Below are 459873 nucleotides of genomic sequence, written 5' to 3'. Positions count from 1 at the left end.
TGATAGACCGCGACGATGGTGTGCTTCACGCAGCGAAATAAAGGAGGAGGCCTGGCCCGCCTTTCCGGCCCCAGGCCGGCAAGGCGGGCAAGGCCGGGGGACATTCGCGGAGTGGAGTACACCGTTGGCGCGGGCCCGCCCACAGCTCCTATGCTTCTTCATGCCGTGAGCCACGCGAACCTTTTACATGCTCGGGAAGTCCGTCCCCAGCCACTTCTGGTACAGCTTGCCCAACTCGCCGTTGGCCTTGTTGCGCGCCACGAAATCATCCAGCGTCTTCTTCAGTTCAGCCTGACCCGGCCGCAGCGCCACGCCCATGACTTGCTGGCGCAGGTTGAACTTGTTCTCGTAGGTGTTGGCGGGTGCGCGCTTGGCGATCTGCGCGGCCACGGTGGTCGAGCAGCCGATGGCATCGACCTGGCCCGACATCAGCGCCTGCATGGCCGAGGCGTCGTCGTCGAAGCGGCGAATCTCGGTGCCCTCGGGCGCGATGGCGGTGAGCGCGACGTCCTGCGTGCTGGCGCGGGCCACGCCGACGCGCTTGCCCTTGAGGTCCGCCGGCTCCTTCATCTGCACTTTCGACACGCCATACAGCACGATGGTGGCGGCCGCATACGGCGTGGAGAAGTCGACCTGTTTGGCACGCTCGGGCGTGATGGCCAGCGAGGCGACCAGCACATCGACCTTGTTGGTCAACAGGAAGGGGATGCGGTTGGGGCCGGTGACGGCGACGATGTTGGCCTTCACGCCCAGGTCCTTGGCCAAGAGCTTGGCGACGTCTGCGTCGTAACCGTCTGGCTGGTTCTGCGCGTTGGTCGTGCCGTAGGGTGGGAAGTCGACCAGCATGCCAATCGTGATCTCACCCTTCTTCTTGATGTCGGCGATGGACTGTGCGGCGGCAGGCAGCGCCCAGGTCGCGGTGACGGTGGCCAGGGTCAGTGCGATGGCGGTACGGCGGGTGGCGTGGCGGATGGTGGACATGGGCGGAGGGCTCCTTGGGGTTGAAAGTGGGAACGAGGCAGGTCAGCGGGCCAGCGTTGCGGCCCGGCGCTTTTCCATGCGCGTGGCCAGCAGCGACAGCGGCCAGCAGATCACGAAGTAGATGGCGGCCACGGTGGTGAAGACGTGCAGCGGCTGGAAGGTGGCGTTGTTGATGATCTGGCCGGCGCGCGTGATCTCTGCAAAGCCGATGATGGCGGCGAGCGAGGTGCCTTTGATCACCTGCACCAGGTAGCCAACCGTGGGCGCCAGCGCGATCTTGAAGGCCTGCGGCAGGATCACGTCGCGCATGCGGTCAACATACGAGAGGTTCAGCGCCAGCGCCGCCTCGCGCTGGCCACCCGGCACGGCCTGGATGCAGCCGCGCCAGATCTCGGCGAGGAAGGCCGCGGTGTTCAGCGTGAGGGCGATGCTGGCCGCCACCCAGGGGTTGATGTCCAGGCCCAGCACCGGCAGGCCGAAGAAGATCAGGAACAGTTGCAGCAGCAGCGGCGTGCCCTGGAACACCTGGATGAAGCTGGTGGCCAGCGCCTGGGCCACGCGGCTCTCGCTGGTGCGGGCCAGGGCGATCGCCAGGCCCAGCAGCGCGCCGCCGACGAAGGCGATGGCCGAGAGCGCCAACGTCCACTTGGCCGCTTCGAGGATGAACAGGAACTCGGGGAATCCGAAGGTACGCATGGTGGTCAGCGCCGCCCGGCCGCCAGCAGGCGCATGAGCGCCCCCTCGGGGGGCAGCGATACACGAAGTGATGAGCGTGGGGGCAAGTTCATGGTTCAGCGCTTGTCGGGGTAGTTCAAGAACTGGCGATGCAACAGCTTGAACAGCGCCGAGAACGCCAGCGCCAGGCCCAGGTAGATCAGCGTGACGACGATGTAGATCTCGAAACTGCGAAAGGTCTGCGACTGCAGCGTGGCGGCCACCGAGGTGAGGTCGTCCGCCGAGATCACCGAGACCACGGCCGAGGTCAGCATCAGCAAGATGAACTGGCTGGTCAACGCTGGGTAGATGGCCTTGAGTGCGGGCTTGATGACGACGAAGCGGAAGATCTCCCAGCCCTTCAGGTTCAGCGCGCGGCCGGCCTCGATCTGGCCCTTAGGGATGGACTCGATGCCGGCGCGGATGATCTCGATGGCGTAGGCGCCGAGGTTGACGACCATCGCCGTGAGCGCCGCCTGGTAGGGTGACCAGCGCAGCCCGAAGGCCGGCAGCGCGAAGAAAAAGAAGAACAGTTGGACCAGGAACGGCGTGTTGCGGATCAGCTCGATGTAGGCCTGGATGAGAAAGCGCAGCCACTTGGGCCCGCTGGTTTTGCCCCAGGCGCCTGCGATGGCGACGATGAGGCCCAGCACGGTGGCGGTGAGCGACAGCTGCACGGTGATCCACGTGCCCTTGAGCAACAGGGGCCACGCGGCGAAGACGGCGTCGAACTGGAATTGGTACTGCACGGACCGGAGTATGAAACCGGTTTCACGCAAGTGAATGGGGGTTTACGCCAATGTAGTTAGCCGCATGGAGTCGCCTTCCATTGCGCCTGAGGATCAAAGATGGTCAGCAGCACCGCCTTCATCATCAACCGCAGCCAGGTCGTTCAGCTGCCGGCCTGACCACGACCCACCAAGCTAACCCGTGCGTGTCACGAACGGATTGAAGACCGCCACCCCGAGCGACTTGAAATCAGCGACGTTGCGCGTCGCCACCATCAGCCCGTTCGCACGTGCCGTGGCAGCAATCATGGCGTCCTCATAGAGCGTGTTCGATTGCCGGTGCATGAGCCTGGCCCAGTGGCGGAAGGCGCAGGCATCCATGGGCAACACGTTGTAGGCACTGGCGAGCTGTTCCAGCCATGCTTCGATGTCTGCGGCTTTGGCGGTGTCCTGCTCACGCGTGATCTCGATGCCTGCCTGAATCTCGCCGAGCGTGACTGCCGACAGATGGAGCTGGCGGTCGTCCATCGATTGCAGCCACGCCACCACACCGCCGTGCGGCTTGCGTTTGCGCAGTTCGAAGACGACGTTGGTGTCCAGCAGATACACGCCGCTCAACCCAAGGGGACCACGGAGCGCCGCTTGGCCTGGCCGCGCGCAGGCACCAGAACATCGGCGCGGGCCTCGTCCGACAGCAGCAGCTGCTTGAGGGACGGGCGCGCGGCGCTGTGCAGGCGGCGCCACTCCTGCACCGGCACGAGTACAGCGGCTTCCGCGCCGCGTTTGGTGACCATCTGAGGTCCGTCGGACAGGCACGCATCGAGAAACTCGCTGAAGCGCGCCTTGGCATCTTGTACGGGCCATGATTGCATGTGGACTCCAACAGACTATGTAACTGACTAGTTTGCCGATGGGCCGTCGGTCTGTCAAACGACGGGCGACAGCCATCACCCGATCGCCATCAAACTCGCGTTGCCCCCCGCTGCCGCCGTGTTGACCGACAGCGCGCGTTCGACCACCAGCGCCTCCAGCGCGATGTCCGTGTCGCCCTCGGCGTAGCCGCGCAGGCCGACGATGGGGCCGGGGCGGGCCGCCAGCGTCTGTTGCGTCTGCAGCAGCGCCGCGCTGTCGCCGTGCTGTAGGGCGGCGTCGAAGCGCACGGTGGCGACCTTCCAATCGTGCGCCAGCACGATGCAGCGGCGCACGGGTTCGGGCAGTTGGGCCAGCAGCAAGTGCGTGTCGGCGCCGGCCGGCCACACGGCCGTGCTGCCCACGGCCAGCACGGCGGCCAGTTGCACCAGCCGGTCGGGCACGTGCGCGGCCAGGCACAGCACGGCTTCGCGCGGTTGCAGGCGGTAGGTGTTGCGCTCGCCGGTAGGGCCTGGCAGCACGGCCGATGCGCCGCTGCGCGAGGCGGCGGCAAAGCGCCGGCACTGCGTGGCGATGGCGCTGCGCCCGCCTTGCTCGGCCCAGCCCAGCAGCGCGGCCAGGGCCGGCTGTAGCGTGGTTGCTGGTTCTGCTGCGGGCACGGCGCGGGCCATGGCATCGGCGAGCGGCCGCGCCAGCAGGCGGTGCAGGTACAGCGGGCCGCCGGCCTTGGGGCCGGTGCCCGAGAGGCCTTCACCGCCGAACGGCTGCACGCCGACCACGGCGCCCACCATGTTGCGGTTCACGTAGATGTTGCCGGCGTGGGCCTGGGTGCTCACCTGCTCGATGGTCTCGTCGATGCGGGTGTGCACGCCCAGCGTCAGGCCGTAGCCCGTGGCATTGATCTGGGCGATCAGCGCCGCGAGGTCCTGACGCTTGTAGCGCAGCACGTGCAGCACGGGGCCGAAGATCTCGCGACGCAGCTCGGCCAGGTTGTTGATCTCGATCAGCGTGGGCGTGACGAAACTGCCCGTGCGCGTGGCGCCATCGGCCACACGCGCGGCGCGGAACACGCGGCGCCCGCGTGCGGCCATGGACTGGATGTGCTGCTCGATGCCGGCCTGGGCATCGGCGTCGATGACGGGGCCGACGTCGGTCGCAAGCAGCGTGGGCGGGCCCATGGCCAGCTCGACCATGGCGCCTTGCAGCATGCCGATGACGCGGTCCGCCACGTCGCTTTGCACGCACAGCACGCGCAGGGCCGAGCAGCGCTGCCCAGCGCTGTCGAAGGCCGAGGCCACGGCGTCGGCCACCACCTGTTCGGTCAGCGCGGACGAGTCGACGACCATGGCGTTCTGGCCACCGGTCTCGGCAATCAATGGCACCGGTCGGCCATCAGCGTTCAGGCGTTGCGCCAGGGTCTTGTGCAAGAGGCGTGCAACGTCGGTCGAGCCGGTGAACAGCACGCCCTGCACCCGCGCGTCGGCCACCAGGGCGGCGCCCACGCTCTCGCCCGGGCCGGGCAGCAGCTGCACGGCGGCGTGCGGCACACCGGCCTGCCACAAGAGGCGCACGGCCTCGGCAGCAATCAGCGGCGTTTGCTCGGCCGGCTTGGCCAGCACGGTGTTGCCCGCAGCCAGCGCGGCGCCGACCTGGCCGAGGAAGATCGCCAGCGGGAAGTTCCAGGGGCTGATGCAGACCACCGGGCCGAGCGCCGTCGCCTGCCCGCCCTCCAGGTCGGCGCGGGCCTGCGCCGCGTAGTAGCGCAGGAAGTCCACCGCCTCGCGCACCTCGGCGATGCCGTTGGCGCAGGTCTTGCCAGCCTCGCGCGCCATCAGCGCGACCAGCTGCGGCAGCTGTGTCTGCAGCGCATCGGCGGCGCGCTCCAGCGCGGCGGCGCGGTCGGCGGCCGGCGTGGCGGCCCAGGCCGGTGCGAAGGCATCGGCATCGGCCACGGCCTGGGCCACTTCGGCCAGCGTGGCGGGTTGCACCTGGCCCACGGTGTCGCGCTGGTCGGCCGGATTGCGCACGGGCTCGCGCGCTGCCGCGTCGGCGTGGGGCGATGCGGTCATCGGCCCGGCCGACCACTGGCTGCCTTGCGCGGCGGCATACACGCCGGCCAGCGCCTGCAGCTGCACGTCGCTGGCCAGGTCCAGCCCTTCGGAGTTGTGCCGCGCCGTGCCGTACAGCGCGGTGGGCAGGGCGATGGCGGGGTGGGGCCGGCCGATGCCGCCCTCTTCGGCTGCGAGCTGCTCCACCGTGCGCACCGGGTCTTCGACCAGCGTGGCCAGGTCCAGCGTCGGGTCGGCCACGCGGTTCACGAACGAGGTGTTGGCGCCGTTCTCCAACAGCCGGCGCACCAGGTAGGCCAACAGCGTCTCGTGCGTGCCCACGGGGGCGTAGATGCGGCACGGGCGGCCCAGCCTGCCATCCTCGACGCGGCCGACCACCTGCTCATACAGCGGCTCGCCCATGCCGTGCAGGCACTGGAACTCGTATTGCCCGGGCTGCCAGGTCGCAGGGTCGGCCATCTCGTGGATGGCCGCCAGCGTCTGCGCGTTGTGCGTGGCGAACTGCGGGTAGACGGCATCCGGCGCCGCCAGCAGCCGGCGCGCGCAGGCCAGGTACGACACATCGGTGTAGGCCTTGCGCGTGTAGGCCGGGTAGCCGGCCAGGCCATCGACCTGTGCGCGCTTGATCTCGCTGTCCCAATACGCGCCCTTGACCAGCCGCACCATCAGCCGGTGGCCGCTGCGCCGCGCCAGGTCGACGATCGCGTCGATGACGAAGGGGCAGCGCTTCTGGTAGGCCTGCACGACGAAGCCGATGCCGTTCCAGCCCGACAGGCCGGGCTCAAAGCACAGCCGCTCCAGCAGGTCCAGCGAGAGTTCCAACCGGTCGGCCTCTTCGGCGTCGATGTTCAGGCCGATGTCGTGCCGGCGCGCCTGCAGCGCCAGCGCGCGCAGCACCGGGTACAGCTCGGCCATCACACGCGCGTGCTGGGCGCGGGCGTAGCGCGGGTGCAGGGCCGACAGCTTGATCGAGATGCCCGGCCCGTCGATCGCGCCGCGCCCGGCCGATGCCTTGCCGATGGCGGTGATCGCCTGCTCGTACGCCACGCGGTAGCGCTGCGCGTCGTCGGCCGTCAATGCGGCCTCGCCCAGCATGTCGTAGGAATAGCGAAAGCCCTGTGCCTCCAACGCGCGGGCATGGTCAAGCGCTTCGGCAATCGTCTCGCCCGTCACGAACTGCTCGCCCATCATGCGCATGGCCATGTCCACGCCCTTGCGGATCAGCGGCTCGCCGCCCTTGCCGACCAGGCGCGCCAGCAACGTGGTCAGCCCGCTCTCGCTGTGCGTGGCCACCAGCTTGCCGGTCAGCAACAGGCCCCAGGTGGCGGCGTTGACGAACAGCGAGGGGCTTTGCCCGGCGTGCGACTGCCATTGGCCGTCGGAGATCTTGTCGCGGATCAGCGCGTCGCGCGTGGCGGCATCGGGGATGCGCAGCAGCGCCTCGGCCAGGCACATCAGCGCCACGCCCTCTTGCGACGACAGCGCGTATTCCTGCAACAGCCCCTGCACCAGGCCGGCGCGGCCGGTGGCGCTCTTGCGCTCGCGCAGGTTCTGGGCAATGCGCGCGGCCAACGCCTGCGCGGCCTGCGACTGCGCGGGCGGCTGGCGGGCCTGGTCCAGCAGCGGCGGCAGCATCTCCGATTCAGGGCGGCGGCAGGCGGCGGTGATGGCGCTGCGCAGCGTGCCCGGCTCGGTCGTCAAGCCGTCGGCGAAAGGTTTGGTGGAGGTGGCGGTGTCGGGCATGGCGGTGATCCTGATGATCCTGAGGGTGCTGGTGATTCGTGGGATCATGCGCTGCAACTCAGCGAATGTTTATCTGAATTTCCGGCATGGCAACGAATAAAACACTAGAGGCTGCGGCCCCCTTCGCCGACCTGGACCGGCTGGACATGCGTATCTTGCGCCAGCTGCAGGCCAATGGCCGCATCGCCAACCTGAAGCTGGCCGAGGCGGTGGGCCTCTCGCCCACGGCCATGCTGGCGCGCGTGCAGCGCCTCACGCGCGAGGGCTACATCCTGGGCTATGAGGCGCGGCTGAACCCGCTGAAGCTGGGCGCCGGCATGCTGGTGTTCGTCGAGGTGCTGCTGGACCGCACGACGGCCAACGTGTTCGACCAGTTCAAGGCCGCCGTGCAGGCGCAGCCGGCCATTCTGGAATGCCACATGGTGGCCGGTGGCTTCGACTACCTGATGAAGACGCGCAGCGCCGACATGGCGGCGTATCGGGAGTTCGCCGGCGGCGTGCTGTGGCAGCTGCCGGGCGTGCGCGAGACGCGGACGTATGCGGTGATGGAAGAAGTGAAGAATTCGACGCAGCTGCATTTGCCGGGCTGAGGCCCGCGAGCGGCGTCCCGACGCATGGGCCGTCAAAGCCCCAGCGCCCAGCCCCTGGCGCGCAGGCACGCGGGCAGCCGGCCGCGCTACAGCCGCTTCGGCACCTTGTCGGCCTTGCGCTCCACGGGGTTCGCCGTGAGCCAGTTCGATGGGTAGTGACGCATGAACTCGTGGGCCTTCTCGACGCGCGCATTCAGCCAGGCGTCGTACGCGCCCTCGTTGAGGATCACCGGCATGCGCGCTTCGCTGCCGTGCGGCCAGTAGCGGCGCAGCAGGGCGTGGCTGTCGGCGTTGACGGTGAGTAGCGCGTAGCTGGTCAGGGTCTGGCCATCGGGCCCGGTCCACAGCGCCCACAGGCCGGCCACGCCCATGGGCTGCCCGTCGATGCGGCTGATGCGGGTGGGCACGGCTTTGCCGTTGCGCAAGTCGTCCTCGAAAAACGCCGCCATCGGCACGATGCAGCGCTGGCCCTGCAGCCAGGCGTCGCGAAAAGCGCGGGCGGTGGAGGCGAGCTCCGCGCGCGCGTTGACGAGCTTGGTGGCGCGCAGCTGGCCGTCGGACGCAGACTTGACCCAGTGCGGCACCAGGCCCCATTGCGCGTGCACCAGTTCGCGCGTGGCCGCTACTTGGGCTGCAGGTGCCTTGCTGGGCAACCCGGCGGGAGCATCCGCTGGCGCTTGCACCGGCACGTCGACCGGCGCTGGGGGGGCCGCATGGACAAGCGGTTGCGCAGGTATCTCGTCGGCAACCACCGTCGCCACGGCTTTGGCGCCCGAGCGGATACACAAGCCCATCTTGCGCGGCCACATGTCGCGCAGTCCGGGCGCGTCGGGCGTCGGCACCGCGAAGGCCGTTTGGTAGTCCTGCGCCAGCGGCAGTGATTCGTAGTGTGTGCTCATGCGCGGAGTGTCGGTGCGATCGCCTGTCTGGCCAGATCAGATCGCCCCAAAGCCTGCGGTGCCCGCGTCAATCCGCTCCACCTGAGGCTGGTGCACGGCTGCACCAGCCCCGCCGTGCGATCGGATCAAGCCACGTCGCGCAGCGATCTCCGCAGGATCTTGCCCACCGTCGATTTGGGCAGCGCGTCGATGAATTGCACGATCCGGGGCACCTTGTACGCCGTCATCTCCTTGCGGCAGAAGGCGTGCACCTCGGCCTCGGTCACGGTGGCCCCGGGCGCGCGCACGACGAACAGCTTCACCGCCTCGCCGGTCTTCTCGTCCGGCACGCCCACGCAGGCGCATTCGGCCACGCCGGGGCAGGCGGTGGCCACGGCCTCGATCTCGTTGGGGTACACGTTGAAGCCCGACACGAGGATCATGTCCTTCTTGCGGTCCACGATCTTGAGGAAGCCCTGCGCATCGAACAGGCCCACGTCGCCGGTGCGGAAGTAGCCGTCGGCCATGAAAGCAGCGGCGTTGGCCTCAGGCTGGTTCCAGTAGCCACGCATCACCTGCGGGCCTTTGACGCAGATCTCGCCGGACTGGCCGACCGGCACCGCAGCGCCCTCGTCATCGAGCAGCTGGATGTCGGTGCCCGGCAGCGGCAGCCCGGTCGTGCCGTTGAACTCGCGGATCGACGCCGGGTTGAACGACACCACCGGCGATGTCTCCGACAGGCCGTAGCCCTCGCGGATCATCTGCCCCGTGATGGCCTGCCAGCGTGCCGAGACGGTGCCCACGATGGCCGCGCCGCCGCCGCCGGCCAGCCGCAGGTTGGAGAAGTCGACCTCGCCGAGGCGCGGGTGCATGGTGAGGCCGGCGTACAGCGTGTTCACGCCCATGAAGACGCTGGGCCGCGCCTGCTTCAGCACGTCGACGAAGCCGTCCATGTCGCGCGGATTGGCCACCAGCCAGTTGTCCGCGCCGACCGAGAAGTAGGTGATGAAGTTCACCATCAGCGCGAAGATGTGATAGAGCGGAATGGCCGTGACGATCACCTCCTGCCCCGGTCGCAATGCGTCCGGCATCATGGCCTTGAACTGCTCGGTGTTGGCGACCAGATTGCGGTGCGACAGGCAGGCGCCTTTCGACAGGCCGGTGGTGCCGCCGGTGTACTGCAGGAACAGCAGGTCGTCGCCGTGCAACTCGACGGGCGTGCGCTGCAGGGCGGCGCCCTCGGCCAGCGCGGTGGCAAAGGGAATGCTGCCGACCAGCCGCGCATCGACCGGCGGGCTGGGCAGGGTGGCGCTGGTGCCATCGCCCGGCGCCACCGTGATGACGGTGCGGATGCCGGTCTTGCCAACCACTTCGGCCAGCGTGGGCGTGGCGCCGTTGAAGATCAGGATGGTCTGGCTGCCCGAATCGTTGAGCTGGTGCTCCAGCTCGCGCGGCGTGTACAGCGGGTTCACGTTGACTTGCACGGCCCCGGCGCGGGCGATGCCGAGGAACGCGATGGGAAACGCCAGGAAGTTCGGGCACATCACGGCGATGCGGTCGCCGCGCTGCACGCCCAGCTTGTGCTGCAGCCAGGCGGCGAACGCGGCGGACTGGCGGTCGACATCGGCGTAGGTCAGCGTCTGGCCGAACGCGCGAAAGGCCGGCAGCGCGGCGAAGCGGGCCATGGCGGCTTCCATCTGGTGCACGACAGACGGATAGGCGTCGGCATCGATGTCGGCGGGGATGGCGAGGGCGCGGTAGGTGGCGAGCCAGGGTTGGGGGTGCATGGAGGGTCCTCGGTGGCGGGAAAGTGGCGACGGGCGATCTTGGTCGAGAACGCGGCGGTCGTCACCCGTGTCTGCCCTCTGTCTGCGCGGTTTGCGTGGCGACTGAACAGACGGCGGCGTCAGCCGGTCGAAGCGCACGCGCAAGGAGCTTCTGCGCGGCGAATGTAGGGAAATTAGGAAAGTTATGAAATTTCCATAACTTTCATAAACCACCTATACATCGTGCGCTCGGTGCACGCTCAGCCAAGCTCTGCGCCCCGTCCACCCTTCGGCCAAATCCAACCCTAACTTGGGTCTTGTAGAGCCAAACCCCCCAGCCTAGTATCCGCCTGCGTTCCCCCACAAAAAACCAGTAGGAGACACAGGCTTGACACCCTGGCAGAGCATCACCGCGGACGAAATGCGCGTGCTGGAATCGGCCTTCTGGTCGCCCGGCAGCTCGCGCCACGCGCTGGCCGCGCCACTGGGCTTCTCGTCCAGCAAGGGCAAGACGTTGATCGCCGGGCTGATCGACCAGGGCCTGCTCGAAGAGGCCGGCCTGCAACCCTCGCAAGGCGGCCGCCCCGCCGAGACGCTGCGGCTGCACCATGGCCTGGGCCTGCTGCTGGGCGTGGACATCGGCGCCACCAGCCTCACCGTCGCCGTGCTGCGGCCCGACCTCAGCGTGGTCGCCCAGCACGAGGAAGACATCGACGTGCGCCGCCAGGGCCCGGGCGTGGTGCTGGCCCGTGCGGCGGTGTTGATGCGCGAACTGCTGGCCCGCAGCAAGGGCCGGGCGAGCCAGGTGCTGGGCATCGGCGTCGGCGTGCCGGGGCCGGTCAACTTCGACGCTGGGCAGCTCGTCAGCCCGCCGCTGATGCCCGATTGGGACCAGTTCTCCATCCGCGACTTTCTGCGCGACGAGTACCGCGCGCCGGTGTTCGTGGACAACGACGTGAACCTCATGGCGCTGGGCGAGCTATGGCGTCTGCAGCGCACGCTGCCCAACTTCATCGTCATCAAGGTGGGCACCGGCATCGGCTGCGGCATCGTGTGCCACGGCAGCGTGTACCGGGGCGCGACCGGCTCGGCGGGCGATGTGGGCCACATCTGCGTGGACGTGGAGGGCCAGCGCTGCCATTGCGGCAACCGGGGCTGTGTGGAGGCCATGGCGGCCGCGCCGGCCATCGTGCGGCAGGCGACGGCTGCGGCCGAGTCGGGTGAGAGCCCGGCGCTGGCGGCGGTGCTGGCCGAGCGCGGCATGCTCGACGCCGAAGCCGTGGGCGCCGCCAGCCGCGCAGGCGACGCGGCGGCCAACCGCATCATCCAGCGCGCCGGGCATTTGATCGGGCAGATGCTGGCCTCGGTCGTCAACTTCTTCAACCCCTCGCATGTGTTCCTGGGCGGCGGCATCACGCGCATCGGGCCGCTGTTCCTGGCGGCGGTGCGGCAGAGCGTCTACCAGCGCTCGTTGGCCCTCTCCACGCGGCATCTGGAGGTGCAATACGCGCCGCTGGCGGGGCAGGGCGGTGTGGTCGGCGCGGGCGCGCTGGCCTTGTGCGAAACCCTGCGCGTGAGAGGTATTGCCCCATGACCCCACAGACCACGGAAGGCGTCGGCGTCGACTTCGACCGCATCGACAAATCCTTCGGCCCGGTGCAGGTGCTGCACGGAGTGCAATTCACGCTGACGCCTGGCCGCGTGGTCGGCCTGCTGGGCGAGAACGGCGCCGGCAAGTCCACGCTGATGAAGATCCTGGCCGGTCACGAGATGCCCACCGGCGGCGTGCTGCGCATCAACGGTGAGGAGCGGCGATTCACCGGCCCGCGCGACGCCGAGGCGCTGGGCATCGTGCTGATCCACCAGGAATTCAACCTGGCGGACGACCTGACGGTGGCGCAGAACATGTTCCTGGGCCATGAGCGCAAACGCGGCTGGTTTCTCGACGATGCCGCGATGGACCGCGAGGCCGCTGTCGCGCTGGCCCAGGTGGGGCTGGACGTGCCGCCCGCTACCAAGCTGCGCGACCTCATCGTCGCCGAGAAGCAGCTGGTGGAGATCGCCAAGGCCGTGGCCCGCAAGGCCCGCCTCTTGATCATGGACGAGCCCACGGCCACGCTGACGGCCAGCGAGACCGAGCGCCTCTTCGCGTTGATCGCGCAGCTGCGCGCGCAGGGCGTGACCATCGTCTACATCTCGCACAAGCTCGACGAAGTGGAGCGCGTGACGGACGAAGTCGTGGTGATGCGCGATGGCCGCTTCATCACGCAGCAGCCCACACAGGGGCTGACGCGCCACGCCATGGCCAACCTGATGGTCGGCCGCGAGATCGCCGACCTGTACCCCGCGCGCGACGCCCGACCGACGGTCGGCGCACCGGCCCTGCGCGTGCAGGGTGTCACCGTGCCGGGCTGGGCGCACGACATTGCATTCGAGGTGCGGCCCGGTGAGATCCTGGGCTTCGCTGGCCTCGTCGGCGCCGGGCGCACCGAGCTGTTCGAAGGCCTGCTGGGCCTGCGGCCGGCGCAAGGCCAGGTCTGGATGGGTGAGCGCACAGTGCCCGGTGACGGCGGCTGGCCGACCCCGCGCGCCGCCGCCGACGATGGCCTGACTTATCTCAGCGAAGACCGCAAGGGCAAGGGTCTGCATGTGCACATGGGCCTGCGCGAGAACCTGACGCTGATGGCGCTGGCGCGCTACGCCAAACCCTGGCTGAAGCCGGCCGAGGAACGCACCGCGCTGGCCGAGGCCGTGCGCGAGTTCGGCATCCGCACCGGGTCGCTCGACGTGCCGGCCTCTGCCTTGTCCGGCGGCAACCAGCAGAAGCTGGCACTGGCCCGCGTGCTGCACCCCGCCCCGCGCGTGGTGGTGCTGGACGAGCCCACGCGCGGCGTGGACGTGGGCGCCAAGCGCGAGATCTACGAGCTGGTGCAGAAGCTGGCACGCGGTGGCCTGGCGGTGGTCGTGGTGTCGTCCGAGCTCATGGAGCTGATCGGCCTGGCGCATCGCGTGGCCGTGATGCGCGCCGGCCGCCTGGTCGCCACGCTGGATGCCGATGGCCTGTCCGAAGAAACCTTGATCGCCCACGCCACGGGTGCCGTTGAAGAAAGTCTGAGCCATGTCGACCACTGATGCACCCGCCGCCGCCGAAAGCCGGCATGCCGCCAAAGCGCGCCGCAGCCGCTGGTTGCAGGGCTGGGGCCCGGTGCTGGGCCTGGTGCTGCTGTGCATCGCCGGCACGTCGCTGAACAGCGATTTCGCCACCTACGACAACGCCATGAACGTGCTCACACGCACGGCCTTCATCGGCATCATCGCGGTGGGCATGTGCTTCGTGATCATCTCGGGCGGCATCGATCTGTCGGTGGGCTCGATGGCCGCGCTGATCGCCGGTTGCGTGATCATGTTCATCAACGCCATGGGGCCGATGACCGGCTCGCCGATGCTGGCCGTGGTGCTGGGCGCCACGCTGGCCGTGGTGCTGGGCGCGGCCTTCGGGCTGGCGCACGGGCTGCTCATCACCAAGGGCCGCATCGAGCCCTTCATCGTGACGCTGGGCACGCTGGGCATCTTCCGCGCCTACCTGACCTGGGCGGCAGATGGCGGCGCGATCACGCTGGACAACGATCTGGCAGACCTGTACGCGCCGGTCTACTACGCGAGCTTCCTGGGGGTGCCGTTGCCGGTCTGGGTCTTTTTGCTCGTCGCGTTGGCCGGCGGCGTGATCCTGAACCGCACGGCCTATGGTCGCTACGTGCAGGCCATCGGCTCGAACGAGCAGGTGGCCCGCTACGCCGCCGTCGCGGTGGACCGCGTGAAGATCCAGACCTACATGCTGCTGGGCATCTGCGTGGGCATTGCCACCTTGCTCTACGTGCCGCGCCTGGGCTCGGCCTCGCCGACCACCGGGCTGCTGTGGGAGCTGGAGGCGATTGCCGCCGTGATCGTGGGCGGCACGGCGCTGAAGGGTGGCGCGGGCAGCATCACGGGCACCGTGGTCGGCGCCGTGCTGCTCTCGGTCATCAGCAACATCTTGAACCTGACCAGCATCATCAGCGTGTATTTGAACGCTGCCGTGCAGGGCATCGTGATCATCGTCGTCGCGTTCCTGCAGCGCGGCAGAAGATAAATGGCCCCCCGGCTTTTCACTCCCTTCGGTCGTGTAACTCCACCCCCCGGGGGGGAGGCGCGGCCGGCTTGGGGCGGCCCGGCGCTCGGCCGCATGTTTTTCCGTTCCCAACCACCACAAGGAGACTCCGCATGATTTCCAGACGCCTCACCATGACGGCCATCGCTGCCGCAGCCGCCTTCGCAATGCCGACCTTTGCCGCCGAAAAAGTGCACCTCGGTGTGTCCATCCCGGCCGCGACCCACAGCTTCATGGGCGGCATCAACTACTGGGCCAACCAGGCCAAGAAGGACCTGGAGAAGGCGCACAAGGACCTGAAGATCACCATCAAGACTGCTGCCAACGCGCCCGAGCAGGCGAACCAGCTGCAGGATTTGTCGACGGTCTCCAAGATCAACGCGCTGGTCGTGTTCCCGTTCGAGTCGGCTGCGCTGACCAAGCCCGTCGCCCAGGTGAAGGCCAAGGGCGCGTATGTGACCGTGGTCGACCGGGGCCTGACCGACACCAGCGCGCAGGACGCGTACGTCGCCGGCGACAACACGGCCTTCGGCAAGATCCCCGCCGAGTACATCGCCAAGGCTCTGGGCGGCAAGGGCAACGTGGTCGCCCTGCGCGGCATCGCCACCACGCTGGACAACGAGCGCATGGACGCGTTCAACGCGGTGCTGAAGAACCACCCCGACATCAAACTGCTGGACGCCAAGTACGCCAACTGGAACCGCGACGACGCGTTCAAGGTCACGCAGGATTACCTGACGCGCTTCAAGCAGATCGACGCGGTGTGGGCTGCGGACGACGACATGGCGGTGGGCGTCCTCAAAGCCATCGAGCAGGCCAAGCGCACCGATATCAAGGTGGTGTTCGGCGGCGCCGGCGCCAAGGGCATGGTCAAGACCATCATGGACGCGAAGGACCCGCGCATTGCGGCCGACGTGAGCTACTCGCCCAAGTTCATCTACGACGCGATCAAGCTGACGGCCGAGGCGCGCCTGAAGGGCGAAAAGCTGCCGGCAACGACGATCATCCCGTCGGTGCTGATCACCAAGGACAACGCCAAGGACTTCTACCACCCGAACTCGCCGTTCTGATGGACGAGCCCTCCCCGGCGAGGGGAGGGCGTGAAACCAGGCGCAAGCGCAACGGACCACCGACATGAAAACCATCCAAGGCCCCGCCATCTTCCTCGCCCAGTTCATGGGTGATGCAGCGCCCTTCGACACGCTGGACCACCTGGGCGCCTGGGCCGCCGGCCTGGGCTACGAAGGCGTGCAGTTGCCCACGGCGCCGCACATCATCGACCTGGAGAAAGCGGCAGCCAGCCAGACCTATTGCGATGAGGTGGCGGGCACTTTGAGGTCGCACGGGCTGGCGATCACCGAGCTGTCCACGCACCTGCAGGGCCAGCTGGTGGCGGTGCACCCGGCGTATGACAGCCTGTTCGACGGCTTCGCGCCGGAGGCCGTGCGTGGCAAGCCCGCGGCGCGGACGGACTGGGCAATGCGGCAGATGCACCTGGCGGCCGAGGCGTCCGAGCGGTTAGGCCTGAAGGCGACCGCCACGTTCTCGGGCGCTCTCGCCTGGCCCTACCTCTACCCCTGGCCGCAGCGGCCGGCCGGGCTGGTGGAAGAGGCGTTCGCCGAACTGGGGAAGCGTTGGCGGCCCATCCTCGACAAGCTCGGCCACCACGGCGTGGACGCAGCCTTCGAGCTGCACCCGGGCGAAGACCTGCACGACGGTGTGAGCTTCGAGCGCTTTCTGGAATCGGTAGGCAACCATCCGCGCGCGAACATCCTCTACGACCCCAGCCACTTCGTGCTGCAGCAACTCGACTACCTGGCCTTCATCGACATCTACCACCCGCGCATCAAGGCCTTCCACGTGAAGGACGCCGAGTTCCGGCCCAACGGCCGCCAGGGCGTCTATGGCGGCTACAGCGGCTGGGTCGAGCGGGCCGGGCGCTTCCGCTCGCTGGGCGACGGGCAGATCGACTTCGGCGCGATCTTCTCGAAGCTGGCCCAGCACGACTTTGCCGGTTGGGCTGTGCTGGAGTGGGAATGCGCGCTCAAGCACCCTGAAGACGGCGCGTGCGAAGGTGCAGAGTTCATCCGCCGCCACATCATCCGCGTGGCCGAGCGGGCGTTCGATGATTTCGCCGGCAGCGGCGTGGACCGGGCTGCCCTGCGCCAGCTGATGGGGATCGGGCGATGAGCAATCCATTGCCGCCTGAAGGTGCCCAGCCGCACAGCGGGCCGAGCAACGGATCGACACCCCGGCGTTTGCGCCTGGCCATGCTCGGCGGCGGCGAGGGCGCTTTCATCGGCGCCGTGCATCGCATGGCCGCGCGGCTGGACGACCGCTATGAGCTGGTCGCCGCCGCGCTGTCGTCCAACCCCGCGCGCGCCGCTGCCAGCGCCGCCGCCATCCACCTGCCGGCCGATCGCAGCTATGCCGACTGGCGCGAGCTGATCCGCGCCGAGGCCGCCCGGCCCGATGGTGCCGAGGTCGTGGCCATCGTCACCCCCAACCATTTGCATGCCCCCATGGCCAGCGCCGCGCTGCAGGCCGGCCTGCATGTGATCTGCGACAAGCCGCTGGCCGTGTCGCTGGCCGAGGGTGAAGAGCTTGCCCGGCTGGCGAAGGCGCACGACCGCGTGTTCGCGCTGACGCATCCCTACGCCGGCTACCCCATGGTGCGCCACGCGCGGCACCTGGTGCGGAGCGGCGCGCTCGGCACCATCCGCCTGGTGCAGGCCGAATACCAGCAGGACTGGCTGACCCGCGCCGAAGAACAGACCGGCAACAAGCAGGCCGCCTGGCGCGCCGACCCCGCGCAGGCCGGCCCGGCGGGCTGCCTGGGCGACATCGGCACGCACGCGTACCAGCTTGCCTGCTTCGTCACCGGCATGGCCCCCAGCCATCTGGCGGCCGAGCTGACCAGCTTCGTGCCCGGCCGCGTGCTCGACGACCATGTGCAGATGATGCTGCGATACGCCAACGGCGCGCGCGGCCTGCTGTGGGCCAGCCAGGTCGCGGCCGGTTGTGAGAATGCGCTGCGCCTGCGCGTGTTCGGCACCGAGGCATCCATCGCGTTCGACCAGGAAGAGCCGAACGCGCTGGTGTTCACGCCCCTCGCCGGCGCCGCGCAAAAGCTCACGCGCGGCCGCGTGGACAGCACCGCCGCGCAGCACGCCACGCGTGTGCCGGCGGGGCATCCCGAGGGCTATCTTGAGGCGTTCGCGCAGGTCTACCACGATGCAGCGGAGCTGATCCACGCGCGCATCGAAGGGCGGGCGGCGGATGCGCTGGCGCTGGACGTGGCGACCGTGGACGACGGGGTGGCGGGGCACCGGTTCATCGATGCGGTGCTGCAGAGCCATGGGCAGGATGGCCGCTGGGTGGCGGTCGACTGAACGCCGCGCGAGCGGCGGTTCAGGCGGCGGGCCAGCTGCTGCAGAAAGCCAGCGGCGTCACCACTCGCCCAGCCATGCCCTGGTCCTGCAGCAGCAGCAGCAGTTTGTCGCCCGTCATGAGGATCAGGTCGGCCCGGGCGGCGAGCAGTTCCCAGAGCAACTGGTCGCCCGCATCCGGTGCTGCAGCGGCCAGCCGCGGTTCCACGAGGATGGCGAGCTGCACCAGGTCGGTCAGCAGCATTTCGACTTCTGCGACCGACAGGCCATGCTGCTTGCGATGCGGTGGGCGTACCAGCACGTTGCGGTATTCGGCGACCAAGGCCTCGGACATTGCGAAGGCAAGGGCCCCCGTGATCATGCTGTCGAGAATCCGCGCGACCGGCGAGTGCGCGTGCTTGGTCAGCAGACCGGCCACCACGACATGGGTGTCGATGATGGCGATGCGCGCTGTCACTTCTTGCTGCGCACCGCGCGAACGTGTTCCTGCGCGACGGCCATGGCTTGCGCTTCGGTCAATGCGCTGTGCGTGCGAGCGCGCCGCACCAAGTCCGGCGCGCTCGCCTGCAGCCCGAAGCCATCGCACTCCGGGCTTTCCTCTATCGGTTGCCCCATGGTTGTGCCACGCTGAGCCGATGCTTCTTTGAGCGCGCAATCGCGGGGATCGGACAGGGTGATGGTCTGGCGGCTCACGCGAACCTCGTTTCGGTGTTTGGTCCCCAAGATGCTAGCGCTTCGGCACGCGGTCCGCAGCCGGGTCGCCTCCCCGCTTCCTCCTCCCGGCGCGCGCCCCGCGATACTCGGCATCCTCGCGGCGCCGCAGGCGCCACATCACTTCAAGAGAATCGGAGCGCGCTGATGACGTTGGCCATGAGCTGGGAGGAATGGGCAGACCACGACGCAGTGGCACTCGCCGCGCGGGTGCGGCAGGGCGATGTCAGTGCCGCCGAACTGGCCGCGCAGGCATCGGCGGCCATCGCCCTCACCAACCCAGCGCTCAGTGCCGTGGTCGAGGTCTTCGACGATGCCGTGGCCGACCCTGCGGGCAATGGCACCGATCTGGCAGGCCCGTTTGCCGGCGTGCCCTACCTGATGAAGGACCTGGGCCCGACGCTGGCCGGCCGGCTGCAGGAATTCGGCTCGTTGCTGATGCAGGGCCACCGGCCGGCGCAGGACAGCTTTTTGACCGGCCGGATCCGCAAGGCCGGGCTGAACATCATGGGCCGCACCACCACGCCGGAGTTCGGCGTCTGCAGCTCGGCGGAGAACTCGCTGTACGTCACGCGCAACCCCTGGGATCTGGACTACACGACCTGCGGCTCTTCGGCCGGTACGGCGGCCGTGGTTGCAGCCGGTGTGCTGCCGATGTCGCACGCCACCGATGGCGGCGGCTCCATCCGCATCCCGGCCGGTGTCAACGGCAACATCGGGCTGAAGGTTTCGCGCGGCGTGTTCTCGCTGGCCCCAAGCCTGTCGGACCTGTCGGGCCTGGTCTCCAGCCAGGGCTGCCAGAGCCGCACCGTGCGCGACACGGCGGCCTTCGTCGACCATTGCCGCGGCGGCGCGCCGGGCGAGTTCATGCCGTTCTGGTCGCCGGCCGAGCCCTACAGCCAACTCATCCAGCGCGACCCCGGCCGGCTGCGCATCGCGCTCTCGCATGAGTGGGGCGACTACCGTGCCACGCCGCATTTCGTGGCCGAGCTGGAGCGCGTGGGCCGCCTGCTCGAAGGCCTGGGCCACCGGGTCGAATGGGCGCTGCCGCAGGTGGACTTTCGCGCCGCGTTCGACGCGCAGACGCTGTGCTACATCAGCAACTTCGCCCAGGTGATCGCCGGCCAGATCGCCCGGCTGGGCCACGATCGGCCGCCGCCCGATCTGCTGGAGCCGATCAACATCAAGATCTGGGAAGCCGGGCTGCACACCTCGTTCAGCGAGCGGGCGCAGATGCAAGCTGTGTTCAACAGCACCTCGCGCGCGTTCGGGGCGTTCTTCGAAGACTGGGACATCATCCTCACGCCGGTGACCGCGTTGCCCACGCCGCTGGTGGGCACCAGCGAATACCTGACGACCAGCACCAACCCTTCCGTGCACGACTGGTTCGCCCATCTGTGGAAGAACTTTGCTTACACGCCGCTGGCCAACCTGTGCGGGCTGCCCGGCATCTCGCTGCCGCTGGCGGCGCAGGAAAACGGCCTGCCGCTCGGCATTCAGGCCCAGGCGCGGCAAGCCAACGACGGGCTGCTGCTGCAGCTGGCCGCGCAGATCGAGCAGGCGATCGGCGGGCGCTGGAACGGCGGCCTGCGGCCGGGCGTGCATGTGTGTGCGTAGTGCGCGCCGTTAGCGCGTCCCTCAGCGGGTCAGCGAGGCTTCGAGTTGCGCGAAGGTCCTTGCAGTCTCGAAGGTCTCGACCTGCGCGCCCAGCTGGCGGCTGATCTGCGTGGCCGAGAACATGCCGCGGATGGCCGGCGGTTGCCCCGGCCCACCGGGCCTGCGCACCAGCACATGCTGGCGCCCGGTGCGTTTGAGCGTGGCCACCAGATCGCCCACATTGGCGTGGCGCACGTCGGCCAGATCGAGCACGCCGAGCTCGGTCAGCGGGTGCATCAAGTCGCCGACCGTCAGGTCGAACACGCTGCCCTTGCCCTGGTGGCGCAGTTGCATGGGCCGCTCGCCCAGCGTGTCCTGCGTGCTGACGATGCCGCACAGCAGGCCATCCGCACCGATCACGAGCAGCAGCCGCACGCGGTGCGCCAGCATGGTCTCGTTGGCGGCGAAGAGCTTGGTCTCCGGCGTGGTGGTGACCGGGTGGATGGTCTCGAAGTCGGTCATCACCTCCAGCGCCGGCGAGGCCAGGGTGACGGCGCGCGCGGGCTCGGGGCGCGTCAACTCGGCACTGGCCGCGAGGGGGTGGGTGGTCATGGCTTTGAAACTCGTGCCGGTCATGTTGCTTCCTCACGTGCTGCGGGAGCGGGCGACGCGCTGGCGGGGTGGGGCAGGCCCGCTCCCAGGTGCCTGCGCCCGGCGCTGCGAGGCCAGTATGCGACCGGGTGTCATGGCCGTCAAACGCACTTTGGCGACACGGTCTTCGGGTATTTTCTGACGAGGCACCCAGGCACTTGGGCATAGCCTTGCGGCGCCGCGCAGGTCTGCGCGGCGCTCATCCCCAACGGAGACAACCTCATGCATCTGACACGCGCCACGACGATGGCCTTGGCGGTCGGCCTTACCCTGGCCGCCTGCGGCGGCGGTGACGACGACAACACGCCCGAAGAGACACGCCTGCAGGACACCCGCGTCGCCTTTGTCCCCGCCAACCCCACGGCCACCACCTTTGCCGCCATGGCGGCTGCCGCCGGCGACACGGTGGACAACGCCAGCACGAGCCGCTGGGCCGGTGTGCTGGGCGGCGCCGGCTACCGCGTGGAGGTGCCGGCCAACTGGAACGGCGCGTTGGTCATGTATGCACACGGCTACGCGGGCGAGGGCAACACGCTGAACATCACCAACCCCTCTATCCGCCGGTTCCTGATCCAGAACGGCTACGCCTGGGCGGCCTCCAGCTACACCAAGAATTTCTACGACGTGCGCGCGGGCGTGGAAGACACGAACGCACTGGCGCTGGAGTTCAACCGCATCGCCGCCACCAACGGCCGGCCGCTGGCGACGCCCCGGCGCGTCTACATCACCGGGCATTCGATGGGCGGGCACGTCACGGCGGCCGCGATCGAGGACGAAGCGCTCACCACGGCCAACAACAAGATGCGCTACCACGGCGCCGTGCCGATGTGCGGCGTGATGGGCGATACCGAGCTGTTCGATTACTTCAGCGGCGCGCAGGTCACGGCGCAGGTGCTGGCCGGGGTGCCACAGCACCCGATCACCGACTGGGCCGCCATCTCGACGCAGGTCACCTCGACACTGTTCACGACCTTCCCCGGTACGCCGACGGCGACCGGCGCGAAGTTCATGTCGGTGGTCGAGAACCTGACCGGCGGCGACCGTCCGCTGTTCGACCTGGGTGTGGCGGTGGGCGGCTCGTTCTCGCCGGTCTGGGGCACCTTCGGGCGCGACGGCACGGTCAACGGCATCCTCAACAAGAACGTGACGGACACCAATCGCTTCACCTACACCATCGCTGGCGATGCAGCAGGCTCGGCCGCGCTCAACGCACAAGCGCAGAAGGTGACGGCCGACCGTGACGCCAACCGCCTGCGCCGCGACGGCCTGCGATGGATCCCCAAGGCCAATGGCGACATCGCCATCCCCGTCGTCAGCCTGCACACGCTGGGCGATCTGTACGTGCCGTTCAGCATGCAGCAGATCTACCGCCAGCGCGTGTCGGCCAAGGGCAACGGGGCGCGCCTGGTGCAGCGGGCAATCCGCGGCATCTCGCATTGCGACTTCACGGTGGCCGAGCAGGTCGAGGCTTTCCAGGCGATGGTGCAGTGGGAGCAGACGGGCGTCGTGCCCGGGGGCGACGATGTGCTGACGCCGGCGACGGTGGCGGCCTCGACCTACGGCTGCAGGTACACGCGCAACACGCTGGGGCCGGACGACAGCGGCAGCACGACGGCATTGCGCGGGGTCATCGCAGCGCAGACGACGGCCTGCCCGGCCAGCCCCTGACCGTCCCGGCGGCGGGGCGTCAGCCCGGGCCGCCGTTTTGGTCGCGGGCTCGCCAGGGCCTCAGCCTTGGCCGCCACTCCGGGCGACCTGCGAGTTGGCCTGGCCGTACAGCCAGGGCATGTCCAGCAGGCGCTCGCCGAGCAGGCGCATCGCCAGGTTGCGCCCCCAGCGCACGGGGCCGGTGGCGTGGAAGATGCGGCCGTTGCGCTCGGCGCGGGCCTGCACCCGCGCATTGCGCTGCCAGCGCCCCTCGGCATATCGGGCCAGCGCCTGCGCTACCTCCGGAACACGCGTGCCGGCCTGCTGCAGCACGCTGCCCAGCACATCAGCATCCTCGATCGCCATGCCGGCACCTTGCGCCAGGTAGGGGCGCATGGGGTGCGCGGCATCGCCGAGCAGTGCGACCCGACCCTGCGCCTGCTGGGGCGCACCCGTCATCGGCGGGCGGTCGCTCATGATCCACAGACGCCAGTGGTCGATGGCCTGCACCAGATCGCGCAGCGGTGCGGCGCAACCGGCCAGCGCGGCGCGCAGGTCGACGGCATTGGTGCCGTGGTCCCAATGCGCCAGTGCGTCCGGGCTGGCGTCACCGCCCGGCGGCTGGCCATGCACGAAGGCCACCACGTTCAGCGCCGCGCCGGCGCGCACTGGGTAGCTGATCACATGCAGCCGCGGGCCCAGCCAGGCCGTCACGTCCTGGCTGCGCAGTGCCGCCGGCAGGCTGGTCTGCGGCAGCAGCGCACGGTAGGCCAGGTGGCCCGACAGGCGCGGCGGCCCGTCGTGCAGCAGGCCTTCGCGCACGCGGCTCCACAGGCCATCGGCGCCGATCAGCGCGCTGCCTTCGAACACCGGGCCGGCCGTGCCGTCTGCCTGCAGCGTCGCCAGCCGCACGGACTCGCTCGAGGCCTCGAAGCCGCTCACGGCAGTGCGCTGGCGCAGTTGCACCGTGTCGCGCTCACGCACTGCCGCCAGCAGCAAGCCATGCAGGTCGGCGCGGTGGATGGTGGCGTAGGCGGCGCCGTGGCGCGCCGGCATGTCGGCCAGCCGCAGCCTGCCCAGCACCGCGCCGTCATGCGCATCGCGCACCTGCAGCTGCGCCGGAAAGGCGGCCACCTCCCGCAGCGCCGGCGCCTGGCCCCAGCCCTGCAGCACGCGCACGACGTTGGGGCCGAGCTGGATGCCGGCACCGACTTCGCTGAACTCCGCAGCGCGCTCGAACAGTTGCACGCCCCAGCCGGCGCGGGCGCCTGCCAGCGCGGCGGCGAGCCCGCCGATGCCGCCGCCGGCGATCAACAGATGCGGCGCCCCGCTTACCGGCATCTCAGTTCCCTACGGCGCTGCGCGCCACCCGTATTCACGAGTCGCTGCGCCGCCACACGGCAGCGAACGCCAGGCACTTCTGCCACACCGTGGCGCGCTCGTCGGAGAGCACGTCCAGAAAGTCCGACAGCTTCTTGGACTTGACCATGGTGTAGACCGTCAGCACCGTGGTGGCGCTGAACACGAGCGCGAACACGGTGAGCTTGTGCGCGAGCGGCGCATCGGCCTCGGCCAGCAGGTTCATGCCCAGGAAGCCGGTGGTCACGGTGCCGATCAGGCCGAAGATGGTGACGACGGTCAGCCGCACGACGGTGTTGGCCTGGCGGCGCAGGCTGTCGCTCTCCAGGTACCGGTTCATGTCGTCGATGCGCACCTTGACTTCGTCGTACAGCGGGTCCAGCCCCAGGTGGCGCGCACTCATGTGCCACAGCGCGCGCATCTGCGCCTGCTCGGAGATCTCATGGAACCAATAGCGGTGCGTGAAGCGCAGAAAGCTTTCGAAGCTGTTGCGGATGGCGCGCTTGAACTGGCGCACGCTGTCGGTGTCGGCGATGTCCAGATCGCGCAGCGCCTCGACCAGTTTGTCCGACGTCATCAGCAGCGCAGCCTTCTGGAAATGCGCGATCAGAAACAGCAGGAAATGCTGGTGCCGAAACTGCGCCAGCACGCCGCGGTCACGGCAGCCGTAGAACACCGAGGCCGCGTCACCCACCACCACCAGGGAGTGCCCGCTGCACAGATAGCGCGTGCGTGGCGCGATGCCGCCGTCGCTCCAGAAACGGTCGTAGCAAAAGCGCTGCTCGAAGTCGGCCAGGTGGTCTTCGCCGTAAGGCAGCGACGCATCGCCGCCACCCGAGCCGGTGACCAGCCCCAGCCGCACGAAGTCCGAGCGGCTCAGGGCGCGCGGATTGTCCAGCGCCAGGTAGGCCATCAACGGCATGCGGTAGTACTCGATCTGGCGAAACCGCAGCGTGCCTTCGCTGTCGGAATGGTCGGCCACCATGGGCTGCAGCATATGCGCCCAGTGCGCGGCAATGCGTGGCGCACGGTGCACGGCCACGTGCGAGAGGAAGGCGTCGCTGTCGTGCGCGTCCGACTGCGCCAGCACCTGCCCGCGCGCGTCCAGCCATTCGGCCTGCGCCAGGCAGTGCAGCGCCTTGCCGTGGGTGTCCCAGCCGGCCGGGTAGCCGCGGCCGAAGCGGTAGAGCAGCTCTTGTGCCTGCGCGAGTGTGAGGTCACTGGCGCTGACTTCCAGGTTGAACAGCACCAGGTCCACATCCAGAAAGAAGTACAGATCCGCGTGCACGATGGAAAGCAGGATCGGCGCATCGCCGGGCCGTGGCGTGAGGCGCACGGCGGCGATGTCGTGGCGGCGGAACACCCGCATCGGCGATGCCTTGGTGCCCTCGGTCGCGCTGCGGCGGTCGCGCCCCTCGCCATACAAAAAGCGCTGCACGTAGGGCAGAAAGGTCACGAACTCGTTGTAGTGCCGTTCGTGGAACTTGCCGATGTCGCCGGTGTATTCGTCCACCACCTCCTGCCAGGGCGAGCGCTCGCCCATGGCGGCCAGCAGTTCCCAGGGCTTGGCCTGGGCGCCGGCGTGCGGCTGTTGCGGCAGGAGGCGCAGCGGCCACAGCAGGATCTGGCGGAGGTGTTTGACGGAGGGCGCGGCGGTTGTGCCGGCGGGCTGCGTGTCGTCGTGATGGGGCATGGCCGGTGGAGGCAGACGGGGTGGGCGCAGTGTAGGGGCCAGCGGCGCCGCTTTGCCACGGTGTCAGCGCCTTGATGCAGTGGGCACAGGTACCATCAGCCAATGCTAGGCGCGACCCGCCGTGGCAACGAAGGACTGCAATGCTGATCACCCGATTGATACTGAAAAACTGGCGCAATTTTCGCGATGCCGACGTCGCGTTGTCTGCGCGCAGTTACGTGATCGGGGCGAATGCGTCGGGCAAGTCGAACCTGCTCGACGTCTTCAGATTTTTGCGCACGGTGGCCCAAACCGACGGTGGCGGATTGCAGAAGGCGTTGAAGGATCGGCATGGCCTGAGTAAGTTACGCAGCCTGCATGCGCGCAGGGATCCCGAGGTCAGCATCGAAGTGGAACTGTCCGAGGCTGCGGACGCGGCGCTGCCACGCTGGAGCTATGTGTTGTCGTTCAAAGCCGAAGGCAAGGGCATGCAGCGGGTGTTGATCACACGAGAGATTGTCCGACGCGATGGCAAAGACATCCTGGTGCGCCCCGGTCCGCACGACCGCGATGATCCGGTGCGGCTTACCCAGACGCATCTGGAGCAGATCAATAACAACGCGGGCTTTCGCGAGCTGGCTGAGTTTTTCTCGGCTACGACCTATCTGCACCTGGTGCCGCAGTTGCTGAAGCACGGTGATGAGATCAGCGGGCGTCTCGTGGAGAACGACCCGTTCGGCCAGGGGCTTTTGCAGCGGATCGCACGCACGCCAAAGAAAACGCAGGCAGCGCGGCTGAAGCGAATTCGGCTGGCGCTGAGCGCCGCCGTTCCACAGTTCTCCGCGCTTCAATTCACCAAAGACGAGGCCAGTGGCGCACCGCATCTCGAAGCGCGGTTCGAACACTGGCGAGAGCATGGCGCGTGGCAACGCGAAGACCAGTTTTCCGACGGGACGCTGCGTCTCATCGGCTTGCTCTGGGCGCTTCAGGAGGGCGACGGGCTGCTGCTGCTGGAGGAGCCCGAACTGTCCCTCAACGACGCCATCGTCGAGTACATCCCACTGATGGTGGACCGGGTGCTGCGCAGTCGCAAGAAGGGCTCGTTCCTGCGGCAGGTCATCGTCAGCACCCACAGCGATAACCTGATCGCAGCGGTGCAGGAGCCTGCTTCCGTCTTGCTGTTGGAGCCTGGCGAGAACGGGTCAACCGCGCGCGCGCCCGATGCCGGCGAGATGCTGGCGATGGAAAACGGCCTCAATCCCGCAGAAGTGATGCTGCCCAAGACCCGGCCCGAGCGCATCGAGCAGATGGGCCTGTTCTGATGCGCCAGATGTTCGTAATCGGCGAGGACGCACTGTCCTGCGCCCTGGGTGAACGGCTGGTGACGGATGTGCTGGGATGGTCGCTTGCCCTGCCGGCCGTCGATACCAAAGGCGTCTCCAATCTGACCAAATCCCTGCCGCGCTACCGCAACCTGGCGCGATTGCATCCGGTGCTGTGCATTGCCGACTCGGACGGTCGTTGCCCGGTGGACCTGCTGTCGCGTTGGATGCCGGCAGTCACGCGCGACTTCCTGCTTCGGCTCGCCGTCTCTGAGTCGGAAAGCTGGCTCCTGGCCGACCATGAGGCACTCTCGGCGTTCTTCGGTGTACCGCTCAACAAACTGCCAGCGCGGCCTGACGAGAGATTGGACGCCAAGCGCGACGTGCTGACACTGGCCCGCAAGGCAGGGCGCGTGGTCCGCCAGGAGGTGGTTTCTGCGGTCGATCCCAGCAAGCCAGGGTCAGGCTACAACCTGCACATGGGCCGCTTCGCGCGGCAGCACTGGAACCCACATCGTGCCGCTGCGCGATCTCCGAGCCTGCAGCGCGCCATTCGAAGCCTGGAGCGCCTGCGATCGGCCTGACCGGCTCCAACCCGGCGGGCGCGGGCTATGACAGGTCGTTCTGCGCCGACTTGCCGCGCCCCTTCTTCACGTCCGCCCGCAGGCTCTTGCCCTCCAGCCGGCGCTGCTTGGACCCATACGTCGGCTTGGTCGCCCGCCGCGTCTTGGGCGGCGCGGCCACGCTGTTGACCAGCTCGTGCAGCCGGGTGAACGCGTCCAGCCGGTTCATCTCCTGCGTGCGGTGTTGCTGGGCCTTGAGCACCAGCACGCCGGCCTGCGTGATGCGGCTGTCGCGCAGGGCCAGCAGGCGTTCCTTCACCCCGTCGGGCAGGGAGGACGCCGGGATGTCGAAGCGCAGGTGGATCGCGCTGGAGACCTTGTTGACGTTCTGCCCGCCCGCGCCCTGCGCACGGATGGCCGTGGTCTCGACCTCGGCTTCGTCGATCTCGATGACCACGGGCACCGGCGTCACGCCAGCAGCTGCCGCAGCACGTACGGCAGGATGCCGCCGTGCCGGTAGTAGTCGACCTCGATCGGCGTGTCGATGCGCAGCAGCAGGTCGACTTCCTGTCGGCTGCCATCGGCGCGCGTGATGGTCATCTTCGCCGTGCTGCGCGGTGCCAGGTCGGCCTGCGGCACGATGTCGATCTGCTCGTCGCCGACCAGGCCCAGCGACTCCCAGCTCTCGCCGTGCTGGAACTGCAGCGGCAGCACACCCATGCCCACCAGGTTGCTGCGGTGGATGCGCTCAAAGCTGCGCGCCACCACGGCCTGGATGCCCAGCAGCTGCGTGCCCTTGGCCGCCCAGTCGCGGCTGGAGCCGGTGCCGTATTCCTCGCCCGCGAAGATCACGGTGGCGCGCTTCTCTGCGATGTAGCGCATGGCCGCGTCGTAGATGAACATCTTTTCAGCCGCACCGCCGTCTTCGGGCCGGTACAGCGTCACGCCGCCTTCCTCGCGCGAGCCATCGGCCCCGGGCGGAATCATCAGGTTCTTGATGCGCACGTTGGCAAAGGTGCCGCGCATCATCACGTCGTGGTTGCCGCGGCGTGCGCCATAGCTGTTGAAGTCGGCCTTCTGCACGCCATTCGCCTGCAGCCACAGGCCGGCTGGCGAACTGGCCTTGATCGAGCCGGCCGGCGAGATGTGGTCGGTGGTGATCGAATCACCGAACAGCGCCATGATGCGCGCGCCGCGCACCGCAACGGGCTCGCCCGCGGCCGGCGGGGCCATCGCAAAATCGGCGAAGAACGGCGGCTCGGCGATGTAGGTGCTCGCTGGCCAGGTGTAGGTGGCACCGGCCACGCCCAGCACCTTCTCCCACAGCTTGCCCGGCTCGGTCTTGACCTTGGCGTAGTTGGCGCGGAAGGCCTTGCCGTTCATGGCGTATTTCAGCAGCGCGTGCACCTCGTCGCTGGTCGGCCAGATGTCGCCCAGGTACACGTCTTTGCCGCCTTTGCCCTTGCCGACCGGCTCGGTCATCAAGTCCTTCAGCACCGTGCCTGCAATCGCGTAGGCCACCACCAGCGGCGGGCTGGCCAGGAAGTTGGCCTTCAGGTTGGGGTGGATGCGGGCCTCGAAGTTGCGGTTGCCCGAGAGCACGGCCGCGCACACCAGGTCGTTCTTGGTGATCACCTCGTTGAGTTCGGGGGTCAGGTCGCCAGCGTTGCCGATGCAGGTCGTGCAGCCATAGCCTGCCAGCGCAAAGCCCAGCTTGGCCAGGTAGGGCAAGAGGCCGGCCTCGGTCAGGTATTCGGTGACGATGCGCGAGCCCGGCGCCAGCGATGTCTTGATGTGCGGCTGCACCTTCAGGCCGGCTTCCACGGCCTTCTTTGCCAGCAGGCCGGCGGCCAGCAGCACGCTGGGGTTGGACGTGTTGGTGCAGCTCGTGATGGCGGCGATCAAGACGTCGCCATGGCCGATGCTGACATCGGACACGTTGGCCGGCTGTGCGGCGGCCTCGTGCTGGGCTGCGGCGAGCGTCGGCTTGTTGCCTTCCATCTCCATGAGCTGGCGCGCTGCGCCGCTGGGGGTGGGCGGGTTCTGCGGCACCTTGTCCAGCATTGGATCGTCGCTGCTGCGCACGTGGTGGCGGGTGTGCAGCACGGCGGCCTGCTGATTGAAGCCGTTTTCGGCGATGGGTTTGGCGAACAGGCTGGCGAACTGCGCGGCCACCTGGCCCAGTTCGATGCGGTCCTGCGGGCGCTTGGGCCCGGCCAGGCTGGGCGTGACGTCGCCCAGGTCGAGCTTGACCACCTGCGAGTAGTCGATCTCGCCCGCACGCGGCACGCCGAACAGGCCCTGCGCACGGAAGTAGGCCTCGAACGCCTCGATCTCGGCCTTGGTGCGGCCTGTGCCCTGGAAGTAGTCGATGGTCTTCTCATCCACCGGGAAGAAGCCCATCGTGGCGCCGTACTCGGGCGCCATGTTGGCAATCGTCGCGCGGTCGGGCAGGGCCAGCGTGCGCGTGCCCTCGCCGAAGAACTCGACGAACTTGCCCACCACCTTGTGGCGGCGCAGGATCTCGGTGACCGTCAGCACCAGATCGGTGGCCGTCACGCCTTCGCGCAGGTGGCCCGTCAGCTCGAAGCCCACCACGTCGGGCGTGAGGAAGTAGACCGGCTGGCCCAGCATGGCGGCTTCGGCCTCGATGCCGCCCACGCCCCAGGCCACGACGCCCACGCCGTTGATCATGGTGGTGTGGCTGTCGGTGCCGACCAGGCTGTCCGGGTAGGCGACGCCATCCTTGCCCAGGTGCACGCCGCGCGCCAGGTATTCCAGGTTGACCTGGTGCACGATGCCGAAGCCCGGCGGCACCACGCCGAAGGTCTTGAAGGCCTGCATGCCCCACTTCATGAACTCGTAGCGCTCGCGGTTGCGCTGGAACTCCAGCTTCATGTTCAGGTCCAGCGCGTCCTTGCGGCCGTAGTAGTCGACCATGATGGAGTGGTCGACCACCAGGTCCACCGGCACCAGTGGCTCGATGCGGCCGACGGGCTTGCCCAGCTTGGCGGCCACGCTGCGCATGGCGGCCAGGTCGGCCAGCAGCGGCACGCCGGTGAAGTCCTGCAGCACCACGCGTGCGACCACGAACGGGATCTCTTCGGTGCGCTCGGCATTCGGCGCCCAGTTCGCCAGCTGGCGCACGTTGTCTTCGGTCACGCGCTGGCCATCGCAGTGGCGCAGCACCGATTCGAGCACGATGCGCAGCGACACCGGCAGCCGGCTGACGTTGGGAAACGTCTTGGCCAGCGCGGGCAGCGAATAGAACTGCCCGGTCTTGCCGGAGGCGGTGGTGAAGGTCTTGCGGGTCTTGGCGAAGGCGTGGGGCATGCCGGAACTCCTGGTGAAAGGCAGGCTGCGGTGCATCGCCGCAGCGGTGGATACAGTGAGCGGCCATCCTACCTTCCGGCCATGATCGACGCCTCTGACTCCCGCGATATTCCCCTGCTGATCGGTTGCGACTTCAGCAGCAGCCCCAGCCGGCGCAAGCCGATCGTGCTGGCCATCGGCAAAGCGCTGGCCGGCCGCGTGGTGCTGCATCGGCTCGAGCGTTTCGACAAGTTGGCCGCGTTCGGTGACTGGCTGGCGCAGCCGGGCGACTGGGTCGGCGGCTTCGACCTGCCGTTCGGCCTGCCGCGTGAACTGGTGCAGGCCATGGGCTGGCCGCTGGATTGGGCAGCCTGCATGCGCCATGTCGCCAGCCTCTCACGTGCCGAGCTGCGCCAGCGGTTCATGGCGTTCTGCGCTGCGCGGCCGGCGGGCGGCAAGTTTGCCCACCGCGCCACCGACGGGCCAGCCGGCTCCAGCCCCTCAATGAAGTGGGTCAACCCGCCGGTCGCCTGGATGCTGCATGCCGGCGTGCCGCTGCTGCTGGGTGCGGGCGTGCACCTGCCAGGCTTGTCAGCTGGGGGCGACCGGCGCCGCGTGGCGCTGGAGGCCTACCCCGGCCTGCTGGCGCGCGAAGTGCTGGACGGTTGGGGCAGCGCCGCCGGCCTGCAGGGGCGCCGCAGCTACAAGAGCGATGACAAGGCCAGGCAGACCCCCGAGCGTTTGATTGCGCGCAAGGACCTGGTCACGGCGCTGGAGAACGGCCAGGGTCTGTACGGCCCGCTGCGCCTGGGCGTGCGACTGAAGCTGACGCATGCACAGCGCGATGCGCTGGTGGCCGATGCCAGTGGTGACGCGCTCGACGCTGTGCTGTGCCTGCTGCAGGCCGCATGGGCACAGAGCCGGCATGCGGCGGGGGATGCGCTGTACGGGCTGCCCGCAGACCTGGACCCGCTGGAGGGCTGGATCGTGACGGCACCGCGGGGGCGCTGAGCGCCGTATTCGCTAGGGATCCAGCGCAACTGCGCTGCGGCATTGCGCCGATTTGCGAAGAAGCCCGCTTGCAGAATCGGCAGCAGTCCGCCTCTTCACGCGGGCACCGCCAATGTCTGCACCCCGGCGTGCACGCCTGGCTCGACATCCTTTCCAGATGAACCCTGCCATGGCCACTTCCGCGTCCTCGCTGCTCGACCTCTTCACGCCCGCCCTCCACCAACACGGCCGCCTGCTGCAGATGCGCAGCAGCCTGCCCTGGCTGTCCCTGGTCCCCGAGCGCATGCGGCTGCGTGAAGCCCTGGGCCAGCCGTTCGAGATCTCGTTGCAGTGCCTGTCGCCTTCGGCGCATTTGCCGCTGGCCGACTTGCTGGGCGAGCAGGTGTCGCTGTGGCTGCTGCAGCCCGATGGCAGCGAGCGGCCCTGGCATGCCTATGTGCACCGCGCATCCCAGTTGGGCGCGGACGGCGGCCTGGCCCGCTACCAGTTGGAACTGCGCCCCTGGCTGAGCGCCCTGGGCCTGCGCCGCAACACGCGGATGTTCCATGATCTGAGCGTCGCCCAGATTCTGGAGACGGTCTTCGCCGACCACCATCCGTATGCGCACTGGCGCTTCGAGCTGGCCTCGCCCCTGCCGGTGCGCCCGCGCTGCACCCAGTACCGCGAGACCGACCTGGCCTTCCTGCACCGCCTGCTGGCCGAGGAGGGTTTGCTCTACCGCTTCGAGCACCTGGAGGGTTCGTTGGCAGCTGAGGCCGATGCCGCCGGCCATGCCCGCCACGTCCTGGTGATCTTCGATGCTGAGGCTGCCGTGCCTGCCCTCGGCCCGCTACGCTTCACCGGCCGCCACGTCACGGCCAACCTGCCCGGCCAGCGCGACAGCCTGACGGCGTTCATGGTCCAGCACCAGGTGCAGGCCAACGCCGTCACGCTGGGATCGTGGGACCACCAGCGCCTGTCTGGCCTGGCAGGGATCGACACCACCGCCCCGCTGGGCGCGCTGCCGGTGCTGGAGGTCTACGACGGCTCGGGGGCCATGCGCTATGCCGACCCTGCGGCCGCCCAGGCCGCCGCCGAGCGTGCCCTGGCCTCCCTGACGCTGGGCACCGTGCGCATCGAAGCCCAGGGCAGCGCCCGCCACCTGTCCGCTGGGTCCTCCTTCGATCTGGTCGAGCACCCCGATGCCGATGGCGCCTACACCGTGCTGGCCGTGGAACACCAGTGCGCCAACAACCTGGGCCCCGGCATCGCCGCGCTGCTGTCGGGTGGGAGTCTGGCGGGTGGGAACTTGGCGGGTGGGAACTCCCCCGATGCCGACCTGGAGCGCGGCAGCTACACCAACCACATCCACTGCGCCCCCACCGCCACCCCGCTGCGCCCACGCCACTGGCCGCGCCCGCTGGTGCTGGGCCTGCAGACCGCCACCGTCGTGGCCAGCACCCCCGCCAGGGGTGATGGTGGCGATGGCGATGTCGCCGTCGAGCTGGACCGCAACCACCGCGTGCACATCCGCTTCCCCTGGCAGGACGCCAGCGGGGACGCCCCGACGAACGCCGCCGGCACCTGGGTCCGCGTGGCCCTGCCCTGGGCGGGCGCCGACTGGGGCGCCGTGCTCCCCTTGCGCATCGGCGCCGAAGTGGCCGTCACCTTCGAGGACGGCGACATCGACCGTCCCTTCGTCATGGGCGCGCAGTACAACGGGCAGGACACGCCGCCGCTGGCCGCCGGTGTCGATTCGGGCATCGACCACCCCGGCGTCATCAGCGGCTGGCACAGCACGGCGCTGGACGGGGCCGGCTTCAACCAGTGGGTGCTGGACGACGCCACCGGCCAGCTGCGCCAGCGCCTGCACTGCAGCTGGACGGCGGCCGAACTCGGGCTGGGGCACCTGATCGCGCAGGACACCAGTGCCAAGCGTGGCGCCTGGCGCGGCACGGGCTTCGAGGCCAACACGCAAGGCTGGGCGGCGCTGCGGGCCGGGCAAGGGATGCTGCTGTCCACCACGGCGCGGGCCGGCACCTATGGCTCGGCCCAGGGCAACCAGATGGACGTGCCAGAAGCAGTCGCCCAACTGCAGGCCGCGCGTGACCTTGGCCAGCGGCTGTCCGGTGCCGCGCAGGCGGCAGGGGCGGCGCCACAGAGCGCGCACGACGATGGCCAGACCGTACCGAACCTGCTCACCCAGATCGACCCGGCCCAGCAAGGCAAGCTCGACGCCCCCCTGAACGGCCAGGACGCGCGCTACGACCCGGCCGGCGCACGCGAACCCACCACGCCCGTCCCCGCCTTCGCCCAGCCCATCCTGGTGCTGGACACCCCGGCCGCGCTGGCGCAACTGAGCGACGCCGGCATCGCCCAGTTCGCAGGCCAAGACCTGACGACGGTCGCCCAGGGCGACATCCACCTGGCCGCCGCCCACACTGCCTCGCAGGTCAGCGGCGCCACCACCAGCCTGTACACCCACCAGGGCGGCATCCAGGCCCGCGCCGCAGAAGGCCCCGTCTCCCTGCGCGCGCACACCGACACGCTCAGCCTGCTGGCCGACCAGGACATCCAGATCCTGAGCGTGGGCGACGAGATCACGATCCTCGCCAAGACCAGGATCGAGCTCACCGGCGGCGATTCCTCCATCGTGCTGGAGGGCGGCGACATCACCTTCACCACGCCGGGAACGTGGACGGCCAAGGGTGGGTTCAAGGAGTTTTTGGGTGGGGCGAATGAGGCGGCCGAGCTGACGCGGCTCCCCGACACGCGGGTCACCTTGTTCGATGAAGCGTTCCAGCTGCGGGACCCGGCCGGCGAAGCGCTCGGAGGTTTGCCCTTCAAGGTGACCGCCAGCGATGGCACGCAAAGCGGTGAAAGCGGTGTCGATGGCAGTACGACGCGCATCAGCACGCAAGCCGCCGAGAACCTGAAGTTCGAGCTGCGCTGGCACACGCTGCAGGCCTGAGCCGCATCAAATCACAAGAGAAAGCGTCGCATGGCCGATCCCACCACCGTCACTGTCGCCACCAACACCAAGCCCAACTCCTGCGTCGATGTGCGGTGCGACTGCCACACGATGTGGTCGATGGCCCAGCAGTTCAGCTATCTGCGGCTGAGCGACGAAAGCGCGCCGTTCACCGCCAAGCTGGTGGGGAACTACGCCGTCCGTGCGCGGCGGATTGCCGCCACCTATGCCCGCTTCTACCTGGAGCGGGAGGAGGGTGGCGATACTGCGCGCAAGGGACGCTTTTACTGGATGGCGTTGGGCGCATTCGCCAGCAAGACGGTGGCCTGCACACTGGAGACCTGGCAGGTGCGCACCCAGGCCGGCATGCTGTCTCAGAAGACCAAGGACAGCCTGGGTAAAGGCAACTTCTGGCTCTTCTGTGACATCAGCGGCTGGCACTGGTACTACTGCAAGTATCCGAAGACCTTCGACATGTGCCTGGACAGTCGCAATGCTGCCAACTACGTGCCTGCCGTCAAGCAGCAGGTGGCCAAACTGCCTTGGAGCGCGGATGCCTTGGGCAAGATCAATCAGCTGGCCGTTTCGCCGCACATCAAGACGGGGTTCGCGAAGGCGCGTGAGTTCGAGGCAGAGTCGGATCAGACTGAGCGGCGCGGGCACCAGCTCAAGCACCTGCTCGCCATCGCAGACCACGAGCAGCGTGTGATCCTGCAGCCGCTCATCTACGACGACAAGGATTTCGTGTACTGGCTGGAAGTGCAACGCAGCGCCTGGGTTCGTTGGGCGAGCCCGGGCTTGGAGCTGGTATTCGCCAGTGCTTGCAGTACCGAGAACGCGAGACTGAAGTCGGTCGCGCCGGAAGGCACGAAGTTGGAGGATGTGCGCAGCCGGATGAACTGGATCAACGCTGCTGCGATGCGTTTCCATGGACTCATGCAGACGGATCGGGTCTACATGGAACAGGAGCTATCTACGATCGCCGGGTGGGCCGGCACGTCAGATTCGAACTAGCTGACCAGTAGTCATGCTGATCAGGACCGCATTTCTCGCGTTGCTGCTATGCAGCGCTGCCTGTACCGAAGGCCCCAGCCCGCGCACAGCGCTGTCCCAAAGTACCACCAACACCACCATGACAACAAGCGTTTCCGTCAAACTGAGCGAGCCAGGCCCCGACTTCGCCAAGCGCTACGCAAGCATCGTTCGAGTGACGAATTCGACGCCAAACGTCGATCACTACTCGTTGGATTGGAGCCGCCCTCCGCGTGCGCGTGTACGTGTCGAACTGGGCGCCAAGTCCCTTGTCATCGACAACGTCTTCAGTGTCCTGACAATGCAGGAACTGGGAGCGTTGAAACACGAGGGACTGAAATCTTTCCACATCAACGCCGGCGTCACCGCTCCCGAGTTCATCTCGCACGACGAAGCCCGCCTGGCAGTCCATGCGATCTTGCGGCGCATCCTCGATGCAGGTTGGAAGCCCATCGTCTCGCGAAGCAGGCCGCGCCTCAGCGGCCAAGCCCGGCTTGACTACTGCCTGAACGTGTCCGACTCCATGGGCCTGGACCCCCGACACGTACCGACCTTCACCGACTGGATGCGCATCCCCACCCGCACCGCCTGGAATTTCTACGCCGACGGCGTGTACCTGGATGTGAGCTTCACGCGCGAGCCCTCCTACACCGACCCGGCCCAGCCCGGCGCCTATCTGCTGACGTTCGACCTGCAGACCGAGACGGAGTACTTTCGCGGCTACGCCGGCCCGGACCACCGGCTCAACTGGAAGCCCTTCGTGCAGGCAGAGCTGGACAAGGCGGCGGCTCGGCGTGCGGGCAGAGAAGCCGAATTGACCGCGCAGGGCGTGCCCATCGACACGTCCTACCGCGACCCACCCGTTCCGCCGCTGCAGTAGCGCGCGCCAAGCCCGTTGGCCGCGCTGCGCGCCAGCGCCCTCAAAGCCCCGTATCGGACCGCGAGATGATCGACTCGTCCAGCTTGCGCGCCAACTCCGACACGGCCAGCGCCGCCGGGCAGCCGGGAATGCTGGTCATCAGCAGTTGGCGCCGCATGACGGCCTCACGCACGGCCGGGTCGGCCGGGATGTCGCCGACGTGGATCAGCCGCACCGAGCGGCCGGTCTCGGTGGTGACGAAGCGGTCCAGCACCTGCTGCAGCTGCGTGGTGATGGCGCGGCCATCTCCGGGGCGTGCGGTCTGGTTGATGATCATGCGCACGTGCTGGCGCTTGTGCTGCATGGCCAGCACCTTGATGGCGGCATAGGCGTCGGTCAGTGAGGTCGGTTCGGGCGTGGCCACCACCAGCACCTCGGAGGCCAGAGACACGGCGAAAAGCACCACATCGGAGATGCCGGCGCCGGTGTCCAGCAGCAGCACGTCGTAGCGTGGCGTCAAGCTGCGGATGACGGCCAGGAACTCATCGCGCACTTCGGGCGTGAGGCGCGAATACTCGACCATGCCCGAGCCTGCCAGCAGCACCGAGAAGCCGCCCGGCGCCTTGACGATGGCCTCGTCCAGCGATGCCTTGCCGGTGAACACATCGTGCAGCGTGATCTTGGGGTGCAGGTTCAGCACCACGTCCAGATTGGCCAGGCCCAGGTCGGCATCGAGCACCAGCACACGCTGGCCCCGCTTGGCCAGGGCGGCGGCCAGGTTGGCGGAGATGAAGGTTTTGCCCACCCCGCCTTTGCCGCTGGTGACCGCGAGCACCTTGGCGCTCGGCCCAGCCACCGCAGCAGTGGGCTTGAAGACGTCACTCATCATGTACCTCTTACACGGCGCCGCTGGGAGCGGCGCCGGAACTCATGTCCACCCAGGCCGGATCGGGCGCCGACAGGTGTCCGAACAGCAAATGTTTCTCCTCCGCACTCACGGTGCTGATGGGCTGACCTTCCAGGCAGAGCCGGTTGCGTCCACCGGTCTTGGCCTCATAGAGTTGCTGGTCCGCCCGGTCGGTCCACAGCGTGGTCGTCGAGCGGATCCACTGCAGCGCGAACGCGCCACCGATGCTCACCGTCACGCGCAGATCCACCGAGGGCGAGAGCTGGATCGGCGTGGACTCGATGGTGCGGCGAATGCGTTCGGCCACCGCCTCGCCAAAGGCCGGCTGACAGCTGGGCAGCACGATGGCAAATTCCTCACCACCATAGCGCGCCAGCGTGTCCATCGGCCGGATGCAGCTGGTCAGCGCCTTGGCCACGGCCTGTAGCACCTGGTCACCGGCCAGGTGGCCATAGGTATCGTTGACCGCTTTGAAATGGTCGATGTCCAGCATCAGCAGCAGCGCGGCCTCGCCGGAGCGGGCGACGCGGTCGATCTCCGCCTCCAGCTCCGCGGTCAGCAGGCGCCGATTCGCCAGCCCGGTCAGCGGGTCCTTGAGCGACAGTTCCTGCAACCCGTCGATCACCGCTTGCAGAAAGGCAGTGGGGTTGCGCTCCGCTTCCTGAAGGTCCGGGTCCGGACCTCGCCCGAGCAACGCATAAGCGGAGTCCAGCCTCAGCTCACGCAGGTCTACCAGGGGAACAGGGGCCGGATTTGTCACGAAGTTGCAGCTAATGACTACGTATACAGTTTAGCAGTCCGGACCATTGAAAGGGCACGTTCGCGGTCGCCGCGAAGGGTGGATCAGCGTTGCCTTGTCGGGGTACTTCACGCTGTGCTCGCCAGTCGCTGCAGCGCCACCAGGGCCTCGGCGTCGGTGCGGTACATCTGCAGCAGCGGCTCGGGCGGTGCTTGGCGGTCGGGCAGTTCGCCGGCGCGTTGCAGCACCGACTCCACAGGCAGTTTGATGCCCGCGATGTGCAGCGTGATGCCGCGCGCGCGCAGGCCGGCGCGCAACTGACCGAACATTTCGGCGCCGGTCGCATCGATGTGGTTGATCGATTGCGCAAAGATGCAGACGTGCTGGACCTCGGGGTTCGCGCCCAGGTGCTCCAGGATGTTGCGCTCGAACGCGCTGGCCGAGGCGAAGTCCAGCCCGCCGTCCATGCGCAGCGCGTACAACCCTGGCGCCAGCGGCGGCAGGTGCCACAGGTGGCGGTCGCGCAGGCTGCCATCCGGGTGCAGGCCAATCTCAATGATGCGCGGGTGCAGGCGCAGGTAGAGAAAGTGCGACAGGCTCATCAGCAGCCCGGCGATCACGCCCCAATGCAGCGCGGGCGCCGACAGCACGGTGACGATGAAGGTGACGCCAGCCGTCACCGCCTCGACGCGCGACACCCGCCACAGCCGCGTGAAGCTTGCGGGCTTCAGCAGCGTGTAGATGGACGCCACCACCACCGCCGCCAGCACCGATTGCGGTACATGGTGCAGCATCGGCATCAGCCACAGCAGCGCGACCAGCACTACGCCCACCGAGAAGATGGTGGCCCAGGCCGTTTTCGCGCCGGCGTACAGATTCAGCGCCGAGCGCGAAAACGAAGAGCTGGTGGGAAACGCGCCGCACAGGCCCGAGGCCAGCTTGGCCAGGCCCTGGCCGATCAGGTCCTGGTCCTGGTTCCAGCGCTGGCCGCCGCGCTGGCTGTCCACCTTGGCGCTGGAGGCGGTCTCCAGAAAACTGATCAGCGTGATGACCAGCGCCGGCACCAACAGCTGGCCGAACGCGGCCCAGCCCGGAAAGCGCGGCCAGTACAAGCTGGGCAGGCCAGCCGGTAGCGCCCCGACCACACGGGTGCCCGCCGCTTCCAGGCCGAACAGGTAGCTGCCGCCCGATGCCAACAGCACCACCAGCACCACCGCCGGCAGGCGTGGCGACAAGCGCTTGGAGAGCACCAGCAGCACCAGCGCCGCCAGGCCGGCCAGCGCGGCCAGCGGGTCGATGCTCTCGACGCCCTGCACCTGCGAAAAGCTGCCACGCAGGCCCAGCATGGCCGGCAGTTGCGACAGCAGGATCAAAAGCGCCGCCGCCTGCGTGAAGCCCATCAGCACCGGCGCGCTGACCAGGTTGAGCAGCCAGCCGAAACGCGCCAGCCCCAGCACGACCTGCAACAAGCCGGACAGCAGCGCCAGCCAGACCGCCAAGTCCACCCATTCCCGGCTGCCCGGTGTGGCCATGCCGAGCAAGGACGAGCCGACCAGCAAAGCGCTGAGCGCCGTCGGCCCGACCGACAGGCGGGCCGACGCGCTGAACAACACCGCGATGAGCGCCGGCAACACCGACGCATAGATGCCCGTCACCAGTGGCATGCCGGCGAGCCCGGCGTAGGCCACGGCCTGGGGCAGCATCATCAGGCCGACGGTGAGGCCGGCCAGCATCTCGCCCTGCAGCAGGGCGCGGTCCGGCCGCGGCCAGGACAGGAACGGGAACAGGCGGCGCCAGGGCGCTGGCACGGGCGAGGGTTGGGGCATGATGGGTGCGGCCCGCTCCTCCCGGGCCGCGCAGATTCTCCCATCGTCCCCTTGCCCACCCCGACCCCCGCCGCCACGCCGCCCGCCCCTGTGCCACGCCCGCGCACGGCCGCCGCCTGGATGCGCGGGCGCGGCTGGAAGTCGTTCACGTTCCAGCGCTCGGTATGGGCCGAGGTGGCCGCTGGCCGCTCGGGTCTGCTGCACGCTACCACCGGCTCGGGCAAGACCTACGCGGTCTGGCTCGGCATGCTGCAGGCACTGCTCAAGACGCAGGACGCGGGCCGCGCGCCACCGCTCACGGTGCTGTGGATCACGCCGATGCGCGCGCTGGCGGCCGACACGCTGCGGGCGTTGGCCGCGCCGCTGGCCGACATGGCGCCGGCGTGGACGCTGGGCGCGCGCAGCGGCGACACGGCGTCGGCCGAGCGCGCACGGCAGGACCGGCGCATGCCCAGCGTGTTGATCACCACGCCCGAATCGCTCAGTTTGTTCCTGGCGCGCGAGAACGCGCCGCACGAGCTGCGCGGCGTGCGCTATGTGGTGGTGGACGAATGGCATGAGCTGATGGCCAGCAAGCGCGGCGTGCAGGTGCAGCTGGGGTTGGCGCGGCTGCGCACGCTGGCGGCGCAGCCACCGTTGGTCTGGGGCCTGTCGGCCACGCTGGGCAACCTGGAAGAGGCCATGCAGGTGCTGTGCGGCGACGGCGCCAGCCTGGTGCAGGGCCGACAGGACAAGAAGCTGGTGATCGACTGCCTGATCCCGCCGGACCCGGGGCGCTATTCGTGGGCCGGCCACCTGGGCAAACGCATGCGCGATGCCGTGGTGCAGGAGATCGAGGGCACCAGCGGCAGCACCTTGGTGTTCACCAACGTGCGCTCGCAGGCAGAGGCCTGGTACCAGATGCTGCTGGAGAGCCGGCCGGAGTGGGCGGGCCAGATCGCGCTGCACCACGGCAGCCTGGATGCCGAAGTGCGGGGCTGGGTCGAGCGGGCGTTGAAAGAAGGCAGCCTGCGTGCCGTGGTCGCCACCTCGTCGCTGGACCTGGGCGTCGATTTCCTGCCGGTCGAGCGCGTGCTGCAGATCGGCTCGGCCAAGGGCGTGGCGCGGCTGCTGCAGCGCGCCGGCCGCAGCGGCCACGCGCCGGGCCGCGTCAGCCGCGTGACGCTGGTGGCCACCAACACCATGGAGCTGGTCGAGGCCGCCGCCGTGCGCCGCGCCGCGCGTGCAGGCCGCATTGAACGCCGTGTGCCGCCCGAGCGCCCGCTGGATGTGCTGGTACAGCACCTGGTGACCGTGGCGCTGGGCGGCGGCTTTCAACCTGAGGCGCTGTACGCGGAGCTGCGCAGCGCGCACGCCTACCGCAACCTGACGCCCGATGAGTTCGACTGGGCGCTGGCCTTCTGCGAACGCGGCGGGCTGAGCCTTGGGGCCTACCCCGACTACCACCGCATCGTGCGCGACGAGGAGGGCGTCTACCGCGTGCCTGACCGCGGCATCGCCCGGCGCCACCGCATGTCGATCGGCACCATCGTCAGCGACGCGAGCGTGCAGGTGAAGTACCTCAGCAACGCACGCATCGGCAGCATCGAAGAGGGCTTCATCGCCCGTCTGCGCAAGGGTGACTGCTTCTACTTTGCCGGCCGCCTGCTCGAATTCGTGCGCGTGCATGAGATGGCCGCCTATGTGCGCAAGCCCGAGAAGAAGACGCGCGGCACCATCGTCAGCTGGCAGGGCAGCAAGATGCCGCTGTCCACCGAGCTGGCCGACGCCGTACTGGAGATGCTGGAGCAGGCCGCAGAGGGCCGCTACCCCGACCCGGAGCTGCGCGCCGCGCGCCCCATGCTGCAGACGCAGATCGCACTGTCGCACCTGCCCACGCCGCAGACGCTGCTGATCGAGCAGTACCGCTCGCGCGAGGGCTACCACCTGTTTGTCTACCCGTTCGCGGGCCGCAACGTGCATCTGGGGCTGGGCAGCCTGGTGGCCTGGCGGCTGGCTCGCGAGGCGCCCAATACGTTCAGCATCGCCTTCAATGACTACGGCTTCGAGCTGCTGAGCACGCAGGAGGTCGACGTCACGCCGCTGTTGGACGGCAGCGTGCTGGCGCCGGGCGACCTGTTGGGCGACGTGCTGGCGTCGCTGAACGCCTCCGAGCTGGCGCGGCGGCGCTTTCGCGAGATCGCGCGTGTGGCCGGGTTGGTGTTCTCCGGTTACCCGGGCGCGCCGCGCAGCCTGCGGCAACTGCAGGCTTCCAGCGGGCTGTTCTTCGAGGTGTTCCGCCAGCACGACCCGGACAACCTGTTGCTGCACCAGGCCCAGCGCGAGGTACTCAGCCAGGAGCTGGAGATCGGCCGCCTGCAGGACAGCCTGGCCGCCATCGCCGCGCGCCGGCTGGACGCCGTGGTGCTGCGCCACCCCAGCCCGCTCAGCCTGCCGCTGATGGTCGAGCGGTTTCGCGAGACGCTGTCGACCGAGGCGCTGCAGGCCCGGCTGGACCGCATCCTCGCGGCGGCCGACGATGACTTGAAGAAAGCTTCTGCGTGAAGAGCGTGTGGTGCGCCCTGGCGTTGCTTGCCACGGCCGTGTCGGTGTTTGCAGCGCCGCCCGCGCCGTGGAGCGGCGTGGTCAGCCGCGTGACCGATGGCGACACCGTGTGGGTGCGGCCCGACGCGGGCGGGCGGCCGCGCAAGGTACGCATCACCGGCATCGACGCGCCCGAGATCTGCCAGCCGCACGGGGCCGAGGCCCGCGCCGCGCTGCAGCGCATCGTGCAGCGCGAGCGCGTGACGGTCGAGACTCTGGCCATCGACGACTACCGGCGGCCGCTGGTGCGCCTGTCCCACCAGGGCCAGGACATGGCGCGCTGGATGGTGCTGCAGGGCCACGCCTGGTCGTACCGCTACCGGCAGAACCCTGGGCCCTATGCTCGTGAAGAGGCGCAGGCCCGACAGGCGCGGCGCGGGTTGTTTGCGAACGCGGCCCCGGAGCGACCGTACGACTTTCGCCGCCGCCACGGCAGCTGCCGCCAGCAGCCACCGCCAAACGCGCACCGTGCGGGGCGCAACGATGGGCGCGATCCGGACCGCGTTGCGGTGCGCGACTAGGTGCGCGACCAGGTGCGCGACCAGGTGCGCGACCAGGTGCGCGATCAGATGCGAGGAGCTGCGCCGCTGGCCGAGCCACACACTGGGCAGTCGGGCTGGCGCGGCACCCGCAGCGGCGTCCACTCCATGTTGCGCGCATCCAGCATCAGCAACCGGCCCGCCACGACCGTCCCGGCGCCGCTCAGCAGCTTGATCGCCTCGGCCGCCTGCAGGCTGCCGATGATGCCCACCAGCGGCGCCAGCACGCCCAGGGTGGCGCAGCGCGTTTCCTCGAACTGGCTGTCCGGCGGGAACAGGCAGGCATAGCAGGGCGAGGCGGGGTCGCGTGGGTCGAACACGGCCAGCTGACCGTCCAGCCGGATCGCCGCGCCAGAGACGAGCGGCTTGCGATGGCGCACGCAGGCGGCGTTCACGGCCTGGCGGGTGGCGAAGTTGTCGCAGCAGTCCAGCACCAGGTCGGCATCGGCCACCAGGGCATCGAGCTGCGCGGCATCGGCGCGCAGCGTCACGGTGCGCACGTCCACGTCCGGGTTCAGCGCCGCGACGGCGGTTTTGGCCGACGCCGTCTTGTCCTGGCCCAGCCGCTCCATGCTGTGGGCGATCTGGCGCTGCAGGTTCGTGAGGTCGACCTGGTCGTCGTCCACCAGCGTGATGCGCCCGACGCCGGCGCTGCCCAGGTACAGCGCCACGGGCGAGCCCAGGCCGCCGGCGCCGATCAACAGCGCGTGCGCGGCGAGCAGGCGCTCCTGCCCCTCGATGCCGATCTCGTCGAGCAGGATGTGGCGGGAATAGCGCAGCAGCTGGTCGTCGTTCATGCCCGGCATTCTCATGAAAAACGAAAGCCCCGCAGAGCGGGGCTTCGGGGTTGGCGCGCAATCGCTTTAGTTTTCCTTCTTCTCTTCCGGCCGTTCGGTCTGCGTCTTGCTGATCAGCACCGGGCCACCCTTGAGCTTGGCGATCGCCTGGGCCAGCTGGAAGTCCTTGTCGGAGCCGTATTCAGGCGGGCGGCGCTCGGCCGCGGGCTTCTTGGCTTCTTCTTCCAGCCGCTTGCGGGCCTCCTCGCGTGCCTTTTCGCGGGCCGGGTCCTTCTTTTCCTCGCCCTGGCCGCTCTGCAAATGCTTTTCCAAGTCGGCCTCGCGGGTGCGCAGGGCGGCGAAGGGGCTGCCTTCTGCAGTCTCGTCGACCATCACGTCGGGGATGATGCCCTTGGCCTGGATGGAGTTGCCGCTGGGCGTGTAATAGCGCGCGGTGGTCAGCTTCAGGCCCGTGTCGGGGCCCAGCGGGCGCACCGTCTGCACCGAACCCTTGCCGAAGGTCTGGCTGCCCATGATGGTGGCGCGCTTGTGGTCCTGCAGCGCCCCGGCCACGATCTCGCTGGCCGAAGCCGAGCCTTCGTTGACCAGCACCACGATGGGGACCGTCTTCAGCGCTGCCGGCAGTCTCTTGAGCGGGTCACTGCCGCCGCGGCGCAGGTAGAACTCGGGCGCGGCCTTGTAGGTGAACTTGCTGTCGGCCAGCTGGCCGTTGGTGGAGACCACCGTCACGTTCTCGGGCAGGAACGCGGCGGACACGGCAACGGCCGCGTCCAGCAGGCCGCCGGGGTCGTTGCGCAGATCCAGCACCAGGCCCTTCAGGTTGGGTTCCTGCTTGTAGATCTCTTCGACCTTGCGGGCGAAGTCGTCCACCGTGCGGTCCTGGAACTGGCTCAGGCGGACCCAGGCGTAACCCGGTTCCATGACCTTGCCGCGTACGGACTGGGTGCGGATCTCCTCGCGCGTGATGGTCACCGGGAAGGTGCGGCTCTCGTCCTTGCGGAAGATCGTCAGGTTCACCTTGGTGTTGGGTTCGCCGCGCATGCGCTTGACCGCGTCGTTCAGCGACAGGCCCTTGACGGCCGTGTCGTCGATCCGGGTGATCAGGTCATTGGGCTTCAAGCCGGCACGGAAGGCGGGCGAGCCCTCGATCGGGGAGACCACCTTGACCAGGCCGTCTTCCTGCGTGATCTCGATGCCGACGCCGACGAAGCGGCCGGTCGTGCCTTCGCGGAATTCCTTGAACGACTTCTTGTCAAAGTATTGGGAGTGCGGGTCCAGGCTGGCCACCATGCCGCTGATGGCATCGCTGATCAGCTTTTTCTCGTCCACCGGCTCGACATAGTCGCTCTTGACCATGCCGAACACGGCCGCGAGCTGCTGCAGCTCTTCCAGCGGCAAGGGGGCCATGGCGCCGCGGGCCACCGTCTGCAACGACACGGTGGTCATGGCGCCGGCCAGGGCGCCAGCTGCCACCCAGCCCGCGATCTTCAGTTTTTGACCCATATGAACAATCCTGAACAGTTCCGAAAAGATGAGGTTGGAATCCGCAGACGGACGCCGGTTCCGTTCGTCGAAGCAATAAAAAGGCCTGCTGCGGGCGGCTTGTTCAGCTCTTCTTCTGGCCCTGGGCGGCTACCGCTGCCGCCGCGGCTGCGGCTGCCTGCGCATCGCCCAGATAGTAGTGGCGGATCGGCTTGAGCTCGTCGTCCAGTTCGTAAACCAGTGGTATTCCGTTGGGAATGTTCAGGCCGACGATGTCACCGTCGGAGATGCCGTCCAGGTACTTCACCATCGCGCGGATCGAATTGCCATGCGCGGCGACCACGATGCGACGGCCTGCCTTGATGGCTGGCGCCATGGCCTCGTTCCAGAACGGCATCACGCGCTCGACGGTGTCTTTCAGGCATTCCGTCAGCGGCACCTGCTCGGCCGGCAGCTTGGCGTAGCGGATGTCGCCGCGCTCGCTGCGCGGATCGGTCGCCTCCAGCGAGGGTGGGGGGGTGTCGTAGCTGCGGCGCCAGACCAGCACCTGCGCGTCGCCGTACTGCTTGGCCATGTCGGCCTTGTTCAGCCCCTGCAGTGCACCATAGTGGCGCTCGTTCAGGCGCCAGCTGTGCACCACGGGCAGCCAGGTGCGGTCCATTTCATCCAGCACGTGCCACAGCGTACGGGTGGCGCGCTTGAGTACGCTGGTGTAGGCCACGTCGAACTCGTAGCCCTCGGCGCGCAGCAGACGGCCCGCGGTCTTGGCCTGCTCGATGCCGGTCTCCGTCAGGTCCACGTCGGTCCAGCCGGTGAAACGGTTTTCTAGATTCCAGGTCGATTCGCCGTGGCGGATCAGAACGAGTTTGTGCATGGTGGTCTGAGAAGTGGGGCCGCGAGGCCGGTAAGGGCTTGGCGCGGCCACCGGGGTGGCCGCGTTGGCGGCATTTTAAAATCTATGTGTCCGGCCAGCCGGTCGGCATATGCAACAAGAAGGCTCAGATGAATTTTGTGATCGACAACTGGATGTTGTTTTCGGTGGCGCTGGTGTCTGGCGCCATGCTGGTGTGGCCCATGCTGGCCGGTGCGACCAGCGCCGGCGCGGTGACGCCCAATGGCGCGGTGCAGATGATCAACCGCGAAAAAGCCGTGGTGGTGGATGTCGGCGACGCTGAGGAATATGCCTCTGGTCACATCGTCGGTGCGCGCAATGTGCCGCTGGCCCAGCTCGACGAGCGCCTGCCCGCCACGGTGAAAAACAAGTCGCTGCCGCTGCTGCTGGTCTGCCCGACCGGCGCGCGCGCCAACAAGGCCGTGGCCGCAGCCAAGAAGCTGGGCTACGAGAACGCCCAGGCCATTGGCGGTGGCATGAAGGGTTGGCGGACCGCCGGCCTGCCGGTGGAGAAAGCGTGATGCAAGCCGTCCGCATGTACACCACCGCCGTCTGCCCCTACTGCATCCGCGCCAAGCAGGTGCTCAAGGCCAAGGGCGTGCTGCAGATCGAGGAGATCCGCATCGACACCGACCCGGCGCAGCGCCAGGCCATGATGGAGCAGACCGGCCGGCGCACCGTGCCGCAGATCTTCATCGGCCAGACGCACGTCGGCGGTTGCGACGACCTGATCGCGCTGGACAGCCGTGGCGGCCTGGTGCCGATGCTGCAGGCGGCTTGAGCCATCGGCGGAGTGCCTTGGCGCTCGCGCGCTGCGGTGCCAGGCCCTTCGGGTGGCCGCCAGAGCCCTCCGCCGGGGCCATAATCGCCGGCTGATCGCGCCCGCCGTGGGCTTGACCCGGCGGGCTTTGTTGTGAACCCAGAAAGTATTTGCCATGGCCGAGTCCCAAGATCCCGTCTTCCAGATCCAGCGCGTCTACCTGAAAGAGGCGTCGATCGAACAGCCCAACTCGCCCGCCATCCTGATGCAGCCGGATCAGCCGCAGGTCGACATCCAGCTGGGTGTTGACGGTGGCGCGGTCAGCGAAGGCGTCTTCGAAGTCACCGTGACCGCCACCGTCCACACCCGCGTGGGCGACAAGACGATGTTCCTGGTCGAAGCCAAGCAGGCCGGCATCTTCGAGATCCGCAATCTCTCGCAGGAGCAGATGGGCCCGATCATGGGCATCGCCTGCCCGCAGATCGTCTACCCGTACCTGCGCGGCAATGTGGCCGACCTGATCCAGCGCGCGGGCTTTCCGCCCGTGCACCTGGCGGAAATCAACTTCCAGGCCATGTACGAGCAGCAGCAGGCCCAAGCGGCCGCGGCCAGCAACGGCGCGGCGCCCACGGCGCTGCAGTAAACCAAGTGCGGCGCGCAGCAGTCGGGCGATGAAGATTGCGGTGCTCGGCGCTGGTGCCTGGGGCACTGCGCTGGCCATCAGCGCGTGCCGCCAGAGCGGCGCACACACGGTCTCGCTATGGGCGCGCGATGCGGCCCAGGTGGCCCAATTGCGCAGCGAGCGCGTCAACGCGCGCTACCTGCCCGGTGCCGCCTTGCCCGACACGCTGCAGCTGCATGATGGGCCAGCCCAGGCCCTGTGCGCCGGCCAGGACTTGCTGATCGTCGCCACGCCCATGGCGGCACTGCGCGGCATGCTGCAAACGCTCAGCCCCGCCGGCCTGCCCATGGCCTGGCTGTGCAAGGGATTCGAGGCCGCGGGCGCCGGTGGCCCCGGTGCCAGCCTCGGCATGCTGGGCCATGAGATCCATGAGCAGGTCGCGGCCCCCGGCCACGCCGGCTTCGGGGTGCTGAGCGGCCCCAGTTTTGCCCAGGAAGTGGCCGCCGGCCAGCCGACCGCGCTGGTCGCTGCCAGTGCCGACGCTGCCTTGCGCGAGTTGCTGGTGCAAGCCTTTCACGGCCCCACGTTGCGCATCTACAGCAGCGACGATGTCATCGGCGTGGAAGTCGGCGGCGCCGTCAAGAACGTGCTGGCGATTGCCACCGGGCTTTGCGATGGTCTGGCGCTGGGCTTGAACGCGCGCGCCGCGCTGGTCACGCGTGGCCTGACCGAAATGACCCGTCTGGGCCTGGCGCTGGGCGCCCGCGCCGAAACCTTCATGGGACTGGCCGGCCTGGGCGATCTGGTGCTGACGGCGACTGGCGACCTCAGCCGCAACCGGCAGGTCGGCCAACTGCTGGCGCGCGGCATGAGCTTGTCGCAGGCCGTGGCCTCGCTCGGGCATGTGGCCGAGGGCGTGTACAGCGCGCGCACCGTCGTGCAGCGCGCCCGCGCGGCCGGTGTCGCGATGCCGATTGCCGAAGGGGTGCTGGCCCTGCTCGACGGCCAGGTGCAACCGGCCCAGGCTGTCGCTGCGTTGATGGCGCGGGGCCCGGCGGCCGATGGGGTCTGATCAGGCGGCGGGGCTGTAGGCCAGCCGCACGTAGATCGGCGCGAAAGCCTCGGCCTGCACGATCTCCACCAGCGTCTCCTTGGCCAGCTCCAGCAGCGCGATGAAGGTCACGACCAGCACCGCGCCGCCCTTGGCCGGGTTGAACAGCTCCTCGAACTCCACGAACTTGCGGCCCTGCAGCGCGCGCAGCACCTGGCTCATGTATTCGCGCACAGACAGTTCTTCGCGCGTGATCTTGTGGTGCTGAACCAGCTTGGCGCGCTTCAAGATGTCGCGCCAGGCCTCCTGCAGGTCGGCCAGGTGCACTTCGGGGAACCGTGGCTGCAGCGATTGCTCGATGTAGACCTCGGCCTTCAGGAAGTCACGGCCGAACTGCGGCAGCGCATTGAGCCGCGCGCCGGCCAGCTTCATCTGCTCGTACTCCAGCAGGCGGCGCACCAGCTCTGCGCGTGGGTCTTCCGGCTCCAGGCCCTCGGCCACCTTCTTGGGCGGCAGCAGCATGCGCGATTTGATTTCGATGAGCATCGCCGCCATCAGCAGATACTCGGCCGCCAGCTCCAGGTTGCGGCTGCGGATCTCCTCGACATAGACCAGGTATTGCCGCGTGACCCCGGCCATGGGGATGTCCAGGATGTTGAAGTTCTGCTTGCGGATCAGGTAGAGCAGCAGGTCCAGCGGGCCTTCGAAGGCTTCGAGGAAGACCTCCAGTGCGTCCGGCGGGATGTAGAGATCCTGCGGCATGGCGAACAGCGGTTCGCCATACAGGCGGGCCAGCGCGACCTGGTCGACCACCTCGGGCATGGATGCGGCGCCCGCGCCCGCAGGCCGCAGCAGTTCGGACGTCACGCGTGCAGCGGCTGCGCGATCAGGTGTTGTCGGTCTGGTAGACGTAGGGCTTCTGCGCCACTTGCGCGCTGCGGTACTGCGACCAGGTGGTGCGGTCAACCGCCTTGTCCCACAGCAGGGCGCGGCCGGCGCGCTGGCGCGCTTCCAGGTCGGGCTGCTGTGCTTTCAGCTGGTCGATGAACTGCGTGGCGTCGGATTGGTAGTCGGGGCGGCGAAAGATGGACATAAACTGAACCTCGGTTTCCGCGAATTTTACGGGGGTGGCATGGCGGCTGGTTGGCGAAGAAAAATCTGGTGGGCGGCGGCGCTGTCCACGCTGTTGTTGGCGGCCTGCGATCCGCAGCGCATCGATGCGCTGCAAGAGGGCGTGGCCACCGAGGCCGACGTGCGCAAGCAGTTCGGCGAACCCGAGAAGATCTGGGACGCCCCCGGCGGCGCTCGCACCTTCGAGTACAGCCGCCAACCGGCCGGCCACCGCAACTACATGATCACCATCGGCGCCGACGGCAAGATGAGCGCCCTGCGCCAGGTGCTGACGCCCGAGAACTTCGCCCGTGTGGAGCCCGGCATGATGATGGAAGACGTGCGCAAGATGCTCGGCAAGCCGATGAAGGTCACGCCCTACGAGCTCAAGCGCGAGGTGGTGTACGACTGGCGCTACCTGCAGGGGTCCAACACGTCCATGGTGTTCAGCGTGGTTTTCAATACCGACTACCGCGTGCTGCGCACCGGCTCCATTCCAGACCCTGAAGCACCGGAGAACAAAGTCCAGTAGGGCGCCCTGCTGGGCGGCCGGGCTGCGGTGAGCGCCTGTTCGGGCGGCCGGGCGTGGCTCAGATCTCGGCCGAGGGCCGCTGCTGCGCCAGCTCCGCAGAAAACCCCGAGCGCTCGAACACCTGGCCCGGCTGCTCCTGCAGCGCTTCGACCCGCAGCGTGCCGCCGCGCAGCAGCACCGCCTTGTGCAGCTGGCGCAGCGCGTCCAGGCCCGAGGTGTCCAGCGACACCAGCTGCAGCGCATCCAGCACCACAGTCAAGCCGCGCGGGCCGGATTCCACCTCCTGCATGGCGTGGTCGATCTGCGCGACAGCGCCGAAGAACAGCGCGCCATAGAGCTTGTAGGTGACCACGTCGCCCTCCTGCCCCACGCGCTCGACGCGGAACAGCGCGCTCATGCGCCGAATGAACAGCCCGCAGGCCAACAGCAGCCCCACCTGCACCGCCACCGTCAGGTCGAACACGACCGTCAGCAAGAACGTGCCCAGCATCAGCAACTGGTAGTGGCCGCTGTAGCGGCGCAGATGCGCGAATTCACGCCACTCGCCCATGTTCCAGGCCACATACAGCAGGATGCCGGCCAGCACCGCCAGCGGCACATACAGCGCAAGCGGCGCCGCCACCAGCACCACCAGCAGCAGCGTCAGCGCATGCACCATGCCGGCCACCGGCGAGGTGCCGCCCGAACGCACGTTGGTCACGGTGCGGGCGATGGTGCCGGTGGCCGGCATGCCGCCGAAGAACGGCGTGATGATGTTCGCCACGCCCTGGGCCATCAGTTCCTGGTTCGGGTCGTGTCGGGGCAGGCCCGACATCTGGTCGGCGACGCGCGCGCAGAGCAGCGACTCGATGGCGCCCAGCAGCGCAATCGTCAGCGTGGGCGTCAGCAGCAGCTTGACCGTCTCCCATGAGAAGGCCGGCAACGCAAACGCGGGCGCGCCCTGCGGAATGCTGCCGAAGCGCGAGCCGATGGTCTCCACCGGCAAGTTCAGTGCCCAGGCCGCCACGGTCAACGACACCAGCGCGACGATCGGCCCCGGCATGCGCGAGGCCGCGTTCAGCGCACGCTGTTCCACCTTCGAACTGGCCACGCTGTGCAGCACCGTGTGCACTGCCTGGTTCAGGCGCGAGGTGTCGGCGAACAGGCGCGGCCAGATCAACAGGCCTAACAAGCTGATCAGCCCCAGCGCGCAGGCGTAGAGGTTCACGCTGTGCAGGTGCGAGCCGATGGCGTTCAGCTGGGCGAAGAAGTCCGCCGGCATCTTGGCGATCGACAGGCCCAGGAAATCCTTGACCTGCGACAAGGCGATCAGCACGGCGATGCCGTTGGTGAAGCCGATCACGATGCTGACCGGCACAAAGCGCACCAGCCGCCCCAGGCGGAACAGGCCCATCAGGAACAGCAGCACGCCCGCGCAGGCGGTGGAGATCAGCAGGTTGGCCAGGCCATAGCGCTCGACGATGCCGTAGACGATGACGATGAAGGCGCCGGCCGGCCCGCCGATCTGCACGTGCGAGCCGCCCAGCAGCGAGATCAGGAAGCCGGCGATGATGGCCGTCCAGATGCCGGCCTCGGGCTTGAGCCCGGAGGCGATGGCAAACGCCATGGCCAGCGGCAGCGCGACGATGCCCACCGTGACACCGGCGCCCACGTCCTTCAGCAGCCGCTCGCGCTTGTAGCCCTGAAGCACATCGAGCAGACGAGGGCGAAAGCGCGCGAGCTGGATGGGGGGCGACATGGGGTTGCATTGTGGCCTCCCCATCCGTATTTTTGGCGCCTGGGCGCCGGCTGCGCAGCGGCCGTCAGTCCGTTGCGCGCAACACTGTCGCGTTCGGCAACACGGTGCCTTCGCAGGCACCGAACCCGATGCGCGCCGCGCCCGGCCGCTCGCACCAGCCGCGCAGCACCACGCTGTCGCCATCCTCCAGCCAGGTGCGCGTCTCGCCGTTGGGCAGTTGCACCGGTTGCTTGCCGCCCGAGGTCAGCTCGATCAGCGCACCGGCCTGGTCCAGCGTCGGGCCGGACAGGGTGCCCGTTCCCAGGAAATCGCCGCTCTGCAGGTTGCAGCCGTTCACGGTGTGGTGCGTCACCATCTGGGCCACCGTCCAGTAGGCGTGGCGGTAGCTGGTCTGCACGATCTGCGCCGGCGCCGCGCCCGTCGCGCGCATGGCCTTGGTCTGCAGGTCGACGGCGAGCTGGATGTCGAACGCGCCGGCTGCACGGTTGTGGGCCGAGTCCAGATACGGCAAGGGCTGCGGGTCCGCAGCCGGGCGCTCGAACGCCACCCGGTATGGCGCCAGCGCCTGCAGCGTGACGATCCACGGCGAGATCGTCGTGGCGAAATTCTTCGACAGGAACGGCCCCAACGGCTGGTATTCCCAACCCTGGATGTCGCGCGCCGACCAGTCGTTGAGCAGGCACAGGCCGAACACATGGTCTTCGGCCTGTGCCATGTCGATCGGCTCGCCCAGCGCGTTGCCGGCGCCGATAAACACGCCCAGCTCCAGCTCGATGTCCAGCCGCTGGCAGGGGCCGAGCGTGGGCGCGGTGGCGCCGGGCGCCATGGCCTGGCCCATGGGCCGGCGGAAGCGCTGGCCCGACACGCCGATGCTGGAGGCCCGGCCGTGGTAGCCGATCGGCACCCATTTGTAGTTGGCGAGCAGCGGGTTGTCGGGGCGGAACTGCTTGCCGATGTTGGTGGCGTGGTGCACGGACGTGTAGAAGTCCGTGTAGTCGCCGATGCGGGCCGGAACAGAGTATTCAGCCTCGGCTTGCGGCACCAGGCAGGCACGCCATGCGGCTTGGTGCGGTGTGCCGACGCGCAGCCCGGCCGACAGTGCGTGGCGCAACGCGCTCCAGGCCGCCGGGCCGAGTGCCATCAGCGCATTCAGCTGCGCCTGGCTGGCTGCCTCTGCGGCCGTGGCGGCCAGGCCCTGCAGCGTGCCGCTGCGGTGCAGGGCGGCCAGGTCCAGCACCTGGTCGCCGATGGCTACACCGCCCCGGTACGGCTCGGCAGAACCCTCGCGGCGAAAGCTGGCAAAGGGCAGGTTCTGGATCGGGAAGTCCGAGCCGCTCTCGTGGGCCGATGCGACCCAGCTGCGCAGGCCAACGTCGTGCGTGGCGTCGATCATGCAGTTCCTCCGAACTCCTTGGCATGCAGGAACGCCGCATGCTTGGGCGCACGCTTGGTCTTGGACCAGTCCTCCAGCATGTCCCACTTCACGGCATCGAGCCTCTGGATCATGGCCTCCTCCTGCGGGTCCGGGCACGCCAGTTCCACGCGGTGGCCATTCGGGTCGAAGAAGTAGATCGAGTGGAACGCGCCGTGGTCCGTCACGCCCAACACCGGCACGCCCTTGGCTTGCAGGTGCGCTTTGAATTCCAGCAGCTCGGCGCGGTCCTTCACGCGAAAGGCGATGTGCTGCACCCAATCCGGCGTGTTCGGGTCGCGGCCCATGGGCGGCTGCGTGGGCAGCTCGAAGAAGGCCAGCACGTTGCCCTGGCCGGCGTCCAGGAAGACGTGCATGTACGGGTCGGGCGCCTTGGTCGAGGGCACCAGGTCTTCGGCAATCGCCAGCACGAAATCCATGTGCAGCATGTCGCCATACCAGAGCACGGTTTCCTTGGCGTCCTTGCAGCGGTAGGCGACGTGGTGGATGCGGTCGATTTTCATGAGAGGGCTCCTGGTTGCATGTCGGTTCGGGTCTCGTCGATGGCCTGCACTTCGATCTCCACCGCCACGCCAAACGCCAGCTGCGCCTGCACCAGGCTGCGCACCGGGAAGCGGCCTTCCTGAAAGTAGCTGCGGTAGACCGCGTTGAAGGCGGCGAAGTCGGCCAGGTCGCGCAGCCAGACCGTGGCCTTGACGACGCCGTGCAGCGAGCTGCCCAGGCCGTCGAGCGTGCTCGCGATGCTGCGCAGCACGGCGTGGGTTTGCTCTTCGATGCTGCCGGTGTGCGGCTTGCCGGCCGCGTCGAACGGGATCTGGCCGGACAGCATCAGCAGGCCGCCTGCGCGCACGGCGGTAGAGAACGGCATGGGGCCGGGCGCGGGGTAGAAGACGGGGGTGGATGGCATGGCAGTTCCTCAGGCGACTTGCTGCATGGGTTGCAGGGCCTGGGGCGGCGTCACGAACCGATAGGCCGCATACAGCGCCCCGATCCACACCGGGATTGCCAGCGCCGAACCGCGGATGGCCGGCGTCAGCAGCATCACACCGATGACCAGCGCCATGGCGGCCAGGCAGATGTAGTTGGACACCGGTGCGAACGGCGCGCGGAACGCCAGCTGCAGGTTGCTGCTGCGCGCAGCCTGGCGAAAGCGCAGGTGCGTGACGATGATGACGACCCAGGTGATGACCAGCGCGGCGACGATCAGCGACATCAGCAGCTCGATCAGCCCATCGGGCGCCACGTAGTTCAACACCACGCACAGGCCGGTGGCGATGCCCGGGTAGACGATGGCGCGCACCGGCACACCGCGCTTGTTGACCTGCATCAGCGACTTGGGCGCATTGCCTTCACTGGCCATGCCGTAGAGCAGTCGGCTGTTGCTATAGACCATGCTGTTGTAGACCGACAGCGTGGCCGTCAGGATGACGAAGTTCAACACGTGAGCCGCCAGGTTCTGGCCGATGCCCGAGATCACCAGCACGAAGGGGCTGTTGCTATAGGTGTCGCCGCCGGCCTTGAGCTGCGCGACCAGGTCCGTCCAGGGCGTCAGCGACAGCAGCACCGCCATGGAGCCGACATAGAAGATCAGCACGCGCCAGACCAGCTGGTTGATGGCCTTGGGAATCACCTTGCGCGGCTGCTCGGTCTCGGCCGCTGCGAAGCCCAGCATCTCGACACCGCCGAACGCGAACATGATGAAGGCCAGCGACATGACCAGGCCCGAGATGCCGTTGGGCATGAAGCCGCCGTGCGTCCACAGGTTGCTGACGCTCTGCGTCGGGTTGCTGGTGGTCGACAGCAGGTAGATGCCGGTGCCGATCATGGCCACCACGGCGACGACCTTGATCAGCGCGAACCAGAACTCGAACTCCCCGTAGGCCTTCACGTTGATGAAGTTCACCGCGTTGATCACCACGAAGAACACCGCGGCCGTGGCCCAGGTCGGGATCTCGGGCCACCAGTACTGGATGAACTTGCCGCACGCCGTCAGTTCCAGCATGCCGACCAGCACGTACAGCGCGACGCAGTTCCAACCCGACAGGAAGCCTGCGAACCGGCCGAGGTGCCGGTTGGCAAAGTAGCTGAACGAGCCGGCGTTGGGCGCCTCGACCAGCATCTCGCCCAGGAACCGCATGATCAGAAAGATCAGCGCGCCGGCGATCGCGTAACCCAGCAGCACGGATGGGCCGGCCATCTCGATGATGCCGGCGGAGCCCAGGAACAGGCCGGTGCCGATGGTGCCGCCCAGCGCGATGAGCTGGATGTGGCGGCTCTGCAGCTTGCGCTCCAGATGGCCGTTGGTGGTGGGGGTCATGGCGTGGTGCTCCTGTGTGCGCACGTAGCGCAGGGGGCGAACGGGTGGGTCATGGAGTCGTCTCCTCGGGTCAAGGGGTGGGGGTGGTTGCCGGGGGCTTGTGGCCCCCGTGGGGGGAATTACTGTTCGGCCTTGCCGCGCCACATGTCCCAGGCCAGCGTGAGGCCCACGCCGACATCGCGCACCGGGCGCGGGGGGATGTAGTTGGCCGTGCCCTGGACCAGGAAGTCGTCGATCAGCGGGTTCTTGTGGCCCAGCGCGTGGTCGGCGATCAGCATGCCGGCCGCCGTGTGGCGCACGATGCCCGAGCCGTTGCAGCACGAGGCAGCCCACGCCTGCGGGCCGATCTGGTCGAAGGCCGGCGCGTGGTTGTGCGAGACCGCCAGCCAACCCATCCAGAAGTGCTCCAGCTCGATGGCGCCGAGCTGCGGGAAGCGGCGGCGCAGCAGCTCCAGGTTCATGGCGCGGGCCTCGTCGCGCCGCACGTCGTCCGTGCGCAGCGTGGGCGAATACTCGAAGCCCTGGCGGATCATCAGCCGCTTGTCGGCCGTCAGACGTACGGTGGAGCCGGCCACGCCGTGCGCAGGTGTCACGCCCCAGATCGGTTCCGTGCCGAGTTGGGCCATCTGCGCCGTGTTCAGGCGGTGCGTCAGGCTGGCGAACAGCAGCACCGGCACCTGGCGCTCGCGGAACACACCGAAGGATTGCGAATAGGCGTTGACCGTCAGGATCACGCGGCCGGCGCGGATACGGCGGCCCTGGGCCGTGCGCACATAGGGGTTGGCGCCCTTCAGTTCGACCTCGACCACCGGCGTGTTCTCGTACAGCTGCACCTGTTCCGGCAGGCTGTCGGCCAGGCCGCGCACCAGCGCCGCAGGGTTCAGCAGCCGCGTGCCGGGGGTGTAGACGCCGGCTGCGTAGTAGCTGGTGCCCAGCCGCTTGCGCAGCGCATCGCGGTCGAGGTAGGCGTAGGGCTCGGCCCAGGCGTCCAGGTTGCGGGTGTAGGGCTTGAGCGCGTCTGCCGCGACCTCGTCGGTCACGGCCACGTGGTAGCGCCCGCGCCGCGCCCAGTCGCACTGGATGCGGTGCTCGGTCACCAGGCGTTCCAGCGCGTCCATGGCGAAGCGGTTGACCTTGATGACGCGGCGGCCCTCTTCGACGGCGGAATCCGATGGGGCCGAGCTGTGCGGCAGGTCGATGGCAAAACCGGAGTTGCGGCCCGAGGCGTTTTCGCCCACCACGCCGGCATCGACCACGGCGATGCTGGCGTGCGGCTCCTGTTTGGCCAGCTGCCGTGCGGCGGCCAGGCCGGCATACCCGGCGCCGATGACGAGAAAGTCCACCTCCAGGTCCTGCTGCAACGGCGCGCTTGGCTGGCGCGGGGCGAGCAGGGCGCTCCAGCCGTTGGTGTTGTCGTCGATGGGCAAGCGGTCGATATCGCGGGGCATGGGTAGTTTCCGGAAGGGGTGGCGCCTTGTGGGCGAGTCCGGAAATTGTGCAGTATCAATAACTTATTATTGTTTAGTAGTTAGCCCTATGGACAAGCTTTTGGAAAGCAGATATGCGCGAAGGGCTTGCGGGCGCCGCCTCCATATCAATTTATTATTTGTGCATGACCCTCCGCCGCAGCAGCACACCTTTGGACGAAACCCGTGTGCGCACACCGCAGAGCGAGCGTGTGGAGGTCACCCGCCGCAAGATCATCGACGCCGCGCTGACGCTGTTGCGCGAGGAGGGCTTCAAGAGCGCCACGCTTCAGGCCATCGCGCGGCGTGCCGAGGTGAGCATGGGGGCGCTGCAGCACCATTTCGAGAGCCGGGACGTGTTGATGGAGCACCTGGTGGCCGAGGTGATGGCGCCGCTGGGCGACCAGGGCGGCGTCTGGCCCGACCCGGCGCTGCCGTTGCCCGAGCGCGCGCAGCAGTTCGTCGAGCGCGCCTGGCAACACATCTTCGGCGCGCCCAACTACCAGACGGCCTGGAGCCTGTTCTTCGGCTGCAAGGCCATCCCCTCGTTGTTCGCGCGCATCGAAAACTACCGCGAAGAGGTCGACCGGGGCTTCTACACCCAGTTTTTCACGGCCTTCCCCGAACTGCTCACGCACCCGCACCGGCAAGGCGTGGCGTCGGTGGTGTTCTCATCGCTGCGTGGCGCGGCCGTGCAGGAGCTGTTCACGGTCGATGCGGCGGAGAAGGAAGGCAGCTTGGTGGTGCTGGCCGAATTGATCGTCGGGGCTTGCGTGCACCATGCACATTGAAGGGCGAGGTTCCTGCGCTCAACCGGTCAGCACGACGCGCCGTCGACAGGGCCGAGGGTATCGGGTGGCCCCTGCAGCGAAATAAAGTGGAGGTACGCGCCCAGCGCGGACCGGGGGACATTCGCGGAAGGGGCCACCCGGTGGCCTCGGCCCGCCGCCCACAGGCTTGGCAGCGAGCCTGAACCAACCAAGGCCGCCAGGAGAGCCAGCTATTCGTCCGTGGGCGTAGACGTCGGCGTCACCGCATCCACCGCCGCGCCCACGGCCTTGCCTGTCAGCTTGACCGTGCCCACAGCGACGTCGGCCGCCACGCCGACCACCGTGGCACCCACTCCCACCACGGCACCGGCGACCGTGACCACGGCGCACCCGCCCAGCAGCAGGCTGCACAGGGCGGCGATGACGGCGGCGCGTGTCATCACCGCACCCGCATGCCTGGCTGTGCGCCGGGCCAGGGTTCCAGCACGTGGATGCCGGGCTGGGTTTTCTCGTCCGCGTGGCTGGCGGCCAGCACCATGCCTTCGCTGATGCCAAACTTCATCTTGCGCGGCGCCAGGTTGGCCACCAGCACCGTCAGCTTGCCGACCAGTTGCTCGGGCTGGTAGGCGCTGGCGATGCCGCTGAAGACATTGCGGGTCGTGCCCTCGCCGGCATCCAGCGTCAGGCGCAGTAGCTTGGTCGAGCCCTCGACCTTCTCGCAGGCCACGATCCTGGCGATGCGCAGGTCGATCTTGGCGAAGTCGTCGATGCCGATGGTGGGGGCGATCTCCTCGCCGCCGGGCAACAGCTGCTCGGGCTCGGCCGCAGCGGGCGGCTCGAACAGGGCGTCCAGCTGCTTGATGTCCACGCGTTGCATCAGGTGCTGGTAGCTGCCGATCTGGTGGCCCGGTCCCAGCAGGAGCGCCGCGTCGCTGAACTGTTCGGGCGGCACGATCAGGAAATGGGCCACCTCGGCCGCCACCTGCGGCAAGATGGGCTTCAGATAGATCGCCAGCAGGCGGAAGGCCTCGATGCAGACCGTGCAGACCTCCTGCAGCCGAGCGGTGTGATCGGGCTGCTTCGCCAGGTCCCAGGGCTTGTTGGCATCGATGTAGGCGTTGACGCGGTCCGCCAGCGCCATGACCTCGCGCACCACGCGCGCTGTGTCGCGCACCTCGTAGTGCTGGGCCAGCGGGGCGGCTTCGTCCTGCAACAACTGCAGCAGCGCGCGGCCCTCGGGCGGCACCTCGCCCAGCCGGCCGTCAAAACGCTTGGACAGGAAGCCGGCCGCGCGCGAGGCGATGTTCACGAACTTGCCGATCAGGTCGGCGTTCACGCGCGCCATGAAGTCGTCGCGGTTGAAGTCGATGTCCTCGTTGCGCCCGTTCAGCTTGGCCGCCAGGTAGTAGCGCAGCCACTCCGGGTTCATGCCCAGGTCCAGGTACTTCAGCGGGTCCAGGCCGGTGCCGCGGCTCTTGCTCATCTTCTCGCCGTTGTTGACGGTGAGGAAGCCGTGCACGCAGATCTTGTCGGGCGTCTTGCGGCCGCTGAACTTCAGCATCGCCGGCCAGAACAGCGTGTGGAAGGTCACGATGTCCTTGCCGATGAAGTGCACCTGCTCCAGCGACGGGTCGGCCATGTGCGCGGCGTAGTCGCGGCCGGTCTTGTCCAGCAGGTTCTTCAGCGAAGCCAGGTAGCCGATGGGGGCATCCAGCCACACATAGAAGTACTTGCCCGGTGCGTCCGGAATCTCGATGCCGAAGTAGGGCGCATCGCGCGAGATGTCCCAGTCGCCCAGGCCCTCGCTGGTGCTGCCGTCGGCGTTGGTCCGCACGGTGAACCATTCCTTGACCTTGTTCGCCACCTCGCTCTGCACGTGCCGGCCGTTCTGCGTCCAGTCCTGCAGAAACTCCACGCAGCGAGCGTCCGAAAGTTTGAAGAAGAAGTGTTCGGAGTTCTTCAGCACCGGCTGCGCGCCGGACAGCGCCGAATAGGGCGCGATCAGATCGGTCGGCGCGTAGACCGTGCCGCAAACCTCGCAGTTGTCACCGTACTGGTCCTTGGCGTGGCACTTGGGGCATTCGCCCTTGATGTAGCGGTCCGGCAGGAACATGCCCTTGTCGGGGTCGAAGAACTGCTCGATGGTGCGCGTCTCGATCAGTCCGTTCGCCTTCAGATCGCGGTAGATCGCCTGGGCCAGTTCCGTGTTCTCCGGGCTGTGCGTGGAATGCCAGTTGTCAAATCGGATATGAAAGCCGTCCAGATACTGCTGACGGCCGGCGGCGATGGCGCCGACGAAGGCCTCGGGCGTCTGGCCAGCCTTCTCGGCCGCAATCATGATCGGCGCGCCGTGCGCGTCGTCGGCGCCCACGAAGTCCACTTGCGCGCCCTGCATCCGTTGGTGCCGCACCCAGATGTCGGCCTGGATGTACTCCATGATGTGGCCGATGTGGAACTTGCCGTTCGCGTAGGGCAGGGCGGTGGTGACGAAGAGTTTGCGTTGGGTCATGAGAGGCGCGGGCAGAAGAGCCTTGGATTCTAGGAGTGTGCGGGGCCGGTGACCTGCCCTCGGGCCCACGCCGTGCCAGCCTGGCCGGCGCTCATTCGGTCTAGAACTTGACAAATTCGAGGCCTGATTTGGTCCCGCTTTGTTACGATCTGCCGTGGTAGCCAAGGTTCGTCCCGTGCTCTGCCATCGGCGCAACGCCTGGCTGAACCTGGCCGTTGGTCCACCGAGTTGCCACTGGAGAGTGCCATGGCCCAGACACTGAACGCAGCCGCGCCAGCCACCGTGCGGCGCGCCTTGCTCGCCTTCTTGTCCCTGGGGGCGATCGGCAGCGCGTTCGGCCAGAGCGGCCCGGCCAAACCCAAAGACATCACGCTGGCGTCGGACACCTGGCACGACCTCACCCGCAAGGACGGCACTGGCCTGTACTTCGACCTGATCCGCGCTGTCTTCACCCGCGCGGGGGTGCAGGTCAGCACGCAAATCATGCCGTACGCCCGCACGGTGGCCATGGTGCGCGACAAGCGGGTGGATGCATGGGTGGCCTCGTTCATGAAGGAGAAGGATTTCCCGCTCTACCCCAAGTGGCACTTCGACCGCAACGCGCAGATGGTCGTCTACCGCGCCGATGCCGCCGCGCCGTTCAAGGACGAGAGCTCTCTGGCCAACCGCAAAGTGGCCTGGCTGCGCGATTTCGGGCTGGACCGCTACATCAAGGCGCCGATGCAGCCGACCGAGGTCGACACCATCGGCAGCGCGTTCGGCATGCTGGAGCGCAAGCGGGTCGATTTCTTCATCGGCGCCCAATCCGATCTGGCCGACCACATCCGCGACGCGAAGGTCGACATGTCCGCCTACCGCATGGAGTTTGTCATGCACCTGGGCCTGTACCTGGCCTTCGCCGACACGCCCAAGGGCGCAGCGCTGCGCACGATCTGGGATGCGGAAATGGAAACCTTGCACCGCGACCCGGCGTTCCGGGCGATCTACAAGAAGTACGGGATGGACATTCCGTTCGACCAATAGCACCTGCCGTGGTGGCGAACCGCTGGCCACAACGCCTTGCAGGCATGCGTTCGCTGCGCCACCGGTTTTTGCTGGTGGTGGTTCTGGTCACGTCACTGGCGCTGGGCCTGTTCGGCGCGATCGACTACAGGGACAGCAGCGCGCAGCTGCAGGGCCAGCTGGACCGGCAGATCGACGGCATCGCCGCGCGGCTGGCCGTCAGCCTGCCGCCGGTGCTGTGGCGGCTGGACAACCCGCAGGTCGAAAAGACCGTGGGCTCCGAGCTCGGCCCGCCCGAGATCGTGGCGATCGATGTGCTGGACGACAAACGGGCGATCGTGCTGCGCGCACACCGCGGCGGGCGCATGCAGTCTGCCGCGGCAGACGCCGTGCAGGCCGACTCCGCGCATGCCTTCCCGCTGACATTCGACAACGGCGGCACCCAGGAAAACCTGGGCCAGGTGGTGATCCACACCACGTACGCGCCCATCCGCGAACGCCTGGCGCGCGAACTGCAGCGCCTCGTGGTGCTGACGCTGGCGCTGAACCTCACTCTGATCGCGGCGATGTACTTCACGCTGCGCCTGCTGGTGCTGCGCCCGCTGTTCGAAGTGCGCGAAGCCTTGCGCGACATCGCCGCTGCCGATGCCGACCTGTCGCTGCGCCTGCCCGCAGGCAAGACCGAGGAGTTCGACGCCGTGGCGCACAACTTCAACGGCTTCGTGGAGCGGCTGGAAAGCGTCATGGGCGGCACGCTGGACGACGTGCAGTCCGCGATCGGCCGCGTCTCCGAGGGCAACCTGGCCCAGCCCATCGTCTCGGACAGCGCGGGCAGCGTCATGGGCCGGCTGGCCCGCATGCAGCAGAACCTGCTGCAGATGACCGAGGACCTGCGCCATGCCAAGACCCAGGCCGATGGGGCGAACCAGGCGAAATCGGATTTCCTGGCGAACATGAGCCATGAGATCCGCACGCCGCTGAACGCGATCATCGGCATGGCCTATCTGGCGGCCAAGGCCGATGCCGATCCGCGCCAGCTGAACTACGTGCGCAAGATCGAGCAATCGGGCCGGCACCTGCTGGCGCTGATCAACGACATCCTGGACTTCTCCAAGATCGAGGCGGGCAAGCTGGAGATCGAGCAGTCCCGCTTCACCCTCGCCTCGGTGCTGGACAACGTGGTCATGCTGCTGCAGGAGAAGGTGCGCTCCAAGGGGCTGGAGCTGGTCATCGACGTGGACCCGGACGTGCCCTGGGTGCTGGTGGGCGATTCGCTGCGGCTGGGCCAGATCATCATCAACTACTGCAACAACGCGGTGAAGTTCACCGAGCAGGGTGACGTCGTGGTGCGCGTGCGCCTGGTGGACGATGTGGGCGGCACGCTGCTGCTGCGCTTCGAGGTGCGCGACACGGGCATCGGGATGTCGGACCAGCAGATGGCGCCCCTGTTCCGCAGCTTCGCGCAGGCCGATACGTCCACCACCCGCAAGTACGGCGGCTCCGGGCTGGGGTTGGTCATCGCCAAGCGCCTGGCACAGCTGATGGGCGGCGAGGTCGGCGTCGAGTCCACGCTGGGCCGGGGCTCGAACTTCTGGTTCACGGCCCGGCTGGCCTGCGGCGTCGGCTCGCCACCCAGGGCCGACGGGCTTGCCGGCATGCGCGCGCTGGCGGTCGACGACAACGCACAGGCACGCCAGGCGCTGGTGCGCGCGCTGCAGACGCTGGGCCTGCAGGTGCAGGCGGTGGGCAGCGGGCCCGCTGCCCTGCGGGCCTTGAGGGAACAGCCGCCCGGGCAGGGCGTCTCGTGGATCTTTCTGGACGCCGAGATGCCCGGCATGGACGGCATCGCCACGGCTGGCGCCGTGCGTCGGCTGGCCCTGCAGCCCGCGCCCCGTCTGGTGCTGCTGGCTGCCTGCGGCAGTGACGAGCCGACCCAGGGGGCCACCGACGCCGGCTTCGTGCATGTGCTGGCCAAGCCGGTCGGCCTGGGCAATCTGGTCGAGGCACTGGTGCACGCTGGCAGCACGGCGCCCAAGCTGCCCGATGAGCCGTCGGAGCCCGACCCCCAGCACCAGCGCCGGCTGGCCGGCGCCCGCATCCTGCTGGTGGACGACAACGAGCTGAACCGGGAAGTGGCGACCGGGCTGCTGGAAGAACTCGACCTGGTCGTCGAGGTGGCCTGCAACGGCCAGGAGGCGGTGAACAAGGTGCGCGCAAACGACTACGACCTGGTGCTGATGGACATGCAGATGCCGGTCATGGGCGGCATCGAAGCCACGGTGGAGATCCGCCACACGCTGGGCCGCACCGACCTGTCCATCGTCGCCATGACCGCCAACGCCATGCAAAAGGACCTGGACCGTTGCCGCGCGGCCGGCATGGTGGACGTGGTCACCAAGCCCATCGACCCGGCGCACTTGTGGGCCGCACTGCAGCGCTGGACGCGTGAGCCGGTCGCCCGGCCCGAGCGCCCGCCCGCGCGGCTGGACCTGCGCGGCGTTGAAGACGGCACGCCGCTGCCGCAAGGCATCGAGGGCCTGGACACGCAGCTCGGCCTGCAGCGCATGGCAGGCAAGCGGGCGCTGTACCTGTCCGCGCTGCACCGCTTCGCGCAGAGCCAGCGCGGCATGGCCGGGCGCATCGGCGAGGCGCTGCCGCACGACGCCACACTGGCCGGCCGTCTGGCGCACACGCTCAAGGGCCTGGCCGGCACCATTGGCGCCGGCGCGCTGCAGTCGGCGGCCGGGCGGCTGGAACACGCCATCCTGGCGCCGGCACCGCCGGCCGAACAAGGTGCCGCGCTGGCCGAGACCGCCGCGTTGCTGGATCCCCTGGTCGCGCACTTGGAGGCCGCCCTGGACGCCGACCTGGCGGCCCCACCCGTGGCCCGCAGGCCGGCCCCACGGCCGGCGGTTGACGCGCACGCCGCCTGCGACCGGCTGGCCGAATTGCTCAGTGAAGGCAGCGCCGACGCGGTCGAGTATTGGGAGCGCCATGCCCAGTTGCTGACCTCGCTGCTGCCCGACGCCGCGCCCCTGATCGCCACGGCGCTGGCGGACTACGACTACGACGCGGCGCTGCAGGCGTTGCGCGCGGCCTGGCAACCCGCCAGCTGAGGGCAGCGCGGCAGCGCGGGCGCGTTGTTGCGCGTCGCCTAAACTCGCGCCCCCAAGGAGTCAATCAAGATGCCAGTCACGGAGCAGGCGCTGTTGCAGGCGCTCAAAGAGGTGGTCGACCCGAACACGGGCAAAGATCTCGTGTCCACCAAGGCCCTGCGCAACCTGGGCGTGCAGGGCGGCGCCGTCAGCTTCGACGTCGAGCTGGGCTATCCCGCCAAGAGCCAGATCCCGCTGCTGCGCGAGCGCCTGATCGCCGCCGCGCGCGCCGTGCCGGGCGTGGACAACGTGTCGGTCAACGTCACCAGCAAGATCACCGCCCATGCCGTGCAGCGCGGCGTGCAGCTGCTGCCCGGCGTGAAGAACATCGTGGCCGTGGCCTCGGGCAAGGGCGGCGTGGGCAAGAGCACCACCTCGGCCAACCTGGCGCTGGCGCTGGCCGCCGAGGGCGCCAGCGTGGGCCTGCTGGACGCCGACATCTACGGCCCCAGCCAGCCCATGATGATGGGTGTCTCGGGCAAGCCCCAGAGCAGCGACGGCAAAACCATGGACCCCTTGATCGGCCACGGCGTGCAGGTCATGTCCATCGGCCTGTTGGTCGACCAGGACCAGGCCATGATCTGGCGCGGCCCCATGGCCACGCAGGCGCTGGAGCAGCTGCTGCGCCAGACCAACTGGAAGGACCTGGACTACCTCATCGTCGACCTGCCGCCCGGCACCGGCGACATCCAGCTGACGCTTTCCCAGCGCGTGCCCATGACCGGCGCGGTGATCGTCACCACGCCGCAGGACATCGCGCTGCTGGACGCCAAGAAGGCCGTGAAGATGTTCGAGAAGGTCGGCGTGCCGATCCTTGGCCTGGTCGAGAACATGGCGGTGCACGTGTGCAGCCAGTGCGGTCACCACGAACACATCTTCGGTGCCGATGGCGGCAAGAAGATGGCGGCTCAGTACCAGCTGGACTACCTGGGCGCGCTGCCGCTGGCCATGAGCATCCGTGTGCAGGCCGACAGCGGCACGCCCACCGTGGTGGCCGAGCCGGATGGCGAGGTGGCCGCGATCTACAAAGCCGTGGCGCGCCAGGTGGCCGTGGCGATTGCGCAGAAGAACCGCGACTTCTCGTCCAAGTTCCCGACGATCACGGTGTCCAAGGACACCTGACGGGCCATGGCCCCCACGCTCCGCGATGCGTGTCGTCGTTGCCCCCCGAGGGGCCCGTCGGCCACCTTGGGGCGGCCCGGCGGCGGCTTGCGCCCATGAACCTGGCCTCGCTGCGCTACCTCGTCGCGCTGCACGAGCACCAGCACTTCGGCCGTGCGGCGCTGGCCTGCCACATCACGCAGCCGGCGCTGTCGAATGCTCTGCGCGCATTGGAGGCGGAGCTGGGCACGGCCATCGTCAAACGCGGCCGCAGCTACGCGGGCCTCACGCCCGAGGGCACGCTGGTGCTGGCCAGTGCGCAGCGCATGCTGCACGAGCGCGAGCGCCTGCAGCAGGAACTGGACAGCGCCGCCAACGCCCCCACTGGCCGGTTGCATCTGGGCGCCGTGCCCACGGCCATGCCCATCCTGGCGCGCTTTGCAGCGCTGCTGCAGGCGCGGCACCCGGGCATCGTGCCGGTGCTGCGTTCGCTGAGTTCACCGGAGATCGAGTCCGGGCTGGACAGCCTGGCGCTGGACCTGGGGCTGGGTTACACGGACCGCCTGCAGGCAGCCGGCGCGCCACGCCTGGTGGCGCTGCCGCAGTACACGGAGCATTACTTTCTGCTGCGGCGCAGGCGCACCCGCGCCACGGCGGGCCTGCGCTTCGGGCCGGCCATCGGCTGGGCCGAAGCAGCGCGCGGGCCGCTGTGCCTGCTGACACCGGAGATGCACAACCGCAGCATCGTCGACCTGGCCTTTGCTGCCGCCGGCGCCACGGTGCGCCCCGCCATCGAGACCAACTCCATCGCTGCGCTGGCGCTGGCCGTGCTGGCTGGCGAGGTCTGCAGCGTGATGCCGGGCGCGCTGGTCGGCACCATCCGCGGCGAGGGCGGGCTGGAGGCGCTGCCCCTGACCGGGCCGGAGGTGGGCACGCCGATCGGTTTCATGCTGGCACCCGGCGAACGCGGCACGCGCACGCTGCAGGCGGCACTGGCGCTGGCGGGCGAGGCCCAGTGGCTGGCCGTGGCGGCGGGGCACAGCGGGCGGTTGGTGTAGCACGCTGCGCGTGCGGGGGCAGGGCCGCCGCACAACGTACAAGGGTGCCGTGCGCCAGTGTCGCCATCCATATTGAGGATGCGCTGGCGCCGACGCCTGGGCCATCACCCCGCCAGCAACCCCGGCACATCCCATACCGGAACCACCTCCACGCCATCTTTCAGCGGGTAGCGCCGGGCCACCGGCGCCACCACCACGGTCTTGTGCGGCTGCAGATCGGCCACTGCGTGCCAGAAGCCCTTGGTCACCGTCGGCGCTGACGAGAACTTCACCTCCAGCGCAATGCGCCGGTTGCCCGCCTGGACCACGATGTCCATCTCGGCGCCGGCGGCGGTGCGGTAGAAACCCATCTCGGCGCCAGCCGGCAGGTGGGCCGCGACCTGCTCAACCACGAAGCCTTCCCACGAGGCGCCGACGATGGGGTGGCCCTGCAGGTCCGACAGGCTGGCGATGTGCAGCAGCGCATGCACCAGGCCGCTGTCGCGGATGTAGGTCTTGGGCGATTTCACGAGCCGCTTGCCGGTGTTGACGAGGAAGGGCTCCAGCCGGCGCACCATCATCGTGTCGACCAGCAGGCCCAGGTAGCGGATGGCCGTGTTGTGCGAGGCGCCGCCCAGCGCCATGGCCAGCTGCGAGGCATTGAACAGCTGGCCCTGCAGGTGCGCCAGCATGCGCCAGAAGCGGTGCAGCTGGTCGGCCGCCACGTCCACGCCCAGCTGCGGCAGGTCGCGCTGCAGGAAGGTCTGGATGAAGTCTTGCCGCCATGCATAGGACAGCTGCTCGTCCGGCGCGGTCTGGCTCAGCGGAAAGCCACCGCGCTGCCACAGCCGTTGCAGGCTCTGTAGGTCGGCCGGCAGCTCGACCGCCAGCAGCGGCGGCAGTTCCAGGTAGCCGACGCGGCCGGCCAGCGACTCGCTGCGCTGGCGCAGCAGCGCACCGGCTGCCGAGCCCAGCAGCAGGAAGCGGCCAGGGCGGCGGTGCGCATCGATCTCCGGTCGCAAGGCGGTGAACAGGTCGGGCAGCATCTGCACTTCGTCGAGCACCACCAGGCGCTCACGGTGCTGCGCCAGGAACAGTTCGGGCTCGGCCAGCTGCGCGCGGTCGCCGGCCCGCTCCAGGTCCAGCAGCAGGGCGCCCGGGTGCTGCGCCGCCAAGGTGTGCGCCAGCGTGGTTTTGCCGACCTGGCGTGGCCCCAGCAGCACCATGCCGGGGTAGAAGGCCAGCCGGGCTTGCAGGGTTGGCAGCAGCAGACGATCCAGCATCCTTGTATTTTGTCAGTGGGCATGACAATTTACAAGGATTCAGTGGGCGATGCTGGACGCCGTGCGGACATTCGCAGCTTGAATCACCCCATGTGCCGATTGAATTTGACCGGGCAACGGGGCCTCGCGACACTGGGCGTCTTCGCGCGAAAGAGACCACGATGACAGAAGAATCGACGCAAACCGTCCACCGGCTGGTGGCGGCGCACGCGCAGCAGCCTGGCGCGCTGTTGCCGTTGTTGCATGCCGTGCAGGATGCGTTGGGCCATGTGCCCGACGACGCCGTGCCGGCCCTCGCCGAGGGCCTGAACCTCTCGCGCGCCGAGGTGCATGGCGTCATTACCTACTACCACCACTTCCGCCGCGCGCCGGCCGGCCGCCATGTGCTGCAGGTGTGCCGCGCCGAATCGTGCCAGGCCATGGGGGCGGACGCGCTGTGGGCCCATGCCTGCGAGCGGTTGGGGGTGGGCGAGGGCGGCACCAGCGCCGATGGCGCGGTCACGCTGGAGCCGGTGTACTGCCTGGGCCTGTGCGCGATGTCGCCGGCCGTGGCGATGGACGAAGCGCCGCGCGCGCGCATGTCGGCGCCGCGGCTCGATGCACTGCTGCAGGGGGTGGGCGCATGAGTGCCGGCCCGCTGCCCGCAGGCGTTGGCAATGCCGTGCTGCAGGCCGAAGGTTCTGGCATGCCCGTCCGCCTCTATGTGCCTTGCGACAGCGCCGCGCTGGCCGTCGGTGCCGACGACGTGGCAGCCGCCTTGCGCGCCGGAGCGCAAGCGCGCGGGCAGACGGTGGAGATCGTGCGCAACGGCTCGCGCGGCCTGTTCTGGCTGGAGCCGATGGTCGAGGTCGTCACGCCCCAGGGCCGCGTGGCCTACGGGCCGGTCGATGTGTCCGATGTCGAGGGCCTGCTCGACGCCGGGCTGCTGCAGGGCGCGCCGCACGCGCTGTGTCACGGCCCCACCGAGCAGATGCGCTGGCTGCAGCAGCAGGAGCGCGTGACCTTCGCGCGCATGGGCGTCACCGATCCGCTGTCGCTGGCCGACTATGAGGCCCACGGCGGCCTGGCCGGCCTGCGCCGCGCGCTGGCGCTGCCTGCCGCCGACGTCGTGGCGCAGGTGCTGGACTCGGGCCTGCGCGGGCGCGGCGGTGCCGCATTTCCGGCCGGCATCAAGTGGAAGACCGTGGCCGCCGCCCAGGCGGCACAGAAATACGTCTGCTGCAACGCCGACGAGGGCGACTCGGGCACCTACTCCGACCGCATGGTGATGGAGGGCGACCCGTTCATGCTGATCGAAGGCATGGCCATTGCCGGCATCGCGACCGGCGCCACGATGGGCTATGTCTACGTGCGCTCCGAGTACCCGCATGCAATTGCCGTGCTGAACCAAGCCATCGCCCACGCCCGCGCGGCCGGCTGGCTGGGCACCGACATCCTGGGCACGGGCCATTCCTTCGACCTGGAGGTGCGCAAGGCCGCCGGCGCTTACGTTTGCGGTGAAGAGACCGCGATGCTGGAAAGCCTGGAGGGCAAGCGCGGCCTCGTGCGCGCCAAGCCCCCGCTGCCGGCGCTGCAAGGCCTGTTCGGCCAGCCCACGCTGATCCACAACGTGATCACGCTGGCATCCGTCCCGCTGATCCTGGCGAAGGGCGCCGCGTTCTACCGCGACTTCGGCATGGGCCGTTCGCGTGGCACGCTGCCGATCCAGCTGGCCGGCAACATCCAGCGTGGCGGCCTGGTCGAGAAGGCCTTCGGCGTCACGCTGCGCGAGCTGGTCGAAGGCTTCGGCGGCGGCACGGCCAGCGGTCGGCCCATCAAGGCCATCCAGGTCGGCGGCCCGCTGGGTGCCTATGTGCCACCGGAACATTGGGACTTGCCGCTGGACTACGAAGCCTACGCGGCCGTCGGCGCCGTCGTGGGCCATGGCGGCATCGTGGTGCACGACGACACGGCCGACATGGCCAAGCTGGCGCGCTACGCCATGGAGTTTTGCGCCATCGAGTCCTGCGGCAAATGCACGCCGTGCCGCATTGGCTCCACACGCGGTGTCGAGGTGATCGACCGCATCACGAACGGCACGGCGCAGACGCGGCCGCAGCAAGTGGTCTTGTTGCGCGACCTGTGCGACACCATGGTCCACGGCTCGCTGTGCGCCATGGGCGGCATGACGCCATTCCCGGTGCTGTCGGCGCTGGACCACTACCCCGAAGATTTCGGCCTGGCCGCGCCCACCGCGCGTGCCGCCTGAGGAGACCCCCATGCTCGACCATCTCAGAGAACTCGACTACGGCACACCGGCCAGCCGCTCGACCGAAGAAGTCACGCTCACCATCGACGGCGCTCAGGTCACGGTACCCAAGGGCACCTCGCTGATGCGCGCCGCCATGGACGCAGGCAGCAGCGTGCCCAAGCTCTGCGCCACCGACAGCCTGGAGCCCTTCGGCTCCTGCCGGCTGTGCCTGGTCGAGATCGAAGGCCGCAAGGGCTACCCCGCCTCGTGCACCACGCCGGCGGAGGCCGGCATGCAGGTGCGCACCCAAAGCCCCAAGCTGCAGCAACTGCGCAAGGGCGTGATGGAGCTGTACATCTCCGACCACCCGCTGGACTGCCTGACCTGCGCCGCCAATGGCGACTGCGAGCTGCAGGACATGGCAGGCGTTACCGGCCTGCGCAACGTGCGCTACGGTTTCGATGGCGCCAACCACTTGAAGGACCAGAAGGACGAGTCCAACCCCTACTTCACCTACGACCCCGCCAAGTGCATCGTCTGCAGCCGCTGCGTGCGCGCGTGTGAAGAGACGCAGGGCACCTTTGCGCTGACGATCTCGGGCCGCGGCTTCGAATCGCGCGTGTCGGCCGGGCAGGACGACAGCTTCATGCAGAGCGACTGCGTGGGCTGCGGTGCCTGCGTGCAGGCCTGCCCCACGGCCACGCTGCAGGAAAAGACCGTCATCGAACTGGGCCAGGCTGAGCACAGCGTCACCACCACCTGCGCCTATTGCGGCGTGGGCTGCGGCTTCAAGGCCGAGATGAAGGGCACGCAGGTCGTGCGCATGACGCCGTGGAAAGACGGCAAGGCCAACGAAGGCCATTCCTGCGTGAAGGGCCGCTTCGCCTGGGGCTATGCCACGCACAAGGATCGCATCACCAAGCCGATGATTCGCGCCAAGATCACCGACCCCTGGCGCGAGGTCAGCTGGGAAGAGGCCATCGGCCATGCCGCGTCCGAGTTCCGCCGCATCCAGGCGACGCACGGGCGCGATTCGGTGGGCGGCATCACGTCCTCGCGCTGCACGAATGAAGAGGCCTACCTCGTGCAAAAGCTGGTGCGCACGGCGTTCGGCAACAACAACGTGGACACCTGCGCGCGGGTGTGCCATTCGCCCACCGGCTACGGCCTGGGCCAGACCTTTGGCACCTCGGCCGGCACGCAGACCTTCAAGTCGGTGGACCAGAGCGATGTGATCATGGTCATCGGCGCGAACCCGGTGGCGGCGCACCCGGTGTTTGCCTCGCGCATGAAGAAGCGGCTGCGGCAAGGGGCGCAACTCATCGTGGTCGACCCGCGCGAGATCGATCTGGTGAAGTCGCCGCACATCGAGGCCGCCTACCACCTGCAGCTCAAACCCGGCACCAATGTCGCGCTGATCACCGCGCTGGCGCATGTGGTGGTGACCGAGGGCCTGCTGGCCGATAGCTACATCGACGAACGCTGCGACGCCAAGTCCTTCGGCCAGTGGAAGGAATTCGTGGCGCGCGCCGAGAACTCGCCCGAGGCCACGGCCGTCATCACCGGCGTGCCGGCCGAGCAGGTGCGCGGCGCCGCGCGGCTGTATGCCAGCAAGGGCAAGAACGCTGCCATCTACTACGGACTGGGCGTCACCGAGCATGCGCAGGGCTCCACCATGGTCATGGGCATCGCCAACCTGGCCATGGCCACCGGCAACGTGGGCCGCGAAGGCGTGGGCGTGAACCCCTTGCGCGGGCAGAACAACGTGCAGGGCAGCTGCGACATGGGCTCGTTCCCGCACGAGCTGCCGGGCTACCGCCATATTTCCGACAGCACCGTGCGCGGCCAATTCGAAGCGGCCTGGGGCGTGACGCTGAACCCCGAGCCGGGCCTGCGCATCCCCAACATGTTCGATGCCGCGCACGCCGGCAGCTTCAAGGCCTTGTACTGCGAGGGCGAGGACATCGTGCAGTCCGACCCCAACACCCAGCATGTGGCCGATGCCCTGATGGCCATGGAATGCCTGGTGGTGCAAGACATCTTCTTGAACGAGACCGCCAAGTACGCCCACGTGTTTTTGCCCGGTTGCTCGTTCCTGGAAAAGGACGGCACCTTCACCAACGCCGAGCGCCGTATCTCGCGCGTGCGCAAGGTCATGCCGCCGCTGGGCGGCTATGCGGATTGGGAAGTGACGCAGTTGCTGTCGAACGCGCTGGGCTACCCCATGCACTACAACCATCCAGAGGAGATCATGGCCGAGATTGCCGCGCTGACGCCCAGCTTTGCCGGCGTCAGCTACGCACAGATCGACAAGCACACCAGCCTGCAATGGCCCTGCAATGCCGACACCGACGAGGCCGGCACCGCCACCATGCACATCGATCACTTCGTGCGTGGCAAGGGCCGTTTCATCATCACGCAGTACGTGGCAACCGACGAGAAGGTCACGCAGCGCTACCCGCTGATCCTGACCACCGGCCGCATCCTGTCGCAGTACAACGTGGGTGCGCAGACCCGGCGCACGCCCAACAACCAATGGCACAGTGAAGACCGGCTGGAGATCCACCCGCAGGACGCCGAAGACCGCGGCATCCGCGAGGGCGACTGGGTCGGCATCGCCAGCCGCGCGGGCGAGACGGTGCTGCGCGCGACCGTGACAGAGCGCATCCAGCCGGGCGTGGTCTACACCACCTTCCACTTCCCCGAATCGGGCGCCAACGTGATCACCACCGACAGCTCGGACTGGGCCACCAACTGCCCCGAGTACAAGGTCACGGCCGTGCAGGTGATGCCGGTGGCGCAACCGTCGGAGTGGCAGAAGGACTATGCGAAGTTCAACCGCGAGCAGCTGGACTTGCTGAAGGCCGCCAGCGAGCCGGCGGCCATCCTCGGCAAGTGAGGGGACCGGTGCGAGACTTGCGTGCATGAAACCTGTCGATGCCCCCATCTCCATCCCGGCAGGCACGCGGCGCGTGCCCGTGGTCGGTGGCCGTGCGCAGGGCAGCCCGCTGCATGCCGACGACTGCGTGGCCGACGAGGTGCCGATCGCGCTGGAATACAACGGCATCTCGCACGCCGTGATGCTGGCCACGCCGCTGGACCTGGAAGATTTCGCGCTCGGCTTCTCGCTGACCGAGGAGATCGTCGACAGCCGGGCCGATGTGCGTGATATCGAGATCGTGCAAGGCTGCGGTGGCATGACGGTGCAACTGCAGATCGCCTCTAGCTGCTTCGCGCGGCTGAAGGACAAGCGCCGCAGCCTCGCAGGCCGCACCGGCTGCGGCCTGTGCGGCGCCGAGAGTCTGCCGCAGGCCGTCCAGCGGCCAGCACCGCTGCACAGCGATGCGCGTTTCCGGGCCTCTGCCGTGTCACAGGCCATGCGCGCGCTGGACGGACTGCAGCCCTTGCGCGCGGTCAGCGGCGCCACGCACGCGGCCGGTTTTGCCAATGCCGAGGGCCACGTCCTGCTGGTGCGCGAAGACGTGGGCCGCCACAACGCACTGGACAAGCTGGTCGGCGCCATGCTGACCGCTGGCCTGCGCGCGGGCGAGGGCTTCATCGTCGTCACCAGCCGCGCCAGCTACGAGATGGCCGGCAAGACCGTGCGCGCCGGCAGCGCGCTGCTGGCGGCCGTCTCCGGCGTCACGGGCCTGGCCATCGACCTGGCGCGGGATGCCAACCTCACGTTGATCGGTTTTGCGCGCGGCGACGATCTCAGCGCCTACACCCACCCTGAACGCATCGTCTGGAGCCCTGCCTGATGGACACCGCCAACCTGATCCGCATGGCCAACCGCATCGGTGATTTTTTTGCCGCCATGCCCGAGCGCGACGAGGCGCTGGACGGCATTGCCGACCACATCAAGAAGTTCTGGGAGCCGAGGATGCGGCGGGCGCTGCTGGCAGCGGTGGAGGGCGGCGAGTCGCAAGAGTTGCATGAGATCGTGCGGGCGGCGCTGGTGCGGCACCGTAGCGTCTTGGTGTGAGCGCGAGTTTGCGGGTGATGCGCTGACAGGCGTTCGGCGGGCTGGCGCGTCGGGTGCCGTTCGGTCGGTCGAGCGGACAGCCACCATGCTGTGATGATTGCGGGTCCAACAAAAAACCTGCGGGCACCTGATCCGCCCCGCCTGGGGCGTCGGACGCGACTACTGGCGGTGTGCCCCATGGTTCTGTCCCGAGGCGCCCCGATCTGCAAGGCCTGCCAATGAACCTCGAAACGCTGCCGTCGATCAACTGGGCTGGAAGCTATCCCCACAACAAGATTTCATCGGGCATCAACAAGTTGCTGGCGATGCGCAAGGCCGGACGCCATGTCAGGCGGCTTTGGAATGAGCTACCAGGAAGTCGCGCTCACAAGTGCGTCAAAATGTTGACGCACATCGCCAACGGCAACATCACGCATCACGCCGTGATCCTCATCCAGGAACCCATGGAAAAACCCAGTCAAACCCCCTCGATCGCGAAGCTGGAGCTTGCCAACAGGTTGTTCTTTCGACTCTACCAATGCGCGAACATGCTGCACAAGACCGGGTCACGTGCGGTCGAAGAGGAAGGGTTGACGACCCAGCAATGGGCGGTGCTCGGCGCCCTGTCGCGCGAGAAGGCGCAAAACGGCATGAGCGTCGGTGATCTGGCCCGCTACCTGATGGTGAGCCGGCAGAATCTGTCGGGCCTCATGAGCCGCATGGAGCGGGACGGGCATGTGGCCGTCGCCCCCGACGTGCACGACCGGCGCTCGCGCATTGTGACGATGACGACATCGGGCCGCCATGTCTGGCAGGTGCTGGCCCAGCCCAAAATCCACGGCTACTACGAGCAGATCCTGGCCGACTTCTCACTCAATGACGTCACGCACACGCTGCACTACCTGCTGAAGATGCTGGAGAACATGCAGCGGCTGGATGCCGAATGGGCAGGCACCCATGGGGGCGAGACCAGCGTCGAGGAGTAGCAACGCCCACGGAGCAGAGCCCGCCGCCCACGATGCCGCCGACCTTCGTTGTGCACCCAAGCGTCGGCATCACATGGTCTGACGGGGTGGCGCTTGGCGATGGGTTGACAAGGTCAAGCGTGCGGCCAGACGCCTAAAATCGCGCGCTTCCCCAGACACCCGGACTCCACCTCCCCATGACCGCCACCATCCTGAACCGCCTGCCCGCAGGCGAGCGCGTCGGCATCGCCTTCTCCGGCGGGCTGGACACCAGTGCCGCCGTGCACTGGATGCGCGCCAAGGGCGCCGTGCCCTGCGCCTACACCGCCCACCTGGGCCAGCCCGACGAGACCGACTACGACGACATCCCGCGCAAGGCGCTGGCCTATGGGGCCGAGAAGGCGCGTTTGATCGACTGCCGCCCGCAACTGGTGGCCGAGGGCATTGCCGCCATCCAGTCCGCAGCCTTCCACGTGACCACCGGCGGCGCCACCTACTTCAACACCACGCCGCTGGGCCGCGCTGTCACCGGCACCGTGCTGGTGGTGGCCATGCGCGAAGACGGGGTGGACATCTGGGGCGATGGCAGCACCTACAAGGGCAACGACATCGAGCGCTTCTACCGCTACGGCCTGCTCGCCAACCCCCGGCTGCGCATTTACAAGCCCTGGCTGGACCAGCAGTTCATCGACGAACTCGGCGGCCGCAAGGAGATGAGCGAATACCTCATCGCCCACGGCTTCGACTACAAGATGAGCGTGGAGAAGGCGTACAGCACCGACTCGAATCTGCTGGGCGCCACGCACGAGGCGAAGGACCTGGAGTTCCTGAACGCCGGCATGCACATCGTCAAGCCCATCATGGGCGTGGCGTTCTGGCGCGACGATGTGGCGGTCAAGGCCGAGACCGTCACGATCCGCTTCGAGGAGGGGCAACCCGTCGCGCTGAATGGCCGCACGTTCGCCTCGACGCTGGAGCTGTTCATGGAAGCCAACGCCATCGGCGGGCGGCACGGCATCGGCATGTGCGATCAGATCGAGAACCGCATCATCGAGGCCAAAAGCCGCGGCATCTACGAAGCCCCCGGCATGGCACTGCTGCACATTGCGTATGAGCGCCTGGTCACCGGCATCCACAACGAAGACACCATCGAGCAGTACCGCGCCAACGGCCGCAAGCTGGGCCGCCTGCTCTACCAGGGCCGCTGGTTCGACAGTCAGGCGCTGATGCTGCGCGAGACTGCCCAGCGCTGGGTGGCGCGCGCCATCACCGGCGAGGTCACGCTGGAGCTGCGCCGTGGCAACGACTATTCGCTGATGGACACCGTCAGCCGCAACCTCACCTACAAGCCCGAGCGCCTGTCGATGGAGAAGGTGGAAGACGCGGCGTTCACCCCGGCCGACCGCATTGGCCAGCTGACGATGCGCAACCTGGACATCGCCGACACGCGCGACAAGCTGGGCATCTACGCCAGTGTCGGCCTGCTCGGCAAGGGCGGCGATACCGATCTGCCGCTGCTCTCGCACGGCGATTGAGCCCGGCCGCGCCGCGCCAGGTTGCACCGGATCGCAGAGCGCAGCATGAAGCCCGCCCCGTGACCCTTCCCCGAGGTCGCGCGCCATGACGTTGGAACTGCTGATCGCGGTGGGCAAGGGCTTTCTGTTCGCCTTCGCGGCGGTGCTGCCCATCCTCAATCCACCGGCTGTGGCGCCGGTGTTCCTGAGCCTCACGGAGGGCGCGACGCCGGGGACGCGCGCCGTGCTCGCCTGGCGCATCGCGCGCAACGTGTTCTGGCTGTTGCTGGGCGCCATGTTGGTGGGCGTCTACGTGCTGGAATTCTTTGGCATCTCGCTGCCGATCGTGCGCGTGGGCGGCGGCATGATCGTGGCGGCCAGCGCGTGGCGGCTGCTGAACGCTTCGCAGGAAGCCCAGGACAACCGCCCCGAGCTGGCCGAGGCCTACACACCGCAAATGGCGCAACGCCAGGCGTTCTACCCGCTGACCTTTCCGCTCACGTCCGGCCCTGGCTCGATCACGGCGGCCATCACGGTCGGCGCGTCGCTGGCCGATGCACGGCTGTCGCTGGCGCTGGCGCGCACCGGTGGCGCGGTGCTGGCGCTGTTGGCGATCGGGGGCCTGGTCTATCTGGCGTTGCGCTATGCCCAGCAACTGCTCAGGCCGCTGGGCGAGGCGGGCATGATCATCTTCCTGCGGCTGTCGGCGTTCATCCTGCTGTGCCTGGGTGTGCAGATCGTCTGGAACGGGGTGCACGAACTCGTGCTGGCGCTGTTGCGCGAGGCCAACGGGTAGAATCTGTGCCCTTTCGGCCACTGGCCGGGCAACGCCGCACCCATTGGCGGCACGCCCGTGTCACGGTGTCCCGGCCCTTGCTGACAGCCGCCGCGTTCTGACGCGGCGGGACCATCTGCCACATCGGGCCGCACCGGCGCCATTCATCCACACCATCTGCCGGTTCCAGGCCGTCGACGCCCATGCGCGTCGCCTGTGCCAACGCCCGTCTTCGCGGCGGCAACCGGCTGCTCGAGGAGGAGTGCATGCAGCTCATCGTCTCGGCCGGGTCCATCCTGGCCATTGTCCTGTGGGGCATCTTCGCTCCCGCCCATCTGGGTGTTGTGTTCGACGGCGCGCTGGCTGTCATCACGCGCAACTTCGGCTGGTTCTACCTGTGGGTGGTGCTGGGCCTGGTGGTGCTTGCGCTGTTCCTGGCGTTCAGCCGTTATGGCGACCTGAAGCTCGGCGCCGAGGACGAGGAGCCCGAGTTCTCCGTCGGTGCCTGGTTTGCGATGCTGTTTGCCGCCGGCATGGGCATCGGCCTGGTGTTCTGGGGCGTGGCCGAGCCGATCTCGCATTACGGCGCACCGCCGCCCGGCATTGCGCCCAACACGCCGGAGGCCGCCAACGCCGCCATGCGCTACAGCTTCTTCCACTGGGGCCTGCACCCCTGGGCGGTCTACAGCGTGGTGGCGCTGTCGATTGCGTTCTTCCAGTTCCGCCGGGGTGGCTCGGCGCTGGTCAGCACCGCAGTCGAGGCGCTGCCCTGGGCGCCGCTCAAGCGCATCGGGCCGCTCGTCAACGTGCTGGCCGTGATCGCCACCGCGTTCGGCGTGGCGGCCTCGCTGGGCATGGGCGCGCTGCAGATCAACAGCGGGCTGAATGCGGTACTGGGCTTGCCGGTCGGCCAGGCGTCGCAGCTGGGCATCATCGCGGTGACCACGCTGCTGTTCCTGATCTCGGCCGTCAGCGGCGTGACCAAGGGCATCAAGTGGCTGTCGTCTTTCAACCTGGTGATGGCGGCTTTGCTGGCGCTGGCCGTGTTCGTGCTCGGCCCCACGGTGGCCATCGTCGACACCTTCACCACCACACTGGGCAACTACGCCAGCGAGTTCGTGCGCATGAGCTTGCGCACCACGCCGTTTCGCGACAGCGGCTGGGTCGGCGGCTGGACCATCTTCTACTGGGCCTGGTGGGTGAGCTGGTCGCCCTTCGTCGGCCTGTTCATCGCGCGCGTCTCGCGCGGGCGCACGGTACGCGAGTTCATCGTCGGCACCGTGGCCGCACCCACCATCGCGGCCTTCGTGTGGTTCTCGGTGTTCGGCGGCACCGCGCTGAACCTGGAGATCATGCAGAACGTGCCGATCGCCGCGGCCGTCAAGGCCGATGTTTCCACCGCGTTGTTCACCATGTTCGAGCAGCTGCCGCTGGGCACGCTGATGTCGGGCATCGCCACCATCCTGGTGGTGGTGTTCTTCGTGACCTCGGGTGATTCGGCGGTGCTGGTGCTGGGCATGATGAGCAGCGGCGGCAACGAGAACCCGAGCGCCCGCGTGAAGATCGCCTGGGGCCAGCTGGTGGCCGGCATCGCCGGCAGTCTGCTCATGGCGGGCGGGCTCAAATCGGTGCAGACGGCCACCATCGTGTTCGCCTTGCCGTTCACGGTCGTGATCCTGCTGATGGCCACCGCACTGGTGCGCGGCCTGCGCGAAGACTACGACGCCGAACAACGGCGCGAGCGCGCGCTGCGCCGGCGCATGCGCGAGATCGTGGACCACTCCACGCCCAGGAGCTGACCACACCGTTACACTCGAACTGCTGGGCGCCCTGGGCAAGAGCTTTCTGTTTGTTGTGGCCGCGCTGCTGCCGATCCTGAACCCGGCAGCCACGGCGCCGATCTTTCTCGGGCTGACCGAGGGCGCATCGCAGCAGACGCGGGCCGTGCTGGCGCGCCGCATCGCGCGCAACATGTTCTGGCTGCTGCTGGGGGCGATGCTGGTCGGCTCCTATGTGCTGGAGTTCTTCGGCATCTCGCTGCCCATCGTGCGCGTGGGCGGCGGCCTGATCGTCGCGGCCACGGCCTGGCGCTTGCTGACGGCCACGCACGCCACGGTGGACAGCCGCACCGAGCTGGCCGAGAGCTTCACGCCCGACATGGCGCGGCGCCAGGCCTTCTATCCGCTGACCTTCCCGGTCAGCTGCGGGCCGGGCTCGATTGCGGCGGCCATCACGGTCGGTGTATCGCTGGCCGACTCGCGGCTGTCGATCTCGCTGGCGCACATGGGCGGTGGCGTGCTGGCGCTGCTGGCCGTCGGCGTGCTGCTGTACCTGGCCTTCCGCTATGCGCAGCAGCTGCTCAAGCCGCTGGGCGAGGCCGGCACGGTGATCTTCCTGCGGCTCACGGCCTTCATCCTGCTGTGCCTGGGTGTGCAGATCGTGTGGGACGGGGTCTACGAGCTGGGCGTGGGCATGTTGCGCGACGGGCTGAGGCCTTTGGGCGCGTAGCCGCGCCGGGCTGCGGCGGAGCAGACTCCTGGGCGACACCGGGCTGGGGGAAACCCAGTGCGGTGCACGCGGGGGCTTGCCCACAATGCGCGGCACATTGCCACAGGAGACCCCATGCCCGCATCCCGCAGCCCCCACATCACCCGCCGCGCCGCACTGGGCGGCATTGCCACCGGCCTGGCCGCTGGCGCGTTTCCCGCCCTGGCGAACGAGCCGTATCCGAGCCGGGCCGTGACCATCATCGTCCCGTACACGGCGGGCGGCTCTACCGACATCGTCGCCCGGCTGATCGCACAGAAGCTGACCGAGAACCTCGGCCAGCCCTTCGTGGTGGACAACAAGGGCGGCGCCAATGGCGTTATCGGCATGGACATTGCGTCCCGCGCCGATCCCAACGGCTACACGCTGCTAATGAACACCGCCGGTGCGCAGGCGCTGGCGCCGGTGCTCTACAAGACCAAGTTCCACGCGCTGGACAGCTGGGAGCCGATCAGCCTGGTCAGCAGCATCCCGTTCGTGATCGTCGCGCGCGAGGGCCTGCCGGTGAAGACGTTCGCCGAGTTCGCCGCGCTGGCACGCGCTGGCAGCCCGCCACTGTCCGCATCGTCGGGCAGCAGCATGATCGTGCTGGCCACCGACCAGCTGAAGCGCGTGATCGGCGCGCCGACCATGATCAACGCGCAGTACAAAGGCACCTCGATGCAGGCGCAGGCGGTGATCAAGGGCGAGGTCGACGTCTCGGTGGATTCGTTCGTCACGCTGCCGCAGATCAAGGCCGGCAAGGTGCGCCCGCTGGCCGTGATCGCGCCGCAACGCGCGGCCTCACTGCCCGATGTGCCGACGCTGACCGAGCTGGGCGTGAAGGACATGGACTTCGCCAGCTGGGCCGGCCTGCTGGCCCCCAAGGGCACGCCCAAGGCCATCGTCGACAAGCTGTCTGCGGAGGTGCAGAAGATCGTGCGCACGCCCGAGATGCAGGAGCGGTTGAAGGGCCTGGACCACACGCCCGTGGGCGGCACGCCTGCCGAGTTCGCCAAGCTGATCGCCGATGACTATGCGCGCTGGGTGAGGGTGGTGAAGGAGACGGGTTTCAAGATCGAGGGGTGAGGGAAACGCTGGAGCCCGGCGTTCGGCGCGGCTCCCATCCCTGCAGATCTTCCACGCCCTGGAAGATCTGCAAGGTTTACCCCCCCAGCGCCCCCTGCGTATTCACATACAGCGCATACACCGACTGGCTCGCCGCCATGAACAGCCGGTTGCGGTGCCGCCCGCCGAAGCACAGGTTGGCACAGCGCTCGGGCAGCAGGATGCGGCCAATCGTCGTGCCGTCCGGCGCGAAGATGCGCACGCCGTCCTGGCCGTCGCCTGTGCCCCAGCCGGCCCACAGGTTGCCGTCCACGTCGCAGCGAAAACCATCGGGTGACGACGCGGGCTCGCAGGTGAAGAACACGCGGTCGTTTGTCAGCGTCGTGCCGTCGGCTGCCACGTCGAACACGCGGATGCGCTTTGGCGTGGCGCCGGATTCGACGATATACAGCCGCTTCTCGTCGGGCGAGAAGCACAGGCCGTTGGGCCGCGCCACGGCGTCGGTCACCAAGGTCGTCTTGCCGGTCGCCGGGTCGAAGCGGTAGACGCACTCGGGCCGCTCCGGTTGGGCCGGCACACCTTCGTACCAGCCCAGAATGCCGAACGGCGGGTCGGTGAACCAGATGCTGCCGTCGGACTTCACGACGATGTCGTTCGGCGAATTCAGCCGCGCGCCCTCGAACTGGTCGACCAGTGTGGTGATGCTGCCGTCGTACTCGGTGCGCGTGATGCGCCGGCCCAGGTGCTCGCAGGTGACCAGGCGGCCCTGGCGGTCACGCGTGTTGCCGTTGGCGTGGCCCGAGGGCTGGCGATAGATGCCGACGGCGCCGGTTTGCTCGTCCCACTTCATGATGCGGTCGTTCGGCACATCGCTCCACAGCAGGGTGCGCGTGTCGCCGAGCCAGACCGGGCCTTCGGCCCAGCGCATGCCGGTGGCGATGCGCTCGATGGCCGCCGCGCTGACGCGGTATTTCGCAAAGCGCGGGTCGAGCACGAGGACGGCCGGGTCGGGGTAGCGGGTTGCGGGTTGCCACATGGTGTGCACAGATGAGTGAAATGGGGCTGGCAGTATGCCCGGCCGACCGGGGGCCTTTGGCATGCTGTTCGCTGTGCGAAGAAGCAGGGGGAATAATCGGCCGTTGGCCGCCCGCTCCGGGCCTGCCGCTTCGGAGCTTCCCCGTGAACCCTTCCTTCCTGTCCATCGGCTGGCGCACGCTATGGCGCGACTTGCGCTCGGGCGAGCTGCGCCTGTTGCTCGTGGCGGTCACGCTGGCCGTGGCCGCGCTGACAGCCGTGGGGTTCTTTGCCGACCGCCTGCAAGGCGGCCTGCAGCGCGATGCGCGCCAGCTGATCGGCGGCGATGTCGTGGTCGCCAGCGACAACGCGCCGCCGGCCTCGTTCGAGCAGCAAGCCCGCGCGCTGGGCTTGCAGACCGTGTCGACGCTGGGCTTTCCCACCATGGGCCGGGCCGGTGAGGGGCAGGGCGGTGCCAGCCGGCTGGTCGCGCTGAAGGCCGTGCCCACGGGCTACCCGCTGCGTGGCAGCATGAAGGTGGCCACCCAGCCTGACGACGAGGGTGCGGTCACGCGCGACATCCCGGCGCCGGGCGAGGCCTGGGTCGATGCGCCGCTGCTGGCCGCGCTGAACCTGAAGATGGGCGACCCGCTGCTGCTGGGTGACAGCAGCTTTCGCATCAGCCGCATCATCGTGATCGAGCCCGACCGTGGCGGCGGCTTCATGAGCTTTGCACCACGCGTGATGGTCAACGCCGCCGACCTGCCGGCCACGCAGCTGGTCCAGCCGGCCAGCCGCATCACCTGGCGCTTCGCCGTGGCGGGCGACGAGCCCGCGGTGCAGAGCTTCACGCGCTGGGCCGACGCCGAGGTCAAGAAGCCCGAGGTGCGCGGCCTGCGGATCGAATCGCTGGAGAGCGGGCGGCCCGAGATGCGCCAGACGCTGGACCGGGCTGAGAAATTCCTGAGCCTGGTGGCGCTGCTGTCGGCCCTGCTGAGCGCCGTGGCAGTGGCGCTGGCGGCGCGCGCGTTCGCCGCCAAGCACCTGGACGACTGCGCCATGCTGCGCGTGCTGGGCCTGCCGCAGCGCACCATCGCGCTGAGTTATGGCTTCGAGTTCGCGCTGGTCGGCCTGTTCGCCAGCGCGCTGGGCGTGGCGATCGGCTTCGCTGTGCACTACGTCTTCGTGCTGCTGCTGGCTGGTTTGGTGGAGGCGACCTTGCCCGGTGCCACGCTGTGGCCCGTGGCCTACGGTTTGGGCATCGGGCTCACGCTGCTGTTCGCCTTCGGCCTGCCGCCGGTGCTGCAGCTGGCGCAGGTGCCACCCTTGCGCGTGATCCGGCGTGACGTGGGGCAGTTGAAGCCCACCTCCATCGCCGTGCTGGCGCTGGGTGTCGCAGGCTTTGCCGGCCTGTTGCTGGCCGTCAGCAGCGACATCAAGCTGGGGCTGATTGCGGTGGGCGGCTTTGCCGGCGCGGTGCTGCTGTTTGCCGCGCTGTCGTGGGTCGCGGTGTGGGTGCTGCGCAAGAGCGTGAACGAGAGCACTGCGCCACGTTGGCTGGTGCTGGCCACGCGGCAGGTGTCGGCGCGGCCGGCCTACACCGTGGTGCAGGTCAGCGCGCTGTCGGTGGGCCTGCTCGCGCTGGTGCTGCTGGTGCTGTTGCGTACCGACCTGATCGGCGCCTGGCGCCAGGCCACGCCCCCGGACGCGCCGAACCGCTTCGTCATCAACATCCTGCCCGAGCAGGGCGATGCGTTCCGCAAGACGCTGGCCGATGCCGGCGTCAAGCAGTACGACTGGTACCCGATGTTCCGCGGTCGCCTGGTGGCGGTGAACGGCACGCCGGTCAGCCCGTCCGACTTTGTGGACGAGCGCGCGCAACGCATGATCGACCGCGAGTTCAACCTCTCGCACGCCAGCCAGCAGCCGCCGCACAACGCGCTGGTGGCCGGCCGCTGGACGCCGGAGGAGCAGGGCGCCGTCAGCGTCGAAGAGGGGCTGGCGGTCACGCTGAACCTGAAGCTGGGCGACACGCTGCGTTTCGACATCGGCGGTGCGCAGTCGGATGCCCGCATCACCTCGCTGCGCAAGGTCGACTGGGGTTCGCTGCACGCCAATTTCTTCGTGATGTACCCGGTGGGGGCGATGCCGGACTTGCCCATCACCTACCTGGCGGCCTACCGCGCACCCGAGGCGGCGGGCTTCGACAACGGGCTGGTGCGGGCCTTCCCGAACGTGACGAACGTGGACATGAGCGCCGCGCTGGCCCAGGTGCAGCGCGTGCTGGACCAGGTGGTGCGGGCGGTCGAGTTCCTGTTCGGCTTCACGCTGGCGGCCGGGTTGGTGGTGCTGTTCGCGGCCATCACGGCCACGCGGGAAGAGCGGGCGCGCGAGTTCGCCATCATGCGGGCCGTGGGCGCCAGCAGCGTGTTGCTGCGCCAGGTGCAGCGGGCCGAGCTGGCGGGCGTGGGTGTGCTGGCCGGGCTGCTGGCCACCACGGTGGCGATGGTGGTGGGCTGGGCGCTGGCACGCTTCGTATTCGAGTTCGCGTGGTCGGGCTCGCTGTGGGTGCTGCTGGTGGGCGCGCTGGCGGGCGCGGTGCTGGCGCTGGGGGCGGGGTGGTGGGGGCTGCGCGATGTGCTGCGGCGGCCGGTGGTGGAGACGTTGCGGCGGGCGGCTGTCTGAGCTCCTGCGGGGGCGGGAGCGGAGTCGTTGGAGCGGTGCGCGATCAGGGCGACGGTAGTGGGCAACGACGGTGGGACAAGAAGGATTGGGAAATGCAGATCGACGAGAAAGCGGCGTTCGCTACGCCATTCGAGTGGATGGGTGGTGAAGGCAAGGTGCGTGCGCTGGTCGACCGGTTCTATGACCTGATGGACCTGGAGCCCGGCTACGCCGCGCTGCGTGCCGCCCACGGCGACACGCTGGACAACGCGCGGCAGCGGCTGTTTTGGTTTCTGTGCGGGTGGCTGGGTGGGCCCTCGTACTACACCGACCAATTCGGCCACCCGCGGCTGCGGGCGCGGCACATGCCGTTTTCCATCGGCATCCTGGAGCGCGACCAATGGCTGGCGTGCATGGACCAGGCGATGGGGGAGACCGGTGTGCCGCAGGACTTGCGCGCTCGGCTGAGGGACAGCTTCTTTCAGACGGCGGATTGGATGCGGAATCGGGGTGGGTGAGGCGCCGGCCGAGGCCCCGGCGTCACGCATGGCGTCACATGAAAGTAGTCTTTAAGACATTCTGTTTGAATTAAAGAATGCTTTAATGTGTATGGGCGTTTGAAAGCCCACTTTCATACACGATGCGCACTACCGGCACCTACACCACCACGACGACGCTCAGCGAATCGGTTCGGGCCTTCGTGCCGAATCCGCTGCCACCGGATGAGCCCGAGCTGGCTCCCGAGTCCTACACGGCCGCATCGCGCGCCGCCGAAATGGCCCTGGCCCGGCTTTCCGGGGTGGCAGGCCTGGTGCCTTCGGTCGACTGGCTGCTTTACAGCGCCATCCGCAAGGAGGCGCTGCTGACCTCACAAATCGAAGGGACCCAGGCCACGCTCACCGATCTGTTCGACGACGAAGCAGGCTTGGCCGTCGCGAACACCGACGACGTGGAGGAAGTGACCAACTACCTGCGTGCCTTTCGCCTGGTGCGCGACAACCTGCGCAGCCCCACCGGATTGCCTATCTCCGTGCGCCTGCTGTGCGATGCGCACCGGTTGCTGCTGGACGGCGCCCGCGGCACGGGCAAACAGCCTGGCGAACTGCGCCGTTCGCAGAACTGGATCGGCGGCTCGCGGCCCGCTCGGGCCGCGTTCGTGCCGCCACCGCCGGACCGCGTGCCCGCGCTGTTGGCCGATCTGGAACGCTTCATCCACGCACCGGATCCAGGCTTGCCGCCCCTTGTGCGGGTCGCGCTGGTGCATGTGCAATTCGAAACCATCCACCCCTTCCTGGACGGCAATGGTCGTATCGGCCGCCTGTTGATCGCGGCGCTGCTGGAGCAGTGGGGGCTGATGCCCGAGCCGCTGGTTTGCCTCAGCAGCTACCTGAAGCAGCACCAGATCGAGTACTACCGTCGACTGGGCGCCGTGCGGACGGAGGGTGACTGGGAAGGCTGGATTGGCTTCTTCCTCGATGGCGTCGAAACCGCCGCCAGCGAGGCCGAACGCAACATCGTCGCCGTCGCCAGCTTGGTCAATGCGGACCGACGCCGCCTGCTGGCAGCGCCGCGCGTGGGTGCCGTAGCGCTGCGCCTTTTCGAGCTGCTGCCGTTGATGCCGCGCTTCACCGTCGAGCGGGCACGCCAGACATTGGAGACCACGTTTCCGACCGCGACCGCCGCCATCAAGTTGCTGGAGGAATTGGGCATCGTGACCGAACTGACAGGGCAGAAGAAGCACCGCAGCTTCAGCTACGCGGCTTACGTGGGGCTGCTGGCAGGCGACGTGTGACGATGGCGTGGTGACCGCTGCGCCGACCTGACGCCGCGCAGGGTTCGTCCCCGAATTGACCCCCGAACCCCCCCCAGTTCCCCCCATCCCCGCACCCTGCCCATGCTGAAATCCCGGCTGTCCCATGGCCGACCGATTCCCGCATTCGACGATCCAGTGCCTCGCCGCGGTCGCACAGCACCACCACCTGCCGATCAACCCTGAACGGCTGGTAGAGGACTACGCGCTCGCGGCCGAGGAGCCGGCACCCGCCACGGTGCTGCGCATCGCTGCGGACATCGGACTCAAGGCCCGGCACGAGAAGCTGGACTGGGCCGGCCTGCTGGCGCAGCAGGGCGTCTTCCCCTTGATCGCGCGGCTGGCCGACGGCAGCTGCGTCATCGTCGTCAGCGCTGGCCGGGACGAGGCGGGCACCAAGGCCGACAACAACGCCCACGCCGGCCATGTCGCCGTGCTGAACCCGCTGGCCGACCGCCCCACCGAGGTGCTGCGGCTGGACCACGCCAAGTTCTGCAAGCTTTGGCGCGGCGAGGTCTACCTCATCAAGCGGCTGTTCGCGCTGCCCGAGGCCGAGCGCAAGTTCGGCCTGCGCTGGTTCGTGCCCGAGATCCTCAAGCAAAAGGCCGCGCTGCGCGACATCGCGATTGCCGCGCTGGCCATGCACCTGCTGGCGCTGGCCTCGCCCATCTTCTTCCAGCTGGTCATCGACAAGGTGCTGGTGCACCAGAGCATCTCCACGCTGTGGGTGCTGGCCGTGGGCGTGGTGATTGCGCTGGCGTTCGACGCGCTGTTCGGCTTTCTGCGGCAGATCCTCACGTTGTCGGCCACCAACAAGATCGACATGCGGCTCACGCGGCGCACCTTCGGGCACCTGCTGTCGCTGCCGATCGACTACTTCGACACCACCAGCGCCGGCGTGATCACGCGGCACATGCAGCAGGTGGAAAAGATCCGCGGCTTCCTCACCGGGCGCATGTTCTTCACGGTGCTCGACGCCACTTCGCTGTTGATCTTCCTGCCCATCCTGTTTGCCTATTCGATGAAGCTGGCGCTGATCACGCTGGCCTTCACCTGCCTGATCGCAGGCGTGGTGGCGGTCATGGTGCCGGTGTTCCAGCGCCGGCTGAATGACCTGTACATCGCCGAGGGCGCGCGCCAGGGGATGATGGTCGAGACCATCCACGGCATGCGCACGGTGAAGGCGCTGGCCATCGAGCCGGCCCAGCGCCGGTTGTGGGACCAGCGCTCCGCGCAGTCCATCAACATGCAATACCGCGTCGGCAAGATCGCCGTCACCGGCGCGGCCATCACCGACTTTCTGGGCAAGCTGCTGCCGGTGGTCATCATCTCCATCGGCGCGCAATTGGTGTTCGATGGCGAGCTGTCGGTCGGCGCGTTGATCGGTTTTCAGATGCTGGCCGGGCGCGTGGTGCAGCCGCTGATCGCCATCGTCGGCCTGGTCAACGAGTACCAGGAGACGGCGCTGGCCGTGCGCTACCTGGGCGAGGTGATGAACCGCCCGTCCGAGGGCCGCGCCAGCGCCGGCGGGCTGCGGCCCACCTTGGCCGGCGAGATCTCGTTCGAGGACGTGACCTTCCGCTACCCCGGCGCCAGCGCCACTGCGTTGGACCGGGCCAGCTTCACGATTGCGGCCGGCACCGTGGTCGGCATCGTCGGGCGCAGCGGCTCGGGCAAGACCACGTTGACCAAGCTGATCCAGGGCCTGTACAGCGTGCAGGAGGGCATCGTGCGCTTCGACCGCGTGGATGCGCGCGAGATCGAGCTGGCCCACCTGCGCCGCCAGATCGGCGTGGTGCTGCAAGAGAACTTTTTGTTCCGCGGCACGGTGCGCGAGAACCTGTCGATGGCCCGGCCCGAGGCCACGTTCGAAGAGATCGTCGCGGCGGCAGAAGCATCCGGCGCGGCCGAGTTCGTCGAGCGGCTGCCGCAGGGCTACAACACCATGCTGGAAGAGAACGCGTCCAACCTCTCGGGCGGGCAGAAGCAGCGGCTGTCGATCGCGCGTTCGCTGCTGACCCAGCCGCGCATCCTGGTGCTGGACGAAGCCGCCAGCGCGCTGGACCCGGAGAGCGAGGCGATCTTCATCCGCAACCTGTCCAAGATCGCCGTGGGCCGCACCGTGGTGATGATCTCGCACCGACTTTCCACGCTGGTCAAGGCCGACGCCATCATGGTCATGCAGCACGGCAAGCTGGTCGACAAGGGCCGACATGAGGAGTTGCTGACGCGCTGCGAGACGTACCAGCACCTGTGGAACCAGCAGACGAGCCATATCTGATCACCATGGCCTGGCACTCCTTTCTCACTCGAAAGCGCGGCAAGACCGTCGTCGAATACCTGCCCGACGCCGACGAGATCGAGCGCAGCCCGGTGCCGCCGATGGCGCGCATCACGCTGCATGTGTTGCTGCTGGCCATCGTGCTGTTCGTGGCCTGGGCCAGCCTGTCGCAGGTCGACCAGGTGGTGGTCGCCAAGGGCCGGCTGGTCAACCCGCTGCCCAATGTCGTGGTGCAGCCGCTGGAGACCTCGGTGATCCAGTCGGTCGACGTGCGCGTGGGCCAGGTGGTGAAGAAGGGCGACCCACTGGCCTCGCTCGACGCGACCTTTGCCCAGGCCGATGAGACGCAGATGCGCCAGCGCCTGGCCAGCCTGGAGACGCAGGCCCAGCGCCTGCAGCAGGAGCTGTCGGGTAGCGAGCGCGGCGGCGCGGGCGTCGATGCGGACAGCCTGCTGCAGGCCCGCCTGCTGGCCGAGAAGAAGGCCAACTACCGCGCCCAGCAGTCTCGCCTGTCGGAAACCTCGGCCAAGCTGCGCGCCGCGCTGGCGACCAACCGGCAAGACCAGCTGCTGGTGGCCTCGCGCCTCAAATCGCTGCAGGACATCGAGGCCATGCAGGAGAAGATGGTGGCGCAGAAATACGGCTCGCCGCTGCAACTGCTGGAGGCGCAGCAACGCACCAAGGAGGTGGCGCGCGAGCTGGAAATGGCCATCAGCCGCGAGCAGGAATTGCGGCGCGAGCTGGCCGCGTTCGATGCCGAGCGGCAGGCGTTCGAGAAGGGCTGGCGCCAGAAGATCCTGGAAGACCTGCTCACCGTCTCGCGCGACCGTGACGCTGCGCGCGAGCAACTGCAAAAGGCCGAGCGGCGCCAGAAGCTCGTGACACTGGTGGCGCCGCAAGACGCCGTGGTGCTGGAGATCGCCAAGCTCTCGCCGGGCTCGATCGTGCGCGAGGCCGAAACCTTCTTCACGCTGGTGCCGCTCAACGTCAAGCTGGAGGCCGAGGTGCAGGTCGAATCGGCCGACGTGGGCTACATCCGCCTGGGCGACAAGGCGCATGTGAAGCTGGCGACGTTTCCGTTCCAGCGCCACGGCACGCTGGATGCGAACGTGCGCACGCTGAGCGAAGACGCCTTCCAGCGCGATGCCACGCGCAACAGCGCCGACGCGTTCTACGTCGTGCGCCTGGCGCTGGCGCAGACGGAGCTGAAGAACATGGCCGACAAGGCGCGCCTGCTGCCCGGCATGACGCTGGACGCCGAGATCGTGGTGGGCCGGCGCTCGGTCATCTCCTACCTGGCCTGGCCGCTGACCAAGGGCCTGGACGAAGCCATCCGCGAGCCTAGATAGAGATGCACCCCCCAGTCTCCGCGCTGCGCGAGCGAGCGAGAACAACCCCCCAGCGGCTGCGCCGCTCCCCCCTTCTGCTGCGCGAAGGGGGGCGCACCCAGTGGCCTGGCAGAGCCAGTTCCACGGGTGCCCTGGCCGGGCTGCTTCTCGGGCTTGGGTGGTTGCGTGAACAAGCCGCATCGGCCTGGCAGAGACAGTTCCGCGGGTGCCCTGGCATGGGCTGCTCTGCGGCCACCGGACGCTGAGCATGTCGTCGCGCGAGGGCAAGCATTTCGCTGAGACGCTGAAGGCCGCGCGCATCGGCGTGCTGGAGTCGCAATACCAGGTCGGCCTGATGTATGCCAACGGCGTCGGTACGCCGCTGGATCTGGAACAGGCGCTGCTGTGGATCGGCAAGGCGGCCGAACGCGGCATGGCCACTGCGCAGTATTTGCTGGGCACGCGCTATGCCTTGGGGCTGGATGTCGAGAAGGACGAAGCCAAGGCCTACGGCTGGTTCCAGCGCGCGGCTGAGCAGGGCCACCTGAAGGCGCGGCTGCGCATGGGCCGGTTGCAGGCGCAGGCGCCGGCGGCGCTGGCGCGCGCCACCTATCTGCAGGCAGCGGGCGCAGGCCTGGCCGAAGCGCAATGGGCCGCAGGGCAGGCGCTGGCGCAGGGCGAGGGTGGCCCGCGCGACGAAGCCCAGGCATTGCGATGGTTCATGCTGGCAGCGGCGCAGGATTTCGGGCCCGCGCAGCTGGCCGTGGCGCAGGCCTATGCGCGGGGCCTGGGCACCACGCCCGACCCGGCCGCTGCTTTGACGCTCTACCGCCGGGCCGCGCGGCAAGGCCAGCCGGCCGCAGCCACGGCGCTGGCGGCACTGGGCGAGCCGGTGCCCGACATGCTCGCCGCACGCTGGGCCCGCGCCGCCGAGGCCGGCGACGCCGACGCGCAGTGGCACCTGGCCGAGATGTTTGCCCACGGCATCGGCCTGCCCGCCGATGCGCAGAGCGCCGCAGCCTGGTACGCGGCGGCCGCGCGCCAGGGCGATGTGCGGGCGCAGTTGGCGCTGGCCCGGCAGCTCGAAGCGCAGGGCGATGCGGACGCGTTGGACTGGTACCGCCAGGCGGCCGAGCAGGGCGACGCGGACGCGCGGTTCGCGCTGGGCCGCCTGCACGCAGCCGGCACGCTGGGCGCCGCCGACCCGCTGCAAGGGCTGGGCTGGACGCTGCGCGCCGCCGGCCAGGGCGATGCGCGGGCGCTGCAGACGCTGGGCGAGCTGTTGCAGGGTGACACCGACCATCTGGCAGCCGCCGCGCTGGCCCAGGCCGCCGAGCAGGGTGCGGCCGAGGCGCAGTTTCAGCTGGCCGGCCTCTATGCCAGCGGCCGGGGTGTCGTGCGCGACGCGAACCAGGCCGCCACCTGGTACGCACGCGCCGCGCGGCAAGGCCATGTCGGCGCCCAATCGGCACTGGGCGTGTGCCACCGCAACGGCCAGGGCGTGGCGCGCGACGCCGAGCAGGCACGCCACTGGCTGCGGCAGGCGGCCGAGCAGGGCGACGCCATGGCGCAGTGGCAACTGGGGGCGCTGTGCGCCAGCGCGGACAACGGCGCCCGGCGCGACCTGCGCCAAGCCTTCGTCTGGTGCCGCGAGGCGGCCGACCAGGGCTTCGCGCCGGCGCAGGCCAGCCTGGCGCTGCTGCACGCGCGCATCCGCCAGCCCGAGCAGGCGGTCGCCTGGTGGCAGCGGGCGGCGCAGCAGGGCGATGCGGAGGCCCAGTTCAACCTCGCGCAGGCGCTGGCCAAGGGCCGGGGCATCACCGTCGATGCGGCCCAGGCCTTCCACTGGTTCGCGGCGGCGGCCGGGCAGGGCCTGCCGGCAGCCCAATCGCGGCTGGGTTTGCTCTATGCGACCGGCCAGGGTGTGGCGGCCGATGCGATCGAAGCCTGCAAGTGGTTCGCCATCGCCGCCGCCGGTGGCGATGCGCCTGCCGCCGCCAATCTGCAACGCGCCCACGCCCGGCTGCAGGCCGACGCGCTGGCCGAGGGCACGCGCCGCGCCCAGGCCTGGATGGCCGCTGCCGCGGCGCCGGCCGTCCACCGTCCCGCCCGCTGATCTGCCCGTGCGGCGGCCGGTGGCCGCCCTCGCTACCGGCGCAAGACGGCTTATATGTCTGATATTCGGACGAACGAAGACAAAGATTTCTTCAAAAAACGCTCAAGTCCGGCCGCCTTCCGCCGTTAATGACGAGCGGGCAGGAAGCGTGCAGTGCCTTCGGTGTCAGGAAAAAACCGCCTGACCGGTAGGCGCTGTCCGACAGCGGGTAGGGGGCTACCGTTCCTGTTCACGAACTTGCACACTAAATTAGTGTGCTGAAACTGAACACTGAAAAGAGCGAACCATGAGCAATATCAGCGGCTTGACCACCGAGCAGATCGCGGCACTGACCACCGATCAAATCCAGTCGCTCACCACCGCCGACATCGCCGTGCTGAGCACCGCGCAGGTGCAGGCGCTGACCACTGAGCACGTGGTCGCTCTCAAAACCAACCAGATCCAGGCGCTGACCACGGCCGGCGTCGGCGCGCTGACCACGGAGCAGGTGGCGGCGCTGGAGACGCGTGACGTCGCCGTGCTGAGAACCACGCAGCTGGCGGCATTGAGCACCTCGGCCGTCGCCGCGCTGGATTCGGCCCAGGTGCAGGCACTCAACAGTGCCGCCATCTCGGCCCTGAGCACCAGCGCCATCGCCGCGCTGACGACCAGCCAGATCGAAGCCCTGAACACGGCCCAGGTGCAGGCCATCACCACCGCCGGCATCGCCGCGCTGAGCACCGAGCAGGTGGCCGCGTTCGAGACGCGCGACATCGCCGTGCTGCGCACCACCCAGGTCGCCGCGCTGACCACGGCTGGCGTGCAGGCGTTGACGACCGCGCAGATCGGCGCCGTGACCACCGCCGGCATCGCCGCGCTGGGCACCAACGACATCGCCGCGCTCACCACCGAGCAGGTGCAGGCGCTGGGCACGGCCCAGGTGCAGTCCATCACCACGGCCGGCATTGCCGCGCTGAGCACCGAGCAGGTGGCCGCACTGGAGACGGCCGACCTCGCAGCGCTGCGCACCAGCCAGATCGCCGTGCTGAACACCGCCAGCGTCGCCGCGCTGACCACGGAGCAGGTGCAGGCGCTGACCTCCACCCAGGTGCAGGCCGTGACCACCGCCGGCATCGCCGCGCTGACGACCGACCAGGTCGCCGCGCTGGAAGTGAATGACCTCGCCGCGCTGCGCACCACGCAGATCGCCGCGTTGACGACGGCGGGCGTCGCCGCGCTGACCACCGGCCAGGTGCAGGCGCTGACCACCGCCCAGGTGCAGGCCGTGACCACGGCCGGCATCGCCGCGCTGACGACCGAGCAGGTCGCCGCGCTGGAGACGCGCGACGTCGCCGCCCTCAGCACTGCGCAGGTCGTCGCGCTGTCCACCGACAGCGTGGCCGCGCTCACTAGCACCCAGGTGCAGGCGGTGACGACGGCAGGCGTGGCGGTGTTGTCCACCGCCGCCGTGGCAGCGCTGACCACCGGCCAGGTGCAGGCGCTGACGACGGCGCAGGTGCAGGCCGTGACCACCGCCGGCATCGCCGCGCTGACGACCGAGCAGATCGCCGCGCTGGAAACGCGTGACGTCGCCGTGCTGAAGACCACGCAGGTGGCCGCGTTGGCCACCGACAGCGTGGCCGCCCTGACCACCGCGCAGGTACAGGCGCTGACGACGGCCGGCGTGGCCGTGCTGTCCACCGCCAGCGTGGCCGCGCTGACCACCGAGCAGGTGCAGGCGCTCACCTCCACCCAGGTGCAGGCCGTGACCACCGCCGGCATCGCCGCGCTGACGACCGAGCAGGTCGCCGCGCTGGAGACAGGCGACGTCGCCGCCTTGCGCACCACCCAGGTGGCGGCAATGACGACTGCGGGCGTCGCCGCGCTCACCACCGGCCAGGTGCAGGTGCTGACGACGGCGCAGATCCAGTCGGTGACCACGGCCGGCATCGCCGCGCTGACCACCGAGCAGGTGGCGGCGCTGGAGACGCGCGACGTCGCGGCGCTGAAGACCACGCAGATCGTGGCCCTGTCCACCGACGCCGTGGCCGCGCTCACCACCGCCCAGGTGCAGGCCGTGACGACCGCTGGCGTGGCCGTGCTGTCCACCGCCAGCGTCGCCGCGCTGACCACCGACCAGGTGCAGGCCCTCACCTCCACCCAGGTGCAGGCCGTGACCACCGCCGGCATCGCCGCGCTGACGACCGAGCAGGTCGCCGCGCTGGAAACCCGCGACATCGCCGCGCTCAAGACGACGCAGGTGGCCGCGCTGACCACCGCCGGCGTCGCCGCGCTGACCACATCGCAGGTGCAGGCCGTGACCACCGCTGGCGTGGGCGTGCTCTCCACCGCCAGCGTCGCGGCGCTGACCACCGACCAGGTGGCTGCCCTGACCTCGACCCAGGTGCAGGCCGTGACCACGGCCGGCATCGCCGCGCTGACCACCGAGCAGGTGGCCGCGCTGGAGACCGCTGACCTGGCCGCGCTGCGCACCACGCAGATCGGCGCGCTGACGACCGCAGGCGTGGCCGCGCTGACCACCGGCCAGGTGCAGGCGCTGACCTCGACCCAGATCCAGTCGGTGACCACGGCCGGCATCGCCGCGCTGACGACCGAGCAGGTCGCCGCGCTGGAGACGCGCGACGTCGCCGCCTTGAAGACCACCCAGATCGTGGCGCTGACGACCGAGGGCGTCGCCGCGCTGACGACGTTGCAGGTGCAGGCCGTGACCACCGCCGGCATCGCCGCGCTGTCCACCGCCGCCGTCGCCGCGCTGACGACGGAGCAGATCGCCGCGCTGACCACCTTGCAGGTGCCGGCCGTCACCACCGCGGGCGTGGCTGTGCTGTCCACCACCCAGGTGCAGGCCATCGAGACGGTGGACGTGGCCGTGCTGCGCACCGCGCAGATCGCCGCGCTGGGCACGAGCGAGATCGCCTCGCTGACCACGGCCCAGGTGCAGGCGCTGACGTCCACGCAGATCCAGTCCGTCACCACGGCCGGCATCGCCGCCTTGACCACCGAGCAGGTGGCGGCGCTGGAGACGCGCGACATCGCGGCCTTGACGACGCGCCAGGTCACGGCCTTGTCCACCGACGGCGTGGCCGCGTTGACCACGGCCCAGGTGCAGGCGCTGACGACGGCCGGCGTGGCCGTGCTGGCCACCGGCGCTGTGGCCGCCCTCACCACGCTGCAGGTGCAGGCGCTGACCTCCACCCAGGTGCAGGCGCTGACCACGGCCGGCATCGCCGCGCTGACGACCGAGCAGGTCGGCGCGCTGGAGACGCGCGACATCGCCGCGCTGAAGACCACGCAGGTCGCCGCGCTGACCACCGACGGTGTGGCCGCCTTGTCCACCACCCAGGTGCAGGCGCTGACGACCGCGGGTGTCGCCGTGCTGTCCACCGCCAGTGTCGCGGCGCTGACCACCGCCCAGGTGGCGGCCCTCACCTCCACCCAGGTGCAGGCCGTCACGACGGCCGGCATCGCCGCCTTGACGACCGAGCAGGTCGCCGCGCTGGAAGTGGGTGACCTCGCCGCCCTGCGCACCACGCAGGTCGCCGCGCTGACCACGGCGGGCGTCGCGGCGCTGACCACCGGCCAGGTGCAGGCGCTGACCACGGCGCAGGTGCAGTCGCTGTCCACCGCCGGCATCGCCGCGCTGACGACAGAGCAGGTGGCCGCGCTGGAGACGCGTGACGTCGCCGCGCTGAAGACGACGCAGGTCGTGGCCTTGTCCACGGACAGCGTGGCCGCGTTGACCACCGCCCAGGTGCAGGCGCTGACCACCGCCGGCGTGGCCGTGCTCTCCACCGCCAGCGTGGCGGCATTGACCACCAGCCAGGTCGCCGCGCTGACCTCGACCCAGGTGCAGGCCGTGACCACGGCCGGCATCGCCGCGCTGACGACCGAGCAGGTGGCGGCCATCGAAGTGGCCGACCTCGCAGCGCTGCGTACCACGCAGATCGCCGTGCTGACCACCGACGCCGTGGCCGCGCTGACCACCGCGCAGGTGCAGGCGCTGACCACCGGCCAGGTGCAGGCCCTCACCACCGCCGGCATCGCCGCGCTGAACACAGAGCAGGTGGCCGCGCTGGAGACGCGTGACGTCGCCGCGCTCAAGACTACGCAGGTCGTGGCCTTGTCCACCGACGCCGTGGCCGCCTTGACCACCGCCCAGGTGCAGGCGCTGACCACGGCCGGCGTGGCCGTGCTCTCCACCGACGCTGTTGCCGCACTCACCACGCTGCAGGTGCAGGCGCTGAGCTCCACCCAGGTGCAGGCGTTGACCACGGCCGGCATCGCCGCGCTGACCACGGAACAGGTCGGCGCGCTGGAGACGCGCGACATCGCCGCCTTGAAGACCACGCAGGTCGCCGCGCTGACCACCGACGGTGTGGCCGCGCTGACCACCGCCCAGGTGCAGGCCCTGACGACGGCCGGCGTGGCCGTGCTGTCCACGGCCGGTGTGGCGGCGCTGACCACCAGCCAGGTGGTGGCCCTGACCTCGACCCAGGCGCAGGCGCTCACGCTCGCCGGCATCGCCGCGCTGATGACCGACCAGGTGGCTGCGCTGGAGGTGGGTGACCTTGCCGCCCTGCGCACGACCCAGGTTGCCGCGCTGACGACGGCAGGCATTGCGGCCCTGACGGTTGGCCAGGTGCAGGCGCTGACCTCGGTTCAGGTGCAGGCCGTGACGACTGCCGGCATCGCCGCGCTGACCACCGAGCAGGTGGCCGCGCTGGAGACGCGCGACGTCGCCGCGTTGAAGACCACGCAGGTCGTGGCCCTGTCCACCGACAGCGTGGCCGCATTGACCACGGCGCAGGTGCAGGCGCTGACCACGGCCGGCGTGGCCGTCCTGTCCACCGCCGGCGTGGCCGCGCTGACGACCAGCCAGGTGCAGGCGCTCACATCCACCCAGGTGCAGGCGCTGACGACAGCCGGCATCGCCGCACTGAACACCGAGCAGGTGGGCGCACTGGAGACGCGCGACATCGCGGCGCTGAAGACCACGCAGGTGGCAGCCCTCACGACCGACAGCGTCGCCGCGCTGACCACCGCCCAGGTGCAGGCGCTGACGACGGCCGGCGTGGCCGTGCTCTCCACCGCCAGCGTGGCTGCGCTCACCACCGGCCAGGTGGCGGCGCTCAGCTCCACCCAGGTGCAGGCGTTGACCACGGCCGGCATCGCCGCGATGACCACGGAACAGGTCGCGGCGCTGGAGGTGGGCGACCTCGCCGCCTTGCGCACCACGCAGGTGGCCGTATTGACCACCGATGCCGTTGCCGCGCTCACCACCGCCCAGGTGCAGGCGCTCACATCCGCCCAGGTGCAGGCGCTGACGACGGCCGGCATCGCCGCGATGACGACCGAGCAGATCGGCGCGCTGGAGACGCGTGACGTCGCCGCGCTGAAGACCACACAGGCCGTGGCCCTGTCCACCGAAGCCGTGGCCGCGCTCACCACTGCGCAAGTGCAAGCGTTGACGACGGCCGGCGTGGCCGTCCTGTCCACCGCCAGCGTGGCGGCCTTGACGACCAGCCAGGTGCAGGCGCTGAGCACCACGCAGGTGCAGGCGCTGACGACGGCCGGCATCGCCGCGCTGACCACCGAGCAGATCGGCGCGCTGGAGACGCGTGACGTCGCCGCCCTCAAGACCACGCAGATCGTGGCCTTGTCCACCGACAGCGTGGCGGCCCTGACCACCGCGCAGGTGCAGGCGCTGACCACGGCCGGCGTGGCCGTGCTGTCGACCGCCAGCGTCGCCGCGCTGACGACCGAGCAGGTTCAGGCGCTGACCACCGGCCAGGTGCAGGCCCTGACCACCGCCGGCATCGCCGCGCTGACCACCGAGCAGGTGGCCGCGCTGGAGGTAGCCGACCTGGCCGCGCTGCGCACCACGCAGATCGCCGCGCTGACCACTGCGGGCGTGGCGGCATTGACGACCGACCAAGTGCAGGCCCTCACCTCGGTGCAGGTGGGCGCGCTGACCACGACCGGCATCGCCGCGTTGACGACCGAGCAGGTCGCCGCACTGGAGACGCGCGACGTCGTCGCCCTGAAGACCACGCAGGTCGCCGCGCTGACCACCGAGGGCATCGCCGCGCTGACCACCGCGCAGGTGCAGGTGCTGAGCACCGCCGCACTGACGGCGCTGGGCACCACCGGCGTGCAGGCATTGACCACCGACCAGGTGGCGGCGTTGACGACGACGCAGATTCAGTCGCTGACCACCAACGCCATCGCCGCGCTCACCACCGAGCAGGTGGCGGCGCTGGAGACGCGCGACATCGTGGCGCTGCGCACGACGCAGATCCGCGCGCTGGAAACCACCGACCTGGTCGCACTGACGACCACCCAGGTCGCCGCGCTGACGACCACGCAGGTCGAGGCGTTGACGACGGTGCAGATCAGCGCCTTCACCACCGAACAGGTGTCGCACCTGGCGCTGGGCACGCCGGTGATCTTCGACCTGGACGGCGACGGCGTGCAGACGCAGAGCATCCAGGCCGGCGTGAGCTTCGACCTGTTCGCGCAGGGCCAGGCGGTGCAGACCGGCTGGGTCAGCAGCGGTGACGGTTTGCTGGTGATGGACCGCAACGCCGACGGCACCATCAACGACGGCTCGGAACTGTTCGGCTCGTCCACCCGGCTGGCCAGCGGCGAGAAGGCCGTCGACGGCTATGCCGCGCTGCGCGAGCTGGACGCCAACCAGGACGGCGCGCTGACCGCCGACGACGCCGCGTTTGCCGACCTGCGGATGTGGGTGGACGCGAACTCCGACGGCATCAGCCAGACGGGCGAGGTCAAGACCCTGGCCGAGCACAACATCGCCAGCATCAGCGTGCAGACCCAGGCCGAGCTGAGCAAGAACAACGGCAACCTGGTGGGCCTGACGTCCAGCTACCAGACGACGGACGGCGCGACGCATGCGGCGGCCGACGTGTGGTTCGTGGCCAAGGCGGCGCCGACCGAGGCGGCGCAGGTGCAAGCGGTGCCAGAGCCGGATCTGACCGCGCAACTGGTGGCGCCGGATGCGGTTGCCGCGCCGGTGGCGGACATCGTGGCGGCGGCGCCTGCGGCCGCGCCCGCATCGCCGACGGATTTGCGTTCACGCGTCAGCGGGCTGGCGCAGGCCATCGGCAGCTACGGGGCCGACCCGTCGGGTGCGGGTGGCACCGGCCTGCCGGGTGTGGACGCGGGCACGGTGGCGGCCAAGGCCGGCAGCGCGCAGGCGGTAGTGGTCGGCATGGCCGAGGCGATGCGGCAGTTCGACGCGAATGGGCAGCCGGTGGCATCCGCGCCGGTGGCGGCGGTGGCGACGCTGGGCAAGTCGATGACGGCGCTGCAGGGGCTGCAGGATCCGGCGACCGGGATGCTGGCGGTGGGGGCTGGTGGGGTGGCGAAGGTGTGAGGCAGATCCCCCGCGCCTACATCAGGGGCGGGGGTGCTGGCTGGCGTGTGACCAGCTCAATTGGTGAGAAGGCTTCTGACTGATTGGCGCATTCGTCGGGTAGCGCAGGTACACCAGCTTGCTGCGGCTGAAGCCCCTGCCGCAGCGCCGTTCATCTTCCCTGGCCGATCCATGCGCCGGGCCATACCGCAGCTGATTAACTTCTGGCGACCTCGTGCAGCTTGGCTGCTTGAATGCTGTGACCTCGATTTCGATTTTCATGCGTGGGTCCGCGAGGCCAGCAGAGATCGTCATGGCTGCAGGGCGTACCGAGCTGAAACACTTGCGAAGCGCGGGCCAACACTCCCTGAATTCATCAGCATTGGGGGGAACATAGGTCACTCGCGCAACATCGGTCATATCTGCGCCAGCCTCCTTGAGCGCGGCATCATCGAGTCGCGATCCTTCGCAAGAAAAAGACTTTTCTGCTCAAGCTCGGCAGAAAGCTCAAATCAAAGAAATCAAGAAGCGTCCAATTTCTAGAGCCGCACTCAAGGTATAGGTCTGGCTCCAAATGAGAAATAACAAATTTCGGACTTCCAACCATGTTCTGCATTCGCATTTCTAGCGTTGCCGGCATGTCCGTTGGGTCCAGCTTCACACAGACCTCGCTTCCCTCTTTAAGCGATGTCAGGCGCTTCCCGTTGCAGAGCAAGTCCAGCGGCGCGAACTTCCCATACCAGCCGGAATGACGTGTGACGAAGACATTCATGACTGTCAACGCCGAAATTGTGGGGCGGCGAAGCCGTCCCACACGAATGACCTGTTAGCCCGCATCACGGCCCAACTCCCAAATGCTTCAGCGCCCATGCTGTCAGCACTGCGGCGACGATACCAAAGGTCCACTTTACGGCCGGTTTGGCCATGCCGCTCCAGGCCGCAGAAGCCATCCGCCTCCACAAAGATCCCCGCCTAGCTTCTCTCTGCAGCAGCAATTCGTCGAGAAGAAGCCGCATCCGGCGAACCGACTGGCGAGGGACGTTCGCGGCAGAGACTCTTATCAGCGCGAGGTAATGCTCGTAAGAACTCTGATCAAACTTGCGCGCTTCCGCTTGACTCCTGCGGTATACGCCGGGCGTGTGCTCTACCAGCGCGACGAACTTGCTCAGCGGAAAGACAGCTTCGACAACGGCGCCGAGCTCCTGAACAAGGCTGCCAGTTAGCGTGTCCTTGAATGGGAGCACAGTAGCCGAGACTACATCTATGGCCACGCGCTCCCTTTCAGTCAGTCCATTGGCGCATATGGATTGAAGCTCGCGCATCACACTTGAGACGGACGGACAGATGGGTTGCGGGCCGATGGAGTTCCAAACGTCCCGAATTGCTGCCTCAGTATGCGCGTCCGCCCTCGACAATTCGTCCTCGAGCTTACGACGCAGCAGGTTCGGGAGGTCTGACATCTGGTGCGGGCTAACGCCGCTGCTCAGCCGACGCCGTAGGTCGGATGCAGCAGCTTGCTATCGAGCATATTATTTCCCCAGCAAGAGCATGAGTACGAGATAAAACATGATCGTGCATGTGAGAAACATGTTCACCGCAATGAAAGAGACTTTACGCAGCAATGCATTCCAAACAATCAAGCACACGAAGCCCCCACCACCAAAAAACAAGATGAACACTTCCAGTGTGGACCGGAGATCGACAAGCGTCGGTACAAGGCGAATGCCAAAGAACATCAGCGGTGCACAGACAAGCGCTGCGAGAAAGACAAGCCGTGGCAGCAACGGCGCTTGCCCTTCCGGACGGCGCTCGCTAGTTTGATTTTCTAGAGGTACGACCATTGGTTTGCACGATAACGTCGGAGCTGACCGGACCGCAACACGTGCGGCGAAGCCGGCTCCTCGTGTTGTGGGTCCGCGTCGAGCGACTTGTTATCCGCGTTCATGTGTACCACATGAGGACGATTTGCCCGCCGCTGGCCGCTTGGTCGTAGAAGTTTTGCAGCTTCCTGAAGTTGGGCACGATGTATTCATCAAGAATCTCATCTCCCTCTTCCATCCATTGATCCGGGAATACGCCAACTCGATCCATTTCTTCGAAATCCGCAGCTTTGCGAAGTAACGATTCGTCTATGGCTCGCAGAGCAGATGCAATTTGTGAGACTTCCTTCGGAGAGAACACGCAAGCGGGCCCCATGCCAAAGTCGATCCCGGCCTCCTTCGTCGGGCCCCTACCTTCAATTCCGATCAACGCTGCGTCTGCCTCAAGCTTCTCAAGGGCACGTGCGGCAGCCACCAACTCGCCGGAGTCTTCGCGCTTTTTGAAGAGAGACTTGGCTCGGTCAAGAAGGCCTGCAGACTTGAGCTTGCGTTCCTCGCGCATGCTCTCCATGACACGGGCGTTGTGCGCCTGCTCGGCTCGTTTGCAATCAGAAACTAGCCACGCAATTGGATCCCACGCACGGTCGACGTCAATGAACTGGGCATCACCGAAGACGCTAACGTTCCCTGAAGCAAGGCGCTCTGGAGTTGCGAGAGCGGCAGGCAGTTGCTCAGGTGATAGCCTGATGTAGTAGGCGACGATGCTCATACGTGGCTAAAACGGATAACGTGTTGTCGAGCGCTTCTCGTCGCGCTTGATCACGACAACTGTCGCCGTATCAACCCGCGCGCCACGCGTGCAAGCTATTGATTCCACATCGTTTCTCCAAAAAAATGCGCCCGTTGAATCTACTAAATTTCCCATGAAGTAGCGCTCCCGTTACAAATTTCAACGTTCGCTCGAGGCCTTCCGAAAGCGCGTGGCTACCCGCACTGACAAAGTCCCCCTTGGCGTTCACCCCAACCCATCCAACACCCCCGCCCCCGGCAACAACCCCTTCCAAAACCCCGGCTCGTACTTCCACCACGCATGGCCCCCCATCGGCAAGTGGTGCCCATTCACCTCGTAGTACCAACTTGGCCGCAACTCCAGCGCAAACCGCGACGCGGTGATTTCGTTCGGCAGCACGAAATCCCGCGACAGCGCACCCATGAACGAGAAGAACAGGTCTTCGCTCGACCCCGTCTGGCAGAACACCCCAGTGGCCTCCGAGAACTCGCGCAGCAGCCCGATGCACTTGTCGATGCGCCGCAGGCTCAGCCCGCCGTTACCCACGTGCACCTTCAGCTGCTTGCCATACGCGCCCTCGAAGCGCCCCAGGTTCACGAACAGCTCGTTGCCCTGCGGCCAGGGCGCGCCGACATAGTCGAACGGCGCGGCGCACCATTCGTCCAGCTCGTCGCGCAGCACGATGGCGTCGGTCTGCAAAATCAGCAGGAAGCGGTGGTCGGCAAACCGTGCGTAGAACGCCTCGTCCAGTAGCAGCCGGTTGTAGCCGGGGATGCTCGCAAACGCGGCCGGCGCGAAGGCGATGAAAGGCACCTGCGGGTAGCGCTGCGCGTAGTAGTCCAGCGCCAGGCCCTCGGGCCCGATGAAGTGCACCGGCCGGCCCGCCAGCGCGCGCAGCGAGACGTCCAGCGAGTATTCTTCCAGCGGCGCCAGGCGTGCCTGGTAGATCGGCACCAGCACCACCACTGGCTGGGGGCCAGGCCCCGGCAGCGATTCACGACTTGTCATGGCTGTTCCCACATGAAGTTTTTCTTTTGCCCGGCATTTCACACCACGGCCCTGCGCCCGGGTGGCGCCCTGTGACGCGCACGGTCTACATCGAGCTCTCGCCCACGCCGATCTACCGGCGCATCGCGCTGGCCCTGGGGGCCGAGTTGACGCGCAAGGGGCTGACGGTGCTGGCCGTCAAGCCAGACGGGTTCAACAGCACCACGTTCGCCCAGTTCGTCGCGCAGCAGGGCGCGGATGCGGCGTATGTCTCCACGGCGGCGAGTAACGCCATCCAGTCGCGCGAGCCCGGCACGGGCCGGCACTACTTCGAGAGCTTTCCCGGGCGGCTGGTGTTTCTGCACCAGGACGCGATCCTCGGCGGGCTCGACCTGCTGGCCGGCATCGCCAAGTTGCAGGCCTGGCAGCGCGTGGCCGATCGCACCGCGCACTTGTGCATCGAGGCGGACAACATCGCCGATCTGGCGTCCGTCGGCATCGCGGGCGCCCAGCTGGTTCCCCACGCCAGCGAGTTCGCGCCGGTGGCACCCACCGAGAGTGGCTTCGACTACGGCGCCGCGTTCGTCGGCCATGCCGTGCCCAGCCAGGCCTACCCGATCGACACGGCCTCGCCCCGCGTGCGCGCCGTGCTGGAGGATGCCGAGCGGGCGCGCGGCGCCGATTTCGCCACGCCATTGGAGCCACGTGTGAAGGCCTGCGCCGACCAGGCGACTGAGGGGCTGGGCACGCCGGCAGACCAGGCCGTATTGCGCGTTGCGCAGGCACAGTGGCTGCGCAACGCCATCACCGGGCGCACGCTGCCGCTGCGGGGCTGGGTGTTCGAGCAATGCGGCATCGCGCCGCTGCACATCTTCGGCGGCGACCCGGCCTATCTGCATGGGGTCGAGCGGCACCTGCAGGTGGCGCGGCCCGGGGTGCACTACCACCCGGCCGTGTATGACACGACGGAGCTGCAGCGCGTGTTCAACCGCAGCGTGCTGCATGTGAACGTGTCGTCGCTGCAGTTCGACCATGCGGTGGTGAACCGCTTCCACGATGTGATCCTCTCCGGCGGGCTGTGCCTGACGGATGCCCGCGCGGGGCTGGCAGAGCTGACGTCGTTGCATGCTGAGGTCTCCTTCCGCACGGTGGACGAGTTGCGTGACCGGGCGCTGCACTTCGCGCGGCCCGAACACGCACGTGAACGGGCCTTGCTGATCGAGGCGGTGCAGCGCGATGTGCTGCGCAACTCGGGCTATCCGCTGGTGGCGCAGGCCGTGGTGCGGGCGCTGCGCGAGGCCTGAGCGCCGCCCGGCCGCACGCAGGCGCGCAGCACCGCAACGCGCAGCACGAAGGTGCCGCTGCGGATGCAGCGCCGGGCCGCCCCAAGCAGCGCGCACCGCAGGCGAAGCCGAAGCAGGGCCGACGCGCTCAGCCCGGCAGCCGCTTGCGCATCTGCGTGACCAGGTTGGCGCCCATCCACTCCTGCTTCAGGATCTGCAGGTAGCCGTTGTACCCATAGATCTTGGCCCAGCGGTTCGTGTCGTCGAAGTAGCAGGGGAAGGTCTCCTCCGTGATGATGTTCACGTGGGTCGGGTCCTGGAAGGCGGCGTTGTGCGGGTAGGCCGGCGTGACGGACAAAAAGATGCCGTCCACCTTCAGCACGCGGTAGATCTCGTTCATCAGCATCACGAACGGGTTGCGGTGCTTGGGCGCGTAGATGACGCGCGGCACGTGCTCGATGAACTGGTAGGCGGTGACGAATTCGAAGCTGTCGTCGGCATACGGGATGGGCTCGATCGCCAGGTCGGCAGCGGCGATGTTGCGGCCGATGTCCTCGCGGATGTCGACGCCGAACACTTCGTCGGCCTTGTAGGGGTTCTGAGGGTTGGGGCCGCAGCCCAGGTCCAGCGTTTTGGTCATCGGGTCTCCAGGGTGTTCGGTGGGCAGGCCAACGCATCGTGTGCGCCGCCCAGTTGTGTGGCTCGCCACATGGCGGTGTAGGCGGCTTCGAGGTGGCGGCGAAATCCATCGGTGTCGCACAGGGCCGGCTCGCCCGAGCGGGTCAGCAGGCGTTGGCGTAAGGCCTGGCGGCGCGCCGGGTCCAGCGCCAGGGCCAGCGCCAATGCTTCGTAGGCTGGCAGCGAATCGGTCGCCAGCTCGGGCACGCCGGCCGCGTGCACCAGGCTGCCGGCCACGCGCGAGGGGAACGATCCGCCCATGCAGGTCACCACCGGCAGGCCGGCCATCAGCGCATCGGCAGCCGTGGTGTGGGCGTTGTAGGGGTGCGTGTCCAGAAACAGATCGGCCTGGCGGTAGCGGGCCAGGTGGTCTTCCACGCGTGGCACGCGGGTGGCAAAGACGAGTCGATTGCCGGCGATGCCGCGCTGCTCGGCCTCTTGGCGCAGGTTGGCCTGCGTGCCTTCGCCGCGTGAGACCAGCCACAGCACGCTGCCGGGCACCTGGGCCAGCAGGCGCATCCACACATCGAACACCGGCGGCGTGATCTTGTAGTCGTGGCTGAACGAGCAGAAGACGACGCCTTCGCTCGGCAGGCCGCACTCGGCGCGCGTGGGCGTGCGCTCGGCGATCTGCACGCTGTCGTCCACAGGCAGGTAGGCATCGGGCAGGTAGACCACGCGCTCGTCATAGCAGGCCTGGTGCGCGGGGGGAATGATGTGCCGGTCGGCCAGGATGTAGTCGAAGTAGCTGACCCCCATGGTGCCGGGGTAGCCCAGGTAGTTGACCTGCACCGGCGCCGGCCGCCAGGCGAAGGCGGCGGTGCGCGTGTCCGACGTGTAGCCGCCCAGGTCGATGGCGATGTCGATCTCGCGCTCGCGCATCCAGCGGGCGATGCGCTCGGCCGTCCAGTCGCGTGCGTCCACGAACTCGTCGAACGCGGCGAGGATGCGGCCGCGTAGCCGGCTGCCGTCGTCGGTGCCGAGCGAGATGGCAATCGTCTCGAAGCGGTGCTTGTCGTGCCGCTCGAAGATGCCGCACATCAGATGGCTGACGGGGTGCTCGCGCAGGTCGGGCGAGACATACGCGATGCGGATGCGGTCGTGCCGGTAACGCTCGCCGTTCCACAGCGCCACGGCCTGGCGCGGGTTCTGGTGCGCGGCGAACAGGCGCGCGGCCTGCTGGTGCTCGGCCGCGTCGCTGGAGGCCGACATGAACGCCAGCGACTTGCACACGCGCCGGCCGGCCCGCACGCCTTCGACGATGCGCGCGCGCAGGCTGTCGAAATCGGTCCAGTCGCACACGTGCAGGCGCTCGAAGAACAAGAGGCCCAGGCCGTAGTCGTAGTCGGGCTTGACCTGCACCAGTCGCTCGAACATGCGGATGGCGTGGGCGCTCTGCTTGAACTCCGTCAGCAGGATGCCGCAGTTGCCCAGCGCCGCCGGGTGGCTGGGCGCAAAGGTGAGGATCTGGTTGAAGCGGGCCAGCGCATCGTGGTGGCGGTGCAGCGTGCGCAGCAGCGCGCCGCTGTTGAGCAGCACGTCCACGTACTCGGGCTGGATGGCCAGCGCACGGTCGTAGGCCTGCAGCGCTTCGTCGAACCGGCCCAGGCCCTGCAGGATGCTGCCGTGCAGGTGGTGCAGCGGCGCGTAGGCGGGCGCGGCGGCGATGCCGGTGGCGCAGCGCTGCAGCGCGCCGGCACTGTCGCCAGCCTGCCAATCGATCAGGCCCAGCGAGTAGTGGGCCGGGCCGTTCGCAGGGTCGGCGGCCAGCACGTCGGCAAAGCGCACGGCGGCCTGGGCCGTCTGGCCGCTGGCTTGCAGTTCGATGGCTTCGACCAGCAGGGTGGAGATGGGCATCGGCGGATTCTGAGTGCTCACTGGATGCCTTCGCGCTGCGCGCTGCGGTGCTGAGCGCCTTGGGGCGGCTTGGCGGTTCTCATGCGTCCGCCAGGCTGCCGCCGCCCAGCGCCTTGTACAGCTGCGCGGCAGCGTCGAGTTGGGCGCGGCGCACCTGGGTGACGCTCTGGCGCGCGGTGACCATGTCGCGCTGCGCGTCCAGCACCTCCAGGTAGCCGACCATGCCGGCGTCGAAGCGCGCCTGGGCGATGGCCAGGCGCCGCTCCTGCGCGGCGCGGTTGGCCTGAGCGGCCTGCAGTTGGCCGACCAGCGCCTGGCGTGCCGAGAGTTGATCGGCCACTTCGCGGAACGCCAGCTGGATGGTTTTCTCGTATTCGGCCACGGCCACGACTTTGCGGGCCTCGGCGATGTCGGCCTGCGCCTCCAGCCGGCCGGCGTCGAACAGCGGCAGCGAGATGGAGGGCTGGAAATTCCACGCGCCGCCCTGCAGCAGCAAGCCCAGCGCCGGGCTGGCCAGGCCCAGGCCGGCCGTGAGCAGCACCTTGGGCAGAAACGCCGCGCGCGCGGCGCCGATGTTGGCGTGCGTGGCGGCCAGGCGCTGCTCGGCCGCCAGCACATCGGGGCGCAGCAGCAGCACTTCGGACGGCAGGCCGGCGGCCAGGGGGGTGTCCAGCGCCTGGGCGTCCAGCGGGCGGCCGGCGGGCAGCGCGGGCGGCATCTCACCCACCAGAAAGCCGAGCTGGTGCGCGGCCAGTGCGCGCTGGTGTTCGATCGCATAGTGCTGGCCGCGTGCCGCTTCCAGCGCGCCGGTGGCCTGCTGCACGTCGTAGTCGTGCGCGGCGCCGATGTCGCGCCCGCGCGTCAGCAGGTCGAGCGACTGCTCGCGCAGCGCCAGGCTGTCGCGCGCCAGGGCCAGCGATTCGTCTTGCTGCAGCAAGGCGAAGTAGGCGAGGGCGACATCGGCCACCAGCGACAGGTGCACGGCGCGGCGCGCCTCTTCGGTGGCCAGGTAGCCGGCGCGCGCGGCGTCGGACAGCCGCGCCAGCCGGCCCCAGAAATCGAGCTCGAACGAGACCATGGAGACCGACACATCGAAGCGGTTGGCGTTGGATTGCGCGTCCAGCCCGCTGATCGCGGCCGGCGAGCGCTGCACGGCGGCCTGGCCTGAAAGGTTGATGAGCGGCAGCCGTTCGGCACGCGCCATGCCGTACTGCGCGCGGGCTTCCTGCACGCGGCCGGCGGCGATGCGCAGGTCGCGGTTGTGTTCAAGCGCGGCGGTGATGAGTGCCTGCAGGCGGGGGTCGGTGAAGTAAGCGGCCCAGTGGATGCGCGCTGCCTCCTGGCCCTGTGTGTTGGTGGGGTAAGGCCAGGCCTGCGGCACCGGGGCGGTGGGCCGTTGCAGCGGCGCCTGGTTGGCGCAGCCGGCCAGCAGCAAGGCGCCGCACGTGAGCAACCGCGCCAACGTGGGCGTGGGGGCGGTGGCACGGCGCGCGGGCCGGGGTGGCTGGGGGTGCATGTCGGCTGCGAAGTGTAGGCAGGGCGCGCCGGGGCGAACGGCGCGTTTGGCGGGGGGAAGGCGGGCAATTCCACCCGTTCGGGTCGCACGGGTTGACGTGCGCTATGGTCGTCCTCTAAACTTAATTGTTCGTACAAATCACTAAATCAACCAATTGCCGTCAGGAGACCCCATGCAGTCCGCCATCGAGATCAGCCCCGGCCGTTACCGCGCCTCTTACGGCCGCTACCTGGAAGACTTCAAGGTCGGCGATGTCTACGAACACCGCCCCGGCCGCACCATTACCGAGAGCGACAACATCCAGTTCTCGCTGATGACGATGAACGCGCACCCGATGCATTGCGACGCGAACTTTGCGGCCAAGAGCGAGTTCGGCCGGCTGCTGGTCAACAGCGGGCTGTCGCTGGCCATCGTGCTGGGCATGACGGTGAACGACGTCAGCGCCAAGGCGATCGCCAACCTGGGCTGGAAGGAAATCAAGCTCACGGCGCCGGTGTTCTGCGGCGACACGCTGTATGCGGAATCCGAAGTGCTGGAGGTGCGCGAATCCAGCAGCCGCCCGACCCAGGGCATCGTCACCACGCGCACGCGCGGCTTCAAGCAGGACGGCGTGCAGGTGATGGAGTTCGTGCGCATGTCCCTGATCGCGAAACGCGGCCACGGCGTCGGCGAATAGGTCCGCGCGCGACCCAGCCCCCCCCAGGCCACCCGGCACCTCACCACAACGGAGACAACCCATGACCCCATCAGCCTCGGCCAACGCCGCCAGTCACAGCGCCGACATCAGGGCCGGTGGCGGCACCGGCATCAGGACCGGCATCCGCACCGCACTGGCAGCCGCCGCGCTGGCACTGCTCGCGCCCCTGGCCCACGCCGTCTACCCCGACAAGCCGATCCGGCTGGTGGTGGGCTTCCCGCCCGGGCAGGCCACCGACCTCGTGGCCCGCGCTGCGGCCAGGAAGCTGCAGGAGGTGCTGGGCCAGCCGGTCATCGTGGACAACAAGCCCGGCGCGGCCGGCATCATCGGATCGGAGACGGTGGCCAAGGCGCCGCCGGACGGCTACACGCTGGTGGTGGGCTCCAGCGGCACGATGGCGATCAACCCCAGCCTGTATTCCAAGCTGCCCTACCACCCGCTGCGCGACTTCGAGCCGATCAGCCTGCTGTCGGTGGTGCCGCTGTTCCTGGCCGTGAACCCGGCATTTCCGGCGCAGACGGCGGCCGATCTGGTGAAGCTGGCCAAGGCGTCGCCGGGCAAGATCAACTACGGCTCCGGCGGCAGCGGCGTGACCAGCCACTTGACGATGGAGCTGCTGAAGAATGCGCAGGGCATGCAGCTGACGCACGTGCCCTACAAGGGCAGCCCGGCGGCGGTGACCGACCTCATCGGCGGGCAGGTCAACACCATGATCGACACCGGCCCGGCGTTGCTGCCGCACATGCGCAGCGGCAAGCTGCGCATCCTGGCGGTGGCCAGCGAGAAGCGCAACGCCGCTGCGCCCGATGTGCCCACGATGGCCGAGGCCGGCCTGGGCCAGTTCGTGGCGCCGGCCTGGATCGGCCTGGCCGCCCCCAAGGGCACGCCGCGCGAGATCGTCGACGTGCTGGCCAAGGCGCTGGTCACGGGCTGGCGCGACGCGCCGGACGTGAAGGAACAGCTGAACGGCCTGGGCGCCGAGCCCGCCGCCACGTCGCCGGAAGAGTTCGCGAAGTTCATCCAGTCGGAGATCGACAAGTGGGCGCTGGCCGTCAAGTTGTCCGGCGCAAAGGTCGACTGAGATGAGCGTCACCCCCAAGCTTTCCACGCAGCTGGCGCAGTACGCCACAGGATTCACGCTCGACGCCGTCCCTGCCGAGGTGCGCGCACGCGCCACGCATTTGATGCTGGACGCGCTGGGCATCGCCCTGGCCTGCACGCAGTGGGATTTCTCGCGCAACACCCTGGCCGGCCTGCGCGAGCTGGCGGGCGAGGGCGGCGACGTGCCGGTCATCGGCTATGGGCAAAAGCTGCCGCTGCGCGACGCGGTGGTCATGAACGCGCTGCTGATCCACGGCCTGGACTACGACGACACACACCCGGCCGGCGTGATCCACGCCACCACCTCGGTGTTGCCCGCGGCGCTGGGCCTGGCCACGCGCCTGGGCCGTGCGGGCGGTGATCTGCTGGCGGCCTACGTGCTGGGTGTGGAGACGGCGACGCGGCTGGGGGCGGCCGCGCGCAGCGGCTTTCACCAAGTGGGCTTTCACCCGACGGGGTTGATCGGCGCGTTCGGCTGCACGCTGGCGGCGGCGCGGCTGCTGAACCTGGACGAGCGCCAGATGGTGGACGCGCAAGGCATCGCGCTGTCGCTCGCCTCGGGCAGCCTGGAATGCCTGGAAGACGGCGCCTGGACCAAGCGGCTGCACCCGGGCTGGGCGGCGGCATCGGGCATCACCGCGGCCACGCTGGGCAAGCACGGCTTCGTTGGCCCCGGCGCGGCGTACGAGGGGCGCTTCGGCCTGTACGCCAGCCACCTGGGGCCTGATCTGTTGGCCAAGGCCGATCTCGGCATCGTCGCGGCCGGGCTGGGCGAGGTGTGGGAGGTGATGAACGTGGCGATCAAGCCGGTGCCGGCCTGCCATTTCACGCACGCGTTTGCCGATGCGGCGAGCATCCTCTCGCGCGACTGGGGCGGCGCGCCGATCCGCCGCATCGTGGCCCGCGTGCCGACCGGTGCGATGAAGGCCGTGTGCGAGCCGATCGAGAAGAAGCTGCGCCCTGCCAATGCCTACGACGCGCAGTTCAGCGTGCCGTATTCGGTGGCGACCGGCCTGCGCTGGGGCCGCTTCACGCTGGATGCGCTGGAGCCTGCGGCCTATCAGGATCCGCAGACCCTTGCCATCGCCGCGCTGGTGGAATGCCAGGCCGATGCAGAGGCGGACTTTCCGCGCTATTTCGGCGGCGAGGTCATCATCGAGTTGGCCGATGGCCGCACCTTGCGTCACCACGAGCCCATCAACCGGGGCGCCGCGGGCCGGCCGATTGCCGACGCCGACATCGTCGTCAAGTTCCACGACAACGCGGCCCGCGCGGTCGATCGGGCGCATGCGGACCACATCCTCAATGCCGTGCTGGGCATCGAGCACGGCACTGCGGCCGAGCTGTCGCGCCTGCTGGGTGTGAAGGCGCGTTGAGCGCCCGGTGTGCGCACCGGGCGCGGCTACAGTCGTGCGTATGGTCCCCCACGCTCATCGCTTCGCGTATCGCTGCCCCTCCGAGGAGCCCCTCAACGCCTTCGGGCCGCCGAGCGCTGTTGCGGTGCAGAAGGACCACGATGACCGGCGATAGGGGGAGTGCTAGCGCCGCGCTCGGCGCCAGCCAGCCGCGTTACCTGCAGCTGGCGCGCACGCTGCTCAACGAGATCGAGAGCGGGCGCTACCCGGTGGGCGCGCAGCTGCCGACCGAGTTTGCGCTGTGCGAGCAGTTCGGCGTCAGCCGCTCGACTGCGCGCGAGGCCGTCAAGCGGCTGGTGCAACTGGGGCTGGTGGTGCGCCAGCCGCGCGTGGGCACCACGGTCAAGGCCAAGTCGACCACGCAGGGGTACCGCCAGAGCGCGGCCGATGTTGCCGATCTGTACCAGTACGCCACTGACACCACGCTGGTCATCGAATCGAGCGCCACGCGCGAGATCGACGCCGCCCAGGCCGAGCTGCTGGAGGCCACGGCCGGCGAGACCTGGCTGCACCTGCGCGGGCGCCGCCATGCGCAATCGCAGGCGCATCCGATCTGCGTGACCGAGCTGTGGCTGGCGCCGGCGTTCCGCTCGATCCAGGGCATCTCGGGTGCGCTCAGCGGCGCCGTGCATGCGGCCATCGAACAGCAGTTCGGCGAGGTCGTCGTCGCCGTGGAGCAAGAGATCCGCGCCGTGGCGCTCACCGCAGCCGAGGCCCGCGCGCTGAACGCCGCCCCGCGCAGCCCCGGCCTGTGGGTCAGCCGGCGCTACCGCAACCGATTGAACCAGCTGGTGGAGCTGGCCATCAGCACGCACCCGGCCGACCGCTTCAGCTACAGCACCGTGCTGCGGCGCGAGTGGGGCGTGGGCGCCGGCACGGCCCACGGCGGGCCGGCGCGGTGAGGGGCCCGTGGATCACGCTGGCCATCACCTTGGCCATGCAGGCCATGGTGTCGATGGCCTTGCTGACGCTGCCCGTCATGGCGCCGGTGGTGGCGCCGGCGCTGCGCCTGCCGGCCACCTTGATCGGGCTGTACGTGGCCATCGTCTATGCCGGCGCCATGGCCGCCAGCCTGGCGGCGGGCGCGGCCGTGGCGCGGTTCGGCGCGATTCGCGTGAGCCAGGTGGGGCTGCTGCTGTGCGCTGCGGGCCTGGGGTTGTGCGCGGTGCCGCACTGGGCTTGCGTGGCGGCCGGCGCGTTGCTGATCGGGCTGGGCTACGGGCCGATCACGCCGGCCAGCTCGCACCTGCTGACGCAGACCACGCCGGCGCACCGCATGTCGCTGGTGTTCTCGGTCAAGCAGACCGGGGTGCCGCTGGGCGGCGCACTCGCCGGTGCCCTGGTCCCCAGCCTGATGTTGCTGGCCGGTTGGCAGGGCGCATTGCTGGCCGTGGCGGCGGCCAACGTGGTGTGCGCGGTCATCGCGCAGCCGCTGCGCGCCGGGCTGGACGCCGACCGTGACGCCACCAAACCGTTCAAGCTGGGCAATCTGGCGCACCCGATCCGGCTGGTGCTGGGCCACCCGGCGCTCAAGATGCTGGCGGCCTGCTCGTTCGTGTTCTCCATCGCGCAGCTGTCGCTGACGACCTACCTGGTCGTCTTCCTGAACGAGACGCTGGCCTATGGGCTGGTGGCGGCCGGCTTGGCGCTGACGATTTCGCAGTTTGGCGGTGTGGCCGGGCGCGTGCTGTGGGGCTGGGTGGCCGACCGCAGCCTGGGCGCGCGGCGCATGCTGGCGCTGCTGGCCGCCGTGATGGCGCTGAGCAGCCTGGCCACGGCGGCGTTGACCACGGCCTTGCCGACGCCGCTGGTGCTGGCCGTGCTGGTGGTGTTCGGAGCCTCGGCCATCGGCTGGAACGGCGTCTACCTGGCCGAGGTCGCGCGCCAGGCGCCGCCCGGCCAGGCCAGTGTGGCCACCGGCGGCACGCTGGCGTTCACCTTCTTTGGCGTGGTGCTGGGGCCGCCGCTGTTCGGCGCGATCTCGGGCCTGTTCGAGAGCTACCGCGCGGGCTACATTGCGCTGGCGGTGCCGACGGCGCTGTGCTGTGTCGTGCTGCTGCGCGCACAGCTGGCGGCGCCTACGCGCACCTGATTGCTGACCTTCAACCCAAGCGAGACACCATGCAGGAACGCAGCTATCTGTTCGTCCCGGGCGACCGTCCGGAGCGCTTCGACAAGGCCCTGGCCAGCGGCGCGCATGCCGTCATCCTCGATCTGGAAGATGCCGTGCAGCCCGAGCGCAAGCTGATCGCGCGCGAGGCCGTGCGCACCTGGCTGGCGCAGGCCGGCACGCCGGTGTGGATCCGCATCAACCAGTCCGACAGCGTGTGGCACGAGGACGACTGCGCCCTGCTGACATCGCCCGCCGTGCGCGGCGTGATGCTGCCCAAGGCGCAGGATGTGCCCGGGCTGCAGCGGGTCACGCATCGTCTGGGCGAAGGCCAGTTCGTGATTCCCCTGGTCGAGTCGGTCGCCGGCTGGTTCGAGGCGCTGCCGCTGGCCCGCGTGCCGGGCGTGCTGCGGCTGGCGTTCGGCTCGGTGGACTTCCAGTCCGATTCCGGCATCCAGGGCGAGGGCGAAGAGATGAACGCCGTGCGCACGCAGCTTGTGCTGGTGTCGCGCCTGGCGGGGCTGCAGGCGCCGATCGACGGTGTGTCTGTGGCCATCGACGACGCGGCGCAGCTGGAGTCCGATGTGCGCCGCTCGCGCCGCTTCGGTTTCGGCGCCAAGCTCTGCATCCACCCCAAGCAGGTGGCTGGCGTGCACACCGGCTTTGCGCCGACCGCCGACGAGGTGGCCTGGGCGCGGCGTGTTGTGGATGCGCTGGCGGCCGGCCCGCTGGGTGCCATCACCGTGGACGGCAAGATGGTCGACAAGCCGATTGCGCTGCTGGCGCAGGCGATCCTGGCGGAGGCGGGCTGAAATGAAACTGCCTCGCTCCATTGGCCGTCGCCCCCTCTCCCCAGCCCTCTCCCGCGAGGGGAGAGGGGGCAAGGCAGGCCCAGTTTCATCGGCTGCGGTTGGCGCGCAGCGCCGTGGATCACTGAGCGCAGGGCCGCACCGGGCAGCTGCGGCGTTGCCAGCGGTGCGCGCCGCGTCAGGCGGTCGGGCCGGATTCAGGCCGCCTTGAGCAGTACCACCAGCGCGCCGGCGCCGCCCTCATCGGCCCGCGCCTGCACGAAGGCGATCACTTCGTTCTTCTGGATCAGCCAGCTGTGTACCTTGGGCTTGAGCACCGGCACGCGGCCCGGCGAACCCAGCCCTTTGCCGTGCACCACGCGCAGGCAGCGCAGGCCCTGGCGGTGCGCATCGCGGATGAAGGCTGACAGCGCCTCGCGCGCGTCGTCGCGGCGCAGGCCGTGCAGGTCGATCTCGCGCTGGATGCTCCATTCGCCCTTGCGCAGCCGGCGCGTGACTTCGGTGCCGATGCCGGTGCGCCGATAGCTCAGGGCGTCGTCCACGTCGAGCAGCGTGCTGGCGTCGAACTCGTCGCTGAGGCTTTCCTGCAGTACACGCTGATCGTCCAGCAGTTGCTGCACGGGGATCGGCGCCGGCTGCTCGGGGCGCAGCAGCACGCGCGGTGGCTGGCGCATCGGCACCACGTTGCCGACCGTGGTCACGAACAGGTTCTGCTCGGCGGCGGCGCGGCGCAGGGTCTGCTGGCGCGCGGCCTCTTGCCGGGCCAGCTGCAGGCGCAGCTCGGCCAGGTGGCGCACCAGGGGCTGCAAGTCCTGCAGCGAGCGGACCTTCACACCAACCCCCTCTCGGCCAGCGACAGAGCCTGGCCCGGCGCCACGATGACGTGGTCGAGCACGCGCACGTCGACCAGCGCCAGCGCGGCCTTCAGGGTCTGCGTGATCAGCTCGTCGGCGCGCGAGGGCTCGACACTGCCGCTGGGGTGGTTGTGCGCCAACACCACAGCGGCGGCCTGGTGGTGCAGCGCGCGCACGACGACTTCGCGCGGGTAGACGCTGGTCTGGCTCAGCGTGCCGCGGAACAGCTCTTCCAGCGCCAGCAGGCGGTGGTGGCTGTCCAGAAACAGCACCGCAAATACTTCGTGGTGGCGTGCGCCCAGATGCAGCTGCAGATAGTGCTTGACGTCTTGCGGTGCGTGCAGCACCGCGCGTTCGCGCAGTTGCTCGGCGAGCGCACGGCGTGCGAGTTCCAACACGGCCACCAGTTCGGCGCGTTTGGCCGGCCCCAGGCCCTTGATGCGGGCCAGATCGGCCGCCGTGGCATGCAGCAAGCCGGCCACGCCGCCGAAACCCTGGGGTGGCGCGGCCAGCAGTTCACTGGCCATCTGCAGCACGCCCTTGCCCGCAATGCCGGTGCGCAGCAGCAGTGCCAGTAGCTCGGCATCGGCCAGCGCCTGGGGGCCACGGGCCAACAGCTTCTCGCGCGGCTGCGCATCGGCGGGAAGGTCTTTCAGGGACATGGGCGGTCCTTGGGAAGGCCGGGTTTCTACAATGCAGGCCAGTTTATCGAGACTTCCATGCCCACAGCTTCTCCCGTGATCCCCGTGGTCGAACCCGGCTCCTTCCTGACCTTGCACTACCGGTTGGGCGGCCCTGGCGGCGACATCATCAACACCTTCGGCGGCAAGCCGGCCACCTTGTCGCTGGGCGCGGGCGAGCTGTCGCCGGCGGTCGAGCAGCGGCTGCTGGGCCTGGCCGAGGGCACGCGCAGCAGTTTCGAGATTCCGGCCGGCGAGGCCTTCGGGCCGCGCAACCCGGACATGGTGCAGTGGGTGGCGCGCAAGCTGCTGAACCAGCTGGGCGATCCGCAGGAGCAATACAACGTGGGCGATGTGGTGCAGTTCCCCACGCCCGACGGGCAGGGCAGCTATGCCGGCGCTGTGCAGCAGGTGGGCAATGCGGACAGCGCCGATGCGGTGCTGTTCGACTTCAACCACCCGCTGGCCGGCGAGGCGGTGAGCTTCGAGGTCGAACTGATCGGCGTGCTGTGACGACGACGCCCGCCATCCCCGTGCACGACATCCTGCTGGCCGAGCCACGCGGCTTTTGCGCCGGCGTGGACCGCGCCATCGAGATCGTGGAGCGCGCGCTGGCCAAGTTCGGCGCGCCGATCTACGTCCGCCACGAGATCGTGCACAACACCTACGTGGTGAACGACCTGAAGGCGCGCGGCGCCATCTTCATCGAGGACCTGGACGAGGTGCCGCCACAGGCCACGCTGGTGTTCTCGGCGCACGGCGTCAGCAAGGAAGTGCAGCAGGAGGCCGAGCGCCGCGGCTTTCGCATCTTCGACGCCACCTGCCCGCTGGTGACCAAGGTGCACGTCGAGGTGGCCAAGTTGCACAAGGAGGGCTTCGAATTCATCATGATCGGCCACAAGGGCCACCCCGAGGTCGAAGGCACGATGGGCCAGCTGGAGAGCGGCATCCATCTGGTCGAGGACGTGGCCGACGTGGCCCGCGTGCAGCCAGGCCAGACCGAGCGCCTGGCCGTGGTGACGCAGACCACGCTGTCGGTGGACGACGCGGCCGAGATCGCCGCGGCCGTGAAGGCGCGGTTCCCGCAGGTGCGCGAGCCCAAGCAGCAGGACATCTGCTACGCCACACAGAACCGTCAGGACGCGGTGAAGGTGCTGAGCCCGCAGGTCGACATCCTGATCGTGGTCGGCAGCCCGACCAGCTCGAACAGCAACCGGCTGCGCGAACTCGCGCTGAAGCTGGGCACCGACAGCTACATGGTCGACAGCGCCGAAGAGCTGCAGGCCGCGTGGTTCGAAGGCAAGCCGCGCGTGGGCCTGACGGCCGGCGCGTCCGCCCCCGACGTGCTGGTCCAGCAGGTGATCGAACGCCTGCGCGCGTTGGGCGCGCAGGCAGTTCGCAAGATGGATGGCGTGCAGGAAACGCTGAAGTTCCCGCTGCCCAAGGGCCTCAAGCTGGACGCTTGAGCGCCGCCCGGCCGCCAGAAGGCGCTCGCAGCGCAGCCGAAGTACACCAGTGCCTCGCCACCAGGCGCTGCGGCCCCCGAGGGGGCCGCATTGCGTTGGGAGGTGGCCGGGCAGCATCGCCCGGGCCTTGCCCGCTACAGCACTTCGCTTGCGAAATCCGCAAGCCGCGAGCGCTCACCGCGGGCCAGCATGATGTGCCCGCTGTGGGGCCAGCCCTTGAACTTGTCGACGGCGTACGTCAGGCCTGACGAGCCTTCGGTCAGGTAGGGCGTGTCGATCTGCTGCAGGTTGCCCATGCAGACGATCTTGGTGCCCGGGCCGGCGCGCGTGATCAGCGTCTTCATCTGCTTGGGCGTCAAGTTCTGCGCCTCGTCGATGATCACGTACTTGTTCAGGAACGTGCGGCCGCGCATGAAGTTCATGCTCTTGATCTTGATGCGCGAGCGGATGAGTTCATTGGTGGCCGCGCGGCCCCATTCGCCGGCGCTGGTCTCGGTCTTGGCCAGCACTTCGAGGTTGTCGTCGAGTGCGCCCATCCAGGGGCCCATCTTTTCTTCTTCGGTGCCGGGCAGAAAGCCGATGTCCTCGCCCACGCTGACGGTGGCGCGGGTCATGATGATTTCGGTGTAGCGACGGTCGTCCAGCACCTGCGTGAGGCCCGAGGCCAGGGCCATCAGCGTCTTGCCGGTGCCCGCGTTGCCGGTCAGCGTGACGAAGTCGACCTCCGGGTCCAACAGCAGATTCATCGCGAAGTTCTGCTCGCGGTTGCGGGTGGTCACACCCCATACCGCATGTTTCAGATGGTTGTAGTCCTTCAGCGTCTTCAGCACCGCCGTCTTCGCGCGGATTTCGGTTACGCGGGCGTACAGGCTGGGCTCGCCGGGTGCCTCGAAGTAGACGAACTGGTTGATCATCAGGCTCGGCACCACGGGACCAGCGATGCGGTAGAAGGTGTACAGGCCCTGCTGCCAGCTCTCCACCGTCTTGCCGTGCTTGGCCCAGAAGTCCGTGGGCAGGGCCAGCACGCCGGAGTACAGGAACTCGCCGTCTTCCAGCGTCTTGTCGTTCTCGTAGTCCTCGGCGGCCAGGCCCAATGCCTTGGCCTTGACGCGCATGTTGATGTCTTTGGACACCAGCACCACATCGCGCGGTGCGTGCTGTTTGCTTAGCGCGTCGACCACGCCCAGGATCTGGTTGTCGGCCTTGCCCTGGGGCAGGCTGGCAGGCAGCGCGTCGTTCAGGGCCTGGGTCTGGAAGAACAACTTGCCGCCGGCCTCGCGGTGGCCGGTCACATCGAGCTTGAGGCCGACCGCGATGTCGGCCTTGTGCGCGCCCGCCAGTGCATCGAGCGTGCGGCTGCTCTGGCGTGCGTTGCGGGCGACCTCGGTCATGCCCTTCTTGTTGCTGTCCAACTCCTCCAGCACGATCATCGGCAGGTAGATGTCGTGTTCCTCGAAGCGGAACAGGCTCATCGGGTCGTGCATCAAGACGTTGGTGTCGAGCACGAACAGCTTGGTGGGGCCGTCGGATTTCGTCACTTTGCGCTTGGCTGGCGCGGGCGCGGGAGCCGAGGTCAGCACGGATTCGCGCGTCGGCGCACGGCGGCCGCGGCTTGCCGGCGCTTCGATCGGCTCGCGCATCACGGGCGCGTCGTCCAGCGCCATCGGCGCTGGCAACACCACCGGCGCGTGCAGCGCCATCGCGGGCTCGTCCACCAACACGGTGGCCGGGGGCTCACTGGCCAACTGCACGATGCCCTGGGGTGCTGCCTCGGCGTAGCGCGCCCGGGCAACGCGGGCGGGTTTGGATTGGGCTCGAGTGGGCGCGTCGAATGCGTCAGGAGACAGGGTGGCAGCGCGCTTCGCAGGGGGAGGGGGCAGAGGCATAGGGCTTCGTGTTTCCTGAGGACGGAATCGAGGTGAAAGGCTGAAAGCAAAAAAGCCGCCCGGTTGCCAGGGCGGCTTTTGAAGATGATGCGCTCAGGTCATTACCAACAGGCATGAACTCATTATGCATGAGCCATGTGGCGCTCCTGAGGGCCTGCAAGGCAGGGGTCAGACGGCCTTTTTGAGGTCTTTCACGGCCTTCAGAACGTCGTCGACATGGCCTGGAACCTTGAGGCCACGCCACTCGTTCTTGAGCACGCCATCGGCACCGATCAAGAAGGTGCTGCGCTCGATGCCCTTGACCTTCTTGCCGTACATGATCTTGTTCTTGACGACGCCGAACATGTGGCACATTTTCTCTTCGGTGTCGGCGATCAGTTCAAAAGGCAATTCGAGCTTGGTCTTGAACTCATCGTGCGACTTCATGTTGTCGCGTGACACGCCGAACACGGCGGCACCGGCTTTCACGAAATCCTTGTACTTGTCCCGAAACTGCATGGCTTCGGTGGTACAACCGGGCGTGTTGTCCTTCGGGTAGAAGTACAGCACCATCACTTGGCCCAGGTGCGTGGTGTTGGAGACCTTCACGCCGCCCGTGGCGTTGGCTTCGAATTCAGGGATAGGTTTGTTGACAACGATCGCCATGTGTTTGAGTCTCGGGTATCGTAAAGTGGTCGTTGGCCGCTGAATCGGGCCGTCGCGGCAACCTTCGATTTTACTCTCAAAACGCGGAACTTCTCTAGCCCTGCGGACGCTGCGCGCGCGCGTCTTCATCTTCCATCGGTGATTCCAGCAGCAGGGCCACGGCGACGTCGCGCCCTTCCTGCGCCAGGATGTTGTAGGTACGGCAGGCTGCCGGCGTGTCCATCGTCTCGATGCCGATGCGCTTGTCGATCAACGATCGCAGCAGCTCGGGCCGCGGAAACCTCAGACGCGCACCACTGCCGAAGATCACGAGTTCGGTGCCCATCTCGGCCAGCTGGGCGAAGTGTTCCGGGCCGAGATCCTCGAAGCGCGCACAGGGCCACGCGATGCGCTGGCCACGCGAGCCGATGATCACGCTGTGGTCGATGCGGTCTGTCTGCACACCGACCCAGCCGGGACCATGCGACGTGATGGTCTGGACGGTGGATCTGTCGGGCTGCAATTTCATGAATGTGGGGGAGGTTGGGGCGGCCTGAGCGGGCCATGATCTGTGGTCAAATTATAGGTTTTCGCTCTTGCGGGCCATCCCGCAACGCCTGCCTTGCCGAAGGATCTGTCCATGGGTCGCTCGGCATTTTTGCCCGTGGAGACAGCATGAGAACCATCCAGAAGTCTGCCAAGTTGGCCAGTGTCTGTTACGACATTCGCGGCCCCATCATGGACGCTGCGCGCCAGATGGAAGAAGAAGGCCAGAAGATCATCAAGCTCAACATCGGCAACCTGGCGGTGTTCGGTTTCGATTCGCCTGAGGAGATTCAGCAGGACATGATCCGCAACCTGCCGAACTCGGCCGGTTACTCCGACAGCAAGGGCATCTTCGCGGCGCGCAAGGCCGTCATGCACGAGACGCAGAAGCAGCACATCAAGGGCGTGACGCTGGACGACATCTACCTGGGCAACGGCGCCAGCGAACTCATCGTGATGGCCACCAACGCGCTGCTGGACGATGGCGACGAGTTGCTGTTGCCCTCGCCCGACTACCCGCTGTGGACAGCCGCCGTGAGCCTGTCCGGCGGCACGCCGGTGCACTACCGCTGCGAAGAGTCCAATGGCTGGATGCCCGACATGGACGATATCCGCGCCAAGATCACGCCTCGCACCAAGGGCATCGTCGTCATCAACCCGAACAACCCCACGGGCGCGCTGTATTCGGACGACCTGCTCAAGGCCATCGTCGAGCTTGCGCGCACGCACGGGCTGGTGCTGTTCGCCGACGAGGTCTACGACAAGGTGCTGTATGACGGCGTGAAGCACACGGCGATCGCCAGCCTGTCGGATGACGTGCTGACGCTGACCTTCAACTCGCTGTCCAAGAGCTACCGCTCGTGCGGCTACCGCGCCGGCTGGCTGGTTGTGTCGGGTGACAAGAAGCCCGCGCGTGACTACATCGAGGGCCTGAACATGCTCTCGAACATGCGGCTGTGCGCCAACGTGCCGGGCCAGTGGGCGATCCAAACCGCGCTGGGCGGCTACCAGAGCATCAACGACCTGGTGGGCGAAGGCGGCAGACTGCGGCGCCAGCGCGACCTGGCGTATGAGCTGATCACGGCGATCCCGGGCGTCAGCTGCGTCAAGCCGAGCGCCGCGCTGTACATGTTCCCCAAGCTCGACCCCAAGGTCTACCCGATCGCCGACGACCAGGAATTCATCCTCGAGCTGCTGCAGGAAACCAAGGTCATGCTGGTGCAGGGCACGGGCTTCAACTGGCCCACGCCAGACCACTTCCGCATCGTGTTCCTGCCGCACGAAGACGACCTGCGGCTGGCCATCGGGCGCATCGCCACCTTCCTGGAGCACTACCGCAAGCGCGTGCGCGCGGCATCTCCGTCTTCCCCTTCTTCTTCCTCGATCGCGGCACTCGCATGAAACCCATCCAAGTCGGCCTGCTCGGCATCGGCACCGTCGGCAGCGGCGTCTACAACGTCCTCGTCCGCAACCAGCAAGAGATCCGCCGCCGCGCCGGCCGTGGCATCGAGATCACCGCCGTGGCGGACCTGGACGTCTCACGCGCCAAGTCCATCGTCGGCGACCAGGTGCAGGTCGTTGCCGACGCGCGCCAGGTCATCGCGAACCCGGACATCGACATCGTCATCGAGCTGATCGGCGGCTATGGCATTGCCAAGCAGCTGGTGCTCGAAGCCATCGCTGCCGGCAAGCATGTGGTCACCGCCAACAAGGCGCTGCTGGCCGTGCACGGCACCGAGATCTTCGAAGCCGCGCACAAGAAGGGCGTGATGGTCGCATTCGAGGCGGCCGTGGCCGGCGGTATCCCCATCATCAAGGCGCTGCGCGAGGGCCTCACGGCCAACAGCATCCAGTGGATCGCCGGCATCATCAACGGCACGACCAACTTCATCCTGTCGGAGATGCGCAGCAAGGGGCTGGACTTCGACGTCGTGCTCAAGGAAGCGCAGCGCCTGGGATACGCCGAGGCCGACCCGACCTTTGACATCGAAGGTGTGGACGCCGCGCACAAGGCCACCATCATGTCGGCCATTGCGTTCGGCATCCCGGTGCAGTTCGACAAGGCCTATGTGGAAGGCATCACCAAGCTGGCCGCGCAGGACATCCGCTACGCGGAGCAATTGGGCTACCGCATCAAGCTGCTGGGCATCACCAAGCGCACGCCCCATGGCATCGAATTGCGCGTGCACCCCAGCCTGGTGCCGAGCAAGCGGTTGATTGCCAATGTCGAGGGCGCGATGAACGCCGTCGTCGTGCAGGGCGATGCCGTGGGCACGACGCTGTATTACGGCAAGGGCGCAGGCAGCGAGCCGACCGCCAGCGCCGTGATTGCCGACCTGGTCGACATCGCGCGCCTGCACACGGCCGACGCCGCGCACCGCGTGCCGCATCTGGCCTTCCACCCCGATGAAATGAGCGACCTGCAGGTGCTGCCCATGGGCGAGGTCGTCACCAGCTACTACCTGCGCCTGCGCGTGGCCGACCAGGCCGGCGTGCTGGCCAAGGTCACGGGCCTCTTGGCCGAGGCCGACATCAGCATCGACGCCGTGTTGCAGCGCGAGGCCGATGAAGTCGGTGGCGAAGGCTCGACGCAGACCGACCTGATCATCCTCACGCACGACTGCCAGGAGGCCAAGATGAACGCCGCCCTGGCCAGCATGCAGGCCTTGCCCACGGTGCTGACCGCCATCACCCGCATCCGCAAGGAGGAGCTGGCCTGATGCGCTACGTCTCCACCCGAGGGCATGCGGATCGCAAGCAGTTCTGCGAGATCCTGCTGGAAGGCCTGGCGCCCGACGGTGGCCTGTACCTGCCCGAGCGCTACCCGCAGGTCGACACCGCGACGCTGCAACGCTGGCGCCAACTGCCCTACGCCGAGCTGGCGTTCGAAGTACTGTCCCTGTACATCGACGACATTGCGGCGGCCGATCTCAAGAAGCTTTGTGCCAAGACCTACACGCGCGACGTGTTCGGCACGGATGCCATCGTGCCGTTGCGCAAGCTCGAAGACGGCGTCTACCTCGAAGCCCTGTCCAACGGCCCCACGCTGGCCTTCAAGGACATGGCCATGCAGCTGCTGGGCAACCTGTTCGAGTACGAGCTGGCCCGTCGCGCTGAAGAGCTGAACATCCTGGGCGCCACCAGCGGCGACACCGGCAGCGCGGCCGAGTACGCCATGCGCGGCAAGCGGGGCGTGCGCGTGTTCATGACCTCGCCGCACGGCCGCATGAGCCCGTTCCAGCAGGCGCAGATGTTCAGCCTGCAGGACGCAAACATCCACAACCTGGCCATCGATGGCGTGTTCGACGATTGCCAGGACATCGTGAAGGCCGTGTCCAACGACCTGGACTTCAAGCGCAAGTACCGCATCGGCACCGTCAACTCGATCAACTGGGCGCGGTTGCTGGCGCAGGTCGTCTACTACTTCGCGGGCTATTTCCAGGCCACGCAGAAGGACGGGGACCTTGTCAGCTTCACCGTCCCCTCCGGCAATTTCGGCAATGTCTGCGCCGGCCACGTTGCGCGCATGATGGGCCTGCCGATTGCCCAACTGGTGGTCGCCACGAACGAGAACGACGTGCTGGACGAGTTCTTCCGCACCGGCGTCTACCGCGTGCGCGGCAGCGCCGACACGCACGAGACCAGCAGCCCGTCCATGGACATTTCCAAGGCCTCGAACTTCGAGCGCTTCGTGTTCGACCTGCTGGAGCGCGATGGCACGCGCACCGCACAGCTGTTCGGCCCGCAACTGGCGCAGGCCGGCCGCTTCGACCTGCAGGCCGACCCGCTGTTTGCCGCCGCGGCCGGTCGCTTCGGCTTTGCCAGCGGCAAAAGCACACATGCCGACCGGCTGGCGACCATCCAGGACACCTGGCAGCGCTTCGGCCAGATGATCGACACGCACACGGCCGACGGCCTCAAGGTGGCGCGCGAGCATCTGCAGAGCGGCGTGCCCATGGTCGTGCTGGAGACGGCCCTGCCCATCAAGTTTGCCGAGACCATCGTCGAAGCCCTGGGCCGCGCGCCGGACCGGCCTGCCCGGTTCGAAGGCATCGAAGCCCTGCCGCGCCGTGTGCACCGCATCGCCGCCGACGTGGACGTGGTCAAGGCCTACATCGCCACGCATTGCCCATGAGCGGGCCCCCACGCGCATCGTTGCCCGGTGAGGGGGCGCGTCAGCGACTTGCGGCCGCCGGGCGGCGCTGACCGGGGCGATGAAAGTCGTCGGCTTCGCCGGTTACTCGGGCGCCGGCAAGACCACGCTGATCGAGCAGTTGATCCCGGCCCTCAAGGCCTGCGGGCTGCGCGTGTCCGTCGTCAAGCACGCGCACCATGGGTTCGACATCGACCATCCCGGCAAGGACAGTTTTCGGCACCGCGAGGCCGGGGCCTTCGAGGTCGTCGTGGCGTCCAGCCGGCGGCTGGCGGTGATCCGCGAATACGAGGCCGAACAGGAACCAACGGTCGCCACGCTCATCGCTGAGCTGCGGCGCGACGTGGACTGGGTGCTGGTCGAAGGCTTCAAGCACGACGACATCGCGCGCATCGAAGTGCGGCGCGCGGGCGACACCCGGCCGCCGCGCTACCCGGTGGACGGGCGCGTGCAGGCCATCGCCACCGATGCCCCGGCCGAACTGCTGCCGCCGCCCACGTGCCCGGTGCTGGATCTGAACGACGTGCCCGCGCTCGCGCATTGGCTGCTCGACAATGCCACGCTATTCGAGAACACCACCGCATGAACGCTTCCCCGCTCAAGTCCCTGGACGAAGCGCTGGCCGAGTTGCTGGCCCATGCCGCACCGTTGCCAGGCGTGGACACCGTGTCCACCTTCGAAGCCGATGGCCGCGTGCTGGCGGCAGATCTGCGGTCTGAACTGCAGGTGCCGCCGCGGGACAACAGCGCCATGGACGGCTACGCCATGCGCTGCGTCGACGCAGCGGCCGATGGCGCCGTGCTGCCGGTGTCCCAGCGCATCGCGGCCGGCGCGGTCGGCACGCCGCTCGTGGCGGGCAGCGCGGCACGCATCTTCACGGGCGCGCCGGTGCCCGCCGGTGCGGACGCGGTCGTCATGCAGGAAGACTGTGAGCTGCTGGACGACGGCCGCATCCGCGTGCGCCGCGCACCGCGGCCCGGCCTGGCCATTCGCCGCGCGGGCGAAGACATCGCCCTGGGTGCCGCGGTGCTGGCGCGTGGCACGCGCTTGTCGCCGGCTGCACTCGGCCTGGCGGCCAGCATCGGCCTGGCCGCACTGCCCGTGGCCCGCAGGCCGCGTGTCGCGATGTTCTCGACCGGCGACGAGCTCGTGATGCCAGGCACCGTGGCACCCGCGCAAATGCGCCCCGGTGCGATCTACAACTCGAACCGCTATTTCCTGCGCAGCCTGCTGCAGCGCCTGGGCTGCGAGGTGCACGACCTGGGTGTGGTGCCCGACCAGCGCGAGGCCACGCTCGCCGCGCTGCGCGAGGCCAGCCAGCACAGCGACCTGATCCTCACCAGCGGCGGTGTGTCCGTCGGTGAAGAAGACCATGTGAAGCCTGCGGTGCAGGCACTGGGCCGGCTGGACCTGTGGCAGATCGCCATCAAGCCGGGCAAGCCCTTCGCCTATGGCCGCATCGACCGCGCCCAGGGTGCCTGCCATTTCATCGGGTTGCCGGGCAACCCCGTGTCCAGCCTCGTCACGTTTTTGGTGCTGGTGCGGCCTTTCCTGCTCGCGCTACAGGGCGCCCTACAACTGCATCCGCAGCCCGTGCCCATGACGGCCCATTTCGACTGGCCGCGCGCCGACCGCCGCCGCGAGTTCCTGCGCGCGCGTCGCAATGACCAGGGTGGGCTGGACCTGTTCCCCAACCAGGGCTCGGGCGTGCTGACGTCCACGGTTTGGGGCGATGGGCTCGTGGACACGGCGCCGGGCCAGACGATTGCCCACGGCGACACGGTGCGCTTCCTGCCGTTCGGAGATCTCTGGGCATGAAGGTTCAGGTGCGTTATTTCGCCTCCATCCGCGAAGGCCTGGGCCTGGGCGCGGAACAGGTCGACACGCAGGCCGCCACCCTCGGCGCGCTGCGCGACGAACTGCTGGCCCGGGGCAGTGCCTACGCCGCGCTGCTGGCCCGTGGCCGTGCCGTGCGCATGGCGCTGGACCAGCAGATGAGCGACGAATCCGCTGCCCTGCGCGAGGGCAGCGAAGTCGCGTTCTTCCCCCCCGTCACGGGCGGCTGAGCGGCGCCTGCAGCGCCAGCAAGCGCTGCAACAGCAACGCCGACGCTTGCGTCATGGGTGCACGCAGTTCCGGGCCGATGTCGCCGGCATGCGCCAGCAGAGCCTTGACCGGCCCCGGGTTCGGCTCGCTGAACAGCGCCGCGATCCAGGGCTGCAGGGGGCGCCACAGCGCACGTGCCTCGTGCAGGTGGCCGTCGGCCAGCAGCGCGACCACGCGGGTGAAGCGCCCGGTGTGCAGATGCGCGCTGGCCGCAATGGCGCCGGCCGCGCCCAGGGCCATGGCCGTGAAGATGTTGGCGTCCTCGCCAGCCATCACGCGCAGTCGACCGTCTGCGATCAAGGCCTGGGTCTTGGCCGCGTCGCCGCCGCAGTCCTTGATCGCGCGGATGCGCGGGTGTTCGGCCAGCGCCAGCAGCGTGGCCAGCGGCAGCTCCACGCCCGTGCGATACGGGATGTCGTACACCACCACCGGCACGGTGCTGGCGTCGGCCAGTGTGCGAAACCAATCCAGCAGCCCCGCCTGTGCCGGCCGCACATAGCAAGGCGGCGCGATCAGCAGGCCAGCAATCGCGCGTTCGCACGCGGCGGCGACCATGGCCAGCGCGCGTCGGAGGTTGCAACCGCCCACGCCCATGACCACGGGCAGCCCGTCGGCCGCTGCCAGCACCGTGTCCAGCACGGCCAGTTGTTCGTCGGCGTCCAGCGCGGCGGCTTCGCCCGTGCTGCCGCAGGCCACAAAGCCGGCGATGCCGTGTGGCTTGAGCTTGCGCACCAGCGCCGCCAGCGCGGCATGGTCGACGGCGCCGTCCTGGAACGGCGTGACGAGGGGAATCCACAAGCCCGTGAACGAGACGGGCGCAGGGGGCGTATCAGATGGCAATCGCATGGCTTTCCTTGTCGAGGTAAACGACCGAAAGGTCACCGTCGACAGGATGCGCGCGAAAGCGTGGAGCGTGGTGGGAGCAGGCTGGCCAAGGGTTCCGTCGCGCATCCGACGACGGAACCGCTGCTCCGGTCAGACGCGCAGCGGTTTGCCCAGCTTTTTGGCGGCGCACGCGGCGCGCCCGGCACGGGCGTGCAAGGCGGTGGCGCAGTGGCGTTGCGGCATGGACATGGGGCGTGAAGTCTACCTGCGTCCGTCACAATCACGCCATGCTTTCGCCCCGCGTCACCATCCAGACGGCCGACTTTGACCTGGGCGCCGAGGTGGCCGCGCTGCGGGCGCAGGACGCGCGCATCGGTGCCGTCTGCAGCTTCCTTGGCACGGTGCGCGACCGCCACCCCGACGTGGCAGGCGCCGTGACCGCGCTGGAGCTGGAGCACTACCCCGGCATGACCGAGCGCGCCATCGAGGCCATGGTCGACGCGGCCTTCGCGCGCTTTGACATCCATGCCGCGCGCGTGGTCCACCGCGTCGGCCCGCTCCTTCCGCTGGACCAGATCGTGCTGGTCATCGTCGCATCGGCGCACCGCGGCGTGGCGTTCCAGGCTTGCGAATTCCTAATGGACTATCTCAAGACCCAGGCGCCGTTCTGGAAGAAGGAGCAGACCTTCGAAGGTGCGCGCTGGGTCGATGCGCGTGTCAGCGACGACGCGGCGCTCGCGCGCTGGGGCATCGCCGCGCGCAACGCCTGATCAATTCAGATAGCGCGGATTCGGCCTCAGCGGGCCGGGGGCCGTGTCGGGCTCCTGCCGGTCGCCTGGCATTGGCGCACGCCAATGGGCGGCGTCGATCGCCCGTTCCAGCAGGTGCGTGAAGCCGTGAATCAACGCGCCCTTCAGCTCGATCTGAAAGCCGCGTTGCGACGGGGTGTCGGGCAGCTTCTCTTGAAACACGATCTGCAGCGTGCCGGTAGGCTGGGGTGTGATGCGCACTTCGCTGACCAGCAACGGCTCGGCGCCCAAGGGCAAAGCGGCATCGGCCACGGCCTGGTAAGGGGCGGAAAAGTTGGACTGGCGCAGGGCGCTCTCGCGCTCGAACGCGCTGATGGTGCGGCGCGCCGTGGGGTCTGCCGGGGCCGGCCGGCCTTCGGCCGCTGCGGCCAGTTCTCCGGTCTGTACGATGGCCCGGCTCAGGGCCGGCCACAGGCCCAGCACCAGACGGCGCGTGAACCACAGGCGCAGTTCTTCCGCCTGTGCGGTGTTGATGCGCACGAGGATGCGGTCCTGCTCTTCGCGGTAGGTGACAGAGACCTGACGGATGTCCATTGCGCAGATTGTAGGCAGCGGCCAAAGGCCAGCCGGCGGGCCGCGCGCCCTTGAAAAGTCCCGCAACAGCCCTATGTCTTTGGCAGTCTCTGGAGAACTCGAACATGCGCATCGACAAACTCACCACCAAGTTTCAAGAAGCCCTGGGCGAAGCGCAATCGCTCGCCCTGGCCAATGACCACGCCTACATCGCGCCGCCCCACGTGCTGGTGGCCATGCTCAAGCAGGACGACGGCCCGCGCGCGCTGCTGCAGCGTGCCGGCACCAACGTGCAGGGCCTGCTGGCTGCGGCGGAGGGCGCTGTGAAGCGCCTGCCCCAGGTGCAGGGCCAGGACCAGATCACGCTGGACCGTGACATGGGCAGCCTGCTGCAGGCGGCCGAAAAGGAGGCGCTCAAGCGCGGCGATGAATACGTCGCGAGCGAGCTGTTCCTGCTGGCCTTGACCGACAGCAAGGCCGACATCGGCAAGCTGGTGCGCGACAACGGCCTCTCACGCAAGTCGCTGGAATCGGCGATCGACGCGGTGCGCGGCGGCCAGAAGGTCGACAACGCCGACGCCGAGGGCCAGCGCGACAGCCTGAAGAAATACACCATGGACCTGACCGAGCGCGCCCGCATGGGCAAGCTCGACCCGGTGATCGGCCGCGACGACGAGATCCGCCGCGCCATCCAGGTGCTGCAGCGCCGCACCAAGAACAACCCGGTGCTGATCGGCGAGCCCGGCGTGGGCAAGACCGCCATCGTCGAAGGCCTGGCGCAGCGCATCGTGGCCGGCGAGGTGCCCGAGTCGCTCAAGGGCAAACGTGTGCTGTCGCTCGACATGGCCGCGCTGCTGGCCGGCGCCAAGTACCGCGGCGAGTTCGAGGAACGGCTGAAGGCCGTGCTGAAGGACCTCGCCAAGGACGAAGGCCAGACCATCGTCTTCATCGACGAGCTGCACACCATGGTGGGCGCGGGCAAGGCCGAAGGCGCGATGGACGCCGGCAACATGCTCAAGCCGGCGCTGGCGCGTGGCGAGCTGCATTGCGTGGGTGCCACCACGCTGGACGAATACCGCAAGTACATCGAGAAAGACGCCGCGCTGGAGCGTCGCTTCCAGAAGATCCTGGTGGGCGAGCCGACCGTGGAGGCGACGATCGCCATCCTGCGCGGCTTGCAGGCCCGCTACGAGGCACACCACGGTGTGCAGATCACCGACCCGGCCATCGTGGCTGCGGCCGAGCTGTCGCACCGCTACATCACCGACCGGTTCCTGCCCGACAAGGCGATTGACCTCATCGACGAGGCAGCCGCCAAGATCAAGATCGAGATGGACTCGAAGCCCGAGGTCATGGACCGGCTGGATCGCCGACTGATCCAGCTGCAGATCGAGCGCGAAGCCGTGCGGCGCGAGAAGGATGAGTCCTCGCAGAAGCGCTTTGGCTTGATCGAAGAGGAGATCGCCAAGCTGCAAAAGGAGATCGCCGACCTGGACGAGGTGTGGCAGGCCGAGAAGGCCGAAGCGCAGGGCTCCAAGGAGGTGATGGAAGAGATCGAGAAGGCGCGCTTCCAGGTCGAGGAGCTCAAGCGCAAGGGCGATTTCAACCGCGTGGCCGAGCTGCAATACGGCAAGCTGCCCGAGCTGGAAAAGAAGCTCAAGGAAGCGCAGGCCAAAGAAGCCGGCAAGAGCGGATCGGACACGCCGCGCCTGCTGCGCACCCAGGTCGGCACCGAGGAGATCGCCGAAGTCGTGGCGCGCGCCACGGGCATTCCGGTGTCCAAGCTCATGCAGGGCGAGCGCGACAAGCTCCTGCAAATGGAAGTCAAACTGCACGAGCGCGTCGTGGGCCAGGACGAGGCCATCACGGCGGTGGCCAGCGCCATCCGGCGTTCGCGTGCCGGCCTGTCGGACCCGAACCGGCCCACCGGCTCGTTCCTGTTCCTGGGCCCCACCGGCGTGGGCAAGACCGAGCTGTGCAAGGCGCTGGCCGGTTTCCTGTTCGACAGCGAAGACCACCTGGTCCGCATCGACATGAGCGAGTTCATGGAGAAGCATTCGGTCGCGCGTTTGATCGGCGCGCCGCCCGGCTACGTGGGCTACGAGGAGGGCGGCTACCTGACGGAAGCCGTGCGCCGCAAGCCCTACAGCGTGCTGCTGCTCGATGAGGTCGAGAAGGCGCACCCCGATGTGTTCAACGTGCTGCTGCAGGTGCTGGACGATGGCCGCCTGACGGACGGCCAGGGCCGCACTGTGGACTTCAAAAACACCGTGATCGTGATGACCAGCAACATCGGTTCGCACATGATCCAGGCCATGGTGGGCCAGGACGCCGAGGACATCAAGGACGCGGTGCAAGGCGAGTTGAAGAACCATTTCCGGCCAGAGTTTCTGAACCGCATCGACGAGACCGTGGTCTTCCACGGCCTGGACGCCCAGCACATCGAGGCGATTGCCGCGATCCAGATCCGTGTGCTGCGCGAACGCCTGGCGCGCATGGACCTGACGCTGGATGTTTCCCCTGCGGCGCTGGGCGAATTGGCCAAGGTGGGCTTCGATCCGGTGTATGGTGCTCGTCCGCTGAAGCGGGCGATCCAGCAGCGCATCGAGAACCCGTTGTCCAAGCTGCTGCTGGAAGGGCGCTTTGCGCCCAAGTCGGTGATCCCGGTGGACGTGGACCCGATCCGCTCGCCTGGTGAGTTCCGGTTTGACCGGGTGGTGCATTGATGCAAGCCAGTCTGCAAGGGAGTGCAAGGCCTGTGACTGATTTGATTGCAGGCCTGTTGCGCCTGTTGCTGCAAGCAGCCTTGCTCATCGCCGGCTTGGTGGTGGCGGCGAGCCTGATGGTCGCGGTGGCCGTGCTGGCCGTGGTGTTCGGCTTGCGCTTGCTGTGGGCCAAGATCACCGGGCGGCCGGTGCTTGCGTTCGGCCTGGGCATCGACCCCACGGCAAGCTGGCGGCGCTACCGTACGTGGCAGCAGACCACCACCCGCCGGCCTGACCGCTCGGATGGTCGTCGTCCGGGTGAAGCGCCTGGCGCGATCACCTCGGAGATCGAAGACGTGGAGCCCAAGGACACGCGACCACACTGATCCCGCACGACGGCCCTTCGAGCACACGAATCCTGACGCCCGCTTCGCGGGCGTTTGTCTTGTGGGGCCGCTTGTGGCCTGTCGTGACGCTCGATCGTGTGACTGACGTGCCATAAAACCTTCACACCGGTGTCATTGAAGCGCAGCAACATAGCGATCGCAAGCCAGCTTCGCGCCAGCCACCACTGCGGTTGCGCGGAGCTTTTTCCATCCCTATCAGGAACAAGCCCAGATGAGCGCACTCGACCACGAAGACATTCCGACGAACACCAGTGCCAATCAGCACTTCAATGAAATCGTGGAACACGCCCGTTCGCGGCGCGGCTTCTTGAAGACCGGCCTGGGCGTGGGCGCCGTGGGCTTTTTCGGTTTGGGCCTGACCGCCTGCGGTGGCGGTGACGACGATGACACGCCCGAAGTCATGCTGGGCTTCACCCAGGTGGCCGCAAACACGCTGGACGCGGTCACCGTACCGGCCGGCTACAAGCATGCGGTGTTCTGCCGATGGGGCGATCCGCTGTTTGCCAATTCGCCGGCCTGGAAGCCCGACGCCACGAACACCGCCGCCGACCAGGCCCTGCAGATCGGTGACAACCACGACGGCATGCACTTCTTCCCGCTGACGAAGGACAACAGCACGGAAGGCCTGCTCGTGATGAACCACGAGTACATCAACCCCGAATACTTCTTTCCACCGGACGTGCACACGGGCGCCACGCCCTGGTCGCTGGAACTGGTGCGCAAGGGCCAGCACGCACACGGCGTATCGGTGGTCCATGTGCGTCTGGTGAGTGGCAACTGGCAGGTGGTGATCCCCTCGGCCTACAACCGCCGTATCCACTTGAACACCCCCATGCAGCTGACCGGTCCGGTGCGCGGCCATGCGCTCGTGCAGACCAGCGCCGACCCGGCCGGCGAAATCTCGCTGGGCACGTCCAACAACTGTGGCAACGGCTACACCATGTGGGGTACCTACCTCACCTGCGAAGAGAACTTCAACGGCTACTTCGGCACCACCAGCGGCAGCGACACGCGCGACGCCAACATGCGCCGCTACGGTATCCCGGCCGCAGGCTCTGGCTACCGTTGGGAAGAGTTCGACGACCGCTTCGACTATGCGAAGGAGCCGAACGAGGCCAACCGCATGGGCTGGATCGTCGAGATCGACCCGTTCGACGCCACGTCGTTGCCGAAGAAGCGCACCGCGCTGGGCCGCATCAAGCACGAGAACGCCGCGCAGACGCTGGCCAAGGACAAGCGCGTCGTGGTCTACATGGGCGACGACCAGGCCAACGACTACGTCTACAAGTTCGTGTCCACCGGCATCTACGACGCTGCCAACGTTGCCAACAACCGCAACCTGCTGGACAGCGGCACGCTGTATGTGGCCAAGTTCGGCGCTGGCGCGACGCTTGGCGACATGATGGGCACGGGCGAGTGGGTGGCCCTGGTGCCCTCCACCGTGACGACCGACAGCAGCACGCTGGGCGCCAAGTTCGGCGACCTGGGTGGTGTTCTGGTCAACACCCGCCTGGCGGCAGACGCCGTAGGCGCCACCAAGATGGACCGGCCCGAGTGGGTCACCGTGCACCCGGACAGCGGCGAGGTCTACCTGACGCTGACCAACAACAGCGGCCGCACCGCAGTGGACGAAGCCAACCCGCGCCCCAGTAACATCTACGGCCAGATCATCCGCTGGCGCGAAGCTGGTCAGGATGCTGCGGCATTGACCTTCGAATGGGATCTGTTTGTCATGGCCGGCAACCCCGCCAACCCCGCGGGTGGACTACAGGTGGGCTCGTCCAACGTCAACGCAGCCAACCTGTTCAACAGCCCCGATGGCCTGGCCTTTGACGCCGATGGCCGTCTGTGGATCCAGACGGATGGCAATTTCTCCAACACCGGCAACTACGCCGGCATGGGCAACAACCAGATGCTGGTAGCCGACCCCGTGACCAAGGAGATCCGTCGCTTCCTGGTCGGTCCATCGGGCTGCGAAATTACCGGCATCACCTGGACACCCGACCAAAAGTTCGTGTTCATCAACGTGCAGCACCCCGGTGAATATGGTGGTCATCCGCGCCGGCCCACGGTGCCCACGGGCACCAGTGCAGACTTGTACGCCGCGCAGAATCCGATGGCGTTGTCAAACTGGCCCGACAACGGTGCCGGTGGCAGACCGCGCCCCGCCACGGTGGTGATTTGGAAAGAAGACGGCGGCAAGGTCGGCACCTGACAGCCGGCGACGCGCGCTGAACAAAGCCCCGGGCCTGACGGCGTCGGGGCTTTTCTTCGTGCGTATGCCAGCGTGCGTCAAAAGCCGCTGCATTGATGGTGTGGGAGATATTCCCCTACAGGGAAATTGGTCGGGGTGAGAGGATTCGAACCTCCGGTCTCTACGTCCCGAACGTAGCGCTTTACCTGACTAAGCTACACCCCGTAGGCAGCGTTGGATCCGTGTCTCAGGATCTTCGCTGCAACAGTTGAGCCGCCAATTGTAGCAAAGCCTCGGTGTAGGAATTGCGTGGAAAGTGCCGCGTGGCCTCGACCGCACGGCTGGCTTCGACCGCGGCAGCTTGCCGCGTTACATCCAGCGCCCCGGTGTCGCGCACGATGCGGATGATGGCCTCGATGTTGTCCACAGCGCCATTCTCGATCGCCAGTTGGATCGTCTCGCGCTGCGTCGCGGTGCCAAGGCGCATGGCAGCAATCAACGGCAGGGTGCATTTGCCTTCACGCAGGTCGTCGCCCAGGTTCTTGCCCATTTCCGCTGGCGTCCCGTCGTAGTCCAGCACGTCATCGATGACCTGGAATGCCGTGCCCAGGGCCTGACCGTAATCCGCGCACGCCTGCTCCAGCGCCGGGTCGCACTTTGCCAGAATGGCCGCCAGGCGCGTGCTGGCTTCGAACAGCTTGGCGGTCTTGGAGCGGATGACCCGCAGATAGCCGGCCTCGTCCAGCGTCGCGTCGTGCATGTTGACCAACTGCATGACTTCGCCTTCGGCGATGACGTTGGTGGCCTCGGCCAAGGTCTGCATGATGCGCATGTCCTGCGCCTCCACCATCATCTGGAAGGCGCGGGAATACAGGAAGTCGCCGACCAGCACACTGGCGGGGTTGCCGAACGCTTCATTCGCGGTCGCGCGTCCCCGGCGCAAGGTCGAGTCGTCCACCACATCGTCGTGCAGCAGCGTCGCCGTGTGGATGAACTCCACCACGGCCGCCATGTTGAAGCGCTGCGCCGAGCTGTAGCCAAGTGAGCCGCACATCAACAGCAGGATCGAGGGGCGCAGACGCTTGCCGCCGGCCGAGATGATGTACTGCGCGACCTCACCAACCAACGGCACCCCGGAGCTCAGGCGCTGGGAGATCAGCCGGTCGACGTCGAGCATGTCGTCGGCGATGAGCGCAACCGCTGCGGCGGTGCTGGAAGAATGAACGGACAAGTTGCAACCCGGAAAAGTTGGCGGATTATAGGAAGGCGGGCATCGCCCCCAGAGGAGCGGGGCATGGTGAACAAGTCAAGCTAGGCGCGGAGTGCTATACTGTTGGGCTTCGTGGAAATTCGTCCGCCGAAGACTCATACTCCTAAGAGGTCCAACATGTACGCGGTCATAAAAACCGGCGGCAAGCAGTATCGCGTTGCTTCCGGCGAAAAAATTAAAGTAGAACAGATTGCTGCGGATGTAGGCCAAGAGATCGTGATCGATCAAGTTCTCGCAGTCGGCAACGGCGGCGAGATCAAGATTGGTACGCCCTTGGTATCCGGCGCAACCGTCACGGCAACTGTCGTGGCGCATGGCAAGCACGACAAGGTTCGCATCTTCAAGATGCGCCGTCGTAAGCACTATCAGAAACGTCAAGGTCACCGTCAACAGTTCACCGAACTGCAGATCGGTGCGATCGCCGGCTAAGAGGTACAGGTCATGGCACAAAAAAAAGGCGGCGGCTCTACGCGCAACGGTCGCGACTCCAAGCCGAAGATGCTGGGCGTCAAGGCTTTCGGTGGCGAGTTGGTCAGCGCAGGCTCGATCATCGTGCGCCAACGCGGCACGCGCTTCCATCCCGGGGCCAACGTCGGTCTCGGCAAAGACCACACTTTGTTCGCGCTGGTCGACGGTCACGTCTCCTTCGCTGTCAAGGGTGCGTTGAACCGGCAGGTGGTGCAGATCACCGCAGCGGCCTGATCGCTTCGGCGGTCCGTGCTGGAAGCCCCGCTCCGCGGGGCTTCATCGTTTGTGGGGCTGTACTTTTGTAGACTGGGTGGACCATGAAGTTCGTTGACGAAGCCTTTATTGACGTTGCCTCTGGCGACGGGGGGGCCGGCTGCGTTTCGTTCCGCCACGAGAAGTACAAAGAATTCGGTGGCCCCAATGGCGGCGATGGTGGGCGCGGCGGTCACGTCTTTGCCGTGGCCGATCCCAATCTGAACACGCTGGTCGACTACCGGTTTTCGCGCCGGCATGAGGCCAAGCGCGGTGAGCACGGCATGGGCTCAGACATGTTTGGCGCCGCGGGCGACGACATCACCCTGCGCATGCCCGTGGGCACCATCATCACCGACGCCGAGACCGGCGAGCAGTTGTTCGAATTGCTGGTGCCGGGCGAAGTCATCACGATCGCCAAGGGTGGCGATGGCGGCTTCGGCAACATGCGGTTCAAGAGCGCGATCAACCGCGCACCGCGGCAAAAAACGCCGGGCTGGCCTGGCGAGAAGAAGCAGCTCAAGCTCGAACTCAAGGTGCTGGCCGACGTGGGGTTGCTGGGTATGCCCAATGCCGGCAAGTCCACACTGATCAGCGCCGTGTCGAATGCGCGTCCACGCATCGCGGACTACCCGTTCACCACCTTGCACCCCAATCTGGGCGTGGTGCGCGTGGGCCCGGAGCAAAGCTTTGTGATTGCCGATCTGCCCGGATTGATCGAGGGTGCTTCCGAGGGCGCGGGCCTGGGGCATCTCTTCCTGCGGCATCTGCAGCGCACGCGCTTGTTGCTGCATATCGTGGACATTGCGCCCTTCGACGATGCAGTCGATCCTGTGGTGCAGGCACGCGCCATCGTCAATGAACTGAAGAAGTACGACGAGTCTCTCTACAAGAAGCCGCGTTGGCTGGTGCTCAACAAGCTGGACATGGTGCCGGTGGAGGAGCGCGCCGCCCTGGTCAAGGATCTCGTGCGGCGTCTGCGGTTCAAGGGCCCGGTCTTTCAGATCTCGGCTCTGAATCGCGAGGGGTGCGAGTCCCTGGTTCAGGCCGTCTTTCAGCACATCCATGCGCAGCAGGCTGCCGAACATACGCCGATCGAGATCGATCCGCGCTTCGTCGAACAGCCCAAGCCCTGACCCGTTGAACTTATCGACCGGCTCGCAGCGGAGCCGGCTGCATCCATGACATCCATCGCTCCATCGACTCTGCTGCGTGATGCGCGGCGCATCGTGGTCAAGGTCGGCTCCAGCCTCGTCACCAACGAAGGCCGCGGTCTCGATGACGCTGCGATCGGCGAGTGGTGCCGCCAGCTTGCCGTCTTGGTGGGCGGTGGCGGCACGGCCAAGGGCGCAAAGTCGCGTGAGCTGATCATGGTCTCCAGTGGCGCCATCGCAGAAGGCATGAAGCGCCTGGGGTGGAGCACGCGTCCCCGCGAAATCCGCGAGCTGCAGGCCGCCGCTGCGGTCGGTCAGATGGGGTTAGCGCAGATGTACGAGAGCAAGCTGCGCGAGAACGGCTTGCGCAGTGCCCAGGTGCTGCTCACCCACGCTGACCTGGCGGATCGTGAGCGCTACCTCAACGCGCGTTCCACGCTGCTGACGCTGCTGCAGCACAGCGTCATCCCGGTGATCAACGAGAACGACACCGTCGTCAACGACGAGATCAAGTTCGGCGACAACGACACGCTGGGCGCTTTGGTCGCGAACCTAGTGGAAGCCGACGCGCTGGTGATCCTGACCGACCAACGCGGGCTGTACTCGGCCGATCCACGGCGCGACCCGGCCGCGACTTTCATCCACGAAGCCAAGGCCGGCGACCCGACCCTCGAAGCCATGGCGGGCGGCGCTGGCAGCAGCATCGGACGGGGGGGCATGATCACCAAGATCCTTGCCGCCAAGCGAGCGGCCGGATCCGGTGCATCGACGGTGATCGCCTGGGGGCGCGAGCCGGATGTGCTCTTGCGGGTGGCCCAGGGCGAGTCCATCGGGACGTTGCTCGTCGCGCAAACCCAGAAGATGCAGGCTCGCAAGCAGTGGATGGCCGATCACTTGCAGCTGCGCGGTGCCGTCGCGGTGGACGACGGCGCGGCTGTCAAACTGCGACAGGACGGCAAAAGCCTGTTGCCAATCGGCATGACGGCGGTGGAGGGCGATTTCTCACGCGGCGACGTCATCGCCATTGTGGATGCGAGCGGTGTCACGATCGCACGTGGGTTGGCGAACTATGCCAGTGCAGAGGCGCGCTTGTTGTGCCGCAAGCCGTCCGCAGAGTTCGAAGCCCTGTTGGGCTACACGGCCGAACCCGAGATGGTCCACCGCGACAACATGGTGCTGAATCGTTAGCCCGCACCACCGGGCTGGCGCTCAGCCCGGGTAGACCGTCGGCGCAGGGTTCTTCAGCTGGCGCACCATGTCGTAAACCGACGTCGGCGGCGCCTTGCTGTCGCAGCCGCCTTGGCGTGCCAACGCCAATGGGTGCTGGATGCGACTGGATTCGTAGACCGAGCGCCACTGTGGCGTCGCCACCGACGACCAACGGCTGTCGTTGAACCGGGCGTACAACTTGTACTCGGCCGTGCCACAACGCAGCCCCTCATACATGGCGGTCATGGCGCCACCTGGACTGCTTGCCACGATCACATAGCGCACGACGCCATCCTTGCCAATGGAGATCGTTGCCGGATCGATGCCGTACCGTAAGCTGCCCCGCGCATCGACGTCGACCGAGATCAGCTTGGCCACATCGAACGCGGGTGCCGGCGGGGATTCCGCTTCGCTCCAGACGGGCTCGTCTGGCACATTGTTCTGCGCTTGCGCGGGCACCATGGAGGCCAGCGCCATCCATGCGGGCAGGCAAGCCGCCGCCCACCGGCTACGAAGATGCATGGTTGTCCTGATGAGGCTTGAGCCGCTCGCCTGCTTGCGGGTCGGGCTCAAAGCTGCCCCCGGGCGGAAGTTCGAATTTGTGTCCCATCGCGTCGTAGGCAGGGTCTTGTTGATCGCCATCGCGCGAACGCATGCTGCTGCGCAAATAGCGGTTGCGGTGATCGTGGCGCGGCAGAAAACGCGCCAACTCGGTCAGTGCCATTTCATAGACGCCGCGCTTGAATTCCACGACGACATCCAAAGGCACCCAGTAGTCGTTCCAGCGCCAGGCATCGAACTCTGGATGGTTGGTGGCACGCAGGTTCAGATCCCAGTCGTGGCCGACCAGCTGCAGCAGATACCAGATCTGCTTCTGCCCTTTGTAGTGGCCGCGTGCATCGCGGCGGATGAAGCGGTCCGGCACCTCATAGCGCAACCAGTCTCGGGTCCGGGCAACCACACGAACGTGTTCGGGCCGCAGCCCCACTTCTTCGTGCAATTCGCGGAACATGGCCTGCTCTGGTGACTCGCCCCGATCGATGCCGCCCTGCGGGAACTGCCACGAGTGCGTGCGGATGCGCTTGCCCCAAAAAACCTGATTTCTCTGGTTGAGCAGGACGATGCCGACGTTGGGCCTGAAGCCTTCCCGGTCAAGCATAATCAAACCCCAATTTTTATAACTGAAACCATTATGCACAGCGCTGCCTGTGCATCAAGCGGCAACCCTCTGCCACCGGTTTCAGGTCGACATTCCCCACCCGCCAGAACCTCGCCCATGAAAGCGTCCCAGTTCCTGATTTCCACGCTCAAAGAAGCGCCCACTGACGCCGAAGTCGTCAGCCATCAGCTGATGATCCGCGCCGGCATGATCAAGAAGCTCGGCGCTGGCATCTACACCTACATGCCGATGGGGCTGCGCGTCATCCGCAAGGTGGAAGCCATCGTGCGCGAGGAAATGAACCGCGCCGGTGCGATCGAGATGTCCATGCCGGTCGTCCAGCCCGCAGAGTTCTGGCAAGAGACGGGCCGCTTCGACAAGATGGGGCCTGAGCTGCTGCGCATCAAGGACAGGCACGACCGTGATTTTGTCGTGCAGCCCACCAGCGAAGAGGTGGTGACCGACATCGCCCGGCAGGAACTGCGCAGCTACAAGCAGCTGCCCAAGAATTTCTACCAGATACAGACCAAGTTCCGTGATGAGCGGCGCCCGCGCTTCGGGTTGATGCGCGGGCGCGAGTTCACGATGAAGGACGCCTACAGCTTTGACCGCGACCCGCCGGCCGCCAAGGAGAGCTACCGCGTCATGGCGCAGGCTTACCGCTCCATCTTCGACCGGTTCGGCCTGCGTTACCGCGCCGTCGCGGCCGACAGTGGTGCCATCGGCGGGGATTTGAGCGAAGAGTTCCAGGTGATCGCTGCGACCGGGGAAGACGCGATCGTCTACTGCCCGGACAGCGACTACGCCGCCAACATGGAAAAGGCCGAGTCGCTGGCGCCGGCGCAGGCGCGCGGCGCCGCCACCCAGCCGTTGACGAAGACGCCGACGCCCGGCAAGGCGACCTGCGCCGATGTGGCCGAGCTACTGAATGTGCCGCTGGATACCACCGTCAAGTCGCTGGTGCTGGCGACCGACGTGCTGGACGCGGCGGGTTCCGTGACGGGCGCGAAAGTCTGGTTGCTGCTGCTGCGCGGCGACCACGACATGAACGAGATCAAGGTCGGCAAGGTGCCGGGCCTGGACAAGGGCTTCCGCTTTGCCACGCTGCCCGAGATCGAGGCGCACTTCGGCTGCAAGCCGGGCTATCTGGGCCCACTGAACTTGTTGCAGCCGGTGGCGCTGGTTGTGGACCGCGAGGTGGCCGTCATGCACGACTGGATCTGTGGCGCCAACGAGGCCGACTTTCACATGACCGGTGTGAACTGGGGCCGTGATCTGCCCGAGCCGGACTTGATCGCCGATCTGCGCAACGTGGTCGCCGGAGACCCGTCGCCGGACGGCAAGGGGCTGTTGGCGATCGAACGTGGCATCGAGGTCGGCCATGTGTTCTACCTGGGCACCAAGTATTCCAAGGCCATGGGCGCCACCTTCCTGGATGTGGCGGGCAAGCCGCAGCATCTCGAAATGGGCTGCTACGGCATCGGCATCACGCGGCTGCCGGCAGCGGCCATCGAACAGAACCACGATGCGCGCGGCATCATCTGGCCCGACGCGATTGCACCGTTCACGGTGGCCGTCTGCCCGATCGGGCCGGACCGCAGCCCCGACGTCAAGGCCGCAGCCGAGGCGCTGTACGCGGATCTGTTGGCCGCAGGCGTGGATGTGATCCTGGACGACCGGGGCGAGCGCCCTGGCGCCATGCTGGCCGACTGGGAACTGATCGGCGTGCCACACCGCGTGGTGATCGGCGACAAAGCTTTGAAGGACGGTCAGGTCGAGTACCAGCACCGTCGCGACGCGGCCGCCACGCGTGTCGCTTCCGCAGACATCGCTGCCTTCGTAAAAATGCGACTTTCCGGGTCATCCAGCGCCGCCACTTGAAGACACCTGCCGCATCCTCTGCCGGGCCGATCTCTCGGCGCACCGCCATCGTCCAGGTGGCGGCCGGCGCAGGGCTGATTGGGCAGATCGGCCAGGCCCATGCAGGCGGCCAGCTCGAAGAGCCCCTCGTGGATTCGGTGCGCAGCGCCCTGAGCTCTGCGGTCCACAACCAGGCGCCGCCCGTCCCGGAGTTCGTCGACACTGCGGCGCGCCTGGCCTACCTGCGCTGGCTCGCCGCCAGCAGCCAGCGCCTGCAGCGGCGCAAGCCCGAGTGGAGCGTGCGCAAGGAGTTTCTTGAAACCGTCTGGTACGAAAGCCGCCGCGCCGGGCTGGATACCGCGCTCGTGCTCGGCCTGATCGAGGTGGAAAGCAACTTTCGCAAGTTCGCGGTCAGCGTCGCCGGCGCGCGGGGCTACACCCAGGTGATGCCGTTCTGGACGCGCGTGCTGGGCGATGGGGACGCCAGCAAGCTGTTCCACATGCAGACCAACCTGCGCTTTGGCTGCGTCATCCTGCGGCACTACCTGGACCGCGAGCGCGGCGACTTGTTCCTGGGCCTGGGCCGGTACAACGGTTCGCGGGGCCGGGCGCCTTACCCCAACGCGGTGCTGACCGCGCGCGCGCGCTGGGACGTCAGCGCGCAGGGGTAGCGGCCAGCGGCGGGTCGCCCGAGATGCGCGACACCATGACCTGGTCGATCCGGTAGCTGTCCACGTCCAGCACTTCGAAGCGAAAGCCACCCCAGCTCACCGTGTCGGTGCGCCGGGGCACGCGGCGCAACATCACCATCATGAAGCCGGCCAGGGTTTCATACTCCTCGGGGTGCGGCAGCTCGTCCAGCAGCAGCGCACGCTGCACGTCCTGTACCGGCGTGGCACCGTCGATCAGCCAGGAGTTCTCGTCGCGCTTGACGATCTGCTCCTCGTCCAGCGGGTAGGCCACCAGCTCGCCCATGACCGTGCTCATGACATCGTTCAGCGTCACGACCCCGACCACCATGCTGTATTCGTTGACGATCACGGCGAAGTCTTCGTGCACCAGCCGGAACTGGTCCAGCACCTCGGTCAGGGTCAGGCGGTCGGGCACCACCAGCACCTTACGCACCAGCGCGTCATCGCGCAGCGAGATCGACTGATTGTTCAGCACGCGCTGGAATAGGTCTTTGGCGTCTACATAGCCGACCACATGGTCGATGTCGATCTCGCAGACCGGGTAAGTCGAGAACGGTTCGGCCGCGATGCGCAGCCGGATTACCTCATCGGGCTCGTCGCGGCGGAAGTACGCGACACGGTCGCGGTGCGTCATGGCACTGGAGACAGTGCGCGTGTCCAGCTCGAAAACATTGGCGATGACCTGCTGCTCGCGCGCGGCCAACGCACCCGAGCGCGCACCGGCCTCGGCCATGGCCAGGATGTCATCGGATGTGATGCGGTCATCGCGCTGCGTAGGCAGGTCGAACAGCTTGAACAGACCGTCCGCCGTGCGGCTGTAGATCCAGACCACCGGCTTGAACAGCGACATGCACGCCTGCATCGGCTTGACCACGCGCACGGCAAGGGCTTCGGGCTGGGTCATGCCCAGGCGCTTCGGGAACAGATCAGCGAACAGAATGAACAGCGATGTCGTGACCAGGAAGGACAGCAGGAACCCCGCCGTCGAGGCCTGCGGTTCGTCCAGCTCCAACCAGCGCCACAGATCGGCGAACAAAGGGCTCATGGCGCCCTCGCCGACGATGCCGCCCAGGATGGCAACCGCGTTCTGGCCGATCTGGACCACGGTGAAATAGTGGCCCGGCTGCTCCTGGATCTTCATGACCAAACCGGCCCGCGCATCGCCCTCATCGGCCATCTGGCGCAAGCGCAAACGGCGCGACGCCGCCAGGGAAATTTCGGCGATGGAGAGGAACGCGCTGGTCACGATCAGCGCGAACACGAGCAGCAGACTGGTCGAGAGGCTCAGTGGACAAACCCCATGCGCGTCTTGTTTGACGGTGGCCGCGGCAGGTCGTCAACGCGGATTGCGTCGCGGCCGTCCAGCCGGGCATTGCCGAAGCCCGTCATCAAGGCGCGGCGCATCTCGCGCGGTGCCTGTTCAGCCAGCATGTCCAGCACATCGGGCTGCGGCTCGGGGTCGAAGCGCGACCCCCAGCCATGCTCGGCGCGGATCGACGTGTAGAGCTGGCCGGCGATCTGGCGCGCCTGCGCTGGCGTGGGCGCCGGGATGTTGAACACGTTCATGCGGTTCAGGATGGGCTCGGGAATGGCGCGCTCGTCGTTGGCAGTGGTGATCCAGATCACCTGGCTCGCGTCGATCGCCACCTCGGCGAACTCGTCGACGAAATTCTGCGCCGTGTCGTGTTCCAGCAGGCTGTAGAGGGCGCCGAGCGGATCGTACTGAGCGTCGGTGCCGGCCTTGTCGATTTCATCGACCACCAGCACCGGGTTGGCGTACTGCCCATCGACCAGCGCCTCGAACACTTTGCCCGGCTTGGCGCCTTTCCATTGCGAGGAAGCCCCGGAGAGCAGCCAGCCCGCCGTCATCGAACTCATGGGCAACAGGTTCATGCCGGTGCCAAGCAGTTCGGCCAGCTTTCGGGCGAAGTGCGTCTTGCCGATGCCCGGCGGGCCCAGCAGCAGCATGGGCGTGACTTCCAGGCCATCGGGGCTGTATTGGGAAAGGGCCACGTGGCGGCGCACGTCATCCAACGCTTCGGTGAAATTGGGCAAAGTTTGGTACAGCGACGCCATCTCGGGGATGCCGGACGGCTTGACCTGGAAGCGCTCGGGGCCACGTTCGAGCATGCGCTCGTAAGTGCTGCGCAAGTGCTCCTGGTCCTTCGCAGGCAGCTTGGCCAGCTTGCGCTCCACATCCTGGGGTGTGAAGACGCAGCGCATGCTGGCGACCGGCAGATGAAACGGGGCAGGCGTCGGATAAGTAGCGCGCGATTCCATCGAAGCTCCTTGTGAGAGGGACAGAATCATTTCAGCACAAGCCGTGCCAGGCAGCTGTCAGCAGGGCGAGACAGTCACTCGGCTGTCGTGCCCAGAACCTGACGCAATTCACCGGACTCGTACATCTCCATCATGATGTCCGAGCCGCCGACGAACTCACCCTTCACATAGAGCTGCGGGATCGTCGGCCAGTTGCTGAACTCCTTGATGCCCTGGCGGATCTCGGCGTCGTCCAGCACGTTGACAGTTTTCACGTTCTTCGGGTCCACACCGCAGGCCTTCAGCACCTGGATGGCACGGCCAGAAAAGCCGCACATCGGGAAACTGGCGCTGCCCTTCATGAACAGCAGGATGTCGTTGGACTTCACCAGATCGGCGATGCGTTGTTGGGTGTCGCTCATGGGGATTCCTTTGCCGGCACAGGGCCGATGTCACATAAAACTGGGCGCGATTATCCCGCGATCGGCCATTGCCCGCCGGAGCAGCGCGCCACGCCCGCGAGGTCGTAGCGGCTTTGGACATTGGCGAAGCCCGCGCCTGTGAGCAGGGTGCAGACGGCGTTTGCCTGGTCGTGCCCGTGCTCCAGCAGCAGCCAGCCGCCGGGCACCAGATGAGCACCCGACTGGGCGACGATGGTGCGTAGGTCGTCCAGCCCGTCCACACCGGCCACCAGGGCCTCGGCCGGCTCATGCACCAGCGCCGGCAAGTGCGGGTCGGCCACTGCGATATAGGGCGGGTTGGAGAGGATCAGGTCGAAGCGCCCCGCCATGCCCTCCAGCCAGTTGCCTTGCACAAAGCCCACATCCAGACCCAGCCGCGCCGCGTTGGCCCGCGCCACGGCCAGCGCGTCGGCACTGCGGTCGACCGCCTTCACCTGTGCGTCGGCGCGCGCGTGTCGCAAGGCCAGCGCGATGGCGCCGCTGCCGGTACCCAGGTCCACCACGGTGGCCCCGGCGGGCATGCAGTCAAGCGCCCATTGCACCAGCGTCTCGGTGTCCGGGCGCGGCACCAGCACGCGCGCGTCTACCGCCAGGTCCAGGCCGAAGAATTCCTTGCGGCCGAGCAGATAGGCCACCGGTTCGCCCTGCAGCCGGCGTTCACAGGCCGCCAGAAAGCGCTCGGCCAGGGCGACGTCCATCACGTCGGTGTCGTGCGCCAGCAGCCAGGCGCGCTCGTGTGGATTGCGCCCCAGCGCGTGCAGCAGCAGCAATTGGGCGTCGAGCCGGTCGATACCGCGTCCGGCAGCGTGCTGCAGGGCCTGGGCGAGCGACGCCGGGGTCACGCCGGGCTGCCGACTTCGAGCTCGGCCAGTTGTTCTGCCGCCCGCGCGGCCAGCAGCGCCTGCACCACGTCGTCCAGGTCGCCTTCCATGATGACGCCCAGCTTGTAGAGCGTGAGGTTGATGCGGTGGTCGGTCAACCGGCCCTGCGGGAAGTTGTAGGTGCGGATGCGGTCGCTGCGGTCGCCGCTGCCGATCAGGCCTTTGCGCTCAGCCGCGTCCTTGGCGGCGCGCTCGCTGCGTTCCTTCTCCTGGATGCGGGCCTGCAGCACCTGCAGCGCCTTGGCCTTGTTGCGGTGCTGCGAGCGGTCGTCCTGGCATTCCGCCACGATGCCGGTGGGCAGGTGGGTCACGCGCACCGCCGAGTCGGTCTTGTTGATGTGCTGGCCACCGGCGCCGCTGGCGCGGTAGGTGTCGATGCGCAGATCGGCCGGGTTGATCGTGACGGCCTGGGCCTCGTCAGGCTCGGCCAACACCGCCACCGTGCAGGCGCTGGTGTGGATCCGGCCTTGCGTCTCGGTAGCCGGCACGCGCTGCACGCGGTGCCCGCCGGATTCGAAGCGCAGGCTGCCGTAGACGTTGTCGCCGTCCACACGCAGCACGACTTCCTTGTAGCCGCCCAACTCGCTGGGCGAGTCGCTGATCAACTCCGTCTTCCAGCCGCGGCGTTCGGCGTAGCGGGTGTACATGCGCAGCAGGTCGCCGGCAAACAGCGCGGATTCGTCGCCGCCGGTGCCAGCGCGGATTTCCACGAACGCCGGCCGCGCATCGTCCGGGTCCTTGGGCAGCAGCATGCGTTGCAGTTCTTCTTCCAGCTTGTGCAGCTCGGCCTGCGCGCTGGCGATTTCCTCCTGCGCCATGTCAGCCATCTCCGGGTCGGCCAGCATGCCCTGGGCTGCGGCCAGGTCGGATGCACGCTGCTCGTGACGAGCGAAGCGGCCAGCCAACTGGGCCACGTCCGCATGCTCGCGCGACAGCAGCATGAATTGCTTCATGTCGGCCATGATGTCCTGGCGCGACAGGAGGAAGTCCAGCTCGGCGAGGCGAAACGCATAGCGTTCGAGTTGTTGGCGAAGAAAGGGCTTCAAGACGGGTTCCGGTGAGGGGGCGCCATGGCGGGCGCAGATGAGAAAGCCCGGCAGGCGGGCGAGGGCGGCGGCAGGTCGCCGCTAGCGCTCTTTGCGCAAGAACAGGCGGGAGATGGCCTGGGCGGCCTGATCACGCGCGGCACTGTCGCCGGTGTGCAGTTCGGCCATGGCGCCGTGCAGCATCTTTTGCGTCAAGCCCTTGGACAGCGCTTCGAGCACCGCGTCCACATCGTCGCCACGGGACAGCAGCTTGCGCGCGCGGGCCAATTCGGCCTGGCGCCAGGCGTCGGCCTGGGTATTGAGTTGGCGGATCAACGGCACGACGCCATGCACCGGGTCGCGCTGGCCCACCCAATGCAGAAAGCTCTGCACGCCGGCATCGATGATGACTTCTGCCTCGGCCACGGCCGCCTGGCGCTGGGCCTGGCCGGTCTGCACCACGCTGGCCAGATCGTCCACGGTGTAGAGGTAGACGTCTTCCAGGGCCTTGACCTCGGGTTCGATGTCGCGCGGCACCGCCAGGTCGACCATGAACATGGGCCGGTGCTTGCGCCGCTTGAGCGCGCGTTCGACAGCGCCCAGGCCAATGATGGGCAATGTGCTGGCCGTGCAGCTGACCACGGCGTCGAACTCGTGCAATCGGGCCGGCACGTCGGCTAAACGCATGACTTCGGCGCCGAAGCGGCTGGCGACCTTTTCGCCGCGCTCCAGCGTGCGGTTGGCAATCGCCATGGATTTGGGCCGCTTGGCTGCGAAGTGCGTGGCCGCCAGTTCGATCATCTCGCCGGCGCCAACGAACAGCACGCGCACCTCGCCCAGGTCTTCGAACAGCTGCGCGGCCAGCCGCACCGCAGCAGCGGCCATGCTGATGGAGTGCGCGCCGATCTCGGTGGCGGTGCGCACCTCTTTGGCGACGGCGAACGAGCGCTGGAACAGCTGGTTCAGCGTGGTGCCCAATGCACCAGCCTCGTCGGCCACGCGCACGGCATCCTTCATCTGGCCGAGGATCTGCGCCTCACCCAGCACCATGGAATCGAGCCCGCTGGCCACGCGGAACACATGGCGGGCGGCCAGGCCGTCGTGCAGCATGTAGGCGTGCGAGCGCAGCAGCGCCGGCGACACGCCGCCGGTGTGCGCCATCCAGTCGACCGTGTGCTCCACGGCCTGCTCGTCGCCGGCGCAGTAGATCTCGGTACGGTTGCAGGTGGAGATGATGGCCGCCTCGGGCAGGCGGGTGACCGGGCCGGACAGGGCCGACCGCAGCCCGTGCAGCGTGGGCGCGATCTGGTCCAGGGCGAACGCGAACCGCCCGCGCAGGTCGAGCGGGGCTGTCGTGTGGTTGATGCCTAGGGCCCAGACTGCCATGGAGCGCGATTATAAAATCCAGCCCCCGCCGACGTCGCTTGACCTGCATCAAGTCCTTCGCTTGTCCTCCATCTGGCCTCGAATTTCATGGATGTTGTTGCCCTGTTGCTGCATGTGCTGGCGTTTGTGATGCCTGCCGTCTGCGTGGCCCTGTGCACGACGCTGGCGGCACGCTGGGGGGCCGGCCGGGCCGGTGCACAGCGCTGGTGGGTGCAATGGGCCGTGTCCAGCGCCGCTGGCAGCGCTGCGCTGCTGGCCGCGTTGTGGGCCTTGGGCCGTGACGGCACGGTGGCCGGCTACGCGGCGCTGGTGGTGTGCTGCGCCACGCTGGGCTGGCTGCTGTCCAGGCGCCGCGGCTGATCTACAGCAGATCGTGGTGCGTGCGGCCGAACTGCAAGGCCTGCACGCACTGACGCCAGGGCTCGTCGGCCTGCGTGATCAGGAAACCGTAGGCGCCGTAGTCGTCGTAGCGCCGGGCCCGCATGATGGTGGTCTGCACGACCGACTGTTCGTCAGTGCCCAGATGCACGACGACACGCCCGGTTGCCTTGAGCGGCAACTCTTCCCGCGCGTGTGCTTGAAAGCCTTCGTTGGACACGTCCACTACCTGCAGATCCACCAAACGGCGCTGACCGTCGATCTCGATCTCCAGCCGGCCCTTGCACTTCAGTGAAAAGCGCGGGTGCCGGCGCAGTACGTCCGATGGCGCCGGTGTCTGGTCCTGCGGCGGCAGTACGTGCTGGTACTCCGGCAGGTCGTAGATTTCGTGCAGCATGGCCCGCTTGCGTGCGTCCAGCCCCGCAAAGCCCTGGGTCTTGCGGTTGAAGAAATGGTCCAGCAACTCGGCCGTCATGACCGGGTCGTTGGTGGTGTAGTAGCGGCGTGCCGGCAGCTGGATGTTGGGCAGCTCCATGCGGAAGAAGTAGTGGTGCAGGCTCTTGCGCGGCGGCTTGCCGGCATACACCTGGGCGAACAGGGCGTCAGCCTGGCTCAGATCGAGCGTCGCGCCCACAGCCGGCGCGCCGTTGGCGAAGTCGTAGGCCGAGACCGTCTTCTGCGGCAGCCGGCGGAACGACAGCAGCGACTCGTAGAGCTCGATGTGGTACGGGTTGACCGCGATCACCAGGTGGCGCGTGTCGAAGAAGCGCGTGCAGTAGGCGTGCATGAACTTCATCAGCGGGAACAGGATGGCGCCGCCGGTCTTGCGGTGTTTGGGGTGCACCGCCAGCGCCGACACCTCGGCGATCTGGCCGCGCTCGGCCTCCACGCTGGACAGGTCGAATACCGCCTGCAGCGGAAAGCCGAGCGGGCTCTGGCGGATCAGCGAGATCGTGCCGACGACCTCATCGTCGTACTTGGCGCACAGCGTGGTGGTGGTGGGCAGCGCGTGGTAAATGGTCGCGCGCATGCCGGACGGGTCAGGCTTCATGAAGCCCACGGCGACGTAGGCGTCGTGCAGCAGCCGGAAGCAGGCTTCCAACTCCTCTTGGGTGTCGGCAATCTTCAGCGTCAGTCGCGGGTCAGGAGCGGGGTCGCACTCGACGAACGAGCGCGCCACCGCAAACCGCGCCGATTGCGGCAGAAAGCCGATCGCCTGGCGCAGGCCCTTGTGGAACGCGCGCCGCGTTCGCGAGAGCAGGGTCTGGGACTTGGGTCGGGACATGGTGCTCTCCTTGGGCGCGGTTGCAGGCGCTTCAACGGCCGGGCAGATGGGCTTCGATCAGATGCCCGGCGATCGACAGGCCGCGCGGCGGGATCGGCGGCAACTCGTCACCGGGCCCGAACCAGCGGGCCTCGGCAATTTCGTGCTCGTCCAGACGGATGTCGCCGCCTGCGTACTCAGCGGTGAAGGCAACCATCAGCGAATGCGGAAACGGCCAGGACTGGCTGGCAAAGTAGCGCAGATCGGTCACCTGCAGGCCCACCTCTTCGAACACTTCGCGGTGGATGGCGTCCTCGATGGATTCGCCCGCTTCCAGAAAGCCCGCCAGCGCCGTATAGAACTGCGTTGCCGTCTGGCGGTGCCGCGCCAGCAGGATTTCGGGCCCGCGCCGCACCAGCACCATCATGGCCGGTGAGATGCGCGGGTAGGCCATGTGGCCGCAGGCCGGGCAGCGCATGCAGCGCTCGCCGGCTACGTGGGTCGTCGGCCCGCCGCAGGCGCCGCAGAAGCGGTGGGTGCGCGCCCATTCGGCGATCTGCCAGGCGCGCCCTGCGACGGCGAGCAGCGCTTCGTCCATGCGGCCGAACAGCGAGCGCAGCTTGCACGTCTGGTGGCCGCCGGGCGCCGCCGTGCCCTGCGGCAGCCACGCCACCTGGCAGTAGGCATCGCCCAGCATGCCGATCGGCAGGAAGTGTGCGGAATCCAGCCCCAGCCCCGCCAGGGCGTAGGCGTCGGGCAGCGCCAGATCCGATTCGCCGACCACCATTTCGTCGCCACAGAACACGAAGCTCTGCACGAAGGGGTGCTCACGGGCCGCCAGGAGCGGCGAGAACGAACCGGGCGTTTGCAGCATGGTGACCGGGCGCGAAGCCCGCAAAGCGGTTGGGGAGCCGATGCTACCGCCGCGCGGCGCCTCGTCAGAGCGCGAGAACCAGGGGAAAGCGCGCCAGTTGCCCGTCAGTTCCCGGCGTGAAGTCCACCGTCAACGCCTGGCGCTCGTCGGCATCGAGCCTGCGCCACAGCATGTCGCGCGCATTGCCGGGCTCGCCCGCCACATACAGCTGGGTCGTCAGCAATTCGCGCTGGCCGAGCCGCACTTTCACGTGGATGTGCGGCGTGCGGCCGGTGTAGGGCGCCGGGCGGATGGTGCGAAACCGGTAGCTGCCGTCGGCTGCGACCGCGACCCGGCCGAAGCCCTGGAACGCCGGGTCCTGCCGGTCGCCATCGCCCGGGTGGGCGTAGTGGCCCTGCTCGTCGCACTGCCAGATCTCCACCTGTGCGCCGCGGACCGGCCGGCCAGCGAGGTCTTGGACCGTGCCATCCAGCCAGACCGGCTGGCCGCGCGTATAGCGCAAAGCGCCGTTGCGCAGCAGGTCGGCGTCCGCATCGGCCGGCAGGCGCACGGGGTAGAACGGGCCTTCGGTCTGGGCCGGTGTGGCGCGCCGTGGCACGGCTGGCTGAGCCCGGGCGCTGCGCCACACGGACGGGAAGGCCAGCATGGCGGCGGCGGACGCGAGGGAGTGGCGGCGGGTCGGCATGGAGGCCAGAACCGGGAGCGGGCGCGCAAGTTCCGGTCGGTCAGAGGAACAGCGCCTCGAAGCCGTCGATCGGCTCGAAGCGCTTGTTGTTCCAGCGCAGCCGGGTCGGCCCCAGCATGGCGCGTTCCTGCACCGGGTGGCAGGCGTCGCCCGGGTAGCACACCACACGCGTGCCGCCGTCTTCCAGGCTCTCGGGCTGGATCAGCGGCGGGCGGACGGCGCGCGCGGCGTCCAGCGCCGCCTCCACGCTGGCGAAGCGCGACAGCTGCGCCAGCGTCATGATCTGCGGTGGGGCCAAGTCGATGGTGCCGTCCCAGTACCGCTGCAGCGCGGCGCGCGGCGCCAGCCACACGCTTTCGGTGGTCTCGTAGTCGTCATGCCGCGCCACCTGTTCGGGCGCCACGGCGGCCACGAAGAAGCGCGTGTCGAAGCGCTTGTTCATGACCGAGGGCACGCGCGGCGTGATCCACCGCGACCAGGGCACCAGCCGGCGTGTCTGCAGCCGCAGACCGAGTTGCGCCAGCACCGTGTTGAAGGGCGTGCGGGCCTGCAGCAGGGCGGCGGCCCGGGCAACGTCGGGTTCACCGCCGGCATGGGGCTCGGCCAGCAGCACGCCGGATTCCTCGAACGCCTCGCGCACGGCCGCCACGTACAGGCCGGCGGCGCGCGCGTTGTCCAGCTCGGCGTCGTGCAGGCTGGCGTGCAGGAAGTCGGGCGTCTGGTCCAGGTGCAGCGCGGTGTCGAGTTCGACGTCCGCCGCGTCGAGCTTGCCGCCCGGGAACACGTAGGCCCCACCCAACACGTCGGACGCGCCATGGCGGCGCATCAGCAGCACCTCGGGCCCGGCGCCGATGTCGCGCAGCATGACGACCGTGGCGGCGTGGCGTGGCGGCGTGTCGATGGGGTGCAGGTTCAGTTCCATGGCGGCTCCGTGTCTCCAGTAAAGTCGTGCGGCTTTGGGGCGCGCGCATGAGGCTAACAGAGCCGCACCGCGCACGCTGTCGCGAAGTTTTCAACTGCAAGGGGACATCGATGGGACTGGATTTCAAGGGCCGCGTGGCCATCGTCACGGGCGCCGGCGGCGGGCTGGGCCGGCAGCACGCGCTGGCCTTGGCCGCGCGTGGCGCCAGGGTGATGGTGAACGACCTGGGCGGCGCGCGCGACGGCAGCGGCGGCTCGGTCAGCGCGGCGCAGGCTGTGGCCGACGAGATCATCGCCGCTGGCGGGGAAGCGCTGGCCAACGGCGCTTCGGTGACCGATTTCGAGGCCGTGCAGGCGATGGTGCTGCAGGCCGCGCAGGCCTGGGGCAGGGTCGACATCCTGGTCAACAACGCCGGCATCCTGCGCGACAAGAGTTTTGCCAAGATGGAACTGGCCGACTTCCGGCTGGTGATGGACGTGCACCTGATGGGCGCCGTGCACTGCTGCAAGGCCGTATGGCCCCTGATGATCGAGCAGAAGTACGGCCGCATCGTGATGACGAGTTCTTCGTCCGGCCTGTACGGCAATTTCGGCCAGGCCAACTACGGCGCGGCCAAGATGGCGCTGGTCGGCCTGATGCAGACGCTGTCGATCGAAGGCGCCAAGCACGGCATCCATGTCAACTGCCTGGCCCCCACGGCCGCCACGCGCATGACGGAAGGGCTGATGCCGCAAGCCGTGCTGGACGCGCTGCAGCCCGAGGCCGTGGTACCGGCCATGCTGGTGCTGGCGGCCGAGAGCGCGCCCAGCCGCGCCATCCTGTGTGCGGGCGCCGGCTCGTTCGAGGCGGCCCATGTCACGCTGACCCAGGGCCAATGGGTTGGTGTCGATGACGAGGCCGACGAGCGCCTGGCCCACCAGCTCGATGCCGTGCGCGACCGCCAGGGCGAAACCGTGCCGTTGAGTGGCAGCGAGCAGGGCACGCTGGAGGTCGGCCGCGCGATGCAGCGCGCCACGCGCTAAAGGCATGCCGACAGGCCTGCGGCGGCTGCATTTCCCGTGGTCTGCAGCCGCCGCGTGCCTGTGATACCGTCCGGCCCCTTGACAGAACCCGGGGCTTGAGACTCATGGCCAAACCAACAATGCACGCCAGCACGCCCCTGGCCGAACGCCTGCGCGCGCTGAAGCCTGACCAACTGCGCGGGATCCGCCGCGGCCTTGAAAAAGAGAGCTTGCGCGCGCAACCTGGCGCCACGCTGGCGCTGACACCGCACCCGGCCGCGCTGGGCTCGGCCCTGACGCATCCGCACATCACCACCGATTTCAGCGAATCACAGCTGGAGCTGATCACCGGCGTGCATGCCGATGTCGAGAGCTGTCTGCGCGAGCTGACGCAGGTGCACCAGTTCACCTACCGTGTGCTGCGCGACCTGGGCGACGAGATGATGTGGGTCTCCAGCATGCCCTGCGGCCTGCCGACCGACGAGACCATTCCGCTGGGGCGCTATGGCTCGTCCAACGTCGGCCGTGCCAAGAGCGTCTACCGCATGGGCCTGGGCTATCGCTACGGGCGCCGCATGCAGACCATCTCGGGCATCCACTACAACTGGTCGATGCCGCAGGTCTCAAGCGATGCCTACTTCGGGCTGATCCGCAATTTCCGGCGCCACGCGTTTTTGCCGCTGGTGCTGTTCGGCGCATCGCCGGCCGTGTGTTCCAGCTTCGTGCTGGGGCGCGAGCACCAGTTGCAGGCCCTGAACGAGCGCACCATGTACATGCCGCACGGCACCTCGCTGCGCATGGGGCGGCTGGGCTACCAGAGCGATGCGCAGTCATCGCTCGCCGTCAGCTACAACAGCCTGGACGGGTATGGCGCCTCGCTGCAGGACGCGTTGACGCGGCCCTACCCGCCGTACGAGGCTGTGGGCGTCCGCAACCCCGGTGGCGACTACAACCAGTTGGCCACCAGCCTGCTGCAGATAGAGAACGAGTTCTACGGCAGCATCCGCCCCAAGCGCGTGATTTTCCAGGGCGAGCGACCTCTGCATGCCCTGCGCGAGCGCGGTGTCGAATACATCGAAGTGCGGTTGATGGACCTCGACCCGTTCGAGCCTGTCGGCATCGCCGCGCCGACGATGCGCTTTCTGGACGTGTTCCTGCTGCACTGCCTGCTGAGCGACAGCCCGCCGGACACGCCGGAAGAGATAGCAGCGCTGGCGCGCAATCAGCACCGCGTTGCAGCGCGCGGCCGTGAGCCTGGCTTGATGCTGGAGCAGGCAGGCCGCGAGCGGTCGCTGACCGAGTGGGCGTTGGAACTGGTCGATGCCTGCCTGCCCATCGCCCACGCGATGGACGCGGCCCATGGCGGGCACGCGCACGTGGAAGCGGTGCATGCTGCACGGGCTGCGCTGCTGGCGCCCGAGACCTTGCCGTCGGCGCGTGTGCTGGCTGCCATGCAGCGCGACCACGATGGCTCGTTCACACACTTCACGGAGGCGCGCTCGCTGCAGGTGCGAGAGCAGTTGCTGGCCATGCCCCTGGCACCCGAGCTGCAGGCGCAATTCGAAGCGGAATCGGCCGAGTCGATCGACGCGCAGCGCCGCATCGAGGCGTCTGACAGCATGCCGTTCGATGTCTACCGTGAGCAGTACTTGCGGCCCGAGCGGCTTGGCCTCAAGCGCGTCGGAGCGGCCAGCGCGCAGGCTGAGACTGCGTCGACCTGAGAGCTTGAGGGGCAATCGCTTCAGCTCACGCTAGACCCAGGCACGCACGATTTGGTCGACCAACGGCGGTCGGCGGCGGTTTGCCCTGCGGGCCACGGCATCCAAAGCCGTCGGGCTGCATTGCGCCGGTTGCCCATATCTCGATATGAGCTGCGCCACGCGCTTTGCCCACCGCCTTCGGGCACCGCGTCGTGAGCCCAATCAATTGCCTCTCAAGCTCTGAGCTTTCAGCGCGGCGGGGGCAGCGGGCGGGCCTCCTGCTTGCGCCGCTGCCACAGGTAGTGGCCGGTAAACGCCACGCCCATCACCAGCGCAAACCAGCCGACCACGGCCGACTGTGCGAGCGTGTCGCGCATCGGCGAGGGCGCCATCCAGATCGGGGCCAGCAGCACGCCCAGCCCGATGCCGGTCAGCAGCAGCCCCTTGATCAACAGGTCGTGGGCGGTGCTGCGTCGCGTGCTCACGCGGTCACCTTTGGCCCCCACGCCCGTGTTCGCGCCGGGGCGGCGCTACGCGGGGCGGCGCTCACGTGTCACCGACCGAGGCGTCCAGCACGCCATCTTTGCGGATGGAGTCGCGCTCGCGGTGGCGGTTGTCGCGGGTCCGCTCCAGGCTGCTCTCGACGACGCGCTTGAGCTTTTCGGCCGCGCCCCGGAAGGCCTCGTCTTGGTTGTGGCCGTCGTGGTGGACGACCAGAGGCTGGTGGTTGACCAGCCTTGCTTCCATCGTGCAGCGCTTGTCGGCAAGGCCCGATTTTTCAGAGTTCTCGTCGCTCAGGTGCACTTCGACGCGTGTGATGTGCTGGCGAAAGCGCGACAGCAGCTCGTGCAGATGCTGCTCGGCCCAGCGGTCCAGCGTGTCCTTGTTCTCGATGCCGGTGGTGTTGACTTGCACATGCATGGGAATCGGTCTCCGTTCGATACGATGGCTGCAGTGTGCACCACACGCCGCAGCCCGGGTGTAGGACCGTGTCGGCTACGGCTTGGAGCACGGGCTCTGGTATTGTTCTTGCGTCTTTTGTCGTCTCGCCGTCTCTGTTTTCAGGAGTCTTCCGATGTCCCGTTCCACCTGGGCCCGCGCGGCCCGTTCGCTGTGCAGCATCCTGGCTTTGGCCCTGTGCGCGCTGGGCGCGGCGCAAGCGCAGTCGCAGGCCCCGATCCGGCTGATGGTGGGCTTTCCGGCCGGTGGTGGCACCGACGTGATTGCCCGCACCCTGGCCGACAAGCTCAAGGATGAGCTGGGCCACAACGTGATCGTGGAAAACCGCGCCGGCGCCGGTGGCCAGATCGCCGCCAATGCGCTCAAGGCGGCGCCGGCCGATGGCAACACGTTCTTTCTGACGCACGACCACACCATCTCGATCCTGCCGCTGGTGGTCAAGAATCCCGGCTTCGACCCGGCCAAGGATTTTGTTGCCGTGGCCGGTTTTGCCACCTTCGTGAACGCGCTGGCGGTGTCGGGCGGAACGCCCGCCAAGTCGATGCCTGAGTACCTGAACTGGGTGCGCACGCAGGGCAGCGGCAAGGGCACGATCGGTGTGCCAGCCCCCGCCTCGGTACCCGAGTTCCTCGTCAAGATGCTGGGCGAGAAGTACAAGATGGACCTGCAGGCCGCGCCCTACCGTGGCAGCGCGCCCATGATCGCCGACATGCTGGGCAACCAGATCGGCGCCGGCGTGGGCTCCATCCCCGACTTCATCGAGAACCACAAGGCCGGCAAGATCCGCGTGGTGGCGGTGCTGGGCAATGCGCGCCAGGCGGCCATGCCCGATGTGCCGACCTTCGCCGAGCTGGGTGTCGCCGGTTTCGAGGATGTGCCGTATTACGGTGTCTTCGCGCCGGCCGGCACGCCGCAGGCCAGCATCGACCGCTTCTCTGCGGCGCTGGCCAAGGCCATCGCCATGCCCGACGTGCGCGACAAGCTCACGGCCATGGGCCTCACCGTGGGCCACATGCCGCAGCAGCAGCTGGCGGCGCGCGAGCAGGCCTATGCCAAGGTGTGGGCAAAGATCATCCAGGACAGCGGCTTCCAACCGCAGTGACGCGCCGCGCGCGCAGCAAAAAGGCCGGGAGTGTCCCGGCCTTTTTTGCGTGGGCGTGCGCCCGCCCTAACGTACCCAGCTGTCGCGCAGCCCGGTCGTGCGGTTGAACACCGGCCGGTCCGGTCCATGGTCGTGACGGTCGGCCACGAAGTAGCCCAGCCGCTCGAACTGGAAACGCTGCTCTGGCGCCACGCCTGCGGTCGAGGGTTCCAGGTAGGCCTGCACCACGCGCAGGCTGTCCGGGTTCAGGCGCGTGAGGAAGTCCTTGCCGCCCGCGTCCGGTTGCGGCTCGCGGAACAGGCGGTCGTACAGCCGCACCTCGGCCGGTACGGCGTCGTGCACGCCCACCCAGGTGATCACGCCCTTCACCTTGACGAGATCCGCGCCGGGCGTGCCGCTCTTGGTGTCGGGCACCAGTTCGGCATGCACTTCGGTGATGCGGCCGTCCGCATCGCGCAGGGCGCCCGTGCACTGCACGACATGGCCGTACTTCAGGCGCACGCGGTTGCCGGGCTTGACCGTGCCGTCGGCCGCGGTCTGCGGCGGAAACAGGCGGAAGAAGCCCTTGGGTGGCAGGTCTTCGTAGTCGCCCCGCTCGATCCACAGTTCGCGCCCGAAGCGAAAGTGCCGCGTGCCCTGCGTCGCGTCGTGCGGGTTCAGCGCTGCGCTGCAATCGTCCAGCGTGCCGGCGCCGTGCAGCGCATCCCAGTTGGTGATGACCAGCTTGACCGGGTCCAGCACCGCCATGGCGCGTGCCGCGGTGGCGTCCAGCGTGTCGCGCAGCGAGCCTTCCAGCGTGGCGTAGTCGATCCAGCTGTCGCTCTTGGTCACGCCGATGCGCTCGGCGAAAAGCTGGATGGCTTCGGCCGTGTAGCCGCGCCGGCGCAGGCCGACGATGGTGGGCATGCGCGGGTCGTCCCAGCCGTTGACGCGGCCCTCGGTCACCAACTGCGCCAGCTTGCGCTTGCTGGTGATGACATAAGTGAGGTTCAGCCGCGCGAACTCGTATTGGCGCGGCGGCGGCGCCTGCAACAGGCCGGCTTCAGTCAGGCGCTCCAGCAGCCAGTCGTAGAACGGGCGCTGGTCCTCGAACTCGAGCGTGCAGACGCTGTGCGTGATCTGCTCCAGCGCGTCTTCGATGGGGTGCGCGAAGGTGTACATCGGGTAGATGCACCAGCGATCGCCCGTGTGGTGGTGCGTGGCGCGGCGGATGCGGTAGATGGCCGGGTCGCGCATGTTGATGTTGGGGCTGGCCATGTCGATCTTCGCGCGCAGCACGGCGGCGCCATCGGCCAGTTCGCCATCGCGCATGGCGCGCAGGCGGGCCAGGTTCTCGCCCGGTGTGCGCGTGCGGAAGGGGCTGTCGGTGCCGGGCTTGCCGAAGTCGCCGCGGTTGGCGCGCATCTCGTCTGCACTTTGCTCGTCGACATAGGCGTGGCCGGCCTCGACCAGCGCCTCGGCCGCGCGGTACATGAAGTCGAAATAGTCGCTGGCCTGGTAGAGGTGGCTGGTGCCGCCCTGGTCCCAGCTGAAGCCCAGCCAGCGCACGCTGTCGATGATGCTGTCGACGTACTCCGTGTCTTCCTTCTCGGGGTTGGTGTCGTCGAAGCGCAGGTGGCAGATGCCGCCGTAATCCCGCGCCAGACCGAAGTTCAGGCAGATGCTCTTGGCATGGCCGACATGCAGGTAGCCGTTGGGCTCGGGCGGAAAGCGCAGGCGCACGCGGGCCGGGTCGAGCGGCCCTTGTGCGTGGTGGGCGGCGTCGCCGGGGCTGCCGCCCCAGTGGCGAGTGGCATAGGTGCCCTGGCTCAGGTCGTTCTCGATGATCTGGCGCAGGAAATTGCTGGGCTTGTTCGGGTCGGCGGCTGCAGCAGCGGCGGGCCCGTGGGGTGCGGAACTCATCGCCCAATTCTAGGAGGGCGGGTGCGGGTGTTACGTCTGGTCATGGTTTTAACTTTCCATGGTGCACAGCAGATACGCTGGGACGTTTCAATGGGCTGCAGGGCTTTTCTGGCCCATAGGAGCAATTCAGATGACATTCCTCACGACATGCCGGTGCTGGTTGGCCGGTGCAGGCATTGCCATCGCCAGTTTGGGCGCAGCGGGCAGCGCGCAGGCGCGGGACGTGGTGTGGTCGGTGGGCATCGGCGCGCCGGGCGCGCAGGTGATCGTGGGCAATGCCCCGGTCTATGTGTCCCCGCCGGTGGTGGTGCACGCGCCGCAACGCTACTACGGTGCGCCGCAGCGCTACTACCGGGCGCCGCAGCAGGTCTACTACGACGCGCCCGTGTTCGTTGCGCCGCCGCGCTACTACCAGCCGCGATCGGTCTACCACGCACCGCCGCATCACTTTCATGGTCACCGGCACGGCCGTGGGCATGACCGGCACGACCGCCGTCATCGCGGCCACGGGCATCACGACGGGCGGCGCTGACCGCAGCGACCCGGCGGTGGTCAGCGCGCCATCGCCCACACCACGGTCTTGAGGCCCGCGGCCGTCAGCAGTAGCGACCCCATCAAATGCGCACCCGCCGTGGCCAGCGCCAGACCGTAGCGCTGCGCATGCAGCATGCCCACCACTTCGGCGGAGAAGCTGGAAAAGGTCGTCAGTGCGCCGAGAAAGCCGGTGATCAGCGCCAATCGCCAGGTGGGGTCGAGATCGGGCCAGGCCTCGAACACGCCGACGCAGACGCCCACCAAGTAGCCGCCGATGAGGTTGGCCGCGAGGGTGCCCAGGGGCATGGGGCCGTGCGCGTTGAGCCACATCGCCAGGCTCCATCGCCCCAGTGCGCCGACGCAGGCGCCGCCGCAGACGGCGAGCACCGCCAGCATCGGCTGGTGCAGCAAATTGGTCATCGTGAAACTGTAGCCGCGCCCGGCCTGCCGCCGCATGGACGCGCCATCGGGCGTGCCACCGAACGGCGCTGCCGACCCTTGGTCGCCGACGCTGTGCTCACTGCATCATCTGCTGCGGCAGCCAGGTGACCAGCCCTGGCACCAGGTAGATCAGCACCACGGCCAGGCACATCAGCAGGAACATTGGGAGCGCGACCTTGGCGATCCAAGGCAATTCGCGCCCCGTCATGCCCTGCAGCACGAACAGGTTGAAGCCCACCGGCGGCGTGATCTGTGCCATCTCGACGACCAGCACGACGAAGATGCCGAACCAGATCGGGTCGATGCCGGCCTTTTGCACTGTGGGCATCAGCACGCCCATGGTCAGCACCACCATCGAGATGCCGTCCAGGAAGCAGCCCAGGATGATGAAGAACACCCCCAGCGCGGCGAGCAGCTGCCCCTGCGACAGACCCAGCGATCCGATCCACTCGGCCAGATGCCGCGGCAGGCCGATGTAGCCCATGGACAGCGTGAGAAAGGCCGCGCCCGCCAGGATCAGCGCGATCATGCAGTACAGCCTGGTCGCGCCCATCAGCGCGTCGCGAAAGTTGGCCCAGCTGAGCGAGCCCTGCGCCGCCGAGATGACCAGCGAGCCCACCACGCCCAGCGCCGCCGCCTCGGTGGCCGTGGCAATGCCGGCATAGATGGAGCCCAGCACCGCGGCGATCAGCAGCACGATGGGGATCAGGCTGCGTGAGGCGGCCAGCTTTTCCCCGAAAGTCGTCTTCGGATCGGCGGCCGGCACCAGCTCCGGATGACGCAACGCCCACACCACGATGTAGCCTGAGAACAGCAGACCCAGCAGTAGCCCCGGCAGCACGCCTGCGATGAACAGCCTCGCGATGGACACCTCGGCTGCGACGCCGTAGACGATCATGATGATGGACGGCGGGATCAACAGGCCCAGCGTACTGGCGCCGGCCAGCGTGCCCACGATCATGTGCTCGGGGTAGCCGCGCCGCTTCAGCTCGGGCAGGGTCATCTTGCCGATCGTCGCGCAGGTGGCCGCGCTCGATCCCGACACCGCCGCAAAGATGGTGCAGCCCACCACGTTGGTGTGCAGCAAGCGGCCCGGCAGGGCCTGCATCCAGGGCGACAGGCCCTTGAACATGTCCTGGCTGAGGCGGGTGCGGAACAGGATCTCGCCCATCCACACGAACAGCGGCAGCGCCGTCAACGTCCAGCTCGACGCCGAGCCCCAGATCGTCACCGCCATGGCGTCGCCGGCGGGCCGCGAGGCAAACAGCTGCATGCCGATCCACGCCACGCCCGACAGCGTGAGCCCGATCCACACGCCGCTGCCCAGAATCAGAAACAGCGAGAGCACCAGCAAACCGGTGATGGCAAGGTCACTCATTGCGCAGTGCCTCCCCGCTGGTGGGCCGCACACGCCGGCCGCGCAGTTCGAGCACCAGCTCGTCGACGAAGGCGATGGCGAAGATCAGCGTACCGATCGCCATGGCCAGCTGCGGGATCCACAGCGGTGTGGCGTCATTGGAGGTGGAGATGTCGTGGAAGGTGTGCGATTGCCAGACCAGGCGGCAGCTATAGAACGCGAACAGCAGGGCCAGCAGCGCGGCCAGGCCCAGGGCCCACAGTTCGATCCCCTTGCGCCAGCCGCCCCGCAGCGCGTTGACCAGCAGCGTCACGCGGATGTGCTCACCGCGCTTGAGCGTGTGCGCCAACGCCAGGAAGCCGGCCGCCGCCATCAGGTAGCCGGCGTAGGCGTCGATGCCGGGAATGTTGAAGTGCAGCTGCCGGCCCAGGATGGACAGCAGCACGGCGACCAACAGCCCCACCAGGAGCAGCGCCGCCAGCCAGGCGGCGCCGTCGTAGAGCGCGTCGAGCAGGCGGCGCATGTGGTACGCCCCTTACTTGCGGTAAGTGTCGACGAGCAATTTGCCGTCGGCACCGGCCTTGTCGAGCCACTCCTTGAGCATGGTGTCGCCCACCTTGGCCATGTCGGTCTTGAGCTGCGGCGGCGGTGGCAGGATGTTCATGCCGTTGGCCTTGAGCTTGGCCTGCGTGTCGGTGTTCTCTTTCTTGGACGCTTCCCAGCCACGCATCTCGGCATCGGCCGCGGCCTTTTGCAGCGCGGCCTTGGTGGGCGCGTCCAGCGCATCGAAGGCGGCCTTGTTGACGATCACCGCGTTCTTGGGCAGCCAGGCCTGCGTGTCATACCAGTACTTGATGTGCTCGTAGGTCTTGGTGTCGAAGCCCGTCGAGCCGGAAGACATGTAGGACTCGATCACGCCCGTGGCCATGGCCTGCGACAACTCGGCCGCCTGCACCGTGACCGGTTGCGCGCCGACGAGCTCTGCGATGCGCGCCGTGGCCGGGCTGTAGGCGCGCCACTTCACGCCCTTGAGGTCGGCGGCCGACTGGATCGGCTTCTTCACATAGATGCCTTGCGGTGGCCAGGCCACGGTGTAGAGCAACGCCATGCCCTGCTCGCCGAACTTCTTGTCCAGCAGCGGTTTTTGCGCCTGGTACAGCTTCCACGCGGTGTCGTAGCTGTCGGCCAGGAAGGGCAGGCCATCGGCGCCGAACACCTGCCATTCGTTCTGGAAGTTCACCAGCAGAATCTCGCCGGCCTGGGCCTGGCCGCCCTGCACGGCGCGCTTGATCTCCGGTGCCTTGAACAGCGAGGCATTCGCATGCACCGTGATCTTCAGCTTGCCGCCGGTGGCCTTGTCGACGTCGGCCGCGAATTGCATCAGGTTCACGGTGTGGAAGTTCGTGGCCGCGTAGGCACTGGGCAGGTCCCACTTGGTCTGAGCAAAGGCCTGGGCGCCGAAGGTCAGCGCGGCCACGGTGCAAGTCGCGAGCAATCCGAAACGGTAGGACATGGTGTCTCCGAACAGGTTAGGAAGGGCCGAAGCATAAATGCAAGGACCGCGCCATCTGTGCGCGCACCTTGCCGGGCCGCCGGCCCCTTACCATGGCCGCGCCCATGACCCACCCGACAACCCCACCGCAAATGCTTTCACCACCCCGCCGCTGGCAGTTCTGGATCGACCGTGGCGGCACCTTCACCGACGTCGTGGGCCGCCGGCCCGACGGCGCCCTGGTGACGCACAAGCTGCTCTCCGACAACCCCGGCCAGTACCGCGACGCGGCGGTGGCCGGCGTGCGCCACCTGCTGGGCCTGGCGCCCGGCGAACCCGTCACTGCGGACCTGGTTGAGAGCGTGAAGATGGGCACCACGGTCGCCACCAACGCATTGCTGGAGCGCAAGGGCGAGCCGACGCTGCTGGTCACCACGCGCGGCTTTCGCGACGCGCTGCGCATTGCCTACCAAAACCGCCCCCGGCTGTTCGACCGGCGCATCGTGCTGCCCGAGCTGCTGTACAGCGCCGTCGTCGAGGCGGACGAGCGGGTGGCGGCAGACGGCACGCTGGTGCGCGCGCTGGACGAGCCCGCCCTGGGCCAGGCGCTGCAGCAGCAGTACGACCAGGGGCTGCGCAGCGTGGCCATCGTCTTCATGCACGGCTGGCGCTTTGCCGAGCACGAGCGCAGCGCTGCGCGGCTGGCGCGGGCCATCGGCTTCACGCAGGTCAGCGCCTCCCACGCCACCAGCCCGATGATGAAGCTGGTGAGCCGTGGCGACACCACCGTGGTCGATGCCTACCTCTCGCCGATCCTGCGCCGCTATGTGGACCAGGTGGCGGCCGAGATGCCGGGCGTGCGGCTGTACTTCATGCAGTCGTCCGGCGGGCTGGCGGATGCCCATGCGTTCCAGGGCAAGGACGCCATCCTGTCCGGCCCGGCCGGCGGCATCGTCGGCATGGCGCGGACTGCGGAGCTGGCCTTGCGCGATGTCCCGGCGGCGCAGGCAGGCCCCGTGCGCGTGATCGGCTTCGACATGGGTGGCACGTCGACAGACGTGTCGCACTACGCCGGCAGCTTCGAGCGCGAGTTCGAGACCCAGGTGGCCGGCGTGCGCATGCGCGCCCCGATGCTGAGCATCCACACCGTGGCGGCTGGCGGCGGCTCCATTCTGTCCTTCGACGGGCAGCGTTTTCGCGTCGGGCCGCAGAGCGCCGGGGCGCATCCAGGGCCGGCCAGCTACGGCCGCGGCGGTCCGCTGGCCGTGACCGATGCCAACCTGTTGCTCGGCAAGATCCAGCCGCAGCACTTTCCTCAGCTGTTCGGCCCGGCCGGCAATGCACCGCTGGACGCCGGGGTGGTGCGCCAGCGCTTCGACGCGCTGGCCGCGCGCAGTGGCCGCAGCGCTGAGCAGGTGGCCGAGGGATTCATCGCCATCGCCGTGCAGCAGATGGCGCACGCGATCAAGAAGATCTCGGTCGCGCGCGGCTACGACGTGACGCGCTACACGCTGCAGTGCTTCGGCGGCGCCGGTGGCCAGCATGCCTGCCTGGTGGCCGATGCGCTGGGCATGACGCGCGTGTTCGTGCACCCGCTGGCCGGGGTGCTCAGCGCCTACGGCATGGGCCTGGCGGACCAATCGGTGATCCGCGAGCAGGCACTCGAGTTGGCTTTGGAGCCGACAGCGCTGGCAGGCATCGAAGGGGCGTTGGAAGTGCTGGCGCAGGCGGCGCGCGCCGAGCTGGAACGCCAACACGGCGGCGCGCTGCAGGCCATCGCCGTGCACCGCCGCGTGCACGTGCGCTACCAGGGCAGCGATGGCGCGCTGGTTGTGCCGTTCGGCCCGCTGGCGCAGATTCGCAGCGGGTTCGAAGAGGCCTACCGTCAGCGCTATGCGTTCGTCATGCCGTCGCGCGAGCTGGTGGCCGAGGCGGTGTCGGTCGAGGCGGTGCTGGCCGGTGAGGCCCCCGATGAACCGCTGTCGTCCCTGGGCGCGCCGCGCGAGACACCGGTGCGCGAGCGGGTGCCGATGTATGCAGAGGGCGACTGGCAAGAGGCCGCGCTGGTGGTGCGGGCGGACCTGCGGCCAGGCGACCGCATCGTCGGGCCGGCCATCATCGCCGAGCAGAACGCCACCACGGTGCTGGAGCGCGGCTGGGAGGCCCGGCTTACCGAACGCGACCACCTTCTCTTGCAGCGGCATCTGCCGCGCGCCAGCGCCCACGCAGTCGGCACGCGTGTCGACCCGGTGCTGCTGGAGGTGTTCAACAACCTGTTCATGAACATCGCCGAGCAGATGGGGCTGCAACTGCAGAACACCGCGTACTCGGTCAACATCAAGGAGAGGCTGGACTTCAGCTGTGCGCTGTTCGACGCAGAAGGCCAGCTGATCGCCAACGCGCCGCACATGCCGGTGCACCTGGGCTCGATGGGCGAGAGCATCCGCACCGTGATCCACGAGAACCAGGGCCGCATGCAGGCGGGTGATGTGTTCGCGCTGAACGACCCGTTCCACGGCGGCACCCACCTGCCGGACGTGACGGTGATCACACCGGTCTATCTGCAGGACGACGATGCCCAGCCCTCGTTCTACGTGGGCTCGCGCGGACACCATGCCGACATCGGCGGCGTGACGCCCGGCTCGATGCCGCCTTTCTCCACCCGCATCGAGGAGGAGGGCGTGCAGATCGTCAATTTCCTGCTGGTCGCGCAGGGCCGCCTGCGCGAGGCCGAGCTGCTGGCCCTGCTGGGCGGCGCCGGGCCGCACGGCCAGGCCGCCTACCCCGCGCGCAATCCGCAGCAGAACCTGGCCGATCTCAAGGCCCAGATCGCCGCCAACGAGAAGGGCGTGCAGGAGCTACGCCGCATGGTGGCCGAGTTCGGGCTGCCGGTGGTGCAGGCCTACATGGGCCACGTGCAGGACAACGCCGAGGAATCGGTGCGCCGCGTCATCACGCAGCTCAAGGATGGCGCCTTCACGCTGCCCCTGGACAACGGCGCGCAGATCCAGGTGGCCATCCGCGTCGACGTAGTGGGGCGCAGCGCCGAGATCGATTTCACTGGCACCTCGGCCCAGCAGTCGAATAATTTCAACGCGCCCACCGCGGTCTGCATGGCGGCCGTGCTCTACGTGTTCCGTACGCTGGTGGACGACGACATTCCGCTGAACGCCGGCTGCCTGAAGCCGCTGAAGGTGATCATCCCACCCGGCTGCATGCTGAACCCGCGCCCGCCGGCCTCGGTGGTGGCGGGCAACGTGGAGACCTCGACCTGCATCACGAATGCGTTGTTTGGTGCGCTGGGCGTGATGGCGGCCGGGCAATGCACGATGAACAACTTCACCTTTGGCAATGCGCGCCACCAGTACTACGAAACCATCGCAGGCGGCTCCGGCGCGGGCGAGGGATTCGACGGCACCAGCGTCGTGCAGACGCACATGACGAATTCGCGCCTGACCGATCCCGAGGTGCTGGAACACCGCTTCCCAGTGCGGCTGGAGAGCTATGAGATCCGCGCCGGCTCGGGCGGCGCCGGGCGCTGGCACGGTGGCGACGGGGGCGTGCGGCGCGTGCGCTTTCTGGAGCCGATGACGGCCAGCATCCTGTCCAACGGCCGGGTGCACCCGGCTTTCGGCATGGCGGGTGGCCAGCCGGGCGCGCTCGGTGTCAACCGCGTGGTGCGGGCCGATGGGCGGGTAGAGCAACTGGGCCACATCGGCCAGGTAGAGGTGCAGAGCGGCGATGTGTTCGAGATCCACACGCCGGGCGGCGGTGGCTTCGGCGTGGCGTGATCAGCGGGGCGCGGAGGCGGATGCAGCCGGGCGTTCGTAGGCGGCGCCGTTCACCGTCAGGCCCTGGGCCGACAGGCGCGCGGCGTTGCCGGGCCCCAGACCCTTCACGCGGGCGATCAGGTCCGGCCAATCCTTGAACGGGGCCTTGCCGCGCTCGGCCAGCAAGGGCGTTGACAGGCCTGGCCCAACGCCGCGCAGGCTGTCGAGTTCGGCGGCATTGGCCTGGTTCACCTCCAGCGGCCAGGCCGGGCATGCCAGCGCCAGCAACAATGCGAGCGCGCATCCCTGCAAGGCGAACGGCTTCACGCGCCTCTTCACTGGGCGACTTTCGGTTGCATCCGTGGCGCGGCGAGCATCTGCGGGCGTTCGGCCGACGCTCAGGCCTGCCAGTGGTCGGCGATCCACGGCGCCGGCTTGGCGTGACGCCAGTTGCCGTTGGTGCGACCGGCGAGCGCATCCGGCGGGTTCATCACGCCGTGGAACACGATGATGCGCGTGCCCTTCGCCACAGTGGGCGTGCGCCAATAGTTGGTTGGAAAGCGGGGGATGCAGTGGTATTTCCAACTGACGCACCACTCCGCAGGCCAGTAGGTCAGGCGCCCCTGGCGGTGCAGGTAGTCGGACAGATACGCCTGTTCGTTGCGGAACTGGACGCGCACTTCCTCGACGTGCTGGCGGAAATGGGCCAGCAGATCCGCATGGGCGCCCAGCCGAAAGCGGTAGACCGAGGAGTTGCCCGTCACGCGCCATGGGCGCTTCCAGTCGTGAATGATCAGGAACTCACCCGGCGCTTCGAAGAACGGCGTGATGTCGCCGACGATCACCACGTCCAGATCGAGAAAGAGCGCCGTGCCCTGCAGCCCGTGCAGGTTGGCTTCGAAGGTCGTGAGCTTGGTCCAGCCGCGTTCCGGGATACCCGCAGGCAAGTCGAGCGAAGGGATCGGCAGACACTGGACTTCCGGGCGAATGTTCTGGTCGTTGTCAGTCAGGCAGACGAAGTGGAACGCGCCGCGCAGATGCCGACGCACCATGCCGTAGAGGCGGTTCACGTATTCGGGGCCGTACTTGGTGCCCCACTTCATGCAGAGCACCACACGCGCGTTGCCGCCGGGTGGAAGGGAACGCGCCTCGTCGGCGCCCAGCTCGGGACTCATAGCTCCTCCACCCGCCGTGGCGGGTAGCTGTCCCAGGCCTGGCAGCCGGGGCATTGCCAGAAATGCTGTTTGGCCTCGAAGCCGCAGGCAGCGCAGCGGTAGCGGGTCAGCGGGCGGGTGGCGTGGTCGATGGCGCGCTGCACCTGCGGGTGGAACTGCTCGTGCTCCAGCTTCTCGCCGGCCAGCCAGCGGGCCGTGGCCACCAGGGACTGCTCGCGCTCCAGGTGCTGCAGGTAGCGCTGGCGCGCCGCCTGCGTCTGGCCGGCCTGTGACTCCAGTTGGACGATGGCTTCCAGCACGTCCAGCGATGCGAAGCCTGCATAGCTGGCCTGCAAGGCGGCCAGGGCCTGTGGCACGCGGCCGCCCGCGGTGGCCGCCTGGGCCATGGCGTTGGCAATCAGCGGCATGGCCTGCGGCGCGACCTCGGCCAGTTCCAGCAGGCCTTGCATCGCCTGTGCGTGGTGTCCGGCCTTGACGCGCAGCAGCGCCAGGTCGATGCGCGGGCGCGGGGCCTGGGGCGCGGTTTCCATCGCGCGTTGCAGCAGCGCGGTGGCCGCCTCGGGCTCGCCCGCGGCAATGCGGGCCACGGCCTGCTCGCACAGGTAGTGCGCCAACCGGCCGCTGAAGCTGCCTTCGCCAGCGTCCTGCAGCTTTTGCGCGATCTCGGCGGCTTCTTTCCATTCGCGCGACCGCTCGTAGATGGCCAGCAGGGCGAGGCGGCTCTGGGCTTCGTACTTGCTGCCTTCGAGCTTGCGCAGCGCGTCCTCTGCACGGTCGAGCAGGCCCGCCTTCAGGAAGTCCAGCGCGAGGTCGTGTTGGGCGCGCTGCCGGTCGGCCGCATCGAGGTCGCCGCGCGAGAGCAGGTGTTCGTGCACGCGCACGGCGCGCTGGTATTCACCACGGCGGCGGAACAGGTTGCCCAGCGCAAAGTGCAGCTCCGTGGTGTCCGGGTCTTTCTGCACCGCCTCGATGAAGGAGTCGATGGCCTGGTCTTGCTGCTCGTTGAGCAGGAAATTCAGACCCTTGAAGTAGGCCTTGGGCGCCCGCCGGTTTTCGATGCGCAGCTGACGCAGGTCCAGCCGCGACGCCAGCCAGCCCAGCACGAAGGCGGTGGGCAGTCCGAGCAGGATCCACGCAAGGTCAAAGTCCATGGCGCGGCACGTTCGCCAGCACGGGATCGGCCGGCGAGGCGGTGGCGGGCGCCGGAGAGGTGGCGGTGAAATCAGGTGTCACGGGGGGCGGCTTGACAGCGCGCTGGCGCCACCAGCGCGGCACCATCGCCAGCGCCCCCAGCACCAGCCCGACCGCGAACGCTGACAGCACCACCAGCACCATCGGCGCGCGCCACTGGGTGCCGAAAAAGAAGCGCACCGTAGCCTCTTGCTGATTGTTCAGCGCGAAGGCGAAGAGGGTAAAAAAAATGGCTGCCTTCAGTATCCACTTCAGCAGCCATGCCAGATTCTTCATGGTCACACGTCCCTGTGGGGGAGGCATTCTAAGTGCGGGGTCGCGCGTGCCAATGCGGTGTGCAGGCGCATGCGCTCGCCGTTGCGCTGAGACGGTTGAGCAGCCCTGGAGCAGCTCATAGCCCGCGTTCGGCCTCGATCTCGGCGGTGCGGCGGTCCACGGCTTCGCGCAGGGCCTTGCCCGGCTTGAAGTGCGGCACGCGCTTTTCCGGAATGGCCACGCTCTCGCCACTGCGCGGGTTGCGTCCCATGCGCGGCGGGCGCCGGTTGATGGAGAAGCTGCCGAAGCCGCGGATCTCCACGCGGTGGCCGCGCACCAGCGCGTCGCCGACGGCGTCCAGGATGGTCTTGACCGCATGTTCCGCATCGCGGTGGGTCAGCTGACTGAATCGGGCGGCCAGTTCTTCAACGAGGTCGGATCGGGTCATGGTGGCGTGTCAGTGCTGCATCAACGAATCGGGCCAGTCCTGCCAACCACGCAGGCGTGGCGGCGGGTGCTGGCCCGGAAATGTCGCACGGGAACGAGTTCCCGCGCATCGCAAGCAACGCTTAGTTGTTGCTGTTGTTGTCCAGCTTGGCGCGCAGCAGGGCGCCCAGGCTGGTGGTGCCGGCGTTCTCACGCGAGGACTGCTGGCTCAGCGAGGCCATGGCTTCGTTCTGGTCGGCAGCATCCTTGGCCTTGATGGACAGCTGGATGTTGCGCGTCTTGCGGTCCACGTTGACGACCACGGCCGTGACTTCGTCGCCTTCCTTCAGCACGTTGCGCGCGTCTTCCACGCGGTCGCGGCTGATCTCGGAGGCACGCAGGTAGCCGATGACGTCGCTGCCCAGATCGATCTCGGCGCCACGCGCGTCCACCGTCTTGACCTTGCCGGACACCGTCTGGCCCTTGTCGTTGACCGTCACGAAGGTCGTGAACGGGTCACCGTCGAGCTGCTTGATGCCCAGCGAGATGCGCTCGCGGTCCACGTCCACGGCCAACACGATGGCGTCGACTTCCTGGCCCTTCTTGTAGTTGCGCACGGCCGCTTCGCCGGTTTCGTTCCACGACAGGTCGGACAGGTGCACCAGGCCGTCGATGCCGGCAGCCAGGCCGACGAACACGCCGAAGTCGGTGATCGACTTGATCGGGCCCTTGACGCGGTCACCGCGCTTGGTGTTTTGCGCGAACTCTTGCCACGGGTTGGCCTTGCACTGCTTCATGCCCAGGCTGATGCGGCGCTTGTCTTCGTCGATTTCGAGAACCATGACTTCGACTTCGTCACCCAGCGAGACCAGCTTGGAGGGAGCGATGTTCTTGTTGGTCCAGTCCATCTCGGAGACGTGCACCAGGCCTTCGATGCCGGGTTCGAGTTCGACGAATGCGCCGTAGTCGGCGATGTTCGTGACCTTGCCGAACAGGCGCGTACCTTGCGGATAGCGGCGCGAAACGCCCATCCAGGGGTCGTCGCCCATCTGCTTCAGACCCAGCGAGACACGGTTCTTCTCGGTGTCGAACTTCAGAATCTTGGCGGTGATTTCCTGGCCAGCCTGCACCACTTCGCTCGGGTGGCGCACGCGGCGCCAGGCCATGTCGGTGATGTGCAGCAGACCGTCGATGCCGCCCAGGTCGACGAACGCACCGTATTCGGTGATGTTCTTGACGACGCCGTTGACGATGGAGCCTTCCTTGAGGGTTTCCATCAGCTTGGCGCGCTCTTCGCCCATGGACGCTTCGACCACGGCGCGGCGGCTCAGCACCACGTTGTTGCGCTTGCGGTCCAGCTTGATGACCTTGAATTCCAGGGTCTTGTTTTCGTACGGCGTCAGATCCTTGATCGGGCGCGTGTCGATCAGCGAGCCGGGCAGGAAGGCACGGATGCCATTGACCAGAACGGTCAGGCCGCCCTTGACCTTGCCGCTGGTGGTGCCGGTCACGAACTCGCCGGATTCCAGGGCCTTTTCCAGGGCCATCCAGGAGGCCAGACGCTTGGCGGTGTCGCGGCTGACGATGGTGTCGCCGTAGCCGTTTTCGATGGCCACGATGGCAACCGAGACAAACTCGCCGACCTGTACTTCGACGACGCCCTTGTCGCTCTTGAACTCGTCGAGCGGCACGTAGGCTTCAGACTTGAGGCCAGCGTTGACGACGACAAAATTGTGTTCGATGCGAACGACTTCAGCGGTGACGACCTCGCCGACACGGGTTTCCGTGGTTTGCAGCGATTCGGCGAATAGGTCGGCAAATGATTCAGACATGTAGTTCCTAAAACCACGGGCAGGTTGACAGGTGCGGGATTGCGCCTGTTTCAAAGACTGTCGTGGCAGTTGTGCGGGATCACCCCGCGGGGGTTCGGTGAAACAACCACCTCACCGATGCGCTGGCTGCGCGTGCTGGCGGGGCGGGCCGTGCCAGGGCGGCTGCCCTGGCGCTTTCTTCGTGCGTGGTGACGGGCTCAAAAACCCAGCCGCCGATCCCACCAATCCAACACCATTTCGACGGAGGCTTCCACCGTCAAATCGGAGTTGTTCAGGGTGATGGCGTCGGCAGCAGCCTTGAGCGGGGCGACGGCGCGGGACGAATCCCTTGCGTCGCGTGCCTCCAGGTCCGCGCGAAGAGCGGCGATTGTAGTAGGAATCCCCTTTGAAATCAATTGCTTATGCCTGCGTTCTGCACGCCTTTCGGCGCTGGCAGTCAAAAACAACTTCAAAGGGGCGCCCGGGAAGATCACGGTGCCCATGTCGCGTCCATCGGCGACCAGGCCGGGCAGGCGCCGAAAGCTCAGCTGCAGGTCCACCAGCGCTTCGCGCACGGCGGGCAGGGCGGAGACTTTTGAAGCGTTCATGCCGGCCTCTTCGGTGCGGATCTGGTCCGTCACATCCTCGTCCTGCAGCCAGATGCGGCCACCGCCGAAGCGTACCGGCAGCGTGGCCGCCATGCGGGCGATGGCCTGTTCATCGGCGGTGGTCACGCTAAGGCCGGCCCGCATGGCCGCCAGTGCGGTGATCCGGTACATGGCGCCTGAGTCCAGAAAGTGGTAGCCCAGGCGCTGGGCCACCTCCGCCGCGACGGTGCCCTTGCCCGACGCGGTCGGGCCGTCAATGCACAGCACCGGGATGTCGGCGGTCGGTGTCGTGCAGACCGAGAGCAGGGTCTCGAAATAGTCGGGAAATGTCTTGGCCACGCACTTCGGGTCTTCGATCCGCACCGGCGCCGTTTCGGCGTGGGCGCCCGCACGCAAGCCATGGAAAGCCGCCAGCGAGAAGCACATCGCCACTCGATGGTCGTCGTAGGTATGGATGCTGGCAGCGGGCCAGCGCTGGTCGGCGGGCGGAGGGGTGACGCGCAGGTAGTCGTGCCCCTCCTCGACCAGGGCGCCGAACTTGCGCAGCTCGGCCGCCATGGCGGCGATGCGGTCGGTCTCCTTGACGCGCCAGCTGGCGATGTTGGTCAGGGTGGTCGGGCCATCTGCATACAGCGCCATCACGGCCAGCGTCATCGCCGCATCGGGGATGTGGTTGCAGTCCAGTGTGATGGCCTTCAGTGGCCAGCTGCCGCGCGAGACTGCCAGCCAGTTGGGGCCGGCGGTGACCTTGGCGCCCATGGCACGCGCTGCATCGACAAAGCGGATGTCGCCCTGGATGGAGGCCGCGCCCACGCCCTCGATGCGCACCGGATGGGCCGCGTCAGCGGCGATGGCGCCCAGGGCGATGAAGTAGCTGGCCGAGGAGGCATCCGCCTCGACGTGGATCTCGCCGGGTGACTGGTAGCGGCTGCCCGCAGGGATCGTGAAGCGATGCCAGCCGTCGCGCTGCACGGCAATGCCAAAGCGCGCGAGCAGGTTCAGCGTGATCTCCACATACGGCTTGGAGATCAATTCGCCGACCACCTCAATCGTGATGGCGCGAGCGGCCACCAGCGGCAGGGCCATCAGCAACGCGGTCAGAAACTGGCTGGAGACGTCGCCGCGCACGCGGATGGGTGCATCCAGCTGCAGCGCCCCCGGCGTGCCGATGCGCAGCGGCGGAAAGCCGGGTTGTCCGGCGTAGTCGACGGCGCAGCCGAGTTGGCGCAGGGCATCGACGAGGTCGCCGATCGGCCGCTCGTACATGCGTGGCACACCGGTGAGCAGGAAGTCGCCGCCCAGCACGGCCAGCGCCGCCGTCAGCGGACGGATGGCGGTACCGGCGTTGCCCATGAACAGCTCGGCCTGGCGGCGGGCGAGACGGCCGTCCAGCCCGCGCACGGTGACGTCGTTGCCCGTGCGTGCGATGCCGCATCCCAACGCGTCCAAAGCGGCCAGCATGACGCGCGTGTCGTCGGAATCCAGCAGGTCGCGCACGACGGTCGTGCCGGCCGACAGCGCCGCCAGAAGAAGCACACGGTTGGAGATGCTCTTGGAGCCCGGCAGCACCACCGTGCCAGCGGCTGCCTGCAGTGGGGGAAGGTCCAGGAATGCGGTATCGAACATCTAGGCCTTGGGGGTGAGGGACGCCATGCGCCAGCCGGCACGGCTGTCGCTGGCTTGCGTGATCAGGTCGGCCAGGCCGGGGCCGTCGTCGGCCTCGATGCGCTGCACAAAGGTCTGCACGGCATCCTGGAAAAAGCGCAACTGGTCCAGCACGTCGTGCCGGTTGGCCAGCAGAATGTCGCGCCACATGCTCGGGTCGGCCGCTGCAATGCGGGTGAAGTCGCGAAAACCGGGGCCGGCCAGGGCGAGGTAGTCCCGACCGTGCGGCTGCAACGCCAAGCTTTGCATCATCGCAAAGGCCAGCAAATGCGGCAGGTGGCTGACGGCCGCGAAGGTGGCGTCATGGGTGTCCGGTGGCATCTGCACGACCCGACTGCCCAGAGCCACCCACACCTGCTCGGCCTGCCGCAACTGGGTCGCCAGCGTTGTCGGCATGGGCGTCAGGATGACGTGCCGGCCGGCGTAGAGCGCGGCGTCGGCATGCTCGACGCCAGACACTTCCTTGCCGGTGATGGGGTGCGCGGCCACGAAGCAACCCACGCGTTCGCCCAGGCCCAGGGCCGCGGCCTGGACGACATCACCCTTGGTCGATCCCACGTCCATGACCAGCGTGGCGGGGGTGAGCCGGTCACGGATCTCACGCAGCGTGTGTTCTGTCGCGGCAACCGGTACGGCCACCAACACGATGTCGGAGCCGGCGGCCGCATCTGCCGCAGATGCCGCAATGGCATCGATCACGCCGAGCTCCAATGCGCGTGCGGTCGTGGCGGCTGACTTGCTGTAACCCACGACACGCCGGACCAGCCCCGCCCGCTTCAGGGCCAGCGCGAACGAGCCGCCCATCAAGCCGCATCCGATCAGGCCGAGTTGTTCAAACATGGCACGTCACCCCGCTGGGGGGCCATCAGGCGCTGACCGGATAGGTGCCCAGGAGCTTGTAGAACGCGCAAAGTCCGCGCAGTTCTTCCAGCGCCTTGGCCACATGGGGCTGGGACGGGTGGCCGTCCAGGTCAATGTAGAAGAAGTAATCCCATTCGCCGGTGCGGGCCGGGCGTGACTCGAAGCGGGTCATCGAGACGCCATGGGTTTTTAGCGGCACCAGCAGATCGTGCACGGCGCCTGGGCGATTGGGCACGGAAACGACGAGGCTGATGCAATCCTTGCCGGAGGCCGGTGGCGCGTCGAGCGTCTCTGGCAGGCAGATGACGGCGAAGCGCGTGCGGTTGTGGGCGTCGTCCTGGATCGCGCGCGCCGCGACGTGCAGCCCGTACTGGGCGGCGGCTCGCTCGCTGGCCAGGCCAGCCCAGGCCGGGTTGGTCGTCGCCAGGCGCGCCCCCTCGGCATTGCTGGAGACGGCCCGGCGCTCGGCCAGTGGCAAGTGACGGTTCAGCCAGCCCTGGCATTGCGCGATCGCCTGGGGATGGGCCAGCACCACCTCGATGCCCTCCAGCGAATCGCTCTGGCGCAGGAGGTTGTGACGCACCGCCAGGCTGACTTCGCCGACGACGTGGGTGGGCGAGTGCAGCAGAAGATCCAGGGAGCGGGTGACGACGCCTTCGGCCGAACTTTCGATGCCAACGACCCCGAACTGCGCCGCGCCCGAGGCCGTGGCGTGGAACACCTCGTCGAAGCTGGCGCAGTGCAGCAGATCGGCGGCGCCACCGAAGTACTGCTGGGCTGCCTGCTCGCAGAAGGTGCCGGCAGGCCCCAGCACGGCCACACGTTGCGGGGCCTCCAGCGCCAGGCAGGCGGACATGATCTCGCGCCAGATGGATTCGACGTGCGTATTCTTCAGCGGCCCGGTATTGCGTCCCTGGATCTTGGCGATCACCTGGGCCACGCGGTCGGGCCGGAAGAACGGGGATCCCTCGCGGCGCTTGACCTCACCGACCTGCTCGGCCACATGGGCGCGGCGGTTGAGCAGGGCCAGCAGTTCCTGGTCCAGGGCGTCAATCTGCACGCGCAATGCGGCGAGATCGGAAGAGGAAAGGACGCTGGGCTCGGCGCTCATCGAAAAGTGTGTCCCTTCAGGCTTTGGATTGCTCAAATTCTCGCATGTAGTCCACCAGCGCCTGCACCCCTGCCAGCGGCATGGCGTTGTAGATGCTGGCGCGCATGCCACCGACGGACTTGTGGCCCTTCAGCTGCAGCAGACCGCGCGCCTTGGCGCCGGCCAGAAAAGCCTCATTGCGGCTCTCGTCGCGCAGGAAGAAGGGCACGTTCATGCGCGAACGGCATTCGGGTGCTACCTTGTTCAGATAGAACTGCGAGCGGTCGACATAGCCGTACAGCAGCTCGGCCTTGGCGCGGTTGCGTTGCTCCATCGCGGCGACGCCGCGCAGCAGGCCCTCTTGCTGGCGCTTGAGCCACTGGAAGGTCAGCCCGGCGATGTAGATCCCATAGGTCGGCGGCGTGTTGAACATGGAATCGTGTTCGGCCACGATCTTGTAATCGAACGCGCTGGGGCAGAACTTCAGCGCGTGGCCGACCAGGTCTTCGCGCACGATCACCAGCGTGAGCCCTGCTGGCCCGATGTTCTTCTGTGCACCGGCAAACGCCAGGCCTACGCGCGACCAGTCGATCGGGCGGCTGGCGACGTGCGAGGAGCAGTCGATCACGAGCGGTGCGTCCGAACCCAGCGCCTTCAGGTCCGGCAAGGTCTGGAACTCCACGCCGTGGATGGTTTCGTTGCTGCAGATGTGCACGTAGCTGGCGTTACCGCTGAGCTGCCAGCTGGCCGCAGGCGGCATGCCGGTGTGGTGGTCGGCGGCATTGCTGGCGGCCAGATGGGGCGTGCAGTAGCGCGCGGCCTCCTGGATCGACTTCTGGCTCCAGCTGCCGGTCACGACGAAGTCCACGGTGCCGCCGCGCGACAGGTTCAGCGGCACGATGGCGTTCTCGCCCAGGCCACCGCCCTGCATGAACAGGATCTTGTAGTTCGCGGGCACCCCGAGCAGCTCGCGCAGGTCGGCCTCGGCGCGTTCGTAGATCGAGATGAACTCTTTGCCGCGGTGGCTCATCTCCATCACGCCCATGCCGCTGCCGTGCCAGTCCAGCATCTCGGCGGCTGCTTCGCGCAGCACTTCTTCCGGTATGGCAGCCGGGCCGGCAGAAAAGTTGTAGGGGCGTTGCTGCATGCAGCCTCCTCAGGAGCGGGTCGAAAGAAAAAGCCCCGGCTGCTCGCACAGGCCGGGGCCGGTCTTGGGCAGGTCAGCCAGCCGGCGTTTCGCCTTCGTCAGTGCCTTCGTCGTCGCCGTCGGGCAGGGCAACATTGGCATCGTTCTCCACGATACGCTGCAGGCCGCTGAGCTTGGAGCCTTCGTCCAGCCCGATCAGCGTGACACCCTGCGTGGCACGGCCGAGCTCGCGGATCTCGCTGACGCGCGTGCGCACCAGAACGCCCTTGTCGGTGATCAGCATGATCTCGTCGTCCACATGCACCAGCGTGGCCGCGACGACCGGGCCGTTGCGCTCGCTGCGCTGGATCGCGATCATGCCTTTGGTGCCGCGGCCGTGGCGCGTGTACTCGGTGATGCTGGTGCGCTTGCCGTAGCCATTCAAGGTGGCAGTCAGCACGCTTTGCTGCTCATCCTCGGCCACCAGCATGGCGATCACGCTCTGGCCTTCATCGAGCATCATGCCGCGCACACCGCGCGTGTTGCGGCCCATGGGGCGCACGTCGTTTTCGTCGAAGCGCACTGCCTTGCCGCCGTCGGAAAATAGCATCACATCGTGCTGGCCATCGGTCAGCGCGGCACCGATCAAATAATCGCCGTCGTCCAGATCGACGGCGATGATGCCGGCCTTGCGCGGGTTGCTGAACTCGTCGAGCGTTGTCTTCTTCACCGTGCCCATCGACGTGGCCATGAAGATGAACTGGTCGGCCGGGAATGTGCGCTTGGCGCCGGTCAGCGGCAACACGACCGTGATCTTTTCGCCTTCTGCCAACGGGAACATGTTGACGATCGGTCGCCCGCGCGAGCCGCGCGAACCTTGTGGCGCTTCCCAGACCTTGAGCCAATACAGTCGGCCGCGGTTGGAGAAGCACAGGATGTAGTCGTGCGTGTTGGCGATGAAGAGCTGGTCGATCCAGTCGTCTTCTTTGGTCGCCGTAGCCTGCTTGCCCCGCCCGCCGCGCTTCTGTGCGCGGTATTCGGACAGGGGCTGGCTCTTGATGTAGCCCGAATGCGAGAGGGTCACGACCATGTCCGTCGGCGTGATCAGATCCTCGGTGCTGAGGTCAAACGAACTGTGCTCGACATGGCTGCGTCGTGCGCCAACCTTGGTTTGGCCAAACTCTTGTTTGATGGCCGCAAGTTCGTCGCCGATGATGACCGAGACGCGCTCGGGCTTGGCCAGGATGTCCAGCAGGTCCTCGATCTCGGACATCACGTCCTTGTATTCGGCGACGATCTTGTCCTGCTCCAGACCCGTCAGGCGCTGCAGGCGCATCTGCAGAATTTCCTGGGCCTGGGTTTCGCTCAAGCGGTACAGGCCGTCTTGGCCCATGCCGTAGATCCGCTCCAAGCCTTCGGGGCGGTAGTCGTCTGCATTGACGACACCGCCGTCGGCGCGTGTGCGCGTCAGCATCTCGCGCACCAGCGTGCTGTCCCACGAACGGGCCATCAGCTCGGACTTGGCGACCGGTGGCGTCGGCGACTCGCGAATGATGCGGATGAATTCGTCGATGTTGGCCAGCGCCACGGCCAGACCTTCCAGCACGTGGCCGCGGTCGCGCGCCTTGCGCAGGTTGAAGACCGTGCGCCGCGTGACCACTTCACGGCGATGGTCCAGAAAGACTTCGACCAGATCCTTCAGATTGCACAGCTTGGGCTGGCCGTTGACCAGCGCCACCATGTTCATGCCGAACGTGTCCTGCAGCTGGGTCTGCTTGTACAAGTTGTTCAGCACCACCTCGGGCACTTCACCGCGCTTGAGCTCGATCACCAGCCGCATGCCGGATTTGTCGGACTCGTCCTGGATGTGGCTGATGCCCTCGAGCTTCTTTTCGTGGACCAGCTCGGCCATGCGCTCCTGCAGCGTCTTCTTGTTCACCTGATAAGGCAGTTCGTCGACGATGATGGCTTGGCGCTGGCCGCGATCGATGTCCTCGAAATGGCAACGGGCGCGCATGATCACCTTGCCGCGGCCGGTACGGTAGCCATCCTTGACGCCGCTGATGCCGTAGATGATGCCGGCCGTGGGGAAGTCCGGCGCCGGCACGATCTCCATCAGCGTATCGATGCTGGCGTCCGGGTTGCGCAGCAGGTGCAGGCAGGCGTCGACGACCTCGTTCAGGTTGTGCGGCGGGATGTTGGTGGCCATGCCAACCGCGATACCGCCCGAGCCATTGACCAACAGGTTGGGTAGCCGCGTTGGCATGACCAAGGGCTCTTTTTCGCTGCCGTCGTAATTCGGGCCGAAATCGACCGTTTCCTTGTCCAGATCGGCAAGCAGCTCATGCGCGATCTTCGCCAGCCGGATCTCGGTGTACCGCATGGCCGCAGCGTTGTCGCCGTCGACCGAGCCGAAGTTGCCCTGCCCATCGACCAGCATATGCCGCATGGAGAAGTCCTGCGCCATCCGCACGATGGTGTCGTAGACCGACTGGTCGCCGTGCGGGTGATATTTGCCGATCACATCGCCGACGATGCGCGCAGACTTCTTATAAGGACGGTTCCAGTCGTTGTTCAGTTCGTGCATGGCGAACAGGACGCGACGGTGCACCGGCTTCAAGCCATCGCGCGCATCAGGCAGCGCACGCCCGACGATGACGCTCATCGCATAGTCGAGATAGCTCCGCCGCATTTCCTCTTCGAGGCTGATTGGCAGGGTTTCTTTAGCGAATTGGGTCATAGGGGTCTGAACGGCGGAGGTCGACCATTTTAGGGGTCAAGGGTGTGTCGTTCCTGCGCAACAAACGGCCGGGTTTTGGCCTCTGTCCTACGGTCTACGCCCTGTTCGCAATAGGGTCGTGTGGCACAATCAATTCGTACGTGCTCAGTGGCGGTCACTGTAGACGTCAGATTTCGCAGCGCTGCTGCTGCGCCTTTTTCCCCAGAGGAGAACCATGAACAAATTGAATAAAGTGGCGATGATGTTTGCCTCGGCAGCGCTCGTTACTGCTGCGGGTGCACAAACTGTCGACAACTGGCGTACCTCCGACACCAGCCTTGTCTGGAAGACGAGCGACCAAGCCCTGTGCTGGCGCGATAGCAACTGGACTCCCGCTACCGCTGCGGTTGGCTGCGATGGCGCAATTGTTGCCCAGGCTGCCCCTGCTGCTGTTGCACCTTCCGCACCGGCCGCACGTCCTGCTGCACCTCCTGCCGCAGCTGCGCCTGCCGCACCGGTGCCCGCACCTCCTGTCGCCACCAAGGTCACGTACGCTGCTGATGCCTTCTTCGACTTTGACAAGTCGGTCCTGAAGCCTGAAGGCCGCGCCAAGTTGGACGATCTGGTCGGCAAGATCAAGGGCATCAACCTGGAAGTCATCATCGCTGTTGGTCACACCGACTCCGTTGGTAGCGACGCTTACAACCAGCGTCTGTCTGTCCGCCGCTCGGAAGCCGTCAAGGCTTACTTGGTGACCAAGGGCATCGAGCGCAATCGCGTTTACACCGAAGGCAAGGGCGAGAAGCAGCCTGTCGCAGACAACAAGACTGCTGAAGGCCGCGCCAAGAACCGCCGCGTTGAGATCGAAGTGGTCGGCACGCGCGCCAACTGATCGCTGTGAGATGCTTGCGGCTTCGGCCGCAGGTGCAAAGCCCGCTGGCCTTGGCTCGCGGGCTTTTTTCTTTGGACGAACGATGAACGCATATGTCAACGCTGACCCGGCCGAACTGGCCAAATTCTCTGATCTTGCGCACCGATGGTGGGATCCGGAGAGTGAGTTTCGGCCACTGCACCAGATCAACCCGCTGCGGCTGAACTGGATCCAGGAGGCGGTGACGCTTCAGGGCAAGGACGTGGTGGATATCGGCTGCGGTGGCGGGATCCTGGCCGATAGCATGGCGCGCCAGGGCGCCACGGTGCTGGGCGTCGATCTCGCAACCAAAGCGTTGAAGGTGGCCCAGCTGCACGCCTTGGAAGCGCAGACGCCCAACGTTCGCTATCGTGAGATCAGCGCTGAGGAACTGGCTGCAGAACAGCCGGAAAGCTTCGATGTCGTGACCTGCATGGAGATGCTGGAGCACGTGCCGGACCCGGCCTCCGTGGTCGCAGCGTGCGCCCGGCTCGTCAGACCTGGCGGCTGGGTGTTTTTCTCGACACTGAACCGCAATGCCAAGTCGTTTCTCTTTGCCATCGTTGGTGCCGAGTACGTGCTGAACCTGTTGCCGCGCGGCACCCATCACTACGAGAAGATGATCCGGCCGAGCGAGTTGGCAACCTTCTGCCGAACTGCGGGCCTGACGATCAGCCACACGCGGGGTCTGGAATACAACCCCCTCACCAAGCGCTATTGGCTCAGCGGCGATACCAGCGTCAACTACATGGTCGCCACGCGCAAGGACACAGCACATGCCCATGTTCGCTGACGTGCGGGCCGTGCTGTTCGACCTGGACGGCACCTTGGTCGACAGCGCCACGGACCTCGGCGCAGCCGCCGATCAGTTGCGCATCGACCGTGGGCTGCCCGCGTTGGGCGCCGGCCGTTACCGCGCCATGGCGGGGGCGGGCGCCCGGGGCATGCTCGGCGTGGCATTCGACATGACGCCGGACCACCCGGACTTTGCGGCGCTGCGAGAGGAGTTCTTCGTCAATTACGAGGGCCGCTTGACGCAGGAGACGACGGTGTTCGAAGGGGTCAATGCCTTGATCGACCAATTGGTCGCCCACGGCCTGGCCTGGGGCGTCGTGACCAACAAAGCGACGCGCTTTTCTGCGCCGCTGACGCAGGCGCTGCCGGTCTTCGCGTCCAGCGGCGTGTTGGTGAGCGGCGACACCACGCCGTTCAGCAAGCCGCATCCCGCTCCGTTGCTGGAGGCCGCGCGGCGGCTGGGCGTGTCGCCGGCATCGTGCATCTATGTCGGCGACGATGCGCGCGACATTACGGCTGGCAAGGCGGCCGGCATGGGCACGGTGGTCGCCGCATATGGCTACCTGGGGCACGCCGCCGAGACCGCAGGCTGGGGTGCGGACGGCAGCATCACCGAGCCGTTGGAACTGTTGTCGCTGCTGGCTCTTGCAAACCCCGTGAGTGGCCTAAAATAGAAAACTTGGGGCTGCATTGGTTTCGACGTGGGTTCGGAATCGTTGTGGTGCATGTCGAGCTGAATGCGCTCGTAAAACAGATTCAAACAAACTAACTGCAAACGACGAACGTTTCGCACTCGCTGCTTAATTGCCAGTGAGCTTTACAACAGCAGGCCGATGGGCTGGGCAAGGGGTTCTTGACGCAAGTTGAGCGCTCCCGGCTGTAAAGATAATTTCATCGGCTGGCTCCGGACCGGGTACCTTGGTCAGGGGCAAGACAATAGGGTGCTGGCGTCCTGGATAGCGTGTGGCTGCGCGCTCCAGGAAGTGAGATTCAAATCAGACCACTAAACATGTAGATCTGCTCGAAGATGGCTTGCGGACGGGGGTTCGAATCCCCCCAGCTCCACCACCTCCCCTGACAGGGCCGCCCGTTCCATGACGGGCGGCCCTTTCTTTTGTGACGGCGTCCCACTCCATGCAGCTGCAAGACATTCTTTATTCACAAGGTTTCGGCACGCGCCGGGTGTGCGCCGGCCTCGTCCAGCAGGGTCTCGTCAGCGTCTACGAAGACGGGGGCGAGGCCGTCGGCTGCACCGACTCGGCCCGCGAGTTCGCGCCCGTGGGCTTGCGCTTTTGCGTGCAGGGCGTGGACTGGGAGTTCTTCGAGAAGGCCTACGTGATGCTGCACAAGCCTGCGGCCACGGAATGCTCGCAAAAGCCGTCCACCTATCCCAGCATCTACACCCTGCTGCCGGCGCCGTTGCGCCAGAGACCGCAGAAGAGCGCGATCCAGGGCGTGCAGTCGGTCGGGCGGCTGGACCAGGACACTACAGGCCTGCTGCTGCTGAGCGACGACGGTCAGTTCATCCACCGCATGAGTTCGCCGCGCAAGCTTGTACCCAAGGTGTATGAGGTGCGCGCCAAGCACCGGCTCGACGCGCGGCAGACGGACGCCTTGTTGAAGGGCGTCGTACTCGACGACGACCCGCACCCCGTGCAGGCGGCCGGTGCCGAGATCGTGGACGCCGACGGCGAGGCCTTGCACCTGCGGCTGACGCTGACCAGCGGCAAGTACCACCAGGTCAAGCGCATGCTGGCCGCCGTCGGCAACCGGGTCGAGGCGCTGCACCGCTCGCGCATCGGCGCACTCGCATTACCGGCCGACCTGGCGCCGGGCCAATGGCGTTGGCTGCGACCGGCCGATCTGCAGGCCTTGGTGGCCACGTCCTGAGCGCGCGACCAGCGTTGCGCCCACGGCTACACTTCCGCCTCGTTTCAAGGGTCCCTGTGAAGTCGTCGCTGTCCTTTCTGGTCAGGTTGCTCCTGGCATGGCTGCTCGTGTGGTTGCCGTTGGCGGCCGTGGCGCAGGTGCACCCGCTGTTCGTGCTCAATTCGCTGGATGCCTCCGTCAGCGTGATCGACCCGGTGACCTGGCAAGAAACTGCGCGCATTCCGACCGGCAAGGAGCCGCATCACCTGTACCTCACGCCGGACGAGAAATCGCTCATTGTGGCCAACGCGCTGGGCGATTCGCTGACCTTCCTGGACCCACGGACGGCCCAGGTACAGCGGGTGGTGACGGGCATTCTCGATCCCTACCACTTGCGCTTCTCGCCGGACATGAAATGGCTGGTGATCGCCGCCAACCGGCTGAACCATGTCGATGTCTACCGATGGAACGGACACGACGTTCAGCTCGTCAAACGCGTGGCCACCAGCAAGACGCCCAGCCACATGTGGATCGACAGCAAGAGCACCACGGCCTACGTGACGATGCAAGACAGCGATGAGCTGATCGCGCTGGACCTGTCCACGCAGACCGTGCGTTGGCGCGTGGCCACCGGCTCTACCCCCGCCGATGTCTACGGCACCGCCGACGACAAGACCTTGCTCGTGGCGCTGACGGGTGGCGACAGCGTGCAGGTGTTCGACGTCTCCGCGCGCGAGCCGCGCTTGCTGCGCACGCTCAAGACCGGCACCGGCGCGCACGCGTTTCGCGCGGCCGGTGACAAGCGCCATGTCTTCGTCAGCAACCGTGTGGCCAACACCATCAGCAAGATCGACCTGCAGACGCTCGAAGTCGTGGGCGGCTTCCCTGCGCCAGGCGGCCCGGACTGCATGGACGTGTCGGCCGATGGCAAGCTGCTGTTCGTCACCTCCCGCTGGGCCCGCAAGCTGAGCGTCATCGACCTGCAGGCAGGCAAGCTGTTGCGCCAGGTCGCGGTCGGGCGCTCGCCGCACGGGGTCTGGACGCTCGACCATGCGTCACGGTGAACCCTCCAGATCAAAGTGGCGCACGCCGGTGCTGGCGGCTGTCGCTGGCGCCTTGCTCGCGGGCGGTGCCGGCCATGCGGCCACCTGCGCCAAGCCCCTGTACCTGACCTTCGATACCGGGCACATGGGCATCGCCGGGCTGGTGGCCGATGTGCTCAAGCGCCATGAGGTGCACGCCACATTTTTCGCCGCGAACGAATCCACGCAGACCGGCGACGGCAGCCTGGGGGACGACTGGGCGCCATGGTGGCGCGAACGGGCGCAAGAAGGCCATGCCTTCGCCTCGCACACCTACGACCATCTCTACTGGACGGCCGACGTTGCGCCCGCGCGTGACGGCACGCCGCGTTTTCGCGTGCGTGCCTCCACGGGACCGCTGGTGGGGCAGAGCCGGCTGGTCACGGCGCCGCAGTACTGCGAAGAGATCTCCCGCGCTGCCCGCCGGCTCGCCGCCATCACCGGCCAGCCGCCGTTGCCGCTGTACCGCGCGCCGGGCGGCCGCATCTCCCCGCAACTGATCGCTGCGGCGCGCAGTTGCGGCTACGCCCATGTCGGCTGGGCGCCAGCCGGTTTCCTCGGCGATGAGCTGTCGAGCGAGAAGTTTCCGAACCAGCTGCTGCTGGACCGTGCGCTGCGGGACATCCGGGCCGGCCAGATCCTGCTTGCCCACCTGGGCATCTGGTCGCGCAAGGATCCCTGGGCGCCGGCGGTGCTGGAGCCCTTGATCGTCGGCCTGAAGGCCAAGGGGTTCTGCTTCTCGACGCTGCGCGAGCACCCTGAATTCGGCAAATGGATCGCGGCCCAGCAGGACAAGCCGTGGGCGCGCTGACGGACGCATTCGGCCTGGCCCAGCAGTGGCTGTTCGAAACGGTCGTGCAGCCATTGTGCTTTGCCATCGGGCTGGGCGGCCGGCTCGAAGAGGCCTTTGCGGGTACCGGCTGGTTGCTCGTCGGCCTGTTGCAAATCGTGGTGCTGCTGCTGGTCATTGGCCCGTTGCAGCGGCTGTGGCCGGTGGAGCCCGTGCGCGACCGCGCGGCCATCCGCACCGACATCCTCTACACCCTGCTGCACCGGCTCGGCCTGTTCCGGTTGCTGCTGTTCTTCACGCTCGAACCCTGGATGGACGAGGTGTTCGGCTGGCTGCGGGTGGCCGGCCTTGGTACCTTCCACCTCGATGGCGTGTGGCCGGGCGTCACCGATGTGGCGTGGGTCAGCTTCCTGTTGTACCTGGTGGCATTCGACTTTGTGGACTACTGGATCCACCGCGGCCAGCACGGCTTTCGCTGGTGGTGGAGCCTGCATGCGCTGCACCATTCGCAGCGTCAGATGACGATGTGGAGCGACAGCCGCAACCATCTGCTCGACGACCTGCTGCGCGATGCCATCCTCGTCGTCGTGGCGCAGTTGATCGGCGTCGGTCCTGGCCAGTTCGTCGCCATCGTGGCGCTGGCCCAGTTGTCCGAGAATCTGCACCACGCCAACGTGCGCCTGTGGTTCGGCGCGGTGGGCGAGCGGCTGTGGGTCAGCCCGCGTTTTCACCGGCATCACCACAGCATCGGCGTCGGCCATGAATCGCAGGGGCGCGGAACGTTGGGCGGCTGCAATTTCAGCGTGCTGCTGCCGTGGTGGGATGTGCTGTTCGGCACAGCCGATTTCGCACAGCGCTACGACCCAACCGGCATTCGCGACCAGGTGGAGCCCGGCCCTACCGGCCTGCGCGACTACGGCCGGGGCTTCTGGTCCCAGCAATGGCTGGGCCTGTCGCGACTGGTTGGCCGCGGCTGAGCCCGGTTGCCCGCGCAGCCGGCATGGGCCGGGGTATCCTTGCTGCATGCGACTGCTGCTTGACTCCTTTTGGCGGGCCGCCGCCTATTGCCTTCACCCGCGCGTGATCGCGCTGTCCCTGCTGCCACTGGTGTTGATCGCCGGGCTGGCCCTGGGCCTGGGCTATTTCTTCTGGGAATCCACCGTGCTCTCCGTGCGGACCTGGCTGGAGAGCTGGCCGGTGTTCGGCACCGCCATGACCTGGCTGCAGGGCGTCGGCTGGGGCCAGGTGCAGGCCTGGATCGCGCCCTTGCTGGTGGCGATGCTGGTGATCCCGCTGATCGTGGTCACCTCGTTGCTGCTGGTGGCAGCGTTGATGACGCCGTCCGTCGTCGCCCTGGTGTCCGACCGGCGCTTTCCCGCACTGGAAAAGCGCCACGGCGGCTCGTTCATCGGCAGTGTGTTCGGTGGCCTGTGGGCGACCGTGCTGGCGTTGCTGCTGCTCGTGCTGTCGGTGCCGCTGTGGCTGATTCCGCCGCTGGTGCTGGTGCTGCCGCCGCTGATCTGGGGCTGGCTGACCTACCGCGTGATGACCTATGACGTGCTGTCCGACCATGCCAGCCGCGCCGAGCGCGCCGAGCTGGTCCGCGAACACCGGGTCACGCTGCTGGTGCTGGGCGTGCTGACGGGGTATCTGGGCGCCGCGCCAGCCCTGCTCTGGGCCTGGGGCGCACTGGCCATCCCGCTGGCGCCGGTGCTGATCCCGATTGCCGTGTGGATCTACACCCTGGTCTTCGCGTTCTCGGCACTCTGGTTCACGCACTACACCCTGGCCGCACTGCAGACCCTGCGCGCGCAACAGGGCGCCGTGCAGGTCGTGCCAGCCGCGCCCGCCTGGTCGGGTGCCGGCCCCGTCCTGCTGGAGCCCGTCGCCACCCCCAGCCATCCCACACACCCCCATGCATCCACCTCCCTCCCGCCTCCCTGAAGACTTGCCGCGCACCATCGGCATGGTGATCGTCGGCGACGAAATCCTCTCCGGCAAGCGCGTCGACAAGCACATGGCCAAGGTCATCGAGCTTCTGGGCGCGCGTGGCCTGCAGCTGGCCTATGCCGACTACGTGGGCGACGCGCCCGAGCGCATAGCCGCCACGCTTGCACGGGCCTTCGCGTCGGGCGACCTGGTGTTCTCCTGCGGCGGCATCGGCGCCACGCCGGACGACCACACCCGCCAGTGCGCGGCCAGTGCGCTGGGCGTGCCGCTGGTGCTGCACCCCGAAGCCGAAGTGCTGATCCGCGAGCGCATGCAGGACATGGCGCGCGAGCAGGGCAAGCCCTACGAACCCGACCGCCCCGACAACGTGCACCGGCTGAACATGGGTGTGTTCCCCGAGGGCGCGCGCATCATCGCCAACCCGTACAACAAGATCCCCGGCTTCAGCGTCGGCCATGTGCATTTCGTGCCCGGCTTTCCGGTCATGGCCTGGCCGATGATCGAGAACGTCCTGGACGCGCACTACGCCGCACTGTTTCAGCGCGACGCGTGGGTCGAGCGCTCGGTCATCGTCTACGGCGCCATGGAATCGGCCCTGGTGCCTCTGATGGAGCGCGTGGAACACGCGCACCCCGGCGTCAAGATCTTCAGCCTGCCCAGCGTGGACCACCCGACGCACGGGCGACACATCGAGCTGGGTGTCAAAGGCGCGCCGGCTGCGGTCGATCCTGCCTATGCCGATGTGCGGGCGGGGCTGCTTGAACTGCAAGCACCACTCGGCCCTGAATTGGTGCGGCCTTGATTCTCTATTTTGGTGCGCCCGTCCAAACGCACGGTTCGAGTGCGTAAACTGACTTCCCCGGGCCGCCAGATCGCGTTCGCAGGCCGCCCGCCGAGGGCCTGCGCTTTGATCGCCATCGGACAGTCGCAGTGTTTTGGTGCGCCGGCCAATGGCATGGAACCTGCTACCCCACCTTTCGTCCTTGTTTAGACCCAACCCCAACCGCAGGAGCATTTGATGGCAAAGACCGTCGCAGACGTCATGAAAATGGTGAAGGAAAACGAAGTCAAGTTCGTTGATTTCCGCTTCACCGATACCCGTGGCAAGGAACAGCACGTGACCGTGCCCGTGTCCCATTTCGATGAAGACAAGTTCACGTCGGGTCACGCCTTCGACGGTTCGTCCATCGCCGGCTGGAAGGGCATCGAAGCCTCGGACATGCAGCTCATGCCCGACGCAGACACGGCCAACATCGACCCGTTCTACGAAGAAACCACGCTGTTCATGAACTGCGACGTGGTCGACCCCGCCGACGGCAAGGCCTACGACCGCGACCCCCGCTCCATCGCCAAGCGCGCCGAAGCCTACCTGAAGGCATCCGGCCTGGGCGACACCGCCTACTTCGGACCAGAGCCCGAATTCTTCATCTTCGACGGCGTGCGCTGGGGCAATGAAATGTCCGGCGCGTTCTTCGAGATCGACGAATACGAAGGCCCCTGGAACACCGGCAGCAAGCTCGAAGGCGGCAACCGCGGCCACCGTCCCACTGTCAAGGGCGGCTACTTTCCCGTGCCCCCGGTGGACAGCGCCCAGGACATGCGTTCGGAGATGTCGCTGATTCTCGAATCCATGGGCATCCCGGTCGAAGTGCACCACCACGAAGTGGCGTCCGGCCAGAACGAGCTGGGCACCAAGTTCAGCACGCTGGTCGAGCGCGCCGACTGGACCATCCTGCTCAAGTACGTGGTCCACAACGTCGCCAACGCCTACGGCAAGACGGCGACCTTCATGCCCAAGCCCATGGTGGGCGACAACGGCTCCGGCATGCACGTGCACCAGTCCATCTGGAAGGACGGCAAGAACCTGTTCGCCGGTGACGGCTACGCCGGCCTGTCCGACTTCGCGCTGTACTACATCGGCGGCATCATCAAGCACGCCCGCGCGCTGAACGCCATCACCAACCCTGGCACCAATAGCTACAAGCGTCTGGTGCCCGGCTACGAAGCGCCGGTGAAGCTGGCCTATTCGGCCAAGAACCGCTCGGCCTCGATCCGCATTCCGTTCGTGGCGAACCCCAAGGGCCGCCGCATCGAAGCGCGCTTCCCCGACCCACTGTGCAACCCGTACCTGGGCTTCTCGGCCTTGATGATGGCCGGCCTGGACGGCGTGGAAAACAAGATCCACCCCGGCGAAGCCGCCACCAAGGACCTGTACCACCTGCCGCCGGAAGAAGACGCGCTGATCCCCACCGTCTGCCACAGCCTGGACCAGGCGCTGGAGTACCTGGACAAGGGCCGCAGCTTCCTGACCAAGGGCGGCGTGTTCACGGACACCATGATCGATGCCTACATCGAACTGAAGATGTCCGAAGTCACGCGCTTTCGCATGGCCGTCTCGCCGGTCGAATACGACATGTACTACTCGCTGTAATCCAGGCGCGGCCGCTGCAACTTGCGGCGGCCCCCTGGACTCTCAGGCAAGGACGGCGCAAGCCGTCCTTTTTCATTGGCGCGCTACTATCCAATGTTGACTGAAACGCGACCTATCCTGAGCCTGATTGAGAGCATGAATTACGCAACCGTCTTGACGCTGATCGCCGCCTTGCTGGCGGGCAATGCCTGGGGCCAGGTCTACCGCTGCGGCAACGAATACACCAACAACATCCGCGATGCGCGGGACGCCCAATCGCGTGGCTGCAAGCTGGTGGAGGGCGGCAACGTGACGGTGATCGAGGGGCCGCCGCCGGCCAAGGCCGCCGCACCCGTGCGCGCGCCCAGCTCCGCGCCGCGTTTTGACGAGTCGCTGCAGCGCACGCGCGACGCGGAGGCGCGCATGATCCTGGAGTCCGAGCTCAAGAAGGCAGAGACCCGGCAGGCCGAGCTGCTGAAGGAGTACAACAATGGCGAGCCTGAAAAGATCGGCATCGAGTCACGCAACTACCAGCGCTATCTGGACCGTGTGGCCGAGATGAAGGCCGCCATCGCCCGCGTCGACAGCGACATCGCCGGCATCAAGCGCGAGATCGCGCGTCTGCCGGCGCCGCGCTGACCGTGGGCCCCTCAAAGCCTCCTTTGCCCGATTCGTTCGCCACCCGCTTCCGCGCGTTCGACCTGCTGGCCACGCTGGTGGCCGTGGTGCGCGGCAACGGCTCGGTGCTGTTCGCCAACGCGGCGCTCGAAGACGCGCTGGGATTTTCCCGCCGCACCATCGAGGGGTCGCACTTCCCCGACTTCTTCACCGAGCCGCACCTGCTGCAAAGCGCACTGGAAGGCGCGGGCAGCAACGAGTTCGCCGCGCTGCGCTACGAGGCCTGGCTCAAGCGCGCCAGCCACGACCCGATCCCGGTGCATGTGGTGGTCGCCCAGACCGAGCGGCCCGATGAGATCGTCATCGAGCTGCTGCCGCTGGAGCAGCAGGCCAAGCAAGACCGTGAAGAGCGCCTGATCGACCAGGCCCAGGCCAACAAGGAGCTCATCCGCAACCTGGCCCACGAGATCAAGAACCCGCTGGGCGGCATCCGCGGCGCAGCGCAGTTGCTGGAGATGGAGATCGACTCGCGCGAGCTGATCGAATACACCCAGGTCATCATCCATGAGGCCGACCGGCTGCAGAGCTTGGTCGACCGCCTGCTGGCGCCACACCGCCGCCCGCATGTGGTGGGCGACGTCAACATCCACGAGGTCTGCGAACGCGTGCGCTCGCTGATCATGGCCGAGTTTCCGCGCGGGCTGCGCGTGGTGCGCGATTACGACACCTCGATCCCCGAGTTCCGCGGCGACCGCGAACAGCTGATCCAGGCCGTGCTGAACATCGTGCACAACGCATCGCAGGCGCTGGGTGATCGCATCGCCGCGGGCGAGGGTGAGATCGTGCTGCGCACCCGCATCGCGCGGCAGACCACATTCGGCAAGCAGCGCTACCGATTGGCACTGGAATTGCATGTCATCGACAACGGACCGGGAGTCCCGGAGTCGATCAAAGGGCGCATCTTCTATCCGCTGGTGTCGGGCAGGGAAGGCGGATCGGGTTTGGGGCTCACGCTGGCGCAGACCTTCGTGCAGCAGCACCACGGGTTGATCGAGTGCGACAGCGTACCGGGCCGCACAGATTTCAAACTACTGATCCCGCTGCCCTAGCCGGTGGCCCGACCCGAGGAACGACAACACATGAAGCCGATCTGGATAGTAGATGACGACCAATCCATACGCTTCGTGCTGGAGAAGGCGCTGCTGCGCGAAGACCTGCCCACGCGCAGCTTCACGAACCCGCGCGAAGTGCTGGCCGCGCTGGAAGTGGCCACCGACGAGGATGGCCCGCAGATCCTGGTGAGCGACATCCGCATGCCCGGTGGCTCCGGCCTCGACCTGCTCGGCAAGGTCAAGGAAAAGCACCCGGGCCTGCCGGTCATCATCATGACGGCGTTCTCCGATCTGGACAGCGCCGTCTCCGCCTTCCAGGGCGGCGCTTTCGAGTACCTGCCCAAGCCCTTCGACCTGCCCAAGGCCGTCGAACTGATCCGCCGCGCCGTCGAGGAAAGCCAGCGCGAAGAGGTGGCTGAAGAGCGCATGGCTGCCACGCCCGAGATGCTGGGCCAGGCCCCCGCCATGCAGGACGTGTTCCGCGCCATCGGCCGGCTGAGCCAGAGCAACGTCACCGTCATGATCACGGGCGAATCGGGCTCGGGCAAAGAGCTCGTGGCCCGTGCGCTGCACAAGCACTCGCCGCGCGCCGCCGGCCCGTTCGTCGCGATCAACACCGCCGCCATCCCCAAGGACTTGCTGGAATCCGAACTGTTCGGCCATGAGCGCGGCGCCTTCACCGGCGCGCAGACGATGCGCCGTGGCCGCTTCGAGCAGGCCGAGGGCGGCACGCTGTTCCTGGACGAGATCGGCGACATGCCGTTCGACCTGCAGACCCGCCTGCTGCGCGTGCTGTCCGACGGGCACTTCTACCGCGTCGGCGGCCACAGCGCCGTGAAGGCCCACGTGCGCGTCATCGCCGCCACGCACCAGGACCTGGAGCAGCGCGTGCGCGAAGGCGTGTTCCGTGAGGACTTGTTCCACCGCCTGAACGTCATCCGCCTGCGACTGCCGGCCCTGCGCGAACGTAAGGAAGACGTGCCCATGCTCACGCGCCACTTCCTGCAGCAAAGCGCAGCGCAACTGGGCGTGGAGCCCAAGCGCATTTCAGACGCAGCGCTGGCGCAGATCGGCCTGTTCGCCTTTCCGGGCAACGTGCGCCAACTGGAGAACGTCTGCCACTGGCTGACCGTGATGGCGCCGGCCCAGGTGATCGAGCCCAAGGACTTGCCGCCCGAGGTGCTGCAGGCTGCGGCCGCAGGCGCTGCGGCTTCTGCTGCTCCACCAGCGCGACCGGCCAGCCCCATGGCGCCCGTGGGCGATGCGGAGGGCCCGGTCGGCGTGGCGAGTCTGGCGGACGGCGGGCGCTTCGACCCCGCGCCCCTGTCCGACGCCGTGCCGGTCGCTGCAACCTCGGCAAGTGCCGGTGGTTGGGAGCGCGGCCTGGAGGCCGAGGCGCTGGAGTTGCTCGCCAGCGACCGCCACGATGTCTGGGACGTGCTGACACGCCGCTTCGAATCCAAGCTGATCCTGACGGCGCTGGGCAACACCCGGGGCCGTCGCATCGAGGCCGCGCAGAAGCTCGGCATCGGCCGCAACACCATCACCCGCAAGATCCAGGAACTCGGCCTGGAGTGAGCTTTGCCCGGCACGCCAGCGCGCTGCGCACAGAGGTGGCGGGCGCGTGCTGGTGGCCGTGTGGCGATCAGGCTTTCAGATCTCCAGCACCACCGGCGCGTGGTCGCTGGGCTTTTCCCATTTGCGCGGCACGCGGTCGATCACGCAGCCTTGAACCATAGGCTTTAACGCCTCGCTGACCAGGATGTGGTCGATCCGCAGGCCGCGGTTCTTCTGGTAGCCCAGCATGCGGTAGTCCCACCAGCTGTAGCTCTTGGCCGGCTGCTCGAACATGCGAAAACTGTCGGTCAGCCCCAGCGCCAGCAGCGCACGGAAATGCGCGCGTTCCTGCTCGGAGTGGTGGATGGTGCCGGCCAGGCCAACCGGGTCGTAGGAGTCCTGGTCCTCGGGCGTGATGTTGAAGTCGCCCAGCAACACCAGTTGCGGGTGCTGCGCCAGCTCCTGGCGCAGGTAGGCCTGCAGGCCATCGAGCCATTTCATCTTGTAGACGAACTTGTCCGAGTCCAGCGCCTGGCCGTTGACGAAGTAGCCGTTGACCACGCGGATCGGCCCGGCTGGCCCGTCCACCGTCGCCGCGATCACGCGCGCGTGCTCGTCGTCGAAGCCGACGATGTTCTTCACCACGTCGCGCACGGGTGTGCGGCTGAGGATGGCCACGCCGTTGTAGGTCTTCTGCCCGAACGCCGCCGCCTCATAGCCGGCCTCACGCAGCGCCTGGAGCGGGAACTTGTCGTCGGTCATCTTCAGTTCCTGCAGGCACAGCACGTCGACCGGGTTGGCGGCCAGCCAGGTCAGCACGTGGGCCAGGCGGGCGGTGAGGGAATTGACATTCCAGGTGGCGAGTTTCATGGGGTGTTCAGCTGGTGATCTGTGAAGGACGCAGGCTCGGTCGCGTGGGCAGGCGGTCAGCCCGTCACGCGCAGTGCGATTCCCTGCGCCGGCAGCACACGGCCCACGACAGCCCCATCGTCGAAGCCATGCTGGACGAACGTGGCCAGCACGGCATCGACAGCGCCGGGCTCGCACGAGACCAGCAACCCGCCGCTGGTCTGCGGGTCGGTGAGCAGTGCGCGGTCGACGTCGGCAAAGTCCGCGGGCAGGGCGATGTCATGCCCGTAGCCGGCCCAGTTGCGGCCCGACGCGCCGGTGATGAAGCCACGCGCCGCCAGTTCGCGCACGCCCGGCAGCAGGGGCGTGGCGCGCCAGTCCAGCTCCACCGTGCAGCGTGCGCCGCGCGCCAGTTCCAGCGCGTGACCGGCCAGACCGAAGCCGGTCACATCGGTCAGCGCATGCACGCCGGCGAGGGCGGCCAGGTCGGGGCCCGGCGTGTTCAGCTTGGTGGTGGTGGCGATCATCTGCGCGTAACCTGCGGCGCCGAGCTGCTCCTTTTTCAGCGCCGCGCTCATCACACCCACGCCCAGCGGCTTGCCCAGCACCAGCACGTCGCCGGGCCGCGCGTCCGCATTGCGCTTGACCCGCTTCGGGTGCACCAGGCCCAGCGCTACCAGGCCGTAAATGGCTTCCACCGAATCGATGGTGTGCCCACCGGCGATCGGAATGCCCGCCGCGCGGCAGACCGAGGCACCGCCCTCCAGCACGCGGCCGATGGTCTGTGTGGACAGCACGTTGATCGGCATGCCCACCAGCGCCAGCGCGAGGATCGGCCGGCCGCCCATGGCGTAGACGTCGCTGATGGCGTTGGTGGCGGCGATGCGGCCGAAGTCGAACGGGTCGTCGACGATGGGCATGAAGAAGTCGGTGGTGGCGATCAGCGCCTGCTCGTCGTTGAGCTGGTAGACGGCAGCGTCGTCGGCGGTCTCGATGCCCACCAGCAGCTCCTTGGGGATGGGCATCGCCGCCGTGCCCTTGAGGATTTCCGACAGCACGCCCGGGGCGATCTTGCAGCCGCAGCCACCACCGTGCGAGAGCGAGGTCAGGCGCGGCTCGGCGGCGGCGGCGGGGTGGGCGGGTGCGTTCATATCGTGGGTCCGGTGGAGCGGCGCGCCATCAGCGTGCCGATGAGGTGGAGCAGGGCGGCCCGCTCCGCTTCGGGTGCGAACAGAGCCGAGCGCGAGGCCAGGCGGGCGGCCAGGTGGGCGAGCATATCGGCATCCTCGCGCGCACGCACCAGCAGGGCCGCCAGCGCCGCGTCGTCGCCAGGCGCGAACGTGCCGGGGTAGTCTTCGCCCAGCAGGCCCAGGTTGCCGTCGATGCGTGACGCCAGCACCGGCGTGCCGCTGCGGATGGCCTCGATCACCACGTGCGCGCCGCCTTCCATCCGGCTTGCGTGCACCAGCACGTGCGCGGCCTGGATGCGCCGGCGCACCGTGGCATGCGGCAGCCCGCCGAGCCAGCGGAAATGCGGCTGGCAGGCCGCCAGCGCCTGCGCCTCACCACCCAACACCGGGTCCAGCGCGGCGCCGATGTGGTCCAGCCGGATGTCGCTGCGGGTCGCCAGCCGCTGCGCGGCGCGCCAGTAGGTGCGCGGGTCTTTCTCGTCGCGCAGGTGGCCCACCATCAGCGCGCGCAGGTGCTGCGCCGTGTGCGCCTGCGGTGCACGCGCCGTGCACGACTGCAGCACGACGTGGGCCTTGCCGCGAAAGGCTGGCGGCAACTGCTGCACGCCCAGCGCGTTCAGCACCACCAGCGCATCGGCCCATGCCAGCGAGCGCTGGGCCGCAGCATCGACCGCGATGTCGCGGTACAGGTCGGTGCCGGTCAGCACCAGGGCCAGGGGCCGGTGGGGATGCGCGGCGTGCCAGGCCGCGATCGACACGGCCGAGCGCCGCGCGTGCAGCGCGATCATCAGGGCCTCGTTCCCCCCATCCCATCGGTCCGCAATGCTGACGCGGTAAGCTGGTTGCAATAGCCGCGCCCACCGCTGGGCGGTCTGCCAATTGCCGTTGTTGGCTGCGGCCAGCGCGGGCGTCACGATGACCAGAGGTTCTCGATGCACCTTGCAAGCCTAACGCCGGCGGCGCTCGACGCCCGCCATGGCCCTCCTGCGGCCCTGGCCCAGGCCCTGACGGCCAGCCGCGCCGACACGCTGGCCACCTTCGCCGCTGTTGAACGCGCCCTGCCGGATCTGGCCGTGCCTCTGCGCGCCGAGATCAACCCGCCGCTGTGGGAGCTGGGCCACATCGGCTGGTTCCAGGAATACTGGATCGCGCGCAACCCCGAGCGTGCGCGGGGCGAGCAGGCCGACCCCGATGCCCCCCGGCGCGCCGCGCTGCGCACGGATGCCGATGCCTTGTACGACTCGGCCTGCGTGCCGCACGACAGCCGCTGGCAGCTGCCCCTGCCGGGCGCGGCCACCACGCGCGACGACCTGGCCCGCCAGCTCGACGGCACGCTGGCGCTGTTGGCCCAGGCCGAAGCCACGGACGCCGCGCTGTACTTCTTCCGATTGGCGCTGCTGCACGAGGACATGCACCACGAAGCCGCGCTGTACACGGCGCGCGGTCTGGGCGTGCCGATCGAGGATGCGCGCTGGCGGGCCCAGCCTTTGCCCGAGCCCGGCGCACCACTGGCCTTCGATGCACGCGCCTGGCGGCTTGGCAGCGAGGCCGGCGCGGGCTTTGCCTTCGACAACGAACTGCCCGGCTGCGCGGTGGCGTTGCCGGCTTTCGCCATCGACCGGCAGGCCGTGCGCTGGGCCGAGTTCCTGCCGTTCGTGGAGGCCGGTGGCTACGACCAGCCGCGCTGGTGGACCGAGGCCGGCGACCGCTGGCGCACCACGCAGCCCAACGCGCAGACCACTCAGCAGACTACCTCGCAGTCCATCCCGCAGCCCACCCTGCGGCCCACTCTGCAGCCCACCCCGCGGGCCACGCAGCCAGCGCAGCCCAACGCGCAGCCGCGCTACCTGCAGCGCACGGCCGCCGGGTGGCAGCAGTGGCAGGGCGGCGCCTGGCGCGCGCTGGACCTGCGTGAGGCCGCCAGCCACCTGACGTTGCACGAGGCTGAGGCCTGGTGCCGCTGGGCCGGGCGCCGTCTGCCGACCGAGGCCGAGTGGGAATGCGCCGCCTGCAGTGCACCCGATGGCTTTCGCTGGGGCGATGTGTGGGAGTGGACCGCCTCCGTGTTCACGCCCTTCGCCGGCTTCGTGCCACATCCCTACCGCGCGTATTCGGCGCCCTGGTTCGACGGGCGGCCGGTGCTGCGCGGCGCTTCGCACTGCACGCAGCCGCGCATTCGCCACCCGCGCTACCGCAACTTCTTCCCGGCGACGCGCCACGACGTACCGGCGGGCTTTCGCAGCTGCGCGCTGTAACGTCGGCGCGCGCCGGCCAGCGGTGACCGGCGACGGCCTGCGGCAACCGGCGGCAACCGCCGGCGACCAGAGACGGTTTGCAGCAACCGGCGGCGACCTATGGCGGCCAGCCGCGGCCAGTGACGGCCTGAGGCAACCGCCGGCAAGCGCCGTAGAGCGCCCGACATCAGCCCTGCCGCTGCCACGCGGCCGCAAGCAGATAGAGTGGGCGGCTTTCAACTACCCTCCGGCCGGAAACCCACCCCATGTTGCAACTCTTGCCCGCGCGCACCCTGCGCTCCCTGTTGTGCTGTGCCCTGCTGGCCGTCGGCGGCTTCGCCCAGGCGCAGCAGGTGTTCCGCGTCACCGCGATCCCTGACGAATCGCCCACCGAACTGGCGCGCAAGGCCGTGCCGCTGATGAAGTACCTGGAGGCCAAGCTGGGCATGAAGGTGGACTACACGCCCGTGACCGACTACGCGGCCGCCGTCGAGACACTGGTCAACCGCAAGGTCGACCTGGCCTGGTTCGGCGGCTTCACCTTCGTGCAGGCGCATGTGCGCTCGGGCGGCAAAGTGGTGCCACTGGTGCAGCGCGAGGAGGACACGCGCTTTCGCTCGGTGTTCATCACCACCGACCCGGCGATCAAGAGCCTGGCCGACCTGAAGGGCAAGGACGTGAGCTTCGGCTCGGCCAGCAGCACCTCGGGCCATCTGATGCCGCGCAGCTTCCTCCTGCAGGCCGGGCTCAACCCCGAGAAGGACTTCAAGCGCGTGGCCTTCAGCGGCGCGCACGACGCCACCATCGCCGCCGTGGCGGCAGGCAAGGTGCAGGCCGGGGCGCTGAACATCTCGGTGTGGGAGAAGTTCGTCGCCGACGGCAAGGTCGACCCGGCCAAGGTGCGCGTCTTCTTCACCACGCCCACCTACTACGACTACAACTGGACGGTGCACGCCGACATGCCCGCCGACCTGCGCGAGAAGCTCACGCAGGCGCTGCTGGCGCTGTCGCGCGACACGGCCGAGGGCCGCGAGATTCTGGATCTGCAGCGCGCCACCCGCTTCGTGCCGGCGCAGGCCGACCACTACAAGGGCATCGAAGCGGCAGCACGCAGCGCCGGGCTGCTGTGACCGTGCGGCGGTGAAGCTCGACCTGCAGAGCCTGGCGGCGCGCCACGCCACCGCGCGACGCGACGCCGCCGGCGCGCTCGCGGGCCTGAGCCTGCACGTCGACGCTGGCGAGGCGGTGGCCGTCATCGGCCCCTCAGGCGCCGGCAAGACGACGTTGCTGGAAGTGCTGGCCTGCGCGCGCCGGCCGTCGCAGGGGGCGCTGCAGATCGAGGGCACAGACCCCTGGGGCCTGCCACGGCGCGCCCTGCAGCAGCTGCGCGGCCGGCTCATCCTCGTGCCCCAGGTGCCGCCGCTGCCGCCGCGCCAGCGTGTGGTGACGGCCGTGCTGGCCGGGCGCCTGCCGGCCTGGAGCCTGTGGACGGCCCTGCGCTCGCTGTTCTACCCGGTCGACATCCCGGCCGCCGACCACGCGCTGGGAGTGTTCGATCTGGGCGACAAGCTGTTCGAGCGGGTGGACCGCCTGTCCGGCGGCGAGCGCCAGCGCGTGGGCCTGGCACGTGCACTGGTCGCCCCGGCGCGGCTGTGGCTGGTGGACGAGCCGCTCTCTGCGCTCGACCCGGCACGCGCGCAGCGCGCGGTGGCAGCGCTGGTGCGCGAAGCCCGCGCGCGCGGCGCCACGCTGGTCGCCACGCTGCACCAGGTGGACACTGCCCTGGCGCATTTCCCGCGCATCCTCGGCCTGCGCGAGGGCCGGCTGCTGTTCGACCTGCCGGCTGCCCAGGTCACCCCTGAACTGCTGGCCCGTTTGTACGCGCAGCACGAGAGCGAGCTGCGAGGTGCATCGCCCGCCGCCGACGAACCGGCCGTGCCGGCGCCGCCGGTGGTGATGCAATGCAGATGAGCCTCGCCCGGCCGCCCGAAGAGGCTCGCACCGCAGGCCGCCAGGCCGCAGGTTCCGAATGAGCCTCGCCCGGCCGCCCGAAGAGGCTCGCACCGCAGGCCGCCAGGCCGCAGGTTCCACATGAGCCTCGCCCGGCCGCCCGAAGACGCGGGCACCGGCGGCCGCCCCACGCCCCCCGCACAGCGCGACCCGGCCTGGCGCGCACGCGTGGGCCTGCTGCTGGCCGCTGCCGTGCTTGTATGGCCGCTGCTGGTGGCCACCGAGTTCAAGCCCTGGCTGCTGCTGGACCCGGACGCCGCGCGCGTCACCGGCCGCTTCCTCGCCAGCTTCCTTCCACCCGCGCACTCCGCCGAATTCCTGGCGCTGGTGGCCCGCGAGACCTGGCGCACCGTGGCCATCGCCACCGCCGGCATCACGCTGGGCCTGCTGCTGGCCGTGCCGTTTGCGCTCATCGCCACGCGCGCGCTGTCGATCTCGGCGCTCGAAGGGCGCATGGCGCCGCTGCCGGCGGTCGTGCGGCAGGCAGCCCGCGCCGCGCTGATCGTGCTGCGCAGCGTGCCCGAGCTGGTGTGGGCGCTGGTCTTCGTGCGCGTCGTCGGTCTGGGCCCGGCGGCCGGCGTGCTGGCCATTGGCCTCACCTACGGCGGCATGCTGGGCAAGGTGTACGCCGAGATCCTGGAAAGCGGCGAGGCGCAGGTCACCCAACTGCTGCTGCGCAACGGCGGCTCGCGCTTGCAAGCCTTTGCCTACGGGCTGCTGCCGCAGAACGCTGCCGAGCTCACCAGCTACACCGTCTACCGCTGGGAATGCGCGATCCGCAGCTCGGTGGTGCTGGGCTTCGTCGGCGCCGGTGGCCTGGGCCAGCTGATGGACAGTTCACTCAAGATGTTCGCCGGTGGCGAAGTCTTGACCATGCTGGCCGTGTTCGTCGCGCTGGTGGCGCTGGCCGACCGCGTGAGCGCGGCGCTGCGGCGTGCGCTGGGATGAGAGAGGCCATCGCTTGAACCCGCTCAAGCCCCCGGCAAGCGCACGCTCCGAGCCGACGAGCGAGCCCACCCGCCATCGCCCTGACCGGCTGCCGCCGCCGCTGTTCGCCGCGCGCAGCCGTGCCTGCTGGCTGGTGCTCGGCGTGCTGGCGCTGGTGGTGGCCAGCTTCGCCACGCTGGATCTGCACCTGGCCGAGCTGTTCTCCACAGCAGCGCTGGCCAGCATGGGGCGCTTCCTGGCCGAGTTCGCGCCGCCGGACTTCAGTGCGCCCTTCCTGCGCGCCGTGGCCGTCGCGGCCTGGGAGACGCTGGCCATGTCGGCGCTGGGCACCTTGCTGGCGGCGGTGACCGGCGTGCTGCTGGCCATGCCGGCCAGCCGGCTGCCGGGCGATGGCGCCTGGCAGTCGCAGGGCGTGCGGGCCTGGCGCGGGCGCAGTGTGCGGGCGGCCACGCGGCTGCTGCTGAATGCGCTGCGCGCGGTGCCCGAGCTGGTCTGGGCCGCGCTCTTGCTCATCGCCGCCGGCCTCGGGCCGTTCGCCGGAACGCTGGCGCTGGCGGTGCACACCTCGGGCGTGCTGGGGCGCCTGTTTGCCGAGGCGATCGAGAACGCCGCGCCCGGCCCGGCGCTGGCGCTGCGTGCGCAGGGCGCCGGCACCGTGCGCGTGTTCCTCTACGCCACGTTGCCCCAGGTGCTGCCGCAGCTCATGAGCTACTCGCTCTACCGCTGGGAGAACAACATCCGCGCGGCCACCGTGCTCGGCGTGGTGGGCGCCGGTGGCCTGGGCCAGATGCTGTCCTTCCACATGAGCCTGTTCCAGATGCCCAAGACCGCCACCGTGCTGCTGGCCATGGTGCTGCTGGTCGCGCTGGTGGACATCGCCAGCTTCGCCTGGCGGCGCTGGTTGACGCGCTAAGCGGCCAGCCTGTGCGGCGGCTGGCGCCTGGGGCGCAACCCCTTGAGACCCCACGCGGGCACGCGTTTCTGCCGCCCACGCGTCTACTCCCCGGTGCCGAAGCGCCGCATGAACTGCCGGTCGATGCGGTCCTTCCAGCGCCAGACCCAATGCCCGCTCCACGACCAGCGGCCCCAGGTCGCCAGGGCATGCCGGTCGCCGGTGCTGATGAGGTACAGCGCGCGGGCCTGCGGCGTCCAGCTCTGCAGCGCCCGGCCCTCGCTGAACGCGCGCAGGTTGTGCGCCAGCACCGGCCCCGCGCGCACCGCGAACACGCCGGACTTGGGGCGCGGGTCGGCATAGGCAGCCACATCACCGGCGGCGAAGACGTGGGGGTGCGATGCGCTCTGCAGCGTGCGGCCGACGCGGATGAACCCGTCCGCATCGGTGGCCAGGCCACAGGCGGCAGGCCAGGCCGGCGCTGCCGCGCCGGTGGAGGCGATGCACGCGTCGAACTGCAGCGGCGCGCCGCCCTCCAGATGCAGCTGGCCTGCCTCCAGCCGCGTCGCGCGGTAGCCGCCCCGCCAGGCGATGCTGCGCCGGGCCAGCAGCTCGGCGGCGTGCTGGCGCGTGGCAGGCGGCGCGCCGGCCAGCGGCAGGTCTTCGCTGCCCACCACGGTCAGGGCCAGGTGCGACCAGCCCTCGGTGGCGGCCCGCCGCGCGATGGCGAAGGCCAGTTCGACCCCCGCCGCGCCGGCGCCCAGCACCACGAGTTCGAAGCGATGGCTCTGGGCCCGCACGCGCGCCATCACGGCCGGCCAGGCGGCGATGAACTGCTCGATCGGCCGCACCGGCAGCGCGTGCGCCGCAGCGCCAGGCAGCCCGTGCAACGCGGGCATGGGGCCTGTGTCGATGGACAGGGCGTCCCACAGCAACGTCAGGCCGCTCGCGCAGGGCACGGTGCCGGCTGCGAGGTCCAGCCCCGAAGCTGCCGTCTCGTGCAGGGTGATGCCGGCGCGGTGGGCCAGCGCATCCAGGCGGATCGCGCAGGCCTCGATCGCGTAGTGGCCCGCCACCCAGCCCGGCAGCATGCCGGAGTAGATCTGGCGCCGGTAGGGCGAGACCAGGTGCACTTCCCAGCCGGCCAGCGGCTGCGCTGCCAGGTCGGCCAGCACCTGCACATGGGCGTGCCCGCCGCCCAGCAGCACCAGCCGCTTCATCGCGCTGCCGCCCCGGGGTGCGCGGGTGCCAGCGCCGGGCCATCGGTGCCGGTCAGCGGCAGCCAGGACGCGGGCCCGGGGATCACGATGGCCCGCGGCGGTGTCATCGTCGCAACGCCCGGAGGCGGGCAGCGCGTGGCAGCGGCCATCACCCGCGCCGCCAGGTGTGGAAGCGCTCGACCCAGGCCAGCAGGCGCTGCGGTGCGTGCGCGCGCTTCCAGTTGCCGGCCGCGTACTTGTTGGCCTCGGCCAGTGTCGGGTAGGTGTGGATGGTGCCCAGGATCTTGTTCAGCCCGATGCCGTGCTTCATCGCCAGCACGTATTCGGCCAGCAGGTCGCCGGCGTGCTCGCCGACGATGGTCACGCCCAGGATGCGGTCCTTGCCCGGCACCGTCAGCACCTTCACGAAGCCATGGGCCTCGCTGTCGGCAATCGCGCGGTCCAGTTCGTCCAGGCCATAGGTCGTCACTTCGCAGGCGATGTGTTTCTCCCGGGCCTCCAGCTCGTTCAGGCCGACGCGCGCCACCTCAGGTTCGACGAAGGTGGCCGAGGGGATCACGCGGTAGTCGGCGTTGAACTTCTTGAACGGGTCGAACAGCGCGTTGACGGCCGCATACCAGGCCTGGTGCGCGGCGGTGTGCGTGAACTGGTAGGGGCCGGCCACGTCGCCAGCGGCGTAGATGTTCGGAAAGTTCGTCTGCAAATAGCCGTTGACCTGCACCGTGCGGCCGGTGGTCACGCCCAGCTCCTGCAGGCCATAACCCTGCAGGTTGGCCGCGCGGCCCACGGCGACGAGGAGGGCGTCGAAGGCGATGCGCACCTCGCGGCCCTGGTGTGTGGCGACGAGCTGCTTCTCGCCTTCCACCACCTCCACACGCTCGGCCTTGTGGTCCACGCACACGGCCACGCCCTCGGCGCGAAAGCGCGCGGTGACCAGCGCGGAGACATCCGGGTCTTCGCGGCCCAGGATGCGCGGCGCCATCTCCACCTGCGTCACCTGCGAGCCGAGGCGCGCGAAGGCCTGCGCCAGCTCGCAGCCGATGGGGCCGCCGCCCAGCACCAGCAGGCGCTGTGGCCTGCGGCGCAGCTGCCAGATGGTGTCGGAGGTCAGCACATCGGCCGGGTCGAGCGCGGCCAGGCCGGGCAGGGGCGGCACGAACGGCCGGGCGCCGGCCGCAATGACGATGGCGCGCGTGCTGAGCGTCTGCACGCGCCCGTCGTGGTGCGTGATCTCCACCTGCCAGGGCGAGACGATGCGCGCCGTGCCCTGCGCCACGTCCACGCCCAGGCCGGTGTAGCGCGCCACCGAATCGTGCGGCGCGATCTGCGCGATGACGCGCTGCACCCGCTCCATCACCTCACCGAAGTCGTAGTCGGCCTGTGCCGAGCGCATGCCGAACTCCTGCGCGCGCTGCACGTGCGAGAGGAACTTGGCCGAGCGGATCAGCGCCTTGGAGGGCACGCAGCCGGTGTTCAGGCAGTCGCCGCCCATGGCGTGCTGCTCCACCAGCGTCACTTTGGCCTTGATGGCCGCGGCGATGTAGGCCGTGACCAGACCGGCTGAGCCGCCGCCGATGACGACCAGATTGCGGTCGAAGCGGCGCGGCTTCGTGAACCCCGCATAGACCTTGCGCGCGCTGAACAGGTCGATGAGCTTCCTCGCGATGAGCGGAAAAATTCCCAGCAGCACCAGCGAGCCCAGCACACCGGGCGAGACGACGCCGGCCAGGGAATCGATGCGTGCCAGCTGCGTGCCGGCGTTCACATAGACCAGCGTGCCGGCCAGCATGCCGAGCTGGCTGACCCAGTAGAACGTCCAGGTGCGCAGCGTCGTCACGCCCATGGCCAGGTTGATGACGAAGAACGGCAGCACCGGCACCAGGCGCAGCGTGAACAGGTAGAAGCCGCCGTCCTTGGCGATGCCGGCGTTCAGCGTGGCGAGCCGCTCGCCGAAGCGCGCCTGCACCCAGCCGCCCAGCAGCCAGCGCGCCACCAGGAAGGCGAGCGTGGCGCCGATCGACGAGGCGAACGACACGATGAGCGTGCCCCAGCCCAGGCCGAACAGCGCACCGGCCGCCAGCGTCATCACCGCCGCACCGGGCAGCGACAGCGCCGTCACGGTCACATAGCCGGCAAAGAACAGCAACGCGGCCAGCAGTGGCTGCCCCGCGCGCCAGGCCTGCAGGTCTGCCTGGCGGCTCTGGATGGCGCCCAGGCTGAGGAAGCGGCCGAGGTCGAAGCCGACGTACACCGCCAGCAGGGCGACCAGCACCACCAGCAACCACCAGCGTTTGTCGATGCGCATCCGTGAAATGTCCTTACGGCACCGTGCGCACGGGCCTGCCTGCGCTGCGGGCATGTGGGGGGCGACCGGGCATCGCGCTCATGCTGTCGTGCGGCGCGTGCCGAGATGGACCACCGCACCCCCTGCGGCAGCGGCATCCGCCGCGTCGTGGGTCACCAGCACCGTCGGCAACCCGCGCTCCCGCGCGTGGTCGAAGACGAAGCGCCGGAAGTCGTCGCGCAGTTGCGCATCGAGCTTGCTGAAGGGCTCGTCGAGCAACAGGGCCTGGGGCTCGGCCGCCAATGTGCGCATCACGGCCACGCGCGCCCGCTGGCCACCGGACAGCGTCGCTGGGTCACGGTCGGCGAAGCCGGCCAGCCCCGCGTCCGCCAACGCCTGCGCGATGCGCTCGCGCCGCAGCTTGGCAGGCCGGATGGAGGCCGGCAGCGCGAACGCCAGATTGGCGCCCACCGACAGGTGCGGAAACAGCAGATCGTCCTGGAACAGGATGCCGATGCGGCGCTGCTCGGGGGCCAGCGGCGTGAGGCTCCGGCTGCCGATGCGCACATCGCCGCTGGCCGTGAACACCGGCTCGAGCGTGCCGGCCAGAAACGCCAGCAGCGTGGACTTGCCGCAGCCGCTCGGGCCCATCACGGTCAGGCACTCGCCGGGCGCGACGCTGGTGCTGAGCGTGTCCACGAGCACACGGTCGCCCAGGGTGATGCGCACCCCGTCCAGCTGCAGCGGCGCCCGCCCGCCGGACGCTGCGCGCCAAGCTGCCGGCATGGGCAGCGGGGGGCGTGGACCGGTGCTGCGCGCAGCGCTCGCAGCGGCGTCGCCTGCGGTGCGGGCCTCTTCGCCCGGTGGTTCGAGGCTCATGCCAACCCCTTGCGGTGCCGGTACAGCAGCCGCGGCACACCGGCCGCCGCCAGGAACAACACCAGCGGCAAGGCGGCCTGCAGCACGGCCCAGGTGCCGATCACGCGGCGGTCTGCGCCCGAGGACAGCGTGACGGCCTCGGTCGTCAGCGTGGCGACGCGACCGGCGCCCGCGAACAAGGTGGGCAGGTACTGCCCGACGCTGACCGCAAAGGCCACTGCGCTGGCCATCAGCACCGGCCTCAGCAGGATGGGCAGCTTCACGCGCCAGAACACGCGCCAGCGCGATGCGCCCAGGCTGCGCGCCGCGCGTGCGTAGCGCGCGTCGAATGCGCGCCACGGGTCAGCCAGGGACAGGAACAGATAGGGCAGCACGAACACCAGGTGCGCCGCGACGACGGCGGCCAGCCGGCCATCGGCCCCGATGCGCACCAGCAGCACCTGCAGGCCGAACAGAAACGCCACCTGCGGCACCAGCAGCGGCACATAGAGCAGCCACAGACTTCTGGCGGGCGGGCGGTGCCGGGCGTAGGTCTCGTGCTCCAGGCAGGCCAGCACCAGGGCCAGCGCGATGAGCGTGGACGCGGCGCCCACCACCAGGGTCGTCAGCGCCGGCCCGACCAGGCTGGCCGACTGGCGCTGCCAGTTGGCCCATGTCCACGCGCTCGGCAGCGCGTCCGGGTAGCGCCACTGCGCGGCGAACGACCACAGCGCGATGCCCAGCATCGACAGCAGGGCTGCCGCCAGCAAGACGCCGGCGAGCGAGGTACCGGCGCCGGCCAGGCGGTGACTCGTGGCATTGCGCACGCCCAGCGCGCGGCGCGCGCTCAGCCACTGCCCCAGCACCTGCTCGCCGGCCAGCCACAGGCCGATGCTGGCCGCCACGATGGCCAGCAGCAGCGCCGCCGCCGCCGAGGCCGGAAAGACCCAGCGCGTGTCGGGATCGGAGAACCAGCGCACCGCCAGCACCGCCAGCGTGGGCGGGGTGCCGGGCCCCAGGATCAGCGCCACATCCACCACCGACAGCGAGAACGCCAGCACCGCGAAGACCGGCAGCCGCACCTGCCGGTAGACCTGCGGCAGCACGACGTCGATCCAGGCCTGCACCGGCCCATAGCCCAGCGAGCGCGCCACGGCCACATGCGCGCGTGCCGGCACCTGGTTCAGCGCGGCCAGCAGCATCAGGACCAGGTACGGCACCTCCTTCAGCAACAGGGCAAGCACCACCGGCCAACCCGAGGGGTGGCCCACCGTGCTGACATCGGGCGGCACGTCCCACCCCGTCACGCCTGGCGACACCCAGCGCACCAGCCAGCCCGAAGGCGTGATCAGAAACGCCAGGCCGATGGCCAACGCGGAATGCGGCATGGCCAGCAAGGGTGCCATGGCTTCGCCGAGCCGGGCCGCCCAGCGGCGGTGGTGCACCCAGGCCACGATCGCCACCGCCAGGCCCAGCGATAGCAGTGTGGCCAGCCAACCGGTCAGCAGCGTCAACTGCAGCGCGGACGCAAAGCCCGGCGCATCGACCAGGGCGCGCCAGGGGGCGGCGCTGATGCCGTGGCCGCCGAGCGCCGGCAGGTAGCCCAGCGCGGGCAGCAGCGTGCCCAGCAGTCCGGCCCCGATGGGCAGTCCGAAGGCCAGTACGGTCAGCGGCGGGGCCAGCCCGAGCAGGCCAGTGCGCGGCCGCGGCGTCGTCGCCACCGGCACGCGATCGCCGACCGACGCGAGCGTCATCGCGTGGTGCGCCGTTGCCATTCGGCCGTGATGCGGGTCATCCACGACGCATGGGGTTCGAGCAGCGGCGTGCCCAGGTCGGCCGCTGTCGGCAGCGCCGGGCTGGGCGTCAGCCGGTCGAACAGGGCGGCGTCTGCCGCGCTGAGCTTGCGCGGGTCCAGCACATTCAGGTGGCCGCCGTGCTGGATGTCCTGGGCGCGTGCCTGCGTCGCCGGCTCCAGCAGCAAGTTGGCCACCACGAGCGCACCCTCCTTGTTCTTCGCGTTGTACGGGATCGCCACGAAGCTGGTGTTGCCGATCGTGCCCTTGCTGAACGTGAACGTGCGCACCGTCGCCGGCAACAGGCCGGCGCCAATCGCCATGGCGGCTTCGGCCGGGTCGAACGAGAGCGTGATGTCGATCTCGCCGTCGTTCAGCAGCTGGCGCTGCGCTGGCCCGCTGTCGGGGAACTGCTGGCCCTTGCGCCACAGCGCCGGGCGCAGTTGCTCGTACCAGGCCCACAGCGGTGCCGTGACGCTGGCGAAGCTGGCGTCGGTGGCCGGCTGCTGCAGCACGCCGACATCCGGGACAAGGTCGACCAGCGCCTGCTTGAGGAAGGTCGAACCCATGAAGTTACTCGCGTGGGGGTGCGTCAGGCGGCCCGGGTGGCGCCTGGCCCAGTCGAGCAGCGCGGCGGCCGAACGTGGTACCTCGGCGGCGCTGCGGATGCGGGCCGCGTCGTAGACGAACACGATCTGTGCCATGCGCCAGGGCACGGCCATGCCATCGACCGGCGTGGTGAAGTCGATCGCGTTGGAGCGCTTGTTCACGCGGTCGACCAAGCGGTCGTTGGGCAGCGCCTGCGTCACTGGGCCGTACAGCAGGCCCTGCTGCTTCATGTTGAGGAAGTTGGGGCCGTTGATCCAGATCAGGTCCACGCTGCCGTCGCGGTCGCGCCCGGCGGATTTCTCGGCCACGACCCGTGTCACGGCTTCTGCCGTGTCCTTCAGGCGCACGTGCTGCACGGCCACGCCGTAGCGGGCCCGGGTCTGCTCGCCCACCCAGGCAATGAGGGCATTGGTCTTTTCGTCGCCAGCCCAGGCGTTCCAGAACACGGTCTGGCCCCGCGCCTTGGCGAGCACCTCGTTCCAGGGCGGTACGGCCTGGGCAAAGGCCCAGGCCGGCGTGGTCGCGACAAGCAGGCTGAAGTGTCGGCGCTGGATCATGCAGAAGTCTCGGTGGTGGTGACAGCGGGTGGGCAGGCGCCCGGCGGCGCATCCGGTGACGGCGGGTTCGCCTGCGCGCCATGCCGCGATGTTCGCCTGCCCAGGCCGGGCCGGTCGGCCGTTGCGATGATCGCCGTATTCGCAATGCGGGAGACGTACTCGGCTGCCAGCACGCCAGCACACGATGAGGCAGATCGCTGTCGATTTTTCTTACGAAGGCGGGCCACAGTGACCGCAGGTGCTTGATTTGCAACACCTGGCACGTCGTTTGCAGACTGCGCCCCGCTTGTACGAATTCACCTACAACAACGAACAAATCCACCGTCGCATATGGCATACACCCAACACGAATTCGCACTGCTCGTGGCATTGGCAATGGTTGCCGCGCCAGCGTTGGCATGCGGCGCGTGGGTGCTCGGGCGCAGGTGGGCGCGCCGTGCCGCGCGCCGCGAGATGGCTCGCCGCAACCGCATCTGCTATGAGTGGATGAAGAACGACGGGTCTCGGCAGACCTGACGCGCGCCCAGCCGCCTGCGGCCCGGCGCCCTTGCCGCGCGCGCATGCCGGGTGCAGACCGCCAGCGTATCGCTCACGGGCCGGCCGCGTGCCCGGTGTCCTGGCCTTCGGGGTGCTCGGGCGCTGCCATGCCGGCGATCACGCCCAGCGCGCGCAACTTGGCAATCGCCGCCGCGTCGATTCCGGCCTCGCGCAGCAGGGCTTCGTTGTGCTCGCCCATGCGCGGCGCGGCGCGGTGCGGCAGCGTCTGGCCGGCCACGCGGATCGGGTTGGCGATCATGCGGGCGCTGCGGCCGTCTTCATAGGCATAGTCCAGCACACCATCGCGCTCTTGGACGAAGGGGTTGTCCAGCGCCTGCGCGATGTCGAACACCGGCGCCACCGGCACCTTGCCGGCCAGCCGCTCCAGCCAGGCAGCGGTGGGCTGGGCCATCAGCGCAGCGTCCAGCAGCTCGGTCACGCGGCCTCGGTTCTTCAACCGCGCGGCGAAGGTGGCCAGCGCCGGGTCGTCGGCCCATTCCGGGTGGCCCAGCTCGCGCGCCAGCAGCGGCCAGAACTTCTCCTTGTTGCACATCACGAACAACCAGCCGTCCTGCGTACGGTAGAGCTGGCTGGGCACCAGGCTGGGGTGGCCGCTGCGCGCCGTGCGGCCGGTCACCGTGCCGGCGTTCAGGTACCAGGTGCCGGGGTAGTTCAGGTTGTGCAGCGCCACGTCGAACAGCGAGGTGTCGATGTCCATGCCCAAGCCGCTCTCGCGCGCTTTCACCACGCCGGCCAGCAGCCCGAACGCCGCGGCCAGACCGGTCATCAGGTCGACGATGGACAGGCCGTAGCGCGTCGGCGGGCCGTCCGGCTCGCCGGTCATCGAGAGGTGGCCGGCCTCGGCCTGCATCAGGTAGTCATAGCCCGGCCAGGCCATGCGCGAGCCGCTGCGGCCATAGGCCGACAGGTGGGCGCAGACCAGGCGCGGGTTGGCTGCCTTCATCTGCGCGTAGGTCAGCCCCAGCTTGTGCGGCAGGTCGCCGCGCAGGTTGTCCAGCAACGCATCGGCGCTGGCCGCCAGCTTGTGCAGCACGGCCATGCCCTCGGGCTGCTTCAGGTCCAGCGTCAGGCTCTTCTTGTTGCGGTTGAAGGTCTGGAAGAAATGGCTGTCGTCCGCGCCGAAGTAGTGCGGCCCCACGTGGCGCCCGACATCGCCGCCGTCGTGGTGGTTCTCGATCTTGATGACCTCGGCGCCCAGGTCGGCCAGGTACGAGGTGCCGAACGGCCCCGCGCCGTATTGCTCGACGGCAAGCACGCGCAGGCCGGCCAGCGGCAGCGGCGAAGTGGAGGTGGTCATGGGCGGTCCGCAGTGGTGGTTAATTTGTACGGACAATATTATGTCCAACCCGCCCATCGGCGTAAAGCCCGACCGTACAAACCGGCGGCGACCGCGCGGCTGGCTTACTTGTGCAGCTCCATGCGGTAGCTGAAGCGGTCGCTGGGGTGGAGGTTGTCGGCCACCTCGATCAACTGGCCGTCGTCGCTGAAGTAGCGGCGCACGATGCGCAGCGCCGGCGCGCCGGCCTCGCAACCCAGGTTGGCGGCGTCGTCGGCCGCCAGCACCACGCCCTGCAGCTCCTGCTCGACGCGCTGGATCACGATCTTGTATTCGCGCTCGATCAGCGCGTAGACCGCCGTCTTGCGCCGTGCCAGCCGGGCCTCGATGCCCTCCAGCATGGGGTTCAGGAAGATCCGTGTGATACAGATCGGCCGTGCCGCCCGCGCGCCGGGCGCGGCCTCCGGGTGGTCATGCCGCAGGCCCACCACCAGCACCCATTCCTGCCCGGCCGGGGCGCCGAACTCGTGCGCCTGGGCGGCGCTGAGCGCGATCTTGCCGACATACAGCACGCGCAACTCCGTGTCCTGCGCGTACTGGAACAAATCTGGCAGTGAGGCCGCCGCATGCTGGTAGCGCGCCGCATCCGGCTGGGCGATGACGACCGTGCCCACGCGCTGGCGCCGCGTCACCAGCCCGGCGGTGGACAGCAGGCGAATGGCCGCGCGCGCCGTGAAGCGGCTGATGCCGAAGGACACGCACAGCTCGGCCTCGGTCGGCAGGCGCGCGCCGATGGGGTAGCGGCCATCGGCGATCGCGCGCCGCAACTCGTTGGCGACGCGCTGGTAGATCGGCTGGCTGCCGGGGGTGGTCATGGGCTTCCTTCACGCTGGCGGCGGATTATGGGCGGCACGGCGGCCATCTTGACATCGGCAGCCACGCATGCCGATAATGTCCGGACAATACGTCAGACGACCACCACAGCAAAGGCATTCGATGGGCACCCTTGAGACTGGCAACAGCGCCGACCAGCGCGAATTCGTCGACGCCGTGGAGGCCTGGGTCGACAAAGAGCTGCGCCCCGTGGCCCGCAAGTTCGACCTGGCGGACGAGTACCCGCACGAAGTCGTGGAGCAGATGAAGGCGCTGGGCCTGTTCGGCGCCACCATCGGCGAGGAATGGGGTGGCCTGGGCCTGTCGGCGTGGACCTATGCGCAGATCGTGATCAAGGTCGCCTCGGTGTGGATGGCGCCCTCCGGCATCTTCAACTCGCACCTGATCATGGCCGCCGCCATCGAGCGCCACGGCACGGACGAACAAAAGCGCGCCTACCTGCCGCGCATGGCCAGCGGTGAATATCGCGGCAGCATCGGCCTGACCGAGCCCAACGCAGGCTCGGACCTGCAGGCCATCCGCACGTTGGCCAAGCGCGAGGGCGAGCACTACGTCGTCAACGGTAACAAGACCTGGATCACCAACAGCATGCACGGCCACGGCACGCTGCTGCTGGTCAAGACCGACCCGCAGGCGCAGCCGCGCCACAAGGGCATGAGCCTGCTGCTCGCCGACAAGGGCCCGGGCTACAACGTGGTCGGCAAGCTCAAGAAGATGGGTTACCGCGCCATCGACACCTGCGAGCTGAACTTCGACAACTACCGCGTTCCGGTCGGCCAATTGCTCGGCGGTGTCGAGGGCAAGGGCTTCGTGCAGACCGCCGGCGGGCTGGAGCTGGGCCGCATCAACGTGGGCGCGCGCGGCGCCGGCATTGCCGAGGGCGCGTTCAGGATGGCGCTGCGCTATGCGCAGGAGCGCTCGGCCTTCGGCAAGCCGATTGCCGAGCACCAGGCCATCCAGCTCAAGCTGGCCGACATGGCGACGCAGGTCGAGGCGGCCAAGCTGCTGCTGCAGCAGGCCGCCACCAAGTACGACCGTGGCGAGCGCTGCGACCTGGAAGCCGCCATGGCCAAGCTGGCCGGCTCCGAGGCCGGCGCCGAATGCGCGCAGCAGGCCATGCGGATCTTCGGTGGCTACAGCTACGCGGTCGAATACGAGATCGAGCGCTTCTACCGCGACGCCATGCTCATGTGCATCGGCGAGGGCACGAACGAGATCCTGCGCCAGGTGATCGCCAAGCAGCTGGTGGAACGCTACCGCGTCTGACCCGCCGGCGCGCTGCCCGGGTTGCAGCGTGGCGCGCTACTCCCTGCGCCCTGCGGTTGCGCGCAGCGCCAGCACCAGGCCGGCCACCGGCTGGCGCTGGTCTTCGCGCAGCGTCACCGGCTGCAGGTGCACCACTGCCAGCCCGTGCGCAGCGGCCAGCAGGCGCAGATAGGTCTCTGCGTGCGCGTAGCGCAGGCTGGGCAGCAGGCGGTAGCCGTCGCCCTCGCAGCGCTCCACGGAGAAGGCGAACACGCCGCCGGGTTGCAGCACCCGGGCGACGCCGGCGAACACCGGCGCCAGGTCACCCAGATAGATGAACACATCGGCCGCCACGACCAGCCCATGGCGCTGCGGCGTGGCCTGCAGGTGCTGCACGATGTCGGCCTCAGCCAGGTTGTCGTACACCTCGCGTGTGGCCGCCCGCGCCAGCATGGTGGGCGACAGGTCCACACCCTGTAGCCGGCGCGCCAGTGGCCGCAGCAGCGGGCCGCACAGGCCGGTACCGCAACCCAGATCGAGCGCGCTGTCCACAGGCGCGGGCAGAAGGGCTGCGGCGGCCTGCACCACGTCCCGGTGCGCGCGGTAATGCAGCACCTGCAGCAGGTGCGGCTCGAAATCGTCGGCGTAGTGGTCGAACAGGCCGCGCACGTAGGCCACCGGCGCCGTTGGCGGCGCGGCCTCGCCCGACAGCCCGGCCAGGAAGTAGCCGTTCAGTGCCGCATCGCCGCCGTGGGCGATGGCCCGGTCGAAAGCGTGGCGGGCGGCGTCACGCTCGCCCGGCAGATCTTTGAGCAGCTGGCCCAGCAGGCTCCAGGCTTCGGCCAGCGTCGGCTCGAGCGCCACGGCGCGGCGGTAGGCGGGCAGGGCGTCGGCATGGCGCTCCAGTGCCTGCAGTGTCTGGCCGTAGAGCAGCCAGGCCGGCGCCATGGCGGGGTGGCGCTGCAGCAGCGCGTCGAGTGCGGCCAGGGCGTCGGCGTGGCGCATGGAGCGGTTCAGCAGCAGCGCGCGCTGGAAGGCGGCGGCCGCGTGGCCGGCATCCAGCGTCAGCGCGTGTTCGAAGCTCTGCAGCGCCTCGGCGTCGCGCTGCAGTGCGGCCAGCGCCAGCGCGCGGTGGCACCAGGTGTCGGCCTGCAGGGGCTCGGCGGCGACGGCCTGCTCCAGCACGCCCAGCGCCTCGGCGGGGCGGCCCACGCGCAGCCGCGCCACGGCCAGGTTCACGAGGGTGGAAGGGCGCCCGGGCAGCAGCGCAAGCGACGCCTGCAGCCGTTCTTCAGCGCTTGCATCCTGGCCGGCTTCGAGCAGCGCCACGCCTTCGAGAAACAGGCGTCGGGCGTTCTGGAATGCGGCGTCTTGGGAGTCCATGGCGGCGCAGCATACCTGCGCCCGGCGGCCCGCAGCTTCAGCGTGCTGGACGCGGTGGGCGCGGCTTGCGCTCAGCGCCCGCGCACCATGGCCAGCACCTTGCCGGCGTCCAGCGTGCGGGCCTTTTCCTGCATGGCGGGCAGGTAGCGGCTGTGCAGGCCCTGGGCCTGCTGCGTCACGCTGGCGTAGGTGTCCTTGAGCATCTGCGTGGACAAGGTGCGGCCGCCGGCGTAGTAACGCTTGGCCACATGGCCCAGCGCGTAGGTGGAGGCAAAGCTCATGCCCGAGCTGACGGCCTGGCGCCCCAGCCCGCCCAGCAGCCCGCCGCCGACACGGCCGAGCAGCCCGCCCAGCAGCTTGCGGCCGGCCTGCTCCAGGTACTGCGAGGTCAGCCCGACGCCCACCGTCGCAATGAAATCCTTGACGTGGCCGCTGTCCAGTTCGTAGCCGTGCGATTTGCCGATGCCATAGACCAGCTTCATCTGCAGCGGGATGATGGCCATGGTGGACAGCGTCTCGGGCAGCAGTTCGAGCGCGCCGTTGAGGATGGCGGCGTTCAGGATGGTCTGGTCCAGCGTGGCTTCGTCCACCGTGCTGGGCGCGCCGGTGGTGGCGACCGTCGGAGCGGCTGGCGTCGGCAGCGTGGTGCCAAAGGCGGTGGCGGCGCCGGCGGCCATCGGCGCGGCGGCCATGGCGTCGGCCTTCTCGGTGAAGCGGTCGGCCTCGTCGGGTGCCAGTTTCAATGCCGTCTTGAGCTCGGTCAGGAAGCGCTGCTCCGCCTGGGAATGCACGCCATCGGCATCGCACACGCAGACGGCCATCTCATAGCCCAGGTGCCGGGCGTCGATGCTGGTCAGCGCGCTGGCCACATCGGGCAAGGTCACGCGCTTCATCAGCACATCCTGGTAGAGCGTGGGCAGGTGCACGCCATCGGCAGCGCCCAGGCCATCGGCAATGCGCTTGATCTCGGCGCGCTCGCGCTCGTGCTTGTCACCATCGACGAACGCAGCCAGCAGGCTCAACGACAGGATGGCGCGGGTTTCGGAATCGGTCATGGAAGGGCTCTTTCGGGAAGTGGTCGGCTTATGGCTGCATTGTTCCGCAGCGCCATCGGCTTGGCGACGCCCCCAGCCGACGTGGGGCCAAGCCGGCTACGCGCCGTGCGATGTGCCGAGCTGCGCCAGCGCCTGCGCCACAGGCGCCGGGGCGAGTGGCCGCACCAGGCGGGCCATCTCGCGCCCATCCTGCAGGAACACCAGCGTCGGCCACAGCTTCACGCCGAACGAGCGGCCCAGCGGCCGTCCCCGGCCGTCGGCGATCTGCACATGCGCGACGCCCGGGTGGTCCTGCAGCGCCTGGGCGATGGCTGGCTGCGCCGCGCGGCAGTGGCCGCACCAGGCGTCGCCGAACTCCAGCAGCATGGGGCCACGGTGGGCGTCGATATCGGCGCGGCTGGGCGCGTCTTGCCGGTAGCCCGCGCTCATGGGCGCTCCCGGTCATCGCCGCCGTCCTGCGCGTCTGCGCGCTCGCCGGCCTCGCGGCGCCGCGCCCCGGCGTCGGATTGGTCGGCCTCGCCCGAGGCCTCCATCAGCGGATCGGTGATGGCCTTGCCCAGCGATTCCAGCGGCGAATCGGGCTCGGGCGGCCGGGCGCCGGGCGACGACCCCGGTGCGCCCGTCTGGTCGACCCGCGCGTCGTCGCGGTCGGCTGCGGCAATGTCGGTCTGCGTCGCCCAGTCGGCGCCAACGGCGCCGCCATGCGCGGTGGGTGCGGTGGTGGTGCTGTCCGGGGTGGTGGGCTGCAGGCTGCCGGCCAAGTCCACGGGGGGCTGCGGCGCAGCAGGTTCGCGCGTCATGTCGGCGTACGGCTTGTCGGGAGTCTGGGCCATCGTGGTCTCCTGGTAGGCAAAGGGTTCATTGACCCGATGCCCGCATCTTGCGCCGATGCGCCCATCACTCAAGACCCCTGCGGCGCAAGCCGCCGTCAGGGCAGGCCTACAGCGTGTTCAGCACCGGGCCCTGGAACAGCACCGGGCCGGTGGCCGGGGTGCCGGGCGGCACGCCACCGGCAGGCTCCAGCGTGATCGCGATGGCCGGAATGCTGGCCAGATCGGCCGGCGAGACGGCCAGCTGGGTCACGGGCGCGCTGGCCATCACGCCGAGCGAGCGCGGGGTGCCGCCGGGCGGCAACGCCCACAGCTCCAATGATTTGCCGCTGGCTTCCTGGTAGTTGCCGACGCGCTTGACGGTCAGCCGGCTGTTGGCCGGGTCGAACGTGACCAGCACCGAGGCGGTGGAGCGCTCGTCCTGCAGCACGGCCACGTATTCGATGCGCGGCGCCGTCTGCAGCCGCGTCTGCAGCGCAGCGATCTGCCCGCCCAGGTCGCGGCCCAGCTGTGTGTGGCGCTGCGCGCCCACCAACACTGCGGCCACGGTGGCGGCCGTGCCCAGCGCGGTCAGCCCGCGCCACAGGTTGAGGCTTTGCCACCACGACGGCGAGGGCATCTGCTGCAGCCGGGTGGCCGTGCGCGGCGCGGGCTCGGCCGCCAGCAGGTTTTCGATGCGCTTCCAGACCGCCGGGCTGGGGCTGTCTTCGGGCTGCAGCTCGGCCAGGCTGGCCAGCCGCGATTCCCAGATCAGCGCGGCGGCGCGCACCGGCGCCTGCGCGCGTGCCATGGCCTCGAAGCGTCGCCGCGCACCGTGGCGCAGCGTGCCCAGTGCGTAGCTGGCGGCGATCTGGTCCAACAGTTCGGGGTGATGCAACAGGTTCATGCAAACCTCGCCATGCACAGGCGCAGCTGGGCCAGGCCGCGGCGGATCCAGGTCTTCACGGTGCCCAAGGGCAGCCGCAGCTGGGCGGACAGCTCACCGTGGCTCAGGTCGCGCAGGTAGGCCAGGCTGACCACCTCGCGCTGCTTGTTGTCCAGCTTCTCCAGGCACTGCTTGAGCGCCCACGCCTGCTCGCTGGCCAGCGTCGTGTTCACCGGGTCGGCCACATCGGCCGGCAGGGTGTCGGCCAGTTCGTCGTCCAGCGACTGCGTCTTGCCATCGCGCTCGGCGGCGCGCCGCCGCAGGAAGTCCAGCGCCCGGCTGCGCACGATCAGACCCATCCAGGCCATCGGCGGTGACAGGCTGCCGCGGTAGTCGCCAGCGACGCGCCAGATGGTGATGAACGCCTCCTGCAGCACATCCTCAGCCCACTCGCGGTTGCCCACCACACGCATGGCCAGCCCGTACAGCTTGGACGAACAGCGGTCGTACAAGGCCCGCAGGGCGGTCTCATCGCGCGTGGCAACGCGTGCCAGCAGATCAATCAATTCCATGTCGTCGGGTGCAAGGCTCATCCTGGCATTGTTGTGCATAAAGTGAGCGAATCGGTTCAGCCTTATGGTGTGCACATCAGCCAGTACGCGGCGTGAACCCCGGCGGATTCACCCCGCGTCACCCGTGGCGTCAGCCGATGCGCACTGGCACGAAGATCTTGTCGCCGTCGCGCTGGATCAACAGGGCCACCGATTTGTCGGCACGCGCCACGGCCGCGCGCACCTGCTCGACGCTCTGCACCGGTGTGCCGTTCACCGCCAGCAGCACGTCGCCGGCTTCGACACCGGCCCGCGCCGCCGCGCCTGCCACCTGCTCGACGACTAGGCCGCCCTCGCTGCCGGCCGACTGGCGCTCCTGCGGTTGCAGCGCGCGCAGCGACAGGCCGAGTCGGCCCTGGCCGGCGGCCTGGCCGGCATCGGCCACCGGCGTGGCCTTCTCCTTGGAGGCACCGCCCAGCTGGGCCTGGACCTCCTGCGGCGCGCCCTTGCGCCAGATCTGCAGCCGCACCTGGTCGCCGGGCGCGGCCAGGCCGATCGCCGCCGGCAGGTCGCCCGAGGAGACGATGGCCTTGCCGTCGATGCTGCGGATCACGTCACCGGGCTGCAGGCCGGCCTTCTCAGCCGGGCTGCCGCGCTCCACGCTGGAGATCAGCGCGCCCTCGGGCTTGTCCAGCTTGAACGAGTCGGCAAGCGTCTGGTTCACCTCCTGCACGGCGATGCCCAGGCGCGCATGCTCGACCTTGCCGTGCTTGACGATCTGCTCCTGGATGCGGCCCGCCAGGTCGATCGGAATCGCGAACGACACGCCCTGGTAGCCGCCGGTGCGGCTGTAGATCTGCGAGTTGATGCCCACCACCTCACCACGCGTGTTGAACAGCGGCCCGCCCGAGTTGCCCGGGTTCACCGCCACGTCGGTCTGGATGAAGGCGACCGAGCTGTCGTCCGGCAGCGAGCGGCCCTTGGCGCTGACCACGCCTGCAGTGACCGTGTTCTCAAAGCCGAACGGCGAGCCTATGGCCAGCACCCATTCGCCCACACGCAGATCCTCGGTCTTGCCGATCTTGACGACCGGCAGGTTCTTCGCCTCGATCTTCAGCACCGCGACATCGGTCTTGGCGTCCGCCCCCAGCACCTTGGCCACGTACTCGCGCCGGTCGGTCAGCTTGACGGTGACCTCCTTCGCGCCGCGCACCACATGGGCGTTGGTCAGGATCACGCCGTCAGCGCTGACGATGAAGCCCGAGCCCTGGCCGCGCACCACCGGCGCCTCGCGCGGCGCCACCCGGCCGCCGGGGCCGCCCTGGCCGGGCTGCTGGAAGCGGCGGAAGAACTCGAAGAACGGGTCGTTGCCGAAGGGGTCTTCGCGCTGGCCGCGCTGGGCCGTGCGGTCTTCGCCATCGCCGCCGTCGCGCGTGCCGGTCACGCTGATGTTGACCACCGCCGCGCCGTTCTGCTGGGTGATCTGCGAGAAATCGGGCAGGGCCATCGGCAGTGCGGGCGCGGGCGCGCTGATGACCGGCGGCGCGGCGGCGTGCACCTGGTTCGATTGCACGAAGGCCACGCCTGCGCCGCCAATGACGCCCGCTGTCACCAGGGCCAACACAAGGCGGACTTTTTTAACGGAAGAGCGTTCGGATTGCGTGTTCATGGCTAGCTACCTTCAGACAGGGTTGGGATGTCCCAATAGTGGCTAGCCAGACTTAGACAAGGCTTAAACAAGTGACGAAGGGCACCCCGCTGCTGTCATAACTGCCAGTTACGGATGGATACCGGCAGCTGTGCAATGGCGCCGCCTGTGGTTCAAGCACGCCGTTTTTGCCCCGCGCATTGCCCAAGAGCAGGATATGAACGAACGAGACTTATTGGAATTCGTCGAGGACGACGAATTCACTGCCCCTGCGGGTGTGCAGGCGCTGGCCCCGTGGCGCAGTTCTGGTGTGGAGGCAGTGCTGGCAACGGACAGGGCGACGTGATGGCGGGGCTGAACACGCGCTGGCGCTTGCCCGTTGCCATCATGGGCCTGGTCATCGCGCTGGTGGCGTGCAGCCCGCAGCCACCGATCCGGCTCGGCTTCCTGGCCGCTTTGTCGGGTCGCGCATCGCGCTTCGATGAAGACGCACGCAATGGTGTGATGCTGGGCATCGAGCAGCGCAATGCGGACGGTGGGGCCGCAGGCCGGCGGTTCGAGCTGATCGCGCAGGATTACGGCGTCCAGGTGGACAGCGCACCAGAGGCATTCCAGGCACTGCTGGATGCGCGCGTGGACCTGGTGATCGGCCCTTTCGCCAACGCAGCGGCGGTCAAGGTGTTGCCGCTGGCGGACGCGGCCAAGGTGCTGCTGCTGGCGCCGACGTTGACGGCCGTTGCGCTCGCAGGCAAAGACGATTTCATGATCCGGTTGAACCGTACGACGCGTGACAGCGCGCGCAGCTATGCGAAGGTGCTGCGTGAGCGGGGGCAGATGCGCGTGGCGCTGGCCGGAGACATGCGCAATCCGGTGTTCGCGGGAGCCTGGAGCGTTGATTTCGACGCTGCGTTCTCCGCCCTCGGTGGCTCGGTTGTTGCGACAGCTGATCTGGGCTCGGCGCCCGGGCCATCGCTCGAAGCTGTCGTGCGCCTCATGCTGTCCGGTAACCCTGATGGGCTGGTCTTCATCGCCAGTGCCGCCAATGCGGCCAGGCTGGCGCAACAGGCCGCCAAGTTGGCGCCGACCTTGCCGCGGGCCGCCACGGAGTGGGCCGCTACTGCGGCGTTGATCGAAATGGGCGGGCAGGCTGTAGAGGGCATGCTGCTCGCGCAGGCCCACAAACTCGATGACGCGTCGCCGCGCTACCGAGCCTTTCACACGGCCTATCTGGCGCGCTTCGGCCTGGAGCCCAGTGCCAGCGCGATTGCGTCCTACGATGCCGTGACGGTGCTGGCCGATGCGCTGGACCGCGCCAAGGCCGGTCCGCGGCCGGGCATCACCCCCAGGGATGCGGTACTCCAGTACGGGCCGTACGAGGGGTTGCAGCAAACGATCCGCTTCGACCGCTTCGGCGACGCGGAGCGGGCGACGTACTTCACCGTCGTGCGCAACGGACGCTTCGAGATGCTGCGGTGAAGGACAACAAGACGCGCGTCTGGCGTTTGCGCAGCCATCTGTCGGCCCTGCTGGTCGCCACCATGGTGTTGACCTTCACGCTGGTGGGCGGCGCGACCCTGGCCTGGCGAATTCCGGAGATCGAGCACGAGAGCTGGCGCGTGCAGCAGCACGAAGTGCGCGAGATGCGCTCGCGCGTGGAATTGCTGCTGCGCACGCGGCAGAGCCGGCTTGAATTGTTGGAGTCCGTGCTGGACGAAGTGCCTGCGCAGCAGGCCGATGCCTTGCTCGACAGTGGGGTGCGCGCCGGCAGCGTCCTGCGCGTCGTGTACAGGGTGTCGCCACAGGGCAGGATCACGGCGGTGGGCTTGCCCGAGGAACTGCGCGCGCAGCGCCAGGACATGCTGGGCAGCGACCTGTCGGCCAACAGCCTGTTCCGGGCTGTCTCGGCAATACAGGGCGTGGTCTGGAGCGGCAAGTACACCTCATTGCCCACGGGTGAAAGCGCCGTCGGGCTGGCGTTTCGCGACGTGGACGGCCATGTGATGATTGCCGAAGTACCGATCCTCGTCTTGGTCGATGTGGTGAAGGTGGCGGCGGGTCTGCGGTCGTCGTCGGTGTGGGTCGTCGACAGCGGTGGCGAGATCGTGGCCGACACCAGCCCGGGGCGCGAGGCCGGGAAGCTCAACATCCGCAACTGGCCGCTGATGCAGAGCCTGCTGCAGGGACGCGATCCGGCCGAAACGGTGCACTACCAGGGCGCTGAGTTCCGTGCGGCCGTGGCACATTCGCCAGCGCTGGGCTGGTACTTCGTGGGCCAGGCACCCGTCGGTCTGGCGAACCGCGGTGTGCGCGTCCTCGTCACGGCTGTAGTGGTGGCGTTCGCCGGCTGCCTCGTGATCGGGCTGCTGGTCGCTCCGTTCTGGGCGAACCGCATGGCGCGGCCATTGCGGCAGATCGTCAAGCGTGCCGCGCAGACGACCGGTGGCCAGGGCCGGGGCCTGGTGTGGCCACGCGGGTCGGTGGCCGAATTCAACCGGCTTTCCGAGAATCTGGAAGCGATGGTGGGCACGCTGCAGGAGCGCGAGCAGAAATCCCAGGAGATCTTCAACGCGGCACCCGTGCCGATGGCCGTCGCCGACGCGGACGACGACTACCGGCTGATGGATGTCAATGCGGCCTGGTGCCGCGCGTTCGGCTACCGACGCGAGCAGGTGGTAGGGCGCACGACATGGGACATCGATCTGTGGGTCGACCGGTGCGCCAGGGTCGCCGCGCGCGAGCGCGCAGAGCAGTACGCGACGATCGGCGACGTCGAGTTGCGGCGCAGCGACGGCAGCAGCGTGCTGGTGCGGATGCATGGACGGCTTGTGGAGCTGCAAAACCAGCGGCTGCTGATCTGGGCCGCGGTCGATCTGGGCCCGCTGCGCCGCATCGAGCAGGACCTGCGCGAACTGAACCAGGAGTTGGAGGCGCGCGTGGAGCAACGCTCGCAGGCGCTGGCCGCGACCATCGAGGCGCTGTCGCAGACAGCCGAGCAGCTGCGCGCGGCCAAGGACAAACTGGTGCGCGCCGAGAAGATGGCCGCGCTGGGCCAACTGGTGGCCGGCGTTGCGCACGAGCTGAACACCCCGCTCGGCAATGGCGTGATGGCGGTCAGTGCCATGGCCGACGCAACGCAGCACTTCAAGGCGGCGTTGCCACAGGGGCTCAGGCGGTCGGACTTGCAGCGCTATGTCAAGAGCGTGGAGCGGGGCGTCGAGATCGCCACCCGCAACCTGCGCCGGGCCGCCGATTTGGTGCAGAGCTTCAAGCAGGTGGCGGTGGACCAGACCAGTTCGCAGCGGCGTTGCTTCGACCTCGGCGAAGTGGTGCACGAGATGGTCGTCAGCCTGCGGCCCAGCTTCAGCCACACGCACTACCGTATCGACGTCAACGTGCCCGAAGCCGGCCTGCAGATGGACAGCTACCCCGGCGCGCTGGGCCATGTGATCGGCAACCTGGTGCAGAACGCCGTGCTGCACGGCTTCGACGGGCGAGACCATGGCACCGTGCGCATCGATGCGGCGCTGGACGCCGACGGCCAGATCGTGCTGCGCGTTGCGGACGATGGCCAGGGCATCGCGCCCGAACACCTCGGCCGCATCTTCGATCCGTTCATGACGACCAAGATGGGGCGCGGCGGCCCGGGCCTGGGGCTGCACATCAGCTTCAACGCCGTCGTGAACGTGCTGGGGGGCACGCTGACCGTGCAGAGCACGCAGGGCCAGGGAACATGCTTCGAGCTGCGCCTGCCGGTCGATGCCCCGCGCAGCACGCCTGCAGATCTGCTTTCGTAAATGAGAGGCGGTGTTGTGACCATGCACATGACGCGACGTTTGCGCGCTGTGGCCTGCTGGCTTGCAGTGGGGCTTTGCCTGGTGGCCTGCGGCCCCAAGCCGCCGATCCGGATCGGCCTTCTCATCGGGCTCGCCGACCGCACCGGGGCTTTCAGCGAGGACGGTCGCAACAGCGTCATCCTCGCCATCGAGCAGTGGAACCAGGCCGGTGGCGTCAACGGACGCCAGTTCGAGCTGGTGCTGCAGGACTATGACAGCAGCGTGAGCAAGGCGCCTGCGGCCCTGCAGTCGCTGCTCGATGCGCGGGTGGACGCAGTGGTCGGCCCCTACTCGAGCGAAGTGGCCATCGCGATCCAGCCCCTGGTAGAGCAAGCCCGGGTTCTGGTGTTGAGTCCTGTCGTCGCGGCCGCGTCGATGTCGGGCAAGGACGACCATCTGATCCGCCTGAACCGCACCACGCGCGACAACGCGCGTGATCTGGCAGCCAGGCTGTACGAGCGCGGTCAACGGCGCCTTGCACTGGCAACAGACCTGCGAAACCCCGCGTTCTTCGCGTCCTGGCGCGACGACTTTCGTCTGGCCTTCACTGCATTGGGCGGCGCTGTCGTGGGGGAAGCCGAGTTCGGATTGGATGCGGACTTCTCGTTCGAAGAGTTGGTGCGCACGGCGTTGGCCGGCCAGCCGGACGGCCTGGTCGCGTTTGCCGCCAGCGTGGACGCGGCGCTGATTGCACAACAGGTCGCCAAGCAGGCGCGCGGCTTGCCGCTCGCGGGCATCCTCGCCAGCCAGGCCCTGATCGAGCTGGGCGGCCAGGCGGTCGAGGGCATGGTCATTGCGCAGGGCTACAACCGCACGGACACGTCGGCGCGCTACCAGGCGTTCCACCAGGCCTACGTGGCGCGCTTTGACCGGGTGCCGAGCTATCGGGCCGTCCTGTCCTACGACGCGGTGACGGTGTTGGCGCAGGCGATCGCGTGTTCCAACGCCGGTGAGCCGCTGCGTGCTGCCGTGCTGCGCTGCCAGCCTTACCAGGGCCTGCAGGAGCAGGTGCGCTTCGACCGCTTCGGGGATGCTGTGCGCGCCGCGCAGTTCAGCATCGTGCGCCATGGCCAGTTCGAGCCGCTGTGATGGTGCAGCCGCAGCGCTGGGGTGTATGGACGCTGCGCAGCCACTTGTCTGCGCTGCTGATGACGACCTTGCTGCTGACGCTGCTGGTGGTGGGCAGCGTCGGGTTGGCCTACGGCATTGCGCGCATCGAGCGTGACAGCCGGCTTGCATTGCAGCAGGAAGTGCGCGGGATGGGCGCGCGTACCGAGCTGCTGCTGCTCGCGCGGCGTGGGCGGCTCGAGACGCTGTCTGCGCTGCTGCGCGATCTGCCGGCACTCGAGGCGAACGCCTTGCTCGACAAAGGCGTGAACGACACGACATTGCAACTGGTCTACCTGGTGTCGCCGCAGGGGCGGGTGACGGCTGCCGGGCTGCAGAGCGGTCTGCGGGCGCGGCGCGACGACCTGCTGGGCAGCGATCTGTCGGCGAACAGCCTCTTTCGCTCGGTGACGCAAAGCTCTGCCGTGCACTGGAACAGCAAGTACCGGTCGCTGCTGACGGGCAACCAGACCACAGGCTTGGCGCTGCCCGCCGTGGATGGACAGGTGCTGATGGCAGAGGTGCCGACCAGTGCGCTGCTTCGCACGGTCGAGGTCGCCGCCGGCGGCCACTCTTCGTCCATCTGGGTGGTCGACCGCAGCGGTGAAATCATCGCCGACGCCGGCGAGGGCGACGACGACGTGGGCAAGATCAACCTGCGCAACTGGCCCATCCTGCAGGCCCGTGCGCAGGGCGGGGAGGTACAGCAGACCCTGCACTTTCGGGGGCAGGCGTTCCACATGGCCGTGTCACATTCCGAGGCGCTGGACTGGCATTTCGTCGCGCGCGCACCGGCAGGCATGGCCAACCCGGCGGTGCGCAGCCTGGTCGGGTACGTCGTGGTGTCGTTCGCGGCCTGTGTGGTGGTCGGCCTGTTGTTGGCCCCGTTCTGGGCCAGCCGCATGGTGCGGCCCCTGCAGCGCATCGTGGCACGCGCCGAGCAGACCACCACGGGGCAGGCGGCGGACTTGTCCTGGCCGCGCGGTGCCGTGGCCGAGTTCAACAGCTTGTCCGACGATCTTCAGAGGATCGCGGTGACGCTGCAGGAGCGTGAGCAGAAGTCCCAGGCCATCTTCAATGCTTCGCCCGTGCCGATGACCGTGCGCGATCGCGACAACGACGACCGGTTCGTCGACGTCAACCTGGTCTGGTGTCGCGAACTGGGCCGAGAACGCGAGCAGGTCATCGGACGCACCTCACAGGAGATCGGGTTCTGTAAAGAGCCCGCCATGTATGCGCGCCTGCAGGGGCTCTTGAGAGATAACGAGCCACTCGAAGACCTGTGGGTCCTACGTGGCGATGGCTCCGAGATGCTGGTGCAGATTTATGGCAAGAAGGTGGATCTGCCGAGCGCGCATCTGGTCCTCGGTGTCTGCGTGGACGTGGGTCCGATGCGCCGCCTCGAAGGCGAACTGCGCGATCTGAACCAGCAGCTGGAAGCGCGCGTGGCGCAACGCACCGAGGCCTTGACGCTTTCCCACGACGAACTGTCGCTGAGGGTCCAGCAGCTGCGCACGGCGCAGAGCGACCTGGTGCGCGCGGAGAAGATGGCGGCATTGGGCCACCTGGTGGCAGGCGTCGCGCACGAGTTGAACTCGCCGCTGGGCAATGGCGTGATGGCCCTCAGCGCGATGGCCGCGGCCACGCGCCGCTTCCAGCAGGCATCGGCCGGCGGGCTCAAGCGTGCCGATCTGCTGCAACTGATCGACAGTGTGGAGCAGGGCGCAGACATCGCGGGGCGCAACCTGCGCCGTGCGGGCGACCTGGTGCAGAGCTTCAAGGAGGTGGCGGTGGACCAGGCCAGTTCGCAGCGGCGCAGCTTCGAGCTCCACGAGGTGGTGCACGAGATCGTGACGAGCTTGCATCCGACCTTCAGCCGCACGCCCTATCGCATCGAGGTCGACGTGCCCCTTGTCGGGCTGACGCTGGACAGCTACCCCGGCCCGTTGGGCCAGGTGATCGCCAACCTGGTGCAGAACGCCGTGCTGCACGGCTTCGATGGGCGCGACCACGGCACGGTGCGTGTAAGGGGCGAGCAGGCGGACGACGGGCGCATCGTGCTGCGCGTGGCCGACGACGGCCAGGGCATCCCAGCCGCGCTGATAGAGCGTGTGTTCGAGCCCTTCATGACGACCAAGATGGGCCGTGGCGGCTCAGGCCTGGGCCTGCACGTCAGCCACAACGCGGTGACCCATGTGCTGGGGGGCACGTTGACGGTGCACAGCACAGAGGGCGAAGGCGCCGTGTTTGAATTGCGCCTGCCCGTTCTGGCGCCTGATGTGGAGGCTGCGCAAGGCGCGCATGATGTCGTCGCGGCTTGATGTGCGATTCTGCGTCGGCCCCAACTTCGTTGCACAAGCGCGGGCGCCATCAGAGAGCGGCGCGGGAGCGGGCGTCGCGTGCACACGTCACCGCCTGTCAGAACTGCCAGTTGCACCGCCCGGTGCCGCGCTGGTGCAATCGAAAATCAGCAGTCTCGCTGTCAGCCACGCGCACACGGCCCCTTTGGGCAGGATATGAACGACCAAGAACTGCTTGAATTTATCGACGACGACATGCCCGCCACCTCGGTGGCGCTGCAGCCCTGGCGCATCCTGGTGGTGGACGACGATCCGGACGTCCACGAGACCACGGCATACGGCTTGCGGGGCATCGAGATCGAAGGCCGTCCGCTGCAGTTGCTGCATGCCAACTCCGGCGCCGAGGCGCTGGCCGTGCTCGTGCGCGAGGTGGACATCGCCGTCATCTTGCTCGACGTGGTCATGGAGACCGAGCATGCGGGCCTGCACACCGTCGACCGCATCCGCAACGAGTTGGGCATGGCGCACGTGCGCATCGTGCTGCGCACCGGCCAGCCCGGCCATGCGCCGGAGATCGAGACCATCCGCCGTTACGACATCAATGACTACAAGACCAAGAGCGAGCTGACGCGCGCCAAGCTCTACACCGCGTTGACGGCGGCCGTGCGCGCCTATGACCAGCTGCGCCGGCTCGACGCCAGCCGCCAAGGGCTGGAGAAAATCATCCAGGCCAGCAACTACTTTCTGGCCGAGCAGGGATTGCGCACCTTCGCAGAAGGCGTGATCACGCAGATCGCCAGCCTGGTGGGCGTGGAGCCGGAGGGCCTGGTCTGCGCCGCACGCCGGCGTGGCACCGTCGGCGGGCCGCCCGGCTACCAGGTCATCGCGGCGGCCGGCGCTTTCGCCGGCACCATCGACCAGACCGTCGACGAACTGGGCGACACGCAGGTGGCTGCCAGTCTGAAGCAGGCGCTGCGCGAGCGCCGCAGCCTGGTGGAACCCGGCCACCTCACGCTGTATTTCCCGGGGCGCGATGGCCAGGACTTCGCCGCCTTCGTCAACGCCGGCAAGACCTTGCGCCATGTCGATGCGCGGCTGCTGGAGGTCTTTTGCACCAACATCGCGTTGAGTGCCGCCAACATCGACCTCATGACGCGGCTGCGCGAGTACGCGTTTGTCGACCGGCTGCTGGGCCTGCCGAACCGCGCCGCGCTGATCCAGCACATGGATGGCGCCATCGAGGCTGCCGCCGCGCAGCACAAGGTGCTGGCGCTGCTGGACGTCGACCAGTTCGCAGAGACCAACGACATGTTCGGCCACGTCTACGGCGACCTGCTGCTGGGCGCCATCGCCCGGCGGCTGGGCGACGGTCTGCCGGCGCAGTGCCTGCTGGCCCGGGTGGCCGGCGACACCTTCGGCATCTGGGGCGACAGCGAGACGGTCGAGCCGCACCGCCTGGCGGCGCTGCTGGAAATGCCGTTCGAGGTCGAGGGTGTCAAGCGGCCGGTTTCGCTGTCCATCGGCCTGGTGCGCTGGGACGCCAGCACCGACAAGGGCCAGGAGCTCTACAAGAACGCCAGCATCGCGTTGAAGCAGGCCAAGGCGGGTGGCCAGGGCGGCGCGCAGTACTACACGGCCGAGGTCGGTGTCGCCACGCGCGAGCGCACGCGGCTGTTGCATGGCCTGCAACAGGCCTTCAACCGCGAGAACCTGTTCGTCGTCTACCAGCCGCAGCTGTCGCTGGCCACCGGCCGTGCGGTCGGGGCCGAGGCGCTGCTGCGCTGGCGCGCCGAGGACGGGCGCTTCGTCTCGCCGGCACAGTTCATTCCGGTGGCCGAGCAATCGGGCTTGATCGTGCCGATCGGCAACTGGGTGCTGCGCACCGCGCTGCGGGCGCTGGCGGGGTTGCGCACGCCGGGCAGCCAGCTGCGCATGGCGGTCAACGTCTCACCGGTGCAGTTCGCGCAGCCGCAGTTCCTGACGCAGCTGGACGAGGCGCTGACCGCCGCCGACCTGCCGCCGCAGTGCCTGGAGCTGGAGATCACCGAGTCCGTCGCCGTGATGGGCCTGGAGCGCGTGGCCGCACTGCTGCGCCAGATCAAGGCGCGCGGCATCGCGGTGGCGATCGATGACTTCGGCACCGGGTTCTCGTCGCTGTCCTACCTGGACCGGCTGCCGGCAGACCGGTTGAAGATTGACCGCGCCTTCGTCTCCGCGCTGGACTCAGGCCGGGCCGGCGCGCGCATTGCCGAGATGATCGTGCCGCTGGGCCGGCGCCTGGGCATGCAGGTGCTGGCCGAGGGTGTGGAGACGCAGACCCAGGCCGACCTCCTGCGCCAGATGGGCTGCGACGAGGTGCAGGGCTACCTGTACGGCAGGCCGATGCCGCTCGATGACTTTGCTGCCTGGCTGGCGGTGAACCAGCAGGTGTGATGCCGCACCCCCGGCCGAGCCTGCCGCAGGCGGCGCTCGCCGGCCCGCCGGGGTGGCAGCGCCTGCGGCGCCGGGCTGTGGTGCGCCGAGCGTATTGCGCGCTGTGGCCATGAGCCCGCTGCCGCCCGAGGCAGCAGGCGCTCCCGCCGACACGCGCCACGCAGCGCCCGGCCGCCTGCGGGTGTGGAGCCTGCGCGGCCACCTCTCGGCCCTGCTGCTGGTCACCATGTCGTTGACCTTCGGCCTGGTGGGGCTGGCCATCGTCGTCTGGCGTGTGCCGGAGATCGAGCGTGCGCAACAGCTGGCGCTGCGCGACGAACTGCGCGACGTCGCCGTGCGGCTGGAGTTGCTGCTGGGCGCCCGTCGCGCGCGGCTGGAGATGCTGGCCGCGCTGATGCACGGGCGCTCGCCGGCCGATGCGCGCGCCGTGCTGGAGGGCGCGGCCGATGGCGCGCGTCTGTTCCAGGCCACCTATGTGATGTCTCCACACGGCCGCGTGCTGGCCGCAGCGCTGGCCCCGGAGCTGCGTGAACGCGGCGCCGAGCTGCTGGGCAGCGACCTGTCGTCCAACGCCCTCTTTCGCGACGTGCAGGCCGGCGGTGGCGTGGTCTGGAGCGGCAGGTACCGCTCGACGCTGACCGGCACAGGCGCCGTCGGCCTGGCGTTGCGCGCGCTCGATGGGCAGGTGCTGATGGGAGAGGTCCCGCTGTCCGGGCTGATCAGCGCCTTGCACACGGCTGCAGGCCAGCGCGGCGCATCGATCTGGCTGGTCGACCGCAGCGGCGAGGTGATCGCCGCCACGCACCAGGGCCGGCACGTCGAGCAGCTCAACATCTTCGACTGGCCGCTGATGCAGGCGGCGCGCAGCGGGCGCGCGCCGCCCGACGATTTCCTGTTCGAGGGGCAGCGGTTCACGGCCGCCGTGGCGCATTCCGCGGCACTGGACTGGCACCTGGTGGGCAGCGTGCCGGCGGGCTGGGCCGACCCGGCCGTGCGCCGCGCCGTGGCCTACGTGGTCGGTGCCTTCCTGGCCTGCCTGCTGGTCGGCCTGGTGGTGGCGCCGTTCTGGGCCAGCCGGATGACGCGCCCGCTGCAAGGCATCGTGGCGCGTGCCGCGCTGACCAAGAGCGGGCAAAGTGCGGGGCAGTCGTGGCCGCGCGGCTCGGTGGTCGAATTCAACCGGCTGTCCGCCGACCTGCAGGCCATGGCCGAGGCGCTGCAGGAGCGCGAACAGAAATCGCTGGCGATCTTCAACGCCTCGCCGATGCCGATGACGGTGGCCGACCCGCAGAACGAAGGTCGGCTGCTGGAGGTGAACGACGCCTGGTGCCGCGAGTTCGGCCGTCGGCGTGAAGATGTGCTGGGCCGCACTGCGGTGGAGGTCGGGCTGCTGACATCGCAACAGCGCCAGGCGCTGCTGCAGCTCATGCGCGATGGCGCGCTGGTCGGCGAGGCCACACTGCGGCGCGGCGACGGCGAGCCGGTGCAGGCGCAGGTGTTCGCACGGACGGCCGAGCTGGCTTCGGGTCGGCTGCTGCTGTGGGCGACGGTGGACATCGGCCCTTTGCGCCGTGTCGAGCGCGCGCTGCGCGATCTGAACCAGCAGCTGGAGGCCCGCGTTGCGCGGCGCACCGCCGCGCTGCAGGCCTCCAACCAGGAGCTCTCGCACACGCTGGAGCAGCTGCGCCTGGCCCAGGGCGAGCTGGTGCGCGCCGAGAAGATGGCCGCGCTGGGCCAACTGGTGGCGGGCGTGGCGCACGAGCTGAACACCCCGCTGGGCAACGGCGTGATGGCCGTCAGCGCGATGCGCGACGCCACGCGGCAATTTCGCGCGCACAAGGCAGGCGGCGTGCGCAAGGCCGATCTGCAGGCCCTGGTCGAGAGCCTGACGCAGGGCTTCGACATCGCCGAGCGCAACCTGCGCCGCGCAGCCGATCTGGTGCACAGCTTCAAGCAGGTGGCGGTGGACCAGACCAGCTCTCAGCGGCGCCGCTTCGAGCTGGCCGAGGTGGTGCACGAGATCGTCGTCAGCCTGCGCCCGAGCTTTGCGCGCGCGCCCTGGCGCATCGAGGTCGACGTGCCGGCCACGGGGCTGATGCTGGACAGCTACCCCGGCCCGCTGGGCCAGGTCATCGCCAACCTGGTGCAGAACGCCGTGCTGCACGGCTTCGACGGGCGCGACCACGGCACCGTGCGCATCACCGGCGAACGGGCGGCCGACGGGCGCATCGTGCTGCGCGTGGCCGACGACGGCCAGGGCATCCCGGCTGCACTGATCGGGCGCGTCTTCGAGCCCTTCATGACCACCAGGATGGGCCGCGGTGGCACGGGTCTGGGCCTGCACATCAGCTACAACGCGGTGACCAGCCTGCTCGGGGGCACGCTCACGGTCCACAGCGTGCAGGGCGACGGCGCAACGTTCGAGCTGCGGCTTGCCGCGCAGGCGCCGGCCCCGGTCGGCGCGCTCCTGGAGCAGGGCGGCGACGCTGCCCTGGGCGCCGGCATGAGCGCCGCCCGGCCGCCCGAAGGCGCTCGCACGGCAGCCGAAGGCGAAGGTACCCAATGAGCGCCGCCCGGCCGCCCGAAGGCGCTCGCACCGCAGCCGAAGGCGAAGGTACCCAATGAGCGCCGCCCGGCCGCCCGAAGGCGCTCGCACCGCGAGCGAAGCCCAAGCCACGCCAGTGCACCTCGCACGGCCGCCCGGCGCAGTGCGCTGCGCAGGGGCGGCCTCGCACGCGCGGTGGCCGGTTCGAGCGGCTGCCGTGATGCGCGCGCCACCGGCCTGGCGCCTGCGCAGCCACTTGACCGCGTTGTTGATGGCGACCATCGGGCTCACCCTGCTGGGCGTCGGCGCGGCCGTGATGCTCTGGCGCATTCCCGTCGTGGAAGGCAAGACCCGCCGGGCGCTGGAGATCGAGGTGCGCGAGGTCAGCGAGCGCCTGGAGCTGATGCTCGGCGCCGCCCAGATGCGGCTGCAGGCGCTGCAGCCGCTGCTGGACGCCGTGCCCGCCGCGCAGGCCGACGCGGTCCTCGACGGCAGCCTGCAAGCCAGGCCATGGTTCTCTGCCGTCTACCGGTTGTCGCCGCACGGGCGCATCAGCGCGCTCGGGCTGGCACCGGCGTGGCGATCCCAGCGCGAAGAACTGCGCGGCACGGACCTGACGGGCACCGCGCTGTACCGGCTCGTGCCGCAAGCGCTGGGCGTGGCCTGGCGTGGCCGGGTGCCGTCGGTGCTGACCGGTACGCTGACCGCGGGCGTCGGTGTGCGTGACGGCCAGGGCCGCGTGATGCTGGCCGAAATGCCGGTCAGCGCGCTGACCGAGATGGTGCAGGTGGCCGCCGGCAGCGGGCCCTCGTTGCTGTGGGTGGTGGAGCACAGCGGCGAGATCCTCGCCGATACCGAACAGGGCCGCAGCAGCGCCCGCAGCAACCTGCGCGACTGGCCCGCGCTGCAGCCCTGGCTGGATCGCGCGCGGGGGCCCACGGTGCTGGATGTCCAGGGCCGTCGCTACCACGTGGCCGTGGCATACGCACCGACGCTGGCGTGGGTGGTCATCGGGCGGGCGCCGACGGGCCTGGCCAACGCCCAGGTTCGCGTGCTGCTGACGTATGCGAGCGCGGCGTTCCTGGGCTGCCTGCTGATGGGCGTGGTCATCGCGCCGATCTGGGCCCAGCGCATGACGCTGCCGCTGCGGCGCATCGTCGAGCGCGCCGCGCAGACCCGCTTGGGACAAGGCGGCACACAGCCCTGGCCGCGCGGGCCGGTGCTCGAGCTCAACCGGTTGGCGGACCACCTGGAGGATCTGGCGCAGACCCTGCAGCAGCGCGAGCAGAAGTCCCACGCGTTGTTCAACGCCTTGCCGGTGGCGATGTCGGTTGCGGACGAGAACGACGGCCTGCGCCTGGTCGACGTCAATCAGGCCTGGGAGCGCGACTTCGGCTGGCGGCGCGAGGACGTGATCGGCCGTACTGCGGTCGCCGTCGGCCTGTGGACCGAAGAGGCACGCGCTGCTTTCTTGCACCAGCAGATCGGCGAACACGTGGCGGGCGAGGCGACCTTCACGCGCGCCGATGGGCGGCCGCTGCACGCCCGGGTCGTGGCACAGCGCGTCACCCTGGGCCGCGAACGGTGGTTGATCTGGGGGGTGGTGGACATCGGCCCCGAGCGGCGCATGGAGCAGGCCCTGCGCGAGCTGAACGAGGACCTGGAGGCGCGCGTGCAAGGGCGAACCCAGGCGTTGGCCAGCTCGCACGACGAACTCTCGGCCACGCTGGCGAAGCTGCGCGTCACCCAGGCCGGTCTGGTGCACGTCGAGAAGATGGCCGCGCTCGGCCAGTTGGTGGCGGGCGTGGCCCACGAGGTCAACACGCCGCTGGGCAACGGCGCGCTGGCCATCAGCGCGATGGCCGGCGAGCTCGCGCAGTTCCGCGAGGCCCTGCAGGCCGGCCTCAAGCGCGCCGATCTCACCGCCTTCATCGACAGCATGGAGCAGGGCATGGACCTGGCCGAACGCAACCTGGGCCGCGCTGCCGATCTGGTGCACAGCTTCAAGCAGGTCGCCGTGGACCAGACCAGCGCGCAGCGGCGCCGCTTCGAGCTGGCCGAGGTGGTGCACGAAATCGTCGTCAGTCTGCGGCCGGGCTTCAGCCGCACGCCTTATCGCTTCGAGGTCGACGTGCCGGCCACCGGGCTGCAGTTGGACAGCTACCCCGGCGCGCTGGGCCAGGCGCTGGCCAACCTGCTGCACAACGCGGTGGTGCACGGCTTCGAAGGGCGTGACCACGGCACCGTGCACATCACCGGCCGCCGGGCGGCCGACGGGCGCATCGCGCTGCGTGTGGCCGACGACGGCCAGGGAATTGCGGCAGCGCTGATCGAGCGCATCTTCGAGCCCTTCGTCACCACCCGGATGGGCCGCGGCGGCACCGGGCTGGGTCTGCACATCAGCTTCAATGCGGTGACCCGGCTGCTGGGTGGCACGCTCACGGTGCAGAGCGTGCAGGGCGAGGGCGCCACCTTCGAGCTGCTGATGCCCGACTGTGCGCCGCGCGCGCCGGATGGCGACGCATCGGGGGGCGCGGATTGACCTGCGACATGGTGTCCGCAAGTGTGTGGAAGATCCTGTCAGATCTTCCAGTTGCGAGCCGGCATCAGCGCTGGTGCAATGCAGGCGCCGTCACCTGTGGCTCCCCCGCCCGTTGCTGGTACAGCGGGGTTCCTTATGAACGAACAAGATTTATTGGAATTCGTCCAAGAGGACGAATCCGGCAAGGCGGCCTCTGCCGCTGACTCCACACCCTGGCGGATTCTTGTCGTCGACGACGACGAAGGCGTCCATGAAAGCACCCGCTTCGGCCTGCGCGGACTGCTGATCGAGCATCGGCCACTGCAGTTGCTGCACGCGCATTCGGCGGCCGCCGCCATGACGCTGCTGCAGGCCGAGGCCGACATCGCCGTGGTGCTGCTGGACGTGGTCATGGAGACCGAGGAGGCGGGCCTGGCGCTGGTGGGGCGCATCCGCGGCGAGCTCGGCCTGGCCAACATGCGCATCGTGCTGCGCACCGGCCAGCCCGGCCATGCGCCGGAGATCGAGACCATCCAGCGCTACGACATCAACGACTACAAGACCAAGAGCGAGCTGACGCGCGCCAGGCTGTTCACCTCGCTCACGACGGCCGTGCGCGCGTATGACCAGCTGCAGCGGCTGCAGGCCGCCGGCCGGGGGCTGGAGCTGGTCGTGCAGGCCGGCAACCGCATGCTGGCCGAGCAGGACCTGCCCCGCTTCGCCCATGGCGTCCTGGCCGAGTTCGGGGGGCTGGCCGGGCACGTGCCCGAGGGGCTGGTCTGCAGCCTGCAGCGCGACGCAGCCGGCCCCGCACTGGCGCGCTGCGTGGTGCTGGCCAGCGCCGGCCGCTACGCCGGTGTGCCGGGCGATGGCGTGGAGGCGCTGGCCGGCGATCCGGCCGGGCTCGGCATCGCGCGTGCCGTGACCGAGCACCGCAACGTGATCGGCCAGGGCGACTTCACCCTGTACCTGCCGGGGCGCAACGGCCAGGATCTGGTGGCCTTTGTGCCGGGCGACCCGACGCGCCTGGGCCTGGATGCGCGGCTGCTGGATGTGCTCAGCGCCAACCTCGCGCTGCAGGCCTCGAACCTGGAAATGATGGGGCGGCTGCGCGCCTTTGCTTTCGTCGACCGCCTGTTGAGCCTGCCCAACCGGCTGGCGCTGGTGCAGCAGATCGACCGCGACAACGCCAGTGGTGGTGCTGCGGGCCACGTGCTGGCGCTGCTGGACGTCGACCGCTTCGCCGAGATCAACGACATGTTCGGCCATGCGTACGGCGATCTGCTGCTGGCCGCCATCGCCCAGCGCCTGCGCTCAGGGTTGCCCGCCGACTGCCAGCTGGCGCGCGTGGCCGGCGACACCTTCGGCTTGTGGGGCCCGGCCGGTGTGGTCGAGGCCGGCCGGTTGGGGGCCTTGCTCAGGCAACCGTTCGAGATCGACGGGGTGGCGCAGCCGGTGTCGCTGTCGATGGGCCTGGTGCGCTGGCAGCGCGCGGGCGACAGCGGGGTGGCGCTGACGGAGAACGCCTCCATCGCGCTCAAGCAGGCCAAGGCTGTGGGCCAGGGCCGCGCGCAGTACTACACGGCCGAGGACGGTGCGGCCACGCGCGAGCGCACGCGGATGTTGCACGGCTTGCGCCAGGCGGCCGAACGCGGCGAGTTGTTCGTGGTCTACCAGCCGCAGCTGGCGCTGGCCGATGGCCGGGTGGTCGGTGTCGAGGCGCTGCTGCGCTGGCGCCTTGCAGACGGGCAGTTTGTCTCGCCGGCCGATTTCATCCCCGTGGCTGAGCAGTCCGGCCTGATCGTGTCGATCGGCCTGTGGGTGCTGCGCACCGCGCTGGGGGCACTGGCGCGCCTGCGCACGCCCGCCACAGCGCTGCGCATGGCGGTGAATGTGTCGCCGCTGCAGTTCGCGCAGCCTGACTTTCTCGCGCGGCTGGATGCGGCCCTGGCCGAGGCGCAGCTGCCCGCGCAGTGCCTGGAGCTGGAGATCACCGAGTCCGTCGCCGTGATGGGCCTGGAGCGTGTGGCCGCGCTGCTGCGCCAGATCAAGGCGCGCGGCATCGCGGTGGCGATCGATGACTTCGGCACCGGGTTCTCGTCGCTGTCCTACCTGGACCGGTTGCCGGCGGACCGGCTGAAGATCGACCGCGCCTTTGTCGCCGCGCTGGTCTCGGGCCGGGCCGGTGCACGCATTGCCGAAATGATGGTGCCGCTGGGCCGGCGCCTGGGCATGCAGGTGCTGGCCGAGGGCGTGGAGACGCAGACCCAGGCCGACCTCCTGCGCCAGATGGGCTGCGACGAGGTGCAGGGCTACCTGTACGGCAGGCCGATGCCATTCGACGCGCTGGTCGCCTGGCTGGCGGCGCGTGCCGCGCCGGGCCTGTGACATGGCCCGTGTGCGCACTTGCTGGCAGCGCTGGGTGTGGGCCTTGCCGGTCAGGCCGCGCGCCCTGGCGCTGGCCCTCGCAGCGGTGTTGGCGCTGGTGCTGGCCGCCTGCGGGCCGAAGCCGCCGATCCGCATCGGCTTTGCCGGTGGCGTGTTGGCGAAAGGCTTCAGCGTGAGCGAGGACGGGCGCAACGGTGCGTTCGTCGCCATCGACACCATCAACCGCCAGGGCGGCGTGAACGGCCGGCCACTGGAACTGGTGGTGCGCGAGCTGCCGCTGGAGCGCGAGGCGGCACGGGCTGGGATGCAGGAGCTGCTGGGGGCCGGCATCCAGGCGGTGGTCGGCCCATTCGCCAGCACCCAGGCGCTGGCGCTGGTGGAGCAGGCCGACGCGGCCGGCATCGTGCTGCTGAGCCCGACCGTCAGCACGCCCGAGCTGGTCGGCCGCGACGACCATCTGCTGCGGCTGGGCGGCGCGCTGGCGGAATCGGCACATGCTTTCGCGGAGATGCTGGCCGCGCGCGGCCAGCGGCACATGGCCGTGGCGTTCGACCAATCCAACCCGGCGTACGCCGGCCCCTGGCTGGAGGCTTTTCGCACCCGGCTGGCCGCGCTCGGTGGTCAGGTGGTGGCGCACGCCGGTTTCCAGCTGGGCGCCGATGTCTCGTATGCCGACATCGTGCGCGGGCTGCTGGCCGCCCGCCCGGACGGCCTGCTGGTGATCAGCCGGGGTGCCGACGTCGCCCAGCTGGCGCAGCAGGTGCGCAAGCAAGGTGCGGACTTGCCGCTGGCGGCCGCCGGATGGGCCGCCACCGATACGCTGCTGCAACTGGGCGCCAGCGCGGTGGAGGGGCTGGTCACCGCGCAGGCCTACGACCCACAAGAACCGTCAGCGCGCTACCAGGCATTCAGGCGCGCGTACCGCGAACGCTTCGCACGCGAGCCCAGCTTTGGCGCCATCGCCTCCCACGACGCGGTGACCGTGCTGGCCGACGCCATGGCCCGGGCCCGTGCCGGCCAGACGGTCAAGGAGGCCGTGCTGGCCCAGGGCCCCTACGAGGGACTGCAGGGCAGCATCCGCTTCGACCGCTTCGGCGACACAGAGCTGCGCCCGCACTTCGTGGTGGTACGCAATGGCGGCTTTGCCAGACTGCGTTAGAACCAGATGCCTTGCGCCAGTGTGGCAGCGCGCCCGGTGGAGGGCGGCGCGGTGAAGACGCTTCCCGCGCGTTGGCGTGTGTGGACCTTGCGCAGCCATCTGTCATGGCTGCTGATGGTCAGCATGGTGTTGACGTTTGCGCTGGTCGGCAGCGCCGTGTTGGCCTGGCGCATCCCCCGCATCGAGAGCGACACCCGCCATACGCTGCAGCACGAGGTGGCGGCGATGGCCGCGCGCGTCGAACTGCTGCTGCAGACGCGCCAGGCCCGGCTGACGCTGCTGGACGAGTTGCTGCGCGTCACGCCGGCCGATGAGATAACCGCGTTGCTGAACCAGGGTGTCGGCCAGGGCAGCGGGCTGCGTGCGGTCTACTGGGTCTCCGATCTGGGGCAACTGTGGGCGTTGGGCCTGCCCTATGCACAACGCGGGCGCCGGCACGACGTGCTGGCCAGCGCGCTGCACGACAGCCCGCTGTTCCAGGCGGCGCTGGCGCAGTCCGGCATCGTGTGGCAGGCCCACTACGCATCGGTGCTGACCGGCGACACCACATTGGGCTTGGCCTACCGTTCGGACCATGCCCAAGGCGGCCTGCTGATCGCCGAGATGCCGCTGGACGAACTGGTGGCCACCATCGCGGTGGCCGCGGGCGCGCGTTCGTCGTCGGTCCGGGTGTTCGACCGTGCCGGCGCGCTCGTCGCCGACGCCGGCCAGGGGCGCGAGATGCCTGGGTTCGACGGCAGCGATCTGTCGCCGCTGGCGCCGCTGCTGCGCCAGGGCGCTGCCACGCAGACCCTGCGCATGCAGGACCGCGACTTCCACATCGCCACGGTGCATTCGACAACGCTGGGCTGGCACTTCATCGGCACCGCGCCGATGGGCCTGGCCAATCCGCAGGTATGGCACCTGGTGCTGGCGGTCGCGCTCTCGTTCGCCGGCTGCCTGGTGATCGGCCTGCTGGTGGCACCGGTCTGGGCCGTCTACCTCGCGCGGCCGTTGCAGACCATCGTGGAGCGGGCCGCGCAGACGCTGCGCGGCACGGGGCAGGAGGTGGCCTGGCCGCACCTGCCGGTCACCGAGTTCGACCGCCTGGCGCGCCACCTGTCGACCATGGCCGTGGCCATGCGCGATCGCGAACTGACCTTCAAGGCCATCTTCAACGCATCGCCGCTGTCCATGGTGGTGATCGACCTGCTCGACCGCAAGAAGTTCGTGGACGTCAACGAGGCCTGGTGCCGACAGATGCAGCGTGCGCGAGGCGATGTGCTGGGGCGCTGCGCAGTCGATGTCAACCCGTTCAACGCGCAGCAGGGCGAGGACCTGGTGCAGCGGATGCCGGGCGACGTGATTGCCGGCGAGATGCATCTGCGCCGCGGCGACGGTGAGATCCTGCAGGTCCAGGCCTATGCGCGACGCGTCGCGCTGGGCAAGGAGGTGTGGCGGATCTGGGCCAGCATCGACGTCGGCCCCATGCGCCGCATCGAGCAGCAGCTGCGCGAACTGAACCACCAGCTCGAAGAGCGGGTGCGCCAGCGCACGGAGGCGCTGGAAGACATGAACGCTGCGCTGTCGACCACCGTCGGTCAACTGCGCACGGCCCAGACCGATCTGGTGCGCGCGGAAAAGATGGCCGCGCTGGGCGCGCTGGTGAGCGGCGTGGCGCAGGAGCTGCACACGCCGCTGGGCAACAGCGTCATGGCCGTCAGCGCCATCGCCGACGCCACCAGCACGTTCAAGATGGCCATGGAGCACGGCGTGCGGCGCGCCGACCTGCAGCTGCTGGTGGAGACCATGGAGCAGGGGGCCGACATCGCCCAACGCAACCTGGTGCAGGCGGCCGAGCTGGTGCAAAGCTTCAAGCAGGTGGCGGTGGACCAGACGACCTCGCAGCGGCGCAGCTTCGAGCTGGCCGATGTGGTGCGCGAGATGGTGACCAGCGTGCGCCCCGGCCTGGCGCGCACGCCCTACCGCATCGAGGTCGACGTGCCGGCCACCGGCCTGCGGCTGGACAGCTACCCCGGTGCGCTGGGCCAGGCGATCGGCAATCTGATCGACAACGCGGTGGAGCACGGCTTTGCCGGTCGCGCGCACGGCACGGTGCGGCTGGACGCCGAGCGCGCGCCGGATGGGCAGATCGTGTTGCGGGTGTCCGACGATGGCCGTGGCATCGGGCCGGCGCTGATCGACCGCCTGTTCGAGCCCTTCATGGCCCGGAGCGAGGGCCGCAGCGGTGCCGGCCTGGGCCTGCACATCGCCTACAACGCCGTCGCCAACGTGCTGGGCGGCACGCTGAGTGTGCAGAGCACGGAAGGCGTGGGCAGCTGCTTTTCGCTGCACATGCCGGCCCATGCGCCGCCGCGCAAGCCCTCTGGCTTCGGCTTTTTGAACACGCGGCAGGACGGCGCATGGGTGGCGTGAGCAAGCTGCTGACATTGCAGGGCAGCCACTGCGTGCTCGGTGGGATCTTCCACAGCGCCGCTGCACGCTGCAGCGGCTGCGTGCCATGGCCATGAAGTGGCGTCGATCGATCGACTGGCGGCTGCGCAGCCATCTGGCGGCGCTGCTGGTCGTCACCATGGTGCTGACGTTCATGCTGGTGGTGGGCGCGATGCTGGCCCTGCACCTGCCGGCCCTGGAGCGCGAGAGTTGGGAGGCGCAGCAGTTCGAAGTCGATGAGATGCAGGTGCGCACGGAACGCGTGATGCAGTCGCGCAGGGCCCGCCTGGCGCTGATGGAGGCGCTGCTGGACGAGGCCCCGCCCGAGCGCGCCGAGGAGCTGCTGGACGCCGCCGTCGGCGACGGTCGCCTGCTGCGGCTGCTCTGCCGCCTCTCGCCGGACGGCCGGGTCATGGCGGTGGGCCTGCCTGCGATGTTGCGCGGGCGGCGCCAGGACCTGCTGGGCAGCGACCTGTCGACCAACCCGCTGTTCCAGGCGGTGGGGCAGCAGGTCGGCGTCGCATGGCGTGGGCGCTACGTGTCCATCCTCAATGGCGAGACGATCGTCGGGCTGGCGCATCGCGACCACCATGGCCACGTGCTGCTGGCCGAGGTGCCGCTGGACTATCTGGTCAATGCGGTCCAGGTGGCGGCAGGCAGGCGATCTTCGTCGATCTGGGTGGTGGACCGTGCGGGCGACATCGTGGCGGGCAGCGGCCATGGCGAAGACGTCGGCCGGCTCAACATCCTCAACTGGCCGCTGATGCAGGCCCTGCTGCAGGGGCGCCCACCGGCCAGCACGGTGCGGCACGAGGGCGAGACCTTCCACGTGACGGTGTCGCACTCGCCGGCGCTGGACTGGTTCTTCATCGGCCGCTTGCCGACGGGCCTGGCCAATGACAGCGTGCGCGAACTGGTGCTGACGGTGCTGGCCGCGCTGGCCGCTTGCCTGTGCATCGGCCTGCTGATCGCGCCGCTCTGGGCCATCCGCCTGACACGCCCGCTGGAGCAGATCATCGAACACGCGGCGCGCAGCGGCACCGCGGCGCAAGACGGCTCGGCCTGGCCACGCGGCGCGGTGGTCGAGTTCAACCAGCTGTCCAGCGACCTGGAGACGCTGACCGGCGAGCTGCGCGGGCGCGAGCAGAAGCTGCAGGCGATCTTCCATGCCTCGCCAGTGCCGATGGCGGTGGCCGATGCCGGCGACGATTGCCGGCTGCTGGATGTGAACGAAGCCTGGTGCAGCGTCCTCGGCTACGCACGCGCGGAGGTGCTGATGCGCACCACGGCGGAAATCGGCCTGTGGGTCGACCCGCACGTGCGGGGGGTGCTGATGGCCAGCAGCGCCGAGCGCGGCGAGGCGTTCCATGCGCCCAGCGAGGTGTGGCTGCGCCGGCGCGATGGCTCCACGATGCTGGCACAGCTGCACACGCGGGAAGCGCAGCTGCCCAGCGCGCGCCTGCTGATCTGGGCGGTGCTGGACCTGGGCCCCATGCGCCGGATCGAGCAGGACCTGCGCGAGCTGAACCAGCAGCTGGAAGACCGGGTGAGGCTGCGCAGCGACGCACTGGCCGCCGCCAATGCCCAGCTGACGACCAGCGCCGAGCGGCTGCGCACCGCGCAGGCCGAGCTGGTGCGCACCGAGAAGCTGGCGGCCCTGGGCAACCTGGTGGCCGGCGTGGCGCACGAGCTCAACACGCCGTTGGGCAACGGCGTGATGGCGGTCAGCGCCATCGTCGAGGCGAAAGCCGCCTTCCGCGTGGCCATGCAGCGTGGCGTGCGGCGCAGCGACCTGACCGAGCTGCTGGAGACGCTGGAGGAGGGATCCGACATCGCCCAGCGCAACCTGCGGCGCGCGGCCGAACTGGTGGCCAGCTTCAAACAGGTGGCGCTGGACCAGACCAGCTCGCAGCGGCGCGCCTTCGAGCTGGCCGAGGTGGTGCACGAGATCGTGATCAGCCTGCGGCCGAGCTTCTCGCGCACGGCCTACCGCATCGAGGTCGACGTGCCGCCCACTGGTCTGAAACTGGACAGCTACCCCGGCCCGCTGGGCCAGGTCATCGCCAACCTGGTGCAGAACGCCGTGCTGCACGGCTTCGACGGGCGCGACCACGGCACGGTGCGCATCACAGCCGAGCGCGCGGCGGACGGGCGCATCGTGCTGCGCGTGGCCGATGACGGCAAGGGCATTCCAGCCGAGCTGATCGAGCGTGTGTTCGAGCCCTTCATGACGACCAAGATGGGCCGTGGCGGCTCGGGCCTGGGCCTGCACGTCAGCTACCACGCCGTGGTCAACCTGCTGGGCGGAACACTGACTGTGCAAAGCGTATGGGGCGAGGGCGCGTGCTTCGAGATGTGCCTGCCGGACAAGGCGCCGCAGCGCAGCACGCTGGACGCAGACGATGCGCTGTTCGACCCTGTGGACCGGTGACAGGACGCGGGCGTGCACCGTCGGTACGCACCGGCGCTGCACGTGATGGGGCGTGGGTGCCGCTGCCGACGGGGCTGCCGTCAGGGCTGCCGTCAGGGCTGCCGTCAGGGCTGCCGTCAGGGCGCCGTCAGGGCTGCCGGCCGGTCAGTCGCTGCGGATGACGCGCCTGGCCTTCAATCCCGCGATGTCCGCCTCGCCATAGCCCAGCGCGCGCATCAGCGCATCGCTGTGCTCGCCGGGCAGCGGCGGTTGCAGGCGGATGGGAGGGCGCTGGCCGTCCAGCGTGAACGGCAGCAGCGGCACCTTGGCCTCGCGGCCGTCGTTCATGCGGACCTGGCCGAAGCCGCCGCTGGCATTCAGGTGCGGGTCGTCGAACAAGTCCTGCGGGCGGGTGATGGGGGCGAACGGCAGCCCGTGCGTCTCGAACACGGCAGCCAGTTCGGCCGCGCTGCGCCCGGCCAGGTGCGAGCGCAGCAGCGGCATCATCCACTCGCGTGCGCGGACCCGGTCGTTGTTGGTGGCCAGGCGCGGGTCGCAGAGCATCTCCTGCAGGCCGAAGGCATTGCAGAAGATCGCCCACTGCTTGTCGCTGACGGCGGCCAGGAAGATCTGCTCGCCGTCCTTCACGGTGAACACGTCGTACACCGCCCAGGCCGAGATGCGGCTGGGCATGGGCTCGGCGGCGTGGCCGGTGGCCACGAACTGCATCATGTGCTGCGCGACCAGAAACACGTTGTTCTCGAACAGCGCGGACTGCACCTCGCAACCCTCGCCCGTGATCTCGCGCTGGCGCAGCGCGGCCATGGCACCGATGGCGCCGAACATGCCGCCCATGATGTCGTTCACGCTGGTGCCGGCGCGCAGGGGGTCGCCAGCGCGGCCGGTCATGTAGGCCAGGCCGCCCATCATCTGCACCACTTCGTCCAGCGCGGTGCGCTCTTCGTACGGGCCGGGCAGAAAACCCTTGTGGCTGACGTAGATCGCGCGCGGGTTCAGCTTCCTGATGCTGGCGTAGTCCAGGCCCAGCTTGGCCATGGTGCCGGGCTTGAAGTTCTCGCTGACGATGTCGGCCGTGGCCACCAGGCGCAGTGCGGCCTCGCGGCCTTCGGGCTGCTTCAGGTCCAGCGTGATGCTTTTCTTGTTGCGGTTGAAGGCGGGGAAGAAGCCCGCGCCCGAGCCCAGCAGGCGGCGCGTGCTGTCGCCCTCGATCGGCTCGACCTTGATGACCTCGGCGCCCAGATCGCCCAGCAGCAGGCCGCAGGTGGGGCCCATGACCATGTGGGTGAATTCGACGACCCGCACGCCCGCGTAAGGCAGGGGTGCTGGCGAGTGCGTGCCGGCGTGGGGCAGGGGAGGCTGGAGCGGTGGGGTGGTGTCAGACATGTCGTTCCTGTGCGAAGCCCTTGGGCAGGCCGGCCTCGGGCAGCATGCCGTAGACCGGCTCGCCGGGCAGGCCGGCGATCAGCGGCGCGCGCGCCGCGATCAGCTGGGCGAGGTCGATGCCGGTGTCGATGCCCATGGCCTCGAACATGAAGACCAGGTCTTCGGTGACGACGTTGCCCGAGGCACCTGGCGCATACGGGCAGCCGCCCAGGCCGCCGAGCGAGGCGTCGAAGGTGCGCACGCCTTCTTCGTACGCGGCCAGGCAGTTGGCCAGGCCCAGGCCGCGCGTGTTGTGCATGTGGGCCGCGCCGGCTTGGTCGCCCAGCTCGGCCCGCAGGCGGCGGAACAGGCGGCGCACCTGGGCCGGGTTGGCGTAGCCCACGGTGTCGGACAGGCCCGATTCGTCGGCCCCGGCGGCCACGCACTGCACGGCCAGGGCGATGACCTCGTCCTCGGGCACCAGGCCCTGCAGCGTGCAGCCGAAGGCGGTGGAGATGCCGGCCTCCAGCCTGACGTGGGGCGCCATGGCGTGGCGCAGGTCGGAGATGGCGCGCACCTCGTCCACCATCTCCTCGCGCGTCTTGCGCACGTTGGCCAGCGAGTGCGCGGCGCTGGCCGAGACCGGCATGGTCAGCTTGTGCACACCGGCCCGCAGCGCGGCCTCGGCCCCACGGCGGTTGGGCACCAGGGCCATGACGGTGAGGCCGGGCAGCTGGATGGCGTGGCGCACGACTTCGGCCGCATCGGCCATCTGCGGCAGCAGGCGCGCCGGCACGAAGGAGGCGACCTCGATCTCGCGCACGCCTGCGGCATGGAGCGCGTCGATCCAGCGCAGCTTGTCGGCCGTGGGCATGGTGGCCCGGACAGACTGCAGGCCGTCGCGCGGGCCGACTTCGCTGATCAGCACGTGGGGGGGTGGACGGGCGGCGGGCATCGGCGAGTGCCTTAATGTTCTGTAAGATAGAACTATGGTTCGTTGAACAGAATTATTTGCGATGCACGCTGCTGCGTCAAGGAAAGCCATGCCATGCCCAGGAAGTCTCTGACCGCCTCCGTTGCCGACGCCAATGCCGCGCCCGGTGGCGCAGCCGCCGTCGACCGCGCGCTCAGCCTGCTGGGGGTCTTCGTCAACGGCGATCGGACGTTGTCACTGGCCGAGCTGGCCGAGCGCACGCAGCTGTACAAGAGCACGGCCCTGCGGCTGCTGGCCTCGCTGGAGCATGCCGGCCTGCTGCACCGCTACGAGGACGGCCGCTACGGCCTGGGGCCGGAGATCGCGCGGCTGCATGGCATCTACGCGGCGTCGTTCTCGCTGGAATCGGTGGTCATGCCGGTGCTGCGCGCGCTGGCGGCGCGCACGCGTGAAAGCGCGGCCTACCACGTGCGCCAGGCGCAGGGCGGGCAGTGGGTGCGGCTGTGCATGTACCGCGTGGATTCGCCCCAGGTGCTGCGCGACCACGTGCGGGCCGGCGATGTGCTGCCGATGGACCGTGGCGCTGGCGCCCGCGTGCTGATCGCCTTCGGCCCGCCGGGGCGCGATGTGATCGCCAGGGCTGATCGCAAGCTCTACGAGACGATCCGCGCACAAGGGTACTGCGCGCTCGTGGGCGACCGCATGCCGGACCTGGCCGGCGTCTCTGCGCCGGTGTTCCGCGCCGACGGCACGCTGGCCGGCGCCGTCACGCTGACCATGCCCAGCCACCGCTACGACGCGGCGCACGTCGCGCAGGTGGTGCAGGCGGCGCAGCGGCTGGGTGGGCTCCTGTGAGGAGGCGCCTGGGGGCTTGCGCCAGAGCAGCGCGGTCGCCGGTGCTTCTGCCTTGGTTCCCCGCTCCTCCTACGGACGGCGGGGCCCCCAGCTGACGCGCTCGGGCAAGCCCGCCCCCAAGACTGAGGCTCTCATTCACGCAGGAGCAGTTGCGCCTGAACGCTTGTACGGAGAAGCACATGACACACAGCAGTACACGGGCCGGATCAAGGCCATCGATCACGGTGGGGTGGCTTGCAGCCGCTCTTGCAGCGGGTTCCCTGGCGGGGCTTCCTGCCGTTGCGCAGCAGTCCGGCTCGCCTCCCAAGCCGGTGGTGGGCGAGGGTCAGGGCCCACGCCAGGACGGCACGACGCGATCCGGCGCGCCTGCGCCGATGAAGTCGGCCTCGGCGGCGCAGGCCACGCCGCCGTCACAGCGCGCCGAGCAGACGGCGCCGGGCAACAACAAGGGGTCGAGCACGCCGCGGCCCAGCGATTCCGGCAGCATTCTGGGCACGCCGAAGTAGCGAACGGGTGTGGAGCTGACGCGGCCGGCACGGCGCCGGTCGTGGCCCGGGCTGCCTGACGACGGCGCAGCGGCCGCAGCCGTCAGCGCGGCGACGTGGCACTCGCTCGGCGTGCGGTCACGTGCTCCTTGCCGAGGCGGCCGCTTGCGGCCGTTGGCGGCCCGGCAAGCCTTGTGGGACCTGCCCGCTGGCCTGTTTCAGCGCCACCGGCCGACACGCCTTGGTGCACCGGGCCGAGCCAGCGCAGCGCCAGCGCCACGGCGGTGAGCAGGTAGCCCAGCGCGCCCAGCACCCACATCAACAGGCCCGCCAGTTGCTGGTCTTGCAGCGGCTCCATCCCCCAGGCGCGCGCCCCGGCCGCCTGCAGCGGGTACAGCGGCTGGCTGGCGAAGGTCAGCAGTGCGCCCAGCAGGCCGGTGTGGGCCATGGTGGCCAGCAGCGCACCCCATGCCGCGCCGCGCTGCGCAGCCGGCGCCAGCAGCACGGCGCGCCAGAACCACCAGGCCGAGCCCATCAGCAGCGCGATGGCCAGCAGGTGCAGCCACGCCGATTGCAGCGCTGCCGCATACACCGGCGGGGCGTGCCACAGCCACAGCAGCACGCCGTGCACCAGGGCGGCAGGGCCGGGCCTGGGCATGCGCTCGCGTGCGGGCGTGCCCAACGCCAGCAGCGCCACGCCGGCCAGCAGCAGCATCAGCTGCGCCATGTGGGCTGCCGCCAGGGTGGCCGCCAGGCGGCACAGCGGTGAGACCAGCGCCAGGGCCAGCAGGCCCCAGCCGGCCAGCGGCACCGGCCGGCGCCGGTGGACGAGCAGCCAGGCCAGCAGCGCCAGCAGGGGCAGCGCTGTGGCGGGCGCAAGGCTGAAGGCCAGCCACCAATCCTGCGGCAGCGCCGGCCGGCTGCCGGCCAGGCACAGCGCGATCAAGTCCTGAAACATGTCGTCTCCTTCGAAGCCACCACCTGGCCGGCGCAGGGCGGAAGCGCCAGGAGCGGCCAGCCGGTCCAGACCGTGGCGCCCAGCGCCACCGTCGTGAGCACGCGGGCCATCCAGCGCTGCATTGCGTCCTGCGGCCAGCGGCCCAGCCACTTCCACAGCGCCGCCAGGGCCAGCAGGTGCGCCACCCAGGCTGCCACCAGGGCCAGCGTCAACAGGTTGACACCGGCCAGCTGGCGCGTGTGCCAGCCCGCTTCGCATCCCAGTGACAGACCGGCGTAGGACACCACGAAACTGCTGGCCCACAGCAGCAGGCCGCCAGTGGCGCCGAACAGCCAGCGCGCGGGATGCGAGGGGTGGTGTTCCATGGTCAGTGCGCCCAGGCCGGCAGGTGCATCGCCGCCAGCAGCACGACGCCGGTGACTGCCGTGTAGTCCCACCACAGCCGCGCGTTCTGCAATTCCACGCAGCGCAGCGGCGAGAGAAAGCCGGCGCGTCCACGCGCCAGCGCGTAGGCGGCGAAGACCGCGCCCAGGGCCGCGTGCACGACCGCGTAGGCCAGGCAGAAGCCGAGCATGGCGCCGTAGGCGTGTTCGCGCGGCGACGGCATGCCGGGCAGCACGCCAGCGGGCAGCAACGCCGTGGCGGCCAGCGACGCGAGCAGCGCGGCCAGGAGGGCGCGCTGCCGGCCGGTGGCGTCGCCTCTCGCATTGGCGCGCACCGCATGGCGCATGGCGGCGCAGGCCAGGCCCAGGGCAAGCGCAGCGGCCAGCGGCAGCGCCAGTTGCGGTGGCAGCCAGTTCGGTGGTGGCCAGCCCGGCGCCACGGTGGCCAGGTAGGCATGGCCGAACAGCAGCGAGACGAAGAAGCTGCCGTTGGCCACCAGCGTCCACAGCAGGCCGGCGCGGCCGGGCGCGCGCTCCACCACGTCGTGCACAGGCAGCCGCAGGCCGTGGCCGGCATCGACCGGTGCCGGGTCGTGCCGCAGCCCGATGGACCAGGCCCAGCGCCAGAACAGCGCCAGCGCCAGCAGTGCGGCCGGCGGCGCCAGCCAGTAGGTCTTGGTCAACAGGCCCATGAAGACGGTGCCCACGGCCAGCGCGGCGACCAGTGGCAGCCAGCTCGGTCGCGGCAGGCGCACGACGTGGGTGGGCTCGCCAGTAATCGGATCGCAGCCCAGGGTGTGTTGCTCGTCGTCGTGCGCGTGCGCCAGCAGGCCGGCGCCGGCGGCCGCGCGTGCGCCCAGATCGGGCTCGGCCCACAGCGGCTCGTCGCCTGCCACGCGCGGCTGGCTGGCAAAGTTGTAGAAGGGGGGCGGCGTCGGCATGGCCCATTCCAGCGTGGGGGCGCCCCAGGGGTTCTGCGGCGCACGCCGGCCCAGGTAGGCACTCACGACGAGGTCGATCAACAGCAGGAAGAAGCCGATCGCCATCACGAAGCTGCCCATCGAGGACACCAGGTTCGGCAGGTCCCAGCCCAGCCCGGTCACGTAGCCGCCCACGCGGCGCGGCATGCCCAGCAAGCCGGTGAGGTGCATCACGAAAAACGTGGTGTTGAAGCCCACGAACACCAGCCAGAACGCCCAGGCCCCCAGGCGCGGCAGCGTCTGCCGCCCGAACAGGTGCGGGAACCAGTAGTACACGCCGGCCAGGAACGGGAACAGGAAGCCGCCGACCAGCACGTAGTGCAGGTGGGCGACCACGAAATGCGTGTCGTGCGCCTGCCAGTTGAACGGCACCAGTGCCAGCATCACGCCCGTGAGGCCACCGCAGACGAACACCACCAGGAAGCCCAGCAGCCACAGCATCGGCAGGGCGAGCTTGGGTTTGCCGTGCCACAGCGTGGCGATCCAGGCGAACAGCTGCACGGCAGTGGGGATCGCCACCAGCATGCTGGCCGCCGAGAAGAACACCAGCGCCAGATGCGGAATGCCCACCGTGAACATGTGGTGCACCCACAGGCCGAAGCTGATGAAGGCCATCGCCACCACGCTGGCCAGCACCCACGAGCGGCCCACCAGCGGGCGCTGCGCGAAGGTGGGCACCAGCGTGGAGACGATGCCCGCTGCGGGCAGGAAGATGATGTAGACCTCGGGGTGGCCGAACAGCCAGAACAGGTGCTGCCACAGGAGCGGGTCGCCCCCGCGCGCGGCCTCGAAGAACGGCCAGCCGGCGGCGCGTTCCAGCTCCAGGATCAGACTGCCCAGGATCAGCGGCGGAAAGCCCACCAGCATCATGCCGGCCGTGACCAGCATGTACCAGGCGAACAGGGGCATCTGCACGAGCCGCATGCCGGGCGCGCGCATGGTCAGGATGGTGACGATGATCTCCACCGCCGCCGCCACCGCCGAGATCTCCACGAAGGTGATGCCCAGCAGCCACACGTCGGCGTTGACGCCGGGCGTGTGCGTGGCGCTGGACAGTGGCGTGTACATGAACCAGCCGCCGTCCGGTGCCAACCCGGCCGCCAGCGCGCCCAGCAGGATCAGCCCGCCCAGCAGATAGCACCAGTAGCCGAACGCCCCCAGCCGTGGGTAGGCCAGATCGCGCGCGCCCAGCATCTTGGGCAGCAGGTAGATCGCGAAGCCCTCGATCAGCGGGATCGCGAACAGGAACATCATGATGGTCCCGTGCATCGTGAAGACCTGGGCGTACAGCGCGTCGTCGAGGAAGGCCGACTGCGGCGTTGCCAGCTGGGCGCGGATCAGCATCGCCAGCATGCCGCCGACGAAGAAGAAGGCCAGGGCGGTGGCGATGAAGCGCCGCCCCACGATGTTGTGGTTGACGGCCGACAGCGAGCGCCAGCCGCGCGGGTTGGCCCAGACCCGCTGCAGCCGGCGGTGCAGGGCCACGGGGTGCGTCATGGCTGACCCCCTGCCAGGCGGCGCGCCAACGCATCGGGCGCGTGCGCATGCACCTCCATCGGCATGCGCGCGTGGCCGGTGCCACAGTACTCGGCGCAGACGCCGCGGTAGACGCCCGGCGCGTCGGCCTGCAGCCGCACGACGTTGGTACGCCCCGGGATCGTGTCCATCTTTCCGCCCAGGCGCGGCACCCAGAAGCCATGGATCACGTCGGCCGTGCGCAGGCGCACATCCACCGGTTGGCCGACCGGGATGTCGATGCGGTTGGGCTGCACCGGCGCGCTGGGGTGCGCCGGATAGCCCACGTCCCATTGCCATTGGCGCGCGGTCACGTCCACCGTGAACACCGGCGTCGCGCGGGGCAGCGGCAGCAGCGCGTGGCCTGCACGCAGCCCCCACACCAGCAGCGCACAGATCGCCACGCCCGGCAGCACCAGCCCGCCAGCGACCAGCCAGGCCTGCTCGGCGCGCTGCGAGACCTGGGGGCCGCGCCGGCGCCGCAGCACCGCCACCAGGCCCAGCGCCGTCATGCCCCCTGTGAGCGCCATGCCGGCCCAGAACATCACCCACCACACTTGTGTGATGGGCGCGGCACCGGGGCCGGCCGGATCGAGCGCCGAGAGCGGGCCGGCGGTGTTGCAGCCGGCCAGCGCGGCGATGGCGCACAGGCCGACGGCATGCGCACCGGCAGCGCGCCACCGGCGGCGGCCACTACAGTTGCGCTTCGCATGAAGCACTACGCCGACCCCATCCCCCACGGCGCGGCAACCCGCGTGCATTTTTTCGGTCACCCCGCGCACGCGATGCTGGTGCCCTTTCCGATCGCCTTCCTGGTCAGCGTGCTGGCCAGCGACATCGCGTGGTGGTACTTCAGCGACCCGTTCTGGGCACGCATGTCGCTGTGGCTGGCCGGTGGCGGCGCGTTGAGCGGCATCGGGGCGGGCGCGGTGGGCGCCATGGAGCTGCTGACGGTGCGCGACATCCGCCGCCGCGCCGCGGCCTGGAGCCACTTCGTCGTCGCCGTGATGCTGCTGTCGGTCGGCGTGGCCAACTGGGGTCTGCGGTTGTCGGACGCGCAGGCGCACATCGTGCCCATGGGCATGTACCTGTCCGGCCTGGGCTTCTTGCTGGTGGGCGTGGCCGGCTGGCTGGGCGCAACGCTGGTGTTCGAGCATCGGGTGGGGGTTATGGACGAAGACGAAGAGGGCTGAGGCGGGCTCAGGACAGCACCCACTGCGGCTGTGCCAACACCAGCCACAGCACCCCAAGGATCAAGGCGCAGGGCAGTGCCGCCAGTGCCAGCAGCACGCCCGGCGCCCAGCTCTGCGGCCGCTCGCGCAGCACCAACACCAGCTTGCCGCAGCTGGCATGGAACAGCACCATGGCCGCCACCAGCGTCAGCTTGGCGAAGAACCACGGTTCGTAGACCTGCATCACATGGACCATGGCCGTGCCCGACACCACTGCCACCACGGCGGCCGGCGAAGCCACGGCGATGTAGACGAATCGCGCGCCAGCCCGCACCCGTCGGCGGGTCACTCTGCCTTCGGTCACGGGCATCAACGCCAGCAAGGACGGCAGAGCGATCAAGCAGGCGCACCAGATCAGCAGCGCAGACAAGTGCACGAACTTGATCCATGGCGTCCATGCGGCGAGCATGTGCATGCGAAGGGGGCCGACAGCGGCGCGAAATGGGCAGTGTTGCCGCGCCGTTCCTGGGCGTCCAGCAGCCCGCGCGCCGATGAGGGGTCGGATGCGGCCTACACCCCTGTGCGCGGATCGGCTGTAGTGACGTGCGGGGCCTCAAGCCGCCGCGTGGGCGGGCGCAAACCGCAGCGTGAAGCACGCCCCACCCAGGCGCGTCGATGTACCCGCCTGCAGCGTGGCACCGTGCCGGTCTGCGATCGTGCGGGCGATCGCCAGGCCCAGGCCGCTGCCGCCGCTGGGCGCGTCGGCGCTGCGGTAGAAGCGCTCGAACACGCGCTCGCGCTCCTCGGGCGCGATGCCGGGGCCGCTGTCGTGCACGGCGATGCAACCGGGTGCCACGACCACATCGACCCGGCCCTGCGCCGGGCTGTGCTTGAGCGCGTTGTCCAGCAGGTTGCGCAGCAGGATCTGCAGCGCCTCGGCGTCGCCAGGCACCGGCTGCAGCAGCTCTTCGTTGCCTTGCACGTCCAGACCCAGGTCGACGCCCAATGCACTGGCCTGTGGCAGTGCATCGGTGACGGCCTGGCGGGCCAGCGGGGCCAGCGCCAGTGGCGGCAGTGCTGCCGTGCTGGCGGGTGTCTCGGCCTGCTGGCGGGCCAGCACCAGCAGCTGCTGCATGAGCCGGATCGCGCGGTCGATGCCTTGCTGCAACCGGGCCACTGCCACGCCACGCGCGGCCTCGTCGGCGCCGGCACGCTCCAGCGCCTGCACCTGCAGCTTGAGGGCTGTCAGCGGCGAGCGCAGTTCGTGCGCGGCGTTGGCGACGAATGATTTCTGCGCCGCGAAGGCCTGGTTCAGCCGGCCGAACAACAGGTTGATCTCGTCCACCAGCGGCTGCACCTCCTGCGGCAGGCGGTCGCCGACCAGCGGGGCCAGGTCGTCGGCGGCGCGCTGCGCCACCTCGGCGCGCGTGCGCTCCAGCGGCGCCAGAGAGCGGCTGATGCCCCACCAGGCCAAGAGCATCAGCAGCGGCGCCATCAGCGCCATGGGTAGCATGGCGCGCAGCGCCAGCGCACGGGCGCGTGCCTGGCGCGCGTCCAGGTTCTGCGCGATCTGGATGGTCTGGAACGGCGTCTGCAGCGCATAGACGCGGTAGTGCACGCCGCGGAGCCGCGCGTCGGAGAAGCCCAGCACCGCGCGCGGCGGCAGCGGCACGGGGGCCGAGCGGAACAGCTGCACGCCGTCCGGTCCCCAGATCTGGATCTGGTATTCCTCGCTGCCGTCGGCCTCCAGCGTGGGCGGTGCCAGCGGCAGGCCGCCACGTAGCGCATGGGCCATCTGCTGGAGGTGGTAGTCGAACATTTCGTCAGCCTGGCGGATGGCGCTGCGCCAGGCGGTGACGGCCTGCACGGCGGCGGCCAGCACGATCGCCGTCATCATGAAGCCCAGCAGCCGGCGCCTGAGCGAATGGGGCCGGTCAGCGCGCATCGGTCGGGTGCGGGATCAGGTACCCCAGGCCGCGCACGTTCTGGATCAGGCCGGCGCCCAGCTTCTTGCGCAGGCCGTGGATGTAGACCTCGACCGCGTTGCTGCTGATGTCGTCCTTCCAGCTGTAGAGCTTCTCTTCGAGTTGCGTGCGCGAGAACACGGCGCCGGGGCGGCTCATCAAGGCCTCCAGCACTGCCCATTCGCGGGCCGACAACGCCACCGGCTGGCCGTCGCGCGTGGCCTCGTGCGTGACCGGGTTCAGCGCCAGGCCCTGGTAGCGCACGACCGGGTCGGCGCGGCCGGTGCTGCGCCGGATCAGCGCGCGCACGCGGGCCAGCAGTTCGTCCAGCTCGTAGGGCTTGAGCACGTAGTCGTCGGCGCCAGCGTCCAGCCCGGCCACGCGCTGCTCCAGCGCGTCGCGCGCGGTGACGATCAGGACCGGCACCGCGTCGCCCCGCGCGCGCAGGGTGCGCAGCACCTCCAGGCCGTCGCGCCGGGGCAGGCCGAGGTCCAGCAGCACCAGGTCATAGCGCTCGCTGCGCAGCGCCTGGTCGGCCATGTCGCCGTCCCGCACCCAGTCGACGGCGTAGCGCTCGGCGCGCAGCAGGTCCAGCACGGTCTCGCCGATCATGGTGTCGTCTTCGACCAGCAGAATGCGCATGGGATGCCTTTCGGGAGCGCGATTATCCCGAGGGTGACGGCGCCAGGCTGAAGCCAGGCTTAAGGCCGGCGCAACGTCAGCGCAACGTCGTCGGCCAGGGTTCGCGGATGCGCAGGCGCGAAGACTCGGTGGCCGCGCGGATGATGTCCCGGATGCGCTGCACCGGCGCGTCCACCAGGCGGCACAGCAGCCAGGCCACGGCCACCGCCGCCAGCACGCGCAGGCTGACGGCAACCAGGCCCTGCGGCGCGCCGAACAGCGCGTTCAGGTACTCGAAGGTGACCCAGTGCGAGATGTACAGCGGGTAAGACATGTCGCCGATGGCGCGATCGAGGCGGCTTGACCGGGTATGGGCGAAGACGAACGGCAGGCAGACCAGGAACACCAGGTAGAACGCCGATGCCTTCTTCAGCCCGTCGTTGTAGCCCGGCAGGGTGCCCCAGACCACGATCAACCCGATGACCAGCCAGGTCGCATACGGGCACAGAGGCTTGAAGTTCGCGCCCAGCCTGCCGCGCACCCAGGGCGTGGCACGCCAGGCCAGGCCACCGGCGAGGAAGGCGGCGAGCTCCGTCGGGAAGAAGCGATAGCTCCACGGGTCGTGCGCCAGGCCGGATTGCACCAGGACGACGCGCAGGACCAGGCTGGCGCCCATGAGCGCCAGCAGCGTTCGCGTGCGCAGCCTGAAGAGAAAGGGCGCCAGCATGTAGAAGGTGAGCGCGGTCCCGAGCGACCAGCCGGGCGGGCTCATCAGGAACGGATACAGCATGGGCGTGGACGTTCGGAAATCGGTGAAGAACGCCAGTGCGCCGTCGCGCACGCCCGCGAACATCACCCAGTCCTGGCCGAAGATCATGACGTTGGAGAACGTCAGCAGCGTTTGCGCGCCGCCGGGCAGCGCCTCGAAGGCCGCGGAAAAGCCGGGCTGCGTCCACCCCTTGCCGACGAGGGCCAGCACAGCGACGACTCCATAGACGGGGTACAGGCGCAGCGCGCGGTTGATCCAGAACATCAGGTCTGCATCGCGGTATGCAGTGCCCAGCGTCATCGCAATGTAGAAGCCCGAGATCATGAAGAAGGTCTGCACGGCGGCCACGCCGCCCGTGCCTTGCCAGATGGCTGGCGAGCCGGTGTGGCCGAACACCACGACCAGCGCCAGAAGAATCCTGATCACGCCCATTAAATTCTGTTGTCCGTGTACAGGCGAAGTTATGCCGAATTTGGACTTCGCTTGTGTTCTGTACTGTACGCGAGACATATGTCACAGAACTGATCGAAACGATTGTTTACCAGAAGTGCGCAAATGTCGGCTTCGGTGGTGGGGCGCGACCCGGAGCGTGGCCTAATTGCGCTTTACCGCGCGCGACGGCCGGCCGACATCGGCGCTGGCCCACTGGCAGGCGGCAACTACGAGGAGCAGCGACATGGGTGCGCAGTGGAAAGCAAAGGGCAAGGAACTGGCCGCGAATGCCAAGGGGCGGTTGTTCAGCAAACTGGCCAAAGACATCATGCTGGCCGCGCGCAGTGGCGCTGACCCGGCCGGCAACGCCAAGCTGCGGCTGGTGGTCGATCAGGCGCGCAAGGTGTCCATGCCCAAGGACACGCTGGACCGCGCCATCAAGAAGGGCGCGGGCCTGACTGGCGAGGCCGTGCACTTCGAGCATGTGATTTACGAAGGCTTTGCGCCGCACCGCGTGCCGGTGATGGTCGAATGCCTGACCGACAACGTGAACCGCACCGCGCCGGAGATGCGCGTGCTGTTCCGCAAGGGGCACCTGGGCACTTCGGGCTCGGTGGCGTGGGACTTCGACCATCTCGGCATGGTGGAGGCCGAGCCCGCCGCTGCGGGCGCGGACCCGGAGTTGGCCGCCATTGAGGCCGGTGCGCAGGACTTCGAGCCCGGCCATGAGGAGGGCAGCACCTTGTTCCTGACCGACCCGCATGACCTCGATCTGGTCAGCCGCGCGCTGCCGGCGCACGGCTTCACCGTGCTGTCGGCCAAGCTGGGCTACAAGGCCAAGAACCCGATTGCGGCGACGAGCCTGTCAGCGGCCGAGCTGGAAGAGGTGGAGGCTTTTCTGGCTGCCATCGACGCCAACGACGACGTGCAGAACCTGTTCGTGGGGCTGGCGGCCTGACCTTTCGGCGCGACAACCTGAGCCCCCGGCCTGCAGCCTTCCGGCCCACAGGACGAGAGCCCGCAGACGGTCAGGTGCGGTTCAAGTCAGCGCTGTGCGGCGCGCGCGCACGGCATCGGCCAGCTGGCGCAACACCGGCTCGGTCTGCACCCAGCCGATGCAGGCATCGGTGACCGACACGCCGTAGCGCAGCGGCACGCCGGGCTGCAGGTCCTGCCGGCCTTCTTCGAGGTGGCTCTCGATCATGATGCCGGTGATGCGCCCGTCGCCACCCGCGATACGGCGCGCCACGTCTTCGGCCACCACGATCTGGCGTGCGTGCTGCTTGGACGAATTGGCGTGCGAGCAGTCCACCATCAACTGTTCGCGCAGGCCGGCTTTCTTGAGCACGGCGCAGGCGGCGTCCACATGCTCGGCGTCGTAGTTCGGGCCCTTGCTGCCGCCGCGCAGGATGGCGTGGCAATCGGGGTTGCCGCGCGTCTCGAAGATGGCGGCCTGGCCCATCTTGGTCATGCCCATGAACGCGTGCGGCGCGCGCGCGGCCAGCATCGCGTCGGAGGCGATCTGCACGCCACCATCGGTGCCGTTCTTGAAGCCCATCGGACAGCTGGAGCCGGATGCCAGTTGCCGGTGGCTCTGGCTTTCGGTGGTGCGCGCGCCGATGGCGCCCCATGCGATGAGGTCGGCGATGTACTGCGGGCTCAGAAGGTCCAGGAATTCATTGCCGGTCGGCAGGCCCAGCGCGCCGACGTCGAGCAACAGCTCGCGCGCCTTGCGCAGGCCTTCGTTGATGCGAAAGCTACCGTCCAGCCGCGGGTCGTTGATGTAGCCCTTCCACCCGACCGTGGTGCGCGGCTTTTCGAAGTAGACGCGCATCACCAGCAGCAGCTCTTTCTCGACCTTGGGCTGCAGGGCCTTCAGGTGCTGGGCATAGGCCATGGCCTGGCCGTGGTCGTGGATGGAGCAGGGGCCGGTGACGACAATGAGCCGGTCGTCACGGCCGTGCAGGATGTCGGCGATCTGCAGCCGGCTGCGTTCGACGAGGCTTTGCACAGCGGGCGGCACCGGCAGCTCGTCGAGCAGCAGCGCCGGCGAGATGAGCGGGCGCACGGCCGAGATGCGTACATCGTCGATGCGCGTGGTGTCCTGCGTACTGTCGCGCACGCCAGCTTCCTGGTCGTGCGTGGGATCGTCGATACGCGTCATGGTGGGGGCCTGGTGGCTAAAGGGGTGTGCGTTGTACCCCTGGCGCCTGCGCCACGCAAGGCGCGCCGCCGCCGATCTGACGGCCGCGCCGCCAGCGGGGGTGAACGGTCAGCCCAGCCGCGTGCGGTGCCGCGCGATCTGCGCCTTCACCTGCGAGGGTGCGGTGCCGCCCAGCGTGTTGCGCGCCTCCAGCGAGCCGCGCAGGCTCATGACGTCGAACACGTCTTTCTCGATCGAGGCATGGAAGCCCTGCAGCACGGCCAGCGGCAGCTCGGACAGATCGCACGCGTGCGACTGTGCGGCCTTGACGGCGTGGGCCACGGTCTCGTGCGCATCGCGAAACGGCAGGCCCTTCTTGACCAGGTAGTCGGCCAGGTCGGTCGCCGTGGCGTAGCCGCGCGCGGCGGCCTGCTCCATGGCGGCCGGCACGACGGTGATGCCGCCCACCATCTCGGCGAAGATGCGCAAGGTGTCCTTCAAGGTGTCGACCGTGTCGAACAGGGGCTCCTTGTCTTCCTGGTTGTCCTTGTTGTAGGCCAGGGGCTGGCCCTTCATCAGCGTGATGAGGCCCATCAGGTGGCCGACCACGCGGCCGGTCTTGCCGCGTGCCAGTTCGGGCACGTCGGGGTTCTTCTTCTGCGGCATGATCGACGAGCCGGTCGTGAAGCGGTCGGCGATCTGGATGAAGCCGAAGTTCTGGCTCATCCACAGGATCAGCTCTTCGCTGAAGCGGCTGATGTGCACCATGGCCAGGCTGGCGGCGGCGGTGAATTCGATGGCGAAGTCGCGGTCGCTCACCGCGTCCAGGCTGTTCTGGCAGACCGCAGGCGCGCCGTCAGCGTCCAACATGCCCAGTGTGCGCGCCACGCGTTCGCGGTCCAGGGGGTAGCTGGTGCCGGCCAGTGCGGCGGCGCCCAGCGGCAGGCGGTTCACGCGGCGGCGCACGTCGGCCATGCGCTCGCTGTCGCGCGCGAACATCTCCACGTAGGCCAGCATGTGGTGGCCAAAGCTCACCGGCTGGGCCACCTGCAGATGTGTGAACCCGGGCAGGATGACGTCGACGTTCTGCTCGGCGATATCGACCAGAGCCTTTTGCAGATCGGTCAGTAGGCTGTCGATCAGATCGATCTCGCCACGCAGCCACAGGCGCACGTCGGTGGCGACCTGGTCGTTGCGGCTGCGGCCGGTGTGCAGGCGCTTGCCGGCATCGCCCACCAACTGCGTGAGGCGCGCCTCGATGTTCAGGTGCACGTCTTCCAGGTCGAGCTTCCACTCGAACTGGCCGGCCTCGATCTCATCCGTGATTTGCGCCATGCCCTTCTGGATGGAGGCAAGGTCTTCTGCCGAGATGACGTGCTGCGCTGCCAGCATGTCGGCATGGGCCAGGCTGCCGGCGATGTCGGCCTGCCACAGGCGCTTGTCGAAGAACACGCTGGAGGTGTAGCGCTTGACCAGGTCGCTCATGGGCTCGGAGAACAGCGCCGACCAGGCCTGGGATTTCTTGTCGAATTGGTTGTGGGACATGCGGGGCAGCCTGTGGCAGAGGATCGAAGGGGGAGCGTGCGGCGGTGAAGCGGCGGCGCGCGTGTGGCGCTGCACCATAATCAAAAACCGCCTGCAGCACGCGCATGAAGGACTCGCAAATTTTATCGGCCTTCCAGGAGCTGGCCGGCCCCGACGCCCGGGGCCGTTCGCCGTCCGTACTCGTCTTCGACGCCTGCCAGCCAGGGGTGGTGCTGCGCGCGGTGCTTTTTGTCGAGGCGGTGATGGCGGTCGGTGCCATGTTCGGCGCCGCCGATCCCATGCAGTGGCTCGAACGCACCGCCCTGATGACCGGTGGCGCGCTGCCTGCCACCTTGCTGTGGCTGGTGGCGGCCTGCAGCTTCAAACGCCATCTGGGGCGGCTGGGCCGTCGGGCGCACTACCCCGTCGGCGTGGTGCTGGGGGCGATGGCCGGCCTGGTGGCCTGCGCCGTGCTGACCGTGAGCAGCGCGGCGGCCGATCCACCGTGGCTCGCCAGCACCGTGACGGGCGTGCTGCTGTCCGTGTTGCTGGTGGCGGGACTGGTGTTGCGGGCGCGTTCGCGCACACCCGCAGCCACGGCGGCGCGGCTGTCTGAATTGCAGGCACGCATCCGGCCGCACTTCCTGTTCAACACGCTGAACAGCGCGATTGCGCTGGTGCGGGCCGAGCCGGCCAAAGCCGAGGCGATGCTGGAGGATCTGTCCGACCTGTTCCGCAAGGCGCTCGTGGACCAGGGCGAGTCGGTGTCGCTGGAGCAGGAGATTGCGTTGGCGCAGCGCTACCTGGCGATCGAGCAGGTGCGCTTTGGCGACCGGCTGCGCGTGCAGTGGTCACTGGACCCGGCCGCCGGCCGCGCCCGCCTGCCGCCGCTGCTGCTGCAGCCGTTGGTGGAGAACGCGGTGCGCCACGGCGTGGAGCCCAGCGACACCGGTGCCGATCTGCGCATCTCCAGCGAGCGCCGTGCCGGCACGGTGGTGATCAAGGTCATCAACACGGTGCCGGCCGGCCAGGGGGTGCGCGGGCACGGGCTGGCGCTGGAAAACGTGCGCGACCGCCTGCGGCTGCTGCACGATATGCAGGGCCAGTTCCACGCGGCGCTGCGGGGTGGCGTGTTCCAGGTGCGGGTCGAGGTGCCGAATTGAACAAAGAGGGTGTCGCATGGCATTGAAGGTCCTGATCGTCGATGACGAGCCCCTGGCGCGGCTGCGCCTGCGCACGCTGCTGGGCGACTGCAACGCCCCGGCGGCGATGGTCTGTGGCGAGGCCGGCAACGCGGCCGAGGCCATGGCGCTGCTGCAGCGCGAGACCTTCGACCTGGCGCTGCTGGACATCCACATGCCCGGCACCGACGGGCTGGTGCTGGCCAACAACCTGCGCTCGCTGCCGAACCCGCCGGTGGTGGTGTTCGTGACGGCGTTTTCGCAGCACGCGGTGCAGGCCTTCGAGGTCGAGGCGGCCGACTACCTGACCAAGCCGGTGCGGCTGCAGCGCCTGCAGCACGCGCTGCAGAAGGTCGAGCGGCTGCGCGGGCTGGGCGGCGCGCCGACGCAGCCCGACCTGGACGAGGCCATCCTGATCCAGGACCGTGGGCGCACCGAGCGCGTGCCGCTGTCGCAGGTGCTCTACCTGAAGGCCGAGCTGAAGTACGTGACCGTGCGCACGCTGGCGCGCAGCTACATCCTGGACGGCTCGTTGAGCGAGCTGGAGGCACGTCATCCGACGCACTTCGTGCGCATCCACCGCAATGCACTGGTGGCCCGGCGCGCACTGCGGGCGCTGGAGAAGCACTACGACCCGGAGGAGGGCGAAGGCTGGGCCGTGCGCCTGCATGGGCTGGACGAGCCGCTGGCGGTCTCGCGCCGTCAGCTGGCGGCGGTGCGCGAGGTGCTGTCGGGCTGAGAGTTGGCAGGCAGGCACCGTGTCCTGCCCACGCGACCCCGCGCTGCGGCTCAGCCGCCTTCCATCCCTTCGACCAGAAAGCGCACGCGGCGCACACCCTGCCATTCGTCGGTCTCCAGCCGGAACGCCAGCACGGCGCGGTTGGGCAACATCTCGTTGCGGCCGAACCAGATGCCGTCGACCGGCTGGCCCTGGTGCTTGAGCTTGAGCGCCATATGTTTCTCGCCGACCAGGCGCTGCGACAGCACTTCGACTTCTTCGCTGAAGGTCGGCGCGGCAAAGCCTTGGCCCCAGACCTCGCGGTGCAGGGTGTCGACCATGTCGGCGCGGCGGTACTCGGGGGCCAGCGGGCCGTCGGTGTCGAGCCGGCGCGTCAGCGCGGCTTCGTCCAGCCATTCGCGAGCGATGTCGCGCAGGCCCTGGTCGAACTGCGGCCAGCCGTCGGCGGCGATGGTGCAGCCGGCCGCCATGGCGTGGCCGCCGAAGCGCAGCAGCACGCCGGGGTGGCGCTTGGCCAGCAGATCCAGCGCGTCGCGCAGATGGAAGCCGGGAATGGAGCGGCCTGAGCCTTTGAGCTCGCCCTCGTGCCCCGGCGCACGCGAGGCGGCGAAGACGAACGACGGGCGGTGCAGCCGGTCTTTGAGGCGGGAGGCGACGATGCCCACCACGCCCTCGTGGAACTCGGCGTCGTAGACGCAGATGGCCGGCGGGGCCTCTTCGTCCGCGCCAAACAGCGATTCGGCGATCACCATGGCCTGCTCGCGCATGTCGCCTTCGATGCTGCGGCGTTCACGGTTGATGCCGTCCAGCGTGCGCGCCAGCTCGGCGGCGCGGCCGGCATCGTCGGTCAGCAGGCATTCGATGCCCAGCGTCATGTCCGCCAGCCGGCCGGCGGCGTTGATGCGCGGGCCGAGCGCAAAGCCGAAGTCGAAGGTCGTGGCCTGCGCGGCCTTGCGTCCCGCTGCCTCGAACAGCGCGGCGATGCCGGGTTGCATGCTGCCGGCGCGGATGCGCTTCAGGCCCTGCGCCACCAGGCGGCGGTTGTTGCTGTCCAGCTTGACGACATCGGCGACGGTGCCGAGTGCGACCAGGGGCAGCAGGGCGTCGAGCTTGGGCTGCTGCTCGGCGGTGAAGGCACCGCGCGCGCGCAGTTCGGCGCGCAGGGCCAGCAGCACGTAGAACATCACGCCCACACCCGCCATCGACTTGCTCTCGAAGCTGCAGCCGGGCTGGTTCGGGTTGACGATGACTTCTGCCTCGGGCAGCACGGGCGCCGGCAGGTGGTGGTCGGTCACCAGCACCGACAGGCCCAGCGCGCGCGCACGCGCCACGCCGTCGACGCTGGCGATGCCGTTGTCCACGGTGACCAGCACGTCGGCGCCGCTGGCGTGCACACGGTCGGCGATGGGGGCGGTCAGGCCATAGCCGTCGACGACGCGGTCAGGCACCAGGTAGGTGACGTGGCGCGCGCCCAGCAGCCGCAGGCCGCGCACGGCGACGGCGCAGGCCGTGGCGCCGTCGCAGTCGTAGTCGGCGACGATGCAGATGCGGGCGTCGCGGGCAATGGCGTCGGCCAGCAGCCGGGCCGCGTCGGCGGCGCCCTTCAGGCCCGCCAGTGGCAGCAGCCGCGCCAGGCCGTTGTCGAGCTCGTCGAAGGCGCGTACGCCGCGCGCCGCGTACAGGCGCGCCAGCAGCGGGTGCACGCCGGCCTGTTCCAGTGCCCAGGCGGCGCGGGGCGGCACATCGCGGGTCTGGATCTTCATGCGGCCGCCAGCAGGTCCGCCAGCCGCGGCCGGCGCCAGCGCGCCGCCAGCCGCGCCAGCGCGCCACGGTCGGTGTCGGTGAAGGTCTGGCTGCGGGCCGGGCCGCACAGCGTCAGCTGCACCGCGCGGCCCTGGCGCTGCTGATCAGCCAGCGCGGCGCCGTGCGTGGCGTCGATCTGCTGCCACGTCGCGGCCCAGGCGTGCCAGTCCTGCTGACGTGCCGGCGCGCGCAGGTCCGTCAGCACCGTGGGGGGTGCCGCGCGGCTGCGGGAGGCGCCGGCTGGCAGCGGGCCGCAACCATGGACCCACAGCGCGTTGATGGGGGCCTGGCCAGTCTGTTCGCGTTCGGTGTTGACGGGGTGGGTGTAGAGCAGCATCTGCATCTCGTTCTGCAGCCGGCGCAGCAGGGGGCTGGCGGGCATCCACGGTTTCAGGTCTTCGTCGAGCACGCGCTCGGGCGAGGGCGTGGCCAGGTCACGCAAGGGCTCTCCATGGGCCAGCCAGCGGCCATCGGCGAACGCCTGGATGTGGATGCCGTCTTCGGCCAGATAGGGCGCCATGCTGGTCGCCAGGGCGTGCGCCTGATCAGGCGGCAGCTGCAGCGTGGCCGGGTCGGTCATGGCGACTTCGTTCATGCCGACCTGCAGGTGGCAAGGCGTGAGCACCGCCCATGCAGCGTCAGCGGTGGCCAGGCCGGCCTGCGCGGCGTGCCAGGCCCCCCAGGGGATGCGGCCGTCGGCCAGGGGCAAGCCGAAGGCTTCGGCCAGCACGCGCTCCAGCGGGGTGTCGAAGGCCTCTGGCAGCAGCTGCACGGGCGGCAGAGGGCTCAGCGTGGCGAGCAGCGCTTGCAGATGCGGCAGTTGCAGGCGGGCCAGCACTTCGCGTGCGGCGGGCGCGGCGGTGGTGGCGTGGTCGATCAGGAAATGGACGTTGTCCGGCATGGGGGCATTGTCCGGGATGCCACAATCCCGGTTTTTTCCGGTCACGCGCACCCCGCTCTGGTGGTGCCGACGTGTCCCCGGTCGATGCAAATTCCCTATGAACTGACGGTCGGCTGGCGCTATACACGCGCCGGACGCGCGACCCGTCGCAACGGCTTCATCTCCTTCATCTCCGGCGTCTCCATGCTCGGCATCGCGCTCGGCGTGGCCGCGCTGATCATCGTGCTCTCGGTGATGAATGGCTTCCAGAAGGAGGTGCGCGACCGCATGCTGGGCGTGGTCTCGCATGTGGAGATCTACGCGCCGCAGGGCGCTGCGCTGCAGGACGTGGCCAGCACCATGGCCGAAGCCCGGCGCAACCCGCAGGTGGTCGGCGCTGCGCCCTTCATCGCCAGCCAGGCGCTGATTGCGCGCGGCGAGGACATGAAGGGTGCCGTGGTGCGCGGCATCGACCCGGCGACCGAGGGCCAGGTCACCGATGTGGCCGCCGCCGGCCGGGGCGAAGCCATCGCGCAGCTGCAGCCCGGCGCCTTCGGCATCGTGCTGGGGGTAGAGCTGGCGCGCAGCCTGGGCGTGCGCGAGGGCGACCCAGTGACGCTGGTGGCCCCCAGCGGTCAGGTGACGCCGGCTGGCGTGGTGCCTCGGCTCAAGCAGATGACGGTGGTCGGCGTGTTCGACTCGGGCCACTACGAGTACGACTCGGCGCTGGCCATGGTGCATGTCGACGATGCGGCGCGCATCTTCCGGCTGGAGGGCCCGACCGGCATCCGCCTGAAGCTGCAGGACTTGCACCAGGCGCGCACCGTGGCGATGGAGTTGGCCGGCAGCCTGAGCGGCGACTTGCTGATCCGCGACTGGACGCGGCAGAACAAGACGTGGTTCGCCGCCGTCGAGCTGGAGAAACGCATGATGTTCATCATCCTCACGCTGATCGTGGCCGTGGCCGCGTTCAACCTGGTCAGCACGCTGGTGATGACGGTGACGGACAAGCGTGCCGACATCGCCATCCTGCGCACGCTGGGCGCCAGCCCGCGCAGCATCATGGGCATCTTCATGGTGCAGGGCGCGATGGTCGGCGTGATCGGCACGCTGGCCGGCCTCGCACTGGGGCTCGGGATTGCCTACAACATCGATGTCATCGTGCCGGCGTTGGAGCGGCTGTTCTCGGCCAGCTTTCTGCCGCGCGAGGTTTACCTGATCAACCGCATGCCCAGCGATCCGCAGCAGGCCGACATCATGCCGATCGCCATCATCTCGCTGGTGCTGGCGTTCCTGGCAACGATTTACCCGAGCTGGCGCGCCAGCCGCGTGAACCCGGCGGAGGCATTGCGCTATGAGTGATCTGCAAGTGACCGCCAAGCCCGCTGTGCTGCAGGCCCGCGGGTTGACCAAGCGCTTCCACGAAGGCCGGCTCGACGTGACCGTGCTGCAGGGCGTTGATCTGGATGTGCATCCCGGCGAGACGCTGGCCATCGTCGGCGCATCGGGTTCGGGCAAGAGCACCTTGCTGCATCTGCTGGGCGGGCTGGACGCGCCCAGCGCCGGCACTGTGCAGCTGGCCGGCCAGGCCATGGCCGCGCTGAGCCCTGCGGCGCAGGGCGCCCTGCGCAACCGCGAGCTGGGCTTCGTCTACCAGTTCCACCACCTGCTGCCCGAGTTCAGCGCGCAGGACAACGTGGCCATGCCGCTGTGGATTCGCCGCGAGACCAAGGCCGCAGCGGCTGCGCAGGCCGCCGCCATCCTGGCCGAGGTGGGCCTGGCGGACCGCATGGCGCATCGGCCGGCCGAACTGTCCGGCGGTGAACGCCAGCGCGTGGCGATTGCGCGCGCGCTCGTGGCGTCGCCGCGCTGCGTGCTGGCTGATGAGCCGACCGGCAACCTGGACCGCGCCACGGCCGAGGGCGTCTTCGGGCTGATGCTGCGGCTTGCGCGGGACCACGGCACCTCGTTCATCGTCGTCACGCACGACGAGTCGCTGGCTGCCCGTTGCGGCCGTCTGCTGCGCTTGAACCGTGGTGTGCTGACCGAGGCGGGTAGACCCGATGCCCCCGGCGCGGTAACCAACTAACCAGCCCGTTGCCGGGGCCGGCTGCGGGTGCCGTTGGGCGCTGCCGATACGCCGAACAAGGCTTCGCGTGCCTGTTCGCTCAGCACCGGGGCGCGCAGCTCGCGGCCGAGCGCCAGGCCGCGTTGAACGCCGGGGCGCTCCATCACGCGCGCATACCAGCTGGCCACATGGGGAAAGTCGGCCAGGTCGATGTGGTGCGCCTTGTGCATGCGGATCCAGGGCAGCACGGCGATGTCGGCGATCGAGAAATCCTTGCAGGCCACGTGGCTGGCCGTCACAGCCAGCTGCCGGTCGAGCACGCCATACAGACGACGCACCTCGTTGCCGTAACGCTCAATTGCATACGGCACCGTTTCGCCCGCGTACTGCAGAAAGTAGCCGTTTTGCGTGGCCATGGGGCCAAGCCCGCCGATCTGCCACATCAGCCACTGCATGACGGCCAAGCGCTCACGGTCGGTCTCAGAGAGGAAGCGGCCTGTCTTTTCTGCCAGGTACAGCAAAATGGCACCGCTTTCGGTGATGGTCAGCGGCTCGCGACCGGTCGCGGGGTCTGAATCGACGATCGCCGGCATCTTGTGGTGCGGATTGATCAACGCCACGAATTCAGGCGTGAACTGCTCGCCGCGGCCAATGTTGACAGGCACCATGCGGTACGCCAGGCCGCACTCCTCCAACATGATGGAAATTTTCCACCCGTTCGGTGTAGGCCAGTAGTGCAAGTCGATCATGAACAGGTTCCCTGTGTACCACGGCGCTGGGGCTTGTGGCTCGTGTACCCAGATACAGTATTTCACAGTTAACGCGGCGGCTTGTAGGACTCGATCCCGCGCAGGCGGTGCACCCGGCTTGGGTTGAGGGTGGGGCGGTGCCACAGGAGTTCCCCTGCAACCCCCTGTTGCACAATCTGCGGCCATGCCAGCAACCGTCCATGTTTCCGCGGGCACCACCCCTTTGGTGTTCGATTCGCCGCACAGCGGCACGGTCTACCCGGCCGACTTCGCGCATGTCTGCGACCCGGCTGTGCTGCGGCGCGCGGAGGACACGCATGTCGAGAAGCTGTATGACTTTGTGCCGGCGCTGGGCGTGGCCTGGATCGAGGCGCTGTTCCCGCGCAGCTATCTGGACGCCAACCGCGACCTGACCGAGATCGACGTCACGCTGATGGACGCGCCGTGGCCCGGGCCGATCGCCACCGATGCCCGGGTGCTGTCCAAGGTGCGGCTGGGCAAGGGGCTGATCTGGCGCAGCACCGACGAAGGCGTGCCGCTGTACGCACGCAAGCTGTCGGTGGCCGAGGTGCAGTCGCGCATCGACCGCTGCTGGAAGCCCTACCACTCTGCCGTGGCGCAGGCCATCGAAGCAGCGCATGCGGCCCACGGCTACAGCATCCACATCAACTGCCATTCGATGCCGGCTGTGGCCTCGCAGTACGCCACCGATTTCCCCGGCCTCGTGCATGCGGATTTCGTGATCGGCGACCGCGACGGCAGCACAGCGGCCCCGGCACTGTCGCAATGCATCGTGCAGCAACTGCGGGGCGCCGGCTATGACGTCGCCTACAACCACCCCTACAAGGGCGTGGAGCTGGTGCGGCGCTATGGCGACCCGGCGCGCCATCGGCATGGCATCCAGATCGAGATCAACCGCAAGCTGTACATGGACGAGACCACGCTGGCCCTGCACCAGGGCGCGAGCGCACTGAAGGCGACCCTGCGCGCGATGGTCGAGATGCTGTTGGCCACCGACCCCAGGGCGTTGTGATGGACAGGGTCGATCTGGTGGTCATCGGCGCCGGCGTGGTGGGCCTGGCCGTGGCGCGCGCGCTGGTGCTGTCACCCGCGTTCGGGGGCCGCGAGGCGCTGGTGCTGGAGGCGGCTGACGCCATCGGCACCGGCACCAGTTCGCGCAACAGCGAGGTCATCCACGCCGGCATTTACTACGCCGCCGGCTCGCTGAAGGCGCGGTTCTGCGTGCAGGGCAAACAGCAGCTCTACGCCTACTGCGCCGAGCGCGGCATTGCGCACCGGCGTTGCGGCAAGCTGATCGTGGCGACCGACGCGGCACAGGTCGGGCAGCTGCAGGGCATCGTGGCAAAGGCTGCTGCCAATGGCGTACACGACCTGGTGCTGCTCTCGGCCGACGAAGCGCAGGCGATGGAGCCGCAGTTGCGCTGCACGGCGGCCATCCATTCGCCCAGCACCGGCATCGTCGACAGCCATGCGCTGATGCTGGCGCTGCAGGGCGATTTCGAGAACGCAGGTGGCGTGGTCGCCTTGAATGCGCCGCTGGCGCGCGCACGCCACACGGCAGACGGCATCGTGCTGGTCATGCAGGACGGCACCGAGCTGCTCACCGAAGCACTGGTCAACTGTGCCGGCCTGTCGGCGCAGACACTGGCGCGGCAGTTCGAGGGCCTGGCCGAGCAACACGTGCCGCCCAGCCACTACGCCAAGGGCAACTACTTCACCTTGTCAGGCCGCGCGCCGTTCTCGCGGCTGATCTACCCGGCGCCCGAGGCCGCCGGCCTGGGCGTGCACCTGACGCTGGACCTGGGCGGGCAGGCCAAGTTCGGGCCGGACGTGCAATGGGTCGAACGGCCCGATGACCTGGTCGTCGATCCGCGGCGGGGCGATGCGTTCTATGCCGAGGTGCGCAAGTACTGGCCCGGTCTGCCAGATGGCGCGCTGCAGCCCGGTTATGCCGGCATGCGCCCCAAGATCCAGGCACCGCACGAGGCGGCGCGCGATTTTCTGGTGCAGGGCCCGGCCGACCATGGCGTGGCCGGGCTGGTGCATCTGTTCGGAATCGAGTCGCCGGGCCTGACCAGCGCGCTGGCCATCGGCGCGCACGTGGCCGGCCTGCTGCGGCGCTGAGCAGCGGCGCTGCTCCGCTCAGCGCTGAGGTGGCCAGCTGTCCGGTGCCATCGGCACGGTGGTCATGAAATCGGTGTGGCGGTTGGGATCGGTCGGCTCGGCAATGTCCGCCGCCGGCAGCGTCGCCACACGGTGTGCCCGCAGCCGGCGCAGTTCGCCCAGCACGCCATAGCTGAAGCCCTGGCGGTCGCCGCGGACATCGATGACGAGGTCGTTGAGGTAGTCGATGCAGCGCTCGTTCAAGCTCCACAAGGCTGCGATCTTGTTCAGCACGCGCGGGTAGTGCTCAGCGCAGTTGGCGGGCCGCACGCTTTCCGGAAGGCTCTTCAGCCACACTTCCGTGAAGGCCTGCAGTGACTGGTCCAACAACTCGGAGTTGTTGCGCTTCCAGGCAGGGGACCCCCGAGCGTCACGCGGTGGCGCAGCCGCCTGACGCGCGGAAGCCGGCGGCTCGTTTCGATGCGGCTGAGGTTCCGTACGCTTGGTCATGGAAGCAGGGCGTGTTGCCAGGTGGCCTCGCAGTTCGCCAAAGTGTAGTCGCGGCCCTGATAGCAACAACAGGACCAGTGGATTTGCGCGGACGAATGGTGGCGCAGATGCGACGTTTGGCTGCGGTGCGCAGGCCTCTCAGGCTTTCAGGCGGGCGGCACCGGCGCGCGCACCCGCAACACGCTGAAGATGCCCGCTGCCGCCGCGAAAGTGGCCGAGATCGCCAGTGCGACCACCGGCCCGCGCCCCGGCGCAGACGCGGTGGCACTGAAGGCGATGGCCGCAATCACCGCGCCGATGCTTTGCCCTGTCAGCCGGGCGGTGCCCAGCATGCCGCTGGCGCCGCCCGACCGGTGCGGCGGGGCCGAGGTCAGGATGGTGTAGTTGTTGGGCGACTGGAACAGCGCGAAGCCGATGCCGCACAACGCCATGCGCCAGGCGATGTCGGCGTTGTGTGGCGCTGCCGGCAGCAGGGCCAGCAGTGCCAGGCCGGTGGCCATGGTCCACAGGCCCAGGGCGCCCAGCAGGCCGGCCGGCACGCGGCCGATCAGCCGGCCTGCGATGGGAGCCGTGGCGATGCTGCCCAGTGGCCAGGCGGTGATCAACAGGCCGGTATCGACATGCGAGCGGCCCAGGCCCTCGAGCAACAGGAACGGCACGGCGATGCTGGACAGGGCCTGCGCCGCAAACGCCGTGACCGAGCTGCACATGGACAGCGCGAAGACGCGGATGCGCAGCAGATCGACCGGGAACAGCGGCACGCTCTGGCGCAGCTGACGGCGCACGTAGACGACGCCGATGGCCACACCCGCCAGCAGCAGCGCGATCGAAGTGCCCAGCGCACCGGGCGCGCCGGCGCGGGTGCCCAGCGTGTCCACGCCCAGGAAGATCAACGCGAACATGGCCGCGTTCAGCACCACATCCAGCAGCGACAGGCGGCCGCTGGCCGCCGGCCCTGGCGGGTTGGCCGGCAGCGCCCGCAGGCCGAGCAACAGCAAGGCACCGGCAACCGGCAGGTTGATCGCGAACAGCCAGGGCCAGCTGGCAACCGAGAGCACGGCTGCGGCGACGCTGGGGCCGGCCACCGACGCGACGGCCACCGTCATCGAATTGATGGCGATGCCGCGCCCCAGCAGTGCACGCGGGTAGGTGAGCCGCACCAGCGCCGCGTTGACGCCCATCACGCCGGCCGCGCCCATGCCCTGCAGGGCACGCGCGGCCACCAGCCACGGCAGGTCGCGCGCCAGCACGCAACCCAGCGAGCCGACCAGCAACACGCCCACGCCCCACAGGTACACGCGCCGGTAGCCGATCAGGTCGCCCAGCTTGGCGCAGGGCAGCAGCAGCGTGAGCACGCCGAGCTGGTAGGCATTGACGATCCAGATGGCATCCGCAGCCGGGCGGTCGAGGTCGCGTGCGATGCCGGGCAGGGCCAGGTTGACGATGGTGGCGTCCAGCACCGAGATCGCGATGCCCAGCAGGATCACCGCCATCGACCAATGACGGGCCGGCAGGGGCAGCCCGTCGGGCGCCGGGTTGGGGGCGGCCATCAGGCCTTGCGGTCGCGCAGCGCCACGGCGGCTTCGCGCACCAGCGCCGGTCCTTTGTAGATGAGACCGCTGTAGACCTGGACGAGATCGGCGCCGGCTTCGATCTTGGTCAGCGCATCGCGGCCACTCAACACACCGCCCACGCCGATGATGGGAAACGCCGGCCCCAGCGCCTGACGCAGCTGCGCGATGACGCGGTTGCTCGCCGTCAGCACCGGCGCGCCGGACAAACCGCCGGCTTCCTGCGCATGGGGCAGCCCCTGCACGGCTTCGCGGCTGAGCGTGGTGTTGGTTGCGACCAGGCCCCAGCCGAGGCTGTCGGCAGCGGCATCTGCCGTCTGGTAGCGCTGCAGCGTCGCGGCGATCACCGCCACCTGGTCGTGGTCCAGGTCGGGCGCGATCTTCACGAACAGAGGCACGCGGCGCAGCACCGTGGCACCGTTGGCGTCGCGCGTGGAGTGTGTGCGCGCGAGTTGGGCGCGCCGCTCGGCCAGCGCGCCGAGCAGGGCGTCCAGCGCCTCGTCGCTCTGCAGGTTGCGCAGGTTCTTGGTGTTCGGGCTGGAGATGTTGATGGTGATGTAGTCGGCGTGTGGATACACGCCGTCCAGGCAGGTCAGGTAGTCGTCGCCGGCGCGCTCGGCAGGCGTCGCCCCGTTCTTGCCGATGTTCAACCCCAGCAGCATGGGCGAGGAGCCGCCCGCATGACGAAACTTGGCGCGCTGCACATTGGCGATGAATGCCGCCAGGCCATCGTTGTTGAAGCCCAATCGGTTGATCAATGCCTGGGCCCGTGGCAGGCGAAAGATGCGCGGCTTGGGGTTGCCGGGCTGCGCCAGCGGGGTCACGGTGCCGACCTCGACAAAGCCGAAGCCCAGGCTGCCCAGCGCATCGATGCAGCGGGCGTTCTTGTCCAGGCCGGCGGCCAGCCCCACGCGGTTCGGAAAGCGCAGGCCGGCAACCGTCACCGGGTCTTCGATGCGTACGTCGCAATAGGCCCATGCCAGCGGCGTGCCGTGTGCGGCCGCCAGCGCGCCCATGGTGGCCTCGTGCGCGGTCTCGGCGTCCAGGCCGAACAGGAACGGGCGGGCCAGGGCGTAGGTGAGGCGGGGCGGCAACAGGGGCATCGGATAATTCTCGGCACGTTCAGACAACTTGCGGATTCTCCCCGATGACCTCTTCTTCTCCCCTGACCCAGGACCAGCTCAAAGCACTGGTCGGCCGCGCCGCGCTCGACTACGTCGTGCCCGGCGAGATCCTCGGCGTGGGCACCGGCTCCACTGTCAACTGCTTCATCGATGTGCTGGCCGACATGCGCGACCGCATTGCCGGCGCTGTCTCCAGTTCCGAGGCCAGCACCGCGCGGCTGAAGGCGCTCGGCATCGCGGTGTTCGATGCCAATGCGGTGGGCGAGATCGCCGTCTATGTCGACGGCGCCGACGAGATCGATGGCCAGGGCTTTATGGTCAAGGGCGGCGGCGCGGCGCTCACGCGCGAGAAGATCGTCGCGGCCCAGTCGCGCCGCTTCGTGTGCATCGTCGATGCGTCCAAGCAGGTGCAGCGGCTGGGCCGCTTTCCGGTGCCGGTCGAGGTGGTGCCGATGGCGGCGCAGCAGCTGGTGCGCCGTTTCGCAGCCATGGGCGGCGCGGCCAGCCTGCGTCTGCGCAAAGGCGAAGACCAGCCGCTGGTCACCGACAACGGCCAGCACATCCTGGACGTGACGGGCCTGCAGATCGCCGATCCGCTGGGCTTCGAAACCGAGGTCAACCAGTGGCCCGGCGTGGTGACGGTGGGCGTCTTTGCGCACCAGCGCGCGCAGGTGTGCCTGATGGGCACGCCCGAGGGTGTCAAGACGATCGTCTACTGAGCGCGCCTACGGCTGAGCGCCTGAGAGGCCATCACGTCAACTGCCTCGCAAGCTCTCAGAACGTGATGCCGGTGGGGTTGTTGCTGGTACGGCCGGGCGTGCTGTCGGGCGCGCGGGCAGGTGGTGCGGCACTGCGCGCGCCGCTGTCGGCCTTGGCATCTGCCTCGGGTGCAACCGGCGCCACGATGACAGCCACCAGCGGCGTGGGCGCGGGCGCGCGGTAGCCCACCGGCAGTTGCGAGCTTTTGGGGTAGCCGGCCGCGTCCAGAAATTGCGTCCACTCCACATCGGAGAAGCCGCGCAATTGCTGGCCACCGATGGTGCCGAACGGCAGGGTGCTGTCGCCACTCAGACGCTGCAGCGCGCCGATATCGTCGTTGCTGGTGACCGTGCGTTCGGTGAACGGCACGCCGCGCGCAGACAACAGGTTGCGCGCGCTGGTGCAGGGCGCGCAGTCCGCTCCGCTGTACAGCGTGACAGGGAAGCGGTTGACCACCTGCTGCAGCGCATAGGGCAGCGATACGGTCGGCGCGCCGCTGCTGCCGGCCCGGGCATTGGTCGTGGGCGCAGCCCTGGCTGTGGCGCCTGCCGGTGGTGGCTGGTCCGAAAACGTGACACGGCCGTCGGGGCCGACGATGCGGTAGACGGGCTGGGCCGTCGCCATGCCACAGGCCAGCAGAGTGGCAACGGCCACCATGGCCAGCGCGGGACGGACGTTCGCAGAATGGGTCATGGCGGCTTTCGGACAGCGGTGGTGGTGGGCCGGCCTGTCAGGCCATGCCCTGGTGGCGCATCAGTGCGTCCAGCGTCGGCTCGCGGCCGCGGAAAGCCTTGAACGATTCCATCGCCGGGCGGCTGCCGCCGGCCTCCAGGATGGCCTGGCGGTAGCGCCGTCCGGTCTCGATGCTGGGCAGGCCGTCGGGGCCGGCGGTTTCCTCGAACGCGGCATAGGCGTCGGCGCTCAGCACCTCGGCCCACTTGTAGCTGTAGTAGCCAGCCGCATAACCGCCGGCGAAGATGTGGCCGAAGGTGTGGGCTGTGCGGTTGAACTCGGGCGAGGGCAGAACGGCCACCTCGTCGCGCACCTGGCGCAGCAGCGGCATGAAGTCTGCGTCGGGCGCGTGCTCGGTGTGCAGCAGCATGTCGAACAGCGAAAATTCGATCTGGCGCAGCGTCTGCATGCCGCTCTGGTAGTTCTTGGCTGCCAGCATCTTGTCGTAGAGGCCACGCGGTAGCGGCGCACCGGTGTCCACGTGCGCCGTCATGTGGCGCAGCACGTCCCACTCCCAACAGAAGTTTTCCATGAACTGGCTGGGCAGCTCGACGGCGTCCCACTCGACACCGCTGATGCCCGAGACGTCGTGCTCGTTCACCTGCGTCAGCATGTGGTGCAGGCCGTGGCCGAATTCGTGGAACAGCGTGGTCACGTCGTCGTGCGTCAGCAGCGGCGGCTTGCCCTCCACACTGGCGGCGAAGTTGCAGACCAGCTGCGCCACCGGTGTCTGCAGACGGCCATCGTCCGGGCGCAGCCAGCGCGCGCGCACGTCGTCCATCCAGGCGCCGCCGCGCTTGCCGTTGCGCGCCGAAGGGTCCAGGTAGAACTGACCGAGCAGCACGGGCGCGGCGCCGGCTTGTTCCGCGCTGCGCTCGATGCGGTAGAACTCCACCGTCGGATGCCAGACGGGCGCGTGGTCGCGGCGGATGGTGACCTCGAACAGCGTCTCGATGATCTTGAACAGGCCGGCCAGCACCTTGGGCGCCGTGAAGTACTGCTTGACGTCCTGCTCGCTGAAGGCGTAGCGCGCCTCTTTGAGCTTCTCGCCAATGTAGGCCCAGTCCCAAGGCTGCGGATCGGCCAGGCCCAGATCGCTGGCGGCAAAGGCGCGCAGATCGGCCACGTCCTTCTCAGCGTAGGGGCGGGCGCGTTGCGCCAGGTCGCGCAGGAAGCGGATGACTTCGTCCGGCGAATCCGCCATCTTGGGCACCACCGACACCTCGCCGAAGTTGCGGTAGCCCAGCAAGTGCGATTCCTCCAGCCGCAGCGCCAGGATCTCGCGGATCACCGCGCTGTTGTCGAAGCGCTTGCCATCGCCCTCGGCCTGGTCGGAAGCGCGCGTCACATAGGCCCGGTGCAGCCGTTTGCGCAGCGCGCTGCTGTGCGCGAACTGCATCACCGGCAGGTAGCAGGGCATCTTGAGCGTGAGCTTGTAGCCGGCCTGGCCGTCGGCCTCGGCGGCTGCGCGCGCGGCCTGGCGCACGTCGTCCGGCACCCCATCGAGCTCATCGGCCTGCGCGTAGTAGACATAGGCTTCGGTGGCGTCCAGCGCGTTCTCGCTGAACTTCTGGCTCAGCTCGGCCTGGCGTTCCTGGATGGCGGCGAAGCGCTCCTTGGCGGCGCCGGTCAGCTCGGCCCCGCTGAGCACGAAGTTGCGCATCGAGTTCTTGTGGGCCTGGCGCTGCTCGGGGTTCAAGGCGGCGACGTCGATGGCCTTGTACTTGGCGTACAGCCGTTCGTCTGCGCCCAGGCGCGTCCAGAACTCGGTGACGCGTGGCAGGGCTTCGTTGTAAGCGGCACGCAGTTCAGGCGTGTCGGCCACGGCGTTGAGGTGGCCAACGGCCCCCCAGGCGCGGCCCAGGCGTTCGGTGGCGGTGTCCAGCACGCGGGCGATGGCGGTCCACTCCGCGGCAAACGTGGGGGCGGTGACGGTGTCGAGTGCGGCGCCGGCCTCGGCCAGCAGCTGGTCGACGGCGGGGGCGACGTGCTCAGGCTGGATCTGGTCGAACAGCGGAAGGGCGGAGAACGAGAGGAGTGGGTTCTGCATGGTCGGCATTTTGAGGCAGGGTCTTGAAACTCAAGCGCAGCGGGGCGATTGCTGCGGGCTATGGCGCCGTTGCGTCGACGGCCGGGCGCGCTTCAGGCAGCCGCGTGTTCTGCCGCCTGCAGCGTGTTGACGAGCAGCATGGCGCGCGTCATGGGGCCGACGCCGCCGGGCACGGGTGTGATCCAGCCGGCCACTGCACGCACGCCGTCGAAGTCCACATCGCCGCAGAGCTTGCCTTCGTCGTTGCGGTTCATGCCGACGTCGATGACGACCGCGCCGGGCTTGACCATGTCGGCCGTCAGCAGGTTGCGCCTGCCCACGGCCGCGACCACCACATCGGCCTGGCGCGTCATGGTCGCCAGATCGGGTGTGGCGCTGTGGCAGATGCTGACGGTGGCGTTGCGGCCCAACAGCATCAGGGCCATGGGCTTGCCCACGATGTTGCTGCGCCCGATCACCACCGCGTGCTTGCCGCGCAGGTCGTAGCCGATCGAATCGAGCATCTTCAGGCAGCCGTGCGGAGTGCACGGCCAAAAGCCCGGCCGGCCCACCATCAGCGCCCCGGCGCTGGCAACGTGAAAGCCGTCGACGTCTTTGGCTGGCGAGATCGCCTCGATCACCTTCTGGCTGTCCATGTGCTTGGGCAGTGGCAGCTGCACCAGGATGCCGTGCACCGCAGGGTCGTTGTTGAGCGCGTCGATGCGCGCCAGCAGCGCGGCCTCGGTGAGGTCGGCCGGGTGGCGCTCGAGGATGGCCGTGAGGCCGGTCTGGGCGCTGTCGTTCACCTTGTGTTTGACATACACCTGGCTGGCCGGGTCTTCACCGACCAGCACGATGGCCAGGGTGGGTGCAATGCCGCGTGCCTTCAATGCTGCGGTGCGGCCGGCCACTTCGGCGCGGATGGTCTGGGCCAGTGCGTTGCCGTCGATCAGTTGGGCAGTCATGTTCAGAGTCCTCGAAAAGCAAAAACGTCCGTCAACGTGAGTCGACCGGACGCTTTGGGGAACGGTGGATGGGGAAGGGCGGCGGCACCGAGGGTGCTCAGGCCTTCGCGGGCGTCTGGCCCAGTGCGATCTTCAGCAGGTCGGCCACGGTGTTGGCGTTGAGCTTTTCCATGATGTTGGCGCGGTGCGCCTCCACCGTCTTGATGCTGATGCCCAGGTCGTCGGCGATCTGCTTGTTCAGTCGGCCGGCGACGATGCGCTCGAGCACCTGCGTCTCACGCGAGGTCAGCTTGGACAGCAACGCGCCGCGGCTGGCGGCCTGCTGGTGGTCGGTGAATGCATCTTTGGCGTGGTCCAGCATGCGCTCGACCAGCTGCACCAGTTCGTCTTCCTTGAAGGGCTTCTGGATGAAATCCATCGCGCCCTTCTTCATAGTGTCGACCGCCATGGGCACGTCGCCATGGCCGGTGATGAAGACGATGGGTAGCGGCGACTTGCGCTCGATCAGTTTGTCCTGCAGCTCCAGGCCGCTCATGCCGCCCATGCGGATGTCGACGATCAAGCACGCGACTTCGCGGGCGTCGAAACGGCTGAGGAAGGCTTCGGCGGATTCGAAGCAACGCACCCGATAGTCCTTGCCTTCGAGCAACCATTGCAGCGAATCGCGCACGGCTTCGTCGTCATCGACAACGTAGACCGTGCCCTTCTTGGGAATCAGGCTCATGCAGGCACTCCGGTGCTTGTGGTGGTGTTGGCTGGATTTGGCAAGGTGTTGGCAGCTTTTGCTACCGGAATCCAGAACGAAAACCTGCAACCCAAGCATTCTTGGCCATTGTAGATGTTCTCTGCCTGCATCCTTCCCAGGTGGGATTCGACGATGGTGCGGCACAAATTGAGGCCAATTCCCATGCCGTTGGCCTTGGTCGAATAGAACGATTCGAACAGCCGTTCCATCACTTCAGGTGCCAGCCCGGTGCCGGTGTCGCTGACGACGAATTCGATGCCCTGCACGTCGTCGAGTTGCTTGGGCAAAACGCGCAACTCGATGTTGCGGCGCTGGGGTGGGCGCTGCGCCGTGTCGATGGCTTCGGCGGCGTTGCGCAGCAGGTTGATCAGCACCTGTTCGATCAGGATCGGATCGACCACCAAGGGCGGCAGGCGTGCTGCGACGTAGTGGCTCAGCCGCACGTTGCGTCGGCGCAATTCGATGCCGGCCAACTCGACCGCTTCGTGCACGATGTCCTGCGCGTGGGCCAGCGTGCGGTTGGGCTCGCTGCGCTTCACGAACGACTGGATGCGGTGGATGATCTGGCCGGCCCGCTGTGCCTGGCGCGAGGTCTTCTCCAGCGCTGCCAGCAGGTCGTCGTGCGCGATGCCCGGGCCCTTCAGGCGCGACACCATGCCGTTGCAGTAGTTGGTGATGGCGGCCAGCGGCTGGTTGAGTTCGTGCGCCACGCTGGAGGCCATCTCGCCCATGGTGATCAGCCGGCTGGAGGACTGGGCACGTTCAGCCTGCGCCGCCGCCTGCTCTTCGGCCAAGCGGCGCGGTGTGATGTCGGTGGCAATCACCATCTGCACCAGGCGGCCGTCGACCCAGCTTAGATAGCGCGCCCGCACCTCCAGCCACTTGCCCAGTTCGGGTGCGTGGATCTCGGCGCTCTCGGAATCGCTGGCGGTCAGTGAGTCGGTGGGCAGACCGGCGAAGGCGTCGACGTCGTCCAGGCTCTCGTCCACCGGCGGCGTGGCCGGCATGCCGGCGCGTGCCACCAGCATCTCGTGGCCGCGCGTCTGCGTTCCGAACCACAGGCGGTACAGCTTGTTGGCAAACAGCAGTTCCTGGCTGCCGAGCGGCGCCACGGACACGGCCGCGTCCAAGGCTTCCAACACGGTGGTGAACCGCTCGTACGAGGCCGACAACTGCTCGCGAATGCGGTTGGGCTCGGTGATGTCGGTCATCGACGTCATCCACCCGGTTTGTTTGCCCACAGCATCGATCAGCGGCGAGACGTAGAGCCGCGCGTCGAACAGCGAACCATCACGCCGCTTCACGCGCACCTGGAATCCAGACGGGGTGGTGCGGCCGTTCAGCTCGTCCTCCAGCCGCGCGACCAGGAACTCCAGATCCTGCTCCGGCCAGTAAGGAAACGGTGCAGTGCGGCCGACCAGTTCGCCTTCGGTCCAGCCTGTCATCTGACAGAACGCCGCGTTGACATAGGTGATGCGGCCTTGCAGATCGAGTGCGCGCATGCCGGTCAGCATGGAGTTCTCCATTGCGCGGCGGAAGTTGGTCTCGGCCACCAGCGCCTGCTGTGCCTGGTGGCGCCGGCGCGTGTGGCTCCAGTTGCCAATCAGCATCCAGGCCGTCAGCACGGACAGCGCGCCCACCAGCCAGAACAGCCCGGTGCCGACCAGGCCCTGCGAGGTGCGGTAGGCCTGCGCGCGCAGCAGCAGGCCATTGCCGACCGGCGCGACCGGCACCTCGTAGGCCTCGGCCTGGCTGGACCAGGGCAGCAGCCGGCCGGCGGTCGGCGTCTGCGGCATGGCGTTGCCCGCCAGCAGCCTGCCATCGGCGGCCAGCATGGACACCGCGTACTTGTTCAGCACCTCGGCCGGCACGCCGTGGCGCAGCAGGCCATCGGTCGCGTACTCGGCCAGCAGCACACCGGCGAAACGCCCGCGATCGGTCAGCGGAATGTGCAGCTGCAACAGTGGCGCCATCTCGCCGGCGCCCAGCGGCTGGCCATAGACCGGCTGATGCAGATCGCGCGCCAAGCTGAAGTTGGTTTCCGTCTCGCCCGGACGCAACACGTCGTCGACCGTGCGCATCTGCTGCACGTGCATGCTCGGCGCGCTGTAGCTGGCTTTGATGCGGCGGCGCTCGTCGATCCAGCTGACGGCCTGCAGCTCGGGGTATTGGGCGATCAGCGATTGCGAACGGCTGACGAATTCCTCGATGTCGATCTCTTCGTTGGCGGCGTCGCGCGCCACGCGCATCAACTGCTCCTGGCGCTCCAGCAGACGCAGGCGGATCTGCTGCTGCGCGTACTCGACATCGCGCTTGACCGCCTCCTGCTCGCGTTCCATCTCCTCCAGCCGCAGGTAGAGGAACGACGACGCGATCGCGGCCAGAAACAGCACCACCGCCACGAGTGGCGCCAAGGCCGCGAAGCGGTCCTGGCGGTGCGGCGTCTGGCGGCGCCACCACGCGCGCCAACGGCCCGTCGCGGCCGGTGTGCCGTGGCGGGTCCCGGGTGCGGGCGAGGGGGCGGGGGGCCTCATGGGCGGCAGTGTATGTGAGGGTTTGCCGCAGTTGCGCGGAGCGCGCGCCAATCTGGAATTTGGTCACGCCCTTGCGATCAAAATTTCATAATGTGAAGTTGTAAATTGCTATTTGAAAAATTGAAACTTTGTGGGAAACTTCCTTGGGCCCAAAAAACCCGTATCAAAATACCGCTGATCAAACAAAGGAGACCGCATGTCAGCCCAACCCCAGAACCTCTCCGGAGCCGCCGCGCACGACGCGAAGGACACGGACCATCAAGAGACGCGCGAATGGATGGATGCGCTGTCTGCGGTCATCGCCAGCGATGGTCCCGAGCGCGCGCATTACCTGCTGGAGCAGCTTCTGGAGCACGCGCGCCAAAGCAGCGTGGACATGCCGTTCTCCGCCAACACCGGCTACGTGAACACCATCGAGCCTGGGCAGGAAGCACGCAGCCCCGGCAATCTGGAGATCGAGCAGCGCCTGCGCGCCTACATGCGCTGGAACGCCATGGCCATGGTGGTCAAGGCCAACCGCCACCACCCGCCAGAAGGCGGCGACCTGGGCGGCCACATCGGTTCGTTCGCCTCGCTGGCCAGCATGTTCGGCGCTGGCTTCAACCACTTCTGGAAGGCCGAGAGCGAGAACCACGGCGGCGATCTGCTGTACATCCAGGGCCATGTGTCGCCCGGCATCTACGCCCGCGCCTATCTGGAAGGCCGCCTGACCGAAGAGCAGTTGCTGAACTTCCGCCAGGAAGTGGATGGCAAGGGCCTGTCCAGCTACCCGCATCCCAAGCTGATGCCCAACTTCTGGCAGTTCCCCACCGTCTCCATGGGCCTGGGCCCGCTGATGGCGATCTACCAGGCGCGCTTCCTGAAGTACCTGCATGCCCGTGGCATTGCCGACACCGCCGACCGCAAGGTCTGGGTGTTCTGCGGCGACGGTGAAATGGACGAAGTCGAATCGCTGGGCGCCATCGGCCTGGCCGCGCGTGAGAAGCTGGACAACCTGGTCTTCGTCATCAACTGCAACCTGCAGCGCCTGGACGGCCCGGTGCGCGGCAACGGCAAGATCATCCAGGAGCTCGAAGGCGAGTTCCGCGGTTCCGGCTGGAACGTCATCAAGCTGATCTGGGGCAAGGGCTGGGACGCGCTGCTGGCCAGGGACCACGACGGCGCGCTGCGCGACCTGATGATGAACACCGTCGACGGCGACTACCAGGCCATGAAGGCCAACGACGGCGCCTATGTGCGCAAGCACTTTTTCGGCCGCGATCCGCGCACGGCCAAGATGGTCGAGAACATGAGCGACGACGAGATCTGGAACCTGCAGCGCGGGGGCCACGATTCGCAAAAGGTCTACGCCGCATTCCACGCCGCCCAGAACCACCTGAACCAGCCGACGGTGCTGCTGATCAAGACGGTCAAGGGCTTTGGCATGGGCAAGGTCGGCGAGGGCAAGAACAACGTGCACCAGACCAAGAAGCTGGCCGATGAAGACATCAAGTTCTTCCGCGACCGCTTCAACATCCCGGTGCCCGATAGCCAGCTGGCCGAACTGCCGTTCTACAAGCCGGCCGACGACACGCCCGAAATGAAGTATCTGCACGAGCGCCGCAAGGCCCTCGGTGGCTACCTGCCGCACCGCCGCGTGAAGGCCGACGAGAGCTTCACCATTCCCGCGCTGGAGACCTTCAAGTCGGTGATCGAGCCCACGGCCGAAGGCCGCGAAATCTCCACCACCCAAGCCTACGTGCGCTTCCTCACGCAGCTGCTGCGCGACCAGGCCCTGGGCCCGCGCGTGGTGCCCATCCTGGTGGACGAGGCCCGCACTTTCGGCATGGAAGGCCTGTTCCGCCAGATCGGCATCTACAACCCCGCTGGTCAACAGTACACCCCGGTCGACAAGGACCAGGTCATGTACTACAAGGAAGACAAGGCCGGACAGATCCTGCAGGAAGGCATCAACGAAGCCGGCGGCATGGCCAGCTGGATCGCGGCGGCCACCAGCTACAGCACGAACAACCGCATCATGGTGCCGTTCTACGTGTACTACTCGATGTTCGGCTTCCAGCGCATCGGTGACCTGGCCTGGGCAGCCGGCGACATGCAGGCGCGCGGTTTCCTGCTCGGCGGCACCTCGGGCCGCACCACGCTGAACGGCGAAGGCTTACAGCACGAAGATGGCCACAGCCACATTCTGGCCGGCACCATCCCGAACTGCGTGAGCTACGACCCGACCTTCGCGCATGAAGTCGGCGTCATCCTGCACCACGGCCTGAAGCGCATGGTGGAAAAGCAGGACAACGTCTACTACTACATCACGCTGCTCAACGAGAACTACGCCATGCCCGGCCTCACGCCCGGCACCGAAGAGCAAATCATCAAGGGCATGTACCTGTGCAAGCCGGCCCCGTCCATGGCGGCCAAGGCGCCGACCGTGCAACTGCTGGGCAGCGGCACCATCCTGCGCGAAAGCTTCTTTGCCCAGGAGCTGCTCGAGAAGGAATGGGGCGTCGCCGCTTCCGTGTGGAGCTGCCCCAGCTTCAACGAGCTGGCCCGCGACGGCCAGGACGCCGACCGCTGGAACCTGCTGCACCCGACGGAGACGCCGCGCGTGCCCTTCGTGGCGCAGCAGCTCGGCGCCTCGACCGGCCCCGTGGTCGCCTCGACCGACTACATGAAGGCCTACGCCGAGCAGATCCGTTTGTTCATGCCCAAGGGCCGCAACTACAAGGTGCTGGGCACCGACGGCTTTGGCCGCAGCGACTTCCGCAGCAAGCTGCGTGAGCACTTCGAGATCAACCGACACTACATCGTGGTCGCCGCGCTGAAGGCGCTGAGCGAAGACGGCACGGTGCCGGTGGCCAAGGTGGCTGAGGCCATCAAGAAGTACGCCATCAAGACCGACAAGGTCAACCCGCTGTACGCCTGAAACCGACAACCACAACAAGCGAGACGAACAACATGGCAATGGTGGAAGTTCAAGTCCCCGACATTGGGGATTTCGATGAGGTGACCGTCATCGAGGTGATGGTCAAGGTGGGCGACACGGTCAAGGCCGAGCAATCGCTGATCACCGTGGAGTCGGACAAGGCTTCGATGGAGATCCCGTCCAGCGCCGCTGGCGTGGTGAAAGAGATCAAGGTCAAGATCGACGACAATGTCAAGCAGGGTTCGCTGGTTCTGGTGCTCGAAGCCGCTGGCGACAGCGCTGCGCCGGCACCGGCTGCGGCCCCCGCTGCAGGTGCAGCTGCGCCCGCGCCGGCTCCAGCGGCCGCCCCGGCAGCGGCGCCTGCGGGCGGCGGCGGCACGGTCGAGATCCGCGTGCCCGACATCGGCGATTTCAAGGACGTCGTCGTCATCGAAGTCATGGTCAAGGCCGGCGACACGATCAAGGCCGAGCAGTCGTTGATCACGGTCGAGAGCGACAAGGCCTCGATGGAGATTCCGTCGCCCGCAGCCGGCGTGATCAAGGCATTCACGGTCAAGGTCGGCGACACCGTCAACATCGGTGATGTGCTCGGCACGCTGGAGAGCGCAGGTGGCGCACCAGCGGCCGCTGCGCCCGCTGCAGCCGCCCCGGCTGCAGCGCCGGCCGCCGCCAGCGCACCAGCGGCTGCCCCGGCCGCCGCTGCCGCTGCACCCGCGCCGGCCGCCGCACACAACCCGACGGTGGCGCCGTCCGCAGCCCTGCCGCATGCTTCGCCATCGGTCCGCAAGTTCGCCCGCGAACTCGGCGTGCCGCTGGGCGAGGTCAAGGGCAGCGGTCCCAAGGGCCGCATCACGCAGGAAGACGTCCAGGGCTTCATCAAGTCCGTGATGAGCGGCGCCGCGCAGACCAAGGCACAGGCCGCCAAGGCACCGGCCGGCGGTGGCGGTGACGGTGGCGCAGGCCTGGGCCTGATCCCCTGGCCCAAGGTCGACTTCACGAAGTTCGGCGAGGTCGAGCGCAAGCCGATGGGCCGCATCAAGAAGATCAGCGGCGCTAACCTGCACCGCAACTGGGTCGTGATCCCGCACGTCACCAACCATGACGACGCCGACATCACCGATCTGGAAGCCTTCCGCGTCTCCACCAACAAGGAGAACGAGAAGTCCGGCGTCAAGGTGACCATGCTGGCCTTCCTGATCAAGGCCTGCGTCGCGGCACTGAAGAAGTTCCCCGAGTTCAACTCTTCGCTGGACGGTGAGGAACTGGTGCTCAAGAAGTACTTCCACATCGGGTTTGCGGCCGACACGCCGAACGGCCTGGTGGTGCCCGTGATCAAGGACGCCGACAAGAAGGGCGTGCTGCAGATCAGCACCGAGATGAACGAGCTGGCCAAGAAGGCGCGCGATGGCAAGCTGGGCCCGGCCGACATGAGCGGCGCCTGCTTCACCATCAGTTCGCTGGGCGGCATCGGGGGGCGTTACTTCACGCCCATCATCAATGCGCCTGAGGTGTCGATCCTGGGTGTCTGCAAGAGCGCCATCGAACCCAAGTGGGACGGCAAGGCCTTCCAGCCGCGCCTGATGCTGCCGCTGTCGCTGTCGTGGGACCACCGCGTGATCGATGGCGCTTCTGCCGCGCGCTTCAACGCCTTCCTGGGGCAGGTGCTCGCCGACTTCCGTCGCACGATGTTGTGACGGCGCGGGCGCCGGGGCCGGCTTGATGGCCGGGCCTGTGCGCCAGTGCAGCGCCTGGGCCGGGCCGGTGGCGGCTGCAGTGCAGGCCACCGGTCCCAACCGGGCGCGCCATGCTCAATACGAAGAATCAAGGCGGCGCAAGCGAGCGGCCGTCCACGGAGAAACAAATGGCAAATGTGGAAATCAAGGTTCCGGACATCGGTGACTTCGACGAAGTCAGCGTGATCGAAGTGCTGGTCAAGGTCGGCGACACGGTCAAGACCGAGCAGTCGCTGATCACGGTCGAGAGCGACAAGGCGTCGATGGAGATCCCGTCCAGCACGGCGGGCAAGATCGTCGAGCTCAAGGTCGCGGTCGGCGACAAGGTCAAGGAAGGCTCGGTCATCATGGTGGTCGAGGCGGCTGGAGACGCCGCAGCCCCGGCGCCCGCGCCCGCACCGGCGCCCGCCGCTGCGGCACCGGCCAAGGCTGCTGCCCCTGCGCCCGCCGCTGCCCCGGTGCCGCAGGCGGCCGGCAGCTTCAAGGGCACGGCCGACCTGGACTGCGACGTGCTGGTCCTGGGCGCCGGCCCTGGCGGTTATTCCGCTGCCTTCCGCGCGGCCGACCTGGGCCTCAAGGTGGTGCTGGTCGAGCGCTACGCCACGCTGGGCGGCGTCTGCCTGAACGTGGGTTGCATTCCGTCCAAGGCGCTGCTGCACGTGGCCGCGGTGATGGACGAGGTCAAGCACTTCGCCGACCTGGGCGTCGAGTTCGCCCCACCCAAGGTCGACCGCGCCAAGCTGCTCGCGCACAAGAACAAGGTCGTGGGCAAGCTCACGGGTGGCCTGGCCGCCATGGCCAAGATGCGCAAGGTGACCACCGTGCGCGGCGTGGGCAACTTCATCGACGCCTACCACGTCGAAGTCGAGGAGACCTCGGGCACGAGCTGGGACACCAACGGCAAGAAGCAGGTCATCAAGTTCCGCAACTGCATCATCGCGGCCGGCTCGCAGTCGGTCAGCCTGCCCTTCATGCCCAAGGACGACCCGCGCGTGGTCGACTCCACCGGCGCGCTGGCCATGGGTACCGAGCCCAAGCGCATGCTGATCCTGGGCGGCGGCATCATCGGCCTGGAGATGGGCACCGTGTACTCGTCACTGGGCGCGCGGCTCGATGTGGTGGAAATGCTGGACGGCCTGATGCAGGGCGCTGACCGCGACCTCGTCAAGGTCTGGCAGAAGATGAACGCGCCGCGCTTCGACAACATCATGACCAGCACCAAGACCGTGGGCGCCGAGGCGACCAAGGACGGCATCAAGGTCATGTTCGAAGGCGCCAACGCCCCCAAGGAACCGCAGGTCTACGACCTGGTGCTGCAGGCGGTGGGCCGCAGCCCCAATGGCAAGAAGATCGCGGCCGACAAGGCTGGCGTGGCGGTGACTGACCGTGGCTTCATTCCGGTCGACATCCAGATGCGCACCAACGTGCCACACATCTTCGCCATCGGCGACATCGTGGGCCAGCCGATGCTGGCGCACAAGGCCGTGCACGAAGCCCATGTGGCGGCCGAAGTCATCGCCGGTGAACTGAAGGGCGACAAGGAACTGGCCAGCGCCGCGTTCAACGCCCGCGTGATCCCCAGCGTGGCCTACACCGACCCCGAGGTGGCCTGGGTCGGCCTCACCGAAGACCAGGCCAAGGCCGAAGGCATCAAGGTCAAGAAGGGCCACTTCCCGTGGAGCGCTTCGGGCCGCGCGATTGCGAATGGCCGCGACGAAGGCTTCACCAAGCTGCTGTTCGATGCCGAGACGCACCGCATCCTGGGTGGCGGCATCGTCGGCACGCACGCCGGCGACATGATCGGCGAGGTGGCATTGGCCATCGAGATGGGCGCCGACGAGATCGACATCGGCAAGACCATTCACCCCCACCCCACGCTGGGCGAAAGCATCGGCATGGCGGCCGAGGTGGCGCACGGGACTTGCACGGACTTGCCGCCGGCCAAGAAGTAGGTCCGTTTCACGCTCAAAACCAAGGCCCGGACGGAAGCAGTCCGGGCTTTTTCGTTCCGAGGATGTGGTGTTTTAAACCAATCGTGTTGGGTTAAAATCTCACGAAGCCCAGCATACGCGCCCATTCGCTGCGCATGGTGGTCTATCCCAACGACCATCCACCGCCGCATACCCATGTCGTGAGGCCGGGCTGGGAAATTCGGATCGAGTTATGCCACCCTTCAACCTTGATGACGATTGCCGGCAAGCCCAAATCGGCCGAGATTGCAGCCGCGTTGATGGTGACCGCGCAACATTTGGTCGAGCTTCGCACGCTATGGAGCGACCTTCATGACTAAGCCATCTTTGCCCGCCTGGGTTCAAGCGGAGCTGCTTCGGGCGCCCGAGGCCGCAGCACGGGGTGTGGTCCGAGATGTTCCCCATCTGCAGGCCACTGCGGCGCGGTTCGATGCGCGCAAGAAGCGGATCGTGGTTGAGTTGTCAAACGGTACATCCTTCGCGTTTCCACCTCACCTCGCACAAGGGCTGTCGGACGCACCTTACACCGCTCTGGCGCACATCGAGATCACCCCGATGGGCACTGGACTGCATTGGCCCCGCCTTGACGCCGACCTCAGCGTGGAGGGATTGTTGGCCGGAGTTTTTGGAAGCAGAGCCTGGATGCGGCAGCACGCGGCCCGCGCCGGGAGCGTTACGTCGCCTGCCAAGGCGCAGGCTGCCCGCGCCAATGGGGCAAAAGGTGGGCGTCCGCGCAAGGCCGCTGCATGAGCGGAGCCGGGTCCTGTGAACCATCCCAGTCGTCACTTTAGCTTTGGCCGCTGCGCAGGCACGGCCTCGTGGCTGACCCGTTTCCGAATCCCGTCCCCGGCATGGTGCATTCAGCCTACAACAACTGCACCTTGATCCCGTCTGCCAGCACCGTGATCTCGCCGATCTCGTAGGTCTTGCGGCCGAAGCTCAGTTCCTCCACCGTGAACGTGCGCAGCGCCTGGCCTTGCAGCAGCTCCTGCGCCACCAGGCCGCCTACGCGCTGCAACTGCTCGGCGTGGCTGCCGGTCACGCCTTGCAGCGTCAGGCGCTCGGCCTTGGGCTGGTCCAGCCGCACGGCGCGCGTGGCGGCGTCATAGCGCAGCGCGCTGCTGACCGCCACCACACCCTCGGCCGCGCCCGAGCGCAGAAACGGGCTTGCGATCGACAACTGCGCTGAAATGGCCGCCCGGTTGGCTGCGGCGTTCAGCCCCAGTTGCGGGTCGCGCAGCGCGACCGTGAAGATCTCGGCATAGCGCTGCGCCAGCGGGAACTGCTTGGTCACCAGGGCCTGCAGCTCGGCGTGGCTGGCCGTGAATTCGCTCGTGAAGAAGTTGAAGCCGGCCAGCGCGCGCAGCGGCAAGGCGGCGCCCAGCAGGGCCAGTGACAGATGGCGGCGGGAGATGGCGGACATGGGGCGGTGCGTGTGTGCGGCTTGGCATTGTGGCGCCCGGGCAATCCCGGCCGGCGTCTGCGGTCTTGCGTCGGAGGATCCATCGTGGGAATGCTCGTGTTCGTCCTGTGTGCTCAAGCGATCGCTCTCATGGTCTTCAGAGGCAGCCTTTCCAGGGTCTATGCAGCTGATGGGGGGCGCTGGGGCGTCCCGCGGGGGTTACGCGCCTCGTGGAGGGCTGGCTGCGGGGTGTCCGCCCGGCCTGGGGTGCCCGCCGTGGCCGCCCGGTGGACGCGTCCCTCGCCCAGGGGCTCGGGCAGCCTGTGGTGCTCGGCCTGCGGGCGCATTGCACAACTCGCTCCGTTCACTGCGTTCACTCACCTCGAACAAGTGCAATGAGTCAGTCATTGAGGCGTGCTGCGCCGCCGCCCGCAGTCCTGCGCTCCTCGGCGCGGCCACAGGTTGGCCACGGCGGGCACCCCAGGCCGGGCTACGTTGCTGGTGGCTGAAGCGCTGTCGGGGGAACCGGGGACAGGCTCGCGTGACGCGGGCTCGCCCTCCGGACGACAGCGGCCCACCCTCGGGACAACCAGCGCGCACCGTGCATCCGAGTCAGCCGCACCGAGCCCGGCATGGGGTACCCCCAGGGCCGGCCCTGCAGATGCGCCGAGGAGCGCAGTGGCATGGGCGGCGGCGCAGCACGCTTCGTGAACTGACTCATTGCACCTGTTCGAGGTGAACGAACGCAGTGAGTGGTGCGAGTTGTGCAATGCGCCCATGCCGCGAGCACCGCAGGGGACCCCGAGCCCCTAGGCGAGGGGCGCTGAGCCGGGCCGGCCCTGGGGGTGCCCCATGCCGGGCGGCCCACTGGCACGCACGGCCCCCCGGCCCCCCGGCCCCCCCGGCCCCCAGTGCACACGACGACGAACCGCCGTCCAACCCCTCTCATAGCCGGCGCAGCCGCCAGCGCACTGCCGCCAGGCCCGCCATCGTCAGCACGGCCAGGCCCGCGCCCGCCAAAAAGGTCCCCCGGTGCCCCACAGCGTCCCACAGCGCACCGGCGATCACGCTGGCCAGCAGCAACGCGACGCCGGTCAGCAGGTTGAACATGCCGAACGCCGTGCCGCGCAGTTCGGCCGGTGCATGGTCGGCAATCAGCGCGTTGAACAGGCCCTGCGTGAAGCCCATGTGCAACCCCCACAGCGCCACGCCCAATGCGAGCCCCCACGCGTCGTTGGCAAACGCCAGCGCCAGGTCGGCCGCCAGTAGCAGCACAAGGCCCACGCCCAGCACGGCCACACGACTGCTTGAAATGCCTTCGCCTGAAGCTGCGGTGCGAGCGCCTGCAGACGGTCGGCCGACGCTCAGCCGATCCGACAGTGCACCGGCCGGATACGCCGACACCGCATAGGCCACGCCCATCACCACCAGCACGGCCGGCGCCCACATCAGCGGCACGCCGATGGACTGCGCGCGCAGGATCAGAAAGGCCTCGCTGAAGCGCCCCAGCGTGAACACCACGCCCACGCCGACCACCCACCAGTAGGCCGCGCCCAGCCGGCCCAGCGCCTGACGGCTCAGCGGGGCGCGCACCTGGCGCGGCGCTGCAGTCGTGGGCTCGCGCACCGCGAACACCAGCACCGCAACGGCCAGAAAGCCGGGCACCACGGCCACCCAGAACACTGTCTGGAAGTGATTGGACGTCCACCACATCAGCGCCATGGCGAGCAAGGGGCCGGTGAACGATCCGATGGTGTCCAGCGTCTGACGCAGCCCGAAGCCGGCGCCACGCAAATGCGCCGGCGTGATGTCGGCCACCAGCGCATCGCGCGGCGCGCCGCGGATCCCTTTGCCCACGCGGTCAACGAAGCGCGCGCCCACCAGCCATTCCAGCGTCGGCGCCAAGGGGAACACCGGCTTGGTCAGCGCACCCAGCGCGTAGCCAATGACGGCCAGCAGCTTGCGCTTGCCGAGCCGGTCGCTCAGCGCGCCGGAGAACACCTTGGTGATCGAGGCCGTGGCCTCGGCGATGCCCTCGATCAGGCCAACAGCCAGCACCGAGGTGCCCAGCACCGTGACCATGTACAGCGGCAGCAGTGCGTGGATCATCTCGGAGGAGATGTCCATCAGCATGGAGACAAAACCCAGCGCCCAGACGCCGCCGGGGATGGCCCGCAGCCCCCCGGTGGCCGGGCTGGTCGTATCGGAGATGGAAGTCTTGGGCACAGCGGTTTGTAACGCCAAACGACGCCGGGCCGCTGTCGGCTCAGCCGCCGTGGATGTGCCGCGCGGTCGAGCCCGATCTGCTCACCGCGCTTAGTTCGCTGTGATCTTGCGCTCACGCACGATGGCGCTCCACTTGGCGTCTTCCTTCTTCATGAACGCGGCCAGCTCGGCGCGCGTGGTCGGCTGGGGCGTCAGGCCGTGCTTGTCCAGCGCGTCCTTCACGCCGAGGTCGTGCAGCACCTTGACGATCTCCTGGTTCCAGCGCGCAAGCAGCGGCTCGGGCGTCTTGCCGGGGGCCACGAACGCATACCAGTTCAGCGCCTCGAAGCCCGGGTAGCCCGACTCGGCCACCGTGGGGATGCCCGGCAGGTAAGCCGGCCGCACCAGACCTGTCGTGGCCAGCGGCACCAGCTTGCCGCTCTCCACGTGCGGCATGGCGGTGGGCGGGGCCGAGAAGTACGAGGCCACGCGCTCACCGATCAAGTCTTGCAGCGCCGGTGCGCCGCCCTTGTAGGGCACGTGGACCATGTCGATGCCCGCGCGCTGGTTGAACAGCTCGCCCGCCAGGTGCGACGCCGAACCGGCCCCGGTCGAGGCGAAGTCCACGCCGCCGGCCTTCGTCTTTGCCAGCGCCACGAACTCGGCCAGGTTCTTCACCCCCAGGCCCTTGTGCGCCACCAGCACGTTCGGGAAGTTCACGCCGCCCGAGACGGGCGCAAGGTCCTTGAACGGGTCGTATGGCACCTTCATGATGTGCGGTGCGATCGTCAGCGGGCCGATCGAGCCGAACAGCAGCACCGACCCGTCGGCCGCAGCGTTGGCCACGAACTGGTGGGCGATGTTGCCGCCCGCGCCGCCCTTGTTGTCCACCACCACGCTCTGGCCGATGTTCTCGGAAAGCTTCTTGGCGATCAGCCGTGCAGCCGCGTCGGCGGCGCCGCCGGCTGCGAATCCGACGACCAGGGTGACGGGCTTCTTCGGGGGAAAGTCTTGCGCGTGCAGGCTGCCAGCCAGCAGCAGCGCAGAGGCGGCCAGCGCAGTGGCGCGCAGCAAATGTCGTTTGTTCATTGTGGGTCTCCTGGTGTGTTGATTCGGATGCCGTGCGGGTGCGCAAGCGGTGCAGGTCAGTCGCTGCCCAACCCGATCGGGTTGGGCTGGCGCTTCTCCACCGCATGGCGCAGCAGTGCTGCCGTGCGGAAGATGCCGTGGGCGAACTTGCCGTAGGGCAGGGTGGCGAAGAGGGCCATTACCGCGCCCAGGTGCAGGCACAGCGTCAATACCAGGGCAGGCGTGCCGCCCGCGAGCCACAGCGCCAGGCCGCTGGCGCTGGTCAGGAACAGCAGCGCGATGAAGCCGCGGTCCATCGGCTTTTGCGCCGCGTCGCCGTGCTCGGGGTGGCGGCGCAGGTTCAGCCGCCACAGGCCGGCCGTGCCCAGCACCAGGCTGATGCCGCCGACCACACCCAGCAGCTTGGGCAGGCTGGGCAATGCGTAGGGCGCCTCCCAGCCGAAGGCGTAGTGGTAGAGCGTGGCCACGCTGGTCGCGGCAAAGCACAGCATGAAGCCGTAGAACGTGAGGTGGTGGTAGCGCCGGCGCGCCAGCGTATAGGCGTCGTCGTCGTTGTGGCAGCCCTCGCCGTGGCCACCGTCCAGGTACTTCAAGCGCAACACCGCGTCGGCCGCCTCGGCCGTGGCCGGCGTCGTCAGCGCCGCGCCGCTGGTCGCAGGCGTCACCTCGCGCCAGAAGCGGCGCACGCCCAAGGCCAGCGCCAGCGTAGCGAAGAGGAACACCGGCGCGAACAGGCCGACCAGCAAGTTGTGCGGAAAGATCGCGTAGAAGCCGCCCGCAGGCGCCGCGCCCCACAGCGCAGTCACACCGTCGCCCTGCAGCACGACGGCCAGCAGCAGGAACAGCGCCAAGCCACCCGCCAAAGCCAGCGCCAGCGTGAGCCCGTTGCGCTGGTACAGCGCGCCCAGCGCGGGCGGCCAGGCGTAGTCGGCATAGGTCTGCCCACGCACCTGCGCCATGGCCTGGGGCACGTTGACGGCGAACTCGTGCGGCGGCGCATACTGGCAGGCGTGCAGGCAGGCGCCGCAGTTGTGGCACAGGTTGGCCAGGAAATGGATGTCGGCCTTGCCGAATTCCAGCCGCCGCGTCATGGCCGGGAACACCGCGCAAAACCCTTCGCAGTAACGGCAGGCGTTGCAGATCTGCATCTGGCGCGCCACCTCGGTCTCGGGCGCGCTCAGCACGATCTCGCCGTTGGCCAGCGCGCGGGCGTCGCGTGTGAGAGCTTCAAGCGTTTGCATGCTGCGCTCCTTGTGCGGTGGGGGCGGTGCGGGTGGGCTGCATCGGCGGACCGGCTTGGCCCGCCGATGCAGCCTTGGCCGCGCGCGCTGCATTGGTGCCGGCGATGCGACCAAAGGCCGTGCCGATGGACATGCCAACCCCCGCCGTGTAGCCCTTGCCCAGCACGTTGCCGGCCATCATTTCGCCGGCCACGAACAGGTTGTCGCTGGGGCTGCCTTCGAAGCGCACGGCGGCCGTCTCGTCGGTCAACAGGCCCAGGTAGGTGAAGGTGATGCCGGGCCGCAGCGCGTAGCCGTAGAACGGCGGTTTGACGATGGGCCGCGCCCAATGCGTCTTGGCCGGCTGCACGCCCTCGGTATGGCAGTCGTCCAGGGCGGTGTGGTCGAAGCTGCCGACGCGGCAGGCCGCGTTGTAGGCGTCCAGCGTCTGCATGAAGGCCGGCACCGGCAGGCCGAGTTGCCGTGCCAGTTCGGGCAGGGTGTCCGCTTGGACACCCGGGAACACCGGCGGCATGAAGCGCCCGATGGCCTGGCTGTCGATGATGGACCAGCCGGTCTGCCCCGGCTGCTGCGCGACCAGCCGGCCCCAGATCGCATAGCGCTTGGGCCAGAAGTCCTCGCCCTCGTCGTAGAAGCGCTCACCGCCGCGGTTGACCACCACGCCCAGCGACACGCAGTCGATGCGCGTGCAGATGCCGCCGTCGTACAGCGGCGCGCGCGCGTCGATGGCCACCATGTGCGCCTGCGTCGCGTCGCCGATGCGCTCGGCGCCGTGGTCGTCCAGCAGGTGGCGCAGCAGCACGCCCTGGTTGAACCTGGTGCCGCGGATCAGGAAGTTGTCAGACGGCCATTCCCCGCGCGCGTTCTGGCCCCAGGCCTCGCGCAGCCAGTCGCGGTTGGACTCGAAGCCGCCGGCCGCCAGCACGCAGGCCCGGGCCTCGATGCGCTGGCCCTGGCAGTGCGCGGCGACGAAGCGGCCGTGCTCGATCTCGATGCGGTCCACCGGCGCGTCGTAGCGCACCTGCACGCCCAGCCGCTCGGCGCTGCGGTAGTAGGCGTTGACCAGCGCCTTGCCGCCGCCCATGAAGAACGCGTTGGTGCGCGCCACATGCAGCGCGCCCGACAACGGCGGCTGAAAGTGCACGCCGTGGCTGCGCATCCAGTCGCGGCAGTTGGACGAAGCGCGGATCACGAGACGCGCGAGGTGCTCGTTGGTCAGGCCGCCAGTCACCTTCAGCAGGTCTTGCCAATATTCTTCTTCGGGGTAGGCCTCGACCAGCACATCCTGCGGCGCGTCGTGCATGCAGCGCAGGTTGCGGGTGTGGGCGGAGTTGCCGCCGCGCCAGTCGCGTGGCGCCGCTTCCAGCAGCAGCACGCTGGCGCCGGCTTCGCGCGCCATCAGCGCGGCGCACAGTGCGGCGTTGCCGCCGCCGATCACCAGGACATCGATCACGTAGGGTCTCCTTGTGGGGTGGAGGCGACTCTAAAGACGCACGCTCCACCGCGAAAGGCGGCCCCGGGGAACGGGTCTTCAGTTTTCGAGAAGGCGGGCGCCGGCCCACTGGCCATCCAGCACCAGCGCGCGCACGGTGTCCGCCATGACGACACGCGTGGCGAGTGCGGCCGGCGAAAGTTCGTCGTCCGACAGGCTCACCAGCAGGTTGCGCCGGCTCACATGCGCGTCCACGATCTGGCTGCGCCGCAGGCCGGCACCCGCCAGGCGCGCGATGGCAGCGCCGGGCTGGATGGTGGCGCCTTCGCCAGCGCGCACGGCGTCCATCAGCAAGGCCAGGCCATCGACCTCGGCCACCACATGGGGCTTGGCCTGCAAGCGTGCAAACGCCGCGTCCAGCGTACTGCGCAGCCCGTGCGGCGCGCTGGGCAGGATCAGCGGCACGCTTGCGAGCTGGGCCAGCCCGACCGTCTCGCCAGCCGGCCACAGGTCAAGCCCGGTCGCTGCGATGGCGAACAGTTGTTCCTCCAGCAGCGGCAGCACGCTGCAGCGCTGCGGCAGGGCGGCTTCGAACAGCACGGCCAGATCGAGCTGGCGGGCCTGCAGCATGCCGACCAGGTGGCCCGACAGCGACTCCACCAGGTGCAGCCGCACGTCCGGATAGCGCGCGCGCATGGCCTGCATCAGCGGCACGCCCAGCACCGAGGCCGTGGTCGGCGGCAGGCCCACGCTGACATGGCCCGACAGCCGCGCCTGCTGCGCCGCGCGCATGGCCTCGTCGGCGTGCCGCAGCGTCAGCTGGGCCTGGTGCAGGAAGGCCACGCCGGCATCCGTGGGCGTGACGCCGGTGGAGCTGCGCTGCAGCAGCCGCGTGCTGAGCTCGCCTTCGAGCCGGCTGATCTGCTGGCTCAGCGCAGAGGTCACCACGCCGAGCTCGAGCGCGGCGCGGCCCATGCTGCGCATCTCGCAGACCTTCACGAAATAGCGGAGTTGTCGCAGTTCCATGTCAGTGGCGCGCGGCCGCCTAGAGCCGCTGACGCAGCCCCTCGGGGGGCAGCGGACCTCGCGAAGCGGGGTAGCGTGGGGGCATCATTTCATCAACGGGCCGTGATCGGCTCCAGCCCCGTCTTGGCGATGGTCGGTGCGGCGGCGGCCGAGCTCAGGTAGCGGACCAGATCGCGCGCCGCCTCGGGCTGCCGTGCGCCGGTGGCGGTGCCGGCCGAGAACACGGTCACGCGCTGCACCTGCGCCGGCAGCGGGCCGATGTAGGTGATGCCCTCGATGGGCAGCAGCTCGCTCACCTGCTGCAGGCCCAGCGTCGCATCGCCGCGCGCCACCACGGTGCCCACGCGCTCGCTGAGGATGCGGCGGCTCTTGGGCTTGACTTGTTCTTCGATGCCCAGCGTCTTGAGCAACTCGGTCTCGTAGTAGGTGCCGCTGGCGCTGGCCGAATACGCAATCGACGGCGCCGCCAGCAGCGTGCGCCTGAGCGCGTCCACGGTGCTGATGTCCGGCTGCGGCGCACCCTTCTTCACCGCAAAGCCGATGGCCGAGCGCACCAGGTCGACCTGGCTGCCGGCGACGACCTTGCCGTCCTTCACCAGCGCGTCCAGCGCCGAACGCGCCAGGATCACGACGTCGGCCGGCTCGCCACGGCCCAGCCGGCTGGGGATGGAGTCGCTGGCCGCGCCCATCGACGCGCCGTAGGCCGTCTTCACGCTGTGGCCGCTCTGCTTCTCGAACGCGGGCTGCAACTCGTTGTAGGCGGCCGTGAAGCCACCCGAGGTCATCACATGGATGTCGGTGGCAGCCGGCTTGCTGCCGGGGCCGGTGCAGCCCGCGAGGGTGAGGGCGGCGGCCAGCATGAGCGCTGCGCGGGGCCGCCCCAAGCAAGCTCGCTTGGCACGCGAAGCCGGGGATAGATCAGCGCGTGCGCGGCGGCGGGTGAGGGCGGTGAGCAGGGCCACGTTGTCTCCAGATCGTTGTTGGTCGGCTGATCGTAGCGCTGGGCGACGGCCCGCTGGCGGCGCGCTGTGGCAGCGGACAGGGCCAAAATGGTGGTTCGATTCCACACTTCACCTTTTCGCCATGCACCAAGCTTTCAAGCCCCGCCTCGCCACGCTCGCCACAGCGGTCGCATTGTTCATCGCCAGCGCGGCGCAGGCCCAGGTCACGCCCGTGGCGCCAACGCCGGCCCAGGTCCAGCCGGCCGTGGACCAGGCCTACACCCAGCTCATGGCCTCACCCGCCATCGTGAAGCTGCTGGACGCCGTCAAGGCCGACCACGCGCGTTCGGTCGACGACCTCAAGATGCTGACCGAGATCGAGGCGCCACCGTTCAAGGAACAAAAGCGCGCCGAAGCCTTCCTCGCGCGCATGAAGGCGCTGGGCCTGGCGGACGCCCGCATCGACGCCGAAGGCAACGTGGTGGCCCTTCGCAAGGGCACTGGCAATGGCCCCAAGCTCGTGGTCTCCGCGCACCTGGACACGGTGTTCCCCGCCGGCACCGACGTGAAGGTGAAAGAGCGCGACGGCAAGCTCTACGCACCCGGTATCTCGGACGACACGCGCGCCCTCAGCGTGCTGCTGTCCTGGGTCAAGGTGCTGAACGACAACAACGTTCAGACCGTGGGCGACCTGCTGATCGTCGGCAACGTGGGCGAAGAAGAGCTGGGCAACCTGCGCGGCATGAAGGCGCTGTTCCGCGACCATCTGGACATCGACGGCATGGTGGGCATCGAGCCCTCGGCGGACGGCGCAGTGCTGGTTCTGGGCACGGCCAGCCACCGCTACGAGTTCAGCTTCAAGGGGCCAGGCGGCCACAGTTTCGGCGCGTTCGGCCAGGTGCCCAGCGCCATCCACGGCATGGGCCGCGCGATCGCCAAGATCTCGGAGATCAAGACGCCCAGCTTCCCCAAGACCACGTTCACCGTCGGCACCGTGGGCGGCGGCACGTCCGTCAACACCATCGCACCCGACGCGCGCATGGCGGTCGACATCCGCTCGGACGCCATGGGGCCGCTGCTGGAGACGGAAAAGAAGATCCTCGCCGCCGTCGACGAGGCTGTGGTGGAGGAGAACAAGCGCTGGGGCGTGGACACGCTGTCCGTGTCGACCAAGCTCATCGGCGACCGCCCCGGTGGCCGCACCCCCACCGAATCGGTGATGGTCGAGGCGGCCATCCGGTCCAACACCGCGTTTGGCCACAAGACGCTGCTGCGCGGCGGCAGCACCGATGCCAACGTGCCGATGTCACTCGGCATCCCGGCCATCATCATCGGCGGCGGCGGCAAGACGGGTGGTTTCCATTCGCTGGCCGAGTGGATCGATGTGACCGACGGCTGGAAGGGCGCGCAGAATTCGCTGGTGACGGTGCTCGGCCTGGTGGGCGTGCAGGGCGTCAGTGCGCCGTTGTTGGCCAAGCGGCCGCCACGCGCGCCTGCGGCCAAGTAAGACTTGGTAACTTGCCGGGATGGCGGGACGAAGCCACATGCAGACGCCCGGCGCCCGGCCAGGCTGCACGGCCGCTGCGCTACATTGCGGCCGGTTTCGAATCGTGATGGGAGAGGCCCCGTGCATGCGCAAGAGTTCAGTTCCGATTGGCCCGCCGTGCTGGACGAGATGCTGGAGTTCATCGCGCTGACGCAGCTCTCGCTTGGGCGCGGCCGGGCGGCACGGGTAACGGTCAGCCTGTCACGCGCACGGGTGGCGGCCGATGCGCTGCAGCCGCACGTCGGCCGGTTCCGCGATCAGCTGGCGCAACAGGTGCCGGGCACCTTGCTTGAACTTGGCGCCGGCCACCACGCGGCGCACCGCGTCGAAGTCCACTACGGAAGCTGAATCCCATGTCCTTTTTCGACACGCTGGCCCGGTGGCTCGGGCTCAGCGAACCGGCACCGGCTGCAGCGCCGGCCGAGTCCGTTGCACGCGCGGGCACTGGTGCGCCGCTGCCAACTGCACCAGGCGCCGCCACACCCGGCGCGAACAGCCCGTATGCCGAGCTCTGGCAGTCGGTGGACCGCCACCTCGCACAGTTCATGGTGCACAGCGTGTTGCCGCACCGCCAGTTCGAGCCCGACGATGTCTTCAAGCTCGTGCGGATCCAGGTCACCGGCACCACCGCAGCGGCGCAGGGCGTGATCGACCGATTTCTCGCCGAGTTCCGGCCCGAGAGCCGGCGCAAGGTGGTGCTGGCTGCCGTCACGCGCACCTGCTCGCAAGGCGTCTCGACAGCCGACTTCGTCGACTTCAACCGCGACTTCGACCGCGCCGAGCTGGAGGAGAGCGACCCCTACGACGCACAGCTGGCCGAGGCCCACCAGGGCGGCTACCAGCTCACGCTGTACGGCGAATGGGAACTGCAGCGTGTCGTGCCGGTGAGCGTGGCGCCAGCGGGGGGCGCCACTGCGCCCGGCATGGCTGGGACGTCGGGCACGTCCAGCACGTCGGGCATGCCGGGCTTGCCGGCCGCGACCACCTCCACCGCGCCGCTGGACATCGACATCCACGACGCCACCGGCCGGCGTCAGCTGCAAGTGAGCGCGCTGCCGTTCGCACTCGGCCGCGTGGCCGCGCTCGCCGAGCAGCGCATCAGCGGCACCTTCGTGTCGCGCCGCCATGGCCTGCTGGAGCGCGACGAGCAGGGGCGGCTGTGGTACCGAGAAACCTCGGTCAACGGCAGCACGCTGGACGGCAGCCCCATCGCACCGGGCGAGCGCCGCCAGTTGCGCAATGGCGCGCTGCTGCGCCTGGGCGGAGACGCCGCCGACGTGGCCGAGTGCCCTGCGCTGACGATCCGCTGGGCGCACGCGCACGACGACGATGCATCGACCCCGATCCGCGCACCGCTGCGCGCGCCGGGCGATGGTGCCGCCACGCCCATCCGCTCAGGGCTCGATGGCGCCACGGCCGCGCCTCCTGCCGCCACGCCGCTGAGCGCCGCACCTGCCGGGCCGCTGTGCGTGCTGGCGATCAAGGATGCGCACGGCAGCCGCACCGTTGCCGTCACGCGGCTGCCGTACGTGATCGGCCGCAGCGAGTCGGCCGACTGCCGCGTGCCCGAAGGCAATGCCGGCGTGTCGCGCGACCACCTGGTGATCCAGGCCGTCGATGCGGCCGGTGCGCACATCGACAACAACGCCGTCGGCAAATGGGGCACCGAGATCGGCGACGCCGAGCAGCCGGCGCGCTTCACCCTGCCCTGGGGCCGCCAGGTGACGCTGGCCAGCCGCTTCGCCAAGGCGCCCGCCGTCACCGTGCTGCTTTTGCCGGCGACGGCATGACGCTGCCCGCATGGTGACCGCTAGCCCCAAGCCGCCGGACGACGCGGTCACGCCACTCGTGCACCAGCGCATCGCGCCCGCCCCGCGCCGCAGCGTGGGCGACCGGCTGCGGGCGCAATGGGCGCTCGCACGCCGGCCGCGCATCGAAAGCGGCTGGGCCAGCACGTGCGGTGCGGGGCACGAGCGCAACCAGGACGCCGTGCTCGCCGCCGCGCCCCTGTTCGCCGTGGCCGACGGCGTGGGCGGTGGCAGCGCGGGCGAGCTCGCCAGCAGCCAGATGCTGGCCTGGTGCCGCGCCATCGCGCCGGCCGACTGGCGGCACCCCGAAGCGCTGGCCGAGAAGCTCCGCGCGTCCGACGCCGCACTGGCCGCCGCGCTTGCGCGCCTGAACCCGGGCGGCCGCAGCGCCACGACGTTTGCCGGCGTCTGGCTGCGGCGCAGCGGCCACGGCCTGGTCGCGCATGTCGGCGATTCGCGCGTGCTGCACCTGCGACCCCAACCCGTCGCCTGGCAACTGACCCGGCTCACCGAAGACCAGACCTACGGCAACCTTGGCGAGCCGCCCCCCGACGGCGGCCGGGCGGATGACCCGGCGCGCATGGTGGGTGTGGGCGCCATCGGCGAGCCGCCGGTCGCGCCACTGCGCCTGCGCGAGGGCGACTGGCTGGCGCTGTGCACCGACGGGCTGTACCGCTTCGTGCCGGAGCCAGCGCTCGCCGCCGCGTGCCAGCGCGCGGCCGATGCGCCACTGCACGCCGTGGCGCAGCAGCTCGCCCAGGCCGCCGCGCAGGCCGGCAGCCGCGACGACATCAGCGTGCTGCTGGTCCGCCTGAACCCGCTGGGCGGGGCGCGCATGCCGTTCTGGCTGGCGCTGGCCGCCAGCGTGGTCGCGGCGCCCGCGCTGCTGTTCCTTCGATAGGCCAGGCCGATGCCCACACTGGATGCCATGACCCCACGCACCCATGCCAGCGCCGAGGCCTACGACCCGTTCGCCGACACGCGCGGCCCGGTCGGCCATGCGACTCACTTCGACGTGGAGCGCATCCCCGGGAGCGCGCCCGGCGAGCCGGCGCGCTTTCGCAAGACCATCAAGCCGGGCGTCGGCGCCGATCTGCTGCCGATGATCCACCGCGAGAATTTGCTGCTGATGGACATGGCCACGCGCGGCCTGCGGCATGTGGCGCAGTCGCTGGAGTTCACCCGCGATTCGTCCGATACGCCCTTCGTGGTGACGACGCTGGATGCCGGGCCGAGCCTGAACCTCTGGCGCCGCCACGCGTTCGTCGCCGAGGGCGCGGCGGCCGGTGACGCGCGCCCGTTCCTCACGCCCACCGTTTTGGCCCGCCTGTTGCGCCACCTGCTGCTGGCGCTGCGCGAGTTCCACGGCGCCGGCTTCATCCACTGCGACATCCACGCCGGCAACGTCTGCCTGCCGTTCGAGCGCCGGGGCGACGCCGTGCGCCCGGTGTTCGAGCAGCTGCGGCTGATCGACTTTGGCCACACGCTGTCGGCGCGCCTGAACTTCGACGAGCCGCTGCGCCTGGACCCGACGGCGGGTGAGAGCCTGCGCCGCGTGTCGCCTGCCTTCCGGGCTGCGCTGCAACGCGACACCGACAGCGGGCATGCACAGGCCGTGCAGCAACTCGACTTCCGGCTCGACCTCTACGCGCTGGGTGCGCTGGCGACGCAGTTTCTCGGCTGGGTGGACTGGTCCGGTGAACCGCGTGCGGCCGCGCTGCATGCACAGATGGGCGCCAGCGTGGACGCGCTGCTGGCGCAGGACTGCGACGGCACGGCGCCCGCACCGGGGCTGCACGACCGGTTGCTGCAGCCGCTCGATGCGATGTTGGGCCGCCTCGCGCAGTTCGACGATGGCTGGCAGTTGCCGCGCCTGCGGGCGGCCGCGGTGGTGCCCGAGGCGGCGCGCGAGACGCCGTTGATCGGTGCGCGGGCCACGCCTTTGGCGCCGCCGGTCGCGTTGCCTGGCGCTGGCGCGGGAGCACCGGCACCGGTTACGGATGTGACATCGACTGCGGCATCAGCGCCGGTCTCGACATCGACATCGACATCGACATCGACATTGGCGTCGGCGTCGGCGTCGGCGTCGGCGTCGGAACCAGGACCAGGACCAGGACCAGGACCAGGACCGGGAGCAGGAGCAGGAGCAGGAGCGGGATCGGGTTCGGGATCGGGTTCGGGATCAGGATCGGAGCAGACACCGGCACCGCCACCGGTAAGGTTGCCCGCATCGCTTGCCCCGGCCGCCACCAGTGCCGCGCCGCACGCCGCCGGCCGCCGCAACGTGTGGACCGGCGCGGCGTTGGCGGCCATCGCGCTGGCCGCGCTTGCCGGCTGGGCCTGGCAGGCCGGCCACCTGCCCGGCATGGCCTCGGCCCCGGCGCGCTCGGCCAGCTCGCCGGCCAGCGCCCCGACCGCTTCGTCTGCCACCCGGTCGACCGCCGCCAAGCCCGCAGCGACGGCCCCACGCGCTGCGTCATCGGCGCCCGTGCCGCCCGCGCCTGTGCCCTCCACGCCACCTCTCACGGCGCGCGAGGTCGGCGACCAGCTCAACACCATGGTCGAGGGCGCGGCAGCCGGCCGCTGGGGCCAGGTCGAGGCGGCCGCGCGCCGCATTGCCGCACCGGTCGGCGCGGCCGCACCGGGCGCGCCGCAGCTGGCGTCCGGCCTCGAAGCCATTGAGCAGGGCGACTACAACAGCGCCGCAACCGTGTTGCGCCGGGCCACAGCGCAGACACCGGCAGACGGCAAGGCGTGGTCCGCCCTCGGTTATGCCGAACTGCGCCGCAACGATCTGCAGGCCGCCGACCTCGCGCTGCGCCGCAGCCTGCAACTGCGCCCGCAGGACGCCGGCAGCTGGGCCCACCTGGGCGAGATCCTGGCGGTGCAGGGCAACCCCGCCGCAGCGGCCGCCGCGCTCGAACTGGCGGTGTACTTCTCGACACAGCGCGCCCGCACGCTGGCCCATCTGCGCGCGCCTGCGCCGCCCTCGTTGATCGCGCCCGCGTTCCGCGCCGTGGTGCAGGACATGGGCAGCGCGCTCGACCAACTGCCTGCGAGAACACCACCATGAAACCCATCTTGCTTCTCTGCGCCATCGCACTGTCGGGCGCGCTGCATGCGCAGACCGTGCCCTACGGCCTGTCCGTGGACCGCAACCCGGCACAGCCCGACCAGCCCGTCCAGGTGGTCGTGAACTTCGGCGCGGCCAGCCCCTGGTGCGGCCTGCGGGTGGACCTGGGCGACGGTGACGTGCGCGACATCGTGGTCGAGAGCTTCCCGTTGACGCTCACCAAGCAATACGCCACTGCGGGGCGCTACGTGCTGAGCGCGCAAGGCCGCTTCGTGGCGCGCGGCCTCAGCACCGGGCTCGCCTGCAGCGGCGCGCCGCGCACGCTGACGCTGGTGGTCGAGTCTCGTGGCAGCGCGCAGACGGGGCGCGACGATGAGCGCGCACGTGAGCAACGCAAGCGAGACGAAGAGCGCGCGCGCGAACAACAAAAGCGCGAGGCCGAGCAGGCCCGCGAGCGTGCCAAGCGTGAACGGGAACGTGATCGCAAACGGGACGACAACGGAGACGACAACGGCGATGACCGCGATGGCCGTAACGGCCGGCGCGACACGCCGGGCCGTGATCGGGGTGCTGCAGGCGTGCAGGTGCCGGTGCCTGCCGCGACGCCGCCTCGCGCCCCCACGACAACGCCGGCGCCAGCATCAACACCGCCACCACCAGCAGAGCCCAGCAGGCCGCGCGACGGCACGCTCAAGGTCTTCTGATGCAGGCACTGGCCGCGCGCGATACCTTGCCTGTGCCGGCGCCTGCGCCCGCCGTGGCGGGCCGCGCCCGGGCCGCACTGTGGGAGTTTCTGCTGCTCGTGCTGGTGCTGGCCGCGCTGGTCTGGCAGTGCCAGGGCCTGCGCGGCGGCGCAGCCGATGGGCCAGACGACGACCGCTACGCACTCGACCAAGCCCTGCAGACCGCGCCGCTGGTCGGCGGCAACCAGGCGCCTCTGGCCACGTTGTGCCATGCCGCCGACCTGCCGCCGCGCCTGCGCTGGCGCTGGGCCAGTGCCTGCGCCCAGACCGACAGTGACACCGGCATCGTCACCCCCACCGACCAGGCCCGCGCGCTCGACGCCCTGCCCGCCGCGCTGCAGGCCGATCAAGCCGCATTGCAGCAGGCCATCGTCGCCGGCGCGGCCGAGCGGCTGGCGCGCGTGGCGCCGCTTGCCAAGAGCCTGGCCGAAGGCGTGTTGCCAGAGGACGAACAGACCCGGCTGGCCGCCACCGCCCGGGAACTCGGCGTGTACCGCGCGCGCTACCAGCTCGGTGCCGACGCGGCCGCCGGCTCGCTGCCGCTGGCCTGCGCCTGGGCTGAATCGCTCGCAGCCGTCCGCCGCGCTGGGAATGCATCGGAGCGCACGGTCGCGCTGGCAAACCAGTTCGCGCTCGTGCGCGGTTCCTCGGCCCGGCTGTGGTGGCCCGCGACCGGCGCGGCGCTCGACTGGTCGGCCGGCACCTCGGCCGAATGCCGCGCGCTCGGCACGCCGCAGCGCGCGATGGCGCAGGCCGCCGACCTGGCGCGGCAGGTGCGCGACGGCCAGCGCCTCGCGCACAAGTCTGTCGCGATGCAACGGTTGACGACCAGCGCGCCGTGGCTGTTCGTCGCCTGGTCGCTGCTGACCTGGGCGCTGGTCTCGCTGGCGCGCCGCACGCGCCGGCCGCTGCGCTTCTTGCCGCCGGCGCTGCTGGCCTGGGCGGCCATGGGCGCTGCGTCCGGCCTGGCCCAGCCCGATGCCGGGGCGCCGGTGCCGTGGTGGGTATGGGCGGCGATGGCGGGGCTCGGCGTCGTGATCGCGGTCGTCGGGCGCTCGCCCAGGCTGGAGCGTTTTGCGCTGTTCGCGCCGTGCGCGCCGCAGCGCAGCGTGCTGTTCTTCGGCCTGCCGGCCGCGGTGCTGTTCATCGGCATCGGCTGGTGGCTGGTGTTCGACTTGGCGCTGAACGGCCACGCTCTGAATCGCTACCTGCCGCTGCGCCACGGCCTGGCGGTGTTCGCGGCGATGGTGCTGCTGTCGGTGCTGCCGGCGCTGTCGCAAGGCATCGCGACGCTGTGGGTCAGGGGGGCGAGCCTCGTCACCAACGCGCTGCGCCCTGGCGCCGGCAGTGGCCTGGGGGCGTGGGGGCGGCCGGTGTTGCTGTGGCTGCTCTACGCCACGGTGGTGCTGGGGTTCGCGCTCGCAACCAGCGGCTGGCGCCAGCTTACCGGCGAGCTGCTGCCGTTGTGGCTGCTGCTGGGCGTGTCGTGGTTCTTCCTGCTGCGCGCGGCGCTGTGGACCGGGCCGCAGACCGGCAGCGCCGGCTGGCTCGCGCGCTCGATGCTGCCGCTGCTGGTGCACCTGGCCGTGGTGCTGGCCGCACTGCTGCTGACCGACGACCTGGGCCCGATGCTGGTCGTGCTGTTCGCCTCCGCCATCTACGCCGGTGCGTTCGCGGCGCAGGGGCTGCTGGGGCGCGGCGCGCGCTGGCCGCTGGCGGCGGGCATCGGCTTGCTGGCGACCGTGCTGCTGGCGGGCACGCTGCTGGTCGGGTTGTTCGCGTTCTCGAAGCTGCCCGGCAGTGGCGCCGAGCGCGTCGCCGCGCGGCTCGAGAGCGTGATCAACCCGTTCTCGGCCGAGAACGACCAGCTGGCCCACGTGCTGTGGCTGGGCCAGCACACGCCGCCGAACGGCTATGGGCTGGGCGCCGTGCCGTGGTGCGGCAGCCTGCCGGTGGCCGGTTGCCCGGGCGTCCCGGCGCAGGCGCAGAGCGACTACAGCTTCGCGGCGCTGCATGCCGTGGTCGGCAACGCGGGCGCTTTCGGGCTGCTCGCCGCCTACCTGCTGTGGCTGGGCCTGCTGGCGGTGCGGCAGGCGGCGTTGACCTGCGGCCGGCTGAGCCCGGGCACGCCCGGCGCGTCGCAGAGCGGGTGGCTGGCCTGGCTGTGCGTCTGCTGGGCGGTGCTGACGATGGTGCAGACGATGGTCACGGTGGCAGGCAACCTCGGCGCCCTGCCGCTCACCGGCGTGACCTGGCCCTTCGTCAGCTTCGGCCTGTGGTCGCTGCTGCGCAACACGCTGGTGCTGGGGCTGGTGGCGCACCGCCCGGAGATCGAGGAATGAACGGACCTGCCCACACCACCCCGGTGATCCGCCAGGTCGCGCTGATCATGCTGGCGCTGTGCCTGATCGTCCCCGGCGCGCTCTACCTGCGCGCGCAGCGGGCGGTCGAGCGCCTCCACGAGCCGGTCAAGACCCGCGCGGCGCTCGACACGCTGCTGGCCGCCATCGCGCCCGCCAGTCGACCACTCGCCGCGATGCCCAATGCCGCCGCGCTCACCACGCTGCTGCCCCAATGCGCCAACCTGCCGGCCTACCAGGGCCTGCCGTTCATGGACGACCTGGCCGAGCAACTCGGGCTGCTCGACGCCCAACTCGAAGGCCTGACGGCAGTCGCCGGCCAGCGCAACGCACCGCTGCGCCAGCGCTACCAACTCCAGGCCACCGCCTGGGCGCAGGGCCTGGCGCGCGACCGGGTCGATTGCCAGCAGGCGGCCCAGGCGCTGCGCCTGCTCGCCGGCCCGCGCGGCGCCACGCTGCTGGCGCAGGCGCAGTGGTCGGAGCAACAACGCGGCGCCGCGCCGGGCGCAGTGCAACTGGCCGCCAACAGCCTCGCCCAGGCCGACCCATGGCGCGGCTGGCCCGGCTGCATCTGGCTGGGCGGGTTGGAGCCCGGCAGCACGGCCTACCACCTGGCGCCTGCCGGCGCGGCGAACGGGAGCCGCGAGCTGTGCGAGCAGCCCGGCTTCAAGCCCGCGAACGCCAAGAGCGTGGTGGCAGCGCGCCCGTCGGCAAGCAACGCGACACCGCCCGCGAACGACCCGTCATGGTCCGTCCCGCACGATCTCGGCGCGCTGATCGGCGAGCTCGACGCGCTGCGCCTGCCGCAGGGCCAGCTCTACCGCGACTACGCCGCCGCACTGCCCGCGCAGGCCAACCGCGCGACGGTCGGGCGCAACGAGGTCGACGTCGGCTTCAACCTGCAGCTCACGATCGCGCCGCGCACCCAGGCCATCGCCCAGCGCATCGCCGCCTGCTACACCGGGCAGGTGGCAGCGTGCGAGCAGGCCGGCATCGCGTTCGAGCAGGTCGGCGCGGCGCAGGGCGCGGGGGCCGCGTCGATGTGGGAGCGCGCGGCGGCGCGCATGACGGCGGTGGCGGTGATCGACGTGGCCAGCGGCCGCATCGAGGCCCTGGCCAGCGCCCACACGCCGTGCTACGCGCAGGAGCACGACGGCCCGTTCCGCGACGCGGGCTGCCTGCCGCTGTGGACCGAGCCGCGCCGCCGCCCCGACGCGCTGCTGAACCACGCGGTGTTCACCGACTACCTGCCCGGCTCGACCATCAAGCCGATCCTGGCCTCGGTGTTCTTCGAGGACGCCGGCAGCAACGTCGCACAACTCTCGGGCTGGCTCGCCACGTCGAACACAGACCGCTTCAACGACGCGCTGTTCTGTGTCGACGGCGCCAAGGGCAAGGCCTGCGACCGCCCGGCCCGGGTGCAGCAGCGCGCGGCCGACCTGGGCTGGAACACCGACTGCTCGGCACTGCCCAGCCGCCGCTGCGCGCGGGCCGACATCCTGTTCGGCCGTCGCCTGAGCACCCGGTTGGAGGACGACACCGCGACAGCCGCCCTCCCCGACGCATCGCCCCTGCAGCGCAGCGCGCTCGTCGGCCGGCTGTTCGTCGGCGTGCCGGCCACCGGCGGCGGCGAGCGCCTGATGCCGCTGCCCGACATCGACCCGGCCGGCGCCGCCACCTGCCGCGACGCGAAAGGCGAGTGGCACGCCGCCAACTGCACGTCGAGCGCGATGAAGCCGCTGGTCAACGAGGCCGCCGGGCAAGGCCAGGCACGCAGCACCGCGCTCGGCGTGGGCGCGATGCTGGCGCGGTTGACGGCGGCGGCGAACGGGCTGCCCGCCGTGCGCGGGCCGCATCTGGTGGCGCAGATCACCGACGCCCAAGGCAAACCGGTGGCGACCGCCGCGACGCGCACCGGTGCCGCGGCCCCGCTGGCCCAGCCCGAGCCCACCGTCGTCGCCACCGATGTCGCGCAAAAAGTGCTCGGCGGCCTGGCCCGCAGCAGCAGCCCCGGCGGCACCGGCCACCTGATCTGCAAACACGTGTTCGGCGCCCGCTGCCCGCAAGCCGCCACGCGCATCGCCGGCAAGACCGGCACGCCCAGCTTCGGCTTCGACCGGCTCAGCCTCACGCAGGCCCGCCAGCGCTGCCGCGCCGACCCGCGCGACGAGGGCTGTCTGCAAAAGCCGGTGAAGCTCTACGTCGCCGCGGTCAAATCAGGCGCCGACCCACAGGGCCGCTACGACAAGGTCATCGCGGTGATGAGCGAACGCAACTGGACGCTGCCGAACCCGAAGCTGCCCGCCGCCGCACGCGAGCGCATCCACGGCGGCGCCAACGATCTGAACAACGTCTCGACCGAGATCGCGATGCGCATTGCCGACGCGGCCTGGCTGGCCGACGCGGCGAAGCGCTGACCAGCCCCCCGGCCTCAAGGCCGCACGCCGGGCGTCTCCAGCGCCATGCCTGCGGCCCGCTGCATCAGATACAGCTCCAGCTCCACCAGCTCCTGCGCGCCGAACGGCGGCGTCTCGGCGCGCACGCCCGTCATGCAGTTGCGCAGCCGTCGCTGCAGCGAGCCCATGCCCTGCCATTCGAGCCGGTAGACCGGGTAGCCCGTGGGGTGGGCCTGCGGGATGGGGTTGCCGGCCAGGCGCTGGCCCCATTGCGCGTCGTGGCACTGCGCGCACGACAGGTCGATCTGGCCGATGCGCCGCACGTAGGCGGCCTGGCCGCGCTGCGTGAACGGCGCGAGCCGTGTGTCTTGCGGCGGCGCGATGGGCAGACCGCGCGACTGATGGGCCACATAGGTTTCCATGCTCAGCAGCGGCTGGCTCTCGGCCGCCCAGGGCGCGGCCTGCTGCTGCGTAGATCGGCACTGCTGGATACGCTGGCCCAGGTTGAGCGGGCGGCCCTGCGTGGCATCGAACGCGGGGTAGCGCGTCGCCACGCCGCGCATGGACTGCGCCGCATCGCCGTGGCAGGACATGCAGGACTTCTGCGCCGTGCCGGCCGGCGCGCGCCACAGCGCTTCGCCCTCGGCCACCCACAGCATGGCCGGGTTCTGGCTGTCGTCGCGCTGCATGGCCTGCGTGGCCGGCCCCATGAACGAGAGGCCGGATCGGCGCTGCGTGGGGTCGGTCTGGCCCCAGGCCGGCGCCACCAGCAAGGCCAGCACCAGCAGCGCCGCTCGCGTCATGTTGCCCCCACGCTCCCCGCTGCGCGAGGTTCGCTGCCCCCCGGGGGGGGGCGAGCTTGCTTGGGGCGGCCCGGCGCGTCGCTCATGTGACGTTCAACGTCACCGTCTCGGTCTGCGCGAACCCGTTGTCGCCTTCCCAGCGCAAGCTCAACGTGCCGCTGGCCCGCGCGCGTACGTAGAAGGCCACATACGGGTTGGCCGCGATGGCGGGGAACAGCTCGGCGCTGAACACGGTCTTACCGTCGAGTTGGCAGACGAAGCGCCGGATGATGTCGCGCGGCACGACCTGGCCGCTGTCGTTGGCACGAAAGCCGGTCTCCATCGGGTGGGCGATGGTGGTGCGCACTTCGAAGACTTCACCGCGGCGGATCTGCGGCGGGATGTGGATCAGGGTTCTGGCCATATGGATTGCTTGTTGCACTGCGAGCGACCTGCTGCCAGCGAGACCGCGATCGGTGCGCCGGCCATGCCAGGGCACCCGCGGAACTGGCTCTGCCAGGCCGCTGGGTGCGCCCCCCTCGCGTAGCGGAGGGGGGTTGGCGGAGCGCGCAGCGCGCAGACTGGGGGGAGTTCCATCTATTCGATGCAGGCGGCCAGCGTGACGATCACGTCCACCGTCTGCGACCAGGCCGTGCCGTCGCTCAGCAGCGCCACGGCCACCAGCTTTTGCGAGGTGGCGAGCCGGATACGGGTGGACGCCGTGGCGCGTGCGGCATGCGGCCCGAAGACGAAGTTGGCGATCTCGCGCTGCGGGTTGCGTTCGTTGAAGAGCGCGACAGACAGCACATGGTCGGCTGCCGTCATGGGGCTGTCCACGCTGACGCTCATCGGCACGGCATTGCCGTTTTCCACCAGCGTGGAGATGTCCAGCTTCACCTTGCCGGGCTGCGGGGTCTTGCCCCCAGCGTAGGCGTTCACGACGGCGGCCAGATCTCCGGTGGCCGCCATGCCGGGGCGCACCAGCAGGCCGGTGGCCAGGGCTGCGCCGAGGGCCAGCGTCGTTCTTCGCTTCAGGGTCATCGGCTCAATCCTTCAACGTGATGAGGTAGGCCACCACGTCCTCGATCTGCTGCGCATCGAGCAGCGGCTTGCCGCGCCACGCCGCGCCGACTTGCTGCAAGCCGTCGACGCGGTAGTAGGCCGGCATCAGGCTGCCGGGCATCAAGCGCTGTGGGTCGACCAGCCGCAATCGAAGCTGGCCTGCATTCGAGCGCGCGCCCGCCCCTGCCAGACTGGGCGCCAACGTGCCTTGAAAGCGCTCCTCGGGGATCGGCCCGCTGTGGCACAGCAGGCACAGACCCAGCTGCCGGTTGGCGACGATGGCCCGGCCGCGCGTCGCATCGCCCTGCAGGCCACCGAGCGGCGCGGCGATGGCGTCGCCACTGACCGTGTAGGGCGCCAGCGCATCTGCCCACGCATGCGCCGGCAGCGCAGACAGCGCCACGACCAGCAGCGCAGGCCAGGGCGCGCGCACCGCTTCTCACGCCTTCTTCAGGCTGTGGTTCTTCAATGGCAGGTCGCGGATGCGTTTGCCGGTCGCCGCGAAGATCGCGTTCAACACGGCCGGCGCTGCCACGGCAATGGTCGGCTCGCCCACGCCGCCCCAGAACCCGCCCGACGGCATGGTGATGGTCTCCACGGCCGGCATCTCGTCCATCTTCAGCACGGGGTAGGTGCTGAAGTTGTCCTGCTCGATGCGCCCGTCCTTCACCGTGCATTCGCCGTACAGCGCGGCCGACAAGCCGTAGGCGAACGAGCCTTCGACCTGCGCTTCGATCTGCTGCGGGTTGACCGCGTAGCCAGGGTCGGTGGCGGCCACGATGCGGTGCACCTTCAGCACACCGTCGTCGCTGACCGACACCTCGGCACACGCCGCCACGTAGCTGCCGAACCCCATGGTCTGTGCCAGCCCGCGAAAGCGCCCGGCCGGCGCTGGTGTGCCCCAGCCCGCGCGCTCGGCCGCGGCGTTCAGCACGGCCAGGTGCTTGGGGTGGTTGGCCATGAGCTTGCGGCGCAGGGCCAGCGGGTCCTGCTTGGTCGCGTGGGCGATCTCGTCGATGAACGACTCCAGATAGATCGCGTTCTGGTTCAGGTTCACGCCGCGCCAGAAGCCCGGCGGCACGTGCGGGTTGCGCATGGCGTGGTCGACCAGCAGGTGTGGCACGCTGTAACCGATGGACGCCTCCGGCCCCGGTGCATTCAGCCCCTGGAATACGACCGGGTCGCGCCCGTCCTTGATGTTCTGCGGGAAGATGCTGGCCACGATGGATTGGCCCGAGATGCGCATGTGCAGCGCCTGCAGTTCACCTTTCTCGTCCAGCCCGGCCACCAGCTTGCACTGCGTGACGGGGTGGTACAGGCCGTGCAGCATGTCCTCCTCGCGCGACCAGATCATCTTGACTGGCACGCCGGGCATCTGCTTGGCGATGGCGACGGACTGGCGCACCCAGTCGTGCACCGCGCCGCGCCGGCCGAAACCGCCGCCCAGGTGCAGCTTGTAGACCTCGCATTTCTCGGGCGGCAGGCCGGCGGCTTCAGCGGTTGCGGCCAGCGCGGCTTCGCCGTTTTGCGTCGGCGTCCAGACCTCGCAGCGCTCGGGCGTCCAGCGGGCCGTGGCGTTCATGGTCTCCATGGTCGCGTGGTTCTGGTGCGGGTAGCTGTAGACGGCCTCGATGCGGCGCGCGGCACTGGCCAGCGCCGCCTTGGCATCACCGTTTGAATTGCCCACCACCGCCTGCTCGGCCGTCAGGCCGGCCTTCATCACCTGCGCAAACTCGGCGCTGGAGGCCTTGGCGTGCTGCCCGAAATCCCACTCGATGGGCAGCGCGTCCAGCGCGGTCTTGGCGCGCCACCAGGTGTCCGCCACCACGGCGACCGTGCTGTCGTTCACGCGCAGCACCTTCTTGATGCCGGGGCGCTTCTCGATGGCGGCGGCGTCGAAGCTCTTGAGCTTGCCGCCGAACACCGGGCAGTCCTTGACGGCCGCGTTCAGCATGCCGGGCATGGTGAGGTCCATGCCGTAGACCTGCTTGCCGGTCACCTTCTCAGAGGTGTCGAGGCGGGCGATGCGCTTGCCGATCAGCGTCCAATCCTTCGGGTCCTTCAAGGCTGCGTCGGCCGGCGGCGTCAGCTTGCCGGCGGCGGCCGCCACCTTGCCGTAGGTGGTGGTGCGGCCCGAGGGCTGGTGCGTGATGACGCTCTTGGCGGCGCGGCATTCAGCGGCCGGCACCTTCCAGCCATCGGCTGCGGCCTGCACCAGCATCACGCGCGCCGTGGCGCCGCCCTTGCGCACGTAGTCGTGCGACTCGCGGATGCCGCGGCTGCCGCCCGTGGAGAAGTTGCCCCAGGCGCGCTTGCGGGCCAGGTTCTGGCCGGGCGTGGGGTACTCGGTCGTGACCTTGGCCCAGTCGCATTCCAGCTCGTCGGCCACCATCTGCGCCAGGCCCGTCAGCGTGCCCTGGCCCATCTCGGAGCGCGCGATGCGCACGACGACGGTGTCGTCCGGCTTGACGACGACCCAGGCGTTGATCTCGTCGGGCGGCGGCGTCTGCGCCAGGCCCTTGCGCGGGACATGGAAGCCGACGACCAGTGCGCCGGCCGTGGCGGCGGTGCTGCCGATGAAGCGGCGGCGGGTGGGAGTTGCAAAGTTCATGTGACGCTCCCGTCCACGTGCTGGATCGCCAGCGCCGCGCTCTTGGTGTTGCCGCCGGCGGCCACCACCTTGATCGCCGCGCGCACCCGGTTGTAGGTGCCGCAGCGGCAGATGTTGGTCATGGCCTCGTTGATGTCCTGGTCGGTGGGCTGGGGCTTGGCCTTCAGCAGGGCCGCCGCCGCCATCACCATGCCGCACTGGCAAAAGCCGCACTGCGGCACGTCCAATGCCACCCAGGCTTTTTGCACCGGGTGCGAGCCGTCGGGCGACAGGCCCTCGATGGTCACGATCTTCTCGTTCGCCGCGATGGTGGAGACGGGCCGCACGCAACTGCGCGTGGGCACGCCGTCCAGGTGCACGGTGCAGGCACCGCAGGCGGCGATGCCGCAGCCGTACTTGGTGCCGGTCAGCCCGAGCTGCTCGCGCAGCACCCACAGGAGCGGGGTATCGGGTTCCACATCGACATCGCGTACGACGCCGTTCACGTTCAGTTTCGCCATCGGGGGTCTCCTGGGTTCGTGCGGGGACAAGGGACGTAAGGCGGTGCTGCGCCGGCACTGCGGCGGGCAGTATCCGAGATTGCCTTGCGGCATGCACGCGCAACGCAAAGTGCGGCACTACAGTGGGGTCAATTGACACGCGCGAACGAGGCCATGCCCATGCACACCGAACCCCCTTTGGACCGGCGCGCATGGTTGCAGCAGGCCACCGCCGCGGCCGCGACCTTGTGGCTGCCGCGCAGCGCGTGGAGCCAGCCGCGCTGGCGCAGCGACCCGTTCACGCTGGGAGTGGCCAGCGGCTCGCCGCGCGCCGACGGCGTGGTGCTGTGGACACGGCTGCACCTGCCGGGTTGGTTCGGGGCCGGCGTCGGCAGCGACGCCGTCACGCTGCGTTGGGAAGTCGCGCACGACGAAGCGTTCACGCGCATCGCGCAGAGCGGCCAGGTGCAGGCGCTGGCTGAGCTGGCGCACAGCGCCCACTCCGAGGTGCAGGGGCTGGAGCCGGACCGCTGGTACTTCTACCGCTTCATGGCCGGCGACGCGGTGAGCCCCGTGGGCCGCACGCGCACGTTGCCGGCGGCGGGCGCGGAAGTGGCCCGTCTGCGGCTCGCCTACGCCTCGTGCCAACGCTGGGAACACGGCTACTTCAGCGCCTACCGCCACATGCGCGAGGAGGGCGTGGATCTGGTGCTCTTCCTGGGCGACTACCTCTACGAGTACCCGATGGCCGCGCAGCCGGTGCGCATCCCCTCGGGCGGCTGGGTGCTGACGCTGGATGACTACCGCCAGCGCCATGCGCTGCACAAGAGCGAGGTCGACCTGCAGCGCATGCACGCCGCATGCCCCTGGCTGGTGACCTGGGACGACCATGAGGTGCAGAACGACTACGCCGGCCTGCAGGTCGGTCAGGGTGGGCCGGCGGTGGCGAACTTTGCGGAGCGGCGCGCTGCGGCGTACCAGGCGTTCTACGAGCACATGCCGCTGCGGGCGGGCTTGCTCACGCGCGCGTTCGCGGGGCTGGCGTCAGGGGCGGAGATGCGCATCCACGAACAGCTGTCGTTCGGACGCCTCGCTTCGATGACCCTGCTGGACGCGCGCCAGTACAAGAGCCCGCAGGCCTGCACGCCCGAGGGCCGGCCCGGCTCGGCCATCGTCGACCCGCAGGCTTGCGCGTCGTGGACAGACCCGGCACGCAGCCTGCTGGGCGAGGCACAGGAGCAATGGCTGGACCAGACGCTGGCCACGCAGGGCGCGGCCCACGGTTGGAACTTCATCGGCCAGCAGAGCCTGTTCGGCCAGCGCGACTTCAGATCGGGCGCCGGCCAGCGCTTGTGGAACGATGGTTGGGACGGCTACGCTGCGGCCCGCCGCCGGCTGACCGACGCGCTGCAGCGGCACCGCGTGGCGAACCCGGTCTTTTTCGGCGGTGACGTGCACGAGAACTGGGTGGGACATGTCAAGGCCGACTACACGGACCCGGCCAGCGCCAGCGTCGGCGTGGAGTTCTGCGGCACCAGCATCACCTCGCGCGCCACAGCCAACCCGCGCACGGCCGAGCTGCTGGCCGAGAACCCGCATTTCGTCTTCGCCGACGCCCGGCGGCGTGGCTACGGCGTGTTGGACTGCACGCCGCAGCAGCTCACGACCCGGCTGCGCGTGGTGGATGACGTGACGCGGCCCGACACGCAGGTGGAGACGTTGGCCAGCTTTGTGGTGGAGGCGGGCAGGGCGGTGGTGGAGCGGGGTTGAGCGAGCCCCGTGCAGGCCCGCTCCGCCCTGCCCAAGGCACGTGGAATCAGGACTTGTCGTCCGCCCGCCGCCGCTTCTCCGCCCGGTGCTCGGCCACCAGCTCGACTTTGCCGTCGAAGTTCTGCCGCTCCAGTCGCACGTTGAAGCCCCACAGCGTGGCCAGGTGGCGCAGCATGGTGGCGCTTGACTCGCCCAGCGGCCGGCGCTGGTGCGCGAAGTGGCGCACCGTCAGCGAGCGGTCGCCGCGCAGGTCCACGTTCCAGACCTGGATGTTGGGCTCGCGGCTGCCCAGGTCGTACTGCTCGGCCAACTGGCGGCGCAATGCGCGGTAGCCCTTCTCGTCGTGGATCGCCTGGATCTCCAGCTGCTTGCGGCTGTCGTCGTCCAGCACCGAGAACAGGCGGAAATCCCGCATCAGCTTGGGCGACAGGAACTGCGCGACGAAGCTCTCGTCCTTGAAGTTCTGCATCGCAAAGTCGAAGGTCTTGCGCCAGTCCGAACCGGCAATGTCCGGGAACCAGGCCTTGTCTTCGGCGGTCGGTTCCTCGCAGATGCGGCGGATGTCGCGCCACATCGCAAAGCCCAGCGCGTACACGTTGATGCCTGAGAAATGCGGGCTGTTGTAGGCCGGCTGGTAGACGACATTGGTGTGCGACTGCAGGAACTCCATCATGAAGCCATCGCTGAGCCGCCCTTCGTCGTACAGCGTGTTCAGAATGGTGTAGTGCCAGTAGGTGGCCCAGCCTTCGTTCATCACCTGCGTCTGGCGCTGCGGGTAAAAGTATTGGCCGATCTTGCGCACGATGCGCACCACCTCGCGCTGCCACGGCTCCAGCAGCGGCGCGTTCTTCTCGATGAAATAGAGCAGGTTCTCTTCAGGCTCTTTCGGGAAGCGCGCCTCCTGGGTCTGCTGCTCGGCCTCGACGCGCGGCGGCAGCGTGCGCCACAGATCGTTGACCTGCGCCTGCAGGTAAGCCTCGCGCTCCTTCTGGCGCAGCGTCTCTTTCTCCAGCGACAAGCGGGGCGAGCGCTTGTAGCGGTCCACCCCCACATTGGTCAGCGCGTGGCAGGCGTCGATCAACCGCTCCACGGCCTCTACGCCATGGCGCTCCTCGCATTGCGCGATGTAGTTCTTGGCGAACACCAGGTAGTCGACGATGGCGTCGGCACTGGTCCACTGCTTGAACAGGTGGTTGCCTTTGAAGAACGAGTTGTGCCCGTACGCTGCATGGGCGATCACCAGTGCCTGCATGGGCAAGGTGTTCTCATCCATCAGGTAGGCGATGCACGGGTTGGAGTTGATGACGATCTCGTACGCCAGCCCCATCTGCCCGCGCTTGTAGCGGTTCTCGGTCGCGAGGAAGTGCTTGCCGAACGACCAGTGGTGGTAGTAGACCGGCATGCCGATGGACGCATACGCATCCATCATCTGCTCGGCGCTGATCACTTCCAGCTGGTGCGGATAGCAATCGAGCCCGTAGCGGTCCGCCACCTCGCGGATGGCCTGGTCGTATTCCTCGATTGCCTCGAAACTCCATTCGGAGCCGGCTGGAAGGGGTTTGGGGGTCACCTTGGTCAGCATACGGATCCTCGTTGCGGCGGATGGTTTCAGGCCCGGCGCTTGAACAGTTCGCGGAAGACCGGGTAGATGTCGGCCGGCGTCTTGATGCGCTCCATCGCAAAGCGGCCGGCGTTGCTGGCTTGCAGCTTCTCGTACTCTTCCCACAGGTTCTGCGGAGGGCCGTCGGTGATCTCGATGTAGGCAAAGTATTGCGTCAACGCCAGGATCGAGCCCTCCAGCAGCTCGCGGCAGCGCGGCGAGTCATCGTGCCAGTTGTCACCGTCTGATGCCTGCGCGCCGTAGATGTTCCACACCGTGCTGGGGTAGCGCGCAACGATCACCTCGTGCATCAGCGTCAGCGCGCTGCTGACCACCGTGCCGCCCGATTCGCGCGAGGTGAAAAAATCGTCTTCACTGACCTCGGTGGCCACCGTGTGGTGGCGGATGAAGACGACCTCGATGTGCTCGTAGTTCCGGTTCAGGAACAGGTACAGCAGCATGAAGAAGCGCTTGGCGATGTTCTTGCGGCCCTCGTCCATCGAGCCCGAGACGTCGAGCAGGCAGAACATCACGGCCTGGGTCGACGGCTTGGGCGTCTTCACGCGGTTGTTGAAGCGCAGGTCGAAGGTGTCGACGAACGGGATGGCCTCGATCTTGGCGCGCAGCTTGGCGATCTCCTTGCGCACGCGCTCGACCTCGGGGTCGTTCTCGGGCAGCGTCTCGCGCAGCTCGGCAAGTTCTTTCTCGAGCGCGCGGATCTGCGCGCTGTAGGGCCCGCCGATGGCGATGCGCCGGCCGGCCGCTCCGCGCATGGTGCGCGTGAGGTTGACGTTGGTCGGCACGCCCGTCTGCACGAAGCCGGCGCGCGTGCGTTTGTACTGCTCGATCTGCGCGAGCTGCTGCTTCACCAGGTTGGGCAAGGCCATCTCGTCGAAGAAGATGTCCAGGAACTCGTCCTTGGTCAGCGTGAAGACGAAGTCGTCCAGGCTTTCGCCCTCGCGCCCGGCCTGGCCCTTGCCGCCACCGGCCCCGCCGCCGCCCTTGGGCCGGTCGACGGTGTCGCCGGAGTTGAAGCGGTCGTTGCCGGGCCGCACGGCATCCCACACGCCGCCGTGTCCGTGTTCGAACTGCGGCTCGTCGATGTCTTTGCCGGGGATGCCGATCTTCTCGCCGTCGTCCAGGTCCTTCAGCCCGCGCTTGTTGATCGCGTCGGCCACGGCCTTGCGGATCTGGCCTTTGAAGCGCCGGATGAACCGGCTGCGGTTGACGGAACTCTTGTTCTTGCTGTCGTTTCGCCGGTCGACGATGCGCACGGTCATGCAAATCCTCCGATGCCCATGACCTTATGACGACTTGCGCACGCGCAGGTACCACTCGCACAGCAGGCGGACCTGCTTCTCGGTGTAGCCCTTGGTGATCATGCGGTTCACGAAATCAGCGTGCTTCTTCTGGTCCTCGCCACTGGCCTTGGCGTTGAATGAGATCACGGGCAGCAGCTCTTCGGTGTTGGAGAACATCTTCTTCTCGATCACCGCGCGCAGCTTCTCGTAGGAGGTCCACGCCGGGTTCTTGCCGTCCTGCCGCGCCCGGGCACGCAGCACAAAGTTGACGACCTCGTTGCGGAAGTCCTTGGGGTTGGAGATGCCGGCGGGCTTCTCGATCTTTTCCAGCTCGTCGTTCAGCGCAGCGCGGTCGAGAATTTCGCCGGTGTTGGGGTCGCGGAACTCCTGGTCCTGGATCCAGAAATCGGCATACACCACGTAGCGGTCGAAGATGTTCTGGCCGTACTCGGAATAGCTCTCCAGGTAGGACGTCTGGATCTCCTTGCCGATGAACTCTGCGTAGTGCGGCGACAGGAATTCCTTGATGCAGCGCAGGTACTTCTCACCGATCTCGGGCGGGAACTGTTCCTGCTCGATCTGCTGCTCCAGCACATACATGAGGTGCACCGGGTTGGCCGCCACTTCGCGGTGGTCAAAGTTGAAGACGCGCGAGAGGATCTTGAACGCGAAGCGCGTCGACAGGCCCGTCATGCCTTCGTCCACGCCCGCGAAATCGCGGTATTCCTGAAAGCTCTTGGCGCGCGGATCGGTGTCTTTCAGGTTCTCGCCGTCGTACACGCGCATCTTGGAGAAGATGCTCGAATTCTCTGGCTCCTTCAGCCGCGACAGCACCGAGAACTGGGCCAGCATGCGCAGCGTGTCGGGCGCGCAGGGTGCCTGCGACAGCGACGAGTTGATGACCAGCTTCTCGTAGATGTGGATCTCGTCCGAGACGCGCAGGCAGTACGGCACCTTGACGATGTAGATGCGGTCGAGGAAGGCTTCGTTGTTGCGGTTGTTCCTGAAGGCCTGCCACTCGGCCTCGTTCGAGTGCGCGAGGATCAGGCCGTCGAAGGGGATGGCGCCGAAGCCTTCCGTGCCCTTGTAGTTGCCTTCCTGCGTGGCCGTCAGCAAAGGGTGCAGCACCTTGATCGGCGCCTTGAACATTTCGACGAACTCCAGCACGCCGCGGTTGGACAGGCACAGGCCGCCGGAATACGAATACGCGTCCGGGTCGTCCTGCGAATAGGTCTCCAGCTTGCGGATGTCGATCTTGCCGACCAGTGCCGAGATGTCCTGGTTGTTCTCGTCGCCCGGCTCGGTCTTGGAGACGGCGATCTGCTTGAGCACCGAAGGCCGGATCTTCACGACGCGGAACTTGGTGATGTCGCCACCGAACTCCTGCAGCCGCTTCACGGCCCAGGGGCTCATGATGGTGGAGAGGTAACGGCGCGGAATGTTGTAGTCGTCTTCGAGCAGCTGCGCGTCTTCGGTGGGGTTGAACAAGCCCAGCGGCGATTCATGCACGGGCGAGCCCTTGATGGCGTAGAACGGCACTTTCTCGATCAGGTACTTCAGCCGCTCGGCCAGAGAAGACTTGCCGCCGCCGACCGGGCCGAGCAGATACAGCACCTGCTTCTTTTCCTCCAGACCCTGCGCTGCGTGGCGGAAGTACGAGACGATGCTCTCGATCACTTCTTCCATGCCGAAGAGGTCGCGGAACGCGGGATAGACCCGGATCATCTTGTTCGCGAAGATGCGCGACAAACGCGGATCGGCGCGGGTGTCGATCAGCTCGGACTCGCCGATCGCCAACAACATGCGTTCGGCCACGCTGGCGTACGCGGTGGCATCACGCTTGCACAGTTCGAGATAGTCCTGCACGGACATTTCCTCTTCCTGGGCTGCCTCGAATCGGTCCTGATAACGCGCAAAGATCGACATCGTCTCTCCTGTGAATCCGGGTCCAACCGTCAACGCCGCAAGGGGCATTTGGCGAAAAGCTTGCAATCATCATAGCCCTTCGTTGTGCGCCAGGCGTACAAATTGTCCAGGGGCGTTGCAGGCTTTCCATCGGGCGTGCTCAGGGTCGGGCGATGCCCTGCAAAATGGTGTTCCGCGAATGGAGACGAGGCTTTTGGCGGCCCGCGCATCTCAGTGCTGGACGATCTCCAGCAGACGGTCCAGGCCGCCTTGTTCGATCGACACCATGGCCTGTTCGCGCACCTTCGGCTTGGCGTGGTAGGCCACCGAAAGGCCGGCCTCGCCCATCATCGGCAGGTCGTTCGCGCCGTCGCCCACCGCAATCGTCTGGGCCGGCATGATGCCCATCAAAGACGCGACCTCGAGCAACGTGCGGCGCTTCTCGGCGCCGTCGCAGATGTCGCCCCATGGCTGCATGACCACGCGGCCGGTCAGCTGGCCGTCGGCTTCTTCGAGCAGGTTGGAGCGTGCGAAGTCGATGCCCAGGCGGGCCTTCACGCGGTTGGCGAAAAAAGTGAAACCACCTGAAACCAGCAGCACCTTCAGGCCCGCCGCTTTGCATGCTGCGACCAGCTCGTTCGCGCCGGGGTTCAGCCGCAGCCGCTCGTCGTAGACCTGCTGCAGCGCCGCGACCGGCACGCCCTGTAGCAAGGCGACGCGGCGGGTCAGGCTCTCTTTGAAATCCTTGATCTCACCACGCATCGTGGCCTCGGTGATGACGGCGACCTCGGTTTTTTTGCCCACGGCGTCGGCGATCTCGTCGATGCACTCGATGTTGATCAGCGTCGAGTCCATGTCGAAGGCGATCAGCTTGAAATCGGCCAGGCGCAAGGGGGGCTGAAAGCCGCGGATCGTGAGGCCGGGCGGCAACGGGGTGGAGTCGGTCATGGGCGGGGCAGGTAATGGCGGTCCGACCAGGTGGCAAGCCAGTCGGGGCGGAACGCGACGAAGACGGCGACCAACATGCCGGTCACGAAGGCATCTGCCCAGGCCATGAGCCACAGGGCGACAAAGGACAGCTGCGCCGCGCCGTGCAAGGAGCCGGGGGCAAGTGTGTAGTTCAGCAGCAGCGCAGCGAAGGTGCACGCCAGTGTTCCCAGGAAGCCGCGGCCCAGGATGTAGATGAAGGGGTTGCGTGGCAAATGGCGGCGCACCAGCGCGCCCAGGCCAAGCGCCAGCGTGGCAGGGACCAGGCCCTGCCATACCGTCAGCGCGAGGGCGGCCTGCAGCGACAGCCCGCCGACCAGCGCCGCCAGTGCGCCCACGGCCAGCAGCGTGGGTACCGCCAGTGGCCAGCCCACCATCAGGAGCACCAGGCAGGCACCTGACCAGCGAAGCGACATCGGCATCGGGTGCAGCGCCGGCAGTGCCCACAGTACGGGCAGCAGCACGAGAGCGGCCAGCAACGGCGTGCCCAGCCGCGCGCCGGCCAGCATGCGCCAGGGCCGCAGCCACAAGGCAATGACCAGAGCCATCAGCAGGACGGTGCCGTGCAGCAGTGCCATGCGCCCTCAGGCCGTCAGTGCGGCCACCGGCTTGCCCAGCGAACGCAGCAAGTCCCGCACCATCTGTGCCCTGTCTTTCGCGTCCGGCAGCGCGCGTTCGATGCGCAGCTTCTCGTTGCCCACCAGCTTGATGTGCTTGTTCTTCTGCACCAGCTCGATGATGCGCATCGGCTCGACCGGCGCGTCGGGCTTGAAGGTGATGTGGGTGACGCCGGGCGCCGCATCGACCTTCAGCACGCCGAAAGGGCGGGCCAGCACGCGCAGCCGGTGCACGTCGATCAAGGTCTGCGCCTGCGGCGGCAGCTTGCCGAAGCGGTCGACAATTTCTTCCAGAAGCGAGTCGATCTGCTCAGGTGTCTTGGCGGTGGCCAGCTTCTTGTAGAACGACAGCCGCAGGTGCACGTCGCCGCAGTAGTCGTCGGGCAGCAGGGCGGGGGCGTGCAGGTTGATTTCGGTCGTGACGGACAGCGGGGCCAGCAGGTCCGGCTCCTTGCCTTCCCGCAGGCTGCGCACGGCCTCGGACAGCATCTCGTTGTAGAGCTGAAAGCCCACTTCCAGCATGTTGCCGCTCTGGTTTTCGCCCAGCACCTCGCCGGCGCCGCGGATTTCCAGGTCGTGCATGGCAAGGTAAAAGCCGCTGCCCAGCTCCTCCATCTGCTGGATGGCCTCCAGCCGCTGCGCGGCCTGCTTGGTCAGGCCCTCGATGTCCGGGACCATCAGGTAGGCATAGGCCTGGTGGTGGCTGCGGCCGACGCGCCCGCGCAGCTGGTGCAGCTGGGCCAGCCCGAACTTGTCGGCCCGGCTCATGACGATGGTGTTGGCCGTGGGCACGTCGATGCCGGTCTCGATGATGGTGGAGCACAGCAAGAGGTTGCTGCGCTGCGCGGTGAAGTCGCGCATCACGGCTTCGAGTTGGCGCTCGGGCATCTGGCCGTGGGCCACCGCGATGCGCGCCTCGGGCAGCAGTTCTTCGAGCTTGGCGCGCCGGTTCTCGATGGTCTCGACCTCGTTGTGCAGGAAATAGACCTGGCCGCCGCGCTTCAATTCGCGCAGCACGGCCTCGCGAATCACGCCGGTGCTCTCGCTGCGCACGAAGGTCTTGATGGCCAGGCGGCGCTGCGGCGCGGTGGCGATGACCGACAGGTCGCGCAGGCCCTCGAGCGCCATGCCCAGCGTGCGCGGGATCGGCGTGGCCGTCAGCGTGAGCACATCGACCTCGGCGCGCATGGCCTTCATGGCCTCCTTGTGGCGCACGCCGAAGCGGTGCTCCTCGTCGATGATGAGCAGACCCAGCTGCTTGAACTTGACGGAGGCGCTGAGCAGCTTGTGCGTACCCACCACGATGTCGATGCTGCCGTCTTCCAGGCCTTTGGATGCGGCCGTGATTTCCTTGCCGGAGCGAAAGCGGCTCATCTCGGCGATCTTGACCGGCCACTTGGAGAAGCGGTCGATCAGCGTCTGGTAGTGCTGCTCGGCCAGCAGCGTGGTGGGCGCAAGAAAGGCCACCTGCCTGCCGCCGGTCACGGCGACGAAGGCGGCGCGCAACGCCACCTCGGTCTTGCCGAAGCCCACGTCTCCGCAGACCAGGCGGTCCATGGGCTGGGGCGAGACCATGTCCTGGATCACGGCATGGATGGCCGCGTTCTGGTCGGCGGTTTCCTCGAAACCGAAGTCGTTGGCGAAGGCTTCGTAGTCCTGCGGCGCGTAGCGGAAGGCATGGCCTTCGCGCGCGGCGCGGCGGGCGTAGATGTTCAGCAGCTCGGCGGCCGCGTCACGCACCTGTTCGGCGGCGCGGCGCCGGGCCTTGTCCCACTGCGCCGAGCCCAGCTTGTGCAGCGGCGCTTCGTCGGCGCTGACGCCGGTGTAACGGCTGATGAGGTGCAGCTGGCTGACCGGCACGTAGAGCACCGCCTTGTCGGCGTATTCCAGGTGCAGGAATTCCTGCACCGCAGGCGAGCCATCCGGGTTCATGCCCTGGCCCACGTCCAGGTTGACCAAGCCGCGGTAGCGGCCGATGCCATGGCCCGTGTGCACCACCGGGTCGCCCAGGTTCAGCTCGGCCAGGTCCTTGATCAGGGCCTCGACGTCGCTGACCTGTTCCTGCTTGCGGCGCCGGCGCACGCCGGTGCCGGCGGCGAACAGCTCGGTCTCGGTGACGAAATCGATGCCGGCCTCCAGCCAGGCGAAGCCGGCGCCCAGCGCGGCGGTGGCCATGCCCAGCTTCTCGTCGCTGGCCTCGAAATCGGCCAGGCTGTCGAAAACCGGGGGGGCGAGGGCGCTGGCGCGCACGAAGTCCAGCAGGCTTTCACGCCGGCCGTCCGACTCGGCCAGCAGCAGCACGCGCTGTTGCGTGTTGCGCATGTGACCCGAAAGGCGGGCCAGTGGCTCGTCGGCGCCGCGCACCACGGCCAGCGGCGGCAAGGGGGCGAACTCGGCGAACGGCGTGCTGTCGGCCGGCTCGGCCTGCGCAGGGCGCAGCGCCAGTTGCGCATGTTCGTTCGAGCGGGCGTAGAACTGCTCGCTGGACAGGAACAGCGCCTCGGGCGGGAGGATGGGCCGCTCGGGGTCGGTGCGCAGCAGGCGGTAGCGCTCCTGCGTGTCCTGCCAGAAGCGCTGGAAGGCCGATTCCAGGTCGCCGTGCAGCACCACCGTGGCGGCCTCGCCCAGGTAGTCGAACACGGTTGCCGTGTCCTCGAAGAACAGCGGCAGGTAGTACTCGATGCCGGCGGTGGCCACGCCGTTGCCCATGTCCTTGTAGATGCGGCTGCGCGTGGGGTCGCCCTCCAGCAGCTCGCGCCAGCGGCTGCGAAAGCGTGCGCGCGCGTCGTCGTTCATCGGAAATTCGCGGCCTGGCAGCAACCGCACCTCGGGCACCGGGTACAGGCTGCGCTGGCTGTCCGGGTCGAAGGTGCGGATGGAGTCGATCTCGTCGTCGAACAGGTCGACGCGAAAGGGCACGGGCGAGCCCATCGGAAACAGGTCGATCAACCCGCCACGCACGGCGTATTCGCCCGGGCTCACGACCTGGGTGACGTGGCTGTAACCGGCCAGGGTCAGCTGTGACTTGAGGCGCGCCTCGTCCAGCCGCTGCTTGGCCTTGAAGTGAAAGGTCGTGCCGGCCAGGAAGCTGGGCGGCGCCACGCGGTACAGCGCGGTGGTGGCGGGCACCAGCACCACGTCGACGCCGGCCTCGGGGTTGCGCTGCGCAGCGCCGGCGTACAGCCGCCACAGGGTCGCCAGCCGTTCGCTGATCAGGTCCTGGTGCGGCGAGAAGGTGTCGTAGGGCAGCGTCTCCCAGTCCGGGAACAGCGCGCACCGCAGGTCGGGCGCGAAGAACGGCAGCTCGTCCAGCAGGCGCTGGGCGTCGTTGGCGTCGGAGGTGACGATGGCCACCACGCGCTTGGCGGCCTTTTCGCGCAGCGCCAGCCGGGCCAGCAGCAGCGCGTCGGCCGAACCTGGCGGGCGCGGCAGCATGAAACGTTTGCCTGCGATGAGTTTGGGAAGGTCCATGGGGCGGTTCGGCGCGCGCGATCGGAATGAAAAAACCAAAACCCCCCGCCCGGCGAGGGTGGGGGGTGAGGCGACGGCGGATTTTAGGCACGGGGAACATCGGTCTGCTGGCCCAGGGCCTCCCTAGAATCGCGCCTCCATGAGTACCCTTGCAGACCCTGGCGCGGCCGACACCGGCGCACGCTTCTTCGCCCTCATTCCGTGCGCCGGCAGTGGCAGCCGCGCCCTGCCGACTGGCGGCGCTGCAGGCGACACGCTGGCCAAGCAGTACCAGCCGGTGGCCGGCCAGCCGATGGTGATGCACACGCTGGCGGCGTTCGCCGGTGTGGCGCGCATCTGCGACGTGCTGGTGGTCGTGGCGCCGGGCGACGCGTTTTTCGAGTCCTACAGCGCGCCCTGTGTCGTGTCACCGCACGGCGGCGCGACACGGGCACACAGCGTACGCAGCGGGCTGCACGACCTGTTCGAGCAGGGTGCGCGCAATGACGATTGGGTGCTGGTGCACGATGCGGCCCGCTGCCTGATCACGCCGGCGCAGATCGATGCCTTGATCGACGCCTGCGCCGACGACGCGGTGGGCGGCTTGCTGGCCCACAAGCTGCCCGACACGCTCAAGCAGGAGGGTGCCGGTGCGCACGAGGGCCGCGTCCTGGCCACCTTGCCACGCGCCGACAAATGGCTGGCGCAGACGCCGCAGATGTTCCGCATCGGGCTGTTGAGCCGGGCGCTGGACATAGCGCTGGCCGGTGACGCGGCGCAGGTGACGGACGAGGCCAGCGCCATCGAGGCGCTGGGCCTGGCGCCGCGCCTGGTGCCGGGCGGTGCGCTCAATTTCAAGGTGACGTATCCAGAAGACTTTGCGCTGGCAGAGACGGTGCTGCGTGGCCGAGCACGAGGGGACGTATGAACTTTCGCATTGGTGAAGGCTGGGATGTGCACGCGCTGGTGCCGGGCCGCAAACTGGTCATCGGCGGCGTGACGATTCCGCACCCCATGGGCCTCTTGGGGCATTCGGACGCCGACGTGCTGCTGCACGCCATCACCGACGCCCTGCTGGGCGCGGCAGCCCTGGGCGACATCGGCACGCATTTCTCCGACACAGACCCGCAGTTCGCCGGCGCCGATTCGATGCGCTTGTTGGCCGAGGCGGCGCGGCGCGTGGCGGCGCAGGGCCTGCGCATCGGCAACATCGACAGCACGGTGATCGCCCAGGCGCCCAAGCTCATGCCCCACATCCCGGCCATGCGCAGCGGCATTGCGCAGGCTTTGGGGCTGGCGCTGGGCCAGATCAACATCAAGGCCAAGACGGCCGAGAAGCTGGGCCCGGTGGGCCAGGGCCAGAGCATCGAGGCCCGGGCCGTCGTCTTGCTTTACTGACAGCCTTCAGCGTGCGGTGCGGCGCAGCTTGATGTGTGCCGCCAGGCCGCCGGTGCGCGTGTTGGCCAGCTGGAACACGCCACCCATGCGCTGCACCGCCGTCTCGACGATGGACAGGCCCAGGCCGGCCCCGGTGGCCGACGTGCGGGCCGTGTCGCCGCGAAAGAACGGCTTGGACAGGTCTGCCAGCTGCGATTCGCTGACGCCGGGGCCACGGTCGCGCACCTTGAGCAGCACCCATTCGTCGCGCGGCTTGGCGGCGATGTCGATCTCGGCCACACCGGTGCCCGGCGACTTGCCGTAGCGGCGCGCGTTCTCCAGCAGGTTGGAGATCACGCGCGCCAGTTCGGTCGCGTCGGCCAGCACGACGAGCGGCTCGGCGATGTTCACGTTGATCCGGATGTCGTCGTGGTCACGCACGGCGTAGCGGCAGGCTTCGATCACCTGGTTCAGCGAGACCGGCTTCAGGTCGATGTGGTCGGGCCGGGCGTAGTCCAGGAACTTGTCGATGATGCGGTCGAGCTGCTCGATGTCCGAGACCATGTGCTGGCGCGCGTCCAGATCGGTCACGCTCATCTCGGTCTCCAGCCGCAACCGCGCCAGCGGCGTGCGCAGGTCGTGCGAGATGCCGGCCAGCATGACGACGCGGTCCTGCTCGATCTTGGCCAGCCGCGCCGCCATGCGGTTGAAGCCGATGTTCACCTCGCGGATCTCACCGGTCACGCCGCCTTCGTCGAGCCGGCTGGCGTCGAAGTCACCTTCGCGCACGCGGCTGGCAGCGACCGACAGGCGCTTGAGCGGGCGGTTGATCAGCCCGGCAATCAGGGCGGCGCCGGCCAGCGACACCGCGCCCGTGGTGAGAATCCAGACCAGCCAGGTCTTGCCCCCAGCGGGGCTGAAGCGCTCCAGATCGGTCTGCAGCCAGTTCGCGTCGCCGTTGATCGTGAAGCCGACCCACAAGCCGGGTTCGCCATTGACCGAATAGGCAACCAAGGTGCCCGCCCCCAGGCGCGACACCAGTTCGCTGACGACGCGCCGGCTGAGCGCGTCGTCGTCCATGGACAAGAACTTGTCGGTGGGTTCGCGTGGGGTGATGCGCACACGCTCCTGCTCTGCCATGGCCTTGAGCAGGGAGACGCGGGCGATCGGGTCCGCGTACTGCAGCGCCGCACGGCTGAGGTTGACCAGGGCCGCGATCTGCTGGGCGGTCTGGATCGCACGGGGCTCGAACTCGAGCTCGCGCATGGTTTGCAGCCACGCCAGCATGCTGCCCAGCAACAGGCAGGCCAGCAGGATGAAGGTGCGCCAGAACAGACTGACCGCCAGCAGCGAGCGGGCGAGGCCCCTTTTGGGCGGGAGCATCTCCAGCGGCGCTGGACTGGTGGCGTCAGATGGGTCCGGTGGCTCCCGGAATCGAGCGACGGGCACGGAGGACTAGTTGGCCCCGTCCGGCACGAACACGTAGCCCACGCCCCACACGGTCTGGATGTAGCGCGGCGCCGTGGCGTCCTGCTCGACCAGCTTGCGCAGGCGCGAGACCTGCACGTCCAGGCTGCGGTCGAAGGGCTCGAACTCGCGGCCACGTGCCAGCAGTGCGAGCTTTTCACGCGACAGCGGCTGGCGTGGGTGGCGCACCAGAGCCTTGAGCATGGCGAACTCGCCGGTCGTGAGCGGCAGCTCTTCGCCGTTCTTGCGCAGCGTGCGGGCGCCCATGTCGAAGGCGAAGGGTCCGAAAGACGAGACTTCGTTGTCGGTCGACGGTGCGCCCGGCGCTTCCTTGACCGGGCGGCGGCGCAGCACGGCGTGGATGCGCGCCAGCAGTTCGCGCGGGTTGAAGGGCTTGCCAAGATAGTCGTCGGCGCCGACTTCCAGGCCGACGATCCGGTCGATGTCTTCGCCCTTGGCCGTCAGCATGATGATGGGCGTGCGGTCATTTGCGGCACGCAGGCGCCGGCAGATCGACAAACCGTCTTCACCGGGCATCATCAGGTCCAGCACGATCAGGTCGGCCGTCTCGCGCAGCATCACCCGGCTCAGGGCCTTGCCGTCTTCCGCAAGAATGACCTCGAAGCCTTCCTGAACCAGGTAGCGCCGAAGCAGGTCGCGGATGCGGGAGTCGTCGTCCACGACGAGGATCTTGTCGGGGCGCGAGGAATTGGGTGTCATGGGTAGCACTTGCAAACTTGTAACAGAGGCGATTCTGCAACGCGAGACCAGCCATTCCATCGAATTCTCGGAATCGGGACACACTGTTACAAGTGCGCCACGTGCTACATCGTATGTATGCAAGTGGCGCGGAGCATGTGCAAACATCGGTTCGGAAGTGCCGGTACCGCTGTTTTTTTCCAATGAAGGGTCTCGTTCATGCTGGTGTCCCGATTTAGTGCCTTTTATTTTTTGGCGGCTGCGTTGACGTGTGCCGCGCCGGTGGGCGCACAAGCCCTGGTGGCCCAGCCGGTGCCCCAGAACGTCGTGCAACTCAGCGCCACGGGATCGGTCGAAGTGCCGCAGGACTACCTGAGCCTCACGCTTGCGACCACCCGCGAGGCCGCTGACGCCTCCGCCGTGCAGGCGCAGCTCAAGACCGCCATCGATACAGCGCTGGCGGAGGCGCGCAAGTCCGCGTCGCCCGGCCAGATGGAGGTGCGCACTGGCGGTTTCAGCCTGTACCCCCGGCACTCCAAGGAGGGTCGCATCACCACTTGGGTCGGCACGGCCGACATCGTGCTGCACGGGCGCGACTTCGCCCGCATCACCAGCGCGGCCGGGCGCGTGTCGGGGCTGGTCGTGCAGAACGTGGAGTTCAGCCTGAGCCGGGACGAGCGCGCGCGCGTGGAGACGCAGGCACAAGCCATGGCCATCGAACGCTTCAAGGCCAAGGCCAGCGAGATCGCGCGCAGCTTCGGCTTTGCCGACTACAGCTTGCGTGAGGTGGCGGTGAACGCCAACGACTCGGGCGGCGGGGTGCATCCGCGCGCCATGGCCATGCAGGCCAAGTCGATGTCTGCCGAGATGGCGCCGGTGCCGGTGGAGGCGGGCAAGACCACTGTGGAGGTCACCGTCTCGGGTGGGGTGCAGCTGCGCTAGCCGTTCGGGTGCCTGGCACAGACGGGCAGCCAACAGGGGCGGTGGCCTGTTCGGTGGCCTCTTGATTCGTGCTGGATTGGGTGCAGAACCGAAGGACGGCCGATAGATCACTTACGATCGTTTGCACACTCGGCTTCCCCGCCTCCGACATGACCGATCCTGAACTTCACCACGTGATATGCCCCGGCTTGGCCGCGGCTTCTGCAGAAGGCGCCGCAGCGCCGCAAAACCCGCCATCGCATCGCATGGCCTATTGGCAGTGGGGCCAGGCCGACAACCCTCACGTGGTGATCTGCGTGCATGGACTGTCGCGTCAGGGGCGCGATTTCGACACCCTGGCGCGTGCTCTGGCCCCGCACATGCGCGTGGTGTGCCCGGACGTGGTGGGCCGCGGCGACAGCGATTGGCTGGCCGATCCGAGCGGCTATCAGATACCGGTGTACGCGGGCGACATGCTGGCGCTGCTCGCCCAGCTTCATGCGCAGGCGCCGGTACAGACGCTGGACTGGGTTGGCACCAGCATGGGGGGCCTGATCGGGATGGTCGTGGCCGGGCAACCCGGGCTGCCCCTGCCAGCCCCGCTGCGCCGGCTGGTGCTGAACGATGTCGGGCCGGTCGTGCAATGGCAGGCGCTGCAGCGCATCGGCACCTACCTGGGGCGCGGCGGCCCCTTCGATTCCCTGCAGCAGGCTGCCGATGCGATGTGGGCGGTGTCCACCGGTTTCGGGCCGCATACGCCAGAGCAGTGGCTGGATCTGTCGCGTCCGATGGTGCGGCCGGTTTCGCCTGGCGATGCGGCCGGCGCCTTGCGGCTCCACTATGACCCGCGTATCGCCGTCCCCTTCGCTGCGTTGACGCAGGAGGCCGCGCAGCAAGGGGAGGCCGCCCTCTGGGGCGTGTACGACCAGATCGTTGCCCGGACATTGCTATTGCGTGGCGCCGATTCAGACCTGCTGGCGCCGGCGACGGCCCAGGCCATGGTGGGTCGGGGCCCCCACGCGCAGCTGGTGGAATTTGCCGGCGTGGGCCACGCGCCGACGCTGATCGCAGACGACCAGGTGCGTGCCGTCGGCCAGTTCCTGCTCGATGCCTGAAGGCCACTGTTCGTGGTGAAAGCTGCTGTGGGCGGTGCGATGGCCGCGCCGATTCCCGTCAACGATCTGATCGCCGCCACCGAGCGTGGGCTGGCGGATCAGGCGAATTCGCTGACGCGGGCCCGCGCTTTCGCCGAACCCCTGACGGCCAGCGAGACGCTGGACTCAGGCGAGAACACGCTGGACCATGCAGACGCTGTGGCGGCAATTTTGCGTTCGCTCGGCGGTTCCGAGGCGATGCAGGCGGCCAGCTATCTCGTCCACGCCTGTGTGCACCTGAACCGGCCGCGTGAGGTCATCGCCAAGGCGTTCGGTGAGAACTTTGCCGCGTTGGCGGTGGAGACCACGCAGTTGATGCGCGTGCAGCGCCTGTCACGCGGTGCCGAGTCGTCGGCGCACCTGGTCGACGACCCTGCCGTGCAGACGGAGAACGTGCGCAAGATGCTGCTGGCGTTCTCGCGCGATCTGCGTGTGGTGATGCTGCGCCTGGCCTCACGCTTGCAGACGCTGCGGTGGTGCGCAGCCAGCCGGACCGAGGTCAGCGATCAACTGGCTCGCGAGTCGCTCCAAGTGTTCGCGCCGCTGGCGAACCGGCTGGGCATCTGGCAGATCAAGTGGGAAATGGAAGACCTGGCTTTCCGCTTTCTCGAACCGGTGACGTACAAGCAGGTGGCCCGGTTGCTGGACGAAAAGCGCGTAGAGCGGGAGGCCGGCATCGAGCAACTGCGCACGTCGTTGGAGCGCGAGCTGAAGGCGCAGGGGATCGACGCCACCGTGCAGGGCCGGCCCAAGCACATCTACAGCATCGTCAAGAAGATGCGCGGCAAGTCGTTGGGATTCGACCAGGTGTTCGATGTGCGGGCGCTGCGCGTGATCGTGCAGGATGTCGCCCAGTGCTATGCCGTGCTGGGGTGGGTGCACGAGCGCTTCGCGCCGATGGCCGACGAGTTCGACGACTACATCGCCAAGCCCAAGGGCAACGGCTACCAGTCGCTGCACACGGTGGTGCGTCCGCGCACGGCGCAACAGACCGGGCTGCCTATCGAGATCCAGATCCGCACGCAGGCGATGCACGACCACGCGGAGCACGGCGTGGCGGCGCACTGGGCCTACAAGGAAGCGGGCGCCAAAGGCTACGCTGGCGTGACGGCGAGCGGCGCCTACGATGCGAAGATCGCCGTGTTGCGCCAGCTGTTGGCGTGGGAGCGCGACCTTTCGGGAGAGCTGCGGCCCAAAGGCTTGTCAGAGCAAGGGCACATCGATGTGCTCAGCGACCGCATCTATGTGTTGACGCCGGATGCCGCAGTGGTCGAATTGCCCGCCGGCGCAACGCCGGTGGACTTTGCCTATTCGGTTCACACCAGCTTGGGCCACCGTTGCCGCGGGGCGCGGGTCGACGGCGTGATGGTGCCGCTCAACACGCCGTTGCAGAACGGGCAGACGGTCGAGATCACGTCGGCCAAGGAAGGCGGGCCGTCGCGCGACTGGCTCAACGTCGAGCTGGGCTACCTGGTGAGCCACCGGGCGCGCGCCAAGGCTCGGGCGTGGTTCAACGCCATGGCCGTGCACACGACCGTGGCGCGTGGGCGCGAGGCGGTCGAGAAGGTGCTGCAGCGCGAGGGCAAGACCGCCGTCAAGCTCGACGATCTGGCGTCGCAGCTGGGCTTCAAGTCGGCCGACGCCTTGTTCGAGGTGGTCGGCAAGGAAGAGTTTTCCCTGCGCAGCATCGAGACACTGCTGAGGCCACCCGGCCCTGCAGTTGCGCAGCACGATGCGCCCTTGCTGAAGAAGGCGCGTGGCACCGACAAAGGCGGCGTGCTGGTGGTCGGCATCGATTCGTTGATGACGCAACTGGCCAAGTGCTGCAAGCCGGCGCCGCCGGATGGCATCGTCGGCTTCGTCACGCGCGGCAAGGGCGTGAGCATTCACCGTGCAGACTGCAGCAATCTGCGCGAAATGGCCGCGCGCAATGGCGAGCGTGTGATCGAGGTGCAGTGGGGCAACCCCCGCAACGAGGCTGGTGCCGTCTACCCGGTCGACGTTGCGGTGGAGGCGGCCGATCGGCAGGGCCTGCTGCGCGACATTTCGGAGGTGTTCACGAAGGAGCGGATGAACGTGACCGGCGTGCAGACGCAGTCCGTCAAGGGAACGGCGTGGATGACGTTCACGGTGGAGATCGCCGATTCAGCGAAGCTCGCGCGTGTACTGGGTATCGTGGCCGAAGTGGCCGGTGTGCGTTCCGCGCGCCGGCGCTGACTGCGCTCAAGAGCACGCATTTTGTCCTGCTATACTCTCATCTCTCGACGACACACAGGCGCGTAGCTCAGCTGGTTAGAGCACCACCTTGACATGGTGGGGGTCGTTGGTTCGAGTCCAATCGCGCCTACCATCGCTTGTTTCCTTGACCAGGGGAAACGTTTCAAAGCGGTGGAACTTCCGGATTTTTTGCTCACGGCAATGCTCAGGGTTATCCTTGGGCGGGGTCTCTCGGCGGCCTCTCTAGAATCTGCTGCAGTGCAGCGTAACTACGCAGCTTCACCTGAAGGATCTCAGTGCAGACCAAGAAGCCTGGCGCCGAAAAATCGGTGCAGCGCGTCATCAAGAAGTACCCGAATCGGCGTCTCTATGACACGGACACCTCGACCTACATCACGCTTGCGGAAGTCAAAAAGCTCGTGATGGGCAGCCAGGCGCTGGTGGTGCGTGATGCCAAGACAGGCGAAGACCTGACGCGTTCGATTCTGCTGCAGATCATTTTGGAAGAAGAGGCCGGTGGCGCCCCGCTGTTCACCGAGCAGGCGCTGGCCAGCATCATCCGTTTTTACGGCAACGCCATGCAGGGCTTCATCGGGCCCTATCTTGAGAAGAACATGCAGGCTTTCGTGGACATGCAGACGAAGTTGACCGAGCAGTCCAAGAGCATGTCGCCAGAGGTCTGGTCGCAGTTCCTGACGCTGCAGTCGCCTCTGCTACAGGGCATGATGGGAAGTTACGTCGAGCAATCCAAGAATGTGTTTGTGCAGATGCAGGAGCAAATGCAAAAGCAGACCGAGCAGCTGCTCAGTTCTCTGGGCGCCAAGCGCTGAGCTCGCCCAGGCATCGGGGCGACAATAGCGGGATGACTGCTGTCGACTTGCCCACGAAAATTCCCAAGATCGGGTTTGTCAGCTTGGGTTGTCCCAAGGCTCTGACCGATTCCGAATTGATCCTCACGCAACTGAGCGCTGAGGGCTACGAAACCTCCAAGACTTTCGAAGGCGCAGACCTCGTCATTGTCAATACCTGCGGGTTCATCGACGACGCGGTCCGCGAGAGCCTGGACACGATTGGCGAGGCGCTCGCCGACAACGGCCGTGTGATCGTCACCGGCTGCCTGGGTGCCAAGACCGGCGACGGCGGCGGCAACCTCGTCCGGCAGATGCACCCGAGTGTGCTGGCGGTGACCGGCCCTCATGCGACGCAGGAGGTGATGGACGCGGTGCATGCCAACCTGCCCAAGCCTCACGATCCGTTCATTGATCTGGTGCCACCGCAGGGTATCAAGCTCACGCCCAAGCACTATGCATATCTGAAGATCAGCGAAGGCTGCAACCATCGCTGCACGTTCTGCATCATCCCGTCGATGCGTGGCGACCTGGTGTCGCGTCCGATCGGTGATGTGCTCAATGAAGCGCGTGCGCTGTTCGAAAGTGGCGTCAAGGAACTGCTGGTCATCAGCCAGGATACCTCGGCCTATGGCGTGGACGTGCGCTACCGCACCGGGTTCTGGAATGGCACGCCCGTCAAGACGCGCATGCTGGAACTGGTGCAGACCTTGGGTGATTTGGCCGAGCCGTTCGGTGCGTGGGTCCGGTTGCACTATGTGTATCCGTATCCGAGTGTCGATGAGATCATTCCGTTGATGGCGGCCGGCCGTGTGCTGCCCTATCTGGATGTGCCGTTTCAACATAGCCATCCCGATGTTCTGCGCCGCATGAAGCGCCCGGCGAGCGGCGAGAGGAACCTGGAGCGCTTGCAACGCTGGCGTGAGGCCTGCCCTGAGCTCGTGGTGCGCAGCACTTTCATTGCGGGCTTTCCAGGTGAGACCGAGGAGGAGTTTTCGCACCTTCTGGATTTCGTCAAGGAGGCACAGATCGACCGCGCCGGCTGCTTTGCTTACAGCCCGGTCGATGGCGCAGCGGCGAACGACATCGCTCCCATGCTGCCTTCGGAGCTGCGAGAAGAGCGACGCGCCCGGTTCATGGAAGTCGCGGAACAGGTGTCTGTAGCAAGGTTGCAGCGGCGCGTTGGCGCCACGATGCAGGTGCTGGTCGACTCCGCGCCCGCCATGGGGCGCAAGGGTGGTGTCGGGCGAAGCTACGCCGATGCGCCGGAGATCGATGGCACGGTGCAGTTGCTGGCGCCGGAGAAGATCAGCAAGACCCTCAAGGTGGGGGAGTTCACGCGTGCCCGCATCGTCGGCGCGCAGGGCCACGACCTCGTGGCGGTGCCGGTCTGATGCCAATGCATCAGTGCGCGCGTGTGTGTTCGAACGCGCGCCGCACCGGCCCAATCAAGCAGGCAACAAAAAAGCCGCTGATCACTCAGCGGCTTGTTTGCCTAACTATCATTGGTGCCCAGGAAGGGACTCGAACCCCCACGATGTTACTCGCTAGTACCTGAAACTAGTGCGTCTACCAATTCCGCCACCTGGGCATTTCAGGAAAGAAAGCGATTCTATCATCAAAAATTCTAGTCATGCAAGCGGCCTGCTCGATGAAATCGAAGGCACCGTTCAAGGCCACCGCGACGGTCACGGGTTCGTGCAGCGCGACGACGGCCAGTCCGATATCTACCTCCCGTCCAACGAGATGCGCGCGGTGCTGCATAAGGACCGGGTCAAGGCCCGCATCGTGCGGCAGGACCGAAAAGGCAGACCGGAGGGCCGCGTGGTCGAGATCGTCGAGCGTCCGCCGCAGCCCATCATCGGCCGCTTGCTGCAGGAGAGCGGCGTCTGGCTGGTGGCGCCGGAGGACAAGCGCTACGGTCAGGACATCCTGATTCCCAAGGGCGCCACGGGCACGGCCAAAACGGGGCAAGTTGTCGTGGTCGAACTGACGGAGCCGCCGGCCCTCTATGGTCAGCCCGTCGGGCGCGTCAAGGAAGTGCTTGGTGAGGTCGATGACCCCGGCATGGAGATCGAGATCGCGGTGCGCAAGTACGATGTGCCTCATGTCTTTTCGGACGCCTGCATCGCGCTGGCGCGCAGCCTGCCTGATAAGGTTCGGCCGCAGGATCGCCGCCATCGCATCGACCTGACGGACGTGCCGTTGGTGACGATCGATGGCGAGGATGCGCGTGACTTCGACGATGCCGTGTACTGTGAACCTGCCAAGGTGGGGCGCGCCAAAGGCTGGCGCTTGCTGGTGGCGATCGCCGATGTGAGCCACTACGTGGAGACAGGCTCTGCCATCGATGTCGATGCGTATGACCGTGCGACCAGCGTGTACTTCCCTCGCCGCGTCATCCCGATGCTGCCTGAGAAGCTGTCCAATGGACTGTGCTCCCTGAACCCCGAGGTCGAGCGGCTGTGCATGGTCTGCGACATGCTCGTCACGGGCAAGGGTGAAGTCCACGCCTATCAGTTCTATCCGGCTGTGATGTTCAGTCACGCGCGCTTCACCTACAACGAGGTGGCAGCGATCCTGGGCAATACGCGAGGCGCCGAGGCCTTGCGTCGCAAGGATCGGGTGCAGGATCTGCTGCATCTGCACGAGGTCTACCGGGCGCTGCTCGGCGCCCGCGCGCAGCGAGGTGCCGTCGACTTCGAGACGGTCGAGACGCAGATCGTCTGCGACGAGAACGGGCGCATAGAGAAGATCGTGCCGCGCACACGCAACGAGGCACACCGCGTGATCGAGGAGGCCATGCTGGCGGCCAATGTGTGCAGTGCCGATTTCATCGCGCAGAACAAGCGATCGGGCCTGTTCCGTGTCCACGAAGGGCCGACGCCGGAGAAAAAGGAGGTCCTGCGCAATTACCTCAAGGCCGTCGGTGTGGGCCTGTCGATCAGCGATGACCCAGAGCCCGCGGAGTTTCAAGCCATTGCCAACGCGACCAAAGACCGACCGGACGCACAGCAGATCCATTCGATGCTGCTGCGCTCCATGCAGCAGGCGATCTACACGCCCATCAACAGTGGCCACTTCGGTTTGGCGTTTGAGGCGTACACGCACTTCACCAGCCCGATCCGTCGCTACCCTGACCTGCTGGTGCACCGCGTCATCAAGTCGATCCTGGCGCGCACCAAATACCAGCTGCCGTCGCTGCCGACGCCCGGTGAGGCGCATGCCAAGCTCGCCAAGCGTCTGCAGAAGAACCAGACGTCCCGGTTGGAGGGGCGTGTTGGCGAGCCAGACACCAAACCCCGCAAGGTCAGCGCCGAGATGCAGGCCTGGCAGGCAGCAGGCCTGCATTGCAGTGCCAACGAACGCCGCGCCGATGAAGCCAGCCGCGACGTGGAGGCATGGCTCAAGTGCAAGTACATGCGCGAGCATCTGGGCGAGGAGTACGGCGGGGTTGTCACGGCGGCCACCACCTTCGGCATCTTCGTCACGCTCGATGCCATGTACGTGGAAGGGCTCGTTCACATCACCGAGTTGGGGGGCGAGTACTTCAAGTTCGACGAAGCCCGTCAGGAACTGCGCGGCGAACGCACGGGCATTCGCTATGCCGTTGGCACGCGTGTCCGCGTCCAGGTCAGTCGCGTGGATCTCGACGGGCGGAAGATCGATTTCCGCTTGATCCGCGAGGGTGAGGATCTCGTCGCGCGATCGATGAAGGACAAAGGCATGCCGCGCGAGGCGGGCGAGGCGGAGATGCGCGGCGAGGGCGTCACACGCGGCGCCGGGCGGAGTTCGTCGCAGAAAATGCGCGAGCACCAGGGCGGTGCCCTGGTCCGCACGCTCAATGCCGCAGGGGCCAAGGCGGCAACCAAGAAGAAGGGGCGCAGCCGACGTTGAGTCGATGCGCCTGATCGAACGAACAACTGCATTCAAGGAGATCGCACATGGGTACCAATGGAAAAGTCGCAATCGTCACAGGCGCCGGTTCGGGCATCGGCAAGGCGGCGGCGCTGGCCCTGTTGGCCGGTGGCTATCGCGTGGTGTTGGCAGGCCGGCGGCGCGAGCCGCTGGACGAAGTGCGGACCGAGTCGGGCGCGGCTGACAACGCCTTGGTTCTGCCAACGAACGTGGCAGATGCTGAATCGGTGCGGGCCTTGTTCGATGGTGCCGTGCAGACCTTCGGCCGGGTGGATGTGCTGTTCAACAACGCCGGCGTCAATGCGCCCGGCGTGCCGCTGGAGGACTTGACGCTCGAGCAGTGGCAGAACGTGGTCGACATCAACCTGACCGGCATGTTCCTGTGCATCCAGCAGGCATTTCGCGTGATGAAGTCGCAAACACCGCGTGGCGGCCGCATCATCAACAACGGCTCGATCTCCGCAACCACCCCGCGGCCGAACTCGATCGCCTACACCGCGACCAAGCATGCGGTCAAAGGCATGACCAAGACGGCATCGCTGGACGGGCGCAAGTACGACATTGCGGTGGGACAGGTTGACGTGGGCAATGCCGCGACCGAGATGGCCATGCGCATGGCCAAGGGCGTGCCGCAGGCCAATGGCGAGATCGCCGCAGAGCCCTTGATGGACGTGGCCATCGTGGGCCAGTCCGTGCTCTATATGGCCAATCTGCCGTTGGAGGCCAATGTCATGTTCCATACGATCATGGCGACGAAGATGCCGTTCGCCGGCCGCGGCTGACCGTCGGAAAGACGGGCAGTAGGGGGCAGGCCTCAGCCTGCTGCCCGTGCCAGGGCGCCGGCTGTAAGGGGGAGGGCAGACGGCCAGCGGTCGGCGATCGCGCCATGGCGAAAAACTGCAGCACAGGCTGCATCGAACGCGCTTGTGCCCCTTGCCAACTCCGCAGCCACCATACCCGCCAGCACATCGCCCGTGCCCGCAGTCGCAAGCCGTCCATTGCCTGTGGGGTTGATGTGGGGCGTTCGACCTGGGGCTGCGATCACCGTCCCGGACCCTTTGAGTGCTACTGCAGTGCCAAAACGGGCTGCGAGTTGGCGGGCTGCCGCGAGGCGGTCCATTTGGATCTCGCGAACCGTGCAAGCCAGAAGCCGCGCCGCTTCGAGAGGATGGGGCGTCAGCACAGTCGGTAGCTTTCGCGCCTGCAACAGCGACTGCAGTGTGGGGTCACCGGCGATCGCGTTCAGCGCGTCGGCGTCCAGAACGAGGTGCGCCGCCTCGTGCAGCACACGCGGCAGCACCTGTGCGATCTGCGCACCGCCACCGCACCCACAGGCGACCGCGAGCGCGGACAGCGGCAGGGCTGCGAATTTGCGCGTCATCAGTTCCGCAGGCGACGACGGTGCAGGGTCAGTTCCGTCCTGGCCCAACAGGCTGAGGTAGACGCGGCCCGCACCAGCGTGCAAGGCGGCGGTCGCTGCAAGCACGCCGGCACCTTGCATGCCAGGCGCACCGCCGACCACGGCCACATCGCCATAGCTGCCCTTGTGGCTTGCATGGAGGCGGGCGTCGGAAGATGGGGCGCCGGACAGCCAGGCACTTGGCGCGGGGGCGTGGTCACTCGACTGCAGATCGTCGAACCAGACCTGGCCCGAGGCGTCCCGACCCTGAGCGGTGAAAAGCCCGGGCTTCAGTGTCAGCAGGCTCAGCGTGTGGTCAGCGCCTACGGCGGGCACACCGCCGCCGGTGTCGCCATCCAAACCGCTCGGCAAGTCGATGGAGAGGACGGTCGCGGCGCACTGGCCAATGGCAGCCATGCTGGCGGCCATGGCGTCGGTCGGCGGACGGTTGCCGCCCAGGCCGAGCAAGGCGTCGATGCACAGGTCTTGCGGCGACAAATGGGTTGGTTGCTGCTCGTTGAACACCACGCCGGCTGCGCGCGCGCGCTGCAGCGACAGGGCTGCGTCTTGCGGCAGGCGACTCTCGTCGCCAAGCCAGCGGACCAGGACCTGGCGGCCCTGGCGCCGCAGGTGCATGGCGGCCTCGAAACCGTCGCCCCCATTGTTCCCGGGTCCGCAGACGATCCAATAGGTGCGCGCGTGGGGCGCCAAGGCCAACGCCAGTCGAGCCACGGACGCACCTGCCCGTTGCATCAGTGCATGCGGTCCGGCAGCGGCTGCTGCGACGGCTTCCATCCGCCGGGTGGCGGCGCTGTCGTGCAGGGGCCAGGGGCGTTCGTTCGTGACAGGGCGCATGGTCCCTGATTGTCCGCGAGCCTCAGCGGCGCAGACGCTCGATTCCCAGCCCCTCGGTATCCACCTCGGCCGGGCGACCGGCGATCTGGTCCGCCACCACGCGGGCACTGCCGCAACTCAAGGCCCAGCCGCTGGAGCCGTGCCCCAGGTTCAGCCAGACACCAGGGACGCCGCTGGCGCCCAGGATGGGCGGACCATCCGGCAGCATCGGGCGGGCGCCTTTCCAGACTTGGACCCCGGCCGACAGCTGGGCGGCGCCGGGAAACCAGTCGTGCAGAACCTTGAACAAGGTCTGGATCGCCGCCTCCCGATGGCGTAGCGGCGAGCCGCCGATTTCCGCGCTGCCCGCGACACGGACGCGTTGCCCCAGCCTGGAGATGGCCACCTTGTAGCGTTCGTCCATCACCGCGCTGCGTGGCGCATCGAGTGGCTCGCGCACGGTGGCGGTGATTGAATAGCCGTACACCGCTGCCATGGGGATGGCAATCCGCAGCTGGCGCAGCAACGCAGCGCTGGCCAGGCCGGCGCAGCACACGACAGCGTCGTACGCACCTGGTTCGGCACGTCCAGCCAGGCGCAGGTGCACCGGCCGCCCGTGCGTGATCGACGTCACCGCCGTGCCGAACACAAACTCGACGCCCAGACGCTGCGCTTCGCCCTTGAGCAACAGACTGAACTGCCGGCAGTTGCCGACCTCGTCGTCCGGCAGGTGGATGGCCCCGGCGAACCGCATGTCAGGGTTGAGCGCGGGCTCGATCGACCGCGCCGCATCTGCGTTGACGCGCGCGAAGCGCACGCCTGCCTCGCGCAACACCTGCAGGCCTGGCTCGACGAGCGCGGCGTCCTGCTCTGAGCGCAACAAGACCATGTAGCCGTCGCTGCGGTCGTACTCCAGACGAAGATCCCGGGTGAGGCGGTGCAGTTGGTCGCGGCTGTAGAACGCCAGACGCTGCATGCGCGCCCGATTGGCCAGGTAGACATCCAGATCGCAGGCCTGGAACCAGCGCCACATCCACGCCAACTCCCGCGCGGACAAGGGCCAGCCCAGCTTGATCGGCGCGTGTCTGCGCAACAGGTAGCGCGCCACCTTGGCCGGCATGCCGGGCGCGGCCCACGGCGTCACGTAGCCCGGTGCCACGACGCCAGCGTTGGCGAAGCTCGTTTCCGTGGCCGCCGCAGCGTTGCGTTCGAAGACCGTGACCTGGTGGCCGTCTACGGCCAGCGCGTGGGCTGTGGTGATGCCGATAACGCCGGCACCGATGATGGCAATGTTCATGCAGTGAAGGCCCCGCACTGGTGCAGGGTGACGAGTCGCGACGCGCTGAGGCGGTGTGCTAGACTCGTAGGGTTTTTGCTGACGGGTTCGCTTCGGATCCGCTCGATGAAACAAATCGCAAACCAGCCCGCACAAGGTGTTGCGCCCCCTTCCTGGGATGCGCAAAACGGGCTGGATTTTAGACCTAACCTTTTGGAGTACCCCATGTCTGTCACCATGCGTGAAATGCTGGAAGCCGGCGTCCATTTCGGCCACCAAACCCGCTTCTGGAACCCCAAGATGGCGCCGTTCATCTTCGGCCATCGCAACAAGATCCACATCATCAACCTGGAAAAGTCGCTGCCGATGTTCCAGGACGCTGCCAAGTTCGTGAAGCAGCTGACGGCCAACCGCGGCACCGTCCTGATGGTCGGAACAAAGCGCCAGGCGCGTGAAATCCTGGCGGAGGAAGCCCGTCGTGCTGGCGTTCCGTTCGTCGATCAGCGCTGGCTGGGGGGCATGTTGACCAATTTCAAGACGGTCAAGACCTCGATCAAGCGCCTGAAGGACATGAAGACCCAGCAGGAAGGTGGACTGGACAACATGAGCAAGAAAGAGCAGCTCATGTTCGCCCGCGAAATGGCCAAGCTGGAGAAGGACATCGGCGGCATCCAGGACATGGGTGCGCTGCCGGATGCCATCTTCGTGATCGACGTCGGCTTCCACAAGATCGCCATTGCCGAAGCGCGCAAGCTCGGCATTCCGCTCATCGGTGTGGTGGATTCCAACCACTCGCCCGAAGGCATCGACTACGTGATCCCTGGCAACGATGACTCGGCCAAGGCCGTCACGCTGTACGCCCGCGGCATCGCCGACGCCATCATCGAAGGTCGCAGCAGCGGCATGAACGAGGTGGTGAAGGCTGCTGGCCCGGAGAGCGACGACGAGTTCGTCGAGGTGAACGAGGCTGCGGCCTGATCCAACCCTGAAGACGCGTTCCCACGCGATGAAAGAGGGGCTGCATGGCCCCCTTTTTTTTAGTTTGTTGATTTCGAGATGGAGATTTGAAAATGGCTGCTATCACCGCAAGCATGGTTGCTGAACTGCGTGGCAAGACCGACGCACCGATGATGGAATGCAAGAAGGCATTGACCGAGGCCGGTGGCGACATGGCCAAGGCCGAAGAACTCTTGCGCGTCAAACTGGGCAGCAAGGCCGGCAAGGCGGCATCGCGCGTCACGGCTGAAGGCGTGGTGACCTGTGTCGTCAGCGGCAACACCGGCGCGCTGCTGGAAGTCAATTGCGAGACCGACTTCGTCACCAAGAACGACAGCTTCCTGGCACTGGCCCAGGGCGCGGCCAACCTGATCGTCGAGCACAACCCGGCCGACGTTCAGGCCCTGGGTGCGCTGGCCTATGCGCAAGACGGCTTCGGCCCGACGCTGGAAGACGTGCGCAAGGGCTTGATCGGCAAGATCGGCGAGAACATGAGCTTCCGCCGCTTCAAGCGCTATGCCGACGGTGGCTCGCTGGCCAGCTATCTGCACGGCACGCGCATCGGCGTGATGGTGGAGTACCAAGGCAGCGATGTGGCAGCCAAGGATGTCGCCATGCACGTGGCCGCCATGAAGCCCGTGGCGCTGACCAGCGCCGAAGTGCCGGCTGAGCTGGTGCAGAAGGAACGGTCCGTCGCCGCGGCGAAGGCTGAGGAAGACAAAAAGGCCGCCGAGGCCGCTGGCAAGCCCGTGCAGTCCGACGAGATCGTCGCCAAGCGCATCGAAGGTGGCGTGCAGAAGTTCCTGAAGGAAGTGTCGCTCTACAACCAGTCCTTCGTGAAGAACGACAAGCAGACGGTCGAGCAAATGCTCAAGGCTGCGGACACTCAGGTCAAGTCGTTCACGCTGTACGTCGTGGGCGAAGGCATCGAGAAGAAGGTCGACGACTTTGCCGCTGAAGTGGCGGCCCAGGTTGCCGCAGCCAAAGCCGGCGCCTGACGCTGCGCGCGGCCTGTCGACGTCGTCGGGCCGCGCTAACATTCCAACCCATCCCGACTACCCCAAGGAACGCTTTCATGTCCGATGCCCGCCCCGCCTACAAACGCATCTTGCTGAAGTTGTCGGGCGAGGCCTTGATGGGCGACGATCAGTTCGGCATCAACCGGGCCACCATCGCTCGCATGGTCGAGGAGATCGCCGAGGTCACCCGCATGGGCGTCGAGGTGGCGGTGGTGATCGGCGGTGGCAATATCTTCCGTGGCGTGGCCGGGGGCTCCGTTGGCATGGACCGGGCGACGGCCGACTACATGGGCATGCTGGCGACGGTCATGAATGCGCTGGCACTGGCTGACACCATGAACAAGGCGGGCCTTGTGGCGCGTGTGATGTCGGCTATTGCTATCGACCAGGTGGTCGAGCCGTATGTCCGTCCGAAGGCCCTGCAATACCTGGAAGAGGGCAAGGTGGTCGTGTTCGCGGCGGGCACCGGCAACCCCTTCTTCACGACGGATACGGCGGCGGCGCTGCGCGGTGCAGAAATCGGCGCCGAGTTGGTGTTGAAGGCAACCAAGGTCGATGGCGTGTACTCGGCAGACCCCAAGAAGGATCCGTCCGCGACGCGCTACACCCAGTTGTCGTTCGATGAGGCGATCGCCAAGAATCTGGGCATCATGGACGCGACCGCGTTCGCGCTGTGCCGCGACCAGAAGCTGCCCATCAAGGTGTTCTCGATCTTCAAGAACGGTGCCCTGCGCCGCGTGGTGCTTGGCGAAGACGAGGGGACGCTCGTATACGCATGAGGTCCGTGTCGCGGTGCCGTGCCGGCACCACAGGGCCATTCGATAAGTCGGAGAGAACATGACCATCGCAGACATCAAAAGTACGGCGGAAGCTCGCATGGGCCAGTCCTTGGCTTCGCTGAAGCACAACCTGACCCGCGTGCGTACTGGGCGTGCCAACCCGGGCTTGCTCGACACCGTGCAGGTCGACTACTACGGTGCGCTCGTCCCCATCAGTCAAGTTGCGAATGTGTCCCTGCTCGACGCGCGGACCATCAGCGTGCAGCCGTGGGAGAAGGGCATGGGCGCGAAGATCGAGAAGGCCATCCGCGAAAGCGATCTGGGGCTTAACCCGGCGTCGATGGGCGAACTCATCCGCGTGCCGATGCCGATGATGACCGAGGAGCGCCGCAAAGAGTTGACCAAGGTCGTGCGCAGCGAGGGCGAAAGCGCCAAGGTGGCCGTGCGCAATCTACGCCGTGACGCCAACGAGGCCGTCAAGAAGCTGGTCAAGGACAAGGAGGCATCCGAAGACGAGCAGAAGCGCGCGGAAGCCGACATCCAGAAGGTGACCGACCGCCACATCACCGAAGTTGAACAGGTGATCGCGGCCAAGGAGCAGGAACTGTTGGCGGTCTGATGGCCATGGTGCATCGGCTCCGTCGGCCTGCGCTTGTGATGGAGAGCCTGTGAAGGTCGTTCCGCATCATGTTGCGATCGTGATGGACGGCAATGGCCGCTGGGCCACGCGCCGCTTTCTGCCGCGTGTGGCAGGCCACCGGCAAGGTGTCGAATCGCTGCGGCGCTGCGTTCAGGCGTGCCTGGACCGGGGCGTAGGCGTCCTCACCGTCTTTGCGTTTTCGTCCGAGAACTGGGACCGCCCACAGGACGAGGTGTCTGGCCTCATGTCTCTGATGGTGGGCGTGCTGGCCAAGGAGGTCGTGCCCCTCAAAGCCAACGGTGTGCGGCTCAAGTTCGTTGGCGCGCTGGGCGCCCTTTCAGAAAAAGTGCGCCATGGGCTGGAACAGGCGGAGCGTGACACGGCCGACAACCGCCGCCTGGTCCTGAACATCTGTTTCAATTACGGTGGCCGTTGGGACATCGCCCAGGCGGCGCGCAAGTTGGCTGATGCAGGCGAGCCGATCACCGAAGCCACCCTGAACAGCGCAATGGCACTGGCGCATGTGCCCGATCCGGACCTTGTGATCCGCACTGGCGGTGAGTACCGCATCAGCAACTTTTTGCTGTGGCAGTCGGCCTACTCGGAGTATGTGTTCAGCGCCAAGTTGTGGCCGGACTTCGATACGGCCGCGCTCGACGACGCCATCGCCGTGTTTGGCAAGCGTGAGCGCCGTTTTGGTAAGACATCCGAGCAGGTCGCGCCGGCGGCGGCGCGCTGAAGCCGCAGCATGCTCCGCACCCGAATCATCACGGCCGTGCTGCTGCTGGCGGTATTGCTACCCGCCCTGTTCTACCCTTCGCCATGGCCGTTCTGCGCGGTGGCCTTGCTGCTGATTGCGGCCGGGACCTGGGAGTGGGGCCGTCTCAACAAGGTGGGGCACGGTGCGTCGCTGGCCATGGCCGCTGCGGGGCTGGCGTTGTGCTGCGCGGCGTGGTGGCAGGGATGGCTCGAGGCACCCTCGCTCGCGTTGTGGGTCATGGTGGGGGCCGCGTGGGTGCTCGTGGGTGCATGGCTGATCCGTCGCGGCGTATCTGGCTGGGCCGAGGTGCCGCTGTCCGTGCGGCTGGTGGTCGGGCTGTTGGCGCTGTGTCTGGCGTGGTTGGCCGTCGCGCAGGCGCGTGTGGTGGGCATCGATTTCCTGCTGTCGGCGCTGACACTCGTATGGGTGGCTGACATCGGGGCGTACGCGGCGGGGCGTAGTCTCGGGCGTCGCAAGCTGGCGCCTGCGATCAGTCCTGGCAAAAGCTGGGAAGGGGTGTACGGCGGCATGGTGGGTGTGCTCGTGCTGGCGCTGGGCTGGGTCTGGGCCGAAGGCGGCACGGGCAACAGCCTGTTCAGCCGCGTGTGGGCGGTCTCCCCCTGGTTGCTCGTGCTGGCCGCGCTGTTCCTGACAGCGATGAGCGTGGCGGGTGACCTGGTCGAGTCGTTGATCAAGCGCAGCGCCGGTGTCAAGGACAGCAGCGGCTTGCTGCCCGGCCACGGGGGCGTGCTGGACAGAGTCGATGCCCTGCTGCCGACGCTCCCCTTGGTCATGATGTTGTTCTGCGTCACAGTATGAAACAGCGCTTGACCATCCTCGGCTCCACCGGTTCCGTGGGCGCCAATACGTTGGACGTGCTGTCCCGGCACCGCGACCGGTTCGACGTTTTTGCCCTGACGGCGTCCACGCAGGTGGATCTCATGGCCCAGCAATGCGTGGCGTTTCAGCCCCGCTATGCCGTGATGGCGCAACCCGTGGCAGCGCAGCAGCTGCGTGAACGTCTTCGCACCGCAGGCTCATTGACCGAGGTGCTGGACGGGCCCGAGGCCATCGAGGAGGTTGCAGCGCACGCGCAGGTGGACGCTGTCATGGCTGCAATCGTCGGTGCCGCCGGGCTTGCGCCCTGCATGGCTGCAGCGCGCACCGGCAAGCGCCTTCTACTGGCCAACAAAGAGGCCCTGGTGGTGGGCGGTGAGGTGTTCTTGCAGGCGGTACGCGCCGGCGGCGCCACGCTGCTGCCCATCGACAGCGAGCACTCTGCGGTGTTCCAGTCGCTGCCGGACGATCCGACGACCTGGAAGCGTCGGATCGAAAAGATCATGCTGACCTCGTCCGGCGGACCGTTCAGGACGCGCGACCCGGCGACGCTGCGCGACGTCACGCCCGCCGAAGCGTGCGCGCATCCGAACTTCGCGATGGGTCGCAAGATTTCGGTGGACTCGGCCACCATGATGAACAAGGCGCTGGAAGTGATCGAGGCAGCCTATCTGTTCGGCGTCACGCCGGAGCAGATCGAGGTGGTGATCCACCCGCAGCAGATCATCCACTCGATGGTGCAGTTTCACGATGCATCCGTCATGGCGCAGCTCGGTACGCCCGACATGCGCGTCCCGATCGCCTATGGCCTCTCGTGGCCCGAACGTATCGACAGCGGCACGGCGCGGCTGGATTTCACGCGCATGGCCGCCATGACGTTCGAGGCACCCGACCCCGTTCGCTTCCCGTGCCTCGGGCTGGCGTGGCACGCCCTGCGTGCGCCGTCGGGAACGTGCGCGGTCTTCAACGCAGCCAACGAAGTGGCGGTCGCAGCCTTCCTGGAACTGCGGATCCGCTTCGACCAGATCCACCAGGTCATCCATGCAACTTTGGATCGGGTGCAGCCCTCCAAGCCCGCATCGCTGGCGGATTTGCTGGCGCTGGATGCCCAGGCGCGCGCTGCGGCGATCCAATGCATCGCGCAGTGGCGTGACCGCTGACGCGGTCTTGAGGGGATTCCCATGCTGACCATCGTCGCGTTCGTCGTCGCCCTGGGGTTGCTGATTGCTGTGCACGAATACGGGCACTACCGCGTGGCGGTGGCCTGCGGCGTGAAGGTGCTGCGGTTTTCCATTGGCTTCGGCAAGGTGTTGTGGCGCTGGCAGCCCAAAGGGTCGCCGACCGAGTTCGTGATTGCCGCCTTTCCGCTGGGAGGCTATGTCAAGATGCTCGACGAGCGCGAAGAGCCCGTGCCCGCGCATGATCGTCACCTGGCATTCAACACGCAGCCGGTGGGCAAGCGTGCGGCCATCGTCGCGGCCGGACCGGCAGCCAACCTGTTGTTGGCCGTCTTGCTGTACGCCATCGTGAATTGGGCCGGGGTCGACGAGCCCCGCGCGGTGCTGGCCAGCCCGATTCAGGGGTCGGTCGCCGAGCGTGCCGGCGTGCGCGGCGGCGAGGTGGTGGCGCGCGCGGGCCGCGCGGACGAGGACTTGGACGTTGTCCGCTCGTTCGAGGATCTGCGCTGGGTGTTGACGCGCGCTGCGCTCGATGGCCAGGACGTGCGCCTGGAGATCGCTGCGTCTACCCAGGGCGCGGCGCCGCGCGAACTCACGTTGCCCCTGGCGCAGATTGACGCGCTCGAAGCCGATGCGGGCCTGTTCCGGCGCATCGGCATCGTTGCTCCGTGGACGCAACCGGTGATCGGCGACGTCGTGCCCGATGGCGCGGGCTCACGTGCCGGTCTGCAGGCCGACGACGTGGTGCGCGCCGTCGGCAGCACGCCGATCGTGGATGGGCAACAACTGCGCGAAGCGATCCGGGCGTCCGTGCGCGGCGACCAGTCGTTGACACAGCGCTGGCGCGTCGAGCGTGCCGGCAGCGTGATCGACGTCGACGTGGCGCCACAGCCTCAGCGTGAAGGCGAGATCTGGGTGGGCCGCATTGGTGCCTACGTGGGCGCAGCGCCCGCCATGGTGACGGTGCGCCACGGGCTGGTCGATGGCTTGTGGAATGGCGTGGTTCGAACCTGGGAGGTGTCGACGTTGACCTTGCGCATGTTGGGCAAGATGGTGGTGGGCGAGGCATCGCTGAAGAACCTCAGCGGCCCGCTGACGATTGCCGACTACGCGGGCAAATCCGCCAGCCTCGGACTGACGCAATATCTGGTCTTCCTGGCCCTCATCAGCGTGAGCTTGGGCGTGCTGAACCTGCTGCCGCTGCCGGTCCTCGATGGGGGGCACCTGATGTATTATCTTTGGGAGGCGGTGACGGGCAAGAGCGTGTCGGATGCGTGGATGGAGCGCATGCAGCGCACAGGGGTCGCCCTGCTGCTCGTGATGATGTCCATCGCCTTGTTCAACGACGTGACCCGAATCTTCGGTTGACCTTCCAGTCGTTTGCGGCACGCCCAGCAGACACCCGTCAGCCCTCTACTTGCATCCATGAAACACCAACTGCATCGCTATCGCACGCGCGCGATCACCACGGCACTGGCCCTGATGTTCGCTGCACATACGGCCTGGGCGGTCGACCCCTTTCAGGTACGTGACATTCGCGTCGAGGGCTTGCAACGGGTGGAGCCGGGTACCGTGTTCGCGTCGCTGCCGTTCCGTGTCGGAGACACGTATTCCGATGAGCAGGGCGCCGCCGCCATCCGCGCGCTCTTTGGTCTGGGTCTGTTCACCGACGTGCGGATCGAGGTCAGCGGCTCGGTGCTGGTGGTGGTCGTGGAAGAGCGGCCTACCGTGTCGCAGGTCGATTTTGCCGGCGCCAAAGAGTTCGACAAGGACGCGTTGCAGAAGTCGATGCGAGAGATCGGTCTGGCCGAGGGCCGCCCCTTCGACAAGGCGTTGGCGGACCGCGCCGAGCAGGAGCTCAAGCGCCAGTACATCAACCGCAGCTTGTATGCGGCCGAGGTGGTGACGACCGTCACGCCCATCGAGCGCAACCGCGTCAACCTGACCTTCACGATCAACGAGGGTGAGCCGGCCAAGATCAGAGAGATTCGCATCGTCGGGAACGAGGCCTTCAGCGAATCCACGTTGCGCAACCTGTTCGAACTCGACACGGGCGGCTGGCTCAGTTGGTACACGAAGTCGGACCGGTACTCACGCGCCAAGCTCAATGCCGACATCGAGACGCTGCGCTCGTATTACCTGACGCGTGGCTACCTGGAATTCCAAGTCGAAACCACGCAGGTTGCCATCTCTCCGGACAAGCAGGACATCGCCATCACCCTGAACGTGATGGAGGGCCAGCGCTACGTCGTGTCCAGCGTTCGCCTGGATGGAAATTACCTGGGCAAGGACGACGAGTTCAAGTCGTTGGTGACCATTCGGCCGGGCCAGCCTTACAACGCCGACCGCGTCGCTGAGACCACCAAAGCATTTCGCGACAACTTCGGCAATTTCGGATTCGCGTTCGCAACGGTCGAAGCGCGACCGGATATCGATCGCAGCAATAACAGCGTGGCGCTGGTGCTGGTGTCCGAGCCATCGAGGCGCGCCTATGTGCGGCGCATCAATGTCGTGGGCAACACGCGCACGCGTGATGAAGTAATCCGTCGCGAGTTTCGCCAGTTCGAGTCGTCCTGGTATGACGGCAACAAGATTCGCACATCGCGTGACCGCGTAGACCGGCTGGGCTATTTCACCGAGGTCAACATGGAGACGCTGGAGGTGCCTGGCGTCCAGGACCAGGTCGATTTGCAACTGGGCGTGCAAGAAAAGCCTACCGGCAGCCTGCAACTGGGTGCTGGATTTTCCAGCGCTGAGAAGTTGGCGCTGTCTTTCGGCATCAAGCAGGAAAACGCGTTCGGTTCGGGCAATTATTTGGGGCTGGACATCAACACCAGCAAGTTCAACCGCACCATTGTGCTGAACACGGTCGATCCGTACTTCACCAACGACGGCGTGTCGTTGTCCGTCGATCTGTTCCACCGCAACTCACGTCCGTACAACGACCAAGGCGGCAACTACCAGTTGGAGACGACGGGCGCCGGGTTGCGTTTCGGGGTGCCGTTCAGTGAGATCGACACCGTGTACTTCGGGGGTACGGTCGAGCGAACGACGATCAAGCCCGGCACCAACATTCCCGCGGCTTACCTGTCTTACGCAGAAAAGTTCGGTTACACCAGTTACTCTTTTCCTCTTTCCATTGGCTGGGCGCGCGACAACCGCGACAGCACGCTGGTCCCGACGACCGGCCGCATGCAAAAACTCAATGCCGAGCTAGGGGTGGCGGGCGATACGCGGTACTTGCGTAGCAATTACCAGTTCCAGCAATACATCCCGTTGAACAAGCAGTACACGCTCGCCTTCAATGCCGAACTGGGCTATGGCAAGGGGCTGTCCGGCCGACCGTTCCCGGTCTTCAAGAACTTTTATTCTGGCGGTCTGGGTTCGGTCCGTGGCTTCGAGCAGGGCACGCTCGGCCCGCGTGACGTGACTGGCTCGGTGATCGGTGGCGCCCGAAAGGTGACGCTGAACGCAGAGCTGCTGACTCCTTTCCCCGGCGCAGGCAATGACCGCACGCTGCGCATGTTCGGCTTCGTCGATGTCGGCAATGTCTATGGCGAAGACCAGAAGTTCGAGCTGAGCGAGATGCGCGCGTCCGTCGGCATCGGCTTGAGCTGGATTTCCCCTGTTGGCCCGCTGCGATTGGCAATTGCCAATCCTGTGCGTAAGTTCGCGGGCGATAGAATCCAAAAACTGCAATTTCAGATTGGTACGTCGTTTTGATGAAGAAATTCGTGCGCTCGTTCGGGTCGGCTCTCGTTTTGGGTCTTGCGGCTCTGTGCGCACATGCGCAGGCTGAGGACTTCCGTGTGGGCTTTGTCAATATCGACCGCCTGCTGCGTGAAGCGAACCCGGCCAAGGTGGGCCAGAGCAAGCTGGAGCAAGAGTTCTCCAAGCGCGAGAAAGAACTGCTGGACGCTGGCAATGTGTTCAAGGCCGCTTCTGAAAAGTTCGAGCGCGAAGCGCCGACCTTGGCCGAAAGCCAGCGCAGTGCTCGCCAGCGGCAGCTCGTCGATCAGGATCGCGATTTCCAGCGCAAGCGGCGCGAATTTCAAGAAGACTTGAACGCACGCAAGAATGAAGAGTTGCAGCAGGTGATCGACAAGGCTAACCGCGTCATCAAGCAGGTCGCCGAAGCTGAAAAGTACGATGCCATCCTGCAGGAGGCCGCGTACATCAATCCCAAGCACGACATCACCGACAAAGTCATCAAGGCTTTGAACGCGGCTGCCCCTGCCAAGTAGCCCGGGCGTGTCGACCTGACATGGCGCTCGCTCTCGGCAGCATCGTCGACACCTTGGGTGGGGAGCTGCATGGTGACCGCGGGGTTTCCGTGGAAGGGCTGGCCGCGCTGGCCACGGCCGATGCAACTCAGATCAGTTTTCTCAGCAACCCCAAGTTTCAGTCCCAGCTCGCGACCTCGCACGCAGCCTGCGTGATCGTGGCCCCTGCCGCGCAGCAGGAAGCGATGGCGCGCGGTGCCTGCATCGTGACGGACAACCCTTATCTTTATTACGCGCAGCTCACGCAGATGTGGAAGCGCGCGCACGCGCCGCACAGCGAGGGCGGCATCCACCCGACCGCAGTGGTCGATCCGCAGGCTGTGGTCGATCCCACGGCCTGGATCGGTCCTCTGTGCGTGGTCGAGCGCGGCGCCCGCATCGGTTCCGGGACGGTTCTCAAATCACGCGTCACGATCGGCGAGCGCTGCAGCGTGGGTGATCGCTGCACCTTCGAGGCCGGCGCGGTGATCGGTTCCGACGGATTTGGCTTCGCGCCGAACGCCGGACGCTGGGAGAAGATCGAGCAGCTGGGCTCGGTGCGCATCGGTGACGACGTGGACGTTGGCGCCAACACCTGCATCGACCGCGGCGCCCTGGGCGACACGGTGATCGAGGATGGCGTCAAGCTCGACAACCTGATCCAGATCGCCCACAACGTACGCATCGGCCGCCATTCGGCGATGGCGGCCTGCTCGGCCATTGCTGGCAGCACCACAGTCGGTGAGCACTGCACCATCGGAGGTGCTGTGTCCATCGCTGGCCACATCACAATCGCCGACCACGTGCATATCGGCGGTGGCGCAGCGGTGACCAACCACATCAAGAAGGCCGGTGCCTACGGTGGCATCTTTCCGCTGGACGAATTCGGTAAATGGGAGAAGGCCGCCGCGACGCTGCGTCAACTTCCGAGCTTGCGTGAACGCCTGCGGGCGTTGGAGCGGCTCGTCGCTCGAGGCGATTGAAACGACATGATGGACATCCACGAAATTCTGAAGAAGCTGCCGCACCGCTACCCCATCTTGCTGGTGGACCGCGTGTTGTCGCTGGAGAAAGACAAGAGCATCCGTGCGCTCAAGAATGTCTCCATCAACGAGCCGTACTTCGTTGGCCATTTCCCGCACCGGCCGGTGATGCCGGGCGTGCTCATGCTCGAAGCCATGGCCCAGGCTGCCGCGTTGCTGTCATTTGCCAGTGCCGGCAAGCCACTGGACGACAACACCATCTACTACTTCGCCGGCATCGACGCCGCGCGGTTCAAGAGGCCCGTCGAGCCGGGCGACCAGTTGATCCTGGATGTGGAACTGCTGCGTCAGAAGTCCGGCATCTACAAGTTCAAGGGCGTGGCGCGCGTGGGCGACGCCGTGGCCTGTGAGGCCGAACTGATGTGCACCATGCGCACGGTGACCTGAACGGCTGCGCCCAGTCGGTTGTTTCATGGCCCATGTGCATGCCCAGGCGGTCGTCGATCCGGCGGCCCAACTCGATGAATCGGTGACGATCGGCCCGTTCAGCGTGATCGGGCCGCATGTGCGCATTGGCGCGGGCACGACAGTGGGGCCGCATTGCGTGATCGAAGGCCATACGACGATCGGCCGCGACAACCGGATTTTTCAGTTCGCATCCCTCGGCGCCGCGCCGCAGGACAAGAAGTACGCTGGCGAGCCGACCGAGCTCATCCTCGGCGACCGCAATGTTGTGCGCGAGTTCTGCACGTTCAACCTGGGTACCGCGCAGGATCTGGGGGTCACCCGGATCGGCAGCGACAACTGGATCATGGCCTATGTGCACATCGCGCACGACTGCCAGGTTGGTGACCAGGTGACCATGGCCAACAACGCCACGCTGGCCGGGCATGTGCAGGTCGGCGACTGGGTCACGGTGGGCGGGCTCACGGGCGTGCTGCAACGCATGCGCATCGGTGCCCATGCGATGGTCGGCTTTGCCGGTCATGTGAACAAGGACGTGCCACCCTTCATGGTGGTGGACGGCAACCCGCTGCAGGTGCGTGCCGTGAACCTGGTGGGCCTGCGCCGTCGCGATTTTTCGGCGGTGCGGCTGGCCGCAATCCGTGAGATGCACAAGCTGCTTTACCGACAGGGCAAGACGCTGGAAGAAGCCGTGGTGGCCATCGCCGCACTCGGCGCTGCAGAGCCGCAGGCGGCAGCCGACGTTGCCTTGATGCAGGACTTTTTGCAGACGTCCGTCAGCGGCATCGCCCGCTGAGCGACATGCCGCAATCCCAGTCGCTGCGCTGCGCGATGGTGGCCGGCGAGGCATCCGGCGATCTGCTGGCCTCGCTGCTGCTGTCTGCCATGCAAGGCCGCTGGCCTGCCATGCAGGCTGCGGGGATTGGCGGCGCCGCCATGCGCGGACAAGGGTTCGAGGCCTGGTGGCCGAGCGAGCAGCTCGCCGTGCGCGGCTACCTCGAAGTGGTGCCGCACCTGCGCAAGCTGCTCGCAATCCGCCGCGAGTTGGGCGACCGGCTGCTGCGTGAGCGGCCGGACATTTTCATCGGCATCGACGCGCCTGACTTCAACTTCGGCCTGGAAGAGCGGTTGAAGACGGCCGGCATTCCGACAGTGCACTTCGTGAGCCCGTCCTTCTGGGCGTGGCGTGCCGGCAAGGTCGAAAAGCTCAAGCGCAGCGCTGACCATGTGCTGTGCATCTTCCCGTTTGAGCCTGCGCTGCTGGCCAAGCACGGCATTGGCGCCACCTATGTCGGACATCCTTTGGCCGGCGTGATTCCGCTAGAGCCCGATCGGGCTGCGGCCCGCCGCGCCTTGGGGTTGCCGCAAGACGCAACCGTGGTCGCCATCCTGCCTGGCAGCCGCCGCTCGGAGATCCAGCAGATGGCAGCGCGCTTCTTTGCCGCTGCACAGCTGCTGCTGCATCGCCACACAGACCTGCAGTTCGTGGTGCCGGCCGTGCCATCGCAAGAGGCCGACATCCGCCGCCTGGCGCACGCCACGGGCCTGGGTGCGCGGCTGCAGGTGTTCAGCGGCCAATCCCACCCGGTCATGGCGGCGTGCGATGTGGCGCTGGTGGCCAGCGGCACGGCAACGCTGGAGATGGCTTTGTTCAAGCGGCCGATGGTGATCGCGTACCACATGAATTGGCTGTCCTGGCTGTTGATGCGCGGGCGCAACCTGCAGCCCTGGGTCGGCCTGCCCAACATTCTGTGTGGCGATTTCGTGGTGCCCGAGCTGCTGCAGCACGCGGCAACCCCCGAGGCGTTGGCGTCGGCAGTTGGTCGCTGGCTGGACTTGCGCCGGTCCGAGCCTGAGACAATCGCAGCGCTCGAGCAACGCTTCACCGCGCTGCACCACGAACTGCGACGCGACACCGCCACACTGGCCCGCGATGCCATCCAGAAAATTCTTTGCCGCTGAACAACAGGTGCTGTCCTGGGTCGCCCCCGGGCTGCTGGCCGGTGTCGACGAAGCCGGGCGTGGCCCTCTGGCCGGGCCGGTCGTGGCCGCTGCCGTCATCCTCGACGAATTGCAGCCCATCTGCGGCCTGGCCGATTCCAAGGTTTTGACTCCGCAGCGACGCGCGCAGCTGGACGAAGAAATTCGCGCCAAGGCCTTGTGCTTTGCCGTCGCGCACGCCACGGTAGAAGAGATCGATCGGCTCAACATCCTGCAGGCCACGCTGCTGGCCATGCGGCGCGCCGTCGCCGGTCTGCGCCTCAGGCCGGCGCGTGTGCTGGTCGACGGCAACCAGCTGCCGGTGCTCGATGTGCTGGCCGAGGCCGTGGTCAAGGGCGACGCGTTGGTCCCTGCCATCTCGGCGGCGTCCATCCTCGCGAAGGTCCATCGCGACCGCTGGTGTGCCGAGGTGCACGCGCGGTACCCGCAGTACGGCTTCCACGAGCACAAGGGTTACGGGACACCGGCGCACATGGAGGCCCTGCGGCTGCACGGCGCGTGCGATCTCCACCGCCAGTCGTTCGCGCCGGTTCGTGCCGCGGGCGTACTGACCGTGACGGTGGTGACCCCGGCCGGAATCGGGCGATGACCGTAGGCAACGAGCCCACGGTGCTGCGTTCGCGCGAGAACGCCGTCTTCAAGGACCTGCGCCGGCTGGCGCAGGACAACACCGCCTATCGGCAGCAGGGCCGTGTCTGGGTCGAGGGCGATCACCTGTGCCGTGCTGCGCTGGCGCGCGGCTGGCAGCCGGTGCTGGCCGTCGTCGCCGAGCGTGCTGCAGCGTCGTTGCCGGCTTGGGGTCTGGACGCCGGCGTGCGCCAGCTCGTGCTGGCCGATGCGTTGTGGAGCCAGCTGAGTGCCCTTGAGTCGCCCGCCGCTGTGGCCTTCGTGCTGGAGCTGCCCCCCGCGTCGGCCCCAGACCCGGCCGCAGCCAGTGTGGTGCTCGACCGCGTGCAGGATGCCGGCAACGTCGGCTCCATCCTGCGCAGCGCCAGCGCCTTTGGTTACACCCAGGTGCTGGCACTCAAAGGCACGGCGGCCCTGTGGTCGGCCAAGGTGCTGCGCGCCGGCATGGGTGCGCATTTCGGGCTGCGCCTGGTGGAATCGCTGGAGCCGGCCGCCGTGGCGGCGCTGACCGTGCCGCTGCTGGTGACCAGCTCGCACGGCGGTGCGTGGTTGCACGCTGCGGCCTTGCCCTGGCCTTGTGCCTGGGCCTTCGGCCATGAAGGGCAGGGCGTGGGCGCTGAAATCGAAGCGCTCGCCCAAACCCGCATTCGCATCGCCCAGCCGGGCGGGGAGGAGTCGCTGAACGTCGGTGCTGCGGCCGCGATCTGCCTGCATGCGGGCATGGCCGGACGGCTATAATCAGCGGCTTTTTCGCCAATCCTCCGTACGCCCCGCGCGACCTGCCCACTTCCCCGACAACAGCATTTCCGAGAGTCCACTCTCGAGCGCGTTTGGGCGTACCCGTCACCACCCGGAGAACCCAGTGCTTTTGTCCCTTCAGGGAACCGCCCCACACGCCATTTTGGCGCTCGCAGACGGCACGGTCTTTCGCGGCAACTCGATCGGTGCCACCGGCACCACCGTCGGTGAGGTCGTGTTCAACACGGCCATGACCGGCTACCAGGAAATCCTGACCGATCCGAGCTACTGCCAGCAGATCGTCACGCTCACCTATCCGCACATCGGCAACTACGGCGTCAACGCCGAGGACATCGAGGCCGAGAAGATCCACGCCGCCGGCCTGATCATCAAGGACCTGCCTCAACTGGCGTCGAACTTCCGCATGAGCATGACGCTCAGCCAGTACCTGGTCGCCGGCAACACGGTGGCCATCGCCGGTCTGGACACGCGCAAGCTCACGCGCCATCTGCGCACCCATGGCGCGCAGAACGGCGCCATCGTGGCGTTGGCCGCGGGCACTGACGTGACGCAGGGGGACATCGACCAGGCGATCGCGGCGGCCCAGGCGGCACCGCCCATGTCTGGCCTCGACTTGGCCAAAGTCGTTTCGGTCCGCGAGACCTACGAGTGGACGCAGACCGAGTGGAAGCTCGGCTCGGGCTACGGCGTGCAGATCACGCCGAAATTCCACGTCGTCGCCTTCGACTACGGCGTCAAGAAGAACATTTTGCGCATGCTGGCGCAGCGCGGCGCGCGCGTGACCGTGGTGCCTGCGCAGACACCTGCGGTGGACGTGCTCAAGCTGAAGCCGCACGGCATCTTTCTGTCCAACGGCCCTGGTGACCCGGAGCCTTGCGACTACGCGATCGAGGCCACGCGTGCCTTGATCGAAACTGGGATCCCGACCTTCGGCATCTGCCTGGGCCACCAGATCATGGCGCTGGCCTCTGGCGCCAAGACGTTCAAGATGAAGTTCGGCCACCATGGTGCCAACCACCCGGTCAAAGACCTGGACAGCGGCCGCGTTTCGATCACCAGCCAGAACCACGGCTTCGCGGTGGACGAGACGACGCTGCCGGCCAACCTGCGCGCCACGCACGTAAGCCTGTTCGACGGCACGTTGCAAGGCCTGGCCCGCACCGACAAGCCGGCGTTCTGTTTCCAGGGCCACCCTGAGGCTTCGCCCGGCCCGCACGACATCGGCTATCTCTTCGACCGTTTCACGCAGTCCATGGACAAGTACAAACAGTGCCAAGCGGAGGTCAAGAATGCCTAAGCGCACAGACCTCAAAAGCATCCTCATCATCGGCGCCGGCCCCATCGTCATCGGCCAGGCCTGTGAGTTCGACTACTCCGGCGTGCAGGCCTGCAAGGCCCTGCGCGAGGAGGGCTACAAAGTCATCCTGATCAACAGCAACCCTGCGACGATCATGACCGACCCGGCCACGGCGGACGTCACCTACATCGAGCCCATCACCTGGCAGACGGTCGAGAAGATCATCGCCAAGGAGCAGCCCGACGCCATCCTGCCGACCATGGGCGGCCAGACCGCGCTGAACTGCGCGCTGGACCTGTGGCACCACGGCGTGCTGGACAAATACAAGGTCGAGCTGATCGGCGCCACGCCCGAGGCCATCGACAAGGCCGAAGACCGCCTGAAGTTCAAGGACGCGATGACCAAGATCGGCCTGGGCTCGGCCCGCTCGGGCATTGCGCACACCATGGACGAAGCCTGGGGCGTGCAGAAGACTGTGGGTTTCCCGACCGTCATCCGCCCCAGCTTCACGCTGGGTGGCACCGGTGGCGGCATCGCCTACAACGCCGAGGAGTTCGAGACCATTTGCAAGCGCGGCCTGGAGGCATCGCCGACCAGCGAATTGCTGATCGAAGAGTCCTTGCTCGGCTGGAAAGAGTACGAGATGGAGGTCGTGCGCGACAAGGCCGACAACTGCATCATCGTCTGCTCCATCGAGAACCTGGACCCGATGGGCGTGCACACCGGCGACTCGATCACCGTCGCGCCGGCGCAGACGCTGACCGACAAGGAATACCAGATCATGCGCAACGCCAGCCTGGCGGTATTGCGTGAGATCGGCGTGGACACGGGCGGCTCGAACGTGCAGTTCTCGGTCAACCCGGCAGACGGCCGGATGATCGTGATCGAGATGAACCCGCGGGTGTCGCGCTCCTCGGCGCTGGCTTCCAAGGCCACGGGTTTCCCGATTGCCAAGGTTGCTGCCAAGCTGGCCATCGGCTATACGCTGGACGAGTTGCGCAACGACATCACGGGCGGCGCGACGCCGGCCAGTTTCGAGCCCAGCATCGACTACGTGGTGACCAAGATCCCGCGTTTTGCGTTCGAGAAATTCCCAACGGCCGACAGCCGGTTGACCACGCAGATGAAGAGCGTGGGCGAGGTGATGGCGATGGGCCGCACCTTCCAGGAAAGCTTCCAGAAGGCGCTGCGCGGCCTGGAGGTCGGCGTCGACGGCATGAACGAGAAGACGACGGACCGCGAGGTGCTGGAGCGTGAACTCGGCGCGCCCGGCCCTGAGCGCATCTGGTACGTGGGCGATGCCTTCGCTTCCGGCTGGACGCTGGACGAAGTCCATGCGCTGACCAAGATCGACAAGTGGTTCCTCGTGCAGATCGAGCAGATCATCAAGATCGAGCTGGACTTGGACAAGTTCACCGACAGCCACGGCGCGGCGGCCTTGTCCAAGCTGTCCGAGCCCGAGATGCGCACGCTCAAGAAGAAGGGCTTCTCCGACCGTCGCCTGGCCAAGCTGCTCAAGACCAACGAGAACGCCGTGCGCGCGGCGCGCCATGGCCTGAACGTGCGCCCGGTCTACAAGCGGGTGGATACGTGCGCGGCCGAGTTCGCAACCGACACCGCCTACATGTACTCGACCTACGAGGAAGAATGCGAGGCCGAGCCGACCAACAACAAGAAGATCATGGTGCTGGGCGGTGGGCCGAACCGCATCGGCCAGGGCATCGAATTCGACTACTGCTGCGTGCACGCGGCGCTGGCGATGCGCGAGGACGGCTACGAGACCATCATGGTCAACTGCAACCCAGAGACCGTGTCCACCGATTACGACACCTCCGACCGCCTGTACTTCGAGCCGCTGACGCTGGAAGACGTGCTGGAGATCGTCGACAAGGAAAAGCCACTGGGCGTGATCGTGCAGTACGGCGGCCAGACGCCGCTGAAACTCGCACTGGGCCTGGAGGCCGCGGGCGTGCCCATCATCGGCACCAGCCCCGACATGATCGACGCGGCCGAAGACCGCGAGCGCTTCCAGAAATTGCTGCAGGCGCTGGGCCTGCGTCAGCCGCCAAACGCCACCGCCCGGGCCGAGCCCGAGGCGCTGGAGAAGGCGGCCGCGTTGGGCTATCCCCTGGTCGTGCGCCCCAGCTACGTGCTGGGTGGTCGTGCCATGGAGATCGTGCATGAGCAGCGCGATCTGGAGCGCTACATGCGTGAGGCCGTCAAGGTCAGCCACGATTCGCCGGTGCTGCTGGACCGGTTCTTGAGCGACGCCATCGAATGTGACGTCGATGCGGTGCGCGACGCCACCGGCCGGGTGTTCATCGGCGGCGTGATGGAGCACATCGAGCAGGCCGGCGTGCACAGCGGCGACTCGGCCTGTTCACTGCCGCCGTACTACCTCAGCAAGGCGACCGTCGACGAGCTCAAACGCCAGACCGCAGCCATGGCCGAGGGCCTGAACGTGGTCGGCCTCATGAACGTGCAGTTCGCGATCCAGGAGCGGGACGGCCAGGACGTGATCTATGTGCTCGAGGTGAACCCACGCGCCAGCCGCACGGTGCCGTTCGTGTCCAAGGCGACAGGCATCCAGTTGGCCAAGGTGGCGGCGCGCTGCATGGCCGGGCAATCGCTGGACCAGCAGGGCATCGGCGCCGAAGTCACGCCGCCGTACTTCAGCGTGAAGGAGGCCGTGTTCCCGTTCGTCAAGTTTCCGGGGGTGGACACCATCCTCGGTCCCGAGATGAAGTCCACCGGCGAAGTGATGGGCGTGGGCAAGACCTTCGGCGAGGCCTTTGTCAAGAGCCAGCTGGGCGCCGGCACCAAGCTGCCGCGTTCCGGCACGGCCTTCCTGACCGTGAAGAACAGCGACAAGCCGCGTGCCGTCGAGGTGGCGCGTGCGCTGGTCGCCCAGGGCTTTTCGGTGGTGGCGACCAAGGGCACGGCTTTGGCCATCACGGCGGCCGGTATTGCCTGCAAGACCGTGAACAAGGTAACCGAAGGCCGGCCGCACGTGGTCGACATGATCAAGAACAACGAGATCGCGCTGGTGGTCAACACGGTGGAGGAACGTCGCAACGCCATCTCTGACAGCCGCGCGATCCGCACCTCCTCGTTGCTGGCCCGTGTGACCACGTTCACGACGATTTCCGGTGCCGAGGCGGCGGTCGAGGGCATGCGCTACATGGACCAGCTGGGTGTGATCTCGGTGCAGGAGATGCATGCGCAACTCGGCGCTTGAGCGGCCTTTGAGCTGAATCGCCCGTCCGGGCCGCCGCTGGCGGCATAATCAACCGCTTCAACACACCGCCGAACGGCAACGCTCGGCGGTTTGCTTTTGGGAGACCCACAAATGAACAACACCATCCCCGTCACCCGGCGCGGCGCCGAGGCGCTGAAGACCGAACTGCACCGCTTGAAGACGGTCGACCGCCCCTTCATCATCAACGCCATCGCCGAAGCGCGTGCCCAGGGCGACCTGTCCGAGAACGCGGACTACGACGCCGCCAAGGACCGCCAGGGCTTCATCGAAGGCCGCATCCAGGAGATCGAAGGCAAGCTGTCGGCAGCCCAGGTCATCGAGCCGACCGAGGTCAATGCCGGCGGCAAGATCGTGTTCGGCGCCACCGTGGATCTGGAAGACGAGGACACCAGCCAGGCCGTCACTTACCAGATCGTGGGGGAAGACGAGGCCGACCTGAAGCTGGGCCGCATCAACATCTCCAGCCCGATCGCCCGCGCGCTGATCGGCAAGGCCGAGGGCGACAGCGCCGAAGTCCACACGCCCGGCGGCACGCGCCGCTACGAGGTCGTGGCGGTGCGCTACGTCTGAAGCGCGATGCAGGGACCACTGCCCCTGCTGACCGCCGCGCTCTGGTGGGGCAGCCTGACCACGGTGTTCTGGGTCGTCCCCATGCTGTTTGCCCACCTGCCCAGCCCCGCGCTGGCTGGTGGCATGGCGGCACGCCTGTTCAGCGTGCAGACCTGGATCACCCTGGGCTGTTGCGGCCTGCTGCTGATCGTGTCGCGCCCGCGCGGCGATGACCGACTGGCGCCATGGGCCAAGCCGGTGCTGGGCTTTGTGCTGGCGGGCTTGCTGCTCGCGCTGCTGGGGGAATTCGCGGTCGCGCCACGCATCGTGGCACGCGAGAATCTGAAGCTCTGGCACGGCCTGGGCAGCGGCATGCTGATGTTGCAATGGTGCTGCGCTGGCCTCACGTTCTGGAAACTGGCGCGGCCTGCGCCTGCACAACAAGGAGACTGACCATGCCTGGACTGCTGCCCGATATCGACCCTGATGGCCTGCTGGAATTTTCGGTGGTCTACACCGACCGCGCGCTCAACCACATGTCCAAGCGCTTCACCGGCGTCATGCAGGACATCCTGGCCACACTCAAGCAGGTCTACCACGCCCATACGGCCGTGCTGGTGCCGGGCAGCGGCACCTTCGGCATGGAGGCGGTCGCGCGCCAGTTCGCCAACCGCGAGAAGGTGCTGATCGTGCGCAATGGCTGGTTCAGCTACCGCTGGAGCCAGATCTTCGACGCCGGCGGTCTGGGCGGCGGCGCCGTGGTCTGCAAGGCGCGCCGCACGGGCGATGGGCCGCAGGCCGCCTGGCAGCCGGCGCCGGCCGACGAGGTTGCGGCCGCGATCCGCGCCGAGCTGCCCAAGGTCGTGTTCATGCCGCATGTGGAAACCGCCAGCGGCATCATCTTGCCCGACGCCTACCTGCGCACCGTGGCCGATGCCGCCCACGCCGTGGGCGCGCTGGTGGTGCTGGACTGCGTGGCATCAGGCGCGATGTGGGTCGACATGGACGCCACCGGCGTCGACGTGCTGATCTCCGCGCCGCAAAAGGGCTGGAGCAGTTCGCCCTGCTGCGCCATGGTGATGCTCAGCGCGCGGGCCCGCGACGCCATCGAGAGCACGACCAGCAGCAGTTTTTCGTGCGATCTCAAGAAGTGGATGCAGATCGCCGAGGGGTACGAGAAGGGCCAGCACGCCTACCACACGACCATGCCCACCGACGCACTGGTGCGCCTGCGCGAGGTCATGCTGGAGACGCGCGACTACGGGTTCGACAAGGTGCGCGCAGAGCAGATCGAACTGGGCGCGAAGGTGCGCACCCTGCTGGAATCGCGCGGATTTCCCAGCGTCGCAGCCGAGGGCTTCAAGGCGCCTGGTGTGGTGGTGAGCTACACGACTGACCCGGACATCCAGAACGGCAAGAAGTTTTTGGCCGTGGGGTTGCAGACGGCGGCTGGCGTGCCGCTGCAGTGCGACGAGCCTTCGGACTTCCGTACCTTCCGCATTGGCCTGTTCGGCTTGGAGAAGTGGCACAACGTGGACCGGACGGTGGGCCAGCTGGCCAAAGCGCTGGAGGAGGTCGCGCCACGTTGACCGTCGGAGCCTGCGCGGTCGGGCTCAGGTCTGGCTGCGCTTTTTGACGCTGGTCTGTGGCTTTGGCTTGGCGCGCTTGACCTTGCCACCGGGCGTCAGCCGCTGGTTGCCCAGCACGCGCAGCATCTTGACTTCGGGCCGCTGACCCCCACGGCTGCTGAACTTGAGCACCTTGACGTCACGCGGGCCGGCCATCCGGTCCTCGTCGACGGTGCGTTCCTTGGTCGCTTCCGGCTTGGGGCGCCACAGTACCAGCAGTTTGCCGATGTGCTGGATGGGTGCTGCGCTGAGCTCATCGCTCAGCTGCTGGTACATGGCTTCGCGAGCGACGCGGTCGTCCGACAGCACGCGCACCTTGATGAGGCCATGGGCGTTGAGCGCGAGGTCGGTTTCACGCACGACGGCCGGCGTGAGGCCGTCGCCGCCCACCATGACCACAGGGTCCAGGTGATGGGCTTCGGCACGGTGCACCTTGCGCTGTGCGGGGGTAAGTTGAATCTGGGGCATCCCCGTATTATCAGAGCCAATATGAAAGTCAAGACCAAGAGCAAGAAAGTCAACAAGGCGTGGCTGAACGACCATGTCAACGACACCTACGTGAAGCTCGCGGCGAAGGAAGGCTACCGCGCGCGCGCCGCCTACAAGCTGAAGGAGATCGACGAGGCGCTGCACCTGCTCAAGCCGGGCCATCTGGTGGTCGATCTCGGGTCCACGCCGGGCGCGTGGAGCCAGTACGTACGGCGCAAGCTGTCGCCGCGCACGGCCACCGGCGGCGGTGCGGCGGTGGGCGAACTCAATGGCACCATCATCGCGCTGGATCTGCTGCCGATGGAGCCGGTCGAAGGTGTGCAGTTTCTGCAAGGCGATTTCCGTGAGCCCGAGTTCATGGCGCAGCTGCACCTGGCCATGGACGGTCGGCTGGCCGATGTCGTGGTGTCCGATATGGCGCCCAACCTGTCGGGCATCGGATCTGCCGATGCCGCGCGGATCGTCCACCTGGTCGAACTGGCGGTCGAGTTTGCCCAGGGCTACATGAAGCCCCACGGCACGCTGGTCGTGAAGCTGTTCCACGGCAGCGGCTACGACGAGTTGGTCAAGCTTTTCAAGGAGCGGTTCCGCGTTGTCAAGCCGCTCAAGCCCAAAGCCTCGCGCGACAAATCGTCCGAAACCTTTTTGATCGGTACTGGTCTCAAAGCAGCGGCTCCATTTGTCGAAAAAGCGTCTTAAACCCTTGTCGCAGCTATGGGTGGAATCGTCGAAACCGGGTCTTTCGGAACTTGAAATGCCTAAAATGATGCCCAGGTATGTCAATACCGAAGCCTTCTGCCCCCACCGGAGTCCTGCTTGAAGAATCCCTGGTTTTCCAAAGTTGCTGTCTGGCTCGTGATCGCCATGGTGCTGTTCACGGTGTTCAAGCAGTTCGACACACGCGCCACCGCGGGTGCCGGTTTCCTCGGGTATTCCGATTTCCTGGAGGAAGTGCGCAACAAACGCATCAAATCGGCCACGATCCAGGAAAGCCCTGGCGGCACCGAGATCATCGGCGTCACCACAGATGACCGCCGCGTGCGCACCACCGCCACCTACCTCGACCGCGGCCTGGTCGGCGACCTCATCGCCAACAACGTGAAGTTCGACGTCAAGCCGCGCGAAGAGGGCTCGCTCTTGATGACCCTGCTGGTCAGCTGGGGCCCGATGCTTCTCTTGATCGGCGTCTGGGTCTACTTCATGCGCCAGATGCAGGGCGGCGGCAAGGGCGGCGCCTTCAGCTTCGGCAAGAGCAAAGCCCGCATGATGGATGAGAACAACAACAACGTGACCTTCGCCGACGTGGCAGGTTGCGACGAGGCGAAGGAAGAAGTGCGCGAAGTGGTCGACTTCCTGAAGGACCCTCAGCGCTTCCAGAAGCTCGGCGGCCGCATTCCGCGTGGCCTTCTGCTGGTCGGCCCTCCCGGCACCGGCAAGACGCTGCTGGCCAAGTCCATCGCGGGTGAAGCCAAGGTGCCGTTCTTCAGCATCTCTGGCTCTGACTTCGTCGAAATGTTCGTCGGTGTGGGCGCCGCCCGCGTGCGCGACATGTTCGAGAACGCCAAGAAGAACGCGCCCTGCATCATCTTCATCGACGAAATCGATGCTGTCGGTCGCCAGCGTGGCGCCGGCCTGGGCGGCGGCAACGACGAGCGCGAGCAGACTCTGAACCAGATGCTGGTCGAGATGGACGGCTTCGAGACCAACCTCGGTGTGATCGTGGTCGCGGCGACCAACCGCCCCGACATCCTGGACGCCGCCCTGCTGCGCCCTGGCCGCTTTGACCGCCAGGTCTATGTGACGCTGCCCGACATCCGTGGCCGCGAGCAGATCCTGCATGTGCACATGCGCAAGGTGCCCGTCGCCCAGGACGTGAACGCCAGCGTCATCGCCCGCGGCACGCCTGGCATGTCCGGTGCCGACCTGGCCAACCTGTGCAACGAAGCTGCCTTGATGGCCGCACGCCGCAATGCCCGCGTGGTCGAGATGCAGGACTTCGAGAAGGCCAAGGACAAGATCCTGATGGGCCCGGAGCGCAAGAGCATGGTCATGCCCGAGGAAGAGCGCCGCAACACGGCCTACCACGAGTCTGGCCACGCCCTGATCGGCAAGCTGATGCCCAAGTGCGACCCGGTGCACAAGGTGACGGTCATTCCCCGTGGCCGCGCCCTGGGTGTGACCATGAGCCTGCCGGCCCAAGACCGCTACAGCTATGACAAGGAATACATGCTGAGCCAGATCAGCATGCTGTTCGGTGGCCGGATCGCCGAAGAAGTGTTCATGAACCAGATGACCACCGGCGCCAGCAACGACTTCGAGCGTGCCACCTCCATCGCCCGCGACATGGTCACCCGCTACGGCATGACCGATGCGCTGGGCCCCATGGTCTACGCCGAGAACGAAGGCGAAGTGTTCCTGGGCCGCTCGGTCACCAAGACCACCAACATGAGCGAGCAGACCATGCAGAAGGTCGACGGCGAAGTGCGCCGCATCATTGACCAGCAGTACGCCCTGGCACGCAAGCTGATCGAAGACAACAGCGACAAGATGCACACCATGGCCAAGGCGCTGCTCGAATGGGAAACGATCGACACCGAGCAGATCGACGACATCATGGCCGGCCGTGAGCCGCGCCCTCCCAAGGACTGGACGCCGCGCACGCCCACCGGTGGCAACAGCGGTGGTGGCAGCGGTGGCGCTCCGGCCGTGAATCCGGAACCAGCGCCGACTGCGGCCTGAGCGATTCGCGCAGTTTCCTGACGGACAATACGGGGCCTTGACGGCCCCGTATGCATTTTTCGCACATGTTCTGGCACACCACCCGCTTTCGTATCGCGCTCGACCTCCCGCAGGTGATGGGCATTGTGAACGTGACGCCCGACTCATTTTCCGACGGTGGTCTGCACGCCAGCACGGCCGCTGCGTTGCGCCGCTGTGAGGCCATGGTCGAGGAGGGCGTTGCCATCCTCGACCTGGGCGCCGAGTCGTCCCGTCCCGGTTCGACACCGCTGCCGGTGGCACAGGAACTCGAGCGCCTCTTGCCCGTACTGCGCGGTGCCCTCACGCTGGGTGTTCCGGTGTCGGTCGACACGTACAAGCCCCAGGTCATGCAGGCAGCCTTGGACCTCGGCGCTGACATCGTGAACGACATCTGGGCGCTGCGCTGGCACGACACGGGCGCGGGTGACACCGCGGGCGCCGCTGCCCGGGTGGTCGCGGCGCACCCGGGCTGCGGCGTCTGCCTGATGCACATGCACGGCGAGCCTGCCACCATGCACCGCCAGCCCATGCAGGGCGATGCACCTGCGCAGGTGCTCGACTTCCTCGTGCAGGCGGCCACGTCGCTGCGTCAGCAGGGCGTCGGCGCCGAGCGCATCGTGCTGGACCCGGGCATCGGTTTCGGCAAGACCGTCGAACAGAACTTCAGCCTGCTGGCCCAGCAGCCGGCACTGTTGGCGGCGGGCTACCCGCTGCTGGTCGGCTGGTCGCGCAAGTCTTCGCTGGGGGCCGTTGCGGCCGACGGCGAGGGTGCCGTAGCACTGGCGCCCGCGTCTCATCCGCGCATGGTGTCCAGCGTCGCCGCAGCGCTGCTGGCGGTCGAACGTGGCGCGCGCGTGGTGCGTGTGCACGACGTACGCGAAACCGTTGCGGCGCTGCGCGTCTGGCGTGCTGCCAGCCCGCAGTCCACCGCAGCCTCTTCATAAGAAAGAACAAGCTCCATGACACGTCAGTATTTCGGCACCGATGGCATCCGTGGCACCGTCGGTGTTGCGCCCATCACACCCGACTTCGTGCTGCGCCTGGCGCACGCCGTTGGCCGCGTGCTGCGCCAGACCGAGCAGCGCCCCACGGTGTTGATCGGCAAAGACACGCGCATCTCCGGCTACATGCTGGAAAGCGCGCTGGAATCCGGGTTCAACTCCGCCGGCGTCGACGTCGTGCTGCTCGGGCCGCTGCCCACGCCCGGCGTGGCCTACCTGACGCGCGCGCAGCGTGCCAGCCTGGGCGTGGTGATCAGCGCCAGCCACAACGCCTACCCGGACAACGGCATCAAGTTCTTCAGCGCCCAGGGCACCAAGCTGCCCGACGACTGGGAGATCGCCGTCGAAGCGGCGCTGGAACGCCCACCGCAGTGGGTCGACTCCGCCAGCCTGGGAAAGACCCGGCGGCTGGACGATGCCGGCGGCCGCTACATCGAGTTCTGCAAAAGCTGCTTTCCCACCGAACTCACGCTCAAAGGCGTACGGATCGTTGTCGACGCGGCGCACGGCGCTGCCTACCAGATCGCGCCGCTGGTGTTTCACGAACTGGGAGCTGAAGTCATCGAGATGGGCTGCGCCCCCGATGGCTTGAACATCAACGAAAAAGTGGGCGCCACGCACCCAGAAGCCATGATCGCCAAGGTGTTGGAACACCATGCCGATTTCGGCATCGCGCTGGACGGCGACGCCGACCGGCTGCAGCTGGTCGACCGCAATGGCCGCCTGTTCAACGGCGACGAGATCCTCTACCTGATGGTCAAGGAGCGGTTGTCGCGCGGCGGCAGCAAGCAGAGCAAGCGCCGTGGCGATGCCGTGCCCGGCGTGGTCGGCACCTTGATGACCAACATGGCGGTCGAACTGGCGCTGCGCAGCAAGGGCGTGGAACTGGTCCGCGCGAAGGTGGGCGACCGCTACGTGCTGGAAGAACTGGAAAAGCGCGGCTGGCTGCTGGGTGGCGAGGGTTCCGGCCACTTGCTCGCTCTGGACAAGCACACCACCGGTGACGGCTTGATCAGCGCGCTGCAGGTGCTGCAGATCTGCGTGCGCAGCGGCCAAAGCCTGTCCGACGTGTTGGGCGACCTGACGCTGTTCCCGCAAGTGCTGCTCAACGTGCGCCTGCGGCCGGGACAGGACTGGAAGTCCAACGCGGCCATGGGCAGCGCCATGCGCGAAGTCGAACGCGAACTCGGCGATGCCGGCCGCGTGCTGATCCGCGCCAGCGGTACCGAGCCGGTGCTGCGCGTGATGGTCGAGGCGCGCGACGCCGACCAGGCCCGACGCTGCGCCGAGCGCATCGCCGCCACACTGGGCTGAGCGCGCCCTGGCCCGGGCCTGGGCCTGTCCAGATTCTGACCCTGACCATGGCCTGAGCATGAGCATGAGCTGGCGCCCGGGCTGAGCCTCTGCCTCTGCCGACCCTGCGCGCGGTGCCAGTGTTGCGGCCCGCCGTGCAGTCCCGATGGGCCGCCGCTACGATGCCTGCCTGCAGTGACGCAAGGAGGCCCCCATGCCGAAATCCCGTCCATGGCGCGCGGCCCCGCTGGTGCTGGCCGCCGTCCTGTCGAGCACCGCTCTGCCAACGCGCGCTGCCGACCCCGTGGCCGACTACCCCGGCAGGCCCGTCAAGATCGTCGTGCCGTTTGCCCCCGGGGGCACCACCGACATCCTGATCCGGGTGCTCAGCCCTCGCATCGCCCGCCAGCTGGGCCAGCCCGTGCTGGTCGAAAACCGCGCGGGCGGTGCCGCTACTGTGGGTGCCGACTATGTGCGCCGCGCCGCGCCCGACGGCTACACGCTGCTGGCCGCCTCGTCGCACCACCCGATCGCGCAGCACGTCCTGCCCTGGCTGGGCTACCGACTCGATGCCGATCTGATGCCCGTCGGCATGCTGGCGCTGGTGCCCAACGTCGTCGTGGTCAACAGCACCGTGGCCGCGCGCTCTGCGCTCGAGCTGGTCAGCGTCTCGCAGGGCCAGCCCGACCGCCTGAACTACGCCTCGGCCGGGATGGGCTCGGCCCACTTCCTGATCGGCGAGCTGTTCAAGCAGCAGACGGGCGCGCAGCTCACGCACATCCCCTACCGCAGCAGCGGCCCGGCCGTGGTCGACCTGCTGGGCGGGCAGGTGTCGGTGATGTTCGATATGGTGAGCTCGGCACTGCCCTACATCCGCGCCGGCATGACCACGGCACTGGCCGTCACCACAGCCCGGCGTTCCTCCGTGCTGCCGTTCGTGCCCACGCTGGCCGAGGCCGGCGTGCCCGGCATCGACCTGGGCACCTGGTTCGGCCTGATGGCTCCGGTCGGCACGCCCGGCGTCGTGGTGGACCGACTGAACCGGGAGATCCTGAAGGCCCTTGCCGACCCGCAGGTGCAGCAGCAGTTGTTGGCCATGGGCATCGAGTCCATGACCAGCACGCCTGACGAAATGGGCGCACAGATCCGGCGCGAGCTGCTGGAATACGGCGAGCTGGTGCGCCGGACCCGGCAGTCCGCGCCCTGAAAGCGCGACGGGCCCCGGCCCGCGTTCGCCCACGCTCCAAGCCCGCGTTGCGCGATCGCATCGTCATGCCCGCGCCATGCGGGCGACACGTTGACGTCACACCGGCTGCCCATACTGCGGCGCACGGGCCGTGCGTTGCGCGGCGGCTACCAGGAGCATCCGATGGACCACCCCACGCGGCACGCATTGCGGATCGCCCACCTGCGCTGACATGCACGCAGCCTTTGACACCCTCGGTTTCTGGCCGGAGGCGGACCTGCCGGACGACGCGGCTGACGAGTGCCCTGCGAGTGGCGGCCACACCACCTACCGCGCGGTCTTCATCTCCGACCTGCACCTGGGCACGCCTGGCTGCCAGGCCGGCCCGCTGCTGGACTTCCTCAAATCGCATTCCAGCCAGACGCTGTATCTGGTCGGTGACATCGTCGATGGCTGGCAACTGCGCCGCCGCTGGCACTGGCCGCAGGCCCACAACGACGTCGTGCAAAAGCTGCTGCGGCGCGCCCGCAAGGGCTGCAGGGTGGTGTTCATCCCAGGCAATCACGACGAGTTTGCGCGCGGCTTCGCCGGCCACCACTTCGGCGGCATCGAGGTACGCGAGGAAGCCGTGCACACCACGGCCGACGGCCGCAGGCTCTGGGTGATCCACGGCGATCATTTCGACGCCGTCATCCAGTGCGCCAAGTGGCTGGCCTACCTGGGTGACAACGCCTACGAGCTCACGCTGCGGCTGAACCGCCATCTGAACAGCCTGCGCGCGCGCATGGGCCTGCCGTACTGGTCGCTCTCGGCGTACCTGAAGCACAAGGTCAAGAAAGCCCTGAACTACGTCACCGCATTCGAAGAAGCCGTGGCCGCCGAAGCCCGCAAGCGTGGCTACCAGGGCGTGGTGTGCGGCCACATCCACCGCGCCGAGGTGCGCGAGATCGACGGCACGCTGTACTGCAACGATGGTGACTGGGTGGAGAGCCTGACCGCGCTGGTCGAGCACCACGACGGCCGGCTGGAACTCGTCCACTGGCACGGCGCCCACCAGCACCAGCCGAGCCGCGCGACCAAGAAACACGCAGAGCCGCTGGCAGTGCCTGTGGCACCTGAGCAGGCCGCTACCGTCTGAGCTGCGCGGGGCCGCCTCAAGAGGCTGTCACCGCCCGCGCGACGGCGAAGGGTAGTCCAATGAGCGGCGCGGGCCAGTGATGGCCCACGTCGGCCGCTACTCCGCCCGCTGGACCGTCTCGCCCTTGAGCATCCCGACATCGCGGATGTTGTGCCCACGCCGGCGCCAGCCGCGCCAGGTGCGCACCGGGTGGCCCAGCGAGATCATGTAGTAGATGCCCTTGAACATGTTCAGCGCGCGGCGGTAGGGCGTCTTGCCGTAGATGTCGCCCGCCAGCACGGACATCAGCGCCTCTTTGACCCGCATCGGGTTGGCCGGGTACATGAACATCTCGCGGATCGTCGGGTTCGTCACGCGGTAGATGAACCACGAATACTCGCGCGGGCCCTTGCGCATCATGGCTTCGAACGCGCGGCGCGCGGCCGGCAGTTCGGCCGGCTTGTCCAGCGCCGTGGCCACCAGGTCGGCGCCGTCGAACGCGCTGTGCATGGCCAGGTACACGCCGGACGAGAACATCGGGTCGATGAAGGCGAACGCGTCGCCCAGCATCACATAGCGCTCGCCGGTGGCGTGCGTGCTGTTGTAGGCAAAGTTGCCGGTGGCGTGGACCGCGTCGTCCACCAGCGTCGCTTCCTTCAGCCGGTCGGCCAGCTCCGGCGCCATCGCGATGGTCTCGAGCAGGAAATCCTTCAACGGCTTGTCGCCGCGTGACTTCAGGTAGTAGGCCCAGGCCACCGCACCCACGCTCGTCGTGCCGTCGGCCAGCGGGATGAACCAGAACCAGCCGTGCGGGAACCAGCAGATGCTGATGTTCCCCTCGCGCTTGCCCTCGAGCCGCCGCACGTTGGTGAAATGCCCGAACAGCGCCGTGCTGTTGTGGTTGGGGTTCTTCTGCTTGCTGCGCAGCTGGTTGGCCAACAGCGTGTCGCGCCCGCTGGCGTCCACCACGAAGCGTGCGCGCCAGCCCTTGCGCGTGCCGTCGGCCAGCTGGGTCCGCACCGTGGCGCCGTCAGCGTCGAAGGCCACCTCGCGCACCTTGCACCCCTCCAGCGTGCGGGCGCCCTTGGCGGCAGCATTGCGGAACAGCAGCTCGTCCAAATCGGAGCGGCGTACCTGCCAGGCCATCGGCATGCTCTTGTCCCAGGCCTCGTCAAAGTCCACGTAGCTGCAATGCTCGTGCTCGGGCGAGACGAACTCGATGCCGTACTTGGGCATGCCGATGCGCGCCACCTGCTCACGCACACCCAGCCGCTCGAACAGCGCCACATTGGCCGGCAGCAGCGATTCGCCGATGTGAAAGCGCGGGTGTTGGGCCTTGTCCACCAGCACCACGTCGCGGCCCTGCTGCGCCAGCAGCGCGGCAATGGTGGCGCCGGCCGGCCCGCCGCCAATCACGAACACATCGCAGGTGGCGAGCTCGGTGGCGTCTGGTGCGGGGGATTCGGAAGCTACAGCGGGCATGGTGCGGGTGGTGGAACGAGGAGGCCGGATGATAAAGAGGTCCGCCGCCGATCTGCTGGCGCTTGTCATTTTCGGCCAATGCGCCAAGTCGTTCGGCCATTGTGGGCAGGCGCGTGTATCCGCATCCTGAACGACTTCGACCTGGCAGCCTGGTCGATCCCGGGCGTGGCTTACCAGCAGTACATCGGCCAGCAATGCGCGCGCGAGGAGGTGATGCTGGACGAGATCGGCTTCAAGCCGGAGTGAACGTGTGGTCGCGTCGTCGCGCAGCGCCGGTTCGATCGGTACGGTGACCATGCATGGTGTGCAGGGCGTCGGGCGAGGGCTCGCCCAGGGGCCGCAGGCGTGGCCATGGCACTCCTACAATCCGCCGCGCCAGCGTGCGGCCGGGGTCTGGGCCGCAGGCCAGCGGTCCCCCATGCAACCACCGAATCCCGGCACCACACGCCCCACCATTTCCATCGGCCAGGTCACGCAAATCCTGCTCGGCGCACGCCGTGCTGGTCGCGACTGCGATCGCCTGCTCGAGCGCGCCGGCATCCCGCCGGAGCTGCTGCAGGCACCGTTGGCGCGCGTCAGCCAGGCGCAGTACGCGGCCCTGGTCTTCGGCCTGCGCCACAGCATGCGCGACGAGTTGTGGGGGTTGTGCAGCCGGCCGGTGCCGCTGGGCAGCTTCGAGGCCGCCTGCCGCCTGGCCGTGGGGTGCCGCACACTGGAAGAAGCATTGCGCGCCGGTCTGCGCCACTACCGGCTGCTCTTGTCTGATTTCACGCCGCGGCTGCGGGTCGACGGCGGTGTGGCTGCGTTGCACGTGGTGCCGCGCGTGCCGGCCGATGCGCTGTTGGTCTACGCCCAGCGCGCTTTCGGCTTTCTGGCCTATGGGTTGGTCTGCTGGCTGGTGGCGCGGCGGCTGCCGCTGCTGGCGGTGGACCTGCCGCACTCGGAGCACGGCCACGTCGGCGACACGCCCTTGCTGTTTCAGGCGCCGTTGCACTACGGCATGGGCGCTGGCTGGCGCTTCGAGTCGCGTTGGCTGTCCCTGCCGGTGGTGCAGACCACCGAGAGCCTGGCCGGCTTTCTGGCGCAGGCGCCGGCCAGCCTGTTGCTGCGGTACCGCGACGACAGCAGCCTGACGGAGCGCATCTGCCGCATCCTGCGCCGCCACCTGGGCGGGCCGATGCCGTCACTGGAACGCGTGGGCGATCTGCTGGCGATGACGCCGCAGACCCTGCGCCGCCGGTTGCGCGATGAGGGCCACGGGTTTCGCGCCATCCGCGACGACCTGCTGCGCGATGCCGCCATCGACCTGCTGACGCGGCCCGGCCTGGCGCTGCCCGAGATCGCCGGCCAGCTGGGCTTCTCCGAGGCCAGCACCTTTCACCGCGCGTTCAAGCACTGGACGGGCGTGGCGCCAGGGGCGTATCGCCAGACGCGACTGTCCTGAAACAGCCGGGGGAGGGCGCGAACTCAGCTCGGGTGCGTCAAGCGTTCGATGCGGCCGAGCGCCTGGTCGCGCAACTGGCTGATGCGCGACCAGCTCACGCACATGCGGGCGTAGGTGCGCATGGTGGTCAGGCCGACCTTGTCCACGCCCGAGCGTTGTGTCTCATCGGTCGCCGTCTCGAAAGCGCTGGCTGCGTCCAGCCACTGTTCAGCGAGTTCACCGTAGCCCGAATCGCGCAGCACCGTGCGTGTGTAGTCGGGTTCTGTCTCTTCCATCCGGGCCAGCGCCTGTGCCTGGGTGAGGTTCATCATGTTCTCCAAAGCGTGCGCCAGGTGGAGCCCCTGACGTCATCGGCTTGGATGATGAAATTTCGGCGGTGCGAGGGTTGTAGGAAGCCTGCCCGTCTCGGCGTGCGTGGCAGCGCTGGCGCCGCCGTGTGCTAGCGCGGCTTGACCGCCGTGTACTCCGAGAAGATGCCCAGCTCGGTGTGGCGCTGCACCAGCTCGAAGCCGGCAGCACGCAGCGCATCCAGCACCGACTGCGGTGCGATGCAGGCCTCGATGGTGTCCCAGTAGTAGCGCCACAACTCGGCCGTGTCGCGCTGGCGCGCCACCACCTTGGCGATCAGCGGCACCACCGCGCGCATGTAGCCGCGCAGCAGCAGCGTGGCGGCCGGGTGCTGAGGCTTGGTGATCTCCAGCACCAGCAGCTGGCCACCGGGCCGCAGCACGCGGTGGAATTCGGCGAAGGCGGCGTGCACGTCGGTCAGGTGGCGCAGCGCGTATCCCATGCTGAGGAAGTCGCAACTGGCTGCCGGGCAGGGCAGGGCCTCGGCACGGCCCTGCAACAGGGGCACGCCCGGCAGCGTCACCTCGCCCATCATTCCGGGGCTCGGGTCCACACCGGTCACCTGGCCCTCGTGACCGACGATGGCCAGCGCCTGCCGCGCCACCAGGCCGGTTCCGATGCCCACGTCCAGCACCTGGGCGCCGGCCCGCAGCCCGGCACGCTGCAAGGCCATGCGCCGGTACCAGGGGCCGCTGCCGAAGGCCAGCACGCGTTCGATGCGGTCGTAGTCGCTGGCGGTGGCGTCGAAGATGCGGCGCAGGTAGCGGCCGTGTTCGGCCTCGTCTGCGTAGTAGGCGGCCAGCGGCGTGTGCGGGGCCAGCGCCTCATCGGCCAGAAGGCCGGAACGTTGTTCTTGCATGCAGCATTATCCCGACGCGCTCGACGCAGGCGTCGCGTACGGCGAGGTGGCCAAGGGCGGCCGGGCCTGTGCAGGGCGCGCACGTTCAACGCCGCACGCCGACATGCTGGCGCGACCCGTCGTCGACGGCCACGGCCCGCAGACGCAAAAAACCCGCCGGGTGGCGGGTTCGAGCGGTCGCGCAAGTCTGCCGCAGCAGACCTGACGTGGGGCGCTTACTTGGTCGGGCCGACCAGGCCGCCCTTGGGCATCGAAGCTGCCTTGTTGGCAGCGGCTGCCTCGGCACGGGTTTCCGTGCGAGCGGACTTGTCGGTCTTGGACATGTCCGAAGCATTCGGCGCGGGCTTCACGCCACCGACCAGACCACCCTTGGTGGCTTGACCTGCCTGGTTGGCGGCGGCTGCGTCTTCCCTACGGTCCGAGCGGGCTTCTGCCTTCTCGGTGCCGGTCATGTTCGTTGGTGTGGGTGCCTTCTTCACGCCACCGACTTCGCCTTGGGCAAATGCGCCCATGGCCAGCGTCTGGGCAATCACAAAACCGACGGTCAATACTGCTTTATTCATATCTTCTCCTAAGGGGTGGAACATCAGCGCGTCGCCTGTTGAGATAGGGCGGGTGCGCGCCTGGCAAGCGTAAAAGCCGGGTGGTGCCGCACCCGTAGGACGCCACCCGGTCGCCTGGCAGGCCAATCACGGGACCCCATTCGGCCGAAAACGCACCAGGTTGGTAACGCATTGGCCCACGGCGAGGGCTGCAGCGTCCGCTTTCGGTGCAAACCGCCACGGGCGTGCTCCAGACGCGGACGATCGGCCCGGCATGGATGTTGCGACGCAAGCTGCATGTTCCGCCGGCAGCGTTGCCGCGCAGAGCACAGTGCCTCCGCTAATGACGGCGAGACCCACGCGAATCGACAGCAACCCGCTCGACGTTCGCTTCGTTCCAACCCGATTCGCATCCGTCTGACGCGGGGCCTCTTGCACCGACTGCCCGCCAGTTCGTGCAGTGTCCTGACCCCGCCACGGCGCCGGTGTTTACAGGACCCGACATGAAAATCGCAGTGATTGGCCACGGTATGGTGGGCCACAAGTTTCTCGAGCAACTCGACGCGCTGGGCGTGACCGATGCGCAGGTGACGGTGCTGTGCGAAGAGCCGCGCCCCGCCTACGACCGGGTGCACCTGTCGGCCTTTTTCTCGGGCACCACGGCCGACGAACTGTCGCTGGTCGAGCCCGGCTTCTTCGAGCGCAGCGGCTTCACGTTGCACCTGGCCGCCAAGGCCGCCAGCATCGAGCGCCGCACCAACACCATCACCACGGCCGATGGCGAAGAGCTGGTCTACGACAAGTTGGTGCTGGCGACCGGCTCGGCGCCGTTCTTGCCGGCCGTGCCGGGGCGTGACCGGCCGCACTGCCACGTCTACCGCACCATCGAAGATCTGGAGGCGATGAAGGCCTCGGGCGCCAAATCCAAGAGCGGCGTGGTCATCGGCGGTGGACTGTTGGGCCTGGAATGCGCCAAGGCGCTGCGCGACATGGGGCTGGACACGCACGTCGTCGAGTTCTCGCCTCGTCTCATGGCGGTGCAGGTGGACGAAGGCGGCGGCCGCGTGCTGCGCACCAAGATCGAGGCGCTGGGCGTGCACGTGCACACCAGCCGCAACACGCTGGAGATCACCGATGGCGCCACCGCGCGCCACCGCATGGTGTTCGCCGACGGCACGCACCTGGAGACCGACATGATCGTGTTCTCCGCCGGCATCCGCCCGCGCGACGAACTGGCGCGCCAGAGCGTGCTGGCCCTGGGCCCGCGCGGCGGCGTGGCGATCGACAGCAACTGCCGCACCAGCGACCACGACATCTACGCCATCGGCGAATGCGCGGCCTGGAACGAGCAGGTCTTCGGCCTGGTGGCGCCGGGCTACGACATGGCCCGCGTGGCCGCGCGCCACATCGCCGGCGAGACGGATGCGGCCTTCGTCGGTGCCGACATAAGCACCAAGCTCAAGCTGATGGGCGTGGACGTGGCCAGCATCGGCGACGCCCAGGGCAAGACGCCGGGCTGCCGCAGTTTTCAGTATGTGGACGAGCGCAAGCAGATCTACAAGAAGATCGTCACCAGCGAAGACGGCAAGACGCTGCTCGGCGCCGTGCTGGTGGGCAATGCCGACGAGTACGGCACGCTGCTGCAGATGGCGCTCAACGGTATCGCGTTGCCGGATGAGCCGGAGTTCCTGATCCTGCCCGCAAGCGACGGCAAAGCCAAGCCCGGCCTGGGCGTGGACGCGCTGCCCGACACGGCGCAGATCTGCTCGTGCAACAGCGTGACCAAGGCGCAGATTTGCGCTGCGGTGGGCGAGGGCGTGTGCACCGCCGCCGAGATGAAGGCCTGCACCAAGGCCGGCGCCACCTGCGGCGGCTGCGTGCCACTGGTCACGCAGGTCATGAAGATGGAGATGGCCAAGCGCGGCATGGCCGTCAACAACCATCTGTGCGAACACTTCGCCTACTCGCGCCAGGAGCTCTACCACCTGGTGCGCGTGGGCCAGATCAAGACCTTCGACGATCTGCTCGCCAAGCACGGCAAGGGCCTGGGCTGCGACATCTGCAAGCCGGCCGCCGCCAGCGTGCTGGCCTCGATCTGGAACGAGTTCGTGCTGCAGCCCCAGCTGGCCAAGCTGCAGGACAGCAACGACTACTTCCTCGGCAACATCCAGAAGGACGGCACCTATTCCGTGGTGCCGCGCATGCCGGGCGGCGAGGTCACGCCGGACGGGCTCATCGCGGTGGGCTCCGTGGCCAAGAAGTACGGCCTGTACACCAAGGTCACGGGCGGCGCGCGGGTCGACATGTTCGGCGCGCGGCTGGAGCAGCTGCCGCTGATCTGGGAAGAGCTGATCGCCGCTGGCTTCGAGAGCGGCCATGCGTATGGCAAGTCGCTGCGCACGGTGAAGAGCTGCGTCGGCAGCACCTGGTGCCGCTACGGCGTGGACGATTCCGTGGGCCTGGCCGTGCAGCTGGAGAACCGCTACAAGGGCCTGCGCGCGCCCCACAAGATCAAGTTCGGCGTCTCGGGCTGCACGCGTGAATGCGCCGAGGCGCAGGGCAAGGACGTCGGCATCATCGCCACCGACAAGGGTTGGAACCTGTACGTCTGCGGCAATGGCGGCATGAAGCCGCGCCACGCCGAGCTCATCGCCAGCGACCTCACGAAGGACGCGCTGATCGCACTGATCGACCGCTTCCTGATGTTCTACGTGCGCACGGCCGACCGTCTGCAGCGCACCAGCACCTGGCGCGAAAACCTCGAAGGTGGTCTGGACTACCTCAAGCAGGTGCTGATCGAGGACCGCCTGGGCCTGGGTGCCGAACTGGAGGCGCAGATGCAGAACGTCGTCGACACCTACCAGTGCGAGTGGAAGACGGCAGTCACCACGCCGGCCGTGCGCCAGCGCTTCAAGAGCTTCGTCAACAGCGACAAGCCCGACGAGCACATCGTCTTCATCGAAGAGCGCGGCCAGATCCGCCCGGCCCGCTTGGATGAGCGCGCCGACACCACCACCACCGCCGCATGAACCCGCCCGGAGCCCCACGATGAACAACGACCTGGCCACCCTCACCGCCGATGCCACCCGCTGGACGGCGGTCTGCACACTGGACGACATCGTTCCCGACACCGGTGTCTGCGCGCGTGTGCACGAGCGCCACGTGGCGGTGTTTCGCCTCGGCGCAGACCGCCTCTACGCCATCGACAACGTGGACCCGAAATCCGGCGCCAGCGTGCTCTCGCGCGGTCTGGTCGGCAACCTGGGCGAGCGCATCGTCGTCGCCTCGCCGCTCTACAAGAACCATTTCGACCTGGCCACCGGCGAATGCCTGGAGGCGCCCGAGCACTCGGTGCGTGCCCACGCCGTGCGCGTGGACAACGGCCACGTGCTGGTCGCCCTGAACTGAAACCGACGTCCACCTTTTCCAGAGAACTTCATGGCCTACCTCGCTCCCACTGAATTCGTGACCAAGATGGTCGACGCCGGCGAATCAAAACTGCTGATGTCCACCCGTGACACGCTGATCCGCTCCTACATGGCCGGTGCCATCCTGTCGCTGGCCGCAGCCTTCGCGGTCAGCGTGACCGTCAATACCGGCGACCCACTGATCGGTGCCATGTTGTTTCCGGTCGGCTTCATCATGCTGTACCTGATGGGTTTTGACCTGTTGACCGGCGTGTTCACCCTGACGCCGCTGGCGGTGTTCGACAAGCGCCCCGGCGCCACCTGGCGCGGCGTGCTGCGCAACTGGGGCCTGGTGTTCTGCGGCAACTTCGCCGGTGCGCTGACGGTGTCGGTCTTCATGGCCATCATCTTCACGTTCGGCTTTTCCGAGGCGCCCAACGCCATCGGCGAGAAGCTGGGCCACATCGGCGAAGGCCGTACCGTGGGCTACTCGTCGCACGGCGCTTCCGGCATGCTGACGCTGTTCGTGCGCGCCGTGATGTGCAACTGGATGGTGTCCACCGGTGTCGTGGCGGCCATGATGTCGACCAGCGTCTCGGGCAAGGCCATCGGCATGTGGATGCCCATCATGGTGTTTTTCTACATGGGTTTTGAGCACAGCATCGTCAACATGTTCTTGTTCCCCACCGGCCTGATGCTGGGCGGCAACTTCACGTTGATGGACTACATCATCTGGAACGAGATCCCCACCGTGCTGGGCAACCTGGTGGGCGGCCTGACGTTCGTCGGCGTCACGCTGTATTCGACGCACTACAAGACGGGCGCCAAGCGCCGCATCGCCTGATCGCCCCCATGTCCGGCGTCACGCTCGGCCAGCATTCCAGCGCCGGCCGGCGCGGCATCAACCAGGACTTTCACGGCGCGCTGCTGCCGCGCGAATCGCAGCAGCGCAGCAAGGGCATTGTGCTGGCGCTGGCCGATGGCATCGGCTCCAGCACCGTCAGCCAGGTGGCCAGCGCGGCGGCCGTGCGTGGCTTTCTGGAGGACTACTACGCCACCTCGGAAGCGTGGTCCGTGCGGCGTTCGGCCCAGCGCGTGCTGGCCGCCACCAATTCTTGGCTGCACGCGCAGAACATGCGCAGCGCCGCGCGCTTCGACAGAGACAGCGGCTACGTCTGCACCTTCAGCGCGCTGATCCTGAAAGGCCGCGACCTGCACTTGCTGCACGTCGGCGATGCCCGCATCTACCGCCTGCACGCGCACGCGCTGGAGCAGCTGACCGACGACCACCGCGTGCAGCTGTCGTTCGAGGAGTCCTACCTGGGCCGCGCGCTGGGTGTGGGCGCGCACGTCGAGATCGACTACCGCTGCTGGGAGGCCGAGGCCGGCGAGGTCTATCTGCTGGCCACCGACGGCGCCTACGCCCGGCTGGACGCGCCCGCCGTGCACGCGGCGCTGGCCCGCCACGGCGATGCGCTGGACGCGGCCGCACAGCAACTGGTGGCCGCCGCGCACGCACAGGGCAGCGACGACGACGCCACCCTGCAGCTGCTGCGCATCGACGCCCTGCCGCGTGCTGACGCCGCACCGCTTCAGTGGCAACGCGAGGGCCTGGCGATCGCGCAGCCGCTTGCGCCGCGCGCGCGCTTCGAGGGGTTCACGCTGGTGCGTGAGCTGCACGTCAGCGCGCGCAGCCATGTGCACCTGGCGGTGGACGACGCCACCGGCCAGCGCGTGGTGCTGAAGCTGCCTGCGGTCGATCTGCGCGAGGAGCCTGCGTATCTGGACGGCTTCGTGCTCGAAGAGTGGGTGGCCCGGCGCGTCGACAGCCCGCATGTGCTGAAGGCCGCCGCGTTCGACCGGGCGCGCAGCCACCTGTTCGTGGCGATGGAGTTTGTCGAGGGCCAGACGTTGGCGCAGTGGATGGTCGACCACCCGCGGCCCACGCTGGACAGCGTGCGTGCCATCGTGCTGCAACTGGCGCGCGGCCTGCAGGCGCTGCACGGGCGCGAGATGCTGCACCAGGATCTGCGGCCCGAGAACGTGATGATCGACAGCACCGGCACGGTGAAGATCATCGACCTGGCCTGCACCCACGTGGCCGGGCTGGTGGCCAGCGAGCGCGACACCTGCTCGCACACTATTGCCGGCAGCCTGCAGTACACGGCGCCCGAATACTTCAGCGGACAGGGCGGCAGCGCCTCATCGGACCTGTTCTCGCTGGCGGTCATCACCTACCAGATGCTGACCGGGCAGCTGCCCTACGGCCTGGCAGTGCCGCAGGTGCGGGCGCCGGCCGACCTGCACCGCCTGCGCTATGTGCCACTGCGCCACCACCGGCCCGATGTGCCAGCCTGGGCCGACGCGGTGCTGCACAAGGCGCTGCAGCCCCAGCCTGCCAAGCGGCAAGGCGCCGTGTCCGAATTCGCGCAGGATCTGCAGGCCCCGAGGCAGGAGTTTCTGCGCCACCGCGCGCCGCCGCTGGTCGAGCGCAACCCGGTGCTGTTCTGGCAATGCACCACCGTGGTGCTGGCATTGGCGGTGTTCGGTCTGCTCGGAATGCGCGCACTGGGGGGTTGAGTCAACGCCCCACAGGGTGAGGTGCTCTCGGCCTACAAGAGCCTGTCAAAGCTGCCAGGATCATGCGTGACGCCTGCCGGCGATCGGCAGGCGTCGCAATGGATCTGGAGTTCCCCCAATGAAGAAAACCCTTACGGCCATGGTCGTCGCCATGAGCGTCATGTCTGTGTCCGCCCAGGTCGGCAAGGCTGCTTCCGAAGCCACCGACGCGGCGCAGCACAAGATCGAGCAGAAGCGCGCGGACGGCGAGGCCGACAAGAGCGGCCCGGTCGGCAAGGTCGTGAATAAGGCGAAATCGGGCTACCACAAAAAGCAATCCGAGCGTTCCGCCAACAAGGCCAAGCAGGCCCTGAAGGAGGCGGTCTGACGCCCCCCGTTGTAGGCCGCATCCGACATAGGGTCGGGCTGCGCGCTTTCCGAGCGGGGCACGGTAGATGCAATACCCGGTGCACAACTTCCTGGAGCACCAACATGGGCATTGGCAAATTCTTGAAGCGTTCTTTGGTCGGCATGGGCGGCCTGCTGGCCATTTCAGCCTCGTCGGCCGTCAACGAAGCGCCGCAGCACGCGGCCGCGCTGCCGTCACTGGCCGCCACATCCGCCTGGCTGCAGCATGTCGAAAGCCGGCTGGAAGGCCTGTTGTCGCCGGCCCAGGCTGCGACCACCGACCCGCTGTGGATGGCGCTGCTCGCCCTGGCGTGCATGGCCGTGGTGGTCAAGCGCCGGGGCAGCCCCTGAGGCTGCTGCAGGTTGTCCCTGCTGCCTGTGGGCAACGCTGTGGACAACTGCCTGTGCAACGCCGGGGATCGTTGCCTGGCGCGGGCTGCGACGCGGTGCCTGCCGAATAGGCAGACGCGCTAGAGGGTCTTGCGCGCACGCCCATTCGGCTTACATCAGCGACTAAACATGGCGTGACCGGCGGCCAAAATAAAAACCCCGCTACCTTTTGGATAGCGGGGTTTCTTTTGCTGACTTGGTGCCGGAGAGATGAATCGAACACCCGACCTTCTCATTACGAATGAGCTGCTCTACCGACTGAGCTACACCGGCGTAAGCCCGCGATTATAGCGCGGCGTGGTACCCCGTCACCCGCTCGACTTCATTTTTTGACCCCAGCACCACGCTCACGCGTTCGTGCAGCTTGTTCGGCTGCAGGTCCAGGATGCGCTGGCGCCCGTTGGTCGACGCACCGCCGGCCTGCTCCACCAGCCAGCTCATGGGGTTCGCCTCGTACATCAAACGCAACTTGCCTGGCTTGTCTGGCTCGCGCTTGTCCCAGGGGTACAGGAAGATGCCGCCGCGCGTCAGGATGCGGTGCACGTCGGCCACCATGCTGGCAACCCAGCGCATGTTGAAGTCCTTGCCGCGCGGGCCTTCCTGGCCGGCCAGGCATTCGTCGATGTAGCGGCGCACCGGGGCATCCCAGTGGCGCATGTTGCTCATGTTGATCGCGAATTCCTTGGTGTCCGCCGGGATCTGCACTTTCTCGGCTGTCAGTACGAAGGAGCCTTGCTCGCGGTCCAGCGTGAACATGGCCACGCCATCGCCGACCGTCAGCACCAGCGTGGTTTGCGGGCCATAGACGCAGTAGCCGGCCGCGACCTGGTGCACGCCGGCCTGCAGGAAATCCTGCTCGGTGATGGCGGCGCCGCCGTCGGGCTTGCGCAGCACGCTGAAGATGGTGCCGATGCTGACGTTGACATCGATGTTGGACGAGCCATCCAGTGGGTCGAACAGCAGCAGGTATTCGCCCTGCGGATAGCGGTGCGGCACGACGTAGATGCTGTCCATCTCCTCGGACGCCATCGCCGCCAGGTGGCCACCCCACTCGTTGGCCTCGATCAGCACTTCGTTGGCGATGATGTCGAGCCGCTTCTGCAGCTCGCCCTGTACGTTTTCGGTCTGCGCGGCGCCCAGCACGTCGCCCAGCGCGCCCTTGTGCACGGACTGGCTGATGTTCTTGCAGGCGCGGGCGACGACTTCGAGCAGCAGGCGCAGGTCTTCGGGGATGTGACCGTCGACGCGTTGCTGCTCGACGAGGTAGCGGGTCAATGAAACTTTGGTGGCCATGGGCTTCCTTGAACAGTGAGAAGAATCAGTCGAGCGCGCGCGAAACGACTTCGCGCACGTCGTTGGACAGGTCGGGCTTGGCCGCCACCCGCTGCAAAGCTTCGCGCGCAGCCGAGCGGTAGGGCTCGGCCAGCTTCATCCAGCGGTCCAGCGCGCGCGCCAGCCGCGCCGCCACCTGCGGGTTGATGCCGTCCAGCTCGATCACGCGATCGGCCCAGAACGCGTAGCCGGCGGCATCCTGGCGGTGGAAGGCGCCGGGGTTGGCGCTGCAGTAGCTGAAGATGACGCTGCGCGCGCGGTTCGGGTTGCGCAGGTTGAAGTCCGGGTGCGCCATCAGCTGCTGGACCGCCGGCAGGATGTTGCCGTTACGGTCGGGGCTTGCGGCCTGCAGCGCGAACCACTTGTCCAGCACCAGCGCCTCGTCCTTGAACAACGTGTGGAAACGCTGCAGCGCCTGCGGAGCCAGCGCGTGTTCGCTTGACACGAGTGCCGACAGCGCATTGAAGCGGTCGGTCATGTTGTCAGCGTCCTTGAAGCGCTGATAGGCCTTGCCGGGCCACACCGTGTCGCCACTGGTGCGGGCGGCCAGGCACAGCTGCGACAAGGCCATGCCGGCCAGCGCGCGGCGACCGGAGGAGGTCGGGTCCGGCTGGTAGGCGCCGTTGTCGCGGTGCGCCTCGAACGACCATTCCCAGTCGGCAAACAACGCCGTGGCCAGCTGCGCGCGCATGGCTTCGCGCACGGCATGGATGCGCTGCGGGTCGACCACGTCCAGCTGCTCGGCCAGGTACGACTCGGAGGGCAGCGTCAGCACCAGTTCCTTGAAGGCCGCATCCAGCATGGGGTGGCGCAGCACACCGCGCATGGCGTCGATGAAGGCATCGTCCAGCGGCGCGTGGTCATCGGACGCAGGTGCGTCGTCGCCGATGCTGCGCAGCGCACGGCGCACGGCCAGGCGCTGCGCGGCCTCCCAGCGGTTGAACGGGTCGGTGTCGTGCGCCAGCAGGCTCAGCAGCTGTGCGTCGCTGTAGGCGATGTCCAGCACCACGGGCGCCGAAAAGCCACGCAGCAGCGAAGGCACGGGCTCGGCATCCAGGTCTTCGAACACCAGCGTGTGGCCGGGCTCGGTCATCACGAACAAAGAAGGCGTCTGCGTGCCGGTGGCGGTGGCCGGGCGCACCAGTTCGCTGCCATCGGCGGCCAGCAGGCCGAGCGCGACCGGGATCACGAACGGCTCTTTGTAGCCCTGGCCGGGTGTGGCCGGGCATGTCTGCGACAGCTGCAGCGTGTAGCGGCGCTCTGCCGCGTCGTACTGCCCGCTGGCGTGCACGCGCGGCGTGCCGGCCTGGCTGTACCAGCGCTTGAACTGCGGCAGCAGGCGGGCCAGTTCCGAGCCGGGGTTGGCGTCGGCAACCGCCTGGGCAAAGTCATCGCAGGTCACGGCCTGGCCGTCGTGCCGCTCGAAGTAGAGCTTCATGCCGGCGGCAAAGCCATCGCGGCCCACCAGCGTCTGCATCATGCGCACGACCTCGGCGCCCTTCTCGTAGATCGTGACGGTGTAGAAGTTGTTGATCTCCACGTAGCTGTCGGGCCGCACCGGGTGCGCCATCGGGCCGGCGTCTTCGGGGAACTGCGCGGTGCGCAGCACGCGCACGTCCTCGATGCGCTTGACGGCGCGCGCCGAAGGCTCGGTGCACAGGTCCTGGCTGAACTCCTGGTCGCGGAACACCGTGAGGCCTTCCTTCAGGCTCAGCTGGAACCAGTCACGGCAGGTGACGCGGTTGCCCGTCCAGTTGTGGAAGTACTCGTGCCCGACCACGCTCTCGATGTTGGCGAAGTCCACGTCCGTCGCCGTGGCCTGGTTGGCCAGCACGTACTTGGTGTTGAAGATGTTGAGGCCCTTGTTCTCCATGGCCCCCATGTTGAAGTCGCTGGTCGCCACGATCATGAAGCGCTCCAGGTCCAGCGGCAGGCTGAAGCGGGCTTCGTCCCAGGCCACCGAGGCCATCAGCGACTGCATGGCGTGGTCGGTCTTGTCCAGGTCGCCCGGGCGCACGAAGACCTGCAGCAGATGGTCGCCACCCAGGCGCGAGCGGATGCGCTGCTCGCGCGCCACCAGCTTGCCGGCCACCAGCGCGAACAGATAGGCGGGCTTCCGAAACGGGTCGACCCACTTGGCGAAGTGCCGGTTCTCGTTGCCGTCGCCCGTGAGCGGGCCGTGCTCGACCAGGTTGCCGTTGGACAGCAGCACCGGGTACTTGGACTTGTCCGCACGCAGCGTCACCGTGAAGCTGGCCATCACGTCAGGACGGTCCAGGTAATACGTGATGCGGCGAAAGCCCTCGGCCTCGCACTGCGTGAAGAAGGATTCGTTGCTGACGTACAAGCCCATCAGCTTGGTGTTTTTGGCCGGCGCGCAGGTGGTGAAGATCTCCAGCGCGAAGGGGCCGTCCTCGGCGGCGGGCAGGTTCTCCAGCACCAGCTGGCTGCCGTCGATGCGGAACGACGCGCCCTGGCCATTGACCAGCACGCGCGCCAGGTTGAGTTCCTCGCCATCGAGGCGCAGCGGCTGCGCTGGCACCTCGGGGTTGCGGCGCAGCACCATCTTGTTGAGCACCCGCGTCTTGGCGGGGTCGAGGTCGAAGCACAGGTCGACCGTGTCGATCCAGAACGCGGGCGCCTGGTAGTCCTCACGGCGGACGGTCACGGGCTGGCTCTGCGCATCACGCGATTGCAACATCGAGCTTCTCCAGAAAATTCGATTGGATGAGTTCGTGGTAGTCGCGCACGGCGGCCACCACGTGGGGGCCGGCGAGTTCGTCTGCCGAGTGCGTGCTGCACACGGCCACGGCGCGCATGCCGCCACGGCGTGCGGCCTCGATGCCGAAGGGCGCATCTTCGAACACGATGCAGCGCTCGGGCGCCACGCCGATGCGGCGCGCCGCCTCCAGGAAGATGGCCGGCGTAGGCTTGCCGCTGAAGCCCTCGTCGCCGCCGACGATGGCCAGCGGCAGCGGGTCCATGGCCAGGCGCGACATCACGAATTCGATGTTGTGCTTGTCGCCCGCGGTGCCGACCGCCAGCTTCAGGCCGGCGCCGGCGGCCCGGCTTGCGAAGGCGGTGAAGCCCGCCACTTCGCAAAAGCGCTCGGCGAAGAGGGTGCGGTAGATCTCTTCCTTCTCGTGCACCAGGGCGAGCGATTCGGCCTCACCGAGCGGGCGGCCGAACACTTCGACCATGCACTCGGCGCCGGTGCGCCCGGTGGTGCGGGCCAGGATCTCGCTGGCCTGCATCTGGATGCCGTGGCTGCGGCAGAAGGCGACCCACGACTGCGCATGCCAGGGCATGGAATCGACCATGGTGCCGTCCATGTCGAAGATCAGGGCTTCGATCGGCATGCTCAGACCCCTTGCTTCAGCGAAGCCTCGATGAACACATCCAGATCGCCATCCAGCACCTTCTGCGTGGCCGAGACCTCGACGTTGGTGCGCAGGTCCTTGATGCGGCTGTTGTCCAGCACGTAGCTGCGGATCTGGTGGCCCCAGCCGACATCGGTCTTGGTGTCTTCCAGCTTCTGCTGCGCTTCCTGCTGCTTGCGCAGCTCGAAGTCGTACAGCCGCGAGCGCAGGCGCTTCCAGGCCACGTCGCGGTTGCTGTGCTGGCTGCGGCCGTCCTGGCATTGCACGACGATGCCGGTCGGGATGTGCGTGAGCCGCACGGCCGAATCGGTCTTGTTGATGTGCTGGCCACCGGCGCCGCTGGCGCGGAAGGTGTCGGTGCGCACGTCCGACGGGTTGATCTCGATCTCGATCGAGTCGTCGATCTCCGGGTACACGAAGATGCTGGCAAAGCTGGTGTGGCGCCCGCCCGACGAATCGAACGGCGACTTGCGCACCAGGCGGTGCACGCCGGTCTCGGTGCGCAGCAGGCCGAACGCGTACTCGCCCTCGACCTTGATCGTCGCGCCCTTGATGCCGGCCGTGTCGCCCGGGGTCTCGTCCTCGATCTGCGTCTTAAAGCCCTTGCGCTCGGCGTACTTCAGGTACTGGCGCAGCAGCATGCTGGCCCAGTCGCAGGCCTCGGTGCCACCGGCGCCGGCCTGGATGTCGACGAAGGCGTTCAGCGGGTCGGCCGGGTTGTTGAACATGCGGCGGAACTCGAGCGCCTCGACCTCTTTGGCCAGCTCGGCGCTTTCAGCTGCGATGGTCAGCAGGCCGGCTTCATCGCCGTCTTCCTTGCTCATCTCGAACAGCTCGGTGTTGTCCGACAGCTCGGTCTCCAGGCGCTGCAGCGTCAGCACGACGTCGTCCAGCGCCTTCTTTTCCCGGCCCAGTTCCTGGGCCTTTTTGGGGTCGTTCCAGACCGTGGGGTCTTCCAGCGAGGCGATGACCGTCCTCAGGCGTTCGGTTTTGGCATCGTAGTCAAAGATACCCCCGTAACTCTTGGCTGCGGGCGGACAGGTCCGTCAGTTGGGCGCCGATTTGGTTGATGCGTTCTGCTTCCATGGTGTTCTCGATTCAGTAATGAGGATGCCTTGCGGCGAACCGGCGATTTTCTCACGCGCATGCCATGCACCTGGCGGCGCGGGCCATGGCGCGGGGCGGCGGGTGGCTCAGGGGGCCGCCAATGCCCGCTGCGGCATGGCGGAGCCTGAGAGCCGAAAGATCGCCACGGCCTGGACCAGATCGTGCGCCTGCGACTTCAGGCTGCTGGCGGCGGCGGCGCTTTCCTCGACCAGGGCGGCGTTCTGCTGCGTCGCCTGGTCCATCTGCGTGACCGCATGGCCGACCTGGGCCACGCCTTCGCTCTGCTCCTGGCTGGCGGCGCTGATCTCGCCCATCAGGTCGGTGACGCGCTGGATCGAGGCGACGACCTCCTGCATCGTCGTGCCGGCCTGGTCGACCTGTGCCGAGCCCTGGTCGACGCGGGTGGCGCTGGTGCCGATCAGCGCCTTGATCTCGCGCGCAGCATCGGCGCTGCGCTGGGCCAGGCTGCGCACCTCGGTGGCGACGACGGCGAAACCGCGCCCCTGCTCGCCGGCACGGGCCGCCTCGACGGCCGCGTTCAGCGCCAGGATGTTGGTCTGGAAGGCAATGCTGTCGATGGTGCCGATGATGTCGGCGATCCTGCGTGAGGCATCGCTGATGCCCTGCATCGTCTGCACCACGCGGCCCACGGCCTCACCGCCCTCGACCGCGACCTGCGACGCCTTGTGCGCCAGCGCGTTGGCGGCGCGGGCGTTGTCGGCGTTCTGTCGCACGGTGGCGCTGAGCTGTTCCATGGAGGCGGCGGTCTGTTGCAGCGCCGAGGCCTGCTGCTCGGTGCGTGCCGACAGGTCGTTGTTGCCGACCGCGATCTCGCTGCTGGCGCTGGCCACCCCTTCGGCGTTGTGGCGCACGTTGGCCACCACGGTGGACAGCTGACCCTGCATCGCATGCAGGGCGTTCAGCAGGTCGGCGATTTCGTCCCGGCCTGCCACCGGGGCAGCGGCGGTCAGATCGCCGCCAGCCACAGCGCGCGAGACCAGCACGGCCCGGCCCAGCGGCCGCACGACCGAGCGGCTGAACGCGATGGAGCCGACAACGGCGACGGCGCACACCACCAGCATGGCCGCCAGGCTGATGAGCAGCGCTTGCCGGGCGTCGGCACGGGCCTGGGCGGCGACGCGTTGGCTGGCTTCGGCGATCTTCGTGCCAGCTTCGTCCAGCAGCCGCGCTGGTTCGCGGTCCATGCCTTGCACCGCCTTGTCGCCCACGCTGGCGTCGAAGTTGGCGGCCTTGAATGCGTCCAGGCCCTTGCGGTAGGCCACGCCCATGCCGGCGTGGGCGGTGCCGAAGCGGTCAATCAACGTACCGGCCTCGTCGCCTTTCAGGTCGTCCTGCAGCTGCCGCGCCTCGGCCGCAATCCTGGCGTCCGCTTTCTCGAAGGCGCTCCAGTAGCGATCCAGCTGCTTCGGGTCCTGGCCGCGCAGCAGCACGTTCTTCCACTCCTGCACCTGCGTCTTGAAACTGCTCAGCAGGCTGCCGATCTGGCGCTCGTGCTGGGTGTGCGCCTGTACGGTCGTTTCATAGGTGTTCAGCGCAAGGTTCAACTGCACCATGCCGAACAGTGCGGCCGCCAGCAATGCGAGCAAGGCGCCCACGAAGGCGAGCGGAAGCTTGAGACTCAATTTCATGGTCCTCCTCGGGAAATCCCGAGGATTGAACGTTAATTGCACGCACGGCGCAACTATTCGGGCCCACTTCCGCTCACTCCAGGAACTTTTCGATCAAATGCGCAACAGCCTGCGGCTGGTCGTGTTGCAGCATGTGGCCTGCATCCTCGACCCGGGCCACGGTGCAGTTGGCGATGCACTGCAGGCGCTCGTGGTATTCATCCAGGCCGTAGCGCCCCTTCCACCAGCCGGCCAGGCTGTCGTCGGACGCCTCGACCGCCAGCACCGGCGCGGTGATGGCACGGTACAGCGCCAGCACCTCGTCCACACGCATGGCCTGCGCGAAGACGATCTTGTGCGCCGGGTCGCCCTGGATGCGCCACTCTGGCGTGCCGTCGGCGCGTGGCGTGGCCTGGGACCAGTGGCGGGCGAGCCAGTCGGCTTTGTCCTGCGGCAGGCGACGGTTGGTCTTCATCAGCCGGCGCGCCACGCCGTCGACCGATTCGTAGGGCGCCAGACGCATGTCGCCGCGATGGAACCGTTTGAGCTCGTCGATCCACTTGGCATAGCGCTCAGGTGCCTCGTCGGCCCGGGTGCGGGGCGAGCCGAAGCCCTCCAGGTTGACCAGGCGGCGGATGCGCGCCGGCCGCACGCCGGCGTACATCATGGCCACGTTGCCGCCCATGCTGTGGCCGACCAGGTTCACCGGTTGCCCGCCGGCGTAGTGGTCCAGCAGGAAGTCCAGATCGGCCAGGTAGTCGGCGAACCAGTAGCTGTCCACCGGATCAGCGGTCGTCTGGCCGTAGCCACGCCAATCGGGCGCGATGACGAACTGGTCGTCGTGCAGCGCATCGACCACGAACTGCCAGGATGCCGAGACGTCCATCCAGCCGTGCACCATCACCAGTGGCACCTTGCCCGGGCCGGGCTCGCCCCAGAGGCGCACGTGGTAGCGCAGGTTGCGAAGGGCGATGTGCTCGCCGTGGGAGGGGCGCAGGGGCTGGTACATGGGCGCGATGGTAGGGCAGGGCAGGCACGGCCCCGCGTCCTCGCGGCGACATGAAAGCTGCGAAACTGCCAGGCTTCGCAGCTCACCAGACCCTTATTCATGCGCACTGTTTCCCTGGGCCGCAGCGGCCTGCACGTGACACCCCTGTGCCTGGGCACCATGACTTTCGGCGAGCAGGTCGATGCCCCCGCCGCCCACGCCATCCTGGACCGCTCGCTCGCCCTGGGCATCAACTTCATCGACACGGCCGAGATGTACGCCGTGCCGGCCCGCGCCGAGACCTTCGGCGCGACCGAGACCATCCTGGGCGATTGGCTCGCCGCCCGCCCTGGCGTGCGCCAGCGCGTGTTGCTCGCCACCAAAGCCGCCGGCCCGCCGCGTGGCATGCCGTGGATCCGCCAGGGCCGCACCGCGTTCACGGCGCAGGACATCGTCGAGTCCTGCGAGATGAGCCTCAAACGCCTGCGCACCGATGTGATCGACCTCTACCAGCTGCACTGGCCGGCGCGCAACGTGCCGGCGTTCGGCACCTGTTATTTCGACCCGGCGCAGGACAAGCCGACGCCCGCCATCGAGGAGCAGCTGCGCGCGCTGGACAGCCTGGTGCGCGCCGGCAAGGTGCGCGCGATCGGCCTGTCCAACGAAACGCCGTACGGCGTGCACGAGTTCGTACGCCTGGCCGAAGCGCACGGCCTGGCCCGCGTGGCCACGGTGCAGAACGCTTATTGCCTGGTGAACCGCAGCGTGGAGCGCGCGCTGGACGAGACGCTGCACCGGCTGGAGGTCTCGCTGCTGGCGTACTCGCCATTGGGCTTTGGCCTCTTGACTGGCAAGTACGACGCGGGTGGCCTGAGCGGCCCCGCGGCGCCTGCGGACGCGCGCATCGCGCGCTATGCGTCGGTGCGTTCGGGCCGCTGGGGCCGCGACAGTGCCCTGGCCGCCGCGCGCCGCTACAACGCGCTGGCTGGCGACCATGGCCTCACGCCTACCCAGCTGGCACTGGCGTTCTGCCGCAGCAAGTGGCAGGTGGCCAGCACCATCATCGGCGTGACCAGCCTGGCCCAGCTCGAAGAGAACGTGGCCGCCTTCAACGCCGAGCTGCCGGCCGGTGTGATGGCCGAGCTCGACCGACTGCACCTTGAGCTGGGCGACCCGGCCCAATAGCCAGGTCCATCGAGGGTTGACGCCATGGCCAGGCACGTCTCGGAGACCCCCGCCACGCAGCTGCTGAAAGCGCATGGGGTGGCCTTCACCGAGCACCCGTACGACTACCTGGAGCACGGCGGCGCCCAGCACAGCGCCGAGGTGCTGGGCCTGGACCCGTTCACCGTCGTGAAGACGCTGGTCATGCAGGACCAGGATGCCAAGCCCCTGATTGTGCTGATGCACGGCAACCGCAAGGTCTCGACCAAGAACCTGGCGCGCCAGATCGGCGCCAAGTCGGTCGACGCCTGCACGCCTGAGGTGGCGAACCGGCACAGCGGCTACCTGGTCGGCGGCACCTCGCCGTTCGGCACGAGAAAGCGCATGCCGGTCTACATCGAAGAGACGGTGCTGGCGCTGCCGCGCATCGCCATCAATGGCGGGCGGCGCGGCTACCTCGTGGGCATCGCGCCGCAGGTCTGCGTGGAGCTGCTGGGCGCCAAGCCCGTGCAGTGCGCCTTGCCGCTGTGAAACGGGGAGCCAGCGGGCGCGCTGGCACAATGCGCCCGCCCCCCGGGAGCCCGCTTTGCAGAACCTGTACCCCACCCTCGCCACCGTGCTTGCCTACCTGATCGGCTCGCTGTCGTTCGCCGTCATCGTCAGCCGCGTCATGGGCCTGTCCGATCCACGCAGCTACGGCAGCAAGAACCCAGGCGCCACCAACGTACTGCGATCTGGCAGCAAACTGGCCGCGCTGGTGACGCTGCTGCTCGATGGTCTCAAAGGCTGGCTGCCGGTGGCGCTGGTCGGCTGGTACGGGCGGCCCTATGGGCTGGAGGAGGGCACCGTCGCGCTGGTGGGGCTGGCGGCCTTCCTCGGCCACCTGTACCCGGTGTTCTTCAGCTTCCAGGGCGGCAAGGGCGTGGCCACGGCCCTCGGTGTGCTGTTCGGGGTGCACTGGGTGCTGGGCCTGGCGTGCGCCGCCACCTGGCTCATCATCGCGTTCTTCTTTCGCTACTCGTCGCTGGCCTCGCTGGTGGCGGCGGTGTTTGCCCCGGTCTACTACGCGTTCGGCAACGGCGTGGCCTGGTACATGGACAAGCGCATCGCGCTGATGCTGGTGGTGATGGCGATGCTGCTGTTCATGCGGCACCGCGAGAACGTGACGCGACTGCTGCAGGGCCGCGAATCGAAGCTGGGCCAGGGCAAGAAGCCGCCTGCGGTGCGCTGACCGGTCGGCCGGTCAAAGCGGTGGGTCCTGGCGCACGGCCTGCAAGCCCAGCCGCAGCAGATTCTGGTGGTTGATGCGCACGCGGTTGCGCACCATGTCGTGTGTCATGGCCGCCTGGATCGCCGGGCCGCCAAAGGCCGTGCGGTGCAGGCGCGGCACCGACAGCTTGTCGCCCGAGCGCCCCATCACCGCAGCCACCAGAGGTTGGTTGGCGGTGGCGCTGCGGCGCAGCACGACGGCGATCTCGCCGCTGTCCATCTGCACGTAGGTGCCCGGCGGGCACAGCCCCACGGCGCGCACCAGCGCATAGGCGACCTGGTCGCGCAGGCCATCGGCCTGGGTCATCATGGACCGGACGGTTTCCGTCGCGCTGCGCCCGCCGCGGGTCTTGCGCGGGCTGATCATCGCGGCGTAGCGGTCCACCACATGCAGGATGCGGCCCAGCCTGCGCACCGGCGGCAGATCGCGCAGCGCCCGCGTGCCGGGCTGCGGGTCGTGGTGGATGGTGACCACGTCCAGCCACAGTGCATCGGTCACGCCGACATGGGCCAGCAGGTGCCGGCCCCGTTCGGCATGCGTCTTGATGCCGCTTTGCTGCGCGACGTCGGGCTTGTCGGTCTGCTCCGCCAGCTCGTTCTGCAGCGCGGTCATGGCAGCGTTCATGGTCATCGCCGCGCTGACCAGGCTGTCGCGCTCGGCCGCCGGCAACGCCAGGTCATGCGACAGCACATGGCACAGCACGGCGCAGATCAGCGCATGGGCGCTGCTGTAGCCCAGCGCGCGGTCCGATGCCAGCTGGAACAGCAGATACAGGCCGATGTCCGTGTCCTGGCGCAGCAGGTCGCCCATCCAGCGGTCGTACTGCCGCACTTTGGCTGTGAAGTCGGGGATCTGCCGCGGCCGCAGGAGCAGCGTGGCCAGGCCCGCCTCCAGATCCGACCACTGGCCCAGCAGATCCTCGTAGTCGGCGTCTTGCGGGTGCGGTACGGCGGTGGGCATGGGGGATGCCTTCAATAGCGCCGCTCCAGCACCATCTGGTCGCTGGTTCGTGTCATCTGGAACTGCGCAAGGAAGTTGTTGCCCAGCAGCACGTAGGGCATGGCCATGGGCACGACGACGGCGTCCAGCCCGGCCAGCTCGACCTCGCCCACGCGCACGGTGGCCAGCTTGATGGCCCACCCCTGCGCGGCGCCGTTGGCGGTATTGACGCTCACCGGCTGGCCGTTTTTGTAATTGAGGCCCATGCGGTCAGCGGTCGGCGCGCCGATGGCCAGGGTGGTGGCGCCGGTGTCCACCATGAACTGCATCAGCTGGCCGTTGAAGCGGCCTTCGCTGATGAAATGGCCACGGCCGTCGGAGGTGATGACGATGCGACCAGCCGCGCCGGGGCCGCGCGCGCCGACGCTGGCCGGCGAATCACCCAGCCGCACCGTGAGGCGCCGGCCGGCAATCTCCACCTCGGCCCGGTCGCCCTGTACCGACAGCAGCCGCACGCCCTGGTAGGCCTCACCCACGCCGACGCTGCGCGGTGCGCCGCCATCGATCATCAGCAGCGCCCGCTTGCCCAGCACGCCAGCCAGGCCCACCGTCTGCGCCAGTGCCGGCCCGCACAGCGCCGCCAGCAGCACCGCGAGAACGCCGGCCGGGCGCATGGTGGTCAATCGCGGAAGTTGTTGAATGACAGCGGGATGTCCGCCACGTCCTTGCGGATCAGCGCCATCGCGCCCTGCAGATCGTCGCGCTTGGCGCCGGTCACGCGTACGGCATCTCCCTGGATGGCAGCTTGCACCTTCATCTTGCTGTCCTTGATGAGGCGCTGGATCTTCTTGGCCAACTCGGTCTCGATGCCGTTGCGCACCTTGATGACGCGCTTGACCTTGTCGCCGCCCATCTTCTGCAGATCGCCGAAGTCCAGGAAGCGCACGTCCACCTCCTGCTTGGTCAGCTTGTTGCGCAGCACGTCGGCAATCTGGTCGAGCTGGAAGTCGGCATCGCCAATGACGGTGATCTCCTTGTCCTTCAGTTCGATGGAAGCCGCAGTGCCCTTGAAATCGAAGCGGGTGTTGATTTCCTTGGCGCTGTTGTCCACAGCGTTCTTGACCTTCACGAGGTCAGCTTCGCAGACGGTGTCAAAAGACGGCATGGGAGTGTTCCTGGGGTTGGGCCGGCGCGCCGGGCCCGCGCGCCATGGGCTGCGCAAGGGGCGTTGCCGGCATGCGATGCGACAATTCCATGGATGTTAGTCGAGAAGAATGTTCCTCTGCGGGCCTACAACGCCTTCGGCATCATGGCGCGTGCGCAGACCCTCGTGCGCGTGGCCAATGAGGCGGATGTGGCCGCCGTGCTGGCCGATCCGGCCCTGGCCGGCGCGCCCAAGTTCGTGCTGGGCGGGGGCAGCAACATCGTGCTGACCGGCGACGTGCGGCCCGTGGTGCTGAAGGTGGAGGTCACCGGCCGGCGCCTGGTGCGCGAGACCGACCGGGCATTCATCGTCGAGGCCGGTGCCGGTGAGAACTGGCACGACTTCGTGGCCTGGACGCTGGCCCATGGATTTCTCGGCCTGGAGAACCTGGCCCTGATTCCCGGCACCGTGGGCGGCTCGCCGGTGCAGAACATCGGCGCCTACGGCGTGGAGCTGCAGGACCGCTTCGATTCGCTGGACGCCATCGACCTGCTGACGGGGCAGCCGTTCACGCTGGACGCGGCGCAATGTGCCTTCGGCTATCGCGATTCGGTGTTCAAGCATGCAGCGGCCGAGTTGTCCGATTTCGGCCTGGCCGGCCGGGCGTTGATCACGCGCGTGCGACTGCGCCTGCCCAAGCCGTGGAAGCCGGTGCTGGGCTACCTGGATCTGGAACGCAAGGTGCTGGAGACCGGCATCACCCAGCCCGATGCCCAGCAGATCTTCGACTGGATCTGCGAGATCCGCCGCCACAAGCTGCCCGACCCTCGCGTGTTGGGCAATGCCGGCAGCTTCTTCAAGAACCCCACCGTCACGCCCGAACAGTGCGCCGACATCATCGCCCGCGAGCCGCGCGTGGTGCACTACCTGCTGCCCAACGGAACGGTGAAGCTGGCGGCGGGCTGGTTGATCGACGCCTGCGGCTGGAAGGGCAAGACCGTGGGCAACGCCGGGGTCTACGAAAAGCAGGCACTGGTGCTCGTCAACCGCGGGGGCGATACGCACCCGGCCACCGGGGGCGAGGTGATGACGCTGGCCCGGGCGATCCAGACCAGTGTGTACGAGCGCTTCGGCATCCGTCTGGAGCCGGAGCCGGTGGTCGTCTAGCCGCCGACCAGTTGTGCCGCTTCAGCCGAAGTGGCAGATGTAGTGGTAGGGGCCCGTCTCGGCCGTCACGCGGATGTCGAACTTGGCGTTGCCGGGCACGCTGAACTTGTCGCCCGCGCCTGACTTGACCCACGCGTCGCTGCCGGCCAGCCGGTATTCGCAGCTACCGCCCACGCCTTCCATGATCTCGGGCGCGCCGGTGCTGAAGGTGAGCTCGGCCGGCAGGATCACGCCCACGCTCTTCTTGCTGCCATCGGCGAAGGTGATCCCGTGGCTGATGCACTTGCCGTCGAAGTAGACGCTGGCCTTGGTGGTGACGGTCACGCCGTCGATGCTGTTGGTGGTCATTCGAATGTTGGAGGTTGAAAGTGGAGTCAGGCGCGCGCCAGTGCCCAGGCATCGGGGGCGAAGCCGACGGTCAGCTTGCCGCCGCCCCAGTCGACCACGGGCCGCTTGATCACGCTGGGCTGAGCGCGCATCAGCGCCACGGCGCTGGCTGCATCGTGCACACCGGCCTGCGTGGCCGCATCGAGCTTGCGCCAGGTCGTGCCCTTGCGGTTGAGCAGCACTTCCCAGCCGAGCTGCGCCACCCACGCGTCCAGCGCGGGCGGCACGCCGGCCTTCTTGAAATCGCAGAACGTGTGCTCGACACCGTTGTCGCCCAACCAGCTGCGCGCCTTCTTGACGGTGTCGCAGTTGGGAATGCCGTACATCGTGACCATGGGCCGCGATTATGGCGACCGCTTTGCGACAATCCGGACCATGCTCCGTCTTTCCGAATGGCTCGCGCACTGCGAGCAACTGCATGTCCACGCCATCGCCATGGGCCTGGACCGCGTGCGCACTGTGGCCGATCGCATGGCGCTGCGGTTCGAGTGCGTCGTCATCACCGTGGCCGGCACCAATGGCAAGGGCTCGACCTGCGCAATGCTGGAGTCGATCGCCTCGCAGGCTGGCTGGCGCACCGGTGTCTACAGCTCGCCCCACCTCGTCCATTTCGAGGAGCGGTGCCGCATCGACGGCGTGGCGGTGGCTGAGGCCGATCTGCTGCCGCACTTCGAGGCCGTGGAGGCCGCGCGTGGCGATGTATCGCTCACCTATTTCGAGTTCACGACGCTGGCCATCCTGCGCTGCATGGCGGCGTCGCGGCTGGACCTGGCGATTCTGGAAGTGGGGTTGGGCGGCCGGCTGGACGCGGTCAACGTGGTGGACGCCGACTGCGCCATCGTCACCAGCGTGGATCTGGACCACATGGACTATCTGGGCCCGGACCGCGAAACCATCGGCTTCGAGAAGGCCGGCATCATGCGCCCCGGCCGCCCGGCCATCGTCAGCGATCCGATGCCGCCACAGAGCGTGCTGCGCCATGCCGAAGCAATCGGTGCGGACCTGTGGCGCTCGGGTGTCGACTTCAGCTTCTCAGGGGACCAGCAGCAGTGGTCGTGGATCGGGCGCAGCGCCGCACGGGCGACCGATGCCGGCGCGGGCGCCACGCAGGGCAGTGCAGCACCCGACCTGGCGGGCGGCGGGTCTACCAATCTCAAGCGCTACAGCGGCTTGGCGTACCCCGCGTTGCGTGGCGCCAACCAGCTGGTCAATGCCGCTGGCGCGCTGGCCGCGCTGACGGCCTTGCGCGAGCGGCTGCCAGTGACCGCGCAGGCGGTGCGCAACGGCTTGGCCCAGGTGGAGCTGCCGGGCCGCTTCCAGATCGTGCCGGGGCAGCCGACGCTGGTGCTCGACGTCGCGCACAACCCGCACGCCGCCTCCGCGTTGGCGGCCAATCTGGACGCGATGGGTTTTTTCCCCGCGACGCATGCCGTGTTCGGTGCCATGGCCGACAAGGACGTCGAAGGCATCCTCAAGCGCATGGCGCCGTTGGTCGAGCACTGGTATTTCTGCGATCTGCCGACAGCGCGCGCCGCCCGTGGCACGGCCTTGTTGCACGCTTGGCAGGGTCTCAACACGCGCAAGGATGTGTGGGCGCAGGCATTCCCCGATCCCGTGCAGGCCATGCAGGCTGCCGTCGGTCGCGCAGACCCCGCTGATAGAATTTTGGTCTTTGGATCGTTTCTGACCGTAGGTGGCGTGCTGGCGCAAGGCCTTCCCAAATTGCACGCGAAACACCTCGGTACCTGATCTCATCTCCATGGCTTTCTTCAAGTTCCGCGCGCATGGCCAGAAGGGCGATGACCAGCAGGCCAGTCCCGCGGAAACCATCGACGACATGCGCCGCCGCGCGCGCCACCGGCTGATCGGCGCCACGGTCCTCGTGGCGATCGGTGTGCTGGGCTTCCCCATGTTGTTCGACACCCAGCCGCGCTCGGTGCAGATCGACATTCCCATCGACATTCCGGACCGTGACAAGGCCAGGCCGCTCGGTGCCGGCGCCAGCGGCAAAGTCGCCGCGGCCGCACCACAGCCTGAAAACGCGCCGCCTGCCGCTGCAGCGACGCCCGAGCGCGTGCCGGCCGCTGCCAGCCTGGATGCGAAGGAGGCGGTGGTCGCGGACAAGGCCGCCAAGCCTGCCGAGCCCCAGCCAGCGCCCGCCAAGGCTGAGCCAAAGCCCGAGCCCAGGCCCGAACCCAAAGCTTCGGCCAAGACCGACGCCGACGCGACGCCGCCTGCCACGACGGACGACGGCAAGAAGGCGCGCGCACTGCTCGAAGGCAAGCCGGGCGCCCCCGATGCGCCGGGCCGGTTCGTGGTGCAGATCGGCGCGTTTGCCGATGCCGAGAAGGCACGCGAAGCGCGCGTGCGGCTGGAACGCGCCGGCCTCAAGACTTACACGCAGGTGGTGGACACCAAAGACGGGAAACGTATTCGTGTACGCATCGGCCCCTATGCCGATCGTGCCGAGGCCGACAGGGCGGCCGCGCGCATCAAAAGCCTGAACCTGCCGGCTTCGATCCTCGTGCTCTGATTTCCGTGCATGCCGACCTTCGATTGGGTGTTGTTGGGTGTGCTGGTTTGCTCCATGCTGTTGGGAGCATGGCGCGGCCTGGTGTACGAGGTGCTGTCGGTCCTGGGCTGGATCGTGGCGTTTCTGTGCGCGCAGTGGTTCGCGGCGGACATCGCTCCCAGCCTGCCGATGGGCGACGCCTCGTCCTCGGTGCGCCATGTGGCCGCGTTTGTGTTGGTCTTCGTCTTTGTGGCGTTTGCCTGCGGGCTGGTCACGGCACTGGTGAAGCGGCTGGTGCAGGCGGTGGGGCTGCGGCCTGTGGACCGGGTGCTGGGCATGGTGTTCGGCCTGGCGCGCGGCGCCATCTTGATTCTGGCGGCTGGCGTCGTCATCTCCAATACGCCACTGCAGCGCAACACCTGGTGGCAGGAGTCCGCCGGCGCAGCCATCGTGACCTCGACCTTGCACGGGCTCAAGCAGATGCTGCCGCCTGAGGTCGCGAAGTTTTTGCCCTGAGTTTTGCGGCCTGTGCGCCGCGCCTTTTCTGTCAGGACCAACCATGTGTGGAATCGTCGGTGTCGTCAGCAATGCACCCGTCAACCAGCTGATCTATGACGCGCTGCTGCTGTTGCAGCACCGCGGCCAGGACGCGGCCGGCATCGTGACGCAGCAAGAGCGCAAGTTCTTCATGCACAAGGCCAAGGGCATGGTGCGCGACGTGTTCCGCACGCGCAACATGCGCTCGCTGCCCGGCAACTGCGGGCTGGGCCAGGTGCGTTACCCCACCGCGGGCAATGCCTACAGCGAGGAAGAGGCGCAGCCCTTCTACGTGAACGCGCCTTTCGGCATCGTGCTGGTGCACAACGGCAACCTGACCAATGCGCACGCGCTGAAAGCTGAGCTGTTCATCACCGACCACCGGCACATCAACACCGAGAGCGACTCCGAGGTGCTGCTCAACATCCTGGCCAACGAGCTGGAGCGTGCCACGCGCGGTGCGGCCCTGAAGCCGTCCGACGTGTTCGCGGCGGTGCGCAGCATGCACAAACGCCTGCGTGGCTCCTACGCGGTGATCGCCTCGATTGCGGGCCATGGCTTGCTCGCCTTCCGCGACCCGTATGGCATCCGCCCGCTGAGTCTGGGCCGCAATGGCGATACCGCTATGCTGGCCAGCGAAACGGTGGCGCTGGAGGGCACAGGCCACACCGTGGAGCGCGATGTCCTGCCGGGTGAGGCGGTGTTCATCGATCTGCAGGGCCAGGTGCATGCCGAGCAATGTGCGGATGCGCCGGTGCTCAACCCCTGCATCTTCGAATTCGTCTATCTGGCACGGCCCGATTCGGTGATGGACGGCATCTCGGTCTACCAGGCGCGGTTGAACCTCGGCGAGTCGCTGGCCAAGCGCGTGGTCTCCACCGTGCCGCCGAAGAACATCGACGTGGTGATCCCGATCCCCGAATCGAGCCGCCCGAGCGCGATGCAATTGGCGCAACTGCTGGGCATTCCCTACCGCGAAGGCTTCGTCAAGAACCGCTATGTGGGCCGGACCTTCATCATGCCGGGCCAAGAGGTGCGCAAGAAGTCGGTGCGCCAGAAGCTCAACGCGATCGCCAGCGAGTTCAAGGGCCGCAATGTGCTGCTGGTGGACGACTCCATCGTGCGCGGCACCACCAGCCGCGAGATCGTGCAGATGGCGCGCGATGCGGGTGCGCGCAAGGTCTACCTGGCCAGCGCTGCGCCGCCGGTGCGCTATCCCAATGTCTATGGCATCGACATGCCGACCAAGGACGAGCTGGTCGCGCACGGCCGCAGCGTGGACGAGATCCGCGACATCATTGGCTGCGACGCACTGATCTACCAGGATGTGGACGGCATGAAGCGCGCTATTGGCTCGCTGAACCCGGCGATCGCGGGCTTCGATGCTTCCTGCTTCGACGGTGTCTACGTGACGGGCGACATCTCCGAGGGCGACATCGTCCGGCTGAACGAACGCCGCGTGGGCGGCAGCGAAGAGAACCAGGAAGACAGCTCCCGCCTGGCGCTGCCCAACGCCGAAGCCGCCTGACGAACCGAACCTCGTGACCCGCACCATGCCAACGTCTCCCATCCGCACGCGCTTCGCGCCGTCGCCGACCGGCTTCATCCACCTGGGCAACATCCGCTCGGCCCTGTATCCCTGGGCGTTCGCGCGCGCCACCGGCGGCGTCTTCGTGCTGCGCATCGAGGACACGGACGTGGAGCGTTCGTCTCAGGCCGCCGTCGACGTCATCATCGAAGGCATGCGCTGGTTGGGTCTGGACCACGACGAAGGCCCGTTCTTCCAGATGCAGCGCATGGAGCGCTACAAGGAAGTGCTGGCCGAGTTGGTGGCGGCCGGCAGCGTCTACCCGTGCTACATGAGCGTGGCTGAACTCGACGCGCTGCGCGATCGGCAGACGCTGGCCAAAGACAAGCCGCGCTACGACGGCACCTGGCGGCCAGAGCCCGGCAAGCAGCTGCCGCCCGTGCCCGACGGCGTGCGGCCCGTGCTGCGCTTTCGCAACCCGCAGGGCGGTGCGGTGGTGTGGGAGGACAAGGTCAAGGGCCGCATCGAGATCAGCAACGACGAGCTGGACGACCTGGTGATCGCGCGGCCCGACGGCACGCCCACCTACAACTTCTGCGTCGTGGTCGACGACATCGACATGGCCATCACGCACGTGATTCGCGGTGACGACCATGTCAACAACACGCCGCGGCAGATCAACATCTTCCGCGCGCTCGGCAAGGAGCCGCCCGTCTACGCCCACCTGCCCACGGTGCTGAATGAGCAGGGCGAGAAGATGAGCAAGCGCAACGGCGCCAAGGCGGTCACGCAATACGCCGTCGAAGGCTATCTGCCCGATGCGATGGTCAACTACCTCGCGCGACTGGGCTGGAGCCATGGCGACGACGAAATCTTCAGCCGCGCGCAGTTCCTGGAGTGGTTCAACCTGGACCACCTGGGCCGCAGCGCCGCCCAGTTCGACGAGGCCAAGCTGCGCTGGGTCAACGCCCAGCACCTGAAGGCCATGGCCGACGATGCGCTGGCACCACTGTTGGTGGCGCACCTGGAAGCCAAGGGCATCGTGGCCGATGACCGGCTGCCGGCAATCTGCGGATTGTTCAAGGACCGCTGCGACACCACCGTGGCGCTGGCCGCTTGGGCGCAGGCCTTCTATGCCGATGTGCAGCCGCAGGCCGAAGAGCTGGCGCAGCACGTCACGGACGCGGTGCGTCCGGCGGTGCACGCCCTGGCCGATGCCTTGGCCGACTGCGCCTGGGACAAGCCGTCGATCGCCGCCGCGATCAAGCAGGTGCTGGCCGCCCACAGCCTGAAGATGCCGCAGCTGGCCATGCCGGTGCGCGTGCTGGTGATGGGGACAGCGCAGACGCCCTCGCTCGACGCGGTGCTGGCGCTGTCGTCCCGAAAAATTGTTCTGGAAAGATTGCGAGCGGCGTAAATCTCGTTCTATAATTCGAGGCTCGATGCAACGCAGGCTGCAGTTGTTTACAACAGCAGCCACGCGATTCGCAAGGGGGTATAGCTCAGCTGGGAGAGCGCTTGCATGGCATGCAAGAGGTCAGCGGTTCGATCCCGCTTACCTCCACCAAGTGAAGCATCGAGTCGGAAGTTCCAAGGTTTTGACCCTATCGTCTAGAGGCCTAGGACACTACCCTTTCACGGTAGGTACCGGGGTTCGAATCCCCGTAGGGTCGCCAAGTTCGTAGCGCTTGGATCGTCGCAAGACGGTTGAAGCTACCTACCAGGAGTGGTAGTTCAGTTGGTTAGAATACCGGCCTGTCACGCCGGGGGTCGCGGGTTCGAGTCCCGTCCACTCCGCCAGTGAAATCAATGGGTTGCAGCAGAAATGCCGCAGCCCGTTTTTCTTTGCGCGATCGATTCCGAAGCGGATGGTCCTGACAAGGCCACCCTGCCACCTGCGGCCTCCTCAAGAGCACGGCTTATCCAGCCACGCCAGCACCTGCGGCGCCAGCTCGTTGGGCGCCGTGCAGTGAATCGCATGCCAACCCAGCGCCTGCGCGGCCTGCACGTTCACCAGCGCGTCGTCGATGAACAGCGTGTGCGCCGGCTTCAGCCCATGCCGCGTTGCCAGCAACTGGAAGATCTCGGGCTGCGGCTTGGCCAGCTGTACGTCGCCGGAGAAGATGCCGCCATCGAACCACGCGAAGAATTCATGCTGACGCTGCAGCACGCGCGCGTAGGGCTCCGGCATGTTGGACAGGTAGAACAGCCGCAGCGGCGGCCCACCTAACGCGCGCGCATCACGGCGTTCGCACAACCGGCGCAATAGCGCGATCGTTTCGGCAATCGGCTCCAGGTGTTCGCCCAGCGGCATGACCAGCGCGTGCACGGCGTCTACCGGCAACTCCAGCCGTGCCGCCGAACGCGCGATGACGTCCTCGATGCGGTGCAGGCCGCCATCGAAGCCATGCCAGTCCGCATGCCCGAACAACGCACGCGCCAGTGCGGCCCCCGCCTGTGCGTCGGGCGCGTGCTGCGGAAAGTGCTGCTGCACCAGCAGCGCGGGTTCCCAGTGGAGCAGCACCGCGCCAAGGTCGAACACCACATCCAGACCAGCGTGCACGGTTGTGCCTCTCATGCGATGGGCGGCACCAGCGTCTGCGGCCGGCTGTACAGGTCTTCGGGCGCGCCGCGGTGCACGATCGCGCCGCGGTCCATCACGATGGTCTGGTCGGACACGGTCGGCACTTCGCTGCGGTCATAGGCCACGTAGGCCACGGCCAATTCGAGGCGCTGCTGGATCGCGCGGATCCGGCACCTCGAAGCTGAGCCCTTGAAGCCCGGCAGCGCGCCAGCGGCGGTGCCGTGGCGCTTGGTGATGGTGTGAGCCTCGATGCCGAACATAAAAAACCTCCGTTCTGTGGGGCTGCGGTGCTGAAGGCCTTCGGGCCGAACGGTCGGCGTTCATGCGAGCTTTTACACCTTGTAGTGGCCCTCGTGGGCAGGGATCTTGCGCCGGCCCGGCTTGCGTTGCTCCGTGTCAGTTGCCGGATGGCGGCTTCAACGCCAGGTCGGTAGGGCGCTCAGCCCCTCTAGCCGTTAGCCCGCAGGCCGTCGAAACTTCCAGCCCGCGACCCCTCAGCGCATAGCGCCAGACAGTCGCCGCAGCGCGTCCCCGGCCTCCGGGCGGGCCGGCTGCAGCCGCACCAGTTCGGCCAACAGCGCCCGTGCAGCAGGCGCATCTTCGCGCGCCAGTGCGACCGCCATCTGCACCAGGGGATCGTAGGCCGGTCGGAAATCCGCGCTGGTGCGCAGCACGTCGAGCAGCGGCTGCTGCACCTGCGCCAGCATCTGGCGCACGTCGTGGCTGGGCTGCACATCGCGCCCGGCCATCAGGAAGCGGGTGCGCGCGTCCCGGTAAGCGGCCAGGCGCGCGCCGGTGGCCGGCTCGGCATCCACGAGTTCCTGCGGACCGACCGACAGCTCGGCCAGCAGCGTCGCCAACAGTGCGCGCGGTGGTGCTGCCGGCGCGTAGGTGGCCCTGGGCGCGAGATACGCCACGACCGGGTGGTCGTCGGTGTTGACCACCGCGTCGCCGGCCAGCCGCTGCAGGGCCTGCGGCCCGCCGACCAGCGCGCCGAGCACCGCCAGTTCATCGTGCAGGCCCAGCGCCGCCGGGGGCTGCGGCCACTGGCTGGCGATGGCCATGCGTGCGCGCAGTTGCGCCGCATCGAAGCGCCCGCCATCGGCATGGCCGACCAGACCGAGCACCGGTGTGTCCAGGCTGTGCGTCGCCAGCACCGCGCCGCCGCCGGGGAAGGCCGTGGCGAACGCGCGCACGATGCTGCGCACGGTCGGCAGGTCGAGCTGGTGCAGCGGCAACCATTGGCAGAACAGCCCGCCCGAGGCCAGGCGCGCGCGCACCGCTTCGAAGTGCTCCACGGTGTACAGCGCGGCCGAGCCGCTGCGCGCCGGATGGAAGTTGTCCGAGATGATCAGGTCGTAGTGCCCGGGCGTGGCACGCACGAAGCGCCGTGCGTCGGCCGTGACGACGTGCAGCCGCGCGCCGGCATCCCGCTCCAGCGGCGTGAACCAGGCTGCGGCCTCGACCACTTCGGGCAGCAGTTCGACGGCCTGCACCTGCAGCGCCGGGTCCAGCGTCGCCGCGGCCGCCGTGGTGCCGGTGCCCAGGCCCAGAAACAGCGCCCGCTGCGGCGCCGGATGCAGCAGCAGCGGCAGCAGCGCCTGCCGCGCGTCGGCCGACCAGGCCGCGTTGCTGCCCTCCTGCTGGCGGTTGTTGATGCGCAGCCGGCGTGTGCCATCGGCCTCTTCGACAACGCTCACCGCCGCCATGGCGCCTTCGCGGTAGCTCAACAGCCGGCCGCCCTGCGGCACGCTGACGAAGGCCAGCGGTGGGGCCAGCAGCGCCAGCGCGAGCAGGCCCGCGCCGACGCACGCCGGCAGAACGATCGCGCGTGGTCGCCCGACCCAGCAATGCAGCAGCAGATAGCCGGCAGCCAGGCCCAGCAGCGCGGCCTTGGCGCCGAACGCGGGCAGCAGCAACAGCCCGAACAACAGCGGCGCGAGCGCTGCGCCGAGCGTGTTGATGCCCAGTGCCAGGCCGAAACCGATGCCGGCCATGCGCGCCTGCGTCGCCAGGTGACTGAACAGCGCGCCCATCAACAGCGTGGCGGGCAGGAAGGCGACGAGCGCGAGCGCCGCCTCGGCGCCCAGCGCCGCTGCCATGCCGGCGCCCAACAGCTCCTGCGCCTGTGTCTTCAGCGCTTGCGCGCCATACAGGCTGGCGGTGCCGGCCGTGCAGGCCAGCGCCAGCAGTGTCAGCAGCTGCGCGCCGAGTCGCCCACCCGGGGCGGCATCGACGCGGCTGGCCAGCCGGCGGTCGTAGTAGGCCGCGCCAGCGGCGCTGCCGACCAGGTAGACGGCCAGCAGCAGCGCGAAGGTGTAGACCGTGTTCTCGGCCACCTGGCTCAGCACCCGCACCACCAGCACCTCGTAGCCGATGCCCAGCAAACCGGTGGCCGCCAGCAGCGGCAGCAGGCGAGGCGCCGGCGCGCCACGCGCAGCTGGCACCACGGTGCGGCCAGGGTCCCCAGAGTCCCCAGTCTCCCCAGAGCCGCTAGAGGCGTCAGAGCCGCCAGAGGCGTCAGAGCCGCCAGAGGCGTCAGGCGCGACATGGGTGACGGCGGCGACAGCGGCGACAGCGGCGACAGCGGCGACAGGCTCCCCAGCGTCGGCAGGCGCAGCCTCAGCGCCCGCCGGCCGGTCGAACAGCCACAGTGCCGCCGCCGCGCACAGCAGGTTCAGCGCGGCGCAGACCAGCGCCGTCCGCGCCAGGCCGTATGCCGGCACCAGCCAGAACGCGCTGGCCAGCACACCCATCACCGCGCCGAACGTGTTGCCGGCGTACAGCGCGGCGATCGGCCCGCGCCGCCAGTGCCGCGACAGCGCGCGCTCCATGGCCGGCAGCGTGGCGCCCATCGCCGCAGTGGCCGGCAGCAGCAAAAGCAAGCTGCCGCCGAATGCCACCGTCCACTGCCAGGCAGCCGAAGGCTGGGCGCCGATGAAGTGCAGCAGCGCCTGGCCGATCGGTGCCATGGCGGCAGCCAGCACCAGGCTCCACAGGCCGATCAGCAGTTCACAGCCGGCGTACCAGCGGCCGGGCAGGGCGCTCGCAGCGACACGGCGCCCGAGCAGCAGGGCGCCGGCGCCCAGGCCACCGAAGAAGGCCGTGACCACCGCCAGCACGCCGGCCGTCTCATGGCCCAGCCAGAGCGCGCTCTGCTGCGTCCAGACGATCTGGTAGCCCAGCCCGGCGAAGCCGGAGGCCAGCATCAACGCCAGCACGGCAGCAGGGCGCACCGGTGCACCGTCGGCCTGCGCATCGGCGTGCCACGGGCGCTGCGGCGCTGCGCTCACGGAGGTGCCTTGGCCCGGCACGGCACTCATCCGCCGAACGAGACCTTGTAGCCCCAGGAATCGAGCTGCGTCGGGATCGCGTTCAGCGCCATGGTGATGCGGCGCTCGCCCGGGTTGGTCGGCACCGCGTGCATCAGGTAGCTGGGGAACAGCACCAGGTCACCCGGCTGTGGCTGCGGGCTGATCCACTTGTCGGCGCTGTAGGGCGTGGTGGTGACGCCGGCGTGGTCGTTCTTGAACGCGAAGTCGTGGCCGCCCGGCGATTTCATGAACACGGTGCGCGCGTCGGGGTGCGTGGGCGTCAGGTAAATGACGCCGGAGATGAAGCTGTTGGCATGGTTGTGCATGGCCTGGCGGCCGCCAGTGTCCAGCAGGTTGACCCACATCTCCTTGAGCGACCAGCCCAGCCGCTCGCCGAACATCTGCTCGCCGAACGCCACCAGATGCGGCGTGATGCGCTGGGCGGCTTCGACCAGCAGGGGGCTGTCGGCCGGCTGCAGCATCGCCGTGTGCGACAGCTGGCTCGACGCGTTGTTGCCGATGCCCGCCTCAGCGCTGAAATGGCGGACCAGGCCGGTGACCAGCGCGGCGTCCAGCGCCGCCGGCACGCGCATGAAGGGCGTGGCGAACAGTCCGATGATCTCGTGCATCGTGCCGGTCTCTCTCGAAGCTCTTGTGAAGGAGGGAAGCCCCAACGCCGACAGGCGGCACCATGGGCGCCGCCTGTCTGCAACGGGTGCGGGGTGATTACTTGCGGCGGCGGCGCGACGCGGCGGCCAGGCCGGCCAGGCCCAGCGAGACCAGCAGCATGCTGGCCGGCTCGGGCACGGCATTGAACGCGATGTCGTCGAACAGGATCGACGAGTCGCCGTTGAAGGTGGCCGAGTACGCAACACCGGCAAAGCTGCTCGAGATGCTGTCGAAGTTGCACGCGGGCGTGTCGCTGCAGCCGGCCTGCGCATTGCCCAGCAGGTCGAATGCGGCCAGCAGCGAGCCGGTGCCGTCCAGCCCGCTCCACAGGCTGACGGCGCCCGTGGCGGCGCCCACGGACGCGTACGAGAAGCTGAACAGGTCTTTGAAACCTGTCGCGACATTCATCGCCGAATCGGTGCCGACCGTGAACATCACGCCCAGGGGCGACGGTGCATTCGAGAAGTACGGACCCAGGTCGTCGTTCTGCAGGCCCAGCGCATCGCCACCGAAGACCACGCCGCTCGAAGCGTAGTGGCTGGCGATCGAGTCGTAGTTGGGCGCAGTCTCGAAATCGATGACGATGGGCGCGGCCATGGCCGGTGCCGCGACGAACAGGGCCAGGGCGGCGGCGGGAAGAAACTGCATGGGAAGACCTCCAGGGAATCGGGCTGTCGGGGTGGGGTTGAGAGGCGGCATCGCGAGGCCACCGCTGTCGGCCAGAAGCAGACGCGACTGCACTCTAGGCGGCGATCAAGACACCGCCGTGACGGGTGCGCACCGCGTGCAGCGTGGGGCCGGCCGGTGTGGTTTGCGTCATCGCACGTTCACGCGCGGTGCCTACGCTCAAGCTCCACCGCATCCACGAAAGACTTGCCATGCATCCACTGATTCACCGGCGTGCCGCGCTGCGCGCCGGCCTGGCGCTCGGCGCCGCGCTGGCCCTGCCGTCGGCGCGCGCCTGCGAGTATTTCGCCGACAACCTGCGCATCACGCACCCGTGGTGCCGCGCCACCCGGCCTGGCGCCACCTCGGTCGTGGTCTCGATGAAATTCGACGAGGTGACCCGCAGCGACCGGCTGATCGCCGTGCGCACGATGGTGGCCGAGGGCGCCGAAATCGGTGGCCCGTTGGCGCGCCCGGAGGTCGATTTCGCGATTGCGCAGGGCGTGGAAACCCAGCTCAGCGAACACGGCACCTACCTCCAGCTCACCGGCCTGCAGTTTCCGCTGGAGGTCGGGCGCGCCTACCCCATGGTGCTGACCTTCGAGCATGGCGGCGTGGTGCAGGCCAACCTGAACGTCGACTACCAGCGGTTCATGTGACACGTCTCGTCACGCCCGGGTCACGACCCATCCCTAGCATCGCCTGCGGTCCTGCCGCTGCTCCGAACGAAGGCATCGCGCCACGACGGCGGAGTCCAGGCAATCTGAAAGCCACACAAGGAATCTTATGAAGCATGCATTCACGCGGAACCCGGTTGCGCTGGCCGCCGTCGCGGTCCTGGCCACCATGGCCCTGGCACCGGCTGCGCACGCAGCCAAGCCAGCAGGTACCTATGTCACCGGCGACTTCCACAACCACACCACCTGCTCGGACGGTTCGACCTCGATGCAGAAGCTGGTGAAGAAGTCGACCGACAAGGCCGACACGCCCTGGGGGCTCGACTGGTTCGTCCAGGCCGGCCACGGCGGCAGCGGCAACCGCAACTGCACGCTGGCCGAAGATGCCAGCCTGGCGACACCCGCCTACCCGCTGGTGGTCTCGCAGACCGGCGAGGTGCAGGGCCCCACTACCCGCTGGCAAAACACCAACCCGCCGGTGCAGCCCAAGGGCACGGTGTCGGGCACGCCTCCCAACCAGAACATGTGGCGCTGGCAGGCCATTCAGGAATTTCAATACCCGGTGCTCGAGTACCTGGCCGCCTACCTGAACAAGCCGATGTTCATTGGCGTGGAATCGGTTGCGCCGGGCCACGAGCACGTCTCCGCTGCGGTCATCACGGGTCAGATGCCCGTCGCGCTCGACAGCGCGCGGCTGCCGACCACCCCGGGCTACACGCCGCTGGGCAACGCCACGGCCATGGCCTGGTGGGAATACTGCTTCGACCGCAACGACACCGACCGCAGCCGTGGCAACACCGTGTCCGGCGGCAGCGTCGGCAACAACTGGAGCTGCGCGGTTCCCGGCAGCCTGAATAGTTCCGACCCGAGCTGGAACGTGGAGGCGCAAAAGCTGATCCCCGCAGCCGGCGCCGGCGTTGGCGACCGCGGCCACGCCAAGTCGCTCGAAGGCATGAAGTGGTTGGCGGCGAACCACCCGCAACAGAGCTACTACGTGCCCGCCCACCTGGAGCGCGCCGGCCCATTCAACCCGGACGGCAACAACGGCTTCAACGTCGAGCACCTGCGCAACTTCAACAACGCCGCGCCCACCGTGGCGATCGGCTTCGAGTCGCAGCCGGGCCATGGCGCATCGGACAACCGCGGCGAGTATTCGCCCAGCCGCAACACCATCGGCGGCGTGCGTGTCGACTCGGTCGGCGGCACCACCTACGGCGGCACCGGCATCTACGCGGCGCAGATCGGCGGCGTGTGGGATGCGCTGCTCGGCGAAGGCCGCAACTGGTGGTTCTTCGGCAGCTCGGACTGGCACAACCGCGGCATGTTCGGCCCGGACGACCGCCGCTCGACGCAGGACTTCTACCCCGGCGAGTACCAGCGCGACTTCGTCATGGTGCGCAAGGGTGACGACACCAAGCTGCGCCCGCAGACCATCGTGGACGGCATCCGCAGCGGCAACAGCTTCGTGGCCACCGGCCAGCTGATCGACCGCCTGGCGTTCGTCGCCTGCGCTTCCTACGCAGGCCCGGCAGCGCGCAGCAATGCAGCGGTCCAGGCGCTGGCGTTGCGCGCGGCGCAGGGCAACACCGACACCGACGTGGCCGGCTGCGCCACCATGGGCGAGAAGCTGAAGGTGCGCCCCGGCGCCGAGATCGTCGTCGCCATCGTCGTGCGCGACCCCACGGGCACCAACTACTCGCCCTACACGTTCAACAACCCGTCGCTCGCGCAGGTCGGCATCAACCAGCCGCTGAATGCACCGGTGCTGGCGCAGGTCGACGTGATCCGCGGTCTGGTCAGTGGCTACCGCCAGCCCGGCACCACCAACTACGCCGGCCAATGGCCCAACGACTGGTTGCTGAACCCGTCCATGGCCAACGTGCCGGCTGCGGCCAAGAACACCTCGGCCGCCGTGGTGCGCACCTTCAACGATGCGACCTGGGCGTCTGTGGGTGACGGTGGCGCCTACAAGGCCATGACCTTCCGCATCGCGGCGGGCAATGCCTCGCAGTACCTGCGCCTGCGTGGCTCCAACCTGCCACCCGGCGTGCCCTACGAGACCGACGCCAACGGCAACCCGCTGGCCGACATCTACACGAATGCCAGCGATACCAGCAAGCTGACCATCGCCTGTATGGTGGCGGGCATCAACGTGCCGGCCAACGGCGGCACCTACAGCGGCGCGGCGATCGACGGCTGCCCGGCGCACCTGCCCACGGTCAACGGCCAGAAGTACGTGGCCTACGACGTCGCGGCCTGGGCCGATCTGTCGTTCTACAGCAACCCGGTCTTCATCGAAGTGGCTGGCGCGACCCAGGTAGCCGGCGTCAAGTAAGACGGCCTGGCGCAGGCGCTGCTGCGCTTGTCGCCCCGAGCGCCGCGCGGCACTGGCCGCGTGGCGCTTTTTCCATTGGCGGGTGGCCCCGGCCGCCCGCACCCGAACCCGTACATCTGCCATGCCTTCGACCCCACCGCATCCCACCCAAGAGACCGCTGCACCGGGCGCCGATGCCCACCGCCCGCGCTGGTGGCGCGAACCCCTTTTGCATTTCGTCCTGCTGGGCGGCTTGCTGTTCGCGGTCGACCACGTGATCGTCGGCCGCAGCGACGACCCGCGCACCATCGTGGTGACGCAGGACGTCGACGACGAGGCGCGTGACCTGTTCAAGGCCTCGCGCGGCCGCGAGCCGAACGCAGACGAGTTCGCGGCCCTGCGCCGCGCCTGGCTCGACAACGAGGTGCTCTACCGCGAGGGCCTGGCGATGCAGGTCGATCGCGGTGACGACGCCATCCGCGCGCGCGTGATCTTCAAGGCGCTGAGCGTGCTGGAGGCCGACAACAAGTTGCCGCCCTTCGACGATGCGCTGCTGCGCGCGTGGTTCGAGCAGCGCCGCGACAAGTACGACGAGCCGGCGCGCTTTGACTTTCGCGAGGCGGTGCTGTCCGGCGACATGGGCGAGCCCGCGGCGCGCGAGTTGGCCGCGCGGCTGAACACCGGCGTGCCGGGCGAGGTCGGCGCCGGGCTGCGCGTGTTCAAGGGCCGCCCGCACGGCAACCTGGTGCAGACTTACGGCGCAGCGTTTGCCACGGCTCTGGAAGCCGCCACGCCGGGGCAGTGGCTGGCACTGTCCACCAAGGACGGCTGGCGCGTGATGCAGCTGCAAGCGCGCACGCCGCCCAAGCCCGCAGACTTCGAGGTGCTGCGCGGTGTCGTGCTGCAGGATTGGACCGATGTCGTCATGGCCGACCAGCGCACCGCTGCCGTGCGCACGCTGGCCGAGAAGTACACCGTGCGGATCGAAGCGGAGGCCAAGTGAGCTGGCCCCTGCGCGTGCGGTGCCTGATCGCCTCGTTGCTGATGCTGCTGGTTGCCGGCACCGCATCGGCACATGAGCTGAGCATCGCCGAGCTGGAACTGCGCGAGACCTCGCGCGGCGCGTTCACCTGGCAATGGACAGCGCGCGAGCGCGCGACCAAGCGCGACCTGAACCCGCTGTGGCCGGCCGGATGCCGCGCCGATGCGCAGCTGCTGCAGTGCGGCCCGGGCGGTCTGCAAGGTGTGCTGCAGGTCGAAGGCGTGGGCAAGGGCTACTCGGCGGTGATCGTGAAAATCCGCTGGCTCGATGCGCAGGTGCGCATCTACACGCTCACGTCGGCGCAGCCTACGGTCAACCTGTTCGGCACGGCCGACGACCAGCGCGGCGCCGCCGACATCGCCTCGGCCTACACCGTGCTCGGCATCGAGCACATCCTGACCGGCACCGACCACCTGCTGTTCGTCGTGAGCCTGCTGTTCCTGGTCGGCTTCAACCGCCGGCTGGTGTGGACCATCACCGCGTTCACCGCGGCGCACAGCATCACACTGGCGCTGAGCGCGTTCGGCGTGCTGGCGCTGCGGCCGCCGCCGGTGGAGGCGACCATCGCGCTGTCCATCATGCTGGTGGCCGGCGAGGCGCTGCACCGGCAGGCCACCCTGTCGCGCCGCTGGCCGGCGCTGGTGGCATTCCTGTTCGGCCTGGTGCACGGCCTCGGTTTTGCCGGTGCGCTGAAGCAGATCGGCATGCCCGAGAACCATTTGCCGATGGCGCTGCTGACCTTCAACCTCGGCGTGGAGATCGGCCAGCTGGCGGCAGTGCTGGTGGCGTGGGCGGTGTGCAAGACGCTGGCACCCTGGCCCAGCTTTGCGCTGGCGCGCACGCCGGCGCTGTACGGCATCGGCGCGGTGGCGATGTATTGGGCCAGTGGCAGGGTCTGGGCGATCCTGACCTGAGTGGGGCGTGTGCCCGACATGGGCGCGACGGAAGTGCGACATGCGCGGCATTCGCTCCACGCGCGCGGCGTCGGCGCCGTGCCTGCGCGGGCGGTTGACCACCTCGCATTGAGGACGATTGCCTACAGGCGCACGCGCTCTCCGTGTCGATGATGGTCGATCGAAAGGAACGACGATGGCCACACCGACGCGAAGCCTGTACACGACGATTACCGGGGCCGTGCTGGCCCTGATGGGCCTGGTGCTGTTGGCTGCGGGCGCGTGGTTGATGTTCCTGGGCGGCAGTGCGTACTACGCCATCGCCGGGCTGCTGCTCGTGCTGACCGGCTCCTTGGTGCACCGGCGCTCGTCCTGGGCGCTGTGGCCATTCGTGGCATTGTTTGCAGGCTCCCTGGTCTGGTCCATTTGGGAGACTGGCCTGGACTGGTGGCCACTGGCCGCGCGCATGGGCGTGCTGTTCCTTCTGGGCCTGTGGATGATCCTGCCCTGGACCATGCGCCGACTGGACGGCGGCCTGGCCCGGGTGCCCGCAGCGACCTCAACGACAGGCGCGCCGCCCCCGGTTGCGGTGCGCCGCACGCCGTCGTGGCGTTCCGGCAGTGGCATGGTCCTGGGTGTGTCGATGGTCTGCTTCGTCTTGATTGCGTGCGTCACGTTGGTGCGTGATGTGCATTCGATCGAAGGGGCGCTGCCTCCCGCGCAGGGCAGGCTCGTGAACCAGGATGCTGCCGTCCGCGGCGTGCCGCCGGGCGAATGGCATGCCTACGGACGTACGGGCTTCGGCCAACGCTACTCGCCGCTGGCCGAGATCACCCCCGCCAATGTGAAGGATCTGCAGGTGGCCTGGCATGTGCGCACCGGCGATCTGCGCGGCCAGCCAGGAGACCCGGTCGAGACCACCTACCAGGTGACGCCGCTGAAGATCGGCAACCGCCTGTACCTGTGCAATCCGCACCAGACCGTCATGGCACTCGATGCGACGACCGGTCAGGAAATCTGGCGCTACGACCCCCAGGTCAGCCGGGATCTGGCGCTGCAGCACCTGACGTGCCGTGGCCTGTCCTACCAGCCACCGGCTGCGGCGGCAGCGGTGGCTGCGGTGGCCACCGCGGTGCAGGCGCCCGCGCCTGTCCCCGCGGCGCAGGCCCCGGCGGTCGCCCCTGTCGCGCCCGCGCCCGCGCCAGCCCCCGTTACCGCCGAAGCCGCATCGCCGCCGGGCGCCACGTGCGCGAGTGGCAAGCTGTTCATGCCCACCGCCGATGGGCGCCTGCTCGCGCTCGACCTGGATCGGGGGGTGCCGTGCACGTCGTTCGGCGCAGGCAAAGGCCAGATCGACCTCTGGGCCAACATGCCCAATCACCGGCCGGGCGCCTACTACTCGACCTCGCCGGTCGTCGTCACGGCGCGGCTGGTCATCGTCGGCGGCACGGTGTTGGACAACGTTTCCACACACGAGCAATCGGGCGTCATCCGCGCGTTCGACATCGAGACCGGCGCGCTCGTCTGGAACTGGGATTCAGGCAACCCCGACACCACCTCGCCCATCGCGGCCGATGCGCGTTACACGGTCAACTCGCCCAACAGCTGGTCCATCTCCAGCGTCGACGAGCAGCTGGGCATGGTCTACGTGCCCATGGGCAACCAGCCGCCCGACCAGTGGGGCGGCAACCGCAGCGCGGCGGTGGAGAAGTATTCATCGTCGGTGGTGGCGCTCGACCTGGCGACGGGGCAGGTGCGCTGGGTCTACCAGACCGTGCACCACGATCTGTGGGACTACGACGTTCCGGCGCAACCGTCGCTGGTCGATCTGAACATCGACGGCACCGTGGTCCCGGCACTCGTGCAACCGACCAAGCAGGGCGAGTTGTTCGTGCTGGACCGGCGTACCGGCACCCAGCTGCGTCCCCAGGAAGAAACCCCCGCGCCGCAGGGCGCCGCGCAGGGCGACCGCACCGCCGCCACGCAGCCCAGGGCGGCCATCTCGTTCGACCCGCCGGTGCTGCGTGAACGCAGCATGTGGGGCGTGACCATGTTCGACCAGCTGGCCTGCCGCATCGCGTTCAAACGGCTGCGGTATGAAGGGCGGTACACCCCGCCGTCCGTCCAGGGCTCGATCATCCACCCCGGCAATTTCGGGGTCTTCAACTGGGGTGGTGTGGCCGTCGACCCAGGGCGCCAGATCGCCTTCACCACGCCGACCTATTTGCCGTTCGTCTCAACCTTGGTGCCACGGCCGGACGACACCACGCTGATGGTGCAGCCTGACGGCAAGCCGCCGGGCGCGCTGCCGGCACTCAACGAGAACTTCGGCGCGCCGTTTGCCGTCAAGCTCGCGCCGTTCCTGTCACCGCTGGGCGTTCCATGCAGCGCGCCACCGTGGGGCTACGTGGCCGGCGCGGACCTGACCACCGGCAAGATCGTCTGGCAGCACCGCAACGGCACGGTGCGCGATCTGTCGCCAGTGCCCCTGCCCATCCGCATGGGCGTGCCCAATCTCGGTGGCCCCATCGTCACGGCCGGTGGCGTCGCGTTTCTGTCGGGCTCGGTCGACGACTTCGTGCGGGCCTACGACGTGACCAGTGGGGAGCAGCTCTGGGAACACCGGCTGCCGGCGGGCGGCCAGGCCACACCGATGACCTACACCGGCAACGATGGGCGCCAGTACCTGCTGGTGGTGGCCGGCGGGCATGGGTCGCTCGGCACCACGCCAGGCGATTCCGTCATCGCCTACGCCTTGCCCCGACGCTGACGCTGGCTTGCGTGCGCGCTGCCCCCCGCCGGGACTGCTGCGCGCGTGAGGCTTGCGATGGCCTGCTTATAAGATGCCGGCCATGCCGCAGACCGCTCCACGCCCCCCACCCGCGGACGCCGCCTTCGGCCGCCCCGATCACGGCTTTCGCCTGCAGCTGTACACGGTCATTTTCGAGGCCGACACGCGCGCCGGTCGGCTGTTCGATCTGGTCCTCATCGCCCTGATCCTGGCCAGCGTGGCCGTGGTGATGATGGACAGCATGGCCTCCATGCATGCGCGCTACGGTGAGCTCTTCCGCGTGCTGGAGTGGTTCTTCACGGCAGCGTTCACGGCCGAATACATCGCCCGGCTGGCTTGTGTGCGCCGGCCGGCGCGCTATGCGCGCAGCGCCTTCGGCATCATCGATCTGCTCGCGCTGCTGCCGACCTACCTGGCCATCCTGGTGCCTGGGCTGTATGCCCTGATCGATGTGCGCGTACTGCGGCTGCTGCGCATCTTCCGGATTCTCAAGCTCACCGAATACGTGGCCGAGTACGGCGCGCTGGGCCAGGCGCTGGCGGCGTCGCGACGCAAGATCATGGTCTTCATGTCGTTCGTGATGCTCGTGGTGGTGATCATGGGCACGCTGATGTATGTTGCCGAGGGCCCGGCGCACGGCTTCACCAGCATCCCCGTCGGCATCTACTGGGCGATCACCACCATGACCACGGTCGGCTTCGGCGACATCACGCCGCACACCGACCTCGGGCGCGTCATCGCCTCCGTCATGATGCTGCTGGGCTGGGGCACGCTCGCCGTGCCCACCGGCATCGTCAGCGCAGAATTCACGCTGCAGCGGCACCAGCGCGTGCCCACCACGCGCACCTGCCACGAATGCCTCAGCGAAGGCCATGCACCCGCCGCGCGCTTTTGCAGCGACTGCGGCGCGAGCCTGCCCCCATGGCGTCGCGAAGCCGCCGGGAGCGCCTGACGCAACCCCCGCACGGTGCATGCGCCCTGCGCGGGCGCCTGCGCCCGCTGGCGCAACTCAAGCCGGCCGGGCGATCGCCAGCGTCAGCACGAGAACCGCGCTGGCGCTGAGCCACGAACCGACCACGCGCACGCCGACCTGGGCCCAGGGGTGACGCAGGTGGTGCACCAGCCCGGCCAGGCAGGCCGTGCACAGCGAGGCGCCGACCAGCGTGCCCATCAGCGCGGCGCTGCGCTGTGCCGGCGCCATGCCCTCGGGCGCAGAGCCCAGGCCCACCGCCAGGCCAACCAGCGCCGCCAGCGGCACCAGCGCCCAGGCCGGCCAGGGCCGGCCTAGCACCACACTCATGCCGATGAGCGCGCCCAGCGCCAGCAACGCCAGGTCGGGTTCGGGCAGCCCCTGCAGCCGCAGGCTGAGCCACAGTCCCGCTGCCGTGAAGGCCACCAGCGCCGCCATGGCGTGGCGGCTGGCCACCACGCCGCGCTGGCCGAACAGCAGGCCCAGCGCCAGCAGCGCCAGCAGATGCGCCGGGCTGATGAAGGGGTGCAGCACGCCGCTGTAGAACGCGCCGACGCCTTTGATCTCGCCGTGCGCCAGCACGGCACCGGGCCACAGCACACCCGCCAGGCAGGCATAGCGCGCCAGGCGCAGCACGCTCACATGGCGCCCCGCAGGAACACCAGACCGCCCAGCGCGATCAGCGCACCCGCACTGCGCACCGCCATGCGGCCGCGCGGCGAACGCGCCAGCGCACCGAAGGCGATGCCGGCCACGTGCAGCAGGCCGGTGGCCACCACGAAGCCCAGGCTGTAGACCAGTGGGTTGGCCGCCTGCGGCAGCTCGGTGCCGTGCGCGTGGCCATGGAACACGGCGAACACCGCGACCAGCAGGCCGGCCAGCCACAGCGGGGGCCGCACGGCGAACGCCACCATGGCGCCCAGCAGCACGCCGGACAGCGCAATGCCCACCTCCACGCCCGGAAGCGGCACGCCCGTCACGCCGAGCGCGCCGCCCAGTGCCATGACCAGCGGGAACACCACCGGCAGCACCCACAGCGCCGGGGCACCCAGGAACGCGCCCCAGAGCCCGACGGCCACCATCGCGATGACGTGGTCCGGGCCGAGCATGGGATGCATGAACCCGGCGATGAAGCCACCGCCCAGGTCGTGGGTGGAATGGGCCAGCGCGGGCCAGGCTTGGGCGCACACGAGCAGGCAGGCGAAGGCACGCAGCAGTTGGGGCATGGGTCGAATGAAGGTGCAGCCGCAGGTGCGGCAGACGTAAAGGCGCGGGGCGAAGCGCCAGACTTTAGTGGCGGTGCGTGACAGCGCCTTGACTGCGGGCCGGCATCAGGCCGGGGTGCTGTCTCAGGCCTCCGGTGGAGGGCTCTTGCGCCGTTCCAGCTCCAGCGGTTGCGAACTGCTGGCGAGCCACTCGTTGAACGCGCGCTTGGCGGCGCGGCGCTCCTCGTACTTCTGCCGCCGCCGCAGCTTGCGGGCCCGCAGCGTCAAACCCGTGATGAGGATGGCCAGCATCACCAGCACGAAGATGAATGACCAATCCAAGATGACGACCTCATCCACGGTGTTTCCCGACCCCTGAGTTCTCGATGCGTCGAGCCTACCGCGTGTTGCGGAATCCGCGCAAGTCGAGCCCGTGGATTTCGCGTTTCCGTGGGTTGCAACTGGGTCGCGATTGCGGCATTGGCCTACACCGGACTACGCAGCTGACTGCTGGTGAGGGCGGCGCTGCCTGGGCAGAGTTGAGCTTTGGCAACCGGCACCGCCTTCACCGGCACCGAACTGCATGACCCAACTCGCTGAACAAGACATTCATTTCTTTCGCGAAGGCACGCATGCCCAGCTCGCGGCCAAGCTCGGCGGGCGCCTGCTGCCGAGCGTTGGTGGGCGCGAGCAGGGCGCGCGCTTTGCAGTCTGGGCGCCCAACGCCGAGGCCGTCAGCGTCATCGGCGACTGGAACGGCTGGGACCCGCAAGCCGACCGACTCGCTCCGCGGCCCGATGGCAGCGGCATCTGGGAAGGCCAGGCCGCGCAAGCGCGCCACGGTGCCGTCTACAAATTCCGCGTGAGCGGGCAGGGCGGTCACTTCACGGCCGACAAGGCCGACCCCTACGCGCTGGTCAGCGAGCTGCCACCGGCGACCGGCTCGCGGTTGTGGTCGCTGGACTACGCATGGCAGGACGATGCCTGGATGGCGCAGCGCGCGACATTCGATGCAGACACCGCGCCGATGTCCGTGTACGAGGTGCACCCCGGGTCGTGGCGCCGGCCGGACGGCGTGTTCATGGGCTGGCGCGACCTGGCCCACGCGCTGGCTGAACACGTGCGCAACCTGGGCTTCACGCACGTCGAGCTGATGCCGGTGACCGAGCACCCGTTCTACGGCTCCTGGGGCTACCAGACCACGGGCTACTTCGCGCCCACGGCACGCTACGGCAGCCCGCAGGACCTGATGTATTTCGTCGACCACCTGCACCAGCAGGGCATCGGCGTGCTGCTGGACTGGGTGCCCTCGCACTTTCCAACCGATGCGCACGGGCTGCAGTTGTTCGACGGCACGCACCTGTACGAGCATGCCGACGCGCGCCAGGGCTTCCATCCGGAATGGAGTTCCAGCATCTTCAACTACGGGCGCGACGAGGTGCGCAGCTTCCTGCTGTCCTCCGCGCTGTTCTGGCTGCGCACCTATCACTTCGACGGGCTGCGCGTGGATGCCGTGGCGTCGATGCTGTACCTGGACTACGCCCGCAAGGCCGGCGAGTGGATTCCCAACCGTTTCGGCGGCCGCGAGAACCTGGAGGCCGTGCAGTTCCTGCGCGTGCTGAATGAGGCCGTGGCGCGCGAGGTGCCGGGCGCGCTCACCATCGCCGAGGAATCCACCGCCTGGCCGGGCGTCACGCATGCCGTGGCCGACGGCGGCCTGGGCTTCTCGATGAAGTGGAACATGGGCTGGATGCACGATACGCTGGAGTATTTCGGCCAGGACCCGGTGCACCGGCGCTACCACCAGGGCCAGCTGACCTTCTCCATGGTCTATGCCTTCCACGAGCGCTTCGTGCTGCCGCTCTCGCATGACGAGGTCGTGTATGGCAAGGGCTCGTTGCTCACGCGCATGCCCGGCGACGAATGGCAGAAGTTTGCCAACCTGCGGGCGCAGTTCGGCTACCTGTGGGCGCACCCCGGCAAGAAGCTGATGTTCATGGGCGGCGAGTTTGGCCAGCGGCGCGAATGGGCGCACGAGGGCGAGCTTGACTGGGCGCAATCACGCGAGCCGATGCACGCCGGCATCTCGCGGCTGGTGGGCGACCTGAACGGCCTGTACCAACGACAGCCTGCACTGCACCGCTACGACTTCTCGTCCGAGGGCTTCGAGTGGATTGCCAGTGACGACGCCGACGCCAGCGTCATCGCCTTTCTGCGCAAGGCCGGGCCGGATGAACCGGTGCTGCTGGTGGTCTGCAACCTCACCCCACTGCCGCGGCACGGCTACCGGCTGGGCGTGCCGGCCCCAGGCCACTGGCGAGAAGTGCTGAACACGGACAGCCGCGACTACGGCGGCTCCGGTCTCGGCAATCTTGGTGGTGTGCAGGCCGATGACCTGAGCGTGCACGGCCGGCCCTTCTCGCTGTCGCTGACGCTGCCCCCGCTTGCCACTGTTTACTTTCGCCTGGAGAACGATGCCCATGCCGCTTGACACCACTTCCAAGAAAAAAGGTTCGCGCGCCGCCACTGCCAAGGCTGCAGCCGCAGTCGCCGGCGCAGCCCCTGCCCCGGCCACCGCAGCGCCGGCCATGATGCCGATGCCCGAGCACGGCCAGGTGCGCGCCGTGATCGACGCGGTGCTGCCGCAGGTCGACGCCGGCCGCTTCGCCGTCAAGCGCGTGGTCGGTGAGGCGCTGGCCGTCACCGCCCATGTGTTCACCGATGGCCATGACCAGGTGCGCGCACGGCTGTGCTGGCGCCGTGTTGGGCAAGCCGACGCACAGGACTGGCAGGAAGCCGAGATGCTGCCGCTGGGCAACGACGTGTGGGGTGCCAGCTTCACGCCGGACGCGCAGGGCCGCTGGGCCTACACCGTCTGCGCCTGGGTCGACCATTTCCAGTCGTGGCGCACCGAGCTGACGCGCCGCGTCGACCCGGCCGACATTCTGCTGGCCGCGCGTGCCGGCGCCGACCTGGCCGACGCGGCTGCCGCGCGTGCGACGGACGAAGACCGCAAGAGCCTGGCCGGCTGGGCCCATGAGCTGCGCGAGCGCGCCCTGGCCGTCGGCAAAACCACCATCGACGCGCTGGACACGGTGCTGGCCGAGATCTCGGCGATCAAGACCATGGCGCTCAGCGAAGACCTGGCCGCCATCGCCGACCGGTACCCCGATCGCCGGCAGGCCACGCGCTACGGCGGCGAGGCCGGGCTGCCGCTGGAGGTCGACCGCGTGCGCGCCGCCTTCAGCGCCTGGTACGAGCTGTTCCCGCGCTCGGCCGCGCTGGAGGAGGGCCGCCACGGCACCTTTGCCGACGTGCAGGCCCGGCTGCCCTATGTGGCGGCGATGGGCTTCGACGTGCTGTATTTCCCGCCCATCCACCCGATCGGCCGCCAGCGCCGCAAGGGCCGCAACAACTCGCTCACGCCCGAGCCGGGCGACGTTGGCAGCCCCTGGGCCATCGGCGCCGACGAGGGCGGCCACAAGGATGTGCTGCCGGCGCTGGGCACGCTGGACGACTTCCGTGCGCTGGTGCAGGCCGCCAACGCGCAGGGCCTGGAGATCGCGATGGACATCGCCTTCCAGTGCGCGCCCGACCACCCCTACGTCAAGGCGCATCCGGACTGGTTCCGCAAGCGGCCCGACGGCAGCGTGCAGTACGCCGAGAACCCGCCCAAGAAGTACCAGGACATCTACCCCTTCGACTTCGAGACGGACGACTGGCGCGCGATGTGGGCCGAGCTCAAGAGCGTGTTCGACCACTGGATCGAGGTCGGCGTGCGCATCTTTCGCGTCGATAACCCGCACACCAAGGCGTTCGCGTTCTGGGAATGGGTGATCGCGGCGATCAAGGCCCAGCACCCGGACGTGCTGTTCCTGGCCGAAGCCTTCACGCGGCCCAAGGTCATGCACCGTCTGGCCAAGCTGGGCTATTCGCAAAGCTACACCTACTTCACCTGGCGCAACGACCGCCATGAGCTGATGGCGTACTTCAACGAGCTGGCCCACGGCCCTGGGGCCGACTACTTCCGGCCCAACGCCTGGCCCAACACGCCGGACATCCTGAACGAGCATCTGCACCACGGCACGCGGTCGATCTTCATCATCCGGCTGGTGCTGGCGGCCACGCTGTCGGCCAGCTACGGCATCTACGGCCCCACGTATGAACTGCTGGACGGCACGCCGCGCACGCCCGGCAGCGAGGAATACCTGGATTCCGAGAAGTACCAGATCCGCCACTGGGGCGAGCTCTCGCTCGACCGCGAGGACAGCATCGCCGGCCTGATCGCCACCGTGAACCGCATCCGCAACACCTACACGGCGCTGCAGTCCAACCGCGAGCTGCGCTTCTTCGACACCAGCAACCCCTACCTCATCGCCTATGCCAAGCGCGATGCGAACGGCGAGAACGCAGTGCTGACCGTGGTCAACATCGACGCCACCTTCACGCAGAGCGGCTGGGTGCACGTGGATGCCGGCTGGATGGACGTGGGCGGCGTGGGCAACTACGTGGCAGAAGACCTGCTGACCGGCCAGGCCTACACCTGGAACGACGGCGCCAACTACGTGAGCCTGGTGCCCTCGCACATGCCGGCCCATGTGCTGGCGATCAAGAAAAGCGAGGCCGCATGAAGAACCCCGTCCACACCGTGGCCGATGACGCCATCCCCCACCTGGCAGACGCCGAGCAGGGGGCCGTGACCCCGACCACCGATGCCGCCCTGTGGTACCAGGACGCGGTCATCTACCAGCTCAACGTCAAGGCCTTCGTCGATTCCAACGCCGATGGCGTGGGCGACTTCCAGGGCGTGACCAGCAAGCTGGATTACGTGAAGGAATTGGGCGTCAACACCATCTGGCTGATGCCGTTCTACCCCTCGCCGCTGCGCGACGACGGCTACGACATCGCCGGCTACATGGACGTGCACCCGCAGTACGGCACGCTGGACGATTTCAAGGAGATGCTGGCGCAGGCGCACAAGCGCGACCTGAAGGTCATCACCGAGCTGGTCATCAACCACACCTCCGACCAGCACCCCTGGTTCCAGCGCGCACGCAAGGCGCCGCCCGGCTCGCCCGAGCGCGACTTCTACGTCTGGACCGACACCGAAGACAAGTACAAGGGCACGCGCATCATCTTCACCGACACGGAGACGTCCAACTGGACGTACGACCCGGTGGCGAAGGCGTATTTCTGGCACCGCTTCTTCGGCCACCAGCCCGACCTGAACTTCGACAACCCGGCGGTGCTGGAGGCCGTGTTCGAGGTCATGCGCTTCTGGCTCGATCTGGGGGTGGACGGCTTCCGGCTGGACGCGATTCCCTACCTGATCGAACGCGAGGGCACCAACAACGAGAACCTGCCCGAGACGCACGCCATCCTGAAGCAGCTGCGTGCGGCGGTCGACGCCAACTACCCCAACCGCTTTCTGCTGGCCGAGGCCAACCAGTGGCCTGAGGACGTGCGAGAGTATTTCGGCGACGGTGACGAGTGCCACATGGCCTACCACTTCCCGCTGATGCCGCGCATGTACATGTCCATCGCGCAGGAAGACCGCTTCCCGCTGACGGAAATCATGCAGCAGACGCCGGACATCCCGCAGGGTTGCCAGTGGGCGATTTTCCTGCGCAACCACGACGAGCTGACGCTGGAGATGGTCACCAGCAAAGAGCGCGACTACATGTACAGCACCTACGCGGCTGACCCGCGTGCGCGCATCAACGTGGGCATTCGCCGCCGGCTGGCACCGTTGATGGAGAACGACAACGACCGCATCAAGCTGATGAACAGCATGCTGCTGTCGATGCGCGGCTCGCCCATCGTCTACTACGGCGACGAGATCGGCATGGGCGACAACGTGTTCGTGGGCGACCGCAACGGCGTGCGCACGCCGATGCAGTGGAGCCCCGACCGCAACGCCGGCTTCTCGCGCGCCGACCCGCAGCGCCTGTACCTGCCGCCGATCATGGATTCGGTGTATGGCTACGAGGCGCTCAACGTCGAGCAGCAGCAGCGCGAGCCGGCGTCGCTCTTGAACTGGATGCGCCGCATGCTGGCCGTGCGCTCGACCAGCAAGGCGTTCGGCCGCGGCGACATCGTGTTTCTGAAGCCCGGCAATCGCAAGATCCTGGCCTACCTGCGCACCTACGGCGACGACGTGATCCTGTGCGTCGTCAACCTGGCCCGGTCGGCGCAGCCGGTCGAGCTGGACCTGGCCACCTTCAAAGGGCGCGTGCCGGTGGAGATGCTGGGCCGCACCGCGTTCCCGCCCATCGGCGAGCTGCCCTACCTGATGACCATTGCCGCGCACGGCTTTTACTGGTTGCGCCTGGCGACCGATGTCGCCGCGCCCAGCTGGCACCAGGACATGTTGCCGGCCGAAGACCGCCCCGTGCTGGTGCTGTTCGACGGTTGGAACAGCCTGTTCCGCGACCAGGTCGTGCCCTGGCGCATCGGCATGGCCGTCAAGACGCGCCAGCAGTTCGAGCAGGAAGTGCTGCCCACGCACCTGCAGGCCCAGCGCTGGTATGCCAGCAAGGGCACACCGGTGCAGCGCGCGCGCCTGACCGAGCATGCCATGTGGGAGCAGGGCGCCGACACCTGGCTGCTGCCGCTGGTCGAGCTGGACGGCCCGGACGATTCCACCTACTTCGTGCCATTGGCACTGGCGTGGGAGGACCGCGAGGAAGAGCGCTACCGCAGCTTCGGCCCTGCCGCCGTGGCGCGCGTGCGCCAGCAGGCCGAAGTCGGCACCATGGCCGATGCGTTCGCCGACGAGCGCTTCTGCCACGCGGTGATCGCCGCCATCGGCGCGGGCCGCACCATCCCGGCAGCGGGCGGCGGCAGCATCCGCTTCACGCCCACGCGCATGTTCAAGGAGTTGGCCGGCAGCGATGTCGACACCCTGGCGATCGAGCGGCCGCAGGCGCAGAGCAGCAACACCATCGTCTCGGTGGACGACCGGCTGTTCCTCAAGGGCTACCGCCGCATTCGCCAGGGCGAGAACCCCGAGTTCGAGGTCGGCCGCTTCCTGACGGAGGTGGCGCATTTCCCGCAGTGCGCGCAGGTTGCCGGCGCCGTGGAGTTCGTGGCGCGCGATGGCAGCACCCGCACGCTGTGCCTGCTGCAGGCCCACGTGAGCAACCAGGGCGATGGCTGGGTCTACGCGCTGGGGTACCTGGAGCGCCACCTGGAGGAGGTGCACACCCCCACCGGCGAGGCGCTGCCCGATGACGTGCACGGCGGCCACCTGGCGCTGATGCAGACCCTGGGCCAGCGCACGGCCGAGATGCACCTGGCGCTGGCCACGCGCAGCGGCAACGCCGCTTTCGACCCCGAGCCGCTGAGCGCGGCCGACGTCGTGGCATTGCGCGAGCAGACGCTGCGCGAGCTGCAGACCACGCTGACCCAGCTGCAGGGCGCGCTGCCCAAGATCACGGGCGTGGCGCTGCAGGATGCCAAGTCGGTGCTGGCCTCCAGCACCGCGCTGTCCCAGCGCATCGACGCGGCCGGCCTGTCCGAGGGCGAGGGCGTGAAGACCCGCATCCACGGCGACTACCACCTGGGGCAGGTGCTGGTGACGCGCAACGACTTCACGATCGTCGACTTCGAAGGTGAGCCGGGGCGCAGCTTCAGCGAACGGCGCGCCAAGCAGTCGCCGCTGCGCGACGTGGCCGGCATGCTGCGCTCGTTCGACTACGCGCGGGCCAGTGCGCTGCGCAACGCCGCGCGCACGCCCGACGAAGAGACCGCGCTGGCCGCCCCCGCGCAAGCGTGGGCGGTGGCCACGCGCGAGACCTTCCTGCGCAGCTACCGTGCCACCGTGGCTGGCAGTTCCCTGGCCGTCTCGGACCACGCGCTCAGCCTGCTGACGCTGCTGGAACTGCAGAAGGCGCTGTACGAGCTGCGCTATGAAATCGACAACCGGCCGGACTGGGTGCACATCCCGCTGGCCGGCATCCTCGCCTTGCTGGCGCCCACCCCCTTGACGGAGTGAACACATGGAACGAATCGACGTGATGCTGGAGCCCGTGCGGGCCTTTCTGATCCAGGTGGGGGCCTTTCTGCCGCGCCTGGCGATTGCACTGCTGGTGCTGGTGGTCGGCTTCCTGATCGCCAAGGCCGCGCGCTTTGCGGTGGAAAAAGGACTGCGCGCCATCAACTTCCACATCCTCACGCGCCGCGCCGGGCTGGATGGCTTCCTGCAGCAGGGGGGCACGCACATCGACACCATCGGCGTGCTTGGCCTGCTGAGTTACTGGGTGGTGATCCTGGCGGCGCTGATCGTGGCCTTCAACGGCCTGGGCCTCACGCATGTGACCGAGCTGCTCAGCCGCGTCATGCTGTTCGTGCCGCAGCTCATCGTGGCGCTGCTGGTGCTGGCCTTCGGCTCGTACTTCGCACGCTTCATCGCCAATGCCGTGTCCACCTACTGCAAGGGCGTGGGCATGCGCGATGGGCAGGCCCTGGGCCAGTTGGCCTACTACGCCATCCTGGCCTTCGTGGTCATGATCGCGATGGACCAGATGGGCATTGGCGGCAGCATCGTGCGCGATGCCTTCCTGCTGGTGCTCGGTGGTGTGGTGCTGGCGCTGGCGCTGGCCTTCGGCCTGGGCGGCAAGGACTGGGCGGCCGCGCAACTGGAACGCTGGTGGCCATCGTCCGACGCCGGCGACAAGCTGCGGTGATGCGATTCGGCACCGAACTCCAACGCGACGGCAGCACGCTGTTTCGCCTGTGGGCGCCGGCCTCACCGGCGGTGACGCTGGTGCTGGACAGCGGTGCCGAGCACCCGATGCAGGCCGCGCGCGACGGTTGGCACAGCGTGCAGGTGGCCGATGCCGGCGCCGGCACGCGCTACCGCTTCCGCTTGCCCGATGGGCTGCTGGTGCCCGACCCGGCATCGCGCCGCAACCCCGACGACGTGCACGGTGCGAGCGAGGTGGTGGACCCATCGGCCTACGCCTGGCACGACGCCGACTGGGTGGGCCGCCCCTGGCACGAGGCCGTGGTCTACGAACTGCACGTGGGCACCTTCACGCCCGAGGGCACGTTCACGGCGGCGCAGGCGCGCCTGGCTGAACTCGCCGCGCTGGGCATCACCGCCATCGAGCTGCTGCCGCTGGCCGACGCGCCGGGCCAGCGCAACTGGGGCTATGACGGTGTGCTGCACTTCGCACCCTCGGCGAACTACGGCACGCCCGAGGCGCTGCGCGCGCTGGTGGACCACGCGCACGCGCTCGGCTTGATGGTGCTGGTGGACGTGGTCTACAACCACTTCGGCCCCGACGGCAACTACCTGCACGCCTACTGCCCGGCCTTCTTCAACCCCGCCCACCAGACGCCCTGGGGCGCTGCCATCAACTTCGATGGCGACGATCGCGCCGCGGTGCGCGCGTTCTACGTGGCCAACGCGCTGTACTGGATCGAGGAGTTCCATTGCGATGGCCTGCGGCTGGACGCAGTGCACCAGATCCGCGACGACTCGCCGTTGCACATCGTCGAGGAGATCGCCCAGGCGATTGCGCGCGGCCCGGGCGTGGAGCGCCACGTACATCTGGTGCTGGAGAACGACACCAACCAGGCGCACCGCCTGCTGCGCGATGCCGAGGGCGTGCCCCTCAGCTCCACCGCGCAGTGGAACGACGACCTGCACCACGCCGCCCACGTACTGCTGACCGGCGAGACCGATGGCTACTACGCCGACTACGCCGTGCAGCCGGTGCAGCTGCTGGGCCGTTCGCTGGCCGAGGGCTACATCTACCAGGGCCAGCTGTCGCAGCACAGCGGCGCCCCGCGCGGTGAGCCCAGCGGCCACCTGCCGCCCACGGCCTTCATCTCGTTCCTGCAGAACCACGACCAGATCGGCAACCGCGCCATGGGCGAACGGCTGTCGGCGCTGGCCGATGCGCACAAGGTCGACGCGCTGTACGCCTGCCTGCTGCTGTCCCCGCACATCCCCATGCTGTTCATGGGTGAGGAGTTCGCGGCGTCCACGCCGTTCCTGTACTTCTGCGATTTCGAGGGCCCGCTGGCGCAGGCCGTGTCGGACGGGCGGCGCAACGAGTTCAAGCACTTCGGCGCATTCGCCAACGAGGCGGCACGCGCCCGCATTCCCGATCCGAACGACGCGGCCACCTTCTCGCGGTCCACGCTGCAATGGGGCGAGGCGGCGCAGTCGCCGCACTGCGACCGGCTGGCGTTGGTGCGTTCGCTGCTGGCCCTGCGCCACGCGCACCTGGTGCCGCGCCTGGCCGGCCCGATGCAGGGCGGCCGTTCGCTGGGGCAGGGCGACCTGCTGCATGTGCAGTGGCGCCTGGCCGACCGCACGCTGTGGGAGATCGTCGCCAACCTGGGCGACAAGCCCGCCCTGCTGCAGGCCACGCCCGGCAGCCGCGTGGTGTTTGCCTCGCACCCGCAGCCGGCCCCCTGGTCGGTGCTGGTCGCCCACGGGGCTTGATGCGCCCACACCGTTCCCGTCCAGCTTCCACGATCACGACATGTCCATCACCGCCATCATTCCCCGCGCCACCTACCGGCTGCAGCTGCACAAGGATTTCGATTTCAGCGCCGCCACGGCTGTGCTGCCCTATGTGCGCGACCTGGGCGTCAGCCACGTCTACTGCTCGCCCATCACCCGTGCCCGGCCGGGCAGCATGCACGGCTATGACGTGGTCGATCACCGCGAAATCAACCCCGAGCTGGGCGGGCGCGCGGGGTTCGAGCAGTTTTCGCAGGCCGTGCGGGCGCACGGGCTGAAGCTGCTGCTGGACATCGTGCCCAACCACATGGGCGTGATCGGTGCCGACAACCCCTGGTGGTCCGACGTGCTGGAGCACGGCCAGGCCTCGGCCTATGCGGGCTTCTTCGACATCAACTGGCAACCTTTCGACTCGGACCTGGCGGGCAAGCTGCTGGTGCCGGTGCTGGGCGAGCCCTATGGCGAGGTGCTGGCCCAGGGCCAGCTGCAGGCCACGTGGGAGAGTGACGCCGGACGCTTCGCGCTGCGCTACTTCGACCACCGCTTTCCGCTGGACGCGGGCACCTGGGGCATGCTGCTGCGGCTGGCAGCCGACCAGGCAGAGGATGCCGGCACCGCCGAGAACCTGACCCTGCTGGCTCAGCGTGCCGATGACATGCCGCCCAGGGCGGACGCGGGTGCGGCGCTGGCGCACGAGCGCTCTCAGGCCGCCGGTCGATTGCGCCAGGCGTTCGTCGATCTGATCGCCGCCAGCAGAGGCGTGGACGGGCCGGCCGGGCGCGCGGTGCGGGCGGCGCTGGAGCGGCTCAACACCGCGCCCGACCGCGACCAGCTGCACGCGTTGCACGAGGCGCAGGCCTTTCGCCTGGGCTTTTGGCGCGTGGCGGCCGACGAAATCAACTACCGCCGCTTCTTCGACATCAACGAGCTGGCCGCCCTGCGCATCGAAGACGAGCGCGTCTTCGAGGCCACGCACGCACTGGTGCTGGAGCTGACGGCCGCCGGCAGCGTGGACGGCCTGCGCATCGACCACCCGGACGGGCTGCGCGACCCGGCCCAGTACTTTGCGCGGCTGCAGGAAGGCCACGCCCGCCGCGTGGCGCAACGCCGCGCCATCGCTGGCCTGCCACTGGCCGAGGGTGGTGGCAACGGCGCGCTGGCGCTGTATGTGGTGGCCGAGAAGATCACCGCCGCCCATGCGGACCAGCCGTCCGACTGGCGGCTGCACGGGACCACCGGCTACCGCTTCGGCGCGTTGCTGAACGGGCTGTTCGTCGACCGTTTGCAAGAGCCGCGCATGGAGCGCATCTGGCGCAGCTTCTCCGGCGACACCGAGGCCTACGAGGACATGGTGTTCAGCGCCAAGCTGGCCGTGGCCCACGGCGCGCTGGGGGCTGAGCTGACGGTGCTGGCCACGCAGCTCAAGCGCATTGCCAGCGCCAACCGACGCACACGCGATTTCGGCTTCAACAGCCTGCGCGGAGCCATCGCTGAGACCGCCGCCTGCATGCCGGTCTACCGCACCTACGTGGTCAACGAGGCATCGGCCGAGGACCGGCGTTTTGTCGACTGGGCGATCGCCCAGGCCAAGGCGCGCAGCACGCTGGCCGACGCCAGCGTGTTCGACTTTCTGCGGAGCAACCTGCTGGTCGAGCCGGCGCCCGGCAGCCCGCCCGATGCGATGCTGCCGGTGCAGCGCTTCGCCTGGCGCTTCCAGCAGTTCTGCGCGCCGGTGGCGGCCAAGGGCGTGGAGGACACGGCCTTCTACCGCTACATGCGGCTGGTGGCGCTCAACGAGGTGGGTGGCGACCCGGCGACCTACGGCACCAGCGTGGCGGCTTTCCATGGCGCCAGCGCCGACCGCATGGCGCGCTGGCCGCACACCATGCTGGCCACCTCCACGCACGACAACAAGCGTTCGGAAGACGTGCGCAACCGCATCGACGTGGTGTCCGAGCTGCCCGCGCTGTGGCGGCTGAACCTCAAGCGTTGGCACCAGATGACGCGCTCGCTGCGGCGCGATCTGCCCGGTGGACCGGCGCCTTCGCCGTCGGATGAGTGGCTGGTCTACCAGACGCTGATGGGCTGCCTGCCACCTGGCGACACGCTGGACGAAGACGGCCTGGCCAGTCTGCGTGAGCGCGTGCAGGCGTACATGCGCAAGGCTGCGCGCGAAGCCAAGCGCCGCACCAGCTGGGTGCGGCCGGATGCCGACTATGAAGAGGCGCTGGATGCCTTCGTCGCAGGCGTGCTGGGCCGCCTGGCGCCCAACCCGGTGCTGGTCGACCTGCGTGCCCGCGCCGAAGAGATGGCCTGGTTCGGCGCGCTGAACAGCCTGTCGATGGCGCTGATCAAGTTCAGCTCGCCCGGCGTGCCGGACATCTACCAGGGCAACGAGCTGATCGACCTGAGCCTGGTCGACCCGGACAACCGCCGGCCCGTGGACTATGCGCTGCGTGTGCAGCTGCTGCGCGAGCAGCAGGCGCTGCTGCAGACGCAGGACGACCACGAGCGGCTGTCGCAACTGGCGCATCTGGTCGCCACGCCGACCGACGGGCGCCTGAAACTGTGGACCACCTGGCGGCTGCTGTCGCTGCGCGCGCAGGACCCGGCGCTGTTCGAGCAGGGCGCCTACATCCCGCTCAAGGCCAGCGGCAAGGCGCGCGATCACATCGTCGCTTACGCGCGGCGCACGCGGCACGGGCTGCTGATCGTGGTGGCTGCGCGCCTGTTCGCCAAGCTGCTGAAAGAACCCGGGCGCCTGCCGGTGGGCGAGGCCTGCTGGGGCGATGCCAGCGTGGACCTGTCACCTGCCTTCAAGGGCTGGGACGGCGCCGGGGCCGAGCCCACGGCGCTGGAGCTGCTGCACCACGGCCGCCAGCGCCTGCCGCGTGGCCCGCTGCGGGTGGCCGATGCGTTTCAGCTGGTGCCGGCGGCGGCATTCTGGATCGACGCGCGGCCGGTCGCCGACGGCTGAGGCCGCTCCCTCAGGGGGGCAGGCCACGCACGTTCACATCTTCGCGTACACGGTCTGCGCCGTCTGGTGCGAGGCCAGCGCATGGCGCGCGCGGCCGTTCTCCTTGGCGGTGTACAGCGCTGAATCGGCGTCCTGCACCAGCCGCGCTGCCGTCTCGCCCGTGCCCGGCTGCACGCAGGCCACGCCGATGCTGACGCTGACATGCGGCCCGGTCGGCGAGTCCGGATGCGGCAGGCGCGCGCCTGCCACGGCGTCGAGGCAGCGCTGCGCGACCTGCGCGGCCACGTGCTCGTCCACGCCCAGCAGCAGCACGGCGAACTCCTCACCGCCATAGCGCGCCAGGCGCTCCATCGGCTGGCGCAGGCAGCCCGACAGCACCTGCGCCACGGCGCGCAGGCAGGCGTCACCTGCCGGGTGGCCGAGCCGGTCGTTGTAGCGCTTGAAGTGGTCGACGTCGATCATCAGCAGCGCCAGCGCATGGTGCTGGCGCTCGGCGCGTGTCCATTCGGCCGCCAGGGCCTGGTCGAAATGGCGGCGGTTGGCCACGCCGGTCAGGCCATCGGTCAGGGACAAGGCTTCCAGCCGAGCGTTCGCGCGCTCCAGTTCGAACTGCGAGCGCTTGCGGTCGGAGATGTCCAGGTGCGTGCCGACGACGCGCAGCGGGCGGCCGCGGCCGTCGCGCTCCATCACCATGGCGTTGTCCAGCACCCAGATCCAGTGGCCGTCCTGGTGGCGGTAACGGTGCTCGATGCGGTAGCCGGGCGTCTTGCCCTGCAGGTGCGCCTTCACCAGGGCTTTCAGCGCTGCGTGCTCGTCGGGGTGCGCGAGGCTGCGCCAGAACGCCGGCGGCAGCGGCTCGGTCGCGGGCGGGTAGCCCAGCATCTCCATCTCGCGGGCGTTGACGGTCACGGTGTCGGTCTTCAAGTCCCATTCCCATAGGCCCAGGTCGGCGCCGCGCAGACCGAATTCCAGCCGGCGCGCGCTTTCGCGCTCGGCCACCACCACCGCCTTGCGCGCCTGCTCCAGGGCCGCGCGGCGGCGTTGGTGCACGTGCAGCCACAGCGCTGCGGCGCCTCCGCCCAGCAGCAGCAGGAGAGCGTCGACACGGGTCTCGGTGTGCCAGGGCTGCAGCACCTCGCTGGCGCCGCGGCTCATGCGCACCACCAGAGGCTTGTCCATGCGCAGCTTGTCGGGCGAGATGGTGCGCATGGCCAGCAGCCGCTGCTCGCCGCTGCCCACCAGCGTGCCCTGCTGCACGCTGCTCATCGCCTTGCTCTGCATGTGGTTGCGGAACATCGAGCCCGGCTGGTCCAGGTTCAACCCCGGCGTGGCATCGCGCAGCGGCGAGCTGACGATGATCTGCCCATCCCCATGCGCGACAGTGGCCCGAGCGTCGGGCGAATACAGGGCCGCGCGCAGCACGATCTCGAAGTAATCCGGGTCCAGCGCGGCCGTCACCACGCCGGCCAGCTTGCCGTCATCGCCCAGCACGGCGCGCGAGACGACGGTGGTGAAGTTCCCCAGCGATGTCTGAAAGGGCGGGGAGATGTGCAGCAGCGCGCCGTTTGCATCGGTGCTGGCGGAGCGGAAATAGGCACGGTCCCTGAAGTTTCGACCCAGCAGCTCGGGCCGGGTGGCGGCCACCACGGTGCCGTTGGTGTCCAACACCTGGATGGTGCGCACGCCCGGCATGGCGCTGGCCAGCAGATTCAGATGCGCAGGCAGCGCATCATGGTGGGCGCTGACGTCGCCCGCCACCAGCCGGTAGCGCACGCTGGCCAGGGCGTTGCCCACGCCTTCGAGCTGGCGCACCAGGCTCTGCTCGATGGCCAGCGATTGGCTCTGCAGGCGCGACAGGTCGTTCTCGATCAGGAAGATGCGCGAGCGGTAGCGGTCGTAGATGGTGAAGCCCAGCGCCGCCAGCCACAGCACGATCAACAGCGACCACTCGCGCGCGATCCGGCCGGAGCGGCCGCGCCGCACTCCGTCTCCGATCGGCATCTGCCCGGACTCCTGGACCGCAAGTGGCATGGAAGGGGGTGCGCTCGCGCCCGTCAATGTGGCAATCCGGCGATGCTACCTGCTCGCCACGCAGGCTTCGCTGAAGGCGGGTGTGCTGTAGTGCTGTAGCCCACATCCACCATGCGGTGGATGCGGCTGCAGTGCGAGGGGCCTGCCCTGTTTGGCTTTGCCTGGTCGGGGCGTCTCGTCACCTGTTTGATGGATGTGTGCCGCATCCAGTCGTCCTACGCTGGTGCCCTCATCGCACAAGGAGAACGGGATGGAGAGAACGAGCAGGCGCTGGTGGCAGGCCGTATTGTGTTGGACGTTCGCCCTGCTGGCTGCTGGGTGTACCTCGGTGGCACCGTACCGCGACCGCATCGTCACCGAACCTGGGGTGGCGCACTTCTACCCTGTGCAGGCATGCGAGGGACGGTTGCGGGACTTCACGCGCGCGGACCGCTTCGACCCGAATAGCAAGGCCCGTTGCTTCGCCAACTCGGTTGAACGCACGCCGCAGTACACGCTGTTCTTCGTCGAGTTCGACGAGCAGGGCCGGTTCTACGACCTGCAGCAGTTCGAGGCGCTGACGGCGTACCTGAAGCGATTGAAGGAGCGCGGCGAAGCCCGGCGTGCTGCCGGTGGCAAGGGCTGCGCGCTGAACGATGGCGTGAGTTTGGTGACCTTCGTGCATGGCTGGCGCCACAACGCGCGCTACGACGACGACAACGTCAACTTGGCGCGCAAGGTGTTGGAGTACACCTACCTGGGCGAGCACAGCGGCACGCACTACAACCCCGCCAACTGCGCTCGCGAAGTGGTGGGGGTGTATGTGGGCTGGCGTGGGTTGTCTTTGTCCGCCAGTGATGTGCCGCAGCCCGGCCTGCGCAGCGTGCTGAGCAACACGGAGCTGATCACCGTCTGGGACCGCAAGAACACGGCCCAGAACGTGGCCGTGGGATCGGTGCGGCATCTGCTGAGCATGCTGAAGGTCTATCAGGATGGGCGCAATGAGACCGAGGCCGACGTCGAGCACTGCCGGTCAGCGCCCTCGACGGTGTACCAGTGCATGCCCGTGCGGCACTTGATCGTGGGGCATTCCTACGGCGCGCTGATCGTGCACAACGCCATCGCACAGCAGTTGCTCGAGAACGTCACGCGCGGCATTTTCGAGCCGGCAAGCCAGTGCCCCTCGCAGGCCAAGGCCGGCGAACAGACCGGGCGCTCGCTGGTGCGCTCCTATGCGGATCTGATCGTGTTGCTGAACCCGGCCGTCGAGGCTGCGCGCTATGAACCGCTGTACGAAGCGATCCGCCAGCGTACGGCCACCCCGGCAGGGCGGGATGGCGCGTTCTGCCCGGAGCAAAAGCCCGTCATGGTCGTGCTGACTTCGCAAGCCGACAGTGCAACAGGCACATGGTTTCGCGCCGTGCGCTTCGCCAACACTCTCCTGGAGAGCAACCACCCGTACAACCCGAACGCGACGGCGCTCCAGCGGGCCTACGTCGCCAGCGAAGAGGGCCGCAGCAGCGTCCGTACGCTGGGCCACAACGAGCGGTACCACACGCACGAACTGGTGAGCTGGGAGAAATTCATCCAGCAGTCGGCCGAGGCGCCTGCCTCCAATCAGCTGCGCAAGCTGCATGCGGCCAATGTCCAGACGGCGTGCCGCAACGGCGCGACGGGGGATGCCAGCGAGCCCTTCTGCCGCAACGCCTTGCTGCGCCGCAAGGATGCATTCGAGAAGGACGACCGCACCGACACGCCCGTCAAGGAGCGTGCTGCGGATTCGGATGCCGTGGCCGTGAAGGAGCGATGCCTGCGTGCAGCGCTGACGGATCTGCATCTGTCCAACGCTTTGCTGCGCCAGACGCCAGCCGCGCCGGCCGGCGCGCAGGGCACTGCCCCGGCGGGATGGAGTGCGTCTTTCCTGGGCGGCACCGTCTTGACGCATCAGCCGGCCTACCGGCCTTCGGTGAAAGACTTCCCACCTGAGATGAATGTGAAGCAAGCGGACATGGCGCTGCTGGAGGAGCCGCATTCGCCACACACCCCGGTCTGGAACGTCTATGTGCGTGACCACAGCGTGATGGAGAACCATGGCGAGATCAAGGGCCATGCGCTGGTGGCGCTGATTCAGCAGCTGTACCGTGTTGCCGTGCTGAAGAATTTCGACCGGCGTACTTTGGACGCGTTCGGCACTCTGGCACAGAAGGAGCTGGAGACTTGCAACGCCCTCAGCATCCAGTGAGGGCCCGCCGGCGCCGGGTCACCGGCCTCGCTACAGCCGCAGCCAGTCCGGCCCCGTCGCCTCGGCGTCCGTGCCGGCCAACTGCTCCAGGAAGGTGCGACACCACCAATGCACGTCCTGCGTGCGGATGCCCTGCAGCAGGTTCTGGTGGCGGCGCCGTCGTTCGGCCAGCGGCATGTGCAGCGCGAACTGGATGGCGTCGGCCGTGGCGGTGGCGTCGTAGGGGTTGACGAGGATCGCGTCGTCGTGCATCTGCTCGGCGGCGCCGGCAAAACGCGACAGCACCAGCACGCCGGGGTCCTCCGGGTCCTGCGAGGCCACGAACTCCTTGGCCACCAGGTTCATGCCATCGCGCAGCGGCGTGACCAGCGCCACGCGGGCGGCGCGGTACAGGCCGGGCAGGCGCTTGCGTGCCACGGCCCGGTGCATGTAGCGCACCGGCATCCAGTCCAGCTCGCCGAAATCGCCGTTCATGGAGCCGGCCAGGCTCTCCAGCTCGCGCAGGATGTCGTTGTAGGCATCCACCGATTCGCGGCTGGGCGCGGCGATTTGGATCAAGGTGGCACTGCGGATGTTGTCCGGGTGCCTCCGCAGCAACTCGCGGAACGCGCGCAGCCGGTGCGGCAGGCCCTTGGAATAGTCCAGCCGCTCCACGCCCACCAGCAACTGGCGGCGCGAATACTCTTCACTCATGCGGCGGTACATCTCAACGGCGTCGTGGCCATGGACCATGGCTTCGAACTCCTCCACGTCGATGCCGATCGGGAACGCATCGGCCTGCACCGTGCGGCCGAAAGCGCGCCAGCGCTTGCCATCGCCGTCGCGGTCTTCGGCACGGGCCTCGGAGGCGGCATAGCGGTTGAAGTGCTGCAGATCGGCCTGGCTCTGAAAGCCCACCAAGTCAAATGCAAACAGCGAGCGCGCCAGCCAGTCGTGCGCCGGGATGGTCGTCAGAATCTGCGGCGGCGGCAGCGGGATGTGCAGGAAGAAGCCGATCTTGTTGCGGCAACCCAGCGCCCGCAACTCGCTGGCCAGCGCGATCAGGTGGTAGTCGTGCACCCAGACAATGTCGTCCGGCCTGAGCAGCGGCATCAGCTTGCGCGCAAACAGCTGGTTCACGCGGCGGTAGCCTTCGATGTAGCCGGCGTCGAAATCGGCCAGGTCGACGCGGTAGTGGAACACCGGCCACAGCACGCCGTTGGAATAGCCCAGGTAATAGGCGTCGTGGTCCCACTGGCTGAGGTCGATGGTGGCAAGCAGGACCGGGCCGGCCTGCTCCAGGTGAACTTCAGTCTCGTCCGGCGTGGGGCCGGGCTGCGGCAGGATGTTGCCGCTCCAGCCGAACCACATGCCGCCGTCGGCCTGCAGGGCGCCCGAGAGGGCGACGGCGAGGCCGCCAGCCTCATCGCTCTTGCGGGGGTCGGCGACACGGTTGGAGACACAGACCAGACGGGACACGCGGTATTCCTTGTTGTCGATAAGCGTTGCGGACCGTGCGCTCCCGGGCGGAGCGCACCCTATGAGACTGGTTAGGGCGGCGCGCCGGCGACCCAGCGCTGGAAGGCCTCACGCAACACGGCCGGCCCGGCTACCCGGTGGCTGGCCAGCGTCGGCCCCTGGCCGACCTTGATGCCGATGCCGCCGCGGTTCTGCACGACCGAAAAGCCGGGCTCATCGGTGGTGTCGTCGCCAATGAAGATGGGCCGGCGTCCGACGAACGGCGGCTCGCTCAGGAAGGCATCGATAGCCATGCCCTTGTTGGCCTGCGAGGACTTGGCCTCGAACACCATCTTGCCCTGCAGCAGACTGACACCGGGGGATGCGGCCACGGCCGTCTCCATGGTGGTGCGGCATAGCGATTCGAGGTGCGGCGCCTGCCGGTAGTGCAGCGCCAGCGCGCCGCGTTTGGGCTCGACCGCGAGTGCGGGCTGCGCCTGCAGCAGAGCGGCGGCCGCACGCTCGATCACGTCCATCGAGGGCGTGGGCAGCAGGATAAGGTGGCCATCTGCAGCGCGGCGCTCGCTGCCGTGCACACCGGCGGCCGGCAGGTCCAGCGGATGCAGGAAGGTGTCGATGGCCCCCACGGCGCGGCCCGAGACGACGGCCAGCGCGCCACCCAGGCGCTCGCGCAGGGTCGACAGCAGCGTCACGAGATCCGGGGGCACGACGATGGCATCCGGCTCGGATGCCAACTCGACCAGCGTGCCGTCAAAGTCGAGGAACAGCGCACAGTCGCTGTCCAGCAGGCCATCGAAAGAAAAATCTGGAGACAGTGTCGGCATGGTCATGTTTGTGTGGATTGTCCCTTGTGCCGCAGCTCGAGGATCAAAAACGCGACGGCGGCCAGCGCCAGGGGCGTCAGGTAGTAAAGCGCCCGGTAGGCCAGCAGCGTGCCGATCAACAGGGCCGGGGCCAGCTGGGCGCCCAGCAGCGCGACGAACACCGCCTCCAGCACGCCCAGGCCGGCCGGCACGTGGGTGACGACACCAGCCACGGCAGCCAGCAGCAGCACCGTGAGCACGGTGACGTAGTCCACCTGTTGCTGCAGCAGCACGTAGATGACGCCGGCGATCAGCGACCAGTTCAGGCACGACATGACCAGCTGCAACACCGCCATGCGGCCCGAGGGCAGCGTCAGGCGGTGGCCGCGCAGGCGCAGGCTGCGGCGCTTGGAGAAGGCGCACAGCGCCACATAGCCAAAAGCCATCAGCGCCAGCAGAGCGCCAGCCACCTGCAGCACATGGTCGCTGATGGACCACTCGGCCGGCAGCGACAACGGGAAGAACAGGAACGCCAGGCCACCCAGCAGCAGGTAGCCCAGCCAATTGGTCACCATGCTGACGGTGACGATGCGCGTGATGGTGCCGACATCCAGGCCCAGGCGGCCATACAGCCGGTAGCGCGAGGCTACGCCGCCCAGCAGCGCGCCCATGTTCAGATTGAAGGCGTAGCTGATGAACGTGACCAGCATCACCTTGGGCGCGGGAAGGCGGTGGCCCGTCATGCGCCGGCCGAACAGATCGAAGGTGGCGTACAGCGCGTGGCTGGCCAGCGCCAGCACGCCGGCCAAGGCCAGCACCGGCAGCGGCAGGCCCCGCAGCGTGGCCCAGACGTCGGGCCAATCAATGGTGCTGGCCTGGCGCACCAGCAAGGTGGCCAGCAGCGCGAAGAAGGCCAGCCACAGCCCTTTGCGCAGCCAGGGCCACCACGGGCGGCTGGTCAACCCGCCTGCGCCGCCGCGTGGCGCCGCCGTCGAATCAGTGACAGGCAGCGCACGGGCAGTCACCGTGTGGCCTCTTGCGGCGCTGTGGCGCACAGCGGCGCCAGGTGGTCGTCGGACGTTGCGGCGGGCACCAGCCTGGGCGCGTGGCGTGGTAGCCAGGACAGCCAGCCCGGGTAGCGGCGCAGCAGGTGGAACACCATGAAGCTGCGGGCCAACTGCCAGCGCGTGGGCTCGCCAATGGTGTCGCGGTCAACCTGCTTGCAGGCCGTCTCCACCAGATGGTCCAGCCGCCCGCGCAGCGTCTTGTTGAAGGCGCGGTCGTGGATCAACACGTTGGCTTCCAGGTTCAGCGCCAGGCTCAGCGGGTCGAGGTTGCTGGAGCCGACGGTGGCCCAGCGGTCGTCGACCAGGGCCACCTTGCCATGCAGCGGGCGCTCGCAGTACTCGTAGACCTTCACGCCGCCGCGCACCAGGTAGTGGTAGAGCAGCTCAGCTGCGGTCTTCACGATCGGCATGTCGGGCTCGCCTTGCAAGATCAGCCGCACCTCGACACCGCGTTTGGCCGCGCGTCGCAGCTCGCGGATCAACCGATAACCGGGGAAAAAATAGGCGTTGGCAATCGTCACGTGCTCGCGCGCGGCGCGGATGGCCAGACGGTAGTAGCGCTCGATGTCCTGCGGGTGGCGCACGTTGTCGCGTGTGACCAGCATGCCTTGCGCATCGCCGGCCGGCGGCACGGCGCGGCCCAGCCGGCGCATCAGCGCCCGGTGGCTGAACCAGCGCTGGCCCTTGTGGCTGCGCAGGCCATCGGCCAGCGCGCCGTGCACGAAGCGGTGGATGTCGCCGACCAGCGGGCCGCGGATCTGCACCGAATAATCCTGCTTGGCCTGCGGGCCGAAGTCCATCAGATGGTCGGCCGAATAGTTGATGCCGCCGATGAAGGCCAGCTCCCCGTCGACCACGACGATCTTGCGGTGCATGCGGCGCAGCATGTTGGTGCGCCACTTGAAGATGCGCAGGCCCGGGTCGAACACGTGCATCCGCACACCGGCCTGGGTCAGCTCGCCGATGAATTTTTCGGACAGATCCGGCGAGCCGAAGCCGTCGATCGTCACGTCGATCTGCACGCCGCGCCGCGCCGCCGTCAACAACGCCGCGTGCAGCGCGAGCCCCACCTTGTCCTCGAACAGGATGAAGGTCTCCAGTACCACCTCTTGCTTGGCGTTGGCGATGGCCTCGAACACGCGCGGGAAGAACTCCTCGCCGTTTTCCAGCAGTTCAAGCTCGTTGCCGGACGTCCAGCGCGCGTTGTTCATGGTCTCGTTTGGGTGCTACTTGGGTGCCCGCAACACTACCGGAAGGTGAGGCGGGCGCCTGTAGGACGAGGGCGGACAGGGGTGTGGCGCGATGGCGCGGATGACCGCTTCGACTGTGGGCGGTCACCTATTTGGAGTCGATCACGCCCCTGTTCGTACTCACGTACGGCCTGGCAGGCGGATCGAACCCGACGTGCGTTCGAGCGGGCTCCTGAACGACAGCAGGGCCCCATCCGCAGGACCTGGATCGGTCCATGTGGGCCGGACCAGGGTGGTGACGAACACCGTGTCCAATCGGTCGCCACCGAACGCACACATCGTCGGCGCCCGGCAAGGCAACGGGATGCGAGCCACGATGGCACCGCTGGGCGCCACACGGTTCAGGACGCCGGCAGAAACGCCGGCCGACCAGTAGCAGTCGTCGTCATCGACCGCCGCGCCATCGGGCCGCCCGGCGGCTTCATCCAGCGCCACGAAATGGCGGGCCTTGCCCATCGTGCCCGTCGCCTCGTCCCACGGGGCCACGTAGACCTGGCCCTGGTGGCTATCTGAAAAATAGAGCAAGTTGCCTTGCAGGTTCCACGCGATGCCGTTGGCGACCGTCAGTCCTTCGTGCAATTGCGCCACCTTGCCATCCATCGATGCCCGGTAGAGGGCGCCGAGGGGCGCCTTCTGGGCGCGGTCGTCCATGGACCCGAAGACGAACCAGCGTCCGCTCGGCGACAGCTTCCCATCGTTCAAACGGTTGTGCGGCTTGTCATCCTCGAGCGCAGTGATGTCCGACAGTGCACCGTTCTCGAGGGCCATGCGTGCGAGACGGTGCGGGAACGCCAGCAAGACATTGCCCGCGTCCAGCAGCGCCATCGCGCCCACCACCGACGGGAGGTGCCAGCGCGTGAGCTCACCGCGCTCGGGCTGCAGACGCAGGAGCTGAGGGGCGCGCACATCGATCCAGTAGAGCGCCTGCTCGCAGTCGCTCCACACTGGTGATTCGCCGACCCGGTTGCCCACTGGCCAGAGTGCGACAGCCCCGACGCCTGGGTGCGAGACGATGCCTGGTTGGATGCGCTCAACGGAGAGGCGAACGGTCATTCGTGAAGTCCTGGGCGGCAAACGACCCACCCTGGAAGTGCTCCGCCACGGGCTGCCCGCTGGTGCGCGACAGAAGCTCCGCTTCGAAGGCGTCCGCACTGTGCTGCGGGCGATAGCCCAGCGCATGCGCTCGTGCGTTGTTCCACCAGGTGCGGCGGTTGGCCGACGCGCCATAGACGATCTCGCATTCGTACTCGGCGCCCAGTCCAACCGAGATCAGCGCGGCCAGATCTTCCGGGTGGATCCAGTGAGAGAGCATGCGGGCGTCGGATGGCGCGGCCGCGCAATGGCCGATGCGAATGCCGAAGCCGCGCAGGCTGTGCTTGCACGCATAGAGCTCGGCCAGCCCCTCCATGAAGACCTTGGTCAGGCCGTAGCGCGAATCGGGCTTGGGTGGCACCTTCTCATCCAGCATCTGCACTCGAGGATAGAAGCCCACGGCGTGATTCGACGATGCATAGACGATGCGGCCCGCCCCAGCGGCGTGCGCCGCCCCCCACAGGTTGATGACGCCTTGGATGTTGGCGGGCAGCAGGACGTCCCAGCCGGCCTCTCTCGGATAGCCCGCAAGGTGGACCACGGCCGAGCAGCCGGCCATCACGTCGCGCAAGCCCTCAGCGTCGCTCAGGTCCAGCGCATACGTCTTCTCGTTGGCGCGTTCGGCTTGCAGCGGCGCCCTGTCGGCCAGGCGCAGCTCTTCGCATGCGGAGGCGAGAAAGGGCCGCAGTGCCTGCCCCAGCTTTCCCGCCGCACCGGTCAGCAAGACGGTACCGTGCCTCATGCCGATGCCACCTCTTCAGGGTTCTCCAGCAGCGGATAGCGATGCAGGTGGTCCGCTTTCCAGCGCTCGAATGCGGCGGATTGCTTGGGATCGGTCAGGGGGTAGGTGCCGAAAAGACCTTCACCACGGTCGATCTCCAGGGCGACCCAATCTTCGTACATGGTCTGGCGGTAGGCCACTTGCGCGACCTCGTCGGCGATGGCGCGCGGAATGCAGACCACGCCTTCCCCGTCGCCCACGATCAGGTCGCCAGGGTAGATGGCCACGCCGCCGCAGGCGATGGGCAAGCCGATATCGATGGCATGGTGGCGGATCAGGTTCGTGGGGGCCGACGGGCGTTGGTGGTAGGCGGGAAACGGCATCTGGGCGATCTCGGGCGAGTCGCGAAAGCCGCCATCCGTGACGGCACCGGCGACGCCGCGGCGAAGGAGGCGCGTGATCAGAAGATTGCCGGCGGACGCAGCCGATGGATCGCCGCGGCTGTCCATCACCAGCACATGGCCGGCGGGGCACTCTTCCACCGCGACGCGCTGGGGATGCTGGCGGTCGTCGAACGCATCGATGGTGTCGAGGTCTTCGCGCGCCGGGATGTAGCGCAGCGTGTAGGCAGGGCCGACCATGTTGGCCTTGAACGGGCCGACGGGATGCAGGTTCTGCAGGAAGGTGTTGCTGAGGCCGCGCTTGAACAGCACGGTGGTAAGCGACGCTGTGGACACCTTGCTCAAGCGTCGCAGTGTGTGGGAATGCAGTTCAATCATCTTGTGGGCTCTTGAAAATCGGCGCGCGCGGGCTGCGCGCCTGGGTGTAGGTGGTCTCGGTCTCCGTGCCCTGGTTCCAGCCACCGGTGGCGATGGCTGTGTTCTGGCGGCTCGGATGACGGGCGATGAAATCCAGGTGAAGGCGCGCGCCCAGACCTGGCTCTGACGGGGGTGTCAGCGTGCTTGCGGTCGATTGCATCCCGGTTTGCACCACCTCGGCGCGGCCGGCCCAGTCGGGCATGAGGCGCTCCAGGATCAAGCCGTTCGGAATGGCCGAGAGCAGGTGCACGGCGGCCACTTCGGCGACGGGACCGAGTGATCCTGCATGCGGCGCGACCATGACCGACCAGGCCTCTGCCATGCCGGCGAGCTTGCGCATCTGCGTGAGGCCGCCAAAGCGGCCGGTGTCGGGCTGCAACACGTCGACGAGGCCTTCTTCCAGCAGCGGTTTCACGTCCTGCAGCGTTGCGAGCCGTTCGCCCGTAGCCAGTGGCAACGCCACCTTGTCGCGGACCAGCCGCCAACCGCGCAGGTCGTCCGGCGCGACCGGCTCCTCAAGGAACATCAGGCCCAGCGGCTCCAGTTCGCGCCCGATCGCCACCGCGTCAGCCGGCGTGAGCCATGGTGGGCCGTGCAGGTCGACCATCATGTCCACCTCACGTCCCACCGCTTCGCGAATGGCGAAGGCGCGGTCGACCACGCCGCGGATGCCACCAACCTTGAGCGCCTTGGCGCCCGCGTCCACGGCAGCGCGCGCGTCGTCCACGGTCGCGGCGTGCACGTAGTAGGGCACGGCGGTGCGCGTCTGGCCCCCCAGCAGATCGACGACGGGCACGCCGAGCGCCTGGCCCTTGAGGTCCCACAGGGCCATGTCGATGGCAGCGATCGCACCCATGCCCACGACGCCGGTCTGGCCGTGGCCCATCATGGCGACACGCATCTTTTGCCAAAGGCGCTCGATGTCCTTCGCCGACTCGCCGATCAGCAAGTGGCGCAGATCGTCGACCGCTGCCGCCACGACCCGCGGCCAGCCAGAGCCTTCGCCGATGCCGGTCAGCCCGGCATCCGTTTCCACGGTGACGAACAGCCAGTTGCGGCTGGTGGCCAGTGCGCTTTTTCCGGTCGCCGTCCAACCGGTCACCGCAGGCGCTTGCGCCTGCATCAGGTAGCATGTGATGGCCGTGATCTTCATTCAGTCCACCTTGATGTTGGCCGACTTGATGAGGCTTTGCCAGCGGTTCAGCTCAGTCACGTAGAAGGACTGGAACTCTGCAGGCGAGCTGGTCATGACGTCCGAGCCCAGGGCCTCCGCGCGCGTGTTGAACGCTGGCGAGTTGGCCGCCTTGACGACCGCATCGCGCAGCTTCTCGATCACCGCTGGCGCCGTGCCGCTGCGCACGGCGATGCCCTGCCAGCTGCGGATGTGCGTGCTGGCGGGCAAGCCGAATTCGGCCGCACTCTTCACCTGGGGCAGCGACTTCACGCGCTCCGGTTGCATGACCGCCAGCGGCCGCACCTTTCCCGATTCGATCGATGACTTCAGCGAACCGGACATCAGGTCGAACATCAGCGGAATCTGGCCCGCCATCAGGTCCACGTTCGCAGGCGCGCCACCCTTGTAGGCCACGTGGACGAAGGGCACGTTCTGCGCGCGCTTGTAGAGCTCCAGTGCAAGGTGCGATGAAGTGCCCACGCCGCCCGAGCCCGCAGCAAGTCCGCCGGCGGTTCCCTTGGCGGCCTTTTCGACATCCGCCGGTTCCTTGAAGCCACTGGCGTTCGAGGCCAGCATGACGACCGGCACGCTCGTGACCTGGGAAACGAAGCTCAAGTCCTTCATCGGGTCGTACTTCACACCGCCCAGCCACGGGTTGGTCGCCAGGTTGATTGCGGCAAAGAGCAGGTGGTAGCCATCCGCTTCCTTGTTCAGCACCACCTGCGTGGCAATGTTGCCGGAGGCGCCCGCCTTGTTGTCCACGACCACGGGCTGGCCCAGCACCTTGGTCATTTCTTCGGCGAGGCTTCGGGCCACCGTGTCGGCTGCGCCGCCTGGCGCAAAGCCGACCACCAGGGTGATGGGCCGCTCGGGGTACTTCTGTGCCAAGGCCGGTGCGCTGCCGGCGCCCAGCACTACCAGGCACGCGGCCAGCGCGGCACGTCGGCGAGTTCGAAGGGGTTCATTCATCGGGTGTCTCCAGTTCGTCGGGTTGAACACGCCTTCGTCCAGGCGGTGGTGGTGGTGAATCAGGCTGCTCACGTGGGGGGAGCGAAGGCCTTGTGCATGCACGTTGGTTGCGACATGGCGGCTCGCGTGGGTGGTTGGTGCTTCAGGTGGTCGACGCCTTGTGCATCAGGTCGATGCGCGAGGACTCCGTGTGCTCCAGCGACACCTGCGCGGCCTTGTCGGCATCGCCCGATGCAATCGCATCGATGAGCTTTCGGTGCTGCTTGTGCACCAGTTCCAGACGCCCGTGTCCGTAGCCGTTGCTGCGGCGAAACGCGTCCACGAGGCTGGAGCGGCCTTCCAGCATGTCCAGGGCCAACGCGTTGTCGGCCAGCTCGTCGATGCAGCGGTGCAGCGCTCGGTTTGCAGCCACGCAGGCCGCGACATCAGCGCTGCGCGACGCATCGGCGTGCGCCTGCGCCAGCATGCGCATCCGCTCTATATCGGCCTTGGTCGCGTTCTTGGCCGCCTCGCGGGCCAGCATGGCCTGAATGGCACCTCGCACGCGGTACAGGTTGTCGATGAACTTCGCATCCACGGTGGGTATTACCGCGCCCCGGTTCATGCGCATGGCAATGACGCCTTCACCCTGCAGCTGCAGCAACGCTTCGCGCACCGGGGCGGCACTGACCTGGTAATGCCCGGCCAACTCGGCCAGCGTCACGTGGGAGCCGAGGGGCCAGATGCCCGCCACGATGTCGCTTCTCAGCTGATCGCGCAGGCGCATGTAGGTGGGGGTGTTGATTGCTTCCATGGTTGGATCATATACTGGGTTCCAGATTTTATAAAATATGAAATCTACGACCCCAACGATGACTTTGGAGACCCACCTGTGCACCCCCACCTACCTCGCCCCTTTCTTGCCATCGCGCTCTGCGCCTGTTCCAGCGCCCTGTACGCCCAGTCATCGGTGACCATGTATGGCCGCGTCGATGTGGGCATGGGCTACCAGTCCGGTGGCACGACGCCTATCAACGCTAGCAACGGCCGGGTCGGTCCCCCAGGGGAAGGCTGGCAACAGAAGCAAGGTTCGGCAGGGCGCCTGGGCTTTCGCGGAACGGAGGACCTGGGCGGTGGCCTCAGAGCGAACTTTCAGATGGAAGCGCGGTTCGACGCTCGCTCCGGCGTGCCCGAAACGCCGTTCTTCCAGGCACGATCCTTTGTGGAACTGGCATCGACATCAGCAGGCGCCGTGTACATGGGCCGCGAATACATTCCTGCCTTCTGGCCTGCACTGCGGCTGGATCCGTGGGGGTTCGACACCGTAGGCACGCCCGGATCGAAGCACCAGTTCGCCAACTACACGGTGCCCGACAGCGGCATCCGCAGCAACAACACCGTGGGCTACAAGTCGCCCACGTTCCACGGCGTCTCGGGCATCGTGGCCTATTCGTTTGGCGAGGCCGTCCGCTCCAACTCGATCGGCGGCAACATCGCCTACGCGTCCGGCCCGGTGTACCTCGCCGCAGCCTTCGATCGCGTCGACGCCGATCGCAAGCTGCTCTTGCTGGGTGGCTCCTACGACTTCGGTGTGGTGCGCGTGGGCGTCACGCTGTCGCACGCCACCGTGGCGCCCGCCGGCAAGAACAAGAACATCTCGGTGACAGGGCGCATCCCCGTCGGCCCGCATGCCATCAAGCTGGGCGTGTCCCGGCTGGACTTGGCAGGTATGAACAACACCAACACACGCTTCGGCCTCGGCTACGAGCATGCGCTGTCCAAGCGCACGTCGCTGCTGGCCAACGTGGGCAGCGCCAAGCAGGGTTCGTTGACCCGCACGTCGCTGCTCGACTTCACGTTGAAGCACAACTTCTGACGACGCTGCGGCCGAGCACAGCCTGCTTTGGAGGCCATGCGTGTTCGGTCGCGCGTGCCTGGACCCCGCTGCCTGATCGGGTAGGCGGCAAACGACCGATTCATTTCAAACTCAGAGACAACACCGTGAACAAAAGCATCCTGGTCTTACTTGGTTTCTCCCTTTCTGCGCTCCTCGCCGGTTGTGGCGGCGGGGGTGATGGCGATGACGGGCTCGCAGGTCCGCCCACTGCGCAGGAGGAGCCGGTCGATCCGCCCCTGAGCGATGCGGCCAAAAAGATCCTCGCCACCGACTCGGCGGAGTACAACCTCCTGCAACCTCTGGCCGACCCCAACTTCGTGCACGTTGGCCGGGTGAAGCCCCGCACGACGGGCGAATTGCGCGCGGCGGGCCTGACCAACCCGTTCGGGGTCGGCGGTGAAACGACCGACCGTAACTTCAGCTACTACGAGAACTGGGGCGAATACATCGCCCCTCTCGGTGTGACGAAGGTACGCGTGCAATCGGGCTGGCACGACATCGAGAAGGTCATCTCGACGCCTGCGACCTACGACTGGACCAAGTTCGACAAGATCATCAACGGCCTGGCAGCGCAGAAGGTCCAGCCCTTCGTCTTCCTCGGTTACGGCAACGAACGCCCGGGTTGCTCGAACTGCGGGCAGACCGGGCTCAACAGCGCGCTTGTGCCCACCGGCGAGGGTCGCGCTCGATTCCTGGCGTTCGTGACGGCCATCGTCGGCCGCTACAAGGGCCAGGTGTCCGACTGGCAGATCTGGAATGAACCCAATGGCCACGTCGAGGTGAACGCGTTCGCCGAGTTCACCGTCGACGTCGCCAAGGCCATCAAGGCGGTGCAACCGACCGCCAAGCTGACGATCGGGAACTTCACGGCCGGCGTGTTGGGGACGAGCCCGACCAGCGGGCTCCCGTATGCGAAGACGCTGCTGGACTACTTCGCACTCAACAAGGGCCCCAGCATTCCGGACAGCGACGTGTCGGTGGGATACCACCCGTACTGGCAGTTGCCGGAGCATGAGTTCGCCGGGTACCGGAACTTCCGCGACGCGGTGCTGGCCAAGGGATACAAGGTGCGGCAGGACGAGAACGGCATGCCCTCGGGTGCCTGCCTGTATTTCGCGAGCTGCGGCCCTGGGTCTGAAAAGTGGGACGAAAAGAACCAGGCCAAGAACAACATGCGCCGTGCGCTGGGTGACTTTTACAAAGGCTTCGAGACGAGCATCTTCTCGATCACGGAAATGCACTACGACAGCGCCAAGAACAACAAGGGCCTGCTGCGCACTGGCACCTGGGACGCCAACCTGGACACACCGTTTGCCAACGGCGACCAGACTGTCAAGGAGAAGAAGATCGCCTATGGTGCTTACCAGAACATCACGTCGATCTTCGACAGCCGCATGGCCGTCACCCCAGCACGCGTCGCGCCGCCCGCCGTGCAGCCCGTCGCGTGCACTGGGACGGTGGCCTACCCGGGCGACGCGGTGGTGACGTCACCCACGGTCGTCATCCATGCCTACAAGCAGGAAGACAAGGGGGTCACGCGCAACCTGCTGGCCATCTGGGTGAGCAGTGGGAAAGACCTACCCTACGACCTGCCGCCTGCGAAGATCGACATCAAGTGCCAGAACTTCCATTTCGCACAGTTGAGCGCGACAGGCCGACTGCCCAAGTACGTCGATCTCATGGACGGGCGTGTGTACTCGACCTCGGACGCGGTTGTCACGGCGAACAGCGCGGCGACCAACAGCGTGACGCTCAAAGGCATCACGGTGACGGACTGGCCGGTCGTCATTGCCGATGATGGCGTCGTGACGTTCGCTCCGAAGTAGGCGTTCAGCGTCGGAGCGGTTGCCGCCCCCTTGAGCGAGCGGGGCGGCAAGGGTGGACGCGGTTCCGCTTGCGCTGGGCAGCTCGGCATTTTCCCGCGTGAGGATCTTGAACTCTTCGGGCTTGGGTGCCGTGGCAATCAGGCCGGGCAGCTGCACGTCGTCCAGGATGTAGGCGGCGGTGCGGTACTCAACGCCCCTGGAAACTGCTCGGCGGCTGCCCCATCGCCGCCTTGAACATCGCCGAGAACGCGCTCTCGCTGGTGTAGCCGCTGGCAGCGGCCACCGCGCTGACGGGTGCGCCGCCGGCCAGCAGCGGCAGGGCGTGCGCCAGGGCCACCTGCTGGCGCCACTGCTGGTAGCCCAGGCCCAGTTCGTCACGGAACAGCCGCGCGGCCGTGCGCTCGCTGGCGCCGACGCCGGCCGCCCATTGGGCGAGCGTGCTGCGCTCGCCTGGCGCACGCAGCACGGCCTCGCACAGAGCGCGCAGCCGCTTGTCGCCGTGCTGCGCGTGGGGCAGCGGCACGGCCAGCGCCTGCACATCGGCATGCGTGATCTCATCGAGCGCCAGGCCGGTCAGCAGCTGCTCGCGTGCCGGGTCTGGCGCGGCGTCCAGCGCGCGCACCAGCTCGCGCAACAGCGGGGAGACCACCAGCATGCGCGAGCCCTGCCAGCCGGCCGGCGTGACGCTGGCGTCCATGTACAGCGTGCGGAATTCAGCCGTCTCCAGCACATCGATGCAGTGCAATGCGCCCGGCGCGATCCACACCGCGCGCGAGGGCGGCACGATGTAGGTGACCTCGTCGCGCGCGGCCTCGTGCTGCACGGCGCTCACGCGCACGATGCCGCTGGCGCAGTAGGCCAGCTGGGCCCAGGCGTGGCGGTGCGGGTCGAAGTGCGTGTCCGTGGGCATGCTGCGCGCGCGCACACGCACCGGGCGCGCTGCACTGGGCGTGTAGGAGTCGGTGTCGCCGAGCGGCGTGGAGATAGGGCGGCGGGTGCTGGGCATGGCTTCATAGCGCCGCAGCTGCGTCGCACCCGTCCTCGGGTGCCCGATCAGCTGGCGACGCGCATGGCGGGAATTCGACGAATCATGGCGCATCCATGCATTCCGGAAACGCCATGCCGATACTACGATGCGCGCCATGACGAGCACAACAGCACAAGCGCCTGCGGGCAGCGTGCCCCTGAGACAAGACGCCGGCGTGATCGGCCTCGTGGGCATCGCGCATCTGGTCAGCCACTTCAGCCAGCTGCTGCTGGCGCCGCTCTTTCCCTGGCTGAAGGACGCGTTCAACGTCAGCTATGCCGAGTTGGGCTTTCTGATGACGCTGTTCTTCGTCACGTCCTGCGTGGTGCAGGCAGCATCGGGCTTTGCTGTCGACCGCTACGGGCCGCGGCCCGTGCTGTTTGGCGGCCTGGCGTTGCTGGCGGCGGCGGCCTTCGGCTATGCGGCCAGCAGCAGCTACTGGATGCTGGCGATGTTCTCCATCGTCGCGGGCGTGGGCAACGGTGTGTTCCATCCGGTCGACTACACGCTCTTGAACCGCAAGGTCAGCGCGAAGCGGCTGGGCCATGCCTACAGCGTGCATGGCATCACCGGCAGCCTGGGCTGGGCGCTGGCACCGGCCATGCTGGTGCCGATCACGATCCTCAGCTCCTGGCGCGTGGCGCTGGCGTGTGCCGGGGCATTCGCGGTGGCGGTGCTGCTGTTGCTGCTGTTCCACCGCGACAAGCTGGCGCTGGTCGCGCCTGCGCTGGAAAAGGCGCCCGCAGCCGGCGCGGTGCCCGAGGGCAATTTCAGTTTCTTGCGCATTCCCGCCGTGTGGATGTGCTTCACGTTCTTTTTCTTCTACGCGATTGCGCTGGGCATCGTGCAGGCCTTTGCGCCGGGCGCCGCGCGCGAGCTGCACGCCGTGCCACTGGCCACGGCCGGGCTCTGCGTGTCGGTCTACATGCTCTGCAGCGCCGGGGCCATGGTGGCCGGTGGTTTCCTGGCGGCGGACCCGACGCGCTGCGAGAAGCTGGTGGCGGTCGGCTTTGGCTTCTCGGCCTGCGTCGCGCTGCTGCTGGGCCTGCTGCAGCTGTCAGCCTGGATGGTGCCGGTGATGTTCGGGCTGATGGGCCTGGGGGCCGGCATCGCCGGGCCGTCGCGCGACATGATCGTCAAGCGTGCCACGCCGGCCAACGCCAGTGGGCGGGTGTATGGCGTGGTTTATGCGGGGCTGGACATCGGCCAGGCGATTGCGCCGCTGGTGTTCGGCACGCTGATGGACCACCAGCAGTACCGCGCGGTCTTCATCGGCCTGGCGCTGGTGCAGGCGGTGCTGATCGGCACTGCTTTCAACGTCGGCCGCGTGCGCCGCACGGCCCTGGCGCCGACGGCGGTCGGCGCCTGACGCACGGGCCTCCCAGCGCATCCGCCATCTGGTGGATGCCGGGCCGCAGAGGGATGCGCACAATGCCAGGACAGCTGGGCGGGGTGCGACCCGCGCCGGCTGAGGAGCATGGCGATGGCACTTGACGAAGTAGCGGCGCAGCCCTGGACCCGCAAGCATGACGACGTCGCCATCGCGGTGGTGCCGAGCGCGCCGCGCACGGTCTACCCTCGCAACCTGGAAGAGTGCATCGAAATTTGCCGCACGCGCCAGCCGCACGAGCGCATCCGCGCGGCCGGCAGCCATTGGGCCTTGTCGGAGGCTGCGATCAGCGATGCGGTGTTCGTCGAGACGCATGACCCGACCGGCCGCCACGCGCCCATGGACCGCACGCTCTACAACGTCGTGCCCGGTTGCCTGTCGCATGGGTTCAAGGCCGCGCTGGCGAGCCTCGCACCCACGCCGTTCAGCGGGGTGGCGGGCAACCCGCCGGAGCACCTCTACCCGATCCATTTCGAAACCGGCAAACGCGTGTACCAGGCCTACAGCGAGCTGGACGCAGGCGACACCGTCCCGGAAAGCCTTGCCACCGAGTTGAACGACGAGTTCGGCAACGCTGCGTACCTGGGACCGAAAGGCGACCCCACGCCCTGGGGCTTTCGCACACTGGGCGGCGCGGGTGGCCAGACGGTCTTCGGCGCGCTGCACACGGGCACGCACGGCGGCGATTTCGAGCTGCCGCCCATTGCCGACAGCGTGCTGGCGATGCACCTGGTCACCGATGGCGGGCAGCACCACTGGATCGAACCGGAGAGCCCGTCAGTGGTCGGCGCCCGGCTGACCGACCGCGATGCGCTGGTCGCGCTCTACGGCGCCAGCGAGTTTGGCGGGCCGGGGAATTTCTTCGTGCACTACGACGACACGCTGTTCAACGCGGTGTTGATCAGCGCGGGGCGTTTCGGCATCGTCTACTCCGTCGTGCTGGCCGCCGTGCCGCAGTACTGCCTGCACCAGGAGCGCCGCATCACCGGGGCCAACGGCTCGCCCATCACCTGGGAAGAGATCAAGGGGCTGATCAGCGACCCGGCCAGCGCGCTGTACCGCGACATCATCGACCCGGCCGGCACCGGGGGCAGCAACCGCTTTCTGCAGATCGCCGTCTCGCTGACGCCCCACGCGAACTTCTCGCGCCACCTGGCGGGCGTGACCAAGCGCTGGAACACCGCGCTCGTGAGCGACACCACGGCCTCGCCCGTGCTGCCTGCCGGGCGACGGGCGCGGCGCGGCGACGTGGTGCAACCTGCGCCGCCGGTAGTGAACGGCACGCGCATGTCGCCAGCCTTCACCATGGCCGGTACCGAGTTCGCCTACAGCCCGGACCCATCGATGCCGGGCGCCGCGTTGCCGCCCAACTTTCTGGAGACCGCCTGCACGAATGGCGACTTCGTGATGGGCGTGCTCACCAACGTGGCGCAGCAGGTGAAAGACTTCGTGGACACCAACGGCGCGTCCATCGGCGCCACGATCGCTGCAGTCGCAGCGGCTGGCGCCGTCATTCCCGGTGTCGCGCCGCTGCTGGCGCTGCTGGCAGCGTTCGCCATCCTGCTGCTGGCGCTGGCGGCATTGATCGCTGCGGCCGCATCCGCCGGTGGCGATCGCTTCGGCCAGGTGATGAACGATGTGCGCGCGACGCTGCTGGAGCGCCCGAACCCGGCCGAGCGCCTGGCCGGCCTGTTCACCTGGCAAATGATCGTCTTCGAGACCTTCAAGGACCAGCAGAAGAACCATAACTTCGGCGCCATCAGCTACGCCGTCATGGATGGCCACGACTACCGCGATCGCAGCTGCAACTTCAACGTCGATTCGATCGAGGTGTTTTTCGACATTGCCGATCCGATGCTGGTGGCCTTTGTCGACGCGGTGCTGGCGTTCGAGATCGCGCAGGAGATGGCGTCGGGTGCGGCGTTCGTGGGCTATGCGTCGCTGCGTTTCATGCGGCCGACGCGGGCCTTCGTCGGCATGCAGCGCCGCTTCAGGCCGGGTGCGGCACCGGCTCAGATCGTCTGCGCGGTCGAGGTGGCCGGCCTGCGCGACGTGCGCGGCACGACCGAGCTGATCGACTTTGCCTTGACGGTTGCCAACGACCCGAACTTCCAGGGGGCGCTGCACTGGGGCCAGCGGCACACGGCGGGCACAGCTGAGACCGAGCGCCTGTTCGGTGACTCGGTCGCGGTGCCGGGCGGGCTACTTGGCCCGTTCCGAAGGGCGTTGTCGAGTCTGACGGCCAATGGCCGGCTGGATGGCTTCTCCAGCGCCTTCAGCCGCCGCGCCGGGCTCGAGATCGTCATGCCGATCGTCTGGTCGTTCGACGCGCGTGGCGACGGCACGGGCCGTTCGATCGACATCGGCTGGGATTGCAAGGACAACCCGGCCGCCACCCAGCTGTCTGTGCGGACCGTCTCGCCGGCCGGCGCGTCGTGGGTGCACGCGGGGTTGCCGCTGGCTGGCAGCCTGGCCGAGCGCGTGGCCAGCGCGGGCACGTGGACGGTGGTGTTGGAACTCGCACTGGGAAGCGGCGCCGCGCAGCGCATCGCCACCGCTTCACGCACGGTGTTCATCGTCTAGCCACGGGGCACAACATGGCTCAAACCTTCTATGGAAGCTGGTGGATCGACGTCGTGGGCAAAGACGCCTGGTTCAGCCAGCGCTGCCTCGTCAGCGGCTCGGATCGGGCGGATGGCGTCTACGCGGCCGACCTGGGCAGCCCGCGCCTGCAGGTGTCAGGCGCCGAGTGGACGCTGGCGCTTGAATGGAACAACAACGTCGATTCGGGTTGGCAGCCAAGCCGCGTGGTCCGGCGCTCGGTCACCTTCAATGTGGACACGGGCTTGGTCGTCGTGCTGGGGGTGGACGACAACTGGCTGCACGTTGCGGACAACGATTTCGACGACGTGGTGATCCGCTGCCAGAACGTGGACCCGCATCTCATGCCCTGGCATCCCCATCGCCGCACCGTGGACTTTCGCCTGCCACGGCGCAAGGGTGACGACACATGGCAGCCGGGCAAGGACGTGCGCATGAAGCCGTCCCTGGATCCGAAGGGTTGAGCTGTGGCGGGGGCCGCCCATCAGGCCGATGGTCGCCTCAGGCGGCGGCCAGCGCGTCCACGCGCTGCAGGCTGGCGATGGTCTTCACGCAGGCGTCGGCAGCCTCCGTGCCTTTGACGGCAAAGTGCGCGTGGAAGTATTTGCGGTGCTCCACATGCTCGTGGAAGTGGTGCGGCGTGAGCACGGCCGACAGCATGGGCACGCCGGTTTCCAGCTGCAGGTCCATCAGGCGGCTGACGACGGTGTTGGCCACGAACTCGTGGCGGTAGATGCCACCATCGACCACCAGCGCGCAGCAGACCACGGCGGCGTAGCGGCCCGACACGGCCAGGCGCTTGGCATGCAGCGGGATCTCGAACGCGCCGGGCACGTCGATCACGTCGATGCGTTCGCGCGGCACGCCCTGGCGCTCCATTTCAGCGAGAAAGGCGTCGCGCGCCTGATGGACGATGTCCGCGTGCCATTGCGCTTCGATGAACGCAATGCGACGGGCGTCGGAGCCGGCGCGGGTGGTAAGAGGAAGGTCGTTGAGCTGACTCATGGTGTGCCTTGTACAGAAAGGTTGGCCTGAATCAGGGCGCACGAGCGCATGGCACAGCGCGCGGCCATGGGGACGCACGCCGGTTGGGCGATCGCGCTCTCTTGCATCCGGACTGTGACCGTCGGCTCCGGAATCGCACCGGGATCTGCTGACCCTTGCGCGCGGGGCGCAAGGCGCTCGCGGGCTTGTGCGGGTTGCCCCGCCATCACCGCCGGTGGGGAATTGCACCCCGCCCTGAGAACGCTTGTGCGCCAGCCCTTGCAGGCCGGCGCTGTGCGGATTCTAGGCTCCGCGCCATTGCGATCAGCCGGCCGGCGGACGCTTGTGCGACAGGAAGAAGCGCAGCATCTCGGCGCTGGCGTCCACGCCGGGCGCGGTGTAGCTGCCCTGCGCGCTGCCGCCCGACCAGGCGTGGCCGGCGCCATGCAACTGCCAATGTTCGACGACCGGCGTGCCGTCTGCCGCACGGTGCACGGAGTGCGTGTAGCGCTGACCGGAGGCCGCGCGGCCGGACGCGACCTCGGGTGCGCCATCACCGGCAACGCCTGTACGGCGCGTGGCCTGCACGATGGCTTCGCCATTGGCCGCGTGGACCGTGCTGTCGGCATCGCCGTGGAACACGATGATCGGCCGCTTGCCACCGCTGCCCGCACGGGCGCCCGGCATGGGGCCGCTGCGCATGGCGGACAGTGCGGCAGGCAGGTCGCCGGCCACGTCGCCCGGCAGGCCCGAATGCACGCCGACTGCGGCGAACAGATCGGGGTAGGCGCGGCCCATGATGTCGGCCATGGCGCCACCGGCGGACAGGCCGGCGACGTAGACGCGATCCGGGTCGGCCTGGTGGTCGGCCATCAGCTTGCGGGTGAGGGCGGCCAACAGCGCTGGTTCGCCGCGGCCGCGGGCCTGGTGCTGCGTCTTGAACCAGTTCCAGCACTTCTGCGCGTTGGCATGCTGAATCTGCTCGGGGTAGACCACCAGCATGCCGGCGTCACGCGCGAGCGCATTCATGCGGGTGCCGGCGGCGAAGTCGTCCGCTCCCTGGGTGCAACCGTGCAGCATCAGCAGCAGCGGGCGGGGTTCCGTGGTGCCGGCAGCGCGGGGCGGCACGTAAAGCTTGTAGGCCAGCTCGCGGCCCTGGTGTTCGAAGCGACCGCTCAGCCATTGCTCACCCACGCTTGCATCGGCGGCCTGGGTGGGGCGCTCGACGGGCTGCTCGGCCGTGCGCGTGGCGCGCTCGGCGGCGGGCTCGTCGATCACGCGGGTTTCCGCGTCGATGACGAAGCCGCCAGGTACGCCCTTGCCAGCAGCGCCGGGCGCTTCGGCCTCGCCGCGCAGGACGCGCTGGATGGCTTCGGTGGCGGCCATCAGGTCACCGCTTTGCGTGAGGCGCGTGGCCTCGCCGAACATGTCGTTGAAAAATTGCTTCATGGTGTTGGACTCGTTCTTAAGTGATGCGACCGGCCAGGGCGGCGCGGACGGCTGGGCTTGCGTGCAGCGCGCCCAGGACGGTGATGGAATCGATGGTCTCTGCGGCGAGCTCGGGCGGCACGTCCGTCGCAATGCTGGCAAGGCCCAGCACTCGTATCTGCAGTTTCTCGCCGGCCGCCTGCGCGCGCCGAAGGTCGTCTGCCGAGAAGTGCTGTAGGCCGAGAACCAGCATCTTGCGTGCCACGACCTGGCGCAGGGCCTCGCCGTGGCTCGTCAAATGGTTGCGAATGGCCGTGCGAATGAAGTCGCTGCGGTTGGCATAAAAACCCTCGGCCACCAGCAGATCGATCTGCCCGAGGTCGACGTAGCCGAGGTTGAGGGTGAGTTTTTCAGACTCGGAAATGCGGGGTGTGGAAGTGGTGGTGGCCATGTAGATCATCCTTGTACCATCCATATGGATGGTCGGTGGATGCTTTCAAGAGCCTGCGGCCGATTGCGGGATCGAATCTGTGATCTTCCGTTTTAATGGAATAAACATCCTGTAAACTGGAATCATGGACATCAGCACTCGAATCGCCAGTCGTCTGCGCGCCCTGCGGGACGCGCAGGGCCTCTCGCTCGACGCGTTGGCCGAGCGCGCTGGCGTCAGCCGCTCCAACATATCGTTGATCGAACGTTGCGAGAGCAGCCCATCGGCCGTGGTGCTGGACAAACTGGCCACGGCCCTCGGCGTCGCACTGGCCTCGTTGTTTGACGAGCAGGGGGCCGATCGTGCGTCGCCCCAGCCATTGGCACGCGCTGGGGACCAGGCGGTCTGGACGGACCCGGCCTCGGGCTACGTGCGGCGCCAGCTCTCGCCCGCCGCGCCGTCGCCGCTCCAACTGGTGGAAGTCGTGTTTCCGGCGGGTGAGCGGGTTGCCTACGACACGGCAGCGCGCGAGGCCGACATCCACCAGCAGATCTGGGTCCTGGAGGGCGCGATGGACATCACCGTGGGCGACGTGACGTGGCGGCTGGAGGGCGGCGACTGCCTTGCGATGCGGCTGGACTGCCCCATCGCCTACCGCAACCCCTTGACACAGCCCACGCGCTATCTCGTGGCCCTGGCGAGCCTGCCGTACATGCCCGCCCGGAGAAGCGCATGACAGCCAAGTTCACGATCCGCCGCCTCACCGGCGATGAAGCGATGGCCCATGTCGACGCCTTGGCCGATGTGTTGATCGATTGCGTGGAAGGCGGGGCGTCGGTCAGCTTCATGCTGCCGCTCGCGCGCGCAAAGGCGCTGGCGTTCTGGCAAATGGTTGCCGTTGGCGTGGCGCGCCAGGACCGCGTGTTGCTGGTCGCCGAAGACGCCGGCGGCGGCATCGTCGGCACGGTGCAGCTGGTACTGGCGCTGCCCGAGAACCAGGCACACCGCGCGGATGTCGCCAAGATGCTGGTGCGGCGCGACGCGCGCCGACAGGGCATCGCGCAGGGGTTGATGGTGGCGGTGGACGCGGCGGCGCGAGCTGAGGGCAAGAGCGTGCTGGTGCTCGATACAGAGACCGGGGGCGATGCCGAGAGGCTCTACCAGCGCGCCGGCTGGCAGCGCGTGGGCGTGGTCCCGAACTACGCCCTCATGCCGCGCGGTGGGCCCTGCGCGACGACGTTCTTCTACAAGCAGTTGTGAGGCAGGGGCTGTTCAATCCACCTGCGCCGCCATCGCCGCCGCTCTGGCACGCGCCGCGCTGCGCCCGCGTTCCTGCTGCACCACATAGAAGCCCGAGCCCAGCAGCAGCGCGATGCCGCACCAGGCCAGCAGGTTGGGCACCTCGCCCCACACCAGATAACCCAGCACCACGGCAAACAGCAGCGCCGAGTAGCGGAACGGCGCCGTCAGCGTCACCTCGCCCTGGCGCATGCACTGGATGATCAGAAAGTAGCCGATCACCAGGAACACCGAGGCACCGGCCAGCCAGCCCAGCTCGGCGGCGCCGAAGGGCTGCCAGCCCTGCACCAGCGACATCGCGCCGGACAGCAGCGTGACGGTGACGGCGGTGGCCAGCGTGACCACGATGGAGGGGATGGCGGGGTCGATGCGGCGCGTCATCAGGTCGCGCGCCGCATGGAACACCGTGCCCAACAGGCACAGCAGCGCCCAGGCGTTGAAGCCATCGCCGCGCGGCTGCACCACGCACAGCACGCCCACGAAGCCAACCGCCACCGCCGCCCAGCGGGCAGCGCCGGGCCGCTCGTGCAGGAACCACACCGCGAACACCACCATGAACAGCGGCGCCGCCAGGTTGATGGCGGTGGCGTTGCCCAGCGGCAGGTGGAACAGCGAGAGCAGATAGATCACCGTGGCGACGGCATCGACCGCAGCGCGCCCGGCCACGCGGGGCTGCAGCACGCCGCCCAGTTGGCGGCGAGCGCCCAGCAGCAGCGCCAGCGCCAGTACCAGCAGCGTGGCCAGTGCGCCGCGCATGAAGATCAGTTGCGCTGCCGGCAGGCTCTCGCTGACATGCTTGACCATGGCATCGTTGACCACGAAGCCGGCCATGGCGCCGACCATCATGAGGATGCCGCGCCGGTTGGCGGCGCTGTCGTGGGGCGGTGTGGTCACGGGGCGCGGATTACACCACGCTGGTGTGCCGCGCGATGCAGGTGTCCAGCACCTCGGCGCCGGGGCGTTGCCACCAGTCCAGCTCCGAGAAAATTTCGACTTCGGCGAAGCCGGCAAAGCCTGCCTGCTCGACCCAGCCGCGCACCTTCTTCAGCTCGATGACGCCGTCGCCCATCATGCCCCGGTCGTTCAGCAGGTCGCGCGTGGGCGTGAGCCAATCGCAGACGTGGAAGGCCAGCAGGCGCGTGTTCTTCGCGTCGCCGGCGCGGGCGATCTGTTGCGCAAGCTTCGGGTCCCACCAGCAGTGGTAGACGTCCATGGCCACGCCCAGCATGCCGGTCTGGCCGGGGTCGAGTTCGTCGCACAGGTCCAGCGCGTGCTCCAGCGTGTTGATACAGGCGCGCTCGGCTGCCTGCATGGGGTGCAGGGGCTCGATGGCCAATGGCATGCCCACCTCGCGCGCGTATTCCAGCGAGGCGGCGATGCCGTCGCGCACTTCGTTGCGGGCGCGGGCGATGTCGGTGTAGGCCGGTTTGCCCTGCAGCGCGCCGGGCAGCGAGCCGACCACCAGCACGACGCAGGGCGCATCCAGCGTCTTGGCTTCGTCGATGGCGCGTCGGTTGTCGTCCAGCGCGGCGGCCAGGCCGGCGGCGTCGGCAGCGGGGTAAAAGCCGCCACGGCAGTAGCCGGACAAGCCCATGCCGTGGGCCTCGAGCTGCGCGCGCGTGGCCTCTAGACCGGCAGCGGCCACCTGGTCGCGCCAAGGGCTGATGGCGCGGATGCCGCGACGCGCGCACTCGTCGATGATCTGCGGCAACTGCCACTGCTTGCGCACGGTGGCGGTGTTCATGGACAGCCATTCGTGGCTGGAAGAGAAATCACGCATGGTTCAGCTCGGGTCGGTGGGGGAGGCGGGGGCGGTGGACGATGCGGAGGTGCGCTCGCGGCGCAGCTGCCGCACGATGGCAGCGTTGTCGAGTTCGCCGTCGCCAGCCGCGACGGCTGCACGCATCAGCGCGGCATGCGTCTGCGACAGCGGCAGGCTTTGGCCCTGGGCGGCAGCGGCGGCCAGCATCAGGTCCACGTCTTTCAAATGCTGGCGGATGCGTGATTGCGGGGCGAAGCGCTCTTCCACCATCATGCGGCCCTTGGCTTCGGCGGCGGCCGAGCGTGCGGGTGTCGCCAGCACGAGTTCGAGGAAGGCGGCGGGCGCGATGCCCAGGCGTTCGGCGAACACCATGCCTTCGGCCAGCACGGCGCGGTTCAGGCCCAGCACGAGGTTGGTGGCCAGCTTGGCGCGTGCACCCATGCCGGCGCCGCCGACGTGCACGCGGGTGGTGGCGATGGCGCCCAGCAGCGGGCTGGCGCGCTCGAAGGTGGCAGCGTCGCTGCCGACCAGCATGGTGGCGCTGCCGGCGGCGATCTGCTCGCTGGAGCCAGAGAGCGGTGCCTCGACGAAGCCGATGCCGCGTGTGGCGAGGCGTTCTGAAAGTGCCAGCAGCAGGTCCGGGTCGCCGGTGGAACAATCGATCAGCAGAGTGGTCTGGGGGGTCGGGCCGGCAAGCAGGCCATCCGCACCCTCGACGCTGTCGATGACGCCAGCGGTGTCGAAGACTGCGAGCACGACGGTGGTAGATGCCGTGCCGACCTCACGCGCGGTTGCGGCGATTGCGTGGCCCTGGGCGGCAAAGGCCTCACGCGCTTCGGGGCGGATGTCGTAGCCCAGTGTGGCGATGCCGGCCGCATGCAGGCGTTGTGCGATGGCCTGGCCGACCAGGCCCAGGCCGATCAGGCCGATGGGGGAATTCGGGTGGGGCATGTCAGTGGCGCTGCGGGTGGCTTGCGCTGCAGAAGGCGCTGTCGGGACGGGGATCGGACTCGGGTGCGTAGAGGGATGTGAGGTGCGGGCCGAGGCCACCGGGTGGCCCCTTCCGCGAATGTCCCCCGCCAGGGCCGCAGGCGGCCCAGGCTCCTCCTTGATTTCGCTGCAGGGGCCACCCGATACCCTCGGCCCTGACGACGGCGCGGCCTCTTGGACGACGAAACACCACGGCACCGGCTTCGCCGGGCCGTAGGTGTGCCCCCTGAGGGGGGATTCGGCTACACGAAGTGAGCAAGAAACGGGGGGGGAGCGTAGTGCTTGCTCTACGCAGCGAAGCAAAGGAGGAGCCCTGGGCCGCCTGCGGCCCTGGGCGGGGGACATTCGCGGAGTGGAGTACACCGTCGGCGCGGGCCCACCCCGAAGCGCGGTCCCAGCCCGAAGCGTGGTGAAGCTTCGCAAGATCGGCCAGCCGAAAGCCCAGCGGGC

At 68.2% G+C, this 459873-nt stretch carries 389 protein-coding genes, 7 tRNA genes, 1 other RNA gene, 2 pseudogenes and 1 riboswitch; of the genes and pseudogenes, 210 read left to right on the top strand and 189 right to left on the bottom strand.

The annotated features are described in order from the left end of the window. Positions 1 to 183 precede the first annotated feature (183 nt). The 6 genes from AC099J_RS11710 to putA form a co-directional block, all read right to left on the bottom strand. Entirely contained in the window at positions 184 to 981 is a 798-nt protein-coding gene (locus tag AC099J_RS11710) for a transporter substrate-binding domain-containing protein (RefSeq protein WP_479615407.1), read from the bottom strand. Positions 982 to 1023: 42 nt separating this feature from the next. Beyond that, positions 1024 to 1677, bottom strand: a complete 654-nt coding sequence (locus AC099J_RS11705; RefSeq protein ID WP_479615406.1) for an amino acid ABC transporter permease — start codon at positions 1675 to 1677, stop codon at positions 1024 to 1026. 95 nt (positions 1678 to 1772) lie between these two features. Beyond that, positions 1773 to 2444 (bottom strand): amino acid ABC transporter permease, encoded by a 672-nt coding sequence (locus AC099J_RS11700; protein WP_479615405.1) that lies wholly within the window; start codon positions 2442 to 2444, stop codon positions 1773 to 1775. 174 nt (positions 2445 to 2618) lie between these two features. Continuing rightward, positions 2619 to 3032 (bottom strand): PIN domain-containing protein, encoded by a 414-nt coding sequence (locus AC099J_RS11695; RefSeq protein ID WP_479615404.1) that lies wholly within the window; start codon positions 3030 to 3032, stop codon positions 2619 to 2621. 5 nt (positions 3033 to 3037) lie between these two features. Then, positions 3038 to 3295, bottom strand: coding sequence for a type II toxin-antitoxin system Phd/YefM family antitoxin (locus tag AC099J_RS11690; protein WP_479615403.1), 258 nt, complete (start codon positions 3293 to 3295; stop codon positions 3038 to 3040). Positions 3296 to 3370: 75 nt separating this feature from the next. Beyond that, positions 3371 to 7105 carry a trifunctional transcriptional regulator/proline dehydrogenase/L-glutamate gamma-semialdehyde dehydrogenase gene (gene putA, locus AC099J_RS11685; RefSeq protein WP_479615402.1) on the bottom strand — a complete coding sequence of 1245 codons (3735 nt, stop codon included), beginning with the start codon at positions 7103 to 7105 and terminating at the stop codon, positions 3371 to 3373. Between the two features lie 86 nt (positions 7106 to 7191). On the opposite strand from putA, the gene AC099J_RS11680 reads away from it, so the two are divergent. Then, positions 7192 to 7695, top strand: coding sequence for an Lrp/AsnC ligand binding domain-containing protein (locus tag AC099J_RS11680; protein WP_479615401.1), 504 nt, complete (start codon positions 7192 to 7194; stop codon positions 7693 to 7695). Between the two features lie 86 nt (positions 7696 to 7781). Here AC099J_RS11680 and AC099J_RS11675 read toward each other — a convergent pair whose 3' ends face one another. Together AC099J_RS11675 and AC099J_RS11670 are read right to left on the bottom strand one after the other, a co-directional pair. Next, positions 7782 to 8594 carry an SOS response-associated peptidase gene (locus AC099J_RS11675; protein ID WP_479615400.1) on the bottom strand — a complete coding sequence of 271 codons (813 nt, stop codon included), beginning with the start codon at positions 8592 to 8594 and terminating at the stop codon, positions 7782 to 7784. A gap of 125 nt (positions 8595 to 8719) precedes the next feature. Further along, the gene (locus AC099J_RS11670; RefSeq protein WP_479615399.1) at positions 8720 to 10360 is read right to left on the bottom strand and encodes an AMP-binding protein; all 1641 of its coding nucleotides are present in this window, start codon (positions 10358 to 10360) and stop codon (positions 8720 to 8722) included. Between the two features lie 400 nt (positions 10361 to 10760). Here AC099J_RS11670 and AC099J_RS11665 point away from each other — a divergent pair, with 400 nt between their 5' ends. The 6 genes from AC099J_RS11665 (at position 10761) to AC099J_RS11640 (ending at position 17878) form a co-directional block, all read left to right on the top strand. Next, positions 10761 to 11933, top strand: coding sequence for an ROK family protein (locus tag AC099J_RS11665; protein WP_479615480.1), 1173 nt, complete (start codon positions 10761 to 10763; stop codon positions 11931 to 11933). Further along, positions 11930 to 13471 (top strand): sugar ABC transporter ATP-binding protein, encoded by a 1542-nt coding sequence (locus AC099J_RS11660; protein ID WP_479615398.1) that lies wholly within the window; start codon positions 11930 to 11932, stop codon positions 13469 to 13471. Before AC099J_RS11665 ends, AC099J_RS11660 begins: the two co-directional genes overlap by 4 nt. After that, positions 13458 to 14468, top strand: coding sequence for an ABC transporter permease (locus AC099J_RS11655; RefSeq protein ID WP_479615397.1), 1011 nt, complete (start codon positions 13458 to 13460; stop codon positions 14466 to 14468). The genes AC099J_RS11660 and AC099J_RS11655 overlap by 14 nt, the downstream gene beginning before the upstream one ends. A gap of 152 nt (positions 14469 to 14620) precedes the next feature. Continuing rightward, positions 14621 to 15556, top strand: a complete 936-nt coding sequence (locus AC099J_RS11650; RefSeq protein WP_479615479.1) for a substrate-binding domain-containing protein — start codon at positions 14621 to 14623, stop codon at positions 15554 to 15556. Between the two features lie 64 nt (positions 15557 to 15620). Next, a complete protein-coding gene (locus AC099J_RS11645) occupies positions 15621 to 16676 on the top strand; it encodes a sugar phosphate isomerase/epimerase family protein (protein WP_479615396.1) in 1056 nt (351 codons plus the stop codon). Between the two features lie 80 nt (positions 16677 to 16756). Then, positions 16757 to 17878, top strand: a complete 1122-nt coding sequence (locus AC099J_RS11640) for a Gfo/Idh/MocA family protein (protein ID WP_479615478.1) — start codon at positions 16757 to 16759, stop codon at positions 17876 to 17878. A gap of 19 nt (positions 17879 to 17897) precedes the next feature. Here the strand turns inward: AC099J_RS11640 and AC099J_RS11635 are convergent, their stop codons facing one another. Both AC099J_RS11635 and AC099J_RS11630 read right to left on the bottom strand, forming a co-directional pair. Beyond that, positions 17898 to 18332 carry a PIN domain-containing protein gene (locus tag AC099J_RS11635; protein WP_479615395.1) on the bottom strand — a complete coding sequence of 145 codons (435 nt, stop codon included), beginning with the start codon at positions 18330 to 18332 and terminating at the stop codon, positions 17898 to 17900. Then, complete coding sequence (locus AC099J_RS11630; RefSeq protein WP_479615394.1) at positions 18329 to 18568, bottom strand: CopG family transcriptional regulator; 240 nt, start codon at positions 18566 to 18568, stop codon at positions 18329 to 18331. The genes AC099J_RS11635 and AC099J_RS11630 overlap by 4 nt, the downstream gene beginning before the upstream one ends. 165 nt (positions 18569 to 18733) lie before the next feature. On the opposite strand from AC099J_RS11630, the gene AC099J_RS11625 reads away from it, so the two are divergent. Then, positions 18734 to 20203 (top strand): amidase, encoded by a 1470-nt coding sequence (locus AC099J_RS11625; protein ID WP_479615393.1) that lies wholly within the window; start codon positions 18734 to 18736, stop codon positions 20201 to 20203. A 21-nt stretch (positions 20204 to 20224) separates the two neighbouring features. On the opposite strand, the gene AC099J_RS11620 is transcribed toward AC099J_RS11625, so the two are convergent. Beyond that, complete coding sequence (locus tag AC099J_RS11620) at positions 20225 to 20794, bottom strand: CBS domain-containing protein (RefSeq protein WP_479615392.1); 570 nt, start codon at positions 20792 to 20794, stop codon at positions 20225 to 20227. Positions 20795 to 21055: 261 nt separating this feature from the next. Between AC099J_RS11620 and AC099J_RS11615 the strand changes: the two genes are divergently transcribed. Continuing rightward, complete coding sequence (locus AC099J_RS11615) at positions 21056 to 22501, top strand: alpha/beta hydrolase family protein (RefSeq protein ID WP_479615391.1); 1446 nt, start codon at positions 21056 to 21058, stop codon at positions 22499 to 22501. A 60-nt stretch (positions 22502 to 22561) separates the two neighbouring features. Here the strand turns inward: AC099J_RS11615 and AC099J_RS11610 are convergent, their stop codons facing one another. After that, a complete protein-coding gene (locus AC099J_RS11610; RefSeq protein WP_479615390.1) occupies positions 22562 to 23821 on the bottom strand; it encodes an FAD-dependent monooxygenase in 1260 nt (419 codons plus the stop codon). 34 nt (positions 23822 to 23855) lie between these two features. Beyond that, on the bottom strand, positions 23856 to 25532 hold the full coding sequence (locus AC099J_RS11605; protein ID WP_479615389.1) for a hypothetical protein: 1677 nt from the start codon (positions 25530 to 25532) through the stop codon (positions 23856 to 23858). A gap of 140 nt (positions 25533 to 25672) precedes the next feature. Here AC099J_RS11605 and AC099J_RS11600 point away from each other — a divergent pair, with 140 nt between their 5' ends. Both AC099J_RS11600 and AC099J_RS11595 read left to right on the top strand, forming a co-directional pair. Then, positions 25673 to 26833 carry an AAA family ATPase gene (locus tag AC099J_RS11600; RefSeq protein WP_479615388.1) on the top strand — a complete coding sequence of 387 codons (1161 nt, stop codon included), beginning with the start codon at positions 25673 to 25675 and terminating at the stop codon, positions 26831 to 26833. Further along, positions 26833 to 27417: a hypothetical protein gene (locus tag AC099J_RS11595; RefSeq protein ID WP_479615387.1), complete on the top strand. Its 585-nt coding sequence runs from the start codon at positions 26833 to 26835 to the stop codon at positions 27415 to 27417. Before AC099J_RS11600 ends, AC099J_RS11595 begins: the two co-directional genes overlap by 1 nt. 25 nt (positions 27418 to 27442) lie before the next feature. On the opposite strand, the gene arfB is transcribed toward AC099J_RS11595, so the two are convergent. Together arfB and AC099J_RS11585 are read right to left on the bottom strand one after the other, a co-directional pair. Then, on the bottom strand, positions 27443 to 27868 hold the full coding sequence (gene arfB, locus AC099J_RS11590; protein WP_479615386.1) for an alternative ribosome rescue aminoacyl-tRNA hydrolase ArfB: 426 nt from the start codon (positions 27866 to 27868) through the stop codon (positions 27443 to 27445). Further along, positions 27865 to 30729 carry an aconitate hydratase gene (locus AC099J_RS11585; protein WP_479615385.1) on the bottom strand — a complete coding sequence of 955 codons (2865 nt, stop codon included), beginning with the start codon at positions 30727 to 30729 and terminating at the stop codon, positions 27865 to 27867. The genes arfB and AC099J_RS11585 overlap by 4 nt, the downstream gene beginning before the upstream one ends. An 81-nt stretch (positions 30730 to 30810) precedes the next feature. Here AC099J_RS11585 and AC099J_RS11580 point away from each other — a divergent pair, with 81 nt between their 5' ends. From AC099J_RS11580 to AC099J_RS11565, 4 genes are all read left to right on the top strand, one after another. Beyond that, positions 30811 to 31719, top strand: a complete 909-nt coding sequence (locus AC099J_RS11580) for a DUF429 domain-containing protein (protein WP_479615384.1) — start codon at positions 30811 to 30813, stop codon at positions 31717 to 31719. A 169-nt stretch (positions 31720 to 31888) separates the two neighbouring features. Continuing rightward, positions 31889 to 34669, top strand: coding sequence for a type VI secretion system Vgr family protein (locus AC099J_RS11575; protein WP_479615383.1), 2781 nt, complete (start codon positions 31889 to 31891; stop codon positions 34667 to 34669). A gap of 30 nt (positions 34670 to 34699) precedes the next feature. Beyond that, positions 34700 to 35683, top strand: a complete 984-nt coding sequence (locus tag AC099J_RS11570; protein ID WP_479615382.1) for a DUF2515 family protein — start codon at positions 34700 to 34702, stop codon at positions 35681 to 35683. A 13-nt stretch (positions 35684 to 35696) separates the two neighbouring features. Then, positions 35697 to 36581 (top strand): hypothetical protein, encoded by an 885-nt coding sequence (locus AC099J_RS11565; RefSeq protein ID WP_479615381.1) that lies wholly within the window; start codon positions 35697 to 35699, stop codon positions 36579 to 36581. A gap of 40 nt (positions 36582 to 36621) precedes the next feature. Here the strand turns inward: AC099J_RS11565 and AC099J_RS11560 are convergent, their stop codons facing one another. The 3 genes from AC099J_RS11560 to AC099J_RS11550 all read right to left on the bottom strand — a co-directional run bounded on the left by AC099J_RS11560 (position 36622) and on the right by AC099J_RS11550 (position 40032). Then, complete coding sequence (locus AC099J_RS11560; RefSeq protein ID WP_479615380.1) at positions 36622 to 37446, bottom strand: MinD/ParA family protein; 825 nt, start codon at positions 37444 to 37446, stop codon at positions 36622 to 36624. A 10-nt stretch (positions 37447 to 37456) separates the two neighbouring features. After that, positions 37457 to 38227, bottom strand: coding sequence for a GGDEF domain-containing protein (locus tag AC099J_RS11555; protein WP_479615379.1), 771 nt, complete (start codon positions 38225 to 38227; stop codon positions 37457 to 37459). Positions 38228 to 38334: 107 nt separating this feature from the next. Further along, complete coding sequence (locus tag AC099J_RS11550; protein ID WP_479615378.1) at positions 38335 to 40032, bottom strand: SulP family inorganic anion transporter; 1698 nt, start codon at positions 40030 to 40032, stop codon at positions 38335 to 38337. 120 nt (positions 40033 to 40152) lie between these two features. Between AC099J_RS11550 and AC099J_RS11545 the strand changes: the two genes are divergently transcribed. After that, complete coding sequence (locus tag AC099J_RS11545; RefSeq protein ID WP_479615477.1) at positions 40153 to 42576, top strand: ligase-associated DNA damage response DEXH box helicase; 2424 nt, start codon at positions 40153 to 40155, stop codon at positions 42574 to 42576. Further along, positions 42573 to 43136, top strand: coding sequence for a thermonuclease family protein (locus AC099J_RS11540; RefSeq protein ID WP_479615377.1), 564 nt, complete (start codon positions 42573 to 42575; stop codon positions 43134 to 43136). The genes AC099J_RS11545 and AC099J_RS11540 overlap by 4 nt, the downstream gene beginning before the upstream one ends. Before the next feature lie 44 nt (positions 43137 to 43180). Here AC099J_RS11540 and AC099J_RS11535 read toward each other — a convergent pair whose 3' ends face one another. The 3 genes from AC099J_RS11535 to gpmA form a co-directional block, all read right to left on the bottom strand. Next, on the bottom strand, positions 43181 to 43951 hold the full coding sequence (locus tag AC099J_RS11535) for a HesA/MoeB/ThiF family protein (RefSeq protein ID WP_479615376.1): 771 nt from the start codon (positions 43949 to 43951) through the stop codon (positions 43181 to 43183). A 66-nt stretch (positions 43952 to 44017) separates the two neighbouring features. Continuing rightward, the gene (locus AC099J_RS11530) at positions 44018 to 45454 is read right to left on the bottom strand and encodes a S41 family peptidase (protein ID WP_479615375.1); all 1437 of its coding nucleotides are present in this window, start codon (positions 45452 to 45454) and stop codon (positions 44018 to 44020) included. Positions 45455 to 45557: 103 nt separating this feature from the next. Continuing rightward, positions 45558 to 46307 carry a 2,3-diphosphoglycerate-dependent phosphoglycerate mutase gene (gene gpmA, locus AC099J_RS11525; protein ID WP_479615374.1) on the bottom strand — a complete coding sequence of 250 codons (750 nt, stop codon included), beginning with the start codon at positions 46305 to 46307 and terminating at the stop codon, positions 45558 to 45560. A gap of 128 nt (positions 46308 to 46435) precedes the next feature. Between gpmA and AC099J_RS11520 the strand changes: the two genes are divergently transcribed. The 4 genes from AC099J_RS11520 (at position 46436) to AC099J_RS11505 (ending at position 48779) form a co-directional block, all read left to right on the top strand. After that, a complete protein-coding gene (locus AC099J_RS11520) occupies positions 46436 to 46846 on the top strand; it encodes a rhodanese-like domain-containing protein (protein WP_479615373.1) in 411 nt (136 codons plus the stop codon). Beyond that, a complete protein-coding gene (gene grxC / locus AC099J_RS11515) occupies positions 46846 to 47106 on the top strand; it encodes a glutaredoxin 3 (RefSeq protein WP_479615372.1) in 261 nt (86 codons plus the stop codon). Before AC099J_RS11520 ends, grxC begins: the two co-directional genes overlap by 1 nt. A gap of 154 nt (positions 47107 to 47260) precedes the next feature. Continuing rightward, entirely contained in the window at positions 47261 to 47728 is a 468-nt protein-coding gene (gene secB / locus AC099J_RS11510) for a protein-export chaperone SecB (protein ID WP_479615371.1), read from the top strand. A 28-nt stretch (positions 47729 to 47756) separates the two neighbouring features. Beyond that, entirely contained in the window at positions 47757 to 48779 is a 1023-nt protein-coding gene (locus AC099J_RS11505; protein ID WP_479615370.1) for an NAD(P)H-dependent glycerol-3-phosphate dehydrogenase, read from the top strand. On the opposite strand, the gene AC099J_RS11500 is transcribed toward AC099J_RS11505, so the two are convergent. Together AC099J_RS11500 and AC099J_RS11495 are read right to left on the bottom strand one after the other, a co-directional pair. After that, entirely contained in the window at positions 48780 to 49580 is an 801-nt protein-coding gene (locus tag AC099J_RS11500) for a segregation and condensation protein A (protein WP_479615476.1), read from the bottom strand. It abuts the gene before it with no gap. Positions 49581 to 49644: 64 nt separating this feature from the next. Beyond that, positions 49645 to 49851, bottom strand: coding sequence for a DUF3460 family protein (locus AC099J_RS11495; protein WP_479615369.1), 207 nt, complete (start codon positions 49849 to 49851; stop codon positions 49645 to 49647). A gap of 39 nt (positions 49852 to 49890) precedes the next feature. Here AC099J_RS11495 and bamE point away from each other — a divergent pair, with 39 nt between their 5' ends. Then, positions 49891 to 50400 carry an outer membrane protein assembly factor BamE domain-containing protein gene (gene bamE / locus AC099J_RS11490; RefSeq protein ID WP_479615368.1) on the top strand — a complete coding sequence of 170 codons (510 nt, stop codon included), beginning with the start codon at positions 49891 to 49893 and terminating at the stop codon, positions 50398 to 50400. A gap of 58 nt (positions 50401 to 50458) precedes the next feature. On the opposite strand, the gene AC099J_RS11485 is transcribed toward bamE, so the two are convergent. The 6 genes from AC099J_RS11485 to AC099J_RS11460 form a co-directional block, all read right to left on the bottom strand. Next, a complete protein-coding gene (locus AC099J_RS11485) occupies positions 50459 to 52138 on the bottom strand; it encodes a SulP family inorganic anion transporter (RefSeq protein ID WP_479615367.1) in 1680 nt (559 codons plus the stop codon). A gap of 64 nt (positions 52139 to 52202) precedes the next feature. Further along, positions 52203 to 53531, bottom strand: coding sequence for a fumarylacetoacetase (gene fahA, locus AC099J_RS11480; protein ID WP_479615366.1), 1329 nt, complete (start codon positions 53529 to 53531; stop codon positions 52203 to 52205). Next, entirely contained in the window at positions 53528 to 54073 is a 546-nt protein-coding gene (locus AC099J_RS11475; protein ID WP_479615365.1) for a VOC family protein, read from the bottom strand. Before AC099J_RS11475 ends, fahA begins: the two co-directional genes overlap by 4 nt. Beyond that, complete coding sequence (locus tag AC099J_RS11470; RefSeq protein ID WP_479615364.1) at positions 54070 to 54477, bottom strand: RidA family protein; 408 nt, start codon at positions 54475 to 54477, stop codon at positions 54070 to 54072. Before AC099J_RS11470 ends, AC099J_RS11475 begins: the two co-directional genes overlap by 4 nt. A 9-nt stretch (positions 54478 to 54486) precedes the next feature. Further along, positions 54487 to 55887, bottom strand: a complete 1401-nt coding sequence (locus AC099J_RS11465) for an amino acid permease (RefSeq protein WP_479615363.1) — start codon at positions 55885 to 55887, stop codon at positions 54487 to 54489. 119 nt (positions 55888 to 56006) lie between these two features. Then, positions 56007 to 57335 (bottom strand): NAD(P)/FAD-dependent oxidoreductase, encoded by a 1329-nt coding sequence (locus AC099J_RS11460; protein ID WP_479615362.1) that lies wholly within the window; start codon positions 57333 to 57335, stop codon positions 56007 to 56009. A 164-nt stretch (positions 57336 to 57499) separates the two neighbouring features. On the opposite strand from AC099J_RS11460, the gene AC099J_RS11455 reads away from it, so the two are divergent. Continuing rightward, a complete protein-coding gene (locus tag AC099J_RS11455) occupies positions 57500 to 58144 on the top strand; it encodes a TetR/AcrR family transcriptional regulator (protein WP_479615361.1) in 645 nt (214 codons plus the stop codon). Between the two features lie 209 nt (positions 58145 to 58353). Here AC099J_RS11455 and AC099J_RS11450 read toward each other — a convergent pair whose 3' ends face one another. Then, on the bottom strand, positions 58354 to 58563 hold the full coding sequence (locus AC099J_RS11450; RefSeq protein ID WP_479615360.1) for a hypothetical protein: 210 nt from the start codon (positions 58561 to 58563) through the stop codon (positions 58354 to 58356). Then, complete coding sequence (gene metG, locus AC099J_RS11445) at positions 58563 to 60632, bottom strand: methionine--tRNA ligase (RefSeq protein WP_479615359.1); 2070 nt, start codon at positions 60630 to 60632, stop codon at positions 58563 to 58565. Before metG ends, AC099J_RS11450 begins: the two co-directional genes overlap by 1 nt. A gap of 246 nt (positions 60633 to 60878) precedes the next feature. Here metG and AC099J_RS11440 point away from each other — a divergent pair, with 246 nt between their 5' ends. From AC099J_RS11440 to AC099J_RS11425, 4 genes are all read left to right on the top strand, one after another. Beyond that, positions 60879 to 61655 (top strand): substrate-binding periplasmic protein, encoded by a 777-nt coding sequence (locus tag AC099J_RS11440; protein WP_479615358.1) that lies wholly within the window; start codon positions 60879 to 60881, stop codon positions 61653 to 61655. 44 nt (positions 61656 to 61699) lie between these two features. Continuing rightward, complete coding sequence (locus AC099J_RS11435) at positions 61700 to 64750, top strand: response regulator (protein ID WP_479615357.1); 3051 nt, start codon at positions 61700 to 61702, stop codon at positions 64748 to 64750. 69 nt (positions 64751 to 64819) lie between these two features. Continuing rightward, the gene (apbC, locus tag AC099J_RS11430) at positions 64820 to 65911 is read left to right on the top strand and encodes an iron-sulfur cluster carrier protein ApbC (protein WP_479615356.1); all 1092 of its coding nucleotides are present in this window, start codon (positions 64820 to 64822) and stop codon (positions 65909 to 65911) included. Positions 65912 to 66006: 95 nt separating this feature from the next. After that, positions 66007 to 66948 (top strand): LysR family transcriptional regulator, encoded by a 942-nt coding sequence (locus AC099J_RS11425; protein ID WP_479615355.1) that lies wholly within the window; start codon positions 66007 to 66009, stop codon positions 66946 to 66948. A 104-nt stretch (positions 66949 to 67052) separates the two neighbouring features. On the opposite strand, the gene AC099J_RS11420 is transcribed toward AC099J_RS11425, so the two are convergent. Further along, positions 67053 to 68210 (bottom strand): ATP-binding protein, encoded by a 1158-nt coding sequence (locus AC099J_RS11420; RefSeq protein ID WP_479615354.1) that lies wholly within the window; start codon positions 68208 to 68210, stop codon positions 67053 to 67055. Positions 68211 to 68371: 161 nt separating this feature from the next. On the opposite strand from AC099J_RS11420, the gene AC099J_RS11415 reads away from it, so the two are divergent. The 11 genes from AC099J_RS11415 to AC099J_RS11365 all read left to right on the top strand — a co-directional run bounded on the left by AC099J_RS11415 (position 68372) and on the right by AC099J_RS11365 (position 81273). Further along, positions 68372 to 68836, top strand: a complete 465-nt coding sequence (locus tag AC099J_RS11415; RefSeq protein WP_479615353.1) for a formate dehydrogenase subunit gamma — start codon at positions 68372 to 68374, stop codon at positions 68834 to 68836. A gap of 59 nt (positions 68837 to 68895) precedes the next feature. After that, on the top strand, positions 68896 to 70458 hold the full coding sequence (locus tag AC099J_RS11410; protein ID WP_479615475.1) for a formate dehydrogenase beta subunit: 1563 nt from the start codon (positions 68896 to 68898) through the stop codon (positions 70456 to 70458). A gap of 10 nt (positions 70459 to 70468) precedes the next feature. Then, positions 70469 to 73339, top strand: a complete 2871-nt coding sequence (gene fdhF / locus AC099J_RS11405) for a formate dehydrogenase subunit alpha (protein ID WP_479615352.1) — start codon at positions 70469 to 70471, stop codon at positions 73337 to 73339. Between the two features lie 25 nt (positions 73340 to 73364). Continuing rightward, the gene (gene fdhD / locus AC099J_RS11400; RefSeq protein WP_479615351.1) at positions 73365 to 74201 is read left to right on the top strand and encodes a formate dehydrogenase accessory sulfurtransferase FdhD; all 837 of its coding nucleotides are present in this window, start codon (positions 73365 to 73367) and stop codon (positions 74199 to 74201) included. Continuing rightward, positions 74201 to 74425, top strand: a complete 225-nt coding sequence (locus AC099J_RS11395; RefSeq protein WP_479615350.1) for a formate dehydrogenase subunit delta — start codon at positions 74201 to 74203, stop codon at positions 74423 to 74425. Before fdhD ends, AC099J_RS11395 begins: the two co-directional genes overlap by 1 nt. 443 nt (positions 74426 to 74868) lie before the next feature. Then, on the top strand, positions 74869 to 75390 hold the full coding sequence (locus AC099J_RS11390; RefSeq protein ID WP_479615474.1) for a MarR family winged helix-turn-helix transcriptional regulator: 522 nt from the start codon (positions 74869 to 74871) through the stop codon (positions 75388 to 75390). A 176-nt stretch (positions 75391 to 75566) separates the two neighbouring features. Continuing rightward, entirely contained in the window at positions 75567 to 76904 is a 1338-nt protein-coding gene (argG, locus tag AC099J_RS11385; protein WP_479615349.1) for an argininosuccinate synthase, read from the top strand. 85 nt (positions 76905 to 76989) lie between these two features. Further along, the gene (locus AC099J_RS11380) at positions 76990 to 77679 is read left to right on the top strand and encodes a MarC family protein (RefSeq protein WP_479615348.1); all 690 of its coding nucleotides are present in this window, start codon (positions 76990 to 76992) and stop codon (positions 77677 to 77679) included. Between the two features lie 245 nt (positions 77680 to 77924). After that, entirely contained in the window at positions 77925 to 79457 is a 1533-nt protein-coding gene (locus tag AC099J_RS11375; protein WP_479615347.1) for a BCCT family transporter, read from the top strand. Positions 79458 to 79512: 55 nt separating this feature from the next. Then, positions 79513 to 80166: a MarC family protein gene (locus AC099J_RS11370; RefSeq protein ID WP_479615346.1), complete on the top strand. Its 654-nt coding sequence runs from the start codon at positions 79513 to 79515 to the stop codon at positions 80164 to 80166. A 114-nt stretch (positions 80167 to 80280) separates the two neighbouring features. Next, positions 80281 to 81273 carry a Bug family tripartite tricarboxylate transporter substrate binding protein gene (locus AC099J_RS11365; RefSeq protein WP_479615345.1) on the top strand — a complete coding sequence of 331 codons (993 nt, stop codon included), beginning with the start codon at positions 80281 to 80283 and terminating at the stop codon, positions 81271 to 81273. A gap of 76 nt (positions 81274 to 81349) precedes the next feature. On the opposite strand, the gene AC099J_RS11360 is transcribed toward AC099J_RS11365, so the two are convergent. Continuing rightward, positions 81350 to 82288: an SMP-30/gluconolactonase/LRE family protein gene (locus AC099J_RS11360; protein ID WP_479615344.1), complete on the bottom strand. Its 939-nt coding sequence runs from the start codon at positions 82286 to 82288 to the stop codon at positions 81350 to 81352. Between the two features lie 143 nt (positions 82289 to 82431). Between AC099J_RS11360 and AC099J_RS11355 the strand changes: the two genes are divergently transcribed. From AC099J_RS11355 to AC099J_RS11325, 7 genes are all read left to right on the top strand, one after another. Next, on the top strand, positions 82432 to 84951 hold the full coding sequence (locus AC099J_RS11355) for an ABC transporter permease (protein WP_479615343.1): 2520 nt from the start codon (positions 82432 to 82434) through the stop codon (positions 84949 to 84951). Positions 84952 to 85043: 92 nt separating this feature from the next. Then, positions 85044 to 85448: a group II truncated hemoglobin gene (locus AC099J_RS11350; protein WP_479615342.1), complete on the top strand. Its 405-nt coding sequence runs from the start codon at positions 85044 to 85046 to the stop codon at positions 85446 to 85448. Between the two features lie 122 nt (positions 85449 to 85570). Then, entirely contained in the window at positions 85571 to 86722 is a 1152-nt protein-coding gene (locus tag AC099J_RS11345) for a Fic family protein (protein ID WP_479615341.1), read from the top strand. A gap of 124 nt (positions 86723 to 86846) precedes the next feature. Beyond that, on the top strand, positions 86847 to 89021 hold the full coding sequence (locus tag AC099J_RS11340) for a peptidase domain-containing ABC transporter (RefSeq protein ID WP_479615340.1): 2175 nt from the start codon (positions 86847 to 86849) through the stop codon (positions 89019 to 89021). A gap of 5 nt (positions 89022 to 89026) precedes the next feature. Continuing rightward, positions 89027 to 90370, top strand: a complete 1344-nt coding sequence (locus AC099J_RS11335; RefSeq protein WP_479615339.1) for an HlyD family type I secretion periplasmic adaptor subunit — start codon at positions 89027 to 89029, stop codon at positions 90368 to 90370. Positions 90371 to 90617: 247 nt separating this feature from the next. Further along, on the top strand, positions 90618 to 92465 hold the full coding sequence (locus AC099J_RS11330) for a tetratricopeptide repeat protein (RefSeq protein ID WP_479615338.1): 1848 nt from the start codon (positions 90618 to 90620) through the stop codon (positions 92463 to 92465). A gap of 286 nt (positions 92466 to 92751) precedes the next feature. Next, a complete protein-coding gene (locus tag AC099J_RS11325; RefSeq protein WP_479615337.1) occupies positions 92752 to 99861 on the top strand; it encodes a heme utilization protein in 7110 nt (2369 codons plus the stop codon). A 21-nt stretch (positions 99862 to 99882) separates the two neighbouring features. On the opposite strand, the pseudogene AC099J_RS11320 reads toward AC099J_RS11325, so the two are convergent. The 5 genes and pseudogenes from AC099J_RS11320 to AC099J_RS11300 all read right to left on the bottom strand — a co-directional run. Then, positions 99883 to 100278: pseudogene (locus AC099J_RS11320) on the bottom strand (RidA family protein); the annotation flags it as partial. 398 nt (positions 100279 to 100676) lie between these two features. Further along, positions 100677 to 101300: a hypothetical protein gene (locus AC099J_RS11315; RefSeq protein ID WP_479615336.1), complete on the bottom strand. Its 624-nt coding sequence runs from the start codon at positions 101298 to 101300 to the stop codon at positions 100677 to 100679. A 69-nt stretch (positions 101301 to 101369) separates the two neighbouring features. Then, on the bottom strand, positions 101370 to 101681 hold the full coding sequence (locus AC099J_RS11310; protein WP_479615335.1) for a hypothetical protein: 312 nt from the start codon (positions 101679 to 101681) through the stop codon (positions 101370 to 101372). A 100-nt stretch (positions 101682 to 101781) separates the two neighbouring features. After that, positions 101782 to 102429, bottom strand: coding sequence for a DUF1877 family protein (locus AC099J_RS11305; RefSeq protein ID WP_479615334.1), 648 nt, complete (start codon positions 102427 to 102429; stop codon positions 101782 to 101784). Positions 102430 to 102675: 246 nt separating this feature from the next. Further along, positions 102676 to 103458, bottom strand: coding sequence for a DUF5672 family protein (locus AC099J_RS11300; RefSeq protein ID WP_479615333.1), 783 nt, complete (start codon positions 103456 to 103458; stop codon positions 102676 to 102678). A gap of 26 nt (positions 103459 to 103484) precedes the next feature. On the opposite strand from AC099J_RS11300, the gene AC099J_RS11295 reads away from it, so the two are divergent. Continuing rightward, positions 103485 to 104741, top strand: a complete 1257-nt coding sequence (locus tag AC099J_RS11295; RefSeq protein WP_479615332.1) for a glycosyltransferase family protein — start codon at positions 103485 to 103487, stop codon at positions 104739 to 104741. A gap of 127 nt (positions 104742 to 104868) precedes the next feature. Here AC099J_RS11295 and AC099J_RS11290 read toward each other — a convergent pair whose 3' ends face one another. The 3 genes from AC099J_RS11290 to AC099J_RS11280 form a co-directional block, all read right to left on the bottom strand. Next, complete coding sequence (locus AC099J_RS11290; RefSeq protein WP_479615331.1) at positions 104869 to 105360, bottom strand: class I SAM-dependent methyltransferase; 492 nt, start codon at positions 105358 to 105360, stop codon at positions 104869 to 104871. After that, positions 105357 to 107255 carry an O-linked N-acetylglucosamine transferase, SPINDLY family protein gene (locus tag AC099J_RS11285; RefSeq protein WP_479615330.1) on the bottom strand — a complete coding sequence of 633 codons (1899 nt, stop codon included), beginning with the start codon at positions 107253 to 107255 and terminating at the stop codon, positions 105357 to 105359. The genes AC099J_RS11290 and AC099J_RS11285 overlap by 4 nt, the downstream gene beginning before the upstream one ends. Positions 107256 to 107334: 79 nt before the next feature. Further along, the gene (locus AC099J_RS11280) at positions 107335 to 108771 is read right to left on the bottom strand and encodes an efflux transporter outer membrane subunit (protein WP_479615329.1); all 1437 of its coding nucleotides are present in this window, start codon (positions 108769 to 108771) and stop codon (positions 107335 to 107337) included. A 172-nt stretch (positions 108772 to 108943) separates the two neighbouring features. Here AC099J_RS11280 and AC099J_RS11275 point away from each other — a divergent pair, with 172 nt between their 5' ends. The 6 genes from AC099J_RS11275 (at position 108944) to AC099J_RS11250 (ending at position 114906) form a co-directional block, all read left to right on the top strand. After that, positions 108944 to 109447 (top strand): MaoC family dehydratase, encoded by a 504-nt coding sequence (locus tag AC099J_RS11275; protein WP_479615328.1) that lies wholly within the window; start codon positions 108944 to 108946, stop codon positions 109445 to 109447. Positions 109448 to 109508: 61 nt separating this feature from the next. Further along, positions 109509 to 110549, top strand: coding sequence for a Bug family tripartite tricarboxylate transporter substrate binding protein (locus tag AC099J_RS11270; protein WP_479615327.1), 1041 nt, complete (start codon positions 109509 to 109511; stop codon positions 110547 to 110549). 1 nt (position 110550) lies between these two features. Then, a complete protein-coding gene (locus tag AC099J_RS11265) occupies positions 110551 to 111945 on the top strand; it encodes an MmgE/PrpD family protein (RefSeq protein ID WP_479615326.1) in 1395 nt (464 codons plus the stop codon). A gap of 140 nt (positions 111946 to 112085) precedes the next feature. Next, positions 112086 to 112886: a GntR family transcriptional regulator gene (locus tag AC099J_RS11260; protein ID WP_479615325.1), complete on the top strand. Its 801-nt coding sequence runs from the start codon at positions 112086 to 112088 to the stop codon at positions 112884 to 112886. Then, entirely contained in the window at positions 112883 to 114076 is a 1194-nt protein-coding gene (locus AC099J_RS11255) for an MFS transporter (protein WP_479615324.1), read from the top strand. Before AC099J_RS11260 ends, AC099J_RS11255 begins: the two co-directional genes overlap by 4 nt. 29 nt (positions 114077 to 114105) lie before the next feature. Further along, positions 114106 to 114906: an HpcH/HpaI aldolase/citrate lyase family protein gene (locus AC099J_RS11250; protein ID WP_479615323.1), complete on the top strand. Its 801-nt coding sequence runs from the start codon at positions 114106 to 114108 to the stop codon at positions 114904 to 114906. Between the two features lie 194 nt (positions 114907 to 115100). On the opposite strand, the gene AC099J_RS11245 is transcribed toward AC099J_RS11250, so the two are convergent. Both AC099J_RS11245 and radC read right to left on the bottom strand, forming a co-directional pair. Further along, the gene (locus tag AC099J_RS11245) at positions 115101 to 115736 is read right to left on the bottom strand and encodes a Smr/MutS family protein (RefSeq protein WP_479615322.1); all 636 of its coding nucleotides are present in this window, start codon (positions 115734 to 115736) and stop codon (positions 115101 to 115103) included. Continuing rightward, a complete protein-coding gene (gene radC / locus AC099J_RS11240) occupies positions 115733 to 116419 on the bottom strand; it encodes a RadC family protein (RefSeq protein WP_479615321.1) in 687 nt (228 codons plus the stop codon). The genes AC099J_RS11245 and radC overlap by 4 nt, the downstream gene beginning before the upstream one ends. 57 nt (positions 116420 to 116476) lie before the next feature. Between radC and AC099J_RS11235 the strand changes: the two genes are divergently transcribed. Together AC099J_RS11235 and ispH are read left to right on the top strand one after the other, a co-directional pair. Then, on the top strand, positions 116477 to 116950 hold the full coding sequence (locus AC099J_RS11235; protein ID WP_479615320.1) for an FKBP-type peptidyl-prolyl cis-trans isomerase: 474 nt from the start codon (positions 116477 to 116479) through the stop codon (positions 116948 to 116950). After that, positions 116947 to 117903 (top strand): 4-hydroxy-3-methylbut-2-enyl diphosphate reductase, encoded by a 957-nt coding sequence (gene ispH / locus AC099J_RS11230; protein ID WP_479615319.1) that lies wholly within the window; start codon positions 116947 to 116949, stop codon positions 117901 to 117903. The genes AC099J_RS11235 and ispH overlap by 4 nt, the downstream gene beginning before the upstream one ends. 134 nt (positions 117904 to 118037) lie before the next feature. On the opposite strand, the gene AC099J_RS11225 is transcribed toward ispH, so the two are convergent. From AC099J_RS11225 to AC099J_RS11215, 3 genes are all read right to left on the bottom strand, one after another. Continuing rightward, a complete protein-coding gene (locus AC099J_RS11225) occupies positions 118038 to 119789 on the bottom strand; it encodes a PhoH family protein (RefSeq protein WP_479615318.1) in 1752 nt (583 codons plus the stop codon). A gap of 168 nt (positions 119790 to 119957) precedes the next feature. Beyond that, positions 119958 to 120434, bottom strand: a complete 477-nt coding sequence (locus AC099J_RS11220; RefSeq protein WP_479615317.1) for a peroxiredoxin — start codon at positions 120432 to 120434, stop codon at positions 119958 to 119960. Positions 120435 to 120528: 94 nt separating this feature from the next. Next, complete coding sequence (locus tag AC099J_RS11215; protein WP_479615316.1) at positions 120529 to 120942, bottom strand: Mth938-like domain-containing protein; 414 nt, start codon at positions 120940 to 120942, stop codon at positions 120529 to 120531. A 146-nt stretch (positions 120943 to 121088) separates the two neighbouring features. On the opposite strand from AC099J_RS11215, the gene AC099J_RS11210 reads away from it, so the two are divergent. The 6 genes from AC099J_RS11210 to moaD all read left to right on the top strand — a co-directional run bounded on the left by AC099J_RS11210 (position 121089) and on the right by moaD (position 127178). Further along, the gene (locus tag AC099J_RS11210) at positions 121089 to 122360 is read left to right on the top strand and encodes a pyridoxal phosphate-dependent aminotransferase (RefSeq protein WP_479615315.1); all 1272 of its coding nucleotides are present in this window, start codon (positions 121089 to 121091) and stop codon (positions 122358 to 122360) included. Continuing rightward, the gene (locus AC099J_RS11205; RefSeq protein WP_479615314.1) at positions 122357 to 123679 is read left to right on the top strand and encodes a homoserine dehydrogenase; all 1323 of its coding nucleotides are present in this window, start codon (positions 122357 to 122359) and stop codon (positions 123677 to 123679) included. Before AC099J_RS11210 ends, AC099J_RS11205 begins: the two co-directional genes overlap by 4 nt. Then, positions 123679 to 125094 carry a threonine synthase gene (gene thrC, locus AC099J_RS11200; RefSeq protein ID WP_479615313.1) on the top strand — a complete coding sequence of 472 codons (1416 nt, stop codon included), beginning with the start codon at positions 123679 to 123681 and terminating at the stop codon, positions 125092 to 125094. The genes AC099J_RS11205 and thrC overlap by 1 nt, the downstream gene beginning before the upstream one ends. A gap of 67 nt (positions 125095 to 125161) precedes the next feature. Continuing rightward, complete coding sequence (mobB, locus tag AC099J_RS11195) at positions 125162 to 125698, top strand: molybdopterin-guanine dinucleotide biosynthesis protein B (RefSeq protein ID WP_479615473.1); 537 nt, start codon at positions 125162 to 125164, stop codon at positions 125696 to 125698. Further along, complete coding sequence (locus AC099J_RS11190) at positions 125695 to 126930, top strand: molybdopterin molybdotransferase MoeA (RefSeq protein WP_479615312.1); 1236 nt, start codon at positions 125695 to 125697, stop codon at positions 126928 to 126930. The genes mobB and AC099J_RS11190 overlap by 4 nt, the downstream gene beginning before the upstream one ends. Next, entirely contained in the window at positions 126927 to 127178 is a 252-nt protein-coding gene (gene moaD / locus AC099J_RS11185; protein ID WP_479615311.1) for a molybdopterin converting factor subunit 1, read from the top strand. The genes AC099J_RS11190 and moaD overlap by 4 nt, the downstream gene beginning before the upstream one ends. Here the strand turns inward: moaD and dapA are convergent. Beyond that, complete coding sequence (gene dapA / locus AC099J_RS11180) at positions 127165 to 128064, bottom strand: 4-hydroxy-tetrahydrodipicolinate synthase (protein ID WP_479615310.1); 900 nt, start codon at positions 128062 to 128064, stop codon at positions 127165 to 127167. The genes moaD and dapA overlap by 14 nt on opposite strands. Positions 128065 to 128330: 266 nt before the next feature. Here dapA and AC099J_RS11175 point away from each other — a divergent pair, with 266 nt between their 5' ends. Continuing rightward, positions 128331 to 128813: a molybdenum cofactor biosynthesis protein MoaE gene (locus AC099J_RS11175; protein WP_479615309.1), complete on the top strand. Its 483-nt coding sequence runs from the start codon at positions 128331 to 128333 to the stop codon at positions 128811 to 128813. Here AC099J_RS11175 and AC099J_RS11170 read toward each other — a convergent pair whose 3' ends face one another. Next, a complete protein-coding gene (locus AC099J_RS11170) occupies positions 128814 to 129386 on the bottom strand; it encodes a hypothetical protein (protein WP_479615308.1) in 573 nt (190 codons plus the stop codon). 104 nt (positions 129387 to 129490) lie between these two features. Between AC099J_RS11170 and clpB the strand changes: the two genes are divergently transcribed. From clpB to AC099J_RS11155, 3 genes are all read left to right on the top strand, one after another. Further along, positions 129491 to 132091 (top strand): ATP-dependent chaperone ClpB, encoded by a 2601-nt coding sequence (gene clpB / locus AC099J_RS11165; RefSeq protein ID WP_479615307.1) that lies wholly within the window; start codon positions 129491 to 129493, stop codon positions 132089 to 132091. Positions 132092 to 132123: 32 nt separating this feature from the next. Continuing rightward, positions 132124 to 132456 carry a hypothetical protein gene (locus AC099J_RS11160; protein ID WP_479615306.1) on the top strand — a complete coding sequence of 111 codons (333 nt, stop codon included), beginning with the start codon at positions 132124 to 132126 and terminating at the stop codon, positions 132454 to 132456. 232 nt (positions 132457 to 132688) lie between these two features. Further along, positions 132689 to 134692 carry a PhoX family protein gene (locus AC099J_RS11155; protein WP_479615305.1) on the top strand — a complete coding sequence of 668 codons (2004 nt, stop codon included), beginning with the start codon at positions 132689 to 132691 and terminating at the stop codon, positions 134690 to 134692. 127 nt (positions 134693 to 134819) lie between these two features. On the opposite strand, the gene AC099J_RS11150 is transcribed toward AC099J_RS11155, so the two are convergent. Together AC099J_RS11150 and AC099J_RS11145 are read right to left on the bottom strand one after the other, a co-directional pair. Then, positions 134820 to 134896: transfer RNA gene (locus AC099J_RS11150), tRNA-Pro, on the bottom strand. 22 nt (positions 134897 to 134918) lie between these two features. Beyond that, the gene (locus tag AC099J_RS11145; RefSeq protein ID WP_479615304.1) at positions 134919 to 135902 is read right to left on the bottom strand and encodes a polyprenyl synthetase family protein; all 984 of its coding nucleotides are present in this window, start codon (positions 135900 to 135902) and stop codon (positions 134919 to 134921) included. A gap of 156 nt (positions 135903 to 136058) precedes the next feature. Between AC099J_RS11145 and rplU the strand changes: the two genes are divergently transcribed. The 4 genes from rplU (at position 136059) to proB (ending at position 139003) form a co-directional block, all read left to right on the top strand. Next, a complete protein-coding gene (gene rplU, locus AC099J_RS11140) occupies positions 136059 to 136370 on the top strand; it encodes a 50S ribosomal protein L21 (RefSeq protein WP_479615303.1) in 312 nt (103 codons plus the stop codon). Positions 136371 to 136382: 12 nt separating this feature from the next. Next, positions 136383 to 136643: a 50S ribosomal protein L27 gene (gene rpmA / locus AC099J_RS11135; protein ID WP_479615302.1), complete on the top strand. Its 261-nt coding sequence runs from the start codon at positions 136383 to 136385 to the stop codon at positions 136641 to 136643. 83 nt (positions 136644 to 136726) lie between these two features. Beyond that, the gene (gene cgtA / locus AC099J_RS11130; RefSeq protein ID WP_479615301.1) at positions 136727 to 137797 is read left to right on the top strand and encodes an Obg family GTPase CgtA; all 1071 of its coding nucleotides are present in this window, start codon (positions 136727 to 136729) and stop codon (positions 137795 to 137797) included. Positions 137798 to 137842: 45 nt separating this feature from the next. Further along, entirely contained in the window at positions 137843 to 139003 is a 1161-nt protein-coding gene (gene proB / locus AC099J_RS11125; RefSeq protein ID WP_479615300.1) for a glutamate 5-kinase, read from the top strand. Positions 139004 to 139024: 21 nt separating this feature from the next. Here the strand turns inward: proB and AC099J_RS11120 are convergent, their stop codons facing one another. After that, positions 139025 to 139501, bottom strand: coding sequence for a CNP1-like family protein (locus tag AC099J_RS11120; protein ID WP_479615299.1), 477 nt, complete (start codon positions 139499 to 139501; stop codon positions 139025 to 139027). Positions 139502 to 139532: 31 nt separating this feature from the next. After that, positions 139533 to 140183, bottom strand: coding sequence for an RNA pyrophosphohydrolase (locus tag AC099J_RS11115; protein ID WP_479615472.1), 651 nt, complete (start codon positions 140181 to 140183; stop codon positions 139533 to 139535). Positions 140184 to 140300: 117 nt separating this feature from the next. On the opposite strand from AC099J_RS11115, the gene AC099J_RS11110 reads away from it, so the two are divergent. Together AC099J_RS11110 and AC099J_RS11105 are read left to right on the top strand one after the other, a co-directional pair. Next, a complete protein-coding gene (locus AC099J_RS11110; RefSeq protein ID WP_479615298.1) occupies positions 140301 to 142064 on the top strand; it encodes a proline--tRNA ligase in 1764 nt (587 codons plus the stop codon). Between the two features lie 47 nt (positions 142065 to 142111). Next, on the top strand, positions 142112 to 142714 hold the full coding sequence (locus AC099J_RS11105) for a lytic transglycosylase domain-containing protein (protein WP_479615471.1): 603 nt from the start codon (positions 142112 to 142114) through the stop codon (positions 142712 to 142714). Here the strand turns inward: AC099J_RS11105 and paeA are convergent. The 6 genes from paeA to hemA form a co-directional block, all read right to left on the bottom strand. Then, positions 142698 to 144023 carry a polyamine export protein PaeA gene (paeA, locus tag AC099J_RS11100; protein ID WP_479615470.1) on the bottom strand — a complete coding sequence of 442 codons (1326 nt, stop codon included), beginning with the start codon at positions 144021 to 144023 and terminating at the stop codon, positions 142698 to 142700. The genes AC099J_RS11105 and paeA overlap by 17 nt on opposite strands. Further along, on the bottom strand, positions 144020 to 145015 hold the full coding sequence (locus AC099J_RS11095) for an AAA family ATPase (protein WP_479615297.1): 996 nt from the start codon (positions 145013 to 145015) through the stop codon (positions 144020 to 144022). Before AC099J_RS11095 ends, paeA begins: the two co-directional genes overlap by 4 nt. Positions 145016 to 145089: 74 nt before the next feature. After that, complete coding sequence (grxD, locus tag AC099J_RS11090) at positions 145090 to 145416, bottom strand: Grx4 family monothiol glutaredoxin (RefSeq protein ID WP_479615296.1); 327 nt, start codon at positions 145414 to 145416, stop codon at positions 145090 to 145092. 50 nt (positions 145417 to 145466) lie between these two features. Further along, positions 145467 to 146297 (bottom strand): peptide chain release factor N(5)-glutamine methyltransferase, encoded by an 831-nt coding sequence (prmC, locus tag AC099J_RS11085; RefSeq protein ID WP_479615295.1) that lies wholly within the window; start codon positions 146295 to 146297, stop codon positions 145467 to 145469. Beyond that, positions 146294 to 147382 carry a peptide chain release factor 1 gene (gene prfA, locus AC099J_RS11080; protein WP_479615294.1) on the bottom strand — a complete coding sequence of 363 codons (1089 nt, stop codon included), beginning with the start codon at positions 147380 to 147382 and terminating at the stop codon, positions 146294 to 146296. The genes prmC and prfA overlap by 4 nt, the downstream gene beginning before the upstream one ends. Before the next feature lie 81 nt (positions 147383 to 147463). Next, the gene (gene hemA / locus AC099J_RS11075; protein ID WP_479615293.1) at positions 147464 to 148747 is read right to left on the bottom strand and encodes a glutamyl-tRNA reductase; all 1284 of its coding nucleotides are present in this window, start codon (positions 148745 to 148747) and stop codon (positions 147464 to 147466) included. Between the two features lie 87 nt (positions 148748 to 148834). Here hemA and AC099J_RS11070 point away from each other — a divergent pair, with 87 nt between their 5' ends. Then, positions 148835 to 149107, top strand: a complete 273-nt coding sequence (locus tag AC099J_RS11070) for a hypothetical protein (RefSeq protein WP_479615292.1) — start codon at positions 148835 to 148837, stop codon at positions 149105 to 149107. Between the two features lies 1 nt (position 149108). Here AC099J_RS11070 and AC099J_RS11065 read toward each other — a convergent pair whose 3' ends face one another. From AC099J_RS11065 to AC099J_RS11050, 4 genes are all read right to left on the bottom strand, one after another. Further along, positions 149109 to 150410, bottom strand: coding sequence for a PilZ domain-containing protein (locus tag AC099J_RS11065; protein WP_479615291.1), 1302 nt, complete (start codon positions 150408 to 150410; stop codon positions 149109 to 149111). Positions 150411 to 150441: 31 nt separating this feature from the next. Beyond that, entirely contained in the window at positions 150442 to 151263 is an 822-nt protein-coding gene (gene nudC / locus AC099J_RS11060; protein ID WP_479615290.1) for an NAD(+) diphosphatase, read from the bottom strand. A gap of 64 nt (positions 151264 to 151327) precedes the next feature. Beyond that, positions 151328 to 151948 (bottom strand): dioxygenase family protein, encoded by a 621-nt coding sequence (locus AC099J_RS11055; RefSeq protein ID WP_479615289.1) that lies wholly within the window; start codon positions 151946 to 151948, stop codon positions 151328 to 151330. A gap of 40 nt (positions 151949 to 151988) precedes the next feature. Continuing rightward, entirely contained in the window at positions 151989 to 152870 is an 882-nt protein-coding gene (locus tag AC099J_RS11050; RefSeq protein WP_479615288.1) for an NUDIX hydrolase, read from the bottom strand. A 110-nt stretch (positions 152871 to 152980) separates the two neighbouring features. Here AC099J_RS11050 and AC099J_RS11045 point away from each other — a divergent pair, with 110 nt between their 5' ends. After that, the gene (locus AC099J_RS11045) at positions 152981 to 153892 is read left to right on the top strand and encodes an SDR family NAD(P)-dependent oxidoreductase (RefSeq protein WP_479615287.1); all 912 of its coding nucleotides are present in this window, start codon (positions 152981 to 152983) and stop codon (positions 153890 to 153892) included. A 104-nt stretch (positions 153893 to 153996) separates the two neighbouring features. Beyond that, complete coding sequence (gene gshA / locus AC099J_RS11040; RefSeq protein WP_479615286.1) at positions 153997 to 155592, top strand: glutamate--cysteine ligase; 1596 nt, start codon at positions 153997 to 153999, stop codon at positions 155590 to 155592. A 227-nt stretch (positions 155593 to 155819) separates the two neighbouring features. Here the strand turns inward: gshA and AC099J_RS11035 are convergent, their stop codons facing one another. Both AC099J_RS11035 and AC099J_RS11030 read right to left on the bottom strand, forming a co-directional pair. Further along, positions 155820 to 156056: a hypothetical protein gene (locus AC099J_RS11035; protein ID WP_479615285.1), complete on the bottom strand. Its 237-nt coding sequence runs from the start codon at positions 156054 to 156056 to the stop codon at positions 155820 to 155822. Between the two features lie 61 nt (positions 156057 to 156117). Continuing rightward, positions 156118 to 156492 (bottom strand): HPF/RaiA family ribosome-associated protein, encoded by a 375-nt coding sequence (locus tag AC099J_RS11030; protein WP_479615284.1) that lies wholly within the window; start codon positions 156490 to 156492, stop codon positions 156118 to 156120. 154 nt (positions 156493 to 156646) lie between these two features. Here AC099J_RS11030 and AC099J_RS11025 point away from each other — a divergent pair, with 154 nt between their 5' ends. Then, the gene (locus tag AC099J_RS11025; protein WP_479615283.1) at positions 156647 to 157633 is read left to right on the top strand and encodes a Bug family tripartite tricarboxylate transporter substrate binding protein; all 987 of its coding nucleotides are present in this window, start codon (positions 156647 to 156649) and stop codon (positions 157631 to 157633) included. A 66-nt stretch (positions 157634 to 157699) separates the two neighbouring features. On the opposite strand, the gene AC099J_RS11020 is transcribed toward AC099J_RS11025, so the two are convergent. After that, positions 157700 to 159535 (bottom strand): glutamine--tRNA ligase/YqeY domain fusion protein, encoded by a 1836-nt coding sequence (locus AC099J_RS11020; RefSeq protein WP_479615282.1) that lies wholly within the window; start codon positions 159533 to 159535, stop codon positions 157700 to 157702. Between the two features lie 130 nt (positions 159536 to 159665). On the opposite strand from AC099J_RS11020, the gene AC099J_RS11015 reads away from it, so the two are divergent. Beyond that, positions 159666 to 160067: a hypothetical protein gene (locus AC099J_RS11015; RefSeq protein WP_479615281.1), complete on the top strand. Its 402-nt coding sequence runs from the start codon at positions 159666 to 159668 to the stop codon at positions 160065 to 160067. A gap of 20 nt (positions 160068 to 160087) precedes the next feature. Here the strand turns inward: AC099J_RS11015 and crcB are convergent, their stop codons facing one another. The 4 genes from crcB to AC099J_RS10995 form a co-directional block, all read right to left on the bottom strand. After that, on the bottom strand, positions 160088 to 160465 hold the full coding sequence (crcB, locus tag AC099J_RS11010) for a fluoride efflux transporter CrcB (RefSeq protein WP_479615469.1): 378 nt from the start codon (positions 160463 to 160465) through the stop codon (positions 160088 to 160090). A 121-nt stretch (positions 160466 to 160586) separates the two neighbouring features. Continuing rightward, entirely contained in the window at positions 160587 to 161888 is a 1302-nt protein-coding gene (locus tag AC099J_RS11005) for a TRAP transporter large permease (protein WP_479615280.1), read from the bottom strand. After that, positions 161881 to 162390: a TRAP transporter small permease gene (locus tag AC099J_RS11000; protein WP_479615279.1), complete on the bottom strand. Its 510-nt coding sequence runs from the start codon at positions 162388 to 162390 to the stop codon at positions 161881 to 161883. Before AC099J_RS11000 ends, AC099J_RS11005 begins: the two co-directional genes overlap by 8 nt. Before the next feature lie 12 nt (positions 162391 to 162402). Beyond that, complete coding sequence (locus AC099J_RS10995; protein ID WP_479615278.1) at positions 162403 to 163380, bottom strand: TRAP transporter substrate-binding protein; 978 nt, start codon at positions 163378 to 163380, stop codon at positions 162403 to 162405. Between the two features lie 131 nt (positions 163381 to 163511). Between AC099J_RS10995 and AC099J_RS10990 the strand changes: the two genes are divergently transcribed. Continuing rightward, positions 163512 to 167150, top strand: a complete 3639-nt coding sequence (locus tag AC099J_RS10990) for a hydantoinase B/oxoprolinase family protein (protein WP_479615277.1) — start codon at positions 163512 to 163514, stop codon at positions 167148 to 167150. Here AC099J_RS10990 and AC099J_RS10985 read toward each other — a convergent pair whose 3' ends face one another. The 11 genes from AC099J_RS10985 to gyrA form a co-directional block, all read right to left on the bottom strand. After that, the gene (locus AC099J_RS10985; RefSeq protein ID WP_479615276.1) at positions 167151 to 167456 is read right to left on the bottom strand and encodes a ComEA family DNA-binding protein; all 306 of its coding nucleotides are present in this window, start codon (positions 167454 to 167456) and stop codon (positions 167151 to 167153) included. A gap of 71 nt (positions 167457 to 167527) precedes the next feature. Next, positions 167528 to 168304: a glycosyltransferase gene (locus tag AC099J_RS10980; protein WP_479615275.1), complete on the bottom strand. Its 777-nt coding sequence runs from the start codon at positions 168302 to 168304 to the stop codon at positions 167528 to 167530. Next, positions 168301 to 169455 carry a lipopolysaccharide assembly protein LapB gene (gene lapB / locus AC099J_RS10975; RefSeq protein ID WP_479615274.1) on the bottom strand — a complete coding sequence of 385 codons (1155 nt, stop codon included), beginning with the start codon at positions 169453 to 169455 and terminating at the stop codon, positions 168301 to 168303. The genes AC099J_RS10980 and lapB overlap by 4 nt, the downstream gene beginning before the upstream one ends. Next, entirely contained in the window at positions 169445 to 169771 is a 327-nt protein-coding gene (locus AC099J_RS10970) for a LapA family protein (RefSeq protein WP_479615273.1), read from the bottom strand. The genes lapB and AC099J_RS10970 overlap by 11 nt, the downstream gene beginning before the upstream one ends. Positions 169772 to 169886: 115 nt before the next feature. Beyond that, the gene (locus AC099J_RS10965; RefSeq protein WP_479615272.1) at positions 169887 to 170198 is read right to left on the bottom strand and encodes an integration host factor subunit beta; all 312 of its coding nucleotides are present in this window, start codon (positions 170196 to 170198) and stop codon (positions 169887 to 169889) included. Between the two features lie 121 nt (positions 170199 to 170319). After that, positions 170320 to 172062 carry a 30S ribosomal protein S1 gene (gene rpsA / locus AC099J_RS10960; RefSeq protein ID WP_479615271.1) on the bottom strand — a complete coding sequence of 581 codons (1743 nt, stop codon included), beginning with the start codon at positions 172060 to 172062 and terminating at the stop codon, positions 170320 to 170322. 143 nt (positions 172063 to 172205) lie between these two features. Next, positions 172206 to 174221: a bifunctional 3-phosphoshikimate 1-carboxyvinyltransferase/cytidylate kinase gene (locus tag AC099J_RS10955; RefSeq protein ID WP_479615270.1), complete on the bottom strand. Its 2016-nt coding sequence runs from the start codon at positions 174219 to 174221 to the stop codon at positions 172206 to 172208. After that, on the bottom strand, positions 174222 to 175100 hold the full coding sequence (locus AC099J_RS10950) for a prephenate dehydrogenase (RefSeq protein ID WP_479615269.1): 879 nt from the start codon (positions 175098 to 175100) through the stop codon (positions 174222 to 174224). It abuts the gene before it with no gap. 25 nt (positions 175101 to 175125) lie between these two features. Next, positions 175126 to 176232 (bottom strand): prephenate dehydratase, encoded by a 1107-nt coding sequence (gene pheA / locus AC099J_RS10945; RefSeq protein WP_479615268.1) that lies wholly within the window; start codon positions 176230 to 176232, stop codon positions 175126 to 175128. Between the two features lie 16 nt (positions 176233 to 176248). After that, complete coding sequence (serC, locus tag AC099J_RS10940) at positions 176249 to 177358, bottom strand: 3-phosphoserine/phosphohydroxythreonine transaminase (protein WP_479615267.1); 1110 nt, start codon at positions 177356 to 177358, stop codon at positions 176249 to 176251. 73 nt (positions 177359 to 177431) lie between these two features. Further along, entirely contained in the window at positions 177432 to 180077 is a 2646-nt protein-coding gene (gene gyrA, locus AC099J_RS10935; protein WP_479615266.1) for a DNA gyrase subunit A, read from the bottom strand. A gap of 214 nt (positions 180078 to 180291) precedes the next feature. Between gyrA and ompA the strand changes: the two genes are divergently transcribed. The 14 genes from ompA to ntrC all read left to right on the top strand — a co-directional run bounded on the left by ompA (position 180292) and on the right by ntrC (position 193170). Then, the gene (ompA, locus tag AC099J_RS10930; RefSeq protein WP_479615265.1) at positions 180292 to 180948 is read left to right on the top strand and encodes an outer membrane protein OmpA; all 657 of its coding nucleotides are present in this window, start codon (positions 180292 to 180294) and stop codon (positions 180946 to 180948) included. Positions 180949 to 181030: 82 nt separating this feature from the next. Then, entirely contained in the window at positions 181031 to 181759 is a 729-nt protein-coding gene (ubiG, locus tag AC099J_RS10925) for a bifunctional 2-polyprenyl-6-hydroxyphenol methylase/3-demethylubiquinol 3-O-methyltransferase UbiG (RefSeq protein WP_479615264.1), read from the top strand. Then, positions 181749 to 182435: an HAD-IA family hydrolase gene (locus AC099J_RS10920; RefSeq protein ID WP_479615468.1), complete on the top strand. Its 687-nt coding sequence runs from the start codon at positions 181749 to 181751 to the stop codon at positions 182433 to 182435. Before ubiG ends, AC099J_RS10920 begins: the two co-directional genes overlap by 11 nt. A gap of 7 nt (positions 182436 to 182442) precedes the next feature. Beyond that, positions 182443 to 182829: a transfer-messenger RNA gene (ssrA, locus tag AC099J_RS10915) on the top strand. Between the two features lie 66 nt (positions 182830 to 182895). Next, entirely contained in the window at positions 182896 to 183651 is a 756-nt protein-coding gene (locus AC099J_RS10910; protein ID WP_479615263.1) for a 16S rRNA pseudouridine(516) synthase, read from the top strand. A gap of 86 nt (positions 183652 to 183737) precedes the next feature. Further along, positions 183738 to 184694 (top strand): YncE family protein, encoded by a 957-nt coding sequence (locus AC099J_RS10905; RefSeq protein ID WP_479615262.1) that lies wholly within the window; start codon positions 183738 to 183740, stop codon positions 184692 to 184694. Further along, a complete protein-coding gene (locus AC099J_RS10900) occupies positions 184681 to 185523 on the top strand; it encodes a polysaccharide deacetylase family protein (RefSeq protein ID WP_479615261.1) in 843 nt (280 codons plus the stop codon). The genes AC099J_RS10905 and AC099J_RS10900 overlap by 14 nt, the downstream gene beginning before the upstream one ends. Then, positions 185511 to 186479, top strand: coding sequence for a sterol desaturase family protein (locus AC099J_RS10895; protein ID WP_479615260.1), 969 nt, complete (start codon positions 185511 to 185513; stop codon positions 186477 to 186479). The genes AC099J_RS10900 and AC099J_RS10895 overlap by 13 nt, the downstream gene beginning before the upstream one ends. Before the next feature lie 103 nt (positions 186480 to 186582). Beyond that, positions 186583 to 187446, top strand: coding sequence for an EI24 domain-containing protein (locus tag AC099J_RS10890; protein WP_479615259.1), 864 nt, complete (start codon positions 186583 to 186585; stop codon positions 187444 to 187446). Further along, positions 187418 to 188254: a competence/damage-inducible protein A gene (locus tag AC099J_RS10885; protein WP_479615258.1), complete on the top strand. Its 837-nt coding sequence runs from the start codon at positions 187418 to 187420 to the stop codon at positions 188252 to 188254. Before AC099J_RS10890 ends, AC099J_RS10885 begins: the two co-directional genes overlap by 29 nt. Before the next feature lie 216 nt (positions 188255 to 188470). Then, positions 188471 to 189883 (top strand): type I glutamate--ammonia ligase, encoded by a 1413-nt coding sequence (gene glnA, locus AC099J_RS10880; RefSeq protein WP_479615257.1) that lies wholly within the window; start codon positions 188471 to 188473, stop codon positions 189881 to 189883. A gap of 135 nt (positions 189884 to 190018) precedes the next feature. Beyond that, complete coding sequence (locus AC099J_RS10875) at positions 190019 to 190501, top strand: hypothetical protein (protein WP_479615256.1); 483 nt, start codon at positions 190019 to 190021, stop codon at positions 190499 to 190501. After that, positions 190498 to 191589, top strand: coding sequence for a nitrogen regulation protein NR(II) (gene glnL, locus AC099J_RS10870; RefSeq protein WP_479615467.1), 1092 nt, complete (start codon positions 190498 to 190500; stop codon positions 191587 to 191589). The genes AC099J_RS10875 and glnL overlap by 4 nt, the downstream gene beginning before the upstream one ends. A 30-nt stretch (positions 191590 to 191619) precedes the next feature. Continuing rightward, positions 191620 to 193170 (top strand): nitrogen regulation protein NR(I), encoded by a 1551-nt coding sequence (gene ntrC / locus AC099J_RS10865; protein ID WP_479615255.1) that lies wholly within the window; start codon positions 191620 to 191622, stop codon positions 193168 to 193170. A gap of 75 nt (positions 193171 to 193245) precedes the next feature. Here the strand turns inward: ntrC and xth are convergent, their stop codons facing one another. Genes xth through senB form a run of 3 tightly spaced genes read right to left on the bottom strand, consistent with a single transcriptional unit; the run spans position 193246 to position 196102 of the window. After that, a complete protein-coding gene (gene xth, locus AC099J_RS10860; RefSeq protein ID WP_479615254.1) occupies positions 193246 to 194019 on the bottom strand; it encodes an exodeoxyribonuclease III in 774 nt (257 codons plus the stop codon). 56 nt (positions 194020 to 194075) lie between these two features. Beyond that, positions 194076 to 195149, bottom strand: a complete 1074-nt coding sequence (selD, locus tag AC099J_RS10855) for a selenide, water dikinase SelD (RefSeq protein WP_479615253.1) — start codon at positions 195147 to 195149, stop codon at positions 194076 to 194078. Next, the gene (gene senB, locus AC099J_RS10850) at positions 195146 to 196102 is read right to left on the bottom strand and encodes a selenoneine biosynthesis selenosugar synthase SenB (protein ID WP_479615466.1); all 957 of its coding nucleotides are present in this window, start codon (positions 196100 to 196102) and stop codon (positions 195146 to 195148) included. Before senB ends, selD begins: the two co-directional genes overlap by 4 nt. 18 nt (positions 196103 to 196120) lie before the next feature. Here senB and senA point away from each other — a divergent pair, with 18 nt between their 5' ends. From senA to phnE, 5 genes are all read left to right on the top strand, one after another. Further along, positions 196121 to 197443 carry a selenoneine synthase SenA gene (senA, locus tag AC099J_RS10845; RefSeq protein WP_479615252.1) on the top strand — a complete coding sequence of 441 codons (1323 nt, stop codon included), beginning with the start codon at positions 196121 to 196123 and terminating at the stop codon, positions 197441 to 197443. Positions 197444 to 197688: 245 nt separating this feature from the next. Beyond that, positions 197689 to 198552, top strand: coding sequence for a putative selenate ABC transporter substrate-binding protein (locus tag AC099J_RS10840; RefSeq protein ID WP_479615251.1), 864 nt, complete (start codon positions 197689 to 197691; stop codon positions 198550 to 198552). A gap of 10 nt (positions 198553 to 198562) precedes the next feature. Continuing rightward, positions 198563 to 199393, top strand: coding sequence for a phosphonate ABC transporter ATP-binding protein (locus AC099J_RS10835; RefSeq protein WP_479615250.1), 831 nt, complete (start codon positions 198563 to 198565; stop codon positions 199391 to 199393). A 120-nt stretch (positions 199394 to 199513) separates the two neighbouring features. After that, on the top strand, positions 199514 to 200380 hold the full coding sequence (locus tag AC099J_RS10830) for a PhnE/PtxC family ABC transporter permease (protein WP_479615249.1): 867 nt from the start codon (positions 199514 to 199516) through the stop codon (positions 200378 to 200380). Positions 200381 to 200468: 88 nt separating this feature from the next. Further along, positions 200469 to 201293: a phosphonate ABC transporter, permease protein PhnE gene (gene phnE / locus AC099J_RS10825; protein WP_479615465.1), complete on the top strand. Its 825-nt coding sequence runs from the start codon at positions 200469 to 200471 to the stop codon at positions 201291 to 201293. A gap of 83 nt (positions 201294 to 201376) precedes the next feature. Here phnE and AC099J_RS10820 read toward each other — a convergent pair whose 3' ends face one another. From AC099J_RS10820 to AC099J_RS10790, 7 genes are all read right to left on the bottom strand, one after another. Beyond that, entirely contained in the window at positions 201377 to 202492 is a 1116-nt protein-coding gene (locus AC099J_RS10820; RefSeq protein ID WP_479615248.1) for an FAD-dependent oxidoreductase, read from the bottom strand. Positions 202493 to 202640: 148 nt separating this feature from the next. After that, positions 202641 to 204797 (bottom strand): FAD-dependent oxidoreductase, encoded by a 2157-nt coding sequence (locus tag AC099J_RS10815; RefSeq protein ID WP_479615247.1) that lies wholly within the window; start codon positions 204795 to 204797, stop codon positions 202641 to 202643. Between the two features lie 78 nt (positions 204798 to 204875). Further along, positions 204876 to 205655 carry an ATP-binding cassette domain-containing protein gene (locus AC099J_RS10810; RefSeq protein ID WP_479615246.1) on the bottom strand — a complete coding sequence of 260 codons (780 nt, stop codon included), beginning with the start codon at positions 205653 to 205655 and terminating at the stop codon, positions 204876 to 204878. Beyond that, complete coding sequence (locus AC099J_RS10805) at positions 205652 to 207388, bottom strand: ABC transporter permease (protein ID WP_479615245.1); 1737 nt, start codon at positions 207386 to 207388, stop codon at positions 205652 to 205654. The genes AC099J_RS10810 and AC099J_RS10805 overlap by 4 nt, the downstream gene beginning before the upstream one ends. Next, positions 207385 to 208593, bottom strand: a complete 1209-nt coding sequence (locus AC099J_RS10800) for an ABC transporter substrate-binding protein (protein WP_479615244.1) — start codon at positions 208591 to 208593, stop codon at positions 207385 to 207387. Before AC099J_RS10800 ends, AC099J_RS10805 begins: the two co-directional genes overlap by 4 nt. 589 nt (positions 208594 to 209182) lie before the next feature. Continuing rightward, positions 209183 to 210448 (bottom strand): CaiB/BaiF CoA transferase family protein, encoded by a 1266-nt coding sequence (locus AC099J_RS10795; RefSeq protein WP_479615243.1) that lies wholly within the window; start codon positions 210446 to 210448, stop codon positions 209183 to 209185. A gap of 104 nt (positions 210449 to 210552) precedes the next feature. Next, positions 210553 to 211302, bottom strand: coding sequence for a GntR family transcriptional regulator (locus AC099J_RS10790; RefSeq protein ID WP_479615242.1), 750 nt, complete (start codon positions 211300 to 211302; stop codon positions 210553 to 210555). Positions 211303 to 211423: 121 nt separating this feature from the next. On the opposite strand from AC099J_RS10790, the gene AC099J_RS10785 reads away from it, so the two are divergent. Continuing rightward, positions 211424 to 212587, top strand: coding sequence for an acyl-CoA dehydrogenase family protein (locus tag AC099J_RS10785; RefSeq protein ID WP_479615241.1), 1164 nt, complete (start codon positions 211424 to 211426; stop codon positions 212585 to 212587). 36 nt (positions 212588 to 212623) lie between these two features. On the opposite strand, the gene AC099J_RS10780 is transcribed toward AC099J_RS10785, so the two are convergent. From AC099J_RS10780 to AC099J_RS10750, 7 genes are all read right to left on the bottom strand, one after another. After that, positions 212624 to 213949, bottom strand: a complete 1326-nt coding sequence (locus AC099J_RS10780) for a methyltransferase domain-containing protein (RefSeq protein ID WP_479615240.1) — start codon at positions 213947 to 213949, stop codon at positions 212624 to 212626. 71 nt (positions 213950 to 214020) lie between these two features. After that, the gene (locus tag AC099J_RS10775) at positions 214021 to 215004 is read right to left on the bottom strand and encodes a YcjF family protein (RefSeq protein WP_479615239.1); all 984 of its coding nucleotides are present in this window, start codon (positions 215002 to 215004) and stop codon (positions 214021 to 214023) included. 96 nt (positions 215005 to 215100) lie between these two features. After that, the gene (locus tag AC099J_RS10770) at positions 215101 to 215433 is read right to left on the bottom strand and encodes a thioredoxin family protein (protein ID WP_479615238.1); all 333 of its coding nucleotides are present in this window, start codon (positions 215431 to 215433) and stop codon (positions 215101 to 215103) included. Beyond that, positions 215430 to 215837, bottom strand: coding sequence for a hypothetical protein (locus AC099J_RS10765; RefSeq protein WP_479615237.1), 408 nt, complete (start codon positions 215835 to 215837; stop codon positions 215430 to 215432). Before AC099J_RS10765 ends, AC099J_RS10770 begins: the two co-directional genes overlap by 4 nt. A 106-nt stretch (positions 215838 to 215943) precedes the next feature. Further along, positions 215944 to 216720 (bottom strand): anti-sigma factor, encoded by a 777-nt coding sequence (locus AC099J_RS10760; protein WP_479615236.1) that lies wholly within the window; start codon positions 216718 to 216720, stop codon positions 215944 to 215946. Next, positions 216717 to 217292, bottom strand: a complete 576-nt coding sequence (locus tag AC099J_RS10755; protein WP_479615235.1) for an RNA polymerase sigma factor — start codon at positions 217290 to 217292, stop codon at positions 216717 to 216719. The genes AC099J_RS10760 and AC099J_RS10755 overlap by 4 nt, the downstream gene beginning before the upstream one ends. Positions 217293 to 217401: 109 nt before the next feature. Further along, a complete protein-coding gene (locus tag AC099J_RS10750; protein WP_479615234.1) occupies positions 217402 to 218919 on the bottom strand; it encodes a Do family serine endopeptidase in 1518 nt (505 codons plus the stop codon). A gap of 196 nt (positions 218920 to 219115) precedes the next feature. Between AC099J_RS10750 and AC099J_RS10745 the strand changes: the two genes are divergently transcribed. From AC099J_RS10745 to AC099J_RS10690, 12 genes are all read left to right on the top strand, one after another. After that, a complete protein-coding gene (locus AC099J_RS10745; protein WP_479615233.1) occupies positions 219116 to 219244 on the top strand; it encodes a hypothetical protein in 129 nt (42 codons plus the stop codon). Continuing rightward, positions 219244 to 220374, top strand: a complete 1131-nt coding sequence (locus AC099J_RS10740) for an ABC transporter substrate-binding protein (protein WP_479615232.1) — start codon at positions 219244 to 219246, stop codon at positions 220372 to 220374. Before AC099J_RS10745 ends, AC099J_RS10740 begins: the two co-directional genes overlap by 1 nt. Further along, a complete protein-coding gene (locus tag AC099J_RS10735) occupies positions 220371 to 222692 on the top strand; it encodes a sensor histidine kinase (protein ID WP_479615231.1) in 2322 nt (773 codons plus the stop codon). The genes AC099J_RS10740 and AC099J_RS10735 overlap by 4 nt, the downstream gene beginning before the upstream one ends. A 27-nt stretch (positions 222693 to 222719) precedes the next feature. Continuing rightward, the gene (locus AC099J_RS10730; protein ID WP_479615230.1) at positions 222720 to 223820 is read left to right on the top strand and encodes an ABC transporter substrate-binding protein; all 1101 of its coding nucleotides are present in this window, start codon (positions 222720 to 222722) and stop codon (positions 223818 to 223820) included. Further along, positions 223820 to 226159 (top strand): ATP-binding protein, encoded by a 2340-nt coding sequence (locus AC099J_RS10725; protein ID WP_479615229.1) that lies wholly within the window; start codon positions 223820 to 223822, stop codon positions 226157 to 226159. The genes AC099J_RS10730 and AC099J_RS10725 overlap by 1 nt, the downstream gene beginning before the upstream one ends. Before the next feature lie 195 nt (positions 226160 to 226354). Continuing rightward, positions 226355 to 228571 carry a GGDEF/EAL domain-containing response regulator gene (locus AC099J_RS10720; RefSeq protein ID WP_479615228.1) on the top strand — a complete coding sequence of 739 codons (2217 nt, stop codon included), beginning with the start codon at positions 226355 to 226357 and terminating at the stop codon, positions 228569 to 228571. A gap of 109 nt (positions 228572 to 228680) precedes the next feature. Further along, positions 228681 to 231137, top strand: a complete 2457-nt coding sequence (locus tag AC099J_RS10715) for a sensor histidine kinase (RefSeq protein WP_479615227.1) — start codon at positions 228681 to 228683, stop codon at positions 231135 to 231137. A 199-nt stretch (positions 231138 to 231336) separates the two neighbouring features. After that, positions 231337 to 233658 carry a sensor histidine kinase gene (locus AC099J_RS10710; protein ID WP_479615226.1) on the top strand — a complete coding sequence of 774 codons (2322 nt, stop codon included), beginning with the start codon at positions 231337 to 231339 and terminating at the stop codon, positions 233656 to 233658. Between the two features lie 153 nt (positions 233659 to 233811). After that, positions 233812 to 236025, top strand: a complete 2214-nt coding sequence (locus AC099J_RS10705) for a putative bifunctional diguanylate cyclase/phosphodiesterase (protein ID WP_479615225.1) — start codon at positions 233812 to 233814, stop codon at positions 236023 to 236025. A gap of 1 nt (position 236026) precedes the next feature. After that, positions 236027 to 237184, top strand: coding sequence for an ABC transporter substrate-binding protein (locus AC099J_RS10700; RefSeq protein ID WP_479615224.1), 1158 nt, complete (start codon positions 236027 to 236029; stop codon positions 237182 to 237184). A gap of 51 nt (positions 237185 to 237235) precedes the next feature. Further along, entirely contained in the window at positions 237236 to 239599 is a 2364-nt protein-coding gene (locus tag AC099J_RS10695) for an ATP-binding protein (RefSeq protein ID WP_479615223.1), read from the top strand. A gap of 91 nt (positions 239600 to 239690) precedes the next feature. Further along, a complete protein-coding gene (locus AC099J_RS10690; protein WP_479615222.1) occupies positions 239691 to 242048 on the top strand; it encodes an ATP-binding protein in 2358 nt (785 codons plus the stop codon). A 144-nt stretch (positions 242049 to 242192) separates the two neighbouring features. Here AC099J_RS10690 and AC099J_RS10685 read toward each other — a convergent pair whose 3' ends face one another. Together AC099J_RS10685 and AC099J_RS10680 are read right to left on the bottom strand one after the other, a co-directional pair. Next, a complete protein-coding gene (locus AC099J_RS10685; protein ID WP_479615464.1) occupies positions 242193 to 243326 on the bottom strand; it encodes a CaiB/BaiF CoA transferase family protein in 1134 nt (377 codons plus the stop codon). 97 nt (positions 243327 to 243423) lie between these two features. Beyond that, positions 243424 to 244365, bottom strand: coding sequence for a hydroxymethylglutaryl-CoA lyase (locus AC099J_RS10680; RefSeq protein ID WP_479615221.1), 942 nt, complete (start codon positions 244363 to 244365; stop codon positions 243424 to 243426). A 93-nt stretch (positions 244366 to 244458) separates the two neighbouring features. On the opposite strand from AC099J_RS10680, the gene AC099J_RS10675 reads away from it, so the two are divergent. Then, on the top strand, positions 244459 to 245199 hold the full coding sequence (locus tag AC099J_RS10675; protein ID WP_479615220.1) for an IclR family transcriptional regulator: 741 nt from the start codon (positions 244459 to 244461) through the stop codon (positions 245197 to 245199). 325 nt (positions 245200 to 245524) lie between these two features. Here AC099J_RS10675 and AC099J_RS10670 read toward each other — a convergent pair whose 3' ends face one another. The 5 genes from AC099J_RS10670 to coxB form a co-directional block, all read right to left on the bottom strand. After that, entirely contained in the window at positions 245525 to 245695 is a 171-nt protein-coding gene (locus tag AC099J_RS10670; RefSeq protein WP_479615219.1) for a hypothetical protein, read from the bottom strand. Positions 245696 to 245787: 92 nt separating this feature from the next. Beyond that, complete coding sequence (locus AC099J_RS10665) at positions 245788 to 246642, bottom strand: cytochrome c oxidase assembly protein (RefSeq protein ID WP_479615218.1); 855 nt, start codon at positions 246640 to 246642, stop codon at positions 245788 to 245790. Then, positions 246627 to 247007, bottom strand: a complete 381-nt coding sequence (locus AC099J_RS10660; protein ID WP_479615217.1) for a hypothetical protein — start codon at positions 247005 to 247007, stop codon at positions 246627 to 246629. Before AC099J_RS10660 ends, AC099J_RS10665 begins: the two co-directional genes overlap by 16 nt. 2 nt (positions 247008 to 247009) lie before the next feature. After that, positions 247010 to 249502, bottom strand: coding sequence for a cytochrome c oxidase subunit I (gene ctaD, locus AC099J_RS10655; RefSeq protein ID WP_479615216.1), 2493 nt, complete (start codon positions 249500 to 249502; stop codon positions 247010 to 247012). Beyond that, the gene (coxB, locus tag AC099J_RS10650) at positions 249499 to 250239 is read right to left on the bottom strand and encodes a cytochrome c oxidase subunit II (protein WP_479615215.1); all 741 of its coding nucleotides are present in this window, start codon (positions 250237 to 250239) and stop codon (positions 249499 to 249501) included. Before coxB ends, ctaD begins: the two co-directional genes overlap by 4 nt. On the opposite strand from coxB, the gene AC099J_RS10645 reads away from it, so the two are divergent. After that, the gene (locus AC099J_RS10645) at positions 250231 to 250713 is read left to right on the top strand and encodes a DUF2231 domain-containing protein (protein ID WP_479615214.1); all 483 of its coding nucleotides are present in this window, start codon (positions 250231 to 250233) and stop codon (positions 250711 to 250713) included. The two genes, coxB and AC099J_RS10645, sit on opposite strands and share 9 nt — an antisense overlap. Before the next feature lie 7 nt (positions 250714 to 250720). Here AC099J_RS10645 and AC099J_RS10640 read toward each other — a convergent pair whose 3' ends face one another. The 4 genes from AC099J_RS10640 to AC099J_RS10625 all read right to left on the bottom strand — a co-directional run bounded on the left by AC099J_RS10640 (position 250721) and on the right by AC099J_RS10625 (position 254472). Continuing rightward, a complete protein-coding gene (locus AC099J_RS10640) occupies positions 250721 to 251167 on the bottom strand; it encodes a CopD family protein (RefSeq protein WP_479615213.1) in 447 nt (148 codons plus the stop codon). A 138-nt stretch (positions 251168 to 251305) separates the two neighbouring features. Continuing rightward, complete coding sequence (locus AC099J_RS10635) at positions 251306 to 252637, bottom strand: ATP-binding protein (protein ID WP_479615212.1); 1332 nt, start codon at positions 252635 to 252637, stop codon at positions 251306 to 251308. Beyond that, complete coding sequence (locus AC099J_RS10630; RefSeq protein WP_479615211.1) at positions 252627 to 253298, bottom strand: response regulator; 672 nt, start codon at positions 253296 to 253298, stop codon at positions 252627 to 252629. The genes AC099J_RS10635 and AC099J_RS10630 overlap by 11 nt, the downstream gene beginning before the upstream one ends. Positions 253299 to 253374: 76 nt before the next feature. After that, on the bottom strand, positions 253375 to 254472 hold the full coding sequence (locus AC099J_RS10625; RefSeq protein ID WP_479615210.1) for an acyltransferase family protein: 1098 nt from the start codon (positions 254470 to 254472) through the stop codon (positions 253375 to 253377). A gap of 250 nt (positions 254473 to 254722) precedes the next feature. On the opposite strand from AC099J_RS10625, the gene AC099J_RS10620 reads away from it, so the two are divergent. Beyond that, positions 254723 to 255436, top strand: a complete 714-nt coding sequence (locus AC099J_RS10620) for a YebC/PmpR family DNA-binding transcriptional regulator (RefSeq protein ID WP_479615209.1) — start codon at positions 254723 to 254725, stop codon at positions 255434 to 255436. A gap of 81 nt (positions 255437 to 255517) precedes the next feature. Here the strand turns inward: AC099J_RS10620 and AC099J_RS10615 are convergent, their stop codons facing one another. Both AC099J_RS10615 and argH read right to left on the bottom strand, forming a co-directional pair. Next, entirely contained in the window at positions 255518 to 256642 is a 1125-nt protein-coding gene (locus tag AC099J_RS10615; RefSeq protein WP_479615208.1) for a 3-deoxy-7-phosphoheptulonate synthase, read from the bottom strand. Positions 256643 to 256750: 108 nt separating this feature from the next. Continuing rightward, the gene (gene argH / locus AC099J_RS10610) at positions 256751 to 258166 is read right to left on the bottom strand and encodes an argininosuccinate lyase (RefSeq protein ID WP_479615207.1); all 1416 of its coding nucleotides are present in this window, start codon (positions 258164 to 258166) and stop codon (positions 256751 to 256753) included. A gap of 104 nt (positions 258167 to 258270) precedes the next feature. On the opposite strand from argH, the gene AC099J_RS10605 reads away from it, so the two are divergent. Next, on the top strand, positions 258271 to 259308 hold the full coding sequence (locus AC099J_RS10605; protein WP_479615206.1) for a sensor histidine kinase: 1038 nt from the start codon (positions 258271 to 258273) through the stop codon (positions 259306 to 259308). A gap of 16 nt (positions 259309 to 259324) precedes the next feature. After that, entirely contained in the window at positions 259325 to 260065 is a 741-nt protein-coding gene (locus tag AC099J_RS10600; protein WP_479615205.1) for a LytR/AlgR family response regulator transcription factor, read from the top strand. A gap of 50 nt (positions 260066 to 260115) precedes the next feature. Here AC099J_RS10600 and recJ read toward each other — a convergent pair whose 3' ends face one another. Both recJ and AC099J_RS10590 read right to left on the bottom strand, forming a co-directional pair. Then, the gene (gene recJ, locus AC099J_RS10595; RefSeq protein WP_479615204.1) at positions 260116 to 261828 is read right to left on the bottom strand and encodes a single-stranded-DNA-specific exonuclease RecJ; all 1713 of its coding nucleotides are present in this window, start codon (positions 261826 to 261828) and stop codon (positions 260116 to 260118) included. Then, positions 261825 to 262769, bottom strand: coding sequence for a phosphoglycerate mutase (locus tag AC099J_RS10590; protein ID WP_479615203.1), 945 nt, complete (start codon positions 262767 to 262769; stop codon positions 261825 to 261827). Before AC099J_RS10590 ends, recJ begins: the two co-directional genes overlap by 4 nt. An 84-nt stretch (positions 262770 to 262853) precedes the next feature. Here AC099J_RS10590 and AC099J_RS10585 point away from each other — a divergent pair, with 84 nt between their 5' ends. Both AC099J_RS10585 and lolD read left to right on the top strand, forming a co-directional pair. Beyond that, positions 262854 to 264110 carry a lipoprotein-releasing ABC transporter permease subunit gene (locus AC099J_RS10585; protein WP_479615202.1) on the top strand — a complete coding sequence of 419 codons (1257 nt, stop codon included), beginning with the start codon at positions 262854 to 262856 and terminating at the stop codon, positions 264108 to 264110. Continuing rightward, entirely contained in the window at positions 264103 to 264837 is a 735-nt protein-coding gene (lolD, locus tag AC099J_RS10580; protein WP_479615201.1) for a lipoprotein-releasing ABC transporter ATP-binding protein LolD, read from the top strand. Before AC099J_RS10585 ends, lolD begins: the two co-directional genes overlap by 8 nt. On the opposite strand, the gene AC099J_RS10575 is transcribed toward lolD, so the two are convergent. Further along, entirely contained in the window at positions 264834 to 265565 is a 732-nt protein-coding gene (locus AC099J_RS10575) for a glutathione binding-like protein (RefSeq protein WP_479615200.1), read from the bottom strand. The two genes, lolD and AC099J_RS10575, sit on opposite strands and share 4 nt — an antisense overlap. Before the next feature lie 184 nt (positions 265566 to 265749). Here AC099J_RS10575 and AC099J_RS10570 point away from each other — a divergent pair, with 184 nt between their 5' ends. Next, a complete protein-coding gene (locus AC099J_RS10570) occupies positions 265750 to 266598 on the top strand; it encodes an N-formylglutamate amidohydrolase (RefSeq protein WP_479615199.1) in 849 nt (282 codons plus the stop codon). After that, positions 266598 to 267710, top strand: coding sequence for an NAD(P)/FAD-dependent oxidoreductase (locus tag AC099J_RS10565; RefSeq protein ID WP_479615198.1), 1113 nt, complete (start codon positions 266598 to 266600; stop codon positions 267708 to 267710). Before AC099J_RS10570 ends, AC099J_RS10565 begins: the two co-directional genes overlap by 1 nt. Before the next feature lie 18 nt (positions 267711 to 267728). On the opposite strand, the gene AC099J_RS10560 is transcribed toward AC099J_RS10565, so the two are convergent. The 3 genes from AC099J_RS10560 to AC099J_RS10550 all read right to left on the bottom strand — a co-directional run bounded on the left by AC099J_RS10560 (position 267729) and on the right by AC099J_RS10550 (position 270873). Further along, positions 267729 to 268076, bottom strand: coding sequence for a hypothetical protein (locus tag AC099J_RS10560; protein ID WP_479615197.1), 348 nt, complete (start codon positions 268074 to 268076; stop codon positions 267729 to 267731). Positions 268077 to 268345: 269 nt separating this feature from the next. Further along, complete coding sequence (locus AC099J_RS10555; RefSeq protein ID WP_479615196.1) at positions 268346 to 269749, bottom strand: MFS transporter; 1404 nt, start codon at positions 269747 to 269749, stop codon at positions 268346 to 268348. Further along, entirely contained in the window at positions 269749 to 270873 is a 1125-nt protein-coding gene (locus AC099J_RS10550) for a quinone-dependent dihydroorotate dehydrogenase (RefSeq protein WP_479615195.1), read from the bottom strand. Before AC099J_RS10550 ends, AC099J_RS10555 begins: the two co-directional genes overlap by 1 nt. A gap of 44 nt (positions 270874 to 270917) precedes the next feature. Here AC099J_RS10550 and rpiA point away from each other — a divergent pair, with 44 nt between their 5' ends. Continuing rightward, positions 270918 to 271613: a ribose-5-phosphate isomerase RpiA gene (gene rpiA / locus AC099J_RS10545; protein ID WP_479615194.1), complete on the top strand. Its 696-nt coding sequence runs from the start codon at positions 270918 to 270920 to the stop codon at positions 271611 to 271613. Between the two features lie 55 nt (positions 271614 to 271668). Here the strand turns inward: rpiA and AC099J_RS10540 are convergent, their stop codons facing one another. The 5 genes from AC099J_RS10540 to AC099J_RS10520 all read right to left on the bottom strand — a co-directional run bounded on the left by AC099J_RS10540 (position 271669) and on the right by AC099J_RS10520 (position 278658). Continuing rightward, entirely contained in the window at positions 271669 to 272346 is a 678-nt protein-coding gene (locus AC099J_RS10540) for a DUF4124 domain-containing protein (protein ID WP_479615193.1), read from the bottom strand. A 37-nt stretch (positions 272347 to 272383) separates the two neighbouring features. Continuing rightward, complete coding sequence (locus AC099J_RS10535; protein ID WP_479615192.1) at positions 272384 to 274435, bottom strand: M3 family metallopeptidase; 2052 nt, start codon at positions 274433 to 274435, stop codon at positions 272384 to 272386. 92 nt (positions 274436 to 274527) lie between these two features. Next, entirely contained in the window at positions 274528 to 275379 is an 852-nt protein-coding gene (gene folD, locus AC099J_RS10530; RefSeq protein WP_479615191.1) for a bifunctional methylenetetrahydrofolate dehydrogenase/methenyltetrahydrofolate cyclohydrolase FolD, read from the bottom strand. 97 nt (positions 275380 to 275476) lie between these two features. Beyond that, positions 275477 to 276103 carry a response regulator transcription factor gene (locus tag AC099J_RS10525; protein WP_479615190.1) on the bottom strand — a complete coding sequence of 209 codons (627 nt, stop codon included), beginning with the start codon at positions 276101 to 276103 and terminating at the stop codon, positions 275477 to 275479. Further along, positions 276100 to 278658 carry a PAS domain-containing sensor histidine kinase gene (locus AC099J_RS10520; RefSeq protein ID WP_479615189.1) on the bottom strand — a complete coding sequence of 853 codons (2559 nt, stop codon included), beginning with the start codon at positions 278656 to 278658 and terminating at the stop codon, positions 276100 to 276102. Before AC099J_RS10520 ends, AC099J_RS10525 begins: the two co-directional genes overlap by 4 nt. A gap of 196 nt (positions 278659 to 278854) precedes the next feature. Here AC099J_RS10520 and aceE point away from each other — a divergent pair, with 196 nt between their 5' ends. From aceE to AC099J_RS10495, 5 genes are all read left to right on the top strand, one after another. After that, on the top strand, positions 278855 to 281578 hold the full coding sequence (gene aceE, locus AC099J_RS10515; protein ID WP_479615188.1) for a pyruvate dehydrogenase (acetyl-transferring), homodimeric type: 2724 nt from the start codon (positions 278855 to 278857) through the stop codon (positions 281576 to 281578). 32 nt (positions 281579 to 281610) lie between these two features. After that, positions 281611 to 283272, top strand: a complete 1662-nt coding sequence (gene aceF, locus AC099J_RS10510) for a dihydrolipoyllysine-residue acetyltransferase (RefSeq protein ID WP_479615187.1) — start codon at positions 281611 to 281613, stop codon at positions 283270 to 283272. A gap of 167 nt (positions 283273 to 283439) precedes the next feature. Then, the gene (lpdA, locus tag AC099J_RS10505) at positions 283440 to 285263 is read left to right on the top strand and encodes a dihydrolipoyl dehydrogenase (RefSeq protein ID WP_479615186.1); all 1824 of its coding nucleotides are present in this window, start codon (positions 283440 to 283442) and stop codon (positions 285261 to 285263) included. Between the two features lie 134 nt (positions 285264 to 285397). Next, positions 285398 to 285601 (top strand): DUF4160 domain-containing protein, encoded by a 204-nt coding sequence (locus AC099J_RS10500; protein WP_479615185.1) that lies wholly within the window; start codon positions 285398 to 285400, stop codon positions 285599 to 285601. Beyond that, positions 285594 to 286031 (top strand): DUF2442 domain-containing protein, encoded by a 438-nt coding sequence (locus AC099J_RS10495; RefSeq protein WP_479615184.1) that lies wholly within the window; start codon positions 285594 to 285596, stop codon positions 286029 to 286031. The genes AC099J_RS10500 and AC099J_RS10495 overlap by 8 nt, the downstream gene beginning before the upstream one ends. A gap of 115 nt (positions 286032 to 286146) precedes the next feature. Here the strand turns inward: AC099J_RS10495 and AC099J_RS10490 are convergent, their stop codons facing one another. From AC099J_RS10490 to AC099J_RS10460, 7 genes are all read right to left on the bottom strand, one after another. After that, positions 286147 to 286704, bottom strand: a complete 558-nt coding sequence (locus tag AC099J_RS10490; RefSeq protein ID WP_479615183.1) for a DUF1439 domain-containing protein — start codon at positions 286702 to 286704, stop codon at positions 286147 to 286149. A gap of 924 nt (positions 286705 to 287628) precedes the next feature. Beyond that, positions 287629 to 288816: an MFS transporter gene (locus AC099J_RS10485; protein WP_479615463.1), complete on the bottom strand. Its 1188-nt coding sequence runs from the start codon at positions 288814 to 288816 to the stop codon at positions 287629 to 287631. 183 nt (positions 288817 to 288999) lie between these two features. Then, positions 289000 to 289977, bottom strand: a complete 978-nt coding sequence (locus AC099J_RS10480) for a Bug family tripartite tricarboxylate transporter substrate binding protein (RefSeq protein ID WP_479615182.1) — start codon at positions 289975 to 289977, stop codon at positions 289000 to 289002. Between the two features lie 56 nt (positions 289978 to 290033). Beyond that, positions 290034 to 291218 carry a tricarballylate utilization 4Fe-4S protein TcuB gene (tcuB, locus tag AC099J_RS10475; protein WP_479615181.1) on the bottom strand — a complete coding sequence of 395 codons (1185 nt, stop codon included), beginning with the start codon at positions 291216 to 291218 and terminating at the stop codon, positions 290034 to 290036. Next, positions 291205 to 292671: an FAD-dependent tricarballylate dehydrogenase TcuA gene (gene tcuA, locus AC099J_RS10470; RefSeq protein ID WP_479615180.1), complete on the bottom strand. Its 1467-nt coding sequence runs from the start codon at positions 292669 to 292671 to the stop codon at positions 291205 to 291207. The genes tcuB and tcuA overlap by 14 nt, the downstream gene beginning before the upstream one ends. Before the next feature lie 78 nt (positions 292672 to 292749). Then, positions 292750 to 293676, bottom strand: a complete 927-nt coding sequence (locus tag AC099J_RS10465) for a LysR family transcriptional regulator (RefSeq protein WP_479615179.1) — start codon at positions 293674 to 293676, stop codon at positions 292750 to 292752. Positions 293677 to 293768: 92 nt separating this feature from the next. Next, entirely contained in the window at positions 293769 to 294536 is a 768-nt protein-coding gene (locus AC099J_RS10460; RefSeq protein ID WP_479615178.1) for a substrate-binding domain-containing protein, read from the bottom strand. 223 nt (positions 294537 to 294759) lie between these two features. Between AC099J_RS10460 and AC099J_RS10455 the strand changes: the two genes are divergently transcribed. The 8 genes from AC099J_RS10455 (at position 294760) to AC099J_RS10420 (ending at position 306564) form a co-directional block, all read left to right on the top strand. Continuing rightward, positions 294760 to 296124, top strand: coding sequence for a M20/M25/M40 family metallo-hydrolase (locus AC099J_RS10455; RefSeq protein WP_479615177.1), 1365 nt, complete (start codon positions 294760 to 294762; stop codon positions 296122 to 296124). 120 nt (positions 296125 to 296244) lie between these two features. Then, positions 296245 to 296511, top strand: a complete 267-nt coding sequence (locus tag AC099J_RS10450; protein ID WP_479615176.1) for a hypothetical protein — start codon at positions 296245 to 296247, stop codon at positions 296509 to 296511. Positions 296512 to 296516: 5 nt separating this feature from the next. After that, the gene (locus AC099J_RS10445) at positions 296517 to 297953 is read left to right on the top strand and encodes an FHA domain-containing protein (protein ID WP_479615175.1); all 1437 of its coding nucleotides are present in this window, start codon (positions 296517 to 296519) and stop codon (positions 297951 to 297953) included. Positions 297954 to 297963: 10 nt separating this feature from the next. Then, entirely contained in the window at positions 297964 to 298872 is a 909-nt protein-coding gene (locus AC099J_RS10440; RefSeq protein ID WP_479615174.1) for a PP2C family protein-serine/threonine phosphatase, read from the top strand. A gap of 27 nt (positions 298873 to 298899) precedes the next feature. Then, the gene (locus AC099J_RS10435) at positions 298900 to 301044 is read left to right on the top strand and encodes a tetratricopeptide repeat protein (RefSeq protein WP_479615173.1); all 2145 of its coding nucleotides are present in this window, start codon (positions 298900 to 298902) and stop codon (positions 301042 to 301044) included. After that, complete coding sequence (locus tag AC099J_RS10430; RefSeq protein WP_479615172.1) at positions 301041 to 301748, top strand: hypothetical protein; 708 nt, start codon at positions 301041 to 301043, stop codon at positions 301746 to 301748. The genes AC099J_RS10435 and AC099J_RS10430 overlap by 4 nt, the downstream gene beginning before the upstream one ends. Beyond that, positions 301748 to 304129, top strand: a complete 2382-nt coding sequence (locus AC099J_RS10425) for an FtsW/RodA/SpoVE family cell cycle protein (protein ID WP_479615171.1) — start codon at positions 301748 to 301750, stop codon at positions 304127 to 304129. The genes AC099J_RS10430 and AC099J_RS10425 overlap by 1 nt, the downstream gene beginning before the upstream one ends. Beyond that, on the top strand, positions 304126 to 306564 hold the full coding sequence (locus AC099J_RS10420) for a hypothetical protein (protein ID WP_479615170.1): 2439 nt from the start codon (positions 304126 to 304128) through the stop codon (positions 306562 to 306564). Before AC099J_RS10425 ends, AC099J_RS10420 begins: the two co-directional genes overlap by 4 nt. A 14-nt stretch (positions 306565 to 306578) precedes the next feature. On the opposite strand, the gene soxA is transcribed toward AC099J_RS10420, so the two are convergent. The 6 genes from soxA to AC099J_RS10390 form a co-directional block, all read right to left on the bottom strand. Then, a complete protein-coding gene (gene soxA, locus AC099J_RS10415; RefSeq protein ID WP_479615169.1) occupies positions 306579 to 307346 on the bottom strand; it encodes a sulfur oxidation c-type cytochrome SoxA in 768 nt (255 codons plus the stop codon). A gap of 82 nt (positions 307347 to 307428) precedes the next feature. Further along, complete coding sequence (soxZ, locus tag AC099J_RS10410; RefSeq protein ID WP_479615168.1) at positions 307429 to 307749, bottom strand: thiosulfate oxidation carrier complex protein SoxZ; 321 nt, start codon at positions 307747 to 307749, stop codon at positions 307429 to 307431. Between the two features lie 173 nt (positions 307750 to 307922). Continuing rightward, positions 307923 to 308366 carry a SoxY-related AACIE arm protein gene (locus AC099J_RS10405; RefSeq protein WP_479615167.1) on the bottom strand — a complete coding sequence of 148 codons (444 nt, stop codon included), beginning with the start codon at positions 308364 to 308366 and terminating at the stop codon, positions 307923 to 307925. 4 nt (positions 308367 to 308370) lie between these two features. After that, entirely contained in the window at positions 308371 to 308820 is a 450-nt protein-coding gene (gene soxX / locus AC099J_RS10400; protein ID WP_479615166.1) for a sulfur oxidation c-type cytochrome SoxX, read from the bottom strand. A gap of 6 nt (positions 308821 to 308826) precedes the next feature. Next, entirely contained in the window at positions 308827 to 310998 is a 2172-nt protein-coding gene (locus AC099J_RS10395; RefSeq protein ID WP_479615165.1) for a xanthine dehydrogenase family protein molybdopterin-binding subunit, read from the bottom strand. Then, positions 310995 to 311498, bottom strand: a complete 504-nt coding sequence (locus AC099J_RS10390) for a (2Fe-2S)-binding protein (protein WP_479615164.1) — start codon at positions 311496 to 311498, stop codon at positions 310995 to 310997. The genes AC099J_RS10395 and AC099J_RS10390 overlap by 4 nt, the downstream gene beginning before the upstream one ends. A gap of 159 nt (positions 311499 to 311657) precedes the next feature. Here AC099J_RS10390 and AC099J_RS10385 point away from each other — a divergent pair, with 159 nt between their 5' ends. Further along, a complete protein-coding gene (locus tag AC099J_RS10385) occupies positions 311658 to 313247 on the top strand; it encodes an alkaline phosphatase D family protein (RefSeq protein ID WP_479615163.1) in 1590 nt (529 codons plus the stop codon). 46 nt (positions 313248 to 313293) lie between these two features. Here AC099J_RS10385 and AC099J_RS10380 read toward each other — a convergent pair whose 3' ends face one another. The 6 genes from AC099J_RS10380 to mfd all read right to left on the bottom strand — a co-directional run bounded on the left by AC099J_RS10380 (position 313294) and on the right by mfd (position 323128). Then, entirely contained in the window at positions 313294 to 314829 is a 1536-nt protein-coding gene (locus AC099J_RS10380; protein ID WP_479615162.1) for a SpoVR family protein, read from the bottom strand. A gap of 26 nt (positions 314830 to 314855) precedes the next feature. Beyond that, positions 314856 to 316127 carry a YeaH/YhbH family protein gene (locus AC099J_RS10375; RefSeq protein ID WP_479615161.1) on the bottom strand — a complete coding sequence of 424 codons (1272 nt, stop codon included), beginning with the start codon at positions 316125 to 316127 and terminating at the stop codon, positions 314856 to 314858. A gap of 24 nt (positions 316128 to 316151) precedes the next feature. After that, positions 316152 to 318074: a PrkA family serine protein kinase gene (locus tag AC099J_RS10370; protein WP_479615160.1), complete on the bottom strand. Its 1923-nt coding sequence runs from the start codon at positions 318072 to 318074 to the stop codon at positions 316152 to 316154. Positions 318075 to 318284: 210 nt separating this feature from the next. Continuing rightward, entirely contained in the window at positions 318285 to 319001 is a 717-nt protein-coding gene (gene serB / locus AC099J_RS10365) for a phosphoserine phosphatase SerB (RefSeq protein WP_479615159.1), read from the bottom strand. After that, the gene (locus tag AC099J_RS10360) at positions 318998 to 319618 is read right to left on the bottom strand and encodes a hypothetical protein (RefSeq protein ID WP_479615158.1); all 621 of its coding nucleotides are present in this window, start codon (positions 319616 to 319618) and stop codon (positions 318998 to 319000) included. The genes serB and AC099J_RS10360 overlap by 4 nt, the downstream gene beginning before the upstream one ends. 6 nt (positions 319619 to 319624) lie before the next feature. After that, on the bottom strand, positions 319625 to 323128 hold the full coding sequence (mfd, locus tag AC099J_RS10355; protein ID WP_479615157.1) for a transcription-repair coupling factor: 3504 nt from the start codon (positions 323126 to 323128) through the stop codon (positions 319625 to 319627). A gap of 139 nt (positions 323129 to 323267) precedes the next feature. Here mfd and ispD point away from each other — a divergent pair, with 139 nt between their 5' ends. Beyond that, complete coding sequence (gene ispD / locus AC099J_RS10350; protein WP_479615156.1) at positions 323268 to 324035, top strand: 2-C-methyl-D-erythritol 4-phosphate cytidylyltransferase; 768 nt, start codon at positions 323268 to 323270, stop codon at positions 324033 to 324035. Then, positions 324032 to 324505, top strand: a complete 474-nt coding sequence (ispF, locus tag AC099J_RS10345) for a 2-C-methyl-D-erythritol 2,4-cyclodiphosphate synthase (RefSeq protein WP_479615155.1) — start codon at positions 324032 to 324034, stop codon at positions 324503 to 324505. The genes ispD and ispF overlap by 4 nt, the downstream gene beginning before the upstream one ends. Before the next feature lie 6 nt (positions 324506 to 324511). Here the strand turns inward: ispF and AC099J_RS10340 are convergent, their stop codons facing one another. Both AC099J_RS10340 and ompR read right to left on the bottom strand, forming a co-directional pair. Further along, the gene (locus AC099J_RS10340) at positions 324512 to 325867 is read right to left on the bottom strand and encodes a sensor histidine kinase (RefSeq protein ID WP_479615154.1); all 1356 of its coding nucleotides are present in this window, start codon (positions 325865 to 325867) and stop codon (positions 324512 to 324514) included. 72 nt (positions 325868 to 325939) lie between these two features. Beyond that, the gene (gene ompR, locus AC099J_RS10335) at positions 325940 to 326671 is read right to left on the bottom strand and encodes an osmolarity response regulator transcription factor OmpR (protein WP_479615153.1); all 732 of its coding nucleotides are present in this window, start codon (positions 326669 to 326671) and stop codon (positions 325940 to 325942) included. A 198-nt stretch (positions 326672 to 326869) separates the two neighbouring features. Here ompR and AC099J_RS10330 point away from each other — a divergent pair, with 198 nt between their 5' ends. The 6 genes from AC099J_RS10330 to rimO all read left to right on the top strand — a co-directional run bounded on the left by AC099J_RS10330 (position 326870) and on the right by rimO (position 333184). Continuing rightward, on the top strand, positions 326870 to 327592 hold the full coding sequence (locus AC099J_RS10330) for an SIMPL domain-containing protein (protein WP_479615152.1): 723 nt from the start codon (positions 326870 to 326872) through the stop codon (positions 327590 to 327592). Positions 327593 to 327741: 149 nt separating this feature from the next. Further along, positions 327742 to 328686 carry an alpha/beta fold hydrolase gene (locus tag AC099J_RS10325; RefSeq protein WP_479615462.1) on the top strand — a complete coding sequence of 315 codons (945 nt, stop codon included), beginning with the start codon at positions 327742 to 327744 and terminating at the stop codon, positions 328684 to 328686. 39 nt (positions 328687 to 328725) lie between these two features. After that, complete coding sequence (locus AC099J_RS10320) at positions 328726 to 330942, top strand: RelA/SpoT family protein (RefSeq protein WP_479615461.1); 2217 nt, start codon at positions 328726 to 328728, stop codon at positions 330940 to 330942. 56 nt (positions 330943 to 330998) lie between these two features. Next, positions 330999 to 331075 (top strand) — tRNA-Val (locus AC099J_RS10315). Between the two features lie 163 nt (positions 331076 to 331238). Beyond that, positions 331239 to 331772 carry a polyhydroxyalkanoate synthesis repressor PhaR gene (gene phaR / locus AC099J_RS10310; RefSeq protein WP_479615151.1) on the top strand — a complete coding sequence of 178 codons (534 nt, stop codon included), beginning with the start codon at positions 331239 to 331241 and terminating at the stop codon, positions 331770 to 331772. 32 nt (positions 331773 to 331804) lie between these two features. Next, positions 331805 to 333184 (top strand): 30S ribosomal protein S12 methylthiotransferase RimO, encoded by a 1380-nt coding sequence (rimO, locus tag AC099J_RS10305; protein ID WP_479615150.1) that lies wholly within the window; start codon positions 331805 to 331807, stop codon positions 333182 to 333184. A 112-nt stretch (positions 333185 to 333296) separates the two neighbouring features. On the opposite strand, the gene AC099J_RS10300 is transcribed toward rimO, so the two are convergent. Beyond that, positions 333297 to 333381: transfer RNA gene (locus AC099J_RS10300), tRNA-Leu, on the bottom strand. A gap of 53 nt (positions 333382 to 333434) precedes the next feature. Between AC099J_RS10300 and rnr the strand changes: the two genes are divergently transcribed. Beyond that, entirely contained in the window at positions 333435 to 335687 is a 2253-nt protein-coding gene (rnr, locus tag AC099J_RS10295; RefSeq protein WP_479615460.1) for a ribonuclease R, read from the top strand. Positions 335688 to 335734: 47 nt separating this feature from the next. Then, positions 335735 to 336490, top strand: a complete 756-nt coding sequence (locus tag AC099J_RS10290; RefSeq protein WP_479615149.1) for an SDR family oxidoreductase — start codon at positions 335735 to 335737, stop codon at positions 336488 to 336490. A gap of 32 nt (positions 336491 to 336522) precedes the next feature. On the opposite strand, the gene AC099J_RS10285 is transcribed toward AC099J_RS10290, so the two are convergent. Both AC099J_RS10285 and AC099J_RS10280 read right to left on the bottom strand, forming a co-directional pair. Continuing rightward, positions 336523 to 337860, bottom strand: coding sequence for an NAD(P)H-hydrate dehydratase (locus AC099J_RS10285; protein WP_479615459.1), 1338 nt, complete (start codon positions 337858 to 337860; stop codon positions 336523 to 336525). A 124-nt stretch (positions 337861 to 337984) separates the two neighbouring features. Next, positions 337985 to 339238 (bottom strand): D-amino acid dehydrogenase, encoded by a 1254-nt coding sequence (locus AC099J_RS10280; protein ID WP_479615148.1) that lies wholly within the window; start codon positions 339236 to 339238, stop codon positions 337985 to 337987. A gap of 204 nt (positions 339239 to 339442) precedes the next feature. Between AC099J_RS10280 and rpsB the strand changes: the two genes are divergently transcribed. The 21 genes from rpsB (at position 339443) to AC099J_RS10175 (ending at position 361217) form a co-directional block, all read left to right on the top strand. After that, positions 339443 to 340195 (top strand): 30S ribosomal protein S2, encoded by a 753-nt coding sequence (rpsB, locus tag AC099J_RS10275; RefSeq protein WP_479615458.1) that lies wholly within the window; start codon positions 339443 to 339445, stop codon positions 340193 to 340195. Between the two features lie 92 nt (positions 340196 to 340287). Beyond that, positions 340288 to 341211: a translation elongation factor Ts gene (tsf, locus tag AC099J_RS10270; RefSeq protein ID WP_479615147.1), complete on the top strand. Its 924-nt coding sequence runs from the start codon at positions 340288 to 340290 to the stop codon at positions 341209 to 341211. 77 nt (positions 341212 to 341288) lie between these two features. Further along, entirely contained in the window at positions 341289 to 342011 is a 723-nt protein-coding gene (gene pyrH / locus AC099J_RS10265) for a UMP kinase (protein ID WP_479615146.1), read from the top strand. A 58-nt stretch (positions 342012 to 342069) separates the two neighbouring features. Continuing rightward, positions 342070 to 342630 (top strand): ribosome recycling factor, encoded by a 561-nt coding sequence (frr, locus tag AC099J_RS10260; protein ID WP_479615145.1) that lies wholly within the window; start codon positions 342070 to 342072, stop codon positions 342628 to 342630. 49 nt (positions 342631 to 342679) lie between these two features. Beyond that, the gene (gene uppS / locus AC099J_RS10255; protein ID WP_479615144.1) at positions 342680 to 343390 is read left to right on the top strand and encodes a polyprenyl diphosphate synthase; all 711 of its coding nucleotides are present in this window, start codon (positions 342680 to 342682) and stop codon (positions 343388 to 343390) included. Between the two features lie 9 nt (positions 343391 to 343399). Next, positions 343400 to 344230 (top strand): phosphatidate cytidylyltransferase, encoded by an 831-nt coding sequence (locus AC099J_RS10250; protein ID WP_479615143.1) that lies wholly within the window; start codon positions 343400 to 343402, stop codon positions 344228 to 344230. Next, on the top strand, positions 344227 to 345408 hold the full coding sequence (gene ispC, locus AC099J_RS10245) for a 1-deoxy-D-xylulose-5-phosphate reductoisomerase (protein WP_479615142.1): 1182 nt from the start codon (positions 344227 to 344229) through the stop codon (positions 345406 to 345408). Before AC099J_RS10250 ends, ispC begins: the two co-directional genes overlap by 4 nt. Positions 345409 to 345429: 21 nt before the next feature. Next, a complete protein-coding gene (gene rseP / locus AC099J_RS10240; protein ID WP_479615141.1) occupies positions 345430 to 346794 on the top strand; it encodes an RIP metalloprotease RseP in 1365 nt (454 codons plus the stop codon). A gap of 57 nt (positions 346795 to 346851) precedes the next feature. Then, on the top strand, positions 346852 to 349149 hold the full coding sequence (bamA, locus tag AC099J_RS10235; RefSeq protein ID WP_479615140.1) for an outer membrane protein assembly factor BamA: 2298 nt from the start codon (positions 346852 to 346854) through the stop codon (positions 349147 to 349149). Beyond that, on the top strand, positions 349149 to 349670 hold the full coding sequence (locus tag AC099J_RS10230; RefSeq protein ID WP_479615139.1) for an OmpH/Skp family outer membrane protein: 522 nt from the start codon (positions 349149 to 349151) through the stop codon (positions 349668 to 349670). The genes bamA and AC099J_RS10230 overlap by 1 nt, the downstream gene beginning before the upstream one ends. Positions 349671 to 349690: 20 nt before the next feature. Then, positions 349691 to 350671, top strand: coding sequence for a UDP-3-O-(3-hydroxymyristoyl)glucosamine N-acyltransferase (gene lpxD, locus AC099J_RS10225; RefSeq protein ID WP_479615138.1), 981 nt, complete (start codon positions 349691 to 349693; stop codon positions 350669 to 350671). 6 nt (positions 350672 to 350677) lie between these two features. Further along, complete coding sequence (fabZ, locus tag AC099J_RS10220; RefSeq protein WP_479615137.1) at positions 350678 to 351118, top strand: 3-hydroxyacyl-ACP dehydratase FabZ; 441 nt, start codon at positions 350678 to 350680, stop codon at positions 351116 to 351118. Positions 351119 to 351143: 25 nt separating this feature from the next. Then, positions 351144 to 351932, top strand: a complete 789-nt coding sequence (lpxA, locus tag AC099J_RS10215) for an acyl-ACP--UDP-N-acetylglucosamine O-acyltransferase (RefSeq protein WP_479615136.1) — start codon at positions 351144 to 351146, stop codon at positions 351930 to 351932. Between the two features lie 5 nt (positions 351933 to 351937). After that, complete coding sequence (gene lpxB, locus AC099J_RS10210; RefSeq protein WP_479615135.1) at positions 351938 to 353098, top strand: lipid-A-disaccharide synthase; 1161 nt, start codon at positions 351938 to 351940, stop codon at positions 353096 to 353098. Next, complete coding sequence (gene rnhB, locus AC099J_RS10205; RefSeq protein ID WP_479615134.1) at positions 353070 to 353726, top strand: ribonuclease HII; 657 nt, start codon at positions 353070 to 353072, stop codon at positions 353724 to 353726. Before lpxB ends, rnhB begins: the two co-directional genes overlap by 29 nt. Next, a complete protein-coding gene (locus tag AC099J_RS10200) occupies positions 353723 to 354502 on the top strand; it encodes a TrmH family RNA methyltransferase (protein WP_479615133.1) in 780 nt (259 codons plus the stop codon). The genes rnhB and AC099J_RS10200 overlap by 4 nt, the downstream gene beginning before the upstream one ends. A gap of 124 nt (positions 354503 to 354626) precedes the next feature. Next, positions 354627 to 355820 (top strand): glutamine-hydrolyzing carbamoyl-phosphate synthase small subunit, encoded by a 1194-nt coding sequence (carA, locus tag AC099J_RS10195; RefSeq protein ID WP_479615132.1) that lies wholly within the window; start codon positions 354627 to 354629, stop codon positions 355818 to 355820. Then, complete coding sequence (gene carB, locus AC099J_RS10190; RefSeq protein WP_479615131.1) at positions 355813 to 359058, top strand: carbamoyl-phosphate synthase large subunit; 3246 nt, start codon at positions 355813 to 355815, stop codon at positions 359056 to 359058. Before carA ends, carB begins: the two co-directional genes overlap by 8 nt. 111 nt (positions 359059 to 359169) lie before the next feature. Continuing rightward, positions 359170 to 359649, top strand: coding sequence for a transcription elongation factor GreA (gene greA, locus AC099J_RS10185; RefSeq protein ID WP_479615130.1), 480 nt, complete (start codon positions 359170 to 359172; stop codon positions 359647 to 359649). Positions 359650 to 359655: 6 nt separating this feature from the next. Beyond that, the gene (locus AC099J_RS10180) at positions 359656 to 360081 is read left to right on the top strand and encodes a DUF4149 domain-containing protein (protein ID WP_479615129.1); all 426 of its coding nucleotides are present in this window, start codon (positions 359656 to 359658) and stop codon (positions 360079 to 360081) included. 2 nt (positions 360082 to 360083) lie between these two features. Next, the gene (locus AC099J_RS10175; protein WP_479615128.1) at positions 360084 to 361217 is read left to right on the top strand and encodes an aminotransferase class V-fold PLP-dependent enzyme; all 1134 of its coding nucleotides are present in this window, start codon (positions 360084 to 360086) and stop codon (positions 361215 to 361217) included. Between the two features lie 24 nt (positions 361218 to 361241). On the opposite strand, the gene AC099J_RS10170 is transcribed toward AC099J_RS10175, so the two are convergent. Beyond that, the gene (locus AC099J_RS10170; protein ID WP_479615127.1) at positions 361242 to 361724 is read right to left on the bottom strand and encodes a YhbY family RNA-binding protein; all 483 of its coding nucleotides are present in this window, start codon (positions 361722 to 361724) and stop codon (positions 361242 to 361244) included. A gap of 21 nt (positions 361725 to 361745) precedes the next feature. Between AC099J_RS10170 and AC099J_RS10165 the strand changes: the two genes are divergently transcribed. The 6 genes from AC099J_RS10165 to AC099J_RS10140 all read left to right on the top strand — a co-directional run bounded on the left by AC099J_RS10165 (position 361746) and on the right by AC099J_RS10140 (position 369123). Continuing rightward, positions 361746 to 362444, top strand: coding sequence for an RlmE family RNA methyltransferase (locus AC099J_RS10165; RefSeq protein WP_479615126.1), 699 nt, complete (start codon positions 361746 to 361748; stop codon positions 362442 to 362444). A 117-nt stretch (positions 362445 to 362561) separates the two neighbouring features. Beyond that, on the top strand, positions 362562 to 364484 hold the full coding sequence (gene ftsH / locus AC099J_RS10160) for an ATP-dependent zinc metalloprotease FtsH (RefSeq protein WP_479615125.1): 1923 nt from the start codon (positions 362562 to 362564) through the stop codon (positions 364482 to 364484). 65 nt (positions 364485 to 364549) lie between these two features. Then, a complete protein-coding gene (gene folP / locus AC099J_RS10155; RefSeq protein ID WP_479615124.1) occupies positions 364550 to 365449 on the top strand; it encodes a dihydropteroate synthase in 900 nt (299 codons plus the stop codon). A 15-nt stretch (positions 365450 to 365464) separates the two neighbouring features. Further along, positions 365465 to 366820 carry a phosphoglucosamine mutase gene (gene glmM, locus AC099J_RS10150; protein ID WP_479615123.1) on the top strand — a complete coding sequence of 452 codons (1356 nt, stop codon included), beginning with the start codon at positions 365465 to 365467 and terminating at the stop codon, positions 366818 to 366820. 193 nt (positions 366821 to 367013) lie between these two features. Continuing rightward, the gene (locus AC099J_RS10145; protein ID WP_479615122.1) at positions 367014 to 368006 is read left to right on the top strand and encodes a tripartite tricarboxylate transporter substrate binding protein; all 993 of its coding nucleotides are present in this window, start codon (positions 367014 to 367016) and stop codon (positions 368004 to 368006) included. 211 nt (positions 368007 to 368217) lie between these two features. Continuing rightward, positions 368218 to 369123 carry a UDP-2,3-diacylglucosamine diphosphatase gene (locus tag AC099J_RS10140; RefSeq protein ID WP_479615121.1) on the top strand — a complete coding sequence of 302 codons (906 nt, stop codon included), beginning with the start codon at positions 368218 to 368220 and terminating at the stop codon, positions 369121 to 369123. A gap of 96 nt (positions 369124 to 369219) precedes the next feature. Here AC099J_RS10140 and AC099J_RS10135 read toward each other — a convergent pair whose 3' ends face one another. Beyond that, the gene (locus AC099J_RS10135) at positions 369220 to 370584 is read right to left on the bottom strand and encodes an NAD(P)/FAD-dependent oxidoreductase (RefSeq protein WP_479615120.1); all 1365 of its coding nucleotides are present in this window, start codon (positions 370582 to 370584) and stop codon (positions 369220 to 369222) included. 78 nt (positions 370585 to 370662) lie between these two features. Here AC099J_RS10135 and AC099J_RS10130 point away from each other — a divergent pair, with 78 nt between their 5' ends. Together AC099J_RS10130 and AC099J_RS10125 are read left to right on the top strand one after the other, a co-directional pair. Next, positions 370663 to 370830: a hypothetical protein gene (locus AC099J_RS10130; protein WP_479615119.1), complete on the top strand. Its 168-nt coding sequence runs from the start codon at positions 370663 to 370665 to the stop codon at positions 370828 to 370830. Positions 370831 to 371002: 172 nt separating this feature from the next. Next, positions 371003 to 372028: an AraC family transcriptional regulator gene (locus AC099J_RS10125; protein WP_479615118.1), complete on the top strand. Its 1026-nt coding sequence runs from the start codon at positions 371003 to 371005 to the stop codon at positions 372026 to 372028. Between the two features lie 23 nt (positions 372029 to 372051). Here the strand turns inward: AC099J_RS10125 and AC099J_RS10120 are convergent, their stop codons facing one another. Beyond that, a complete protein-coding gene (locus AC099J_RS10120; protein ID WP_479615117.1) occupies positions 372052 to 372336 on the bottom strand; it encodes a hypothetical protein in 285 nt (94 codons plus the stop codon). A 131-nt stretch (positions 372337 to 372467) separates the two neighbouring features. Further along, positions 372468 to 373235, bottom strand: coding sequence for a class I SAM-dependent methyltransferase (locus tag AC099J_RS10115; protein WP_479615116.1), 768 nt, complete (start codon positions 373233 to 373235; stop codon positions 372468 to 372470). Between AC099J_RS10115 and AC099J_RS10110 the strand changes: the two genes are divergently transcribed. Next, on the top strand, positions 373234 to 373440 hold the full coding sequence (locus AC099J_RS10110) for a hypothetical protein (protein ID WP_479615115.1): 207 nt from the start codon (positions 373234 to 373236) through the stop codon (positions 373438 to 373440). The two genes, AC099J_RS10115 and AC099J_RS10110, sit on opposite strands and share 2 nt — an antisense overlap. A gap of 10 nt (positions 373441 to 373450) precedes the next feature. On the opposite strand, the gene AC099J_RS10105 is transcribed toward AC099J_RS10110, so the two are convergent. Beyond that, positions 373451 to 373822, bottom strand: a complete 372-nt coding sequence (locus tag AC099J_RS10105; RefSeq protein ID WP_479615114.1) for a hypothetical protein — start codon at positions 373820 to 373822, stop codon at positions 373451 to 373453. Positions 373823 to 374280: 458 nt separating this feature from the next. On the opposite strand from AC099J_RS10105, the gene nirB reads away from it, so the two are divergent. The 6 genes from nirB to AC099J_RS10075 all read left to right on the top strand — a co-directional run bounded on the left by nirB (position 374281) and on the right by AC099J_RS10075 (position 380502). Continuing rightward, complete coding sequence (gene nirB / locus AC099J_RS10100) at positions 374281 to 376806, top strand: nitrite reductase large subunit NirB (RefSeq protein ID WP_479615113.1); 2526 nt, start codon at positions 374281 to 374283, stop codon at positions 376804 to 376806. Positions 376807 to 376825: 19 nt separating this feature from the next. Next, the gene (gene nirD / locus AC099J_RS10095; RefSeq protein ID WP_479615112.1) at positions 376826 to 377185 is read left to right on the top strand and encodes a nitrite reductase small subunit NirD; all 360 of its coding nucleotides are present in this window, start codon (positions 376826 to 376828) and stop codon (positions 377183 to 377185) included. A 30-nt stretch (positions 377186 to 377215) separates the two neighbouring features. Then, entirely contained in the window at positions 377216 to 378028 is an 813-nt protein-coding gene (locus tag AC099J_RS10090) for a formate/nitrite transporter family protein (RefSeq protein WP_479615111.1), read from the top strand. An 8-nt stretch (positions 378029 to 378036) separates the two neighbouring features. Further along, the gene (locus AC099J_RS10085) at positions 378037 to 379764 is read left to right on the top strand and encodes a bifunctional protein-serine/threonine kinase/phosphatase (protein WP_479615110.1); all 1728 of its coding nucleotides are present in this window, start codon (positions 378037 to 378039) and stop codon (positions 379762 to 379764) included. A 118-nt stretch (positions 379765 to 379882) separates the two neighbouring features. Further along, positions 379883 to 380131: a hypothetical protein gene (locus AC099J_RS10080; RefSeq protein WP_479615109.1), complete on the top strand. Its 249-nt coding sequence runs from the start codon at positions 379883 to 379885 to the stop codon at positions 380129 to 380131. Between the two features lie 104 nt (positions 380132 to 380235). Then, the gene (locus AC099J_RS10075) at positions 380236 to 380502 is read left to right on the top strand and encodes a hypothetical protein (protein WP_479615108.1); all 267 of its coding nucleotides are present in this window, start codon (positions 380236 to 380238) and stop codon (positions 380500 to 380502) included. A gap of 236 nt (positions 380503 to 380738) precedes the next feature. On the opposite strand, the gene AC099J_RS10070 is transcribed toward AC099J_RS10075, so the two are convergent. The 8 genes and pseudogenes from AC099J_RS10070 to AC099J_RS10035 all read right to left on the bottom strand — a co-directional run bounded on the left by AC099J_RS10070 (position 380739) and on the right by AC099J_RS10035 (position 388997). Beyond that, a tRNA-Thr gene (locus AC099J_RS10070) sits at positions 380739 to 380814 on the bottom strand. A 12-nt stretch (positions 380815 to 380826) separates the two neighbouring features. Beyond that, positions 380827 to 381834, bottom strand: coding sequence for a class 1 fructose-bisphosphatase (locus AC099J_RS10065; protein WP_479615107.1), 1008 nt, complete (start codon positions 381832 to 381834; stop codon positions 380827 to 380829). A gap of 25 nt (positions 381835 to 381859) precedes the next feature. Further along, positions 381860 to 384574, bottom strand: coding sequence for an aminopeptidase N (pepN, locus tag AC099J_RS10060; RefSeq protein ID WP_479615106.1), 2715 nt, complete (start codon positions 384572 to 384574; stop codon positions 381860 to 381862). Beyond that, positions 384558 to 385232, bottom strand: a complete 675-nt coding sequence (locus tag AC099J_RS10055) for an HAD family hydrolase (protein WP_479615105.1) — start codon at positions 385230 to 385232, stop codon at positions 384558 to 384560. The genes pepN and AC099J_RS10055 overlap by 17 nt, the downstream gene beginning before the upstream one ends. 2 nt (positions 385233 to 385234) lie before the next feature. Next, positions 385235 to 386339 (bottom strand): peptide chain release factor 2 gene (gene prfB, locus AC099J_RS10050; RefSeq protein ID WP_479615104.1). Its coding sequence is split into 2 segments (ribosomal slippage): positions 385235 to 386257 and positions 386259 to 386339, totalling 1104 coding nucleotides; the frame shifts between segments, so codons are not numbered across the junction. Between the two features lie 107 nt (positions 386340 to 386446). After that, positions 386447 to 387115, bottom strand: a complete 669-nt coding sequence (locus AC099J_RS10045) for a methyl-accepting chemotaxis protein (protein WP_479615457.1) — start codon at positions 387113 to 387115, stop codon at positions 386447 to 386449. Between the two features lie 192 nt (positions 387116 to 387307). Then, positions 387308 to 387442: pseudogene (locus AC099J_RS10040) on the bottom strand (hypothetical protein); the annotation flags it as partial. A gap of 640 nt (positions 387443 to 388082) precedes the next feature. Further along, a complete protein-coding gene (locus AC099J_RS10035) occupies positions 388083 to 388997 on the bottom strand; it encodes an alpha/beta fold hydrolase (protein ID WP_479615103.1) in 915 nt (304 codons plus the stop codon). A 99-nt stretch (positions 388998 to 389096) separates the two neighbouring features. Between AC099J_RS10035 and AC099J_RS10030 the strand changes: the two genes are divergently transcribed. From AC099J_RS10030 to plsY, 3 genes are read left to right on the top strand one after another with little or no spacing between them, the layout of a single operon-like run. Further along, on the top strand, positions 389097 to 390161 hold the full coding sequence (locus AC099J_RS10030) for an aldo/keto reductase (protein ID WP_479615102.1): 1065 nt from the start codon (positions 389097 to 389099) through the stop codon (positions 390159 to 390161). Positions 390162 to 390185: 24 nt separating this feature from the next. Then, entirely contained in the window at positions 390186 to 390671 is a 486-nt protein-coding gene (locus AC099J_RS10025) for an aminoacyl-tRNA deacylase (protein WP_479615101.1), read from the top strand. A 55-nt stretch (positions 390672 to 390726) separates the two neighbouring features. Beyond that, a complete protein-coding gene (gene plsY, locus AC099J_RS10020) occupies positions 390727 to 391371 on the top strand; it encodes a glycerol-3-phosphate 1-O-acyltransferase PlsY (protein WP_479615100.1) in 645 nt (214 codons plus the stop codon). A 12-nt stretch (positions 391372 to 391383) separates the two neighbouring features. On the opposite strand, the gene AC099J_RS10015 is transcribed toward plsY, so the two are convergent. Genes AC099J_RS10015 through AC099J_RS10005 form a run of 3 tightly spaced genes read right to left on the bottom strand, consistent with a single transcriptional unit; the run spans position 391384 to position 393514 of the window. Further along, positions 391384 to 392370, bottom strand: a complete 987-nt coding sequence (locus AC099J_RS10015) for an HD-GYP domain-containing protein (RefSeq protein ID WP_479615099.1) — start codon at positions 392368 to 392370, stop codon at positions 391384 to 391386. Positions 392371 to 392381: 11 nt separating this feature from the next. After that, entirely contained in the window at positions 392382 to 393023 is a 642-nt protein-coding gene (locus AC099J_RS10010) for a retropepsin-like aspartic protease family protein (protein ID WP_479615456.1), read from the bottom strand. A 5-nt stretch (positions 393024 to 393028) separates the two neighbouring features. Next, a complete protein-coding gene (locus tag AC099J_RS10005) occupies positions 393029 to 393514 on the bottom strand; it encodes a YajQ family cyclic di-GMP-binding protein (protein ID WP_479615098.1) in 486 nt (161 codons plus the stop codon). Positions 393515 to 393607: 93 nt separating this feature from the next. On the opposite strand from AC099J_RS10005, the gene murB reads away from it, so the two are divergent. Beyond that, positions 393608 to 394660, top strand: a complete 1053-nt coding sequence (gene murB / locus AC099J_RS10000; RefSeq protein ID WP_479615097.1) for a UDP-N-acetylmuramate dehydrogenase — start codon at positions 393608 to 393610, stop codon at positions 394658 to 394660. A 21-nt stretch (positions 394661 to 394681) separates the two neighbouring features. Here the strand turns inward: murB and ppnP are convergent, their stop codons facing one another. Both ppnP and AC099J_RS09990 read right to left on the bottom strand, forming a co-directional pair. After that, positions 394682 to 395008, bottom strand: a complete 327-nt coding sequence (gene ppnP, locus AC099J_RS09995) for a pyrimidine/purine nucleoside phosphorylase (RefSeq protein ID WP_479615096.1) — start codon at positions 395006 to 395008, stop codon at positions 394682 to 394684. Positions 395009 to 395034: 26 nt separating this feature from the next. Further along, positions 395035 to 395382 (bottom strand): ArsC family reductase, encoded by a 348-nt coding sequence (locus AC099J_RS09990; RefSeq protein WP_479615095.1) that lies wholly within the window; start codon positions 395380 to 395382, stop codon positions 395035 to 395037. Positions 395383 to 395422: 40 nt separating this feature from the next. On the opposite strand from AC099J_RS09990, the gene AC099J_RS09985 reads away from it, so the two are divergent. The 8 genes from AC099J_RS09985 (at position 395423) to AC099J_RS09950 (ending at position 401424) form a co-directional block, all read left to right on the top strand. Next, on the top strand, positions 395423 to 396796 hold the full coding sequence (locus tag AC099J_RS09985; protein WP_479615094.1) for a bifunctional folylpolyglutamate synthase/dihydrofolate synthase: 1374 nt from the start codon (positions 395423 to 395425) through the stop codon (positions 396794 to 396796). A gap of 10 nt (positions 396797 to 396806) precedes the next feature. Next, positions 396807 to 397580, top strand: coding sequence for an SPOR domain-containing protein (locus AC099J_RS09980; protein WP_479615093.1), 774 nt, complete (start codon positions 396807 to 396809; stop codon positions 397578 to 397580). Positions 397581 to 397589: 9 nt separating this feature from the next. After that, a complete protein-coding gene (locus tag AC099J_RS09975; protein WP_479615092.1) occupies positions 397590 to 398075 on the top strand; it encodes a CvpA family protein in 486 nt (161 codons plus the stop codon). A gap of 43 nt (positions 398076 to 398118) precedes the next feature. Then, the gene (gene purF, locus AC099J_RS09970) at positions 398119 to 399624 is read left to right on the top strand and encodes an amidophosphoribosyltransferase (RefSeq protein WP_479615091.1); all 1506 of its coding nucleotides are present in this window, start codon (positions 398119 to 398121) and stop codon (positions 399622 to 399624) included. Positions 399625 to 399649: 25 nt separating this feature from the next. Next, complete coding sequence (gene gltX, locus AC099J_RS09965) at positions 399650 to 401041, top strand: glutamate--tRNA ligase (protein ID WP_479615090.1); 1392 nt, start codon at positions 399650 to 399652, stop codon at positions 401039 to 401041. Between the two features lie 74 nt (positions 401042 to 401115). Continuing rightward, a tRNA-Ala gene (locus AC099J_RS09960) sits at positions 401116 to 401191 on the top strand. A 33-nt stretch (positions 401192 to 401224) separates the two neighbouring features. Beyond that, positions 401225 to 401300: transfer RNA gene (locus AC099J_RS09955), tRNA-Glu, on the top strand. Between the two features lie 47 nt (positions 401301 to 401347). After that, a tRNA-Asp gene (locus AC099J_RS09950) sits at positions 401348 to 401424 on the top strand. Positions 401425 to 401530: 106 nt separating this feature from the next. On the opposite strand, the gene AC099J_RS09945 is transcribed toward AC099J_RS09950, so the two are convergent. The 5 genes from AC099J_RS09945 to AC099J_RS09925 all read right to left on the bottom strand — a co-directional run bounded on the left by AC099J_RS09945 (position 401531) and on the right by AC099J_RS09925 (position 406839). Continuing rightward, positions 401531 to 402187, bottom strand: a complete 657-nt coding sequence (locus tag AC099J_RS09945) for an HAD-IA family hydrolase (protein ID WP_479615089.1) — start codon at positions 402185 to 402187, stop codon at positions 401531 to 401533. An 11-nt stretch (positions 402188 to 402198) separates the two neighbouring features. Continuing rightward, entirely contained in the window at positions 402199 to 402468 is a 270-nt protein-coding gene (locus AC099J_RS09940) for a hypothetical protein (protein WP_479615088.1), read from the bottom strand. 234 nt (positions 402469 to 402702) lie between these two features. Then, positions 402703 to 405501 (bottom strand): fused MFS/spermidine synthase, encoded by a 2799-nt coding sequence (locus AC099J_RS09935; protein ID WP_479615087.1) that lies wholly within the window; start codon positions 405499 to 405501, stop codon positions 402703 to 402705. Between the two features lie 26 nt (positions 405502 to 405527). Further along, entirely contained in the window at positions 405528 to 406151 is a 624-nt protein-coding gene (locus tag AC099J_RS09930; protein ID WP_479615086.1) for a putative 2OG-Fe(II) oxygenase, read from the bottom strand. A gap of 97 nt (positions 406152 to 406248) precedes the next feature. Beyond that, entirely contained in the window at positions 406249 to 406839 is a 591-nt protein-coding gene (locus AC099J_RS09925; RefSeq protein WP_479615085.1) for a PEP-CTERM sorting domain-containing protein, read from the bottom strand. 230 nt (positions 406840 to 407069) lie between these two features. On the opposite strand from AC099J_RS09925, the gene AC099J_RS09920 reads away from it, so the two are divergent. The 6 genes from AC099J_RS09920 (at position 407070) to AC099J_RS09895 (ending at position 415526) form a co-directional block, all read left to right on the top strand. Then, positions 407070 to 407516: a copper chaperone PCu(A)C domain-containing protein gene (locus tag AC099J_RS09920; RefSeq protein WP_479615084.1), complete on the top strand. Its 447-nt coding sequence runs from the start codon at positions 407070 to 407072 to the stop codon at positions 407514 to 407516. A 127-nt stretch (positions 407517 to 407643) separates the two neighbouring features. Continuing rightward, positions 407644 to 409869 (top strand): hypothetical protein, encoded by a 2226-nt coding sequence (locus AC099J_RS09915; RefSeq protein WP_479615083.1) that lies wholly within the window; start codon positions 407644 to 407646, stop codon positions 409867 to 409869. A gap of 121 nt (positions 409870 to 409990) precedes the next feature. Then, positions 409991 to 410851 (top strand): peptidyl-prolyl cis-trans isomerase, encoded by an 861-nt coding sequence (locus AC099J_RS09910; RefSeq protein ID WP_479615082.1) that lies wholly within the window; start codon positions 409991 to 409993, stop codon positions 410849 to 410851. Next, a complete protein-coding gene (locus AC099J_RS09905; RefSeq protein WP_479615081.1) occupies positions 410848 to 411804 on the top strand; it encodes a HupE/UreJ family protein in 957 nt (318 codons plus the stop codon). Before AC099J_RS09910 ends, AC099J_RS09905 begins: the two co-directional genes overlap by 4 nt. A 175-nt stretch (positions 411805 to 411979) precedes the next feature. Beyond that, on the top strand, positions 411980 to 414553 hold the full coding sequence (locus AC099J_RS09900) for a membrane-bound PQQ-dependent dehydrogenase, glucose/quinate/shikimate family (RefSeq protein ID WP_479615080.1): 2574 nt from the start codon (positions 411980 to 411982) through the stop codon (positions 414551 to 414553). Between the two features lie 82 nt (positions 414554 to 414635). Then, on the top strand, positions 414636 to 415526 hold the full coding sequence (locus AC099J_RS09895) for an ion transporter (RefSeq protein WP_479615079.1): 891 nt from the start codon (positions 414636 to 414638) through the stop codon (positions 415524 to 415526). A gap of 57 nt (positions 415527 to 415583) precedes the next feature. Here the strand turns inward: AC099J_RS09895 and AC099J_RS09890 are convergent, their stop codons facing one another. The 3 genes from AC099J_RS09890 to AC099J_RS09880 form a co-directional block, all read right to left on the bottom strand. Beyond that, positions 415584 to 416186, bottom strand: a complete 603-nt coding sequence (locus AC099J_RS09890) for a HupE/UreJ family protein (protein WP_479615078.1) — start codon at positions 416184 to 416186, stop codon at positions 415584 to 415586. Then, a complete protein-coding gene (locus AC099J_RS09885) occupies positions 416183 to 416770 on the bottom strand; it encodes a HupE/UreJ family protein (RefSeq protein ID WP_479615077.1) in 588 nt (195 codons plus the stop codon). Before AC099J_RS09885 ends, AC099J_RS09890 begins: the two co-directional genes overlap by 4 nt. 123 nt (positions 416771 to 416893) lie before the next feature. Further along, positions 416894 to 417109, bottom strand: a complete 216-nt coding sequence (locus AC099J_RS09880; RefSeq protein WP_479615076.1) for a hypothetical protein — start codon at positions 417107 to 417109, stop codon at positions 416894 to 416896. A gap of 223 nt (positions 417110 to 417332) precedes the next feature. Between AC099J_RS09880 and glgB the strand changes: the two genes are divergently transcribed. The 6 genes from glgB to treY are packed head-to-tail and all read left to right on the top strand — an operon-like array spanning position 417333 to position 430206. Further along, complete coding sequence (glgB, locus tag AC099J_RS09875; protein ID WP_479615075.1) at positions 417333 to 419240, top strand: 1,4-alpha-glucan branching protein GlgB; 1908 nt, start codon at positions 417333 to 417335, stop codon at positions 419238 to 419240. Beyond that, on the top strand, positions 419224 to 421380 hold the full coding sequence (locus AC099J_RS09870) for an alpha-1,4-glucan--maltose-1-phosphate maltosyltransferase (protein WP_479615074.1): 2157 nt from the start codon (positions 419224 to 419226) through the stop codon (positions 421378 to 421380). The genes glgB and AC099J_RS09870 overlap by 17 nt, the downstream gene beginning before the upstream one ends. Next, the gene (gene treS, locus AC099J_RS09865) at positions 421377 to 424745 is read left to right on the top strand and encodes a maltose alpha-D-glucosyltransferase (RefSeq protein WP_479615073.1); all 3369 of its coding nucleotides are present in this window, start codon (positions 421377 to 421379) and stop codon (positions 424743 to 424745) included. The genes AC099J_RS09870 and treS overlap by 4 nt, the downstream gene beginning before the upstream one ends. Positions 424746 to 424749: 4 nt before the next feature. Beyond that, complete coding sequence (locus tag AC099J_RS09860) at positions 424750 to 425436, top strand: mechanosensitive ion channel family protein (RefSeq protein ID WP_479615072.1); 687 nt, start codon at positions 424750 to 424752, stop codon at positions 425434 to 425436. Further along, positions 425436 to 427208, top strand: coding sequence for a malto-oligosyltrehalose trehalohydrolase (gene treZ / locus AC099J_RS09855; RefSeq protein ID WP_479615071.1), 1773 nt, complete (start codon positions 425436 to 425438; stop codon positions 427206 to 427208). The genes AC099J_RS09860 and treZ overlap by 1 nt, the downstream gene beginning before the upstream one ends. Continuing rightward, the gene (treY, locus tag AC099J_RS09850) at positions 427153 to 430206 is read left to right on the top strand and encodes a malto-oligosyltrehalose synthase (protein ID WP_479615070.1); all 3054 of its coding nucleotides are present in this window, start codon (positions 427153 to 427155) and stop codon (positions 430204 to 430206) included. Before treZ ends, treY begins: the two co-directional genes overlap by 56 nt. A 33-nt stretch (positions 430207 to 430239) precedes the next feature. Here treY and AC099J_RS09845 read toward each other — a convergent pair whose 3' ends face one another. Continuing rightward, the gene (locus tag AC099J_RS09845; RefSeq protein WP_479615069.1) at positions 430240 to 432207 is read right to left on the bottom strand and encodes a diguanylate cyclase domain-containing protein; all 1968 of its coding nucleotides are present in this window, start codon (positions 432205 to 432207) and stop codon (positions 430240 to 430242) included. Positions 432208 to 432487: 280 nt separating this feature from the next. Between AC099J_RS09845 and AC099J_RS09840 the strand changes: the two genes are divergently transcribed. Next, on the top strand, positions 432488 to 434458 hold the full coding sequence (locus AC099J_RS09840) for a hypothetical protein (protein ID WP_479615068.1): 1971 nt from the start codon (positions 432488 to 432490) through the stop codon (positions 434456 to 434458). A 30-nt stretch (positions 434459 to 434488) separates the two neighbouring features. On the opposite strand, the gene AC099J_RS09835 is transcribed toward AC099J_RS09840, so the two are convergent. The 10 genes from AC099J_RS09835 to AC099J_RS09790 all read right to left on the bottom strand — a co-directional run bounded on the left by AC099J_RS09835 (position 434489) and on the right by AC099J_RS09790 (position 444603). Continuing rightward, on the bottom strand, positions 434489 to 435916 hold the full coding sequence (locus AC099J_RS09835; protein ID WP_479615067.1) for an alpha,alpha-trehalose-phosphate synthase (UDP-forming): 1428 nt from the start codon (positions 435914 to 435916) through the stop codon (positions 434489 to 434491). A 71-nt stretch (positions 435917 to 435987) separates the two neighbouring features. Continuing rightward, positions 435988 to 436740, bottom strand: coding sequence for a trehalose-phosphatase (gene otsB / locus AC099J_RS09830; RefSeq protein WP_479615066.1), 753 nt, complete (start codon positions 436738 to 436740; stop codon positions 435988 to 435990). A gap of 2 nt (positions 436741 to 436742) precedes the next feature. Next, positions 436743 to 437744: a lysylphosphatidylglycerol synthase domain-containing protein gene (locus tag AC099J_RS09825; protein ID WP_479615065.1), complete on the bottom strand. Its 1002-nt coding sequence runs from the start codon at positions 437742 to 437744 to the stop codon at positions 436743 to 436745. After that, positions 437741 to 438997 (bottom strand): cardiolipin synthase ClsB, encoded by a 1257-nt coding sequence (clsB, locus tag AC099J_RS09820; RefSeq protein WP_479615064.1) that lies wholly within the window; start codon positions 438995 to 438997, stop codon positions 437741 to 437743. Before clsB ends, AC099J_RS09825 begins: the two co-directional genes overlap by 4 nt. A 159-nt stretch (positions 438998 to 439156) precedes the next feature. Continuing rightward, positions 439157 to 440089: an SMP-30/gluconolactonase/LRE family protein gene (locus AC099J_RS09815; protein ID WP_479615063.1), complete on the bottom strand. Its 933-nt coding sequence runs from the start codon at positions 440087 to 440089 to the stop codon at positions 439157 to 439159. Continuing rightward, entirely contained in the window at positions 440067 to 440870 is an 804-nt protein-coding gene (locus tag AC099J_RS09810) for an NAD-dependent epimerase/dehydratase family protein (RefSeq protein WP_479615062.1), read from the bottom strand. The genes AC099J_RS09815 and AC099J_RS09810 overlap by 23 nt, the downstream gene beginning before the upstream one ends. Then, positions 440867 to 441619, bottom strand: a complete 753-nt coding sequence (locus tag AC099J_RS09805; protein WP_479615455.1) for a ribonuclease activity regulator RraA — start codon at positions 441617 to 441619, stop codon at positions 440867 to 440869. The genes AC099J_RS09810 and AC099J_RS09805 overlap by 4 nt, the downstream gene beginning before the upstream one ends. 1 nt (position 441620) lies before the next feature. Further along, positions 441621 to 442820 (bottom strand): mandelate racemase/muconate lactonizing enzyme family protein, encoded by a 1200-nt coding sequence (locus tag AC099J_RS09800; RefSeq protein ID WP_479615061.1) that lies wholly within the window; start codon positions 442818 to 442820, stop codon positions 441621 to 441623. After that, positions 442821 to 443810, bottom strand: a complete 990-nt coding sequence (locus AC099J_RS09795; protein WP_479615060.1) for a Bug family tripartite tricarboxylate transporter substrate binding protein — start codon at positions 443808 to 443810, stop codon at positions 442821 to 442823. Between the two features lie 142 nt (positions 443811 to 443952). Next, complete coding sequence (locus AC099J_RS09790) at positions 443953 to 444603, bottom strand: GntR family transcriptional regulator (protein ID WP_479615059.1); 651 nt, start codon at positions 444601 to 444603, stop codon at positions 443953 to 443955. 78 nt (positions 444604 to 444681) lie between these two features. Here AC099J_RS09790 and AC099J_RS09785 point away from each other — a divergent pair, with 78 nt between their 5' ends. Both AC099J_RS09785 and AC099J_RS09780 read left to right on the top strand, forming a co-directional pair. Beyond that, entirely contained in the window at positions 444682 to 445665 is a 984-nt protein-coding gene (locus AC099J_RS09785) for a porin (RefSeq protein WP_479615058.1), read from the top strand. A gap of 125 nt (positions 445666 to 445790) precedes the next feature. Next, positions 445791 to 447512, top strand: coding sequence for a hypothetical protein (locus AC099J_RS09780; RefSeq protein ID WP_479615057.1), 1722 nt, complete (start codon positions 445791 to 445793; stop codon positions 447510 to 447512). A 187-nt stretch (positions 447513 to 447699) separates the two neighbouring features. Here AC099J_RS09780 and AC099J_RS09775 read toward each other — a convergent pair whose 3' ends face one another. Then, positions 447700 to 448518: an AraC family transcriptional regulator gene (locus AC099J_RS09775; protein WP_479615056.1), complete on the bottom strand. Its 819-nt coding sequence runs from the start codon at positions 448516 to 448518 to the stop codon at positions 447700 to 447702. Positions 448519 to 448654: 136 nt separating this feature from the next. Between AC099J_RS09775 and AC099J_RS09770 the strand changes: the two genes are divergently transcribed. The 3 genes from AC099J_RS09770 (at position 448655) to AC099J_RS09760 (ending at position 452994) form a co-directional block, all read left to right on the top strand. Beyond that, positions 448655 to 449908 (top strand): MFS transporter, encoded by a 1254-nt coding sequence (locus tag AC099J_RS09770; protein ID WP_479615055.1) that lies wholly within the window; start codon positions 448655 to 448657, stop codon positions 449906 to 449908. A 114-nt stretch (positions 449909 to 450022) separates the two neighbouring features. Continuing rightward, complete coding sequence (locus tag AC099J_RS09765; protein WP_479615054.1) at positions 450023 to 452512, top strand: hypothetical protein; 2490 nt, start codon at positions 450023 to 450025, stop codon at positions 452510 to 452512. 14 nt (positions 452513 to 452526) lie between these two features. Continuing rightward, on the top strand, positions 452527 to 452994 hold the full coding sequence (locus tag AC099J_RS09760; protein ID WP_479615053.1) for a hypothetical protein: 468 nt from the start codon (positions 452527 to 452529) through the stop codon (positions 452992 to 452994). Positions 452995 to 453031: 37 nt separating this feature from the next. On the opposite strand, the gene AC099J_RS09755 is transcribed toward AC099J_RS09760, so the two are convergent. From AC099J_RS09755 to AC099J_RS09745, 3 genes are all read right to left on the bottom strand, one after another. Then, positions 453032 to 453535 (bottom strand): 6,7-dimethyl-8-ribityllumazine synthase, encoded by a 504-nt coding sequence (locus AC099J_RS09755; protein ID WP_479615052.1) that lies wholly within the window; start codon positions 453533 to 453535, stop codon positions 453032 to 453034. Between the two features lie 91 nt (positions 453536 to 453626). Beyond that, positions 453627 to 453781: riboswitch (FMN riboswitch) on the bottom strand. A 57-nt stretch (positions 453782 to 453838) separates the two neighbouring features. Beyond that, positions 453839 to 454963 carry an extracellular catalytic domain type 1 short-chain-length polyhydroxyalkanoate depolymerase gene (locus AC099J_RS09750; protein ID WP_479615051.1) on the bottom strand — a complete coding sequence of 375 codons (1125 nt, stop codon included), beginning with the start codon at positions 454961 to 454963 and terminating at the stop codon, positions 453839 to 453841. 16 nt (positions 454964 to 454979) lie between these two features. Next, entirely contained in the window at positions 454980 to 455393 is a 414-nt protein-coding gene (locus AC099J_RS09745) for a CopG family transcriptional regulator (RefSeq protein ID WP_479615050.1), read from the bottom strand. A 124-nt stretch (positions 455394 to 455517) separates the two neighbouring features. Here AC099J_RS09745 and AC099J_RS09740 point away from each other — a divergent pair, with 124 nt between their 5' ends. Both AC099J_RS09740 and AC099J_RS09735 read left to right on the top strand, forming a co-directional pair. Further along, positions 455518 to 456108 carry a helix-turn-helix domain-containing protein gene (locus AC099J_RS09740; protein WP_479615049.1) on the top strand — a complete coding sequence of 197 codons (591 nt, stop codon included), beginning with the start codon at positions 455518 to 455520 and terminating at the stop codon, positions 456106 to 456108. Then, entirely contained in the window at positions 456105 to 456632 is a 528-nt protein-coding gene (locus AC099J_RS09735) for an N-acetyltransferase family protein (protein WP_479615048.1), read from the top strand. Before AC099J_RS09740 ends, AC099J_RS09735 begins: the two co-directional genes overlap by 4 nt. A 12-nt stretch (positions 456633 to 456644) precedes the next feature. On the opposite strand, the gene AC099J_RS09730 is transcribed toward AC099J_RS09735, so the two are convergent. From AC099J_RS09730 to AC099J_RS09720, 3 genes are read right to left on the bottom strand one after another with little or no spacing between them, the layout of a single operon-like run. Then, positions 456645 to 457565: a DMT family transporter gene (locus tag AC099J_RS09730; protein ID WP_479615047.1), complete on the bottom strand. Its 921-nt coding sequence runs from the start codon at positions 457563 to 457565 to the stop codon at positions 456645 to 456647. Between the two features lie 10 nt (positions 457566 to 457575). Next, a complete protein-coding gene (locus tag AC099J_RS09725; protein WP_479615046.1) occupies positions 457576 to 458451 on the bottom strand; it encodes a sugar phosphate isomerase/epimerase family protein in 876 nt (291 codons plus the stop codon). Between the two features lie 3 nt (positions 458452 to 458454). After that, entirely contained in the window at positions 458455 to 459384 is a 930-nt protein-coding gene (locus tag AC099J_RS09720; protein WP_479615045.1) for an NAD(P)-dependent oxidoreductase, read from the bottom strand. Positions 459385 to 459873: the final 489 nt, after the last annotated feature.

This window comes from Rhodoferax sp. RT4P68 (genome assembly GCF_056521305.1).
The sequence above is the reverse complement of the archived record's forward strand: the minus strand, read 5'-3'. Positions and strand labels throughout refer to the sequence as shown.

Excerpts from the sequence above, each read along its gene's own strand:
- AC099J_RS11710 (WP_479615407.1), bottom strand. The coding sequence starts at position 981 with ATGTCCACCATCCGCCACGCCACCCGCCGTACCGCCATCGCACTGACC.
- folD (WP_479615191.1), bottom strand. The coding sequence starts at position 275,379 with ATGACTGCCCAACTGATCGACGGCAACGCACTGGCCCAGACCATCCGC.
- AC099J_RS11315 (WP_479615336.1), bottom strand. The coding sequence starts at position 101,300 with ATGTCAGACCTCCCGAACCTGCTGCGTCGTAAGCTCGAGGACGAATTG.
- AC099J_RS11495 (WP_479615369.1), bottom strand. The coding sequence starts at position 49,851 with ATGTCCATCTTTCGCCGCCCCGACTACCAATCCGACGCCACGCAGTTC.
- pyrH (WP_479615146.1), top strand. The coding sequence starts at position 341,289 with ATGTCCGATGCCCGCCCCGCCTACAAACGCATCTTGCTGAAGTTGTCG.
- AC099J_RS09885 (WP_479615077.1), bottom strand. The coding sequence starts at position 416,770 with ATGCCCCAACTGCTGCGTGCCTTCGCCTGCCTGCTCGTGTGCGCCCAA.
- AC099J_RS11600 (WP_479615388.1), top strand. The coding sequence starts at position 25,673 with ATGCTGATCACCCGATTGATACTGAAAAACTGGCGCAATTTTCGCGAT.
- AC099J_RS10005 (WP_479615098.1), bottom strand. The coding sequence starts at position 393,514 with ATGCCGTCTTTTGACACCGTCTGCGAAGCTGACCTCGTGAAGGTCAAG.
- AC099J_RS11175 (WP_479615309.1), top strand. The coding sequence starts at position 128,331 with ATGCTTTCGCCCCGCGTCACCATCCAGACGGCCGACTTTGACCTGGGC.
- AC099J_RS10565 (WP_479615198.1), top strand. The coding sequence starts at position 266,598 with ATGGACAGGGTCGATCTGGTGGTCATCGGCGCCGGCGTGGTGGGCCTG.
- AC099J_RS09845 (WP_479615069.1), bottom strand. The coding sequence starts at position 432,207 with ATGCCGATCGGAGACGGAGTGCGGCGCGGCCGCTCCGGCCGGATCGCG.
- purF (WP_479615091.1), top strand. The coding sequence starts at position 398,119 with ATGTGTGGAATCGTCGGTGTCGTCAGCAATGCACCCGTCAACCAGCTG.
- AC099J_RS10780 (WP_479615240.1), bottom strand. The coding sequence starts at position 213,949 with ATGGACTCCCAAGACGCCGCATTCCAGAACGCCCGACGCCTGTTTCTC.
- AC099J_RS10785 (WP_479615241.1), top strand. The coding sequence starts at position 211,424 with ATGGGCACCCTTGAGACTGGCAACAGCGCCGACCAGCGCGAATTCGTC.
- AC099J_RS09775 (WP_479615056.1), bottom strand. The coding sequence starts at position 448,518 with ATGCCCAGCACCCGCCGCCCTATCTCCACGCCGCTCGGCGACACCGAC.
- AC099J_RS11365 (WP_479615345.1), top strand. The coding sequence starts at position 80,281 with ATGCCCGCATCCCGCAGCCCCCACATCACCCGCCGCGCCGCACTGGGC.
- AC099J_RS11260 (WP_479615325.1), top strand. The coding sequence starts at position 112,086 with ATGACCGGCGATAGGGGGAGTGCTAGCGCCGCGCTCGGCGCCAGCCAG.
- AC099J_RS10795 (WP_479615243.1), bottom strand. The coding sequence starts at position 210,448 with ATGACCACCTCCACTTCGCCGCTGCCGCTGGCCGGCCTGCGCGTGCTT.
- AC099J_RS11280 (WP_479615329.1), bottom strand. The coding sequence starts at position 108,771 with ATGCACCCCCAGCCACCCCGGCCCGCGCGCCGTGCCACCGCCCCCACG.
- AC099J_RS10090 (WP_479615111.1), top strand. The coding sequence starts at position 377,216 with ATGGCCTACCTCGCTCCCACTGAATTCGTGACCAAGATGGTCGACGCC.
- glmM (WP_479615123.1), top strand. The coding sequence starts at position 365,465 with ATGACACGTCAGTATTTCGGCACCGATGGCATCCGTGGCACCGTCGGT.
- AC099J_RS10830 (WP_479615249.1), top strand. The coding sequence starts at position 199,514 with ATGAGCCTCGCCCGGCCGCCCGAAGACGCGGGCACCGGCGGCCGCCCC.
- AC099J_RS11275 (WP_479615328.1), top strand. The coding sequence starts at position 108,944 with ATGCAGTCCGCCATCGAGATCAGCCCCGGCCGTTACCGCGCCTCTTAC.
- AC099J_RS11305 (WP_479615334.1), bottom strand. The coding sequence starts at position 102,429 with ATGAGCATCGTCGCCTACTACATCAGGCTATCACCTGAGCAACTGCCT.
- AC099J_RS11645 (WP_479615396.1), top strand. The coding sequence starts at position 15,621 with ATGAAAACCATCCAAGGCCCCGCCATCTTCCTCGCCCAGTTCATGGGT.
- AC099J_RS11530 (WP_479615375.1), bottom strand. The coding sequence starts at position 45,454 with ATGGGTCAAAAACTGAAGATCGCGGGCTGGGTGGCAGCTGGCGCCCTG.
- rnhB (WP_479615134.1), top strand. The coding sequence starts at position 353,070 with ATGCCATCCAGAAAATTCTTTGCCGCTGAACAACAGGTGCTGTCCTGG.
- AC099J_RS09930 (WP_479615086.1), bottom strand. The coding sequence starts at position 406,151 with ATGCACGAGATCATCGGACTGTTCGCCACGCCCTTCATGCGCGTGCCG.
- AC099J_RS10390 (WP_479615164.1), bottom strand. The coding sequence starts at position 311,498 with ATGGCGAAACTGAACGTGAACGGCGTCGTACGCGATGTCGATGTGGAA.
- treZ (WP_479615071.1), top strand. The coding sequence starts at position 425,436 with ATGCGATTCGGCACCGAACTCCAACGCGACGGCAGCACGCTGTTTCGC.
- AC099J_RS11000 (WP_479615279.1), bottom strand. The coding sequence starts at position 162,390 with ATGCGCCGCCTGCTCGACGCGCTCTACGACGGCGCCGCCTGGCTGGCG.
- AC099J_RS11020 (WP_479615282.1), bottom strand. The coding sequence starts at position 159,535 with ATGAGTTCCGCACCCCACGGGCCCGCCGCTGCTGCAGCCGCCGACCCG.
- AC099J_RS09720 (WP_479615045.1), bottom strand. The coding sequence starts at position 459,384 with ATGCCCCACCCGAATTCCCCCATCGGCCTGATCGGCCTGGGCCTGGTC.
- AC099J_RS10380 (WP_479615162.1), bottom strand. The coding sequence starts at position 314,829 with ATGCTGACCAAGGTGACCCCCAAACCCCTTCCAGCCGGCTCCGAATGG.
- folP (WP_479615124.1), top strand. The coding sequence starts at position 364,550 with ATGTTCTGGCACACCACCCGCTTTCGTATCGCGCTCGACCTCCCGCAG.
- AC099J_RS11435 (WP_479615357.1), top strand. The coding sequence starts at position 61,700 with ATGCGTTCGCTGCGCCACCGGTTTTTGCTGGTGGTGGTTCTGGTCACG.
- AC099J_RS11505 (WP_479615370.1), top strand. The coding sequence starts at position 47,757 with ATGAAGATTGCGGTGCTCGGCGCTGGTGCCTGGGGCACTGCGCTGGCC.
- AC099J_RS10570 (WP_479615199.1), top strand. The coding sequence starts at position 265,750 with ATGCCAGCAACCGTCCATGTTTCCGCGGGCACCACCCCTTTGGTGTTC.
- AC099J_RS11565 (WP_479615381.1), top strand. The coding sequence starts at position 35,697 with ATGCTGATCAGGACCGCATTTCTCGCGTTGCTGCTATGCAGCGCTGCC.
- AC099J_RS11375 (WP_479615347.1), top strand. The coding sequence starts at position 77,925 with ATGCAGCTCATCGTCTCGGCCGGGTCCATCCTGGCCATTGTCCTGTGG.
- AC099J_RS11110 (WP_479615298.1), top strand. The coding sequence starts at position 140,301 with ATGAAAGCGTCCCAGTTCCTGATTTCCACGCTCAAAGAAGCGCCCACT.
- radC (WP_479615321.1), bottom strand. The coding sequence starts at position 116,419 with ATGTCCCTGAAAGACCTTCCCGCCGATGCGCAGCCGCGCGAGAAGCTG.
- AC099J_RS11215 (WP_479615316.1), bottom strand. The coding sequence starts at position 120,942 with ATGAAATTGCAGCCCGACAGATCCACCGTCCAGACCATCACGTCGCAT.
- AC099J_RS09910 (WP_479615082.1), top strand. The coding sequence starts at position 409,991 with ATGCCTTCGACCCCACCGCATCCCACCCAAGAGACCGCTGCACCGGGC.
- AC099J_RS10120 (WP_479615117.1), bottom strand. The coding sequence starts at position 372,336 with ATGAACCTCACCCAGGCACAGGCGCTGGCCCGGATGGAAGAGACAGAA.
- AC099J_RS10105 (WP_479615114.1), bottom strand. The coding sequence starts at position 373,822 with ATGTTCCACCCCTTAGGAGAAGATATGAATAAAGCAGTATTGACCGTC.
- AC099J_RS11440 (WP_479615358.1), top strand. The coding sequence starts at position 60,879 with ATGGCCCAGACACTGAACGCAGCCGCGCCAGCCACCGTGCGGCGCGCC.
- AC099J_RS10800 (WP_479615244.1), bottom strand. The coding sequence starts at position 208,593 with ATGATCCAGCGCCGACACTTCAGCCTGCTTGTCGCGACCACGCCGGCC.
- AC099J_RS11115 (WP_479615472.1), bottom strand. The coding sequence starts at position 140,183 with ATGCTTGACCGGGAAGGCTTCAGGCCCAACGTCGGCATCGTCCTGCTC.
- hemA (WP_479615293.1), bottom strand. The coding sequence starts at position 148,747 with ATGGCAGTCTGGGCCCTAGGCATCAACCACACGACAGCCCCGCTCGAC.
- AC099J_RS11030 (WP_479615284.1), bottom strand. The coding sequence starts at position 156,492 with ATGCATGTGCAAGTCAACACCACCGGCATCGAGAACAAGGACACGCTG.
- AC099J_RS10425 (WP_479615171.1), top strand. The coding sequence starts at position 301,748 with ATGCAGGCACTGGCCGCGCGCGATACCTTGCCTGTGCCGGCGCCTGCG.
- AC099J_RS10840 (WP_479615251.1), top strand. The coding sequence starts at position 197,689 with ATGTTGCAACTCTTGCCCGCGCGCACCCTGCGCTCCCTGTTGTGCTGT.
- AC099J_RS09985 (WP_479615094.1), top strand. The coding sequence starts at position 395,423 with ATGCTCCGTCTTTCCGAATGGCTCGCGCACTGCGAGCAACTGCATGTC.
- ompA (WP_479615265.1), top strand. The coding sequence starts at position 180,292 with ATGAACAAATTGAATAAAGTGGCGATGATGTTTGCCTCGGCAGCGCTC.
- AC099J_RS10135 (WP_479615120.1), bottom strand. The coding sequence starts at position 370,584 with ATGCCCGCTGTAGCTTCCGAATCCCCCGCACCAGACGCCACCGAGCTC.
- lpxA (WP_479615136.1), top strand. The coding sequence starts at position 351,144 with ATGGCCCATGTGCATGCCCAGGCGGTCGTCGATCCGGCGGCCCAACTC.
- AC099J_RS10590 (WP_479615203.1), bottom strand. The coding sequence starts at position 262,769 with ATGCCGGACAACGTCCATTTCCTGATCGACCACGCCACCACCGCCGCG.
- AC099J_RS11575 (WP_479615383.1), top strand. The coding sequence starts at position 31,889 with ATGGCCACTTCCGCGTCCTCGCTGCTCGACCTCTTCACGCCCGCCCTC.
- AC099J_RS10480 (WP_479615182.1), bottom strand. The coding sequence starts at position 289,977 with ATGAACAAACGACATTTGCTGCGCGCCACTGCGCTGGCCGCCTCTGCG.
- AC099J_RS10730 (WP_479615230.1), top strand. The coding sequence starts at position 222,720 with ATGACGCGACGTTTGCGCGCTGTGGCCTGCTGGCTTGCAGTGGGGCTT.
- AC099J_RS10805 (WP_479615245.1), bottom strand. The coding sequence starts at position 207,388 with ATGACGCTCGCGTCGGTCGGCGATCGCGTGCCGGTGGCGACGACGCCG.
- tcuB (WP_479615181.1), bottom strand. The coding sequence starts at position 291,218 with ATGCAAACGCTTGAAGCTCTCACACGCGACGCCCGCGCGCTGGCCAAC.
- secB (WP_479615371.1), top strand. The coding sequence starts at position 47,261 with ATGGCCGAGTCCCAAGATCCCGTCTTCCAGATCCAGCGCGTCTACCTG.
- AC099J_RS10165 (WP_479615126.1), top strand. The coding sequence starts at position 361,746 with ATGAAAGTCAAGACCAAGAGCAAGAAAGTCAACAAGGCGTGGCTGAAC.
- AC099J_RS10230 (WP_479615139.1), top strand. The coding sequence starts at position 349,149 with ATGAAGAAATTCGTGCGCTCGTTCGGGTCGGCTCTCGTTTTGGGTCTT.
- greA (WP_479615130.1), top strand. The coding sequence starts at position 359,170 with ATGAACAACACCATCCCCGTCACCCGGCGCGGCGCCGAGGCGCTGAAG.
- AC099J_RS11335 (WP_479615339.1), top strand. The coding sequence starts at position 89,027 with ATGGCCTGGCACTCCTTTCTCACTCGAAAGCGCGGCAAGACCGTCGTC.
- AC099J_RS10080 (WP_479615109.1), top strand. The coding sequence starts at position 379,883 with ATGAAGAAAACCCTTACGGCCATGGTCGTCGCCATGAGCGTCATGTCT.
- AC099J_RS10340 (WP_479615154.1), bottom strand. The coding sequence starts at position 325,867 with ATGCTCCCGCCCAAAAGGGGCCTCGCCCGCTCGCTGCTGGCGGTCAGT.
- AC099J_RS10815 (WP_479615247.1), bottom strand. The coding sequence starts at position 204,797 with ATGCGCATCGACAAACGCTGGTGGTTGCTGGTGGTGCTGGTCGCCCTG.
- pepN (WP_479615106.1), bottom strand. The coding sequence starts at position 384,574 with ATGTTGCAATCGCGTGATGCGCAGAGCCAGCCCGTGACCGTCCGCCGT.
- AC099J_RS10980 (WP_479615275.1), bottom strand. The coding sequence starts at position 168,304 with ATGAGTCCCGAGCTGGGCGCCGACGAGGCGCGTTCCCTTCCACCCGGC.
- xth (WP_479615254.1), bottom strand. The coding sequence starts at position 194,019 with ATGAAACTCGCCACCTGGAATGTCAATTCCCTCACCGCCCGCCTGGCC.
- AC099J_RS11025 (WP_479615283.1), top strand. The coding sequence starts at position 156,647 with ATGTCCCGTTCCACCTGGGCCCGCGCGGCCCGTTCGCTGTGCAGCATC.
- AC099J_RS11520 (WP_479615373.1), top strand. The coding sequence starts at position 46,436 with ATGAATTTTGTGATCGACAACTGGATGTTGTTTTCGGTGGCGCTGGTG.
- AC099J_RS09870 (WP_479615074.1), top strand. The coding sequence starts at position 419,224 with ATGCCCATGCCGCTTGACACCACTTCCAAGAAAAAAGGTTCGCGCGCC.
- AC099J_RS11610 (WP_479615390.1), bottom strand. The coding sequence starts at position 23,821 with ATGCCGGTAAGCGGGGCGCCGCATCTGTTGATCGCCGGCGGCGGCATC.
- aceE (WP_479615188.1), top strand. The coding sequence starts at position 278,855 with ATGTCAGCCCAACCCCAGAACCTCTCCGGAGCCGCCGCGCACGACGCG.
- AC099J_RS11560 (WP_479615380.1), bottom strand. The coding sequence starts at position 37,446 with ATGAGTGACGTCTTCAAGCCCACTGCTGCGGTGGCTGGGCCGAGCGCC.
- gshA (WP_479615286.1), top strand. The coding sequence starts at position 153,997 with ATGGCCAAACCAACAATGCACGCCAGCACGCCCCTGGCCGAACGCCTG.
- AC099J_RS11470 (WP_479615364.1), bottom strand. The coding sequence starts at position 54,477 with ATGCCATCCACCCCCGTCTTCTACCCCGCGCCCGGCCCCATGCCGTTC.
- mfd (WP_479615157.1), bottom strand. The coding sequence starts at position 323,128 with ATGGACCTTCCCAAACTCATCGCAGGCAAACGTTTCATGCTGCCGCGC.
- AC099J_RS10635 (WP_479615212.1), bottom strand. The coding sequence starts at position 252,637 with ATGCGCGCTGACCGGCCCCATTCGCTCAGGCGCCGGCTGCTGGGCTTC.
- AC099J_RS10175 (WP_479615128.1), top strand. The coding sequence starts at position 360,084 with ATGCCTGGACTGCTGCCCGATATCGACCCTGATGGCCTGCTGGAATTT.
- AC099J_RS10500 (WP_479615185.1), top strand. The coding sequence starts at position 285,398 with ATGGTGGTCTATCCCAACGACCATCCACCGCCGCATACCCATGTCGTG.
- serC (WP_479615267.1), bottom strand. The coding sequence starts at position 177,358 with ATGCAGCAACGCCCCTACAACTTTTCTGCCGGCCCGGCTGCCATACCG.
- AC099J_RS10645 (WP_479615214.1), top strand. The coding sequence starts at position 250,231 with ATGAAGCACTACGCCGACCCCATCCCCCACGGCGCGGCAACCCGCGTG.
- AC099J_RS10465 (WP_479615179.1), bottom strand. The coding sequence starts at position 293,676 with ATGGAACTGCGACAACTCCGCTATTTCGTGAAGGTCTGCGAGATGCGC.
- AC099J_RS09860 (WP_479615072.1), top strand. The coding sequence starts at position 424,750 with ATGGAACGAATCGACGTGATGCTGGAGCCCGTGCGGGCCTTTCTGATC.
- gyrA (WP_479615266.1), bottom strand. The coding sequence starts at position 180,077 with ATGACCCAATTCGCTAAAGAAACCCTGCCAATCAGCCTCGAAGAGGAA.
- AC099J_RS10460 (WP_479615178.1), bottom strand. The coding sequence starts at position 294,536 with ATGCTGGCCGCCGCCCTCACCCTCGCGGGCTGCACCGGCCCCGGCAGC.
- AC099J_RS09840 (WP_479615068.1), top strand. The coding sequence starts at position 432,488 with ATGGAGAGAACGAGCAGGCGCTGGTGGCAGGCCGTATTGTGTTGGACG.
- gltX (WP_479615090.1), top strand. The coding sequence starts at position 399,650 with ATGCCAACGTCTCCCATCCGCACGCGCTTCGCGCCGTCGCCGACCGGC.
- AC099J_RS10605 (WP_479615206.1), top strand. The coding sequence starts at position 258,271 with ATGAAGGACTCGCAAATTTTATCGGCCTTCCAGGAGCTGGCCGGCCCC.
- soxZ (WP_479615168.1), bottom strand. The coding sequence starts at position 307,749 with ATGGCCAGAACCCTGATCCACATCCCGCCGCAGATCCGCCGCGGTGAA.
- AC099J_RS10045 (WP_479615457.1), bottom strand. The coding sequence starts at position 387,115 with ATGGAACAGCTCAGCGCCACCGTGCGACAGAACGCCGACAACGCCCGC.
- AC099J_RS11415 (WP_479615353.1), top strand. The coding sequence starts at position 68,372 with ATGACAGAAGAATCGACGCAAACCGTCCACCGGCTGGTGGCGGCGCAC.
- AC099J_RS10620 (WP_479615209.1), top strand. The coding sequence starts at position 254,723 with ATGGGTGCGCAGTGGAAAGCAAAGGGCAAGGAACTGGCCGCGAATGCC.
- AC099J_RS11205 (WP_479615314.1), top strand. The coding sequence starts at position 122,357 with ATGAAACCCATCCAAGTCGGCCTGCTCGGCATCGGCACCGTCGGCAGC.
- AC099J_RS11535 (WP_479615376.1), bottom strand. The coding sequence starts at position 43,951 with ATGAACGACGACCAGCTGCTGCGCTATTCCCGCCACATCCTGCTCGAC.
- senA (WP_479615252.1), top strand. The coding sequence starts at position 196,121 with ATGCACCTTGCAAGCCTAACGCCGGCGGCGCTCGACGCCCGCCATGGC.
- AC099J_RS11395 (WP_479615350.1), top strand. The coding sequence starts at position 74,201 with ATGGACACCGCCAACCTGATCCGCATGGCCAACCGCATCGGTGATTTT.
- AC099J_RS10910 (WP_479615263.1), top strand. The coding sequence starts at position 182,896 with ATGCAGCTGCAAGACATTCTTTATTCACAAGGTTTCGGCACGCGCCGG.
- gpmA (WP_479615374.1), bottom strand. The coding sequence starts at position 46,307 with ATGCACAAACTCGTTCTGATCCGCCACGGCGAATCGACCTGGAATCTA.
- AC099J_RS10360 (WP_479615158.1), bottom strand. The coding sequence starts at position 319,618 with ATGGCACTGCTGCACGGCACCGTCCTGCTGATGGCTCTGGTCATTGCC.
- otsB (WP_479615066.1), bottom strand. The coding sequence starts at position 436,740 with ATGCCGACACTGTCTCCAGATTTTTCTTTCGATGGCCTGCTGGACAGC.
- AC099J_RS11210 (WP_479615315.1), top strand. The coding sequence starts at position 121,089 with ATGAGAACCATCCAGAAGTCTGCCAAGTTGGCCAGTGTCTGTTACGAC.
- AC099J_RS10420 (WP_479615170.1), top strand. The coding sequence starts at position 304,126 with ATGAACGGACCTGCCCACACCACCCCGGTGATCCGCCAGGTCGCGCTG.
- AC099J_RS10955 (WP_479615270.1), bottom strand. The coding sequence starts at position 174,221 with ATGTTCGATACCGCATTCCTGGACCTTCCCCCACTGCAGGCAGCCGCT.
- AC099J_RS11485 (WP_479615367.1), bottom strand. The coding sequence starts at position 52,138 with ATGTCGCCCCCCATCCAGCTCGCGCGCTTTCGCCCTCGTCTGCTCGAT.
- AC099J_RS11680 (WP_479615401.1), top strand. The coding sequence starts at position 7,192 with ATGGCAACGAATAAAACACTAGAGGCTGCGGCCCCCTTCGCCGACCTG.
- lpdA (WP_479615186.1), top strand. The coding sequence starts at position 283,440 with ATGGCAAATGTGGAAATCAAGGTTCCGGACATCGGTGACTTCGACGAA.
- AC099J_RS11595 (WP_479615387.1), top strand. The coding sequence starts at position 26,833 with ATGCGCCAGATGTTCGTAATCGGCGAGGACGCACTGTCCTGCGCCCTG.
- murB (WP_479615097.1), top strand. The coding sequence starts at position 393,608 with ATGTTAGTCGAGAAGAATGTTCCTCTGCGGGCCTACAACGCCTTCGGC.
- ispF (WP_479615155.1), top strand. The coding sequence starts at position 324,032 with ATGAACTTTCGCATTGGTGAAGGCTGGGATGTGCACGCGCTGGTGCCG.
- AC099J_RS11225 (WP_479615318.1), bottom strand. The coding sequence starts at position 119,789 with ATGCCTCTGCCCCCTCCCCCTGCGAAGCGCGCTGCCACCCTGTCTCCT.
- AC099J_RS10445 (WP_479615175.1), top strand. The coding sequence starts at position 296,517 with ATGTCCTTTTTCGACACGCTGGCCCGGTGGCTCGGGCTCAGCGAACCG.
- AC099J_RS11625 (WP_479615393.1), top strand. The coding sequence starts at position 18,734 with ATGACGTTGGCCATGAGCTGGGAGGAATGGGCAGACCACGACGCAGTG.
- AC099J_RS11345 (WP_479615341.1), top strand. The coding sequence starts at position 85,571 with ATGCGCACTACCGGCACCTACACCACCACGACGACGCTCAGCGAATCG.
- AC099J_RS11055 (WP_479615289.1), bottom strand. The coding sequence starts at position 151,948 with ATGCCGACCCGCCGCCACTCCCTCGCGTCCGCCGCCGCCATGCTGGCC.
- metG (WP_479615359.1), bottom strand. The coding sequence starts at position 60,632 with ATGACCCAACGCAAACTCTTCGTCACCACCGCCCTGCCCTACGCGAAC.
- AC099J_RS10330 (WP_479615152.1), top strand. The coding sequence starts at position 326,870 with ATGCTGGTGTCCCGATTTAGTGCCTTTTATTTTTTGGCGGCTGCGTTG.
- AC099J_RS10700 (WP_479615224.1), top strand. The coding sequence starts at position 236,027 with ATGGCCCGTGTGCGCACTTGCTGGCAGCGCTGGGTGTGGGCCTTGCCG.
- AC099J_RS10325 (WP_479615462.1), top strand. The coding sequence starts at position 327,742 with ATGACCGATCCTGAACTTCACCACGTGATATGCCCCGGCTTGGCCGCG.
- AC099J_RS10525 (WP_479615190.1), bottom strand. The coding sequence starts at position 276,103 with ATGAGCCTGATTCCCAAGAAGGGCACGGTCTACGTTGTCGATGACGAC.
- argH (WP_479615207.1), bottom strand. The coding sequence starts at position 258,166 with ATGTCCCACAACCAATTCGACAAGAAATCCCAGGCCTGGTCGGCGCTG.
- AC099J_RS09760 (WP_479615053.1), top strand. The coding sequence starts at position 452,527 with ATGGCTCAAACCTTCTATGGAAGCTGGTGGATCGACGTCGTGGGCAAA.
- AC099J_RS10555 (WP_479615196.1), bottom strand. The coding sequence starts at position 269,749 with ATGGCCGCCCCCAACCCGGCGCCCGACGGGCTGCCCCTGCCGGCCCGT.
- AC099J_RS09975 (WP_479615092.1), top strand. The coding sequence starts at position 397,590 with ATGCCGACCTTCGATTGGGTGTTGTTGGGTGTGCTGGTTTGCTCCATG.
- grxD (WP_479615296.1), bottom strand. The coding sequence starts at position 145,416 with ATGAGCGACACCCAACAACGCATCGCCGATCTGGTGAAGTCCAACGAC.
- ntrC (WP_479615255.1), top strand. The coding sequence starts at position 191,620 with ATGAAGCCGATCTGGATAGTAGATGACGACCAATCCATACGCTTCGTG.
- AC099J_RS11300 (WP_479615333.1), bottom strand. The coding sequence starts at position 103,458 with ATGACAAGTCGTGAATCGCTGCCGGGGCCTGGCCCCCAGCCAGTGGTG.
- ompR (WP_479615153.1), bottom strand. The coding sequence starts at position 326,671 with ATGACACCCAATTCCTCGCGCCCCGACAAGATCCTCGTCGTGGACGAC.
- pheA (WP_479615268.1), bottom strand. The coding sequence starts at position 176,232 with ATGAGCGCCGAGCCCAGCGTCCTTTCCTCTTCCGATCTCGCCGCATTG.
- AC099J_RS09740 (WP_479615049.1), top strand. The coding sequence starts at position 455,518 with ATGGACATCAGCACTCGAATCGCCAGTCGTCTGCGCGCCCTGCGGGAC.
- AC099J_RS10745 (WP_479615233.1), top strand. The coding sequence starts at position 219,116 with ATGAACGAACGAGACTTATTGGAATTCGTCGAGGACGACGAATTCACT.
- AC099J_RS10015 (WP_479615099.1), bottom strand. The coding sequence starts at position 392,370 with ATGCCCACCGCCGTACCGCACCCGCAAGACGCCGACTACGAGGATCTG.
- AC099J_RS11285 (WP_479615330.1), bottom strand. The coding sequence starts at position 107,255 with ATGCCCATCTCCACCCTGCTGGTCGAAGCCATCGAACTGCAAGCCAGC.
- AC099J_RS10615 (WP_479615208.1), bottom strand. The coding sequence starts at position 256,642 with ATGACGCGTATCGACGATCCCACGCACGACCAGGAAGCTGGCGTGCGC.
- AC099J_RS10540 (WP_479615193.1), bottom strand. The coding sequence starts at position 272,346 with ATGACCCATTCTGCGAACGTCCGTCCCGCGCTGGCCATGGTGGCCGTT.
- AC099J_RS11420 (WP_479615354.1), bottom strand. The coding sequence starts at position 68,210 with ATGCTGGATCGTCTGCTGCTGCCAACCCTGCAAGCCCGGCTGGCCTTC.
- AC099J_RS10435 (WP_479615173.1), top strand. The coding sequence starts at position 298,900 with ATGACCCCACGCACCCATGCCAGCGCCGAGGCCTACGACCCGTTCGCC.
- AC099J_RS11660 (WP_479615398.1), top strand. The coding sequence starts at position 11,930 with ATGACCCCACAGACCACGGAAGGCGTCGGCGTCGACTTCGACCGCATC.
- ppnP (WP_479615096.1), bottom strand. The coding sequence starts at position 395,008 with ATGACCACCAACAGCATCGACGGCGTGACCGTCACCACCAAGGCCAGC.
- soxA (WP_479615169.1), bottom strand. The coding sequence starts at position 307,346 with ATGACGCGAGCGGCGCTGCTGGTGCTGGCCTTGCTGGTGGCGCCGGCC.
- AC099J_RS11585 (WP_479615385.1), bottom strand. The coding sequence starts at position 30,729 with ATGCCCCACGCCTTCGCCAAGACCCGCAAGACCTTCACCACCGCCTCC.
- tsf (WP_479615147.1), top strand. The coding sequence starts at position 340,288 with ATGGCTGCTATCACCGCAAGCATGGTTGCTGAACTGCGTGGCAAGACC.
- AC099J_RS11325 (WP_479615337.1), top strand. The coding sequence starts at position 92,752 with ATGAGCAATATCAGCGGCTTGACCACCGAGCAGATCGCGGCACTGACC.
- AC099J_RS10520 (WP_479615189.1), bottom strand. The coding sequence starts at position 278,658 with ATGAGGCCCCCCGCCCCCTCGCCCGCACCCGGGACCCGCCACGGCACA.
- proB (WP_479615300.1), top strand. The coding sequence starts at position 137,843 with ATGACATCCATCGCTCCATCGACTCTGCTGCGTGATGCGCGGCGCATC.
- AC099J_RS09810 (WP_479615062.1), bottom strand. The coding sequence starts at position 440,870 with ATGAGGCACGGTACCGTCTTGCTGACCGGTGCGGCGGGAAAGCTGGGG.
- AC099J_RS10665 (WP_479615218.1), bottom strand. The coding sequence starts at position 246,642 with ATGTTTCAGGACTTGATCGCGCTGTGCCTGGCCGGCAGCCGGCCGGCG.
- AC099J_RS11360 (WP_479615344.1), bottom strand. The coding sequence starts at position 82,288 with ATGTGGCAACCCGCAACCCGCTACCCCGACCCGGCCGTCCTCGTGCTC.
- AC099J_RS10660 (WP_479615217.1), bottom strand. The coding sequence starts at position 247,007 with ATGGAACACCACCCCTCGCATCCCGCGCGCTGGCTGTTCGGCGCCACT.
- AC099J_RS10320 (WP_479615461.1), top strand. The coding sequence starts at position 328,726 with ATGGCCGCGCCGATTCCCGTCAACGATCTGATCGCCGCCACCGAGCGT.
- AC099J_RS09815 (WP_479615063.1), bottom strand. The coding sequence starts at position 440,089 with ATGACCGTTCGCCTCTCCGTTGAGCGCATCCAACCAGGCATCGTCTCG.
- fdhF (WP_479615352.1), top strand. The coding sequence starts at position 70,469 with ATGCTCGACCATCTCAGAGAACTCGACTACGGCACACCGGCCAGCCGC.
- AC099J_RS11545 (WP_479615477.1), top strand. The coding sequence starts at position 40,153 with ATGCGCGGGCGCGGCTGGAAGTCGTTCACGTTCCAGCGCTCGGTATGG.
- AC099J_RS11475 (WP_479615365.1), bottom strand. The coding sequence starts at position 54,073 with ATGAAAATCGACCGCATCCACCACGTCGCCTACCGCTGCAAGGACGCC.
- AC099J_RS09895 (WP_479615079.1), top strand. The coding sequence starts at position 414,636 with ATGCCGCAGACCGCTCCACGCCCCCCACCCGCGGACGCCGCCTTCGGC.
- AC099J_RS10750 (WP_479615234.1), bottom strand. The coding sequence starts at position 218,919 with ATGAACACGCAATCCGAACGCTCTTCCGTTAAAAAAGTCCGCCTTGTG.
- argG (WP_479615349.1), top strand. The coding sequence starts at position 75,567 with ATGACCGCCACCATCCTGAACCGCCTGCCCGCAGGCGAGCGCGTCGGC.
- AC099J_RS10395 (WP_479615165.1), bottom strand. The coding sequence starts at position 310,998 with ATGAACTTTGCAACTCCCACCCGCCGCCGCTTCATCGGCAGCACCGCC.
- AC099J_RS10035 (WP_479615103.1), bottom strand. The coding sequence starts at position 388,997 with ATGTACCAGCCCCTGCGCCCCTCCCACGGCGAGCACATCGCCCTTCGC.
- AC099J_RS09750 (WP_479615051.1), bottom strand. The coding sequence starts at position 454,963 with ATGAAGCAATTTTTCAACGACATGTTCGGCGAGGCCACGCGCCTCACG.
- AC099J_RS10285 (WP_479615459.1), bottom strand. The coding sequence starts at position 337,860 with ATGCAACGGGCAGGTGCGTCCGTGGCTCGACTGGCGTTGGCCTTGGCG.
- AC099J_RS11570 (WP_479615382.1), top strand. The coding sequence starts at position 34,700 with ATGGCCGATCCCACCACCGTCACTGTCGCCACCAACACCAAGCCCAAC.
- AC099J_RS10690 (WP_479615222.1), top strand. The coding sequence starts at position 239,691 with ATGAAGTGGCGTCGATCGATCGACTGGCGGCTGCGCAGCCATCTGGCG.
- AC099J_RS10640 (WP_479615213.1), bottom strand. The coding sequence starts at position 251,167 with ATGCACATGCTCGCCGCATGGACGCCATGGATCAAGTTCGTGCACTTG.
- AC099J_RS10145 (WP_479615122.1), top strand. The coding sequence starts at position 367,014 with ATGCCGAAATCCCGTCCATGGCGCGCGGCCCCGCTGGTGCTGGCCGCC.
- AC099J_RS10725 (WP_479615229.1), top strand. The coding sequence starts at position 223,820 with ATGGTGCAGCCGCAGCGCTGGGGTGTATGGACGCTGCGCAGCCACTTG.
- AC099J_RS09765 (WP_479615054.1), top strand. The coding sequence starts at position 450,023 with ATGGCACTTGACGAAGTAGCGGCGCAGCCCTGGACCCGCAAGCATGAC.
- AC099J_RS10180 (WP_479615129.1), top strand. The coding sequence starts at position 359,656 with ATGCAGGGACCACTGCCCCTGCTGACCGCCGCGCTCTGGTGGGGCAGC.
- AC099J_RS11615 (WP_479615391.1), top strand. The coding sequence starts at position 21,056 with ATGCATCTGACACGCGCCACGACGATGGCCTTGGCGGTCGGCCTTACC.
- rpmA (WP_479615302.1), top strand. The coding sequence starts at position 136,383 with ATGGCACAAAAAAAAGGCGGCGGCTCTACGCGCAACGGTCGCGACTCC.
- AC099J_RS10675 (WP_479615220.1), top strand. The coding sequence starts at position 244,459 with ATGCCCAGGAAGTCTCTGACCGCCTCCGTTGCCGACGCCAATGCCGCG.
- AC099J_RS11330 (WP_479615338.1), top strand. The coding sequence starts at position 90,618 with ATGTCGTCGCGCGAGGGCAAGCATTTCGCTGAGACGCTGAAGGCCGCG.
- putA (WP_479615402.1), bottom strand. The coding sequence starts at position 7,105 with ATGCCCGACACCGCCACCTCCACCAAACCTTTCGCCGACGGCTTGACG.
- AC099J_RS10085 (WP_479615110.1), top strand. The coding sequence starts at position 378,037 with ATGTCCGGCGTCACGCTCGGCCAGCATTCCAGCGCCGGCCGGCGCGGC.
- fahA (WP_479615366.1), bottom strand. The coding sequence starts at position 53,531 with ATGATCGACGCCACGCACGACGTTGGCCTGCGCAGCTGGGTCGCATCG.
- AC099J_RS11640 (WP_479615478.1), top strand. The coding sequence starts at position 16,757 with ATGCTCGGCGGCGGCGAGGGCGCTTTCATCGGCGCCGTGCATCGCATG.
- AC099J_RS10485 (WP_479615463.1), bottom strand. The coding sequence starts at position 288,816 with ATGCTGATGGACATCTCCTCCGAGATGATCCACGCACTGCTGCCGCTG.
- AC099J_RS11665 (WP_479615480.1), top strand. The coding sequence starts at position 10,761 with ATGCGCGTGCTGGAATCGGCCTTCTGGTCGCCCGGCAGCTCGCGCCAC.
- AC099J_RS11310 (WP_479615335.1), bottom strand. The coding sequence starts at position 101,681 with ATGGTCGTACCTCTAGAAAATCAAACTAGCGAGCGCCGTCCGGAAGGG.
- AC099J_RS10920 (WP_479615468.1), top strand. The coding sequence starts at position 181,749 with ATGTTCGCTGACGTGCGGGCCGTGCTGTTCGACCTGGACGGCACCTTG.
- AC099J_RS10030 (WP_479615102.1), top strand. The coding sequence starts at position 389,097 with ATGCGCACTGTTTCCCTGGGCCGCAGCGGCCTGCACGTGACACCCCTG.
- AC099J_RS11580 (WP_479615384.1), top strand. The coding sequence starts at position 30,811 with ATGATCGACGCCTCTGACTCCCGCGATATTCCCCTGCTGATCGGTTGC.
- AC099J_RS11465 (WP_479615363.1), bottom strand. The coding sequence starts at position 55,887 with ATGACCCCCACCACCAACGGCCATCTGGAGCGCAAGCTGCAGAGCCGC.
- AC099J_RS10010 (WP_479615456.1), bottom strand. The coding sequence starts at position 393,023 with ATGCGCCCGGCCGGCGTTCTCGCGGTGCTGCTGGCGGCGCTGTGCGGG.
- AC099J_RS11455 (WP_479615361.1), top strand. The coding sequence starts at position 57,500 with ATGACCCTCCGCCGCAGCAGCACACCTTTGGACGAAACCCGTGTGCGC.
- AC099J_RS10440 (WP_479615174.1), top strand. The coding sequence starts at position 297,964 with ATGGTGACCGCTAGCCCCAAGCCGCCGGACGACGCGGTCACGCCACTC.
- rplU (WP_479615303.1), top strand. The coding sequence starts at position 136,059 with ATGTACGCGGTCATAAAAACCGGCGGCAAGCAGTATCGCGTTGCTTCC.
- AC099J_RS11655 (WP_479615397.1), top strand. The coding sequence starts at position 13,458 with ATGTCGACCACTGATGCACCCGCCGCCGCCGAAAGCCGGCATGCCGCC.
- lolD (WP_479615201.1), top strand. The coding sequence starts at position 264,103 with ATGAGTGATCTGCAAGTGACCGCCAAGCCCGCTGTGCTGCAGGCCCGC.
- AC099J_RS09925 (WP_479615085.1), bottom strand. The coding sequence starts at position 406,839 with ATGCAGTTTCTTCCCGCCGCCGCCCTGGCCCTGTTCGTCGCGGCACCG.
- AC099J_RS11650 (WP_479615479.1), top strand. The coding sequence starts at position 14,621 with ATGACGGCCATCGCTGCCGCAGCCGCCTTCGCAATGCCGACCTTTGCC.
- AC099J_RS10970 (WP_479615273.1), bottom strand. The coding sequence starts at position 169,771 with ATGAAGAATCTGGCATGGCTGCTGAAGTGGATACTGAAGGCAGCCATT.
- AC099J_RS10280 (WP_479615148.1), bottom strand. The coding sequence starts at position 339,238 with ATGAACATTGCCATCATCGGTGCCGGCGTTATCGGCATCACCACAGCC.
- AC099J_RS09745 (WP_479615050.1), bottom strand. The coding sequence starts at position 455,393 with ATGGCCACCACCACTTCCACACCCCGCATTTCCGAGTCTGAAAAACTC.
- AC099J_RS11120 (WP_479615299.1), bottom strand. The coding sequence starts at position 139,501 with ATGGCGCTGGCCTCCATGGTGCCCGCGCAAGCGCAGAACAATGTGCCA.
- rpsB (WP_479615458.1), top strand. The coding sequence starts at position 339,443 with ATGTCTGTCACCATGCGTGAAATGCTGGAAGCCGGCGTCCATTTCGGC.
- AC099J_RS11220 (WP_479615317.1), bottom strand. The coding sequence starts at position 120,434 with ATGGCGATCGTTGTCAACAAACCTATCCCTGAATTCGAAGCCAACGCC.
- glnA (WP_479615257.1), top strand. The coding sequence starts at position 188,471 with ATGGCAAAGACCGTCGCAGACGTCATGAAAATGGTGAAGGAAAACGAA.
- AC099J_RS10810 (WP_479615246.1), bottom strand. The coding sequence starts at position 205,655 with ATGAGCCTCGAACCACCGGGCGAAGAGGCCCGCACCGCAGGCGACGCC.
- AC099J_RS11190 (WP_479615312.1), top strand. The coding sequence starts at position 125,695 with ATGAACGCTTCCCCGCTCAAGTCCCTGGACGAAGCGCTGGCCGAGTTG.
- AC099J_RS10535 (WP_479615192.1), bottom strand. The coding sequence starts at position 274,435 with ATGCAGAACCCACTCCTCTCGTTCTCCGCCCTTCCGCTGTTCGACCAG.
- AC099J_RS10755 (WP_479615235.1), bottom strand. The coding sequence starts at position 217,292 with ATGAGCCTTGCACCCGACGACATGGAATTGATTGATCTGCTGGCACGC.
- AC099J_RS10110 (WP_479615115.1), top strand. The coding sequence starts at position 373,234 with ATGCAGCATTATCCCGACGCGCTCGACGCAGGCGTCGCGTACGGCGAG.
- AC099J_RS10250 (WP_479615143.1), top strand. The coding sequence starts at position 343,400 with ATGCTCCGCACCCGAATCATCACGGCCGTGCTGCTGCTGGCGGTATTG.
- AC099J_RS11705 (WP_479615406.1), bottom strand. The coding sequence starts at position 1,677 with ATGCGTACCTTCGGATTCCCCGAGTTCCTGTTCATCCTCGAAGCGGCC.
- AC099J_RS10820 (WP_479615248.1), bottom strand. The coding sequence starts at position 202,492 with ATGAAGCGGCTGGTGCTGCTGGGCGGCGGGCACGCCCATGTGCAGGTG.
- carB (WP_479615131.1), top strand. The coding sequence starts at position 355,813 with ATGCCTAAGCGCACAGACCTCAAAAGCATCCTCATCATCGGCGCCGGC.
- AC099J_RS11250 (WP_479615323.1), top strand. The coding sequence starts at position 114,106 with ATGCAGGAACGCAGCTATCTGTTCGTCCCGGGCGACCGTCCGGAGCGC.
- AC099J_RS10585 (WP_479615202.1), top strand. The coding sequence starts at position 262,854 with ATGCAAATTCCCTATGAACTGACGGTCGGCTGGCGCTATACACGCGCC.
- AC099J_RS11425 (WP_479615355.1), top strand. The coding sequence starts at position 66,007 with ATGAACCTGGCCTCGCTGCGCTACCTCGTCGCGCTGCACGAGCACCAG.
- AC099J_RS11550 (WP_479615378.1), bottom strand. The coding sequence starts at position 40,032 with ATGCCCCAACCCTCGCCCGTGCCAGCGCCCTGGCGCCGCCTGTTCCCG.
- serB (WP_479615159.1), bottom strand. The coding sequence starts at position 319,001 with ATGACCGACTCCACCCCGTTGCCGCCCGGCCTCACGATCCGCGGCTTT.
- AC099J_RS11015 (WP_479615281.1), top strand. The coding sequence starts at position 159,666 with ATGACATTCCTCACGACATGCCGGTGCTGGTTGGCCGGTGCAGGCATT.
- AC099J_RS11500 (WP_479615476.1), bottom strand. The coding sequence starts at position 49,580 with ATGCCCGAGGTGGTCGACCAGGTCGCGCTGGCCCGCCTGTATGGCGAA.
- AC099J_RS09735 (WP_479615048.1), top strand. The coding sequence starts at position 456,105 with ATGACAGCCAAGTTCACGATCCGCCGCCTCACCGGCGATGAAGCGATG.
- AC099J_RS11340 (WP_479615340.1), top strand. The coding sequence starts at position 86,847 with ATGGCCGACCGATTCCCGCATTCGACGATCCAGTGCCTCGCCGCGGTC.
- AC099J_RS11265 (WP_479615326.1), top strand. The coding sequence starts at position 110,551 with ATGAGCGTCACCCCCAAGCTTTCCACGCAGCTGGCGCAGTACGCCACA.
- AC099J_RS10385 (WP_479615163.1), top strand. The coding sequence starts at position 311,658 with ATGCACACCGAACCCCCTTTGGACCGGCGCGCATGGTTGCAGCAGGCC.
- AC099J_RS11390 (WP_479615474.1), top strand. The coding sequence starts at position 74,869 with ATGGAAAAACCCAGTCAAACCCCCTCGATCGCGAAGCTGGAGCTTGCC.
- AC099J_RS10900 (WP_479615261.1), top strand. The coding sequence starts at position 184,681 with ATGCGTCACGGTGAACCCTCCAGATCAAAGTGGCGCACGCCGGTGCTG.
- AC099J_RS11065 (WP_479615291.1), bottom strand. The coding sequence starts at position 150,410 with ATGTCCCGACCCAAGTCCCAGACCCTGCTCTCGCGAACGCGGCGCGCG.
- AC099J_RS10065 (WP_479615107.1), bottom strand. The coding sequence starts at position 381,834 with ATGGCCACCAAAGTTTCATTGACCCGCTACCTCGTCGAGCAGCAACGC.
- AC099J_RS10455 (WP_479615177.1), top strand. The coding sequence starts at position 294,760 with ATGCACCAAGCTTTCAAGCCCCGCCTCGCCACGCTCGCCACAGCGGTC.
- AC099J_RS09795 (WP_479615060.1), bottom strand. The coding sequence starts at position 443,810 with ATGAATGAACCCCTTCGAACTCGCCGACGTGCCGCGCTGGCCGCGTGC.
- AC099J_RS10765 (WP_479615237.1), bottom strand. The coding sequence starts at position 215,837 with ATGGCCCAGACTCCCGACAAGCCGTACGCCGACATGACGCGCGAACCT.
- AC099J_RS10290 (WP_479615149.1), top strand. The coding sequence starts at position 335,735 with ATGGGTACCAATGGAAAAGTCGCAATCGTCACAGGCGCCGGTTCGGGC.
- AC099J_RS11450 (WP_479615360.1), bottom strand. The coding sequence starts at position 58,563 with ATGACACGCGCCGCCGTCATCGCCGCCCTGTGCAGCCTGCTGCTGGGC.
- ctaD (WP_479615216.1), bottom strand. The coding sequence starts at position 249,502 with ATGACGCACCCCGTGGCCCTGCACCGCCGGCTGCAGCGGGTCTGGGCC.
- AC099J_RS10775 (WP_479615239.1), bottom strand. The coding sequence starts at position 215,004 with ATGACCGATTCCGAAACCCGCGCCATCCTGTCGTTGAGCCTGCTGGCT.
- AC099J_RS11095 (WP_479615297.1), bottom strand. The coding sequence starts at position 145,015 with ATGGAATCGCGCGCTACTTATCCGACGCCTGCCCCGTTTCATCTGCCG.
- AC099J_RS09990 (WP_479615095.1), bottom strand. The coding sequence starts at position 395,382 with ATGGTCACGATGTACGGCATTCCCAACTGCGACACCGTCAAGAAGGCG.
- AC099J_RS09755 (WP_479615052.1), bottom strand. The coding sequence starts at position 453,535 with ATGAGTCAGCTCAACGACCTTCCTCTTACCACCCGCGCCGGCTCCGAC.
- AC099J_RS11690 (WP_479615403.1), bottom strand. The coding sequence starts at position 3,295 with ATGCAATCATGGCCCGTACAAGATGCCAAGGCGCGCTTCAGCGAGTTT.
- AC099J_RS10130 (WP_479615119.1), top strand. The coding sequence starts at position 370,663 with ATGCGCCAAGTCGTTCGGCCATTGTGGGCAGGCGCGTGTATCCGCATC.
- thrC (WP_479615313.1), top strand. The coding sequence starts at position 123,679 with ATGCGCTACGTCTCCACCCGAGGGCATGCGGATCGCAAGCAGTTCTGC.
- AC099J_RS11410 (WP_479615475.1), top strand. The coding sequence starts at position 68,896 with ATGCCCGTCCGCCTCTATGTGCCTTGCGACAGCGCCGCGCTGGCCGTC.
- AC099J_RS10685 (WP_479615464.1), bottom strand. The coding sequence starts at position 243,326 with ATGGTCATGGGCCCCACCTGCGGCCTGCTGCTGGGCGATCTGGGCGCC.
- AC099J_RS11045 (WP_479615287.1), top strand. The coding sequence starts at position 152,981 with ATGGGACTGGATTTCAAGGGCCGCGTGGCCATCGTCACGGGCGCCGGC.
- crcB (WP_479615469.1), bottom strand. The coding sequence starts at position 160,465 with ATGCTGGCGGTGCTCGCCGTCTGCGGCGGCGCCTGCGTCGGCGCACTG.
- AC099J_RS10770 (WP_479615238.1), bottom strand. The coding sequence starts at position 215,433 with ATGAGCGCGGGCTACCGGCAAGACGCGCCCAGCCGCGCCGATATCGAC.
- AC099J_RS09920 (WP_479615084.1), top strand. The coding sequence starts at position 407,070 with ATGCATCCACTGATTCACCGGCGTGCCGCGCTGCGCGCCGGCCTGGCG.
- AC099J_RS10170 (WP_479615127.1), bottom strand. The coding sequence starts at position 361,724 with ATGCCCCAGATTCAACTTACCCCCGCACAGCGCAAGGTGCACCGTGCC.
- AC099J_RS10370 (WP_479615160.1), bottom strand. The coding sequence starts at position 318,074 with ATGTCGATCTTTGCGCGTTATCAGGACCGATTCGAGGCAGCCCAGGAA.
- AC099J_RS11670 (WP_479615399.1), bottom strand. The coding sequence starts at position 10,360 with ATGCACCCCCAACCCTGGCTCGCCACCTACCGCGCCCTCGCCATCCCC.
- AC099J_RS10630 (WP_479615211.1), bottom strand. The coding sequence starts at position 253,298 with ATGCGCATTCTGCTGGTCGAAGACGACACCATGATCGGCGAGACCGTG.
- AC099J_RS10490 (WP_479615183.1), bottom strand. The coding sequence starts at position 286,704 with ATGTCCGCCATCTCCCGCCGCCATCTGTCACTGGCCCTGCTGGGCGCC.
- AC099J_RS11460 (WP_479615362.1), bottom strand. The coding sequence starts at position 57,335 with ATGCCCCGCGATATCGACCGCTTGCCCATCGACGACAACACCAACGGC.
- bamA (WP_479615140.1), top strand. The coding sequence starts at position 346,852 with ATGAAACACCAACTGCATCGCTATCGCACGCGCGCGATCACCACGGCA.
- AC099J_RS10115 (WP_479615116.1), bottom strand. The coding sequence starts at position 373,235 with ATGCAAGAACAACGTTCCGGCCTTCTGGCCGATGAGGCGCTGGCCCCG.
- AC099J_RS10375 (WP_479615161.1), bottom strand. The coding sequence starts at position 316,127 with ATGACCGTGCGCATCGTCGACCGGCGAAACGACAGCAAGAACAAGAGT.
- AC099J_RS10760 (WP_479615236.1), bottom strand. The coding sequence starts at position 216,720 with ATGAACCTGTTGCATCACCCCGAACTGTTGGACCAGATCGCCGCCAGC.
- AC099J_RS11380 (WP_479615348.1), top strand. The coding sequence starts at position 76,990 with ATGACGTTGGAACTGCTGATCGCGGTGGGCAAGGGCTTTCTGTTCGCC.
- AC099J_RS10990 (WP_479615277.1), top strand. The coding sequence starts at position 163,512 with ATGCTTTCACCACCCCGCCGCTGGCAGTTCTGGATCGACCGTGGCGGC.
- AC099J_RS09725 (WP_479615046.1), bottom strand. The coding sequence starts at position 458,451 with ATGCGTGATTTCTCTTCCAGCCACGAATGGCTGTCCATGAACACCGCC.
- AC099J_RS10950 (WP_479615269.1), bottom strand. The coding sequence starts at position 175,100 with ATGTTTGAACAACTCGGCCTGATCGGATGCGGCTTGATGGGCGGCTCG.
- AC099J_RS10140 (WP_479615121.1), top strand. The coding sequence starts at position 368,218 with ATGCACGCAGCCTTTGACACCCTCGGTTTCTGGCCGGAGGCGGACCTG.
- AC099J_RS11605 (WP_479615389.1), bottom strand. The coding sequence starts at position 25,532 with ATGCCCCATCACGACGACACGCAGCCCGCCGGCACAACCGCCGCGCCC.
- AC099J_RS10995 (WP_479615278.1), bottom strand. The coding sequence starts at position 163,380 with ATGTCCTACCGTTTCGGATTGCTCGCGACTTGCACCGTGGCCGCGCTG.
- AC099J_RS10790 (WP_479615242.1), bottom strand. The coding sequence starts at position 211,302 with ATGACCACCCCCGGCAGCCAGCCGATCTACCAGCGCGTCGCCAACGAG.
- AC099J_RS09800 (WP_479615061.1), bottom strand. The coding sequence starts at position 442,820 with ATGAAGATCACGGCCATCACATGCTACCTGATGCAGGCGCAAGCGCCT.
- AC099J_RS09980 (WP_479615093.1), top strand. The coding sequence starts at position 396,807 with ATGGCTTTCTTCAAGTTCCGCGCGCATGGCCAGAAGGGCGATGACCAG.
- nirD (WP_479615112.1), top strand. The coding sequence starts at position 376,826 with ATGAACAACGACCTGGCCACCCTCACCGCCGATGCCACCCGCTGGACG.
- AC099J_RS10875 (WP_479615256.1), top strand. The coding sequence starts at position 190,019 with ATGAATTACGCAACCGTCTTGACGCTGATCGCCGCCTTGCTGGCGGGC.
- fdhD (WP_479615351.1), top strand. The coding sequence starts at position 73,365 with ATGAAACCTGTCGATGCCCCCATCTCCATCCCGGCAGGCACGCGGCGC.
- AC099J_RS09940 (WP_479615088.1), bottom strand. The coding sequence starts at position 402,468 with ATGTTCGGCATCGAGGCTCACACCATCACCAAGCGCCACGGCACCGCC.
- AC099J_RS11155 (WP_479615305.1), top strand. The coding sequence starts at position 132,689 with ATGAGCGCACTCGACCACGAAGACATTCCGACGAACACCAGTGCCAAT.
- AC099J_RS11290 (WP_479615331.1), bottom strand. The coding sequence starts at position 105,360 with ATGACCAAAACGCTGGACCTGGGCTGCGGCCCCAACCCTCAGAACCCC.
- lapB (WP_479615274.1), bottom strand. The coding sequence starts at position 169,455 with ATGGACTTTGACCTTGCGTGGATCCTGCTCGGACTGCCCACCGCCTTC.
- AC099J_RS10495 (WP_479615184.1), top strand. The coding sequence starts at position 285,594 with ATGACTAAGCCATCTTTGCCCGCCTGGGTTCAAGCGGAGCTGCTTCGG.
- AC099J_RS09770 (WP_479615055.1), top strand. The coding sequence starts at position 448,655 with ATGACGAGCACAACAGCACAAGCGCCTGCGGGCAGCGTGCCCCTGAGA.
- rimO (WP_479615150.1), top strand. The coding sequence starts at position 331,805 with ATGACTGCTGTCGACTTGCCCACGAAAATTCCCAAGATCGGGTTTGTC.
- dapA (WP_479615310.1), bottom strand. The coding sequence starts at position 128,064 with ATGCGATTGCCATCTGATACGCCCCCTGCGCCCGTCTCGTTCACGGGC.
- AC099J_RS09790 (WP_479615059.1), bottom strand. The coding sequence starts at position 444,603 with ATGGAAGCAATCAACACCCCCACCTACATGCGCCTGCGCGATCAGCTG.
- recJ (WP_479615204.1), bottom strand. The coding sequence starts at position 261,828 with ATGAAGATCCAGACCCGCGATGTGCCGCCCCGCGCCGCCTGGGCACTG.
- treS (WP_479615073.1), top strand. The coding sequence starts at position 421,377 with ATGAAGAACCCCGTCCACACCGTGGCCGATGACGCCATCCCCCACCTG.
- AC099J_RS11235 (WP_479615320.1), top strand. The coding sequence starts at position 116,477 with ATGCCCACAGCTTCTCCCGTGATCCCCGTGGTCGAACCCGGCTCCTTC.
- AC099J_RS11050 (WP_479615288.1), bottom strand. The coding sequence starts at position 152,870 with ATGGAACTGAACCTGCACCCCATCGACACGCCGCCACGCCACGCCGCC.
- AC099J_RS10885 (WP_479615258.1), top strand. The coding sequence starts at position 187,418 with ATGCATCCACCTCCCTCCCGCCTCCCTGAAGACTTGCCGCGCACCATC.
- cgtA (WP_479615301.1), top strand. The coding sequence starts at position 136,727 with ATGAAGTTCGTTGACGAAGCCTTTATTGACGTTGCCTCTGGCGACGGG.
- AC099J_RS10550 (WP_479615195.1), bottom strand. The coding sequence starts at position 270,873 with ATGCCCCTGTTGCCGCCCCGCCTCACCTACGCCCTGGCCCGCCCGTTC.
- AC099J_RS11350 (WP_479615342.1), top strand. The coding sequence starts at position 85,044 with ATGCAGATCGACGAGAAAGCGGCGTTCGCTACGCCATTCGAGTGGATG.
- moaD (WP_479615311.1), top strand. The coding sequence starts at position 126,927 with ATGAAGGTTCAGGTGCGTTATTTCGCCTCCATCCGCGAAGGCCTGGGC.
- AC099J_RS11005 (WP_479615280.1), bottom strand. The coding sequence starts at position 161,888 with ATGAGTGACCTTGCCATCACCGGTTTGCTGGTGCTCTCGCTGTTTCTG.
- nudC (WP_479615290.1), bottom strand. The coding sequence starts at position 151,263 with ATGCTGCAAACGCCCGGTTCGTTCTCGCCGCTCCTGGCGGCCCGTGAG.
- fabZ (WP_479615137.1), top strand. The coding sequence starts at position 350,678 with ATGATGGACATCCACGAAATTCTGAAGAAGCTGCCGCACCGCTACCCC.
- AC099J_RS10200 (WP_479615133.1), top strand. The coding sequence starts at position 353,723 with ATGACCGTAGGCAACGAGCCCACGGTGCTGCGTTCGCGCGAGAACGCC.
- apbC (WP_479615356.1), top strand. The coding sequence starts at position 64,820 with ATGCCAGTCACGGAGCAGGCGCTGTTGCAGGCGCTCAAAGAGGTGGTC.
- AC099J_RS10710 (WP_479615226.1), top strand. The coding sequence starts at position 231,337 with ATGCGCGCGCCACCGGCCTGGCGCCTGCGCAGCCACTTGACCGCGTTG.
- glgB (WP_479615075.1), top strand. The coding sequence starts at position 417,333 with ATGACCCAACTCGCTGAACAAGACATTCATTTCTTTCGCGAAGGCACG.
- AC099J_RS10055 (WP_479615105.1), bottom strand. The coding sequence starts at position 385,232 with ATGCCGATCGAAGCCCTGATCTTCGACATGGACGGCACCATGGTCGAT.
- bamE (WP_479615368.1), top strand. The coding sequence starts at position 49,891 with ATGGCGGCTGGTTGGCGAAGAAAAATCTGGTGGGCGGCGGCGCTGTCC.
- AC099J_RS10965 (WP_479615272.1), bottom strand. The coding sequence starts at position 170,198 with ATGACCCGATCCGACCTCGTTGAAGAACTGGCCGCCCGATTCAGTCAG.
- selD (WP_479615253.1), bottom strand. The coding sequence starts at position 195,149 with ATGAACGCACCCGCCCACCCCGCCGCCGCCGCCGAGCCGCGCCTGACC.
- aceF (WP_479615187.1), top strand. The coding sequence starts at position 281,611 with ATGGCAATGGTGGAAGTTCAAGTCCCCGACATTGGGGATTTCGATGAG.
- clsB (WP_479615064.1), bottom strand. The coding sequence starts at position 438,997 with ATGAACAACGCGCGCTGGACGTCCGGCAACGAGCTTGAACTGCTGGAA.
- AC099J_RS11170 (WP_479615308.1), bottom strand. The coding sequence starts at position 129,386 with ATGGACATCCGTCAGGTCTCTGTCACCTACCGCGAAGAGCAGGACCGC.
- clpB (WP_479615307.1), top strand. The coding sequence starts at position 129,491 with ATGCGCATCGACAAACTCACCACCAAGTTTCAAGAAGCCCTGGGCGAA.
- AC099J_RS10680 (WP_479615221.1), bottom strand. The coding sequence starts at position 244,365 with ATGCCCGCCGCCCGTCCACCCCCCCACGTGCTGATCAGCGAAGTCGGC.
- AC099J_RS10125 (WP_479615118.1), top strand. The coding sequence starts at position 371,003 with ATGCAACCACCGAATCCCGGCACCACACGCCCCACCATTTCCATCGGC.
- AC099J_RS11070 (WP_479615292.1), top strand. The coding sequence starts at position 148,835 with ATGGATGTTGTTGCCCTGTTGCTGCATGTGCTGGCGTTTGTGATGCCT.
- AC099J_RS10720 (WP_479615228.1), top strand. The coding sequence starts at position 226,355 with ATGAACGACCAAGAACTGCTTGAATTTATCGACGACGACATGCCCGCC.
- lpxD (WP_479615138.1), top strand. The coding sequence starts at position 349,691 with ATGGCGCTCGCTCTCGGCAGCATCGTCGACACCTTGGGTGGGGAGCTG.
- ubiG (WP_479615264.1), top strand. The coding sequence starts at position 181,031 with ATGAACGCATATGTCAACGCTGACCCGGCCGAACTGGCCAAATTCTCT.
- AC099J_RS10715 (WP_479615227.1), top strand. The coding sequence starts at position 228,681 with ATGAGCCCGCTGCCGCCCGAGGCAGCAGGCGCTCCCGCCGACACGCGC.
- frr (WP_479615145.1), top strand. The coding sequence starts at position 342,070 with ATGACCATCGCAGACATCAAAAGTACGGCGGAAGCTCGCATGGGCCAG.
- AC099J_RS10025 (WP_479615101.1), top strand. The coding sequence starts at position 390,186 with ATGGCCAGGCACGTCTCGGAGACCCCCGCCACGCAGCTGCTGAAAGCG.
- AC099J_RS09900 (WP_479615080.1), top strand. The coding sequence starts at position 411,980 with ATGGCCACACCGACGCGAAGCCTGTACACGACGATTACCGGGGCCGTG.
- AC099J_RS10575 (WP_479615200.1), bottom strand. The coding sequence starts at position 265,565 with ATGATCGACTTGCACTACTGGCCTACACCGAACGGGTGGAAAATTTCC.
- AC099J_RS09915 (WP_479615083.1), top strand. The coding sequence starts at position 407,644 with ATGAAGCATGCATTCACGCGGAACCCGGTTGCGCTGGCCGCCGTCGCG.
- ispD (WP_479615156.1), top strand. The coding sequence starts at position 323,268 with ATGAGTACCCTTGCAGACCCTGGCGCGGCCGACACCGGCGCACGCTTC.
- AC099J_RS10405 (WP_479615167.1), bottom strand. The coding sequence starts at position 308,366 with ATGACCCTGAAGCGAAGAACGACGCTGGCCCTCGGCGCAGCCCTGGCC.
- AC099J_RS11620 (WP_479615392.1), bottom strand. The coding sequence starts at position 20,794 with ATGACCACCCACCCCCTCGCGGCCAGTGCCGAGTTGACGCGCCCCGAG.
- rseP (WP_479615141.1), top strand. The coding sequence starts at position 345,430 with ATGCTGACCATCGTCGCGTTCGTCGTCGCCCTGGGGTTGCTGATTGCT.
- AC099J_RS10075 (WP_479615108.1), top strand. The coding sequence starts at position 380,236 with ATGGGCATTGGCAAATTCTTGAAGCGTTCTTTGGTCGGCATGGGCGGC.
- rpiA (WP_479615194.1), top strand. The coding sequence starts at position 270,918 with ATGACCTCTTCTTCTCCCCTGACCCAGGACCAGCTCAAAGCACTGGTC.
- lpxB (WP_479615135.1), top strand. The coding sequence starts at position 351,938 with ATGCCGCAATCCCAGTCGCTGCGCTGCGCGATGGTGGCCGGCGAGGCA.
- AC099J_RS10740 (WP_479615232.1), top strand. The coding sequence starts at position 219,244 with ATGGCGGGGCTGAACACGCGCTGGCGCTTGCCCGTTGCCATCATGGGC.
- AC099J_RS10600 (WP_479615205.1), top strand. The coding sequence starts at position 259,325 with ATGGCATTGAAGGTCCTGATCGTCGATGACGAGCCCCTGGCGCGGCTG.
- grxC (WP_479615372.1), top strand. The coding sequence starts at position 46,846 with ATGCAAGCCGTCCGCATGTACACCACCGCCGTCTGCCCCTACTGCATC.
- AC099J_RS11270 (WP_479615327.1), top strand. The coding sequence starts at position 109,509 with ATGACCCCATCAGCCTCGGCCAACGCCGCCAGTCACAGCGCCGACATC.
- AC099J_RS11675 (WP_479615400.1), bottom strand. The coding sequence starts at position 8,594 with ATGAGCACACACTACGAATCACTGCCGCTGGCGCAGGACTACCAAACG.
- nirB (WP_479615113.1), top strand. The coding sequence starts at position 374,281 with ATGAAAATCGCAGTGATTGGCCACGGTATGGTGGGCCACAAGTTTCTC.
- AC099J_RS10430 (WP_479615172.1), top strand. The coding sequence starts at position 301,041 with ATGAAACCCATCTTGCTTCTCTGCGCCATCGCACTGTCGGGCGCGCTG.
- ispC (WP_479615142.1), top strand. The coding sequence starts at position 344,227 with ATGAAACAGCGCTTGACCATCCTCGGCTCCACCGGTTCCGTGGGCGCC.